Source organism: Microbulbifer sp. SH-1 (genome assembly GCF_011326135.1).
Taxonomy (GTDB): Bacteria; Pseudomonadota; Gammaproteobacteria; order Pseudomonadales; family Cellvibrionaceae; genus Microbulbifer; species Microbulbifer harenosus.
Genome location: NZ_CP046948.1, coordinates 3,220,001 through 3,681,373 on the forward strand (window position 1 = coordinate 3,220,001; position 461,373 = coordinate 3,681,373).

Annotated in this window: 386 protein-coding genes and 1 tRNA gene (2 of these 387 only partly in view); 180 read left to right on the top strand and 207 right to left on the bottom strand. The window is 59.0% G+C overall.

Going from position 1 to position 461,373, the window contains the following annotated elements:
- The 12 genes from GNX18_RS13205 to GNX18_RS13260 all read right to left on the bottom strand — a co-directional run.
- A protein-coding gene (locus tag GNX18_RS13205; protein ID WP_166218672.1) for a fumarylacetoacetate hydrolase family protein crosses the window boundary here: on the bottom strand, positions 1-334 show its beginning. It extends 674 nt beyond the left edge of the window; 334 of the gene's 1,008 nt are visible here — the first part of the coding sequence; the start codon lies at positions 332-334; the stop codon falls past the left edge of the window.
- A gap of 35 nt (positions 335-369) precedes the next feature.
- Entirely contained in the window at positions 370-918 is a 549-nt protein-coding gene (locus GNX18_RS13210) for a VOC family protein (RefSeq protein WP_166218674.1), read from the bottom strand.
- A 26-nt stretch (positions 919-944) separates the two neighbouring features.
- Positions 945-2,039 carry a 4-hydroxyphenylpyruvate dioxygenase gene (gene hppD / locus GNX18_RS13215; protein ID WP_138236580.1) on the bottom strand — a complete coding sequence of 365 codons (1,095 nt, stop codon included), beginning with the start codon at positions 2,037-2,039 and terminating at the stop codon, positions 945-947.
- A gap of 280 nt (positions 2,040-2,319) precedes the next feature.
- Positions 2,320-4,014: a flotillin family protein gene (locus GNX18_RS13220; protein ID WP_205827910.1), complete on the bottom strand. Its 1,695-nt coding sequence runs from the start codon at positions 4,012-4,014 to the stop codon at positions 2,320-2,322.
- Between the two features lie 15 nt (positions 4,015-4,029).
- Positions 4,030-4,683 carry a YqiJ family protein gene (locus GNX18_RS13225; protein ID WP_138236581.1) on the bottom strand — a complete coding sequence of 218 codons (654 nt, stop codon included), beginning with the start codon at positions 4,681-4,683 and terminating at the stop codon, positions 4,030-4,032.
- Positions 4,683-5,351: a PspA/IM30 family protein gene (locus GNX18_RS13230; RefSeq protein WP_166218676.1), complete on the bottom strand. Its 669-nt coding sequence runs from the start codon at positions 5,349-5,351 to the stop codon at positions 4,683-4,685. The genes GNX18_RS13225 and GNX18_RS13230 overlap by 1 nt, the downstream gene beginning before the upstream one ends.
- Positions 5,352-5,425: 74 nt before the next feature.
- On the bottom strand, positions 5,426-5,881 hold the full coding sequence (locus tag GNX18_RS13235) for a hypothetical protein (protein ID WP_166218678.1): 456 nt from the start codon (positions 5,879-5,881) through the stop codon (positions 5,426-5,428).
- Positions 5,882-6,143: 262 nt separating this feature from the next.
- Positions 6,144-6,881: a tyrosine-protein phosphatase gene (locus GNX18_RS13240; RefSeq protein WP_166218680.1), complete on the bottom strand. Its 738-nt coding sequence runs from the start codon at positions 6,879-6,881 to the stop codon at positions 6,144-6,146.
- A 121-nt stretch (positions 6,882-7,002) separates the two neighbouring features.
- Complete coding sequence (locus GNX18_RS13245; protein ID WP_166218682.1) at positions 7,003-9,183, bottom strand: polysaccharide biosynthesis tyrosine autokinase; 2,181 nt, start codon at positions 9,181-9,183, stop codon at positions 7,003-7,005.
- Positions 9,184-9,191: 8 nt separating this feature from the next.
- Positions 9,192-9,734: a polysaccharide biosynthesis/export family protein gene (locus tag GNX18_RS13250; RefSeq protein WP_205827912.1), complete on the bottom strand. Its 543-nt coding sequence runs from the start codon at positions 9,732-9,734 to the stop codon at positions 9,192-9,194.
- Between the two features lie 20 nt (positions 9,735-9,754).
- Entirely contained in the window at positions 9,755-10,966 is a 1,212-nt protein-coding gene (locus GNX18_RS13255; protein WP_166218684.1) for an outer membrane beta-barrel protein, read from the bottom strand.
- A gap of 54 nt (positions 10,967-11,020) precedes the next feature.
- Positions 11,021-12,433, bottom strand: a complete 1,413-nt coding sequence (locus GNX18_RS13260; RefSeq protein WP_166218686.1) for an undecaprenyl-phosphate glucose phosphotransferase — start codon at positions 12,431-12,433, stop codon at positions 11,021-11,023.
- Positions 12,434-13,002: 569 nt separating this feature from the next.
- Between GNX18_RS13260 and GNX18_RS13265 the strand changes: the two genes are divergently transcribed.
- The 4 genes from GNX18_RS13265 to GNX18_RS13280 all read left to right on the top strand — a co-directional run bounded on the left by GNX18_RS13265 (position 13,003) and on the right by GNX18_RS13280 (position 19,153).
- Positions 13,003-13,665: a hypothetical protein gene (locus GNX18_RS13265; RefSeq protein WP_166218688.1), complete on the top strand. Its 663-nt coding sequence runs from the start codon at positions 13,003-13,005 to the stop codon at positions 13,663-13,665.
- A 129-nt stretch (positions 13,666-13,794) separates the two neighbouring features.
- Complete coding sequence (locus tag GNX18_RS13270) at positions 13,795-16,491, top strand: AMP-binding protein (RefSeq protein ID WP_166218690.1); 2,697 nt, start codon at positions 13,795-13,797, stop codon at positions 16,489-16,491.
- Positions 16,492-16,544: 53 nt separating this feature from the next.
- Positions 16,545-18,182, top strand: a complete 1,638-nt coding sequence (locus tag GNX18_RS13275) for an MBOAT family protein (RefSeq protein WP_166218692.1) — start codon at positions 16,545-16,547, stop codon at positions 18,180-18,182.
- Between the two features lie 41 nt (positions 18,183-18,223).
- Positions 18,224-19,153, top strand: coding sequence for a hypothetical protein (locus GNX18_RS13280; protein WP_166218694.1), 930 nt, complete (start codon positions 18,224-18,226; stop codon positions 19,151-19,153).
- Between the two features lie 39 nt (positions 19,154-19,192).
- Here GNX18_RS13280 and GNX18_RS13285 read toward each other — a convergent pair whose 3' ends face one another.
- Positions 19,193-20,575 carry an oligosaccharide flippase family protein gene (locus tag GNX18_RS13285; protein WP_256367322.1) on the bottom strand — a complete coding sequence of 461 codons (1,383 nt, stop codon included), beginning with the start codon at positions 20,573-20,575 and terminating at the stop codon, positions 19,193-19,195.
- Entirely contained in the window at positions 20,575-21,684 is a 1,110-nt protein-coding gene (locus GNX18_RS13290; RefSeq protein WP_166218698.1) for a glycosyltransferase family 4 protein, read from the bottom strand. The genes GNX18_RS13285 and GNX18_RS13290 overlap by 1 nt, the downstream gene beginning before the upstream one ends.
- A 319-nt stretch (positions 21,685-22,003) precedes the next feature.
- Between GNX18_RS13290 and GNX18_RS13295 the strand changes: the two genes are divergently transcribed.
- Positions 22,004-23,968: a right-handed parallel beta-helix repeat-containing protein gene (locus GNX18_RS13295; RefSeq protein WP_166218700.1), complete on the top strand. Its 1,965-nt coding sequence runs from the start codon at positions 22,004-22,006 to the stop codon at positions 23,966-23,968.
- Between the two features lie 19 nt (positions 23,969-23,987).
- Here the strand turns inward: GNX18_RS13295 and GNX18_RS13300 are convergent, their stop codons facing one another.
- The 11 genes from GNX18_RS13300 to GNX18_RS13350 form a co-directional block, all read right to left on the bottom strand.
- Positions 23,988-25,853: an immunoglobulin-like domain-containing protein gene (locus tag GNX18_RS13300; RefSeq protein ID WP_166218702.1), complete on the bottom strand. Its 1,866-nt coding sequence runs from the start codon at positions 25,851-25,853 to the stop codon at positions 23,988-23,990.
- A 403-nt stretch (positions 25,854-26,256) separates the two neighbouring features.
- A complete protein-coding gene (locus GNX18_RS13305) occupies positions 26,257-27,618 on the bottom strand; it encodes a glycosyltransferase family 4 protein (protein WP_166218704.1) in 1,362 nt (453 codons plus the stop codon).
- Positions 27,603-28,916 carry a hypothetical protein gene (locus tag GNX18_RS13310; protein ID WP_166218706.1) on the bottom strand — a complete coding sequence of 438 codons (1,314 nt, stop codon included), beginning with the start codon at positions 28,914-28,916 and terminating at the stop codon, positions 27,603-27,605. Before GNX18_RS13310 ends, GNX18_RS13305 begins: the two co-directional genes overlap by 16 nt.
- 89 nt (positions 28,917-29,005) lie before the next feature.
- Positions 29,006-30,283 (bottom strand): glycosyltransferase, encoded by a 1,278-nt coding sequence (locus GNX18_RS13315; RefSeq protein WP_166218708.1) that lies wholly within the window; start codon positions 30,281-30,283, stop codon positions 29,006-29,008.
- Positions 30,277-31,341, bottom strand: a complete 1,065-nt coding sequence (locus GNX18_RS13320; RefSeq protein ID WP_166218710.1) for a glycosyltransferase family 2 protein — start codon at positions 31,339-31,341, stop codon at positions 30,277-30,279. Before GNX18_RS13320 ends, GNX18_RS13315 begins: the two co-directional genes overlap by 7 nt.
- Positions 31,338-32,108, bottom strand: a complete 771-nt coding sequence (locus tag GNX18_RS13325) for a WecB/TagA/CpsF family glycosyltransferase (RefSeq protein WP_166218712.1) — start codon at positions 32,106-32,108, stop codon at positions 31,338-31,340. The genes GNX18_RS13320 and GNX18_RS13325 overlap by 4 nt, the downstream gene beginning before the upstream one ends.
- A gap of 6 nt (positions 32,109-32,114) precedes the next feature.
- Positions 32,115-33,197 carry a glycosyltransferase family 2 protein gene (locus GNX18_RS13330; protein WP_205827915.1) on the bottom strand — a complete coding sequence of 361 codons (1,083 nt, stop codon included), beginning with the start codon at positions 33,195-33,197 and terminating at the stop codon, positions 32,115-32,117.
- A 4-nt stretch (positions 33,198-33,201) separates the two neighbouring features.
- Positions 33,202-34,110: a sulfotransferase gene (locus GNX18_RS13335; RefSeq protein WP_138236601.1), complete on the bottom strand. Its 909-nt coding sequence runs from the start codon at positions 34,108-34,110 to the stop codon at positions 33,202-33,204.
- 4 nt (positions 34,111-34,114) lie between these two features.
- Positions 34,115-35,131, bottom strand: a complete 1,017-nt coding sequence (locus GNX18_RS13340) for a glycosyltransferase family 2 protein (RefSeq protein ID WP_166218714.1) — start codon at positions 35,129-35,131, stop codon at positions 34,115-34,117.
- A 62-nt stretch (positions 35,132-35,193) separates the two neighbouring features.
- Positions 35,194-36,168: a sulfotransferase gene (locus tag GNX18_RS13345; protein WP_371808075.1), complete on the bottom strand. Its 975-nt coding sequence runs from the start codon at positions 36,166-36,168 to the stop codon at positions 35,194-35,196.
- A 752-nt stretch (positions 36,169-36,920) separates the two neighbouring features.
- Positions 36,921-37,697, bottom strand: a complete 777-nt coding sequence (locus GNX18_RS13350) for a ferredoxin--NADP reductase (protein WP_138236604.1) — start codon at positions 37,695-37,697, stop codon at positions 36,921-36,923.
- A 124-nt stretch (positions 37,698-37,821) separates the two neighbouring features.
- On the opposite strand from GNX18_RS13350, the gene GNX18_RS13355 reads away from it, so the two are divergent.
- Positions 37,822-38,703: a LysR family transcriptional regulator gene (locus GNX18_RS13355; protein WP_166218718.1), complete on the top strand. Its 882-nt coding sequence runs from the start codon at positions 37,822-37,824 to the stop codon at positions 38,701-38,703.
- Positions 38,704-38,718: 15 nt separating this feature from the next.
- On the opposite strand, the gene GNX18_RS13360 is transcribed toward GNX18_RS13355, so the two are convergent.
- Positions 38,719-40,188, bottom strand: a complete 1,470-nt coding sequence (locus tag GNX18_RS13360; protein ID WP_138236606.1) for a RimK family protein — start codon at positions 40,186-40,188, stop codon at positions 38,719-38,721.
- Positions 40,189-40,520: 332 nt separating this feature from the next.
- On the opposite strand from GNX18_RS13360, the gene GNX18_RS13365 reads away from it, so the two are divergent.
- Positions 40,521-41,297 (top strand): FadR/GntR family transcriptional regulator, encoded by a 777-nt coding sequence (locus tag GNX18_RS13365; RefSeq protein ID WP_166218720.1) that lies wholly within the window; start codon positions 40,521-40,523, stop codon positions 41,295-41,297.
- 189 nt (positions 41,298-41,486) lie between these two features.
- On the opposite strand, the gene GNX18_RS13370 is transcribed toward GNX18_RS13365, so the two are convergent.
- The gene (locus GNX18_RS13370; RefSeq protein ID WP_240914007.1) at positions 41,487-44,576 is read right to left on the bottom strand and encodes a TonB-dependent receptor; all 3,090 of its coding nucleotides are present in this window, start codon (positions 44,574-44,576) and stop codon (positions 41,487-41,489) included.
- A gap of 417 nt (positions 44,577-44,993) precedes the next feature.
- Between GNX18_RS13370 and GNX18_RS13375 the strand changes: the two genes are divergently transcribed.
- The 9 genes from GNX18_RS13375 to GNX18_RS13415 all read left to right on the top strand — a co-directional run bounded on the left by GNX18_RS13375 (position 44,994) and on the right by GNX18_RS13415 (position 59,733).
- Positions 44,994-47,261, top strand: a complete 2,268-nt coding sequence (locus GNX18_RS13375) for a polysaccharide lyase 6 family protein (protein WP_166218722.1) — start codon at positions 44,994-44,996, stop codon at positions 47,259-47,261.
- Positions 47,262-47,288: 27 nt separating this feature from the next.
- On the top strand, positions 47,289-49,532 hold the full coding sequence (locus GNX18_RS13380) for a heparinase II/III family protein (protein WP_166218724.1): 2,244 nt from the start codon (positions 47,289-47,291) through the stop codon (positions 49,530-49,532).
- Positions 49,533-49,535: 3 nt separating this feature from the next.
- Positions 49,536-49,892, top strand: coding sequence for a cupin domain-containing protein (locus GNX18_RS13385; protein WP_240914008.1), 357 nt, complete (start codon positions 49,536-49,538; stop codon positions 49,890-49,892).
- Between the two features lie 14 nt (positions 49,893-49,906).
- The gene (locus GNX18_RS13390; RefSeq protein ID WP_166218726.1) at positions 49,907-51,205 is read left to right on the top strand and encodes an MFS transporter; all 1,299 of its coding nucleotides are present in this window, start codon (positions 49,907-49,909) and stop codon (positions 51,203-51,205) included.
- Positions 51,206-51,265: 60 nt separating this feature from the next.
- Entirely contained in the window at positions 51,266-52,015 is a 750-nt protein-coding gene (locus GNX18_RS13395) for an SDR family NAD(P)-dependent oxidoreductase (protein ID WP_166218728.1), read from the top strand.
- Positions 52,016-52,104: 89 nt separating this feature from the next.
- Entirely contained in the window at positions 52,105-53,061 is a 957-nt protein-coding gene (locus GNX18_RS13400; protein ID WP_166218730.1) for a sugar kinase, read from the top strand.
- 412 nt (positions 53,062-53,473) lie between these two features.
- Positions 53,474-56,365 carry a TonB-dependent receptor gene (locus GNX18_RS13405; RefSeq protein WP_166218732.1) on the top strand — a complete coding sequence of 964 codons (2,892 nt, stop codon included), beginning with the start codon at positions 53,474-53,476 and terminating at the stop codon, positions 56,363-56,365.
- Positions 56,366-56,603: 238 nt separating this feature from the next.
- Positions 56,604-58,442 (top strand): polysaccharide lyase family 7 protein, encoded by a 1,839-nt coding sequence (locus GNX18_RS13410; RefSeq protein WP_240914009.1) that lies wholly within the window; start codon positions 56,604-56,606, stop codon positions 58,440-58,442.
- Positions 58,443-58,614: 172 nt separating this feature from the next.
- A complete protein-coding gene (locus tag GNX18_RS13415) occupies positions 58,615-59,733 on the top strand; it encodes a GNAT family N-acetyltransferase/peptidase C39 family protein (protein WP_166218734.1) in 1,119 nt (372 codons plus the stop codon).
- A gap of 61 nt (positions 59,734-59,794) precedes the next feature.
- Here GNX18_RS13415 and GNX18_RS13420 read toward each other — a convergent pair whose 3' ends face one another.
- From GNX18_RS13420 to GNX18_RS13455, 8 genes are all read right to left on the bottom strand, one after another.
- Positions 59,795-61,495, bottom strand: coding sequence for a M28 family metallopeptidase (locus GNX18_RS13420; protein WP_240914010.1), 1,701 nt, complete (start codon positions 61,493-61,495; stop codon positions 59,795-59,797).
- Between the two features lie 117 nt (positions 61,496-61,612).
- Positions 61,613-62,359, bottom strand: a complete 747-nt coding sequence (locus GNX18_RS13425) for a hypothetical protein (protein ID WP_166218736.1) — start codon at positions 62,357-62,359, stop codon at positions 61,613-61,615.
- 72 nt (positions 62,360-62,431) lie between these two features.
- The gene (locus GNX18_RS13430) at positions 62,432-62,842 is read right to left on the bottom strand and encodes an ACT domain-containing protein (RefSeq protein WP_138236647.1); all 411 of its coding nucleotides are present in this window, start codon (positions 62,840-62,842) and stop codon (positions 62,432-62,434) included.
- A gap of 24 nt (positions 62,843-62,866) precedes the next feature.
- Positions 62,867-63,742: a hypothetical protein gene (locus GNX18_RS13435; RefSeq protein WP_166218738.1), complete on the bottom strand. Its 876-nt coding sequence runs from the start codon at positions 63,740-63,742 to the stop codon at positions 62,867-62,869.
- 160 nt (positions 63,743-63,902) lie between these two features.
- Positions 63,903-64,451 carry a hypothetical protein gene (locus GNX18_RS13440; protein WP_166218740.1) on the bottom strand — a complete coding sequence of 183 codons (549 nt, stop codon included), beginning with the start codon at positions 64,449-64,451 and terminating at the stop codon, positions 63,903-63,905.
- A 127-nt stretch (positions 64,452-64,578) separates the two neighbouring features.
- Positions 64,579-65,826, bottom strand: coding sequence for a hypothetical protein (locus GNX18_RS13445; RefSeq protein ID WP_166218742.1), 1,248 nt, complete (start codon positions 65,824-65,826; stop codon positions 64,579-64,581).
- A 97-nt stretch (positions 65,827-65,923) separates the two neighbouring features.
- The gene (locus GNX18_RS13450) at positions 65,924-66,601 is read right to left on the bottom strand and encodes a thiol:disulfide interchange protein DsbA/DsbL (protein ID WP_166218744.1); all 678 of its coding nucleotides are present in this window, start codon (positions 66,599-66,601) and stop codon (positions 65,924-65,926) included.
- A 213-nt stretch (positions 66,602-66,814) separates the two neighbouring features.
- Positions 66,815-67,465 (bottom strand): cytochrome c, encoded by a 651-nt coding sequence (locus GNX18_RS13455; protein WP_138236652.1) that lies wholly within the window; start codon positions 67,463-67,465, stop codon positions 66,815-66,817.
- A gap of 136 nt (positions 67,466-67,601) precedes the next feature.
- Here GNX18_RS13455 and yihA point away from each other — a divergent pair, with 136 nt between their 5' ends.
- A complete protein-coding gene (yihA, locus tag GNX18_RS13460; protein ID WP_138236653.1) occupies positions 67,602-68,285 on the top strand; it encodes a ribosome biogenesis GTP-binding protein YihA/YsxC in 684 nt (227 codons plus the stop codon).
- 33 nt (positions 68,286-68,318) lie between these two features.
- Here yihA and GNX18_RS13465 read toward each other — a convergent pair whose 3' ends face one another.
- From GNX18_RS13465 to polA, 3 genes are all read right to left on the bottom strand, one after another.
- Positions 68,319-68,498: a hypothetical protein gene (locus tag GNX18_RS13465; RefSeq protein WP_166218746.1), complete on the bottom strand. Its 180-nt coding sequence runs from the start codon at positions 68,496-68,498 to the stop codon at positions 68,319-68,321.
- A gap of 16 nt (positions 68,499-68,514) precedes the next feature.
- Positions 68,515-68,994: a hypothetical protein gene (locus GNX18_RS13470; protein ID WP_138236655.1), complete on the bottom strand. Its 480-nt coding sequence runs from the start codon at positions 68,992-68,994 to the stop codon at positions 68,515-68,517.
- A gap of 849 nt (positions 68,995-69,843) precedes the next feature.
- On the bottom strand, positions 69,844-72,588 hold the full coding sequence (gene polA, locus GNX18_RS13475; RefSeq protein ID WP_166218748.1) for a DNA polymerase I: 2,745 nt from the start codon (positions 72,586-72,588) through the stop codon (positions 69,844-69,846).
- Positions 72,589-72,801: 213 nt separating this feature from the next.
- On the opposite strand from polA, the gene GNX18_RS13480 reads away from it, so the two are divergent.
- Entirely contained in the window at positions 72,802-73,227 is a 426-nt protein-coding gene (locus tag GNX18_RS13480) for a hypothetical protein (RefSeq protein ID WP_166218750.1), read from the top strand.
- Positions 73,228-73,257: 30 nt separating this feature from the next.
- On the opposite strand, the gene GNX18_RS13485 is transcribed toward GNX18_RS13480, so the two are convergent.
- Positions 73,258-74,202, bottom strand: a complete 945-nt coding sequence (locus GNX18_RS13485; RefSeq protein WP_240914011.1) for a metal ABC transporter substrate-binding protein — start codon at positions 74,200-74,202, stop codon at positions 73,258-73,260.
- Between the two features lie 134 nt (positions 74,203-74,336).
- Between GNX18_RS13485 and znuC the strand changes: the two genes are divergently transcribed.
- Together znuC and GNX18_RS13495 are read left to right on the top strand one after the other, a co-directional pair.
- On the top strand, positions 74,337-75,128 hold the full coding sequence (gene znuC / locus GNX18_RS13490) for a zinc ABC transporter ATP-binding protein ZnuC (RefSeq protein WP_166220636.1): 792 nt from the start codon (positions 74,337-74,339) through the stop codon (positions 75,126-75,128).
- Positions 75,125-75,934 (top strand): iron chelate uptake ABC transporter family permease subunit, encoded by an 810-nt coding sequence (locus GNX18_RS13495; protein WP_166218754.1) that lies wholly within the window; start codon positions 75,125-75,127, stop codon positions 75,932-75,934. Before znuC ends, GNX18_RS13495 begins: the two co-directional genes overlap by 4 nt.
- 21 nt (positions 75,935-75,955) lie before the next feature.
- On the opposite strand, the gene GNX18_RS13500 is transcribed toward GNX18_RS13495, so the two are convergent.
- From GNX18_RS13500 to GNX18_RS13525, 6 genes are all read right to left on the bottom strand, one after another.
- On the bottom strand, positions 75,956-76,747 hold the full coding sequence (locus GNX18_RS13500) for a CPBP family intramembrane glutamic endopeptidase (protein WP_166218756.1): 792 nt from the start codon (positions 76,745-76,747) through the stop codon (positions 75,956-75,958).
- A gap of 125 nt (positions 76,748-76,872) precedes the next feature.
- Positions 76,873-77,541 carry an SCO family protein gene (locus tag GNX18_RS13505; protein WP_166218758.1) on the bottom strand — a complete coding sequence of 223 codons (669 nt, stop codon included), beginning with the start codon at positions 77,539-77,541 and terminating at the stop codon, positions 76,873-76,875.
- A gap of 2 nt (positions 77,542-77,543) precedes the next feature.
- Positions 77,544-78,452: a heme o synthase gene (cyoE, locus tag GNX18_RS13510; RefSeq protein ID WP_138236663.1), complete on the bottom strand. Its 909-nt coding sequence runs from the start codon at positions 78,450-78,452 to the stop codon at positions 77,544-77,546.
- Between the two features lie 59 nt (positions 78,453-78,511).
- Positions 78,512-79,564, bottom strand: coding sequence for a heme A synthase (locus GNX18_RS13515; protein WP_166218760.1), 1,053 nt, complete (start codon positions 79,562-79,564; stop codon positions 78,512-78,514).
- Between the two features lie 53 nt (positions 79,565-79,617).
- Positions 79,618-80,271, bottom strand: coding sequence for a hypothetical protein (locus GNX18_RS13520; protein ID WP_166218762.1), 654 nt, complete (start codon positions 80,269-80,271; stop codon positions 79,618-79,620).
- 103 nt (positions 80,272-80,374) lie between these two features.
- Positions 80,375-81,211 (bottom strand): SURF1 family protein, encoded by an 837-nt coding sequence (locus GNX18_RS13525; RefSeq protein ID WP_166218764.1) that lies wholly within the window; start codon positions 81,209-81,211, stop codon positions 80,375-80,377.
- Between the two features lie 33 nt (positions 81,212-81,244).
- On the opposite strand from GNX18_RS13525, the gene GNX18_RS13530 reads away from it, so the two are divergent.
- Complete coding sequence (locus GNX18_RS13530; protein ID WP_166218766.1) at positions 81,245-81,469, top strand: DUF2909 domain-containing protein; 225 nt, start codon at positions 81,245-81,247, stop codon at positions 81,467-81,469.
- Between the two features lie 105 nt (positions 81,470-81,574).
- Here the strand turns inward: GNX18_RS13530 and GNX18_RS13535 are convergent, their stop codons facing one another.
- Genes GNX18_RS13535 through coxB form a run of 4 tightly spaced genes read right to left on the bottom strand, consistent with a single transcriptional unit; the run spans position 81,575 to position 85,843 of the window.
- Positions 81,575-82,465 (bottom strand): cytochrome c oxidase subunit 3, encoded by an 891-nt coding sequence (locus GNX18_RS13535; RefSeq protein WP_166218768.1) that lies wholly within the window; start codon positions 82,463-82,465, stop codon positions 81,575-81,577.
- Between the two features lie 54 nt (positions 82,466-82,519).
- Entirely contained in the window at positions 82,520-83,089 is a 570-nt protein-coding gene (locus GNX18_RS13540; protein ID WP_138236668.1) for a cytochrome c oxidase assembly protein, read from the bottom strand.
- Between the two features lie 18 nt (positions 83,090-83,107).
- Positions 83,108-84,658 (bottom strand): cytochrome c oxidase subunit I, encoded by a 1,551-nt coding sequence (ctaD, locus tag GNX18_RS13545; RefSeq protein WP_138236669.1) that lies wholly within the window; start codon positions 84,656-84,658, stop codon positions 83,108-83,110.
- Between the two features lie 24 nt (positions 84,659-84,682).
- Positions 84,683-85,843: a cytochrome c oxidase subunit II gene (coxB, locus tag GNX18_RS13550; protein WP_138236670.1), complete on the bottom strand. Its 1,161-nt coding sequence runs from the start codon at positions 85,841-85,843 to the stop codon at positions 84,683-84,685.
- Between the two features lie 414 nt (positions 85,844-86,257).
- Between coxB and GNX18_RS13555 the strand changes: the two genes are divergently transcribed.
- A complete protein-coding gene (locus GNX18_RS13555; protein WP_240914012.1) occupies positions 86,258-87,628 on the top strand; it encodes an MATE family efflux transporter in 1,371 nt (456 codons plus the stop codon).
- A 147-nt stretch (positions 87,629-87,775) separates the two neighbouring features.
- The gene (locus GNX18_RS13560; RefSeq protein WP_138236671.1) at positions 87,776-88,435 is read left to right on the top strand and encodes a hypothetical protein; all 660 of its coding nucleotides are present in this window, start codon (positions 87,776-87,778) and stop codon (positions 88,433-88,435) included.
- 52 nt (positions 88,436-88,487) lie between these two features.
- Here the strand turns inward: GNX18_RS13560 and GNX18_RS13565 are convergent, their stop codons facing one another.
- From GNX18_RS13565 to GNX18_RS13575, 3 genes are read right to left on the bottom strand one after another with little or no spacing between them, the layout of a single operon-like run.
- Complete coding sequence (locus GNX18_RS13565) at positions 88,488-89,294, bottom strand: hypothetical protein (RefSeq protein ID WP_166218770.1); 807 nt, start codon at positions 89,292-89,294, stop codon at positions 88,488-88,490.
- A gap of 19 nt (positions 89,295-89,313) precedes the next feature.
- Positions 89,314-89,583: a YheV family putative zinc ribbon protein gene (locus GNX18_RS13570; protein ID WP_138236673.1), complete on the bottom strand. Its 270-nt coding sequence runs from the start codon at positions 89,581-89,583 to the stop codon at positions 89,314-89,316.
- Positions 89,584-89,623: 40 nt separating this feature from the next.
- Positions 89,624-91,672, bottom strand: a complete 2,049-nt coding sequence (locus GNX18_RS13575; RefSeq protein WP_166218772.1) for a M3 family metallopeptidase — start codon at positions 91,670-91,672, stop codon at positions 89,624-89,626.
- Positions 91,673-91,774: 102 nt separating this feature from the next.
- Between GNX18_RS13575 and GNX18_RS13580 the strand changes: the two genes are divergently transcribed.
- The gene (locus GNX18_RS13580; protein WP_205827919.1) at positions 91,775-92,323 is read left to right on the top strand and encodes a gamma carbonic anhydrase family protein; all 549 of its coding nucleotides are present in this window, start codon (positions 91,775-91,777) and stop codon (positions 92,321-92,323) included.
- Between the two features lie 63 nt (positions 92,324-92,386).
- On the opposite strand, the gene GNX18_RS13585 is transcribed toward GNX18_RS13580, so the two are convergent.
- Together GNX18_RS13585 and GNX18_RS13590 are read right to left on the bottom strand one after the other, a co-directional pair.
- A complete protein-coding gene (locus GNX18_RS13585; RefSeq protein ID WP_166218774.1) occupies positions 92,387-92,797 on the bottom strand; it encodes a hypothetical protein in 411 nt (136 codons plus the stop codon).
- On the bottom strand, positions 92,755-93,420 hold the full coding sequence (locus GNX18_RS13590) for an energy transducer TonB (protein ID WP_166218776.1): 666 nt from the start codon (positions 93,418-93,420) through the stop codon (positions 92,755-92,757). Before GNX18_RS13590 ends, GNX18_RS13585 begins: the two co-directional genes overlap by 43 nt.
- A gap of 311 nt (positions 93,421-93,731) precedes the next feature.
- Here GNX18_RS13590 and GNX18_RS13595 point away from each other — a divergent pair, with 311 nt between their 5' ends.
- Together GNX18_RS13595 and GNX18_RS13600 are read left to right on the top strand one after the other, a co-directional pair.
- Positions 93,732-94,979 carry a Zn-dependent hydrolase gene (locus GNX18_RS13595; protein ID WP_166218778.1) on the top strand — a complete coding sequence of 416 codons (1,248 nt, stop codon included), beginning with the start codon at positions 93,732-93,734 and terminating at the stop codon, positions 94,977-94,979.
- A gap of 214 nt (positions 94,980-95,193) precedes the next feature.
- Positions 95,194-96,126, top strand: coding sequence for a dimethylarginine dimethylaminohydrolase family protein (locus tag GNX18_RS13600; protein WP_166218780.1), 933 nt, complete (start codon positions 95,194-95,196; stop codon positions 96,124-96,126).
- Positions 96,127-96,138: 12 nt separating this feature from the next.
- Here GNX18_RS13600 and GNX18_RS13605 read toward each other — a convergent pair whose 3' ends face one another.
- The 14 genes from GNX18_RS13605 to GNX18_RS13670 form a co-directional block, all read right to left on the bottom strand.
- The gene (locus tag GNX18_RS13605; RefSeq protein ID WP_138236678.1) at positions 96,139-96,657 is read right to left on the bottom strand and encodes a hypothetical protein; all 519 of its coding nucleotides are present in this window, start codon (positions 96,655-96,657) and stop codon (positions 96,139-96,141) included.
- Between the two features lie 30 nt (positions 96,658-96,687).
- Positions 96,688-97,182, bottom strand: a complete 495-nt coding sequence (locus GNX18_RS13610) for a DUF2938 domain-containing protein (protein WP_138236679.1) — start codon at positions 97,180-97,182, stop codon at positions 96,688-96,690.
- A 112-nt stretch (positions 97,183-97,294) separates the two neighbouring features.
- Positions 97,295-98,206, bottom strand: coding sequence for a LysR family transcriptional regulator (locus tag GNX18_RS13615; protein ID WP_166218782.1), 912 nt, complete (start codon positions 98,204-98,206; stop codon positions 97,295-97,297).
- A gap of 23 nt (positions 98,207-98,229) precedes the next feature.
- Positions 98,230-98,631: a hypothetical protein gene (locus tag GNX18_RS13620; protein WP_138236681.1), complete on the bottom strand. Its 402-nt coding sequence runs from the start codon at positions 98,629-98,631 to the stop codon at positions 98,230-98,232.
- Positions 98,632-98,657: 26 nt separating this feature from the next.
- Positions 98,658-99,773 (bottom strand): 5-(carboxyamino)imidazole ribonucleotide synthase, encoded by a 1,116-nt coding sequence (locus GNX18_RS13625; RefSeq protein ID WP_138236682.1) that lies wholly within the window; start codon positions 99,771-99,773, stop codon positions 98,658-98,660.
- 52 nt (positions 99,774-99,825) lie between these two features.
- On the bottom strand, positions 99,826-100,317 hold the full coding sequence (gene purE / locus GNX18_RS13630; protein ID WP_138236683.1) for a 5-(carboxyamino)imidazole ribonucleotide mutase: 492 nt from the start codon (positions 100,315-100,317) through the stop codon (positions 99,826-99,828).
- Positions 100,318-100,354: 37 nt separating this feature from the next.
- The gene (locus GNX18_RS13635; protein WP_166218784.1) at positions 100,355-100,612 is read right to left on the bottom strand and encodes a hypothetical protein; all 258 of its coding nucleotides are present in this window, start codon (positions 100,610-100,612) and stop codon (positions 100,355-100,357) included.
- A 66-nt stretch (positions 100,613-100,678) separates the two neighbouring features.
- Complete coding sequence (gene aroE / locus GNX18_RS13640) at positions 100,679-101,518, bottom strand: shikimate dehydrogenase (protein ID WP_166218786.1); 840 nt, start codon at positions 101,516-101,518, stop codon at positions 100,679-100,681.
- Positions 101,519-101,547: 29 nt separating this feature from the next.
- Entirely contained in the window at positions 101,548-101,979 is a 432-nt protein-coding gene (locus tag GNX18_RS13645) for a hypothetical protein (protein ID WP_166218788.1), read from the bottom strand.
- Positions 101,980-102,168: 189 nt separating this feature from the next.
- Positions 102,169-103,074, bottom strand: a complete 906-nt coding sequence (hemF, locus tag GNX18_RS13650; protein WP_138236687.1) for an oxygen-dependent coproporphyrinogen oxidase — start codon at positions 103,072-103,074, stop codon at positions 102,169-102,171.
- Positions 103,075-103,142: 68 nt separating this feature from the next.
- Positions 103,143-103,730, bottom strand: a complete 588-nt coding sequence (locus tag GNX18_RS13655) for an L-threonylcarbamoyladenylate synthase (RefSeq protein WP_371808076.1) — start codon at positions 103,728-103,730, stop codon at positions 103,143-103,145.
- Between the two features lie 171 nt (positions 103,731-103,901).
- Positions 103,902-105,044 carry a sorbosone dehydrogenase family protein gene (locus tag GNX18_RS13660; RefSeq protein ID WP_166218790.1) on the bottom strand — a complete coding sequence of 381 codons (1,143 nt, stop codon included), beginning with the start codon at positions 105,042-105,044 and terminating at the stop codon, positions 103,902-103,904.
- A gap of 85 nt (positions 105,045-105,129) precedes the next feature.
- Positions 105,130-106,275, bottom strand: a complete 1,146-nt coding sequence (dprA, locus tag GNX18_RS13665) for a DNA-processing protein DprA (RefSeq protein ID WP_138236689.1) — start codon at positions 106,273-106,275, stop codon at positions 105,130-105,132.
- Between the two features lie 158 nt (positions 106,276-106,433).
- A complete protein-coding gene (locus GNX18_RS13670; protein ID WP_166218792.1) occupies positions 106,434-107,501 on the bottom strand; it encodes a LysM peptidoglycan-binding domain-containing protein in 1,068 nt (355 codons plus the stop codon).
- Between the two features lie 280 nt (positions 107,502-107,781).
- Between GNX18_RS13670 and def the strand changes: the two genes are divergently transcribed.
- The 5 genes from def to GNX18_RS13695 all read left to right on the top strand — a co-directional run bounded on the left by def (position 107,782) and on the right by GNX18_RS13695 (position 113,891).
- A complete protein-coding gene (gene def, locus GNX18_RS13675; protein ID WP_138236691.1) occupies positions 107,782-108,288 on the top strand; it encodes a peptide deformylase in 507 nt (168 codons plus the stop codon).
- A gap of 192 nt (positions 108,289-108,480) precedes the next feature.
- On the top strand, positions 108,481-109,449 hold the full coding sequence (gene fmt / locus GNX18_RS13680) for a methionyl-tRNA formyltransferase (protein ID WP_166218794.1): 969 nt from the start codon (positions 108,481-108,483) through the stop codon (positions 109,447-109,449).
- Positions 109,442-110,770, top strand: coding sequence for a 16S rRNA (cytosine(967)-C(5))-methyltransferase RsmB (rsmB, locus tag GNX18_RS13685; RefSeq protein ID WP_166218796.1), 1,329 nt, complete (start codon positions 109,442-109,444; stop codon positions 110,768-110,770). The genes fmt and rsmB overlap by 8 nt, the downstream gene beginning before the upstream one ends.
- A 224-nt stretch (positions 110,771-110,994) precedes the next feature.
- Positions 110,995-112,380, top strand: coding sequence for a Trk system potassium transporter TrkA (gene trkA, locus GNX18_RS13690; protein ID WP_138236694.1), 1,386 nt, complete (start codon positions 110,995-110,997; stop codon positions 112,378-112,380).
- Positions 112,381-112,439: 59 nt separating this feature from the next.
- Entirely contained in the window at positions 112,440-113,891 is a 1,452-nt protein-coding gene (locus tag GNX18_RS13695) for a TrkH family potassium uptake protein (RefSeq protein ID WP_166218797.1), read from the top strand.
- Positions 113,892-113,944: 53 nt separating this feature from the next.
- Here the strand turns inward: GNX18_RS13695 and GNX18_RS13700 are convergent, their stop codons facing one another.
- Positions 113,945-114,580: a CDP-alcohol phosphatidyltransferase family protein gene (locus GNX18_RS13700; protein ID WP_166218799.1), complete on the bottom strand. Its 636-nt coding sequence runs from the start codon at positions 114,578-114,580 to the stop codon at positions 113,945-113,947.
- Between the two features lie 534 nt (positions 114,581-115,114).
- Here GNX18_RS13700 and GNX18_RS13705 point away from each other — a divergent pair.
- The 5 genes from GNX18_RS13705 (at position 115,115) to GNX18_RS13725 (ending at position 122,314) form a co-directional block, all read left to right on the top strand.
- Positions 115,115-117,751 (top strand): PKD domain-containing protein, encoded by a 2,637-nt coding sequence (locus GNX18_RS13705; RefSeq protein WP_166218801.1) that lies wholly within the window; start codon positions 115,115-115,117, stop codon positions 117,749-117,751.
- A gap of 425 nt (positions 117,752-118,176) precedes the next feature.
- On the top strand, positions 118,177-119,211 hold the full coding sequence (locus GNX18_RS13710; protein ID WP_138236698.1) for an efflux RND transporter periplasmic adaptor subunit: 1,035 nt from the start codon (positions 118,177-118,179) through the stop codon (positions 119,209-119,211).
- Positions 119,212-119,269: 58 nt separating this feature from the next.
- The gene (locus tag GNX18_RS13715) at positions 119,270-119,965 is read left to right on the top strand and encodes an ABC transporter ATP-binding protein (RefSeq protein ID WP_138236699.1); all 696 of its coding nucleotides are present in this window, start codon (positions 119,270-119,272) and stop codon (positions 119,963-119,965) included.
- Entirely contained in the window at positions 119,962-121,119 is a 1,158-nt protein-coding gene (locus GNX18_RS13720; protein ID WP_138236700.1) for an ABC transporter permease, read from the top strand. The genes GNX18_RS13715 and GNX18_RS13720 overlap by 4 nt, the downstream gene beginning before the upstream one ends.
- A 4-nt stretch (positions 121,120-121,123) precedes the next feature.
- Positions 121,124-122,314: an ABC transporter permease gene (locus tag GNX18_RS13725; RefSeq protein WP_166218803.1), complete on the top strand. Its 1,191-nt coding sequence runs from the start codon at positions 121,124-121,126 to the stop codon at positions 122,312-122,314.
- 160 nt (positions 122,315-122,474) lie between these two features.
- On the opposite strand, the gene GNX18_RS13730 is transcribed toward GNX18_RS13725, so the two are convergent.
- The 6 genes from GNX18_RS13730 to GNX18_RS13755 form a co-directional block, all read right to left on the bottom strand.
- Complete coding sequence (locus GNX18_RS13730) at positions 122,475-122,837, bottom strand: hypothetical protein (protein WP_166218805.1); 363 nt, start codon at positions 122,835-122,837, stop codon at positions 122,475-122,477.
- A 7-nt stretch (positions 122,838-122,844) separates the two neighbouring features.
- A complete protein-coding gene (locus GNX18_RS13735) occupies positions 122,845-123,192 on the bottom strand; it encodes a hypothetical protein (RefSeq protein WP_205827921.1) in 348 nt (115 codons plus the stop codon).
- Positions 123,193-123,570: 378 nt separating this feature from the next.
- The gene (locus GNX18_RS13740) at positions 123,571-129,717 is read right to left on the bottom strand and encodes an RHS repeat-associated core domain-containing protein (RefSeq protein ID WP_166218809.1); all 6,147 of its coding nucleotides are present in this window, start codon (positions 129,715-129,717) and stop codon (positions 123,571-123,573) included.
- 803 nt (positions 129,718-130,520) lie between these two features.
- On the bottom strand, positions 130,521-131,912 hold the full coding sequence (locus GNX18_RS13745; protein WP_166218811.1) for an MATE family efflux transporter: 1,392 nt from the start codon (positions 131,910-131,912) through the stop codon (positions 130,521-130,523).
- Complete coding sequence (locus tag GNX18_RS13750; protein WP_166218813.1) at positions 131,905-132,474, bottom strand: DUF2239 family protein; 570 nt, start codon at positions 132,472-132,474, stop codon at positions 131,905-131,907. The genes GNX18_RS13745 and GNX18_RS13750 overlap by 8 nt, the downstream gene beginning before the upstream one ends.
- A gap of 267 nt (positions 132,475-132,741) precedes the next feature.
- Positions 132,742-133,635: a lysophospholipid acyltransferase family protein gene (locus GNX18_RS13755; RefSeq protein WP_166218815.1), complete on the bottom strand. Its 894-nt coding sequence runs from the start codon at positions 133,633-133,635 to the stop codon at positions 132,742-132,744.
- A 154-nt stretch (positions 133,636-133,789) separates the two neighbouring features.
- On the opposite strand from GNX18_RS13755, the gene glyQ reads away from it, so the two are divergent.
- From glyQ to GNX18_RS13775, 4 genes are all read left to right on the top strand, one after another.
- Positions 133,790-134,782: a glycine--tRNA ligase subunit alpha gene (glyQ, locus tag GNX18_RS13760; protein WP_166218817.1), complete on the top strand. Its 993-nt coding sequence runs from the start codon at positions 133,790-133,792 to the stop codon at positions 134,780-134,782.
- The gene (gene glyS / locus GNX18_RS13765; RefSeq protein WP_166218819.1) at positions 134,782-136,863 is read left to right on the top strand and encodes a glycine--tRNA ligase subunit beta; all 2,082 of its coding nucleotides are present in this window, start codon (positions 134,782-134,784) and stop codon (positions 136,861-136,863) included. The genes glyQ and glyS overlap by 1 nt, the downstream gene beginning before the upstream one ends.
- An 85-nt stretch (positions 136,864-136,948) precedes the next feature.
- Positions 136,949-137,527, top strand: a complete 579-nt coding sequence (gene gmhB, locus GNX18_RS13770; RefSeq protein ID WP_240914013.1) for a D-glycero-beta-D-manno-heptose 1,7-bisphosphate 7-phosphatase — start codon at positions 136,949-136,951, stop codon at positions 137,525-137,527.
- A gap of 485 nt (positions 137,528-138,012) precedes the next feature.
- Positions 138,013-141,027, top strand: coding sequence for a S8 family serine peptidase (locus GNX18_RS13775; protein WP_166218823.1), 3,015 nt, complete (start codon positions 138,013-138,015; stop codon positions 141,025-141,027).
- An 87-nt stretch (positions 141,028-141,114) separates the two neighbouring features.
- Here GNX18_RS13775 and rimO read toward each other — a convergent pair whose 3' ends face one another.
- Positions 141,115-142,485 carry a 30S ribosomal protein S12 methylthiotransferase RimO gene (gene rimO, locus GNX18_RS13780; protein WP_138236711.1) on the bottom strand — a complete coding sequence of 457 codons (1,371 nt, stop codon included), beginning with the start codon at positions 142,483-142,485 and terminating at the stop codon, positions 141,115-141,117.
- A gap of 185 nt (positions 142,486-142,670) precedes the next feature.
- On the opposite strand from rimO, the gene GNX18_RS13785 reads away from it, so the two are divergent.
- Entirely contained in the window at positions 142,671-143,894 is a 1,224-nt protein-coding gene (locus tag GNX18_RS13785; protein ID WP_166218825.1) for a class I SAM-dependent rRNA methyltransferase, read from the top strand.
- Positions 143,895-143,906: 12 nt separating this feature from the next.
- Here GNX18_RS13785 and GNX18_RS13790 read toward each other — a convergent pair whose 3' ends face one another.
- Positions 143,907-144,338 carry a DUF1330 domain-containing protein gene (locus GNX18_RS13790; protein ID WP_205827923.1) on the bottom strand — a complete coding sequence of 144 codons (432 nt, stop codon included), beginning with the start codon at positions 144,336-144,338 and terminating at the stop codon, positions 143,907-143,909.
- 231 nt (positions 144,339-144,569) lie between these two features.
- Between GNX18_RS13790 and GNX18_RS13795 the strand changes: the two genes are divergently transcribed.
- Positions 144,570-145,046 (top strand): GNAT family N-acetyltransferase, encoded by a 477-nt coding sequence (locus GNX18_RS13795; RefSeq protein WP_166218827.1) that lies wholly within the window; start codon positions 144,570-144,572, stop codon positions 145,044-145,046.
- A gap of 116 nt (positions 145,047-145,162) precedes the next feature.
- Here GNX18_RS13795 and gyrB read toward each other — a convergent pair whose 3' ends face one another.
- The 4 genes from gyrB to dnaA form a co-directional block, all read right to left on the bottom strand.
- The gene (gyrB, locus tag GNX18_RS13800) at positions 145,163-147,583 is read right to left on the bottom strand and encodes a DNA topoisomerase (ATP-hydrolyzing) subunit B (protein WP_166218829.1); all 2,421 of its coding nucleotides are present in this window, start codon (positions 147,581-147,583) and stop codon (positions 145,163-145,165) included.
- Between the two features lie 134 nt (positions 147,584-147,717).
- Entirely contained in the window at positions 147,718-148,824 is a 1,107-nt protein-coding gene (gene recF, locus GNX18_RS13805; protein WP_240914014.1) for a DNA replication/repair protein RecF, read from the bottom strand.
- Between the two features lie 137 nt (positions 148,825-148,961).
- On the bottom strand, positions 148,962-150,071 hold the full coding sequence (gene dnaN, locus GNX18_RS13810) for a DNA polymerase III subunit beta (protein WP_138236715.1): 1,110 nt from the start codon (positions 150,069-150,071) through the stop codon (positions 148,962-148,964).
- A 44-nt stretch (positions 150,072-150,115) separates the two neighbouring features.
- Positions 150,116-151,807 (bottom strand): chromosomal replication initiator protein DnaA, encoded by a 1,692-nt coding sequence (gene dnaA / locus GNX18_RS13815; RefSeq protein WP_166218831.1) that lies wholly within the window; start codon positions 151,805-151,807, stop codon positions 150,116-150,118.
- Positions 151,808-152,498: 691 nt separating this feature from the next.
- On the opposite strand from dnaA, the gene rpmH reads away from it, so the two are divergent.
- From rpmH to mnmE, 5 genes are all read left to right on the top strand, one after another.
- Entirely contained in the window at positions 152,499-152,633 is a 135-nt protein-coding gene (rpmH, locus tag GNX18_RS13820) for a 50S ribosomal protein L34 (protein WP_105102590.1), read from the top strand.
- 45 nt (positions 152,634-152,678) lie between these two features.
- Complete coding sequence (rnpA, locus tag GNX18_RS13825; protein ID WP_138236717.1) at positions 152,679-153,185, top strand: ribonuclease P protein component; 507 nt, start codon at positions 152,679-152,681, stop codon at positions 153,183-153,185.
- Positions 153,182-153,448 (top strand): membrane protein insertion efficiency factor YidD, encoded by a 267-nt coding sequence (gene yidD / locus GNX18_RS13830; protein WP_138236718.1) that lies wholly within the window; start codon positions 153,182-153,184, stop codon positions 153,446-153,448. Before rnpA ends, yidD begins: the two co-directional genes overlap by 4 nt.
- Positions 153,449-153,455: 7 nt before the next feature.
- Complete coding sequence (gene yidC / locus GNX18_RS13835; RefSeq protein ID WP_138236719.1) at positions 153,456-155,108, top strand: membrane protein insertase YidC; 1,653 nt, start codon at positions 153,456-153,458, stop codon at positions 155,106-155,108.
- 221 nt (positions 155,109-155,329) lie between these two features.
- A complete protein-coding gene (mnmE, locus tag GNX18_RS13840; RefSeq protein ID WP_166218833.1) occupies positions 155,330-156,703 on the top strand; it encodes a tRNA uridine-5-carboxymethylaminomethyl(34) synthesis GTPase MnmE in 1,374 nt (457 codons plus the stop codon).
- A gap of 29 nt (positions 156,704-156,732) precedes the next feature.
- On the opposite strand, the gene GNX18_RS13845 is transcribed toward mnmE, so the two are convergent.
- Complete coding sequence (locus tag GNX18_RS13845; protein WP_166218835.1) at positions 156,733-157,908, bottom strand: MFS transporter; 1,176 nt, start codon at positions 157,906-157,908, stop codon at positions 156,733-156,735.
- 836 nt (positions 157,909-158,744) lie between these two features.
- Here GNX18_RS13845 and mnmG point away from each other — a divergent pair.
- The 15 genes from mnmG (at position 158,745) to GNX18_RS13920 (ending at position 173,870) form a co-directional block, all read left to right on the top strand.
- On the top strand, positions 158,745-160,634 hold the full coding sequence (gene mnmG, locus GNX18_RS13850; RefSeq protein WP_166218837.1) for a tRNA uridine-5-carboxymethylaminomethyl(34) synthesis enzyme MnmG: 1,890 nt from the start codon (positions 158,745-158,747) through the stop codon (positions 160,632-160,634).
- Positions 160,635-160,832: 198 nt separating this feature from the next.
- Complete coding sequence (gene rsmG, locus GNX18_RS13855; RefSeq protein ID WP_166218839.1) at positions 160,833-161,477, top strand: 16S rRNA (guanine(527)-N(7))-methyltransferase RsmG; 645 nt, start codon at positions 160,833-160,835, stop codon at positions 161,475-161,477.
- A 193-nt stretch (positions 161,478-161,670) separates the two neighbouring features.
- Positions 161,671-162,501 (top strand): ParA family protein, encoded by an 831-nt coding sequence (locus GNX18_RS13860; RefSeq protein ID WP_138236724.1) that lies wholly within the window; start codon positions 161,671-161,673, stop codon positions 162,499-162,501.
- 18 nt (positions 162,502-162,519) lie between these two features.
- A complete protein-coding gene (locus GNX18_RS13865) occupies positions 162,520-163,428 on the top strand; it encodes a ParB/RepB/Spo0J family partition protein (RefSeq protein WP_138236725.1) in 909 nt (302 codons plus the stop codon).
- Positions 163,429-163,719: 291 nt separating this feature from the next.
- Positions 163,720-164,130 (top strand): ATP synthase subunit I, encoded by a 411-nt coding sequence (locus GNX18_RS13870; protein WP_166218841.1) that lies wholly within the window; start codon positions 163,720-163,722, stop codon positions 164,128-164,130.
- A 120-nt stretch (positions 164,131-164,250) separates the two neighbouring features.
- The gene (gene atpB / locus GNX18_RS13875) at positions 164,251-165,174 is read left to right on the top strand and encodes a F0F1 ATP synthase subunit A (protein ID WP_166218843.1); all 924 of its coding nucleotides are present in this window, start codon (positions 164,251-164,253) and stop codon (positions 165,172-165,174) included.
- Positions 165,175-165,274: 100 nt separating this feature from the next.
- Positions 165,275-165,523 carry a F0F1 ATP synthase subunit C gene (gene atpE / locus GNX18_RS13880; RefSeq protein ID WP_010131056.1) on the top strand — a complete coding sequence of 83 codons (249 nt, stop codon included), beginning with the start codon at positions 165,275-165,277 and terminating at the stop codon, positions 165,521-165,523.
- Between the two features lie 54 nt (positions 165,524-165,577).
- The gene (locus tag GNX18_RS13885; RefSeq protein WP_138236728.1) at positions 165,578-166,048 is read left to right on the top strand and encodes a F0F1 ATP synthase subunit B; all 471 of its coding nucleotides are present in this window, start codon (positions 165,578-165,580) and stop codon (positions 166,046-166,048) included.
- Positions 166,049-166,059: 11 nt separating this feature from the next.
- Positions 166,060-166,593 (top strand): F0F1 ATP synthase subunit delta, encoded by a 534-nt coding sequence (locus GNX18_RS13890; protein ID WP_138236729.1) that lies wholly within the window; start codon positions 166,060-166,062, stop codon positions 166,591-166,593.
- A 48-nt stretch (positions 166,594-166,641) separates the two neighbouring features.
- A complete protein-coding gene (gene atpA / locus GNX18_RS13895; protein ID WP_138236730.1) occupies positions 166,642-168,186 on the top strand; it encodes a F0F1 ATP synthase subunit alpha in 1,545 nt (514 codons plus the stop codon).
- Between the two features lie 86 nt (positions 168,187-168,272).
- Entirely contained in the window at positions 168,273-169,130 is an 858-nt protein-coding gene (gene atpG, locus GNX18_RS13900) for a F0F1 ATP synthase subunit gamma (protein ID WP_138236731.1), read from the top strand.
- A gap of 38 nt (positions 169,131-169,168) precedes the next feature.
- Positions 169,169-170,566 carry a F0F1 ATP synthase subunit beta gene (atpD, locus tag GNX18_RS13905; protein WP_138236732.1) on the top strand — a complete coding sequence of 466 codons (1,398 nt, stop codon included), beginning with the start codon at positions 169,169-169,171 and terminating at the stop codon, positions 170,564-170,566.
- 210 nt (positions 170,567-170,776) lie between these two features.
- A complete protein-coding gene (locus tag GNX18_RS13910) occupies positions 170,777-171,196 on the top strand; it encodes a F0F1 ATP synthase subunit epsilon (protein ID WP_138236733.1) in 420 nt (139 codons plus the stop codon).
- Between the two features lie 131 nt (positions 171,197-171,327).
- The gene (locus GNX18_RS13915) at positions 171,328-172,386 is read left to right on the top strand and encodes a patatin-like phospholipase family protein (protein ID WP_205827934.1); all 1,059 of its coding nucleotides are present in this window, start codon (positions 171,328-171,330) and stop codon (positions 172,384-172,386) included.
- Complete coding sequence (locus tag GNX18_RS13920; RefSeq protein ID WP_166218845.1) at positions 172,383-173,870, top strand: lipopolysaccharide assembly protein LapB; 1,488 nt, start codon at positions 172,383-172,385, stop codon at positions 173,868-173,870. The genes GNX18_RS13915 and GNX18_RS13920 overlap by 4 nt, the downstream gene beginning before the upstream one ends.
- Positions 173,871-174,093: 223 nt before the next feature.
- On the opposite strand, the gene GNX18_RS13925 is transcribed toward GNX18_RS13920, so the two are convergent.
- Both GNX18_RS13925 and GNX18_RS13930 read right to left on the bottom strand, forming a co-directional pair.
- Complete coding sequence (locus GNX18_RS13925; protein ID WP_166218847.1) at positions 174,094-177,423, bottom strand: amidohydrolase family protein; 3,330 nt, start codon at positions 177,421-177,423, stop codon at positions 174,094-174,096.
- 276 nt (positions 177,424-177,699) lie between these two features.
- Positions 177,700-178,593, bottom strand: coding sequence for a cation diffusion facilitator family transporter (locus tag GNX18_RS13930; RefSeq protein WP_166218849.1), 894 nt, complete (start codon positions 178,591-178,593; stop codon positions 177,700-177,702).
- 148 nt (positions 178,594-178,741) lie between these two features.
- Here GNX18_RS13930 and glmU point away from each other — a divergent pair, with 148 nt between their 5' ends.
- From glmU to GNX18_RS13970, 8 genes are all read left to right on the top strand, one after another.
- Entirely contained in the window at positions 178,742-180,118 is a 1,377-nt protein-coding gene (glmU, locus tag GNX18_RS13935) for a bifunctional UDP-N-acetylglucosamine diphosphorylase/glucosamine-1-phosphate N-acetyltransferase GlmU (RefSeq protein WP_166218851.1), read from the top strand.
- A 420-nt stretch (positions 180,119-180,538) separates the two neighbouring features.
- Entirely contained in the window at positions 180,539-181,648 is a 1,110-nt protein-coding gene (gene pdhA, locus GNX18_RS13940; RefSeq protein ID WP_166218853.1) for a pyruvate dehydrogenase (acetyl-transferring) E1 component subunit alpha, read from the top strand.
- Positions 181,649-182,656 (top strand): alpha-ketoacid dehydrogenase subunit beta, encoded by a 1,008-nt coding sequence (locus GNX18_RS13945; protein WP_166218854.1) that lies wholly within the window; start codon positions 181,649-181,651, stop codon positions 182,654-182,656. It abuts the gene before it with no gap.
- Positions 182,653-183,828 carry a dihydrolipoamide acetyltransferase family protein gene (locus GNX18_RS13950; protein ID WP_166218855.1) on the top strand — a complete coding sequence of 392 codons (1,176 nt, stop codon included), beginning with the start codon at positions 182,653-182,655 and terminating at the stop codon, positions 183,826-183,828. The genes GNX18_RS13945 and GNX18_RS13950 overlap by 4 nt, the downstream gene beginning before the upstream one ends.
- Positions 183,829-184,006: 178 nt before the next feature.
- Positions 184,007-184,768 carry a DeoR/GlpR family DNA-binding transcription regulator gene (locus GNX18_RS13955; RefSeq protein WP_138236754.1) on the top strand — a complete coding sequence of 254 codons (762 nt, stop codon included), beginning with the start codon at positions 184,007-184,009 and terminating at the stop codon, positions 184,766-184,768.
- 218 nt (positions 184,769-184,986) lie between these two features.
- Entirely contained in the window at positions 184,987-186,816 is a 1,830-nt protein-coding gene (gene glmS / locus GNX18_RS13960) for a glutamine--fructose-6-phosphate transaminase (isomerizing) (protein WP_166218856.1), read from the top strand.
- Positions 186,817-187,342: 526 nt separating this feature from the next.
- The gene (locus GNX18_RS13965; RefSeq protein ID WP_166218857.1) at positions 187,343-194,575 is read left to right on the top strand and encodes an autotransporter subunit C; all 7,233 of its coding nucleotides are present in this window, start codon (positions 187,343-187,345) and stop codon (positions 194,573-194,575) included.
- A 91-nt stretch (positions 194,576-194,666) separates the two neighbouring features.
- Positions 194,667-195,248: an isochorismatase family protein gene (locus GNX18_RS13970; protein WP_166218858.1), complete on the top strand. Its 582-nt coding sequence runs from the start codon at positions 194,667-194,669 to the stop codon at positions 195,246-195,248.
- Between the two features lie 39 nt (positions 195,249-195,287).
- Here GNX18_RS13970 and GNX18_RS13975 read toward each other — a convergent pair whose 3' ends face one another.
- The 3 genes from GNX18_RS13975 to GNX18_RS13985 are packed head-to-tail and all read right to left on the bottom strand — an operon-like array spanning position 195,288 to position 197,558.
- Positions 195,288-196,937, bottom strand: a complete 1,650-nt coding sequence (locus GNX18_RS13975; RefSeq protein ID WP_166218859.1) for a PepSY domain-containing protein — start codon at positions 196,935-196,937, stop codon at positions 195,288-195,290.
- Positions 196,938-196,976: 39 nt separating this feature from the next.
- Positions 196,977-197,231: a hypothetical protein gene (locus tag GNX18_RS13980; RefSeq protein ID WP_166218860.1), complete on the bottom strand. Its 255-nt coding sequence runs from the start codon at positions 197,229-197,231 to the stop codon at positions 196,977-196,979.
- Positions 197,232-197,558, bottom strand: coding sequence for a hypothetical protein (locus tag GNX18_RS13985; RefSeq protein WP_138234138.1), 327 nt, complete (start codon positions 197,556-197,558; stop codon positions 197,232-197,234).
- A 227-nt stretch (positions 197,559-197,785) separates the two neighbouring features.
- Between GNX18_RS13985 and GNX18_RS13990 the strand changes: the two genes are divergently transcribed.
- From GNX18_RS13990 to GNX18_RS14050, 13 genes are all read left to right on the top strand, one after another.
- On the top strand, positions 197,786-200,122 hold the full coding sequence (locus GNX18_RS13990; protein ID WP_166218861.1) for a TonB-dependent receptor: 2,337 nt from the start codon (positions 197,786-197,788) through the stop codon (positions 200,120-200,122).
- Positions 200,123-200,238: 116 nt separating this feature from the next.
- On the top strand, positions 200,239-200,778 hold the full coding sequence (locus GNX18_RS13995; RefSeq protein ID WP_166218862.1) for a lipocalin family protein: 540 nt from the start codon (positions 200,239-200,241) through the stop codon (positions 200,776-200,778).
- Between the two features lie 233 nt (positions 200,779-201,011).
- Positions 201,012-202,442, top strand: a complete 1,431-nt coding sequence (locus GNX18_RS14000) for a cytochrome ubiquinol oxidase subunit I (protein WP_166218863.1) — start codon at positions 201,012-201,014, stop codon at positions 202,440-202,442.
- Positions 202,429-203,433, top strand: coding sequence for a cytochrome d ubiquinol oxidase subunit II (cydB, locus tag GNX18_RS14005; protein WP_138234142.1), 1,005 nt, complete (start codon positions 202,429-202,431; stop codon positions 203,431-203,433). Before GNX18_RS14000 ends, cydB begins: the two co-directional genes overlap by 14 nt.
- A complete protein-coding gene (locus GNX18_RS19785; RefSeq protein ID WP_166218864.1) occupies positions 203,433-203,552 on the top strand; it encodes a DUF2474 family protein in 120 nt (39 codons plus the stop codon). Before cydB ends, GNX18_RS19785 begins: the two co-directional genes overlap by 1 nt.
- A gap of 35 nt (positions 203,553-203,587) precedes the next feature.
- Positions 203,588-204,037, top strand: coding sequence for a sugar dehydrogenase complex small subunit (locus GNX18_RS14015; RefSeq protein ID WP_166218865.1), 450 nt, complete (start codon positions 203,588-203,590; stop codon positions 204,035-204,037).
- Positions 204,038-204,039: 2 nt separating this feature from the next.
- Entirely contained in the window at positions 204,040-205,647 is a 1,608-nt protein-coding gene (locus GNX18_RS14020) for a GMC family oxidoreductase (RefSeq protein ID WP_166218866.1), read from the top strand.
- 2 nt (positions 205,648-205,649) lie between these two features.
- Entirely contained in the window at positions 205,650-206,972 is a 1,323-nt protein-coding gene (locus tag GNX18_RS14025; protein ID WP_240914015.1) for a cytochrome c, read from the top strand.
- A 188-nt stretch (positions 206,973-207,160) separates the two neighbouring features.
- Positions 207,161-207,649 (top strand): DUF6795 domain-containing protein, encoded by a 489-nt coding sequence (locus tag GNX18_RS14030; protein ID WP_166218867.1) that lies wholly within the window; start codon positions 207,161-207,163, stop codon positions 207,647-207,649.
- 63 nt (positions 207,650-207,712) lie between these two features.
- Positions 207,713-208,186 (top strand): DUF6795 domain-containing protein, encoded by a 474-nt coding sequence (locus GNX18_RS14035; protein ID WP_166218868.1) that lies wholly within the window; start codon positions 207,713-207,715, stop codon positions 208,184-208,186.
- Positions 208,187-208,208: 22 nt separating this feature from the next.
- Positions 208,209-209,375, top strand: a complete 1,167-nt coding sequence (locus tag GNX18_RS14040) for a lipase family protein (RefSeq protein ID WP_166218869.1) — start codon at positions 208,209-208,211, stop codon at positions 209,373-209,375.
- 438 nt (positions 209,376-209,813) lie between these two features.
- Positions 209,814-212,063 (top strand): TonB-dependent receptor, encoded by a 2,250-nt coding sequence (locus tag GNX18_RS14045; protein WP_166218870.1) that lies wholly within the window; start codon positions 209,814-209,816, stop codon positions 212,061-212,063.
- Between the two features lie 129 nt (positions 212,064-212,192).
- The gene (locus GNX18_RS14050; RefSeq protein WP_166218871.1) at positions 212,193-213,773 is read left to right on the top strand and encodes a sulfotransferase; all 1,581 of its coding nucleotides are present in this window, start codon (positions 212,193-212,195) and stop codon (positions 213,771-213,773) included.
- An 18-nt stretch (positions 213,774-213,791) separates the two neighbouring features.
- On the opposite strand, the gene GNX18_RS14055 is transcribed toward GNX18_RS14050, so the two are convergent.
- The 3 genes from GNX18_RS14055 to GNX18_RS14065 all read right to left on the bottom strand — a co-directional run bounded on the left by GNX18_RS14055 (position 213,792) and on the right by GNX18_RS14065 (position 218,163).
- Positions 213,792-215,705 (bottom strand): monovalent cation:proton antiporter-2 (CPA2) family protein, encoded by a 1,914-nt coding sequence (locus GNX18_RS14055; protein WP_166218872.1) that lies wholly within the window; start codon positions 215,703-215,705, stop codon positions 213,792-213,794.
- A 36-nt stretch (positions 215,706-215,741) separates the two neighbouring features.
- The gene (locus GNX18_RS14060; RefSeq protein WP_138234151.1) at positions 215,742-217,037 is read right to left on the bottom strand and encodes a sodium:proton antiporter; all 1,296 of its coding nucleotides are present in this window, start codon (positions 217,035-217,037) and stop codon (positions 215,742-215,744) included.
- A 220-nt stretch (positions 217,038-217,257) separates the two neighbouring features.
- Complete coding sequence (locus GNX18_RS14065) at positions 217,258-218,163, bottom strand: pirin family protein (protein ID WP_138234152.1); 906 nt, start codon at positions 218,161-218,163, stop codon at positions 217,258-217,260.
- A 140-nt stretch (positions 218,164-218,303) separates the two neighbouring features.
- Between GNX18_RS14065 and GNX18_RS14070 the strand changes: the two genes are divergently transcribed.
- The 5 genes from GNX18_RS14070 to gstA all read left to right on the top strand — a co-directional run bounded on the left by GNX18_RS14070 (position 218,304) and on the right by gstA (position 222,491).
- A complete protein-coding gene (locus GNX18_RS14070; RefSeq protein WP_138234153.1) occupies positions 218,304-219,191 on the top strand; it encodes a LysR family transcriptional regulator in 888 nt (295 codons plus the stop codon).
- Positions 219,192-219,268: 77 nt separating this feature from the next.
- On the top strand, positions 219,269-220,348 hold the full coding sequence (locus tag GNX18_RS14075; protein ID WP_166218873.1) for a Gfo/Idh/MocA family protein: 1,080 nt from the start codon (positions 219,269-219,271) through the stop codon (positions 220,346-220,348).
- 116 nt (positions 220,349-220,464) lie between these two features.
- Entirely contained in the window at positions 220,465-220,875 is a 411-nt protein-coding gene (locus GNX18_RS14080) for a DoxX family protein (protein ID WP_305792223.1), read from the top strand.
- Positions 220,876-220,887: 12 nt separating this feature from the next.
- Positions 220,888-221,859 (top strand): glutathione S-transferase family protein, encoded by a 972-nt coding sequence (locus GNX18_RS14085; protein WP_138234156.1) that lies wholly within the window; start codon positions 220,888-220,890, stop codon positions 221,857-221,859.
- Positions 221,860-221,891: 32 nt separating this feature from the next.
- Positions 221,892-222,491, top strand: a complete 600-nt coding sequence (gene gstA / locus GNX18_RS14090) for a glutathione transferase GstA (protein ID WP_138234157.1) — start codon at positions 221,892-221,894, stop codon at positions 222,489-222,491.
- A gap of 58 nt (positions 222,492-222,549) precedes the next feature.
- Here the strand turns inward: gstA and GNX18_RS14095 are convergent, their stop codons facing one another.
- The 3 genes from GNX18_RS14095 to hexR all read right to left on the bottom strand — a co-directional run bounded on the left by GNX18_RS14095 (position 222,550) and on the right by hexR (position 226,612).
- The gene (locus tag GNX18_RS14095; RefSeq protein ID WP_166218874.1) at positions 222,550-223,794 is read right to left on the bottom strand and encodes a multidrug effflux MFS transporter; all 1,245 of its coding nucleotides are present in this window, start codon (positions 223,792-223,794) and stop codon (positions 222,550-222,552) included.
- Between the two features lie 154 nt (positions 223,795-223,948).
- Positions 223,949-225,745, bottom strand: coding sequence for a DUF4153 domain-containing protein (locus GNX18_RS14100; protein ID WP_166218875.1), 1,797 nt, complete (start codon positions 225,743-225,745; stop codon positions 223,949-223,951).
- 12 nt (positions 225,746-225,757) lie between these two features.
- On the bottom strand, positions 225,758-226,612 hold the full coding sequence (hexR, locus tag GNX18_RS14105; protein WP_138234160.1) for a transcriptional regulator HexR: 855 nt from the start codon (positions 226,610-226,612) through the stop codon (positions 225,758-225,760).
- A 234-nt stretch (positions 226,613-226,846) separates the two neighbouring features.
- Here hexR and uvrD point away from each other — a divergent pair, with 234 nt between their 5' ends.
- The 4 genes from uvrD to GNX18_RS14125 all read left to right on the top strand — a co-directional run bounded on the left by uvrD (position 226,847) and on the right by GNX18_RS14125 (position 232,074).
- Entirely contained in the window at positions 226,847-229,093 is a 2,247-nt protein-coding gene (gene uvrD / locus GNX18_RS14110) for a DNA helicase II (protein WP_166218876.1), read from the top strand.
- Between the two features lie 101 nt (positions 229,094-229,194).
- Positions 229,195-230,322, top strand: a complete 1,128-nt coding sequence (locus tag GNX18_RS14115) for a TRAP transporter substrate-binding protein (protein WP_166218877.1) — start codon at positions 229,195-229,197, stop codon at positions 230,320-230,322.
- A gap of 420 nt (positions 230,323-230,742) precedes the next feature.
- Entirely contained in the window at positions 230,743-231,597 is an 855-nt protein-coding gene (locus GNX18_RS14120) for a PA4780 family RIO1-like protein kinase (RefSeq protein WP_166218878.1), read from the top strand.
- Positions 231,598-231,726: 129 nt separating this feature from the next.
- Positions 231,727-232,074, top strand: a complete 348-nt coding sequence (locus GNX18_RS14125) for a PBPRA1643 family SWIM/SEC-C metal-binding motif protein (protein WP_166218879.1) — start codon at positions 231,727-231,729, stop codon at positions 232,072-232,074.
- 100 nt (positions 232,075-232,174) lie between these two features.
- On the opposite strand, the gene groL is transcribed toward GNX18_RS14125, so the two are convergent.
- Positions 232,175-233,803: a chaperonin GroEL gene (groL, locus tag GNX18_RS14130; protein WP_166218880.1), complete on the bottom strand. Its 1,629-nt coding sequence runs from the start codon at positions 233,801-233,803 to the stop codon at positions 232,175-232,177.
- Positions 233,800-234,126 carry a co-chaperone GroES gene (gene groES, locus GNX18_RS14135; protein WP_166218881.1) on the bottom strand — a complete coding sequence of 109 codons (327 nt, stop codon included), beginning with the start codon at positions 234,124-234,126 and terminating at the stop codon, positions 233,800-233,802. The genes groL and groES overlap by 4 nt, the downstream gene beginning before the upstream one ends.
- A gap of 222 nt (positions 234,127-234,348) precedes the next feature.
- On the opposite strand from groES, the gene GNX18_RS14140 reads away from it, so the two are divergent.
- Both GNX18_RS14140 and GNX18_RS14145 read left to right on the top strand, forming a co-directional pair.
- Entirely contained in the window at positions 234,349-234,945 is a 597-nt protein-coding gene (locus GNX18_RS14140; protein WP_166218882.1) for a hypothetical protein, read from the top strand.
- 56 nt (positions 234,946-235,001) lie between these two features.
- A complete protein-coding gene (locus GNX18_RS14145; protein ID WP_166218883.1) occupies positions 235,002-235,538 on the top strand; it encodes a demethoxyubiquinone hydroxylase family protein in 537 nt (178 codons plus the stop codon).
- 68 nt (positions 235,539-235,606) lie between these two features.
- Here GNX18_RS14145 and GNX18_RS14150 read toward each other — a convergent pair whose 3' ends face one another.
- The 3 genes from GNX18_RS14150 to GNX18_RS14160 form a co-directional block, all read right to left on the bottom strand.
- Positions 235,607-235,996, bottom strand: coding sequence for an acyl-CoA thioesterase (locus tag GNX18_RS14150; RefSeq protein ID WP_166218885.1), 390 nt, complete (start codon positions 235,994-235,996; stop codon positions 235,607-235,609).
- A gap of 190 nt (positions 235,997-236,186) precedes the next feature.
- Positions 236,187-237,548: a TRAP transporter large permease subunit gene (locus GNX18_RS14155; protein ID WP_166218887.1), complete on the bottom strand. Its 1,362-nt coding sequence runs from the start codon at positions 237,546-237,548 to the stop codon at positions 236,187-236,189.
- Positions 237,545-238,171: a TRAP transporter small permease subunit gene (locus GNX18_RS14160; protein ID WP_166218889.1), complete on the bottom strand. Its 627-nt coding sequence runs from the start codon at positions 238,169-238,171 to the stop codon at positions 237,545-237,547. The genes GNX18_RS14155 and GNX18_RS14160 overlap by 4 nt, the downstream gene beginning before the upstream one ends.
- A gap of 236 nt (positions 238,172-238,407) precedes the next feature.
- Between GNX18_RS14160 and GNX18_RS14165 the strand changes: the two genes are divergently transcribed.
- The 7 genes from GNX18_RS14165 to GNX18_RS14195 all read left to right on the top strand — a co-directional run bounded on the left by GNX18_RS14165 (position 238,408) and on the right by GNX18_RS14195 (position 245,997).
- The gene (locus tag GNX18_RS14165; protein ID WP_205827936.1) at positions 238,408-239,475 is read left to right on the top strand and encodes a PstS family phosphate ABC transporter substrate-binding protein; all 1,068 of its coding nucleotides are present in this window, start codon (positions 238,408-238,410) and stop codon (positions 239,473-239,475) included.
- 133 nt (positions 239,476-239,608) lie between these two features.
- The gene (gene pstC, locus GNX18_RS14170; RefSeq protein ID WP_138234178.1) at positions 239,609-240,988 is read left to right on the top strand and encodes a phosphate ABC transporter permease subunit PstC; all 1,380 of its coding nucleotides are present in this window, start codon (positions 239,609-239,611) and stop codon (positions 240,986-240,988) included.
- Position 240,989: 1 nt separating this feature from the next.
- The gene (gene pstA, locus GNX18_RS14175; protein ID WP_371808108.1) at positions 240,990-242,282 is read left to right on the top strand and encodes a phosphate ABC transporter permease PstA; all 1,293 of its coding nucleotides are present in this window, start codon (positions 240,990-240,992) and stop codon (positions 242,280-242,282) included.
- A gap of 168 nt (positions 242,283-242,450) precedes the next feature.
- A complete protein-coding gene (pstB, locus tag GNX18_RS14180) occupies positions 242,451-243,191 on the top strand; it encodes a phosphate ABC transporter ATP-binding protein PstB (protein ID WP_240914381.1) in 741 nt (246 codons plus the stop codon).
- A gap of 24 nt (positions 243,192-243,215) precedes the next feature.
- Positions 243,216-243,911, top strand: a complete 696-nt coding sequence (gene phoU, locus GNX18_RS14185; RefSeq protein WP_138234181.1) for a phosphate signaling complex protein PhoU — start codon at positions 243,216-243,218, stop codon at positions 243,909-243,911.
- Between the two features lie 426 nt (positions 243,912-244,337).
- Complete coding sequence (locus GNX18_RS14190; protein ID WP_138234182.1) at positions 244,338-245,138, top strand: putative porin; 801 nt, start codon at positions 244,338-244,340, stop codon at positions 245,136-245,138.
- A 190-nt stretch (positions 245,139-245,328) separates the two neighbouring features.
- Positions 245,329-245,997, top strand: a complete 669-nt coding sequence (locus tag GNX18_RS14195) for an outer membrane beta-barrel protein (RefSeq protein ID WP_166218891.1) — start codon at positions 245,329-245,331, stop codon at positions 245,995-245,997.
- 81 nt (positions 245,998-246,078) lie between these two features.
- Here the strand turns inward: GNX18_RS14195 and GNX18_RS14200 are convergent, their stop codons facing one another.
- Complete coding sequence (locus GNX18_RS14200; protein ID WP_166218893.1) at positions 246,079-247,371, bottom strand: M48 family metalloprotease; 1,293 nt, start codon at positions 247,369-247,371, stop codon at positions 246,079-246,081.
- A gap of 92 nt (positions 247,372-247,463) precedes the next feature.
- On the opposite strand from GNX18_RS14200, the gene GNX18_RS14205 reads away from it, so the two are divergent.
- From GNX18_RS14205 to traF, 5 genes are all read left to right on the top strand, one after another.
- Complete coding sequence (locus GNX18_RS14205; RefSeq protein WP_166218895.1) at positions 247,464-247,955, top strand: DUF4265 domain-containing protein; 492 nt, start codon at positions 247,464-247,466, stop codon at positions 247,953-247,955.
- A 71-nt stretch (positions 247,956-248,026) separates the two neighbouring features.
- A complete protein-coding gene (gene yaaA / locus GNX18_RS14210) occupies positions 248,027-248,806 on the top strand; it encodes a peroxide stress protein YaaA (protein WP_166218897.1) in 780 nt (259 codons plus the stop codon).
- A gap of 2 nt (positions 248,807-248,808) precedes the next feature.
- Positions 248,809-249,411: a DUF938 domain-containing protein gene (locus tag GNX18_RS14215; protein WP_138234187.1), complete on the top strand. Its 603-nt coding sequence runs from the start codon at positions 248,809-248,811 to the stop codon at positions 249,409-249,411.
- Positions 249,412-249,521: 110 nt separating this feature from the next.
- Positions 249,522-249,881: a hypothetical protein gene (locus tag GNX18_RS14220; protein ID WP_138234188.1), complete on the top strand. Its 360-nt coding sequence runs from the start codon at positions 249,522-249,524 to the stop codon at positions 249,879-249,881.
- 270 nt (positions 249,882-250,151) lie between these two features.
- Positions 250,152-251,312, top strand: coding sequence for a conjugal transfer protein TraF (gene traF, locus GNX18_RS14225; RefSeq protein WP_166218899.1), 1,161 nt, complete (start codon positions 250,152-250,154; stop codon positions 251,310-251,312).
- A 68-nt stretch (positions 251,313-251,380) separates the two neighbouring features.
- Here traF and phoR read toward each other — a convergent pair whose 3' ends face one another.
- The 4 genes from phoR to GNX18_RS14245 all read right to left on the bottom strand — a co-directional run bounded on the left by phoR (position 251,381) and on the right by GNX18_RS14245 (position 255,278).
- A complete protein-coding gene (gene phoR, locus GNX18_RS14230) occupies positions 251,381-252,694 on the bottom strand; it encodes a phosphate regulon sensor histidine kinase PhoR (protein WP_166218901.1) in 1,314 nt (437 codons plus the stop codon).
- Between the two features lie 262 nt (positions 252,695-252,956).
- Complete coding sequence (gene phoB, locus GNX18_RS14235) at positions 252,957-253,661, bottom strand: phosphate regulon transcriptional regulator PhoB (RefSeq protein WP_138234191.1); 705 nt, start codon at positions 253,659-253,661, stop codon at positions 252,957-252,959.
- 131 nt (positions 253,662-253,792) lie between these two features.
- Positions 253,793-254,680 (bottom strand): 4-hydroxybenzoate octaprenyltransferase, encoded by an 888-nt coding sequence (gene ubiA / locus GNX18_RS14240; protein ID WP_166218903.1) that lies wholly within the window; start codon positions 254,678-254,680, stop codon positions 253,793-253,795.
- Between the two features lie 25 nt (positions 254,681-254,705).
- Positions 254,706-255,278 carry a chorismate lyase gene (locus tag GNX18_RS14245; RefSeq protein WP_138234193.1) on the bottom strand — a complete coding sequence of 191 codons (573 nt, stop codon included), beginning with the start codon at positions 255,276-255,278 and terminating at the stop codon, positions 254,706-254,708.
- 221 nt (positions 255,279-255,499) lie between these two features.
- On the opposite strand from GNX18_RS14245, the gene GNX18_RS14250 reads away from it, so the two are divergent.
- Positions 255,500-256,816, top strand: a complete 1,317-nt coding sequence (locus GNX18_RS14250; protein WP_138234194.1) for a dicarboxylate/amino acid:cation symporter — start codon at positions 255,500-255,502, stop codon at positions 256,814-256,816.
- 80 nt (positions 256,817-256,896) lie between these two features.
- Here the strand turns inward: GNX18_RS14250 and GNX18_RS14255 are convergent, their stop codons facing one another.
- From GNX18_RS14255 to GNX18_RS14270, 4 genes are all read right to left on the bottom strand, one after another.
- A complete protein-coding gene (locus GNX18_RS14255) occupies positions 256,897-257,577 on the bottom strand; it encodes a hypothetical protein (protein ID WP_166218905.1) in 681 nt (226 codons plus the stop codon).
- 267 nt (positions 257,578-257,844) lie between these two features.
- Positions 257,845-258,546 (bottom strand): hypothetical protein, encoded by a 702-nt coding sequence (locus tag GNX18_RS14260; RefSeq protein ID WP_166218907.1) that lies wholly within the window; start codon positions 258,544-258,546, stop codon positions 257,845-257,847.
- Positions 258,547-258,797: 251 nt separating this feature from the next.
- Complete coding sequence (gene recG / locus GNX18_RS14265; protein WP_166218909.1) at positions 258,798-260,936, bottom strand: ATP-dependent DNA helicase RecG; 2,139 nt, start codon at positions 260,934-260,936, stop codon at positions 258,798-258,800.
- On the bottom strand, positions 260,933-261,856 hold the full coding sequence (locus GNX18_RS14270; protein ID WP_166218911.1) for a hydrogen peroxide-inducible genes activator: 924 nt from the start codon (positions 261,854-261,856) through the stop codon (positions 260,933-260,935). Before GNX18_RS14270 ends, recG begins: the two co-directional genes overlap by 4 nt.
- A gap of 233 nt (positions 261,857-262,089) precedes the next feature.
- Here GNX18_RS14270 and GNX18_RS14275 point away from each other — a divergent pair, with 233 nt between their 5' ends.
- The gene (locus GNX18_RS14275; protein WP_138234199.1) at positions 262,090-262,347 is read left to right on the top strand and encodes a GlsB/YeaQ/YmgE family stress response membrane protein; all 258 of its coding nucleotides are present in this window, start codon (positions 262,090-262,092) and stop codon (positions 262,345-262,347) included.
- 219 nt (positions 262,348-262,566) lie between these two features.
- The gene (locus GNX18_RS14280; RefSeq protein WP_166218913.1) at positions 262,567-263,445 is read left to right on the top strand and encodes an NAD-dependent epimerase/dehydratase family protein; all 879 of its coding nucleotides are present in this window, start codon (positions 262,567-262,569) and stop codon (positions 263,443-263,445) included.
- Positions 263,446-263,521: 76 nt separating this feature from the next.
- Here GNX18_RS14280 and GNX18_RS14285 read toward each other — a convergent pair whose 3' ends face one another.
- The 5 genes from GNX18_RS14285 to GNX18_RS14305 form a co-directional block, all read right to left on the bottom strand.
- Entirely contained in the window at positions 263,522-263,905 is a 384-nt protein-coding gene (locus GNX18_RS14285; protein WP_105102516.1) for a RidA family protein, read from the bottom strand.
- 510 nt (positions 263,906-264,415) lie between these two features.
- Positions 264,416-266,533 carry a bifunctional GTP diphosphokinase/guanosine-3',5'-bis pyrophosphate 3'-pyrophosphohydrolase gene (gene spoT, locus GNX18_RS14290; RefSeq protein ID WP_166218915.1) on the bottom strand — a complete coding sequence of 706 codons (2,118 nt, stop codon included), beginning with the start codon at positions 266,531-266,533 and terminating at the stop codon, positions 264,416-264,418.
- Between the two features lie 58 nt (positions 266,534-266,591).
- Positions 266,592-266,855, bottom strand: coding sequence for a DNA-directed RNA polymerase subunit omega (rpoZ, locus tag GNX18_RS14295; RefSeq protein WP_138234202.1), 264 nt, complete (start codon positions 266,853-266,855; stop codon positions 266,592-266,594).
- A 307-nt stretch (positions 266,856-267,162) separates the two neighbouring features.
- Positions 267,163-267,783, bottom strand: a complete 621-nt coding sequence (gene gmk, locus GNX18_RS14300) for a guanylate kinase (protein WP_166218917.1) — start codon at positions 267,781-267,783, stop codon at positions 267,163-267,165.
- A 215-nt stretch (positions 267,784-267,998) separates the two neighbouring features.
- On the bottom strand, positions 267,999-269,255 hold the full coding sequence (locus GNX18_RS14305; protein ID WP_166218919.1) for a sterol desaturase family protein: 1,257 nt from the start codon (positions 269,253-269,255) through the stop codon (positions 267,999-268,001).
- A gap of 155 nt (positions 269,256-269,410) precedes the next feature.
- Here GNX18_RS14305 and GNX18_RS14310 point away from each other — a divergent pair, with 155 nt between their 5' ends.
- Positions 269,411-270,418 carry an NAD(P)-dependent alcohol dehydrogenase gene (locus tag GNX18_RS14310; protein WP_166218922.1) on the top strand — a complete coding sequence of 336 codons (1,008 nt, stop codon included), beginning with the start codon at positions 269,411-269,413 and terminating at the stop codon, positions 270,416-270,418.
- Positions 270,419-270,495: 77 nt separating this feature from the next.
- Here the strand turns inward: GNX18_RS14310 and GNX18_RS14315 are convergent, their stop codons facing one another.
- The 4 genes from GNX18_RS14315 to GNX18_RS14330 form a co-directional block, all read right to left on the bottom strand.
- Positions 270,496-272,577 (bottom strand): S8 family peptidase, encoded by a 2,082-nt coding sequence (locus GNX18_RS14315; protein WP_166218924.1) that lies wholly within the window; start codon positions 272,575-272,577, stop codon positions 270,496-270,498.
- A 379-nt stretch (positions 272,578-272,956) separates the two neighbouring features.
- Positions 272,957-273,226 carry a hypothetical protein gene (locus GNX18_RS14320; protein WP_166218926.1) on the bottom strand — a complete coding sequence of 90 codons (270 nt, stop codon included), beginning with the start codon at positions 273,224-273,226 and terminating at the stop codon, positions 272,957-272,959.
- Positions 273,227-273,372: 146 nt separating this feature from the next.
- Positions 273,373-274,596, bottom strand: coding sequence for a glycosyltransferase (locus GNX18_RS14325; protein WP_166218928.1), 1,224 nt, complete (start codon positions 274,594-274,596; stop codon positions 273,373-273,375).
- A 19-nt stretch (positions 274,597-274,615) separates the two neighbouring features.
- Complete coding sequence (locus tag GNX18_RS14330; protein WP_138234210.1) at positions 274,616-275,485, bottom strand: YicC/YloC family endoribonuclease; 870 nt, start codon at positions 275,483-275,485, stop codon at positions 274,616-274,618.
- 209 nt (positions 275,486-275,694) lie between these two features.
- Between GNX18_RS14330 and rph the strand changes: the two genes are divergently transcribed.
- Together rph and GNX18_RS14340 are read left to right on the top strand one after the other, a co-directional pair.
- Positions 275,695-276,414 carry a ribonuclease PH gene (gene rph, locus GNX18_RS14335; protein ID WP_166218930.1) on the top strand — a complete coding sequence of 240 codons (720 nt, stop codon included), beginning with the start codon at positions 275,695-275,697 and terminating at the stop codon, positions 276,412-276,414.
- A gap of 123 nt (positions 276,415-276,537) precedes the next feature.
- Positions 276,538-278,238, top strand: a complete 1,701-nt coding sequence (locus GNX18_RS14340) for a hypothetical protein (RefSeq protein ID WP_205827938.1) — start codon at positions 276,538-276,540, stop codon at positions 278,236-278,238.
- A 70-nt stretch (positions 278,239-278,308) separates the two neighbouring features.
- On the opposite strand, the gene GNX18_RS14345 is transcribed toward GNX18_RS14340, so the two are convergent.
- Positions 278,309-279,076 (bottom strand): exodeoxyribonuclease III, encoded by a 768-nt coding sequence (locus GNX18_RS14345; RefSeq protein ID WP_138234212.1) that lies wholly within the window; start codon positions 279,074-279,076, stop codon positions 278,309-278,311.
- Between the two features lie 122 nt (positions 279,077-279,198).
- Here GNX18_RS14345 and pyrE point away from each other — a divergent pair, with 122 nt between their 5' ends.
- Together pyrE and GNX18_RS14355 are read left to right on the top strand one after the other, a co-directional pair.
- Positions 279,199-279,855 carry an orotate phosphoribosyltransferase gene (gene pyrE, locus GNX18_RS14350; protein ID WP_166218932.1) on the top strand — a complete coding sequence of 219 codons (657 nt, stop codon included), beginning with the start codon at positions 279,199-279,201 and terminating at the stop codon, positions 279,853-279,855.
- A 91-nt stretch (positions 279,856-279,946) separates the two neighbouring features.
- Positions 279,947-280,543, top strand: coding sequence for a hypothetical protein (locus GNX18_RS14355; RefSeq protein ID WP_166218934.1), 597 nt, complete (start codon positions 279,947-279,949; stop codon positions 280,541-280,543).
- A 48-nt stretch (positions 280,544-280,591) separates the two neighbouring features.
- Here the strand turns inward: GNX18_RS14355 and slmA are convergent, their stop codons facing one another.
- The 4 genes from slmA to coaBC form a co-directional block, all read right to left on the bottom strand.
- Positions 280,592-281,203 (bottom strand): nucleoid occlusion factor SlmA, encoded by a 612-nt coding sequence (gene slmA, locus GNX18_RS14360; protein WP_138234215.1) that lies wholly within the window; start codon positions 281,201-281,203, stop codon positions 280,592-280,594.
- A gap of 214 nt (positions 281,204-281,417) precedes the next feature.
- Positions 281,418-282,332 carry an acetylglutamate kinase gene (gene argB / locus GNX18_RS14365; RefSeq protein ID WP_138234216.1) on the bottom strand — a complete coding sequence of 305 codons (915 nt, stop codon included), beginning with the start codon at positions 282,330-282,332 and terminating at the stop codon, positions 281,418-281,420.
- Between the two features lie 51 nt (positions 282,333-282,383).
- On the bottom strand, positions 282,384-284,747 hold the full coding sequence (locus GNX18_RS14370) for a phosphomannomutase/phosphoglucomutase (protein WP_240914016.1): 2,364 nt from the start codon (positions 284,745-284,747) through the stop codon (positions 282,384-282,386).
- A gap of 112 nt (positions 284,748-284,859) precedes the next feature.
- Positions 284,860-286,074 (bottom strand): bifunctional phosphopantothenoylcysteine decarboxylase/phosphopantothenate--cysteine ligase CoaBC, encoded by a 1,215-nt coding sequence (gene coaBC / locus GNX18_RS14375; protein WP_166218936.1) that lies wholly within the window; start codon positions 286,072-286,074, stop codon positions 284,860-284,862.
- A 127-nt stretch (positions 286,075-286,201) separates the two neighbouring features.
- On the opposite strand from coaBC, the gene radC reads away from it, so the two are divergent.
- The 4 genes from radC to mutM all read left to right on the top strand — a co-directional run bounded on the left by radC (position 286,202) and on the right by mutM (position 288,601).
- Positions 286,202-286,876: a DNA repair protein RadC gene (gene radC / locus GNX18_RS14380; protein WP_166218938.1), complete on the top strand. Its 675-nt coding sequence runs from the start codon at positions 286,202-286,204 to the stop codon at positions 286,874-286,876.
- A 253-nt stretch (positions 286,877-287,129) separates the two neighbouring features.
- The gene (gene rpmB, locus GNX18_RS14385; protein WP_105102497.1) at positions 287,130-287,366 is read left to right on the top strand and encodes a 50S ribosomal protein L28; all 237 of its coding nucleotides are present in this window, start codon (positions 287,130-287,132) and stop codon (positions 287,364-287,366) included.
- A 33-nt stretch (positions 287,367-287,399) separates the two neighbouring features.
- Complete coding sequence (gene rpmG / locus GNX18_RS14390) at positions 287,400-287,555, top strand: 50S ribosomal protein L33 (RefSeq protein WP_105102496.1); 156 nt, start codon at positions 287,400-287,402, stop codon at positions 287,553-287,555.
- Positions 287,556-287,785: 230 nt separating this feature from the next.
- Complete coding sequence (gene mutM / locus GNX18_RS14395; protein ID WP_166218940.1) at positions 287,786-288,601, top strand: bifunctional DNA-formamidopyrimidine glycosylase/DNA-(apurinic or apyrimidinic site) lyase; 816 nt, start codon at positions 287,786-287,788, stop codon at positions 288,599-288,601.
- On the opposite strand, the gene ggt is transcribed toward mutM, so the two are convergent.
- The 3 genes from ggt to rsmD form a co-directional block, all read right to left on the bottom strand.
- Positions 288,602-290,338, bottom strand: a complete 1,737-nt coding sequence (ggt, locus tag GNX18_RS14400; protein ID WP_240914017.1) for a gamma-glutamyltransferase — start codon at positions 290,336-290,338, stop codon at positions 288,602-288,604. It lies immediately after the preceding gene.
- Positions 290,339-290,426: 88 nt separating this feature from the next.
- Positions 290,427-290,915: a pantetheine-phosphate adenylyltransferase gene (gene coaD, locus GNX18_RS14405; protein ID WP_138234220.1), complete on the bottom strand. Its 489-nt coding sequence runs from the start codon at positions 290,913-290,915 to the stop codon at positions 290,427-290,429.
- 86 nt (positions 290,916-291,001) lie between these two features.
- A complete protein-coding gene (gene rsmD, locus GNX18_RS14410) occupies positions 291,002-291,592 on the bottom strand; it encodes a 16S rRNA (guanine(966)-N(2))-methyltransferase RsmD (RefSeq protein WP_166218942.1) in 591 nt (196 codons plus the stop codon).
- A gap of 146 nt (positions 291,593-291,738) precedes the next feature.
- Here rsmD and ftsY point away from each other — a divergent pair, with 146 nt between their 5' ends.
- From ftsY to trmB, 6 genes are all read left to right on the top strand, one after another.
- Entirely contained in the window at positions 291,739-292,989 is a 1,251-nt protein-coding gene (ftsY, locus tag GNX18_RS14415) for a signal recognition particle-docking protein FtsY (protein ID WP_166218944.1), read from the top strand.
- Between the two features lie 225 nt (positions 292,990-293,214).
- Positions 293,215-293,898: a cell division ATP-binding protein FtsE gene (ftsE, locus tag GNX18_RS14420; protein ID WP_138234223.1), complete on the top strand. Its 684-nt coding sequence runs from the start codon at positions 293,215-293,217 to the stop codon at positions 293,896-293,898.
- Entirely contained in the window at positions 293,882-294,892 is a 1,011-nt protein-coding gene (gene ftsX, locus GNX18_RS14425; RefSeq protein WP_240914018.1) for a permease-like cell division protein FtsX, read from the top strand. Before ftsE ends, ftsX begins: the two co-directional genes overlap by 17 nt.
- Before the next feature lie 666 nt (positions 294,893-295,558).
- Positions 295,559-296,413: an RNA polymerase sigma factor RpoH gene (gene rpoH / locus GNX18_RS14430; protein ID WP_138234224.1), complete on the top strand. Its 855-nt coding sequence runs from the start codon at positions 295,559-295,561 to the stop codon at positions 296,411-296,413.
- A gap of 298 nt (positions 296,414-296,711) precedes the next feature.
- On the top strand, positions 296,712-297,089 hold the full coding sequence (locus GNX18_RS14435) for a DUF423 domain-containing protein (protein WP_138234225.1): 378 nt from the start codon (positions 296,712-296,714) through the stop codon (positions 297,087-297,089).
- A gap of 220 nt (positions 297,090-297,309) precedes the next feature.
- Positions 297,310-298,047, top strand: coding sequence for a tRNA (guanosine(46)-N7)-methyltransferase TrmB (trmB, locus tag GNX18_RS14440; protein WP_166218946.1), 738 nt, complete (start codon positions 297,310-297,312; stop codon positions 298,045-298,047).
- Positions 298,048-298,097: 50 nt separating this feature from the next.
- On the opposite strand, the gene GNX18_RS14445 is transcribed toward trmB, so the two are convergent.
- A complete protein-coding gene (locus tag GNX18_RS14445; RefSeq protein WP_205827940.1) occupies positions 298,098-299,522 on the bottom strand; it encodes a DUF1254 domain-containing protein in 1,425 nt (474 codons plus the stop codon).
- Positions 299,523-299,735: 213 nt separating this feature from the next.
- Here GNX18_RS14445 and GNX18_RS14450 point away from each other — a divergent pair, with 213 nt between their 5' ends.
- Positions 299,736-300,563 (top strand): outer membrane beta-barrel protein, encoded by an 828-nt coding sequence (locus GNX18_RS14450; protein WP_166218948.1) that lies wholly within the window; start codon positions 299,736-299,738, stop codon positions 300,561-300,563.
- Positions 300,564-300,615: 52 nt separating this feature from the next.
- Here GNX18_RS14450 and GNX18_RS14455 read toward each other — a convergent pair whose 3' ends face one another.
- A complete protein-coding gene (locus GNX18_RS14455) occupies positions 300,616-302,526 on the bottom strand; it encodes an ATP-binding cassette domain-containing protein (protein WP_166218950.1) in 1,911 nt (636 codons plus the stop codon).
- A 67-nt stretch (positions 302,527-302,593) separates the two neighbouring features.
- On the opposite strand from GNX18_RS14455, the gene GNX18_RS14460 reads away from it, so the two are divergent.
- Positions 302,594-303,160, top strand: a complete 567-nt coding sequence (locus tag GNX18_RS14460) for a TIGR02444 family protein (RefSeq protein ID WP_240914019.1) — start codon at positions 302,594-302,596, stop codon at positions 303,158-303,160.
- Positions 303,161-303,179: 19 nt separating this feature from the next.
- On the opposite strand, the gene GNX18_RS14465 is transcribed toward GNX18_RS14460, so the two are convergent.
- Complete coding sequence (locus GNX18_RS14465) at positions 303,180-304,166, bottom strand: histidine kinase (RefSeq protein ID WP_166218952.1); 987 nt, start codon at positions 304,164-304,166, stop codon at positions 303,180-303,182.
- A gap of 467 nt (positions 304,167-304,633) precedes the next feature.
- On the opposite strand from GNX18_RS14465, the gene GNX18_RS14470 reads away from it, so the two are divergent.
- Complete coding sequence (locus GNX18_RS14470) at positions 304,634-305,434, top strand: FKBP-type peptidyl-prolyl cis-trans isomerase (RefSeq protein ID WP_138234230.1); 801 nt, start codon at positions 304,634-304,636, stop codon at positions 305,432-305,434.
- A 77-nt stretch (positions 305,435-305,511) separates the two neighbouring features.
- Here the strand turns inward: GNX18_RS14470 and rsd are convergent, their stop codons facing one another.
- The 10 genes from rsd to rpmE all read right to left on the bottom strand — a co-directional run bounded on the left by rsd (position 305,512) and on the right by rpmE (position 313,586).
- Entirely contained in the window at positions 305,512-305,979 is a 468-nt protein-coding gene (gene rsd / locus GNX18_RS14475; RefSeq protein WP_138234231.1) for a sigma D regulator, read from the bottom strand.
- A 114-nt stretch (positions 305,980-306,093) separates the two neighbouring features.
- Positions 306,094-306,846: an LrgB family protein gene (locus tag GNX18_RS14480; RefSeq protein WP_240914020.1), complete on the bottom strand. Its 753-nt coding sequence runs from the start codon at positions 306,844-306,846 to the stop codon at positions 306,094-306,096.
- Positions 306,839-307,237, bottom strand: a complete 399-nt coding sequence (locus GNX18_RS14485; protein WP_166218956.1) for a CidA/LrgA family protein — start codon at positions 307,235-307,237, stop codon at positions 306,839-306,841. The genes GNX18_RS14480 and GNX18_RS14485 overlap by 8 nt, the downstream gene beginning before the upstream one ends.
- A gap of 6 nt (positions 307,238-307,243) precedes the next feature.
- Complete coding sequence (locus GNX18_RS14490) at positions 307,244-307,735, bottom strand: disulfide bond formation protein B (protein ID WP_138234234.1); 492 nt, start codon at positions 307,733-307,735, stop codon at positions 307,244-307,246.
- Between the two features lie 5 nt (positions 307,736-307,740).
- On the bottom strand, positions 307,741-308,349 hold the full coding sequence (locus tag GNX18_RS14495; RefSeq protein WP_166218958.1) for an ACP phosphodiesterase: 609 nt from the start codon (positions 308,347-308,349) through the stop codon (positions 307,741-307,743).
- Positions 308,350-308,505: 156 nt separating this feature from the next.
- A complete protein-coding gene (gene gshA, locus GNX18_RS14500; protein ID WP_138234236.1) occupies positions 308,506-310,095 on the bottom strand; it encodes a glutamate--cysteine ligase in 1,590 nt (529 codons plus the stop codon).
- Positions 310,096-310,222: 127 nt separating this feature from the next.
- Positions 310,223-310,696 carry a hypothetical protein gene (locus GNX18_RS14505; RefSeq protein ID WP_166218960.1) on the bottom strand — a complete coding sequence of 158 codons (474 nt, stop codon included), beginning with the start codon at positions 310,694-310,696 and terminating at the stop codon, positions 310,223-310,225.
- 393 nt (positions 310,697-311,089) lie between these two features.
- A complete protein-coding gene (locus GNX18_RS14510; RefSeq protein ID WP_138234238.1) occupies positions 311,090-312,343 on the bottom strand; it encodes a malic enzyme-like NAD(P)-binding protein in 1,254 nt (417 codons plus the stop codon).
- A 176-nt stretch (positions 312,344-312,519) separates the two neighbouring features.
- Positions 312,520-313,350, bottom strand: a complete 831-nt coding sequence (locus tag GNX18_RS14515) for a thermonuclease family protein (protein WP_166218962.1) — start codon at positions 313,348-313,350, stop codon at positions 312,520-312,522.
- Positions 313,351-313,373: 23 nt separating this feature from the next.
- Positions 313,374-313,586, bottom strand: coding sequence for a 50S ribosomal protein L31 (rpmE, locus tag GNX18_RS14520; RefSeq protein ID WP_105102475.1), 213 nt, complete (start codon positions 313,584-313,586; stop codon positions 313,374-313,376).
- Between the two features lie 246 nt (positions 313,587-313,832).
- Between rpmE and GNX18_RS14525 the strand changes: the two genes are divergently transcribed.
- Positions 313,833-316,037, top strand: a complete 2,205-nt coding sequence (locus GNX18_RS14525) for a primosomal protein N' (protein ID WP_166218964.1) — start codon at positions 313,833-313,835, stop codon at positions 316,035-316,037.
- 79 nt (positions 316,038-316,116) lie between these two features.
- Positions 316,117-316,683 (top strand): SPOR domain-containing protein, encoded by a 567-nt coding sequence (locus GNX18_RS14530; RefSeq protein ID WP_138234241.1) that lies wholly within the window; start codon positions 316,117-316,119, stop codon positions 316,681-316,683.
- 10 nt (positions 316,684-316,693) lie between these two features.
- Here the strand turns inward: GNX18_RS14530 and GNX18_RS14535 are convergent, their stop codons facing one another.
- Entirely contained in the window at positions 316,694-316,927 is a 234-nt protein-coding gene (locus tag GNX18_RS14535) for a DUF2798 domain-containing protein (RefSeq protein ID WP_205827942.1), read from the bottom strand.
- A gap of 117 nt (positions 316,928-317,044) precedes the next feature.
- Between GNX18_RS14535 and hslV the strand changes: the two genes are divergently transcribed.
- From hslV to GNX18_RS14565, 6 genes are all read left to right on the top strand, one after another.
- Positions 317,045-317,584 carry an ATP-dependent protease subunit HslV gene (gene hslV, locus GNX18_RS14540; protein ID WP_138234242.1) on the top strand — a complete coding sequence of 180 codons (540 nt, stop codon included), beginning with the start codon at positions 317,045-317,047 and terminating at the stop codon, positions 317,582-317,584.
- Between the two features lie 261 nt (positions 317,585-317,845).
- Positions 317,846-319,159, top strand: a complete 1,314-nt coding sequence (gene hslU, locus GNX18_RS14545; RefSeq protein WP_138234243.1) for an ATP-dependent protease ATPase subunit HslU — start codon at positions 317,846-317,848, stop codon at positions 319,157-319,159.
- A 107-nt stretch (positions 319,160-319,266) separates the two neighbouring features.
- Complete coding sequence (locus tag GNX18_RS14550) at positions 319,267-319,644, top strand: gamma-butyrobetaine hydroxylase-like domain-containing protein (protein ID WP_166218966.1); 378 nt, start codon at positions 319,267-319,269, stop codon at positions 319,642-319,644.
- Positions 319,645-319,800: 156 nt separating this feature from the next.
- Complete coding sequence (locus GNX18_RS14555) at positions 319,801-321,648, top strand: PhoX family phosphatase (protein ID WP_166218968.1); 1,848 nt, start codon at positions 319,801-319,803, stop codon at positions 321,646-321,648.
- Positions 321,649-321,758: 110 nt separating this feature from the next.
- On the top strand, positions 321,759-323,414 hold the full coding sequence (locus GNX18_RS14560) for a hypothetical protein (RefSeq protein ID WP_166218970.1): 1,656 nt from the start codon (positions 321,759-321,761) through the stop codon (positions 323,412-323,414).
- Positions 323,415-323,628: 214 nt separating this feature from the next.
- Complete coding sequence (locus GNX18_RS14565; RefSeq protein ID WP_166218972.1) at positions 323,629-325,173, top strand: alkaline phosphatase; 1,545 nt, start codon at positions 323,629-323,631, stop codon at positions 325,171-325,173.
- An 8-nt stretch (positions 325,174-325,181) separates the two neighbouring features.
- Here the strand turns inward: GNX18_RS14565 and GNX18_RS14570 are convergent, their stop codons facing one another.
- A complete protein-coding gene (locus tag GNX18_RS14570) occupies positions 325,182-326,045 on the bottom strand; it encodes a CHAD domain-containing protein (protein WP_166218974.1) in 864 nt (287 codons plus the stop codon).
- A 116-nt stretch (positions 326,046-326,161) separates the two neighbouring features.
- On the opposite strand from GNX18_RS14570, the gene ubiE reads away from it, so the two are divergent.
- From ubiE to tatC, 8 genes are all read left to right on the top strand, one after another.
- On the top strand, positions 326,162-326,911 hold the full coding sequence (gene ubiE, locus GNX18_RS14575; protein WP_166218976.1) for a bifunctional demethylmenaquinone methyltransferase/2-methoxy-6-polyprenyl-1,4-benzoquinol methylase UbiE: 750 nt from the start codon (positions 326,162-326,164) through the stop codon (positions 326,909-326,911).
- 184 nt (positions 326,912-327,095) lie between these two features.
- Positions 327,096-327,737: an SCP2 domain-containing protein gene (locus GNX18_RS14580; protein ID WP_166218978.1), complete on the top strand. Its 642-nt coding sequence runs from the start codon at positions 327,096-327,098 to the stop codon at positions 327,735-327,737.
- A 4-nt stretch (positions 327,738-327,741) separates the two neighbouring features.
- The gene (gene ubiB / locus GNX18_RS14585; RefSeq protein ID WP_166218980.1) at positions 327,742-329,379 is read left to right on the top strand and encodes a ubiquinone biosynthesis regulatory protein kinase UbiB; all 1,638 of its coding nucleotides are present in this window, start codon (positions 327,742-327,744) and stop codon (positions 329,377-329,379) included.
- A 248-nt stretch (positions 329,380-329,627) separates the two neighbouring features.
- Positions 329,628-330,047, top strand: a complete 420-nt coding sequence (gene hisI / locus GNX18_RS14590; RefSeq protein ID WP_138234254.1) for a phosphoribosyl-AMP cyclohydrolase — start codon at positions 329,628-329,630, stop codon at positions 330,045-330,047.
- Positions 330,044-330,391 carry a phosphoribosyl-ATP diphosphatase gene (locus tag GNX18_RS14595; RefSeq protein WP_138234255.1) on the top strand — a complete coding sequence of 116 codons (348 nt, stop codon included), beginning with the start codon at positions 330,044-330,046 and terminating at the stop codon, positions 330,389-330,391. The genes hisI and GNX18_RS14595 overlap by 4 nt, the downstream gene beginning before the upstream one ends.
- 74 nt (positions 330,392-330,465) lie before the next feature.
- Complete coding sequence (tatA, locus tag GNX18_RS14600; RefSeq protein WP_138234256.1) at positions 330,466-330,714, top strand: twin-arginine translocase TatA/TatE family subunit; 249 nt, start codon at positions 330,466-330,468, stop codon at positions 330,712-330,714.
- A gap of 27 nt (positions 330,715-330,741) precedes the next feature.
- A complete protein-coding gene (gene tatB, locus GNX18_RS14605; RefSeq protein ID WP_166218982.1) occupies positions 330,742-331,404 on the top strand; it encodes a Sec-independent protein translocase protein TatB in 663 nt (220 codons plus the stop codon).
- 45 nt (positions 331,405-331,449) lie between these two features.
- Complete coding sequence (gene tatC / locus GNX18_RS14610; RefSeq protein ID WP_138234258.1) at positions 331,450-332,193, top strand: twin-arginine translocase subunit TatC; 744 nt, start codon at positions 331,450-331,452, stop codon at positions 332,191-332,193.
- 106 nt (positions 332,194-332,299) lie between these two features.
- Here the strand turns inward: tatC and GNX18_RS14615 are convergent, their stop codons facing one another.
- Entirely contained in the window at positions 332,300-332,533 is a 234-nt protein-coding gene (locus GNX18_RS14615) for a hypothetical protein (protein ID WP_166218984.1), read from the bottom strand.
- Positions 332,534-332,663: 130 nt separating this feature from the next.
- Here GNX18_RS14615 and GNX18_RS14620 point away from each other — a divergent pair, with 130 nt between their 5' ends.
- Positions 332,664-333,725, top strand: coding sequence for an aminopeptidase (locus GNX18_RS14620; RefSeq protein ID WP_240914021.1), 1,062 nt, complete (start codon positions 332,664-332,666; stop codon positions 333,723-333,725).
- Here GNX18_RS14620 and dtd read toward each other — a convergent pair.
- Positions 333,656-334,102: a D-aminoacyl-tRNA deacylase gene (gene dtd / locus GNX18_RS14625; RefSeq protein ID WP_138234261.1), complete on the bottom strand. Its 447-nt coding sequence runs from the start codon at positions 334,100-334,102 to the stop codon at positions 333,656-333,658. The genes GNX18_RS14620 and dtd overlap by 70 nt on opposite strands.
- Before the next feature lie 108 nt (positions 334,103-334,210).
- Here dtd and GNX18_RS14630 point away from each other — a divergent pair, with 108 nt between their 5' ends.
- The 3 genes from GNX18_RS14630 to GNX18_RS14640 all read left to right on the top strand — a co-directional run bounded on the left by GNX18_RS14630 (position 334,211) and on the right by GNX18_RS14640 (position 339,528).
- Positions 334,211-336,340, top strand: a complete 2,130-nt coding sequence (locus tag GNX18_RS14630) for a prolyl oligopeptidase family protein (protein WP_166218988.1) — start codon at positions 334,211-334,213, stop codon at positions 336,338-336,340.
- Positions 336,341-336,703: 363 nt separating this feature from the next.
- Positions 336,704-337,561 (top strand): mechanosensitive ion channel family protein, encoded by an 858-nt coding sequence (locus GNX18_RS14635; protein WP_138234263.1) that lies wholly within the window; start codon positions 336,704-336,706, stop codon positions 337,559-337,561.
- A gap of 71 nt (positions 337,562-337,632) precedes the next feature.
- Positions 337,633-339,528, top strand: a complete 1,896-nt coding sequence (locus tag GNX18_RS14640) for a DUF885 family protein (RefSeq protein ID WP_166218990.1) — start codon at positions 337,633-337,635, stop codon at positions 339,526-339,528.
- Positions 339,529-339,612: 84 nt separating this feature from the next.
- On the opposite strand, the gene GNX18_RS14645 is transcribed toward GNX18_RS14640, so the two are convergent.
- Positions 339,613-341,292, bottom strand: coding sequence for an NAD-dependent malic enzyme (locus GNX18_RS14645; RefSeq protein ID WP_166218992.1), 1,680 nt, complete (start codon positions 341,290-341,292; stop codon positions 339,613-339,615).
- 237 nt (positions 341,293-341,529) lie between these two features.
- Between GNX18_RS14645 and GNX18_RS14650 the strand changes: the two genes are divergently transcribed.
- Complete coding sequence (locus tag GNX18_RS14650; RefSeq protein ID WP_166218994.1) at positions 341,530-341,919, top strand: thioesterase family protein; 390 nt, start codon at positions 341,530-341,532, stop codon at positions 341,917-341,919.
- A gap of 14 nt (positions 341,920-341,933) precedes the next feature.
- Here the strand turns inward: GNX18_RS14650 and GNX18_RS14655 are convergent, their stop codons facing one another.
- A complete protein-coding gene (locus GNX18_RS14655) occupies positions 341,934-343,052 on the bottom strand; it encodes a diguanylate cyclase (protein ID WP_138234266.1) in 1,119 nt (372 codons plus the stop codon).
- 97 nt (positions 343,053-343,149) lie between these two features.
- Here GNX18_RS14655 and GNX18_RS14660 point away from each other — a divergent pair, with 97 nt between their 5' ends.
- Together GNX18_RS14660 and GNX18_RS14665 are read left to right on the top strand one after the other, a co-directional pair.
- The gene (locus tag GNX18_RS14660; protein WP_240914022.1) at positions 343,150-343,722 is read left to right on the top strand and encodes a macro domain-containing protein; all 573 of its coding nucleotides are present in this window, start codon (positions 343,150-343,152) and stop codon (positions 343,720-343,722) included.
- Positions 343,719-344,474, top strand: coding sequence for a VIT1/CCC1 transporter family protein (locus GNX18_RS14665; RefSeq protein WP_240914023.1), 756 nt, complete (start codon positions 343,719-343,721; stop codon positions 344,472-344,474). The genes GNX18_RS14660 and GNX18_RS14665 overlap by 4 nt, the downstream gene beginning before the upstream one ends.
- A 26-nt stretch (positions 344,475-344,500) precedes the next feature.
- On the opposite strand, the gene GNX18_RS14670 is transcribed toward GNX18_RS14665, so the two are convergent.
- From GNX18_RS14670 to GNX18_RS14680, 3 genes are all read right to left on the bottom strand, one after another.
- Positions 344,501-345,091 (bottom strand): hypothetical protein, encoded by a 591-nt coding sequence (locus tag GNX18_RS14670; protein ID WP_166218996.1) that lies wholly within the window; start codon positions 345,089-345,091, stop codon positions 344,501-344,503.
- A gap of 64 nt (positions 345,092-345,155) precedes the next feature.
- Positions 345,156-345,935, bottom strand: a complete 780-nt coding sequence (locus tag GNX18_RS14675) for a hypothetical protein (protein WP_166218998.1) — start codon at positions 345,933-345,935, stop codon at positions 345,156-345,158.
- On the bottom strand, positions 345,935-346,453 hold the full coding sequence (locus tag GNX18_RS14680; protein WP_240914024.1) for an RNA polymerase sigma factor: 519 nt from the start codon (positions 346,451-346,453) through the stop codon (positions 345,935-345,937). Before GNX18_RS14680 ends, GNX18_RS14675 begins: the two co-directional genes overlap by 1 nt.
- A 145-nt stretch (positions 346,454-346,598) precedes the next feature.
- Between GNX18_RS14680 and GNX18_RS14685 the strand changes: the two genes are divergently transcribed.
- Positions 346,599-347,978 (top strand): S8 family serine peptidase, encoded by a 1,380-nt coding sequence (locus GNX18_RS14685; protein ID WP_166219000.1) that lies wholly within the window; start codon positions 346,599-346,601, stop codon positions 347,976-347,978.
- A 14-nt stretch (positions 347,979-347,992) separates the two neighbouring features.
- Here the strand turns inward: GNX18_RS14685 and GNX18_RS14690 are convergent, their stop codons facing one another.
- The 3 genes from GNX18_RS14690 to GNX18_RS14700 form a co-directional block, all read right to left on the bottom strand.
- On the bottom strand, positions 347,993-348,997 hold the full coding sequence (locus GNX18_RS14690; protein ID WP_166219002.1) for a hypothetical protein: 1,005 nt from the start codon (positions 348,995-348,997) through the stop codon (positions 347,993-347,995).
- Between the two features lie 128 nt (positions 348,998-349,125).
- Positions 349,126-349,722, bottom strand: coding sequence for a hypothetical protein (locus GNX18_RS19700; protein WP_240914025.1), 597 nt, complete (start codon positions 349,720-349,722; stop codon positions 349,126-349,128).
- 342 nt (positions 349,723-350,064) lie between these two features.
- On the bottom strand, positions 350,065-350,406 hold the full coding sequence (locus GNX18_RS14700; RefSeq protein WP_138234267.1) for a zinc ribbon domain-containing protein YjdM: 342 nt from the start codon (positions 350,404-350,406) through the stop codon (positions 350,065-350,067).
- Positions 350,407-350,509: 103 nt separating this feature from the next.
- Between GNX18_RS14700 and GNX18_RS14705 the strand changes: the two genes are divergently transcribed.
- Complete coding sequence (locus GNX18_RS14705; protein ID WP_166219004.1) at positions 350,510-352,156, top strand: SulP family inorganic anion transporter; 1,647 nt, start codon at positions 350,510-350,512, stop codon at positions 352,154-352,156.
- Between the two features lie 62 nt (positions 352,157-352,218).
- Here the strand turns inward: GNX18_RS14705 and GNX18_RS14710 are convergent, their stop codons facing one another.
- From GNX18_RS14710 to thiI, 5 genes are all read right to left on the bottom strand, one after another.
- Entirely contained in the window at positions 352,219-352,410 is a 192-nt protein-coding gene (locus GNX18_RS14710) for a ribbon-helix-helix protein, CopG family (protein WP_166219006.1), read from the bottom strand.
- A gap of 141 nt (positions 352,411-352,551) precedes the next feature.
- Positions 352,552-354,360, bottom strand: coding sequence for a translational GTPase TypA (gene typA / locus GNX18_RS14715; protein WP_138234270.1), 1,809 nt, complete (start codon positions 354,358-354,360; stop codon positions 352,552-352,554).
- A gap of 176 nt (positions 354,361-354,536) precedes the next feature.
- The gene (locus GNX18_RS14720) at positions 354,537-355,778 is read right to left on the bottom strand and encodes a TIGR03862 family flavoprotein (protein WP_166219008.1); all 1,242 of its coding nucleotides are present in this window, start codon (positions 355,776-355,778) and stop codon (positions 354,537-354,539) included.
- Between the two features lie 116 nt (positions 355,779-355,894).
- Positions 355,895-356,266 (bottom strand): GreA/GreB family elongation factor, encoded by a 372-nt coding sequence (locus GNX18_RS14725; RefSeq protein ID WP_138234272.1) that lies wholly within the window; start codon positions 356,264-356,266, stop codon positions 355,895-355,897.
- 273 nt (positions 356,267-356,539) lie between these two features.
- Positions 356,540-358,012 (bottom strand): tRNA uracil 4-sulfurtransferase ThiI, encoded by a 1,473-nt coding sequence (gene thiI, locus GNX18_RS14730; RefSeq protein ID WP_166219010.1) that lies wholly within the window; start codon positions 358,010-358,012, stop codon positions 356,540-356,542.
- A 376-nt stretch (positions 358,013-358,388) separates the two neighbouring features.
- Between thiI and glnA the strand changes: the two genes are divergently transcribed.
- From glnA to GNX18_RS14760, 6 genes are all read left to right on the top strand, one after another.
- Positions 358,389-359,792, top strand: a complete 1,404-nt coding sequence (gene glnA, locus GNX18_RS14735) for a glutamate--ammonia ligase (protein WP_138234274.1) — start codon at positions 358,389-358,391, stop codon at positions 359,790-359,792.
- Positions 359,793-359,949: 157 nt separating this feature from the next.
- Complete coding sequence (locus GNX18_RS14740) at positions 359,950-360,630, top strand: DUF4124 domain-containing protein (protein WP_240914026.1); 681 nt, start codon at positions 359,950-359,952, stop codon at positions 360,628-360,630.
- 323 nt (positions 360,631-360,953) lie between these two features.
- A complete protein-coding gene (glnL, locus tag GNX18_RS14745; RefSeq protein ID WP_138234275.1) occupies positions 360,954-362,027 on the top strand; it encodes a nitrogen regulation protein NR(II) in 1,074 nt (357 codons plus the stop codon).
- Positions 362,028-362,083: 56 nt separating this feature from the next.
- Entirely contained in the window at positions 362,084-363,502 is a 1,419-nt protein-coding gene (gene ntrC / locus GNX18_RS14750) for a nitrogen regulation protein NR(I) (RefSeq protein ID WP_138234276.1), read from the top strand.
- Positions 363,503-363,771: 269 nt separating this feature from the next.
- Entirely contained in the window at positions 363,772-365,556 is a 1,785-nt protein-coding gene (locus GNX18_RS14755; protein WP_166219012.1) for an NPCBM/NEW2 domain-containing protein, read from the top strand.
- A gap of 199 nt (positions 365,557-365,755) precedes the next feature.
- Positions 365,756-367,036: a cellulase family glycosylhydrolase gene (locus GNX18_RS14760; protein WP_166219014.1), complete on the top strand. Its 1,281-nt coding sequence runs from the start codon at positions 365,756-365,758 to the stop codon at positions 367,034-367,036.
- A 93-nt stretch (positions 367,037-367,129) separates the two neighbouring features.
- Here GNX18_RS14760 and GNX18_RS14765 read toward each other — a convergent pair whose 3' ends face one another.
- The 10 genes from GNX18_RS14765 to GNX18_RS14810 form a co-directional block, all read right to left on the bottom strand.
- Positions 367,130-368,254: an AI-2E family transporter gene (locus GNX18_RS14765; RefSeq protein WP_138234279.1), complete on the bottom strand. Its 1,125-nt coding sequence runs from the start codon at positions 368,252-368,254 to the stop codon at positions 367,130-367,132.
- Between the two features lie 99 nt (positions 368,255-368,353).
- Positions 368,354-369,091: a D-Ala-D-Ala carboxypeptidase family metallohydrolase gene (locus tag GNX18_RS14770; protein ID WP_166219016.1), complete on the bottom strand. Its 738-nt coding sequence runs from the start codon at positions 369,089-369,091 to the stop codon at positions 368,354-368,356.
- Positions 369,092-369,115: 24 nt separating this feature from the next.
- Complete coding sequence (locus tag GNX18_RS14775; RefSeq protein ID WP_138234281.1) at positions 369,116-369,796, bottom strand: D-Ala-D-Ala carboxypeptidase family metallohydrolase; 681 nt, start codon at positions 369,794-369,796, stop codon at positions 369,116-369,118.
- A 144-nt stretch (positions 369,797-369,940) separates the two neighbouring features.
- Positions 369,941-371,488: a phosphoenolpyruvate carboxykinase gene (locus GNX18_RS14780; protein WP_166219018.1), complete on the bottom strand. Its 1,548-nt coding sequence runs from the start codon at positions 371,486-371,488 to the stop codon at positions 369,941-369,943.
- 576 nt (positions 371,489-372,064) lie between these two features.
- The gene (gene hslO, locus GNX18_RS14785; RefSeq protein WP_138234283.1) at positions 372,065-372,943 is read right to left on the bottom strand and encodes an Hsp33 family molecular chaperone HslO; all 879 of its coding nucleotides are present in this window, start codon (positions 372,941-372,943) and stop codon (positions 372,065-372,067) included.
- Positions 372,944-373,102: 159 nt separating this feature from the next.
- Positions 373,103-373,537, bottom strand: coding sequence for a DUF4124 domain-containing protein (locus GNX18_RS14790; protein WP_166219020.1), 435 nt, complete (start codon positions 373,535-373,537; stop codon positions 373,103-373,105).
- A 24-nt stretch (positions 373,538-373,561) separates the two neighbouring features.
- On the bottom strand, positions 373,562-375,082 hold the full coding sequence (locus tag GNX18_RS14795; protein WP_166219022.1) for a serine protease: 1,521 nt from the start codon (positions 375,080-375,082) through the stop codon (positions 373,562-373,564).
- Between the two features lie 251 nt (positions 375,083-375,333).
- Positions 375,334-375,714, bottom strand: coding sequence for an RNA-binding S4 domain-containing protein (locus GNX18_RS14800; RefSeq protein WP_166220672.1), 381 nt, complete (start codon positions 375,712-375,714; stop codon positions 375,334-375,336).
- A gap of 216 nt (positions 375,715-375,930) precedes the next feature.
- Positions 375,931-376,587 (bottom strand): GMP/IMP nucleotidase, encoded by a 657-nt coding sequence (gene yrfG / locus GNX18_RS14805; RefSeq protein WP_138234287.1) that lies wholly within the window; start codon positions 376,585-376,587, stop codon positions 375,931-375,933.
- Positions 376,588-376,670: 83 nt separating this feature from the next.
- On the bottom strand, positions 376,671-377,369 hold the full coding sequence (locus tag GNX18_RS14810) for a lysoplasmalogenase (RefSeq protein ID WP_240914027.1): 699 nt from the start codon (positions 377,367-377,369) through the stop codon (positions 376,671-376,673).
- A gap of 146 nt (positions 377,370-377,515) precedes the next feature.
- Between GNX18_RS14810 and cysK the strand changes: the two genes are divergently transcribed.
- From cysK to GNX18_RS14835, 5 genes are all read left to right on the top strand, one after another.
- A complete protein-coding gene (gene cysK / locus GNX18_RS14815) occupies positions 377,516-378,433 on the top strand; it encodes a cysteine synthase A (RefSeq protein WP_138234288.1) in 918 nt (305 codons plus the stop codon).
- Positions 378,434-378,531: 98 nt separating this feature from the next.
- Positions 378,532-379,368 carry a 3'(2'),5'-bisphosphate nucleotidase CysQ gene (gene cysQ / locus GNX18_RS14820; protein ID WP_166219024.1) on the top strand — a complete coding sequence of 279 codons (837 nt, stop codon included), beginning with the start codon at positions 378,532-378,534 and terminating at the stop codon, positions 379,366-379,368.
- Positions 379,369-379,476: 108 nt separating this feature from the next.
- Positions 379,477-379,689: a hypothetical protein gene (locus tag GNX18_RS14825; RefSeq protein WP_166219026.1), complete on the top strand. Its 213-nt coding sequence runs from the start codon at positions 379,477-379,479 to the stop codon at positions 379,687-379,689.
- Between the two features lie 130 nt (positions 379,690-379,819).
- Positions 379,820-380,095: a type II toxin-antitoxin system HicB family antitoxin gene (locus GNX18_RS14830; RefSeq protein WP_138234291.1), complete on the top strand. Its 276-nt coding sequence runs from the start codon at positions 379,820-379,822 to the stop codon at positions 380,093-380,095.
- A gap of 70 nt (positions 380,096-380,165) precedes the next feature.
- Positions 380,166-380,756: an outer membrane beta-barrel protein gene (locus GNX18_RS14835; RefSeq protein WP_166219028.1), complete on the top strand. Its 591-nt coding sequence runs from the start codon at positions 380,166-380,168 to the stop codon at positions 380,754-380,756.
- Between the two features lie 154 nt (positions 380,757-380,910).
- On the opposite strand, the gene GNX18_RS14840 is transcribed toward GNX18_RS14835, so the two are convergent.
- The 7 genes from GNX18_RS14840 to GNX18_RS14870 form a co-directional block, all read right to left on the bottom strand.
- Complete coding sequence (locus GNX18_RS14840; RefSeq protein ID WP_166219030.1) at positions 380,911-382,239, bottom strand: DUF58 domain-containing protein; 1,329 nt, start codon at positions 382,237-382,239, stop codon at positions 380,911-380,913.
- Positions 382,236-383,261 carry a MoxR family ATPase gene (locus GNX18_RS14845; protein WP_166219032.1) on the bottom strand — a complete coding sequence of 342 codons (1,026 nt, stop codon included), beginning with the start codon at positions 383,259-383,261 and terminating at the stop codon, positions 382,236-382,238. The genes GNX18_RS14840 and GNX18_RS14845 overlap by 4 nt, the downstream gene beginning before the upstream one ends.
- A complete protein-coding gene (locus tag GNX18_RS14850; RefSeq protein ID WP_166219034.1) occupies positions 383,258-384,589 on the bottom strand; it encodes a DUF4350 domain-containing protein in 1,332 nt (443 codons plus the stop codon). Before GNX18_RS14850 ends, GNX18_RS14845 begins: the two co-directional genes overlap by 4 nt.
- The gene (locus tag GNX18_RS14855) at positions 384,586-386,184 is read right to left on the bottom strand and encodes a DUF4129 domain-containing protein (protein WP_166219036.1); all 1,599 of its coding nucleotides are present in this window, start codon (positions 386,182-386,184) and stop codon (positions 384,586-384,588) included. Before GNX18_RS14855 ends, GNX18_RS14850 begins: the two co-directional genes overlap by 4 nt.
- Positions 386,181-387,191, bottom strand: a complete 1,011-nt coding sequence (locus tag GNX18_RS14860) for a stage II sporulation protein M (RefSeq protein ID WP_166219038.1) — start codon at positions 387,189-387,191, stop codon at positions 386,181-386,183. The genes GNX18_RS14855 and GNX18_RS14860 overlap by 4 nt, the downstream gene beginning before the upstream one ends.
- On the bottom strand, positions 387,188-387,961 hold the full coding sequence (locus GNX18_RS14865) for an RDD family protein (protein WP_166219040.1): 774 nt from the start codon (positions 387,959-387,961) through the stop codon (positions 387,188-387,190). The genes GNX18_RS14860 and GNX18_RS14865 overlap by 4 nt, the downstream gene beginning before the upstream one ends.
- A 79-nt stretch (positions 387,962-388,040) precedes the next feature.
- Positions 388,041-388,790, bottom strand: a complete 750-nt coding sequence (locus GNX18_RS14870; RefSeq protein ID WP_166219042.1) for a hypothetical protein — start codon at positions 388,788-388,790, stop codon at positions 388,041-388,043.
- A gap of 219 nt (positions 388,791-389,009) precedes the next feature.
- Here GNX18_RS14870 and GNX18_RS14875 point away from each other — a divergent pair, with 219 nt between their 5' ends.
- Both GNX18_RS14875 and GNX18_RS14880 read left to right on the top strand, forming a co-directional pair.
- Complete coding sequence (locus tag GNX18_RS14875) at positions 389,010-389,612, top strand: DUF2939 domain-containing protein (RefSeq protein WP_166219044.1); 603 nt, start codon at positions 389,010-389,012, stop codon at positions 389,610-389,612.
- Positions 389,613-389,632: 20 nt separating this feature from the next.
- Positions 389,633-390,004, top strand: a complete 372-nt coding sequence (locus GNX18_RS14880) for a DUF2237 family protein (RefSeq protein ID WP_371808109.1) — start codon at positions 389,633-389,635, stop codon at positions 390,002-390,004.
- Between the two features lie 321 nt (positions 390,005-390,325).
- Here GNX18_RS14880 and GNX18_RS14885 read toward each other — a convergent pair whose 3' ends face one another.
- The 20 genes from GNX18_RS14885 to GNX18_RS14980 all read right to left on the bottom strand — a co-directional run bounded on the left by GNX18_RS14885 (position 390,326) and on the right by GNX18_RS14980 (position 416,955).
- Complete coding sequence (locus GNX18_RS14885; RefSeq protein ID WP_166219046.1) at positions 390,326-391,120, bottom strand: LuxR C-terminal-related transcriptional regulator; 795 nt, start codon at positions 391,118-391,120, stop codon at positions 390,326-390,328.
- Between the two features lie 118 nt (positions 391,121-391,238).
- Positions 391,239-392,036: a LuxR C-terminal-related transcriptional regulator gene (locus GNX18_RS14890; RefSeq protein ID WP_166219048.1), complete on the bottom strand. Its 798-nt coding sequence runs from the start codon at positions 392,034-392,036 to the stop codon at positions 391,239-391,241.
- A 516-nt stretch (positions 392,037-392,552) separates the two neighbouring features.
- A complete protein-coding gene (locus GNX18_RS14895; RefSeq protein ID WP_166219050.1) occupies positions 392,553-392,939 on the bottom strand; it encodes a hypothetical protein in 387 nt (128 codons plus the stop codon).
- A 10-nt stretch (positions 392,940-392,949) separates the two neighbouring features.
- The gene (locus GNX18_RS19705) at positions 392,950-397,293 is read right to left on the bottom strand and encodes an RHS repeat domain-containing protein (RefSeq protein ID WP_166219052.1); all 4,344 of its coding nucleotides are present in this window, start codon (positions 397,291-397,293) and stop codon (positions 392,950-392,952) included.
- Positions 397,294-397,376: 83 nt separating this feature from the next.
- Positions 397,377-398,813, bottom strand: a complete 1,437-nt coding sequence (locus GNX18_RS14905; RefSeq protein ID WP_166219054.1) for an RHS repeat domain-containing protein — start codon at positions 398,811-398,813, stop codon at positions 397,377-397,379.
- A gap of 596 nt (positions 398,814-399,409) precedes the next feature.
- On the bottom strand, positions 399,410-399,994 hold the full coding sequence (locus GNX18_RS14910; RefSeq protein ID WP_166219056.1) for a hypothetical protein: 585 nt from the start codon (positions 399,992-399,994) through the stop codon (positions 399,410-399,412).
- 181 nt (positions 399,995-400,175) lie between these two features.
- Positions 400,176-400,544: a hypothetical protein gene (locus tag GNX18_RS14915; RefSeq protein WP_138234305.1), complete on the bottom strand. Its 369-nt coding sequence runs from the start codon at positions 400,542-400,544 to the stop codon at positions 400,176-400,178.
- 135 nt (positions 400,545-400,679) lie between these two features.
- Positions 400,680-401,684: an AgmX/PglI C-terminal domain-containing protein gene (locus GNX18_RS14920; RefSeq protein WP_166219058.1), complete on the bottom strand. Its 1,005-nt coding sequence runs from the start codon at positions 401,682-401,684 to the stop codon at positions 400,680-400,682.
- A gap of 14 nt (positions 401,685-401,698) precedes the next feature.
- Positions 401,699-402,220, bottom strand: coding sequence for a biopolymer transporter ExbD (locus GNX18_RS14925; protein WP_166219060.1), 522 nt, complete (start codon positions 402,218-402,220; stop codon positions 401,699-401,701).
- On the bottom strand, positions 402,217-402,774 hold the full coding sequence (locus GNX18_RS14930; RefSeq protein ID WP_166219062.1) for a biopolymer transporter ExbD: 558 nt from the start codon (positions 402,772-402,774) through the stop codon (positions 402,217-402,219). The genes GNX18_RS14925 and GNX18_RS14930 overlap by 4 nt, the downstream gene beginning before the upstream one ends.
- Before the next feature lie 32 nt (positions 402,775-402,806).
- Entirely contained in the window at positions 402,807-403,487 is a 681-nt protein-coding gene (locus tag GNX18_RS14935; RefSeq protein WP_166219064.1) for a MotA/TolQ/ExbB proton channel family protein, read from the bottom strand.
- A gap of 406 nt (positions 403,488-403,893) precedes the next feature.
- Positions 403,894-404,172: a hypothetical protein gene (locus GNX18_RS14940; protein WP_166219066.1), complete on the bottom strand. Its 279-nt coding sequence runs from the start codon at positions 404,170-404,172 to the stop codon at positions 403,894-403,896.
- A 3-nt stretch (positions 404,173-404,175) separates the two neighbouring features.
- Positions 404,176-404,826, bottom strand: a complete 651-nt coding sequence (locus tag GNX18_RS14945; RefSeq protein ID WP_166219068.1) for a tetratricopeptide repeat protein — start codon at positions 404,824-404,826, stop codon at positions 404,176-404,178.
- A 1-nt stretch (position 404,827) separates the two neighbouring features.
- Positions 404,828-407,716: a tetratricopeptide repeat protein gene (locus GNX18_RS14950; RefSeq protein ID WP_240914029.1), complete on the bottom strand. Its 2,889-nt coding sequence runs from the start codon at positions 407,714-407,716 to the stop codon at positions 404,828-404,830.
- Complete coding sequence (locus tag GNX18_RS14955; RefSeq protein ID WP_166219070.1) at positions 407,713-409,752, bottom strand: hypothetical protein; 2,040 nt, start codon at positions 409,750-409,752, stop codon at positions 407,713-407,715. Before GNX18_RS14955 ends, GNX18_RS14950 begins: the two co-directional genes overlap by 4 nt.
- Positions 409,753-409,765: 13 nt before the next feature.
- Positions 409,766-410,296, bottom strand: coding sequence for an AraC family transcriptional regulator (locus GNX18_RS14960; protein ID WP_166219072.1), 531 nt, complete (start codon positions 410,294-410,296; stop codon positions 409,766-409,768).
- Between the two features lie 80 nt (positions 410,297-410,376).
- Complete coding sequence (locus tag GNX18_RS14965) at positions 410,377-411,393, bottom strand: FAD:protein FMN transferase (RefSeq protein WP_166219074.1); 1,017 nt, start codon at positions 411,391-411,393, stop codon at positions 410,377-410,379.
- 9 nt (positions 411,394-411,402) lie between these two features.
- Positions 411,403-412,974, bottom strand: a complete 1,572-nt coding sequence (locus tag GNX18_RS14970; RefSeq protein WP_166219076.1) for a general secretion pathway protein GspF — start codon at positions 412,972-412,974, stop codon at positions 411,403-411,405.
- Positions 412,975-413,195: 221 nt separating this feature from the next.
- Positions 413,196-415,730: a LamG domain-containing protein gene (locus GNX18_RS14975; protein ID WP_166219078.1), complete on the bottom strand. Its 2,535-nt coding sequence runs from the start codon at positions 415,728-415,730 to the stop codon at positions 413,196-413,198.
- A 4-nt stretch (positions 415,731-415,734) separates the two neighbouring features.
- Complete coding sequence (locus GNX18_RS14980) at positions 415,735-416,955, bottom strand: DUF1585 domain-containing protein (RefSeq protein WP_138234318.1); 1,221 nt, start codon at positions 416,953-416,955, stop codon at positions 415,735-415,737.
- Between the two features lie 283 nt (positions 416,956-417,238).
- On the opposite strand from GNX18_RS14980, the gene GNX18_RS14985 reads away from it, so the two are divergent.
- The 10 genes from GNX18_RS14985 (at position 417,239) to GNX18_RS15030 (ending at position 429,177) form a co-directional block, all read left to right on the top strand.
- Entirely contained in the window at positions 417,239-419,974 is a 2,736-nt protein-coding gene (locus GNX18_RS14985; RefSeq protein WP_240914030.1) for a hypothetical protein, read from the top strand.
- A 3-nt stretch (positions 419,975-419,977) separates the two neighbouring features.
- Positions 419,978-420,814, top strand: a complete 837-nt coding sequence (locus GNX18_RS14990) for an SH3 domain-containing protein (protein ID WP_166219080.1) — start codon at positions 419,978-419,980, stop codon at positions 420,812-420,814.
- Positions 420,784-421,440 carry an outer membrane beta-barrel domain-containing protein gene (locus GNX18_RS14995; RefSeq protein ID WP_166219082.1) on the top strand — a complete coding sequence of 219 codons (657 nt, stop codon included), beginning with the start codon at positions 420,784-420,786 and terminating at the stop codon, positions 421,438-421,440. The genes GNX18_RS14990 and GNX18_RS14995 overlap by 31 nt, the downstream gene beginning before the upstream one ends.
- 35 nt (positions 421,441-421,475) lie before the next feature.
- A complete protein-coding gene (locus GNX18_RS15000; RefSeq protein ID WP_138234321.1) occupies positions 421,476-421,961 on the top strand; it encodes a TlpA disulfide reductase family protein in 486 nt (161 codons plus the stop codon).
- A gap of 3 nt (positions 421,962-421,964) precedes the next feature.
- Entirely contained in the window at positions 421,965-422,195 is a 231-nt protein-coding gene (locus tag GNX18_RS15005) for a DUF4266 domain-containing protein (RefSeq protein WP_138234322.1), read from the top strand.
- 154 nt (positions 422,196-422,349) lie between these two features.
- Positions 422,350-423,459 (top strand): DUF3570 domain-containing protein, encoded by a 1,110-nt coding sequence (locus GNX18_RS15010; RefSeq protein ID WP_371808110.1) that lies wholly within the window; start codon positions 422,350-422,352, stop codon positions 423,457-423,459.
- A 148-nt stretch (positions 423,460-423,607) separates the two neighbouring features.
- On the top strand, positions 423,608-424,447 hold the full coding sequence (locus tag GNX18_RS15015; protein ID WP_166219084.1) for a 23S rRNA (adenine(2030)-N(6))-methyltransferase RlmJ: 840 nt from the start codon (positions 423,608-423,610) through the stop codon (positions 424,445-424,447).
- A 182-nt stretch (positions 424,448-424,629) separates the two neighbouring features.
- Positions 424,630-427,428, top strand: a complete 2,799-nt coding sequence (locus tag GNX18_RS15020) for a TonB-dependent receptor (protein WP_166219086.1) — start codon at positions 424,630-424,632, stop codon at positions 427,426-427,428.
- A gap of 160 nt (positions 427,429-427,588) precedes the next feature.
- Positions 427,589-428,137: an RNA polymerase sigma factor gene (locus GNX18_RS15025; protein WP_138234326.1), complete on the top strand. Its 549-nt coding sequence runs from the start codon at positions 427,589-427,591 to the stop codon at positions 428,135-428,137.
- On the top strand, positions 428,137-429,177 hold the full coding sequence (locus GNX18_RS15030) for a FecR family protein (RefSeq protein WP_166219088.1): 1,041 nt from the start codon (positions 428,137-428,139) through the stop codon (positions 429,175-429,177). The genes GNX18_RS15025 and GNX18_RS15030 overlap by 1 nt, the downstream gene beginning before the upstream one ends.
- 45 nt (positions 429,178-429,222) lie before the next feature.
- On the opposite strand, the gene GNX18_RS15035 is transcribed toward GNX18_RS15030, so the two are convergent.
- The 13 genes from GNX18_RS15035 to mutY all read right to left on the bottom strand — a co-directional run bounded on the left by GNX18_RS15035 (position 429,223) and on the right by mutY (position 445,172).
- Positions 429,223-429,846, bottom strand: a complete 624-nt coding sequence (locus tag GNX18_RS15035) for a LysE family translocator (protein WP_166219090.1) — start codon at positions 429,844-429,846, stop codon at positions 429,223-429,225.
- Positions 429,846-430,448: a DUF924 family protein gene (locus GNX18_RS15040; RefSeq protein WP_166219092.1), complete on the bottom strand. Its 603-nt coding sequence runs from the start codon at positions 430,446-430,448 to the stop codon at positions 429,846-429,848. Before GNX18_RS15040 ends, GNX18_RS15035 begins: the two co-directional genes overlap by 1 nt.
- A gap of 142 nt (positions 430,449-430,590) precedes the next feature.
- Positions 430,591-431,355 carry a M48 family metallopeptidase gene (locus tag GNX18_RS15045; protein ID WP_166219094.1) on the bottom strand — a complete coding sequence of 255 codons (765 nt, stop codon included), beginning with the start codon at positions 431,353-431,355 and terminating at the stop codon, positions 430,591-430,593.
- A 5-nt stretch (positions 431,356-431,360) separates the two neighbouring features.
- Positions 431,361-434,669 carry a type I restriction endonuclease subunit R gene (locus GNX18_RS15050; RefSeq protein ID WP_166219096.1) on the bottom strand — a complete coding sequence of 1,103 codons (3,309 nt, stop codon included), beginning with the start codon at positions 434,667-434,669 and terminating at the stop codon, positions 431,361-431,363.
- Positions 434,670-434,712: 43 nt separating this feature from the next.
- A complete protein-coding gene (locus GNX18_RS15055) occupies positions 434,713-436,035 on the bottom strand; it encodes an McrC family protein (protein ID WP_166219098.1) in 1,323 nt (440 codons plus the stop codon).
- A complete protein-coding gene (locus GNX18_RS15060) occupies positions 436,032-438,701 on the bottom strand; it encodes an AAA family ATPase (protein WP_205827950.1) in 2,670 nt (889 codons plus the stop codon). Before GNX18_RS15060 ends, GNX18_RS15055 begins: the two co-directional genes overlap by 4 nt.
- Positions 438,701-439,951 (bottom strand): restriction endonuclease subunit S, encoded by a 1,251-nt coding sequence (locus GNX18_RS15065; RefSeq protein WP_166219100.1) that lies wholly within the window; start codon positions 439,949-439,951, stop codon positions 438,701-438,703. The genes GNX18_RS15060 and GNX18_RS15065 overlap by 1 nt, the downstream gene beginning before the upstream one ends.
- Positions 439,941-441,470 (bottom strand): type I restriction-modification system subunit M, encoded by a 1,530-nt coding sequence (locus GNX18_RS15070; protein WP_166219102.1) that lies wholly within the window; start codon positions 441,468-441,470, stop codon positions 439,941-439,943. The genes GNX18_RS15065 and GNX18_RS15070 overlap by 11 nt, the downstream gene beginning before the upstream one ends.
- The gene (dinD, locus tag GNX18_RS15075; RefSeq protein ID WP_166219104.1) at positions 441,470-442,315 is read right to left on the bottom strand and encodes a DNA damage-inducible protein D; all 846 of its coding nucleotides are present in this window, start codon (positions 442,313-442,315) and stop codon (positions 441,470-441,472) included. Before dinD ends, GNX18_RS15070 begins: the two co-directional genes overlap by 1 nt.
- Complete coding sequence (locus GNX18_RS15080; RefSeq protein ID WP_166219106.1) at positions 442,315-442,905, bottom strand: restriction endonuclease subunit S; 591 nt, start codon at positions 442,903-442,905, stop codon at positions 442,315-442,317. Before GNX18_RS15080 ends, dinD begins: the two co-directional genes overlap by 1 nt.
- A 506-nt stretch (positions 442,906-443,411) precedes the next feature.
- Positions 443,412-443,487 (bottom strand) — tRNA-Phe (locus GNX18_RS15085).
- A gap of 110 nt (positions 443,488-443,597) precedes the next feature.
- Positions 443,598-443,879, bottom strand: a complete 282-nt coding sequence (locus GNX18_RS15090) for an oxidative damage protection protein (RefSeq protein ID WP_166219108.1) — start codon at positions 443,877-443,879, stop codon at positions 443,598-443,600.
- Between the two features lie 168 nt (positions 443,880-444,047).
- A complete protein-coding gene (mutY, locus tag GNX18_RS15095) occupies positions 444,048-445,172 on the bottom strand; it encodes an A/G-specific adenine glycosylase (protein WP_166219110.1) in 1,125 nt (374 codons plus the stop codon).
- Between the two features lie 393 nt (positions 445,173-445,565).
- Here mutY and GNX18_RS15100 point away from each other — a divergent pair, with 393 nt between their 5' ends.
- From GNX18_RS15100 to GNX18_RS15120, 5 genes are all read left to right on the top strand, one after another.
- Positions 445,566-448,799, top strand: coding sequence for a TonB-dependent receptor (locus tag GNX18_RS15100; protein ID WP_166219112.1), 3,234 nt, complete (start codon positions 445,566-445,568; stop codon positions 448,797-448,799).
- A gap of 90 nt (positions 448,800-448,889) precedes the next feature.
- The gene (locus GNX18_RS15105; RefSeq protein ID WP_166219114.1) at positions 448,890-453,260 is read left to right on the top strand and encodes a hypothetical protein; all 4,371 of its coding nucleotides are present in this window, start codon (positions 448,890-448,892) and stop codon (positions 453,258-453,260) included.
- A 393-nt stretch (positions 453,261-453,653) separates the two neighbouring features.
- A complete protein-coding gene (locus GNX18_RS15110; RefSeq protein WP_166219116.1) occupies positions 453,654-454,922 on the top strand; it encodes a hypothetical protein in 1,269 nt (422 codons plus the stop codon).
- Between the two features lie 138 nt (positions 454,923-455,060).
- The gene (locus GNX18_RS15115; RefSeq protein ID WP_166219118.1) at positions 455,061-455,624 is read left to right on the top strand and encodes a hypothetical protein; all 564 of its coding nucleotides are present in this window, start codon (positions 455,061-455,063) and stop codon (positions 455,622-455,624) included.
- Between the two features lie 287 nt (positions 455,625-455,911).
- On the top strand, positions 455,912-458,731 hold the full coding sequence (locus tag GNX18_RS15120) for a TonB-dependent receptor domain-containing protein (protein WP_166219120.1): 2,820 nt from the start codon (positions 455,912-455,914) through the stop codon (positions 458,729-458,731).
- Between the two features lie 85 nt (positions 458,732-458,816).
- Here the strand turns inward: GNX18_RS15120 and GNX18_RS15125 are convergent, their stop codons facing one another.
- From GNX18_RS15125 to GNX18_RS15135, 3 genes are all read right to left on the bottom strand, one after another.
- Positions 458,817-459,839, bottom strand: a complete 1,023-nt coding sequence (locus GNX18_RS15125; protein ID WP_166219122.1) for a FecR family protein — start codon at positions 459,837-459,839, stop codon at positions 458,817-458,819.
- 33 nt (positions 459,840-459,872) lie between these two features.
- Positions 459,873-460,424, bottom strand: a complete 552-nt coding sequence (locus tag GNX18_RS15130; protein ID WP_166219124.1) for an RNA polymerase sigma factor — start codon at positions 460,422-460,424, stop codon at positions 459,873-459,875.
- Positions 460,425-460,934: 510 nt separating this feature from the next.
- A protein-coding gene (locus GNX18_RS15135) for an AsmA family protein (RefSeq protein WP_166219127.1) crosses the window boundary here: on the bottom strand, positions 460,935-461,373 show its final stretch. Its footprint extends 1,706 nt past the window's final position; 439 of the gene's 2,145 nt are visible here — the last part of the coding sequence; its start codon lies beyond the right edge, outside the window — the gene reads right to left on this strand; it ends in the stop codon at positions 460,935-460,937.

Below are 461,373 nucleotides of genomic sequence, written 5' to 3' on the forward strand. Positions count from 1 at the left end.
ACATCAGTGGATCTGTCCAGAAGCTCTCCGGCATTTCCGCACCGCGAGCCTTGCGCACCAGTTCCACGTGATTGACATAGGCGGAACCATCCGCCCAGTGATAGGCCCTCGGCAGCGGCGAGTGGCACAGCGCCTGGTCGAAGGCTTCTCCCTCTATCTCGCCGCGATTCAGCCTCTGCTGCAGGCTTTCCAGCTTTGGGGCGAACTCCGCCCAGTTGTCCAGGGCGGATTGCAATGTGGCCGCGATCTCGCCGGCTTCCGCCATGCGGGTCAGGTCGTCACTGACGACGACGAGCTTGCCATCGCGTCCGTGTTTAAGGCTGGCTAACTTCACTGTGCCTTCCTCTTTGTTTCGATTAAGGAACTAAATCAAGGATCTAGGGGTTTGAATTCTGTGTCGCCGTGCATCCACGCCGCATGACGCGGTGCTTTTTTGGTGCGCGACCACTCTTCCAGCATGTCTTGCGCCACCCGCTTCAGCTCCTTGTGCATACCGGGCTTGGCAGTATTGGCGGCGAGCTCGATACGGTGGCCGTTGGGGTCGAAGAAGTAGATGGATTTAAAGATCGTGTGATCGGTGGGGCCGAGCACATCGACACCGGCCTCCTCAAGCTTCTGCTTCATCGCCAGCAACTCGTCCATGCTCTCCACTTCCAGCGCGATGTGCTGCACCCACTTCGGGGTGTTCTCATCGCGGCCCATGTCCGGGGAGTTGGGCAGCTCGAAAAACGCCAGCACATTGCCCTGGCCCGCATCGAGAAATACGTGCATGTAGGGATCCGGGGCCCCGGTGGAGGGCACCCTGTCTTCAGCGATGGCCAGCTGGAACTCCATGCCTAGAAGATCGCGGTAGAACTTCACCGTCTCTTTGGCATCGCGGCAGCGGTAAGCCACGTGGTGAATACGTTTGATTGCCATAGATGGCCTCCCGATACGCGGCCGTCTCAGGCCGCGTCTTCTTTGCCTTTGCCGCCGATCACACCGCGCTGCAGCTGGTCGCGCTCAATGGATTCGAACAGCGCCTTGAAGTTGCCCTCGCCAAAGCCCTCGTCCTCCTTGCGCTGAATGAACTCAAAGAACACCGGACCCAGCATGTTGGCGGAGAATATCTGCAGCAGCAGACGGGGCTGGCCGCCCTCGGTGGTACCGTCGAGGAGGATACCGCGTGCTTTCAGTTCCGCCGTGGGCTCACCATGGCCCGGCAGACGCTCTTCCAGCATTTCGTAGTAGGTCTCGGGGGGCGGAGTCATGAATTGCATGCCCTGGGCTTTCAGGCGATCCCAGCAGGCCACCAGGTCGTCGCAGGCGAAAGCGATGTGCTGGATGCCCTCGCCGTTGTACTTCATCAGAAATTCTTCAATCTGGCCGCCGCCACCGGCCGCCTCTTCGTTCAGCGGGATGCGGATCTTGCCGTCCGGCGCGGTCATGGCCTTGGACAGCAGCCCGGTGTATTCGCCTTTGATATCGAAATAGCGGATCTCGCGGAAATTGAACAGATCTTCGTAATACTTGGCCCAGTAGTCCATACGGCCGCGATAGACGTTGTGAGTCAGGTGATCCAGGGTGTGGAAACCGCAGCCCTCGGGGTGACGGTCGACACCTTCCAGCCAGTGGAAGTCGATGTCATAGATACTCTCGCCTTCTTTATAGCGATCGATCAGATACAGAGTGGCACCGCCAATACCCTTGATGGCCGGCAGCCGCAGCTCCATCGGACCCGTTGCCACATTTACCGGCTGCGCCCCCTTCTTGAGTGCTTCGTTATACGCGAAGGTGGCGTCCTTCACCCGGAACGCCAGGCCACAAGCGGATGGACCGTGCTCGCGGGCGTAGTAGTCCGCGTGACTCCCCGGTTCATAGTTGGTGATGAAATTGATATCGCCCTGGCGCCACAATTCCACGTCTTTGGTGCGGTGGCGGGCCACTTTGGTGAAGCCCATGGCCGCGAATACGCTTTCCAGGATGCCCTTCTCCGGCGCGGTGAATTCGACAAATTCAAAGCCGTCCAGGCCCATTGGGTTTTCGAACAAATCGGCCATGTGATCCTCCTTATGCGAGATCTTATATAGGACCTGAGGCGCCGCTTGTGGCAGCGAAGGTCGCTTTGGTTTCAGGTGCAACGAATTTAGTTACGCATGTAACCAATGTCAAGGACTGCGCCGCGAGGCTAACTAGTAATAGGACAGGCAAAGGGCAGTGAAGAGGAAATTGGTGACCGAATCGGAGATTGCGGTACCAATCTTACGGGCGGGATTGATCGCTTAACCCCGGGCCGACTGAGCGGCCCGGGCATGTCAGAAAAGATCCGCGTAACGAGAATCAGATCTGGGGTTCGGTCATTTTGCTGAAATCGCCCACACCGGCCTCCTTCAACAGTGAATCCACCAGTGGCGCCATGGCACGGTGCTTGAGAGCGCTGCCGACCAGTGCTTCGGGCAGGCTCTGCCCTTTGGATTCGCCATCGCTGTCGAGGATACCGCGGCTGGCGCGGCCATCGATTCCATTCAGCCCCTCCACAGATATGATCTTCATGCCGTCGATCTTCTCCATTGGGCGCACGCTTTCGCGAATGATGTTCGGCAGTGCATCGTGCAGGCTGAGGATACGCTTGAGCGCGATTTGCGCTTCGCTAAGGCTGTTCATGGCCTCGTTCATCAGGCGTTGACCCTCTGCATCCACAGCGTACTTCTCGCGATCCGCCTCAACCTTGATACGCACGGCTTCCGCCTCAGCCGCTGCCTGCAGTCGCAGCGCCTCGGCCTTGTCTTCAGCGGCCGCCTTTTCCGCTTCCGCGGCCACCTTGATGGCGGTGGCCTGACGCTCGGCTTCTTTCTGCGCCTCGATGATCTCAATGCGCTTATCGCGCTCGGCTACCTCAACATCCTTGGCGGTGCGCACCTGCTCTTCCGCTTTAACGGCTTCAGCGCGAGCGACGTTGGCCTGCTGGTCGGCCAGTGACTGCTCCTTGGATTTTTCCGCAACCGCAATGGCGCGCTCTTGTTCGGCAATTTCAAGGGATTTCTGCTTGGAAATGCGCTGCTCTTCGAGAATGCGCTCGCGCTCAATTTCCTGCTCCTGCAAGCGCTTTTCCTTTTCGATTTCCAACAGACGAGTGGCCTGCTCCGCGGCGATGCGGGACTGATCCACTTCACGCTGCGCCTCGATCTCTGCCTGACGCGCGGCCTTTTCCTGAGCCGCCAGCTCTTTTGCCATATCGGCTTTCTGGGCCGCTTCGCGGTTTTCTATTTCGCGCTGCTGCTCCAGGTGGGCGTAGCGCTTCTCTTTTTCGATCTCCAGACGCTGGCGCTCGGCTTCCAGGTTCTTGGTCTCGATCTGCACTCGTGTTTCCTGCTCGACGTCGTTCACTTCCTTGCGGCGCGCCTCAATGGAGCGCGTCATGCTAGCGAGACCTTCCGCATCGAACACGTTGTCCTGATTGAAAAACTCCTTGCTGGTCTGATCGAGGCCGGTCAGCGACACAGACTCCAGCTCAAGGCCGTTCTTCAACAGATCTTCAGACACCACCTGCTGGACTTTCTGTACAAACTGGCTGCGCTGCTCATGCAGTTCTGCCATCTGCATTTCCGCTGCCACGGAGCGCAAGGCGTCGACAAACTTGCCCTCGATCATATCTTTCAGCGCTTCCGGGTCCAGGGTGCGAATACCCAGGGTCTGCGCGGCATTGGCGATAGCATCGATGTCCGGCTTCACCCGCAGGTAAAATTCCGCAAGCACGTCCACGCGCATACGGTCCTTGGTGATCAACGCATGCTGCTCCTTGCGCGAAACCGCAAGACGCAAGGTATTCATGTTGACCGCGATGATTTCGTGCAGCACCGGAAGCACCAGTGCACCGCCATTCATGATGACCTTCTGTCCACCCATACCGGTGCGCACAAAAGAACGCTCCTTGGAGGCGCGGGTATACAGGCGCGCGAAGATAGTGCCGATAACGATCAGGCCGATAAGCACCGCCCCCGCCATGATCGCAATACTGGAAAGATTCTGAATCACGTAACTTTCTCCAATTTAGTTGTTTTGCGTCAGGTGCTGGCTGGCTGGGCGGATCACCCGGAAACGGGCTCCGCAATCTTCCACCAGCAACACCTTTTCTCCCTGTGAAAAGGTTTCCCCATCATCCGGCTCCACCATTACATAGTGGGTAGTGCCAAATTCGTCGCTGAAGCGCGCTTCCGCCGGTGAGCCGGGCGCGGCCTCGCCGATGGTGATGACCGCCACACGCCCAACAAAGGATTTTCGCCCTACGGCTTCGGTCTCATCGCCCACCGCAAAGCGGCGCAGCAGATTGCCAACAAAACGCACCTGTGGCAGCGCAAGCATGAATACCGGTACTGCGAGCAGCCAGCCGGGCAACAACAGACCGAACAGTGAATCTACAATCATCTGGATCAACAGGCCGGTCACACCGAAGCCCACCAGAAACGCCACCAACAGAATCAACGCCGGTACTTCACCGAAGCGCAACCAGCCGAGTAGCTTGGTGAGCACGCCCCCCGCCTCGGTATCCGGTGTGTCCAGATCTACATCGGGCAAGAGATTGTCGAGCATGTCGGAAATACCGGCACCGATCAGCGTCATCACGCCTTCCAGTACGGCAATCATCAACATCAACACCAGGGCGCCGGTGAACAGCTGATTGCCATCTTGCAGAAAGAACGCCATCAGACCTCCGCCTGGGTTTTAATTTTCGCCAGACGCTCTTTGATACGATTGCTGCGCGAAAGCTCTTCCAGCTCCGCCAGCTTGCTGGTATCGGCGCTCGACTCGGAGGTGGGCACGCCGGCATTTTCCAAAATACGGTTGAACGCACCAGAGGCCTGCTCCACCTTGTTGGCGGTGGTGCGGCTGCTGCCTGTTTGTTCCGCAGTGGTGCCGTTGCTCACGTGCTCGCTGGCCTTGATGAAATCGCGTAGCTGCTCGCGCATCTCGCGCTTTTTGCCCTGCAGCGCACTGATATAGGAACTCAGCTCGGAAATTTCCCGATCACTTTCCGCGATGGCTTTTTCCAGTACCGGAATCTGCGCTTCGATATCCATTTGCTTGGCAATCGCGGCCTCCGCCAGGTCGTCGCGGCCCTGCTGCACCGCCACCTCAATCTGCTCACTGAGCGTTGCATGGCGCGCATTTTCATCGTTCAGCGCCTTGCTGCTCAGATATTTGGCCGCTTCCGCTTTGCCGAGCTGATCGCGCACTTCGGCGATTGCATCGTCGATTTCACGGATCGCCTGCTCCATTACCAGTTGCGGCGTAGCGTTTTCCACTGAGTCCACCAGGGCATTGGCAGAAGCAGAAATGATACGGGAAATGCGTTTTATCAGTCCTTCTTTCATGTTGTTCCTTCCTCGTGTTTGTTGTCAGTCAATCGTTGTATGCAAATATTTTCACACCGGAGCTTTCCGCAGTGTCAGCGCTTGAGTAAATCCGTCAGGCGCTGGCGAATGATGGCCGCCGCCTGCCTATCGATAAGTCGCGGCTCATCCTGCAGCGCCACCAGCAGTATTTTTTCCATGAACGCATCGACTATCGGCAGCGCCTTATGCTCGAGCGCAGGGGCGATCTGCTCCTCGCCAGTACATACCTGGATTGCGGCGGCGCCCTCGGTCACGAGTTCCAGCAGCGCCTCAACCAGCAGGCTGCGCCGGTTTTCGTCAGCGTATCTGGCTTTTACCGGGAGCATGGTTTCGCCGGCGGCAAGGTAGGCGCGGACAAAACTCTCCACACCCACAGACTCCCGCGCCATGGCGATAAGCTCGCGCACCTTTTCGCTCTGGGTTATAGCGCCATTGCGGTCGATGGACATGAGGTAGGTGTAATCGTCCGCGGAAAGGCGCGCCGATATGGATTGTGTCTTGTTAAGCATGGCAATCCCTGACTTGCGATGTATACAAAAGTACACACGATTCCGGGATGCCGTCAATTACACGCGCTTACATCGCAGCAACTTACAGCAAAACCATGAAAGAAAGTCACGAAGGAATGTTGCGGCGAAGCCTTGTCCGCACAAGTGGCAATGAGTACCTGGTAGCCGTTGCCGCCAGCCAGGCTCGGCCTATCCCAGCTGGTATGCTGACACTGGCCTAGTGGTATGAGAGCTGCACGTTAAGAAAACGGATTCGCCAGAACTATCGCTTGGCAAACAAGCGGTCGCCGACAATTTTTACCGGGTTGTCTTGAACCAGAGCCCACGCCCGCGTTTCTCCAATGATCTGCTCTGCCGCATGCCGCCCCTCTGCCAGATTTGGTGGGCGCCGATAGAGGTGGTGCGTGTCGGTGGCAAGTACCGTTGCCAGCCCCTTCTTCAGTAATTTCTCCGCACAGAGGCGCGAGGGCTCGCCAAATTGTCCGACCAGCGCACCGGCGGTCAATTGAAACAGACAGCCCGCTCTGACCAAGGGCTCGATTTGATCGAGATCGCGCAGAACATCCTTGTTGCGTTCGGGATGCGCGATCATCGGGCGAATGTTCCGCTGGGCGAGCCACTCAACCAATTGGGTCACGCCAGCAGGGATATGGCTGTGTGGCATCTCCAGCAGTACAAGCAGATCCCCCTCCCAGTGCCCCAACGCGGGAAGCTGTTGCTTGGAGGCCATATACAAGAGTTCGTCAGAGATCCGCACCTCTGCAGCGAGGGCCAGCTGAACGCCGAGTTCCTCCTCGGCCGCCAGACAAGAAAGGAAGTCCCGGAAAGCCAGCTCGAGCGAATGGGAAGTGTTCAAGTAGCGCCCGGGATGGATATGTGGCGTAACCACAATATGGGTAATACCATTTGCCGCCGAAGCCCGGATAAGTTCCAGGCTCTGGGCAAATGACCTGGGGCCGTCGTCGATTCCAGGGAGGATATGGCTATGCAGGTCGATCATGAATACTGTATGTCCGTAAAGCCGCAGGTATCGGTATCAACTGCAAGGGCGCATAACGCGGGCGAGCGGGTCAATCACCCCCCACCGGAATGCGAAATAATCGCGACTAAAACATTCGCCACTAAGAGTACTCGGGATAGTATCCATAATACTGATCGGAATAGGCGCTCTTGCGATCCATGGTCACACTGTTGAGAATGACTCCTTCCGGCTTGACACCAAGACTGAGTAGACGGGAAATGGCTGCTCGAATGATACCCATGCGGGTGTCTTCGGCCCGCACTACATAGAGCAGCGAACAGACATACCTGGAAATTACCAGCACATCGCTTACCGCCTGGACAGGCGGTGTATCAATAAGGATGCGGTCATACTTGGTCCGCAACTCTTTCAGCACACTCTGGAATTGTACCGATCCCAGCAGTCGCTGTGGGTCTTCCGGACGGATGCCCGCGGGGATGATGTCAATGCCGCTTTTCTTGTCCCTGACAATACACTCGTCGATAGAGAAACGCCCCGAGAGCAGATCAGCGAGGCCCGGTCTGCTTGGTGCCACTTCGAAGCGACGGCCAATGGAGGGCCGTCGCATGTCTGCGTCAATTAACAGCACCCTTTCCAGCTGGCCCAACGAGAATGCCAAGTTGATGGCAACCGTTGTTTTCCCCTCGGATGGAGCGGAAGAAGTAATACAGATAACTTCGGCTTTGTTCTCAACACGGGAAAGAACCACGCCGGTCCGAAGTGAGCGAATTGCCTCTGCAAATTGACCGTGTCCAGCGTCAAAGTAGCTGTACAAAGGCAGCGCGTCATGCTCGGCTATCGCAACTTTGGGAACCATCCCCATCAAGGGGAAACCCAGCTTTCTGTTTACGTCCTGCGGATCGCGTATTCCACTCTTCAGCAGATCCAGTAAAACGACGATGGCGACACCCAAGCCCGCGCTGGCAACAAAGGCGAACAATATCAGCAAGCGCTTTTTAGACGCCATTGCGCGGCGCGGTACAATTGCGGGGTCAGCCAGACGCGCCGCTGCTGTTTCGTAGCCGGATACCTCCCTTGTTTCCTTGAAGCGTGTCAGGAAGGTATTGTAAAGCTGAGTATTGACATCCACTTCCCGCTTCAGCTCATCGTAGCGAATTTCCTTTTGCGCGACAGTTTGCAGATCCGCTTTAGCATGGGAGAGCTCCTCCTCAAGCGACTGGACTTTTCCTTTAACCTGGAAATAGTCGACCTCGATACTCGCGACAAGCTTCCTTATTTCACTGCGCAATTGCGCACGCGCATTGTCAAGCTCGTCCTGCGCTGCCTGCATGACAGGATGTTTTGGTCCGTAGCGCCGCGCCAATTCCGTGACCCCAAGCAATGCATTGGTTTCCGCCTGACGCGCCGCCTGGACCAGAGGATTATTGAGAACTTCAGGTTGATTCAGCAAAGCCTCCTCGGGGAGATTTTTTTGCCGCACCTGACTGTACAGTAACTGGACATCTTTCAGTTCCCGCTTCGCCTCAAGCAACTGATCCATCGTTTCATTCAGTTCCTGCGATGCCAGCCCGCGAACGCCCTGAAGATCGACAAGATCCTCCTGTTGCTGGAATTGATTCAGCGCCTGCTCGGACGCTTCCAGCTTACCGCGTAAACCTTCAAGCCTCTCACTCAGCCAACTGGTTGCCTTTTCCGTGACATCGGCGCGGACCCTCTGCTGTTCCGCGATATACGCGTTTACAACCGCATTCGGTATTGCGGCCGCCAGTTTTGGGGAGTAGCTTTCGTAGGAGAGCTTAATCAGCTGGGTATTTCTAACCGGTGTAACCACAATACCTTTGGAGATACTGTTGACGATGAATTCCCGCTTCTGCCGCGACTGAGTTGCAGGATCGACGATTGGCCGTTCGGCCTCCATCCCAATCAGCGCCCTGAGCCTTCCGACGAGAGTGGGCTTCACTGGCTGATTAAACTCATCATGATCTTCAAGGTTCAGAGAGTCCACTACACGTTCTGCAATACCCCGCGATCGCAACATTTCCACCTGAGTCATTAGAAACTCTCTACGTTGCGCGCCAACGTCATACACGTCGCGGATGGAAATGAGATTGGCCTCACTGCCTCCAATTAATAATGTAGCTGTTGCTTGATACCTGTCGCGGATGTTCTGGACAGCAAAATAGGCCGCGGCCGTCAACACTAGCGCAAAAGCTATGATGTACCATTTTTTTTCATAGACAGCGAAAAACAGGGCAATAAAATCTATATTCCCCAATGGAGAGGGGGCCGCCTCGTCAGCGTTGATTACATTTTTCTCCATACTTGTATTCAGAAAAACCCCTGCTCAATAGTTATCACATCGCCAGGTTGCAGTTTTGTAGACAAACTGACGCGCATTTTCTTGCCTTCCGGCATTCCCTCCCGGGTAAGATATATCCGGCTTTCGGAACCACGCTCGGTAAGCCCCTGAGCCAATGCGGCAGCCTTACCCACGGTGAGGCCGGGCTGGTAGCTGTATCCTCCCGGAACCTGAACCTCACCATAAATAAATACCGGACGATACTGCGTGATCGTCACCGTGATACTTGGATTAACCAGGTAGTCCCCTTCGAGACCTTTGAATATCTTTGCTTCAAGCTCTGTCGGCGTAAGGCCGGCCACTTCGACCTCACCCAAAAATGGATAGTTGATACTTCCAGATTCACCGAGTATAGCGTCGACGCTCAGGTCGCTTTCTCCGTATACACGGATCGAAATCCGGTCTCCCGCATTCATACGATATTCCGCCGTATCCGCAGTAAGCTCTCCAGCCACCGAAAAAGACCACGCTGTAACAACCAGGTAAAAGAGAATTCGTCTCATGCTGTGCATATTGCTATATCCATTGCGCTCTACAGCGGTGCTTCCACACCCAACATATACCGACTGTTCTCAATACCACTCGCCGTAGTGGAAATCTGGTTTTCCAGCCTCGAGAATCCCATATAAAGCCTCAGCCAGTCTGCCGGTTGGTAGCGAATCATGAGGTTCGATCGCAACACGTTGCTGGTACTGGCTTCCCCCACAAATTCTCCCACCGTGCGACTATAAGAAAGTGTGCTGTCAAGAGTTCCGGTCCACTGGTGCGACCAGGAAAACACACTGCTCTCGACATCCACAAAGTCCGCAGTACCCGGTGACTCCTGCACCGTTCTGCCGGTGGTAATTGAAAGCGTGCTGTATGTTTTTGGGCTCCAAGACGCTGATACATCCCAGCGAGGGCCAGCGAAGTCTTGCCGCTCATTAAGCGTGAAGTCCTTATTCAGGCGCCCCGCCCTTAGCCCCAGCCTGGTTTTCGCCAGTCTGTACTCCGCAGTACCCAGTACAAGAATCTCTCGGCTGTCGCGATCCGGAACCACACCGAGATCAACATAATCGAACTCAGTATTCGCCAATTGAACTCCCAGCATTACTCGGTTACTGGGCGAATAATTCATGTCGATCGAAGAACGTGCCGTTGCAAAATCCCGCGCGGGATCCTCAAATGCGTTCTTTTGCTTAGCATGGCGAATAACTCCCTGTGCACTGCTACCCTGGCGTCCCAGTACGAAGGTAACATCTGCGCTTGGCCGTCGCGTTCTCTGTCCTTCTATCAAGATAGGATCCAGACCACCATCCGGATTCCCGCTAATTGTTTGCGCTAAATCCGTATAGTTGACCGACGTCTGCACTTCGAGAAAATTCGCCGCACGCCACCGCCAGTCGAAATTTCCTACATAATCATTAAAACTCTGTCGACTGCTGTTGCGATAGTGGCTATTGGCCAAGGAGAAACTTCCGGAAAAGCTGGTCGCCGTGCCCTCTCTTGAGATGTCCAGCGCAGGCATCGTCCTTGTGACCCAGTCGTCCTGCTCGTTTTCTGCCGCCAGGAAGACGTTGTCATCGTATTGAACCTCTACGGTAGCCGTACTGTCTAGTTCGATGTTTGCTGGCAACGCTATCGTAACGGCAAATCCTGACTGGCTCGCCGCCATCAAGGTCCACAGAAGTATGATGCGAGGTCTGCTCCTCCGGCGACAGCGTATAAAAGCAAATGCAAGTGTGTCGACTTGTACAAGCTTCATTTCATTGTCCTGTTGTATTTTGAGTGCTGCTATCGTGATGTCATTAAACAACCTTTAATACGCATTTTTATGGTAGAAACCACGGTAAACAGTCAAAAATACTATGCGCAGATCAAGCAATATCGACCATCGGCGAATGTACTCGAGATCGTACTCGACACGCCGGCTCATTTTGTCCAGGGTATCTGTCTCTCCACGAAAACCTTTGATCTGTGCGAGCCCCGTAATTCCCGGCTTCACTTTATGGCGAAGCATGTAGCCATTAACCAGACTCCGGTACTCCTCATTGTGCGCGACCGCATGTGGTCTGGGACCAACAATTGACATGGTACCCTGTAGAACGTTGAAGAATTGCGGAAGCTCATCCAGAGACGTGCGTCGTAGTATTCTTCCAACAGCAGTAATTCGTTGATCACCAATCTTCGCCTGTTGTACTTCGTCGCCGTCATCCATTACCGTCATGCTGCGGAACTTCCAGACATATATTGTTCTGCCATCGAGACCATAGCGCCGCTGCTTGAAGATGATTGGTCCCGGAGATGAAAGCTTTACGGCTACCGCCACAAACAACATAAGCGGTGAAATGACAGTGAGAATTATTGATGCGAGGACCAGATCCTCTAGTCGCTTAAGCCAACCATCAAAACCCTGTATTGGCGTATCAAATACACTGAGCAGGCTGCTGCTTCCAACCTGATGCCAGCGCGCATGCAGCATTTTGGCCACAAAAAAGTTCGGCAGAATGTGGACGGTCGCAGTAGTGTCAGAAAATTTATCCAGTGTTTCACTGATGAGATCCTCTGCCCGCATCGGTAATGCAATAAATACGACATCAAGACCTCCGGCGCGCCCCTTGGCAACCGCTTCATCCACCGTGCCGAGAATGGGAAACCGGGTGCAATTACGCTCTCTTGCGCTGCGATCCTGGAACTCTGGAACGTCGTAAAAACCGACTACGTGTATGCCCAACTGTGGATTCGTCATCAAGTCATCCGCCAGCTTATAGCCGGCATCGGTACAGCCAATAATGACAGCGCTACGGGTATTGCGTCCGCGCAAGCGTATCGAAAACAGAACCTGACGCAGACAGAATCGCCAGAAAGCCAGGCCAAATAATGTAGATACAAGCCATGCAATTACTGCGGGTCGCTTGTAATCGGCGGAAAACGTATTGAATGAAAAGGCGAGAAGAATCAGAAAAATGCACACAGCTACCCAGGCAACTGTGACGGTACCCAGGATTCGAACATACGTCTCACCCCGCCACGATCTGTATAGCTCTACCGATTCCGCTATAAATGCAAAGCTGACGGACGCAAGCAGACCTGCTATCAGCCAGTCTTTACCCGGTGGGACCTCAAAAAATGTGAGACACGCGTAAAGAATACCCTGGATAAGCAGGACATCGAACAAGCGATAAAGCGCGGTAATACGACTCTGACGATTGCGGACCCATCCCTGTTCCACAAGAACCCCCTGATTTTACGAGGCATCGGCCCCAAACTATTCCATGTACTCATCAAGGTCGGCAAAAACACCGACGTCACTGCTGGGGAGCAGTGGTTCCTACCTTTATTGTGTTATACCCCTTTAACCATCTCCCGTAGATGTCAATGCATATACTGGGCCGAATTTCGTTTCTAGAAAGAGGTAATTTTTATTGGCGCCGTGGCCATTCGGTAGCGCACTCCAGTGCCCGGCGATTATCCGCTCAAACTGTGACACAACTCAACTAAATTTGACGCACTTATCTGCTCAAGCGCGCCAGGCATCCGTTTTGGCATGATATTCATCAACGCCATTACACAGCCATTACAGATGAATCGTGCGCCTTCTCTTTTTCTATTTCCCTTTTTTGGGGCAGCGGACCGTGCCAAGTGCACAATTTTGACAAAACCAAGATGCTACCTAAGAATTTTGGGCGCTAGCTCACGGTAATTTTCGGTTGACTTTATTTTTGGCGCTGCCATATTAGACGGCGTTCATTTCCGTTTTATTTTCGGCAAGGACGTGCTTATTCTTATGGGGGACAAGGAATGTCTAAAGTCAGCAGAGTTGATCACATTGCCTACGCGGTAGAAAAGGGAATGATCGAAAAGTGGGCCTGGTACCACATCGAAGTTGAGGGCGGAAAACTTACCAAGCGCGTCGATGACGTGCGACCAGATGATCCAGATAGCAGTATGAAACTCTGGTGCATCGACTTCGCCTCTTTTGGTGTGGTTCTGGTTGAAGGAATTGATCGCAATAAAAAAAGTCAGGTGACAGCCTTTGCCGACTGTCACGGCGACCATAGCGTACAGCACATCGCTTTCGATACCGAAGACCTTGAGCAGTTTGTTTCTCACGCAATTTCCAAGGGCGTAAACCTCCGCGGCCAACAGCTTGTAAGCAATGACGGCTTTGGAGAACTTAAACAACTCTTTGGAAAAGGTTACGCCAAGCAAAACGCTGCAGAAATGTCGTTTCCGGAATACGTGGAGCGCCCCAAACAGGGCGCCAGCATGAGCACCAGCGTGCCGCCAAACACGGGCAGGAACTTCTACCAGCGCATCGAACACGCGCGCAATACCGGCGATACATCCACCCTTATAGATTTTTCCCTGATGCCATCTGACTGGACACCGGAAAGCAAGCCGGTTGCAGCACCTGGCAATGTATCGCAAGCCTGCGCTCGCGAAGAATTGGCACCGGCTTGATACTTGGTCTCGGCTGTAAACGCCAGTAAAGCCAACCTCCGAACGGTTTCCTATGAAGACCCTCTGACATCCTTCTGACACGAGGAGACCTTCGGTTAACCCCTTCTGTTAAGCGAATATCCGCCACCTATGGACGATATCATTGTGGGTAGTACGCCGATCACTAGCGTGCAGGGTAAAAGTAGTGACGCAGCTATTTTGCCTTCGGATCAGTCCGCCCTCGCGGATGGCGATATTCCCGTAGTCCGGCGGATAGAACGTAACGCGGCGCGCGCGCCCGATAAAACCGCGCTTATTTATGATGACCAGAATATTACTTACGCCACTCTCGTTTTATCCGCAAGGCAGGCTGCAGCGGGGCTTCTCAGGCTCGGGGTAACAGCGGGATCTCGGGTGGCCGTATTGATGCACCCCAGCCCGGAACTGGTCAGCTGTCTGCTTGGCATTCATATGCTTGGTGCCACCTATGTACCGATCGATCCCGGCTTTCCCAAAGGGCGGATCGACCTGATTCTTAAGGATGTGGAGCCTTCCGGGATTATTTGTTCGGATCATGTGTTTACAGAATTTTCATGTGAGATCGACGGAGAACTCGTAGAACGTCTCTACAGTTACTCTGCGGTACAAACCGACGGTATCCCACATGAAGAGCATTTTTGCCCCCATCCAGTCAAGCTTGACGACGAGTCGCACATATTTTTTACCTCAGGCACTACCGGGCGTCCCAAGGGTGCCATCTCTTCCCAACGCAACCTGGCACACGGGATGTCGTCTTCCGTTCGCTGCTTCGAACTGAGCGATGATCTTGGAATTCTGTCGGTCGCGGGTGCTTCGTTCAGTATTAGCACCTTTGAGCTATTGGCCCTACTCACCTGTGGCGGCTACACGCTGATCGCGCAACGCGCCGATATCCTGGACCCGGAAAAGCTGTTCGCTGCCGCCCGAAAGGTATCGGTCTGGCATTTTGTCCCTTCTCTTTTGGCGAGGCTGATTGACTATATAGAGGAAGTACCCGAGCGAATCGCCGTGCTTACGTCACTAAAACGCATACTCACCGGCGGTGACAACGTGCCACTGGACCTCCTTTGTCGGGTGCGCAGGCTGCTTCCCGCGGTACAGCTTTATGTGAACTACGGCGCAAGTGAAACCAATTGCATGGTGACCTATTGGCCCGTACGGGATGCCGTACCGTCAAAAACAAGAATTGGTGTAGCTCAACACAACGTCCAATTGATAGTTCTTAACAAGCAGAGGAGCCCGGTTATTCCCGGCGAAGTGGGTGAACTGTTTGTAGCAGGCCCGGGGGTAGTTTCTGGCTATATGCACCGCAATGATTTAAATGAAGAAAAATTTTTCTGGCACCACGGCAAGCGCTTTTTCGCTACTGGCGATATGGTGCGCATAGATGAGAACGGACTGTACGAAATTATTGGCAGAGAGGACTTTCAGATCCAATTGAATGGCAACCGGATCGAGTTACTGGAAGTCGAAAGTACGATTAAACGGATTGGTAACATCAAAGACTGTGTTGTAACCGCCAGATATGCGAGCGCTGACTCGAATACACTTACACTGATCGCTTATCTGGTCGCCACAAATAAATCATTGCCACCGGTCGAACACATAAAAACCTGTCTACGTAAACACCTACCAGAATACATGATTCCATCGCTTTATCTGGAACTTAATGCCGTGCCGACAAATCACAATGGCAAAGTCGACAGAGCAAATCTTCCTGAGCCAGGCACTTGTAAGGTTCTCGAATCGTCAGCTAGCGAACCACTGATTGGCGAGCTTGAAAAACATCTGGCAAGTATTTGGCGAGATCTCCTACCGGTACAATATATCCATGCAAACAGCGATTTCTTCGAACTCGGCGGCGACTCCATAGCGGCCGTTCGAGCAATGGCACGGATATCCACTGAACTCAATTGCAATGTCTCGATGGCAGATATCATCTCGAACAGAACGGTGCGACAAATTGCCAATACAATAACGAGTCGATCGGTGAGTCAACGCGCGAATGGTGATGCAGACCCCGGATATCTGATGCTAAAGCCCGGCCGTAGGGATCTCTCCCCGCTTTTACTAATTAATGGTGTGGTGGAGTACATGGCGTTAGCCAAAGCGCTTCGTACCCAGAGAGCTATTTACGCTGTATACCTGCCGGAGGAGGTAGACCTCATCGTTAATGGTGAAAAATCTGCAGCTGCCACAAGCACCAGTTCCATCGCGGGAATTACACAGCTCTACCTATCGGTAATCTGCAAGCTACAACCCGAAGGGCCGTACTTCCTTGCCGGGAAGTCCTATGGCGGAATAATCGCTATTGAAGTCGGACGATCGCTAAAGGCGATGGGGCACAAAATTGAGTTTACGGGGCTTCTAGACACAGTTATTCCCGAAGTCTTCACCACGCATAGGAAATTATCTTTTCGTATTTCTGAACACTTAAAGAGAGCCATTAACGAGGGGCCAGGCTATCTCCTTGATCGTTTCAGGGAGCGTTATGGAATTATCAAACTGTCGACGCAGACTACAGAAGACGAACGATCCCAAAATGCGGTTTCGGACAATATCCGTACCCGCCACCAGGTTCGAAAGAACGCAATTTTTACAACCCGGCTATCAAAGATCAGCGGCGCTATCACGCTGATTAAAGCCCGGGACAGGAAATATCTATACGGGGAACGCCCATCGAAAGACCTGGGATGGAACAAGTACTGTGACGACCTGACTATCTATGAAGTACCTGGAGATCACCACTCAATGTTGCAGGCGACGCATGTCGGTGCAGTGGCCAAACACCTGGAAGCGCATATCTGATGCGCCTCCCAAAACACAATGACAAATTTACAAGAATACGGCGTTGAACAAGCGTGCTATTTAATTCCCTACCTTTTATCTTTGTTTTTCTACCCGCGGTAGTTTTCGGGTTTTATCTTTTACGCCGTTTTCACCTGTTTCGCTCTTCCCTCACATGGCTCGCACTCGCCTCCTTATTATTCTACGCTTGGTGGGCACCTCAGTATCTTGGTCTATTGTTAGGATCTATATCGGTAAACTTTCTCATTGGGAAACGTGTAGCGTTATCTTTTCACAAAAAGGTTTGGCTTGTTTCAGGCGTCATCGGAAATCTATCGGCCATTGCCGTATACAAATACCTAGGTTTTTTTGCCACCACCGTATCCCAGCTTACAAATACGGAAATTTCAGTACCTGATTTGATACTGCCTTTAGCCATTTCTTTTTTTACCTTTCAGCAGATTGCTTACCTGGTAGACACCTATCGCAGTGGTCGGCCAGAATATGAATTCGGTCGATACCTTTTGTTCGTATCGTTCTTCCCACAACTTATCGCCGGACCGATCGTTCAACACAAAGAGGTTGCAGGTCAGCTTTCTCGGCTCGCCATCCGCTCAATACGTGTTGAACAGATAAACTTTGGTGTATGTTTATTCGTTATCGGACTCGCCAAAAAAGTAATTCTTGCGGATCAACTCGCCCCCTATGCGACCCCCGTATTCAACGCCGCAGACGATGGTACATCACCAACCTTCCTCGAAGCCTGGGGCGGTCTACTGGCCTACTCATTCCAATTGTATTTTGACTTCAGTGGCTATGCGGATATGGCCGTAGGGCTCGCAAAGATGTTCGGCGTTGAGCTTCCGCGGAACTTCAATTCACCCTATAAATCAACCAACATTATCGAATTTTGGCGACGCTGGCATATCACGCTATCAAATTTCTTGCGGAATTACCTTTATATACCACTTGGGGGAAGCCGAGAAGGCTCCCGTTCATTTAATCTTTTGACAACTATGCTGCTCGGCGGATTGTGGCATGGTGCGGGCTGGAACTTCATTATCTGGGGCGGCCTACACGGAGTGTATCTTGTCGCAAATCATCAATGGCGATATCTACACGCAAAAGTAATCGCGACTTTTCCGTCCAATTATGTGAACGTTTCCGGCTCCAACGCCTCGATACAAAACAATACCGCTTGTCTGGACGACGCAGAAAATATTATCAGTCAGGGCTCATCGCCCAAACGCCGTCTGCTCAAGGCTATTTCAGGTGTCACAGGTGTAATATTTACCTTTCTATTGGTATCTCTGGCTTGGATATTCTTCCGTGCAGAGTCTCTAAACGGCGCCGTCGCTATGCTCCGCGGCGTCTTTGGACTTCATGGTCTGGCATTACCCAGCGAGATATACAACATAGCGCCGCAGTTATTCTCAACGTTTTCTGTTGTCGTACCAGACTCCAACCTCGGCTCTTTCCCTCATATAAAAGGCTTCGTCGTTATTCTTGTCGCCGCCGTTCTGGCATTCCTCGCACCAAATTCAACGGAAATTTCACACTGGTTAATGACAAGACCTGACCGTACAGTGAACTCTCGAAGGCGCTTATTCTTGACCACCTCATGCATGACTCTTCTGGGGATCGTTTTCTCAATATGTCTTAAAATTCTGGTGCTCGCTCCTGATAGCGAGTTTCTCTATTTTAACTTCTGAACTCTATGCGACACGCTATTGCATTCATATCTGGCGCTTTTGTGGGTATTGCTCTGCTGGTATTTCTGGTAATCATGCAGATGGGCACACCGACCTCCAGCTCAAAGTGGGCTTACGACCTATATTCAGTAAAAGAACGACATGCCAGCCAGGAAAATAGGCATAAGTTATTAATTGTGGCGGGCTCGAACAGTTTGTTTGGCATTAACTCTTCGTTGCTGGAAAGCAGGTTGCGGATCCCCACCACTAACCTTGGCGTTCATGCTGGCTTGGGATTGAAGTATATACTCGAGCGAAGCAAGCGATCGCTAGGTAGAGGCGACATTGTCTACCTGCCACTGGAGCTTGATTTGTATCAGCAGGAAGATACGCCGTCTGCGCAATTAATGGATTTCGTGTTAGCAAGAGATCCACAGTACCTTCATACCTTGCCCATACAGCAACAAATTTTGGGCTTTGCCAACGTGTCAATAGCAAGGATCATTGAAGGATTGCGCGGAGGGAGTGACCGATATTTGGGGAATTCTTCAACGGTTTATAATGTTCACAACGTAGATTCTTCGGGAGACCAAACAAACAACACGCTGGAAAAATCGAGAGATTACTCAAGCCGCCTGGAGCGGCTGACACCAAAAGATATTGGTAATGCCGAAATATCCAACTACTCCAAAAATCTTATACGCGACTACGTTCACTGGGCCAGAAAAAGTGGTGTCTGTGTAATTGGCGGGCCACCGAGCCTGATGAAATTTGAAGAGTATGAGTCCGAGAGGTTTCTGGAGTTCTTGGGAAAGACCGTGAATTTATTCTCCGACCTGGGCGTTCATTACGTAGGAAGGCCGGCGGATTACCTTTTCCCCAGGGAACTCTTCTTCGACACGGAGTATCACTTAAATACGAAAGGTGCAATGATTCGCACGCAACTTATCATCGACGACCTCGGTACGGGTCTTTCGGCGCATTGCGGATAATTGGTTCACTCGCATATTTCTCTCAACCAATTATTTCTCTCAACCAGTAAAGTACTGTACCCCCCAGTTGAACAAATATCCGGCAGCCGCACCCGGCAGTATAAATGCGGTATAACCAATTTCCCGGGAAACCCGCATTAAACCCGCCCTGTACTTGAGGTAGAGTAAGAGTGGTACCGTCAAAATCGGGTATATTCCGAGAAAAGCCACGGCGCCAAAAAAACCATACTCATGCAGCGCGAGCGGTAATCCCAGAGTGAAGAGTACGGCGCGCCACAGCGCGATCGGCATCATTTTCCTCGGCTTACCTTGGGACTGATAGTAGAGCCCCAATCCGCGATACCTGTCACCCAACATCCCTACAGACAGAAATACCAGAAACATACCTGCCTCACTGTATCTCTCGTCATACAGTGTCCAGATAATTTGCTCGCCGGCTACTGCAAGAAATCCGCACAAGCCACAGATCAGGAAATCGAGAGGCAACCGGAAGCGGTAATAAACCGCAACATGATCATGCCCCTCCTGCAGCGCACGACTCAACGCTGGGTACATAACTTTCTGGAGAATATTGTTTGTCGTGTCTCTTACCGAAGCCACCACAAATATCGCAATGGAGTAAATACCCATTTCGCGCGCGGTTATGTCGAACCCCAGAATGATTCTGTCACCGTTAAGAACCCAGTAAGTTAAAAGAGAGCTCGCAAAGATCCATTTTCCGAAGTGAAAAATCTCCCCTGCATATCGCCTGTCCCATTGAAACCGGTTGGTTTCACCCGGCAACCACAAAAACTCGACACCGATTTTTACTATGCTCGCGGTCACTGTGCCGGCAACTAGAGCCCAGACGTCCGGGGAGTAACTGGCCCAGACAATCATTGTCATAAACGCGCAGATTTGGGCCATCAGCTCGATTTTGGTGAGCCGTCCCATATGCAGTTTTCTGTTTGCAACCGCAGATTTTGTTGAGCGAAATCCGCTAATGATGAGACTGCTTGCCAGTATGCACAACACGATCGGCAAATCAGGGTGAGAGTACACACTTGAAGCAGGTAGGCCCGGTCCGATCAACCACAGAGCCAACGCAAATCCGCATACTATGGCCGCTAGACACGCGCCGCGTGCGATCTGTAACACCCAAGCGGTATTCAGAAAGCGCTTCTGGTCACCTTCCCTGCTTTGAATGATGCTCTTCTGGATCCCCATATCCGTAAGCATCTGTACACCCGCGATCACTACGTTAGCCAGCGCCATGATTCCAAACATCTCGGGAGCCAGCATCCTTGTCATTACGAGATTGCTGAGCAACCTAAGCATTTGCCCCGTTGCGTAACCGCAAAATACCCAAAAGGATGCCGTGCGAAGTCTACGCCCGCTGAACGCGTTTTGCGGTAATTGGCTAACCTGCGTTGCTGAGCTCATCAAACGGCATCCTTACAAAGGGGCATCTCCGCGGCAGTCAGACACGCCAACACCTTCTCAAAGGCGTTTGCGGAATTGCTCCAACTACTGTTTGCCACCGCATCAATCGCCGCTTTCGACATTGTCGCCCACGCCGTCGACTCCAGGCGAAGAATACTTTCGATACTGTTAGCCTGGCCATCAACGTCATCTATTTCATTGATATAGCCATTTACTCCATTGCGAATGTATTCCGGCGCGCACCCGGCATCCGTTGCGACTACTGGGCATCCGCACGCGAGCGCTTCCAGTATTGGTAGACCAAACCCTTCACTGCGGCTGCTAAAAACATAGGCGCGAGAGCTAGCATAAATTTGCCTGAGTTTCGTCCTCGATGGTGCCAGCACAAACTCAACGCCTTCGGGCAAGGTGCGGCCATCACGTAATGGCTCAGCACCAAACATGATCATATGTGCCTGAGGAATCCGCTCGCGAACACGAGAGAATGCAGACAGAGTAATGTCGACGCCTTTAAACCTGGTTTCCGAGTACATACTGCATACCGTGAATGCAGCAGCGGTTGTATCTTCTTCTCTGAAAAAGAGCGTGTGATCAACCGCGTTGGGTACCAGGTGAGTTCTGTGGTCATCATATTGTTCCGCCATTACCTTTGACAGCCACTCGGCAATGACTATTTTGGGGTACGGAGTCTTATACGTGCGCTCCACACGTTCCCGTGGCTGCTCGTCATGCACTTCATGGTGCTGGACAAAATAACACTTCTTCCCTTTTTCTTCGGGGAATCCGGCAATCCACTCCACCGTTTTCCACCATGTCGCTACCAGAACGTCAGCCCGGGGATAAAAAGACGGAGAAGACATTTTAGCCGGAGGGAGCTGTATGATGTTGACACCCGCGAGATTCGAGAAGTGTGAATGGGCCAGATGATCTCTCGGAAAGATATCGCCTTTCATAAGGCGTTTCAGTGTAGCGGCCATCCCACCATTCTTGTGCGAAGGACACACAATGGTAACTTCATGGCCATTGTTGGCGAGCGCTTGCGCATAAATTGCGACGACCCGGCAGCCCCCACAGAGAGAAGGGACGGGAAAAGCGAAAGTGACTTTCATCCGTGATTTCACCTCGAAATTAGGTGAGGATTTTATCGCCGTTTACCCTTCATTGTAAATCACCGAAGAATTCGTTTCTCGCACGATTTTTTTGCCGAATATGCTACAAGGATTGCGGTTTAATACGTTTATCGCTTCAACGGCTTGGTTTACTATCACCTTCAATGACCAAATCAATCGGCAAATTACCTGATTTGCCTGGGATCATTTTCAAGCATTGTTCCAATGCCCAGTCACTGCTGCAATTTACAAATTGAATATGGACGTTTTTTTGCATTCACGGCGATGTGCCGGACATGACTCATATGGATCTATCATAATGAAGTATCTACTCGCTATTGGCGTTATTGGTGCACTTTTGACGGGCTGCGGCAGTGGTGGCAGTACGAGCGAAACCGCCATGCCCCAAAACCGGGAGCCGGTAGCTAACGCCGGCGGTAATCAGGTTACCGAATCCGGGCAGTCAGTGCCCCTAAGTGGTGCATCCAGCCACGACCCAGACGGCGATTCTTTGACGTATACATGGAATATCGTGTCGTCACCGAGTGGCTCAAACCCAGTTATCTCCCCCGCTTCCGCTGTTTCCACTGACTTCTCCGCCGATGTAGCCGGCAGTTACGACATACAGCTCTCGGTAAGCGATGGCGTTTTGTCCGACACGGATTCCGTAACAGTGACGGTAATCGACCGGCAGAGCGCGTCGCTCATTGCGGAAGCGGGCGGCAGTTATTCAGCCCCGGAGGGTCTAGATATTCAGCTTGACGGCAGTGGCAGTGCGGATCCCGGTCGCGGCGCCTTGACTTATAGCTGGGAAATCAAATCCGGGCCAGCAAACTCAGTCGCGTCCCTGGCCAAAGCCAGTAGCGCGACACCAGTACTCCGCGCGACTTCTATCGGCAGTTACGAGATTGAACTGAAGGTTACATCTGAAAGCGGCAACACCGCTACCGATACGGCCAATGTGCTTGTGTATGATTATTTTCCACTTATGCACAAGGTCGAACATTACACACAAATTTTGCCTGCCGACGATACACGTATCGTCTACGTCAGCAGCAGCGAAGGCGATGATGCTAACAACGGATTCTCGTCAAAAACTCCTGTAAAAACTATCGGCCAGGGTATTTCGCTTCTGAGAGATGGCTTTCCAGATTGGCTTGCGCTTAAATCCGGTGATTCCTGGGAAACCGGCGTCGGTGCCTGGGCCAAATCCGGTCGCAGCCAGTCCGAGCCAATGGTCATCACCAGTTATGGCGCCGGAGCAGCAAGGCCTCTACTCCGAACGCATGACGAATCCGCTTTCCGCTTTCAAGGTGGAGGCGGGAGTCCGGAGTATGTGAATTATCTAGTTATTCACGGGCTGCACTTTTACGCAGCGTCGCGCGATCCGAACTCATCGGAATTCACGGGTGCATCTGCCGACCGCGCGATTGTGTGGTTAAGAGGCACCAATGGCCTTTTAATCGAAGACAATTTGATTCAATTCTATAAAGAAGGAATCACTCTTCAGGAGAGCGACGGATTCGACATCAGAAATGTGCTTATCAAGAACAATGTCATTGTGGATTCTTACCATACAATAGATGCACATTCACAAGGGATCTTCCTAAAACAGACCGATCACGTTCGCATAGAACGCAATGTGTTTGATCATGTTGGATGGAATAACGACGTACCTGGCGCAGAGCCGACGAAGTTCAATCACAGTATTTATGTGCAATTCGACAATCGCGATATATCCATCGTCGATAATATTATCACTCGCAGCTCAAGCAACGGCGTTCAGCTTCGCCCCGGCGGCTTGTTGGAAGGCAATGTTCTTGTACACAATCCGATCAGCCTGATGCTCTCCGGAGATAATTCTCAGGGAGATCCAGGCATTATTAAAAATAACGTCGTTTTGCATGGAAACGATATTACTGAACTCGACCCCAGAGGTTGGGGGATTGATATAACTCCAGAGATTGTCTCCGCCGAAGTTACCGGAAATATCGTTGCACATGAGGCTTCAACTTCCAACAACCCCATGGCAATCAGCGAGAACAGTTTATCCGCTCAATCCGGAAATGTAGTTTTCGAATGGGGCGAGCAATCCCAGATAGAAGCCCGCTTCTCTAATCCTTCCGTAACGATTCTCGACTTCGACAAGCATGTGGGGGGCGATGGTACGCTGGTCTCCTTTATTAGCAATATCCGATCTCACTCTCTGCGTAAACCGAACCCCAAGTACAACGTAGAAAACATCAGGAGCTATTTCCAAGAGGCGTTTTCCGTTCAGAACTAGCTCCTTCGGTTTTCAACAGCTAAGGACTTTCTTCACTAAATCCATCTTTGAAGAACTTTCTTAACTTTTCAACGGAGTAATCCGGGTTCCAGTTTAATCTAGATTGGGCCCGGATGGTTTTCACGAATGAATCGAATGTTCCCTCCCCGCCTACCAGTAGATCGTACTCCTCGATTGATCGTTCAGGATCGAAATAATTCCCGGGATCTTCCGTTCCTGACTCCCATTTGTACGTAACATTACTGATATAACTCGCATTTACGGATTCGCGAATCCCAAACCTGTTGTTTGCTTCACTCATGACGTGAGCCACGATGTTGCCTTCTACAGTCGCATCACTCTGCGTACTGAAATCTATTCCCCAGCCCCGCAGCTCTGTCGGCGAAATATCATTTCCATTCAAGACAACGTTATTGAGAATATGACCACCGATTCCCTCCGAACCGGATAATCCCAGCAGTATTGAAATTGGGTTCCTTATCAGGAAGTTTCCCTCTATCAGCCCGCCCGGACGCAGTTGCATCCCATGACTAGAGCTTCGGGAAATGATGTTATTTTTTATCGTCACATCCTGATTGTTGTTCTGTATATAAATCGAATGGTTAAATTTTGTTGCTTCACCGCCGGGATATGAATCGTGCCAGCCATTATGGTCAAATATATTTTCCTCAATAAGAACGCCTTCGGTTCTCGCGATGTAAATACCCTGTGCATGGGCACTTGCGGCAAACGAATCAACGATAATATTTCTGCGTATGGTCACTCCGCTAATATTCAGATTGTCGAGGTCATCGATCTGAATGCCCTCTTTGTAGTACCCGATGTAATTATCTTCAATCAATAGTGAGGTTACACCGCGATACCAGTTGATCCCGCGGTTTAATGTGACCTCGCTAAAGGTTTCGGAGTTTGGGTCCCGGGTTTCGGCGTAAAAATGGAGCCCACTGATAACCAGATTGTCCACAACCTCCGGCGAGCTGCCGCCACCAGATACGCGTAACCCGTCTTCGGACCCGGTCATTAGCAGTGGTCGTATCGAACCACTACCATATGCCGTTACTACCATTGGCTCACCAGAGGATCGTCCGCTTTTGCCCCACTTCCCCAAGCCTTCCTGCCATTGGTCTCCTATTTTCAGCAACAGCCAATCTGGGTTCCCGTTGCGCAGCAGGCTCTTTCCCCTTGTTATAGATTTCACCGGTGTATCCGGTGTAAGGCCATCATTCGTATCATCACCGGAACTACTGCTGACATAGACCAGCCGCGAATCCGGTAAAGGCGTAACCGTTGTGAACCCCGGCTTGTCTACAGTAATTGGAATATGCGCATACGGCGACGGCTTTGCAATCACCGTTACGGATCTGGTGATCGAGGCATCGGCACCCGCAGAATCGACCACGCTATAAGTCAGGGTATAGGAGCCCACAATCGCCGTGTTAACTTCACCTGCTACCTGCACAGTGGCAGTAAGGTCTCCGTCCTCTTCATCGCTTGCTGTTGCCCCCGGATCCGAAAAGGCCGCATCCTGCTCTATTTCCATTGAGTCCTCACCATTCAACTGGATGGTAGGCGCATTATTCTCTGCAACAATTACCTGACGAACCGCAGTATCCGATGCACCCGCGCTATCGGTGACGCTGTACTGAACTTCGTAGTTGCCAGCGGTGGAAGTGGGGATCGGCAGGCCGGCAACCTCGATCTTATCGGTGAGATCACCATCTTCTCTATCACGCGCCGTCGCTCCGGCGTCACTGTAAGATGAGCCATGTTGAATCTGAACACTGCCTTCTCCCAACAACTCGATGACAGGGGCTCTGTTTCTTCCCGGACCGGATGGATCCCAGCCACCACAGGCTGTACATATGAACACGATCAACGCGTACATTGCGTACCTAACCATTCGCTACCTCGTCATTCGCTGTGGATAAAATGCAAAAAAAGTATGGTTTACGCCTTTTGCTTTTCCACGCGCTGACGAGATTAATCGATTAACAATCAGGAATTCGTTAAATCATCCCATATATAGTCACAGAAAAAATCTTTTTGTAGGAAGAAACTACCAAGAAAAATAAGGTTCAAATACCACGAACGGGAAATCTTGCCTACGACTCCTCGCCACTAAATTCAACCTCATCAGCGGCTAATAGATTATTGCAACCAGATATTAATATCTCGACGTTTGGTTGCGATTACGTGCAGTGGTTGCCGGCCAGAAAAACGATGAAACAACCTGCGCCGTAGCCTCAAATAAAACAGTAAATTTCCAGCCCATGCCTAGATACAAGCATTCAATATGTCGACTGGGGCGCCAGCTTTCCCGTCCCACCGCAGGTGACTAGTGCGCGGTCATATACCTCCTCTAGTTCACGACTTTTGCGATCCCAGGAAAATAATTCACTCCTGACTCTAGCGCACCGCGCCAGGTCGCCTAACTGCGCCCGATCGTTCGCTAGTCTCCGAATATGTTGACGCAGCTTTTCGATTACATAGGTTCTTCCAAGCGGGGAGATTTTCACGCCGGAGTCTTCTGTTACATACTCACCTATGCCTCCATTATCAACAACGATGCATGGAAGCCCTGACGCCATAGCTTCCATAACTACCGCCCCACCAAATTCGCGCACCGAAGGAAAGCAGAATAGATCGGAGGCCGCATATTCGTGACGCACCTCGGAGTGCGCGATCCAACCACGGAATTCCACCGTGTCCGACAAGTCAGAATTTTCTACATAGGCTTCAAGACCGGCTTTCTGTGATCCATCACCAACGACTGCCAACTTTATTTTCTGGCGCTCGGATACTGTCAGGCCCGCAATCGCCTCAATTAACATGTCACAACCCTTGTAGGGTTCGAGACGACCTAGAAACAGAAGACGTAGCTTATCGCTGTCTCGTTCTTGTCGTTCAGTATTCTGATAGAAGTAACCTGGTACGCCATTCTCATACATAATTTGCATGCGATCCGCTGACCCAGTGAAAGTGCTCTTGAGCCAAGTGTCCGTGTACGTTGAGCCACTTAGGATAATGTCAGCCTGTAAGTAGGTATAGCGATAACCCGGAATCATCCAGTATCCCAAGCGCCGCAACCAATTGAGGTAGCTGAATTCCTTGTGGCCAATACGTTTGAAAGCTTCAGGGAAAGGAACTCCACCATTTACAGGCCCAAGAATAAATGGCGTCCTGTGCTCCCCATTCCTGCAGAAGCGGAGAATACGGTAGGGGTAACGGGGCATAATTGGTGTTAGCGCATGCACCAGGTCGTAGTCACCACGCTTTACCGATGAAGAAAATGTTTTACTAACAAAGCGGTCGAAGAAAAAGTAGATAGGAAACTGCAGTAAGTGTCTGATTGGCCAGACAGTCTGACCTCGGAATGTTGACAGACGACGAATGATTCGGTAATAGACATTTTCCAGCCAAGTCTGTTCATAGTAGGTAACGTTGCTCGCCACACCGAAGCGACTCAGGGCGGACCTGTTTCTACAGTGCGTTACTAGATGTACATTGGCAAACTGTGCAATTGACTTGAAGAAGTTGTAGCCGACAAGAGGTACGGAACTCAGCTCCGGGTTGCAACTTTCTATAACCAACAGTACTTTGTATTTTTTGTTCGACTTTTGGGGCATAGCGCCATTCATTTCTCTATCCATCCGTATTCGCGTGATACCTGCTCACCAGAAATGTGGGAAATACTCTGATGCTGGCGATGTTTCTTGGCATGTGAACCTCCCTTCGAAAAGGCGGCTTCTCGTTTAGACGCAAACAGGCCGGTTGCCGCACCATATAGAAAAAATACCCAGCTATGCTGCGATGCGTTGGGAATCTGGTCGATCATCAGCATGGCGATTAGCACACAGAATGCCGCGGACACCTGTTTTTCCAGTGGGCTCCTACTGCGTGCGCCTTCCTTCTTTCCATTCATTACTGCGAGCATGGGCAAACCAAAGTATACGAGATAACCAAGCAGGCCGAATTGCGTAAATATGATGATCCAATAGCCATCGGTTACGGCGCCGTCTATGCGATTTCTGTCCCAGCCTCCCCACCCAAACAGTAATTTCTCTTTGCCATGCGCGAGCATGATCTCTTCGTGGTTGAAACGGAATTCAAGCGAAGCCGCTCTATCGGAGCCGAATGTTTCAGCGAGGTCCAACAGCGACTCGCGCGGGATATAGTCGAATATAGCAAGGACGGGATAGAGGAATACGGTACATGCAAGGATAAATGCAATTAACATGGACAGGCGAGACGGGAAAAAGACAAGAAGAGTTAGCCCCAGAAAGCCGAGCAGCCAAGCGCCAACAGATTTGCATACAAGCAATAAGAAAAAGCCGTAGAAAAGGTAAATGACGTTAGGAATGAATAGTATTTTTTGCCTGATCTTAAACAGCGCGGTTATCGCTATCAGTACCGCGACGGTGAAATTTGCAACAATAAGTCCATGCCCCATAAATACCACCGGACGGTATCCGCCAAATCGGATCTGCTGATCGAACGCATGCGGAAAAAATCCGTAAATCCAGGTATGTAACTGTGGACTCAACAGCACTTCGATCAGCATCAATGGTGAATAGATCAGTCCGGCAATGGCTAGTAGACGCAGAATTTTTACGCCATCATTGAAGTCCTTGACCAACAACGCCGCCAGCACAAAGGGCACCAATGTGAAAACAAACTGGAGTGTCATCGAAAGCGTGTCTTTTGGCGAAAGTGCTTGTTTGACTTGAACTCCGGTGAATACTGGATCAAGGTTTGTCAGCACCGTAAAGGTTGGGACCATTAATCCAAGAAGAACCACTACCTTAGCGGCGCGCGCCCCTGAGAGGAGACGGAACCGTATCCGCCTTACTGCCAGGCAGCCAATCAGAGTGCAATAGGCGGCGATGTTTTCCTTTTCAATATTCGGAATTAAAGGCAGGACGAATTCGACTTTTTGCGGCAGAAACATATATGCCCCAAAAATGGTCCAGAAGGTAGCCGTCAACGCACTGCAGCGCCAGTATAGGATTAGCGAGACGAAAGGCCAGCATAGAAGCGCTAGCAGGGCAAGGATGTTTGGCATTCCCGCTCAGCTTTGTCTGCACAGATATAGTGGAAAAGCAACTTTGCGTTATGCGCGAGGTTGAATTCCGTCTTGACCAGATTGATCGCACGCCAGATCTTGCTGGCTTTCTCCTCTTCCGATTCAGACAACGCGGTAAGGAGCGCATTGGCAAGCTCTTCCGGATCAGGGGATGCGATATATCCCGTCTCATTGCGGCGCACCAGCTCCGGGATTCCCGACACCCTCGTTGCCACTACCGGGACGCCGCGCATCATTGCCTCCATCAGTACGACCGGTATCCCGTCCATATCGCCATTTGAATCCATTTTCCCGGGAAAGACGAAGTAGTCGATATGTTCGAACCAGGTCGACACCTGATGGTGTGGTAGAGCACCGCCGAATGTCACATGCTTTTCAAGCCGCAGGGTTTTCACCTGCTCGCGAAGTGTCGGCTCCAATGGTCCTTCACCCATGATCTGCAAATGAACATGCGCGCCGCTGTCTAGCAGCAGGCGTATGGCACTGACAAGAAGGTCGACTCCCTTTTTCTCTACTAGTCGCCCGAGGAAACCGATGGTGGCTACTTCCTGTTTTTTTGCGACAGGAGTACGCGGAGCGAATTTTTCGATATCTACCCCGCACCTGACAAGTTTTAACTTGTCGGCGACGATACCCGCATCCGTCAGGTATTTGATGTTGAAATCCGAGATTGTCGCAACAAATTTCGCGCGAGCCCCCTTCTCTCTCAACAGGTAGCCGCGTTCAAATATATCGTTGGCGTGCGCCGTAAAGCTGAAAGGAGTGCCGGATTGCAACGCAGCGTACATACCAACATCAGTGGCGATATGGGAGAAATGACAGTGAAGATGCCTGACGTTTTCCTTGAGTAACCGGTGGGCTAGAACACCGGCAACAAAAAAGCGGTACATCAAACCCGCCGCAATCCGTGGCTTGCTCAGGCATTTAATCGCATCGCCGTTACACCGGATGAACGCACCAATGTATTTCCGGGGAGATTGCCAAAAGACATTTACGTTTGCCTTGAACAAGCTCGACGGCGACTGTGCATAGAGATATTCACAACACTGTGCTAATTCGCTAAGCCGTGTATCGCCTACCATCGCCTTTACTGTATGTAGAGAATAAGGTCGTACCGATACACCGAAGTTTTCGATCTCAATGATTTCGTTGTAGACAAAGGTGCTGGACGCTCCCGGGATCTCCGGAGCCAGGTAGGCAATGGGCCGTTTGTCCTGCTCGCCATTTAGCATCCTTTCACCTCCTCAGACCCAGGCTGCGCCCCCTGGGTGTGTCCGGTGCCGGGTTCGCCTGCCGGACTTATACGAGCGCGCAACAGGGCTCTGCCACCTGAGAGATTCTCAGGATTCCATCGGGTGTTATTTTTTCGCTCAATAAATGCCGTGGCCCGCGACTTTCCAACAAAAAGGGAGCGCCACTGAAACTGGCGGATTTCCGCCACAAGTTCCGGGTCTTGGAGGATGGCATCGCACCGCAACCGCGCTCGTATATAGCCATAGAACATGGCTGCGCCACCGATCAGAAACGGATATTCAATAGCCCGGTACATACAGGTAGCCAGCATATACACCCAGCCCGTGCCCATAAAATGCTGCCCAAAGCCGTGCCTTGACCGGCCCCTCAGCACGCCGTGCTGGCTGGATCCCATTACCCGCAGGTGCGTAAAGTTGAGATCGGGTTCATCCCAACTCCGTGCATACCAGCCCAGCTGCCGACATTTATGGCAGTCGATTGCATCCCACATGACCTCGCGAACAAATCCGCCAATCTGTTCGAAACAGGAGATACGGTAGAACTTGGTCATCCCTGCCGACATTTCGTCTCCGCGCCTTTCACTGACCAGCCGCCCGTCCCTCTCGTTGTATGGCTTGCCGCTGCAGGTACCCAATCTGGGATCAGCTTCCATCCTTTCCATCAGCGTCTCGAAGTAGCGCTCCGGCAGTTCCAGGTCTAGATCGAGTTTGCAGACATATGCATAATCGTTCAGATTAAGTGTTTTCAGCCCAGCGTAGAATGCATCGACCACACCCGGGCCCACACTGCGAAATCCGCGATTTTCTCGAGTGAGAATTTTTATAAAAGAATATTTTTCCGAGTATTTTTTCAGAATCTCGAGTGACTTATCCGTCGATCCGTCGTCAACAATAAGCCATAATTTCGGGGTTACGGATTGTCTGGCGATACTGTCCAGAGTCCGCTCCATATACTCGGCCTCATCTCGACAGGGCGATACAACAACATAATCTCTATTGTGCGCAGATATTTTCTCTCGGTTGGATTCCCTGTTCATAATGTGGTGCCCTGTAAATTTCTCGCCAGGTGGCGGTTGATGGCTGGCAGGGAAAGGGCGTTTTTCAGATAGCGTATCGTCAACCTGGACGGATTTTGGCTCATCCGATATAACCACTCCAGACGCAGCTGTCGCATCCAGTTCGGTGCACGTTTTTCCGCTCCGGCGAGAAACAGGATCGAAGCGCCGATGCACAAAGTGACCCCTCGGTATTCATCTGTGTTCTGCAGCAGATTCGCGAGTATTTCTTGTTGCGGGGAGCCAACTGCCAGAAACACATAATCCGGATCCGCTTCGGCAATATGCGCCACAATGGCGTCGACCTCACCAGGTTTCCGTATGAAACCCATTGTTGGATTGTGATGCGTAATATTGATACGCGGATACCGGTTTTTTATTCGCATGAGAATTTCATCGCTTCCACCCAGGATATACACGCTGTCTTTTTCGTTTAGTTCGTCGTTAAACAACCTCGCCGTCAGATCGCTGCCGGTAACCACTTCGGGAATCCGGTTGCCGTGCAGTTTCAGCATAAACTCCAGGATTCGGCTGTCGCATAACGACAAGCTCGCGTTTACGTAGACCCTTTGCAGACTGCCGCTGCGCCTGCTCCCAGCCAAGCGCGCAAGATGATCGATGTTCGGGGTAACCACATACCCTTTACATTTTTTCTGTCGCATCGCCACGATCTGAGATAGAGCTCGGTCCATGTCTATCATGTCAATCCGGCAAAGCCCGATGTTCAGTGATGAAAAGTTGCTAGTCATGACGGTCTACTTGTATTCGATAATGGCGGTGCGTCTACCCGAAAGTCGCGAAGCAGCGTACCGAAGGACACCCAAGAATTGCGGAAATTTTGCCAGCGGGATAAGTATGCTGTAGACGAAGGATCTTCGAAGTGAATATCTCAACTTAATACGTTTCAAAAAAATTCGCAGTACTATCGCGGGGTATGCCGCCAGCAAGAGCAGAGAAGCAAGCGGTGAGAGTACACTAAAGATAAGTGCCAACAGTGGTATTACACATGCCCACAGGCAGATACTTGCAACCTCTCTCACACAGTAGGGATTTTTTTTTGTCGCGTGCATGGCGCATCGTTCGGCGTAGGCAAACCCGGCGCGAATGTTGCGCAGGTAGAACTGACGGAAGCTTGTCATGGCCGCATCATGAGATGTCATCTCATCAGCGATTCGCCATATTTTCCAGTTTTCTTTGCGCAGCCTGAAGCACATCTCCGGTTCCTCACCGGCAATCATGTTCGGATTGAAGGCGTTGACCGATTCAAGCGCAGTTCGCCTGGCGAGAAAATCACCGCCACAGGCTTTTGCTTCTCCAACCGGCGTATCCCACTCCATATCGCAGAGCGCGTTGTAGATCGATTTCTGTGGATAGACCTCCCTGCGCCTACCACAAACGATCGCAACTTCGGGATTTACGGATAAAAACGCGGAAGATTTCGAAAGCCAACCCGGCTGCATTAAGCAATCGCCATCGACAAACTGCACCCATTCGACATGCGGGAATTTCTGGACGAGATGTTTCAATCCAGTGTTCCGCGCCCGTGCTGCGGTGAACGCAACGGCATCGTCCAGCGCTATGACTTCGCAACCCGCCGATCTTACGAATTCCACACTGCCGTCTGTCGAACCGGAATCCACATAGACAATAGGATGCGCGGCGATACCGTCATCTCGCGCAGGCGAAGAGTCAGCGCCAGTACTTCTTCGCAGTGCCCATGATTGCTCCAGGATAGAACTGATACAGCGACGCAGACGCTCCCCCTCATTTCTGCCGATGACGACAAAACCAATCGCTGGGATTTTACTCAGCGCAGTTTGCGTGTCGTTGATACTCATAGGTTCATGCCACTTTTTCACGCTGCGGTTGTGGGTTCCAATCCGGGGTCCGGCTCAGAACCTGTTCCGTGTAACGGTCGGTGCTTAGCTCCATGCCCAGCAGATCACCGAGCTTTGCGAGCTCAGTATCAAACACTGTTTTTAGCTTCTTCTTGTTGGCTTCATTGAGTTGCGGGCGGTCTCGCATGCGCAGGCGTGATTTCACCGCCTCCCGCACCTGGGCTGGAACCAATGCTCTGCGCAATGCTGTAAGCAATGGATTCTTGATCAGGAAACGACTAAATGCAGTGCTGCGCAATCGCTCAGATGAAACGTTGGTTTGTGACAGTGCTTCATGCCAGCACACTTTTCCGGTATATCCGATAAAGTTCGCTACCCGAGTCAACTCCGCTTGCGGATATGCTCTGATCCGCTCAAAAAAAACCGGAAGAATGTTCTCCGCACCAAAGTGCAGAAGATACGGTGTCAGCTGCTGGTGGTAACAACTGTATGAAATCAGCTCCGGGTGTCGCTCGATGGCTTCATTTAGGTCAACGCGAATATTGTTGCAACTCCACTCATGGATGTACTGCGATACCAGGCGGTCGACAGGATGCCGCATAACGTAAATGAGCTTTGCATTGGGCAATGCACCAGACAAGCGCTTCAGGGTGTCTGGATAGGTGGGTAGCTTTGTATAGTGCGTGCTCGCCTCACCAATAATGTCACCTTCTTTCGCCGCTTCGAATAGCTTCCGGTAGTAATCTAAGCCGCGTTTGTACTGTCTGTCGTCACTAAAAAAGTTTGGCTCTTTCAGGTCTGGCATGAATATGCCATCCAACAAACGCAGCTGTTCGTAAAGTGTCGTTGTGGCAGATTTCATTGCACCAATAATGACAAAATGTGGCATTTTGGCGGATGTATGAGTGAACATGCTGTTACGTGACCTGGCGGTTGTTCTTGAAAACTGGAAGCGGATGTTGCCGCTGTGATGTAAAGAAGCCCCGCCAAAGATCGGCCCACTCGCAGGGAATCGACGGACCTACCGTAGACCTGGCCACTCGCTTGCACAACCTCAACAGCCGCCCTGTATACCAGGCGATGTTTGCCCAAAAAAGTTTGCGTCTTCCGCCCAGCAGGGTGAAATAGCGGGAGCGCGACTGATAAAAATAGGCGGGGATGCGCTGTTGGTTGCTGTCGTTCCTTTTGACGCTTGACGTTCCTCCACGCAAATGGACCACGCGCGCATCAAGCTCCTGCTTAATGGCGTAACCGGCGCTCTTTATACGCAGGCAGTACTCAATATCTTCGAAGTACATGAAGAAGCCCTCGTCCATATCGCCCACCTGTGCGATGACATCCGCGCGCAGCAGAACACAGGCAAAACTGATCCAATCAATTTCCTGTTCGGGTTCATCGAGTTCGATCGCGGTGTTTTTTGCGCGGAAGATTCTGGTTATGAGATCCAGCTGTGCGCCGCGAATCAGCTCACTGGTTACCCCCCTGCGGCGAAAGCGACTGACCTGTGGGCGCCCATCAAGATATTCCAGACGCGGGCCAAGTGCACCGAGCCTGCAATCCCCTTCCATTCGCTTGACCAGCGTTGTGATTGCACCGGGCCGCACTATTGTGTCGCTGTTGAGTAACAGGTAGTAACAGGCAGCTACCTCCGCAATGCCGAGGTTATTACCTGCGGAAAACCCGCCATTTCGAGGCGATTCCACCAACGTGATTCGAGTTTGTGTGAATGGATTCTGCGCGGATAGCCAACCGGCAATCTGCGCAACGGAGTCATCGTTTGACTTGTTGTCGACAATAACCACCCGTGCCTCGCCACACGCTGCATTCATCGTGTGCAGCTCGGGCAACAGACTTTCCAGGCAGTCTATGAGCATCTGTGGAGTCTTGTAATTGACAATTACAATACTGAGCTTGACGGTTTTTTCGCTATCCATGCTGATTCTCAGCCCGGGCAATCAATTGCGTTCAGGCGGCAAACGGGGTTCGACAGAAGGATTTACTTGAGATATTGAATGTCTATGGCGTTGGTTTTTTCACGCGCGCGGTCCTGCCATCCTTGTATTCGCAACTTGCGTGCCAGAATGTACTGGGCCCAGAGTCCAAAACCCCATTTTTTGATCTGATATCTGGCTTTGTAAACGCGATTCTGGACAAAAATGTGGATACGCTCGCTGGTACTGAGCGAAGAATGCGCTGGTTTGTGGCGAACATAGCCCGCCGCCTCAATCTGCCCGCCCAGGCGCAACTCAACCCAGCGGATATCCCGCTCAGACATTTTTCCCTGCCACTGATTAGCGTACTTTGCGGAAGGGCAGCTATAGCTTGTGTGACCCTCAATCTCCAGCATTTTTGGATCGAAGTTAATTTCCAGGAAGTCGCAAATCCGACTCAGCGTTGCTTCCGGATTGCTCACAAGGTCCTCATAGCGAACCTCCAGGCGCTGGCTTCCGGGCACCTGAGCGTTGAGGGCGGCGCGGTGCCGCTCAACCTTTTGCCAAAAGTAGGCACCTTCATAGGTGTTTCCCGCCCAGCCCATTCCGATACAAGATTTTGCGACATCGCGCGGGTCGCGCATTAGGTTGATGTAGCGCGCTTTCGGCCATATTTTTGGCAGAAGATCAATACGCGAGTGAACGGAGGCACCGATCAGTCTGCGGGGCTTGCGCTGATGAAGCTGTCGCAGAAAATCCCGAACGAGCGCCGGGTAGTCCAGGCTCTGGTCGATCTCCAGATCCAGCGCCCGGGTTTGTCTGTCGCTGTTAACAAAGTGCCAATAGCTCGGCATCGTTGGCCATTGGTCACCGTGTGCCTGAGACACGGCACCTTCAAACTCACCAAACACATTGGTATCCGGGTGTTGATCCATCAGCAAGCGCAATAGCGTAGAGCCGGAGCGGAGGGGACCCACAATAAACACCGGGCGTTCAAGCGCCTCCTGATGCGGTAGAAAATTCTCGTGAGTCATATCCATGTACTCTGTACGTCACAAAATTTTAGGGACCGGAGATCAGCGCCCGCACTGCTTTTGCAAGCGGCGCGGTGAATGCCCGTTAATACGGCATATTTGGGGCGCACAGGCCTCGCCCCGGAACCGGCTAATTCCGGGATGCTGAGGATGGGACGACCGGGGTCGACGCAGGCATCAGCAAAGGCGACTGAGACAACAGTCAGGCGGGATTGGAAAGGGGAATGGGGGCGAATGTTGCCGGCAGGCTATCGATCAATAGCCTTTCTGACCAGTCCCTGATCAACTGCATGCAATCCTTGCACAAGCTGTTGTGTTCGGTCCGACTCGGAGTTCGACACCAAGCACCCTTAATAACAAGCACTGTTATAAACAGGTAAATAAAACAGCGCAACGAACGACCTGCGACAATAACGGGGCAGGTCGAGACATTCGTCACACTTTATCAGGGAATCGTGACAATTCAAAAGCTTTACGTCAGTTTTTGCGACCTACCAAAGAGTCGGCCCCGATTGAACTGACAACGCGATCAGCCCGACGGTGCTATGCGGGGGTGTGGTGCTGGCGCGCACAAAAAAACCACCCGCTGGGTGGTCATTAAACAGAGTTTGCCCTTTCACCGGCCGGCGCCCGCATTGTGCGGGCAAGTGGCAGGGCACCGGGGTCGACACTTGGAAATACAGAATTCCGTTTCTGTCCTTGCGCAATCCTTCACGCGATTACCTCAAAGTACCGACGCCGCTGCCCTGCCCTGCCGCTTACTTCTCGACGAAAGCGCGCTCGATAACGTACTCGTGGGGAACGCCTGCACGGGTCTCTCTGAAGCCCCATTCATCGAGGATACGGGTAAGATCCTTCAGCATGGACGGTGATCCGCACAGCATGAAACGGTCTTCTTCGAGGTTTGGTTTCGGCAGATTCAGGTCACTGAAAATCTTGCCGGAGAGCATCAGGTCGGTGAGGCGGCCGTTGTTGCGGTAGGCCTCGCGGGTAACAGTGGGGTAATACAACAGCCCCTGCTGTACCATTTCGCCGAAGAATTCGTGTTCCGGCAGTTCTTTCTCGATGTAATCCTGGTACGCCAGCTCGGATTTATAGCGCACGCCGTGGGTCAGGATCACCTGGTCAAAGCGCTCGTACACGCTCGGGTCGCGGATGATGCTCATGAACGGCGCAAGTCCGGTGCCGGTAGACAGCAGCCACAGGCGCTTGCCCGGCAACAGGTGATCCGCCACCAGGGTGCCGGTCGGCTTGCGACCGACGAAGATTTCGTCACCCGGTTTGATCTTCTGCAGCTGGGATGTCAGCGGGCCGTCCGGCACCTTGATGCTGAAAAACTCCAGCTCGTCCTCGTAGTTGGCACTGGCAATGGAGTAAGCGCGCAGCAGGGGGCGGCCGTTCGGCTGTTCCAGGCCGATCATGGTGAAGTGGCCGTTTTCGAAGCGAAACGCCGGATCGCGGCTGGTCTTGAAGCTGAAAAGGGTGTCGTTCCAGTGATGGACTTCGAGCACCGTCTCCTTATTCAAATTTGACATAACTATAGAACCACTTATTCCTGACCTTTTTGCTGGGTGAATTCTAGCGCTGGTATATCTATAGGCAAAATGGGATATTTCGATATTCCTTATCTATTAGTTTGATGAAGGGTCGACCCTCCCTATGCGTTATTCCCTGCGCCAGTTGGAAGTCTTTCTCGCCTGCGCCCATCACCAGAATGTGAGCCGCGCCGCCGAGAGCCTGAACATGTCCCAGTCCGCCGCATCGACCGCATTGAAGGAGTTCGAGCAGCAGTTCGACCTGCGTCTGTTCGAGCGGACCGGAAAACGCCTGCGCCTAAACGAGCTGGGGCGCCAGCTGTGGCCGCGGGCAGAGGAACTGCTGGAACGGGCGCGGGAACTGGAAGACACGCTGCTGGCCCACGGTGACCTCGGGCGCCTGAAAATCGGCGCAACGCTCACCATCGGCAACTATCTGGCGGCAGGGATCATGGCCCGCTATATGGAGATACAGCCAGGAGCACGGGTGGAATTGGAAGTGGCCAACACCTCGGCGGTGGCACAGCGGGTACTCAGTTTCGAGCTGGATCTTGGACTGGTAGAAGGTGAACTCAATCATCCCGACCTGGAGATGATCCCCTGGCGGAATGACGAACTGGTGGTGTTCTGTGCACCGGAGCACCCGCTGGCGAGCCGCCCACGGCTTGACGACGAGGACCTGAAAACGGCGACCTGGATTCTGCGGGAAACCGGCTCCGGCACCCGCCAGACCTTCGAGCGCGCCATGGCCGGATTATTGCCGGAACTGAACATCCGTCTTGAGCTGCAACACACAGAGGCAATCAAACGCGCGGTGGAAGCCGGCCTCGGCATCAGCTGCCTGTCGCGGGTTTCCCTCACCGATGCGTTCAAGCGAGGCGCACTAGTTGAGCTCCCCGTACCGCATAGGGACTTTCGCCGCGAATTTTACTTCGCCCTGCATCGGCAAAAGTACCGCAGCGCTGGTATCGAGCGCTGGCTGGAGCTCTGCCGACAGATTGCGTGAGCGGGTATTGGGTCTTTATTCATTCTGCTGTCCAGCCCGCCTGGCCTCCAAACGGCGGATGAACTCTTGGAGAATCAGGCGGTACAGTTCCTTGCCCAGATACTTGTCTTCCACACTGCTGTCGATAGACGGGTTGTCGTTCACCTCGATCACATAGCCCTTACCGGCGGACTCCTTTACATCGACCCCGTAAAGACCGCGGCCGATCGGCTTAGTGGCCTTGATGGCGGCCTGCAGCACCGCTTTTGGCACCTCGAAGGTGGGCAATGTGTCGAACCCACCGCTGACGCTCTTCTTGTTGGTGTGGCTGTAGATCTGCCAGTGGTTCTTGACCATGTAGTAGCGGCACGCGTACAGCGGTTTGTTGTCGAGCACACCGATGCGCCAATCGAATTCCGTGTACAGGAACTCCTGCGCCAGCAGCAGGCTCGACTCGGCAAACAGCTCATCCAGCTTACCGAGCTCGGCCTCCGTGTTCACTTTCACCATGCCCTTGGAGAAGGCGCCATCGGGGATTTTCACCACCATCGGCAGGCCCAATTCTGCCGCCGCCTGACGGATTCCCTCCTCGTCACCACGGCGCAGGATACGAGTGCGCGGCGCCGGGACCTTGTTGTTTTCGAACAGGTCAGCGAGGTAGATCTTGTTGGTACAGCGCATGATGCTGGTCGGATCGTCCAATACCACCAGGCCTTCTGCTTCCGCCTTTTTGGCAAAGCGATAGGTGTGGTGGTCGATGGCGGTAGTCTCACGAATAAACAGTGCGTCGAATTCCGACAGACGCATGTAGTCTCCGGGTCCGATCAACTCTACCGACAACCCCAGTTCGCGCCCGGCACTGACGAATTTTTTGATCGCCGGGCCGTCGGAAGGCGGTAATTTTTCCTCCGGATTCACCAGGATCGCCAGATCGTAACGGCTGTTGGCCGGCTTGCGGTGCTGGCGCCAGACCTTGTTGCTGAAGTTGTCCAGCGCCTCGGCAAACTCGGTTTCTTCCGACTCGCTCAGTTCCTTGTGGGAACACACTTTCAGCTCGACGATCTCCCACTGGGGATCAGCGCGCAGATGGATCTCCAGGACCGGGCAGGCAAAGCGGTCGAACAGCACCCGCGCCAGCGGTTGCAGGGACGGCTCGCTGCAGCGGCCAAAGTAAGACTTCACCACCCACTCAGCACCCGAGGCTGGCGGCTTCAACTTTGCCAGCGAGGGCATTGCCTGCGCCAACTGCAGTTTGTACAACTGCGGCAATGCCAAATCATTGAGGGTGCGCACACTCGGCAGCACATTGTGGCTGCGCGCCTCCGCCAGAAGCGAACAATAGTAGCCCTCGCTGCGGTAGTCGTAGCTGCCACAAAGGTTGATCACGCGCACCCGCTGCTGGCGCGCGGGCAGCGCAAGGTAATCCGCAAAAGTAATAACCCGCTCACTGGGGTAATAGGGAGCCCAGTCTTCGGGCTTGTCGATCACAATGAGGACCTGGGACATGAATAGGGAGAATGCCTCGGTATAGGGAATACACGCTGGTGCGGTGGGAGTGACAAGGGCCGAGTTTGCCCGTCTGACCTGCGAAAGATAGAAGAAATTCTTGCCCCTGCCTAATACTATTTACACCTCGCGTCTGTGCCTCTGGAGTTCCCTGACAGCAGCCGCCACAGCCCGCTGAACAGCGCCTACCGTCACCCAGACCAAACATGCAAAGCAACCTGTCACCATCAGCCATCATACCAGTGGAGATTGCCTGTAAGACCAATTGTGGTAGTATCCCGGTGTTGTGAATAGCAAGCTGTAGCCTGGAGTTACACTAAAGAACGCCATATATGAAGACTGCATTTTTGAGTAATAGCCGCCGTATTTATCAGCAGGTAGTGGAAAAGATGCTAGTGCTGCTGGACAGTGGAGAATATCCGCCGGGTGTACGGCTGCCCTCTGAGCGCGAATTGTCGGAAATGTTCGACGTCAGCCGCCCCAGTATCCGCGAGGCCATTATTGCGCTGGAGGTCATGGGACGCGTTTCCGTTCGTACCGGCTCCGGTGTGTATGTTATTGAACCCGTCAACACATTCACCGACACCAAGGAATTCAGCCCGTTCGAACTGACTGAGGCCCGTGTGTTAGTCGAGGGCGAGGCGGCAGCACTGGCGGCGACCATGATTACCGATGACCAGCTCGAAGAGCTGCGCAATGCCTACCGGGACATGGTGCGGGAGAATGAAGAGGGCAATCTCACCTCCGAGCGCGCCGACCGCAAGTTCCACGAGGTGATTTCTCGGGCAACCAACAACCGGGTCCTGATGAGTACGATTGCGAAATTATGGGATATCCAGGGGCAGTCGCCGGATATTCAGTACGTGCATAAGTCTGTATGTAAAAAGGACGGGCAGAAACGCCTCGCCGAGCACAAGGCCATCTTGCAAGCGCTGGAAGAGCGCGACGCAGGCGCCGCGCGCCGCGCCATGCGCCTGCATTTCAGTCGCTCTCTGAACGCACTGCATGACGCATCGGAGGCTAAGGCGGTTGAGGTGGTACGTCGGGAAATTTCCGAGCGTCGCAAGCGGTTCTCCATCGACCGGCTCGGCGAAAGTGCCGGGATTTAATTCCGGGCCTACCAGCCTCTCTAAAGGTCATCCCGCGGAGTGTATCCGCGGGATGACCTTTTTATTTACCGCAAGCTACCGGAAATAGTCGAGCACAAAAAAGCCCGCACTAGGCGGGCAAATTGATTCCGGCGGGTGGTTCCGCCGGGATGGAGAAGAGACATCCAATCTGACAAACTTGCGAAGTTCTCAGAACTTCGCTTTTAGGCCCAGGAATACGCGCGGACCGTAACTGTTTACTTCACCCAGGTTGTCGGTGGTGAAGAAATACTGTTCCTTCGGCGCATCAAACAGGTTGATAGCTTCCAGGCTGACCTGCACATTGTCGGTGAGCCGGTAAGACGCTTTCGCTTCCCACACACCGACATCGCCGACATAACGCAGACGGGTACCATTGCTGGTGTAAGGCTGGAAGTACTCGCTGCGGTACTTGTAGATCAGGCTCGTATCGAAATCGCCGATCTGGTAGTAAAGCTGTCCGGAGAACACGTGCTCGGAGAAGCCCGGCAGGTTCGCTGGCGCTATGATACCGATGTTCTGGGAAACCACATTGCCGCTCTCATCCAGCACTACGGAATCACCATACTGGCTGTCTTCAAATTCGAAGTCAGAGTCAGCGAAGTTGTAGCTCGCCTTCACACCCAGGCCACTCAGGTAACCCGGCAGGTAAGAGAAACGGTGGGTACCGGTGAACTCGATACCGTTCATGGTGCTGGTATCTTCGTTGGTGCGGACAATGTCAAAGTCTGCATTCAACTGCTGACCGTCAACCATAAAGCTTTCGGTAATACGCGTGGTCTCGAAGCCACCTTGGAAGTTCTTGTGGTAGATGCCGAACGCCAGCATGGTGTCATCGTTCGGATACCATTCGATGGCAGCATCGAAGTTCCAGGACATCAGCGGCTGCATATCCGGGTTGCCATCGCCATCCACACCACTCAGGAGTTCGTTGATGGTAGTCACCTCTTCAGAGGTGTTGGTATTGAACGTACGCTTGTAACCCAGGTCACTTGGGTCCGGACGCGACATACCGCGGTACACCGCGCCACGCAGCATCAGGTCTTCGCGCAGATCGGCAATCACGTTCAGGCTCGGCAACACTTCGATGTAGTCGCCGCCAGCGGTTACTCGCTCAAGATCAGCATCGGAAATCGGGCTCATTGACAGCACGCCGCTGTCGCTTTCAAGGATTTCGTATGGGGTGCGATAGCCCACAGACTCGACTTCGGTCTGCACTACACGCACGCCAACGTTGCCGCGCAGCGGAGTGCCTTTCAGTGCACTCTCGAAATCCGCCATGACGTAGGCAGCGGTAGTGGTCTCGGTCACATCAGTAACGTCGGCCGTACCGTTCATCAGCTCCGGGTAAGCGAAACCTTCACCTACATACGCCAGTATCATGTCGGAAACACACTGGGTATCAAAAGTCGCCCAGCTGTTGGTGCCGCCGGTCACGTTGCCATCGCCGTCAACATTCGTGATCAGGTTTCCGTCACTCACGCTGTTCAGGAAATTGTCTTCCTGGAAAGCGACAGCACAAGTCTCATTGATCTCCTTGATCGCCGCTGCACCAGCTGCAGAACCGCGGGAGATACTGTATTCATCGCGCGCACTGCCCAGATCCAGGTATTCCAGTTCGGCAAAGCGCAGACCGCCGCTGACCCCAGTGATAAAGCTGCCTTCAACACGAAGGTCAAAATCGGTGCGGAAGGATTCGGTGGTGTTGACACGATCTACATCGTTGTCGATACGAATCCGGTAGGCATCGGAGAACAGCGAGTGATCGTTGACATCGAAATCGGCAATTTCATACTGAAGAATACCGGACGTCTTGTCCCAGGAGACCATCGGGCGATAGTTCCCGGGAGTTTCTTCGCCGTAAATGTCAAATTTGTCGGACTGGGTACGGATGCCGACCTGAAGCTCTTCACGGGTAGTCTCAGAGAAAGCGTAGTCCGCAGAAACGGTCAGCCTGTCGCTAACGTCGTAGGAGACGTTCAGACCGTAACCCAGGTAATCCTCGGTGCGGGAGAAGAGTTCGCTGTTGGACTCGATGGCAGTTTCGCCAGCCCACTTCATTACCGTACCGGTATCAGTCACCACCAGAGATTCTGCGGTAACGCCCGGGGTAACCCGCTTCATGTTGGCGAAGTTCAGAATCTGACGTTCTTCCGCCTGCACGCGCTCGGATTGCTGCAGATCGAAATTGATATCGGTCTTGTCGTTGGGCTGGAACTGCAGCGCCACAAACACCGCATCGCGCTTGTCGGAGGTGTCGTTCTGCTTGTAACCATTGGAGCTGCCGACAAACGCGTAAGGGCTTCCATGACTGACCGCCTTTCCGGTCTCAGGATCTACGCTGGTGTTGTAGCCCTGGTCAGATTTCGCACCGGTACCAGTCTGATCCTCACAATCTCCGGCAGAACGATAGAACCCCTCATTGGTCACATTCGGATCGTTCAGACACGCGTAAAGCGAGGGCGGCGTGCTGCTCGGGCTGGAGGAATTCATCTCCGCTTCGGGCTGGGAGATATCACTCCGCTCATAACCCAGAGACACACCGAAGGCCATGCCATTGTCGAACTCGAACTGGTCGACATAGCTGGCGGTGCCGCGGAAACCGATATCGCCGGCCATAGGATCGTCGAGGTTTGCCTGGTCCGGGTTGACATTCGCCTTGGCATCAAACTGGATGCGCTGTTTCCCGTATTCCAGAGGCTTCAGGGTTTCCAGGGCGATCAGACCCGCCACACCGCCTTCGATCAGGCTTGCATCCTGGGTTTTGTAGATCGCAATTTTGTTCATCAGTTCGGAAGGGAACTGGGAGAAGTTCACCGAGCGGTCACCGCTGCCATTGGTGGCGACACGGCCATTAAACGTGGTCGCGCTCAGGTACGGGCCCATACCGCGGATGGAAACTTCGGTGGCACCACCATTTTCGCGGTGGGAGGAAGCACCAGTCACGTTCTCCAGCGCTTCACCGATGGACAGCGCAGGCAGGTCACCGATTTCGTTGGCAGACATACCGTCAACGATGGTGGTGGAATTGCGCTTGATATCAATGGTGGTCTGGATGGTCGCGCGGGTGCCGGTGACAACCACTTCTTCCAGAGCCTGGTCACTGCCTGCTACTTCCTGCGCCTGTGCCACACCCATATATGAGGCAGCGGCAACAGCACTCACCAGCAGTGATTTTTTGAAACTGTTTTCGGCAAAGCGCGCTTTGCCTTTTCTCTCGATCGCCATTACATCATTTGCGTCGTTATTATTATTACGCATTGTTACCCCCGGGGAAGTCTGCGCTTGTGGATATTAACAAAGTACGCCTGTATGGCGCCTTTTTTCTCATCAGCATCGCGGTTTTTTTATCCAGCCTGTAGACCAGACTCGAGGCTTTGCCACGACTGTCCGCTCACTGGTGAGATCAAAGTCTCACCATACCACCACACCGTCAACCAATTTTCAAAAAAAAAGCCGCTATTGGTCTGACCCCTGACCAAAAGAACTGCAAACGAACCAAAACCGCGCATTTTTCCGTATGGATTTATGCTTTCGCCCTAACTGGTCGCCCAGATTGGTTGACAGATACTTTTTACCAATTTAGTCTGGCCGCATAACAGCTCCGGCCAGAACGCTCAAAAATGATTCAAGAGTGGCGCCGGCAGTGATAACACTGAGGACATTGCCCGGGTGATCATGAGAACTTCACGAATCCAACAGCTACTGGCCGCCGCCCTGCTCACCTGTGGACAGGCATCCATTTTCTGCGTGCAGGCAACTGCCGAGGAATATCTGGTCAACAACCAGCAGGAGTACGCCAAGTCCGTCAAAAAGTTGAAAGCCGGTGACACCCTGGTACTAGCCAATGGGGTATGGAAGGATTTTGAGGTTCTGTTTCAAGGGAAGGGTGAGAAAGGGAATCCCATCTCGTTGACCGCGGAGGACAAAGGTAAAGTGATCCTCTCCGGCCAATCCAATCTGCGACTTGCCGGTGAATATCTGGAAGTTTCCGGACTTGTTTTCAAAGACGGATTTTCTCCCAGCGGTGAAGTCGTCTCCTTTCGCCGCAATAAAGAGCACCTGGCCAACCACTCCCGCGTGACCGAAGTCGTGATTGAAGATTTCAGCAAGCCGGAACGCACCGAATCCGATTACTGGGTTGCCATTTACGGCAAAAACAACCGCTTCGACCACAACCACCTTGCCGGTAAACGCAACGTGGGTGTGACTCTGGCCGTTCGCCTCGACAGTGAAGCGAGCCAGGAGAATCACCACCGCATCGACCACAACTACTTTGGCCCGCGCCCGATTCTCGGTTCCAACGGTGGTGAGACCCTGCGTATCGGTACCAGCCACTACTCGTTGACCGACTCCTTCACCGTGATCGAAAACAATTTCTTCGACCGCTGCGACGGAGAGGTGGAAATCATTTCCGTCAAATCCGGAAAGAACACCATTCGCAACAACACCTTCTTCGAGTCCCGCGGAACCCTCACGCTCCGCCACGGCAACGGCAACCTTATCGAAGGCAACGTGTTCCTGGGTAACGGCGTGGATCACACCGGTGGGATCCGGGTGATCAATCGCGACCAGACGGTGCGCAACAACTATCTCGAGAGTCTCACAGGCTATCGGTTCGGGAGTGGGTTCACCGTGATGAACGGTGTTCCCGACTCTCCCATCAATCGCTACCACCAGGTGGTCAATGCCCGGGTGGAAGGCAATAGCTTTATCAATGTCGACCACATTCACCTGGCCGCGGGCAGCGATGCGGAGCGAAGCGCGGTACCACAGGATTCGGAATTTTCCGGCAACCTGTTTTACGCCGAAAGCGGGAAGTCGCCCTTCTCCATTTTCGACGATATTTCCGGAATTACTTTCCGCAATAACGCATCCAACGGATTCGGTGATGCCAAAATTGCAGCCGGCATTGATAAACAAGTGAGCCGGTTACAGCGCGCCGCCAACGGACTTCTGTATCCGGTCGATGCTTCCGCACAGGAAGCGGGTGTTTCCCGCAACCTTGCGGTCACCACCAGGGAAATGACGGGTGCATCCTGGTACCCGAAGTCCGAACCTGTCACACCATTCAACAGCGGAAAGACCATTGCCGTACGCCCCGGTGAAGATGCCATTTTCAATGCCCTGCAAAAGGCCGGGGATGGGGACGTTCTGCTGCTGGAAAATGGCAGCTACAACGCACGCAAACGGCTGCAGATTGAGAAGACGGTTACCATCAAGGCCAAAAAAGCCGGCAAAGTGACACTGATGTCCGAGCGACCGGTCATGTTCGAAATTGCCGACGGCGGCAGCCTTTCTCTCGATGGACTGGTCATTTCCGGAGCGAACAGCCCGGATGCAGCCGGCAATACCCTGGTGCGCACCCTGCCCTGGGGCATGCTGCAGAACTATCGCTTCAGCCTGAAAAATTCCAGAGTGGAAAATCTGGATATCAACCACTCCTATCACCTGTTTGATTCCGGCAGTCGCGCATTCGCCGATCAGATCACGATTGTCGATAACATATTCGAGAACATCACTGGCGACCTGCTCAAGCTGGACAAAGAGCGCGACGACCTCGGCATCTACAACGCCGAGTATGTCGATATCACCGGCAATACATTCCGCAATGTCCAGGGGGCACTGGCGAATGTGTATCGCGGCGGTACCGACGAAAGTACGTTCGGCCCACACGTCAACTTCAGCAACAATAACGTCGAAAAATCCGGTCTCGGCAAGCGCAACAAGGCGCAGGCGCTGATCAGACTGCACGGTGTGCAGGTCGCTGACATCAACCACAACACCATTGCCGATAGTGCCGGTGTGGTGATTGAGCACACCGTTGGTGAACCTGTTACCCGGATTGCCAACAACCAGTTCAACAAGACCCCGGGGCCGGCAATCGAGGAGCTGGTGGCCGAGGGTGAGCACACGGCTGTTCTGGCCAATAACCAAGTGCGCTGAAACGCGGCTGTACGGATCCAGTAATAAATGATTGTTCAACGCACCATAAAAAAATCCCGCTCGCTGCGTTCCGCTATTGCTGCGACCATTAAAATATCTGCTCTGGGTGTGGCACTGCTTCCATTAGCAACCTTTGCCGCGGTGCATCCGAACCTGGTGATCAACGCAAGTGATGTTGACGCCATGCAGGGCGCAGTACAGACACCCGGCCGCTTCCGCGATGCGTTCCTCAGTACCCGGAAGTCTGTAGACCTGGCGCTGCAGGCTCCTGTCGCGGTGCCCGTGCCCGCGGACGCCGGCGGCGGCTATACCCACGAGCAGCACAAAAATAATTACCAGCTGATGTACAACGCCGGCGTGTTGTACCAGATCACCGGCGACGCCCAATACGCAAAGCGCGTGCGCGATACGCTGCTTGCGTACGCAGAGCTCTACCCCACCCTGCCGCTGCACCCGAAGCGTCGTCCTGGGGCCGATAATCCGGGCAAGCTGTTCTGGCAGAGCCTGAACGAAGCGGTGTGGCTGGTGTACACCATCCAGGCCTATGACCTGGTGCGCGAAGCGCTTACGGAATCAGAAGCGGAAAAAATCGAGCAGGGTGTGCTGCGCCCTGTTGCGCGTTTTCTTTCTGTCGAATCGCCGGAAACCTTCAACAAGGTACACAATCACGGCACCTGGCTAACCGCTGGTGTCGGTATGACCGGTTATGTTCTGGATGAGCAGGAGCTGGTGGAACAGTCACTACTGGATCTGGAAAAGTCCGGTAAGGGCGGTTTCCTGCAACAGTTGAACACGCTGTTTTCACCAGATGGCTATTACAACGAAGGCCCCTATTACCAGCGCTATGCGCTGATGCCGTTCGTAACCTTTGCCAAAGCTATCGACAACAACGAACCCGAGCGCGATATTTTCGGCTACCGCGACGGCGCGCTCATGAAGGCCATCGATACCACCATCCAGCTCAGTTATAACGGGCTGTTTTTTCCCATCAATGACGCCATTAAAAGCAAGGGTATCGACACCGCCGAGCTGGTTCAGGGCGTTGCGATTGCCTACGGGAAGTCGGCCAATCCGCAACTGCTGGATATCGCGCAGAAGCAACAGCAGATCGTACTGACCGGCGACGGTCTGAAAGTGGCGCAGGACCTGGACGCGGGCAAGGCGCAGGCGTATCCGTTCATTTCCGCCGCCTTCCGCGACGGCAAGGACGGCGATGAAGGTGCACTGGTAGTGATGCGCGGGAACAGTGGCAGCGAGCAGGCACTTCTGTTCAAACCCGCAGCCCAGGGTATGGGTCACGGGCATTTCGACAAGCTTACCTGGCAGTTTTACGACCACGGTTCCGAAATCGTGACTGACTATGGGGCGGCCCGTTTTCTCAATGTCGAAGCCAAAAACGGCGGCCGTTATCTGCCGGAAAACGAAACCTATGCGAAGCAGACGATCGCGCACAACACGGTGGTGGTGGACGAACGATCCCACTTCGATGGCGACCTGAAGGTCGGTAACAATAACCATCCCGAGTTGCGGTTCTTCCACGCAGATGACCGTGTGAAAATCAGCTCGGCGAGTATCGAATCCGCCTACCCGGAGGTCGTGCTGACCCGCACCATGGCACTGGTGAATGACGCCGAGACCGGTTCGACCTTTGCCATCGACCTGTTTGATGTGCAGGCGAAAAAGAATCATCAACTGGATCTGCCGCTGCATTACAACGGACAGCTCGTGGATACCAGCTTCACACTGCGCGGATTCACTGACCGTATTTCAGCGCTCGGAAAGCAGAACGGCTATCAGCATCTGTGGCTGAAAGCCCGCGGCAAGCCGGAAAATGGTCTTGCGCAGGTTACCTGGCTCAACGACAACGGCCGTTTTTACACCCACTCCACCATTGCGGATGGCAAAACAGAACTGCTGTTCACCGAACTCGGCGCCAATGATCCCGAGTTCAACCTGCGTTCGGAAAAAGCCTTTATCGCCCGACGTGAAGACACTCGCGCGCATACCTTTGTCAGTGTTCTCGAGCCGCACGGCGAGTACAACCCATCCAAAGAATTCACGCTCGAGGCCGAGAGCAAGGTGCGCGGGCTTACACACCAGCGCATCGATAGCCTGGATTTGGTGGTGATAGCGTTGAAAAACGGCGATGAATTATTGCTCGCCATCAATACCGATGTATCGGCAACGGCAGATTCGGGCAAACCGTTTACATTTCGCGGCAACCCCTACCAGCTCACCGGCCGCGCCGAACTTTTAACAATCAGAGATTAAGTCATGGCGGAGGTAACTATGCCCGCGACGGACGCATTTGTTCTGTCAGAGGAAGTGGAAGTGGAGGATCTTGGTGGCGGCATCAAACGGCAGATCCTCGGCTACGACGAAAACCTGATGGTAGTCAGGGTCTGGTTTGAGGAAGGCAGTATCGGTTACGTGCACAAACACCCGCACACCCAGGTAAGTTACGTGGAAAGCGGTGAATTTGAGGTGCAGGTAGACGGCAACAAAAAAATTCTCACCGCGGGCGACAGCTTTTACATAGCCCCCCATCTGGAGCACGGGGCCGTGTGCAAAAAGGCCGGCGTGCTGATCGACACATTCAGTCCCTACCGGGAAGATTTCGTTAACCTCTGAGCAGGATAATAATAATGAAGAATTTACGCTGGACGATAGTGACACTGGTGGCCATCGCCACCATCATCAACTATATCGACCGTACCGCATTGTCGGTCATGTGGCCGGGTATAGCCGACGACCTCGGCATGAACAGCCACGACTACGCCAATATCATGAGTGTATTTCTGATTGCCTACGCGGTCGGTCAGGCAGTATTCGGCCGGGTGTTTGACGCGGTCGGCACACGCATCGGCTTTATGCTGTCGATTGTTGTATGGTCCATTTCCATTGCTCTGCACGCACTGGCAACTTCCGTTACCAGTTTCAGTATTTTCCGCACCTTGTTGGGCTTCGGTGAAGCAGGCAACTGGCCCGGTGCCACCAAGGCCAATGCCGAGTGGTTCCCGGCAAAAGAGCGCGCGCTGGCTCAGGGTATTTTCGGTGCAGGTGCCTCCGCCGGCAGTATTATTGCTCCGCCGCTCGTAGCCTTCCTGTACGCCTTCCTCGGCTGGCAAGCGACCTTCGTTGTAGTGGCACTGCTCGGCTTTGTCTGGCTGGTGCCGTGGCTGATCATTTACAAAAGCGGCCCGGATTCGCACCCGTGGATTACCCAGGAAGAGCGCGAGCTGATTCTGTCCGGGCAGATTTCCAAGAACAGTGATACTGAAGACGAGTACGTTCCAAGTCTCCCGGAACTGCTGTCGCATCGCCAGAGCTGGAGTGTGATTCTTGCGCGCTTTTTTATCGAGCCGATCTGGTGGCTGTTCGTGGCCTGGCTGCCGCTGTACCTGAACGACAAGTTCGGATTCGATGTGAAGGCCATCGGCGCGTCCGCGTGGATCCCGTACTGCGGTGCGGCGGCCGGAGCGCTGTTTGGCGGCTGGCTTTCCGGCAGGCTGATGAGCTCTGGCTGGAGTGTGAATAAATCGCGCAAGTTTGTGGTATTGCTCGGCGGCGTATGTATGTTGCCGGCTCTGCTCGCGACCACGGTGGCATCCACGCCCGCGGCGGCGCTGGCACTGATCACCGTGATCCTGTTCGGATTCCAGGCGGCGATCAACAATATCCAGACACTGCCCAGCGATTATTTCTCGGGCAAGAGTGTTGCCAGTCTTGCCGGCATCAGCGGTGCTGTCGGGGTCATCAGTGTGATTACCGCCATTCAGATGGTTCCGATCATTACCAATGACGGCACCTATTATCCACCTTTCTTCATTCTCGGTGCCTCGCTGGTTCCGCTGATGTTGATCTCTGTCCTGTTTGTCGGGGGGCGTATCACACCGGTGCGCAGCAAGCAGGAAAAAAAGCAAATCGCTGAAACCGCGAGTTGAATCTCCGTTATCCGGTCATCCTTTAAAAAACGAATTTTTGAATTACAAGCAGGAGTCACTATGAAACTCAATAACAAAGTAGCCATCGTCAGTGGTGGGGCGCGCGATATTGGCAAGGCCGTATCGCTGAAACTGGCGGCACAGGGTGCCAAAGTGGTCATCAATTACTTCAGCAATGTGCAGACTGCGGAAGAAACCCTGAACGAGATTCAGCAGGCTGGCGGTGAAGCCATCATCGTGCAGGGTGATATGACCAGGCAGGAAGATGTGGCGCGCGTTGTGGCCGCTTCCCAGGAAGCGTTCGGCTCCAAGATCGACATCCTGGTGAACGTTGCCGGTGGCCTGGTAGAGCGCAAGACGCTCGCGGAAATGGATGAAGACTTCTTCAACAAAGTCATCGCCCTGAACCTGAACAGCACCTTCCTGCTGACCAAGGCCGTAGTTCCGCACATGGATGGTGGTGCCATTGTGAACCTCGCTTCCCAGGCCGGTCGCGATGGCGGCGGTGCCGGTGCGTCGGCGTACGCCACTTCCAAAGGTGCGGTAATGACCTTTACCCGCGCTATGGCCAAAGAGCTGGGCCCGCAGAATATCCGCGTGAACTCCCTGTGCCCGGGCATGATCAGTACTACCTTCCACGACGTGTTCACCAAAGACGCGGTGCGTACCAACGTCGCCAATGCAACCCCGCTGCGCCGCGAAGGCAAGGCCTGTGAAGTGGCCGATGCCGTGGCTTACCTGGCCTCCGATGAAGCCTCCTTCATCACCGGTGCCAATATCGACATCAACGGTGGCCTGTTCTTCTCCTGATGTCGGCGATTGCAGGGGCTTGCCGTCGCGGCAGCCCTGCAAAAGATTTTCAAGGCAACGAGTGTACTGAGGTATAGAGGCGTCCGATGATGCAAAAGCGCATAGCGGTAATTGGCGAGTGCATGCTCGAAATGAATCTGGGCAGCGACTGCCGCAGTCCCGACAGCGAGGCGCGGCTCGCCGCTGCGCTGTCTTTCGGCGGCGACTCCCTGAATACGGCGCTGTACATGTCGCGGCTCGGTACCGCAGTGGACTATGTGACGGCATTGGGTGACGACCATCTCAGTGACTGGATGATCCGGCAGTGGCAGGCGGAAGGGATCGGTTGCGATCTGGTAAAGCGGGAGGCCGGTGGCACGCCCGGACTTTACCTGATCGAAACCGATGCGACCGGCGAGCGCACCTTCCACTACTGGCGAGATCGTTCACCGGCCCGCCGCCTGCTGGATAATCCGGCGGCGGCACGGCAACTGTTCGACCAGCTGCGAAGTTTTTCCGCGATATATCTCTCGGGAATTTCTCTCGCCATTCTGTCGCCTTACGGGCGCGAATGCCTGTTCGATTTTCTCGCGGTGTTTCGCCTCGCGGGCGGCAAGGTAATCTTCGACGGGAATTATCGACCGCGCCTGTGGGGCAGCGAGACGCTGACGCGCAAGGCCTACGAACAGATCTATCGGCTGACCGATATTGCGCTGCCCACCATGGAAGATGAGGCCGCGCTGTTCGGCGACGCAAGCACGGAAAGCATCATCAACCGTCTGCACGGTTTGGGTGTGGCGGAAGTCATTCTCAAGATGGGTGCGGACGGCTGCATCATCGCGCACCAAAATTGCGAACCGCTGCTGGTGCCAGCGGAGAAGGTCACACCACTGGATACCACAGCCGCGGGGGACTCCTTTAACGCCGGCTACCTCGCACGCAGGCTCGCGGGAGAGGATGTGGAAGTGGCGGCAAAAAGCGGCCATAGATTGGCGGCAACCGTAATCCAGCATCGCGGCGCCGTCATTCCTGTGTCCGCCATGCCGCGCACTGACCAGGCCGCCTGAGCGAACTCCTGTTTCCACTGGCTACCGCCCAGGTAGCCAGTGCATTTTCACCACCCCGGCGAAAGCTGGCGGTGGCATCACCTGTTCATCATCCTCCGTTTTTCCGCTTCACACGCACAAGTGGTTAACCAGTTCTGCGAATAGCCATCGCCGACAGATTTACCTTCTCTTTCCGATAATGCGGAAAAACACTGAAATCACCGGGTTTATTTTATTTTTACATGGATATTTGCGCCAGCCGCAAAAAATTTATTTCCTTAACAAATCAATAACTTAACCAAAAATAACGCCAGCCATCTTACCAATTGGTAATACCTATAATATTGACAGGTTTTCCCGGATTGGTTTAACTCCAGCGACTGAACTTCATAAAAACATAAATCAGTTCTGTTAATGAGAGGAAACCTGTTCGATGAAAAACTATAAAAACTTTACTAGGCAAAACGTGATGAGAGACCTCGGCCTGCTGATGCTGTCCGCATCCACCATGGCCTTTGCTTCCAGCGCCATGTCTCAGGACTCCGCGGTGATGGAAGAGGTTGTTACCACAGGTATCCGTCACAGTATGGAAGCCGCCGCCGACGCCAAGCGTGATGACTCCCGCGTGGTGGATGCTGTCGTCGCCGAAGATATCGGCAAGCTCCCCGACAACAACATCGCCGAAGCCCTGCAGCGCGTTACCGGCGTTTCCATCAATCGCGATTTCGGTGTGGGTTCTGAAGTATCTATCCGCGGTTTGAAACAAAACCGCGTGGAAGTGAACGGTCGCTCGCTACTCGGTGACAGCCGCAGTGGGATCGATTTCCAGGACTTCCCCGCAGACTTCCTGTCCAAAGTGGAAGTGGTCAAATCCCCCACACCGGAAATGATTGAGGGCGCCCTCGGCGGTACCATCAGCCTGGTAACCGCACGCCCCCTCGACCTTGCCGAGCCGCGCGCTTCGATTTCCGCGCAGGGCGAGTATGCGGACAAGGCAGATCACTGGGCACCGATCATCAGCTCCTCTTTTGGCGACAGTTGGGATCTGGGCGACGCCGGTACCTTTGGCGCCATGGCATCCCTGTCTTATCAGGATCGCACCCTGCGCCGCGACGAGTCACTCGTCCAACTGATGGTTGGCCCGGTGGATTTCAATAATGATGGTGTCATCGATGCAGCGGACGCTGCCAAGAACACACCTTCCGGCAATTACATTTACGCCCGCGAACATACCTACAATCCGCGTACGGAAGACCGCGAGCGCACCGCGTTCAACCTTTCCTTCCAGTGGGCGCCGGCTTCCGAAAAGGGTCAGTTCTACCTGGACCTGACTGCCACCGAGCGCAGTGGCAGTCAGGAAACCTTTTCGCTGCTGCACGTGGGTGGCACTCCTGTCGCAACGCCTGGTGTGACCCACGAAGGTCCCAATGGTGAACTGCAGAATTTCACCTACGAGGCCGTGCAACCTCTGCTGACTGCAGGCTCCAGCTTCCGCAACAACGAAACCTACAGCCACGCCTTCGGCGGCGAGTGGGAATTCACCGACAAGCTGAAAGTATCCGGCGAGTTTGCCACTGCAGAGTCCGACAGCTACACGCCCTTCTCCGAGTTCCGCTTCCGCGGTACCGATCGCGCGAAAGAAGGTGACGGTCACACCGCCGAGAACCAGTGGTACGTTCCGGTAACCTTCGTGAACAACAGCAACGGTGCGCCGATTGTCGATTTCGCGGACGACTATGTGTTTGCCGACCAGCAGAACCAGGCGTTCCGCCGTTACGACGATACCCGCACCTACGTTGCCAACCAGGAAGACGCTCTGCGTTTCGACCTGGAGTACGCCCAGCCCTTCGGCCTCGAGTGGGTGTCCGCCCTGAAGACCGGTGTGCGCGTCACCAGCCGCGACTATGAGCGGGAACAATATCTGTTCCGTATCGACAACATTTTCAAAAGCCTGACAGACAGCGACGGCAATCCGGACATCATCTGGATGGAAGATATTGCCGCGCAATTCCCGAACGCGATTACCGAGTACGATTTCACCGGCGATGCGTTCGAGCACACCGGCCGCGCCGGTGCCTATGACCTGGCGAAGCTCGCCTCTTTCGATACCCGACTTCTGCAAGACCAGCAAGCCACCTTCGATATCGTTCAGGCGCTGCTGGCCGGTACCAATATGCAGATCGACGGAACCCTCGCTGACAACCTCGCCTTCAACGAAGCCGGTTATTCCGCCATTCAGGAAGACACGTCCGCAATGTATCTGCAGGCCAATCTGGACTTCGGCGATGTGCGCGCGGTCGTCGGCGGCCGCTACGTGTCCACCGACATTGACGCGACAGCCTACCAGAGTGTGGATGGCGTGTATGAGAAGGTCAGCGACGGCGCCAGCTATAACGACTTCCTGCCGAGCCTGAACGTCACCTGGGATATCACCGAAGATACCCTGATGCGTTTTGCCGCCGCCAAAGTCATGCGCCGTGCCGACTTTGAACAGTTGAGCCCAGCCTATGCGTTCCGCGATGCCTACATCGCGGCCAGCCGCGGCAACCCGGAGCTGGAACCCTACCGCGCAACCCAGTACGACATCGCCGCCGAGCACTACTGGAGCAGCAATATGGTGTCCGCCACCCTGTTCTACAAAGACGTAGCTTCTTTCCTGACGCGCAGCTACCAGTGTGAAAACCTGCCGGAGATTGTCGTCCCACTGACCAACAAATCCGACTACGAAAAAATCTGCCGCTGGCAGGCGGACGGCATCCAGTTTGCCAATGCGAATACCCCGGTTTCCGAAATGGGTATTCTGGTTGACCAGGTTGCCAACGGTGAAGACGGCAAGGTGCAGGGTATCGAGTTGGGTTATCAGCAGGCCTTCGACTTCCTACCGGGCCGCTGGTCTGGCCTGGGTATCAGCGCCAACTACACCTATGCCGACAGTTCTACGCCGGACGGTGTGCCGATGGAAGACATTTCCAAGAACACCTTCAACACCCAGCTGTACTACGAGTACGAAGGTCTCGCGATTCGTCTGGCCTACACCTTTCGTGATCGCTTCCTGGATGCCGAGGAAACCAAGCGCGTGCTGCCTCTGGGCGAGCTGGCATTGGGCGCTGGCTCCGACGATCCGACCCTGGGAAATGACTACCGCGAAGATCTCGCGCAACTGGACCTCTCGGCCAGTTATGACATTACCGATGACATCACTGTTATCGCCAACGTCACCAACTTGACTGGAGAACCCACCATCAATACCGGCACCAATGGCTCAGTCTTCCAGGTTATGGAAAACGACCGCCGCTTTGTGCTCGGGATTCGCGCCAACTTCTAAGGTTTGGGGCCACCGCGGAATTTCCCTTTTCGCGGTGGTCAGTTCCCAGATCACACCCCGATCCCCAGAACTCACAGGGTAATAAGCGGCAAGTCCGCATTTTCTCAAGACCGTTTTGCAGTATGGATCCAGCACGCCCTCTTGGTTGGTGGGCGTCAACGATCCAATAATTGTCTGCGGTACGCAGTTTGTGCCACGGAAAACTTCAACCACTGACAACATCAATAATGAGGCTTCCATGAAAGTTTCAAAACCAATAATGGCGATGAAAAACAGCTGTGCGGCTCTTCTGTCCGCGTTTGCACTCAGTGCGTCAGCATCCATTGAAAATCCCGGTTTCGAAAGCGACTGGGAAAACTGGAGCGATACCGATCCCTCGGCGATATCCGGCGTTGCCTATGCCGGCAGTAAGTCCGCCAAGCTCTCCGGCAACGGTGCAAAAATGGAACAGCTGGTAACTGTGTCCAGCAATACCAACTACCGGCTCAGCGCCTATGTGGACGGTGCGGGCACCCTGGGTGCCGTTGTGAATGGCAGTACACACCAGGCGAACACCAACAGCGGTGCATGGAAAAAGCTGGAAGTCGAATTTAATTCCGGCAGCGCTCAATCGGTAACGGTGTTTGGCGCCTACAACGGTGCCGAAGGACGCTTCGACAGCTTCGCGCTGGAAAATCTTGGCAGTGGTTCCTCCTCCGGTGGCTCGTCCAGCAGCAGTTCCTCCAGTGGCGGCGGTGCCTGCACCGGCAACAGCGATCTTTCTATTGCCTCTGCCGGCGATGACGGCAGCAACGATGGGCACGGTCCCGGCAATGCCATCGACGGCAGCCTGGCGGATGAGTCCCGTTGGTCTTCCTCTGGCGTGAAGTGGCTTACGCTTGATCTCGGCGCCGTCCGTACGGTGAAAGGTGTGGATATCGCGTGGTACAAGGGCGACCAGCGCAGCAGCTTTTTCAGCATCGAGACATCCACCAATGGCAGCAGCTGGACCAGCGTACTCTCTAACGGCGAGTCCAGTGGCAACAGCGCCGATTTCGAAAGCTACGATGTGACGGATTCCAGCGCGCGCTATGTGCGCATTACCGGCAGCGGCAACAATGCCAACGCCTGGAACAGTATTCTCGAAGTGGATGTGATCGGATGCGGCGATTCCGGTTCTGGCTCCAGCTCCGGCGGCAGCTCCAGCTCGAGCTCAAGCAGCAGCTCCGGTGGTTCCAGTTCTGGTGGTACCTTGGACCCCTCCCTGCCACCTTCCAGCAATTTTGACCTCGGCGATTGGTACGTCAGCGTGCCAACTGACAGCAATGGTGATGGCAAGGCCGACTCCATTTATGAAAGCGAGTTGAACAGTGGCTACCAGAACAGCAGTTATTTCTATACCGGGTCCGACGGCGGCATGGTATTCCGCTGCCCCATCAACGGATACAAAACCTCGACCAACACCTCTTATACACGTACGGAATTGCGCGAAATGTTACGCCGTGGCGATACCAGTATCAGTACCCAGGGCGTGAATAAAAATAACTGGGTCTTTGGCAGCGCGCCTTCCTCCGCACGCACGGCCGCCGGCGGTGTCGATGGTGTATTGCGCGCAACACTTGCAGTGAACCATGTCACCACCACCGGCGACAGCAGCCAGGTGGGACGCGTGATCGTCGGCCAGATTCACGCCAACAACGACGAGCCCCTGCGGCTCTACTATCGCAAGCTGCCGGGCAACAGCAAAGGTTCGATCTACATTGCGCACGAACCCAAGAGTGGCAGCGATACCTGGTACGACATGATCGGCAGCCGTTCCAGCAGTGCCGCCAATCCGTCCGACGGAATCGCCCTGAATGAAACATTCAGTTACGAGATCAAGGTGGTAGGCAACACCCTGACCGTCACCATTTCACGGCAGGGCAAGGCGGACGTTACCCAGGTGGTCAACATGAGCGGCAGCGGCTACGACACCAGTGACCAGTATCACTACTTCAAGGCCGGCGTGTACAACCAGAACAACACCGGCACGGGCAGCGACTATGTGCAGGCCACCTTCTACGCACTGGAGAACTCCCACACCGGCTATGCCGACTGATCCAGCCTGACCGGCGAGCTGCCCCAGCAGGCCGCCAAGTAAAGACCCGGTGGAGCTTCCTCGCTCCAGCGGGTCTTTTTTATCCGCAGCTATTGCCGCACTTCTTCGCTGGCGCTTTAATCACATGCATCTGTACACCATTTCCGGCTTTTTTCGCCGGACCGACCTTTTGATGAATTCACAGTCTCCCCCCAATTACACCATCCGCCCCGCCGTTGCCGACGACCTGGATCAGCTGTGCGTGCTGGAAGAATCCAGCTTCCGTGGCGACCGCCTCAGCCGGCGCAGCTTCCGCCACTGGATCAAAACCGACAACCGCGTGTTTCTTGTGGCCGAGCAGGATGACACGCTGCTGGGCTACGTACTGGTGCTGCTGCGTCGCGGCACCCGCCTCGCCCGCCTCTACTCTCTCGCTGTCGGCCCCGCCGGGCGCGGCAAGGGCATCGGCAAAGCATTGCTCACCGCCGCCGAAGACGCCAGCAGCCGCAGCGGGCGCCTCTACATGCGTTTGGAGGTGGCCGAGCACAACAGCGCCGCCATTGCGCTGTACCAGCAACTGGGCTACCGCACTTTCGGCAGCTACGCGAATTACTATGAGGATTCCGGCAACGCCCTGCGCATGCAGAAACGCATCCGCTACCGTCCGGAAAACCTGCACACTGCAGAAGTACCCTGGTACGGCCAGCGCACCGAATTCACCTGCGGCCCCGCCGCCGCGATGATGGCCATGGCCGGGCTCGATCCGAGTTACACCCCCAACGCCAGCGATGAACTGGCGCTGTGGCGCGAGGCCACCACCATCTTCATGACTTCGGGACACGGCGGCTGCCACCCCATTGGCCTGGCGCTGGCGCTGCAGAAGCGTGGCTTCAATTGCGAGGTCTACCTGAACCAGAGCGGTACCCTGTTTATCGACAGCGTGCGAAATGCGAAGAAGAAGCGGGTGATGGAGCAGGTGGATACGGACTTCCGACAAGAAGCGGCAGAACACGGTTTGCGTATCGTGGAACAGGATTTCACCCAGGGACAGTGCCAGCACTGGTTGGAGCAAGGTGCACTGGTATTGCTGTTGATCAGCACCTATCGGTTGGATGGGAAAAAAGTACCGCACTGGGTAACGCTGACGGGCATGGATTCGGAGTGTTTCTACGTACACGACCCGGATGTGGATGATGAAGACAATCCGCTTGACAGTCAGTATCTGCCGATTGCGCGCGAGGAAATTTCGCAGATGTCGAGTTTCGGAAAGGAAAAGTTGCGCACTGCCGTAGTGCTAAAAAAGAAACGCTGACGAAGTAAAAGAATCAAGTGCTTTGCCGCCCCAGCAGGGCAGACAAAGCACTTTTCAAAAATCACTGGGCAGAATACAGATCTCCAAAGAAATCCCCGGCATTCCAGCTCGGCTTTTTCTCGGAGTTAGCCACTTCCCGCGCAATCGCGAAATTCACATCCGCAAACTGCTTGGCTGCCACATAGCTGATCTGCTCATCCGCCTCATCACTGGGGCGGTGGTAGCGGGATTTGAGGAATTCAACCTGTGCTTCGGTGCCGTTGATCTTCGGATCAACCGCTTCGCGGCCGGTGATCAGGTAAATGGACGGCACGCCCTGGCGCACGAAGCTGTAGTGGTCACTGCGCACGAAAATTACCTGCTCCGGCATCGGGTCCGGGCTCAGCTTGAGACCGGTTTTCTGCGCGGCGTGGGCCGCGGTCTCGCCGAGGCTCGAGTGCTCCGCGCCGAACGCGATCACATCCTGGAACGGGTAGAGCAGCATCGGCATATCCAGGTTGATATTCGCCACCATTGATTTGCCTGCGACCGGCGGATGCTGGGCGAAATAATCGGAACCGAGCAGTCCCTCCTCTTCCGCCGTCACCGCGACAAACAGTATGGAGCGGCGCGGCGCCCTACCGGATTCAGTGAACAGGCGCGCTACTTCCAGCATCACCGCGATACCGGCGGCATTGTCCTGGGCGCCATTATTCACTTTGTCATGGCCACTTTCTTCGCCGTGCGCTGCGGCGCTCGCGCCGATATGGTCGAGGTGCGCGGAGAACACCACGTATTCGTCTTTCAGTTTCGGATCGCTGCCCGGTAGCAGGCCGACCACGTTGGGGCTCAGGATTTTCTTGTGGCTCGACTGGCTGGCGAGGCTCGCGCGGGCGGGCAGTGCGAAACCCTTGGGGGTCTCGCCTTTTTCCAACTCGGCAAAAATCGCATCGAGATCCTTGGGCGCGCCGGCGAAGAGTTTCTTCGCCGCGGGCATATCCAGCACCGCACCGGGATGCATACCGGCGACCGCGTTGCCCGGTACGCCGTCGGCGCGCAGCCAGTCAAAACCCGGTTCCGCCAGGTGTTCGGCGGAGCGCGCGAACGGGCGGCGGGCTTCCCGCGCCGGAGTGTTGAGGGTGACGTAGCCCACCGCGCCATGGGCAGCCGCGGTTTCGCGCTTGGTGCGCCCGGAGGCGTAGTGGGCACCCACTTCGTTCGGCAGCTGCGGCGGGCGCCCATCCAGGATAACCGCGATTTTGCCCTTGAGGTCGAGGCCGGCGTAGTCGTCGAGACCGAACTCCGGCGCCTCGATGCCGTAGCCCACGAACACCAGCTCACCGCTGACGGCGGTCTGCTCGGCGGTGGTGGGCGGCCCGGCGATAAAGTCCTCACCCAGTTTCAGGCGGACGTCCCCGTCGCGACCGTGCAACACCAGGCTTGCGCGCTCTCCGGCCCAGCTCGCCTCGCGAAACGGCACCGGCTGGAAATAGTCGTCGCCGGTGATGGACTGAAGACCGAGGGTCTTGAAGCGCGCGGCCACATAGTCCGCGGCCTGCTGGTAACCGGCGCTGCCTGTCTGGCGGCCGGCGAGGGCGTCGGCGGACAGGAACTCCACGTCCTGTTTCATCCGCGCGCTGTCGGCGCCGGACTGGGATGGCATGGAAGGTTGTGATGCAGTCTGGGATTGGGGCTGCAGCGACTGGGGCTGAAGGTCGCCGTTGCACGCGGCAAGCAGCGCACTGGCGATCACCAGGCCGCTGGCGAGAGCGGATATTTTCATGCTGGACTCTGAATGGATTGCGTTCGCTTGGCTATTCGTAGGAGGGTTGGTGGCGCAGCTTAACACGCGAGCCGCTTTCGCGGCGGCGGCTCACGCTCAGAGGAGGAGGCGGTGCGATCAGTGCCGCAGCGCAAGAGTTGCAAAACTGCTGACGATCGCGCGCTCGGCCAGTTCGTGGGCGCGGTCGGCACAGAAGTCACCGTGGGCACCCAGCAGATGGTAGAAAGGCAGGCTCAACAACCGCCGGAAATCCGCGGCAAGCCAGCTCCGGCTGTTCTCGTATTGCGGGGTGGCGCGGCGACACCAGGCCGGCGCCACCAGCATCCCCTGATGGACGCCACTGAGGCGCAGCGCCCACCTGCCCGCCCAGTTGCAGCCGATCCAGCCGGCCCAGTATTGCAGCGCATCGCAGGTGAGCAGCAGACCGCCGGCCTGGGGGATAAGCAGCGCCGCCTCGGGTACTTGGCTGTTGCTGAATTCGAACACGCGTCCGCCGTGGATAGGGCTGGGACCACCGTCACTGAGCAGCTGGTCCGCCGGCGGCAGCGGGTAGTGGTCGGAGAGCGCCTGGCGCCAGAAGAATGCGTTGAAACGGTCGCGGTAGTAGAGATCGTCACAGCCGTGGTAGTAGCCAAGGCGGACCACTTGACGCACCCGCCCCAGATCGCGCAGGCGCTCTTCTGTGGTGGGACAGAGGCGCACCGGATTTACCAGCAATAGATCATCACCGCTGCGCACTATGCCCATGTTGCGATTGACCACCACGCCGGGGGCGATACGCGCGCTGCCCCTTACCACAAAGAAATCCGGCAACAACTGTCGAATGCGGCCGTGGGGCAGTGGTGCAGGATAGGCAATATGCATGGTCGGCGGGGGAGCTCCTTCGCGGCACTCCCTGCCGTCACAGTGTCGGTCTAGATGCGGTTTTACGTGCGTTCAGCTGTACTGCAGGCGGTTGCTGATGCCGTGCAGTATCTGCATGGCCTGGGCGGTGTCGCGCTCGCTGACCAGGATGTGCTCGTGGTAGCGGGCGGAGACCACGTTGGCGTGAATACCGGCATCCGCCAACTCTCGCACCATGATGGCGGTGAGTCCGGGGACCTGCAGGCAGGAGGAAAAGTGCAGGGTGATCTGGCGGAATTCCCCTACCCTGGCCAGGTTTTCGCGCTCGGCGACCTCCCGCGGCAGCAGCGCACACAGCCCCTCGCGCTCGCGAAAAATGCACAGACACTCGCCGAGCAGCTGCTGCAACTGCTCCTCACTCAGCTCGCACATCACCAGCGGCTCCCGGTTGAGAATCGGGCTCAGGCGTTGCAATAGCTGCTCGATCTTTACCTGTGCGTTCATGGGCGTCTCCGGATTGATCTGGAATCAGTTGGGCTGGCGTTTTCGGGGTCTGCTGCCGGGCTTGGCGGCGCGGTCTTTCACCCGGGCTTTGGCGCTCTGCTTGCGCTGTTGCCGCGGCGCGTCGGGCTTATTCGCAGGGGTGTTCTGGGCCGGGCCGAACTCTTCGCCATCAAATTCGGGTTCACCTTCCACGGGCGTGGTGTCCACCAGCTCCTGCTCGCGCGCCGCCTCCATGTCCCAGCGATCCAGCGCCAGATCGATATCCTTCTCGATATCCATGCGCGGGAATACCGGGCAGGGCGCATCTTTCTCCGGGTTGTGCCAGCCGGACAACGGCGCCACAAACACCACCAGGGACTTATGCAGGTAGTTGGTGCCAATGCTGGCTTCGGTCCAGGTGGTCTGCCAGGCGTACTTGCCCTTTACCGCGTAATCACTTTCGTAGGATTTCAGGGTGAGGAAATAGGGATAAACCTTGCCGCCTCGGCACACGATGCGGCGCTCGGTCTTGATGTTGGCCATCTGGGTGAAAGGATCGAAATACCAGCGGATGTCATAGCCGTAGGCAAACTCCATATTGCCGCCCTGCTCGGAAAAGGCGTAGGAGCGGCCGCTGCCATCCTTGTTCAGGCTCCACACGTGCTGGGCTTCACCGTCGCGGGAAATCAGCCAGTTGCCCACCCACTGATCGGCTTGCAGACGGGATTTTGCCTGCCAGCCGCGGTACTCAGCTTCGGCGTCGCCCTCTGTTCCGGTTTCCTGCGGTTCTTCTTCCGGCGTGGCGGCACCTTCCTGCGCATCGGTGGCACGTGCGCTGCTCTGGGGCGCCGCACCGGCACTCAGGGCAAGGGCGGTGAATACCGCCAGCAACAGTGTGGGAATAAAGCGTTGCTGTTTCACAGCCGGTCTCCGCTTGCGCTTTATTCATCCCTGAAACTGGTTTCGTCGATCGGGTCCGGCCCGCAGTTCCGCACCGCCGGAGGGTCTTACCTGACCGCACTGACGGTGGAAACTTCGCTGCGCCGCCACGTTTTGCCGTGGTCTGCGTGTCCGGCAACCCTTATTGGTTGCCCGCGGATGCGGTCTGCTGGGTATCCCTGCCGTCGGCCCGGTACAGATTGGGGCATTCGGCACCGTGGTTGGGGGTTTCCCAATTGGGTAGACGGCGCTGGAAGGCGAGAATGCCGCCGTTGTGCTGGCGCCAGTGACGACCGTCAATCACGTTGAAGTCTAGGGTGACAGGACTCCAACCGGTAAATTGCGCGTACACCATGCCGCTGTTGCAGTGCAGGGTGCCACCGGTGCGGATGCGCACCGTGTCGCCATCCATACGCCAGGAGATCGCGAAACCGTGGGTGAGCTGGCCATCGGCGCGAAAGCCGTGGGCAAATCCGGTGCCGTCCGCCTTGAGCTGCCACACCAGCTGTTCATCACCCTGCCCGACTACGAGCCAGTTGCCTGCCCACTGTCGGGCGGCAGCCTGATTTGCGGTCTGCTCCTGGGCGGAGGCGATGGCGGGAAGCAGGAAGAACACTGCGAGTACAATGATGTAGGCCTGCAGCAGCGAAAGGAGAACAGGACGGAAGGACAACTGACGCAACAACTTCATGCGGCACTCTTCTCTGTTGGGTTCTACGACTGGCGGTTATTTGCACAACCTAATTAAAAGCCTAGACGTAAATCTCAACTGTGGCAGCGGAAGCGACAAAAATCTTTGTTTCCGCGCCAGACACACACTAGGAGTGCCGAGAGCGCAGTCGGTACCACAGCAGCACACCCAATCCGAGCGCGGCGATAAACAGCAATGCCCCCCAACCATAAATCCCGGAGCCAGTGCTTGGCTGCAACTTCTCGCGGGCGCGCACCACGTTGCTCTGCAGGCGCTGAAATTTTTCGATAACTTCGTTGGTGGGCGCCTGGTCGAGGATGGCGCCGCGCAGTTCCTGCCACTGCTGGTCCAATTGCGCGGTGAGCGCGGCGTTGCGTTCCGCCAACTGCGGGCGGGATTCCAGGTAGCCCTCGCGCAAACCGAGCATCAACTGGTGGTAGGCGCTAGCGATATCGCCAGCGCGGTATGCCGCCTGCGCCAGGTACAGAAGACCAGCGGCACGCGCCAGCGGATGTTGTAGATGGCGGGTTTCCGCAGGGTGGGCCCGCCACCACATGAGGGCGTTGCGGGCCTCTTCCGGCAACTCTGCCGGGCGCAGTACCGCCATGCCGGGAAGGCCCACAAGCGCGGGATATTTTTCTGCCAGCTGCGGTGCCGGCGCGATATCGGGAGCGGCAAAGCCCGCAACCAGAACCGCAAGGGCCCAGCGCTGGCGGCTGCTGAGGTCGCCGTCCAGGTCAGCATCATGGGCGTCGTTGCGGGTGGGTTCGAGTACGTTGTAGAAGTCGTAGAGGCTCAAATTGGCCATGCGCACCGGGTCGTCGAGGCGCCGCTCCGGTTGCGCAGCGTCGCCGCGCACGCCGTGGCACCGGCTGCAGCGGTCCCGATACAGCGCCTGAGCTTCGTCACCGGAAGGCAGGGACTCCGCTGGCGAGCGCGGCAACTGGTAGAGCGCGGCGAGGCGATCGGCAGCGGCATTCGCGCGCCGGCGCACCAGATCGGGAGCGGCGCGGTCGGCGATCAGCCGGGCAAGCTCTTTGAGGCTGTCCTCCAGCTGGGCGCGGCCCGGTTTGTCTGGCAGCTGCTGCAGCAGCGCAGTGGCGACATCGACGTTGTTCTGCTGCTGGCGGTACAGCTTGTGGTCGCGGATAACGCCGTCAGCCACTGCTTCGGCATAGTCGACGGCGACGAACGACAATAGGCTCAGCGCTTTTGCGGCGATGTCCTGTTCACTTTTCCTGTCGGGGAGCTGTTGCTGGGCCCAAGCGGGGTCGATCCAGATCCACAGGGACAGCAGCAGTGCGATGTAATGAAACGGGCGGTATCGGGTCATGCGAACGGCGCGGAACCAGAGCTGGCGGAATTTTTTCGGCACCCCGCTTTAGCGTAGCAGCGGCGGCGCCAGGCCGGGGGGACGAGGCGCGCAGATACAAAAAACCCCGCGCGCGGCGGGGTTTCGGCGGTAGCGGCGATCAGCCCTTTTCGGCGCGCTCTTTCTCGACCAGGAAGTCGACCACGTCCAGCATGATCTGCTGGCCGTCGGATTTGCCCTTATAGCCTGGCAGTGAGGTGCTTACACGGTATTTACCCGCCACGACCATCTCCGGGGTACCGGAGAGTTTGTAAGCGCGCTGCTTGGCCTGGCCCTGTTTGATCTTGCTGTTGATGGCGAAGGAGTCCATCAGTTTCACCGCTTTGGCGCCGTCAGCGCCATTCTTGTCGAACAGCTCGGCGATGGCGGCATCGTCCGCCTTCCACTCGCGACCGTCGCGGGTGGCAAACATTTTGCGCTGCTGGGCAATGGCGCTGAAGATTGGGTCGTGCATTTTGTCCAGCACACCCATGGCCTCGGCCACATAGAACAGACGCGCGTGAATTTCCATCACCGGTTGCCAGATAGCGGGGATCTTAACCAGCGCCACGTCGGCGGGCATGTCTTTCTTCCACTGTTGCAGCGGTGCCTCGAAGTGGTAACAGTGGCCGCAGCCGTACCAGAAGAGTTCGGTTACCTCGACCTTGCTTTTGTCGTCCTGGGCGACGGCCTGGGGCAGCACTTCGTAGTACTCGCCGGCGTTGAACTTCCCCGGGGTTTCCTGGGCGCAGGCCGCGAGGCTCAGCAGCATGGTAAATAGGGCGACAACGGCTCTCATAAGTACTCACTCCAAACGTTTATTCTGTTTACCGCCGGCATTGTCCGCCTGGGTAGCTGACGCCAGCCTGAATATAGACCGTGGGAATTATTGAAGTTCCACGCGGGCGGCGCAACCCGGCTTCCGAAAACCGCGTCCCAAAACCCGGAAACCATACGCTAAAAACGACAAGGCCGGTCAGTGACCGGCCTCTTTATCCTGCTCTGTTACCGATTACTCGGTCAAACCGGCCACATAATTGGCGACCGCCTTGATCTCGGCATCGGACAACTGCTTGGCCACACTGCGCATGACGCGGGTATCACCGTCGTTGGCGCGGGTGCCCTCGCGGAAAGCCCGCAGCTGTTTTTCCACATACTCGGCATACTGACCGGACAGACGCGGATAGCCCGCCGGGGCATTTCCCTGACCGGTGGGAGAGTGGCAGCCCATGCATGCGGGGACATTGGTGGTTGAGTTGCCAGCGCGGAACACTTTGCGACCCAGCGCCAGACCATCGACGTTGTCACCGCTGTTCAGCATCACGGAGAACGCTTCGGAGCCGGACAGCTGCATGTTCTGGGCGTTGAAGTACGCCGCCACGTCGGCCATGTCCTGATCGCTCAGGTTGTCCAGCATGCCGGTCATCTCCGGCACTTTGCGCGTGCCATCCTTGATGTCGTGCATCTGCTTGAGCAGGTACTTCTCACCGAGACCGGCGATTTTCGGAAAGGTCGGCGCCGGGCTGTTGCCATCCGCACCGTGGCAGGCCGCGCAAACGGCCGCCTTGGCCTGGCCCGCACTGGCGTCACCGGCGGCGTGGCCCAACTGGGCAAACGCCACCATCCCCAAAGCCAGAGCGGCCTTCTTTATAATGCTGTTCATACGTCGTCCTGTTGCGCGCTGAGGTTCTGCATCCGATCTTCGTTGCTGGCAGCAACCATACGCCCGGCAGCCATCAGCGACGATAAAACCGCGGCATTATATACTTGCGCGCCATCTGAGTGTACCGGGAAGACTCATGTCTGAATCCAATCCAGAACAAATCAATTTTCGCCGCGCGCAATTCCTTACCAGCGCGCCCACCCTCGCCGAATGCCCGGAGGATTCCGGTGCCGAAGTGGCATTTGCCGGGCGCTCCAACGCCGGCAAGTCCAGCGCCATCAACGCGCTTACCAACAACGGCAAGCTGGCGCGCACCTCCAAGACTCCGGGGCGCACCCAACTGATCAATTTTTTCTCACTGACTGAACATCAGCGCCTGGTCGACCTTCCCGGCTATGGCTACGCCAAGGTAACCCGCTCGATGAAGGACGAGTGGCAGCGCCACCTGGCTTTTTACCTGGAACAGCGCCGCTGCCTGAAGGGGCTGGTGCTGCTGATGGATATCCGCCAGCCGCTGAAGGAGTTTGACCTGCATATGCTGACCTGGGCGGTCAGCTCCGGCCTGCCGGCGCATATCCTGTTGACCAAAGCCGACAAGCTGAAGAACGGCCCCGCCAACAACGCGCGTTTTGCGGTGGAAAAGGAGCTGAAGGCGCTCAACCTGTTTACCAATGTGACGGTGCAGACCTTCTCGGCCACCAAACGCCAGGGGCTGGAAAAGCTCGAACAGCGCCTGAACCAGTGGCTGGCGCTGCCTGCGGGAGAGCCACAGGAGATAGATGAGGAAGACGCCGGCAGCGAGGACGGCAACTCGGATTAAACGTGTGTACGGCAGGCAGTGGCGCAGGTGGGCTCAGGGATTGCTGCCAAACGCCTCTTCTTTAAGGCTGTCCAGTAGAATCCTGCGCAACACCCTTCGGGCCGCGGGGTTTAACCCCCGCAGCTGTTCCGCGGTGAGATGGCGGCCGGCAATCAACGACGCCAGCGCCTGCTGGCTGATCTGAATCTTGAGGTAATTGTCGCGCGCGGACATGGGGCTCCCCCCTCTTTCAGTGCAACCTTGTTGCCGCACTGCCCACAGCGGCCTGGACCCCGCCGGCCCGCGCATCGCGAACGCGCCCGCGCCAGGGCTCGGGAATGCTCGCCTCGGCAGTGTACAGCGTGCGAATACAGTCCGCCGTCAGCTGGTAGCGGGCGCGGTCCGCCAACTCCCGCGCCAGGCGGGAACTGGAGGTGACCAGTACATAATTGGCGTGCCCGCTGTCACCGCGCTGGCGGTAGGCGTCGATCAACAGGCGTGCGCTGTCGGTAAAGCGCATCGCGGCCACAGAATATCCCGGTGCGCGCGCACCGAGCAGGAAGTCTGCCAACTCAAACGCACACCCCAGAAACGGCACCGCCTCGGCGAACTGCCCCTCCTCGCACAGCAGGCTGCCCCGCTCCAGCCAGTCCAGCCACGCCTGCTCCGCGCGGCGCGCATCACTCATCAACCACTGGCGGTGGTTGGCACACAGATATCTCAGGTTCACGGCAACTCCTCGTTCCGGGCTACAGAAAGTCTACTTGAAACAATGCTAATGCGAAGCATTATCATTTTCAATTGTTAAATCAGGGCTCTGCTCAGCACAGGAGGCTTGCTCCGCCAGAATTCTACTAGACTGTAATTAAGTACCCGATTTCCCGGTGCAAACCGGAATGAAGAAGTGACCTTGTCGGAAAGACAGGCAAAAAAAAGCCGGCAGATTGCAGCTGCCGGCCAGGGGTCAGTGCCCTTGGGGACGGGCACTTGGGGAATGCGCCCAGGGGGACGGGCGCATCCTTGGGTTCTCACCCAAATTCCACTGCATCCGATGCATTTCCTTCAATACAAAGACTAAGCTCGGCGGCGAAGGTTCCCCACTTTTTTCGCCACTGTCGGATGCTGAAACTGTATCCCACATTTCTCCCAGCCGGGGGCATATTATTTCTGTTCTGAGACTTTATTCCCCCGCAGGTGATCAAAACCCGCGCCTGTAGGTAATGTTCAGGCACACGCGCCATCAGTCGCTCAAAATTCAGGCAAAAAAAAGCCCCGATGGGGGTAGTCTCGGGGCGAGGGGCTTCTGACTAAGCTTTGGGGATGATGTTGCAATCCAACGATCTGCTTCTTAGAGAGCCCCGTTTTCGGGTAGTTCCGCCGTTTCTGAAAAAAATCGAAAAAATATTTAGTGGCGCGTTGAAACGGGACGCTGTGGCGGCGCCGCTACCGGGTACTGCCTTGTGAGACACGCCGTGACCCCATCCCTGGGGGCTCTTATAAAACATCCCTGTTTTAGAAGGTCTCACAAGGCAGTACCCGGCATCGGCACCTTCGCATCCAAGTTCCGGGACTCTTACATTTAGTGCGCCTCATCCCAGTTCGCCCCCTCTCCCAGATCCGCAATCAGCGGCACATCCAGTTTCGCCGCCCCCTGCATCAATTCCGGAAGCCGCTTCACCACCCGCTCGCGCTCGTCCGCCGGCACTTCCAGTACCAGCTCATCGTGCACCTGCATGATCAGGCGGGTCTTGAGTTTTTCCTCGCGCAACCAACCGTCCACCGCGATCATCGCGCGCTTGATGATGTCCGCCGCGGTGCCCTGCATCGGTGCGTTGATCGCGGTGCGCTCGGCGGCCTGGCGCTGCATGGCGTTGCGCGAGTTGATCTCCGGCAGGTACAGACGGCGGCCGAACAGGGTTTCCACATAGCCCTTGTCCGCCGCCTGCTTGCGGGTATTTTCCATATACGCGAGGACCCCGGGATAGCGCGCGAAATAGCGGTCGATATAGGTCTGTGCATCTGCGCGCGGAATATCCAGCTGCTTGGCGAGACCGAAGGCGCTCATGCCGTAAATCAGGCCGAAGTTGATTGCCTTGGCGCGGCGGCGCTGTTCGTCGCTGACTTCCTGCGCCGGCACCTCGAATACCTCCGCAGCGGTCGCGCGGTGGATATCGGCCCCCTCGGCGAAGGCTTCCAGCAGACCTTTGTCGCCAGACAGATGCGCCATGATGCGCAGTTCAATCTGTGAATAGTCGGCGGCCACAATCACGCTGCCGCCGTTGATGCGCGGATCGGCCACAAACGCCTGGCGGATACGGCGGCCCTCCTCGGTGCGGATCGGAATGTTCTGCAGGTTAGGATCCGAAGACGACAGGCGCCCGGTAGCGGCCACCGCCTGGTGGTAAGACGTGTGCACACGGCCGGTGGCCGGGTCGATCATCAGCGGCAGCTTGTCGGTATAGGTATTTTTCAGCTTGGCCATGCCGCGGTACTGCATGATCAGTGCCGGCAGCCGGTGGGACAGCGCCAGTTCCTGCAGCACCGGCTCCGCGGTAGACGGCGCCCCCTTGGGAGTTTTCTTGATCACCGGGATCTGCAGTTTCTCAAACAGAATGGTACCGAGCTGTTTGGTGGAACCGAGATTAAATTCTTCCCCCGCTTCCTCAAATGCCTTTTGCTCCAGCTCGCGCATTTTCTGTTCCAACTCGCCGGACTGCTTTTTCAGCATCGCCGCATCGATATAGGCCCCGTTGCGCTCGATGCGGGTAAGTATTGGCACCAGTGGCATTTCAATCTCGTCGAGCACTTTTACCAGGCTAGGCTCTTTTTCGAGACGACTGCTCAGCTCGCGATGCAGGCGCAGGGTGATATCCGCATCCTCCGCCGCGTAGGGACCGGCCTTGTCCAGTTCGATCTGGTTGAAGGTGAGCTGCTTGGCGCCCTTGCCGGCGATGTCCTCGAACTTGATCGTGGTTTCACCGAGATACATCTGCGCCAGGCTGTCCATATCGTGGCGACCGGCAGTGCTGTTCAGCACGTATGACTCAAGCATGGTATCGCGCGCGATGCCGCGCAGTTCGATACCGTAGTTGGCCAGGATATGGCTGTCGTACTTGAGGTTCTGGCCGACTTTCCGGTACTTCTCGCTCTCGAGAATGGGCTTGAGCTTGTTGAGCGCGCTGTCCAAGTCCACCTGCGCGGGCGCACCCATATAGTCGTGGGCGAGTGGCAGATAGGCGGCCTCTCCGGCTTCCACCGCAAAGCTCACCCCCACCAGTTTCGCCTGCATGTAGTTGAGGCTGGTGGTTTCGGTGTCGAAGGCAAACACCTCAGCGCTCTTCAGTCTTTCCAGCCAGTTATCCAGTTCTTTTTCATCGGTGATGACGCTGTAGTTGCGCTCGACCGCCAGCGCTTCCACCGCCGACTCAGCATCCCCGCCGCCGCCGAGCTCATCCACCCAGCTGCGGAACTCCAGTTCGGTGAACAGCTCGCGCAATCGTTCGCTGTCCGGCTCGCCATTGGCCAGCGCATCGGGCCTGTGCTCCATCGCCACGTCGGTCTTGATGGTGGCAAGTACGTAGGACATGTCTGCGGCGTCCTTGTGTTCGGCCATTTTTTTGCCGAGGGTTTTGGCGCCGCGCACGTTGATCGAAGCAATGGCATCCAGATTTGCGTAGATGTCTTTCAGGCTTCCGAGATTCTGCAGCAGCGCCAGCGCGGTTTTCTCACCAACGCCGGGTACACCGGGGATGTTGTCCACCTTGTCGCCCATCAACGCGAGAAAGTCGATGATCAGCTCCGGCCCCACACCGAACTTTTCTTTTACTCCATCGACGTCCAGCACCGTGTTGGACATGGTGTTCACCAGGGTGACGCCGGGGCGCACCAGCTGCGCCATGTCCTTGTCGCCGGTGGAGATGATGACATCCATGCCCAGCTCGGCGCCCTGCAGTGCCAGGGTACCGATCACGTCGTCCGCTTCCACACCGTCGATCACCAGGCGCGGCAGGCCCATGGCATCGATGATGTCGTGGATCGGCTGGATCTGCGCGCGCAGGTCGTCCGGCATTGGCGGGCGGTGCGACTTGTAGTGCTCAAACAGCTCGTCGCGAAAGGTCTTGCCCTTGGCATCGAACACCACCACCACCGGGCTATCGGGATGCTCTTTCAGGTGCTTGCGCAACATGGAGATCACCCCGCGCACGGCACCGGTGGGCTGGCCCTTGCTGGTAGCCAGTGGCGGCAGGGCGTGGAAGGCGCGGTAAAGGTAGGAGGAGCCGTCGACCAGGATCAGGGGTGCTGCGGCGTTTTTGTCATTGCTCATAGAAAATCGGGGAATTCGGTTGCAGGTAAATGGCAGGGCGACAGGATAACCGCGTTCGCCGGATTTCGCTGCGCTCGCGCCCATTCTTTTCCATCACGCTCCTTCAGCCGCTTTCTTTCCGCCGCCTGCATCGCGCCAGTCATCGCAGTGTCACCACCACCCGCACGGGGGCTTCTAGGCTTGTATCAGGGAAGACGCACAGAGGTAATCACCATGAAACCCCGCCTTTATTCCGCGGTGTTGCTGGCTGCGGTTCTGGCCGGTGGCGCACAGGCTGCGGATCACGCCATGGAGCATGTGGAGGTCATTGGCTACCCTGCGCCGAAGATGGCGGAGCAGGTCGCCGAAGGCAAAATCGACGCCGCGCAGTTAGCGAAACAACAGCGCCAGGAACTCTTACAACATCTGCAAAAGTCCCTGCGCAAGCAACTGGCAGCGGTGCGTCGCGAGGATGCCATCGCGGGTGAGGAAACCGCCGCTCGGGAATCGCCGCACCCGCAGCAGGGGCAACTGGTGCCGGCGGGCGCGGAAAGTGTGCCGGTCAAACTTGAGCAGCCGCCAAAGCTGGAACAAAAAGCCGGGGAACGTCAGCCGGCGCAGGAAGCCGAGGGCGTCGATGCACAGCAGGAGCCGTCCTGATTCGTTGGAGTCGACCAGGCGCCGACGCGCTCACCGGCTGCGGTCGGGCACACGGCTGAGGCACAGACGCGCATCCGCCAGCAGTTGCTCCATGAGCTGGCGATAGTCCGCATCGGCGGGCAGCAGTGCGCCCAGCGGATCGAGGGCCTGATAGCCGAGCTTGAGATGCACAGCGGTCTGGCGGTCGCGGTCATTGGCCGGGACCTCGCCGAACAGGCAGCCGCGCACGAAACCGCTCTGTGTGGTCTCCGAGCGGCTTTCGGCCGGCACTGCCGCTTGTTTCTCGAGCATGCTGCGGGCGCCGTGCTGGTGGCTGGCGGAGCTACCCAGGCTTTCCACTTTTACTCCGGCCGCGCCGAAGAAATGCCCGTAGGCTTTATGGGTAGAAACAATGGGCACATCGCGGTAGCCCCAGAGCGCACGGTCCTGCACTTTCTGCAGGTTGGCCATGGCGCGGGAGAAGTCCCGCGCGCGCGCGCGGTAGGCATCTGCCTGTGCGGGATTCAGTTCGCCCAGGCGCGTGGCGATATGCGCGGCCATCACCGCCGCGTTGCGCGGGCGCAGCCACAGGTGGGGGTCGTCCTCCTCCGCACCATCAAATTCATAGCCTCCGGCTTCCAGCAGGCCGAGCTGGCGATCCGCCGGCAGCAGCGACATCTGCCGCGCCAGCACCGATTCCATCGCCGGTCCCATCCAGATCACCAGCTGGGCCTTTTCCATCGCCATGCGGTCGGTGACCGTGGGGGCATAGTGGTGGGGATCGCTGCCCTGTATAAGCTGACGAACAGGAACCTCCTGGCCGGCAATTTCCCGGGTGATCATCGCCAGCGGGCCGACACTTGCCACAATCTCCGCGCCGGGTGCGGGCCGATCGGGCTGCGGTTTTCCGCACGCCAGCAGCAGCACACCCAGCGCGGGGACAAGCAAACGGATAACGGCGGTTTTCAGCGATGCCCGCTGAGACAGAAACTTCAACATGACTACCTGGTTCGACACCGGGTGCGAGTCCCGGGTTGGCGAAAAATAGTGCGATATAATCACACCCGGCTTACACTCGCCAGCCGAATTCACCCATCCCGGTTAGCTAAACACCCGATCTGGAGTCTCCCCTGAGCGCACCCGCACCGCTTATCCGCGCCCACAATCTCGGCCTGGAAATCGCCGGGCGGCAACTGCTGCGGAATATTTCCCTGGAGCTGCACCCGTCAGAGATTGTCACCGTCATCGGCCCCAACGGCGCCGGCAAAACCACTCTGTTGCGCCTGCTGCTGGGGCTGACAAAACCGACTTCCGGCCGAGTGGAGCGCCGTCCCGGCCTGCGTCTGGGTTATATGCCACAGCGCCTGCAGATCGACGCCACCATGCCAATGACCGTGGGACGCTTCCTGCAACTGGGAATTGATGGAGTGAATATCGCCGATGCCCTCGCCCGCGTCGGTGCGCCACAGCTGGCAGATGCGCGGCTGGCGGATCTCTCCGGGGGTGAAATGCAACGTGTGCTGCTGGCCCGGGCAGCTGCGCGCAAACCGCAACTGATGGTACTGGATGAACCCACCCAGGGGGTGGATGTGGGCGGCCAGAGCGAGGTTTACCAGTTGATCGCGCAGTTGCGCGACGAACTGCACTGCGGCGTACTGCTGGTTTCCCACGACCTGCACCTGGTGATGGCCGCCACCGACCGCGTGTTGTGCGTCAACCAGCATATCTGCTGCCACGGCCACCCGGAGCAGGTGAGCAGGGACCCGGTGTACCTGGAGATGTTCGGCGACAAGCTCGCGCTCTACACCCACCAGCACAATCACCAGCACGGCCTCGGTGGCGAGGTGGTGGACGACAGCGCCTGCAATCACGCCCACGGGCACAACCATACCCAAAACAAACCGGACCAGGACGCACCGTGAACGAATTTTCCCAGCTGCTGCACAGCCAGTTTCTGTGGTTCGCCCTCGCCGCCGGACTACTGGTCGCCGTGGTCAGCGGCCCGCTCGGCTGCTTTGCGGTGTGGCGCCGCATGGCTTATTTCGGCGACACCCTCGCCCACTCCGCCCTGCTCGGCGTAACCCTCGGTTTTGTACTGCATATCCAGTCCACCCTCGCGGTGGGCGCCAGCAGCTGCCTGCTGGCGCTGTTGCTGGTGTACTTCCACCGCCACCAGAATCTGTCGATAGATACGCTGCTGGGGATCCTCTCCCACTCCATGCTGGCACTGGGGATCGTCACCGTGAGCCTGCTGGATATCAATGTGGACCTGCTGTCGCTGCTGCTCGGCGATCTGCTTGCGGTCTCCGGCCGCGACCTGATCCTGATGGCCGCCGCCGCGGTGATCATCGCCCTGCTATTGTGGCGGCTGTGGCCGAAGCTGCTGGCATTCACCCTGCACGAGGAGCTGGCTGCGGTGGAAGGCGTAAACATTGAAAGAGTGCGCCTGGCGCTGATGTTGATGCTGGCGCTGCTGATCGCCATCGCCATGAAAGTGGTAGGTGTACTGCTGATCACCGCCCTGCTGATCATTCCCGCGGCTACCGCGCGGCGGATCTCCTCGACCCCGGAGCAAATGGCCGGTTTCGCTTCAGTGATCGGTTGTGTATCCGTGCTACTCGGCCTCGCTGCCTCGGTAATCTGGGACAGCCCCGCGGGGCCGTCTATTGTACTGGCAGCGGGAATTCTGTTTTTACTGGGGCAGTTTTGTCGTCGCGAGGCGGTGTGATTAAAACCCGTATCCCGGCATTCAGCCGGGATATCTCAGCAGCGTCATATGCAGCAGGTTCACACCCCAGTGGGTGAGCACACAGGCCCAGAAGCTCCCGCGCAACTGCCATACCAGCGCGTAACCAAGCCCCGCGACGCCAACCAGCGCCAGCAAAGTGGGCGATGCGGCCCAACCTGTGTGCAGGCCAGTGAAAATGGCGGCGATGATACATGTGCCCACCCATTTCCATTTCTTCAGCCAGGTATTCAGGCCGCGCTGGAACACCCAGCGGAAGAATCCCTCCTCGGCAATACACACGACCAGCAGATTAATCAGCGCGGCGATGGCGATAGTGGCATTCAGCTTGGGGGCAACGCCGATCAGGAATGCGCCGGCCACAATCGGGACCGCGATTACCGCGAACATCAGCGGCAGGTCGGCGCGCCGCAATGGTTGTGGCCGCATCAGCATGAACACAACGATAGTCAGGGCAATGGCCGCCTTGGCCGGGCGGAAGCTCGCGTAAATCAGATTGCCTTCGGCGTCGCTGTATGGCGCAAGCACCGCAATGTGTTCATTACCCGGAATGACGCCGCTGTTGACCACCAGCATCAGAAGTCCGGAGATTAAAAAGCTCGCGGCCTTTTTCCAGCCTGCGGTGTTTTCGATCGCCACCAGCCCAAGCCAGATAGCCGGCGCAAATACGCCGATCCAGCCAAAGGGAATAGCGAGCAGGCAGAGAAAGGCAGCGGGCAGCCAGAGGCTTTTGTTGTCGAAGGGTTCCGCAGTGCGAATTACTGGCGCGCCCTGCTGGACATTGAGTGAAAACATAGAAAATCCATTTTCAATTTTCAAGAAAGGGACATTTGGCGCCATCATAGCGGCTGTCGCCTGCAAATTCAGGACACGATGTCCGTCGTGAGACCTGCTTCGAAAAAAACACCCTGAATCTGTTGTCAGCCGTTAAAGGTTGTGCGCATGGAGCGGTACGTCAGTTTCATTTTTGCAGGATCGAGCGGCGCCTTGAAAAAAGCGTGGTAGTGACCGCGGGGATTGATCAGTACCACCTGGGAGCCATGGTCGACGGTGTAATTGCCGTCTTCCAGAGGCACTTTGTTGAATGGCACATTCAGCTGGTTGGCAAAACGTTTGAGATTGAGAAACTCCCCGGTGACACCGGCAAACTCCGGATTGAAGTAGCGCACGTAGTCGTGCAGCTGCTGCGGCCGGTCCCGCTGCGGATCGACGGACACCAGCAGAATATCCGTATCTTTGCGCGTGTCTTCGTCCAGCGTCAGGTAAAAGCTGTTCAGAGTCGAAAGGGTGGCCGGGCACACATCCGGGCAGTGGGTAAAGCCGAAAAACACCAGGGTCCAGCGGCCCGCCAGCTGTTTGGTCGTAAATTGCTCGCCGGTGTCCGCAAGCAGCTCGAATTCATCCAGAATGCGCGGGCGCTCCAGCTTGATGGCGCCGTTGGCCCGCAGCTCTGCGTCCGTGATCACCCGCGGCTGCCCCATTTTGTGCAGAAAGCCCGCGAGTACCGCAAAAATAAACAGCGTGATGGCCACGACCGTCATGAGAATGCCGCGCTTTTGCTCGGGCGTGTGCTGAACCTGACTGCTCATGTTTATACCCCGCTGGTCGGCAGCGCCACCAGGTAGTGATCCAGCAGCATAATGCAGAAAAGCGCCATCAGGTAAATGATGGAGTACTTGAACGTTTCCATGCCCGCCTTGGGATTTTTATCCCGCAACATTTCCACCGCCCAGTAGAGGAAGCCGATACCGAGCACCACCGCACCCAGCAGATAGATCCAGCCGAGCATAGCGGTGGCAAATGGCAACAGGCTCACGGCAAACAGGATGATGGTGTACAGCAGGATATGAATCTTGGTGTAGTGCACGCCGTGGGTGATCGGCAGCATCGGGATTTCCGCCTTGGCGTAATCATCGCGGCGGTGTACGGCCAGCGCCCAGAAATGCGGCGGTGTCCACGCAAAAATGATCAGCGCAAGCAGCAGACCATGGCCGTGCACGTCGCCGGTCACTGCGACCCAGCCGAGCAGCGGCGGCGCCGCGCCGGCGAGTCCGCCGATGACAATATTCTGCGGCGTCGCGCGCTTCAGAAACATGGTGTAGACCACGGCGTAGCCCAACAGGGAGAACAGCGTGAGCCAGGCGGTGAGCGGATTGACGAAGGCAATGAGAATCCCCATGCCGATACAACCGAGCACCAGCGCAAACAACAGCGCCTTGTGCGGCTCGACCCGGCCGCGGGCGACCGGACGATTGGTAGTGCGCGCCATTTTTATATCCACATGGCGATCGACCAGATGATTGACCGCGGCGGCGGAGCCGGCGCACAACGCAATGCCGAGATTACCCAGCAGTAGAATATCCAGCGGCACCATACCCGGCACCGCCAACAGCATGCCAATCACCGAGGTGAGGATCATCAGCATCACCACCCGCGGCTTGGTGAGCTCGTAGTAGTCGCGCCAGCCGGCGCGATGAACACTTACTGCCTGGATACTCATGCTTACCACCTCGTTGTGATTATTATTTTTGCCAAATTCCATTTGGCGATATGTTTTAGCTACGCGTAATTTCTTATCGACGGCTGCACCGTATTGATCCGGTAACAAAATGTCAGCAAGCTCAATAGCAGCAGCGCCGCGCCTGCGTTGTGCGCCACCGCGATTGGCAGTGGCAGCGACATCACCACATTCGCAATTCCCAGGGCCACTTGCAACCCGAGAACCGCAACCAGTCCCAGCGCCCAGCGCGGCGAACCCGCCTGCCACGCGCGCAGCGCCACCAGACACACCAAAAGACTGACAATAATGGCGCCAATACGGTGGGTCAGGTGGATAGCCGTGCGCGCTTCGCCCTCCAGCGCACCACCCAGGTAGTTCGGACCGATCTGCTGCGCAATGTTAAAGCCCTGACTGAAGTCGGCAGCCGGCCACCACTGGTTGTGACAAGTGGGGAAATCCGGGCAGGCAAGAGCCGCGTAATTGGAACTGGTCCATCCCCCGAGGGCGATCTGCAAACCCACTGCAATAACCGCCGCCACCGCCAGCGGGCGAAGGTTCTGCAGCGCGGTGAATTCATGCGGTGGTATCTGGCGTTTCCGGTAGCGCAGCCTTTCTGCCAGCATCCACAGCACCGCCAGTGTGGCCATGCCACCCAGAAGATGGGCGGTAACCACTTGCGGCCACAATTTGAGAGTGACGGTCCACATGCCGAATGCCGCCTGCAGCACAATCAGCCCCAGCAGTATGTGACTCTGAACAAACCCGCGGTGGCCGCGGCGGCGCCAGAACATGTAGGTGAGGCCGGCCACCAACAGCAGCAACATGCCCGCGAAATATCGGTGTACCATTTCCGGCCAGGTTTTGTCGGTCTCTACCGGAGCGTGGGGAAAAGCCTGATTGGCCGCGTCAATTTCGTGGCCCTCGGTGGGCCACAGCAAATGGCCGTAACATCCGGGCCAGTCCGGGCACCCAAGGCCGGCGTGGGAGAGACGAGTGAAAGCGCCCAGAACCACAACCACCAGCGCGAGCCCGGTGCCAATCAGCGCGAGGCGGAAGCGCCAGTCTTTCTTGTAATTTTTTCGAAGTTCGGTGACATCGGATTCGACATCCATTGCGCTCTCTCCTGGCTTTTCTTCGCCGCTGTGCCGCGGTTTCTTTCCCGACGCTATTTTTCGTAGGAGTACTTCAGCAGTCGTTTAACATCTTTCAGCAGCTGGTTGCCGGTGTGATGATTGTCATAAACCATCATGGCAAAGCCGTTCTGGTCCACCAGCAGCACGCTGGGACGCTTCAGCCGCGGGTGATCACTGTCGGCGAGCCAGCGCTCCAATTGCTGTCGGTCGGCGGTGGCGAAACGCAGACGCGGGTGTTGGTTTTTCAGTTCAGCCTGGTGCAACTCGCTGAGTGGTTCCTCGGTGACCAGCATACGCTCGACCCGGTGGGCCTTATCGCCAAGGCGGATATGCACCTGGCGGGTGGTGTAGAGCAGCTTTTCGCACTCGTCCGCACAGTGCTCTGACCCGAGAATCAGATAGCGCCACTTCGGGTCTTCGCTTGCCAGAGCAATCTGCTCACCATCGGCGGACGAAAGTTCAACTTCCGCAACATTCTTTGCGGGTACCAGCAGCTCGCCCTGATTGACGGTGGCCGTCGGCATGCCAATGCCGGTGTAAAACACGATATACGCGGCCAGCATGGGTAAGGCTACGGCGCTGAACACCGCGGTGCCCGCCCAGCGCCCGAGCCCTCTCTGGCCCTGCGGGCTGCCTGCGGCCTGCACACCAGCCGGCGCTGTTTGCGAGTGAATATTGTCTGTCACTACGTCTACCTCGCTGTAGCGCCGCTGCCCTCAAATTGCCTTCCGTAGCAGTAGGCCTGCCGAGCAAGGTCCAAATGCGGCGCTCGTTATTGTTATGGATTGATTATGTCTGTTTCGCCGTCTTTTTAAACCACTTTTGTCGCACTATCAGCCTGACATTGGTCGCGGTCAGCAACCAAAGCACGACCAGTGCCGAAGCCATGGAAAACCACTGTAGCGCGTAACCATGGTGTTTCTGTGGCTTGACGTTGACCAGTTGCCAGTCGGTAACGAACGCGGTATCCGAGTCTGCACTGAGCCGGATATGCCAGGAGCTGCGGGTGAGATTCAACCTATCGGCCAGCGCCGCATCCAATTGCTGGATTCGGCCGTGCGGTTCAATGGAACTATTCCCGCCCTCTGTCTGGGTGGTTTGCGGAACGGGATACAGGAATCCGGTAATGACCTTGGCAGCGAGTGGATAGGCAACATCAGGTAGCTGTCCGCGGTCTGTACCCGCGGCAAGCCAGCCGCGGTTGATCAGCCAGCGGGTTCTACCACTGCCGCTGTTGGTTTCGAACACCTGTAGAATTTCATAACCGGTACGCCCGTTGCGGGTGCGGTTGTCGAGGTAGAAATATTCGTCGGTATAAAAGCCGAGCAGACGCACAGGGGTATAGGTTTGTGCTTGGCGCAGCTCGGATATTCTTGCCGGCTGTGCGCTGAGGCGAGCGTCTATGTCGCGAAGTATCTGCTGCTTTTCCTGCGCGCGCTGCAGTTGCCAGTTACCGAGGCCGAGCAACAATGGAAAAAAACACAGGCACAGGATACTGAGTGGCCAACTGCGGATAAATGCTACACTGGCTGCTCGCGATGGTTGTCCAATGTCAGCGGAGTGACCTGCTGTTCCGCTCGATAACGCTTTGCCGCGCAATGCCTGCGGCGTTCTGGAAGCTGTCATGCCAATAAGTACTTCAATAAATGGCGTTTGATTATGTGGCTAAAAGCAATAATTGTTTTGTTGTTTGTCGCCGTGCTGGCCAGCCTGACCAGCGCTCTGGTATTTCTACTGCGCGATATGGGCGCGCCCGAATCAAAGCGCACACTTTACGCGCTGGGTATTCGCATCACGCTCGCGGCACTGTTGCTGCTCGCCATCTGGTATGGATTTTATAGCGGCATTCTTTCCAATACTGCGCCCTGGGCCAAAAAATACTAATTAGTCACTGTTTCTGTGACGGTGATATACCTGGCGGAGATTGCGAAATCTCCCCCAGGTGACTTACCTTCGCCCCAATTTTCTGGCCTCGCTTCTCTGGTCGACTTACGCACCCAATACATAAACAAAGATAAACAGTCCCACCCACACCACATCCACAAAGTGCCAGTACCAACTGGCCGCCTCAAAGCCAAAGTGATCGTTCGGCTTGAAGTGGTGAGCGATTACTGAGCGCAGCAACATAATCAGCAACATGATGGTACCAAGGGTGACATGGGCGCCATGGAAGCCGGTGAGCATGAAGAAGGTGGTGCCGTAGATACCGGACTCCAGCGTCAGCCCGAGGTGCTGATAGGCTTCAAGATATTCTTCGACCTGGAAGAACAGGAAGGCGGCGCCGAGGACCACGGTAATGCCAAGCCAAATATTGAATGCCTGGCGTTTGTTCTTTTTCAGAAATACATGCGCCACATGCACGGTGACACTCGAAGCCAGCAGCAGAAAGGTGTTGAGCAGCGGAAGGTGCCAGGGATCGATAATGCCTTTGGGGCCGACCACCTTGGCGGCATCACCGCTCACCGCCTGATCGGGGGTTACCATCAGCGGCCAGGTGTTCTGGAAGCCCTCCCACAGCATATTGGAGGAACCGCGGTCCCCTTCGCCACCGAGCCACGGCAGAGTAAAGGTGCGGATGTAGTACAGGGCTCCGAAGAAGGCTGCGAAGAACATGACTTCGGAGAAAATGAACCAACCCATGCCCCACACATAAGAGCGTTTCAGCTGGTCGCTGTTCAGCCCCTGCATGTTTTCGCGGATAACGGCGGCGAACCAAAACCACAATACCGTGGCCAGGGCGAGAGCGCCGGCGAAGAATATGTACGAGCTGCCGCCGTTGACCCAGTTGGCGGCGCCGAATGCGGTTAGAAACATGCCTATGGTGGCAAAAATAGGCAGCCGGGACTGCTCGGGAACGTAGTAGCTGCTTTCGGTGGCCATAGTTATCTATCCCTCTCGCTTGGTGCCTGTCTTACATTGGGCTCAAATCTGGGCTCAAATTGGGGAGGCATCCGCTTTCTTGTTTTGTGTCTGTTGCGCTATCCGGTCCGTGACATCAAACAGCGTGTAGGAGAGCGTTATGGTATTCACGCCGGGCGGCAGGTCCGGGTCGACGATGAAACGCAGACCCAGCTCGGCGGTCTCGCCGGCGGCGAGTGTTTGCTGATTGAAGCAGAAACACTCGGTCTTGTGGAAATAGCTGGCGGCCTTGAAAGGCACGAGGCTCGGAATTGCCTGGCCGACCATATCGCGATCGGTGGGATTGCGCGCGTGAAAGACGGTATCCACTGCCTCGCCGGGATGCACCTTCAACTCCACTACCCCGGGTTTGAATTCCCAGGGCATGTTTTCGTTATTGCTGGCAACAAATTGCACCTTCACCGTTCGCTGTGTATCTACCGCAGCGGGTACCGCTTCGTAGCGCCCGCCGGTTTTGCCGTTGAGCCCGGTGATTTCACAAAAGGCGTCGTACAATGGCGGCATCACGAAGAGTGCAAAGCCGAGCATGCCGACCGCGAGGGTCAGCAGCTTGGCGGTGGTTCTGGTATTTGCACTCATTGCCATGGTCGGTACTTCAAAAAATCAGCGCACAACCGGCGGGGTGCTGAAGGTGTGGTAAGGCGCCGGCGAGGGCACAGTCCACTCCAGTCCCTGCGGGTTTTCCCAGACTTCATCGGTAGCCTTTTTGCCACCGCGCACGGTGCGGATCACATTAAACAGGAACACGATCTGCGCCGCGCCGAACAGGAAGGCGCCCACGCTGGCAATCTGGTTGAAGTCGGCAAATTGCAGCGCGTAGTCGGGAATCCGCCGCGGCATACCCGCGAGACCAACAAAGTGCATCGGGAAAAAGGTGACGTTCAGGCCGATAAACGCGAGCCAGAAATGCACCTTGCCCATCGCCTCGTTGTACATGTTGCCGGTCCACTTCGGCAGCCAGTAATACACACCGGCGGTGATGGAGAAGATCGCACCCGGCACCAGCACATAGTGGAAGTGCGCCACCACAAAGTAGGTGTCGTGATACTGGAAGTCGGCCGGGGCAATCGCCAGCATCAGACCGGAGAAGCCACCCAGGGTAAACAGGATCACGAAGGCGATGGAGAACAACATCGGCGTCTCGAAGGTCATCGACCCCCGGAACATGGTGGTCACCCAGTTGAACACCTTCACCCCGGTGGGCACCGCGATCAGCATGGTGGCGTACATGAAGAACAGTTCGCCGGCGATGGGCATACCCACAGTGAACATGTGGTGCGCCCACACAATGAAACTCAGGAACGCAATGGACGCGGTGGCGTACACCATGGAGCTGTAACCGAACAGCGGCTTGCGCGCGAAAGTGGGAATGATCGCCGACACAATACCGAAGGCCGGCAGGATCATGATGTACACCTCGGGGTGGCCGAAGAACCAGAATACGTGCTGGAAGAGTACCGGGTCGCCACCGCCGGCGGCACTGAAGAAGCTGGTGCCGAAATGAATATCCATCAGCATCATGGTCACCACGCCCGCGAGCACCGGCATCACCGCGATCAGCAGATAGGCGGTAATCAACCAGGTCCACACGAACAGCGGCATCTTCATCAGGGTCATGCCCGGCGCGCGCATATTGAGGATGGTGGCGACGATGTTGATCGCACCCATGATCGAAGACGCACCCATGATGTGGATGGAGAAAATGAAGAAGGTCACACTCGGCGGCGCGTACTCGGTGGACAGCGGAGCGTAGAAAGTCCAGCCGAAGTTCGGAGCACCGCCCTCCATAAACAGGGTGGATGCCAGCATCGCGAACGCGAACGGCAGAATCCAGAAACTCCAGTTGTTCATACGCGGCAGCGCCATATCCGGAGCACCGATCATCATCGGCACCATCCAGTTGGCGAGGCCGACGAATGCCGGCATCACCGCACCGAACACCATGATCAGGCCGTGCATGGTGGTCATCTGGTTAAAGAATTCCGGCTGCACGATCTGCAGGCCGGGTTGGAAAAGTTCGGCGCGAATTACCAGCGCCATACATCCGCCGAGCAGGAACATCGCGAAACTGAACCACAGGTACATCGAGCCGATGTCTTTGTGGTTGGTGGTGTAGAGCCAGCGGGTAAAACCGGGTTTGGGACCGTGTGCCATAACTAAACTCCTTTCGGCTCCTGCTTACTTATTCTTGAAATTGAGAATGTCGATGGGCTGCACGGTGTCGCCCATGTTGTTGCCGAAGGCATTGCGCTGGTAGGTGATGACCGCAGCGAGGTCCACTTCATTCAGCTGGGCGCCGAAGGCCTGCATCGCCGGATTCTTCGGCGAACCGTTCACCACCATGCTCATGTGACCTTCCATGCCGCCGGTGGCGACCTTGGAACCGGCAATGGCCGGGAAGGTACCGGGCACGCCCTGACCATTGGGCTGGTGGCAGGCGGCGCAGGTGCTGGCATAGACTTTTTTGCCGCGCTCATAGAGCTCGTCGAAGGTGAAAGTCTTGTTGGTCAATTCCTTAATCAGCGCGGCCTGTTCTGCGCGGTCATTCAACCAGGAGTGATATTCGTCTTCCGGTACCGCCTTGACCACGATGGGCATGAAACCGTGGTCCTTGCCACACAGTTCCGCACACTGGCCGCGGTAAATTCCGGGCTCGTCGATACGGGTCCACGACTCATTCACAAAACCCGGGATCGCATCTTTCTTCACCGCCAGGTCCGGTACCCACCACGCGTGGATCACGTCGTTGGCGGTAATCAGAAAGCGGATTTTTTTATTCACCGGTACCACCAGCGGCTCGTCCACTTCCAGCAGGTAGTGATCGCCTTTAGGTTGCTGGTTGCTGATCTGGGAATGCGGGGTGGAGAGATTGGAGAAGAAGGAAACATCGGAACCCAGGTAGTCGTATTTCCACTTCCACTGGTAGCCGGTGATCATGATGTCGAGATCGGCTTCCTTGGTGTCGTAGATGTCGTACAGGGTTTTGGTGGCGGGAATCGCCATGCCGATAAGAATCAGCGTGGGCACGATGGTCCAGGCCAGTTCCACCAGCGTACTCTCGTGAAATTGCGCCGCCTGGTACCCCCTGCTCTTGCGGTGGCGCCACATGCTGTAGAACATCACCCCGAACACCACTATGCCAATCGCCACGCAGATCCAGAAAATCAGCATGTGCAGATCGTAAGTGGTACGGGAAACCTCGGTTACCCCCTGGGTCATATTGACCCCCCAGCGCGCTACGCCCTCTTCCGCTTTTTGCGCCGTTTCCTGGGCAAATGCGGTAGAAGCGAAGGCCGAGACAGTCGGGAAGGCGAACAGCCGTTTGAAGCCCATCAACATCGCCTGCAGATCTCCATGTTTGTTATTCTCGCGAGCCGCGGTCCTGCGGTCACATCGCTGCTTGTCACACGGCCAATGACGCGTGTAGGGTCGCGGCGCTGCAACCAACAAGATAGCAAAACCCTGTGACAGCGGTTGGCTGCTGGGAGAACTGGAGTCTGCCCCGATAGGGATATCGGGAAAAATCCACACATGAAAATGTGGACATGCTGTAGTAAACCAAGACTACATACACTGTTCGCACAACCCGGGGAGGCCGCAGCTGCGCGATACTGCCGTCAGTGCAACTTGTTATTTTTACTTCAGATGTCGTCGCCCGGAAGGTACAACCAACAACCTGTGTCTTTTTGTCGCATCTAGCACTGACCAAAAGAAACACATCACCAGAAGAAAGTCAATTCACCGCCACGCTGTATGAAGAAATTATCGGTGCGGTTGCGCCCGGGCTCGAGAGGACTCTCGCGCCGCAGCACCACCCCCTACCTGAGGGTCTGGTATCTCGCCTGGCCCATGATTCTGAGCAACATTACCGTGCCACTGCTCGGTGCTGTAGATACTGCAGTGCTCGGACATCTGCCCAGCCCGGAATATCTTTCCGGCGTCGCCATTGGCGCGAGCGTAATCTCCATGCTGCTGTGGGCCTTCGGTTTCCTGCGCATGGGCACCACCGGTCTGGTGGCGCGTGCGAACGACGGCGGCGCGCGCTGGCTGCTGCGCTCACTGTGTCTCGCGGGCGCCTTGGGTGCGCTGTTGCTGCTACTGGCATCACCGCTGCTAGCGGCGATCACCCAGTGGATGAATGCCAGCGCCGACGCCGCGCCCCACGCCCGCGCCTACCTGCAAATCCGATTGCTGAGTGCGCCGTTGGCGCTGGCGAATTTCGCGCTGCTCGGATTTTTTATCGGCCGCCAGGACAGCCGCGCACCGCTCGTCATTCTGGTCGCTGCCAATCTGCTGAATATTCTGTTGGACTTGCTACTGATCCTCGGGCTCAACATGGGCGCGCGCGGCGCCGCCTGGGCCTCGGTGAGCGCCGACCTGTGCGGTTTTGCGCTGGCATGGTGGCTGCTCGGCAGGCGCCACGGCGAAGCCCTGAGCGAAATGGCCGGCATGTTGCGGGAAGCGGATTTCTGGCCCTGGCGCGCCATCTCTCCCTGGCAGGAACTGCTGCGGATCAACAGCGATCTGTTCATCCGCACCTGTCTGTTGCTGTTCACTCTGACATTTTTCACCGCTCAGGGCGCCGCTCTGGGCGACACCGTGCTCGCGGCCAATGCCATCCTGCTGCAGCTACTGATGATGACATCCTATGCGCTGGACGGTTTTGCCCACGCCACCGAATCTCTGGTGGGACGCGCGGTCGGCCGCGGTTCCGCTACACAGTTCCGCCGCACCACGGCAGCCGCAGGTGTCTGGGCACTGGGCACGGCGCTGCTGATCAGCGCGTTACTGGTGGTGGGAGGGGAGTGGATTCTGCCGCTGTTTACGGATATTTCCGCGGTGTTGCGCACGGCAGAGGCGTTTTACCCCTGGCTCTGTGCCCTGCCGCTGGTGGCGGTATGGAGCTACCAGCTCGACGGGGTTTTCATCGGCGCCGGCAAGAGCCGACAGATGCGCAACACGATGTTTATCGCCACCGTGATGGTTTTTTTGCCCTGCTGGTGGTTTACCCGCCATTATGACAATGTTGGCGTCTGGTTCAGCCTGTTTTTGTGGTTTGTCGCACGATCCACCGGATTGATGGTCTATTTTTATATCTACACTAAAAACAAATCATGGCTGTAATTGGAGCTACGGTACCGATTCCTCTTCCATCGTTAAGCCGTCTTGTCCGCCCTATTGGACACAGCCCGATCCGGGCATTGCGGGGGTCCAGCAGGTACTGATCGACAAAGAAACGGGGAGGCGGTTTCGCCGTTTTCGTTTTGATGTATGTCTGACCATTACCACTTGATCCAGCAGTGCATCGACCGCGCGGTTGCCGCGGAACAGGCCAGGGGCCGATTCCGGCGCTCCCTGCACGACACCCTGCCCAACCTGCACCGTAGCATTCAGTTGCCACAGCGCGATGCGCCACTGCACCTCACCTGTTTTGTGATCCGCTACATCCAGGTCATTCCCGGCTGGCTACAGCGTCTGGATCAGTTGTGTCAGGCCGGCGGCCTCGATTTTTATCCGGTGCGCGAACTCATTCTGCACAGTTTCAGTGAAATCCCCGAGCGCCAACCCTATGAGCATGGGCTCGGTTCCATTCTCGACGAGGCTTATCTCGCCCACCGCACCATGGAAGAAATCAATGACGTGCTGCAGCCCTTGTGCGGTACTCCGCTGCTGCCGATGGACCCGCTGGTGGCCAATCTGGTTGTGCGCGAGTTGTTGGGGGAAGCGCTGGCCTGCCAACTGGACGACCTGGCATGCGTGCTGCTGCAGCGCTTTGAGCCGACTGCACTTGATCCCGCGCGGCTCGTTTCGATGATCCTTTACAAGCAGCGCTACGACGATGCCCCGGGAGAGTGGCCGGATTTCGCCAACCATATGCAGATTGAACTGAGCACGCCATCCCTGGCACAGCAGTTTGATCTTTCGCACTAACAGTACTTCCAAGCCGAATCATTTACCGTTTCGGCAAACCACTAGCATCTTCTCAATGCTGGACGATAAGACGCCAATTGCTGAAAAAATCCACCTCACCCTGTAACAGCGCACGGTTGAGATCATCCGCCTGGCGGTGGAGGTTTTTATTGTAGAAAAACAGACTGCCACCGCGCAGGGTAAAGCCCTTCGGGTTATCGGTCAGCAGTTGGTAGAACGATTCCTGCCGTTCCAGATACTGCAATACCCGCTGCTTGCTGAATTGTCCCTTGCGGTACTTGTCAAAAATGGCCTTCTGCAGCTGCTGATCCGTCAGCGCACGCGCCTCCGGTGATATCCGGTTGGTATCCAGCAGCCTTTTCACATCCGCCCGCAGATCATCCAGATAGCGGTCGGCGGCTTCCGCTGCGATTCTGGTGCGGTAAATCGCCTTTATCCGCCGCTCCTGAAACTGTTCGCTCTTCGCCGTATCCAGACGCCAGATATCCTTCTTTGCCATTTCTGTGAGCGGGCGAAAAATGGTCCGGTGCTGACGGTTGGAATTGACCGTAAGGCGGTCGCACACATCCAATGCGCCTTGCCAGTCTGCGAATGGCTTTTGTACGCCAACCGTATCTGGCAGTGCGGCTACCCGCTGTTTCAGGCGCTCCTCCTCTTCATTCAACTGTCCGGGATTGCTCTGCCAGTCGTTTGCCTGCAGGGAAAACAGTGAAAGCAACCCCTGATTGACGCAGCGGGTAATCAGGTAGGCGGTTTGCGCCTGCTGTTGTTCGCGCAACTTGCGGTATTGTTCCAGACCATACAATCCGGCTATTACAACAACGATCGCCAGTGCGATCAGCGGGTAAAGTTTTTTCAAGGGTATCGATTTCTGTGGATTACTTTTTATTATCCGTCTTGCCAGACGGCAGCAGTATTTTTACCGCGGTTTCTTCCACTTCCCTGTCGGCAGTCTGGTTGACGCGAGTATCCAGCTCCCGCGCCGAAGCCTGCAATCGGATCTCATCCTTGAAACCACAGGCCACGCATTCGCGATAATTTTTATCGCCCAGTTTGTAATTGACGATTCTGTCCATGGCACTGCAGCGGGGACACACCGCACCGGCAATAAAGCGACGCTTTACCGGCTTTTCAAATTCTTCGCTCAAGGTCTACCTCTTTTACAGCCTGACTGGCTGAATACCCGACTTATTCAATACCGGAGTGACGCAGCAGCGCATCTATTTTAGGAGCTCGGCCGCGAAATTCTGCGAACAGGTCCTGCGCGTCGCGACTACCGCCCTGCTCCAGCACGGTGGAGAGAAATCTCCGGCCGGTGTCCGCGTCGAAGATGCCGTTTTCCTCAAACAGGGAAAACGCATCCGCACTCAACACCTCCGCCCATTTGTAGCTGTAGTAACCCGCTGCGTAACCGCCGGCAAAAATATGGCTGAAACTGTGCTGGAAGCGGTTGTCCGGCGATACCGGCACCACCGACACCCGGGTGCGCACATCGTTGATCAGCCGCTGGATTTCCTCAGTATTTGCCCCCTCCGGACGCGAGTGCAGCAGGAAATCGAACAGTGCAAATTCCAACTGGCGGACGGTAAACATCGCCGACTGGAAATTCTTGGCCGCGAGCATTTTATCCAACATGACCTGGGGCAATGGCTCGCCAGTCTGATAGTGCCCGGAAATCATCGCCAGGGCCTGCGGTTCCCAGCACCAGTTTTCCAGGAACTGGCTGGGCAGTTCCACCGCATCCCAGGCCACCCCGTTAATGCCGGACACCGCCGCTACATCCACCTGGGTGAGCATATGGTGCAGGCCGTGGCCAAACTCGTGGAACAGGGTGGTGACCTCGTAGTGGGTCAGCAGCGCCGGTGCGTCTTTGGAAGGAGAAGAAAAATTGCACACGAGATAGGCCACCGGCAGCTGCAGGCCGGCGATGGCCTGGCGGCGCACGCGCGCGTCGTCCATCCAGGCACCACCGCGTTTTTTCTCACGGGCGTAGGGATCGAGATAGAAGCCGGCGATGGGTTCACCGCCGCGCTTCAGCCAGTAGAAATGCACATCCGGGTGGTAGCTGGCCACCGTGTCATCCCGCTCGGCGACCACGCCGAATAGCCTTTCCGCCACCGCAAACATTCCTGCGAGTACCCTCGGGTAGGGGAAATACGGGCGCAGGTCCTCCTGACTCACGGCGTAGCGGGCCTGTTTGAGTTTTTCCGCAGCCCAGGCGATATCCCAGGGCTGCAGCTTGTCGAGACCGAGTTCCGCGGTGGCGAAGGCCTGCAGCTCGGCAAATTCCCGCACCGCCGCGGGCCTGGCGCGCTTGGCCAGATCCCACAGGAACTTCTCCACCTCCTCCGGTGATTCCGCCATCTTGCTCGCCAGCGAGCGCTCGGCGTAGTTCTTCATACCCAGCAGGTGCGCCTGCTCCGCGCGCAGGGCGAGGATTTCCGCCATCACATTGGCGTTATCGAATTCACCGGCGTTGGGGCCCACATCGGAAGCGCGGGTGATGTAGGCGTAATGAACCTTCTGGCGCAGCGCGCGATTTTCCGCGTGGGTCATCACCGCCAGGAAACAGGGGCCGTCGAGGGTCAACAGCCAACCCTGTTTGCCCTTCGCTTCCGCCAGTGCCGCAGCCGCGGCCAGTGCAGAATCCGGAATCCCCGCCAGTTCGTTTGCGTCGGTGATATTCAGGGTCCAGGCGTTGGTGGCGTCCAGCACATTGTTCGCGAACCGGCTCTTCAGCTCCGCCAGGCGCTTGCTGATAGTGGCATAGCGCGTGCGCTTCTCGCCCTCCAGGCTCACGCCACCCAGATGCATATCCCGCAGGCCGTGGCGCACCGCCTGCTGGCGGGCCTGAGGCCAGGACGCGAAATCCGGCGACTTCGCCAGCGCGCGATACACCGCGTACAGCTCGGCGTTCTGCCCGAGTTCGGTCCAGTACTCGGTCACCTTCGCCAGACAGGCCTCGTAGGGCGCGCGCCAGTCACCGCTCAGCACGCTGTTCAGGTGCGAAACCGGTGAGAACGCTTTGCTCAGCTGGTCCTGAGCCTCCTCCAGCGGGGCCAGGGTTTCCTCCCATACAGGGTGTTCTCCGGCCTTTTCCAGGCTGGATTGCAGCTGTTCGCGGCATTTCCCGATCAACGCGCTAATGGCCGGCTCCGCGTGCTCCGGCTTTACGGTATCGAACGGCGGCAGTACCGGAGCGGCGAGCAGCGGGTTGGACGACGGCGTGTCAGACATGGGCATTCCTTGACGGTGGGCGAGCTTCGCCCGGGCGAGGCTCGTGGAGAAGGGTTAACATATGTTCCGTATTTTAGTGGATTGCCCAAGTGGAGGTCAGCCTTGTCCAAGCCCGATTCCCAAACATTGCGTCAACACCGGGGCCACAGCCCGAAACCCGGCGAGCGGGTGTATATCGACCCCCAGAGCTGTGTGATCGGCGACGTGGAACTCGGTGACGACTCTTCCGTGTGGCCGATGGCGGTAATCCGCGGCGACATGCACCGGGTGCGCATCGGCGCCCGCACCAGCGTGCAGGACGGCGCAGTGCTGCACATTACCCACGCCAGCGATTTCAACGAAGGCGGCTGGCCGCTCACCATCGGTGACGATGTCACCATCGGACACAAGGCCTGCCTGCACGGCTGCACCGTGGGCAGCCGGGTGCTGATCGGCATCGGCACGATTGTACTGGACGGCGCGGTTATCGAAGACGAAGTCGTGCTCGCCGCCGGCGCGCTGGTACCGCCGGGCAAGCGGCTGGAAAGTGGTTATCTGTATGTTGGCTCGCCGGCAAAACAAGCGCGGCCACTGTCGGAAAAGGAGAAAAAATTCTTCACCTACACCGCCGGCAACTACGTAAAACTCAAGGATGAATATCTCGCAGGCTGACGCAAAGGCCGCCGGCGCACAGCAAATGTTGCCATGTACGCCGGCCCCGGTTGCACATCGCGGTTATTGCGCCGATGCCTGCAGTGGCGTCGGCTCCAGTTCAATATCGTAGTAGTAGGGTCCAACCCATTTTTCCTTGCGCTTGTAGGCCTCCATCCGATGGTGCACATCGCGCAGGTCCCACTCCAGCCGGTCGGCAATCTTCACGGCCTTCTTCTGCAGCCGCTGTGCGCGCGGAAAATCGCCCCGCGCGGCAGCCACAGCCGCTTCGGTCTCCAGGATGCGGACCTTGTCGAAATAATTCACAGGCTCCGCCGCCACCAGCTTTTCCGCGTGCGACAACTCTTCCTGCGTAATCTGGCCCGGGCCGGATACCAGCTCCCATGCCAACAGCAGGCCCGAGAAATAGTGGCCATTGGCCGCAGCGTTTTTTAGCCAGCGGATGGCGTGGGCGCGGCGCTCTTCCTCAGGCATTGCCCCAGGACTGCTGGCCAGATACTGCTGTGCTTCGGGCAGGCCTGCGAAAATTCCTCCCCGGAGGTTTGCACTACCCCCACATCCCGCACGTGGCCACCGGGCATCACCGAATACTCCACCACCACGCGGCCAAATTCCCCTGCGCGCAACGCTCTCCACGGGTATACCGGTTGCTTCTTCGACACCGGTGTGCGGTCCACGTCGCACTCATCGTCTGAAAGCAGTACCGGCGCTAACTCCCTGCTCAGTACTTCTGTGCTATAGCTGTCCAGCAGCGCATCCAGACGCGCCTTGGCCGCCTGCTGCTGCGCCACACTGAGGCCTGAGAAGACTTTCTCAGCAGTGAGCAACATGTTTTCCGTGTCAGACTCGGACCCCGCCAACTGCATCCACGCCCAGGCCTCTACAGGGTCGCGCTCAACATACTCGCCCCGGTAGTACATGACTCCGATATTGAATGCCGAACCGTAGTCGCCGATCGCGGCCAGTGCGTCGAAGCTGCGGTAGGCTTCGGTAAAGTTTCCCGCAGTGTAGGCCTCCATGGCCTTGTCGAAATTTGCCTGTGCCGGCAGCGCAGCACCGGCGAGAATCAACATCATCCCGAGAAAAGTCCTTTTCACCGCAATCTCCTGTGTTTTTGTGTTCTTTGTTGCTACTTGGCGCGGAAGAATAACATTCAGGTGCGCAATTTTTCACCCGGGCCCGAGTCGCAACAGGTGATACGCGGGTATTTCGCTAGCGAAAAACACAGCAGTTACTGCACTTAGCCCTTCGACATTCCGCAGTTTCATCGCGGGCGGCCACCGAGTTCAACAATCATCAGTTCGCTGCCGCGGCAGAATGGCAACAGCCATTTGTACTAAACCTGATGTACCGGACCTTGGATACACACAACGGCTCCTCTAAAAATCTACTGCTTTTGGACGACTCGATGACCGACTTCAGCCAACTGCGCATTGACGGCCAGCGCCTGTGGGATTCTTTGATGGAAATGGCGCAAATCGGCGCCACCGAAAAGGGCGGCTGCAACCGCCAGGCGCTTACCGACCTGGATAAACAGGGCCGCGACCTCTTCGTGCACTGGTGCAAAGACGCCGGTTGCGATGTCACGATTGATAAAATGGGCAACATCTTCGCCCGCCGCCAAGGCAATAACCCCCACCTGCCGCCAGTGCTCACCGGCTCGCACCTCGACACCCAGCCCACCGGCGGACGCTTCGACGGCGTCTACGGCGTACTCGCCGGCCTCGAAGTCGTGCGCACCCTGAACGACGCGGGCATCGAAACCGAAGCCCCGCTGGAAGTCGCGGTGTGGACCAACGAAGAAGGTGCGCGCTTTTCCCCCGCCATGATCGGTTCCGGCGTGTGGAGTGGAAACTTCGACCTCGACTACGCCTACGCGCGCGCCGACAAGGAAGGCAAAACCTTCGGCAAAGAACTCGCGCGGATCGGCTACAAAGGAAAAGCGCCCGCGCAAGCGCGCCCCCTCAGCGCCGCCTTCGAAGTCCACATCGAACAGGGCCCGATCCTCGAAGCAGAACAGAAGCAGATTGGCGTGCTCACCGGCGTTCAGGGCATGCACTGGTACGACCTCACCCTCATCGGCCAACCCTGCCACGCCGGCCCCAGCCCCATGGAAGGCCGCCGCGACCCCTTCATGGGCCTGCACCGCATCCTCGACGCCCTCTACAAACTCGCCGCCGAACACGCCCCCTGGGCCCGCGCCACCTTCGGCGACATCCGCGTCGAACCCGGCAGCCGCAACACCGTCCCGGAAAAACTGGTCCTCGCCGTCGACCTGCGCCACCCGGACCAGAACATCCTCAACACCATGGACCAGCGCTTCCGCGAAATCGCCGCCCGCATCGCCGACGAAACCGGCCTCGAACACCAGATCCGCGACGAATGGCGCTCACCCGCGGTGAAATTTGACGAAAAGTGCGTGGAAGCCGTGCGCTCCGCTGTCGCCGAGCTCGGCTACAGTAACAAGGAAATGGTCTCCGGCGCCGGCCACGACTCCGTGTACATCTCCCGCGTCGCGCCCACCAGCATGATCTTCGTGCCCTGTGAAAAAGGCCTGAGCCACAACGAAGCGGAATATGCGGAGCCGGAAGATCTGGAAGCGGGTGCGAATGTACTGCTGCACGCCATGCTGAAAATGGCAAACAGCGCCGTTTAGATTTTTCTCTTACAGAGTAAAGAAATTCAACGCGAAGCTCCTGCTGCCGGGGGCCATTCGCGAGACCTTCTAAAACAGGGATGTTTTAGAAGAGCCCCCAGGGATGGGTTGAGGGGGGGCGCCTAGCCCGTGTCTCGCGAATGGCCACCAGCAGCAAGAGCGCCACAGAGCCAAAACAGCGCTCCTAAAAACCACAGAACTCGCGAGAACCACAATGACCGAATTTACTTACAAACACCGCAACGACAATGGCGATACCGCCCCCCTCGCCCGCTGGGGTATCGACTCCGAGTACGGCGTACTCACCGACCTGCTCGTCGGCCCCATCGACCACTACACCTGGCAAATGGGCAACGCCGCCTCCCGCCGCTCCGTGCGCCTCGGCCGCGAATTCAATGCCGATGTCGCCAAACGCCAGCACCAGGAAATGCTCGACGCCTACAAACACGCCGGCGTCACCACCCACCTGCTGCCCGCCGACGAAAACCTCCCCTACCAACTCTACGCCCGCGACAGCAGCGTCATGACCCCCTGGGGCCCCATCGTCACCCAGATGTACTCCCCCTGGCGCCGTGGCGAATGGGTCGACGTGGTCAAGACCTACCAAGAACTCGACATCCCGATTTACGACATCATCACCGCCGGCAGTTTAGAGGGCGGCGACTTCATGGTGCTCGAGCCCGGCGTCATCCTGTGCGGCCACTCCGGCGAGCGCACCTCACCGCAGGGTTTCAAGCAGATGAAAAGCTGGATCGAAAAAGAAGGCTGGGAAGTAAAAGGCTACGAGTTCGACCCCTACTTCCTGCATCTGGACGTGCTCGTCGCCGCACTCGCCGACAAATTAGTAGCCGTGTGTGTGGACGCGGTGGAGCCGGAACTGGTGCAGTGGTTCAAATCCCGCAACTTCGAGATTATCGACATCTCCTACCCGCAAGTAATGGAACTGGGCGTCAACGTCGTCGCGCTCGGCAGTGATCGCGTAATGCTGCCATCGGACAACACCGAACTGAAAGAGAAATGCCGCGCGCGCGGTCTCACCGTCATCGACCCGGATATTTCCATGATCACCGCCGGCGGTGGCGGCGTGCACTGCATGTGCCAACCGCTCGCGCGCGCTTCCGTAAGGCCCGCAGTTTCCCCGGGTTAATTGAGCCCGCGATTACGCAGCGTACTCAATTTCCACCAGACTGCAGCGCTGGGCAATGCCCAGCGCCCGCTTGATGGTCGGGTAAACCGCCGCCGTCGCCACGCAGATTCCCAGCTCAATACGCTGAGCCTTGTCCAGTTGCTGGTCGATCCGCGCATCCAGTTGCGGGTCAATGGCGCGGTAGCTGGCGACAGCACTGGCGAAGTCATAGACGTCCTTGAGACTTTCCGGGAGGCGGCTGCCGCCCTCGATGCATGCCTTTACCAGATTTTTATCCAGCCCCGCCTCCAGCGCCATGCGCACGGTCAGTTGCAGGCACTCGCCGCAGTCCGCTATCTGCATCGACGCCAGCCGGCTCACCCAGTAAATATCCAGCGGCAGCTGGTCGCGGTATAGGGACAGCGGTTGAAATCCCTGGAACGCCTCGTAACCCTTGGGCGCAAGCTGCAGGAAATCCTGCAGATACCCCACATCGTAGCGGTAATATTCACCAAACTCTGCCAGTTGTTGTTGTGCGGTTTTGTCATCCACAATTCACCTCCGGGTTTCATCAACGAATAACTATTGGAAAAAATTCGCCAGCACCGCGCTGCACCAAAGTCCCACGCCAAATGCACCGTGAGTCAGCACACTCAGGAGTCGCGCGCGCATCGGCCGGGGTGTGCGAGCGGCAGCGATACCGGCACCCAGTGCCGGCTGCATCACAAAAAATGGCAGCAGCACGGTAGCCAGACCGAAGGCGAGCGCTTCAGAAAGCCGCGGTGCCGCCACCCAGTCGTTGCCATAAATACCCAGCATTGCGGCGGCCAAAGCGATACCTGTCAGGTAGTGGGCGCTCCAGCCCAGCGCCGTTTCTGCCCTGACGGGCTGTGCCTTGCCGATATTGTCGTGGGTGAATGCGCGTGGCATATGCCCGATCCAGCGCCCCACCAAACGCCAATCCAGCGGAGCTATACCCGTGACCAGGCGCACGAACTGCCCCCAGATGTCGCAGACAAGCGTCGCCCCAATACCCAGCACCAGGCTGTTGCCTATCCATTGCCAAAATTCGCTCACGAAAATACCTCTCCGCCACTTTTGATCATGCGCGAAGTTTCTACTGGAATATCCTTCAGTAAAAGTTGGTATCTATCGGAAATTCAGATAGGAAAAACGATCAGGGAGAGATCTACTGGGGAGGGCTGTAGTAGTTGCCGTAGAGACGATGCGCTTCCCGCGCAAACCAGCGTGCGGCAACGCCCTGTGCTGTGCGGTTGGACCACAGCAGGTCTACACCGAGGCTCCAAGCCGAAAGTGCACTGGTGAGTTTCAACTCCACCAACCGACCACTTTTCAAGTAGGGGCGCGCCAGCTCGAAGGGCGCGTTTACCCAACCCACCCCCTTGGCGGCCAGTTCCAGCCCCTGCAAAAGGGAATCGGTGAACCAGCATTGGGCGGCGACCTGGGTATACGGGGGATCGAGGGCGGATTCGCTGGCACTGCTGGCAATCAGAATCTGCCGGTAATTTGCCGCCTCGGCGAGGCTGGCCAGCGGCATTTGCGCGAGAGGGTGGTCCGGCGCAGCGAGGGTAAGGATCTGTTGCTGGCCGAGATTATTGGAGTCCACCTCGGCCGGATAACCACCCCGTGCGGTAACGAAAGCGAAATCGGCCTCACCTCGGCTGATCCGGTCGATGGCCCACTCCCCGTCGACACTACTGGCGTGGATCAGGGTGTTCGGAAACTGTTCGGCAAATGCCGCGAGCATGTCGTTCAGCCGGTCCGGCATGACCTGCTCTTCGAACAAAATCCTGAGTTGCGACTCTTCGCCGCCCTGATAGGAGTCCGCAGCCTGCTGCAGGCGACGCAATTGACCAATCGAAAGGCGGGCCATCGGCAGCAAAGCGAGGGCTACATCGGTGGGTCTGGGGAATTTGCCGCTGCGGTCGAACAGCGCGAGACCGAGATCGAGCTCCAGGTTTTGTATCTGGGCACTCACCGCGGACTGGGCGCGACCGGTTTGGCGGGCAACTGCGGAAAAGGAGCCGAGCTCGCACGCGCTGACGAACAGCTGCAGTTGATCGAGACTGAGATTGCGCACAGCCCTCGCCCGCTCTGTGAGGTTTATTTGCCCTGGGCTCGCAACAGCCCGGACCCGGCAATACCGCCGGCCGCACAGGCGAGGATAATCACCAGCGGTGTCAGCGTCCCCAGGGCCAGCGCGCCGATGCCGAAGCCGCGCATGGGCAGCAACAGCAGCAACAGAATACCGGCGGGAATCAGTGACAGCAGAAAACCACGGGCCACCCAGCTCTTGCGCCACGGCAGCAGGAAAATCAGGCCGCACACACCGCCCCACACCACGCGCTGGTAGATATAGGCATTGGAGAGATGCGGGGCGATATCCACCGACAGCGCGCGGGTAATCCCGTAGTGCCCCAGCGCCCACAGGCCCAGCGCATAGGCGAGGCCGGCAAAACAGCCCGCGGCAAAACACACCGACAGGTTTTTCAGGAATTCTCGCACTTATTATCTCCTGTTATTTTGCCCGATCAGGCGGGTCTTTTCGTCGGACCGTACAACTCTTCCAGCATGCTGTCGATGCGCGCGGCGAGTGCTTCCTGGGTGTCGTCCAGCAGGATCACGTGGCCCATCTTGCGCCCGGGGCGCAGTTCCTTACCGTAGGACCACACACCTTCGTTCGGCAGTGCGGGGGTTTTGTCGACGCCGAGCATGTTGATCATCACCGCCACGCGCTCGCAGTGGGTTTCGCCGAGCGGCATGCCGAGGATCGCGCGCACATGGTTGGCGAACTGGCTGGTATCGGCACCGGCCAGGGTCCAGTGACCGCTGTTGTGCACCCGCGGCGCCAGCTCGTTGATCAGCAGGCCGTCGTCGGTAACAAAGCACTCCATGGCGAGCACACCCACATAGTCCCAGGCGTTCATCAGAGTGGCCAGGTAAGTCTCGGCGGTGTGCTGCAGCGCCTCGCTCACGTGGGGCGCCGGTGCGGTGGAGACCAGCAGGGTGCCCTGGTAGTGGTCGTTTTCCGCCAGCGGGTAGGTGATCACGGCACCGTCGGCGGTGCGCGCACCGATCAGGGAAACTTCGCGGGAGAAGTGAATGCCCTGCTCCACCACGTATTCCGATTCGGGTACATCGTTGGCGATGGCCGCGAGATCCTCGTCGCTGTTCACCCGCCACTGGTTCTTGCCGTCGTAGCCGTGTTCACAGCTTTTGATGAACGAGGGGTAGCCGAGCTGTTTTACCGCCGCGCAGATCTCCGCGTAATTGCTGGCCGGCAGGAACGGTGCCACCGGCAGGCCGGCGGCAGTGATGGCGGTTTTCTCGCGCAGGCGGTGCTGGGTTTTTTCAAACGCGTCCGGGCGCGGGTAGACCGGGCAGAATTTTTCCAGCGCGCGCAGCAGCTCCACGGATACGCCCTCGCGCTCGGCGGTAATCACCTCTGGCTCGCCCATGGCGCGGTACAGGGCCTCGATATCCGCACCGCTGGAGGCGTCGACGATCGTGCCGAGCCCCTCCACGCAGGTGGTGTTCTCACCGCCCTCGGCGAGGAAACTGAATTCAATGCCCAGCGGGCGCGCTTCCTGGGCCATCATCTGCGCCAGCTGGCCGCAGCCGACAATGCCTACTCGTCTCTCGGTCATTTCCGGTATACCTCTGAATTCGTACGTCTTCTCTGCTCCGTTCTCGCCAGTCTTATTCGACTTCGAACGGTACGCCGGCGCTCTGGCTCTCGCGCCACTGAATCAGACGCTGCTGCAGCTCCGGGTCCGACAGGGACAGCATCTGCGCCGCCATCAGGCCCGCGTTGTAGGCACCGGAGGCGCCCACCGCCTGAGTGGCCACGGCCACGCCCTTGGGCATCTGTACAATAGACAGCAGGCTGTCCATGCCGGTCATGAACTTGCTCTCCACCGGCACGCCGATCACCGGCAGCGGGGTCATGGCGGCAATCATGCCCGGCAGGTGCGCGGAACCGCCGGCGCCGGCAATGATCACTTTGGTGCCGCGCTCGTGGGCGGTGGTGGCGAACTCCACCATGCGCTGGGGCGTGCGGTGGGCGGAAACCACCGCCGTGGCAAAGGGGACTCCCAGTTCGGTGAGGGGCTTGGTCGCCATTTGCATGGTCGGCCAGTCAGATTGGGACCCCATCACGATGGTGACTGTTTCGAAGGGAATCTGTTTCACGTGCGCTTAACTCCAGAGGTTCACGAGCGCCGGGGCGTTATTCGCCACCGATACCAGGGATGGGCAGGGAGGAAACGGGTCTCACCACAAGGGCGTGCCCGACCCGGCCCAAATTAAGGGGCGAGAGGATACCAAAAAACAGCCAGAAAGCACGCTGCACCGCGCCTTCATCCGGCCTTATTACGCCCTGCTCACGGCAATTTGCCGACGTTTCTGAAAAATCCCGCAGAAAAATGACCGGCGCCGATAAAATCGTGCGGCCCGCAGCGGAAAGATAGTGTGGCGAGACGGTCACGACACCTGTCTGTGACCGTTCAGTAATGAAAACCGTCCCGGGAAAATGGTGGGATAGCGCGAAGGTTTATTTCGCGGTCGCGGCCAGTTTCTTGCGCAGTTCACCGCGCAGCATTTCCAGCACCGGCTCAACCTGCGGGCGCACCCCGCGCCACAGGTAAAACGCCTCCGCCGCCTGCCCCACCAGCATGCCCAGGCCATCGGCGGTCTGCGCGCCGAGATCGGCCGCCCAGCGCATGAACGGTGTCGGCTCCGCGCCGTACACCATGTCGTAGGCACAGCAGCCCTGCCCTACCACCACCTCGGCAATCTGCGGCCGCTCCCCGGAGAGCCCCGCGGCACTGGCATTGATGATCAGGTCAAACCCCGCGGGAATATCCTCGAGCCCGCTCGCCGTCAGGCTGCCGTGCGCGGAGAAATCGTCCGCCAGCTGCTCGGCCTTGGCCGCCGTGCGGTTTGCGATATGCAGCAGCGCCGGCTGTTCCTTCAGCAGCGGCAACAGCGTGCCGCGGGTCGCACCGCCGGCTCCCAGCACCAGCAGCTTCTTGCCCTTTATGCTCCAGCCCAGGTGATTGCGGATATCCGACACCAGCCCCGGGCCGTCGGTATTGTCCCCGAGCAGCCTGCCATCGCCCTGCAATGCCAGCGTATTCACCGCCCCCGCCGTGCGCGCGCGTTCGCTCAGGGTGTCGGCATACTCAAATGCATCCAGCTTGAACGGCGCCGTGATATTCAGCCCCTTCGCCCCCGCCGCAAAGAACGCATCCACCACGTCTTTGAAGCCGTCCACCTCCGCGAACAGCTTGCCGTATTCGAGTTGCTGACCTGTCTGCTGCGCAAACGCGGTGTGAATCACCGGCGACAGAGACTGTTTGATGGGGTTGCCGATGACGGCGTATCGATCCATGACCATTAAACCTGATTCAATAATTATGTTTACAGCTGACGGAGCGCATTCTTCAGCTGCAGTGTTTCATTGACACCGATCAGCCCGTCGATTTTCAGCTTGCCGGCGACTTCACACACCATGTAGCGGGTAATTGCGCTGTAAATCTGCTTCGGCTTTTCGCCACTGGTATCCAGCAACACCCAGTTGAGGGTTGCAAGACTGGTGTTTTCATTCAGCTCGATCACATCGGTTACCGCACCGACGATCTGGCTCACGCCGAGTTTTTGATACAGCCGCAGCAGCTTTTTCACACGGCCGACAAAATACTCGCGGCTCAGTTGAGACTTTTTGCCATCGGAAAAATAGTAATGAATGGGGAAACGATAGAAGTCCGCGATTTTCTCCGCATCGCGCGCTTCGAACAGGCGGCGGTATTCCAGGAACAGTTTATTGATGTCTTCCAGACGAGCCTTGTGCATGGCGATTCCCTATTAGAAAAATACCACTGAAATAATCGAGAAGGTGTCGATGCCGGGATTCCCTTTGCGAGACCTTCTAAAACAGGGGTGTTTTAGAAGAGTCCCCAGGGATGGGTTGAGGGGGCGCCTAGCCCGTGTCTCGCAAAGGGAAGCCCGGTAGCGGCACCGCCACCAGCGCTATTCAAAATCTCAGACCCAATCCCGGTGCGGCAGGAAATCTGTATATAGCTTTGCTTCAGCAGATCCGGGCTCCGGATGCCAGTCGTATCGCCAGCGCACCTCCGGCGGCAGCGACATCAGAATGGATTCCGTGCGCCCACCGCTCTGCAACCCAAACAGCGTGCCGCGGTCAAACACCAGGTTGAATTCCACATAACGTCCGCGGCGGTACAGCTGGAAATCTCGCTCGCGCTCACCGTATTCAATATCCTTGCGTCGGTTCAAAATTGGCAGATAGGCCTCCAGATAACTGTCGCCCACCGCCCGCATCAGGCCAAACGCATGGTCGAAACCACCCTCGTGGAAATCGTCGAAAAACAGCCCGCCCACACCGCGCGCCTCGCTGCGGTGTTTCAGATAAAAATACTCATCGCACCAGGTTTTAAAGCGCGGATAAACCTCTGCACCGAACGGCGCACAGGCATTCTTCGCCGTCTGGTGCCAGTGCACCACGTCTTCCTCGAAACCGTAGTAGGGCGTCAGATCGTAGCCACCGCCGAACCACCACACCGGCTCCGCCCCTTCCTTTTGTGCGACGAAGAGACGCACATTCGCGTGACTGGTCGGCGCATAGGGATTGCGCGGGTGGATCACCAGGCTCACCCCCATCGCCTCGAACGAGCGGCCGGCAAGCTCCGGGCGCGCCGCCGTCGCCGACGGCGGCAGTTTGTCGCCATATACGTGGGAAAAATTCACCCCACCTTTTTCGATCACATCACCGTTTTCAAGCACCCGCGTGCGACCACCGCCGCCGCCCTCGCGCTCCCAGGTGTCTTCAAAAAATTCGCTGCCGTCCACATCCACCAACGCCGCACAAATGCGATCCTGCAGGTTCAGCAGATAGTCTTTGACGGCCTGGATATTCACTGTTGTCATGGATTTATGCACGCAGCTAGATGTGAATGGCAGTGAGGGGTTAGGTCACCAGGTGGACGGGGCGGGCCTCAACCGGCGCGCACAATCCGCCCGCTGGAGGCGTCGCGGATCTCGCTGGGCGCAGAGCGGCCACCGGTATTTCCGCCGCCGACAAAATCCAGCTCGTCGCCGAAATAACGCAACACCTGATATTTGTACCTGGCCGACTGGCAGCCGGTTGGATTGGCAGAGGTAGATACGATAGGCCCACCGAAGGCGCGCGAAAGTGCCGCAGTGAAGCCGTGGTTGGTGTGGCGCAGGGCAACACTGTGATGCACACCGCTGACCCAGGCCGGCACCTGGTCAAAATGGGGCACCAGCCAGGTAACCGGGCCCGGCCAGGTGGCGTCGATGCGCGCGCGCTGGTCACCGGAAAGGTTGTGCAACAGGCCCGAAAAATGATTCACGTCGCCGGACACCAGAATCAAGCCCTTTTCCAGCGGGCGATTCTTGAGCCGCAGCAGTCGGGCAACCGCATCGGGATTGTGGGGATCACAGGCGAGCCCCCACACGGACTCGGTTGGGTGTGCGATCACGCCACCCGCTAACAGGGCGCGCACCGCATTGGCCATGGTAAGGCCGGCGCAGTGAAGGATTGAGGGGCTGATTTCTGACAAGGGTCGGGACTCTTTCAGGTCTTGTGATGCGGCGGTTGGCCGGCACCGCGGCTCTCAGGAAGCGCCGCAATTTATCGGATAGTACCAGCCTAGACAAGGCTGGCGCCCCCCGGGCCCCTTTTTGCGGCGCAACCACCGGAGCGGACGGAGGGGCCCTGCGTGAGGCGCCAATTACCCCTCGTAAGTTACCCGGTATATGGCACCGGCGTAGTCGTCGGACACCAGCAGCGCGCCATCCGGCATCACCAGCACATCCACCGGGCGCCCCCAGACTTCTTCACCCTGCAGCCAGCCGTCGATAAACGGCTTGTAGCCGGTGGCCCGGCCATGCTCGTCCAGGGTCACCTGCGTCACCCGGTAGCCAATCTTCTGACTGCGGTTCCAGGAACCGTGTTCGGCGATGAAGACCTGGTTTTTATACGCCTCCGGGAACTGGCCGCCGGTGTAGAACTTCACGCCCAGCGGCGCCACATGCGGGCCCAGCTTCTGTACCGGCGGCACGTAGTTGCTGCAGCTTTTCCCGTTGCCGAATTCGGGGTCGAGGATGTCGCCGCCGTGACAGTAGGGATAACCGAAATGCTTGCCCGCCACCGGCGCGGTGTTCAGTTCACAGGGCGGAATATCGTCGCCGAGCATGTCGCGGCCATTGTCGGTGAACCACAGGTGTTTGGTAACCGGGTGCCAGGTGAAGCCGACGGTGTTGCGCACGCCTTCGGCCCAGGTTTCGGTGGCGGTCACCTTATCGCCGTCGATTTTCAGGCGCTGGATGTTGGCGTAATCCTTCTCGTCGCAGATATTGCACGGCGCGCCGATGGGCACGTAGAGCCAACCGTCGGGACCGAAGGCGATGTACTTCCAGCCGTGGTGTTTGTCCGGGAACTGGCTGGTGATGGTGACCGGCGCCGGCGGGTTGTCGAGGCGGGACTCGATATCATCGAAGCGCAGGATGCTGGTGACGGCGCTGACATACAGGTCGCCGTCTTTGAAAGCGACGCCGGTGGGGCGGGTCAGTCCCTCGGCGATGACCTTCACCTCGTCCGCCCGCTGATCACCGTTCTTGTCGACAACCGCGTACACCTTGCCCTCGCCCATAGAGCCCACGAACAGGGTACCCTTGTCGCCGCGCACCATGTGGCGGGCGTTGGGGATGTCTTTGGCGTAGACCTCGATCTTGAAGCCTTGCGGCAGGTTCAGTTTGTCGAGGTAAATATCGCCTTTTTTGGCGCTCGCACTGGCGGCAAAGGTGAACGCCAGCGCGCCGGTGATGACGGCGGCGTGGCGCCGGAGTGAATTGAGGTATTTGAACGGCCACATGGATGGACACTCCCTGAAAATGACAGATGTGACCCTAGCGGCTTTTCACCCATCCGGCCAGCGCCCTCAGCCTGGAAAAGCGCATTCAGCCTGGCAGCGCGCGCACGCCACTGCCGGTGAGCTGGTAACCGCCGGGCAGCGATTCCACCAGACCTTCCAGCTCCAGGTGCAGCAGGCTCGCCATCAGCTCGCCGGTCTCACATCCGGTATCCCGCGCCAGCTGCTCGATGCTGCGCGGATCGCCGCCGAGGGCGCTCACGATCCGGCGCTGTTCGGCGGTGAGCTGGGAAACTTCTGACCTGTCGTCATCGAACAGTCCCGGTTGGCTCGCCATGCCGGACAACAAGCCGCCCAGCTGCTCGGCGATGTCGCGGCTGGTTTCCACCAGGTGCGCACCGTGCTTGATCATGTGGTGACAGCCCCGCGCCATCGGGTTGTGAATCGACCCCGGAATGGCAAATACCTCTCGGTTCTGCTCCAGCGCCAGGCGCGCGGTGATCAGCGAACCGGAGCGCACCGCGGCTTCCACCAGCAGAGTGCCCAGGCTCAGCCCGGAGATGACGCGGTTGCGCCGGGGGAAGTTGCCCGCCTCCGGCGCGCTGCCGAGCGGCATTTCGCTGACGATGGCACCGTCAGCAGCGAGAATCTGCTCGGCCAGTACCGCGTTGCGCACCGGATAGATGCGGTCGACGCCAGTACCCAGCACCGCGATGGTCTTGCCGCCGCCCTTCAGCGCGCCGCTGTGGGCCGCCGCGTCCACGCCCAGCGCGAGTCCAGAGGTGATCGCGAATCCGGAGGCGGCGAGGTCGGCAGAAAGGTCCCGCGCATTGTCGAGCCCGGCGCGGCTGGCGCGGCGCGCGCCAACCACCGCCACTTGCGGCAGCGACAGGGTGTGCGGATTGCCGCGCACATACAGTACCGGCGGCGGGCGGTGGATTTCTTTCAGCAGCGCCGGGTAGATGTCATCGTCGCGATGCAACAGGTAAACGCACAGCTCGGCGCAGCGCGCGCGCTCGGCCAGCGCCCATTGCCCCAGCTCGCTCTCGGGCCCGCGGCGCTGGAATTCCGCCAGCTGCGCATGGGCGCGCTCCGGCAGTTTGCGATTCAGGTTTTGCGGGGGTTGCTGCAAGACGGCGGCGGCGGAGCCGAAGCGCTCTACCAGTTGCCAGTAGAGACCTGGGCCTATGCCCTCGAGCCTTAAAAGGGAGAGTGTAGCGGTCAACGCATCCATGCGCGGGTACCTCCAAAAATTGTCTTTTTGCACGAGCGCGGCGTCGGCTCCGTGCTCAAATCCTCACGTACTACGTGTACGCTCCGGTTTTGCGCGCGGTGCCTCCTTGCTCTCGCACAAAAATCCAAATTTTTTGAGGCACCCTTCTTCTTTGTCGCTTACGGATTACGGACTAAATCCATTACGGCCAGCGGCTTGTCGGCTTCGAGCACCAGGCCGAGGCTCATTTTCTCAAAGCTGCGGAATACCATGAGCACGCCGGCGCGCTCGTCCGGCAGCTTCACATTCTGGCGGGCAATCTGGTCGCGCACGGTGGCGCCGCGCTTGTAAATGGCAAGGACATGGCCGGGCTCGATACCTTCGCGCAGGCCGCGGTTGATGGCGACCACGTCGTATTTGGCCACCTGGGTCACGCCCTCTTCGACGCCGAGGATTACGCCGTCTACCGGTACTTCGGGGGCGGCGGGCTGGAACAGAGCGTCAATGGCGCGCTCTTCTGTCGGCAGCAGGCGGTCCTGCAGACGGATGTCGCGACTGGTGCGGGTGACGTCCAGGGTGGCAACCGCGAATTCGGTGTTGGCGTTGTCCGCATCCAGCTGGCGCAGGTCTACGGAACCCACATCCAGTGCCTGCTGGCCCAGCTCCTCGCCAGTGTAGGGGTCGGCGTACACCGGGCCGGGGCGGTAGATGCCGTAGGACGGCAGCGGTTCGCGGAAATCGCCGCGCGCGTAGATTTTCTCGCCGGCGCCCATCAGGATGCGCTGATCCTGGCCGGAGATTACGTAGGGCACCCCTCTGAAAGCGCCCGGGCCGACTATGCGGGTGCGGGACAGGAAGGCATTGATGGCATCCAGCGGGATGGCGGGGATGGCGGAGTCGATGGGCTCGCGACGCACGGCCGGGCCGAGGCGGTTGTTGCTGGCCGGGCTAAGCTTGTAGGCGGTGGGGCCGCGCTCGAGTTCAAGGCGCGGCTGGCCGTTCACATAGACGAGATTGAGGCGGTCACCGGGATAGATCAGGTGCGGGTTTTCAACCTGGGGGTTTACCTGCCAGATTTCCGGCCAGTACCAGGGCTGGGAGAGGAAGCGCCCGGAGATATCCCAGAGGGTGTCGCCCTTCTGCACCACGTAGGTGTCCGGGTGGTCAGGCTTCAGGCGTACATCTTGCGCCTGCAGGCCGAAGGTCACCAACAGAGTGGCGGCGGCGGCCAGAATTATTTTTTTCATGGAAGCATTCCTATGCTTTTTTGTCGCTAACGCTGTCGGCCTAATGGTTTGCTGCGGGGCTATATCGCTATCGCTGGGAGTTTATATCGCTATAATCTCTCAGTGCTGGACCGGTAGCGGCGGATGCCGCCCGCAAAAGGGGATATACGATGCCCGCTGGCTTTGTGGCCAGAATGCGGCAGAGGCCCTTTTATCAGCAAAATAGTTCAGCAAATTTCAAGCGCGATCATTATGTTATCAGCGCAAGTTCCACTAAGACTAGAAGTTTGTCACAGGTGTTATGGCCAAACTGGAAATCCTCGAATTCCCCGATCCCCGTCTGCGCAAGGTGGCCGAATCCGTCGCCGAGGTGACAGATGCGCACCGTGCGCTGATTGAGGATATGTTCGAAACGATGTATGAAGCGCCCGGAATTGGGCTGGCGGCGACGCAGGTCAATGTGCATGAGCGCATTGTGGTGATCGATGTGTCGGAAGATAAGAGCGAGCCGCTGGTGCTGATCAATCCGGAGATTGAGGTGTTGGATCCGGAGATCCACAAGTACGATGAGGGTTGCCTGTCGGTACCAGGTTTCTACGAGACGGTGCAGCGCCCGCGCAAGATCCGCCTGAAGGCGCTGGATCGCAATGGCGAGGCCTATGCGCTGGAGGCCGAGGGGCTGCTGGCGGTATGCATCCAGCACGAGATCGACCATCTCGACGGCAAGCTGTTTGTGGATTACATCTCGCCGCTCAAGCGCAACCGTATCCGTTCCAAGCTCGAAAAGGCCCACCGGCAAGGGGCCTAGTTTTAAGCTGGTCCGGTGGCGTCGGTGTGCCGGGTGTGGGTTTTCAGGACCACTGTGAACCCATCCCTGGGCGCTTCGGCGCAAACATCCTGTTTGCGACGATCCTGAAAACCCACACCCGGCACACCGACTTCACATCGTATTTATGGGCTTCGTAGTCGAGCCCAACCCTTCTTATCTGAAAGATTTTTCATGAGCCTGAATATCATCTTTGCCGGCACGCCTGACTTCGCCGCCGTACATCTGCAAACCCTGCTCGACAGCGAGCACAATGTGATCGCCGTTTACAGCCAGCCGGATCGCCCCGCTGGGCGTGGCAAGAAGCTGTTGGCGAGTCCGGTGAAACAGCTGGCACTGGCGCACAACATTCCGGTGTACCAGCCACTGTCCCTGCGCAATGAAAAGGCGCAACAGGAGCTGGCAGCGCTGAATGCGGATGTGATGGTGGTGGTGGCCTATGGGCTGATCCTGCCACAGGCGGTGCTGGATACGCCGCGGCTCGGCTGTGTGAATGTGCACGCGTCGCTGCTGCCGCGCTGGCGCGGGGCGGCGCCGATTCAGCGGGCGGTGGAGGCCGGGGACGCGGAGAGCGGCGTGGCGATCATGCAGATGGAGGCGGGGCTGGATACTGGGCCGGTGCTGGTGGAGGTGCGGACGCCGATCGCGGCAAACGAGACCGGCGGCAGTCTGCACGACAAGCTGGCGGGTCTCGGTGGGCCGGCGCTGTTGGCCGCACTTCATCAGTTGGAATCCGGCACGGCGCAACCGCAGGTGCAGGACGACGCGCTCGCCAATTACGCGGGCAAGATTTCCAAGGAAGAAGCGCGCATTGACTGGGCGCGCCCGGCCGCGGAGCTCGCGCGCCTGATCCGCGCGTTCAATCCGTTCCCGGTGTGCTGGACCGAGTTTGCCGACAGTAAGGGCAACGTCGAGCGCCTGCGTATTTACAGTGCCCGGCTGGAACAGGGCTGCCACAACGATGTGCCGGGCACGATTCTGTCGGCGGACGACGAGGGCATTCTGGTGGCCTGTGGGCGCGAGGCGTTGCGCCTGACTCAACTACAATTGCCGGGCAAGAAGGCGCTGCCGGTGGCGGAAATATTGAAGGGCTACCGCGACCTGTTCGCAAAGGGCATCAGACTGGGTACCGGCCATGAATGACCCAAGGGCGCTGGCGGCGCGTGTGATCAGTCGCCTGTACCAGGACCGCGGCTCGCTGCAGCGATTGCTGCCGTGGGCGGAAAAGCAGGTGGACGACGAGCAGGCCAATGGAAAGAACCGTTCGCTGCTGCGGGAACTCTGTTACGGCACCGCGCGCTTCGCCCCGCGCCTGGAGCTGCTACTGGCCAAGCTGCTGCGCAAGCCGGTAAAAGATGAAGAGCTGGAAGCGCTGATGTTGGTCGGGCTGTACCAGCTGGAATACACCCGCATCCCCGACCACGCCGCCATCAGCGCCACCGTTGAAGCGGCGCGCGCACTCAAACTCGGCCACGCCAGCGGCGTGGTCAACGGTGTGCTGCGCAATGCCCTGCGGGATAAGGAAGCGCTCACCCGCAAACTCTCGGGCAACCCCCAGTTCAGCTCCGCGCACCCGGAGTGGCTGCAACAGGCCATCAAGAAAGCCTGGGGAACGGAAGCGAGAACCATCTTCACCGCCAACAACAGCAACCCGCCCATGACCCTGCGGGTGAACCTGTCGAAAACGTCGCGCGATGACTACCTCAAACAGCTCATCGACGCCGGTATTCCCGCCCAACCCTGCGAAGTTTCCGCCGCCGGCCTGGTACTGGAAAACCCCGTCGCCGTCACCCGCCTGCCCGGCTTTGACGACGGCCTCGTCAGCGTCCAGGACCAGTCCGCCCAGCTTGCCGCCGAATTACTCGACCCGCAGCCCGGCGAACGAATCCTCGACGCCTGCGCCGCCCCCGGCGGCAAAACCTGCCACCTGCTGGAGCGGCAACCCGACCTCGACCTCAGCGCCCTCGACGTCGAAGAAGAGCGCCTCGACCGCGTCATCGAAAACCTCGAGCGCCTGGGCATGAGTGCCCAACTCATCTGCGCCGACGCCGCCGAGCCCCAACACTGGTGGGACGGCGAACCCTACGACCGCATCCTGCTCGACGCCCCCTGCTCCGCCACCGGCGTCATCCGCCGCAACCCGGACATCAAACTCCTGCGCCGCCCCGACGACATCCCCGAACTGGCCGAACTCCAGGGCCGCATCCTGCATGCCATGTGGCCCCTGCTCAAACCGGGCGGCACCCTGCTCTACGCCACCTGTTCCATACTCCCCGAGGAAAACAGCGCACAGGTGGCGCGCTTCATTGCGGAGACACCGGATGCGAGGGACAATACGCCGCAATTGCTGAACGACCAGCCCTGGGGGCTGCCGCAGGAAGCGGGTATACAATTGCTGCCCGGCATACATGCGGGCGACGGCTTCTATTATGCGAAGCTGGAAAAAGCCACCGCAAACAGTTGATTGCCCGGCTGCCGACCAGCATTGCTTACGAAGTACAAAAGTAAGAGTTGAAGTCGGGGCGCCGGGTGGGGGTTTTCAGGAGCGTCGCAAACAGGAAGTTTGCGCCGCAGCGCCCAGGGATGGGTTCACAGCGGTCCTGAAAACCCCCACCCGGTGTCCCGACGCCACCGCGCCAGCTTAAAAGGACCACATAGGTTCAGAGCGCAAAGGCCAAAACACCAATTATGAAAATCATCATTCTCGGCGCCGGCCAGGTCGGCGGATCACTGGCGGAAAGCCTGGCTTCCGAACGCAACGACATTGTTCTGGTAGACAGCGACGAGAAAACCCTGCGCGAGCTGCGCGACAAGCTCGACATCGGCGTCGTCCACGGCCACGCCTCGCACCCAGACATATTGCAGGAAGCCGGCATCGAAGACGCCGACATACTCGTCGCCGTCACCAACAACGACGAAACCAACATGGCCGCCTGCCAGATCGCCCATACCCTGTTTCGCGTCACCACCAAAATCGCCCGCGTGCGCGCCGCCGCCTACCTGCAATACCCGGAACTCTTCAACACCGACGCCATCCCCATCGACGTCCTCATCAGCCCCGAACAGATCGTCTCCGAATACATCTCCCGGCTGATCGAACACCCAGGCGCCCTGCAGGTCCTCGACTTCGCCGACGGCCGCGTCCAGCTCGTCGCCGTGCGCGCCGTCCAGGGTGGCCCGCTCGTCGGCCAACAACTGCGCTACCTGCGGGAGCACATGCCCAAGGTCGACACCCGCGTCGCCGCCATTTACCGCCGCAACAGCCCCATCATCCCCCAGGGCTCCACCGTCATCGAAGCCGGTGACGAAGTGTTCTTCATCGCCGCGCGCCAGAACATCCGCGCCGTCATGAGCGAACTGCGGCGGCTCGAACACGGCTACAAACGCATCACCATCGCCGGCGGCGGCAACATCGGCCTGCGCCTCGCACACAAACTCGAAAACCGCTACTCGGTAAAGGTCATCGAACAGGACCACGACCGCTGCCTGTTCCTATCGGAAGCCCTGAGCAACACCATCGTGCTGCACGGCAGCGCCTCCGACCAGGACCTGCTGCTGGAAGAAAACATCGAAGACACCGACGTATTCCTCGCCCTCACCAACGACGACGAAGCCAACATCATGTCCTCGCTGCTTGCCAAACGCCTTGGCACCCGCAAGGTGATGGCGCTGATCAACAACCGCGCCTACGTAGACCTGGTGCAGGGTGGCGAGATCGACATCGCCATCTCGCCGCAGCAGAACACCATCGGCAGCCTGCTCACCCATGTGCGCCGCGGAGACATGGTCAATGTCCACTCCCTGCGCCGCGGCGCCGCCGAAGCCATCGAAGTCATCGCCCACGGCGACAGTCGCACCTCCAAAGTCGTGGGCCGCAAAATCGAAGATATCGACTTGCCGGAAGGCGCCAGTATCGGCGCCATAGTGCGCGAGCGAGACGGCGAGAGTCAGGTTCTGATCGCCCACGACAGTCTCGTCGTCGAAACCGACGATCACGTGATCGTATTTCTTGTCGACCGCCGCCACACCCGCCATGTGGAACAGTTGTTCCAGGTTGGCTTCGGCTTTTTCTGACGGTGGTAAGAGTGATGAACAACAATTTGACCGGGAACTGCCCGGCGGTGAACGGTTAAATGCGCCTGGCAGTCATAGCGCGGGTCTTCGGTATTCTGCTGACGGTATTCAGCCTGACACTGCTGCCGCCCATCGGCGTGTCCCTTTGGTACGACGACGGCACCCACACCGCCTTCAGTATCGCCTTCGGTATCACCCTGCTCACCGGTCTGTTCATGTGGCTGCCGGTGCACGACCTGAAGCAGGATCTGCGCACCCGCGACGGCTTCGTGGTGACCTCTTTGTTCTGGCTGATCCTCGGCTGCTTCGGCGCCCTGCCCCTGATCATCAGCCCACAGCCGGACCTGAGTATTGTGGATTCCATTTTCGAATCCATCTCCGGCCTTACCACCACCGGCGCCACCACCATTGTCGGTCTCGATACCCTGCCACCAGCCATTCTGTATTACCGGCAGCAGCTGCAGTGGTTCGGCGGCATCGGGGTCATCGTCATTGCGCTGGCAATTCTGCCAATGCTCGGCATCGGTGGTATGCAGCTGTACAAGGCGGAAATTCCCGGACCGGTGAAAGACACCAAACTGACGCCGCGCATCGCGGAAACGGCGCGCGCTCTGTTCGTAATTTATATTGCCCTCACGGTACTGTGCGCCATCGGTTACTGGTGGGCAGGCATGAGCGTGTTCGATGCCATTGGCCACTCGTTTTCCACCGTCGCCAACGGCGGCTTCTCCACCCACGATGCCAGTATGGGCTTCTACGCTCACAATCACGCGATCATGACCATCGCCATCATTTTCATGCTCACCGCCGCGATCAACTTCGGCCTGCACTTTTACGCTTTCAGCAACCGCACCGTTAAACACTACTGGAAAGACTCCGAGTTCCGCTTTTACATTCTGGTGACACTCGCTGCCTGCGCCATCATTGTCGGCTATCTGTATGTATCCGGTACCTTTGACATGCGCGGCAGTTTTCTGCACGGGATTTTTCAGGTGGTTTCCATCGGCACCACCGCCGGTTTCGGCTCCGAGAGCTTCGCCACCTGGCCGGCATTCCTGCCGTATGTACTGTTGATGCTGGGTATCATGGGTGCCTGCGCCGCCTCCACCTCCGGTGGTATCAAGGCGGTGCGCGTAATGCTGATCGTGAAGTCTGGTCTGCGTGAACTCAATCGCCTGGTGCACCCCAACGCGGTGGTGCCAATCAAGGTCAATCGGAAGATCGTGCCGCCGCGCGTTACCGACGCCGTTTGGGGATTTTTTGCGGTTTACATCCTGTCGTTTTTTATTCTCACCATTGTCGTCATGGCGACCGGGGAGAATTTTGTCACCTCCTTTTCTACCGTCGCCTCCTGCCTCAGCAACATCGGCCCGGCACTGGGCGATGCGGCGGCGCATTATGGTGAGGTGAACGAGGTCGCGAAGATTTTTCTGATTCTGGCGATGCTCGCCGGGCGACTGGAAATTTTCACACTGCTGGTATTGCTGACACCCGCGTTCTGGCGCAACTGACTCGTCGCTTGTTTTACACGGGCATGTATCTATCCGACCATGCCCGAGCCGCGCTACTCGAACGTATCGTGACGACCGCGAATGATCTGCCAGTAGCGCGGTATAAATTTGAGCATTATCCAGATTTCCAGCAGACAACCGATCAAGGTCAGCGCATCCATGGTGTGCTCAAAGGTGTTCTCCGCGCCGGAGCTTTCATCGAACAGCTCAATCGCCAGCAGATCCGCAAATCCCATCCCCAGCACGGCAAACACAACCACCGCGGCCAGCCGCGAGATCCAGTCCGGCACCACTCGAAAAGGTATTTTCAGCCACAGTATGAACACCGGCAGCGCACTCAGCTGTATGGTGTAACGCACCACGACCAGAACGGTGTATGCGGTACCAATGGCGTCGAAATACCACAACAGGGGAATCAGGCACAGCACAAATACCCGGTCTGCGATGGGGTCCAGCAGGGAACCGAAATGGCTCTGCCAGCCAAAACGCCTGGCCAGGTAGCCGTCGAGCAGGTCGGTCAGCGCGCCCGCTGCGAAGACCAGTAGCGCCAACATATGCTCGTGGATCAGCGACAACCAGACAATGACGGGAATCAGAGCAATTCTTGTCGCCGACAGCAGATTGGGCAAGTGGCGCCAACGGGAACTGGTCATGTCTTCCGTCGCTGCGCGGTTTCGTTTATGGATCATTGTGGTGGTGCGCTGGGAAATTCCGGCTTCAAACTAGAAAAATAGAATCCAGTACAAACATAGCCCATTGGCACCAATAGTCCGCGGGCCCATGATTTACCGGCCACGGTCTTATTTTGCGGAATGCGGTTGTCATTCGCGACAATCGCCCCATTTCATCTCCGCCCCGCCCCCGCTCTCCGCTCTGCTCCCGCACTAAGACTACGGATACAGACCACGGTAACCTCCCGCCCAATAGGCACCGGACAGTGCCGATACTGTGCCGCCGCTTGCCAATCCCAGGTTCTGGCTTCACTTACCCCCCCGATGAGGAGGAGGCGTCCCATCAATAAGATCTCCAAAATCGCGGATTGCTAGCAGGCCAGATTCTGATAGCAGGCTTTAATGGCCACACCATCCGCATCCAAAATGGAGTTTATTTCGATGCAACTTCCCGAAAAAAAATCGACCACCCCTGCCCCTATGTGTTCCGGAGCATATTTACGGCTGCCAACTATTAATTTATCGCGTCAAGTGCGCTGAGGAGTAACCAAAATGAAAAGTTGGTTTTATATACTCGCTACCGGTCTACTCCTTTCCATCTGCGTTTCGGCCCAAGCCAAACCAGAAGAGAATCCACATATTAAGCGGCAAAAAGCCCTTAACACGGCAACCTTGCAGAAAATGCGCAGGTTGAACGCTCCAGATCAAAGAAAAACGGCTTCCCCTGCTCCGGAGCGCATTGCATTAACCTTGTTTGACGGAACCAGTATTGTTCTGCTTGAAGAGCGTTTGGAAAAACGCGGCACCAACGACTTTTCCTGGTTCGGCCGCGTTGAAGGCGAACCCGGAAGCCTTGCTATTCTTGTGGTTAAATACGGTAACGTCACCGGTCAAATCGAATTCGGTGGCAAGCAGTATGAGATCCACCCTGCCGGCGGTAGTACGCACAGCCTCGCCGAAATAGACCGATCGGCCCTGCCTCCGCTTGAGGACGACGTACTGGGTTTTGATCCATCGCGGGGCGCCGACCCTGGCGACACCTTCGTAAACAATGATGCCGAGCCCTCTCTTCTGGCGGATGCGATCTATGATGGCCACGCTGAAGTGATCGATGTACTGGTTGTTTACTCACTGGAGGCAGCGCAAAACTATTCTGATATCCAATCTCGTATTCAGTTGGCTATTGATTACACTAACAACGCTTATGCCAACTCTCAGATTCCACACCGCCTAAACCTGATAGGGGCCGAAGGCTTGCAAAGCAACGAATCGGGAGGCACATCGGAGCTATTCCACTATGGAAACCTCTTCGATGGGCGCCTGGATGAATTGCATCAATTGCGGAATAACTACGGTGCCGATGTCGTGAGCCTGTGGGTCAACCATATAAATAACTGGTGCGGTATGGCCGCCGCCATTGGCTCCACCAATATCTCCGCCATTCACATGATGCGCGTGCACTGTGGCGGTGCGACCTTCGCCCATGAACTGGGCCACAATCAGGGCGCCCGGCACAATATGGAACAGGATTCGACTATTTACCCCTTCCGTTACGGGCACGGGAGCGGCAGCCCCACAAGCCAATGGCGGACGATCATGTCCTACAGTAACGCCTGCGATGCCCCCTGCTCCCGGATTCCCTACTTCTCGAGCCCCCTGCTGACTTATGCGGGCGAGCCACTGGGAGACACCGAGTATCGTGACAATGCACGCGTGATTACTGAAACCGCTTCCGAAATAGCCCAGTTCGGCGCGCAGTTATCCCCCTTGGGTGCCGAAAATGTGGCGGTGCAAGATCTGGAAAAAGGCTTGAACATCCAGATGGAAGAGATATTCCCGGGTGTCTGGCAAGGTGAAACTTTATTCAAATCCTGGGAGTTCTATCATCTGGAAATGTTGATTGATGGAGAACTTCACGGCCCCCGAAACCCAGTGTTGTCGATAGGGACAACCTTTAATGGCGCAATGGCAGCGGGCAGTGCGAACACGGTATTAATCAGGTCATACTCAGACCAGGCCGCCGTAGTCTTGTACGATGAACGATATAAATACCTGTCTGTCAGGCTAGCCGGCTCCGATCCCAGTATGTACTTTCGCGGGACGCCCAATAATTTTGATACCAGTATTCCCATGATCCCCCTCGGCAATCACCACTGGGTGGCGACGGTAAACTTTACCGGCGAGGCTGATCAGCGCTTCAAATTCGATGTTTTCGGCGATTGGAGTCAAAACTATGGCTTGGATACCGCCAACAATCTCATTGCCCTGGCCGGCGAGGACATCTATGTCAGCGTAAGTGGCGAGTATCGCGTGTACCTGGACCGGGGGAATATGACCTACTGGCTGGCACCGGGGGTCTCTCATGGCAATCAGCCACCTGTTGCTATTGCCGGCGAGAACATGACCGTTGCAGTGGGCGAGACAGTTCATCTCGACGGTAGTGCTTCCTACGATTCCGATGGCGAGATAGTGCAGTACACCTGGGAAGAACTGGGAGTTAACAGCGCCACGGCCGTCGCCAGCTTTGAGCAGGCAGGCACCTATACACTCACGTTAACGGTGACCGACGATCAGGGTGCCAGCAGCAGCGACACACTGGAAGTAACAGTGACTGACAATGGTGGCTGGAAGCGCACGGTGATATTCATCTACGGCGAGGCCCAGGCTGGACAGGACATGTTTATCCGCGGCGGTATTGATCACCAGTATGCCGCCGATGTGTTGGGACGCAACTGTACGGACACCAATTACGCATGTGCGATCCCCATTACACATCGCAACCTTCTAAACGACACCACGGCCCCGTGGAAGGCAAACGATAGCCATCTCGACTGGTACGGCCTGGAGGCCGGACAGAGCGGTGGCGAAGGCAGCCCGCTTGACTGGACCACCAGCCAATGGAACAGCAGTTGGGGCCCTTTGCGCCGCGTGGATGTGGACGGCTATGGCGAGACACCCTTGAACCAGTGGGGCGACCACTACTGGATGCTGGACGTGGATATGGACTGCTCCGCCACGGCCGGTGGCTGGTTCGAATTCAAATCCTATTTAAACAACGGTACCGGCTGGGAAAGTGATGTAACCCAACCCGGAGCGCCCTGGGTTTCAGGTAACCACTTTGCCGAATGCGGAAAACTCAATGTGTTTCGACGCAATGAAAGCGCACCCGTATTGATCGGTGACTTGTAAAGAAAACAGCCATGAGCGGGCAATATTGCGGGATGGGTGACCCGGTGCGTTCACAACATCCCGCTGGCTAGCGCCGCCCGAATAGAAGCTTGAGGGGGCAAACCCAACCGCTCCCTCCGGTGTTTTCCGAGTGGTCGGCGCATTGGTAGACCTCGGCCTGCCAATGCGCCGCATCGAGCACCAATCTGTGGAACCCAATCAAGATGGTCAATGGGGTCGAGGTCATTGATCCGAACCCAATACGAACACAGCCCATCGGCACCAACAATTTGCAGGCCCATGATTTACCGGCCACTGTCTTATTTTCCGAATGCGGTTGTCATTCGCGACAATCGTTCCTTGTGCGACTGCCCGCCAATAGTCAGCGCCGGGGATTTCTGCCAAAGTAACCCGTTCATGGAAGTAACAATAAGAAAACGGGCAAGATGGCAAAAACTACCAGTGAGCTGCTGGACCAGCTGAAAATCGATCGCGACGCACCCGCAGAACACAGCGGAGTAAAACCGCGCACCGCACTTGCGATTGGCGTTGGATTTGCCTTGACGGGACTGCTGGCGGGACTGCTATTCGCCGGCGACGGCGCCACTGGCACCCAGACCGTCACCCCGCCGGCAGAGCCATCCTCTGCCGCGTCGCCCGCCAGACTCGATCTGCCACCTCCGGCAGACAGTGCATCCCCCGAGGCTATCCTGAATGCCTCCGGCTATATCACCGCACGGCGTATGGCCACGGTGTCCGCGGAAGTCATGGGCCTGATCACCAGTGTTGAGGTTGAAGAGGGTATGCGCGTGGAACAGGGCCAGGTTCTCGCCACCCTGGACGCGGCGGTGGCCGCGGTGAATCGCGACTTTGCCCGCGCTCAGGTCAAAGTGCTGGAGGCGCGCGCTGCCGGTATCGAAGCCAATCTCGCAGAGGGCCGACGCCAACTGGTGCGCTACGCCGGGTTGATTGACCGCAACTATTCCAGCCATGCCGAGCTGTCGCAGGCGGAGGCCAATGTGGCGAGCCTGCAGGCCAGTCTGGTGAGCGCACAGGCAGATATCGAGGTAGCCCAGCTGGAAGTCCGCCGGCAGCAGGAGCGCCTGAACGACCACACCATCCGTGCACCATTTGCCGGTGTCGTCACCCAGAAGAATGCGCAGCCCGGTGAAATTGTCGCCCCCAGTTCCGCCGGTGGCGGTCACACCCGCACCGGCATCTGCACCATCGTGGATATGGAATCGCTGGAAATCGAAGTGGACGTTAACGAGGCATTTATTGGCCGCGTGGAAGCCGGCCAAAAGGTGCGCGCAAATCTCGACGCCTATCCGGACTGGGATATACCCGCCACAGTGATCGCGATCATTCCCACCGCCGATCGCGCCAAGGCCACGGTACAGGTGCGTATCGGTATCGACAGTAAGGATTCGAGAATTCTGCCGGATATGGGTGTGAAAGTAGCCTTTCTCCGCAACGAATAGTGGTTGTCAACCACCACGCCGCAAACAAATAAACAGAAAATTGATCGAGGGTTTGAAGATGTCACAGGAAGCGCTGTTTGAACTCAAGCAGGTGGAAAAGAGTTTCGTCAAAGGCAAGGAAACGATATCCATCTTCAACGATCTCAACATGACGATCGACCGCGGTGATTTTCTTGCCATCATGGGTCCCTCCGGCTCCGGCAAGACCACTCTGCTAAATATGCTCGGTGGCGTCGACCAACCCAGTGGTGGTGAAATCTGGTTCGACGGTGCGCGCATGGACAATCTGAGTGAAAGCAAGCTCACCCAGTGGCGCGCCCACAACATCGGTTTTATTTTCCAGTTCTACAACCTCATGCCGATGCTGAATGCAGCACGCAATGTCGAACTGCCGCTGCTGCTTACCAGACTCTCGCGCTCCCAGCGCAAACGCAGTGTAGAAGCGGCACTGGCACTGGTGGGTCTCTCCGACCGCGCAAAACACATGACCAGTGAAATGTCTGGTGGCCAGCAGCAGCGTGTCGCCATTGCGCGCGCCATCGTTTCCGATCCGAAACTGATCCTGTGTGACGAGCCCACCGGTGACCTCGACCGCACTACCGCCGATGAAATTCTTGAAATGCTGCAACTGCTCAACCGCGACCACGGAAAGACCATCGTCATGGTCACCCACGACCCGGCGGCCGCCTCCTATGCCAGACAGACCGTGCACCTCGACAAAGGAAAATTCGTGCACAAGGAAGTGCTGGCATGAACGATCTCTACCTCATCTACAAAAACATGACACGCAAACCTCTGCGACTGTTTTTGACCTGCTTCGCAATCTTTATCGCGTTTCTGATTTTCAGTGCGGTGACAACACTGAAAAGCGCACTGGATTCCGGTGTGGACCTCGCCGCAGACGATCGCCTGGTGGTGGTGAATAGCATCAATTTTACCCAGCCGCTTCCCATCGCCTATTACCAAAAAGTTGCTGCGATTGAAGGCGTAAAGGAAGTCACCCACCTGAACTGGTTCGGCGGTTTTTATCAGGACGCAAAAAACCAGATCATTACCATGGCGGTGGAACCGGAATCCTATCTACGGGTATATAACGAAGTGGTGGTTATCCCGGAGCAAAAATCCGCCTGGCTGCAGACGCGCCAGGGTATTTTGATCGGGAGAAAGCTGGCGGAAACCCAGGGCTGGAAGATCGGCGACAAGATTCCGCTGTCTTCGAATATTTTTTCCCACAAGGACGGCGGCCACAGCTGGGAATTTGTGGTCAGCGGCATTTTTGACGGTGTCGACGAGAATTACGATACCCGCTACGCCGTATTCCACTACAAGTATTTTATGGAAACCCAGACCTTCGGCGGCGACTGGATCGGCTGGATGACACTGGTGACCCAGGACCCATCCATCAACCAGCAGGTCGCGGACGTCATCGACGCCACCTTTGCCAATTCCCAGGCAGAAACCGACACCAGTACGGAAAAAGCCTTCAACAAAGCGTTTATCGAACAGATCGGCAACATCGGCCTGATTATTTTCGGTGTTGTGTTCATGGCGTTTTTCACCATTCTTATCGTGGTCGGCAATACCATGGCACTGGCGGTGCGTGAGCGCACCGGTGAAATCGCGGTGCTGAAGACCCTAGGTTTTTCGGCACCGCGGGTATTCGGTATGGTGTTGGTGGAATCGCTGCTGGTGGCGCTGATCGGCGGGTTTCTCGGCCTCGCCATGGGTTGGCTGATCATCGAGGGTGCCAAGTCATCCATGGCGCAGTTCCTGCCGAATCTCGCCATGGGTGGTGACATCGTTGCCCAGGCGGTGCTGTATATGATCCTGCTGGGACTGGTGACCGGGCTTGTGCCCGCCTACAACGCCCTGCGTCTTAACATCATCACCGCCTTTAATCGGAGCTGACACAATGACCTCACTTTTTGCCCAGATTGGCACCGTGGCGATGATGAATATCCGCAGCCTGCCGCGACGCCTGTGGATGTCGCTGGCGATGGTGCTCGCCTCCGCCGTGGTAGTGGCTATCCTGCTGGCATTTCTTGCCATGGCCAAAGGGTTTGAATCCACCATGAACAGTGCCGGCTCCGATCGCGTCGCGGTAATGATGCGCGAGGGATCCGCAGCGGAAATCAACAGCGTGATCACCCGCGAACAGGTCAACCTGATTGAGGAGTCTCCCGGTATTGCACGCGATACAGAGGGCGCACCGCTGGTATCGCCGGAACTCTATGTAATCGTCGACGGCCTGAAAAAATCCTCGGCCACCAAAGCGAATATCCCGCTGCGCGGTATTAACACTACGGGCATGGCAATGCGCGGCAACATGCAACTGGTAGAGGGACGCTTGTTCACTGCCGGTACCAACGAACTGATCGTGGGCACCGGCGTGTTGCGCGAGTTCGATGGCTTCGCCCTCGGTGAGGAAGTGCGCTTCGGCAAGAATGTGTGGACCGTTGTGGGGGTATTTACCACAGGCGGTAATGTGTTCGAGAGCGAGCTGTGGGCGGACGTTAAGGTGATCCAGAGTCACTACGACCGCGGCAGCAGCTACCAGACCATTCGAGCACAGTTGGAGACACCGGGAGACATCAGTGGCCTGGAAAAAACCATCGAGCTAGAGCCGCGCCTCAATCTGGAGGTACAAACCGAAAGCGCCTACTTCGCCGCCCAGGGAAAACAGCTGGAATACATGGCCATTTTCGGCCGCGTGATCAGCGCCATTATGGCCCTCGGCGCGCTCGCCGGCGCACTCAACACCATGTATACCTCGGTGGCCGATCGCGCCAAGGAGATCGCCACCCTGCGCACCCTCGGCTTCAGCAACCTGTCCGCGTTCTGCGGCACCATGATCGAAGCCCTGGTACTCTCCGCCGCCGGAGGCCTGCTCGGCTCCGCCGCCGCCTTCCTGTTCTTCGACGGACTGAGCGCCTCAACCCTCGGCGGCAGCTTTACCCAGGTGGTATTCAGTTTTGAGATGTCCCCAGGCCTGTTCGCCCAGGGCACGCAACTGGCACTGCTGATCGGCTTCACCAGCGGTTTCTTCCCCGCCTGGCGCGCCGCGCGGCTGCCGGTAATTGTGGCGTTTCGCGCGGCGACCTGATCGGCAACTACCTCATCTTTTACATATGTAAACTTGGTGTTCAGAATTCTGTGTCATCTCTTTTCGGTCACTGGTAAAGAAATGACACAGAACTATGAACACCCTCGCACTAACTCGGGAGAACGTATCACGAAGGAAACTCCCCTCTTGTGCAAGAGGCTCATTTAGATAAAACTCTTGCCTCTGCAATTCCAAATTGTTCTATTTTTCTCAGATATGCGTCTTTGGAAAGCCCTTCAACAAGTAACCCATCTGAAATATTTAATATAAAGTATCCGTACTTTTCAGAACTACCGACGTTAGTATCAGGCTTCGTGGGCTTTTCTCGGTAGCCGACTGTATAAATCCCGAACATTTTATATTTAGAAACATTTGACCCAACGATCATTCGATCATTTTTCACGATGTAGTGGTTGTTTTTATTTGTAGCTACAAAAAAGTACCCATTACCAAGGCTTTCGTCATAGTCACTCGTACAACTAACACAAAAAAACAAATGCAAAATCAATATGAAGCGCTTCATAGAAAACCTACATACTATCATCGTAGTAGTAATTTATGGGATAGGGTGTACCACCTCGAACTTCTATATTCTTAATATCAAGCGGCTCCCTAAAATAATCACTGTAATGAAAACGCATATCGCAGGAGCCTCCTGAGCATATCGCATCCATATTTAACCAACCGCTTCCCAGGCTAAACAAAGGGTTAGCCATGTTATTGTTACCAACATCGTGGAGGAAAAACGTATCCTGAAATAGAACCGTATCGTTCTCCGATGTTCTCAGTTTCAACTTCAAGAACAACTTCAAGCCTGCCTCTGCTTTCTTAACTTGTGGCGTATTCTTAAAATCTTCACCTAAACCGACATCCCCCAAGTTCACTCCTTGGCCACCACCAGTGAAGTAGTGTTTAACGAAATCGCTTGTGCCCCACTTCTCTTGTGCATGAGAGTATTATCGACATCGTAATTGCAGTTGGCCGCTGCCAAGTACAGCAATCTTGAAGGAACACAACTCGGGATGTTTCCCCGTGATTAGCTCATGTCTTTGTCTTATTGACTGGAGGAGAGTCAGAAAACCATCTGAATGGCACCATCTGACTATAAAGTCTGGACTCGAAGCAAGCGGCATGGCAATAAAATGATTGCGTATCCTCTCGGGATTCTTCATCAGCCCCTTCAGATCGCATATCAATTATCAAAGGATCTACCGCTGTCCTGACGATTTGGTCACCACAAAAACAACATGTCAGCTTCATGGGAAGTTCTTCCATCCATATCTCTCTGCCATCCTCACTACGCTTTTCGCACTCCAGTTCCCAGACGTAATAAGGCCATTTTCTCCGTAGACAGCGAAATGATATCTACCACTTTCTAATGCTCGGTAATAAACACTCGCGCCATCTGCTTGCACTGTCGAAGCACCAAGGATTCGGGTTTTAAAGAGTTCCCATCTGGTAAGCGATCCAGCACGAGTCGCATTTGCTCCAACTCTCGCTGCACCGTGGGCGGTCGCCCTAACACCAAGCGCTTCTACTACTACGGGCGCAAACGCAGGCGCCAGAGATACTCCAACAAGCAGCGCATCAGAGCTATTCAGTTCACTATCATAATGCCAGCTATCAAATCCCGTGATATCCCCTCCGACGACAGTCCTCTCTTGTGCACTCACCTCCACACACTCAATTTCATCACAACTGGGCTCTTGCGCCTTGTTCTTCGCCTTCTTCTTACCTGAGCCCCCACCTGTTCCCACTCCTGGATTATGGTCGGGCACGTAGTCAGGCAATGGGTCGTAAACCGGCAATGAGCTGTAATCCGGAACTGGGGTGTAGTCAGGAGCCGGGCTTTCAACAGAAACCGAGCTGTCGTCGGACGCCCCCCAACAAACGTAAACGAATTCTCCTGGTTCATTCGATTCGCGCAGCCCACCTACACGCTCTAGGCTCTCCTCAAGCCCCTCTTGGCTACATGACTTATAGCCAGTTGGGTCCACCAAACTCAGTGGATTATTGAACACATAGCTATACCGATTCCAACTCTGACTGTAAGTGGGCGCCTGAACAATTGGATCCGGACTCAGGAACCTACCCAGTGTCGGATCATAGATTCGGCCATTCATATGAATCAGGCCGGTCCTGTCCAAATGCTCGTGGCCAGTGAAGCCCCGTCTTGTGGTGAAGCCCTGAGCTATAAGTAGATCCTGGAGTTCCTGTTCGCTGATTTCGCCCTGCCAGTCCGCGCTCCTCCTGGCCCCGAAGGGTTCGAAGGCGGTGTCCAGGATGACCAGGCCGCTTTCGTCGGTAATCTTTTCGACAGATCCCAGGTGATCCCGGTGCAGGTATTCCATGAACTCTTCCCGTCCACCGCCGGCGGGATAAGCGACGATATGGACCACGTTGGCGTCGAGCCGGGTTTTATCGATGCGCCGATAGTCCGGGTCGTTGGCGGGCAGCTGCTCCTCGAAGTCGCCGAGAACAAAGGCCCGCTCGGTGCGCAGTCGCTTCGCAGTGACGTCCCACCAACTGGTTTCGCGGTAGAAGCGCTCCCCGTTGGGACCGTATTGGAACCTGTCCCGGGCGGTGGGCGTGGTCGTTGTTTTGCTGTTGCCGAGGACGATCTCTGTGGGTAGCTGCCGGGCGTTCCATGTGATCCACTTGTCGTCGCCGCTGGCGGAATCGTATTTTGTGATGGCGCCGTTGAGGTCGTAGTGTAGCGTGTGGATTACGCCATCGATGGTAACGTTGCTGACAGCATTGGGACCGGCATTCTGGGTCTGCCCGTACTGGTAACCGGTAACTTGGGTGTCGCCCGGATGGCTGCTGGTCTTGCTGGTGATATTGCCCAGTTTGCTATAGCGGGTACTCAGGGTTCTGGTGGCGCCACCGGCGGTAACGGTGGTGTCGAGCAGACGGTTAAGGCCATCGTAGGTAAAGCCCTCCTCCTTATCGATTACGCCCACAGACGTGCGTGTCAGCCGGCTCTCCAGAGCGCCGTTGCTTCGCCATTCGTACTCGTTATTCTGGATGCTGCCCCCGCCGGTGTTGATAGTGGACAAGCGGCCAGTTACCGGATCGTAGCTGCGGGTGGTTACCAGGCCGTTGCCGTAAACTTCCTGCTCCACCTGGCCGCGGGCATTGAGCTGGTTGAAGGTTTTGATGGGGTTATCGTTCTGGTCGCGGATTTCATGCAGGTAGCCGCGACTGTCGGTGCCGTAGTCGTAGGTTACGGCGGCACCGTTGGGGTAGGAGATCGTTTGCAGACGCCCATCGCCCGCACCGTAGTAGCTGTAACCGTGCTGGTATGTACGGCTGAGCCCGCCGGCTTTGAGCGAGGTATTCACAGTTTCCAGCTGGGCCTTGGCGTTGTAGGTGTAGCTTTCGGAGAAAATTGGGACCCCGCCCTGGCTGTAGCTGCGACTGCCGAGTGCACCCACGCCGTTGGCTGGGTCATAGGTCCATTCGGCGATACCATCCGCGTCCGTTTGGGTGAGGAGGCGGCCTAGCAGGTCGTAGCTGTATTCAATCTTCTGGTCTTTGTTGTCGGTCTGATTATCCAATTGGCCCAGTGCGTTGTATGCGCTCTTGACTATACCCAGATTGGGGTCGGTCATCTGGGTGCGGTAGCCGGCGAGGTCGTACTTGAAGCTGGAAACGAAGTCACCGCTATCACCATTCACGGTCACGGTATCCAGTAAGCCGCTGCCATAGTAGGTGTAGCTGGTGGTGACTTGGTCAGTGCTTCCTGCCGCGTCGATGGTTTTATCCAGATCGCCTGTAACCAAATAGTAACGTTCTTTGACCTGGGTTTCCGCGAGGTTGCCGTCCGCGTCCAGCACCTGCTCTTCCACACGGACTTTGACACGGCCGCCTTCCACTGAGTAGCTGGTGGTTACCCGGGCGTCGTCCGGCTTTTTCAGCTTGCGCACCCGGCCGCGGTTGTCGAACTCTTCGACTGCGGTGAACGGCGGCATGCTCTCAGTTGAGAGATAGGGTTCGGTATGGTAGTCGAGGCGGCCCTGCGTATTGTAAGCGAAGTCCCGCCGGGAGGTACTGCCATCAAAGCCCTCAGTTTCCTCCCGCAGCAGGCGGCCTAGAGTGTCGTAATAGCGAGTAACCCCAGGCGTGATTGAGGAGTTGGTGGTGAGCTTGTAACGCGGATTGACCCCGTTCACAGCTTCGCAAGCACTACATGCTTCATAGGTACTGGTAAATTCCACGGAGTCCGGATTGTTGCGCACCTCCTCGCGACCGAAAGGGTCGTAGGTAATACCAGTAGTGCGGAAATTAGCGTCGGTGATCTGATCCACCCTGCCAAATCTCTCGTCGTAACCTACGGTAACTTGTTGCTCCAACGGGTTTTCAATAAGTGTCGGGTAGCGGTTGTCGAGAAATTCAAGCACCTGTGTAGTACGGGTTTCAACGTCGGCACCACTGACTACCTCGGTTTTAAGGTTGCCACTGCCGTCATAGGTGTAGTCAACCTTGAGTGCGTACTGGGTATCCCCGGGATACTGCTCGATGCTGCCGGGCCTGTTGGTGCCAGGCCAAGGCACGGCAATCACGCTTTTCTCCAGATCCAGTTCCCCGTCAATATCTCCGCGGTACTGGCGTACAGTTTCAAGTTCGGTGAAGCCGATCAGCCAAGAGCTAGTACGGTTCAAGAAATCCGTGATGGTCTGACTCGTGCGTTGCACGTCCGCACTATTGATCTGTGCTGTTTTGACCTCGCCCCAGAAGGTGGGATCACTATCATCCACCACGGCGGATGTGACAATGCGCTTGGTGGTAGTACGGCGCTTGACCAGCGCACCCAGTCCGGTATCCGGGGTTTCCGTTTCCAACGTGGTCGTACGCTCTTGGTAGCCCAACAATTGCCCACCTTCCAACTGTGCCTCCAGGAACTGGCTGACGTAGGGCGTTTGCAGGATGTTGCCGCCAGCAGCTAGTTCGACGGAATCGTAGTGGAAACGCTGGCTGGTGAGCAGCTCTCCGGAAGCGCAGTCGCCATGACACTGCAGCAAGCGGGCGGTGGCACCAAAGTGCGGGAAGTCCTGGCGGAACTGTCGATAGGTGATGATGCCGCTCTCCAGGTCATGGATCTTCTGCGCGTGAAATCCGAGGAATCCCCAGTTTCTGCTGCTCATCAGACCCGTGCCCTGATAGCGGTACTCAGTTTCATGGGTACCGTTGGTAAGGCCGTTAGAGCGAATAACCTTGCTCACTACCAGGCGGTAGATGCCCCTTTCTGGCTGTTCAATATCGGGGTAGCTGGGTGACAGAGAATAGGCGTCAGGCACAGAAATGCCACTCTCTGAACCGAAGGGGCTGTTGACGATAAAGCCCTCGGTCTCGCCTACGGACAGTCCCCGATAAAGGAATTCCGTAGTCGCACCGAGACTGTCGGTAAGGATTTCGACGCCAGTCGGGAAATCCATGTTGTATTCGAACTTGCCCGGCTCGTGCTCCTTCCATTTGAACTTGAGTGGTTCCAGGCACTGATCCACTGCGCCGCTTTCGGTGAGGCCGCACAATTGTACTTCCTTGAGGCGGCGGTAATTTTCTATCTGGCCCTCATCCTCAGAAATCAGGCGGTACTCGCGTAAGCTTCCCTCATTGATTTTTACCAGAATACGGTAGAGCAGCACCAGCTGCCCCTGGTCGATGGTCTCGGAAAGCTGCTGCGGCGGAATGTCGGTGCGCAGGCCGTATTCGAACTGGATGCGCGCATCGCCGTCATTGCCATAGACAATCTCCAGCGGATAATTGATGCCCTCGGCCAGGTCGCGGTGGTAGTGATACTCCATGGCATTACCGAAGGCGTCAGTGACCTTACTGATACTCCAGGCGAAATAAGGTGACTTCCCTACCCTGAGGCGGCTCTCAGGAGTACCCCCGAACTCCAGATTTCGACCATCCGCGGTCTTTACCTGGAACCAGGGCTTACCCTCAGTGGTCTCCTTGAGTTCGATTAACCGGGCGCTGTCGCGCCAGGTGCGGTACATAGCGCCCTTCTGCCAGTGCGTTCCATTCACTAGTACCAGTGGTTCGCCGTTCAGGCAGAGGGAATCGTTGGTATCAAGGGTGATATGAGTCGCGCTGAGATCCTGACCAGTAATACAGCGCCGGATTTCAGAAAATCCGCCAAGGCGCCACCCGTAACCAAGAATGTCCTCGGGCAACTGCTCCCTGTTCCGCTCGTGATAGCGTAAACCCGAGTAGTTCAAGGAAATATTTGGCGCTAGGCCGTTAACCCCGGGGGCGGCCGTCACGGGGATACGGATTACCGCATCGCCGGTGGCAGTGACATCGGTACTGTAGGGCATACTGCCTGGCACAGTGGTGGAAATGGTTTCCAACACATCGACGATGCCCTCCGGATTATGGATCTTGACCCAGTCCGCAGTCTTCAGCCAGGCGGAGCATTTCCCCACTTCATTACATGCAGCCACTCGGTACTGGTACTGATCGTTGAGTTCCACCTGGGCGCTATAGCTGCCGCTTTCTGGGCCCTCCTCATCCGGGGTTATGTCACCCCAACCATCAACGCCACAATTATCCTTACCTGCCAAGCACCATTGCTGCAGTATGTAGTCCTTCACCGGCCAGGAACCTTCCGGCTGCTTCCAGCTCATGGCTACCTGGCCGTAATTGCGATCCAACGGCTCGATATCCCATTGCGGTGTCAGTGGCACCGGAATGGGAATATCTACAGGCACAGATACCGTTTGCGCGCCGCTCCAGTCCGGGCAACCTGCAGGAATGGGGCCGTTGCATGCGCGAACCCGGAACAGGTAGGTACCCTTGCTTCCCTCGGACAGGTCGATCGGCTTTGAGGTACTGCTGAGACTGCTGGAGCCGCAGGTATCGAAGCCGTAGTCGGTATCATCTGGTTCCTTACACTGGAGCTGGTAGACAATATCTTCGTAGTCCCCACTACCAGTGTAAGAAGCCTCATCCCACTTCATGTAGAAGGTGCTACTGGGAGCAGCCACGGTGGAGTGAAGACCGGTTACCGGTTCTGGTTTATTGCGTACAGTAATTGCGCTTGAGTATTTCCAATCACTCACGTTGGAGTAACTGCCCACATTGACGTAGGTACGGATCCTGTGCTGGTAATCACCATCCGGCAATGTACTTTGTTCGTGGAGTTGCTGCGCCCAAATATACTCATTGCCCGTGCGGGAAGGACTGCTCGGGTACCAGCCGCTCCAGCTACCACCCTCTGCGCGAAATTGCTGCTGGATTTGGTAGCCATCCCTTTTGGGCGAGCTACCGGCAACCCCCCAGCTTACTTTGAACGCACCGGAAGTGTCGACGGTGCCGCTTTCTACATTGGATAGGGATACGGCACCGGGGGAGGAGGGCTTTAGGGTAACGGCGACACTTTTTATCGCTGACACTTCTTCTGTTACATGCGGCTCGCCGTATTGAGGTGGCTGCGGATAGTCAAAGTCAATAACATAGGCTTTATACTGATAATTCGCCGTTTCTCTATTTACCGTTAAAAAATAGTAGCTTTGTCTTAGATCAACATTGGGTAACGTTTTCCAATTACCGCCATCTTTTTTCTCTTGAATGGCGTATTTACAATAATCACTAGCATAATAATTGCATGATCGCGTGGTTGTTACTTTAATCGTAAAACTTCCATCGACACTCTGAGCACCATCACTTATAGATAAGGTCACCGCAGCAGATGTCGGATCGGCTATGCCGAAATACATGCACAGCAATAAGCCCGCTTGTCCCCAAAATTTTGCCCCGACTCCAAAAAAACGCATGGAAAACTCCCTTTCTCCACTCTCGAGTGACGTCATTTATTTCAAAAGCAACACAGGCCGCTGCCACTCGGTCCCGCGTCCCCACAGACACAATTACGGGTGCGGCTTATGCCAGTCTTAACGCTCCGCGCCGGCACTCTCCACAACGGAGAAATGCATCGCCTTGTATCTAAATTGCAAAGGAAAGTTATCAGCGCTAATCCACCATGTAAACGTTTTCATTATTACACGCCATTACATATCGAGATCGTTTTATAGGTGAGTCAAGAAATCAGGTTGAAATTGAATTGTTTTGGCGGGTTTTGGAACGGAAAGCTCGAGTGACCGGAGAAGAGGATGACCTCGCCACCGGAGAGGCCTGGCTCCTGGTCCGACAGCACGCCGACGGCGCCAGAAGCGCATACTTCGCCGCCCAGGGCGTGCTACACCGTATCTGCGGCGGTATAAAACAGACCCAGGCGATACTGGTGCCGCTGTGCGCGGTGAAACAATACCCCCAGCGTGAGCAACAGGGCCAGCCCCTCCGCGACCGGACCGGCAAGCCAGATTCCGGTTTCACCAAACTTCATAGGCAGCAGAAATACCAGCGGCAGTGCAAACAGGTAGGTTTTTGACAGGCTCAAAAAACTGGCGCGTGCGGCATCACCAATACTTTGGAAAAACATATTGATCATCATTAACGGCCCCAGCAAGAAAAGTGCGAGCGTGGAAATAGGCAGAATGCGGGCAACTTCTTTGGCGATACCTACATCGTCAACAAACCAATATCCAAAGCGGTCTTTTATCAGCCATATCAAGGCTTCGATCAGCAGGCAGTAAATCAGGGCGGATAGAATCGCAATTTTTATCCCGCTGTTGGTGCGCTGGAATTTTTTCGCACCAATGTTGTTTCCGGTGATGCTTTGAAATGCCATGCTTAGACCCAGGAGTGGCAAAAATACAAAGGTCATCAGGCGGGTAATAATTCCGTAGGCACCCACCGTGGTTGCGTAGTCTCCATGATTCCAGATTTGCAGGTTGTACAGTATTGCCGCTGACGACAGCGCCAACCCAACGTATGTCAGGCTCGACGGCGCGCCAAGTGCGAGAAATTCCTTCCAGCGGCTTCGCGCAAGTGAAAACTGCACTACCTGAATATTCACAGGACTTTTTTTCTTTCGGCGAAAATTGAATACCACCAGCAAAGACAGCAACTGAGCCACTACCGTACCGTAGGCGGAACCCGCCACACCCATATTTAGTTGCGCAATAAATATGTAATTGAGTACGCCGTTGAACAGCACGGAAGCCAGCGATATCAGCGCCATAAAACCGACCTGTCCCTCACAACGCAGTGAGTCGCCGTTGATGTTAAGGATGAACATCAGCGGCGAGCACAAAACAAGTATTGAAATATACGTGTAACTCATGTGCGCCAATTTAGCCGAACCACCGTTTGCCAGTAGTGCCGCCTGTTTCCCGAACATCAGAAATAGTGCGATAAGTATCAGACACACCAATAGCGACAAACTAATGGCTTGCGCAAATGCTTCCCTCGCTGCCGGCTTATCGCCGGCACCCAGTATGCGCGCCATAACACTCGCGAAGCCATTTGAAACCAGAGTAGATAAAGCGACGACCAACATCACTGCGGGGAACATTGAAGTTACCGCCGTCAGCGCGTCGGCACCGACAAAAATTCCCAGAAAGTAGGCATCCACCAGATTGAAGGATCCGTTCACCAGCATTATCAAAATGATGGGCGCCGCAGTTTTTGCAAAAACCGAGCCGAGGGATCCGCTTAAGAATTTGTTGTCTTCTCTGCGTTCAGTCATCGTTTTTTTCCCGGTGCAGCGCGCCGATGGCGTCAAATTTCTCCACCAGTAGCTGTTGGATATCCTCGGGCCAGGTGCCAATTGCAGACTCAAAACCTCGCTTGCTATTGCGATACAGCGCGCGCGCCGCCTCTTCAAATCCGGGCTCGTCAGCGAGCACCGACATCAAACCGTACAGTTGATTCTGCTGCATACTGATGCGCTCTTCGGTGGAGGCACTTTTCATTGCGCTATCCACCAGCCGCCGCAATGTCACCGAGGCACCGCCGCGCTGGGTTGCCAGCCAGTCCCAGTGCCGGGGCAGCAGAGTCACCTCTCTAGGGATAACCCCAAGCTTCGGGCGACCGCGCTTGTTAGAGCCCGGCGCTCCTGCACCGGGCAAATTGTCGATGACGCTTTGTGCATCGCCGTGCCAGTCGAGATCGACGCGTTTGCAGGTCTCCAGTTCAAACACCACTGGCTCGATATCGCCGCCGATGGCTTTGGTCTGGCGCACGATGGTCTCCAGGTCCCCTCTCGCAATCAGCGCCTTGTCGTGTATCGCGACATACTCCCCTGCCATGATTTCTCTCTCCGAATCCGCTATGTGAATTGATTATTACCCGGATATTAATAATGGTCAATTTACCCGGGTAAAATAATTGCTCATCGCCTGTACACAGGCAGGATTCAAGAGACGCGCTTTGCCACCAAATAGGAAAAATTCGGGAAGATACCCGCCACGGCGACTGCACGGGGCCTCGCGCAACGAGGCTCCGTTATGAGGGAGGGGCTAGGGAGGAGTTAAAAAGAAGGAAGAAGAAGGATATGCAGAAAAATGCCGCTCGAATCAGCGGCGCTGTTTCTGGTAAATGCCGCTTTTGCCTTCCGGCACCCGCCGGAAGCGCTTGTACTCCCACTGGTACTGTTCCGGCGCCTCGGCGATACAAGACTCGACACCCCGATTGAGCGCCGCCAGCGACACCTTCACTTCCTCACTGAAGATCGCCTGCTCCGCCGGCAGCAACACCAGTTCAAATCCGTCTGCGAGCCGCTTGGCAAAGCCAAACACCACCTTGCAGCCGGTGCGCTGGATCAGGTTGTAGGCCAGAGTCATGGTAAGGGTCGGGTGGCCGAAGAAAGGGGCGAAGTCGCCGCCGGAGAGTTCCGGCTCCTGGTCGGGCAAGACGCCGACGATGCCGCCGTCCTTCAGTGCCTTTAATAGCGCGCGCACGCCGCGCACATTGGTGGGCACCAGATGGGCGCCGGTTTTCTCGCGCCCCTCGCGAATCAGGGGGTCCAGCGCGGCGATTTTCGGCGGCGCGTACAGGCTAGTGGTGGGGCCGACCGTGGCCAGAAACTGGCCGAAGATTTCCCAGTTGCCGATATGCGGCGCCAGCACCAGTACCCCGCGGCCCTCGCGCACGCCGCTGGTCAGAAGCTGTTGGTTGCGCACCCGTACGATCACATCTTCCGCCCGGCTCCAGGGCTGGCGCCACAGGCTGGCGACCTCAAAGCCGGTGATGGCGGTGTTGATCACGCTGTCGCGGGCGAGCTTTTCCCGTTCAGCGGCGGGCATCTCCGGGAAACAGCGCTGCAGGTTGATACGGCTGATGCGCAGGTTGTCGCCGCGGCTCCACACCGCCACGCGGCCCACGGCGCTGCCGAGGCGGCGCGACCAGCGCAGGGGCAGCCGGCCCACCATTTTCAATGCGCCCGCCGCCAGTTGCCCTTTGATATCCAAAATCGGTACTTCCTTCTCGAATCCATCGCCGCTGCGACTTTTCAGTATGGTTCGCTCCCGTTGAGCTTTTGTCGCGCCCGCTGTTTAGTGCGCAACCCGCTACCGCTATAATTGCGCCCCTTGTCTTTTCACCCAGCTGAAACCGGAGAGTGTGGTGTCCGAGCAACAAACCAGCGGATCTAGCCCCGCGCAGGATCTGAGCACCTTTCAGGGACTGATTTTTACCCTGCAGGAATACTGGGCGCGCCAGGGGTGCGTCATTCTACAGCCTCTGGATATGGAAGTGGGCGCCGGCACCTTTCACCCCGCCACCTTCCTGCGCGCCATCGGCCCGGAAACCTGGAACGCCGCCTATGTGCAGCCCTGCCGCCGCCCCACGGACGGCCGCTACGGTGAGAACCCCAACCGCCTGCAGCATTACTACCAGTACCAGGTGGTGATGAAGCCGTCGCCGGCGAACATCCAGGATCTGTACCTGGACAGCCTGCGCGCGCTGGGCATCGACCCGGCGGTGCACGATATCCGCTTCGTGGAAGACAACTGGGAATCCCCGACCCTGGGCGCCTGGGGCCTCGGCTGGGAGGTGTGGCTGAACGGCATGGAAGTGACCCAGTTCACCTACTTCCAACAGGTGGGCGGCCTCGAGTGCTATCCGGTCACCGGCGAGATCACCTACGGTATCGAACGCATCGCCATGTACCTTCAGGGTGTGGAGTCTATCTACGACCTGGTGTGGACACGCAACGCCGATGGCACCCCGGTTACCTATGGCGATGTGTTCCATCAGAACGAAGTGGAGATGTCCCACTACAACTTCGAGCACGCGGACGTGGAGTTCCTGTTCCACACCTTCGATCACTGCGAGCGCGAGAGCCAGCGCCTGATCGAACTGGGCCTGCCACTGCCGGCCTACGAGCAAGTGATGAAGGCCTCCCACGCGTTCAACCTGCTGGACGCACGCCACGCGATTTCCGTCACCGAGCGCCAGCGCTTTATCCTGCGCGTGCGCACCCTGGCACGAGCAGTAGCCCAGGCCTATTTCGACGCGCGCCACGCCCTCGGCTTCCCGCTGGCCACCGAACAGGCCCGCAACGACGTATTGGCCCACCTACATGAAAAGCAGGAAGCGCAGAAGGAGAAGAAGTAATGGCTCAGGATTTTCTGGTTGAGCTGGGCACCGAAGAGCTGCCCCCGAAAGCGCTATCGACCTTGATGCAGGCATTTGCCGACGGCATTGAGCAGAGCCTGAAAGACGCCGAGCTTGCGTACGGCGAAATCAAAGCCTTCGCCAGCCCGCGCCGCCTCGCCGTCGCCGTGAGCGATCTGGCCGAGCAGCAACAGGACAAGCAGATCGAAAAACACGGCCCCGCAGTAGCCGCCGCGTTCGACAAGGACGGCAAGCCGTCCAAGGCCGCCGAGGGTTTTGCCCGCGGCAACGGCGTGACCGTGGACCAGCTCGCACGCGTGCAGACCGACAAGGGTGAACGCCTGGCATTTATCAGCGAGCAGAAAGGCGAGAGCACTGAAAAACTGCTCGGCGATATCGTCAGCAAAGCCCTGGCACAACTGCCTATTCCCAAGCGCATGCGCTGGGGCGCGCGCAAGGAAGAATTCGTGCGTCCGGTGCACTGGTTGCTGATGCTGTTCGGCAACAAAGTGGTAGACGCGGAAGTACTCGGTCTCAAGGCCGGCAATACCACTCGCGGCCACCGCTTCCACTACAATCGCGAACTCACCGTGGCCTCCGCCAGCGACTATGTACAGCAGCTGCGCGAGCCGGGTTTCGTGGTGGCAGATTTTGCCGAGCGCCGCGAGATTATCCGCGAGCAGGTGCAGGCGGAAGCCAATAATGTGAACGGCGAAGCAGTGATCGACGACGCACTGCTGGACGAGGTGACCGCGCTCGTGGAGTGGCCGGTTGCGCTGACCGGGCGCTTCGAAAAACGCTTCCTCGAGGTACCGGCGGAAGCGCTGATCTCGTCGATGAAAGAGCACCAGAAATATTTCCACGTGGTGGACGAAGACGGCCAGCTGATGCCGTTTTTCGTGACGGTCGCCAACATCGAGAGCACCGATGCCAAGCAGGTACTTGAGGGCAACGAGCGCGTGATCCGCCCGCGCCTGTCTGATGCGGCGTTCTTTTTCGAGACCGACAAGAAAACCAGCCTGGAAGCGCGCCGGGAAAAACTCAAGTCCATCGTGTTCCAGCAGAAACTCGGTACCGTCTTCGACAAAACCGAGCGCCTGGCAAAACTCGCCGCGGCCATCGCGGAAAAAATCGGTGGCGACTCCGCACTGGCGCAGCGCGCCGCACAGCTGTGCAAATCCGATCTCGTCACCGAGATGGTGTTCGAGTTTGCCGACATGCAGGGTATCGCCGGTTACTACTACGCGGAAAACGATGGCGAGCCGCTGGACGTGGCCAAAGCCATGTACGAGCAGTACATGCCGAAATTCGCCGGTGACGAGCTGCCGCAAACCGGGACCGGCACCATCGTCGCCCTCGCCGACCGCATCGACACGCTGGTAGGCATATTCGGCATTGGCCAGCCGCCGAGCGGCTCGCGCGATCCGTTCGCGCTGCGCCGCGCAAGCCTCGGTGTGTTGCGTTTATTGGTCGAGAAAAATATCGATCTGGACCTGCGCGAACTGCTCACGCTGGCCCGCGACGGCTACCCGCGCACCGCGCTTGCCGAGCACGACAATGTGGTTGAGCAAACCCTGGCGTACATGCTTGAACGCTTCCGCGCGCGCTATGAAGACGCCGGTATCAAGGCGGAAGTGTTCCTCGCGGTTTCCGCGCGCAAACTGTCCCGCCCGCTGGATATCGACAATCGTGTAAAAGCGGTGCACAGCTTCAGCCAGCTGCCGGAAGCGGAAGCCCTGGCCGCCGCCAACAAACGCGTATCGAACATTCTCACGAAACTGGAAGGCCCCGCGCCGACACAGGTAGAGCAGGCGCTGCTGCAGGAGGACGCGGAGAAGGCGCTGTACCTCGCGCTGAAAGACGCGCAGGATGCGGTCGCCCCACTCTACGCCGAAGCGCGTTTCGAGGAGGGTCTCGCCGGCCTCTCCGGCCTGCGCGAAACCGTGGACAACTTCTTCGACGGCGTGATGGTGATGGCCGACGACGAACAGTTGCGCAACAACCGCCTGGCCCTGCTGGCACAATTGCGCGGGCTGTTTCTGGAAGTGGCGGACATCTCTCAGCTGGCACCCGCCAAGTAAATCGTTACGCACTTTGTAGGAGCCTGCCTGCAGGCGAACCGGTCCGCACTCCGGAACTGTTCGCCTGCAGGCAGGCTCCTACAGAGTGGTTTCTTTCAACTACAGCATTAACTCCATGGCCATCATCATTCTCGACCGCGACGGTGTGATCAATCAGCATTCGGACAGCCATGTCCGCAGTGCCGACGAGTGGCTGCCCATCGCCGGCAGTATCGAAGCCATGGCGCAACTCAGCCAGGCGGGCCACCAGTTGGTCATCGCTACCAACCAGAGCGGCCTCGCGCTCGGCCATTTCGACCTCGACGACCTGGAAGCCATGCACGCAAAAATGCGCGCACTGGTGGAAGATGCCGGCGGCGAGATCGCCGCGATTTTTTACTGCCCCCACAGCGACGAAGACCACTGCCGCTGCCGCAAACCCAACACCGGTCTGCTCGATGCGATCGAGGCGGAATTCGATACCAGCCTGCACGACTGCTATTTTGTCGGCGATCGCCTGGCCGATCTGCGATGCGCCGTGGCGAAGGGCTGCAAACCGGTGCTGGTAAAAACCGGCTGCGGCGATAGAACCCTGATGTCGCTGATTCAAAGTCCCGATCCCGCCCTGATTGGCACCACAGTCTTCGAAAGCCTCGCGCAGTTTGCCGAGTTCGCGCTGCGCTGACCGTGTAACCGCGGCCGAGGTTTTTTCTTGTTTCCGTTCCCGCCTTCCACTCCCAGAAGATAATTTTCACGACGTAATGACAAAGTGAATTGCGACAGTTTTGTGAAGCACTTTCACTTTTTTCACCTTTAAAACCCTTATTGCGCCACCCTATTGCCGCCCGCTATTGGTTTCCGTAGAAACCGATGAGAGGGATGCTACGCCGCGCGAATTCCACGGAACGGAAAATAACAAGTCGCGCGGTGCACCGGATCAGAGGTTGATGGAACGACCAGAATGACGGGATGTATTACCGGAGGTGTCGGGCGAAGCCGCAGTATGGGAAAGACGCAGACACTCTCAGGCACCACCACCGCTCCGTTTATTCGGCGCGCCAGCGCCACAGTTCCATCGGAGATCTTTTCCGTTATCCATCGGAACGGCCTGTACCCAGCCGCCAAAAGCGGTATGGCTGCAGGTTTTTTTATTTTTACGGGGCATATTCAATGAAATTGTTTTCCGCACCGAAATTGTTCGGGGGGCTACTCGCCGGCCTGTTGTTATCCACAACCAGTGTCGCCGATGAGCGCACCGATCTGCCGGCACCGGCAGAGGGCAAACGCAAAACCTACGTTGTTCAACTCGCCGACAAGCCGCTGATCGCCTACGAGGGCGGCATTGCCGGGCTGGCAGCCACCAAACCGCAGATGTCCACGGCCGGCAAGTCGCGCCGGCTGGATTTCAACGACAACAATATCCGCAACTACGCCGCACACCTGGCGAAGCAACGCAGCGAGGCGCTGCAGGCGATTCCCGGTGCACGCAAGGTACACGAATACCAAGTCGCATTTAACGGCTTCGCCGCGCAGATGACCGCCAAACAGGCGCAGGCGCTGCGCAACCGCAAGGACGTGCTGGGCGTATGGGAGGACCGGCTGCTGAAGCCGCAAACCAATTCCACCTATCGCTATCTCGGTCTCGATCACCTCCCCGGACCCTGGTTGCTCGGTGCCACCGGCGAGGATGTCGTGATTGGCGTGATCGATTCCGGTATCCACCCTGAGCACCCCAGCCTCGAGGACACCCGCACGCCGAAGCGCGGCCACCTGGGCCGGCCGATTCTGTACGGACCCGCACCGGAACACTTCACCGGAAGCGGCTGTGAATTTGGCAACAGCGCATTCAATCCCGCGGATATGCCGTTTGACTGCAACAACAAGCTCTTGAAGGCGCAGGCGTTTTCCGCCGGCTTCCTCGCCGCCAACGAACTGGCGGACTACGAGTTTCTGTCGGCGCGGGATGCCGACGGCCACGGCACCCACACCGCCACCACCGCGGCGGGCAACTTCGGTGTGGAAGGCGTTATGAATGGCGAGGCCACCGGCACCCTCAGCGGTGTCGCGCCGCGCGCGCGGGTGGCGGTATACAAGGTCTGCTGGGATGCACCCAACCCTGACGACAGCGGCTGTTTCTCGTCCGACTCCATGGCGGCCATCGACCAGGCCGTGGCCGACGGTGTGGATGTAATCAACTTCTCCGTGGGCGGCGCCAGCACCCAGTTCAACGGTCCGGATGATATCGCCTTCCTGTTTGCCGCCGACGCCGGTGTGTTTGTTGCTGTGTCCGCGGGCAACTCCGGCCCCGGTAACGGCACCATCGGCACGCCGTCGGGTGTGCCCTGGGTCACTTCCGTGGGCGCGGCGGAAGACAACGAGAGTTTCGGCACCGGCTTGGAAGTGAGCGCGCCGTCGGATCTCGCCGGAATCTTCGAGGGCCTGCAGGGTTCCGGTCCGGTGCAACTGGCGGATACCGGCGCCATCTCCGCCGACATCGTCAACGCGGAGCCACTGGACGCCTGTTCCCCGCTGACCAATGCCGACGCGCTTAACGGCAAGATTGCGCTGGTGGTGCGCGGGGTCTGCGCCTTCTCGATCAAGTACAACGAAGCCGCGGCCGCCGGTGCGCGCGCCATTGTGGTGTTCAATGACGGCACCGCGCCGGATCGCGTCGATCCCATCACCATGTCGGCGCCGGATACCACCATCCCCGGGGTAATGATCCGCCACCCGGACGGGTTGGCGCTGGCAAACGCGAGCGGTACCGCCGGTACGCTGAGCCCGGAAATCCAGGTGTCGCGCGATAACCGCATCGCCGGTTTCTCTTCCCGCGGCGCCAACGGCGGCGCACCAGACATCATCAAGCCGGATATCGCCGCCCCCGGTGTGGGCATTGTCGCGGGCATCTCTCCGGTGTTGTCCGGTGGTGAGATTTACGGCGCGCTGAGTGGTACGTCCATGGCCAGCCCGCACATCGCCGGCGTATTCGCCCTGTTGAAGCAGGCGCACCCGGAGTGGACACCGGCGATGGCGCGCTCCGCGCTGATGACCTCGGCGCGCCAGAACCTGAAAAAGTCCTTTGGCGATGAGGCCGCCGACCCGTTCGACATTGGCGCCGGTATGGTACAGCCCGCCAACGCCTTCTTCCCGGGACTGGTGTACGACGCCGGGCTGCTGGATTACTTTGCCTTCCTGTGCGGCGCGGAGAACCAGCCGCAGCTGATGGACCCGGCAGACTGTACTTACCTCGAGGAAAATGGCTTCTCCACCGATTCCTCCGACCTCAACCTGCCCTCCATCGGTATCGCCGAACTCGTGGGCAGCCAGACCGTCACCCGCCGGGTCACCAGTGTGGCCAAGGGTACTCAGTGGTACTGGGCGGAAGTCGATGCACCCCCGGGTGTGCGCGTGGAGGTTTCTCCGCGGCTTCTGCGCTTGAAGGAGGGGGAAGCGGCGAGTTTTGACGTGACGTTTACCGCCACGGCCAATGCGGCGCTCGGTGAATGGGCTTTCGGTTCCATCAGCTGGTCCCAGGGTCTGCGCCATGTGCGCAGCCCGATCGCGGTGCGCCCGGTACCCATTTCCGCACCCGCTGCTGTGGCTGGCAACGGCACGGACGGCAGTCTGCAGATCCCGCTGGTGTTCGGTTATGAGGGTGCCTACGCTGCAAGTATCCTCGGTCTCGCGCAAGGAACACCCTTCCCGAGCACAGTGGAAGATGGCCTCGACGACCTGATATTTGTGGAAATCCCCGAGGGCACAAGTTTCAGCCGTTTTGCTCTGTTTGACGCGGATACTGGTGCCGGGGACGGTTCCGACGATCTCGACCTTCAAGTGCTCGGGCCGGAGGCTGCGGGCTGGCCACTGGTGGGTAGTAGTGGCACACCCACCTCCGCGGAAAAGGTCGATCTGCACAACCCAGCAGCTGGACTGTATGCAGTGTTCGTGGTCGATTACGCCAGTGCGCCCGGTCCAACGCCGTTCACACTGTTTAACTTCAGCCTGGCGGACGATGCGGGTAATACCCTGCTGGAGGGTCCGGCTAGCGTAGATGTCGGTTACGCCGGCAATCTGAACCTGGAATGGCAAGGTCTCAGCAGCGGATCCCGCGCGCTGGGTATTGTCACCCATACCGATGGGGACACGGTCCTCGCCACCACCGAGGTAATGATCGACACCCAGTAAGCGAGCACTCGCTCACAAATAAGCCCGGGAGCCGCAAGGTTCCCGGGCTTTTTGTTTTTCAGCAGAAGTTAACGGTGGTAACGGGGCTTACAGCAGTTCCGCCCACAGATCGTACTCGTCCGCGTGGGTCACTTCCGCCCACACCTTGTCACCCGGGGCGAGGTTGGTTTCGCCATTCAGGTACACCATGCCGTCGATCTCCGGGGCGTCGGCCCAGGAGCGGCCGATAGCCCCCTCCTCGTCCACTTCATCGATCAACACCTCGATCTTGCGGCCGATTTTCTGCTGCAGGCGCGCGGCACTGATCTGCTGCTGGTGCGCCATAAAACGCTCCCAGCGCTCCTGCTTCACGTCTTCCGGTACGGCGCCTTCCAGTTCGTTGGCCGGCGCACCGTCCACGGCGGAGTATTTGAAGCAGCCGACGCGGTCTAACTGGGCCTCGGAGAGCCAGTCCAGCAGGTACTGGAAATCCTCTTCGGTCTCACCGGGGAAGCCGACAATAAAGGTGGAGCGGATGGTGAGCTCCGGGCAGATCTCGCGCCACTTTTTGATGCGCGCCAGGGTCTTGTCCTCAAATGCGGGGCGCTTCATCGCCTTCAGCACTTTAGGGCTGGCGTGCTGGAACGGGATGTCCAGGTACGGCAGCAGTTTGCCCTCCGCCATCAGCGGGATCACGTCATCCACATTGGGATACGGGTACACATAGTGCAGGCGCACCCACACGCCCATGGACGACAGCGCCTCGCACAGCTCCAGCATACGGGTCTTCACCGGGCGGCCATCCCAGAAATCCAGCTTGTATTTCAGGTCCACGCCGTAGGCACTGGTGTCCTGGGAGATCACCAGCAGTTCCTGCACACCGGCGTTGACCAGTCTCTCCGCCTCGCCCAGTACCTCGCCCACCGGGCGGCTCACCAGCTTGCCGCGCATGCTGGGGATGATGCAGAAGGAGCAGGAGTGATTGCAGCCCTCGGAAATTTTCAGGTACGCGTAGTGACGCGGGGTCAGCTTGATACCCTGCGGCGGTACCAGGTCGACGAACGGGTCGTGGTCGGCCTTGGGCGGAACCACTTCGTGCACCGCGTTGACCACCTGCTCGTACTGCTGCGGACCGGTGACCGACAACACACTCGGGTGCGCCTGGCGGATGGTATCTTCTTCCACGCCCATGCAGCCGGTAACGATCACCTTGCCGTTTTCGTGCAGGGCCTCGCCGATGGCGTCGAGAGATTCCTGCTTTGCGCTGTCGATAAAACCGCAGGTGTTCACCACCACCACGTCGGCATCTTCGTAGGAAGGAACGACTTCGTAGCCCTCCATGCGCAGCTGGGTGAGGATGCGCTCGGAGTCAACGGTCGCCTTGGGGCAACCGAGGGAGACAAATCCCACCTTGCCCGAACCGGATTTGCCCGGTTCCACCACGGTCGCACCAGTCACTGAATTGTCTGCACTGCTCATGAGTGTCCTCTGCCGGCGCCCGCGGGCGGCCGTCACCATTGATTAAAAAGCGGGCAATTCTAACGGGCCGCGGTCGCCTTGCATAGCGCGATGCTATGGTTACCGTCGCCTGTGTTATGACTCGGGCAGCATACACCCGGCCTTCGCGCAATTGGTGCTTGTGTTCCCCCGGCCGGATAACAACAATGGCGCCCCGCCTCAATCACCGGAGCCCTGCCGTGCAACAACTGATACTCAATCCCCGCGCCGAACGCCGTCTCAAGATGGGCCACCTGTGGATCTACAGCAACGAGGTGGACACCAAGCGCAGCCCGTTGAAGGGGCTGGAGCCCGGCGAGCAGTGTGAAATTCTCGACAGCAACGGCAAGAGTCTGGGATATGCGCTGGTTAACCCCAACCAGCTGATCTGCGGCCGCCTGGTGTCGCGCAGGGACCCGTTCAACAGCAAACAGTTGCAGCGCCGTCTGGAAAGCGCGCTGGCGCTGCGCGAACGCTACTTCCCCCATCCCAGCTACCGCATGGTGTACGGCGATTCCGACGGTCTGCCCGGCCTTGTAGTGGACCGTTTTGGCGACTACCTAGTCGTGCAGGTCAGCAGCTGGGGGATGGAAAAGCTGCTCGGCGACATCGTCGACGCACTGGTCTCCCTGGTGAAACCCAAGGGCATCCTGCTGCGCAACGACCACCAGGGCCGCAAGGTAGAAGAGCTGCCGGAAGTGTGCGAGGTGGCCCACGGCGAAGTGCCGCAACTGGTGCCCTTTGAGGAGAACGGCGTCGCGCTGCTGGCGCCGGTGTACCAGGGCCAGAAAACCGGCTGGTTCTACGACCACCGCGACAACCGCGCGCGCCTGAACCAATGGGTAAAGGGACTGAATGTGCTCGACCTCTTCTCCTACGCCGGCGGCTGGGGTGTGCAAGCGCTCGCTCACGGCGCAGCGCAAGTAACCTGTGTGGACGCTTCCGGCCAGGCACTGGACTGGTGCGAGGAGAATGCGGCCCTGAACAACCGCAGGGACGATCTGGTCACCATACAGGGCAAGGCCATCGACGCGATGAAACAGCTGATCAACGAGGGCCAACGCTTTGACGCCATCGTGCTCGACCCACCCGCGTTCATCAAGCGTCGCAAAGACCAGAAGTCCGGCGAGGCCGCCTACCGGCACATCAATGAGCTGGCGCTGCGCCTGCTGGAAAAGAACGGACTGCTGGTGAGCGCTTCCTGTTCCATGCACCTGGAGTCCGACACGCTGCTGGAGATTCTGCGCGGCGCCGGCCGGCATCTCGACAAAAATATCAGCATCATCGGCAGCGGCGGCCAGGGCGCCGACCACCCGGTGCACCCGGCGATCCCGGAAACCCGCTATCTCAAGGCGCACTTTGTGCACCTCGCGGCGGGCAGTAATTACTGATTTGGGGCCCTGTTACTTCAGCGCTCGCGGATTCATCGGCAGCAGACGGGAATCCGCGAGCGCAGCGGTTCGGTGTCCCAACACCGCCTGGTATTCGCCATCCTCAATAAAGGCGAGAAACGCCTCCCGCGAGGGGTACCGCACCAACGTCGCCAGATCCCACTGCTCCTGTTCCGGGCCGATCAGGAATGCACCTCCCTCTCCCAGAAACACCACCTCACCACCACGGCGGGCCACGATTGCTCCGGTGCGCGCCATGTACTTTCGGTAGGCGGCCTGGCCGCTGATAGGCTCCCCCGGGGCTAATGACGGCGTATGTGCATAATCGGCATGAGCGCGGAATCTCAGCAGGTTCAGCATCACTACCTCACCGCGGGCCGGACTGGCGCGCAGCGCCTCCATGACTCCGGTGTTCGGATGTAGGCAAGCCTGTGTGTTTCTCACGGGTTGTACCGCTTGGTGATTGCCGGTCATCAACTCTGCTCCTATTGCGTTGCTGTTATTCCTGCTAATTGAGGCCTTGGATAGTCACATGGGTTGCGCCATCCTCGCCATAACCTCCGATTTCGTGCCGGATAGCGAAGTCTGCGGGTGAGTGCCGTTTGGGAGCCACTGGCCGGCAAACTAGGATTCGGTATCCGCAAATAATTCGAAGTATCTGCTTTCGGAGTACTTATGCTGAGACCGCTACAGGAATCCGATGTCGAACGCCTTTCGCAGCTTTGGCTGCATCTGGCCTGCTGCGCGCACCCCAGTCTGCCCATCAGCTTTTGGTCCGCACCGGCACGTCAGTTGCGGCGGCGATTGGCGGCGCAGTGTCGTCACCGGTTGCTGCACGGTGACCCCTCAGACATCAGCCACTGGGTCTATGCCCGCACGGGGAAGGATTTGGCCGACGGCCTGGTTACAATCACCGATAACATGCTGGTCGAGACCATATTCGTGTCTCCGACCAAGCAGCGGCACGGTGTTGGCAGCGAGCTGATGGCCCAGGCCAAGTTTGGGCGGCCGCAGCTGGAGGCGAAGGTACTGGAGGAAAATCTGCGCGGTCGCTATTTCCTGCAGCAGCATGGCTTCGTGGAAACGGCGCGGCATTTCAATCAAAGTGCCAATCAGGATGAGATCTGGATGAGCTGCCGGGTCGCAGCCTGACGCCTGGGCGGCGGTTGCCTCCGGAATTGTCCGCCCCGCGGGTATTCGACCGCCACAAAAAAGCCCGCGCGGCCTTACGGCCCAGCGGGCTTTTCTGCACGGGGAAGTTCGCGGTTTTACACGTCGAGGTTTTCCACCGCCAGCGCGTTGCTCTCGATGAATTCCCGGCGCGGCTCCACCTGGTCGCCCATCAGGGTGGTGAAGATCTGGTCGGCGGCAATGGCGTCTTCCACCGTCACCTGTAGCATGCGACGGGTTTCCGGGTTCATGGTGGTTTCCCACAGTTGCTCCGGATTCATCTCGCCCAGCCCTTTGTAGCGCTGGATACTGTAACCGCGACGGCTCTCATTCATCAGCCATGTCAGGGCATCCGGGAAACTGGTTACCGGCTGCTGCTTGTCGCCGCGCTGGATATAAGCCCCCTCTTCCAACAGCCCCTGGAGCTTCTCGCCCAGCTGGCAGATGGCGCGGTATTCCGCAGAATCAAAGAAATCGTGACTGACGGTGTAGCGACTGCTGACGCCGTGGGCAACCACATCCACCGTAGGCAGGTAGAGATTGCGCTCGCTGTCCTGCAACACCGATACCTGGTGGCGGCGGCCACCGCCCTCGCCCTGCTGCTCCAGAAGCTCCTGCAGCTGTACTGTCCACTGCTCAATGGCTTCGCGGGATTGCAGTGCATCCGCCTTGAGACTCGGCAGGTACACCATGCTCTTCAGTACTTCCTGCGGATACAGGCGCGACAGGCGCTCGATGGTAGCCATTACCGCGCGGTATTCCTTCACCAGAGACTCCAGTGCGGTGCCGGAAAGACCAGGCGCCTCTGGATTGACGAACAGGGTAGCGCTTTCCAGCGCGGCGTTGGTGAGGAACTGGGTCAGCGCCGCCTCGTCTTTCAGGTATTGTTCCTGCTTGCCTTTGCCGATCTTGTACAGCGGTGGCTGGGCGATGTAGATGTGCCCGCGCTCGATCAGTTCCGGCATTTGGCGGAAGAAGAAGGTAAGCAGCAGGGTGCGGATATGCGCACCGTCCACGTCGGCGTCGGTCATGATGATGATGGAGTGGTAGCGCAGCTTGTCCGGGTTGAACTCGCTCTTGCCGATGCCACAGCCGAGTGCGGTGATCAGCGTGCCTACCTCTGCACTGGACAGCATCTTGTCGAAACGCGCCTTTTCCACGTTCAGGATCTTGCCCTTCAGTGGCAGGATTGCCTGGGTGCGGCGGTCGCGCCCCTGTTTGGCGGAGCCGCCGGCGGAGTCACCCTCCACCAGATATAGTTCAGACAGCGCCGGATCCTTCTGCTGACAGTCCGCCAGCTTGCCGGGCAGGCCGGCGATATCCAGTGCGCCCTTGCGGCGGGTCATTTCGCGCGCCTTGCGCGCCGCTTCGCGCGCCCGCGCTGCGTCGATCATTTTGCCCACTACTGCCTTGGCGTCCTGCGGGTTCTCCAGCAGGTAATCGCTGAACGACTGCCCCATCTCCTGTTCCACCGCCGGTTTCACCTCGGAGGAGACCAGCTTGTCCTTGGTCTGGGAGGAGAATTTCGGGTCCGGTACCTTCACGGAGATGATTGCGGTAAGCCCCTCGCGCGCGTCGTCACCGGTGGTGGCCACTTTGTCTTTTTTGCCCACCCCTTCCTTCTCGATATAGGTATTGAGACCGCGGGTGAGCGCCGCGCGGAAGCCCGCGAGATGGGTGCCACCATCGCGCTGGGGAATATTGTTGGTATAGCAGTAGATGTTCTCCTGAAAGGAGTCGTTCCACTGCAGCGCCACCTCTACTGCGATGCCATCTTCGCGTTGGTTCTGGAAGTGCAGCACCTTGTTGATCGGCGTCTTGTTCTGATTCAGGAACTCGACGAAGGCGCGCAGGCCACCCTCGTACTCGTAGACCTCTTCTTTGCCGCTGCGCTCATCCTTCAGCACGATGCGCACACCGGAGTTAAGGAACGAGAGCTCCCGCAGGCGTTTGGCCAGTTGCTCGAAGTGAAACTCGATGTTACTGAAGGTGGCCGGAGACGGTTTGAAGTGCACGGTGGTGCCGGTGCCCTCGGTGTCCCCGATCACTTTCAGGGGTTCATCCGGCACGCCGTGGCGGTAGATTTGCTCGTGGATTTTGCCACCGCGGCGGATGGTCAACTTCAGTTCCTCGGACAGCGCGTTCACCACGGACACGCCCACACCGTGCAGACCGCCGGATACCTTGTAGGTGTTGTCATCGAACTTACCGCCGGCGTGAAGCACGGTCATGATCACCTCGGCCGCGGAGATGCCCTCCTCCGCGTGAATTTCCGTGGGAATGCCGCGGCCGTTATCGGACACGCTCACAGACTCGTCGGGGTGAATAATCACGCGAATTTCGTCGCAGTGACCGGCCAGCGCCTCGTCAATCGAGTTGTCGACGACTTCGAAAACCATGTGGTGAAGGCCGGTGCCGTCGTCGGTATCGCCGATATACATTCCCGGGCGCTTGCGCACCGCATCCAGGCCTTTGAGTACCTTGATGCTACTGGAATCGTAGTTATTCTCTTGCGACATTCTGTTGCTCCATTAACGCCGGCACACTGGCCTGGCCTATCATTTTCAAACGTTTGTCCATGTATTCATCCGCCCTGCACATGCCCGGGTCGGTCGTCTTCGGTACCCAGTTTCCCGACCAAAGAAATATGTCATCAATCCGCACCCAGCGCAGCTGCAGTCACCCGGCCATGTTCCACGTGGAACATTCTCGGTTCACACCAGGGTGGAGGTAGAGACTGCCATGGGCGTGCGGTCACGCTCCCTTCAATTCCGGTAACCAGGACCTGGCTGGCGCAGTCGCCTACCCAGCGTGCGAACAGCCGTTGGTTGTCCTCATCCAGCTCCGACGGCAGATCATCCACCAGAAATACCGGCTTCTCGCGCGCAGACACCGTCGCCGCCATCGCGGTTCTCAGTGCGCAAACCGCCATTTTTTGTTGCCCGCGTGACAACACCGCGTGCGCAGGCTGGCCGTGGAGAGTGAAACGGAGGTCCGCCCGATGCGGCCCAACCCGAGTGAAACCCTGCCCCAGATCCCCTTCCAGCGACTCCACCAAAGACTCCCGCAGGCTGGTGCCCTTCTTCCATCCACTGCGATAGTGAAGCTCCAGTGGGGCAAACACGTCTTGTGGGAGATCTCGCAAGCGCTCGTGAAAAAGTACGCGCAACTGAGTAAACACACTGCGTCTGAGTGTATCCACAACCTCACCACTACGAACCAGTTGTTGATCCCAGGGTGCGAGTAAATTTGCGTCGATTTTACCACGTCGGAGCAGTGCATTGCGCTGCTTCAGCGCCGATTGATACACCTTCCAGTGGTTAGCAAAAGAATGTTCCACGTGGAACACTGTCCAATCCAGCAACTGCCGGCGAACACCGGGACCACCATCCAGCGCAGAGAAACTTTCGCTATTGATCACCTGCAGAGGCAGGCACGCCGCCAGCTGCGAGCTGCTCTCAGCGGGTGCCTGATTGATGCGGATGCGCCCCTGTCCATCGCGCCGCTTCTCGACACCCAGCGACACTCCATTGGCCAGACGACCGAATACCGCCAGGGACTCTTGCTCGTAGCGGATGACCGACTGACTTTGGCGGGAGCGAAAGGAGCGGCCGCTGGCAAGCATGTGCACCGCCTCCAACAGGGAGGTTTTCCCACTGCCGTTGCCACCGCAGAACAGGTTTACCGCCGGTGCCAACGGCAGATCCGCGGAAGCAATATTCCGGAAATTGCTCAATACCAGGCGGTTCAGGTTCGACACGGAAAACCTCCACCACCAGAAAACACCCCACAGCCGATACGAAAAAACCGCCAGCTCTGTGAACTGGCGGTTTCGCGGAAGTGGGCGAATGTACGGGGGTCCATCAATTCACTGTACCCGTCATAACGATCCGGAAATCAGAGACGCATGGGCATGATCACATACAGGGAATCGCCCTCTTCCGGCTGCTGCAACAGCGCGCTGCTGTTGGCGTCGCCGAGACCGATACGGATCTGCTCACTGTGGATCGCACCAGTCACATCCAGCAAATAACCCACATTAAAACCAATCTCCAGCGGGCTGCCGTGGTAGTCCACCATCAGCTGCTCCTCCGCCTCCTCCTGCTCGGGGTTGTTCGCCACAATCTGCAGCAGCCCGTCGGACAACTGCAGACGCACGCCGCGGTACTTTTCGTTGGAAAGAATTGCCGCGCGCTGGAACGCCTGGCGCAGCGCCATGCGGTCAGCAAATACCTCGTTGCCGGTACTGCGCGGCAGCACCCGCTCATAATCCGGGAACTTGCCGTCCACCAGCTTGGAAGTAAAGGTAAAGGGCCCACTGTGTACGCGGATATGATTGTTGCCGAGCACCACCTCAGCGCTGGCATCGGTATCTTCCAGCAGACGTGCCAGCTCCAGGACGCCCTTGCGCGGCACGATAGCCTGAATCGGTGCCTCCACATTCAGGCCCGGGGCATCGCGGTCGCAAAGTGCCAAGCGGTGGCCGTCGGTGGCCACTGCGCGCAGCTGCTGCGGACGGCACTCCAGCAACAGGCCGTTCAGGTAGTAGCGCACGTCCTGCTGGGCCATGGCGAAGCTGGTGGCCTCGATCAGGCGGCGGATTTCGCGCTGGGAGATGCTGAAGCGGCTCTGCGCGGAGGTCTCGTCCTGATTGGGGAAATCGCTCGCCGGCAGCGTGGACAGCTGGAAGCGGCTGCGGCCACTGCGCAGCACCAGGCGCTCGCCGTCGCGCTCGAACTTCAGTTCGGCGCCGTCCGGCAGGGAGCGACAGATATCCAACAGCTTGCGCGCGGGTACCGTGACTTCGCCTTCCATTTCTGCCGGCTCGTCCAGCGGCAACCGGCCAACGATCTCGACTTCCAGATCGGTACCGGTGAGCGACAGTTCCTGGCCCTGCAGCTGCAGCAGCACATTGGCCAGCACCGGCAGGGTCTGGCGCTTCTCTACTACACCGGCCACCAGCTGCAGCGGTTTCAACAGGGCATCACGGCTTACACTGAATTTCATATTTATTGCCTTGATCTCAATTTCGTTGTTCTGGTTTTCCCAAATCAGGTGGTCAGGGACCGGGTCAACAGGCGCACATCTTCGCGGATATCGCCGTCCGACTCCTGCAATTCGCGGATCTTCCTGCAGGCATGCAGCACTGTGGTGTGGTCGCGCCCGCCAAAGGCATCACCGATTTCCGGCAGGCTGTGGTTGGTCAGCTCTTTGGCCAGTGCCATCGCAACCTGGCGCGGGCGCGCCACGGAGCGGCTGCGGCGCTTGGAGAGCAGGTCCGCCACTTTGATCTTGTAATACTCCGCCACCACCCGCTGGATATTGTCGATGCTCACCAGGCGGTCCTGCAGTGCCAGCAGATCCTTCAACGCTTCGCGCACCAGAATATCGTCGATGGCGCGACCGGTGAACTGGGCGTTGGCAATTACCCGGCGCAGCGCGCCTTCGAGTTCGCGCACATTGGAGCGGATGCGCTGGGCAATAAAGAACGCGGAATCGTGGGGCAGATCCACCCCAACCTGCTCCGCCTTCTTCATCAGAATCGCCACTCGGGTCTCCAGTTCCGGCGGCTCTACGGCCACCGTGAGCCCCCAGCCAAAGCGCGACTTGAGGCGCTCCTCTAGTCCGTCAATTTCCTTGGGATAGCGGTCGCAGGTAAGGATGATCTGTTGCCCCCCCTCCAACAGCGCGTTGAAGGTATGGAAAAACTCCTCCTGGGAGCGCTCCTTGCCGGCAAAGAACTGGATGTCGTCAATCAGCAGCGCGTCCACCGAGCGATAATAGCGCTTGAAGTCGCTGATGGCGTTCAGCTGCAGCGCCTTCACCATATCCGCCACAAAGCGCTCGGAGTGCAGATACACCACCTTGGCGTTGGGATTGCGATCCACCAGGGCGTTGCCCACGGCGTGCATCAAGTGCGTCTTGCCGAGCCCCACGCCGCCATAGATAAACAGTGGATTGTAAGCGCCACCGGGGTTATCGGCGATCTGCTGGGCCGCCGCCAGACCAAGCTGGTTGGATTTACCCTCCACGAACGAGGCGAAGGTAAATCCGCGATTGAGCGAGCTGCCATGCTTAATGGCGCCTTCAACTTCCACCTTGCGCTGTCCACCCGCTGCGGGCGGCGCCGGAGCCACGGGTTCACCACCCCCGTGAAGATCCGCCGGCAGCCTCTCCGCCGCGGTCAATGCTTCAACCCCCGCCTCTTCGGCGGCAAAACTATTGTGTGCCTCCGCCGGCATACGCGCGCCCCGTCGTGGGGACATTGAAGACGGCGCAGAATCCATCCTGGAGCCGTGAAAATGACCCGAGGAGAAACCTCTGCCACCGTCGCGTTCCCGATAGCCGCCGGGCTCCACACCACCACCAAAGGCGGGCACGGCGCTCTCCCCATTGACCGACGCAGCAGCCGCATAGCCGCCGCGGGAGGAGGTATAAGCCGGTTGTGCAGGTACAGTCTCGGACGCGGCAAAACTGCGCCGGAAACGCGAGGTACGACGATCCAACGACACCACTTCTACCTGAAGAGCACGGCCGGAATACTGCTGCGCCAGTTCGCGGATGCGGTCGAGAAACTTGTCACTCACCCAGTTGAGGATAAAACGGTTGGGCGCCACCAGGCGCAGCTCCCCCTCGGAACTGTCGTCGCTGACGCGCAGTGGCCGAATCCAGGTACTGAACTGCTGCGACGGCAGTTCATCCTGCAAACAAGCAGCGCACTGCCTCCAAACGGAATCAGACAAGAAACCCCCCAAAATATGGATCGAGATGCGACTGCGCCCGAAATAACCTGCAGCCTGAAACCAGGCTTGCCCTCGGGGAACCCACCTGCGGCCGCAGAACCAGCCCACGAAAGCCGGCGGGCAACACCTCAAAAGAAGGGCGACAGTATATCGGTTGCCCCCCGGGTTATCCACAAATAATCCGAAAAACCCACGGCAACAGAGTGGAGAAAGCCCAGCAATATCAATAGCTTGAACACAAATTGAACGATAAGACAACACATACCGAAAAATTTATCCACAGGTGATTGTGAATATCTTGGGGTCAAGCGGTGCACTCTCCAGAATACCCGAAGCAATACAATGGCTTGCGCAACAGAGCGCTGCATTCGCAACAGATCCGCGCAATTACCGCAACCATATATAAGGAAGGACGCGCCCCGATGTGTCTATTCCCGACACGTGTGTGCATGCGCGGATTTTCCCCAATGGAATACATCCTGTGCATTGCTTTGGCTGGCTTCTTTCTATACAATCCGCCGCCTTCGCAGCGCATAGCCCGCTTCGAAGTTGGCCCCGGGAAATGTCGAGCAATTCCCTAAGCCACGCCGCGACGAGGGGCTATAGCAGCCGCACAGAAACAGCCGTAAGCGGCCCAGATTTTAAAACCTCCAGGACCAGACTCCCGGACATAACTCCAGGTAGTAACAACATGAAACGTACATTTCAGCCCAGCAATCTGAAGCGCAAACGCACTCACGGTTTCCGTGCCCGTATGGCCACCAAGAATGGTCGCAAGGTACTGGCCCGTCGCCGCGCCAAAGGCCGCAAGGTTCTGTGCGCCTGAGTTTGCCGCTTCGCGAGCAACCTTACAGATCGCATCTGAATCATCATGCAGTGCCCACGCAGCGACTTCGCGTTTGCCAAGCCGCTGCGGCTGCTCAATGCGGCGCAGTATCGCGCCGTTTTTGATTCCGCACCTGTCCGTGCGGCGCAACCCCAGTTCCTGATCCTCGCCCGTCCCAACGATCTCGGCCACCCGCGGCTGGGTCTCGTCATTGCCAAAAAACACGTCCGCAACGCCACCGACCGCAATCGCATCAAGCGCATAGCCCGCGAGACTTTTCGCCTGCAGCAGCACCAGCTGTTTCCCCTGGATGCGGTGGTACTGGCGCGCGCCGGTGCCGGCGAGCTGGACAAGGACGCCCTGGCAAAGATCTTCAACAAACTGTGGCGCAAGCTGGATCAGCGCGCGCGCAATCCGCAGCCGGACCAGGGCACTCAAGCGCGGCCATCTCGCGCACCGCGCGGCAAGGGGCGCAAGCGCCCGGCGAAACAGGATGCCGGCACTCCAGCCCCGGCGCAGAAGCCCGTCCCGGATTCGGGGAGCAGCTCGTGACCTGGCTGGCAATCCGCCTGATCCATCTCTATCGGCTCGTCGCCAGTCCATGGGTCGGCAACCAGTGCCGTTTCTACCCCACCTGCTCGCACTATGCGGAAAAGGCATTTGAAACCCACGGATTCGGCAAAGGGGGTTATTTAACCCTGCGCCGCCTTATAAAATGCCACCCCTGGCATCCCGGCGGCCTGGATCACGTCCCTCCGGCGGCACCACCCTCAGAAACTTCGGCGGTACAACAAACACCGTCGCAACAAGGCTAACGAAATAATGGATTGGCAACGCTATACTCTGGTCGGCGGCATCGCCGCAGTCCTCCTGGCACTCGTTTACCAGTGGAACGCTTTCAAAGAGCAGCACACCCCTGCTCTCGATCAGAAAACGGTGGTGCACCACCAGGCCGGAGACGCCGCCCCGCTGCCGGGCCAACCAGCCGGTGACAGCGGTGAGCTGCCGGAGGAAGGCGCAGTCCCGGAAGTGGGCGCCAGCGCACAGCCGAAGCTGATTACCGTCAACACAGATACCCTGAGCCTGCTGATTGACCCCAACGGGGGCGATATCGTCAAGGTTGCTCTGCGCAAGTACTACGAGAAAATCAACACACCGGACCGTCCGCTGATCCTGTTGAACCAGACCCGCAGCCACACGTACATTTCCAAAAGCGGCCTGGTAGGCGGCCAGGGCAACTGCTCTGCGGGTCGCCCGCTGTTTGAAAGCGACGCTAATGAGTACGCTCTGCAGGAAGGTAAAGACACCCTGACCGTGGATCTGAAGCAAACCCAGGGCGGTATCGGCTTTACCAAGCGCTTTACCTTCACCCGCGGAAACTACCTGATCAACGTGTCCTACCTGGTGGACAACGGCCGCAACAAGCCGCTACTGGCCGGTATCTGTGGCGAAATCATCCGCGACAGCCTGGAACCACCGGTGGATGTGGGTATCGGTGTATCCCCCTTCCTGGGCGCGGCGCTGCACACCAGCGAAGAAAATTATTTCAAACAGGACTTTGAAGACATCGCCAAGAATCCCACCACTGAAAGCATTCAGGGCGGCTGGGTAGCCATGGTGCAGCACTACTTCCTGAGTGCCTGGATTCCGAATCAGGAAGAGCGCAACACCTTCAACCTTCGCCCCATCGGCAACGGCCTTTACAGCTTGGGGTTCACCAGCCCGCAGCTGCGTATTGAGCCCGGCCAGCAAGGGGCGATTGAAGCCTCATTCTATGTGGGGCCGAAAGATGTGTTTACCCTGGAGAAAATCTCCCCCTACCTGGATCTGACGGTGGACTATGGCTGGCTGTGGTGGCTGGCGAAACCGATGTTCCGGGTGCTGAACTGGATCCACGAACACATTGTGGAGAACTGGGGCTGGTCTATCATCCTGCTCACGGTGTTCATTAAGGCGCTGCTGTTCCCGCTGTCTGCGGCTGGCCTGCGCTCTATGGCGCGTATGCGCAAGTTCGCGCCGCAAATGAAGAAGCTGCAGGAGCAGTACAAGGACAACCGCCAGAAGCTGGCGGAAGAGACCATGAAGCTGTACCGCCGGGAGAAGATCAATCCGGTCGGTGGCTGTCTGCCCATCCTGCTGCAGATGCCGGTGTTTATCGGCCTGTACTGGATGCTGATGGAAACGGTTGAGCTGCGCCACGCACCCTGGATTCTGTGGATCCACGACCTGTCGGTGAAGGACCCCTACTTTATCCTGCCGGTGGTTATGGGGGCGACCATGTGGTTGATGCAGAAACTGAGCCCGCAACCCACCGATCCGACCCAGGCGCGAATCATGCAGCTGATGCCGGTGATGATGACGTTCTTCTTCCTGTGGTTCCCGGCCGGCCTGGTGCTGTACTGGATTGCGAACAACCTGATCTCGATCGCCCAGACCTGGTTTATCAACCGGCAGGTTGAGGCGGCGGGCAAGTAAGGGGGGTTGAACCCGGTGCCGGGCGGCAAAGAACCGGGTGCACGGTTTTGAAACCGCTGTGAATACATCCGTGTACGCTGCGTCGCAAACATTCCTGTTTGCGACGCTTTCAAAACCGTGCACCCGCCACTTCGCCTTCGCATCAACCTTTAGAACTTCGCATCATTCAGGGCCGCACATCGCGGCCCTTCGTCCATCTGACAATTGGATAAACTCAGAACATGTCCCAGCAAAGTCTCAACAAAGACACCATTGCCGCCGTCGCCACCCCACCCGGCCGCGGAGGGATTGGCGTGATTCGGCTATCCGGTCCGAGGGCGCGGGAAATCGGTGAGCGGCTGGCCGGCAAGACGTTCAAACCGCGCTTTGCCCACTACTGCGATTTCACTCACGACGAGCAGTTGCTGGATCAGGGGTTGGCGCTGTTTTTTCCCGGTCCGAACTCGTTTACCGGCGAAGACGTGGTAGAGCTGCAGGGGCACGGTGGTCCGGTAATTCTGGATACCCTGCTGTCGGCGCTGCTGAAAATGGGGGCACGCCAGGCGCGACCGGGGGAGTTTTCCGAGCGGGCTTTTCTCAACGACAAGCTGGATCTGGCGCAGGCGGAAGCCATCGCGGACCTGATCGACGCCGGGAGCGCTCAGGCGGCGCAGAATGCGCTGCGCTCGCTGCAAGGGGTTTTCTCCCAAAAAATCGAAGATTTAGCCGAAAAACTAACGCATTTGCGTATCTATGTCGAAGCGTCGATTGATTTTCCGGAAGAAGAAATCGACTTTCTTGCCGATGGCCGGGTTGCCGCAGATATCGAGGCGCTGCTGGCACAACTGGACGCGGTTGAGGCGCAGGCGCGCCAGGGAACCATCATGCGCGAGGGGATGCAGGTGGCAATTGCCGGCAAGCCGAACGCGGGCAAGTCCAGCCTGCTGAATGCGCTGGCCGGCAAGGACACCGCGATCGTCACCGACATCGCCGGCACCACTCGCGATGTACTGCGGGAGCACATCCATATTGACGGTATGCCGTTGCACATTGCCGACACCGCGGGTCTGCGCGAATCGCCGGATCAGGTAGAGCAGATCGGCATGCAGCGCGCCTGGGAGGAAATCCGCAGAGCAGATCGGGTGCTGCTGGTGGTGGATGCGGCAGAACTGCACAGCCTGGACCCGGACGCCGCCTGGCCGGAGTTCACCCGCCAGCTGCCGGACCCGGAAAAGCTCACCCTGGTGGCCAACAAGATCGACCTCACCGAATACACGCCGGGGCTGCAGGCGCACAGTGACGGGGTGCCCGTGGTGGCCATCAGCGCCAAGACGTCCGCGGGTATCGAGGCATTGCAGCAGCACCTGAAGCAATGCATGGGGTATCGCGCCGGTAATGAAGGGACGTTCAGCGCGCGCCGCCGCCATCTGGACGCTCTGGCGCGCGCGCGCGCTTTCATCGTGCAGGGGGAAGCACAGCTGCGCGCGAGTGGTGCCGGCGAACTGCTGGCCGAAGACCTGCGACAGGCCCAGCAGGCGCTGGGGGAAATCACCGGGGCTATGACCGCGGATGAGCTGTTGGGCAAAATCTTTGGCAGCTTTTGCATCGGTAAGTAATTCCAGCGAAAACGCGCGGCCGCACGGCACTACGCCGCGATTTTTCGATCCCGCGCGGACATGGCGCCGAAGATCGCCATCAGCAGGGTAACTCCCACCCCCGCCAACAGTGGCAGATCCCAACCCTCCCCCCACTCGTGCAGGCTCCCCCACAACGCGGGTCCACACGCCGCGAGCAGGTAGCCGAGAAACTGCGCCATGCCGGAAAGCGCCGCCGCCTGCACCGGGCTGTGGGTTCGAAATGCCATGAACATGATTGCCAGCAGAAAGCAGCCGGTGGAGCCGAAGCCAAACAGTGCAACCCACGCCACCGCCCATGCCGGAAACAAGATCAACCCCAGCAGCGACGCCCCCATGAACAGCGCCATGACCACCGCCACCGGCTTCTGATTGCGAACGCGCGCCATCAGCGGTCCCAAAAACAACCCGGGCAACGCCGAGGCCAATTGCATCTCGCCGTGCAGGGTGCCGGCCACCGCCGCAGAAAATCCCGCATCGCCGAGAATTTCCGGCAGCCAGCTCGCCATGGAATAGAACATCAATGAGTTGAAACCGAGGTACAGGGTGATCTGCCACGCCAGTGGTGAACACCACAGGCGTCCGCCGCTGCGCTCCGCGGGTCCGCTGGCGGTGGCGGATGGCGCGCGCAATCTCCAAATGGCAAGCGCACACAGCGGAAACAGTACTACGGCTGCGAGCCCGACCTGCCAGCCGAACTGGAGCGACAGCGGCACCACGGATACCGACACCAACGCCCCCACCACGCTCATCGCAATGCCGCTGAGGCTGGTCGCAGGCGCCACACGCGCCGGAAAATCCGCTTTGATCAGGCTGGGCAGAAGCACATTGCCAACCGCGATGCCGATACCGATCACCCCGGTTCCCAAAAACAACAAGGAAATACTGCCCGCGGAGCGCAGCAGAATACCGCAGGCAATCACCAGCAGAGCAACGGAAATGACGCTGTTGAGGCCCCAGCGGCGCGCCAGTTTTGCGGCAAACAGAGATCCCAGGCTGAACATCAGCAGCGGCAGTGTGACCAACAGCCCGGCGGTAGACGATCTCAGCCCCAGATCCGACTGCAGCATCCCCAGCACCGGTCCCACACCGGTTACCGGTGCCCTAAGGCACCCCGCCATTAGAAACAGAGCGGTAAACAGAACCCAGCTTCTGGTTTGCGGCACACCGCCATTGACTGTCGACATCGCTTGTCCCCGGCAGATCGCTGAGACGGACTGTGGCACCACGCCAGCTCCGACACAAACAAAAGAAAGGCAATAAAGTCACAAAATGCCATTGGGCGCGCATTCTACCCGCTGCGCCGGCAAACTCTAACCACCCAGAAAGTAGCCCTTGCCGCCCGGCGAACAGGTCAGGTACCGCACAGCTCCAGATAAACGGCCACAGGACTCCCCCATCAAGCACACAAGAGTTGCGCACATTCACGCACAGGGTTATCCACATCTCAGGTTGGCTAACATCACTCCCACAGCAAATTACCCCAGCAATTCACAGAATCATGCACAGGGAGATCTGGAATCGTGGGCAAAACGATGGCCTGTGGACCAATGACGGGAAAACTGGCGGGTAAACTGCAGGAGAAAAAGGGGATAACTCTGGCTGCGGCGACAGGGGGCGAAAGTTATCCCGTCCGTCCACAGCGCCCTACCGCACTTGCCCCTGTGTAAAAGCAGGGGTTCAGGCCCTGCTTATCATCGACGCAAGTGATTGAAAAATATAATTTTTTTATACTTATACCGAAAAAGCCTGCCTCTAATAACAACATCAAATACAAAACATACATATACATAGGTATGTATAAGTTAATTCATTAGTAAGAGAAGAAAGACGAAAAGCGAAATTTTGCGGTGCCGCTTTTTTGCACAGCACAAGGTGCCTATAATGTGCGCCCGGATTTTCAAGTGACTGGGTATCCCGAGGACTAGCGTTTGATGCTGGCCACTCCGTCACACGGCAACCGATTACCTTGTACCAGGTGAACCACTCTGGTCTCACAGCGGAATTTTTCAGAGCGTAGCGTATGGAATACCCCACACAATATGACGTGATCGTGATTGGCGGCGGGCACGCCGGCACCGAGGCGTGTCTGGCGGCGGCGCGCATGGGGAGCCGTACCCTGCTGTTGACCCACAACATCGAGACGCTCGGGCAGATGTCGTGCAATCCGGCCATTGGCGGTATTGGCAAGAGTCACCTGGTGAAGGAAGTGGATGCCCTCGGCGGCGCCATGGCCACGGCCACCGATCTCGGCGGTATCCAGTTCCGGGTGCTGAATGCCCGCAAAGGCCCCGCGGTGCGCGCCACCCGCGCCCAGGCCGACCGCGCCCTGTACAAGGCGGCGATCCGCAACATTCTCGAGAACCAGCCCAACCTGGATATCTTCCAGCAGGCCGCGGACGACCTGATTGTCGAAAATGACCGCGTATCCGGTGTGGTGACCAACGCCGGCATTCGCTTCCGCGGCAAGACCGTGGTGATCACCGCGGGCACCTTTCTCGGCGGCCGCATTCATATCGGCCTGGAAAACCACTCCGGCGGTCGCGCTGGCGATCCCCCTTCCGTTGCCCTCGCCCAGCGCCTGCGCGCGCTGCCCTTCCGCGTGGAGCGCCTGAAGACCGGTACCCCGCCGCGCATCGACGCGCGCTCGGTGGACTTCTCCGGCCTCGAGGAGCAGTGGGGCGACGAGCCGATTCCGGTGATGTCTTACCTTGGCAGCCGCGCCCAGCACCCGCGTCAAGTGTGTTGCTGGATCACCCACACCAACGAATCCACCCACGACATCATTCGCGGCGGCCTCGACCGCTCACCGATGTACTCCGGGGTGATCGAGGGCATCGGTCCGCGCTACTGCCCGTCCATCGAGGACAAGGTGCACCGCTTCGCGGACAAGAACAGCCATCAGATCTTTATCGAGCCAGAAGGGCTCAGCACCCACGAGCTCTACCCCAACGGCATCTCCACCAGCCTGCCGTTCGACGTGCAGATGAATCTGGTGCGCTCCATCAAGGGGTTCGAAAACGCCCATATCACCCGTCCGGGCTACGCCATCGAGTACGATTTCTTCGACCCGAGGGATCTGCTGCCGTCCCTGGAAACCAAATTCATTGCCGGGCTGTTTTTCGCCGGCCAGATCAACGGCACCACCGGTTACGAGGAGGCCGCGGCCCAGGGGTTGCTGGCGGGTGCCAACGCCGCGCTCAAGGCGCAGGACAAAGACGCCTGGTCGCCCCGCCGCGACGAGGCCTACCTGGGCGTGCTGGTGGATGACCTGATCACCAGTGGCACCAAGGAGCCCTACCGCATGTTTACCAGCCGCGCGGAATACCGCCTGCTGCTGCGGGAAGACAATGCGGACCTGCGCCTGACTGAAAAGGGCCGCGAGCTGGGCCTGGTGGACGACGTGCGCTGGGCGGCTTTCAGCGAGAAGCGCGAGTCCATTGAGCGCGAAACCCAGCGGTTGAAAGACACCTGGGTGCAGCCCGGCACCGATGCCGCCAAGATCGTGGAGCAGAAATTGCCGCAGGCGCTGGCGCGCGAGTACAGCCTGATGGACCTGTTGAAACGCCCAGAGCTGGAATACCAGGATGTGGCGAACCTCAAGGGCGAACCCGTCAGCGACGAACAGGTTGCCGAGCAGGTGGAAATTTCCGCCAAATACGCCGGTTACATCGACCGTCAGCGCGACGAAATCGAACGCCTGCAGGCCTACGAAGACACTCCCCTGCCGGTCGATTTCGACTACGCAGCGGTTTCCGGGCTCTCCAACGAGGTGATCCAGAAACTGTCCGACGCGCGCCCGGATACCCTGGCCCGCGCCGGCCGCGTACCAGGGGTGACCCCCGCGGCGGTATCTCTGTTGCTGATTCAGCTGAAAAAGCGCGGATTGCTGACTCGCAAGAAGGCAGTCTGAGCCAGCGGCAGACCACTGAAATTTGAACTGAAGGCTCAGATGCCGGTAATGGTTTCCGAGACCTTCCGCGAGAGGGACCTCGCGGAAGAGCCCCCATGGATGGGTTCACGGCGTGTCTCGGAAACCATTACCGGCAGCTGGGCCGCCACAGAAGCAACTACGAAGCCGGACCACCGGGCTTGGGAAACACAAAACCCAATGGAACATTTCCGCCCCCGCCTGAACCAAGCCGCCGAACAGCTAGGCCTGAATCTGACGAAGGAACAGCAGGACAGACTGCTGGACTACCTGGACCTGTTCGCGCGCTGGAATGCCGCCTACAACCTCTCGGCCGTGCGCGACCCGGCGGAGATGCTGGAGCGCCACATCATCGACAGCCTGAGTGTGGTGAACCTCTGCGGCACCAGCGCCGACGACCAGTCCCCGCTGATCGACGTCGGTTCCGGTGGGGGTCTGCCGGGTATTCCGCTGGCCATCGTGCACCCGCTGCGACCGATCAGCCTGCTGGACAGCAACGGCAAAAAATCCCGCTTCCAGTTCCAGGTGGCCAGCCAGCTGAAGCTCGCCAACGTCAATGTCGTCAACCAGCGTGTCGAGGACTACCGGCCCGAACAGCGCTATGCCGGTGTCGTCTCCCGCGCCTTTGCCTCTCTGCAGGACATGATTGCTGGAAGTGAGCATTTACTTGCTCCCGGTGGCAGGTTCTATGCGATGAAAGGCAAGATCCCGGAAGATGAGTTGAGTGCATTGCCAAAAGAGATTAAGGTCGACCAACTGCACACCCTGCATGTGCCGGGCTGCGTTGCAGAGCGCCACCTGATCGTCCTCTGCCGCGCGGAGTGAGCCGGCCGACACCGGCGGGAATTCCCGGAATGCACCGCCGGGCGCCATCGAAACAGAATGTGAATTCAATACCAGCGCAACGGCGGATATTCGCCAGTGCGCTTAGCTGCCGCGTCTTCCGGTGCCCCCGGCCTAGCGGCGAGCCCGGACGGGCAGAGAACACTGCGCCGGCGGGAATAACAGGACCTGAACCTTGAGCAAGATTTTTGCGGTAGCGAACCAGAAAGGCGGTGTTGGCAAAACCACCACCTGCGTCAACCTCTCGGCCTCCCTTGTCGCCAACAAGCGGCGGGTGCTGCTGATCGACCTCGATCCCCAGGGCAACGCCACCATGGGCAGCGGTGTCGACAAGAGCGACCTGCAGCTCTCCAGTTACGATGTGCTCGCCAGCCTGCTGCCGCCGCGCAAGGCCATAGTCCCCACGGCCAGCGGCTACGACCTGATGCCGGCGAACATCGACCTGACTGCCGCCGAGGTGGAACTGTTGGAAATGGACGGTCGCGAGTCCCGTCTGCGCCAGGCACTGGCAGAGATCAGCGACGACTACGACTACATCATCATCGACTGCCCGCCGTCCCTGAACATGCTCACGGTCAATGCCCTGTGCGCCGCCGGCGGTGTGCTGATCCCGATGCAGTGCGAGTACTACGCGCTGGAGGGCCTTTCGGCGCTGATCGACACCATTACCCAGATCCAGCGCGCCGCCAATCCCGACCTCAAGATCGAGGGTATCCTGCGCACCATGTACGACCCGCGCAACAGCCTCACCGGCGATGTGTCGGATCAGCTGAACGAATACTTCGGCGACCGCCTCTACCGCACCTGCATTCCCCGCAACGTGCGCCTGGCGGAGGCCCCGAGCTTTGGCAAGCCGGCGCTGGACTACGACCGCAGCTCCAAGGGCGCTATCGCCTACCTCGCCCTGGCCGGCGAGATCACCCGCCGCGAAAGTGCGGCCAAGCAAAACCATCACAGCCACGACAATCACAACAGTGGCCCCCGCCCGGTAGCGGAAGCGGTTTAAGACTGAGGTAAGAGACTTATGGCCGCTAAACGCAAAGGCCTCGGGAAAGGACTTTCCCACCTGATCAGCAACAACGTCAGCGAGGCCATTGCCGTCGCCACCGGCGAGCGCCAGGGCGATATCGTCGCGCGCGTGGACGGGGAGCTGAAAGAACTGCCGATTGAATTCCTGCAGCGCGGCCGCTACCAGCCGCGCCGCGACTTCCCGCAGGAATCCCTGCAGGAGCTGGCGGATTCGATCCGCGCCCAGGGCATCATGCAGCCGATCGTGGTACGCCCGATCGGTGAACACAAATACGAGATCATCGCCGGCGAGCGTCGCTGGCGCGCCGCGCAATTGGCGGAGCTGGACAAGGTCCCGGCGCTGATCCGCGATGTCTCCGACGAAGCCGCCATTGCCATGGCGCTGATCGAGAACATCCAGCGCGAAGACCTGAACCCGGTTGAAGAGGCCGTAGCGCTCAAACGGTTGCAGGACGAGTTCGAGCTCACCCAACAGCAGGTGGCGGAAGCGGTCGGCAAGTCCCGCACGGCGGTCACTAACCTTATGCGCCTGCTCACACTCACCGACGAAGTGCGGACCTTCCTCGAGCGCGGCGATATCGAGACCGGCCACGCCAAGGCCCTGTTGGGGCTGGCCGGCGATGAGCAGCGCGAGGCGGCGCGCACGGTGGTCGATCGCGGCCTGACCGTGCGCCAGACCGAAGCCCTGGTGCGTCATTTCCAGGAAAACGCTGGCAAGCCGAAAGCGAAAAAACCGGAAATCGATCCGAACATCCGCCGTCTCACGGAGCGACTTGCTGAGAAAATCGGGGTTCCGGTTTCCATCGACCACGGTGAAAAAGGGGCGGGGAAACTGGTGTTGAAGTACACCAGCCTCGACGAGCTGGACGGAATCCTCGCTCACCTCGGCTACAGCGAAGACTGAGTCGGACCGCTGGCAAGCGCTACGGCTGCAATGGTTTAGCAATAAACCTGTCGCTTGCCAGCAATGTCTTGCACCAAATTGAGGCGCCACTACGGCGCCTCAATTGTTATCGCTAGCAGAAAATCATCTTTGTAAGTATGTGCTCACTATCGCGATTTTCTGCAGTAAAAGACCGCGAACGCCACACCATCTGACGGGATTTGCCAGTTGAATCGGCGGCCCCGTTCCGACATAATTCGCACGCCCAAAATTTGGGCGGAGAACAAGATCCGGCCGGCCCAGAACCCGCCTATGCGTAATCCCCCGGTAGTCAAGATTTCGCTGATCCAGCTGTCTGTAGTATTGCTGGTTGCGCTCGCGCTCGAACTGACTCTGAGGCGAGTGGTCGCCCTCTCCGCTCTGCTCGGCGGCCTGCTTTGCGTGCTGCCGAACCTGTATTTTGGCCTGCGCGCATTCGAACTGCTGGGAAAAGGAAGTGATCTGCTGAGAGGTCGCCGCCAGCTGCGAGGGGCGCGCGCAAGCCAGCGCGCGGTAGCCAGCTTCTACCGCGCCGAAACCGGCAAGTTTGTGCTGACCCTGACGGGATTTGCGGCGGTGTTCGCCACCGTCAAACCGCTGAACCCCGCGGTGTTGTTTGTCAGCTACGGCTTGTGTGTGATTTTGCAATGGATTCTCGTGGCCCGGCTGCATGCAGCGAAGTAGCAGCAGGCCCAGGAACCCCGATAAAGAGTGACTGCGTCGAGATAAGGGCAAGTGTATTGATTGCCAGCGCAGGCAGGGATTCCCGAAAAAGTTTTTTATCTTAGAACGTGTTGAGGAACTATGGCTGCCGAACAAACCGCGACGGGTTATATCCAGCACCACCTGCAAAATCTTGCGTACGGTAAACTTCCCGCGGGCTACACCCGTACCGACGGGACCGTACTGACCGAATCCACCTGGACCATCGCCCACAGCAGCCAGGAAGCTGCGGATATGGGCTTCTGGGCGGTGCACCTGGATACCCTCGGGTGGTCCATTGCGCTCGGTCTCCTGTTTTGTTTCCTGTTTGCCCGCGCGGCCAAGAAAGCCACGGTCGGCGTGCCTTCTGGCTTCCAGAGCTTCGTTGAGCTGGTAACAGAGTTCATCGATAAGCTGGTGCGTGAAACCTTCCCCCACACCAACCGTATGGTCGCCCCGATGGCGCTGACCATTTTCGTGTGGGTATTCCTGATGAACCTGATGGACCTGATTCCGGTGGACTGGTTGCCGATGGCCGCGGCGAAGATGGCCGGTAACGATCACTTCTTCTTCAAGGTGGTACCCACCACCGACCTCAACGCCACCCTGGGGATGGCATTGGCGGTATTTGCCCTGATGATCTTTTTCAGCATCAAAGAAAAGGGAATTATTGGGTTTGTGAAAGAACTGACCCTGCACCCCTTCCACTCCGGCAAATGGTATGTGGATATTTTCCTGATCCCGTTCAACTTCCTGCTGGAAGCGGTATCCCTGATTGCCAAGCCGGTTTCCCTCGGTCTGCGTCTGTTCGGCAACCTCTACGCCGGTGAAATGATCTTTATCCTGATCGCCATTGTGTTTGGCGTAGGCGCTCTGGGCTTTATCGGTGCCGCACTGCTGCAGATGGGCTGGGCCATTTTCCACATCCTGGTGATCACCCTGCAGGCGTTTGTGTTCATGGTGCTGACCACTGTGTACATGGCCATGGCACATAACCGGGAAGAGGAGCACGAGCACGACCAGTAAGGTTGTGCCCGGCCCGTGGGGCAAAACGATTTCGTTGGTACTTTAACTTTTTCATTCACTTTCAACTTCAACAACTCTCAACTTACTTTTGGAGAAAACAATGGAAGCATTAGGTCTGGTATACGTAGCTGCTGCACTGCTGATCGGTCTGGGCGCACTGGGTACTGCTATCGGTTTCGGCACCCTGGGTGGCAAACTGCTGGAAGGTTCTGCACGTCAGCCGGAACAGGCCCCCGCTCTGCAGGGCAAAATGTTCCTGATGGCCGGTCTGCTCGACGCCGTTCCGATGATCGGTGTTGGTATCGCCATGTACCTGATTTTCGCGGTAGCTCCTGGTCTGGCTGGTTAATTCCCCGTTCCAATTGCCCTTTAACCCTTTTTTGAAAGAGCAAGAGGTGTCGGTGTGAATATCAACCTGACTCTGATCGGCCAGTCGATCACCTTTCTCGCCTTTGTGTGGTTCTGCTGGAAATTTGTCTGGCCGGCCCTGATAGGTGTTATGCAGGAGCGTGAGCAGAAAATTGCCACCGGCCTGCAGGAAGCCGAGCGTGCGGGTAAAGACCTGGAACTGGCCCAACGCAAAGCCGCCGAGCAACTGAAAGAAGCCAAAGCCCAGGCTGCCGAGATCCTGGATGGTGCCAACAAGCGCGCCAACCAGATCGTTGAGGAAGCCAAACAGGCTGCGCGCGCTGAGGGCGATCGCCTGAAAGCCGCTGCACAGGCTGAGATCGAACAGGAAGTCAACCGCGCGAAAGAACAGCTTCGCTCCCGTGTTGCCGCCCTGTCTGTTGCCGGTGCCGAGAAAATCCTTTCGGTCAACATCGATGCCAAAGTGCACGATGACATGATTGAGAAACTGGCAGCCGAGCTGTAAGCGAGGAACCCATGGCGGAACTCAGCACCCTGGCCCGGCCCTACGCGAAAGCGGCGTTTGTCCATGCGCAACAAGCCTCCGACCTGTCCGGTTGGAGCGCTGCGCTGGCAACCGCGGCCGCGGTCAGCCAGAACGAAAAGATCGGCGAACTGCTGGATGATCCCCAGCTGACCAGTGACGCGCGCGCGGAAAAATTCCTGGCGGTATGCGGCGACTTCAATGCGTCGCAGCAGAATTTCATCAAGCTGCTGGCGGAAAACCACCGCATGGCGCTGCTGCCGGAAATTTCCAACCTGTTCGAAGCCCTGAAAGCAGATGCGGAGTCCACTCTCGAAGTGGAAGTACTCTCCGCCCGCGCCCTCAGTGAAGAGCAGGCCCAGCGCCTCACCCAAGCTCTCAGCAAGAAGTTTTCCCGCGAGGTGCACCTGCACAGCGCGGTGGATGAAAACCTGCTGGGCGGCGCGATCATTCGCGCTGGCGACACGGTGATCGACGGTACCGTGCGCGGCCGACTGGCCAAACTCGCCGAGGCGATGAACTCCTAAATTACCTTCCCGGCAGGCGGCGCCCGCCGGGGATTCGAGGAACAGAGCATGCAGCAACTGAATCCCTCCGAGATCAGTGAAATCATCAAGAGCCGCATCGACAATCTCGATGTGAGCACCGAAGCCCAGAACGAGGGCACTATCGTTTCCGTATCCGACGGTATCATCCGCATCCACGGCCTGGCCGACGTGATGTACGGTGAGATGATCGAATTCGAGGGCGGCGTCACCGGTATGGCGCTGAACCTGGAGCGCGATTCCGTTGGTGCTGTTGTACTGGGTGACTACAAGTCCCTGGTGGAAGGCCAGAAGTGCCGTTGCACCGGCCGCATCCTGGAAGCGCCGGTCGGTCCGGAACTGCTGGGCCGCGTGGTGGACGCGCTGGGCAACCCGATCGACGGCAAAGGTCCGCTGAACAACAAGCTGACCGACGCGGTTGAGAAAGTGGCTCCCGGCGTAATCGCCCGTCAGTCCGTTGATCAGCCGGTGCAGACCGGTCTGAAAGCGATCGACACCATGATCCCGATTGGTCGCGGCCAGCGCGAGCTGATCATCGGCGACCGTCAGATCGGTAAGACCGCGGTTGCGATCGATGCGATCATCAACCAGAAAGGCACTGGCATTAAGTGTATCTACGTTGCCGTAGGCCAGAAGCAGTCTTCTATCGCCAACGTTGTACGCAAGCTGGAAGAGCACGGCGCTATGGACCACACCATTGTGGTTGCGGCCGGTGCTGCTGACCCGGCGGCGATGCAGTTCCTGGCGCCCTACGTCGGCTGCACCATGGGCGAGTACTTCCGCGACCGCGGTGAAGATGCCCTGATCATTTACGATGACCTGACCAAGCAGGCCTGGGCCTACCGTCAGATCTCCCTGCTGCTGAAGCGTCCTCCGGGCCGTGAAGCTTACCCCGGTGACGTTTTCTACTTGCACTCCCGTCTGCTGGAGCGCGCTGCGCGCGTTAACGCCGACTACGTAGAGAAGTTCACCAACGGCGAAGTGAAAGGCAAAACCGGCTCCCTGACCGCGCTGCCGATCATCGAAACCCAGGCGGGTGACGTTTCCGCATTCGTTCCGACCAACGTAATTTCCATTACCGACGGTCAGATCTTCCTGGAAACCGACCTGTTCAACGCCGGTGTCCGCCCCGCCATCAACCCGGGTATCTCCGTATCCCGCGTAGGTGGTGCCGCGCAGACCAAGATCATCAAGAAACTGTCCGGTGGTATCCGTACCGCTCTGGCCCAGTACCGCGAGCTCGCGGCCTTCTCCCAGTTCGCATCCGACCTGGACGAGGCCACCAAAGCCCAGTTGGACCACGGCCAGCGCGTAACCGAGCTGATGAAGCAGAAGCAGTACTCTCCGCTGTCCATCGGCGAGATGGCGGTTTCCGTTTACGCTGCCGACAAAGGTTTCCTGAAGAACGTGGAAGTCAACAAGGTACTGGACTTCGAATCCGCCCTGCACGCTTACATGAACAGCGAGCACGCAGAGCTGATGGCGCAAGTGAACAGCACCGGTAACTACAACGACGAAATCGACAGCGCCTTCAAGGCCGCGATCGAGAAGTTCGTCGCTACCGGTAGCTGGTAAATACCGCACGTAGGAGCCTGCCTGCAGGCGAACATTCGCGAGCAGGCTCGCTCCTACAGGAAACTTCCGGCAAAAGGTAACTGACTATGGCAGGCGGAAAAGAAGTACGCACAAAAATTGCCAGCATCAAGAGCACGCAGAAGATCACCTCGGCCATGGAAATGGTTGCGGCGAGCAAGATGCGCAAGGCTCAGGATCGCATGGCACTGGGGCGCCCTTACGCAAGCCGCATCCGCGCGGTGCTTGGCCATGTGGCCAATGCCTCGGCGGAATACCAGCATGTCTACCTGCAGGAGCGTGAAGTCAAGCGCGTGGGTTACATCCTGGTCTCCACCGACCGCGGTCTGTGTGGCGGCCTGAACATCAACGTGTTCAAGGCGGCCATCCGCGATATGCAGTCCTGGAGCAAACAGGGCGTCGGCGTAGACATCTGCGCGATCGGCAACAAGGCGGTCAGCTTTTTCAAAAACATCGGTGGCAACGTCGTCGCCGCCTTGCGGGATGTGGGCGATGCCCCAGAAGAAGCGCAGCTGCGCGGTCCCATCAAGGTGATGATCGACCGTCTCGCCGCCGGTGAAATCGACCGTCTCTATCTGGTGTCCAACGAATTCGTGAACACCATGACCCAGAAGCCGCAAATCCGACAACTGCTGCCGCTGCAGAAGGAAGAAGACGAGCAGCAACACCAGTGGGATTACCTGTACGAACCCGAAGCGGTCGAGCTGCTCGATGGCCTTCTGGTGAGCTACATCCGTTCCCAGGTGTACCAGGCGGTAGTAGAGAACAAGGCGTGTGAACAGGCTGCACGCATGATTGCGATGAAGAGCGCCACCGACAATGCCGGTGAGCTGATCGACGCACTGCAGCTGGTTTACAACAAGGCCCGCCAGGCAGCGATTACCCAGGAGCTGTCTGAAATTGTTGGCGGCGCCGCGGCGGTCTGAGGCGGCCGAGTAAAGATTTGAAATTTGAGGATCGGGAAATGAGTAACGGGCAAATTGTGCAAGTTATCGGCGCGGTCATCGACGTGGAATTCCCGCGTAATGCCGTACCGAACGTATACGATGCACTCGTGTGTGAGGAAAAGAACCTCACCATGGAAGTGCAGCAACAGCTGGGCGATGGCGTGGTTCGCGCGATTGCCATGGGTTCTTCCGAAGGTGTGCGCCGCGGTCTCGCGGTAACCAACACCGGCGCTCCGGTTTCCGTACCGGTGGGCACAGAGACCCTGGGTCGTATCATGGACGTACTGGGCAACCCCATCGACGAGTGTGGCCCCATCGGTGAAAAAGAGCGCGCCTCCATTCACCGCGCTGCGCCAACCTATGAAGATCAGGCAAGCTCCACCGAGCTGCTGGAGACCGGCATCAAGGTAATCGACCTGGTATGTCCGTTCGCCAAGGGCGGTAAAGTGGGCCTGTTCGGTGGTGCCGGTGTAGGTAAAACCGTAAACATGATGGAGCTCATCAACAACATCGCCACCGAGCACAGCGGTCTGTCCGTGTTCGCGGGTGTGGGTGAGCGTACCCGTGAAGGTAACGACTTTTACCACGAGATGCAGGAAGCCGGCGTTGTAAACGTCGAAGAGTTCTCCAAGTCCAAGGTAGCGATGGTCTACGGCCAGATGAACGAGCCGCCCGGCAACCGTCTGCGCGTGGCCCTGACCGGTCTGACCATGGCGGAAAAATTCCGTGATGAAGGCCGTGACGTACTGCTGTTCGTCGACAACATCTACCGTTACACCCTGGCCGGTACCGAAGTATCCGCACTGCTCGGCCGTATGCCGTCTGCGGTAGGTTACCAGCCGACCCTGGCGGAAGAGATGGGCGTTCTGCAGGAGCGTATTACCTCCACCAAGACCGGCTCCATCACCTCCATCCAGGCGGTATACGTACCGGCGGATGACTTGACCGACCCGTCCCCCGCGACCACCTTCGCGCACCTGGACTCCACCGTAGTACTGAGCCGCGACATCGCCGCCAAGGGTATCTACCCGGCTGTTGACCCGCTCGACTCCACCTCCCGCCAGCTGGATCCGCTGGTGATCGGTCAGGAGCACTACGAGACCGCCCGCGGCGTACAGTCTGTTCTGCAGCGCTACAAAGAGCTGAAGGACATCATCGCGATTCTGGGTATGGACGAACTGTCTGAGGAAGACAAGCAGATCGTAGCGCGCGCGCGTAAGATCGAGCGTTTCCTGTCCCAGCCGTTCCACGTAGCCGAAGTATTTACCGGCGCACCGGGCAAATACGTGTCCCTGAAAGAAACCATCCGCGGTTTCCAGGGCATCCTGAATGGCGACTACGACCACATGCCGGAACAGGCCTTCTACATGGTCGGCACCATCGACGAAGCCGTCGAGAAAGCCAACAAGAAGTAAGGCCGAGTGGGTGTGAGTCTCTTTTTATAGAGGCTCCCAATGGTACTACTGAAAATCGTAGCGAGCGGCTGACTGGTGGTGGCCGCCGGAGCGCAGGCAGCGGAGTGTATATGAATACATGAGCTGTCGAGCACCGCCGGACGCCGCCAGGCAGCCGCGTAGTAGATTTGCGGTGGTACCATCACAAACAGCTGAATGTGAGGTAGCCTTATGGCTATGACTGTACATTGCGACATTGTTAGCGCAGAGGAATCCCTCTTCTCCGGACTGGTGAAGATGGTGGTTGTGAGCGGCGTAGAGGGTGAGATAGGTATTACCTATGGCCACGCTCCCCTGCTTACTGCCCTCAAGCCGGGCCCGGTCCGCATCATCAAAGATGGCGGCGAGGAAGAGGTTTACTTCCTGAGCGGTGGTTATGTCGAAATCCAGCCGAACGTGGTGACTGTTCTCGCCGATACCGCCGAGCGCGAAATCGACGAGGAAGCGGCACGCAAGGCGCGCGAAGAGGCGGAACACGCCCTGCGCAGCGCCCCGGCGGACATCGACTATGCCCGCGTTTCCGCGCAACTGGCCGAAGCCGAAGCGCGCCTGCGCACCATGCAGGCAATCCGCAAGGCCGCCGGCAAGTAAGTTCCTACTCTCCCGTAGGAGCCTGCTTGCAGGCGAACCAAAAAAAAGCAGCTTCGGCTGCTTTTTTTGTGCTCGAAATTCAACTTTTTTCTACCCGCGCCATCATACTTTCGTCAACCGCAGCGAATACGATGAAGACTATGAAAAAGGTGACAAACCACAATGGCGAGCCCCGTATAGGGCTGGCCCTCGGCAGTGGCGCCGCCAAGGGCTTCGCGCATATCGGCGTGTTGAAAGAGCTGGAAGAAATGGGTATCCGCCCCCAGGTCATCGCCGGCACCTCCATGGGCGCGTTTGTGGGCGCCGCCTATTCCGGCGGCTGTCTGGAAAAGCTGGAAGACTGGGTGCGCATGCTGGACAACTGGCGGGTGTTTTCCCTACTGGATATCAACTGGACCCTGAGTGGCGGCGTTATCGGCGGCATCAAACCCTTTCGCGCATTTTTCGAGGGCTTCGACTACGAGAATATCGAAGACCTCCCGCTACCTTTCACCGCCGTCGCCACCGACCTCCATAGTGGCCAGGAAATCTGGCTGCAGGAGGGCAACCTGCAGGACGCCGTGAGCGCCTCCTGCTCGATTCCCGGCCTGCTCTCGCCAAAGTCGCTTGACGGACGCTGGCTGGTGGACGGCGCGGTGGTGAATCCGGTGCCGGTGGACGTGTGCCGCGCCATGGGCGCCACGGTGGTGATCGCAGTGGATGTCACCGAAGACGGTCGCCCGCTGATGGAGCGCGAGCACGGCGAGGTAAAACGTGTCGTCAGCCGGCGTTCATCCGCTGCGCAACAGGCCGAACTGGCCCGGGAAAGCGAAGACATTGCCGAAGTGGAGCGCGACACCGTATCCGACGAGTCGGCGAAACAGGATGTGGAAGAGAAACCCCTCGCTATTTCCAGCTTCTCGCGGCTGGTGGAGCAAGGCAAGGAGCAGCTGAACCAGATCCGCCACCGGCGCGACCAAAAAATCCCTCCGCCGGGCATGTTCGACACCATGCGCAAGGCAATGGAAGTGCTGGAGCGCCGCCACAAGCGCACACGTATGATGGGATCACCGCCGGATGTGCTGATCATGCCGAAAGTGGGCGCTATCAGCGGTACCGAGTATGCCCGCGCCTCGGAAGCGATTGAGGCCGGTCAGGTGGAAACCCGGCGGCTGCGCACCTGGATTGAAGATATGGTGGCGAAAGCGTGAAACCGACAGGCGCTCTGGTACTGCTGCTGTGCGGCCTACTCACCGGCATCATCTCTCCTGGTGTGCGAGCGGCGGAGTGGTACGAATACCAGTCGGAAAATTTCACCGTTTACTCCGACGTACCCGAGCGCCGGGTCAATACCCTGATGCGGGACCTCGAACGCTTCCGCCGCGCCGCGCTTTACTTTACCGGCCAGGAGGAAATCCCGGAAAACAACAACCTGCGGGTATTCCACTTCCGCGATTCCGATGAATTCGAGCAGTTTACCGGCGACCGAAAAATCGCCGGCCTCTACCGCGAAACCTGGGAGGGACCGATCATTTTCTCCCGAGACGGCGATCACGGTATTTCCGGCTCCGGGCTGATTTTTCACGAATACGTGCATCACTTGATGCGCGAGCGCAGCGGCATGACCTACCCGCGCTGGTATTCCGAGGGATTCGCGGAACTGCTGGCGAGCGCGGAATTGCGCAATAAAGAAGTCGTGATAGGCGGCCTGCCGGAGTGGCGTCTCAGTGCCTGGGCCGACGACGACCCGCTCACCATCGAGCAGCTGCTGGCACCACCGCCGCTCGCCGCACAGAACGGCAAAGACAACAGCCGCTACTGGAACAACTACTGGAACAACTACTACGCCAGCGCCTGGCTTCTCACCCACTATTTACAGCTCGGCCACAACGCCGGCCACCCGGATTACCGCGCCGCCACTGCAGCGTATCTGCAGGCAGTTGCCGCCGGTGACAATTCATTTGAAATTTTCGCGGAACACTTCGGCAAATCTGTTGAGGAAATCCAGCGGGAAATGCTCGCCTACATGCGCGACGACATTCAGCGCCACAAGCTGGATATTCCCGCTTACCAGTACTCTATTCCCCGCCGCGCCCTCACGGAAAACGAACGCCTGTATCTACTGGCAGACGAGGCTGTGGATTTCGACAAACCGAAACTTGCCATCAACTATTTGAAGCGGAGTGAACAGCAGGGTCTCGGCTGGCAGGAAAATCTCACCGCCATGGCGACGATCGAAGCCCGCGACAAAAACTACAAGCCCGGCGAAAAAGTGCTGAAAGAAATCGGCGAGCACGGCCAGGTCAGCCACCTCACCGCCGCCAACCTCGCCCAGTACTACCTGCTGCGCCTGCAGGCACTTTCGCTCACCCGCGAGTGGAACGAGGAGTATTACGAGCAGGCGATAAAGTACGGAAAAATCGCCGTGCAGATGGGCCCGGATTACCTACCCGGCTACCGCACCCTGTGGACCGCCTATCAACTGAAAGGAAAAAGCGAAGAGGCACTGCAGATCATGCAGGCAGCCTATCAGCAGGAACCCAATCACCTGAACCTGAATGCCGCCATTGGCTTTTATCTGGCGCATTTGGGCAAGCACGCGCTGGCGCGCGAATATCTCGAGCGAGTGGTGGCCTGGAGTCATTCCGATCAGCTGCGCTCCAGTGCGCAGGCGTTGTTGGACAGAAACCAATAGCTGTAGCGGGCACCTCTGACAAGCGTCATTCCCGCGACTCGCTAGAGCAGCGAAGCTCACGCGGGAATCCAGAAACTCCGCGGAGCTGGACCCCCGCGTGAGCTTCGCTGCTCTAGCGAGTCGCGGGGGTGACGAGGAAAACACTTCTTAGGTTCCACAGATGCAAAAAACGCGGCGATGCTTTTTGAGCACCGCTGCGCTTTGCTCCAACTAATCGTAAAAATCAGTGCACCCAGTGGTGACGCTCCTGCTTTTCCTGGATCGCTTCCGCGGTCGGCGTCGGCATGGCGCTTACCGGCAAACGCTCGTGGAAGAATGCCAGCCGTTCATCGCCATCCACCTCGTTCATCGTCGCCGCGTCGAACACCTTGCCGTTGATCACGGTGTACTTGATGTTCTCCGACAGGCGCAGGTTCTCCAGCGGATTGCCGTCCACCACAATAATGTCTGCCAGTTTGCCCGCTTCCAGGCTGCCCAGGTCCTTGTCCATCCCCAGGTAGCGCGCACCATCGATGGTGCCGGCGCGGAACGCCTCCCACGGAGTAAAACCGCCCTGCTCCATCATCCACAGCTCCCAGTGCGCACCGAGCCCCTCGCGCTGGCCGTGAGCACCGATATGTACAGTGACGCCCTTGTCGCGCAGCTGCTTGGCGTGTTGCGCCACATTGAAATGGTTGTAGTGGTGGTCCGGCGCGCGCTCGCGCCGGATGGAGCGCGGGTTGACGATAAAGTCCGGGGTGAAGCGGGTCAGACGCTCGTTCTTCCACACCTCGGTGTGGTCGTACCAGTAGTACTCGCCGGTGAGGCCGCCGTAGGCCACCACAAACGTCGGGGTGTAACCCACCTGAGTCTGGCTCCACAGCTGCTCCACGTCCGAATAGACATTGGCGATTGGCAGAGAGTGCTCCACGCCGGTGTGACCATCCACAATCATGTTCATGTTGTGCTGGTACTTACCGCCGCCCTCCGGTACCACCATCAAGCCGAGCTTGCGGCCCGCCTCCAGCACCTGCTGGCGCTGCTCCCTTCTCGGCTGGTTGTAGCTCTTCACCGAGATAGCGCCCATTTCCTTCAGTCGGCTCACATGGAACTCGGCATCTTCCAGGCTGTTGATCTTGGCCTTGTAGCCGGGACCCTTGGCGCCGTAAAGGATGGTGCCGGTGGAGAAGATACGCGGGCCGTTGATGATGCCGGCCTTCTGCAGTTCCGCCGCGGAGAAAATCTCACTGCTGTCGTTGGAGGGGTCGTGAATGGTGGTCACACCGAACGCCAGGCTGGAATACAGGTTCCAGTTCTGCTGTGGAATGATCTCCTCGCGGCCCTGGGCGCCGTGGGCGTGGGCATCGATCAGGCCCGGCAGCACGGTCTTGCCGGTGACGTCGATACGCTGGGTTCCCACCGGTATTTCCACCTCGCTGGCGGCGCCCACGGCGACGATGCGGTTGCCGCGGAACAGCACCACACCGTTCTCGATGACTTCTTGCGCCTTCTCGGCGTCGCGCATGGTCACCAGGGTGCCGCCGGTCAGCGCCACCAGTTTGTCGCTGTTGGCGAAAGACTGTTTGAAGCTGAGGTCGATACCCTCGCTCACCGGCTCCGGCAGCTGCTCCGGTGCACCGGCGACGAAGTCGAACGCGTCTTTCAACTGGCGCTGGTACAGCTTGGGTCCGTGGGCCCAGCCCAGGGTCTGGCTGTCGGCGGACCAGTGCAGGTTCTCGCCGGCGCGTGCGGACACCTGGGTGACCTTCACTGCGGTGGCGTTGGGGCCGATGGATTCGGATTTGCCGGTATGCATGAACGGCGCCGCATAGGCCTTGAAGTCCTGGGTGAACGCCACCCAGCGGCCGTCCGGAGACAGGCGGAAGGAAGTGATCTCGGCGCCATGCAAGTGCTCGCGCTCGTCCTTGCCGTTGGCGTCCACGCTCTTGAACACGCGCTTGCCGCCATCGCCGTAGACGTACTCGGAGAAATAGATGCGCTTGCCGTCGGCACCGAAGTGCGGCTCGTAGCCGGACTTGGCGATGCGGCGCTGCCAGTCCCCACCGGCATCGGCCAGGTAGATACCGGGCTCGAGGGAATACTCCGGGGAGAGCAGGTAGCCGCCGGTAAAGCGGCGGAAGGTGACCTGTTCGCCGTCGGGAGAAAAACTCGGCTCCACATACAGGCCGGGCTCACCGGTGACGGTATTGCCGCGGCCGTTGCGCGCGGAGACCACGCGCACCTGGCCGAGCTTTTCGTCGTCCCAGGTTACATAGGTGATCTGTTTGCCGTCGCGGGACCAGCTGGGGTAGAACTCGAAATGTTCATCCTGGTTGGTCAATCGGCGACGTTCGCCGCTTTTAATATCCTGAACGTAGATCTTGCCCAGGGCCTGGAAGGCGACCTGCTTGCCGTCCGGCGAGGTCTGCGCCCAGCGGATCATCTTCACGTCGAACTGTTCCGGCGCCACGTCCACCGGGAAACGCACCGCGTCGGCCACTTTCTTCTCGGTCTTGATGTGCGCGACGATCTCACGCGCGCCGGTTTCCAGGCTGCTGCCGTCGGCGGCGATGCGCTGGAATTTACCTTTGGACCACACAATCAGCGACTTGCCGTCCGGCATCCAGTCGTACTGCACATAGTTGCCGTGGGAGCCGAACGTCTCCTGCAAATCCCGCTCGAGGCCTGTGTAGATCGGAGTCTCGAGGCCGGTGGAGAGGTCTTTCACAAACAGCGAGGTCTGGAAATCCTGCCGGCGCACAAACGCGAGCTTCTTGCCGTCCGGAGACGGAACCGGCGCAATCGAGCCGCCGGGACCGGAGACAAAGGTCTCCTCCTTGCCGTCCTGCAGATCGTAGCGATTGATGGCGAACAGCTGTTGTGTGGAGTTCTTGTTGTATTCCCATACCGTGCCCGGTGTGGTGTCGATGGTGTAGTAGATGTAGCGACCGTCCGGCGAGAACACCGCGTCGGAGATGTTCTTTTGCGCACTCTCGCCGCCCAGACGCGCCTTGATCTGGCGTCCCTCGCCACCACCGTGGTGGTACATCCAGATCTCACCGGCCGGGATACTGCGGCCGGACATAAAGCCCTTGCGCGCCACCAGATACTGGCCATCCGGGGACCAGTTGGGCCCGTGCACCAGATTTTCCCTTTCGGTGGTCAGCTGGCGCAGGTTGCCGCCGTCGCGGTCCATCACCCAGATATTGTCCGCGCCGTCGCGGTCGCTCACGAACACGATGGACTTGCCGTCGGGGCTGAAGCGCGGCTGGGTGTTCCAGGCGAGCTCACTGGTGATGGCTTTGGCCTCGCCGCCGGCGACCGGCATCTCGTAGATATCACCGAGCATGTCGAACACGATGCTTTTGCCATCCGGGCTGATGTCCAGGTTGCTCCAGGTGGTCTCGCGGGTGTCCAGGGGAATGGATTTGAACTCGTACGGCGGTTTGTTCACATCCCACTTGTCCGCTTCCTTCTTCGTTTCCTCGGCCACGGCGGCCAGCGGCAGGGTCAGGGCGAAGCCAGCGCTGCCGATCAGGCGCGCCAGTGCTCGGGCTTTGAATGTTTTGATCATGAATGGCTCTCGGGTGCGTGGGGTATGTGATGCCCATGGCGGCACTTTTGGCGCCGCTCTCGTTATACCTGTGGTTGTGTCTGTGGTTATGTCAGGGGGCTCACCGTGTGAACCTGGGTTCAAATTACGGGAATGCGGGGAAAAGGCAATGGATCTGCGCCGAACAGCATAATCTTCGGGGTGGCTAATGATGGCCGGATAATGCTCTGTCGGCGACCGGCGGTGCGGTTGGGTACACAGCGGGTGGGGTCTGCGGCTTTCCGTCAATTCCGGGGTTCAGCCGATGTAGGAGGCATCGGTGGTAAACACCACATCGAACTCCTGTTCCGCAACAAACTTCGCCATGCGCTCCGTGAGCAGCTCGCGCCATTCGTCCACCTGCACAATGCTCGCGTTGTGGTGCGCTTCATCCAGCAGAATACGCGCATGCAGGTACACGGAGCGGCCGGTTTTGCCGATACTGAGCGACCAGTTTTCACCGGGAATATCCACCATGGCATCGCGGAAGGCGCGGCGGATGTCGCGCTGGATATCGATGGGCGGCGCGGCCAGCAGCACCTCCATCAGGTTGCGGTACAGGATTCTCACCGGCACCGGCAGCATGACCGCCACCATGGCGATGACCATCCACGAGTCCACGAACGGCAGCCACCCGCCCAGCGCGTCGCCAAACAGCCACACCAGGGTGAAGGCCACCAGCACTACCCCGCTGAGCACGCCGTCCATCATCCACGCAAACGCGTCCACCTCGATCAGGCTGGAGCCGGTGCGTTTGGCAATGCGTCGCAGCACTAGATAAACCACCAGGCAGCCGGTACTGGCGATGGACGCGTAAATCACCGCCCTGCCGGCATCCAGCGTGCGGCCGCCCTGATACAGCGCGGCCACAGCGGAAGACAGCGCCATCAACATGACACCGAGGATCACCATGCTCTGCAGGACATTGAACGCCGGTTCGAAACTGGCGTAGCCGAACGGGAAATGGCGATCGGCATCGCGGCGGATGATCCTCGACACCACCAGCATCATTACCGACATGACGAAACTTACGAGGGAGAATACTCCGTCGAGGAAAATGGCCTCGGAACCCGTCAAGTGGGCAAACGCGAACCCCAGCACCGCCATGCTCAGGCAGCCCAGGATCGACAGCAACAGCCCCCGTGCTTCCATGCTCAGAACCCCGCAACCCGCTGGAAAATAATCAACAAAGACTCCGGAATTTTAGCGGCAATTTTCCCGCTGATCGCGGCGGTAACTTGTGGAGCCATGCGTTAGTCGCGACAATTGCGGCGATTTTTATGAACTGAACGGATTTACCATGACCATCGACGTTGTCATCCTCGCCGCCGGCAAAGGCACCCGCATGCGCTCCGACCTGCCCAAAGTGCTGCATCCCATCGGCGGGGTGCCGATGCTGGGGCGGGTGATCGGGGCGGCCAAGGCGCTGAGTGAAGGGGTGCTGGGGGATGTCGAGATTACCGTGGTTATCGGCCACGGCGCCGAGCTGGTGCGCGAGCGCTTTGCCGACAGCGGGGTGAAATTCGTGGAGCAGACCGAGCAGCTGGGTACCGGCCATGCGGTTGCCCAGGCAATTCCCAATTTCCGTGCGGGCGCGACCGTGCTGGTGCTCTACGGCGACGTGCCGCTGGTGAAAACCGAGACCCTGCAAACCCTGCTAGAGGCGTCCAGTTCCGGCCCCGCGCTGCTGTCAGTGGTGATGGATGATCCCAGCGGCTACGGCCGCATCGTGCGCGATGCGGCCGGCCAGGTGCAGGCCATTGTCGAGCAGAAAGATGCCGACGCCGAGACCTTGAATATCAATGAAATCAACACGGGCATCCTCGCCGCCCCCGGCGATCTGCTGGCGCAGTGGCTGCCGGAACTCTCCAATAACAACGCCCAGGGTGAGTACTACCTCACCGACGTGATCGCGCGCTCTGTGTGCGAGAAGGTCGCGGTTACCGGCGTGATCGCCGACGATCCCTTTGAAGTGGCCGGCGTCAACAGCCGCGCGCAGCAGGCGGAACTGGAGCGCGCCCTGCAGCGGGACCACGCCAATGCGCTGATGGCGGCTGGTGTGACCCTGTTGGATCCGGCGCGCATCGACCTGCGTGGCACCCTGAATTGCGGCGCCGATGTCACCATCGACATTAACTGCATCTTCGAGGGCGATGTCGCTCTCGGCGATGGCGTCAGCATCGGCCCCAACTGCCTGCTGAAAAACTGCAGGCTTGCGGCTGGCACGGTGGTGGAAGCTAATTCCATCATTGAAGACGCCAGTGTCGGCGAAGCCTGCACCATTGGCCCCTTCGCCCGCCTGCGCCCGGGTACGGAGCTGGCCAATGGGGCGAAAGTGGGCAACTTTGTCGAAACCAAGAAGGCCAAGATTGGCCGCGGCAGTAAGGTGAATCACCTTTCTTATATCGGCGATGCGGAGGTGGGTGAAGACGTCAATATCGGCGCTGGCACCATCACCTGCAACTACGACGGTGTGAACAAATCCAAGACGGTCATTGGCGACCGCGCCTTTATCGGTTCCAACTCGGCACTGGTGGCGCCGGTGGAAATTGGCGCCGGTGCGACGGTGGGCGCGGGTTCCACTATTACCCGCGAAGTGAGTACCGACGAACTGGCTGTGGCGCGTGGTAAGCAGCGCAATATCAGCGGTTGGCAGCGGCCCACTAAGAAATCCTGACCCACAGCGGTGGGCTCTCTGTAGTCCCTGTGGTGGCGGCAAATCACCGGGTATTTGTTTTCGAAACCGCTGTGAATACATCCCTGTACGCGGCGTCGGCGACGTCCCTGTCGCCGACGCTTTCGAAAACAAATACCCGGCACTTTGCCTTCAGCCCACCTTCTTTGCTTCGTAAGCCGCGTTCGATCGAAGTGCTGCACGTGACGTGAAGGTGGAGCGCTGGGACCGGGTTTTCAGGATCGTCGCAAACAGGATGTTTGCGCCGAAGCGCCCAGGGATGGGTTGAAGGGGGGCGCCTAGCTCGGTCCTGAAAACCCGGTCCCAGTGATCCTCCGCCACCCTACTTGAAAAAATCCCACCCGAAACAAGCCGCACTACACAACTACACTTGAAAGCATCGGAATCCAAGGAACCCAGCCGATGCACAAGCCACGCCTGCAACTCCAGGCCTCGTTCGATATCGCCTGGTTGCAGTACCTGGACAAGCAGGGCCGCGCCACCCAGCCACTGCCGGAATTCGCCAGCCCTGACTGGCTCGCGCACTGCTTCCGCCAGATGCAACTGGCACGGCTGGTGGATGATCGCGCGGTAAAACTGCAGCGCACCGGCCGCCTCGGCACCTATCCCTCCAGCCTTGGCCAGGAAGCTATCGGCGTCGCCGTCGGCAACGCGCTGATGAAAGAAGACGTCTACTGCCCCTACTACCGCGAGACTGGCGCCTTTCTCGAGCGCGGCGTGCTGATCGAGGAAATCCTCGCCAACTGGGGCGGTGACGAGCGCGGGCAGAACTTCCAGCACGCGCCGCACGACCTGCCCATCTGCATCCCCATCGCCACCCAGGCACTGCACGCCGCCGGTGTCGCCTTCGCACTCCAATACCGCCACCGACAGCAAGGTACGCCGCTGCAGGTAGCGGTGACCAGTTCCGGCGAAGGGGCGACGTCGAAGGGGGATTTCTACGAGGCCATGAACCTCGCCGGGGTGTGGAAGTTGCCGGTGGTGTTTGTGGTGAACAACAACCAATGGGCGATTTCCGTGCCGCGGACGGCGCAGACGGCCACCCAGACCATCGCTCAGAAGGCCATCGCCGCTGGCATTCCCGCGCTGCAGGTGGATGGCAACGATGTGGTGGCGGTGGCCTGGGCGGTGCGCGATGCCATGGCCCGCGCCAGAAACGGCGAGGGTCCGGCGTTGATTGAGGCTATTTCCTACCGCCTCTGCGACCACACCACCGCCGATGACGCGAGCCGCTATCGCAGTGAAGAGGAGCTGAAACAGGCCCGTCAGTGGGAGCCGATTCGCCGGCTCGATGCCTACCTGCGCAGTGAGGGCCTGTGGAGCGATGCCAAGCAGCAGGATCTCGACCGGGAGCTGGCACAGGTCATGGAGGCGGCGCTCGACAACTGGGAATCCCGCCCACCGGAACCGGCCACCGCCATCTTCGATCATCTCCACGCGCACCTGCCGGAGGGGCTCTACGAGCAGTACGACCAGCTGCGCGATGAACAAACAGCGGGAGTGCGAGGTTAGATGGTGGAGGAAAATAACGCCATTACGCTGGTGGAAGCGGTCAATCAGGCGCTGGCCTATGCACTGGCGAACGACCCACAGGTGGTGCTGTTCGGCCAGGATATCGGCGCGAACGGTGGCGTATTCCGGGCAACCGATGGTCTGCAGCAGCGCTTCGGACCGGAGCGGGTATTGGACACGCCGCTGGCGGAGAACATGATTGCGGGTATCGCCGTGGGCATGGCAAGCCAGGGGCTCCGTCCAATCGCGGAATTTCAGTTTATGGGATTCATCTACCCGGCGCTCGATCACATCCTCAGCCACGCCGCGCGCATGCGCAATCGCACCCGCGGGCGCCTCAGCTGCCCTATTGTCTACCGCGCGCCCTACGGCAGCGGCATCCACGCCCCGGAACACCACAGCGAGAGCACCGAGGCGATTTTTGCGCATGTTCCCGGGCTGCGGGTGGTGGTGCCCTCCTCACCGGCGCGCGCCTACGGCCTGCTGCTGGCGGCCATTCGCGACCCGGACCCAGTGCTGTTTCTGGAGCCAAAGCGGATCTACCGCGCCGCCAAACAGCCGGTACCGGATGACGGCGAGGCACTGCCGCTGGATCGCGCCTTCGTGCTGCGCGAGGGCCGCGACCTGACCTTGATCGCCTGGGGCGCCAGCGTGAAGGAAACCCTCGCCGCCGCCGAACAGTTATCCACAGAGGGCATCGAGGCGGAAGTCATCGACCCCGCCACCCTCAAGCCACTGGATATCCACAGCATCATCGACTCGCTGGAGAAAACCCACCGCTGCGTGGTAGTGCACGAGGCCGCGCGCTTCGGCGGTCTCGGCGCCGAGATTGCGGCGCAGATTCAGGAGTACGCCTTCGATCTGCTGGAGGCGCCGGTGCAGCGGGTCACCGGTTACGACACCGTCATGCCCTACTACCAGCTGGAGAATGTGTATCTTCCCAGCGTCGAGCGGATACTCGCCGGGGCGCGCGTGGCGCTTGGTTATTCACGGGAGGGGCGGCGGTGAAAATCTTCAAACTGCCGGACCTCGGCGAGGGCCTACCGGACGCCACCGTGCGCGAGTGGCTGGTGCGCGAGGGCGACAGCGTCGCCGCCGACCAGGCATTGGTCACCGTGGAGACCGCCAAGGCGCTGGTGGAAGTGCCCTCCCCCTATTCAGGCACTGTGGAAAAGCTGTATGTCGCCGAGGGCGAAACCCTGCAGACCGGCCAACCGCTGGTGGGCTTTACGGAACCCGCAAGCGAACAAGCATCGGAAAAAACACGGGAAAAAACACCGGGAAAATCGAAGGGATCCGGCGAGGATTCAGGGACTGTTGTCGGAAAAATCGAATCCGGTAGCGTTGCGCTGGCGCGGGAACAGCGCCCGATGTCTAGCCGCTCCCGCAACGCCACCCCCGCCGTGCGCGCGCTGGCGCGGCAGCTGGGCGTGGACCTCAGCAGGTTGCACCCGGCCGGTTCCCGCTTCAGCGAAGCAGAAGTGCGCGCCGCCGCCGGCGGCCACCCCCCACCTGCAAGGGAAGCAGCGCCGGCGGCAAGCGCAGAATTTTCACCGGTTCCCGCTGCCAGCAGCGAGCCCGCCCGCCGCGCCATGGCGCTGGCCATGGGTCGCAGCCGCGATCTCGTGTGCCCGATGACCCTGTGCGACGAGGTAGATATTTCCGACTGGCCCAAGGGCACCAGCACCACTCTGCGCCTGCTGCGCGCCATCGCCCACGCCGCCGCCAGCGAGCCGAACCTGAACGCCCACTTCGACAACGACACCCTGGCGCCGCAGACCCCGGTCAATATCGGCCTCGCCGTGGACGCCCCCCGAGGACTGTTTGTACCGGTACTGAAAGACATCGCTGGCCACAGCGACGGCGAACTGCTCGACACCATCGCCCGCTTCAAACAGCAGGCCGACGAGGGCGGCATCCCCCAGAGCGACCTGCAGGGCGCCACTATCCACCTGTCCAACTTCGGCAGCATTATTGGCCGCTTCGCCACCCCCGTGGTGTTGCCGCCACTGGTATGCATCGTCGGCGCCGGCCGCAGCCACAAAGCAGTGTTACCCCACAAGGGCAAGGCCCGCGTGCGCAAGCTGCTGCCACTGTCCCTCACCGCCGACCACCGCGCCGTCACCGGCGGCGAACTGGCCCGGTTCCTCAAGGCGCTGAAAGAGCACCTCGAGTCCTGATGCACCGCTTCCCGTAGGAGCCTGCCTTGCAGGCGAATCCACAAGCAGCCCTGCGCGCGGTTTGTTCGCCTGCAAGCAGGCTCCTACAGGTTCTCACATTACCCTGTATGGAAATTCGGGGTGTGAACATAAGTTTCGGTTTGCTATGCTTTTCTTACGAATCGAAAGATGGCCAGACATGTCCAAACGCAACACCCAACAGCGCCGCCACCAGATACTCAGTCAGATCAACACGGCCGGCGAAGCCAGCGTCGAAGAACTGGCGCGCCAGTTCGAAACCTCGGAAGTTACGATCCGAAAGGACCTGGCAGCCATGGAAGACAGCGGCCTGCTGCTGCGCCGCCACGGCGGCGCCATCCCCCTGCCGCGGGAACTGGTTGCCGAAGACCCGCTGTCCCAGACCAAACGCGCCATCGGCCGCGCCGCCGCCGAACTCATCCGCGACCACAACCGCATCGTCATCGACTACGGCCGCACCACCACCGGCCTCATCCCCGAGCTCGACAAAAAGCGCGGCCTCGTCGTCATGACCAACTCCCTGCACGTCGCCAACCAGCTGCGGGAACTGGAAAACGAACCCACCCTGCTCATGACCGGCGGCACCTGGGACCCCCACTTCGAAGCCTTCCAGGGCCAGGTCGCCGAACAGGTCCTGCGCGGCTACGACTTCGACCAGGCCTTCATCGGCGCCGACGGCATCGACCTCGAGCGCGGCACCTGCACGTTCAACGAACAGATCGGCCTCTCCCGGGTCATGGCCGACGTCGCGCGCGAAGTCATCGTCATGGCCGAGTCCAGCAAGGTGGGTCGCCGCATTCCCAACCTGGAACTGAGCTGGGACATGTTCGGCACCCTGGTGACCGACAGCGGAATTGAAGACAAGGTCTGCGCCCAACTGGAGCGCAGAGGACTGCGTGTGATTTGCGCAGAAGTTAGCTGAACAACGAAAGCAAGAGCGTGATCAGCACGCTGAACTATGACGAGAAGGTGACGATACCGGGTAAGCCTTTGCGAGACCTTCTAAAACAGGGATGTTTTAGAAGAGCCCCCAGGGATGGGTTGAGGGGGGACGCCTAGTCCGTGTCTCGCAAAGCCTTACCCGGTAGCGCCAACGCCACTGAAGCAGTTCAGTGCAAAAGAACTATTGAGGTTAGCAATATGTGTGGAATCGTAGGCGCCCTCGCCCAACGCAACGTAACCGGAATCCTGCTGGAAGGCCTGCGCCGACTGGAATACCGCGGCTATGACTCCGCGGGGGTGTGCCTCGTCAACGGCGACGGCAAACTGCAACTGCGCAAAACCCAGGGCAAAGTCGCCGACCTGGAAAGCGCCCTCGACGACAACCCCACCGCCGGCCAGCTCGGCATCGCCCACACCCGCTGGGCCACCCACGGCATACCGTCCGACAAAAACTCCCACCCGCACGCCTCCGGCAACTTCGCCCTCGTGCACAACGGCATCATCGAAAACTACCAGGCACTGCGCGACCAGCTCATCGCCAAAGGCTACGAATTCCAGTCCGAAACCGACACCGAAGTCGTCGTGCACCTGATCCACGACCTCGCCAAAAACAACCGCGACCTGCTGCAGGCCGTCTCCGCCGCCACCCAACAACTACACGGCGCCTACGCCCTCGGCGTCGTCTGTGCCAGCGACCCCGAGCGCCTCGTATGCGCGCGCCTCGGCAGCCCGCTCGTTATCGGCGTCGGCATCGAAGAAAACTTCATCGCCTCCGACCCCATGGCCCTGCAGCAGGTCACCGACCGCTTCATCTTCCTGGAAGAAGGCGACATCGCCCAAGTCACCCGCGACAGCATCGCCGTGTGGGACAAAACCGGCGAAGAAGTCAGCCGCCCGGTCAACAAGCTCCAGGGCGGCCACGACGCCACCGACAAAGGCCGCTACCGCCACTATATGCAGAAGGAAATCTTCGAGCAGCCGAAAGTGGTGGAAGCCACCATGGCCGGCCGCATCGGCGAACACTCCGTGCTTTCTCAGGCACTCGGCACTGCCGCCAACGACATCCTGCCGCAGGTAAAACAGGTACAAATCGTCGCCTGCGGCACCAGCTATCACGCCGGCCTGGTGGCACGCTACTGGATCGAAGACTGGGCCGGTGTGCCCTGCTCCGTCGAAGTCGCCAGCGAAATCCGCTACCGCAAAACCGCCGTGCGCCCGGGAACCCTGTTCGTCACCATCTCCCAGTCCGGTGAAACCGCCGACACCCTCGCAGCCCTGCGCCAGGCCAAGGAGCTCGGCTACCTCGCCTCCATGACCATCTGCAACGTGCCCAACAGCTCACTGGTGCGCGAGTCCGAACTGCACCTGATGACCGAAGCCGGCCCGGAAATCGGTGTCGCCTCCACCAAAGCTTTCACCACCCAGCTCGTCGCCCTGCAGATATTCTGCATCGCGCTGGCGAAAGCCAACGGCATGCGCAGCGAACGCGAAGCGGAACTGGTAAGCGCCCTGCACCAGCTGCCAAAACTGATGGAGAAATTCACCGGCCTAGACGCGCTGGTGCAGGCCACCAGTGAAGCCTTCGCGGAAAAAAATCACGCGCTCTTTTTAGGTCGCGGTGTGGAATACCCGATCGCGCTGGAAGGCGCACTGAAGCTGAAGGAAATTTCCTACATCCACGCCGAGGCCTACCCGGCTGGCGAACTGAAACACGGCCCGCTGGCGCTGGTGGATGCGGATATGCCGGTGATCGTCGTTGCGCCGAACGACGAACTGCTGGAAAAACTGAAATCCAACCTGCAGGAAGTGCGCGCTCGCGGCGGCGAACTGTTTGTGTTTGCCAGCCCGCAAGCAGGATTCAAAAGTGAGTCGGGGGTGACCGTGGTGGAAGTGCCGGATGCACCGGAGAGCCTGCAGCCGATTCTGTATACCGTGCCCTTGCAGTTACTGAGTTATCACGTGGCGCTGTTGAAAGGTACCGATGTGGATCAGCCACGCAATCTGGCCAAATCGGTGACGGTTGAATAAATACGATCATCACATTTATATAAAATTGGGCCGCAATTGCGGCCCAATTTTTATGTTGAATTCAATTCGGAATCGTTGCTGGCAATCGAATATTCATCCGGTAGCTGATTACCTGTCCGTACCCATTTAAAGCAGTTTTACCAATCCCGGAAATAAAATCTTTATTGGTACTGATGTTCTGCTCGACATGAGTTTCCAGCGGAAAAGATATCGGTGATCTCAACATTAGAAGCTTGAAATTCTCAGACAATCACGCCTTAAAACATTCAATAAAAACAGTACGTTAGTTCCAAATGTGTGTAATTCTCTGTAATTTGTTTGGTGAAAGGTAGAGTAAAAATCAGATGAAAGAAAAACACGCCAATAAATTTCTATAAATGCTGTTTTTATAGACATGCAACTTATTTCATGGCGGATAAATCTGTTAAGGTCGCCGCCTGCTTTTTTCGTTACCAGAAATTAGGTGGCGATTAAAAAACAATTTCCCCGGGCTGGAAGCCAGATTGTCCCGCACATGGAGAGTGCTATGCCGCGCGCTTTTTTCTTATTTCTCGCTTTATTTTTAACGAGCTCATCTTCCTGGGCGGCCGACGGCCGCGCGGATTACGACCTTGATGACAACGGCCTGATCGAGATAGACGACTGGGCCGATTTGAATGAGATCCGCAATAATCTGGATGGCTCCACCCTCTATGGCAGCAGCGCTGGCTGTCCGGTTGACGGTTGCATCGGCTTTGAACTGACTACCGATTTGGACTTCGATACCAACGGCGATGGCCTTCTCGACAGTAACGACACTTACTGGAACGGGGGCGAGGGCTGGCAGCCGCTTGGCAGTGATTACTACAACTCATTCACCGGCGCATTTCACGGCAACGGCCATGTCATCCGCAACCTGATGATCGCGCGCCCCGACGGCAGGTATCAGGGCCTGTTCGGCTATCTCAACAATGCCACTGTCGGAGATCTGGGCCTGAGCGGGCCGCTGATGTCCATCGAGGGCAGGTGGGCCGTGGGTGGGCTTGCAGGTCAAGCGGGCGACAGCCAGATCACCGCCACCTTTGTCAGCGGTTCGGTTGTGGGTACCGATAATATTGGTGGTCTGGTCGGTATTGCCTCGGGGGGCATCACCGCCAGCTATGTCACAGGGGTCGTGCGTGGGAAGGCGTATGTCGGTGGTTTGGTGGGGCGGGGCAGTGATCTGGTAACCGCCAGCCTGTCCACTGCTTATGTGTCCGCTCGCGGAACTGCCGGCGGGCTGATTGGTATTTTTGGTTCCGCCAGCGCTAGCTACTGGGCAGTAGATGCCTCGGGTCAGACCACCAGTTATGGCGGTACGGGCGTCAAAGGTGTCACCCTGGCCGAACTGCAGTGCCCCACTGGCGCCGATGACACCACCTGCGTGACTGGCAGCACCCTGTATGCCGATTGGTCGAGCCACACCGATGCCGAGGGCAACGCCTACTGGGATTTCGGCAGCAATACCGAACTGCCGGGCCTGCGCCTGCGGGGCACCGTCTACCGCGATGGCGACGGCGATGGCGCTCCGGACGCGGACGATGATTTCCCCACGCAGTTTGCCGCCCGTAGCGACAGTGACGGCGACGGCGCCATAGACCGCTGGGCGCTCGGCTGTGATGCCGACTGTCGCGCCGCCAGCGGCCTGGTACTGGATCAGTTCCCCGAAAACGCCGCCGCCACGGTAGATACGGATCTGGACGGCTTACCCGACCAGTGGAACACCGGCTGCGACAGCGCCTGCCAGTCCGCCTCCGGCCTGACCCTCGACGAGATGCCGGGCGACAGCGATAACGATGGCATTGCCAACCACGAGGATAACGACGATAACAACGACGGCCTTGCCGACGCGGACGCCGACTCCGATGGCCTTATAGAGATTGCCACCCTGGCGGAGCTGGATGCCGTGCGCCACAGCCTCGCCGGGGTGGGGAAGCGCCTGAGTGCTGGCGGCGCGCTGAATACCTCGGGCTGCCCGCATGTTGTGGTCGGTGGTGTGTTGCAGACGAATTGTCAGGGTTATGAACTCACCACGGATCTGGACTTCGACACCAATGGTGACGGCGCTCTTGACAGCAATGACGCCTACTGGAACGGGGGCGAGGGCTGGCAGCCACTTGGCAGCATTTCTGATGCGTTCACTGGCGTATTTCACGGCAACGGTCATGTCATTCGCAATCTAATGATCGCGCGTCCGGAGGACTACTATCAGGGCCTGTTCGGCTATCTCAACAATGCCAGCGTCCGGGAGCTGGGTCTGAGTGGGCCGCTGATGGCGATCGAAGGCGACAGTTATGTGAGCGGGCTGGCAGGTCGTGCAAACAACAGCCAGATCACTGCCACCTTTGTCAGCGGTGTGGTTGCCGGCAGCGGTAACCGTATCGGCGGTATTGTCGGTGACGCCAGCGCAACCACTATCACCGCCAGCTATGTCACCGGTACTGTGCGTGGGGGCGAGTATGTCGGTGGCCTACTGGGGTGGGGCTACAGCGACACGTTGGTTACCGCCAGTCTGTCCACTGCTTATGTGTCCGCTCGCGGAACTGTCGGTGGGTTGATTGGTATTCTCACGTCGGGCTCCGCCAGTGCCAGCTACTGGGCGACCGATGCCTCCGGTCAAACCACCAGTTATGGCGGTACGGGCGTCAAAGGTGTCACCCTGGCCGAACTGCAGTGCCCCACTGGCGCCGATGACACCACCTGCGTGACTGGCAGCACCCTGTATGCCGATTGGTCCGGCCATACCGATGATGAAGGTAACGCCTACTGGGATTTCGGCAGCAATACCGAACTGCCGGGCCTGCGCCTGCGGGGCACCGTCTACCGCGATGGCGACGGCGATGGCGCTCCGGACGCGGACGATGATTTCCCCACGCAGTTTGCCGCCCGTAGCGACAGTGACGGCGACGGCGCCATAGACCGCTGGGCGCTCGGCTGTGATGCCGACTGTCGCGCCGCCAGCGGCCTGGTACTGGATCAGTTCCCCGAAAACGCCGCCGCCACGGTGGATACGGATCTGGACGGCTTACCCGACCAGTGGAACGCCGGCTGCGACAGCGCCTGCCAGTCCGCCTCCGGCCTGACCCTCGACGAGATGCCGGGCGACAGCGATAACGATGGCATTGGCAACCACGACGACGACGACGACAACAATGACGGCATTACCGACGCGGACGCCGATTCCGATGGCCTCATCGACATTGCTACCCTGGCGGAACTGGATGCCGTGCGCCACAGCCTCGCCGGTTGGGGCCGGCGCCTGAGCGCTGACGGCGCGCTGGATACTTCGGGCTGCCCGCATGTTCTGGTCAGCGGTGTGTTGCAGGCGCGCTGCCGCGGTTACGAACTCGCCGCGGATCTGGACTTCGACACCAACGGCGACGGCGTCCTCGACAGCAACGACACCTACTGGAACGGGGGCGAGGGTTGGCAGCCGCTTGGCAGCGTTTCTTCCGATGAGTTCACCGGCGTATTTCATGGCAACGGTCATGTCATCCGCAACCTGATGATTGCGCGCCCTGGCAACAGCGCTCAGGGCCTGTTCGGCTATCTCTACAATGCCAGCGTCCGCGAGCTGGGCCTGAGCGGGCCGCTGATGGCGATCGAAGGCGACAGTTTTGTGGGGGGGCTGGCAGGTGCTGCACAAAACAGCCAGATCACAGCCACCTTTGTCAGCGGTGTGGTTGCCGGCAATGGTAACCGAGTCGGCGGTATTCTCGGTGACGCCAGCGCAACCCCCATCACCGCCAGCTATGTCACCGGTGCCGTGCGTGGGGACGAGCATGTCGGTGGTTTGGTGGGGTGGGGTGGTGGCCTGGTAACCGCCAGCCTGTCCAGCGCCCATGTGTCGGGGCGCGCCTATGTCGGCGGACTGATTGGTACTGTGGGTACCGCCAGCGCCAGCTACTGGGCCACCGATATCTCGGGTCAGACCACCAGCGCTGGAGGTACGGGCGCCAAGGGTGCTAACGTGGCCGATCTGCAGTGTCCCACCGGCGCCGATGACATCACCTGCATGACGGGCAGCACCCTGTATGCCGGTTGGTCCAGCCATACCGATGCCGAAGGTAATGGCTACTGGGATTTTGGCAGCAATACCGAACTGCCGGGCCTGCGCCTACAGGGCACTGTGTACCGCGATGGCGACGGCGACGGCGCTGAAAACTCAGATGACGCCTTCCCGGCAAACTTCGCCGCCTCGGTTGATGCCGATAGCGATGGTCTGCCGGACGCCTGGCTCGCGAGCTGCGACAGCGCCTGCCGTTCCGCCTCTGGCCTGACTCTGGACACATCCCTGAACGATACCGACAACGATAGCGTGGTGAACGATGAAGACGCTTTTGTTGACAACGCCGCCGCTGCGGTCGATGCCGATAGCGATGGTCTGCCGGACGCGTGGCTCGAAGCTTGCGACAGCACCTGCCAATCCACCTCCGGCCTGACACTGGATGCATCCCTGAACGATACCGACAACGACGGTGTGGTGAACGATGAAGACGCCTTTGTTGACAACGGCGCCGCTTCCGTCGATACCGACGGTGATGGTTTGCCTGACGCTTGGCTTGAGTCTTGCGACAGTGTCTGTCAAAGCGCTTCGGGCCTCGCGCTGGACGACGACAACGACAATGACGGCGTAGCCAACGAACAGGATGCCTTCCCGGTCAATGCGGCCGCCGCGGTCGATACCGACAGCGACGGCCTGCCGGATGCCTGGCTCGCCAGCTGCGACAGCGCTTGTCAGTCCGCCTCTGACCTGACTTTGGACGATGACAACGACGATGACGGCGTAGCCAACGAGCAGGATGCCTTCCCGGTCAGTGCGGCCGCCGCGGTCGATGCCGACAACGACGGCCTGCCGGATGCGTGGCTCGAAGCTTGCGACAGCGCCTGCCAGTCCACCTCCGGCCTGACTCTGGACGCATCCCTGAACGACACCGACAACGACGGTGTGGTGAACGATGAAGACGCTTTTGTTAACAACCGCGCCGCATCTGTGGATACCGACGGTGATGGTTTGCCAGACGCTTGGCTTGCGTCTTGTGACAGTGTCTGTCAAAGCGCTTCGGGCCTCACGCTGGACGACGACAATGACAATGACGGCGTAGCCAACGAGCAGGATGCCTTCCCGGTCAGTGCGGCCGCTGCGGTCGATGCCGACAACGACGGTCTGCCGGATGCGTGGCTCGAGGCTTGCGACAGCACCTGCCAATCCACCTCCGGCCTGACACTGGATGCATCCCTGAACGATACCGACAACGACGGCGTGGTGAACGATGAAGACGCCTTTGTTAACAACAGCGCCGCTTCCGTCGATACCGACGGTGATGGTTTGCCTGACGCTTGGCTTGAGTCTTGCGACAGTGTCTGTCAAAGCGCTTCGGGCCTCGCGCTGGACGACGACAACGACAATGACGGCGTAGCCAACGAACAGGATGCCTTCCCGGTCAATGCGGCCGCCGCGGTCGATACCGACAGCGACGGCCTGCCGGATGCCTGGCTCGCCAGCTGCGACAGCGCTTGTCAGTCCGCCTCTGACCTGACTTTGGACGATGACAACGACGATGACGGCGTAGCCAACGAGCAGGATGCCTTCCCGGTCAGTGCGGCCGCCGCGGTCGATGCCGACAACGACGGCCTGCCGGATGCGTGGCTCGAAGCTTGCGACAGCGCCTGCCAGTCCACCTCCGGCCTGACTCTGGACGCATCCCTGAACGACACCGACAACGACGGTGTGGTGAACGATGAAGACGCTTTTGTTAACAACCGCGCCGCATCTGTGGATACCGACGGTGATGGTTTGCCAGACGCTTGGCTTGCGTCTTGTGACAGTGTCTGTCAAAGCGCTTCGGGCCTCACGCTGGACGACGACAATGACAATGACGGCGTAGCCAACGAGCAGGATGCCTTCCCGGTCAGTGCGGCCGCTGCGGTCGATGCCGACAACGACGGTCTGCCGGATGCGTGGCTCGAGGCTTGCGACAGCACCTGCCAATCCACCTCCGGCCTGACACTGGATGCATCCCTGAACGATACCGACAACGACGGCGTGGTGAACGATGAAGACGCCTTTGTTAACAACAGCGCCGCTTCCGTCGATACCGATGGCGACGGCCAGCCAGATTCCTGGCTCGACAACTGCGACAGTGCCTGTCAAACCGCCTCTGGCCTCACACTGGACGACGACAACGACAATGACGGCGTAGCCAACGAACAGGATGCCTTCCCGGTCAATGCGGCCGCCGCGGTCGATACCGACAACGACGGCCTGCCGGATGCGTGGCTCGAAGCTTGCGACAGCACCTGCCAGTCCGCCTCCGGCCTGACTCTGGACGCATCGCTGAACGACACCGACAACGATGGCGTGGTGAACGATGAAGACGCTTTTGTTAACAACGCCGCCGCCTCGGTTGATGCCGACAACGATGGCCTGCCGGATGCCTGGCTCGCCAGCTGCGACAGCGCCTGCCAGTCCACCTCCGGCCTGACTCTGGACGCATCGCTGAACGACACCGACAACGACGGTGTAGTGAATGACGCAGACCCCTACCCGAATGATTCGGAGCGCTGGGTCGATGTCGATGCACCGGAAATGCAGCAGGTGCCGGAAGCCATCAGCGTGGCCGCCACTGGCGAAACCACTCTGGTCATCCTGAACGTGATGCAGGCTCAGGCGTACGACAACTTCGACAACGAGCTGGAATACCAAGTGGAGCTCGACGGCAAGGTGTTGGCGCGCAACGCCGAGCAGCAGGTATCGCTGCCCAGCGGCAATCTGGCGCTGCAATGGGTTGCCGTAGACGACGAGGGTAATCGGTCAGAGCCCATGGCACAGACCGTGAAGATTTACCCGATGGTGCGCTTCAGCCTGTCCGAATCCATCACCGGTGAGCAGAACCTGGCCCTGGTGGCGATAAGCCTGTCGGGCCCCTCCCCGGAGTATCCGGTCGCGGTACTGGTAAATTGGCTGGAGTCTGACAGTGATGTCACCGCGGCGGACCTGGTGACCGAGGGGGATGAAGGTGTAGATCTCGCCAATCTGGGCGTGATCATTGAGTCTGCCGAGTCGCTGGCGAACGCAGCGCTGCAGATTCCCGTCGCCGGAGACGACCTTGTCGAGCCGGATGAGCGTTTTACGCTTGAGTTGGCATCGGCCTGGGCCGGCAGTGATGAACCTTTTGAGATGCCGATCGACAGCGAGCACCAGCAACACCGCATGACGTTCACCGACAGCAATATCGCACCAACGGCGAGCATCAGTGCCACGCAAAACGGTGAGTCGGGAACCGTGTTTACCACCGATGCCGGTGAAGTGACGCTGGCGGCCGAGGTGACCGACGTTAACGGCGGCGACAGCCACAGTTACCAGTGGTATACCGATGAGTTGCCAGTGACGCCGGGCGATCAGGCATCCTTCACGTTTGATCCGCAAGCCATGTCTCCGGGTAGCTACCGCGTCAGTATCGTGGTGACGGACGATGGCAACCCGATGCTGTCCTCCGATGAAGTCATCTTCGAATTCACCCTGGAGGCTCCGGATTTCCCGGATGAAGACGACGGGGATTCCGGTGATGGGGATTCCGGTGACGAGGATTCCGGTGGTGGGGATGACTCCAGTGGTGGTGAAAACCCGGTGAGCCCGGGGGGTGGCAGCTCCGGCGGCTCCAGCGGTGGCAGTGTCGGCCTCTGGCTACTTTGCCTGCTGGCACTCGGCGCTATTTGGCGCAGGAGAATCGCGGGTTAAGAGCAATTCCTTTTGATGATCAAAACCGGTGGTAACCCCGCCGGTTTTATCGGACTCTATCCAGTTCAAGTTCGCAGAGTGGAATTGGACAATGGATTTTTTGGACTCTACAAGAATTTCGGTGTTCCAGAGCGAAAACCCCGCGCTGATCGTCATTGATGTGCAACAGGCCATCGATCATTTCGACAATGAATATCGCAATAATCCCGATGCAAAAAAGGCGATAGCTTTGCTGCTGGAATATTGGCGAAAGACTGGATTGCCCATCGCGCATGTGCGCCACGCATCAAAATTTCCCGATTCCCCCTATCATCCGGAATCTCCGCACTTCAAATTCAAATCTGAAACCATGCCCGCGGATTCGGAAGAGGTATTCGCCAAATCAGAAAACTGCGCGTTCATTGATACCGACCTGGAGCAGTGGCTGGTGTCACAGCGGGTTACCGAACTGGTGATCTGTGGTGTGCTGGTCAACCACTCGGTGGATGCCACGGTACGCGTGGCGGCGGGCAAGGGGTTTCGTGTATTGCTGCCCCGGGAAGCCACCGCGGCATTTCCACTGCGTCGGCTCGATGGTAAAGAAGCGTCTGCAGAGGATGTTTACTGGATTTTTCTGAGCAATCTCGCCGGTGAATATGCAGAGGTTGTCAGCGTATCCGACTTCTGTGGTTGATACGAAGAGAAAGACCTTTACCACCGGGAATCGATCCCGTCAGGCAATTTTTACAGTTAACAAAGGGCGCCATTTTGTGACGCCCCTTTTGTGTTGTTTTGGCGGGTTTAGCTGTTCGCCAGCGAAAACTCCGCGCCTTCTGCATCCGCTACAAGGCCCTGCGGTTTTCCCCAGAAGTTTTGCTATCCACACACAGGCGGCCGCTCCCACCAGCAATCCGGTCTGTACACCGATCACCTGATGCACGCCGTCTTCCCACAACTCGCCCATACGCGCACCGAACAGAACCCAGTCCGCGATCACGGTAGTGGCGAACAGCGCGGCGGTCGCCCACAGGGTAATGCGCAGGAACTGACGCTTGTCGGAAACACCGAAGGCGCCTGCGGTGGTGGCTGCCAGCAAGGCGGCAAAAATATAGGCGAGCCAGTCGCCGCGGGCGGCGAGCGCCAGCGGCATCACGCGCTCGGCCAGGAAACCGCCGGCGGTGGCGAGTACCACACCGGCGCAACCGCCGAGGGTGAGGCTGGCGACGAAGCCAATGGCTCTCGGGCTGACGTTTCTTTGCAGTGCGCGCTTGTCCAGCCACATCAGGTTACCCACTACAATCATGCCGGCTACGGCGAGGCCGAGGAGCAGGTACAGGATGCGCAGATCGACGCCGGCGAAGCTGCCAAAGTGCAGGCTTGCCATGGCATTGAGACCGGTGCGCACCGCGTTGCGATGCTCCGCGTCTGCCTGGCCCACAAGGCTGCCATCGCGCACCTGATAGAAGTGTTCCACCGTCTGTGCAAAGCGCGAGTCGTCCACGGCATAGGTTTGCATCACTGCATTCTCATCGCCGTAATTGTAGAAGCGCAGCATCGCGATGGGTGCGCCGGTCTGCTGTTCGACACTGCGCGCGTAGTCAAATGCGGGCTGCATATCCAGCGGTTTGCCGCTGGGTTTTTCGGTGACGATGGTGTAACCGGCATCTTTCAGCATGGCGTTCTGGTCGCCCTGATACAGGAACAGCGCAAAAGCGATCTGGAATACGATGGAGATATTGAAGATGACACCGGTGAGTGCGTACATCAACCCGAACGGCAGGCTCATTACGCCCACCACGTTGTGCATGTCGAGTAACTTGTTGCGCCTGCTTTGGTTGCGGTAGAGGAAAAAGTTACCGATCAGTTTGCGGGCGTGGATATAGATACCGGTAAAAATCAGCACCAGAAATATCAGCGTGACCACTCCCACCAGATAGATGCCGCCCGGCAGGCGCAGGTCGTAGTGCAGGTGCAGCAGGAAGTCCGCGAGATAGAAGTCGTCGAGTTCGGCAAGGGTTTCGCCGGTTTTCGGGTGTACCAACAGCTTCGCCACCTGCTCCGGCCCCTCGTAACCTTCCTCGGTTTTCAGGTCGATGTAAATCTGGTGGTAGGGATGGTGATCGTCGGCGAGCAGCACCGTGAGGTGCTCTTGGTTGTTGAGCTGGTGCTCCCGGAGCTTCCGCGCGACGATTTGTTCCACCGGCAGGTCCGGCGCTTCGCGGTCGATGGCAAAGTGCGGGGCCTGCGCCCAGGCCTGCAGCTCATGGTGAAACAGTACGATGGAGCCGGCCCAGAAGACGATAAACAGGGCCACGGAAATGATCACGCCCAGCCAGCTGTGGGCATCGATCAGGTTCTTGATACCGGCGTTCTTGTCACTCATTGGTTTGCAAATCCCGTATTTATTATCGCCACCGGCACATCAGTGTCCGGCGAACAGAACCACTGCATTCAGCGCCACCGATACCGCCAGCAGGCCCGCGCAGTGGAGGCTGGCGCGCTTGATCGAACTGGCGCGATAGCAGTAGGTCATTACCGCTGCCCAGAGCAGGAACGCCAGCAGCAGCCCGCTGAGCAGGCGGGTGTCGATGGCCAGGGGCAGCAGCTTCAGATTGAGTACCAGGCTGGTGGACACCAGCAGTCCGAGGAAGAACCCCGCAATGGATTTGGGCCACATTTATCCGGTCACCATGATCAGGGAGGAGAGAACCAGGCCCACAGAGCCCACCAGTACCGGCCGCCCGGCCAGATGTGAAGACGCCAGCACCAGGCCGATCCACGCGAACATCACCAGTGAGAGCACCACCAGCACCGCGGAGACTGCCGGGTACACATTGGCCAGCAACACACAGGCCAACAGCTGGAGGCCGGCAAACAGACCCCAGGCGGATTTGCGTTCCAGATGCCCGCGCAACAGGCGCTGACGCGGAGAGGCCAGATAAGCCAGCAGGCACCCGGTGAATGCCAGTGCCCCCGCACACAGTTTTATCAGCTGTATTTCCATAATCTACTGACTGTTATTAATTTTGATAATGGTTCTCATTAAATTTCGCGAATGATACCATTGTGCCGGTTTCGTCCCAACAATCCGGCAGAAAAACTTCGAACATCCGGAAATGGCCAGACCGCGGGCACTCAAATGCTCGCAGCGACCTGGACCGTCGACTCATTAAAACGAACGCCGTGTTGTTACTTCTCTCTGGTTATCTGACATAAAAAATGGAGCAATCTATGTCTGCCATTCAGTTCCGGCGGCGCCCACTCTCTCGCGCCATCGCCCTGGGGTTATCGTCTGGTCTCGCCTTTTCCGTATCCGCCCTCGCTCAGCAGACGGACGATGAAAAAAACACCGGTCTTGAGCAGGTAATGGTTGTTGGCCAGAAAACCGAGCGCTCACTGCAGGACACCGTCACCAGTGTGAAGGTGGTGACCGAGCGGGATATCCAGGAGCAGAACATCAATGGTTTCTACGATGTAATGGAGCGTACTCCCAACGTCACCGGCAACCCGGGCGTGGGCTTTACCATTCGCGGTATCGACGCGTTTAACGTGTCTGGCGGCGGCAACAGCTTTCTCACCAGCGTTTACTCGGACGGCGCCGTGCTGCCCTACCGCGCGATACAGGAAGGTGCCTTCTCCACATGGGATGTACAGCAGGTAGAAGTGCTGCGCGGCCCGCAATCCACCCTGCAGGGGCGCAATGCACTGGCCGGTGCGATCGTGATGAACACCGTCGACCCAGGCTATGACTGGACCTTTAAGGGGCGCCTCGGCGCGGGCGAAGAAGGCCGCGAAGAAAAAGCGGTGGCCTTCGGTGGCGCGCTCATCGAAGATCAACTGGCCATCCGTATTGCCGCCGAGGACCGCGACTTCGACGGCTACATCCCCAACGTCACCCGCGGTGAAAACAGCAACTTTGAGCAGGATCAGACCCTGCGCATGAAGTTGCTTTACGAGCCCAAGGCCCTGCCCGACTTCCGCGCGCTGCTGACGCTGACCAACAGCGAAACCGACATCGGGGTAAAGTGGATCGATCCCGTGGAAAACCCGTTCGAAAACCAGCGGACCACGTTCAATGATCCCACTCATGAGTTTTCCGAAACCGACATGGCCATCCTGAAGCTCAGTTACAAGCTGAACGACAGCTGGGATCTCACCTCCACCACCGCCTACAGCGACGTTACCTACGGCTATGAGTGGGACGGCGACGCCAGCGCCACGCCCGGCCAGACCCAGGAAGACGAGCGCATCGACCAGACGCTGAGCCAGGAATTTTTGCTCAACTTTGCCTACGAGCGGGTGACAGGCGTACTTGGCGCATATTATTCCGACCTGGACGTAGAGGACGCCTACAGCGGACTGCGCAGCCTCAGCATGGCCGAGCTGGGCGTGCCGCAACTGCTGATGGCACCGCCGGAACTCGGAGGACTCGGCCTGTCTCCGGCGCTGGCCCAGGCGGTGCTCGGCCTCTATGCGGACTTTGACCCGGCCGCGCTGAACACCATCGGCTACAGTACCCAGGCGGTTGAATCCCGGGCGCTGTTTGCGGATGCGACCTTCTCCGTCAGCGACCGCCTGGACCTGTTCGCAGGCTTGCGCTATGACCGCGAGACCCAGGCCAATGCCGCCGACAACCAGTTTGTTATCGCCAACGCCGATCAGTTGCCGGACCCGGCCAATCCCTCGTTCGACCCGATGACGGCCGCACTGGTGGCCGGCCTCAACGCACAGATGTTGGCCATGGCGGACGCCGCCAGCGGCACCGAGCCGCAAAAGGAAGACGACTTCAGCGCGGTACTGCCAAAAGCCGGCGCCACCTGGCACTGGAGCGAGGACATGTCCACCAGCTTCACCGCGCAGAAGGGCTACCGCTCCGGTGGTGTGGCCAGCAATATAGGCCGCGCCACCACCTATTCCTACGATCCCGAGTACACCTGGAACTACGAACTGGCATTCCGCTCCCTATGGCTCGACGGCCGCCTGTCCGCCAACGCCAACCTTTTCTATGTCGACTGGAAAGATCAGCAGATCACCGTGCAGCTGTCGGAAAACACCTACGACACCGAAACCCGCAATGTGGGCCGTTCCGTGGTTCGCGGTGCCGAACTCGAACTGGCCTACCAGATCAACGCCAGCTGGAGCGGTTATACGGGCATCGGCTATTCCGATACCGAGTTCAAGGAGTTTCCCATTAACGACCAGGAGTTGGATCTCTCCGGCCGCGCCTTCGCTGGCGCCCCGGGCGAAACCGCCAATCTGGGTGTAACCTACCGCGGCGAGCAGGGTTTCATCTTCAACGCCAACGCCAACTACCGGGGCGATGCATTGGCCGTGGTAAACCCCCACGCCAACGGCCTGAATGAGAGCGATCCACGCTTTGATCCAAAAAGCGATGCCCGCTGGCTGGTCAACCTGCGCACCGGCTACGAGTGGGACAATCTCGGCGCCTATCTCACCGTCTCCAATCTGTTGGATGAGGAATACATCGTGCAACCGGACGACGGCGGCTACTCCACCACGCTCGGCGCGCCGCGACTGGCGACCCTGAGACTGGAGGCGCGCTTCTAAATCCATGGCGGAAAAACAAAGCCCGGGGGAGAAATCCCGCCGGGCTTTTTTGTATTCACCTAATCTGTTGTTTGAAGTGTGGCGTAACAAAGGATTTGGGGGATTTGGGGATTGTTATGAGAAATTTTGCCGCCGGCCTGGTCGTGCTGCTGAGCACTCTGGTTGCAGGCTGTACCGGCGTCCCGGAGGGCGTGGAACCCGTAGACGATTTCACCCTGGATCGCTATCTCGGCCGCTGGTATGAGATTGCGCGCCTGGACCACTCGTTCGAGCGCGGGCTCAGCCGGGTAACCGCGGAGTACAGCCTGCGGGACGACGGCGGGGTGAAGGTGGTGAACCGGGGTTTTGATGCGGAGCACGCGCGCTGGAAAGAATCGGTCGGTAAGGCCTTTTTTGTCGGCGAGCCGAATGTCGGTCACCTAAAGGTATCCTTCTTTGGCCCCTTCTACGGCTCCTACGTCATTTTTGAACTGGATGACGACTATCGCCACGCGATGATCTCCGGACCGGACAGGTCCTACCTGTGGTTGTTGTCGCGTACGCCGACGGTGGATGACCCGGTAAAAAAACGCTTTATCCAGCGCGCAGGCGAACTCGGATTTGACACCGGTGCCCTGATATTTGTGGACCAGTCGCCGCTGTCCACCACTGACTGAAATCTGCGCGGTGGACGCAAGTATTTCAAACTATCCATCGCTGTTTTCCGCACATAGGGAAAAACCGGTTGTGGAAAAAGGTTGACCGTTAGATGCAGCGTCAAAACGCTGGTCCACCCCAACTTTTTTTGCCCCGACTTTTTTGTTTGCCGGACAAACCGCTCGACAGGCTCTTTGTGGCGACTACTGTTTACTAGGACAAACGAAAAGCCAGCCGTTGAGGTAAGGAAACCTTGTTAGAGCAATTAGACGCCGTGTTTTTGGCGCGGGTGCAGTTTGCATTCACCGTGTCGTTCCATTTTATATTTCCCGCCTTTTCCATCGGGCTTGCGAGCTATCTGATGGTGCTAGAGGGACTTTGGTTAAAAACCGGTCGTGGCGTTTACGCGAACCTTTACCGCTACTGGATGAAGATCTTTGCGGTCGGGTTCGGCATGGGGGTGGTGTCCGGGGTGGTATTGTCGTATCAGTTTGGTACCAACTGGTCGGTCTTTTCCACCAAGGCGGGGGCGATTGTCGGGCCATTAATGGGTTACGAGGTGATCACTGCGTTTTTTCTCGAGGCGGGTTTCCTCGGTGTCATGTTGTTCGGCATCAGCAAAGTGGGCAAGCGGTTGCACTTTTTTGCCACCTGCATGGTGGCGTTGGGCACCTTTATTTCTGCCTTCTGGATACTATCCGTCAATTCGTGGATGCAGACTCCGGCGGGGTTTGAAATCAATGAGCAGGGTCAGTTTGTTGTCGGCGGCTCCTGGTGGGATGTCATCTTCAACCCCAGTTTTCCCTACCGCCTGGTGCACACGGTCATCGCCGCCTACCTCACCACCGCGTTTGCCGTTGGAGGCGTCGGCGCCTGGCATCTGTTGAAAGACCGCAACAACCCCGGTGCGCGAAAAATGTTTTCCATGGCGATGTGGATGGCGGTGGTGGTGACACCGATCCAGATCGTCGCCGGCGATCTGCACGGATTGAATACCCTTGAACACCAGCCGGTAAAGGTACTGGCGATGGAGGGGGATTTTGATCCCAGCCCCGACGGTGCGCCGTTGATCCTGTTTGGACTGCCAGACCAAGAGACCGCTCAGGTCCACTACAAGGTGGCCATCCCCAAACTGGGGTCTCTGGTGCTGAAACACGATCCGAACGCGCCGCTGCCGGGCCTCACGGACTATCCGCGGGAGGACTGGCCGCCGGTGGCGGTGGTGTTCTGGTCGTTCCGTGTCATGGTGGCAATCGGCTTGGCGATGCTGGCACTGGGGCTGTGGAGCCTGATCGCGCGGCGGCGTAAACGGCTGTTCGAATCCCGGGCACTGCACCGCACAGCGGTGTTGATGGGGCCGGCGGGATTTGTCGCGGTGATTGCGGGTTGGATCACCACCGAGGTGGGGCGTCAGCCATTCACTGTGTACGGTTTGCTGAGAACTGCGGAATCGGCGTCACCGCTGGATGCACCTGCAGTGGCCACATCGTTGATCGCGTTCATTCTGGTCTACTCTGCAGTGTTTGGCGCGGGTATTTATTACCTGCTGCGCCTGATGGGCCAGCCACCCCATCGCGGCGAAACGGAGCCGTCCCACGTGCCGGTACGCGCGGCCGGCATCACACCGGCGGCGAGTATGGAGGCCGCCTGGGCCAAAGGGGGAGCTGCCGATGGGAAGCATTGATTTAGCGTTGGTCTGGGCGGCCATCATTTGCTTTGCGGTGTTTGCCTATGTGGTGCTGGACGGTTTTGATCTCGGCGTCGGTATTCTGTTTCCATACCTGAGCAAGGGCGAAGAGCGAGACCAGGCGATCAATTCCGTCGCCCCCGTGTGGGACGGCAACGAGACCTGGCTGGTGATGGGTGGTGGTGGACTGCTGGCCGTGTTCCCGCTGGCCTATGCGATCATCCTGCCGGCAACCTACCCGCTGATGATTGCGATGCTGCTGGGGTTGGTATTCCGCGGCGCCGCGTTCGAATTTCGCTGGCGCGACCCCGCTCACCAACCGCTGTGGGACATTACGATTACGGTGGGTTCGCTGGTGGCCGCCATCGCACAGGGGATGACAATCGGCGCGATACTGCAGGGGATCGATGTAGAGAACAATGCCTACGCCGGGGGATGGATCGACTGGTTGAGCCCCTTCAGTTGCCTCACCGGAATTGGTGTGGCGGTCGGCTATGCTCTGTTGGGAGCCACCTGGTTGATCATAAAAACGCAGGGCAGTTGCCAGGCGCACGCCCGCCGACTGGCATTCCGGCTCGGCATCGCCACCGTCGTCGTGTTGGCGGCGGTGAGTGCGGCGACGCCATTCCTGAGCTATGACTACTGGACGCGCTGGTTCACCATGCCGCAGGTATTGCTTACGGCGCAGGTACCGCTTCTTGTTGCAATTTGCACCGGCATTTTTTTCTGGAGCCTGAGAAAAGGTCGGGAAGTGCTGCCATTTTTGATGGCGCTGGCGATGTTTTTCCTCGGTTTTGTGGGGCTCTGCATCAGTATATTTCCGTACATGGTGCCGCGGTCGATCACGCTCTGGGAAGCCGCAGCACCGCACAACAGTCAGCTGTTTTTGCTCGTCGGCGCACTGTTTATTATTCCGCTGATTCTCGGTTATACCGCCTGGGCGTACTGGGTGTTTCGCGGCAAGGTGGGCACCGAGGGGTATCACTGATGCGGGCTGATAGCAGCATATGGAAGCGCCTCGGCTGGATGGCGTTGATCTGGATGATGAGCGTTGCAACGCTTGGTCTGCTTTCACTTCTATTGAGGTGGTGGCTGGCGGGAGGTTGAGAGAATTGCATTGCTGTCTTGGCCGGCGCCGTTTTGTGCGCAATCAAATTCTGCTCGGTGGTGGATTGGCGATGCTGCCCACCGCACTGTTGCAGGCAAAACCGCCTGAACTGCAGGACGCCGCAAGCCGGCTCAGCAAGTTTTACACCGTCTCTCAAGCCCTCTTGAGGCCGCTGCCGGTCAACACGCGCTTGGATCACCGTGTGGCGGCGCGACTGCTGGCCGCACTGAACAGCGAGTATCCGAGTTTTCCACAACAGCTGGACCTGCTGCCGGATGACCCCGGCGCGGACGACCGCTACTCACCGGTGGCGCAGCTGATTGTCGCCGCCTGGTTTCTCGGCACCGTGGATAAAACCCTGGTGACGTTTGAACGCGCGCTGATGTACCGGCTCACCGCTGACATCTTTCCCGTACCCTCCTACTGCACGGGTAAACCCGGCGGTTGGGCGAGCGCGCCGGTTGCGTATTCCGGAGGGGTTTAGATTTGGCGGGCAGGGAAGCGGAGTATGTGGTGATCGGCTCCGGCGTTGCCGGGGCGCTGGTGGCCAATGAGCTGGCGAGGGCGGGCAAGTCCGTACTGATCGTGGAGGCCGGCCCGCGGGTGCCGCGCTGGCAGACGGTGGAGCGTTTCCGCAACCAGGTAGACAAGACCGACTTTATGGCGGCCTACCGCTCCGCGCCCTGGGCGCCGCACCCGGAGTACGGCGAGTTCGCCAACGATTACCTGATATCCAAGGGCAGCCATCCATTTAACTCCCAATACATTCGCGCTGTCGGTGGAACCACCTGGCACTGGGCCGCCTCCTGCTGGCGCTTCCTGCCCAGTGATTTCAAGCTGAAAACCCTCTATGGCGTGGGGCGCGACTGGCCCATCGAATACAGCGATCTGGAACCCTGGTATCTGCGTGCGGAACAGGAGTTGGGCGTATGGGGCCCACAGGATGAGGATCTGGGCTCACCCCGTAGCGGGCCCTATCCCATGGAGCCCCTGCCCCTCTCCTACAACGAGGCGCGCGTGAAGCTGCGCATGAACGAGCACAACCCGGCGTGGCGGGTGGTGACCGAGCCTGTGGCGCGCAACAGCCGGCTCTACGACGGCCGCCCCACCTGCTGCGGCAACAACAACTGCATGCCCATCTGTCCCATCGGTGCCATGTACAACGGCATAGTGCATGTGGAAAAGGCCGAGGCGAATGGTGCCGAGCTGATTCACAGCGCGGTGGTGAACCGTCTGGTGAGCGAGGGTGATCGGATCGTCGCCGCCGAGTACAAGGATCCGGCGGGAGATAATCACCGGGTGTCCGGCAAAAACTTCATCCTCGCCGCGAACGGCATCGAAACCCCGAAACTGATGCTGATGTCCTTTGGCCGCCACAATCCCACCGGGGTCGGCAACAGTTCGGATATGGTGGGCCGCAACCTGATGGATCACCCCGGCACCGGTGTGCGCTTCTACGCCGACGAGCGCCTGTGGCCGGGGCGCGGTCCGCAGGAGATGACCTCGGTTACCGGCTTCCGCGATGGAGCCTTTCGCGCGCAGTACGCGGGCAAGAAACTGCATCTGTCGAATATCTCCGCGGTGGAAAAAGCGGCGCGCGCCGTGCTTGGGCAGCGCCAACCCATCGACATTCCCGAGCTCACCGCGCGCATCCGCGATCGTGCCGCGCGCTATGTGGAGTTCAACAGCTTCCACGAGATTCTGCCGCGCCCGGAGAACCGCATCCGCCCGAGCACATCGGAAACCGATGCCAGCGGTATTCCGCGGCCGGAGATCACCTACAGCATCGACAACTACGTTGTGCAAAGTGCGGCCCACACCCGCGCCACCTATGCGGAGATTGCCAAACTGATGGGCGGCAGCGAGGTGATTTTTACCGACAGCTTCGCCCCCAACAACCACATCACCGGCACCACCATTATGGGCGCGAGCGCGGCGGACTCGGTGGTGGACAAAGACTGCCGCACCTTCGATCACCCCAACCTGTTTATTGCCGGCAGTTCGGTAATGCCCACCGTGGGCACCGTCAATGTCACCCTCACCATCGCCGCCCTTGCCCTGCGCCTGGCGGACTGCCTGCTCGGGGAGGGGTAAGGGTGAAATTCGCGATGGCCTGTATCAGCGCGGTTGTACTTTCCGGTTTGCTGGCAGTGGATCGGGTGACGGCCCAGGAGGCCTGGGAAGGGGCCGCGGAAGAGGTAAACCGGGAGCTGGACCAGCCGGCGCTGATTGAAAAAGGCCGCTACCTCGCCATCGCCGGCGATTGCCAGGCCTGCCACACACGCGCAGGAGGGGCCCCTTTTGCCGGCGGCAGACCGATGAAAATCCCATTGCTTGGCACCTTGTACAGCAGCAATATCACGCCGGACATCCAACAGGGTATCGGTGGCTGGAGCCTGGAGGATTTTGACGACGCGCTGCGTCGCGGCATCGGCCGCGATGGCCGCAATCTCTACCCTGCCATGCCCTACGACTCCTATTCCAGAATCAGCGACGATGACATCAAGGCACTTTACGCCTATTTCATGTTCGGGCTGGAGCCAGTGCACGACACTCCACCCGCCAACAAGATCCGCCGTGCACTCAGCGCGCGTTGGCCACTGGCAATCTGGAATTTCCTGTTCGCACCGGGTGAGCCATTCACACCCGACCCGCAGCGAAGTGCCGAGTGGAACCGCGGCGCGTATCTGGTGCAGAGCCTCGCGCATTGCGGCGAGTGCCACACGCCACGCGGAATCGCCTTTCAGACAAAAGCGCACAATGAAACCGACAAAGGCTTCCTCGCGGGCGGCCCGATACTGGACGGCTGGCAGGCCTACAACATCACTCCGCACCCGATCAGTGGCATCGGCCAGTGGAGCTCGGAGCAACTCACCCGGTACCTGAAAACCGGGCACGTAAACCGCCTTGCCCAGGCCGGCGGTCCCATGGCGGAAGCGATCGAAAACAGCTTTGCGAAAATGACCGACGGCGACATCGCCGCCATCGTCACCTACCTGCGCAGCATCCCCCCGATCGACAGCGGGGAGAAATATCCGCGCCAGAGCCTGGGCTCTCCCGCCACCCAGGTGATTATCAAACGCGGTAATATCCTCGCCATGGACCGCAGCCCCAACAGTCGCTCCGACGGCGCGCGCCTGTACCTCGGCCTCTGTGCCAGTTGTCACGGTGTGGACGGTACCGGCAGCCGGGACGGCTATTACCCCTCACTGGTTTACAACTCGACCGTTGGCGCCAAGAGCGATCACAACCTGCGCCAGGCAATTCTGCACGGAATAAGCCGCACCGTAGGCGGCGAAGAAATAATGATGCCGGGCTTTGCCAGCGAGCTGGATGAAGGGCAAAGGAATCGGCTGCTGGAATACCTGCGCCGCCAGTTCGCCACCCCATCCAAAGGCGACGCCGCCGCACAGAATTGACCGGTTAGACCGGCATTCATTCGCAGATACGAAAATAAACAGCGAAATTCGACTCTGGCACAATTTCTACAGCCCGCGGAATTACTTGTAAGTGATACTCTCGTACCAACAACCGCATAAATTAGCGGTTTTTAACCCCGTACAAGTCCGCTAAAGTTTCGCTATTGCTTATTCCATGGAGCGGAAACTTGCAGGAATTTGGACTACCAATCTGGGCAATCATTCTTATCGCCATTGCCTTACTCATGCTGCTTACCGATATCGGCAAGGCTTATACCTTTTCCGAAATGCGCTTGGAAATTACCTACCAGGGAAAGCCCGCGGCGGGCGCCATTGTTAAAAGACGAATCAAATGGCAAAGGGAAAGACTGGATGAATTTTTTACAGACAGTAATGGGGTGGTAGTCCTACCACAGGTTCGGGAGCGTTCTATTACGCAGTTTTTTCCATCACAGTTTATAAGTTCACAACTGATTAGCGTAAATTTTCGAAATCAGAATTTTGAGGTTTGGTCATACGTAAAAATCCAGCCGGATAAAAATTCCGAAATGGGAGGATATCCGTTAAATTTAGAGTGTGAGCTCACACGCGAATCAAAGCTAGATGAAGAGTTTGATACTTTGATGATCACGAACTGCAAAAAAATACCATCGCATGATTTTAGTAATATAGATTAATAAAATTTTTGCTTTTTGATAATTGGAGAAGGTCTTATTGGTGATTCTTCGAGTGGAGTTTTGATGAAATTTTTAAACTATATAAAGTATGTGATTTTTGTTTTTGTTTTTGTATTCTCTACAGGTACATTTTGTATGTCGATCTTTGATGCAGGCAAAGCGTGTACATTTTCGCGCATGGAGTTGGAGATAACTCATGAAGGTAAGCCGGTAAAAAACGCATTAGTTAAGCGAACGGTTTCTTGGAAGAAAGATAAAGTTGACGAATTCAGGACGGATGAATTTGGAAGAGTGGTGTTACCAGAAGTTTTAGAGAGATCCGTCACTCAACTACTTCCTCTGGAGTTTGTTGTGGCCCAGGGTGTTAATGTCTATTACGAAGATAAAGAATATGAAATTTGGATAAATAGCAAGAGAAGGCCTGAACGTAATTCGGAGTTGGGTGGAAAAGAGCTGAGTTTAAAGTGCGAACTTACAAATGAAGCAAAAGTTTATAGAGAATTTAGAACTTTGCTAATGACCAGTTGTATTTGGTGAAATTTTAAAAGGAAATAAAAGTATGGAAGCTTTGGAACCACTATTCGCCGCTCAGCTTGCTGCCGACATTTATGATATTGAACACCCAATACCGAGAAAAGCGTTCTATAACATCTATAAAAACAAATTTGAATTAGGTGAAGATTCGAGTTTAGCTGAAATAGGAATTCGAGGAAAAACCGGTGGTATTTTCTTGAAGTTGGCACACATGATGGCACTGGCCGCCGAAGGGAAATCCGGCACTGCTTACCAAAATCAGGCAATTGTTGCAATCAAGGGGACTGCAGGCCTGATGGATGGATTGACCGATCTGAACGCTGGACTGAAAAATTCGAAAACAGGGGGCATGGTGCATCAGGGGTTTTTGGATGTATTCAACTCCTACGTTGATTGCTTGCCAAAATTTTCGGCACATATTCATACCATACACTGCGTTGGGCACAGTCTGGGTGGAGCTTTGGCGACATTGACGGCTGACTGGCTGAAATCCAATACGGGCAGGCAAGTAATGCTGTATACCTTTGGTTCACCTCGTGTGGGATTGGAATATTACGCGGGTAAAACTGAGAGGCGTTTAGGTTCCAAGAATATTTACCGGGTATACCACCAGACAGATCCGGTACCAATGGTTCCGACTTGGCCCTTTTTCCATGTTCCCGATGGAGGAGAAGGCGATTTTCTGCTGCCTTCCGGGCTGCACCTGAAGCCGTGGGAATTCCACAGCATGGATCGATATCTGATTTCAGCGGGCAGTGATGAAAGGTCTCCAGTTGACTGGCCAGTACTCAAATCCCGACGCCCCCAGGACTTCCTTGACTCCAGCATCGAAGCCTGGCTGAAGGCCGAGGGTGTGATTTCCTTCTCATTGAATACCGCGCGACTGCTGAGTGCCGCGATCCTGTGGGTTGTGAAAAAGCTGGTCAATCTCACCGGTATTGCGGTGGTGATGGCCGGCAGTACCACCTTCACCCTGTTGGACCGTCTCGCCATGTTGATGAATAAAGGCCTGCAACTCGCCGAGGATATTTCCATCTGGGTGCTCAGGCTGATCCGGCGTATGGCGCAGATGCTGGGCATCGCGTTGCGCGAGGGGGCGGAAATGACCCTGCATTTCATCCGCCAGGTATTTATCCAGGCTCATCACGCTGTGTCAGAACTGGTACGCCAGGCCGGGCGCACCCTGCACTGAAATGTCCGCGGATCTATCAGGCCGGCATCGTCGTCAATGCCGGCCTGATAGATTGGACAAGCAGCCTGTCAGCAAGCTGACATTCCGCAACTTGCTGACAAAAACTTTACCAAAATATCCCGCCGCTACTTTTTACCTTGTGTTGCCACGGTCTATTCGGTAGAACCGGAACATAAATCCGAGAACAATGGTTTTATGTTGCATACCAAAAGCGCAGCCGGCGATCCGCTGTGCAAGCGCTCCTGCGATTTCCACCTCAGTGAGTGGTTCGATAATTAGTTGACCGCTGCCAGATCTGGTAGCGGGCAGCGCATTCCTGCCTGAATTTTTCTCCAGAATCCTCTCCCGGCACCGCGACTGGTTGCGCGCCCGTGCGCCGTTGCTTTGCCGTGGCGAAATCACAGACCTACAAAAACAACGACACCCGAGGGTAAAGAGATGAAGCCATCTAACAAGCAACTGCTCGCACTGGCCATAGCCCTGGTCAACGGCGCACCGGCCGCGGTGCTGGCCCAGAGCCAACCGGAAAAAGACGCAATGATCGAAGAGGTGGTGGTGACCGCCAGCCGCCGCGCCGAAAGTATCCAGGAAATTCCCTACAACATCACCGCGATTACCGGTGAATCCCTGAAAAATGCCGGGGTGGATGACCTGACCAAGATGTCGCAGTTTATTCCCGGCATGCAGATGATCGACGCCGGCGCCCGCAGTACCGGTCTTGTGACCTTGCGCGGTATGAACGTGGGCGGTCTGCAGGCGTCGGAAAACCAGGGCGGCAAGGACATCATTTCCCGCTACGTCAACGACACCCCGCTGCTGATCGATTTTAAGCTGGTGGATGTCGAGCGCGTGGAAGTACTGCGCGGGCCCCAGGGTACTCTGTACGGCCGCGGCGCCATGGGCGGCACCCTGCGCTATATCCTTAACAAGCCCAGTACCGAAGCCACCGAGGGCTCCGTCAGCACTGAGCTGTACCAGAACAGCGAGAGCGAGGGCCTCTCCAGCGAGGTGAGCGGTGTGCTGAACCTGCCGTTTTCCGACACTCTGGCGCTGCGCGTATCCGGCACCCGTGTGGACGACGCCGGCTTTGTCGACTACGAAAATGTGCTGGTGGAGCCGGGTGTGTCCAACGATACCCGCTACGTCAAAGATGTGAACAGCGAGGAAACCACCGCGATCCGCACCGCCCTGCGCTGGGAACCGAGCGACGAGTTCTTCGCCCAGGCAACCTACTACCTGCAGGACCAGAAGGCCGGTGGCCGCCAGGCGGTCAACCCGGAGTACACCGGTGGCGATTTCACTTCGGCGCTGTTGTATGTGGAACCGCGGGATAACAAGGACGACCTGTTCAATATCGAATTCGGCTGGAACAGCGACCTGATCGAAATCTTCTCCACCACCTCCCGGGCCAGCTACGAGGGGTACGGTCGCCGCGATCAAAGCGATTTCCTGGCGATCCTCTACCCGCACTACACCGACTTCCCGCAGTACTCCACCTACGCCGTGGACGACAACCAGACCGACTCCCTGGTGCACGAAACCCGCTTCCTGTCCACCGACGGCAACTCCCCGGAGTGGCTCGACTGGATTGCCGGTTTCTATTACGAGGAGACCAACACCCTGCTGGATGCGCGCGAATACATCCCGGGCTGGGACGCCTATTACGACTACGACAACGGCCTGGCGGAAGCGGGCTCCACAGATCTGGAATACTGGCACTACAGTGACGACGACTTCGAAGAGCGCGCGGTATTCGGTGAGGCCACCTTCCATGCCTCCGACGCGCTGCAGCTGACTTTTGGGGCGCGCTATTTCCAGCAGGAAGAGAGTGTTGCCTACGACTGCTACGTGTACCCCATGTATACCGGCCCCGAGCGCGATTGTCGGGAAGGCAGCGGTGACATCGACGACACCGTATTCAAACTCAACGGCAGCTACAACTTCTCCGACGATGTGATGCTGTACGCAACGGTGGCAGAAGGCTTCCGCCGCGGCGGCCTGAATTTCGGTCCCAATCTGCTGGAAAGCGAAAGAACTTATGCATCCGACAAGGCCGTGAACTACGAGCTGGGTTGGCACACCACGTTGGCGGATGGGCGCGCGATCTTCAACGGCGCCCTCTTCCGGGTTGACTGGAAAGACCTGCAGGTGGGCACCAAATCCGAAGTCGCCGGCATCAACATCACCGGCAATGGCAGCCAGGGTGTGATCGATGGCATCGAGCTGTCCACTCAGTTCTCCGCCACCGACAGGCTGAGCCTGAACGGCTGGGTGACCTACTACGACCACCGCCTCGACGGCGACGCCCCGGGGATCGACGGCTTCGACGGCGATGCCTTCCCCGGCGTACCCAACCTCCAGGCCAACCTCGGTTTTGACTACTTCATTCCGGTATCCCAGGGGGAGCTGACTCTGCGCGGCAACGCCTACTACAAGGATGAGATCCAGACCCTGCTGAACAGCGTCGGCGACAATTACGACAACGAAACCCTGGATGCCTACACTGTGGCCAACCTGTCCCTGGATTACCGTGTGGAACAGTGGCGCGCATCGCTGTTCGCGGACAATGTCACCAACGAGTACTACTTCAATGGCGGTCGCAGTGAGAAGAAATACGGCGAGCGCGGACAGTTCTACTACGTGGGCCAGCCGCGCACACTCGGGGTGAACCTCTCTTACGAATTCTGATCGCCAGTCTCACAGGGCTATCATTTGGCGGGGCTTGCCCCGCCCTTTTTTTCTCTGGACCGGCCGCCGTATGCCAGCTACAAACATCGTTGAACCCATTTTTCTATCTGACTAGGCAACTGGCCCGATATGTCCGATTCCCCTCTCCAGCAGCAACTCAATCTGGCGCGCCAGGCCGCCGCCCGCCGCGACTGGCGCGAGGCGAGCAGGCTGTGTATCGACGTGCTGCGCCAGGACGCCAGGCAGGCAGACGCCCACCTGATACTCGGTTGCGCCGCCGGCGATGCCGGCGCCGCCTCGACCGCCCTGCGCGCCTTGCGCACGGCGCTGACGCTCGCCCCCGAGCGCGGCGATATCCGCTTGCAACTGGCCCGCTGCCTGGTACAGAGCGGCGAGCATATGGCCGGCGAGTGTGAAGCGGACACCTGTGCCAGCCTGATCGGCGAGGACGCGAGCCAGCTCGATCTGCTCGCCACCATTTACAGTCACCTGGGCAAGCAGGAGAAAGCCGCACCTTATGCGGAGCGCGCCGTCGCGATCGCCCCGGAAAATGCAACGCTGCTATCGAACGCCGCCGCTATCCTGGTCTTTCTCGGCCGCACCGGTGAGGCAGAAGCGTATCTGCGACGCGCCCTGCAGCTGGCACCGCGGCATTTCCGCAGCCACTGGCAGCTCGCCCAGCTGCGCCGGGCGGAGGACGAATTGCACTACCGGAGCATGCTGGTGCTGAGTGCGCACTATGCGGAAAACGGCAATGCGCAGGCCTATCTGCACTACGCCATGGGTAAGGTGTCGGAAGATTTGGCATTGTGGCAGCAGGCGTGGCGCCACTATGCGCGCGGCGCGGAATATCGGCGCCGGGACATCCGTTACCGCAGCGAGGAGGAACAACGCCTGTTCGCCGCACTTCGCCAGGGGTTCACTGAGGAGTGGTTTTGCCGCGGCGCAGAAACGCCATCTACCGGCGAGGCGCCTATCTTCATCGTGAGCCTGCCTCGCGCCGGCAGCACTCTGGTGGAGCGCATTGTCGGCAGCCACTCTCAGGTGCAATCCCTCGGTGAGCTGCCGCATTGGCCGCTGGTGGTAAAAAAACAGACCGCTGTGAGTGGCCCGCCCCTGCACAGTGCGGAAATTGCCGCTGCGGCGTCGACGATTGATCCGGTGGCCGCCGCCCGCGATTACTGCGCGGCCATCCGCCATCGGCGGGACCAGCGTCCCTTCTTCACCGACAAGCTGCCCGGTAATTTTCTCTATTTGCCGCTGCTGGCACGCGCGTTTCCAGGGGCGCGGTTTGTGCATGTTGCCCGCCACCCGATGGATGCCGGTTTTGCCATATACAAGCAATTGTTCGCCGATGCCTATCCCTGGTCCTACGATCTGGAAGAGCTGGGCCAGTACTACGTGCAGTACCACGAGCTGATGCAGCAATGGGCGCGGTTACTGCAACAGCGCATGGTGACGGTAAATTACGACGCGCTGGTGGCCGCACCAGAGACGGAGACCCGCGCGCTACTGCACGGGCTCGGGTTGCCCTTTGAAGACGCCTGCCTGCAACCCCACAAGACACCCAACCCCGCCGCCACCGCCAGTGCCGTCCAGGTACGCGAGCCCGTTCACCGCCGCTCGAGCGGGCGCTGGCAGCATTTTGCCGCGCAGCTGCAGCCCTATCGGGACGTGCTGGAAAACGCGGGTGTACTGCCGCTTCGCTGAGGCGATCCGCGCAACCGGTCAAAGCCCCGGCCGGATAACCGGTGCCCCATCTTTTTGCTTCTTGCTGCCTTTGCTCTGCCCCAGTTTGTCGGCGTTTGCGCGCTTGTTGTCCCAGTGGTGGTCCAGGTGCAGATCCGGGTCGCGGCGGTCTTCGCGCAGGGCCTGCAGCAGCTGCTCGCGGTAGATTTTGGTCTGGGCGATGTGCTGGGATTCGTCGCGCCAGTAGGGGAACAGGGATTCCAGCATGCGCTGATCATGCTGTTTGAATTTGCGCGCGGCGCGCTGAGCGCGGTGTTTGGACCAGCCCATTACCTGCAGCGCACCGGCGCCAATATCGAGCGCGCTGTCGACGGTTTCCCGGTAGATGTACTGCACGCCCGCCTCCATCAGCGCGTACTGGTGCATGCGGTTGCGCGCGCGCGCCAGAATCGTCAGGTGCGGGAAATGCTTCTGAATACGGCTGACGATCTCTAGTGAAGCGACCTGGTCGCTCAGCGTAAGGATGGCGATTTTGGCATTGTCGGCGCCGGCAGCGTGCAGCAAATCGCCGCGGGAGGCGTCGCCGTAGTAAGCCTTGATACCGTAGCGGCGCACCAGTTCCAACTGTTCGGCGTTGTGTTCGAGCAGGGTGGTGTCGAAACCGCAGGCGTTCAGCAGGCGCCCGGAAATCTGGCCATAGCGGCCGTAGCCGATAATGATCACCGGCGAGCCGTCGTCCTGGGGGTTGCTGTCGGGAACATCCGGGGTGCGCGGGCCGGTGAAAAAGCGTGGCTGGATCAACTGTTCATAAGCCAACAGCAACAGCGGTGTAAACGCCATGGACAGGGCGACGAGCGCGATCAACAGGCTGCTCACATCGCTCGGCAGAACCTGGTTCTGACTGGCGAACGCCAGCAGCACAAAACCGAATTCCCCGGCCTGCGCCAGCGATACCGCAAACAGCCAGTCCTCCCCCCGCGCCATGCCGCGCACCCGCGCCAGCGCAAACAGCACCGCAAACTTCACCAGCACCAGCATCACCAGCAGCCCGAGCAGCAGCAGTGGTTTCTGCATCACCAGCGCGAGATCGAGGTTGGCGCCGACGGCGAGGAAGAACAGCCCCAGCAGCAGGCCCTTGAACGGCTCGATGTCCGCTTCCAGTTCGTGGCGGAATTCGCTGTCCGCCAGCACCACACCGGCAATAAAGGTGCCGAGGGCCGGTGACAGGTTGAGCCAGGTCATGACCGCAGCGGCTCCCAATACGATCAGCAGCGAGCAGGCGGTAAAGAGTTCGCGGGTGCGCGCGCCCACCACCAGCCGCAGCAGCGGCGTGAGCAGGTAGCGCCCCGCCAGCACCAGCGCGGCAATGGCACCGAGTACTGCCAGCGCATAGGCCCAACCCTGCAGGTGATCGGGGTCGGTGGCCACTTCCACCGTTGCCAGCAGTGGCAGCAGCGCAAGGATGGGGATGACGGCGATGTCCTGGAACAGCAGCACACTGAATGCATTGCGCCCGCCCTCGGTTTTGAGCAGGTTTTTCTCCGACAGGGACTGCAGCACGATAGCTGTGGATGACAGCGCGAGAATCAGACCAACGGCGGTGGCGGTGCGCCAGTTGAGCCCGAACAGTGTCACGGCAATGCCGCACACCACGGCGGCGGTGGCCAGCACCTGGGCGCCCCCCGTGCCGAAGATCGCACCGCGCAGCGACCACAATTTGCGCGGCTGCAGCTCGAGGCCGATCAGAAACAGCATCAGCGCCACGCCGAATTCGGCGAAGTGCAGTTCGTCGCTGGTGTCGCCCACCAGCCCGATAACGTGCGGGCCGATCAGTACGCCCGCCACCAGATAGCCAAGCACCGAGCCGAAGCCGAGACGCTTGGCCAGCGGTACGGAAACGACAGCGGCGGTAAGGAAGATGACGGCTTGGAGCAGGAAATTGTCGTGCGGCATGAACGTTCTTTGGTGTTATGGGTTGTGGTGGCCGCGTCAGTCTGCCGGGGTGGCGGGATCGCCCTCCGGGAACACCGCTTCGCGGCTGCGCTGAATCAGTGGTGCGATGGTCGAACCCTGCACCACGATGGAAAAGAGTACCACGCCATAGGTCATCACCACCCACAGGTGGCGCAGATTGTGGTCACCGGCGATCACGAAGCCGGAAGGAATCGACATTGCCAACGCCAGCGACAGGCCACCGCGCAGGCCTCCCCAGATCAGAATGCGCTCGGTATACGGGTGGTATTTGCGCCGGCGTTTGAGCAACAGGAAGGGTGTACCCACTGCCAGGATGCGCCCCAGCAGCACAATTACAATGGCGGCGACAATCAAGACATAGTCGATGGGCTGGAAGTTGATGGTGATCAGGAACAGGCCCACCAGCAGGAACAGGATGCCGTTCAGAAACTCCTCGGTGATGGCCCAGAAGTTGTCCAGCTCATGCTGGCTCACCCGTGAGAAGCCGCGTTCGCGGGTGAAGTTGCCGATGATGATACCGGCTACCACCATGGCCAAGGCACCGGACACGCCGAGAATATTGGCGGTGGCGAAACCCGCAGTGGGAATCACCAGCGTCAGCAGCAGTTCCAGGCTGTGTTCGTTGGTGGAACAGATCAGCCAGTGGAACAGACCGCCGAGAGCGAGCCCGAGGGCGATCCCGCCGAGCGCCTCCACGATGAACAGATGGCTGATGGCCGGCAGCGTGGGTTCGGTGCCCTGGAATGCGAGGGCATAAATCACCGCAAACACCACGATACCGAAGCCATCATTGAACAGCGACTCCCCTTCCACCTGGATGGAGATCTGTTCCGGCGCTTTCAGGTTTTTGATGATCGCCAGCACGGCGATGGGGTCAGTGGGGGAGATCAGCGCGCCGAACAACAGGCAGTACACCAGTGCCACCGGCATGCCGATAAAGCCGAAGAAAAAGTACAACATGTAGCCCACCGCGAAGGTGGAAATCAGGGTACCGAAAATCGCCAGCAGGGTGATTTCCACTTTCTGGTTGCGCAGCATCAGCAGATCGATGTGCAGACTGCCGGCAAACAATAGGAACCCGAGCATCCCCTTCAGCAGCAGGTCTTCCAGATTCATCAGCGGCAGCAGCTGGTCGGCCCAGTCGCGAAGTTCGACGATCTCCAGCTTGCCGAGACCGATGACAATCAGCGACAGCGCCAGGGAACCGGCAGTGATGGCAATGGTAGCCTGGGCGCGCAGTACGTACTGATTGAGGAAACCGAGGAAAACGGAGACAGCGGCGAGAAAACAGAAGGTGTAATAAACGTCCATGTGGGCGCGGGGGCTCCGGTGCGTGGGGGTTACCTCTAACTGTAGGAGCCTGCTTGCAGGGCCCGCGAGAGTGTTTAGCGAGCACTGCTCGCTGCTCTCCCGTGCGACCGGCCATGGATGGCCGGGCCGGACACTGTTCCACGGATGGCTGCTTGCGAAACAAGAGTGATTCGTGAGCAACAAGCTCCTACAAACTAAAGCGCGGACTACTTGGCCTGACTCAATCCGTCAGCGTGCCGTTATTGTAGTCGCGCACCGCCTGTTCGATTTCCTCGCGGGTATTCATCACGAAGGGACCGTAGTGCACTACCGGCTCGCCGAGCGGACTGCCGCGCAGTATCAGCATTCCGGTGCCCACATCTGGTGCATCGTCAGGCGCACGCAATTGTAATGATTCGCCGTCGCCAAACAACACCAGATTGCCCCGGTTTACCACACCGTGCCCGGTGTCGAGCGCACCGCTGTAGACATACGTCATGACCGTATGCCCAGCCGGCAGCGGCAGGTTGACCTCGGCACCCGCGGCCAGACGCAGATCTGCCACCGACGCTTGCGCCGCCGCCTCCAGCAGCGGCGCATCTTCGGATTTGCCGTTCACCTGCCATTGGCCGGCGATCAGGCGGATCTTAGAGCCGCGCCCGTCCAGCATAATTTCGCGCATCTGCTCCGGCTGAATATCCCGCCAGACGGGTTTGCTCATCTTGTCCTTCGCCGCCATGTTGATCCACAGCTGGAAGCCGTGCATGCCGGTGCTGCCACCATCTTTGGGCTGATGTGGCATCTCCGAGTGGATGATGCCGCGCCCTGCGCGCATCCACTGCGCGCCGCCCTGTTTGATGGCGCCGCGATTGCCCAAGTGGTCCTGGTGCTCAAACTCGCCGCTCAACATATAGGTGAGCGTCTCGATGCCGCGGTGCGGGTGCGGCGGAAAGCCGGCGATATAGTCGTCGGGATTCTCCGAGCGAATCTCGTCGACCATCAGGAAAGGGCTCAGGTCCTTCAGCTGAAAGCCTGCCACCCGGTGGATTTTCACCCCGGCGCCGTCGGCGGACGGGTGGCCTGCCACTACCCGCACTGCGGGGCGTACGCCGGTACTGCCTGCACTGTTCTGTGTGAAATTAGACATGGTTCTGTTCCTCCATTTCCGGCAGTATAGGCCGATAAAATCGCCAGAAAATGGCAAAAAATCGCAGCTAACATTCGAGCTGCTCGATACATCAGAATCCACGACTTTTTTACAAATCGAATCTGGACGAAGGACAGTCTATGGCCAAAGTTACGCTGGAACAGTGGCGCATGTTTCAGGCTGTGGTGGAGTACGGGGGCTTTTCCCAGGCCGCGGATGCGGTGCACAAGAGCCAGTCCTCCATCAATCACGCGGTGCACAAGCTGCAGGAGAGCCTCGGCGTCAATCTGCTGGAAGTGCGCGGGCGCAAGGCGGAGCTCACCGACGCCGGACGCGTACTGCTGAACCGCGCCGGCGGCCTGCTGGACGAGGCCGAGGCGCTGGAAGCCGTTGCCCTGAGCCTCGCCGCCGGCACGGAGGCGCAGCTGCGTCTGGCGGTGGATGTGCTGTTTGATTACGAGGCGCTGTTCAATGCGGTTGAACGTTTCGCCGCTGAATTCCCGCACACCCGCCTGGAGATCCGCGAGACGGTGCTGTCTGGCGGCGAGGAGCTTCTGCTGCAGCAGGAAGTGGATTTCATTCTGTCGGCGCGGGTGCCCCAGGGCTTTGTGGGCGAGCCGGTCTCAAGAGTGAAATTCGTGCCTGTCGCCCATCCGGACCATCCGCTGCACCACCTGGGCCGCGCGGTGAATCGCGAGGACCTGAAGGCTGCCCGGCAGATCGTGATGCGGGACTCCGCCCTGAAAAACCGCCAGGACGCCGGCTGGCTGGGCTCGGACCAACGCATCACCGTGAGCAATGTGCACACCTCCATTGAGCTGATCGAGCGCGGCCTGGGCTTCGCCTGGCTGCCGCAGACGCGCATCCGGGATTCTCTGTCGGCCGACCGCCTGTTGCCGCTGCGCACCGAGGAGCCGTGGGAGCGGGACGTCACCGTATATCTCGTCTATGCGGACAAAGACCGCGCCGGCCCCGCCGCCTGCCTGCTGCTGCAGGCGCTGCGGGAGGGGCTGCCGCCGTTTGAGTGACGCAATGCGTCGGACAGCGTGAGCGCGGGAACTGATCGGCATCAACAACAGCGGCATCAACCAAACCGGGAGGTCCAATGACCGTAAACAAACAGCAATCCACCGGCGGGCCGATCCGCTGGGGCATCATCGGCTGCGGCGATGTTACCGAAGTGAAGAGCGGGCCGGCGTTCAACCGGGTGCCCGGTTCCAGCCTGCTTGCGGTGATGCGACGGGACCCGGACAAGCTCGCGGATTACGCCCGCCGTCACGGTGTGCCGAAAACCTACGCCTCTGCCGAACAGTTGATACAAGCCCCCGAGATCGACGCGGTCTATATCGCCACACCACCGGGCAGTCACAGGGAATATGCGCTGCAGGTCGCCCGCGCCAACAAGCACTGCTGCATCGAAAAACCCATGGCGCTCAACCACCGCGAGTGCGAGGACATTCTGGCCGCCTTCGACGCGAGTGCCGGCGAGTTGTTTGTCGCCTACTACCGCCGCTCGCTGCCGCGCTTCCTGAAAATAAAGCAGTGGTTGGAGGCGGGCCGGATCGGTTCCGTGCGGCATGTCAGCTGGCGCTTCACCCGCCCGCCGTCGCCCCGCGATCTGTCGGCGGAATACGACTGGCACACTGACCCTGCGGTGTCCGGTGGTGGCCATTTCATCGACCTCGCCTGCCACGGGCTGGATTTGTTCATTTATCTGCTGGGCGATATCACCAGTGCCCAGGGTGTGGCCGCCAACCAGCAGGGGCTATATCCGGCCGAGGATGCGGTGGCGGCCTGTTGGATGTTCGAAAGCGGGACGACCGGTTCCGGTTTCTGGAACTTCGGCGCCAGTGCCCGCAGCGACGAGGCCATCATCGACGGCAGTACCGGCAGTATCCGGTTCTCGATTTTTGGCGACAGTCCCTTTGTACTCGAGACCGCCGCGGGTACCGAAGTATCGACCATCGAGCACCCGGAAAACATCCAGTACTTCCATATCGAAAACATGATCCGGCACCTGAATGGTGAGCTGGAACACCCGTCACCAGGACGGCAAGCTCACAAGGCGACATGGGTAATGGATCGGATACTGCGCGGATACCAGGCGGAGCGTCGCGATAACGAGGCGCGTCCGCAGCAGGCGGAAATGCGCACCGAAACAAGCACTGGGCAGAGCGCGCGATAAACTCGCCCCTTCCCGCGAAAATATGCGGTTTTGTTTGCGAAAAGCCGAACTACACTGAACAGCGTTGTCACTTCATACGCATTCCAGAGCGGAAGCGAACAAGAGAGGGTTCAGCAATGAACAACGACGGTGTTATGTGCGACTTGGGCAAGCTGCTGGCGCGGATTCTCATGTCGGTAATGTTTATCGTCTCCGGCTACGGCAAGATTGGCGCCTACGCCGGCACCCAGGAATACATGGCGTCCGCCGGTCTGCCCGGATTTCTGCTGCCCCTGGTGATCCTGCTGGAGCTCGGCGGCGGCCTCGCGATCCTGTTCGGCTTCTGCACCCGTTGGCTGGCGCTCGCGTTCGCCGCCTTCTGTCTGCTGAGCGCCTGGCTGTTCCACAATGTCCCCGGTGATCAGATGCAGCAGATCATGTTCATGAAAAATCTCACCATCGCCGGTGGCTTTCTGGCGCTCGTTTGCGCCGGCGCCGGCAAATTCAGTATCGACCACGCCATGGCAAGGAAGAAACACCGACATTGACGGGGGCTCGCCATGGGATTGTTGATCAAGGGCCAATGGCAGGATCGCTGGTACGACACCGACAAAAGTGGCGGTGAATTCGAGCGCGAGGGGGCCCAGCTGCGCAACTGGATCACCGCCGACGGCGCCGCCGGCCCCAGTGGCGAGGGCGGCTTCCCCGCGGAGAAGGGCCGCTACCACCTGTTTGTCTCCCTCGCCTGCCCCTGGGCGCAGCGCACGCTGATCTTCCGCAAGCTGAAGAAACTCGAAGACGTTATCGGGGTGTCGGTCGTAAGCCCTTACATGCTGGAACACGGCTGGACCTTCAACAAAGATGAGGGCAGCAGCGGCGATGACCTCTACGGCAGCGAATTCCTGCACCAGATCTATACCCGTCACCGCGCGGACTACAGTGGCCGCGTCACCGTGCCGGTGCTGTGGGATCGGGAGCGCGAGTGCATCGTCAATAACGAGTCCGCGGAGATCATCCGCATGTTCAACTCGGCGTTCGACGACCTCACCGGCGACGGGCAGGATTTTTATCCACAGGAACTGCGCGGTGATATCGACGCCACCAACGAGCTGGTGTACCAGAACGTCAACAACGGCGTGTACCGCGCCGGCTTCGCCACCAGCAGAGAAGCCTACGAGGCCGCCTACCACCGCCTGTTCGAGACGCTGGAAAAGCTTGAGCAGAGACTGGGCAACAACCGCTATCTCACCGGCGCGCGCATCACCGAGGCGGACTGGCGGCTGTTTACGACACTGATTCGGTTCGACGCCGTCTACCACGGTCACTTCAAGTGCAACAAGCAGCGGCTGGCGGACTATCCCAACCTGTGGGGCTATGTGCGCGAGCTGTATCAGTGGCCGGGGGTGGCCGAGACCGTGGACTTCCACCATATCAAGACTCACTACTACGCCAGCCACAAGCACATCAATCCCACCGGCATAGTGCCGCTGGGCCCGGAACTGGATTACGCCGCCCCCCACGGTCGCGGTTGACCCCTGTTCCAACGCAATAACCAGGAGCAACCATGAAGCTGTTCTATTCCCCCGGTGCCTGTTCGCTGTCTCCGCACATTGTCGCCTGCGAGGCGGGTATCGACCTGGAACTGTGTCAGGTCAATCTGAAGACGAAAGCGACCGACAGCGGTGGTGACTACACCGAGATCAACCCAAAGGGCTATGTACCCGCGCTGCAACTGGAAGGCGGTGAATTGCTCACCGAGGGCCCGGCGATTGTGCAGTTCCTGGCGGAGCAGAAACCGGATAAAAAACTGGCGCCGGAGTACGGCTCACTGGACCATTACCGGGTGCTGGAGTGGTTGAATTACCTCTCCACCGAGGTGCACAAGTCCTTTGTGCCACTGTTCTGGAACGGCGACGATGGGGAAAAGGAGTTCGCCAGGAAACAGGTAAGCAAACGCCTGCAGTTTGTGGAGGAGCATCTGGCCGGCGACTACCTGCTGGGGGACGATTTCTGTATCGCCGACGCCTACCTGTTCACCCTGTACAGCTGGTGCGACAAGGTGGGAGTGGATACCGGCGGCTGGCCGAAGCTCAAGGCCTTCGCCGAGCGCATGGCGGCGCGCCCGGCGGTAAAAAAGGCGCTGCAGGAAGAGGGGCTGATCTGAATTTTCCTCTCCCGGCCACTTAATTTTTACGACGAAGCTGCGAGCGCCCGGCTTGCGCTCAGTGTCTGCCTTCGATCTCAATTGGCAGCCGCGCTCTGGCGACAAACACAGCCATAGCGAGCGCGGCGCCCGCGCAGCACAACATCCCGGCCGCAATAGGCACCAGCGTACCGGTGTGGATTCCGTTCACCAGACCGCCGAGTAGCCCCCCGGAAATAAACAGGGACGCGCCGTAGAGCGCATTGGCGGTACCGCTGATCTTGGGGAAAAATTCCAGATAACAGGCCGCGGAGTTGGGGGCAATGATGCCGATGCTGCCCATCGCCATCACCAACGGCATCATCCACGCCAGTAAAGTCTGGTTCTCGCCGAAGTAGAGGGTACTCACCAGCAGCAGCGCGCACGCGAGGGTCAGCATCGTCATCCCCGCCAGCAGGATCTGGCGCGGTTCGAACACCTTCAGCAGGCGGATATTCAGCTGCATCATCACCGCCAATCCCAGCACGCAGCTGCCGAACATCAACGGGAAATTCGCCGAGGAAACGCCAAAGCGCTCCATAAACACGAAAGGCGCGGTGGTGATGTAAATGAACATACAGCCGCTCACCAGCGCCTGCCCGAACAGGAAGCCCAGTGCCCGCGGACTGCGGAATATCTGCCCGTAATTGCGAAACAGCGTGGTGCGGGACTCGCGCTGGCGGCGCGCGCGGCGGAACTTCGACACCGTCTCCGGCAGTATGCCCCGCACCAGCACCATCATCAGCACACCGTATACCAGCAGGAAGATAAAGATGGCGTGCCAGTCGCCGAAACTGAGCAGCGTAGCGCCGATTACCGGCGCCACCATCGGCGCGATCAGCATCATGGTGGCGATCATCGACATGATGCGCGCTGCGTCGCGGCCATGATAGAGGTCGCGCACGATGGCACCGCAGATCACCGTGGCAAAACCGCCCCCCACCGCCTGACAGAACCGCAGCGCCACCAGCAGTTCCGCGTTATTGGTGAACAGGATCAGCGCGGTGCTGGCGATAAAGATAGCGAGACCAATGGTGCCGATCAGGATGCGGCCGAGGCGGTCCGACAGTGGTCCGCCGAAGATCTGCCCTACCGCAAAGCCGAGCAGGTAACTCGATACCGAGTGTTGCACCACAGCGACTTCGACCCCGAGGGTCCGTGCCATGGCGGGAATGGCCGGCAGATAGGTGTCGATGGCAAAGGGAGTCAGCGCAACCAGTGCGGCGAGACACGGAGCGAGCCAGCGCGGCGGCTGGCCATTGGCGTCGAGAAAATTCGGGGGCATGGTGAATCAGTGACAACTCGGGTACATCTGCGGGTGAACGCACCGGCACTCAGAAAAGCGTAGTCACCGGGGCGCGAGAACTCGTTGGCGTCGGCATCTTAGCCGCCGGGGTTGGTAGATTCCATGACAATCCGGTGGCAATTGTGGTCGCGTATCAATTTTGCGTGGGATCGAACAACAGTTCGTCGCCCAGGTACAGGGTCTGCCAGCGGGACGGGCGCAGGTTGAACGTATCCTGTTTCAGCCGCTGCTGCAGTTCCTCAAAGGTTTCGTTGGTTTTGCGATTATTGCGAGCGATGGTGGCCCAGCCTTCAAGCCCGGAGGAATAGGCGGTAATGGTCAGCCAGTGGTGGTCGCCCTGGCCGCGCTCGCTGTGGCGAAACAACAGGTACTCCGGGTTTCCATCACCGTCCAGGTCCCGCACCAGCCAGAGGCAGGAGCGCCGTTCTTCATTGCAGGAGCGCGCTTCGAGATCGAGCTCGGCACTGTCTGGCGGTGGCGGCGCGCCTTCGGGCAGTACAGCGACCTCACGCAGTTTCTGTTCTCTGGCCTGCGCTTGTAGCGGGTTTTCGCGCAGCTTCCAGATGCCGTCGGTTTCTCCCTTCAACTCCTGGAGATAGGCCGTAAGCGCGTGGTTCTGCTGGACCTGGGGCAGCTTCTCCAGCGTCTGCAATGCCTCCCACCCCGGGCGCCCCAATTCCCGCCGCAGGAAAAAGAAATCGAAATCCGCCAGTTCCGTGCGCCCGTCCTGCAAGCGCGCCAGCTGGCTGTCGGCACTGATGCGCCAGAAATTCACCAGCGGCGCCTGCGTGACGAGGCACACCGCCAGCACCCACAGCGCCAGCCCGGTATTGATCCGCCGCAGCCACTCCGACCAGCGCTCGCCGCGGCGCAGGATCGACAGGCTGTAGCTCAGTGCCAGCAGCGCCAGCGTCAGTGCCACCACGAACCCCCACAGCCGCTCCGGCGTCCAGCCGTACTGGGCTATCCGCAACCACAGGCCGTAGAGTGCGAAGGCCGTGTAAAACGGCGCAACCACCAAAGCCAGCAGCAGCACCCGGTTGATCCAGCGCGGATAGCGCGCAAACGGGAAGTCGTCCTGGATCACGCCGTTGGTGAAAAACAGCAGCAGCGCCACCAGCCACAGCAACAGCGCGCTGCCGCGCCCGGTATCCCAGATGGGTTGCAGGCCGGTAAACGGCAGGGTGGCGAGGAACACGATGGTGAGTACCGCCAGTAGCGGCAGCAGCGCCACCAGCATGGTGCGCAACAGGCGCTTCAGGGTTAGCACAAAGCTCTGCTGCGAGCGGAACAGGATGGCGCCGCTGCCGGCCACCAGCCAGGTCACCGGGTAGAAAAACCAGTCCTCCTCGAACAGCTCGTGGAAAAACGCAACCCCCACCAGTTTGAACAGCGCCTGCCACAGAAACAGGATCAGCCAGAAAATCCCGGTAAACACCAGTGTCAGGCCCGCGGTGAGGGCGTTGTCCCAGGAGTAGTGAAACAGCGCGGAGTACTCCGGCTTTCGCAGCCGTGCCATCCCGGTGGCGCAGGCGCGCAGCAGAAAGGCGACGATAAAGGTGGCGATGGCGATCGTCGGCACGAACTCGTGGGGATCGCCACAGTACACTTGGTCTGCGGGGGTGCATTGGTAGCCGCGGTAAGCGGCGAGTGTCGCCAGCAGCACGGCGTAGCCGGTCACCAGCCACCAGTAACCCCGCGCGAGGCGAGGGGCGACGGTGACGATCACCAGCGGCGGAATGGCGATGACGAGGGTGTAGCTGAGGTACTGCCACACCGGTGACCAAGCGTCGACGGCGGTGAAGAATTTGAGGGCGTAGAGCGCGAGGCCCTGGATCAGGGCCGCGGCGAGAATCAGGTGCTTTTCAGGGGCGCCGAGACTGTCCGCATCAGAGAAGTTTGTCGTCTGTTCGCCGCTGCTTCCCTGCATATGACACCCTGATCAGTGCTTTTCTTCGCGAAGGTTGTACAGCCCCTTCTTCAGCTTCAACAGGTGCTCCTGCAGCTGCGGGCCTTTGCGCTGGGCAACGCCGATGGCGAGTACGTCGATCACCACCAGGTGGGCAATACGGGACGACAGCGGCGTGTACAGCTCGATGTCCTCTTCCACGTCCACTTCCAGGGGGATACTGGACTTGCGCGTGACCGGCGAGCCGCTGGGACCGAGGCCGATCACCGTGGCGCCCTGGGCCTTGGCCATTTCCATGGAGCGCAGCAGCGAGGAGGTGCGCCCGCTTTGCGAGATGGCGACAACCACATCGCCCGGCTCCATGCTCATGGCGGACATACTCTGCATATGGTGGTCGGAGTGGGCGGCAGCGGCGAGCTGCAGGCGGAAGAACTTGTGCTGGGCATCGGCGGCCACGGCACCGGAGGCGCCAAAACCGAAGAACTCCACCCGCTTGGCGGCGGCGATGGCGGTCACCGCGGCTTCCAGCGCGCGCGCGTCGATCTTGTCGCGCACGTTCAGCAGGGTATCGACGGTGGAGTCGAACACCTTGCGCTTGTACTCGGCGATGGTGTCGGTTTCGGTCACCGCAATCTGGCCGAAACTGGGGCTGGAGGCCAGCTGCTGGGCCAGGTTGAGCTTGAATTCCTGGAACCCGGAACAGCCCACGGCGCGGCAGAAACGCACCACCGTCGGTTCGCTCACCTGGGCCTCGGTGGCCAGGTCGACGATGCGCATATGGATGATTTCGCCGGGGTTGGCGAGGATATACTCCGCGACCTTGCGCTCAGATTTGCGCATGGAACTCAGCTGTTCGCTGATTTTTTGCGTGACTTCCGCTGGCTTCACGACAACACCTTCTCTGGTTCAGGTTGTGCAGTTTAGCGGCATGGCGGAGTGCTGGCGAGCGTTGGCAGCGCTTTGCGTGGCGGTCGATGCACCCCTGTAGGAGCCTGCCTGCAGGCGAACATTCGCGGAGTCCATGGCGGTTCGCCTGCAGGCAGGCTCCTACAAGCAATCGCAGATTGTTTAAAACCTGTTTATATACCCAGTTCTCCCCCGACCCCTGATACAATCGCGCCCATGGACGTATCTGAACTCTTAGACCCTCTAAACGACGCCCAGCGCGAGGCCGTAGCCGCGCCGCCGGGCAACCAACTGGTTCTCGCCGGTGCCGGCTCGGGCAAGACCCGCGTGCTGGTGCACCGTATCGCCTGGCTGATGATGGTCGAGGGCGCATCGCCCTACTCCATCATGGCGGTGACCTTCACCAACAAGGCCGCGCGCGAGATGCGCGGGCGCATCGAGGAGCTGCTGGGGGTGAATACCTTCGGTATGTGGGTGGGTACCTTCCACGGCCTCGCCCACCGCCTGCTGCGCGCCCACTGGCAAGAGGCCAGGCTGCCGCAGAACTTCCAGATTCTCGACAGCGACGACCAGCTGCGCCTGATCAAGCGGGTGCAAAACGAGCTGGGGCTGGATGAGAAGAAGTGGTCGCCGCGGGAAACCCAGTGGTGGATCGGCGCGCAGAAAGACGAAGGCCTGCGCCCCCAGTACATCCAGCAGAGCGGCGATCCCTGGCTCGCCACTATGGTGCGCATCTACGCCGCCTACGAGGAGGCCTGCCAGCGCGCCGGTCTCGTCGACTTCGGCGAGCTGCTGCTACGCGCCCACGAGCTGCTGTTGAACAACGACGGCATCCTCGCCCACTACCGCCGCCGCTTCCCGTATATCCTCGTCGACGAGTTCCAGGATACCAACACCATCCAATACGCCTGGCTGCGCCTGCTGGCCGGGGACGAGTGCGCCATCACCGCGGTCGGCGACGACGACCAGTCCATCTACGGTTGGCGCGGAGCGAAGATCGAGAACATCCAGCACTTCGAGGTGGACCGCAAGGATGTGCAGACGGTGCGCCTGGAGCAAAACTACCGCTCCACCAGCACCATCCTCAACGCCGCCAACGCGGTTATCGCCCACAATCACGGCCGCCTCGGCAAAGAGCTGTGGACCGAGGGTGAGAAAGGCGAGCCCATTGCGCTCTACTCCGCCTACAACGAGCAGGACGAAGCGCGCTTTATTGTCGAGCGCATCCGCGACTGGGTGCGCGACGGCAACCGCCGCGACAGCGTCGCCATCCTGTACCGCTCCAACGCGCAGTCGCGGGTGCTGGAAGAGGCCTTGCTGCGCGAACACGTGCCCTACCGCATCTACGGCGGCCAGCGTTTCTACGAGCGCCTCGAGATCAAGAACGCGCTCGCCTACATGCGCCTGATCACCAACCGCCACGACGACACCTCGTTCGAACGCGTGGTGAACACGCCCACCCGCGGCATCGGCGCGCGCACCGTGGATATGGTGCGGGAATTCGCGCGCGAACACGGCAGCTCCATGTGGGCGGCGGCGGAGAAAATGCTGCAGCAGAAAGTGCTGACGGCCCGCGCCGGCAGCGCACTGGCGAGCTTCCTCAGCCTGATCGACGCGCTGGACGAAGAGAGCACCGACAAGACCCTCGACCATATCGCCGAACTCGCCATCGAGCAGACCGGGCTGGTGGATTTCCACAGCAAGGAAAAAGGCGAGAAGGGCCAGACCCGGGTGGAGAACCTGCAGGAACTGGTGAGCGCCTGTCGCAGCTTCGACGGTGTGCCCCAGGCCACCGATGCCGACGGCGAAGTGGTGGAAGAAGAGGACGTTCCGCTGCTGAACCAGTTCCTCGACAGTGCCGCACTGGATGCCGGCGAGGGCCAGGCGGACGAGTTCGAAGATGCGGTGCAGCTGATGACCCTGCACTCGGCCAAGGGACTGGAATTCCCGCTGGTATTTATGGCCGGCGTGGAGGAAAACCTGTTCCCGCACAAGATGTCCGCACAGGAACCGGGGCGCATGGAAGAGGAGCGCCGCCTGTGTTACGTCGGCATCACCCGCGCCATGCGGAAGCTCTACATTACCTACGCCGAGAGCCGCCGGTTATTTGGCAGCGAGACCTACAACAAACCGTCGCGGTTTGTGAATGAAATTCCAGTGGAATATATCCACGAGGTGCGTCTCAAAACCGAGATTTCCAAACCGCTGTTTCAACCCAACTCTTTTGGAAAGGATTGGGGTAAGTTTTCTGGCGGAGTAAATCCCTACTCCGACGCCGCGCCGGACTTCGACGACGACCTGCCGCCGCTGGCATTGGGCGGCCGCGTGGACCACGCCAAGTTCGGCGAGGGCACCGTGGTGCAGTTCGAAGGCAGCGGCCCGCGCGCGCGGGTGCAGGTCAACTTCGACGATGCCGGAGCCAAATGGCTGGTAGTATCCATGGCCAAACTGCAACCTCTCTGATTCACTATCGAGCTCTGCAAAATACACGGAATGTAGGAGCCTGCCTGCAGGCGAACCGCCCCGGCCCCGGGGCGGAAAAAATAAAAACGAACAGAAAGCGCATGAAAAAAATAAACTGGTACCCCCCCGTCATCCTCGGCCTGCTCGCCCTGCTGGTACTCACCTTCGGTGCGCTGGTGGTTTCCCGCTCAACGCAAGAGCAGAAAATCACAACGTTAGAGAACACTGGCCAGCAGACCTTCGAGTGGAAACTCGTAACTACATGGCCGAAAAATTTCCCCGGCCTCGGCAGCGCCCCCGAACGCTTCGCGAAAAAAGTCGAAGAGATGTCCAACGGCCGCCTGAAGATCAAGGTCTACGGTGCCGGCGAACTGGTTCCGGCCATGGGCGTCTTCGGCGCGGTCTCCGATGGCGCCGCCCAGGTGGGCCACGGCGCCGCCTACTACTGGAAAGGTAAGCTCCCCGCCGCGCAGTTTTTTACCGCGGTGCCGTTTGGGTTGAACGCCCAGGAAATGAATGGCTGGCTGCACTACGGCGGCGGCCTGAAATTGTGGGAAGAGCTCTATGCGCCGTTCAACCTGATCCCCATGGCCGGCGGCTCCACCGGTGTGCAGATGGCGGGTTGGTTCAATCGCGAGATCAATTCCGTCGCCGATCTTCAGGGGCTCAAGATGCGTATTCCCGGCCTGGGCGGTGACGTGCTGAACCGCGCCGGCGGTACCGCGGTCACCATTCCCGGCGGTGAGCTGTACACGGCGCTGCAGACCGGCGTGATCGATGCCACCGAATGGGTCGGCCCCTACAACGACCTCGCCTTCGGTTTCCACCAGATTGCCAAATACTATTACTACCCAGGCTGGCACGAACCCGGCTCGATTCTCGAAATCATCATCAACAAAACCGCCTTCGAAAAACTGCCTAAGGATCTGCAGGCCATCGTCCGTACTGCCGCCCGCGACGCCAACCAGGACATGCTCGACGAGTACACCGCGCGCAACAATCGCGCGCTGAAAGAGCTGGTGGAGCAGCACGGGGTGGAGCTGCGCAAACTGCCGGACGACGTCATCGCCCACCTGAAAACCATCAACGACCAGATCATGCAGGAAACCGCGGCCAGAGATCCGCACTTCAATCGCGTGTACAAGGCGTTTAAAGAATTTGAAAGCCAGGTAATTCCCTATCACCGGATCAGTGAAGAAGCCTATTATCAGACCCGCGCCATCCAGTAGGCGGTTGCCGTAAGCCAATCGCAATAGGGCCGACTATGTCGTAATACTGTTCACTTAAGCAGCTCGGTGGCGGTGCCGCTGCCGGGTGCGCTCTTGTGAGACACGCCGTAGACCCATCCATGGGGGCTCTTCTGCGAGGTCCCTCTCGCAGAAGGTCTCACAAGAGCGCACCCGGCATCGCCACCTTCGCCTGGCATTTTGCTAAGTGAACAGCATTACGACTATGCCGGCCCTTTTTAATATCGCGCAAACGTGGCAACGAACCGGGAAAATAATCCGGCGAAAGCGCCCAAGTGGGAATGTCCGGCCAATGGTGGCCGACCGGTCGCCATCCTGACCGCGGAATGTCGCGGATACTGCTTATTTAATCGACGATTTTGGTGTCATAATGCCGCCCTTCCCAGTAACCAGTGGACGCCTGTGAAACCTCCGAAACGCCTACAACCCCTCGTCGATGACGGCTTGATCGATGAAGTGATCAGCCGCCTGATGAGCGGCAAAGAAGCCGACATATTCATTGTCCGTTGTGGTGACCATATTCGCTGCGCCAAGGTCTATAAAGACGCGGTCAAACGCAGCTTTAAAAAGGCCGCCCAATACCAGGAGGGCAGGAAGGTGCGCAGCGGCCGCGAGGCGAGGGCTCTGCAAAAGCGCTCCAGCTACGGCCGCAAACAGCAGGAAGAAATCTGGCAGAACGCGGAAATCGACGCCCTGTCCCGTCTGAGCCGGGCCGGCGTGCGGGTACCGGAAACCTATGGTTGTGTCGATGGCGTGTTGCTCATGGAGCTGGTCACCGACGACACCGGCGACGTGGCGCCGCGACTCGGCGAAGTACTTATGTCGGAGGAACAGGCACTCGAAGATCACGCGCTCATGATGCACTACATCAAGCTCATGCTGTGCGCGGGCATCGTGCACGGCGACCTGTCGGAGTTCAATGTGCTGGTGGATGATTACGGCCCGGTGATCATCGATTTGCCCCAGGCCGTCAACGCCGCCGCCAACAATAGCGCGCGGGAAATGTTTGTCCGCGACGTCAACAATATGCGCCGCTATTACGGGGAATTTGCCCCCGAGCTGCTGCACACACGCTACGCCGAGGAAATGTGGGCACTTTACGCGGAAGGTAACCTGACGCCAGACACGCCTCTTAGTGGGGCGTTTACAGACGACGGCGACAGCGCGGATGTTGATGGCGTGCTGGAAGAAATCAAAGCTGTGATGCGTGAAGAGCAGGAGCGGCAACAGCGTATCCGCGAAGCGGAATACGAATAGCAACTGCCATCTCTGGCCACATGAGCCCACTGTGGCTGAAATAATTTTCTGTGGGCATTAGCCCGAAAGCTTCTGATCGCGACCATATATTTCTGGTCGCGGATTCTTTATCGCCATCTGGATCAATACATGTCGAACCGCAAATTCTTTTACAAGGGCCGCCAGGACCCGCGGGAAAACCACGTCAAATTCGGCTACGAAACTCGGGGCTCGCACAAATCCGGCAGCAGGAAATATCCCCTGTTGCTGGTGGTGACGAGCGAAGAGCGCAAGCGCGAAGTGGAAGCACTGGTTGCGCAGGCTGAGCTTTATGCCGAGATCACCGTGGACAGCAGCGAGGGCGCGGTGGAGTCCATTGCAGAACTGACCGCGATTCTCAATAAAAAGGGAACGGTCAAGCTCGACAAGGTTCCCGAGCGCAATGAGCCGTGCAGTTGCGGCAGTGGCAAAAAATATAAAAAGTGTTGTGGACAATAAATTTCCCCGTGTAAGTACTCCGGGGAACCATTCCGTCCAAAAATAAAAAAGGGCCGACAATGTCGGCCCTTTTTTGTAGTGCATACAGCGGAATCTAAACTCAGTAATCGTAGGCGTCCGCCGCCGGCTCAGATTTTTTCTCAACCGGGGCCTCCGCCACCATTACTTCGGTGGTCAGCATCAGTCCGGCGATGGAGCCGGCGTTCTGCAGTGCGGAACGGGTCACCTTGGCCGGGTCGATAATGCCGAACTCCAGCATGTCGCCGTAGGCGCCGGTCTGGGCGTTGTAGCCGTAATTTGCGCTGTCATTTGAACGCACGTTGTTCAGCACCACGCTGCCGTCAACGCCGGCGTTGGCAACGATCTGGCGGAAGGGTTCTTCCATCGCGCGCAGCGCGATATTGATACCCACCTGCTGATCGTCGTTGGCGCCCTTCAATCCGCTGCTGCGCAGGCTGTCGGCAACCCGCACCAGGGTCAGGCCGCCGCCGGCGACGATGCCCTCTTCCACGGCCGCACGGGTCGCATGGAAGGCGTCGTCCACCAGATCCTTCTTCTCCTTCATTTCCACTTCGGTAGCGGCGCCCACCTTGATCACCGCAACACCGCCAGCCAGCTTGGCCACGCGCTCCTGCAGCTTTTCCTTGTCGTAGTCGGAGGTGGAGGCCTCGATTTCCGCGCGGATCTGTTTCACGCGTGCGTCGATATCCCCCTTGTTGCCGGCGCCGTCGACGATGGTGGTGTTGTCTTTGCCGATCACCACGCGCTTGGCACTGCCCAGCTGTTCCAGGGTGACTTGTTCCAGGGTTAGGCCCACTTCCTCGGAGATCAGGGTACCGCCGGTGAGGATGGCGACATCCTGCAACATGGCCTTGCGGCGGTCGCCGAAGCCCGGGGCCTTCACCGCGGCGACTTTGAGGATGCCGCGCAGGTTGTTCACCACCAGAGTGGCCAGTGCCTCGCCTTCGATATCCTCGGCAATCAACAGCAGCGGACGGCTGGCTTTGGCTACGGACTCCAGTACCGGCAGCAGGTCGCGGATGTTGCTGATCTTCTTGTCGAACAGCAGGATGAACGGGTTGTCCAGTTCCGCCTGCATTTTTTCCTGGTTGTTGACGAAGTACGGCGACAGGTAACCGCGATCGAACTGCATGCCCTCGACCACATCCAGCTCGTTGTTGAGGGACTTGCCCTCTTCCACGGTGATCACGCCGTCGCGGCCGACTTTCTCCATCGCCTCGGCGATGATCTGGCCGATGTCTTCATTCCAGTTGGCGGACACGGTGCCTACCTGGCCGATGGCCTTGGTGTCTTCGCAGGGCTTGGCGAGTTTGGCCAGCTCCTCTACCGCGGCCTTCACCGCGGTGTCGATACCGCGCTTCAGGTCCATCGGGTTCATGCCCGCAGCAATGGCCTTGTGACCTTCGCGCACCAGCGCCTGCGCCAGTACGGTGGCGGTGGTGGTGCCGTCGCCGGCCACGTCGGCGGTTTTGGACGCGACTTCTTTCACCATCTGCGCGCCCATGTTCTGGAATTTGTCCTTGAGCTCGATTTCCTTGGCCACGGACACGCCGTCTTTGGTGATGCGCGGTGCACCGAAGCTCTTGCTCAGCACCACATTGCGGCCTTTCGGGCCGAGGGTGGCTTTCACCGCATCGGCGAGGATGTTCACGCCGGCCAGCATGCGCTCGCGGGCGTCGTCGGAAAACTTGACGGTTTTGGCACTCATGTGGCTTTCTCCTTATCTTGTTTCTGTTCTTCCACATCTTCGAGCACGGCGAAAATGTCGGATTCCTTGACGATGAGATAGGTCTCACCGTCGTGTTTGATTTCGGTGCCGGCGTACTGGCCGAACAGTACCCGGTCTCCCACCTTGACCGCCAGCGGGCGCAGCTCGCCGTTTGCCAGTTGCGCGCCGTTACCGACGGCGATCACTTTTCCCTGGGTGGGTTTTTCTGCGGCCTTGTCCGGAATAACAATGCCACCACTGGTGGTGGTTTCCGCCGCAAGACGTTTAACAACCACCCGGTCGTAGAGCGGTTTGATACTCATCGGATGTCCTCCCAATAAGCACTAGGAATATCAATGGTTAAAGGTTGGGATTCCAGGGGTAGCCCCCTGACAAGCCCGAAAATGTGTGCGGCCAGACAGATTTCAAGGGGACAAAAACCGGAATTCTTATAAAAATTTTTTATAAAAATTCATGCCCAAAAAATAGAACTGCGATAACGGCGGATTTATAGTTTTAGAGACAGACGGTTTAAGGAGGAGCTGATGCCATCCGTATCGCAAACCACCTTTGAACACACCCTCGCGGACTTTTTCCGCGTGCGCCTGCAGGACGAGGCCGCGAGCCTTGAGCCCCGGCCCCAGGAAGACACCCTCTGGTATATCGGCAACCTGCTGGCGCGCTTCGGCGACAGCGGCCAGGTGTTCAGTTACGACCGCGGCGAGCTGGACATTCGCCCGCTCGCACTACTGTATCGCGACGCGCTGGAGGTCGACAGCCACCACCACCGCTGCCTGCTGCTGCGCCAGCTCGGCGACCTCGCCCTCTTCTTAGGTGCCCTCTTTCCGGAAAACTACACCCGCCGCGGCATCGGCCGCGACTACTTCATCGGCATGGGCGGCGGCGCCTACGACTACCTCGGCGAGAATGCGCGTCACAATCGCTCGGTATTCAGCGAACTGTCGCGACGCTTCGGCCGCCTGCTGGAACTGGTGGCGCTGGTGTGTGGCAGAGGTCAGGTACTGGATGCCGGGGATATCCTGCAGTTATATCAGCGCTGGCGGGAGAGCGGCGACCCGCAACTGGCGGCGAAGCTGCGGGGGCTGGGTGTGGTAGTGCCCGACAGCGACGAGCTGCATTAACAACAGCATAAGCTATCTTCTGGTGGTGAGGGGGAAGACAAGAGGACGTCTAGACCGTGGAAACAACCGCCGAAATTGCTGCGATACGCGAGGTTGAGCGTATTCTCAGAGTCGACCATGCCGGTGAATATGGCGCTATTCATATTTACCGCGCGCAGCGATTTTTTGCGCGCCGTTGGTACCCGGATGTCGTTGCGGAATTTGACGAAATGCTGGCGCATGAGCGCGAACATTTCCGCCGCTTTGATGAAATCCTCAAGCGCCGCTCTATTCGTCACTGCTACGCACTCAAACTGTGGGCGCTCGGCGGCCTGCTTCTGGGGAGCTTTACAGCCCTACTGGGGCGCAATGCGATTTGGGTGTGTACCTACTCCATCGAATCGACCGTATTGCACCATCTGGAGTGGCAATTGGCCTTTCTGGACCGACACGACCGCGAAGTGTTTGATGCCGTCCAGAGTATTCGGGCGGATGAAGAGGAGCATCGGGACAAGGGGCTTCAATACGGCGCCGGCCCGAATTCGCATCGGTGCATTTTCTGGGTGGTGCGCAGGGCCACGGAGCTCGCCATCTGGCTGTCCACCAAGCTTTGACTGCTGTTAGAGGCACAGCAAAACGGGGCCATCGGGCCCCGCTTTAGTATTCACAGCCTATCCATCATTTACGGCAGCGGCCGCGTGCGCCCGCGATCATCGATGGCGACGTAGACAAACTCGCCTTCGGTCACTTTCACCTGCTCGCCGGTGTCTACCCGGGTCAGCCAGACTTCCACCATGGTCTTGATGGAGGAGCGCCCGACTTCGATGGTTTCGGCGTAGCAGCTGACGGTGGAGCCCACCGGTACCGGGCGCAGGAACACCATGCTGCCGACGGCGACGGTGGTGACGCGGCCGCGGGCGATACTCTGGGCGAGGATGGCCCCTCCCAGGTCCATCTGCGACATCAGCCAGCCGGCGAAAACATCACCCTGGGGGTTGGTGTCGCGGGGCATGGACTGGGTCTGCAGGGTCAGGGTACCGCTGGGTTGCGGTTCTTCATCAATGGCGGACATCGCGAGTGCTCACAATTTTTAGATTTATTGACCCGACGGATACTGGGGCGCGCTTCTTCTGTGGTGGCCTGCCGTCAAGGTGGCGCATTCTAGCACAATGTGGGTACAAAATAGCCAGGCCTGTGCATGTAAATTCTTGCCCGGATTCAGCATTTTCTACTGACTCTCTCACTTACTGCACCTGACTGGCTCAAGAGGCCAGATAGCCCGGCAGCCAGGTGGCGAGTGGTGGCCACAGTGCCAGCAGGCAGAGCACCAGCAGCTGGATGGCGATAAACGGCACCACCCCGCGGTAGATGGCGCTGGTGGCGACTTCCGTCGGTGCCACGCCGCGCAAATAGAACAGCGCAAAGCCGAATGGCGGCGTCAGGAATGACGTTTGCAGGTTCAGTGCAATCATCACGCCAAGCCACACCGGGTCGAGCCCCATGGCCAGCAGCACCGGGCCGACGATAGGCACCACTACGAAGGTGATCTCGATAAAGTCGAGGATGAAACCCAGCAGGAAGATTACCAGCATCACCAGCAGGGTGGCGCCGATGACACCGCCGGGCAGGCTTTCGAAGAAGTGAGTGACGACTTCCTCGCCGCCAAAGCCGCGGAACACCAGGGAAAACAACGAGGCGCCTATGAGTATCGCGAATACCATGGCGGTGACCTGCAGGGTGCTTTGCCCCACTTCCCCGGCGCGCGCCCAGTTCAGCGCGCCGCGGCTCCAGGCGAGTACACCCGCGCCCAGCGCACCGACGGCGGCGGCCTCCGTGGGCGTGGCGGCGCCGGTGATGATGGAGCCGAGTACCAGCAGCATCAATGCGATGGGCGGGAACAGGCTTTTCAGGGTTTCCGCCAGGTCCACCTGTTCATGCTGACCCTGCGCTGTGGCCGGTTCGCGCCGGGCGATGAACAGCAGGTAGAGGATGTAGGCGGCCACCAGCAGCAGGCCGGGAATGATCGCCCCAACGAACAGATCGCCCACACTCACCGGTTTTGGGTTGAATATCCCCTGGGACAACTGCGCCTGCTGGTAGGCGTTAGACAGGGTATCGCCGAGCAAAACCAGGGCGATGGACGGTGGGATGATCTGGCCGAGGGTGCCGGTGGCACAGATGGTGCCAGTGGCGAGCTTCGGCGAGTAACCGCGGTTCAGCATGGTGGGCAGGGACATCAGGCCCATGGTCACCACCGTGGCGCCGACAATACCGGTGCTGGCCGCGAGCAGCGTGCCCACCACCACCACCGACACCGCCATGCCGGCGGGGATGCCGGAAAACACCCGCGCCAGATTGACCAGCAGTTCCTCGGCGATGCGCGCCCGCTCCAGCATTACGCCCATCAGCACGAACAGCGGCACCGCCATCAGGGTGCCGTTCTGCATGATGCCGTAGAGGCGGTCGGGGAAGGCGCGCAGCAGTTCCGCGTCGAACACCCCGGCGACAATGCCGAGGCCCGCGGTCAGCAGTGCGGTGCCGCCCAGGGTAAACGCCACCGGGTAGCCCAGCATCAGCGCGCCACACACCACGATGAACATCAGCAATGGAATCAGTTCCATCATGCGCCAGCCTCCCCGGCAGCTTCCCGCATCGTTCCAGCGGCTTCCCGCACCAGAGCGCGGGGTTGTTCCTTCACCTGAGTCGGCGCGACCGCGGCGTGCTGGCGCGCGGCCTCGGCTTCCACCTGCATCAGGGTATTGAGGGCGCGGGCGAACTGGCTAAGGCCCTGCAGCGCCAGGGCGGCGGCGGCCAGCGGAATCAGGCTTTTCAGCAGGTACACGCCGCCGAGGCCGTCGGCACTGTTGCTGGTTTCGTGCACCGCCCAGCTGTTGGCGGCAAAATACCAGCCGCCCACGGCAATAAATGCGCACAGCGGCAACAGGAAGATCAGGCAGCCCACCGCGTCTACCCAGGCTTTGCCGCGGGCCGACAGCGTGCGATAGATGACATCCACCCGCACGTGGGCACCGGCCTGCAGCGCATAGGCCAGGCCGAGCATGAAGGCGGCGCCGTGCAGATACGTGACGGCGTCCTGCAGGGCGAGCGAGCCGCCGTCAAACCCGTAGCGCAGCGCCACCACCAGGCTCTGGATCAGAACCATGGCCAGGGTCAGCCAGCCCAGCAGGCGGCCGCAGCCGCCGGCAAAGCGATCGAGGCCATTGGCGGCGCGCAACAGAAACGTCATGGGAAGTCTCTCAAATCATCTTTATTGTTCTGTTATCCAGGGGGGAGAGCGTAACCGCTGGTCAGGAATCGCGCCAGCACCGGGGGTGGACCACAGGGTTGGATGGGGTCGGTTGCAGAGGTGTGGGACTGTAATCTGTTTGTAACGTTTCATTCATAGAATCGTCACCAGCCCGACATAACATGCGCCGCGTATAGAGATTTTGGCCAATTTGGCGACCACTTCTGGAGAAAGCAATGAACAACCGTTCTGCGAGCAAAAAAGTTCTGGCCTCGGCCCTGGCGGCCCTGTCCATCGCGGCATCCAACGCCGCCCTGGCGGCGCGTGACCACATCAGCATTGTCGGCTCGTCCACCGTCTACCCGTTTACCACCGTGGTGGCCGAGCGCTTCAGCCGCGCTACCCAGTTCAAGACCCCGGTGGTGGAATCCACGGGCACCGGCGGCGGCATGAAGCTGTTCTGCCAGGGCGTGGGCGAGAATACTGCCGACATCACCGGTGCCTCTCGTCGCATCAAGCAGTCCGAGCTGGAAATGTGTAACGGCAACGGCGTGGACGTGGTGGAAGTACAGATCGGTTACGACGGCATCGTGCTGGCCAACGCCAAAAGCGACCAGCGCTTTGAGCTGTCCCGCAAGGATATCTTCCTGGCGCTGGCCAAAGACGTGCCCAACCCGGACGGTTCCGAGACCCTGGTGGCCAACCCCTACAAAACCTGGAAAGACGTGAACCCGGCACTGCCCGCACACAAAATCGAAGTGCTTGGCCCGCCCCCCACTTCCGGTACCCGCGACGCCTTCGCCGAGCTGGCGATGGAAGGTGGCTGCCAGCAGTTCCCCTGGGTCGCCGCCAAGGAGAAATCCGACAAGAACGCCTACAAGGCAATCTGCCACAACATCCGTGAAGACGGCGCCTATGTGGAAGCCGGCGAGAACGACAACCTGATCGTGAACAAGCTGGCGGCCAATCCGAATGCCCTGGGCATCTTCGGTTTCAGCTTCCTCGACCAGAACGCGGACAAGGTACAGGGCTCGCTGATCGAAGGCCGGGAACCGACCTTCGACTCCATCGCCGACCAGAGCTATCCGGTTTCCCGCCCGCTGTTCATCTACGTGAAAAAAGCCCACGTGGACGTGGTGCCCGGCATCACGCAGTTCTTGGCAGAATTCACCAACGAGCGCGCCTGGGGTGAAGACGGATATCTGGCGGACAAGGGTATGATCCCGCTGCACGACAGCAAGCGCCAGCAGGTGGCCACCGATGTGCGCAAGCTGAACGCCCTGACCAACCTCGCCGTCAAATAATCTGGCAGCAACGAGGTAGATGGAATTGCCGGCCAGGCTCCCGTTTCTGCAAACAGGGAGTCTGGCCGTTTCCATATAAATTGCCGACACAAGACCGGATAATGGCCGGCAAAACCGACAACCGAGCGATTCGATGCAGACTCCCACTCTCTTCGCCCTGCTGTTGCTGCTGATTCTGGTGGCCTATGGCACCGGCTTCAGCCGCGCCATCGGCGCCGCCCGCAGTCGCGGCGGTATTCGCAGCCTGGCCTCCCTGCCCAGTTATTACGGCGTGCACACCGCGCTCTGGTGCGGGCTGCCGGCGCTGGTCATCCTTGGCGTGTGGCTGGCGTTCGACGATGCCATCATCCGCGCGCTGGTGCTGGGCGGTGTCGCTGACCGGCCCGAGACCCTGTCCGGGCAGAACCTGCTGTACGCGCAGATCCAGAACCTCGCCGCCGGCAGTCTCGTGGGCGAGTCCACGCCGCAACTCGCCGCCGCCGCCGCGCACCTGAACAGCCTGCGCCAGAGCGGTCAGTGGCTGCAGACCGCGCTGATTCTGATTCTGGCCGTCGGCCTTGGTGCCTACGCGCTGATGCGGGTGACCCCGGAATTGCGCGCGCGGGAAAAGGTGGAAAAGGTACTGCGGGTCATCCTGTTGATGTGCGCCTGTGCCGCTATCTTTACCACCGTCGGCATCCTGATGTCGGTGCTGTTTGAATCCCTGCGCTTTTTCCAGGCGGTGCCAGTGACCGAATTCCTGTTCGGCCTGCACTGGAGCCCGCAGATGGCGATGCGCGCCGACCAGGTGGGTTCCAGCGGTGCCTTCGGCGCGGTGCCGCTGTTTACCGGTACGCTAATGGTGTCCGCCATCGCCATGTTTGTGGCGGTGCCGGTGGGCCTGATGTCGGCGATCTACCTCGCCGAGTACGCCAGCAACCGCGTGCGCGCCTTTGCCAAACCGCTGATCGAGATCCTCGCCGGTGTGCCCACGGTGGTGTACGGCTTTTTCGCCGCGCTGACTGTGGCGCCGTTTATTCGCGACCTCGCCCAGTCCGTCGGGCTCGAGGCGTCGAGCGAGAGTGCGCTGGCCGCCGGCCTGGTGATGGGGGTGATGATCATCCCGTTCATCTCCTCCCTCTCCGATGACGTGATCAACGCGGTGCCCCAGTCCCTGCGCGACGGCGCCCTCGGCCTCGGCTCCACCAAATCCGAAACCGTGCGCAAGGTGGTGATTCCGGCGGCCCTGCCCGGCATTGTCGGCGGCGTGTTGCTGGCGGTATCCCGCGCGATCGGCGAGACCATGATCGTGGTGATGGCCGCGGGCCTCGCCGCCAATCTCACCGCCAATCCGCTGGAATCCGTTACCACCGTCACCGTGCAGATCGTGACCCTGCTGGTGGGCGACCAGGAATTTGACAGCCCGAAAACCCTCGCGGCATTTGCGCTCGGTCTGATGCTGTTTATCAGCACGCTGATTCTGAACTTTATTGCCCTGCACGTCGTGAAAAAATACCGGGAACAGTATGACTGATCTGACCCAAACCAACCTGACACAGAAACAGGTGCGCGAGCGCATCGCTGCAAGGCTTGCCAGTCGCCATCGCAAGGAAAAAATATTCCGCGGTTTCGGTATCGCGAGTATTGCCTTTGGTGTGCTGGCAGTGCTGGTGCTGTTTACCGACATCATCAGCAAGGGCAGCAGCGCTTTCGTACAGTCGCAGATCCAGCTGCAGGTGAATTACGATCCGGCGGAGCTGGGCATCGACAAGGTGGACCAGGAGAGTCTCGCCTGGGCGAATTTCGACGGTGTGATCCGCAATGCCCTGCGCGAGCGCTTTCCCGATGTGACCGGGCGATCCGAAAAACGCGAGCTGTATTCGCTGGTTTCCAGCGGTGCCGGCTTCGACCTGCGCGAGCGCCTGCAGAACAACCCGGAACTGCTGGGGCAGAGCGAAACCGTATGGGTCAACGCGGACGACGATGTCGACACCTACGTGAAGAGCCTGTCGAAGAGCAAGGACGGCTTCCTCGGTCGCACCTCCGAACAGAAGGCGGTGTGGATCAACGCGCTGCGCGATTCCGGTGAACTGAAAAAGCGCTTCAACAAAACCTTTTTCACCAACGGCGATTCCCGCGAGCCGGAGCAGGCGGGTATCCGCGCGGCCCTGGTGGGCTCGCTGTTTACCCTGCTGGTGACCCTGGTGCTGTCCTTCCCCATCGGTGTGGCGGCGGCGATCTATCTCGAGGAGTTTGCCCCGAAAAACCGCTGGACCGACCTGATCGAGGTGAACATCAACAACCTCGCCGCGGTACCGTCCATCGTGTTCGGTCTGTTGGGTCTCGCCATCTTCATCAACTTCTTCGAACTGCCGCGCTCGGCGCCGCTGGTGGGCGGCCTGGTGCTGACGCTGATGACGCTGCCCACCATCATCATTTCCAGCCGCGCATCGCTCAAATCGGTGCCCCCGTCGATCCGCGAGGCGGCCATGGGTATGGGCGCCTCGCGCATGCAGGTGGTATTGCACCACGTACTGCCGCTGGCGATGCCCGGCATGCTGACCGGCGCCATCATCGGTATGGCGCAGGCGCTGGGTGAAACCGCGCCGCTGCTGATGATCGGTATGGTGGCGTTTATTGTCGATGTGCCCCACGGCATAACCGACCCGTCCACGGTTTTGCCGGTGCAGATTTTCCTGTGGGCCGACAGCCCGGAGCGCGCATTTGTGGAGCGCACCTCCGCCGCCATCATGGTGTTGCTGGCGGTGCTGATCACCATGAACACCTGCGCAGTGTGGCTGCGCAAGAAACTTGAGCGCCGCTGGTGAAGCGAAAGCGCGTAAGATAGCGAGCGAGAACAAGCCATGAGTACCATGACCCTGAATGCGGGCCCGGCAGCAGCCGTGGGCGACTCAACCGCGGAGCAGAATTTAGTGAACACCAAAGCGGACATCAAAACCGTCGGCAGCCCCTTCTGTGACGACGCCAAGCTGCGTATGCGCAACGTCAATGTGTTTTACGGCGAGACCCAGGCGATTCACGATGTGAGCCTGGATATCGGTCGCAACCAGGTGGTGGCGATGATCGGCCCGTCCGGCTGTGGCAAATCCACCTTTCTGCGCTGCCTGAACCGCATGAACGACACCATTGAGGGCTGTCGTGTGGAGGGCGAGCTGAGCCTCGACGGCGACCCCATTTACGGCGCGAAGGTGGACGTGGTACCGCTGCGCGCGCGCGTCGGCATGGTGTTCCAGAAGCCGAACCCCTTTCCCAAGTCCATTTACGACAATGTCGCCTACGGTCCTAAGATCCACGGCATCGCCAGCCGCCGCGCGGAACTGGATGAAATCGTCGAGAACAGCCTGCGCCGCGCGGGTCTGTGGAACGAGGTGAAAGACCGCCTGGACAAACCCGGCACCGGCCTCTCCGGCGGTCAGCAGCAGCGCCTGTGTATCGCCCGCGCGATTGCGGTGAGCCCGGAAGTGATTCTGATGGACGAGCCCTGCTCCGCACTCGACCCGATCGCCACCGCGCGTATCGAGGAGCTGATTGACGAGCTGCGCGAGAACTACACCATCGCCATCGTCACCCACTCCATGCAGCAGGCCGCACGGGTAAGTCAGCGCACTGCCTACTTCCACCTCGGCAAGCTGGTGGAAGTGAACGATACCGAGACCGTGTTCACCAATCCCGAGCACGAACTCACCGAAGCCTACATCACCGGCCGTTTCGGCTAAGGTTGGGGGGAGCCCACAGAGAATATGGACATGCATTTCGATCAACACATCTCCCGCCAGTTCAACGAGGATCTCGAGAGCCTCAAGACGGAAATGCTGGAAATGGGTGGCCTTGTCGCCCGCCAGGTGGCGGACGCGGTAGATGCTCTCGCCAACGCCGACAGCGAGCTGGCGGAAAAGGTGCTGCAGGTGGAAGAGGAAATCGACCGCTGCGAAATGGAGCTGGACGAGCACGCCACCCTGATCATCGCCAAACGCCAGCCGGCGGCGTCCGACCTGCGCATGGTGATGTCGGTGATCCGCATCGCCCGCGACCTGGAGCGCATGGGCGATGAAGCCAGCAAGATCGCGAAAATGGCCATTGCGCTCACCGACGAGGGCACCGCGCCGCGCGGCTACACCGAGATCCGTCACATCGCCAACGCCGTGCGCAAGATGATGAACGACGCCCTCGACGCCTACACCCGCTTCGATGTGGAGTCCGCGCTGAAGACGCTGGCGGAAGACGAGCAGGTGGACATGGATTACCGCAGCGCGATCCGCGAGCTGGTCACCTATATGATGGAGGACCCGCGCAGTATTTCGCGGGTGATGAACGTGTTGTGGACCCTGCGCTCACTGGAGCGAATCGGTGATCACGCCAAGAATATTTGTGAGCAGGTGGTGTATCTGGTAAAGGGCGCGGATATCCGCCACGGCAACAAGAAAAATCTGCGCTGAGAGTGCGTTGAACCGGGCATCGGCTTTTCCGCTTTCCGGATCGAGAAATCGGAATCTGCACAATCGCATCGGAAATAATTTTACAAAAGGCCGCTACTGCGGCCTTTTGTATTCGTAACAATCCTAATCGAGAATTGCCTACCCCCGTTTTTCCGGAATTGGTATAACCAAAACCCCTTCAGCGTATTCAGCATCGGTTCAGATGCCACCTCGCAAAATGCGCGGGCTTCTGTAATTTCGCTTGTAGCCAGATTACGGGATACACGTGACAGTTGAGACGTTAGTCACATTTAACGTTTATCGTTGCGCTGAGTTTTTCCTTTGCTTAGAATCCGCGCCGCATTTGCCCGGAAGGGCAAACAGCGGGTACGGGTACGAAAGTACTGATTCAAACGTACAGATGTAATTTAAACAGGGAACACTTCCATGAAGTTCAAGTTTGCAGCACTTCCTCTCATGCTGGTTTCTGCCATTGCTTCCGCAGAACAGTACAACTCCTTCACCGACGCTGATTACACGTCAGCAGATTACGGCAATTTCGATGTCGATACCCTGCGCGTTCAGTCGCAGTACTACTTCGGTGCCCTGAATACCCTGGGTCCGCGCAAAGAATTCAACTACATTCTGCCGGTGAGCAACATCTACGGTGGTTTCAGCTACATCGATGCAGAAGGCAATGACACCGACACACTGAACATTGGTGGCGAATACTATACCGGTCAGTGGAAACTGTTTGGTGAGCTTGAGGACAATGATTTCTCCACCAACTACAGCGCCGGTGTGGGCTTCCTGTTCACTCCGAATTTCCTCGCGGAAGTAGAAGCGGTGAAACCGGAAGATGAAGACACCGTCCTGTTCGCCCGCGCCAAATACAACCACCAGCTGAGCGGCACCGACTACATTGGTTTTACCGCCGAAGTGGATGATGAGTTCGATTACCGCAGTGTGTCTTCCAAGTACTTCACCGCTCTGTCCGGCGGTCAGTACCTGACTGCAGGTGTTACCCTGACAGACAATGCGGGTGAAGACCTGTTCTGGGGTGGTGAAGTAGAGTTCTACTTCAACGAAAACACCTCCATCGGTGGTGGCTACGCAGAAAACGACTCCTATTTCGTGGATGCTACCCACTTCTTCAACCGCAATGTTGCGGCTAAGGTGGGCTACGCCTCCAACCGCGATTTTGACGAGTTGGATATTTTCAGCATCGGTGTAACCGTTCAGCTGTAATTTTCCCTAAAACCTTCGGTGCTGGCTGCTATTGGCTATCGCCGAAGGTTGTCGCTTTGACATTCGTTTCCTCCCACCTCTCAAACCCTTCCTGTAATAGCGTGTAATTTCGCAACTATTGTGCGCTGCGACACACTTGCATAGAATCCCGCCGCCTTATCCAACAACGAAACAATCAAAGGGGATTTGAATGAAAGGCTTGGGTCTGGGAACACTATTTGCGTTATCCATCTTCGCGGCCAGTAATAGTGCAGCGCAGGAGAACACCTGGTATTTGAAGTTTGGTGTTGCATCAACAGATCCAGATGCTGGTGAAGTAGAAGAGCTTCTCGAAGACGAATTCGGAACCACCAAAAAATTTGATAATGCCACCGGGTTTAATTTCACCTTGGGGTATCAACTGACGCCGTTTATCGCCGTAGAAGGCAGCTATCTTGATTGGGGTGATTCCAAGCTGCGAGATAGCGGTTCCTACGGGGATTTGTATTATGACGGCATTGAAGTGCAGCTGTCTGGTACAACAACGCTTTCCGGATCAACGAAATCGCTAGGCGCTGTGCTGTCTACCGATGTCAATCGCCCGTTTTCTTTCGGCGTGAAAGGTGGTATCCACTTTTGGGAAAATGAAGCGCGAATCCAGTTGGACGAAACCTTCAGGTTCTATGATTCCTACGGCAATATATTGGCAGAGGAATTCTCGGCAGACGAGTCCGCGAGTGTTGACGGCGACGATGGTTACTACGGAATCATTGGTACCTATCGGACAGCTGGCTGGATGCTCAGTCTGGACCACACCATTTACAAATCCGAGGATGTCGATCCCAGCACTACTACCCTGTCACTTGGCATCCAGTTCTGATTTGCCGTTCGTTACCCGCTTATATTCCGTAGCGGGCTTAGCAAAAACGCCACCGTTCTGGTGGCGTTTTTTGTTTCCGCTTTAGCCGTTACTACCCAGCGCCTGCACCCGCGCCTGTGCCTTGGTGCCGATATCACCGCTGTCCTGGGCGGCAATCTGGTACTGGCTCAGGGCGCTCTTGGTATTGCCCTGTTGCTCGTACACCTGCCCCAGGTAATAGTGTGCGTGCGGTGTGGCGAGATACTGGGTTGAGCGCTGCAGGTCGCGTTCCGCAGCCGTGTAGTTTTTCAGCTGTGCGTTCAGCATGCCGCGCATCAGCCAGTTGGAAAACAGCGTCGGATTTTTCTGTACGGCGGTTTCGTAGGAGGCAAGCGCGTCCTGATATTGTTTTTTCTGCGCCAGCAGATCCCCTTCCAGCGCATAGAAAGACGCTTCTTTCGGCTGCAGTTTCTGCGCCTGGCGGGTAAGAGTCAGTGCGCGGTCGTACTCCTTTTTCTGAACCGCGGCCACGGCGTCGTCGTAGTGCTTGTACGCAGCCGCGTCTTTTTTGAGTTGTGCTATGGCCTTCTGGTATTGGCTGCGGTTAGTGGTGCCGGTCGCCAGTTTCTTGGCGTGCTCGACATTGGCATTTACCCGCGACTGCGACGGTGGGTGGCTTGCGAACAATGCATCCAGGCCGCCGGACTGACTGCCCTTGGACAGCTCGACGAACTTCTGCTGCAGGCGCACCGCGCCCTGCGGATCGTAGCCGGCGGCGGCCATGTACTTCATGCCGTAACGGTCTGACTCCAGCTCGTTGTCGCGTCCATACTTGGCGATATAGGCGGAACCGCCGAACTGGCTGCCGAGCGAAACCAGATCGCCGTAACCGGTGTTCTGGGTAGTAGCGCCGAGGATGGCAATGCCAGCGCCGAGAATCTGCTGCTGCGACATGGCGGCGGCGGAGTGACGCGCGGCGGCGTGCACGATTTCGTGGCCGAGCACCGCGGCGAGTTCCGCCTCATCCTCCAGCAGCACCAGCAGACCGCGGTTTACCGCGATCTTGCCGCCCGGCAGCGCCCAGGCGTTTGGCACGGAGTTGTTCAGTACTACGAATTCGTAGGGTAGCTGCGGCTGGTCGGAGACCTTGGCCAGCTTGTGGCCTACGCTGCTGACATAGGACTGCAGCGCCGGGTCGACCAGGTATTCACCGCCCTGGGTCTGCTGGGCCTTGGGGTACTGTTCAACCCCCAGCGCCACCTCCTGGCTCTGGGACATCAGCGACAGTTCCTTCTTGCCAGTCACCGGGTTGACCGCGCAGCCAACGATTCCGGCAGTTACGGAGGCCGCGACAGCGGTGGCCAGCAGCCGTTTTGCGATTGAGCGACGAATCATGGATCACTCCCTGTATAATGCTCGGTCTTTTGATATGGCCCTGCGGGCCGGGTTCAAGGTTGAATATTGTACACAGTCCGGGGAGCGAGGTTATGTCGAGCGCACTGCAGATTATCGAATTATTTGCTGGTACCAATCCCGATGGCGAGCCGGTAGTGGAGCGGCTGCAGGTGCGGGTCAACGACGACGACAGCGTGCAGCTGGTGCGTTCCCCCGCATTCATCAAGGGCATCGCCAGCGGCGACACCATCAAGATCAACCGCCAGGACCCGGAAAAACCGGGATTCGACCTGGTAAAACGCTCCGGCAACCTGGCGATACGGGTCTTCTGCCGCGACGACAGCGCCAAGCTCTCGGATCAGTTGAGCCCGCAGATCGAAAAGCTCGGCGGCGAGCTGGATCTTGAGAGCCCGCGCCTGCTGGTGTTCAGCATTCACGTGAGCTGCGGTTTCGAGGAAATCGAGAAAATCCTCAACAGCGTGTGCGACGGCGCCAACAGTGTCTGGTATTACGGCAATGTCTATGATCCGGTGGATGGGCAGACGCCGCTCAATTGGTGGCAGGACATCCTAAAACCGGAATAAAACCGACCCATACCAAAATCGTCATCCTGGCCTGCGCCGGGATGACGAAGTCCACAAGTAGTTGAACCGCTATGCTGATCGTCATCTCCCCCGCAAAAACCCTGGATTACGAGAGTGAGATTCCCGTACTGGACACCACCCAGCCGGATTTCCTCAAGGACTCCGCCCTGCTGATCAAAGAACTCAAGTCTCTGAGTCCGCAGGACATCTCCGCGCTGATGAAAATCTCCGACAAGCTGGGGCTGCTCAACTACGACCGCTTCCACAGCTGGAAGCGCCCGTTCACCGATGCCAATGCGCGCCCGGCACTGCTGGCGTTCAAAGGCGATGTGTACACCGGGCTCGGAGCCGAGACCATGAACAAGCGCGATTTCGACTTTGCGCAGAAACACCTGCGTATGCTCTCCGGCCTCTACGGCCTGCTGCGCCCACTGGACCTGATGCAGCCCTATCGCCTGGAGATGGGCACAAAGTTCGCGAACAGCCGCGGCAAAAACCTGTACGAATTCTGGGATGACAAGATCACTGCCGCACTCAACGAACAGCTCAAGGCGCTGAAGAGCCGTGAGCTGGTGAATCTCGCGTCCACGGAATACTTCAAATCCATACAGCCGAAAAACCTGCAGGCAGACATCGTCACCCCGCATTTCAGGGATTGGAAAAACGGGCAATACAAGATGATCAGCTTCTTTGCCAAGAAAGCCCGCGGCATGATGAGCCGCTGGGCCATCGACAACCGGGTAAAGAAAGCCGAGCAACTCAAAGACTTCGACGTTGCCGGCTACTATTTCAGTGCGGAGCACTCCAAAGGTAACGACTGGGTGTTCCTGCGCGACGAGCAGCCAGTGTGACAATGACGGACAAGCAACTGCCAGATGCGCCCTCCACCGGGCGCAACCGCGAGCCGATCTTCGAACAGTTGCAGCGCCTGCTAAAGCGCAGCCGCCGGGTGCTGGAAATTGGCAGCGGCACCGGTCAGCATGCGGTGTACTTTGCCCCGCGACTGCCGCACCTGGTATGGCAAACCTCGGAGCGCGCGCAGAACCTGCACGAGGTGCAGGCGTGGCTCGCCAATAGCCCCGCAGACAACTTGCCGCCGCCGCTGCCGCTGGATGTCACTGGTGAATGGCCGGAGCTGCGTGTGGATGCGGTATTCACCGCGAATACCCTGCACATCATGCCGGCCAGTGCGGTGGAGACCTTCTTCGCGCGTCTGCCGCAGGTTCTGCAGCCCGGCGGCCAGCTGGTCGTCTACGGCCCGGTGAAAATCGCCGGAGAATATATCGGCCCTGGCAACGCCGGCTTCGATGAACAGTTGCAAGAGCAGGACCCGCTGCGGGGGATTCGCGATCTCGAGTGGCTGGACCGGCTCGCTGAAGCACAGGGGCTCAGCAGAACCGAAAACAATTTCCTGCCCGCCAACAACCAGCTGCTGGTGTGGCGGTTGATCAGATAACGCGCTTTGTAGGAGCCTGCTTGCAGGCGAACATTTCCGGGCTCCGGACTATTCGCCTGCAAGCAGGCTCCTACAGGCAGAGTCATCGACAAGTACAAGGACCCTTTACTATGCCCCCATGGTTTGAAACCACCCTCGCCATCTTCGCCGGCATTGCCGCAGTATTCTTCTTTGCCAAATACCGCGAGACCGCCGCGGCCCTGCACGAATCCGAGCGCATGAAGCACAAACTGTCCAAAGACCTGGACCGCTACCGCGATGTACCGCAACTGCGCGCCCTGCGCGACAGCCTCACCGGCGGGCGCAGCCTGCCAGTGGATGACGAGGGGCGCGAGCATCTGCTGATCCGCGACAGTGAGCGCAAGCTGGTACACATAGCTCTTACAAAGTCCGCCACCCGGCTTTCGGCAGACGGTACCGCGCACTATCGCATCGACGGCGAAGAGCGGAGTTTGCAGGAGCTGGATTAATCCAGCGCTCCTTCCCACGGCTTCCCCCACTATCGAACTCGTCTGCTTCCCGCCGGGTGCGAGCCCACGCCCGGCGCCCCATACCCTCCGGTCTCTCCGGACTCAAAATGAATAAAGTTCTCAGTCTCGATGAGAGGTTTGTCACAAAATAACCCGGAAGAGCTATTGTCGCGCCAAGTGGTTAGGGCTATTTTGGCGCCGCCAATAATTCTGACTAATGGCGTGTACAAAAATTATTCTGACTGATACGAACAAAGGATCTGGTTGTTTATGTGGGCCAAGAACCAAATTGCCGGCATTGTTGCGGCAGGGGCTATTCTGGGGGCGGCACCGGTAGCCGCAGAAGTATTTTCCGGTCGCGGTAGCGCCATGGCCGGCGCCGGCGTCGCCGGTGGCGATTACACCTACAGTGCGCTGATCAACCCGGCGACCCTGACCAATTTCAAAGAAAACGACGATTTCGCGCTCAATATAGATGTGGGGGCAATTGCCAACGACGAGAATGAATTCTTCGACACCAGCGAGGATCTGAGCGACTTTCTCGACGACATTGACGGTTTGACCGCCACCCAGGACGATGCGAATTACATTCTCGCGCAACTGGAAATACTGGATCAGGGGCGGCTGACGGTGGATGCCGGTGCCCAGCTGACCATTGCCGTTCCCAACAGCCTGGCATCCGGCCTGCTGTTTGTTCGCCAGTCCGTCTTCGTGGCGACGGAGATCCGGCTGGCGGATTCTGACGTGGAGCTGCTGGAAGACTTCGGTGAGCAGATTTTCGACGAAAGTGACCTGCAAACCGCAGCCGGCGCGTTTGGTTATTCCCTGCAGGAAATCGGCTTTGCCGCCGCCCGCCAATTCACTTTCGGGGGTTACCAGGTTTCTCTCGGCGCAACGCCGAAATACCAGCGGGTTGAAACCATCGAGTACCTCGAAACGATCGCGGACTTTGACAGCGACGACTTCGACGCCGATGACTACATGCTGGAGCACAGCAATTTCAATATCGACTTCGGCGCGACCATCAACTGGGGTGAATTGCAGGGCGGTGTATCCCTGCGCAATGCCATTGCCCAGGACTACGACACCATACAGGGTGGGGTAAAAATCCAGCTGGAACCGCAACTGACCGCGGGCCTTGGTTATACCGGTGAAGTATTTACCCTGTTGGCGGATCTGGACCTGAATTCCATCGAGGCGTTCGAAGGTGCCGGTGAAGTACAGATCGCGCGTCTGGGTATGGAGGCGGACCTGTTTGATTGGGCCCAGCTGCGGATTGGGTACCGCCACGACCTGAAAGACACTTACGATGGCGCGCTGACAGCGGGTATCGGCTTCTCGCCGTTTGACGTGGTGCAGTTCCACCTGTCCGCGATCAAATCCTCCGACGACACCTACGGCGCAGCTCTGCAGTTTGGTCTGGATCTGTAAGATTTGTCGGTAGCCTGCGCAAGGGGCCTGCGGGCCCCTTTTGCATTTCCGGCACTCAGGTCAGACACTCAGGCCGAGCTGGCCAGGGTCAGTTTGTGCGTTGGGAAATTGAGCGTGAAGGTACTGCCGCGGCCAGGCACACTGCTGACCGTGAGGTTGGCACCGTGGCGCAGCAGCACATGTTTGACGATGGCGAGGCCGAGACCGGTGCCGCCACTCTCCCGGGAGCGGCCCGCATCCACTCGGTAGAAACGCTCGGTGAGACGGGGGATATGCACCGGATCTATACCGATACCACAGTCCTTCACGGAAAAATGCCCGCCCGCCGCATCCAAGCGCCAGCGCAGTTCAATCGGCCCGCCGTCAGGGCTGTACTTCACCGCGTTGAAGGCGAGGTTTGCAAACGCACTGTGCAGCTCGCCAGCGGTGCCGGTAATAGTGCAGTCCTCGGTACACTCCACGGTGATCTCGTGGCGCCCGCCACTCAGTGAGCGCGCCTCACCGGCCACCTGCTCCATCAACTGCCGGACCGACACCCTGTCGCGGCCAGTGTCGCGCTCCGACGTTTCCAGCCGCGCCAGCAATAGCAGATCGTTCACCAGCCCGGTCATCCGCACCGTCTGCTCGCTCATCTGCGTCAGCGGCCGCTCCCAGTTGCGCGGCGCCTGACCGCTCATCTGCAGCGTCTCCAGATAACCCGCAATCACCGTCAGCGGCGTGCGCAACTCATGAGACACATTCGCCACAAAATCCCGCCGCATCTGCTCGAGGTTGTGCAGTCGCGTCACATCCCGCACGATCACCAACGCCTCATCCTGACCGAAGCGCGTCACCTCCATGGTCAGAATACGCGAATCGTCCCCCGGCGCCGGAAGCGTAATCGGCTCCAGCGACGCGCGACCGCGCCCGAACATACGGTTGTGCATATGCTCCACAAACCGCGGATCGCGAACGAAGTTGACCAGCGGCTGCCCCGCATCATCCGCCTGCAGGCGCAACATCTGCCCCGCCGCCGGATTCCACCACGCCAGATTGCCCTCATCCTCCAGTGCCACAATCCCCTCGCGCAGCGCACTGGTACTGTCCTGCACCCGGCGCAGCATGGAATGGAGCTTCTGCTTTTCCTTGCGGTGGCGGCGTTGCAGTCGATAGAAATCGTCGGAAATATCCCCCCATACTCCGAAGCTCGTCGGCGCGGGACCGCGGCGACCGTTGCTCAGCCAGCGGTCGAACTGGTTCTGCTGCCACAGCAGCCAGCCGAGATACACGGCGAGGCCGGCGCACAGCGCCAGCCACCAGTTGTCGGTCGAAAAACCGAGAATGGTGGTGCCGAGGGCGATGACGATAAAGCGCGAGAACTCGCCAATACTGCGATCGAGCATGATGGTTGGGCCATCTTGTTTTGGGGTGCACTGATTATTCTCAGTGGACCTGCGGACTTTATACGAAGGAAATGCCCGAACCGAAGTGCGGGTTTTCAAGTGAAGGGCGAGTGCCGGGCTTGGGTTTTTGAAAGCGTCGGCAACAGGGATGTTGCCGACGCAGCGTACAGGGACGTATTCACAGCGGTTTCAAAAACCCAAGCCCGGTGCTCGACCGCCACCGGACTCTCTACGGAGTCCACAAAAAACGTGCGGAGTAGGATTACACCCTTTCCACAGTCTGTACAGAAAAGCGGTAGCCGGTACCGCGTACGGTCTGGATATAGCGCTCGTGACCGTCGATGGTCAGTGCCTTGCGCAGGCGACGGATATGCACGTCCACCGTGCGCTCCTCCACATACACATTGCCGCCCCACACATGGTCCAGCAACTGCGTACGGGTATAGGCCCGCTCCTGGTGCGAAAGGAAAAACGTCAGCAAACGGAACTCCGTCGGCCCCATCTCCACCGGCTGGCCATTGATCGTCACCCGGTGGCTGATCGGATCCAGCACCAGCCCCCCCGCCGTCAGCGGTTCCTCCGGCGTCGTCGGCCCCGCGCGACGCAGAACCGCCTTCAGACGGGCTACCAGCTCGCGCGGAGAAAACGGCTTAGTAATGTAATCGTCGGCGCCGGTTTCCAGCCCCTTGATCTTGTGATCTTCCTCGCCCTTCGCCGTCAGCATGATGATCGGCAGCGAAGACGTCAGCTCGTCGCGCTTCAGGCGGCGGGCCAGCTCAACCCCGGAAACATCCGGCAGCATCCAGTCCAGCAGCACCAGATCCGGCTTCTCGTCGATCACCAGTGCGTGCGCCGCCTGCGCATTCTCCGCCTCAAGGCAGCGGTAATCCGCCATCTCCAGCGCAATTCGCAGCATATCCCGGACCGGGGCTTCGTCGTCGACTATGAGGATCGTCTTGCTGTGCATCTGCCTGCCATACCCTAGCTGGTGAATTTGTCACTTAACTGACTTTTCTTAGAGTGGCCATTTAACGTCACTTTAATGACAAATATATGACAGCTGTGCGGCGATCACGACCTCGCCGCCAAAAGGTAGGTTCAGTTGGCTAGAAAATGGAAAAAAATACCTGCAAAAATCGCCGCGCCAGCCCAATTACTGTTGAGAAACGCCTGAAAGCAGAGTTCCCGTTGCCGATTCCGCACCAGCCACTGCTGATAGATGAACAGCCCGGTCGCCGCGGCCACGCCGCAGTAAAACAGAGCACCCAGCGCCTCCCGGCTGCCCAGCATCAGCAGCGCCAAAACGACCATCGCCTGCAAACTGCCGGTCATCACCCGGTCCATATCGCCAAACAGGATGGCGGTGGACTTGACCCCGATCCGCAAGTCGTCGTCCCGGTCCACCATCGCGTAAAAGGTGTCGTAGGCCACGGTCCACAGCAGATTCGCGGTGAAAATCAGCCAGGCCACCGCCGGCACTTCTCCCTGCACCGCCGCGAACGCCATGGGAATACCCATGCTGAAGGCGGCGCCCAGCACCACCTGTGGCAGGTGGGTATAGCGCTTGGCAAAGGGGTAGCAAAAGGCCAGCGCCAGTGCCGGCAGCGACAACAGTACAGTGAGCCGGTTGGTCGTCAGCACCAGTAGGAAGGCCGCCAGCATCAGGCCCGCGAACAGCAGCAGAGCGCCCTTCGGCGTGGCCGCACCGGTGGCCAGGGGGCGCTGGTTGGTGCGCTTCACGTGGCCATCGATGTTGCGGTCGGCGAAGTCGTTGACGGCACAGCCGGCGGCGCGAGTGAGGACCACACCGAGGGTGAACACCGCAAACAGATGCAGACCCGGCCAGCCCTCAGCGGCAATCCACAGGGCCCACCAGGTGGGCCAGAGCAGCAGCAGCGAGCCGATGGGGCGGTCGAGGCGCGCCAGCTGCCAGTAGGGAAGCAGTTGCGGCCAGCGCTGTTGTATCTGTTGGCTGATCACTTGCATAGGTGTCTCCCGGAACGCGTAGCCCTCAGGCGGAGGGTGGACTGTGGGGATTGAAACTGCTGAGGAAGGTTTCCGCAACCAACAGGGGCTTGTCGCCGAGCCAGAAGGTGGAGCGGCGGCCCCAGGCGCGGGTGGCCATGTCGGCGAACTGTTCGAGCTGGCATTGGGGATTGCGCGCAAGCTGATTGAGGACGATGGGGCCGCGCCGCATATCGGATCGGCTGAACAGGAGTTCCCCCAGGGGGCGGTTGTCGAGACTGCGCAGGTGGCGGTGTTTGCCGGCCAGGGAGCGCTCAGGCAGGATACTGCGGGCGTAGACCCAGGGTTGGCCGCGACCGCAGAGCAAAACTTCGCGCACGAGGGCGAGGGATTTGTCGCGCAGGCCGAGGGCGCGACGCTCTTCGAGGCGCGGTTGCTGCCAGCCCTGGTTGAGTATCTGAACGTGAAACTCGCCGCTGCTGTGGTGTTTGAGAGCGGCGGTGAGGGAGCCGGGGTGCAGCAGCCAGGGCAGCAGTGGCTCCGGTGGCGTTGATCCGTGGAGGGTGTCCAGCGGGTGGGGGTGCCAGTCGCCGACGGGTTCAAAAGGGGAGTGGTACAACGCTGACTCCGCGCGGGTTCAAATGACCGCATTGTACCTGAGCAAGCCATTCGGGGAACGCGCTTTGCCCCTCGTGCTTGCTGCCGATATAGTGGCGCAATCTATAACTAGAGGCCTGAACTAAGTTCGGTGGCGGCGCCTTCGCCCGGAAATTCTTGGTTCTTGCCATCCGCATATAATTTTTTGCCGCACTCGTGGTGAAAACATAAACAGGACGGACCATGGGGCTCACCAAACAAATCGTACTGGCCATGATCGCGGGCATCGCGGTCGGCCTGCTGTTCAATTTTCTCAATGTCAGCCAGATCCTTGGCGGAGGCGTAACCGGGTTTATCAATAACTACCTGACCAATGGCCTGTTCGATGTTGTCGGGCGGATCTTTATCGCGTCCCTTCAGCTGATGGTTGTGCCGCTGGTACTGGTTTCCCTGATCTGCGGAGCCTGTGCGCTGTCGGACGGCAGCCGGGTTGGGGTGCTGGCGGGCAAGACGCTGCTGCTGTACCTGATGACCACGGCACTGGCGATTTCGCTGGCACTGGTGCTGGCGTTGGTGTTCCAACCGGGTGCGGGTATGGAAGGAATGGCCGGTGATGCGGTGTTTGATCCCAAGCCGGCACCGCCGCTGTCGGAAATGCTGGTGAACATCTTCCCCACCAACCCGGTGGAAGCGATGGCCAAAGGCAACATGCTGCAGATCATTGTATTTGCTCTGCTGATGGGTTTTGCAATTTCCCGCAGCGGCAAGCCGGGGCAGCGCATTGCGGGCTTCTTTAATGATCTCAACGAAGTGATCATGCGCATGGTTTCGGTGCTGATGGTGTTTGCACCCTATGGGGTATTCGCGCTGTTGGCGAACAAGATTGCGCAACTGGGGCTGGATGCGATCCTGCAGTTGCTGAAGTACTTCCTTGTGGTGCTCGGCACGCTGCTGCTGCATGCCTTCGGGGTCTACTCGCTGCTGCTTAAGCTGCTGTCCGGCCTGAACCCGGTGAAGCTGATAAAGAAGATGCGCCCGGCGATGGTGTTTGCCTTCAGTACCGCCTCTTCCGCGGCCACGATACCAGTCACATTGCAGACGGTGGAGAAGCGCCTGGGCGTGGATAACAAGGTGGCCTCTTTCACCATCCCGCTGGGTGCGACCATCAACATGGACGGCACCGCGATCATGCAGGGGGTGGCGACGGTATTCATTTCCCAGCTTTACGGGATCGAGATCGGCCTGATGGGCTACCTGACCGTGATCCTGACGGCGACGCTGGCTTCTGTCGGCACCGCCGGCGTGCCTGGTGTCGGCTTGATCATGCTGGCGATGGTGCTGCAGCAGGTGGGCTTGCCGCTGGAGGGGATCGCCATTGTGATGGGTGTGGATCGCCTGCTGGATATGGTGCGAACGGCGGTGAATATCACCGGGGACGCGGTGGTGAGTACGATTGTGGCCAAAAGCGAAGGCGCGCTCAATCTCCAGACCTTCAACGATGACAACTACAACAGCGTGGCAGATGGCAACGAACGGAGTGCGAGCAGCGCCACCTCCTGACACTGCAGAAAATCACACACAACAGGGCTGCGTTTGCAGCCCCTGTTGTTTGTGCGCCTTACGTCTCCAGCGGGAAGCCGCTACAGCGCGGCCAGCTCCCGCAGCCGGTCCGCCTCGAGGTTTTCCTCCATGGACTCCACCAGCTGTTCCACCAGCTCGCTGAGCGCTTTCTTGATCGCCTCTTCGGTGTTGTCGTCACCGGTGCGGCCGTCGTGGTAGACGCGGGCCAGGTATTTTTCGCTGATCCTGAGTTCGTCGATATTGATCCTCTGCTCGCGCAGCGCGGTACCGCTGCGATTGCTGAGGACGTAACGGAACTCGCCGTTCAGGGTGACGTTGCCCTGCTCCAGGTCATAATCGGCCTTGGGCTTGATGCCGGCCAAGTGCTTGATGACCTTGAGGTTGAGGTTGTTTTGCAGGGTTAGAGCGCCGTCTGCCTGTACCAGCGGTACTTTCTCATCGTCCAGATACTCGTGCAGCTCCGTTGCCAGCTCGCTGTGCAGATGCTGGGTGTAGGTGCGTATCGCCTGCTGTTTCAGATCCGAAAGTGCGCCGCCGTTGCCGGCCTGGGCCAGCATAAGCTCCAGATTGCCAGCGGAAACGGGCATGGGCACATCAATCTCGATTTGTGTGGCGGCGACCACAAGACTGGGGGTGACATCATCGCCGCCCCAGAAGCCGCCCTGGGCATGGCTCTGGGCAGTAAATCCAATGCTCAGCAGGCCGGCGAGCGCCAGCTTGCGCAAGGTGGGGGTTCTCATTCATCGCTCCCTGTTTTCTTTTTTATGCCGGGATGTCTGGTAAAGCTCTGGCGAATCAATTCGCTCTGTAATTACTGTATAACAAGTGACAGGCTGCCAGTTATTGGGACAGAGAGCAAAATTTTTCCGTGACCTATGCGTCAGTAGTCGTTCGTTTTGTGCGCGGGATCTCGGCGGGAATTTGCAAGTTCGGCTACAGCCCTTGGGGATAGCTGGCGGCTGCGTGATCGGTGGGAGGCGCGCCCCAGGGCGCGCGGCGGGAGTGGGTCAGCCGCCGGCGATATTCCGCAGGCTGTCTGCTTCCAGGTCGTCCTCGATGCGGTCGAGTATCCGCGCCACCAGGTTGTCGGTCAGCTTTTCCAGTTCTGCTGGCGTACTGTCTTCGGCGGCCTGGCCGTTGCTGTAGGTCTTGATCTGGTAGCTGGCCTTGATACGCAGGTCGGCGATATCCAGGCGCCGCTCTTTCAGCACCTCGCCGCCCGGCTTCTGCAGGCGGAAGTGGAAATCGCCACTGGCGCTCAGATTGCCCTTCTCCAGCTCATAGTCGTCACCGCTTTTGAGTCCGCTCAACTGCTTGACGATGGAAATGTCGATGAAGTTGTGCAGGGTCAGCGAATGGTCGCTGGCAGCGAGCTCCACCTGTTCCTCCGCAAAAAAATGCCGCAGCGCGTGTTCGAGCTTGCTGCGCAATTGTTCGCTGAAGGCGCGGGTGGCTGCGTCCCGCGCGGCTGCCAGACCCTCGCCGGAGGCGGCCTGGGCGAGCAGCGCCTGCATGTCGTTTCCTTGCAGCGGCGTGGGGATTTCCGCGGCCACTTGGGTGCGCGCCAGGGTGATCTGGGGGAGTGGCGGTTCATCGCTGCTGCCAAACAGGCCGAGGGCCAGAGAGGGTGCGGAGGGCAGCGTCAACATGGCACAGACGACAAGGCGGCTGCCGGCGGACACAAGATTGTGCCTGAATGAGCGGTTCAAGTGAGTCTTCCTGTGGTTCTCGCGAGGTTACGCCATGTCGGCGCCGAGGGTTGTTGTACGTGCGTGAGCAACTCTCCAGCGGAGGCTGCCACTGCCACGGTGCGAGTGCAAAAATATTGGTGACTGTTCTTGACCAGTTGGTCTCTGCAAGGGGTGGCGGCTTCGAAAAAGGCGCAGCGCTTCACAAAGCCGGGAAAAGCTGGAGGGAAACTGTATAGCTAAGGACCGTGTAGCGTTGCGCACTGCCCCCATCAGGCCTCCGCGAAGCGCGGCTTGTTGTGCAGCCAGCGTCGCACCAGTGCCGCGCGTGCCCTGTGGTCCAGGCGGGGGTCGGCGGCGATTTTCTGCACCAGTGGCAACAGGTGCGCATCCCGCTGCAAGTCCGCGATGCGGTGCTGGATCTCGCCGGTCTGGCGGGTGCCGAGGATTTCGCCGGGGCCGCGCAGGCGCAGATCTTCCTCGGCGATGGCGAAACCGTCGGCGTGGCTGCGCAGGGCCTGCAGGCGCGCGCGGCCGTTGGCAGACAGCGGCGTGGTGTACATCAGCACACAGTGACTGGCGATGCTGCCCCTGCCGACGCGCCCTCTCAGCTGATGCAGCTGTGCGAGACCCAGGCGTTCAGGGTTCTCGATGATCATCAGGCTGGCATTGGGCACATCCACGCCCACCTCGATCACGGTAGTTGCGACCAATAAATCCACGTCGCCGGCCTTGAAGGCCTTCATTACCAGCTCCTTGGCCTCGGGCTTCATGCGCCCGTGCACCAGGGCCACGCGCACGCCGTCGAGGGTATCCGCCAGCTCCTCGGCGGTGGATTCGGCGGCCTGCGCCTGCAGCGTTTCCGACTCTTCAATCAGGGTGCACACCCAGTAGGCCTGGCGACCCTCGCGCACCGCGTTCTGTACCCGCTCCATCACCTCGTAACGGCGCTCGCTGGAGATGGCCACGGTGTTGATCGGCTGGCGGCCGGGGGGCAGTTCATCGATCACCGAACAGTCCAGATCCGCGAATGCCGACATCGCCAGGGTGCGTGGAATCGGGGTGGCGGTCATGATCAGCTGGTGCGGTTGGGTGCGGGCCGCGCCCTCGACGGAGTCATTTTCCGCGCCGGCGGCACCCTTTTCCCGCAGCTGCAGCCGTTGGCGCACGCCAAAGCGGTGTTGTTCGTCGATGATCACCAGCGCCAGGCGGTGGAACTCCACGCCATCCTGAAACAGTGCGTGAGTGCCTACCACCAACTGTGCGTCGCCGGTGGCGATGGCCGCCAGCTGCGCGCGACGCTCCGATACTTTCATACTGCCGGTGAGCCAGGCCACGGTGATGCCCAGGGGTTCCAGCCAGCCGCAGAAGTTGATCCGGTGCTGCTCGGCGAGAATCTCCGTGGGCGCCATCACCGCGCATTGATAGCCGGCGCCGATGGCCTGCAGAGCGGCGCGCGCGGCCACCAGGGTTTTGCCGGAACCCACGTCGCCCTGCAGCAGGCGCATCATTGGCACCGAGCGCGCGAGATCGTCGGCAATCTCTTTTCCCACGCGCTTCTGGGCATTGGTGGGCGCAAACGGCAGGCGCGCGAGAAAATCCCGCTCCAGCGCCGCATTGGGGGGGAGTGCGGGTGCGGAGACCCTGGAGGCGCTGCGGCGCAGTTCCAGCAGGCTCAGGTGGTGCGCCAGCAATTCTTCCAGCGCCAGCCGTTGCTGTGAAGGATGCTGGCCTTCCGCCATTTGCGGCAGGTCCGCGTCTGCCGGCGGCTGGTGCAGATACATCAGCGCGCCTGCCAGTGGAATCTGCAGGGAGCGCGGCAGCAGTTCCGCCGGCAGCAGTTCGGTGACATTGTTGCCGGCGAGCCAGTCGAGCCCCTGCCCGATCAGCGCGCGCAGCCGCCCCTGCCCGAGGCCCTCGGTCAGCGGGTATACGGGCGTGAGGGTGTCGGCAGTGGGGGAAATTTCCTCGCCGAGAATCTCGGTTTCCGGGTGATAAAGTTCGATACCCGCACTGCCGCGACGGGCTTCGCCGTAGCAGCGTATGCGGGTGCCGGGGGCCAGGCGGTTTTTCTGCGCGGCGGTGAAATGGAAAAAGCGCAGCGTGACACTGCCGCTGCTGTCCTGCAGGCGCACCGCCAGGCTGCGGCGACGGCCGAGCACCACGTCCGCGGCGCGCACTTCACCCTCAATGACCGCATCCATGCCCGGGCGCAGGCCCGCCAGCGGGACTACGCGGGTGCGATCCTGGTAGCGGGCCGGCAGGTGGAACAGCAGGTCCTGCAGTGAGCTGATATGCAGTTTGGCGAGGGTCTCCGCGAGCTTGGCGCCGACGCCTTTGAGGGCGGTAACGGGGATTTCCGCCAGCGGTTTCTGGCCCTGATGTTGGCTTTGGTCTTGTCTCTGGCTCACGGACTCTTGAGCTGGCACTGGTTGATGGCGTCGCGCAGCATGTCGATGGCGCGGTGTCGCGGGAAACTCGCCCGCCAGGCCAGGGCCACGGTGCGCCGAGGCGCCGGTGCCACAAATGGGCGGGTTACCAGCACACCGGTGGCGTACTGGGAGGCCGCCGCCGCCGAAAGTGGCAGCACGGTAATGCCCAGGCGGGAGGCCACCATATGGCGCAGGGTTTCCAGTGAGCTGCCGTCGGCCGCGGTGCGGATATGACCACTGGCGGCCTCTCTTTCAATCGACTGCTGCAGCTGCGGGCAGGCCTCCAGCACCTGGTCGCGGAAGCAGTGGCCTTCCCCCAGCAGCAGGACATTGTCTTCGCACAGCTGCTCCGGGCTCAGCGCTTCGAATTTGGCGAGCGGGTGATCCGAGGGCATCAGCACCACGAAGGGTTCATCGTACAGTGGCTGGGTGACCACGTCCGGTTCGGTAAACGGTAGCGCAATGATTACCGCGTCCAACTCGCCTTTGCGCAGGCGCGCCCGCAAAGTGGAGGTGTAGCCCTCCTCTACATACAGCGGCATCTGTGGTGCCAGATGTTGCAGCTGTGGAATGAAATGCGGGAATAAGTAGGGGCCGATGGTAAAGATGGCCCCGACCGACAGCGGGCTGCTCAGTTGGTCCTTGCCGGCGCTGGCGATGTCCTTGATGGCCGCCGACTGTTCCAGTACCAGCTGTGCCTGGGCGACGATACGCTCGCCCAATGGGGTGGCTTGCACCCGGGTCTTGGAGCGCTCGAACAGCGCGACCCCCAGCTCTTTCTCCAGCTTTTTGACGGCGATGGAAAGTGTAGGTTGGCTCACAAAACAGCGCTCGGCGGCGCGGCCGAAATGCTGCTCCTGAGCGAGGGTAACGATGTAGCGCAACTCGTTTAATGTCATGGCAAACGCAATCAAGGAAAACTTGGCGATAGAGTTTATTCATAAACGCCCCCAGGCGGCCAGCAAAACTGCCACCCGGATGTGTAAATGTCTCAAACCAGAAAAAAATGCTATTAATCAGCTTTATAGTTAGTAATTTTTGCTATTAACTTTCGCTCTTCGCAGTGGTGTGGCGCTTTATTTGCTATACGTTAAAGGGCAAGTGTTCAATACACACAAAGCGGAGAATCGCTATGGGAATTTTGTCTTGGATAATTCTCGGCCTGATCGCGGGTGCGCTGGCCAAGTGGATCATGCCGGGTCCGGACCCGGGCGGCTGGATTGTCACGATCATCATCGGCATTGTCGGTGCGATCATCGGCGGTTGGCTCGGCTCGCTGGTTGGTATCGGCGGACCTGTCACCGGCTTTGCGCTTGGCGATATCATCACTGCAGTGATCGGTGCCGTCATCCTGCTGTTTATCTACAGGATGGTGAAGTCGCGCAGCTGACTGCGGAATCGGAATACCGAGTGCAGAGGCCCACAGCGCGCTGTGGGCCTCGTTCACAGATTGCGATGAGCAAACAGGTTATAAATGGGTTTGCTGACTGAGTATTCGCAATAATTCACAAATTGTTCTCACATTCAACTTAGAAGAGGGTGCCGGAGCGATTGCGGCACCGGACATATTGGGGCCGACGTTCGGACCTGGGGGTTTATTCAAGCGGTTATGGCAAAGGAAAAAGTCTGGATCTTCGGCTGCGGCGATCTGGGGACTCGTCTGGCATTGAAGCTGGATCGCAAGGCGTACGACGTATTTGGCGTGCGACGCAATCCGCTGCAGGCGCTGGCACGCAAGCGCCGGGCAGACGTCGTCAACTGGCGCCGCGGCGACGCTACCCGGGCGGAAGATATACACAGGCATCTCGATGGGGGTGCGGATGTGGTCATCGCAACCTTTACCCCCGGCGCCAGCACGCCGCAGGCATATCAACGCGCCTATGTGGAAACCGCCAGCGCCATGCGCCAGGCCCTTGCGGATATGCAAAAGCCACCGCGTCTGCTGCTGTGGATTTCCTCGTCCCGTGTTTACGGCCAGAGCGGCGATCAGTGGCTGGACGAGCGCTCACAACCGCTGCCCAGCAGTTACCAGGGCGAAGCATTGCTGGCGGCGGAAAAGATCATTCAACAGAGTGTGGTGGAAACCTGTGTCGTGCGTTTCGCCGGCATATACGGCCCCGGCCGCGATCGCCTGCTTTCGCAAGTGCGCGCCGGCCGCTGCGCACCGCCCTCGCCACCGCAATACAGCAACCGGATTCATGTGGATGATGCGGTGGGTTTTCTGGCCCATCTGATCGAGAATCAGAAACGCGGCCGCGCCATTGAAAAACTGTATATCGGTGCCGACTGCACGCCGGTGCCCATGTACGAACTCCAGAGCTGGCTGGCCAAATCCATGGGATATACCAGCGCACATCTGCGCGAAGAAGTGCCCACCAGCGAACGCCGCTCGAAGAAGCTGAGCAACAAGCGCATGCTGGAAAGTGGCTATGAAATGCTGTATCCCGATTATCGCGCGGGCTATAGCACCCTGCTGGAAAACGACTGACAGGCTTCCGCGGAAGCCATCTCCCCCGAAATCCACGCCGCGCGCCGCTTGTTCAAAGCGGCGCGCGGCATCCCGCTCAGATCACCATCACCGCTTCGGCTTCAAACTGCGCACCGCGCGGCAGCTGGCTCACGCCTACCGCAGCGCGCGCCGGGAAGGGCTTGGTGAACAGCTCGTCCATCACTTCATTGACGGTAGCGAAGTTGCTTAGGTCGGTGAGGTACAGGTTCAGTTTGACGATGTGGTCCAGCGAGCCGTTGGCCGCTTCGCATACCGCCCGCAGGTTCTTGAACACCTGCAGGGCCTGTTCGCGGAAGTCCTCGGAGACGAGCTCCATGGTTTCCGGCACCAGTGGAATCTGGCCGGACAAGTAGATGGTGTTGTCGACTTTCACGGCTTGCGAGTAGCTGCCGATGGCGGCCGGTGCCTTATCGGTCTTTATCACGGCGCGATTGGGCATGGGGTTACTTCTCCGGGCCCTGCGGGGCCTGCTTGCTGAAAAAGAAAGCGGGAGAATATAGCGCGGTTTAAGCCGATTGGGGAGAAATGTGAGGCAGTCGGAAACGATATGCGAACCCATCCACAATCCAGAAAAAATTGTGCAAATCCCTTCCGAATTTAACAAAACCTCCGCAACCACCATCCGCCAGCAACCACAATTCAGAAGCCACAAATGAGGCCCGTCACCGGTGCCCACCCGACAAACGATTGCCGACAGGTTGTTTGGCGGGTGGGCACCGGTGGCGGGCCGGACTATTCGGGCTCTCGTGCTACTGCGAAGCTCAGGTGAGCTCCGTTGCAGGTTTTGTGGCGGCACGGCTACCGGAGACCATCCGCGAGACACGCCGTAGACCCATCCCTGGGGGCTCTTCTAAAACATCCATGTTTTAGAAGGTCTCACGGATGGTCTCCGGTAGCCGTGCCTGCGCATCGACGTTTCGTGTACTTAAATTGGGGTAGGAGAAGGTGATTACGGACGGGCGATCTTGAGAACCGCGGGCAGGTTGCGCAGGCGTTTCATCACCCGCGCCAGGTGCACCCGGTTGGTGACCTCCAGAGTGAGCGAGATCACGCTGTGCTGAGCATCTTTCTCGTCCACATGGATCTGTTCGATGCTGGCGCCCTCCTCCGTGATGCGCGTCGCCAGGCGCGCGATGATGCCGCGCTCGGATTCGACTTCCACCCGCACATCGCCGAGGAAATCCCCCTTCACATCCGGCGACCAGTTCACCGCCATGATGTTTTCCGGGTGCTCGCGCAACTCCGCCGCATTGCGGCAGGTATCGCGGTGCACCACCACACCCTTGCCGGAACTGATATGGCCCATGATGGTATCGCCTGGAATCGGCCGGCAGCAGCGGGCGAAACTGATCATCATGCCCTCCTGGGCGTCGATGGTCAGCGGCGACGAGATATGGCTGGCTTCGGTTTCCGTGGTGCCCGGCGGTACCAGTAGCTTGGCGGCGGAGAAGGCGGCGCGGTTGCCGAGGCCGATTTCTTCCAGCAGGTTGTCAAAGCTCTCGCAGCGCGCCTCTTTTACCCCGCGCTGGATCTGCTCTTCCGTAAGATCGGTGATTTTGAAGTGGAACTTCACCAGCGCCTTTTCCAGCAACCGCCGTCCCAGCGCGATGGAGTCGTGGTGGCGCTGGTGTTTGAGGAAATGACGGATGGCGCTGCGCGCCTTGGCGGTGACCACAAAGTTGAGCCAGTTGGGGTTTGGCTGCACATTCTTGCTGGTGAGAATTTCCACCTTTTGGCCGCTCTCCAGCGGCTGTGATAGCGGCGCCAGGCGCTGGTTGATGCGCACCGCGACACAGGAGTTGCCGATATCGGTGTGCACCGAGTAGGCAAAGTCCACCGCGGTGGCGCCGGCGGGCAGGTCGATGATTTTGCCTTTGGGCGTGAATACATAGACCTCGTCCGGGAAGAGGTCGATCTTCACGTTTTCGATAAACTCCAGCGAGTCGCCGGCGCGCTGCTGCATCTCCAGCAGGCCCTGTACCCAGCGGCGCGCGCGCACCTGGCTGGTGCCGCCGGTGTTCAACACCTCATCCCCGGAGGACTTGTACAGCCAGTGGGCGGCGATGCCGCTGTTGGCCATCTCGTCCATTTCCTTGGTGCGGATCTGCACCTCGATCGGCACCCCGTGCATGCCCAACAACACCGTGTGCAAGGACTGATAACCATTGGATTTGGGGATGGCGATATAGTCCTTGAACTCGCTGATCACCGGCTTGTACAAGTTGTGGATAACGCCGAAGGTGCGGTAACAGGTATCCACGCTGTCGACGATGATGCGGAAGGCGTAGACGTCCATGATTTCCTTGAACGACTTCTTCTTCGAGCGCATCTTTTGATAAATGCTGAACAGGTGCTTCTCGCGCCCGATTACCAGCGCATCGATCTTTTCCCGCTCCAGGCGCAGCTCGATGGCGTTCTGGATCTTTTCCAGCAGTTCCTTGCGGTTGCCGCGTGCGGCCACCAGCGCGGCGCGCAGGCGGCTGGCGCGCAGCGGGTAGATGGCGAAAAAGGCGCGGTCCTCGAACTCGATGCGCACATCGTTCATACCCAGGCGATTGGCGATGGGCGCGTAGATTTCCAGGGTTTCGCGGGCGATGCGCGCGCGCTTTTCCGGTTTCAGCGAGCCGAGGGTGCGCATGTTGTGCAAACGGTCGGCGAGCTTGACCAGAATTACGCGGATATCCCGCGCCATGGCCAGCGCCATTTTCTGGAAGTTCTCCGCCTGTTTTTCCGCCGGGCTGTCGGTTTCGAACTGGGTGAGCTTGGAGACCCCGTCCACCAGGTCCGCCACCTCGTCGCCGAACTGTTCCGCCAGTGCCGCCTTGGGGATGCCGGTGTCTTCGATCACGTCGTGCAGCATGGCCGCGGCCAGACTCTGGGCGTCCATGTGCATGCCCGCCAGGATGGTGGCGACGGCGAGGGGATGGGTAATGTAGGGTTCACCAGAGCGCCGCGTCTGGCCGTCGTGGGCCTGTTCCGCATAGAAGTACGCGCGGCGGACGAACTGGATCTGATCGGGCGGAAGATAGGACGAGAGGCGATGGGCCAGACTGTCGATAGTATGCAAAGCCGCGCTCGCCTCTTAGATTTCCTGCAAATCCTGCATCAATACGTCGGTAACCGGATTACAGGTCCTGCTCGGACAGGAATACAGGTGCCGGCGCGGCTCGGCGGACTGGCTCTTCTTCCGGCTCGTCGAGGATGCTGGCGTCCACGAAGCCCTCTTCGATTTCGCGCAGGGCGATCACGGTGGGCTTGTCGTTTTCTTCCGGTACAAACGGGTCGCGGCCGCCGGTGGCGATCTGGCGGGCGCGCTTGCTGCCGACAATCACCAGTTCAAAGCGGTTGTCTACGTGGTCGAGGCAATCTTCAACGGTAATACGTGCCATAAATCTTCTGTTCCAGTGTGGGTACGCCCGGGTGGGCGAGAAAGAGCGAATTCTGTCGTCCGCCGGGTTTAGACCCGGATGGATTGGGGGTAGCTATTCTACCGGACCGCGCGGTGTACGCAAATCGAACAGTGCACGGATCAAGATGCGAAGGTGGCGATGCCGGGTATAGGTTTGTGAGACCTTCCGCGAGAGGGACCTCGCGGAAGAGCCCCCATGGATGGGTTGAGGGGGGGCGCCTAGCCCGTGTCTCACAAACCTATACCCGGTAGCGCCGCCGCCACGGAATACGTTTAGAACGGGTGGCTTACTGCGTCCGCAACAGCGACTGCAGCAACGCACTGTGCCGCTCCTGCTGCCGCACCAGCCGCTGGCGCTCGGCCACCATGATGGCGCGTAGCTCGCTGAGGGCGGTGGTGAAGTCGTCGTTGATGACCAGGTAATCGGTCTCCACATAGTGGGACATTTCGTTGATCGCCTGCGCCATGCGCTTGTTGATCACCGCCTGATCGTCCTGGCCGCGACCGGTCAGGCGCTCCAGCAACGCCTGTTGCGACGGCGGCAGGATGAAAATGCCCACGGTTTCCGGCATCAGCCGGCGCACCTGCGCCGCGCCCTGCCAGTCGATTTCCAGGATCACATCGCGACCGCTGGCCAGGGTTTCATCCACCCACGCTTTGGATGTGCCGTAGAAATTCTCGAACACCTGGGCGTGTTCCAGAAACGCACTTTCACCGAGCATGTGCACGAACTCGTCGCGACTCACGAAATGATAGTTGATGCCGTCGATCTCACCCGGGCGCATGGGCCGGGTGGTGTGGGACACGGATACGGTGACCTGGGTGTCGGCCTCGATCAGCGCTTTCACGAGGCTGGTTTTACCGGCGCCGGAGGGCGCAGAGACCGTATAAAGAGTACCTGTGGACACGGCGAACCTTGCTGCAGTGGTGGTGAGTGGAAACAGATTGGCGGGGAGTATAACGGATGCGAGACAGGCAGTCCCCCGACCGGTGCTGGGGGCAAAAGTGTTGGGCTTTTTCGGCCACCTGTTCCGGGGAGACAGGTGGCTGAAGCCGGCCGGGAGTGCCTGCGGAAACTCAACCCGGACTCAGCAAAAGTGCGGGCTACAGCGGATTCCTAACGTTAATGACTAACGGGGGTGACTGTATCGCCTTTGCCATTAAAAACCAACCACCACCAGAGCGCGGCGCTGGCCACACAATAGCCGGCAACCGCGGCCCAGGTCGCCTGGGGCAACAGCGGCAGCGCGGCCAGCAGCGCGCCCAGCCGGCCCGGTTCCCACAGGCGGGTGCGCACTTCGCCATCCAAAATGCGTCCGTTCACCACCAGCCCTGCTACCAGCATCAGCACCAGCAGCGCGGTGGTGGCGTAGTCCAGGGTTTTGCCGTACTGCAGCAGCGCGAGCGTGGCGATGGAATAAACCAGGTGCTGCGCCAGCGCATACCAGCGCAGGCCGCGGGCAACCTTGGGGTCGTAGCGCTGGAAATTAGCCAGATCGCAACTGGGCACCGGCATCGCCGCCTCTGCATCCGCGGGGCGGTAACCGGTGGCGCGGAACCACAGGGTGAGTTTCTCCTTCCAGCTCTTGGTGTACACCGCGTCCAGCCACATGCGCTTGAAGTGCTGCAGGTTGGCGGCGAGCGGATCAAAGCTGTTCAGCGGTTTGCGCACGCCATAGATGCAGGGTTCCTCGTCCAGCTCCTCCTGGTATGTGCCGAACAGGCGATCCCAAATAATCAGCACGCCGCCGTAATTGCGGTCCACATACACCTTATTCTGGGCGTGGTGCACCCGGTGGTTGGAGGGGGTGACGAGGATCCATTCCATCCAGCGCATCCCTCTTTTAAAAGCGGGAATCTTCTGGGTGTGCACCCAGAACTGGTAGATCAGGTCGATGGCGCCGGCGGTGACCAGCAGCTCCCACGGCAGGCCGATCAACAGCAGCGGCAGGTAGAAGATCCAGCCCAGCGGCACCAGGTCGCTGGACTGGCGCAGCGCGGTGGTGAGGTTGTAGTCCTCACTCTGGTGGTGCACCAGATGCTCCGCCCAGAAGATATTGATTTCGTGACTGACGCGGTGCTTCCAGTAGTAACAAAAGTCGTACGCGATCACGGCCAGCAGCAGGTGCCAGGGGTTGTCGAGGGACCAGCTGATACCGAGCTGCCGGTAGACGGGTTCCAGCCATTGGTACAGGGGAATGTAGAGCAGCACCAGGATGCCCACCCGCACCAGACCGAGGATGCGGCTGAGTATGCCGGCGCCGAGACTGCCGATGGCGTCATTCAGCCGGTACAGGCCCCAGCCGCGCCAGCGGTCCAGTGCCAGTTCAATCAGTACGGCGAGCAGGAAAAATGGAATGGCGGCGGTAACGAGTCCCACGGACACCTCGGAAATTGTCTATATCGTTATCGTTGTTTTGACCTCGCGGGTAATGTTGCCACAGGCCGCGACGTGAACAATGTCCAGCGGAGACCGGATTCCGAAATCCGTACGCTATTGTCACCTATTCACCGCCAACACAAATGGGAGTCACCATGATCAACGCCTACGCCGCCGACAGCGCCGGTGCCGAGCTCAAGCCCTTCAGCTATGACCCTGGCAGCCTTCCCCCCGGCCAGGTGGAAATCGCGGTGGAGTACTGCGGCCTCTGCCACAGTGATGTGAGCGTGGTGAATGACGAATGGGGCATGACCGCCTTCCCCGTTGTGCCCGGGCACGAGGTGGTGGGCCGTATCGCGGCACTGGGCGACGGTGTAAGCCACCTGAAGAAAGACCAGCGTGTCGGGCTCGGCTGGCACGCGGGATTCTGCGGCCACTGTGGCGAGTGCGACACCGGCAATCAAAATCTCTGCTCTCAGGCTCAGCCCACCATCATCGGCCACCACGGCGGCTTTGCTGACAGGGTGCGCGCCAGTGCCAGCAGTGTGGTGCCGATCCCCGACGGGCTCGACCCGAAAGTGGTCGGCCCGCTCTTCTGCGCGGGCATCACCGTGTACAACCCGTTGGTGCAGTTCGACATCAAGCCCAACAGCCGCGCCGGCGTCATTGGCATTGGCGGCCTCGGCCATCTCGCCCTGCAGTTCCTGAATGCCTGGGGCTGTGAAGTGACGGCGTTTACCTCCAGTGACAGCAAACGCGAAGAGGCGCTGTCACTGGGGGCGCATCACACGCTGGACAGTCGCGATCCCAAAGCGCTGAAGGCTGCCGCCGGCAGTTTTGACCTGATTATCTCCACCGTAAACGTGAAGCTGGACTGGAACACTTACCTCGCCACGCTGAGGCCCCGCGGTCGCCTGCACTTTGTCGGTGCCACCACCGCGCCGCTGGATCTCAATGTGTTCAATCTGCTGATGACCCAACGCCAGGTCTCGGGCTCACCCGTGGGCAGCCCCGCCACCATAGCGGATATGCTCGAATTTGCCGCCCGCCACGGGATCGCGCCAAAAGTGGAGCACTTTCCCATGAGTGCGGTAAACGAAGCGTTCGAGCGGCTGGAGAGCGGCAAAGCGCGCTATCGCATCGTTCTGGAAGCGGGAAAGTAAGCAGTAAAAAGGCCGGCGGATGCCGGCCAGAAAAGGAAGAGGTGAATCAGTTTGGAATCGAGCGGATCGGTTCGCGATCAGGGCGCGGCTTCCGCCTGCAGTGTGACGCCTGAATAGGCGCTGTAACCGCGGATACTGATATACCAGGTGCCGGCCTGTGGATTGCTGAAACTGCAGCTCTCGTTATTGCCGTTGCGGTAGGGGCGGCAGTTGTAGCTGCTGGTGGTGGGTTGTGCGCCGTACCGTACGTACAGGTCGCCGTCGCCACTGCCGCCGCTCATCAGTACTTCCAGCGCCGCCATGCCGCTGTTCACATCCAGAGTGAAGTGCTGCCAGGACCCCGAAGCGCCCGAGAGGTTGCTTTCGGTCCAGCCGGTGGCGCCACCGCCACTGCCGCCCTCGTCAAAGCTGCCCGTAAGGCTGACGCCGGAGAAGCTGCTGTAGGCCTGCAGCATCACGTGGTAAGTCCCCGCCTGCACATTGCTGATATTGCAGGTTTCGTTGTTGCCATTCAGATAGGGGCGGCAATCGTAACTGCCGGTGGTGGGCTGGCTGGCATAGCGCACATACAGGTCCGCATCGCCGCTGCCACCGGAGATAGAGAAGCTGAGGTTGCTGGCGCCGGCCGGCACTTCAAGCGTGAAGTACAGGGCCTGTCCACTGCTGGCGGAAAGGCCGGTCACCGCGACGCCGTTGGTAAGTTCGCCGTCGCCGGGTTCCGGATCACTGCCGCCGCCACCGTTGGCTGCCGCGACCGCTGCGGAGGCATCCACGATACCGGAGCCGCACTGGTTGCAGGTGCCGGGAAAGCTGCGCGCGGTGTTCTTCAGGATGGACTCCACGTCGCTCGGTGTGATGCCGCTATCCACTGCATACAGCAGTGCGGCGGCACCGGCCACATGCGGCGCGGCCATACTGGTGCCCTGGTAGAAGGCATAGCTGTCGCTACCTGGGCCCTGGCTGCCACTGTTGAGGGTGGACAGTACGCCGTTGGAGCTTACTGAGGTTTCACCGCCCGGTGCCGCCACATCCACCACGCTGCCGTAGTTGGAGTAATAGGCGCGGCTGCCGGCGCGGTTGGTGGACGCCACGGAAATGACACCGGAACAGCTGGCGGGACTGTAGTTGGCGGCATTGGCGTTGGAGTTGCCCGCGGCTACTACCACGGTGGTACCTAGACTGCGAGCAGTATTGATGGCGTTTTGGGTGGTGGTGTCACAGCTGCCGCTGCCGCCGAGGCTCAGGTTAAGAACCTGCGCGGGATTCTGGTTGGCCGGCACACCGCTGACGCTACCGCCAGCGCCCCAGATTATGCCGTCGGCAATATCCGAAGTGTAACCGCCGCAGCGGCCCAGCACCCGAATAGGCACAATCTTGGATTTATACGCCACACCCGCCACACCGGTGCCGTTGTTGGTCACAGCGGCAATGGTGCCGGCCACGTGGGTGCCGTGCCAACTGCTGTTGCGCGCGGGTTGCCCGGCGCCACAAGCACCGGCGGGAGACCAGTCGCCAGGATCACTGGCATCGGAGTCGCGACCGTTTCCATCCTGGGCTACCGTGGTATCGGAGATCATGTCGTAACCCGGCAGTATATTGGCGTTCAGGTCCGCGTGCGGGCGGTAACCGGTGTCGATTACTCCCACTACCACGCCTTCTCCCTGAGTCACATCCCAGGCGCTCGGCAGGTTCAGGCCGCCGGTGGCTTCAAAGTAATGCCACTGCTGGTTGTAGTTGGTGTCGTTGGGGACAGCCATGGGTTGCATCAAACGGTCGGGTTCGGCGTATTCCACCTGCGGGTCCTGCTGCAGGCGCGCGATAATGGCATCGAGTTCCGCTTTACTGGTGCGCTGCTCCAGCTTCATCAACTGTGCCCCGGTGGCGAGACGGCGCATATGTGTGACGCGGTGCCCTGCGGTTTGCGCAATACGGTCCATTGCGGTCTGCGACATGGACATCGCATTGGCACCCGCCATGGTGCTCTTGTATTTCACGATGATGCGGTCTGTCACCACTTCGTCCGGCGCCACCGCCATAGCGGACAGCTCCGGTTCCACCGCCTGCGCAGTGAAACTCATACCGAAAGTGGCACTGAACAACAGTGTTGCTGCGCCGAGTACGGCGCCGGGTTGCTGTTTCAATAATGCTGAAAATTTCATTGTTGCGAATTTCTCCATAATTATTTTTATCGACGGAGCTGGGTAGAGCCGTCGTCAACCACACTGCGGAACTCCTGGGCAGTAGGCCCCGAATGCCAAGTACAATTTTGTTGTATCAACGTTTCGAGGTAATGGTTTAACGAGGAAGATGGTTGCGCCCGCAATTGAAAATTGGGACAACTCTTTGGAATTTGCGCCAAAATCAGGATTTACTTGGTACGCGCGTTTTAGGTGGGTTTGGGTCTGTGACGGAAGTCTCCGCGGGTGGCGCACAAAAAGTTTTCATCTGGCTGAGATAAAGCGGAGTAAAAACAGGAAAGCCGCACGGGCGTGGTGGGCGCAAGGATGACCTGTGCAAGATAGCAGCGGGTTGTTGAATTTATTGCTTCACTTGCTGTGTCAGAAGTTTTTGCACCACGTGGATGTGTATAGGTACCAGGCCCGCCCGCAAGCCGAAGGGCTTGAATACTTTATTGATAACCGTATTCGCGGGGCTGCTCTTGTCCCGCTCCATCCACCGAAGGGCGTAGTCGAGGTTGTAGCCCAGGGTTGTGGGACTGGCGGCACCCCGCTCCGGCTGGGACAGAGTCAGTTCGGCGGCGTCCTGCCACTGGCCGTCCACGAGTATTTGCACCGTCAGTGATTTCATAAACGCATTTTGAGCAAAAATTCACTCAAAAATAGCACCAAGCTTAGATTTTGGGAGTTTTTTTGCACATAAAACCGCTAACCCTAAAAAAATGAGCAAAATATTGCTCATTAGGTCGTGGTGATGGCGCGAGTGTTAACGCCGATTTATGTGCCGGCAGCCTTGTTTTTGGCTTCGATCCAGCGGCTCATGAATTCCTCGGCACGATGCTCGGTGCGCCTCAGGATGCGCCCCCAAATATTGCGCTTGCGATGCTCCTGCAGGTTCGCGGTGATATTTTCCAGTCGCTCGATAAATGCCGCCGCATGCTGCGTGTAGCAAAAGTTGTCGGCAAGTGCGCGGCAGCCGGCATCGCGCACCCTGAGCCATGCGGTTTTGTCCTGATAGAGGCGCGCCGTGGTTTGCGCAAACTGATCCGCATCGTCACTGAGCGGGTATCCCCAATCGCCCTCACCGGCCATGGATTCGGCGCCTACAGGTGTGGTAACCGTAGGTGTGCCGGAGAGCCAGCCGTCCAGAATTTTGCCTTTCTGCCCGGCGCCGAAGCGCAGTGGCGCCAGGTTCAGTCGGTAGCGCGCAAGCGTGGTCAGGGCGTCGTCGGCGCGCCCGTAAATGCGCAAGCCTGTCTTGGGATTGGTGAGTCGATGCATCGCGTGATCCGAGTAGGCGCCGTATACGTGGCACTCCACACCGGGCAGCAGTGGGTGCAGTCGCGGCCAGATGGCCTCGGCAAACCAATTGGTGGCATCGCGGTTGGGGGCGTGTTTGAACCCACCGATCATCACCAAGTGGCGGCGCGCGTCAAAGCCCGGCAATGAATTCATATCGGGCAGTTCCCGCACCAGGAAGGGCAGGTAGTACAGCTGCCAGTCCGGCAGGGCGAAGTGCTGTTTCAGCAGCTCCACCTCGACTTGCGAAATCATTACCGCGAGATCGCAGCGCGCCATGGCCGCCACTTCGCGCTCGGCGATGGGGTGAAACAGGTCCAGTGGTTGCCCGCTTTTCAGTGCCTGGTGGCGCGCCTCGCGCAGGCTGTGGAAATCGCTGGTGTCGAGCAGGGTGACCGCATGCGGGCACTGCGCGTGTACCCGCCAGCCAAACTGTTCCTCCATGACAAAGCGATCGTAAATCACCAGTGCGGGATCCAGTGCGCGCACCCAGGCATCAAAACGGTCGTCGTTGACCGCGATCTGATGCTCGCCGTAACCTGTGCTGGCCTGAAATGGTGTGGGCTGTGCGGGGCTGGCGATTTCAATCCGGTAGCCCGCCTCCGCCAGTAGATCGAGAATATCCAGCGTGCGCCGGCCGGCGGCGGTAGACGCTGGCTCGGGCCACTGCTTGGCGAGCAGCAGTGCGGTTTTGCCCGGCATGCCGGAAGACACCTGAAAACTATTCGATATTCTGCACCTGCTCCCGCATCTGCTCGATCAGCACTTTCAGCTCCACCGCGGCCTGGGTGGTATCGGTCACCACCGCTTTTGACGACAACGTATTCGCCTCGCGATTGAACTCCTGCATCAGGAAATCCAGACGCCGGCCGATGGGACCACCGTTTTTAAGCACCCGGCGGGTCTCGGTGATGTGGGCGTCCAGGCGGTCGAGTTCTTCGTCGACGTCGGCCTTCTGTGCCAGCAGGGCGATCTCCTGCTCAATGCGGTCCTTGTCGATTTCCTCCAGCAGCTCCTGCAGGCGGGTTTTCAACTTCTCGCGCTGGTTCTGCAGTATCTGCGGCAGCAGCGCGCGCACCTTTGCGACCTGTTCGCCGATGCCCTTGATGCGCGCTTCGATAAAGCCAGCCAGTTCCGCCCCCTCGCGCTCGCGGTTGTCCACCACCTGCGTCAGCGCCTGTTGGAAGCCGTCGAGGATGGCGCGGGCCTGTTCGGCGGTGTCGGTTTCCGGCTCGGCGATGACACCCGGCCACTTGAGTACTTCCAGCGGATTGAGTGGCTGGCTTTCCGGGGTCACCTGCATTGCGGCCCTGACCAGTTCCTCGACCAGCGCCTGATTGATCTGCAGGCCGGTTACTTCACCGCTGTTGGCCTTGAGGTTCAGGGTCATTTCTACTTTGCCGCGGTTCAGGTTCTTGCGCAGCAGCTCGCGCAGTTTGGGCTCCAGTGCGCGGGCGGCTTCCGGCAGGCGGAAGTGGGGCTCCAGGTAGCGATGGTTGACGGAGCGCATTTCCCACACGGCGGTGCCGGTGGAGTAGTTCACTTCCGCGCGCCCGAAGGCGGTCATGCTGCGCACTTTGTCGTTGGCCATAATGCCGTGCTCCAGAAAAGCTTTGCAGGCACCTCTGAAAATCTACTGCGGATGTGCCTGGCGGCGCCCGCTCGCAGCGGTTTTTTAAAGGTGCCCTGGAATCGGGGTGGAAAAAAGAGCGGCAAAGCATAGCACAGGGTGATAGCCGGATTTGATGGCTATAATGGCCGGCCTTGAAGGATCTTATTTGATAGAACATGAGGTGTTATATGCAGCGACCGAGCGGCCGCAAACCAGAGCAACTGCGCGATGTGCGCATCACCCGCCACTACACCCGTCACGCGGAGGGGTCGGTGCTGGTGGAGTTCGGCGATACCAAGGTGCTCTGCAACGCGTCGGTTGAGGCGGAAGTCCCGCGGTTTTTGCGCGGTAAGGGCAGTGGCTGGATTACCGCGGAGTACGGCATGCTGCCCCGCTCTACCGGCTCCCGGATGGGGCGCGAGGCGGCGCGCGGTAAGCAGGGCGGGCGCACGGTGGAGATCCAGCGTCTTATCGGCCGCTCCCTGCGCGCAGCGGTGGATTTGAAGCTGTTGGGCGAACACCAGATCACTCTCGACTGCGATGTGATCCAGGCAGACGGTGGCACCCGCACTGCATCCATCACCGGCGCCTGTGTGGCGCTGGTGGATGCCATTCGCTATATGCAGCGGGAGAAAATGATTGCCACCGATCCGCTGAGAAATATGGTGGCGGCGATTTCCGTGGGCATCTACGGCGGTGTACCGGTGCTGGATCTGGATTACCCGGAAGATTCAAACGCCGACACCGATATGAATCTGGTGATGGCGGAAGACGGCGGCATGATTGAGGTGCAGGGCACCGCGGAGGGCGCGCCGTTCTCCGAGCAGCAGTTTGCCGAAATGCTGGCGCTGGGCAAGGCGGGCATCCGCGAGCTGATCGAGATCCAGAAAAAGGCGCTGGCAGAGTAGTCAGGCCGTCACTCCAAAAACAGGCGGACTTTGCCACTTCAAGTGGCGGGCCGCCGCCCGTTTTGTCATAGGCTGTTCTCCAGGTTCGCTCCCGGAACCTCAACCAAAATAGCGAGAGAGCCGATGAAAAGAATGTACCTTGCTGCGGTGTTTGCCGCGTTGGTGACCGGTGCGCTGCCCATCGCTGCGCAGGAAACCCGCGAGGAGCCGAGCGCCCATCACAAGCACTACCACGAGCCGGACGGCGGCGATCAACCCTCGCCCACAGGTAGTCTCGCCCCCCGCCTGCAGAATCTCGGCAAACACACCTTCCCGGTGAGCTGCGCCTCTGAGAAGGGGCAGCAGTACATCAATCAGGGCGTGAACCTCGCCTACGGTTTCAACCACGCGGAAGCCGGCCGTTCGTTCCGCGAAGCGGCGCGATTGGACCCGGATTGCGCCATGGCCTATTGGGGGCAGGCGCTGGTGCTCGGGCCAAACATCAACGCGCCGATGGATCCGGAGGCAGAGCCGCAGGCGCGCGAGCTGGTACGCAAGGCGCAGGCCCTGGCGAGCAGTGCCAGTGCACGGGAGCGCGCGCTGATCGAGGCGCTGAGTAAACGCTATACCGGTGACCCGGCGGAGCGCAAAAAGGCGGATGTGGCCTATGCCGCGGCCATGGCCCAGGTGGCGCAGAAGTATCCCGACGATCTGGATATCGCCACCCTGTACGCGGAGTCGATGATGGACCTGCGGCCGTGGAATTACTGGATGCGGGACGGCACACCCTATGCGGGCACCGAAGAAATCGTCGCGCTGCTGGAAAAGGTGATGGCGCAGAACGCCGAACACCCGGGTGCCCTGCACCTGTATATCCACCTGATCGAACCCACCGACACACCGGAGCGCGCGGAAAAAGCCGCGGATACCCTGCGCGGCCTGATGCCTGGCGCCGGCCACATCGTGCATATGCCGGCACATATCTACCAGCGTGTCGGCCGCTACGCGGATTCCGCGAGTGCCAATGAGCGCGCCATTGCCGCGGATGAGGATTACATAAGCCAGTGCCGCGCCCAGGGCCTGTACCCCATGGCCTACTACCCGCACAACCTCCACTTCCTGTGGTTCGCCACCACCGCCCAGGGGCGCAGTGCCGCGGCCATAGACGCCGCAGAAAAGACCGCGGCGCAGGTCAGTGATGAATCCCTCGCGCAGATGCCGATGCTGGCGGGCTTCCGCGTAATTCCCTACTGGTCGCTGGCGCGGTTCGGCAAATGGGATCAGGTGCTGGCGCTGCCGAAGCCGGCACAGGACCCGTTCCTCACCGGTGCCTGGCACTATGTGCGCGGTCTCGCCTTCATCGGCAAGGGGCAGCTGGACCGTGCGGAAGCGGAACTGAAGCAGGTGCAGACCATTGCCGCCAGACCATCGCTGGACTACGCGATGTTCTCGCCCAACAGCGCCAAGCAGATTCTGGCCATCGCACCGGAAGTACTGGCGGGGGAGCTGGCGGCGGCGAGAAAGGATTACGCCACCGCGATAGGTCATCTTGAGCGTGCGGTGCGCCTTGAAGAGGGGCTTGTGTATACCGAGCCGAACGAGTGGCACTATCCGCCGCGGCTTGCACTGGGGGCCATTTTGCTGGCCGCGGGGCGCCCGGCGGAGGCGGAAACGGTGTACTGGCAGAACCTGTCGCGGTATCCGGATAACGGTTGGGGCCTGTTCGGGCTTGCCCAGGCGCTGCGCGCCCAGGAAAAAACGGAGGAGGCGGCATTGATTGAGGGCCGCTTCCAGCGCGCGTGGCGCGACGCTGATATCAAGCTTGCGGCTTCCCGTATCCAGTAAATAAAAACGGGCGCATCGAGTTCTCGATGCGCCCGTTTTAGTGCCCTATTCAGCCCGGCTCAGGCGACCATCAGACTTCCAGATCGTAATCCATGATCACCGGCAGGTGGCTGGAGAACGCCACATTCTTGTTAATGGCGCCGTACTCGATCTTGTTTTTCAGCGTCTGGGAGACGATCTGCATGTCGGTGCGCCAGCCATCGCCCTCGCCCACCTTGCCGCTCGGCCACCAGGTAAACTCATCGGGGTCTTTCACGATGCGGCGGAAGGCGTCCACGTAGCCGATTTCGTTGAACAGCTGGTCGAGCCAGCGCTGCTCGTGGCGCATGAAGCCGGGGGTATCCTGGTGGTCCTGCCAGTTCTCCACATCGGCGCGGCGGTGCGCCATGCCCCAGTTGCCGCAGAAGATGAAGTCGCGGCGTTTGCGGCTGATCTTGGCCAGGTGTGCCTGCATATCGTCGAAAAACTGCACTTTCACTTCCAGCGAGGCCTCATCAGTCGCCACCGGAGCCAGCAGTGAGCCGACGCTAAGGCGCTCGAAATCCGCCTGTAGGTAACGGCCGTACATGTCGACGCCATTGGCAAAACCCATGCCGTAGATCAGTGCCTTGGGCTGGGCGCGCGTATAGATGGCGACGCCATTCTCGTGGGGAGTGCCGGAATCGAAGAAATAGCTGTAGTAACCGTCCGGATGGAAGATGGGATGATCCAGCTCCGGTTCCAGTGAGCGCAGATCCTGCAGACAGATGATGTCCGCGTCCTGATCTGCCAGCCAGTCGTAGAGCCCGCGCTGTGCCGCCTGGTGCACTCCATCTACGGACAAACTCACTATTCGCATTATTAGCCCCTTACCAGCGGACTGTGTAAAATTGCAGTCGTTATTCGTCTGAACATTCTATGATCGTCGCCCCCATTTTGCGGGGGTTATCCTTCACCTTAGCCAATAGTTATCAAATTGCCATGCAGCAGTACCAGCGCGACTTTATTGAACTGGCCCTGGAGCACGATGTGCTCTGTTTCGGAGATTTTACGCTGAAATCCGGGCGCCAGAGTCCCTACTTCTTCAACGCCGGCCGTTTCCACAGCGGCGCAGCGCTCGCCGCACTGGGCAATGCCTACGCGGAGGCGATTATTGCCTCAGGTGTGGAGTTTGATGTCATTTTCGGGCCGGCCTACAAGGGCATCCCGCTGGGTGCGGTGACCGCGGTGGCACTGGCGCAGAAAGGCGTAGACAAACCCTTCTGTTACAACCGAAAAGAGGCCAAGGACCACGGCGAGGGCGGAACCTTAGTGGGTGCGCCGCTTAAAGGCAAGGTTTTGATCATTGACGACGTGATTACTGCCGGTACCGCGGTGCGCGAAGTGATGCAGATCATCCACTCCCAGGGAGCCGAGCCCGCCGGGGTGGTGATTGGCCTGAACCGTCAGGAGAAGGCCGGGGAGGATTCCGAGCTGTCGGCGATACAGCAAGTAGAAAGGGAATACTGCATTCCTGTGATCGGCATTGTGGAACTGGACGATATTATTTCCTATCTTAAGTCGCAGGCTGCCAGCGATGAGCTGTTGCAGCGGATCATCGACTATCGGCAGCGCTATGGCGTAAGTTCTGAGGGCTGAACTTCAGAGCTCGTCATAGGAATGAGGCGCGTGAAACGGCTTCTGCTGACCCCAAAATAATTGGCGCGCATATATTAATGACGAGGCAGGCGTGAAAACCGCATTTGCGCTGGCAATGGCCGGCGTCCTTCTGACACTGGATGCCGGTGCTTCCACTCAGGGGTGGGATGGCAGGAAGCTGTACCGCTACACCAACGAACACGGCGTACAGGTGCTGGATGATCAGGTACCTCCCCGTTACGTGGCCGGTGGTTATGAGATTTTGACCTCAACCGGGCGGGTGCTGGAGGTGGTGGCGCCAGAGCTTACCGGCGAGCAACTGGCGGAAAAGGAGCGCCGCGAGGCGCGGGAGGCGGCGGACCTGCAACTGCTCAAGCGCTACAACAGCGTTGCCGACATAGAGTCCGCGCGCAAGCGCAAGCTCGCCATCGTGCAGCAGGACGTGGCGATCCTGCGTTCCAACATTGCCACCCTGAACCGCCAGATCGAACACGAAGAGTCCACTGCCGCGCGCACCCAGCGCAATGGCGGTGCCGTATCACCGGAACTGCTGGAGCGGATCGCGAATCTGCGCAAGGAAGTCGAAGTGGTCAGCGAGCGTCTCTCTCTGCGGGAAAAAGAAGCCCAGGCGATCAACAGCGAGTTTGACCTTGCCGCCAGTCGTTATCAGGAAATAGCCGGCAAATAATTGGTTTGCCGGCAGCAGTGCCGCCACCGCAGCCTAAACAGAACTGACTTAACCCTGCGCAGCCAGCGCACTCTCCCTGAAGAATCCAGCAACCAGTACCGGCCACTGCTCTGCCCAGAATTCCGTCGGGCGGCGTTTGAAGCCGCTGCGCACATACTGGACGATGCGGCCCTCGGCGCTTGCCAGCAACAGGTTGGCGGCGGCGGTCAGCGGGATGGCGGGGCGCAGTTGCTCGCGCAGCTCCGCTTCACGCAGGATCTGCTTCAGCTGGGTTTCCAGGCGGTCGAACAGTTGCAGAATGCGGCTGTGCAGGCGCTCTGTCTCGCCGGTCAGGGCGTCGCCGGTGAGCAGGCGGGTGATACCGGGGTTGCGTTCGCAGAAGGCCAGCACCAGGTGCAGGATTTTCTGGCAGCGGGCGAGCGCGGTGGGCTCGTCCTGCATGATGATCTTGATGCGGCTGAAGATGGTCTCTTCGATAAATTCGATCAGCCCCTCAAACATCTTGGATTTGCTGGGGAAGTGGCGGTAGAGCGCCGCTTCGGAGAATCCCACTTCCTTGGCGAGTGCCGCCGTGGTGATACGGGCGCCGGGACTGGCCTCCAGCATATGGGCCAGGGCCTGCAGTATCTGCTGGCGCCGATTGATTTTTTCGCTGCTCATTAACTGCCTTTACCCGGAATATTCAGCCGGGAACTGATTTTGTTGTTGTGCCGGATTTGTTCTCATTGGGCGGCTCAGCAGCGATTCCGGGATGGGGAGCGTCAGAAACCCGCTGGAATTTGCCGAAAGCCTGTTAACCGGCGCCAGAATCCTAACGATTCGGCGCCACGGCATCAATTGTTAGTGACCGTTAACAACTGGAATGTGACCAGATTCACGTCTCTTCTTGAGGTTTGTTGTTGGTGATCAGGGTGCCGACGCCGCTGTCGGTGAAGATTTCCAGCAGTACCGCATGGGGCACGCGGCCGTCGATGATATGGGCGGAGGTCACACCGCCCTTCACCGCATCCAGGGCACAGGCGATCTTTGGCAGCATGCCGCCGTAGATGGTGCCGTCGGCGATCAGACCGTCCACCTCCAGGGTGGACAGGCCGGTGAGCACCTTGCCGTCCTTGTTTTGCAGCCCTGCCACGTTGGTGAGCAGCATGAGCTTCTCCGCCCTCAGGTACTCGGCGATCTTACCCGCCACCAGGTCGGCATTGATGTTGTAGGACTCGCCCTGTTTACCCACGCCGATGGGGGCAATCACCGGGATGAAGTCGCTGTTGATCAGCATCTCGATCACGTCGGTGTTGACGCTCTCCACTTCGCCCACGTGGCCGATATCAATGATTTCGGAGGCGTGCAGACCGGCGGTTTCCTCCTGGCGGCGCAGCTTTCTGGCGCGGATCAGCAGGCCGTCCTTACCGGTTACACCCACCGCGCGGCCGCCGTTTTTATTGATCAGGTTGACGATCTGCTTGTTCACGGTTCCGCCGAGCACCATTTCCACCACGTCCATGGTCTGGCTGTCGGTGACGCGCATGCCGTCCACAAAGCGGGATTCGATGCTGAGCTTGTTCAGCAGGTCGCCGATCTGCGGGCCGCCGCCGTGCACCACCACCGGGTTCATACCCACCAGCTTCATCAGGATCACGTCGCGCGCGAAACTGTTTTGCAACTCCTCGTCCACCATGGCGTTGCCGCCGAACTTGACCACCACGGTCTTGCCGATAAAGCGCTGGATATAGGGCAGCGCCTCGTTGAGCACCTGCGCGACGCGCAGGGCGGATTTCTGATCCAGAGACATAGCGTTTTCCTTACTGCATGAGCGAGACGACCGGCCCGGCAATACCTCAGGTCAGACCTGAGGCAGCGCCAGGGCGGGATCGAGTTTGTGGAGCTGTGCGGCCACCAGCGCGCGGATGCGCGCGAGAGCGGCCTCGTTGTCGGCTTCAAAGCGCAGGGTCAGCGCGGCACTGGTGTTGGACGCGCGCACCAGGCCCCAGCCATCGGCGAATTCTATGCGCAGACCGTCGATGGTGTTGAGGTCTGCATGCTCAAATTTAGCCTCTTTGCGCAGGCGGTCGATGAGTGCGAATTTAGCATTTTCCGGCACCGGCAGCAGGATTTCCGGGGTGTTCACCATGTGTGGCAGGGAGTCGAGCAGTTCGTCCAGGCTCTGCTCGCGCAGCGCCATGATTTCCAGGATACGCGCGGCGGCGTAGATACCGTCGTCGAAACCGTACCACCGATCCTTGATAAAAATATGCCCGGAGAGTTCGCCGCCGAGCGCGGCGCCGGTTTCCAGCATCTTGGTTTTCATCGGCGAGTGGCCGGTTTTCCACATGATGGGGCGGCCGCCGTACTGAGTGACCAGATTGGCCAGTGCGCGGGTGCTCTTCACGTCAAACACGATATCCGAGCCCGGATTGCGCGCGAGAATATCCCGCGCCAGCAGCATGACAAGCTGGTCCGCCCACACGATGCGGCCGCTGCCGGTAATGAGGGTGACGCGGTCGCCGTCGCCGTCGAGGGCAATCCCCAGATCGGCACCTTCCGCCTTCACCTTCTGGATCAGGTCCTGCAGGTTTTCCGGGCGCGATGGGTCCGGCGCGTGGTTGGGGAAGTTGCCGTCTATTTCGCAGTAGAGGGTTTCCACCTGACAACCCAGTTGCTCAAACAGCTCCGGCGCCAGTTCCGAGGTGGCGCCGTTGCCGGCGTCGATGACGATGCGCGGCTGCCCCGCCAGCGCGACGTCGTTGAATATCTCGTCGATATACAGGCCGCTCACATCCTGGAAGTTGTGGCTGCCCTGGCCGCTGGCAAACTGGATGGTCTGCATCATGGCGCGCAGTTTCTGCAGTTTTTCCTCCGCTAGCGGGCGGCCCTTCATCACAATCTTGAAGCCGTTGTACTCCGCCGGGTTGTGACTCGCGGTGACCATCACGCCGCTGTTCGCGTTCTTGCTGCGGGCGCAGGCGAAATACAGCAGTGGCGACGGCACCAGGCCGAGATCCACGGTGTCGCAACCGCTTTCCAGAATCCCCTCAATCAGGCAGTCGCGCAACAGCTCGCTGCTGTTGCGGCCGTCGCGCCCCACCAGCAATACGTCCTGCCCGGACTGTTTGGCGATACTGCCCAGCGCGCGGCCCAGCTGGTAGGCAAATGGCTCGTTAATCTCCTCGCCGGCGACGCCGCGGATATCGTAGGCGCGGAACACGTGGGCGGGGATTTCGGTACTCGGGGTGCGCATCAAATCGCCGCGATCCGGCTCCTCTGCCTGTGGCGCCGCTGGCGCCGGTGCGGTGGCCACCGCGGTGCTGACGGTTTCCGACGCGGCAGGGGTTTTTTGCAGGTCTTCCTTGCGCAGCCCCGCTTTCGTCGGAGCGCGGCTGCCGCGGGCGGCTTTCTCCCAGGGCGCCGCGCCGCCGTCGGCGGGCATCAGTTTCCACAATCCGAACAGGCTGCCCAGCAGACCAAGCAGCGCGATGCCGTACACCAGACCGGCGGGAATGCTGTGGTTGGCGGCGAACGCCGACGACGGCGTAAAGACGATTTTGAGATAGGTGCCGGGCACTGCGGCGCTGGCGGCAGCACTCTGCACTTCCGATCCCTCGGCTGGAGAGTTCCACAGCGACCGCGCCGGACCGTCGGGGAACTGCTGATTGATCTGGATGGCACCGGCACTCAGGTCCAACTGGCGGAGCGCGCGCTCGAACACGTCGAATGGCTGGCTCACCAGCAGTGCGCCATCGGCCTCGGCGCGAGCGCTGTAGAGCTGCCACTGGTTCCGGTCGTCGCGCAGGAACTCCGGCTTTGGATTGCCCTCTTCGCGGCTGCGCTTCAGCAGATCCACCAGGGCAAAGTTGAGCGGCGGCTGGCCCGCGCCCACATGCAACTGCTCCGGGGTAAAGAACTGCAGTGATGCCTGGCTGGGCTCGCCGGCCGTAGAGCGAATGCTGGATTTCCGCAGCGGCTTCAGCCCGCGCAACTGCTGTAAGCGCTGGGCGAAAAACTGCTGCAGTTGCAGCGCGTGGTTATCGGCCACCTGTTGCGCGGCCCGCTGCACACTGTCGGTATTGCGCCCTTCGATTACCTTGGTCATCAGCAGGTGGCTACCACCCAGCCACACTGCGGCGGCGAACAGGGCGGGTAGCGTCAGACTACTGTGCCACAGCGGTTTTCTTGCGGATTGATTGGCAGATTGATTGTTTGAAGCCACGACGGTTTTACGTCTCCCCAGCCTTTCCAGGCCAGTACCCTGACCGGTCCAGTATTTTCTGAATCTTGTGTGTTGTGGTGTTGTACAGCGTTGATTTCTTTCTTATTTATTTTTATTTCTTCGCAAAGGCCCTGTCTGCAATCAGTGTCACCAGCTGGCTGGCGAGCTCCGTCTTGAGCGCCGGCGGCAGCGGCTGGCGGCCGCTGCGGTCGATGAGGATCACCTCGTTGCGGTCGCTGTTGAATCCACCTTCCGGGTCACTCACATCGTTGGCCACGATCATGTCGAGATTCTTGCGCGCGAGTTTGCCCTCGGCGTGCTCCACGACGTTCTCCGTCTCCGCGGCGAAGCCCACCACGAACGGGCGCTTGTCGCTGCGCGCGGCGATGGTGGCGACGATATCCGGATTTTTCACCAACTGCAGCACGTCGTGGTCGTCGCCCTCGCTCTTTTTGATCTTCTGTGAAGAGACTACTTCGGGGCGGAAGTCCACCACTGCGGCGGCGGCGATAAACAGGTCGCAGTCATCCGCCGCGCGCTCGGCGGCGGCAAGCATTTCCTCGGTGCTGGTAACGTCCACGCGGTTTATCCCGGCGGGCGTGGCGAGGCGCACTGGCCCGGCAATCAGGGTGACCTCGGCGCCCGCGCGGGCGGCGGCGGCGGCGATGGCGAAACCCATCTTGCCCGAGCTGTGATTGCTGAGGTAGCGCACCGGGTCCAGGGCCTCGCGGGTGGGGCCGGCGGTGATGGCGACTTTTTTACCGGCGAGGACCTGTTCCGGGGCTAGCTGCTGGATCAGTCCGTCGACGATTGCCAGCGGCTCCAGCATACGCCCGGGGCCCACGTCACCGCAGGCCTGGCTGCCGGCATCCGGTCCCAGCAGGGTAACGCCGCGGCTTTGCAGCGTCTGCATGTTGGCCTGGGTGGCGGGATGGCGCCACATGGCCTGGTTCATGGCCGGGGCGAGCACCAGGGGCGCTTCGCTGGCGAGGCACAGGGTGCTGAGCAGGTCGTCGGCCATGCCGGCGGCGAGCTTCGCCATCACGCTGGCGCTGGCCGGAGCAATCAGGATCACATCGGCCCATTTGGCCAGTTCGATGTGCCCCATGGCGGCCTCGGCGGCCGGGTCCAGCAGGTCGGTGTGCACCGGGTTGCCGGAAAGCGCCTGAAAGGTGAGCGGGCGCACGAACTCCTGGGCTCCCGCAGTCATGACCACACGCACGGTGGCGCCGCGATCCTGGAGCCGGCGTACCAGGTCGGCGCTTTTGTAGGCGGCGATACCGCCGGTAACGCCAAGCAGTATCCGTTTATCGGCCAGAGAGGGCATATTCGGTGGTTCCGGAACTCTGAGAACGCGTAAGATTACCATCTTAGTGTCCGGGGCCATATGGTCCATTGGGTGCGCGTTCGGGCTCACATTGGAAGTGAGCAGTTACTGTTTTCAGGGAGGGACTATGGCGATTACGGATTGGCCGGCGGAGGAGCGTCCGCGGGAGAAGTTGCTGGCGCGAGGCGCGGAGGCGCTGTCGGATGCGGAGCTACTGGCCATTTTCCTGCGCACGGGGTTGCCGGGGGTGTCGGCGGTGGATCTGGCGCGGCAGCTGTTGTCGGATTTCGGTGGGCTTAGACCTCTGTTGGAAGCGGATCGCAAGGCGTTCTGTGCCGGCAAGGGTCTTGGGGATGCGAAGTTTGTGCAGTTGCAGGCGGTGCTGGAGATGGGGCGCCGCCATCTGGCGGAGAGTCTGAAGCGCTCGGATGCGCTGACGAGTCCGCAGGCGGTGCGTGACTATTTGGCTGCGCAGCTGCGCCACCGCACCCGGGAGGTGTTCTGCTGTCTGTTTCTGGACAGCCAGCACCGGGTGATTGCCTATGAGGAGTTGTTTGAGGGTACGTTGAATGCGGCGAGCGTGTATCCCCGCGAGGTGGTGCAGGCGGCGCTGGCCAAGGGAGCTGCGGCGGTTATTCTGGCGCACAACCATCCATCCGGGGTGAGTGAGCCCAGTCAGGCGGATATTCATATTACCCAGCGGTTAAAGGATGCTTTGGCGCTGGTGGATATCCGGGTGCTGGACCATCTGATTGTCGGTGAGGGGGGAGGTTGTTCCTTTGCAGAACGAGGTCTCATTTAACCCCCGGCACTCGACCTTCGCGTCACGTCACGCGCTTCGAAGCTAGCCCGTTATTGGATCTCGGCGCCCAGTGGCCAATCAGACAGCAAAAACATTGATCAAAACTTGCCCCCCATAGGGTGTTCTGGTATAAAACGCCGCTCTTTGCGGCCGGGCCAGATTCTGTACAGATCCCGCGGTCCGCTGGATAACGAATTTAGTCCCTGCCCCGCCCTTGAGCTGAGGGCACGAGAGTTTTAAAGAGGCCAATCAGATGTCCAAGGTATGTCAGGTAACCGGTAAGCGCCCGGTAACCGGAAACAACGTTTCTCACGCCAAAAACCGCACCAAGCGTCGCTTCGTGCCGAACCTGCAGTCCCACCGTTTCTGGGTGGAAGCAGAGAAGCGCTTCGTTAAGCTGCGTGTATCCACCAAAGGCATGCGCATTATCGATAAGAAAGGTATCGATAGCGTACTGGCCGAGCTGCGCGCGCGCGGCGAAAAAGTTTAATTGCTGCTCTGACAGCAGATTGGAGATAGAACAATGCGTGACAAGATTCGTCTGAATTCCAGCGCCGGCACCGGCCACTTCTACACTACTGACAAGAACAAGCGCAACATGCCTGAGAAAATGGAGATCAAAAAATACGATCCCGTTGTTCGCAAGCACGTTGTGTACAAGGAAGGCAAAATCAAGTAATTGATTGCCTTGCTAGTTCACGAAAAAGCCCGGTTTTCCGGGCTTTTTTGTGCCTGAAAGAACCCAACCGTCGATGCGAAGGCTTCGATAGGGATGGCCCTTTGCCAGACCGTCTGCGGCCTGGATGGCCGCAGCCGAGCCCCCATGGATGGGTTTACGGCGTGTCTGGCAAAGGCCATCGCTAGCGGAGCCGCCACTGAACTACCTAGTGGCTACCCGGAACCCAAACGATGCCCGAACTGCCGGAAGTAGAAACCACCAAACGCGGCTTGGCTCCCCATCTTGAGGGCCGAAAGGTAAAGCTGTGTGAGATCCGCCAGCACAGCCTGCGCTGGCCGGTGGATGCTGACTTTGCCGAGAAGATTCAGGGTGCCCGGATTCAGCGCCTGGATCGCCGCGCCAAATACCTGCTGGTGGAAACCGACAAAGGCCTCGCCATCTGGCACCTGGGCATGTCCGGCAGCCTGCGCATCGTCGACGGTAAACTGCCCCCGCAAAAACACGACCATATCGACTGGCTCCTCGACAGCGGCCAGCGCATGCGCTTCCACGACCCGCGCCGCTTCGGCGCCCTGCTGTGGACAACAGAAAGCATCGCCGACCACGAACTGATCTCCCACCTGGGTCCCGAGCCCCTGAGTGAAGAATTCCACGGCGACTACCTGTTCATCGCCTCCCGCAACCGCAAAGCCCCGATAAAGAGCTTCATCATGGATGGCCGCATCGTCGTCGGCGTCGGTAACATCTACGCCAGTGAAGCCCTGTTTATGGCCGGTATTCGCCCGCAGACCCCCGCCGGCAAAATCTCCCGCCCGCGCTACCAGCGGCTAGTGGAAGCCATCAAAACCGTCCTCGCCGCGGCCATCGAACAGGGCGGCACCACCCTAAAAGATTTTGTTGGGGGCGACGGGAAACCGGGCTACTTTGCTCAGCAATTAAATGCCTACGGCCGCGCCGGTCTGCCCTGCCCCCGCTGCCCCGGCACCATCCGCGAACAGATCATCGGCCAGCGCAACACCTTCTTCTGCCCGCGCTGCCAGCGCTGATTAACGCCCGACTGCGCTGCCCTCGCGACGGGTGTCGGCACCGCCGTGGAGTTGATCATGCATCAGCGCGATCGCGTGAATGCCGCTGTTCAGTTCCTTGCGCACGACCTTGTGGCCCATCTCCTCCAGCTTTTTCAGTTCAGTATCGGAAAGGGCTTCGGGTTCCACTTCCACCTGGTAACCGATTGCGGTGATGTTGCCCGCGTGGATGGCTTCGGCAATGGGCATTCCTTTGACCAGGTGATACAGGATCGTGCGCGCGGTGTAGTCGATGATGCGCGAACCGCCGGGTGATCCCACGAGCAGTCGCAGGCTGCCGTCCCGGTTGAACACCATTGTGGGCGACATGGACGAGCGCGGGCGCTTGCCGGGTTCGATGCGGTTGGCCACTTTTCGTTTGTCCGCATTCGTGGGCACGAAGGAGAAATCCGTAAGCTGGTTGTTGAGCAGGAACCCCTTTACCAGCAAACGCGACCCGAAGCCGGTTTCGATACTGGTGGTCATGCTCACACCGTTGCCGTACTGGTCGACGATGGACAGGTGGCTGGTGTTTGGCAGCTCGGGGGACTGGGCGATCTGGCGCTTGCGGGCAAAGCCAGCCGGGTCGCCGGCGCTCGCCGGTTGGGCTTTCGTCGGGTCGATCAGCTTCGCGCGCGCAGCGAGATAGTCCGCGGATACTATCGCTGCCGTCGGCACTTCCACGAAATCCGGGTCGGCGGAGTAGGCATTGCGATCGGCGAAAGCGAGTTCGGAGGCTTCTACAAACAGGTGCGTGAGCTCGGCGCTGGCCACATCGGCCGTTTCCAACGGAAAATGCTGCATCATACCCAGCAGCGCGCCGACGGTGGTGCCGCCGGAAGACGGCGCCGCTGCGCCGCAGACTTCATAGACGAGGAAGTCCGCGCACACCGGCTCCCGCATCTTGGCGCGGTAGCTGGCCAAATCCTTGCGGGTCATCAGCCCGGGGTTTTGCGGGTCGCTCCGCACCGCGTCCACGATAGCTTCGGCGATTTCACCCTCATAAAACGGCTGTACACCCTTTTCCGCCAGGAGTTGCAGAGTTGCGGCGTACTCTGGGTTTTTCAGCCGGTGGCCCACCGGCAGCGGCTTGCCGTCCTTACCGAAAAAGTAGTCGCGGATCGCCGGGCGCACCGCCACCCTCGGCATCTGTTCGAGCAACTGGTGCAGGCGCGGGGATATTTCAAAACCCTGCTCGGCAAGTGCAATGGCCGGCTGGAACAGATCCTTCCACGGCAGCTTGCCATCGCGCATATGCGCGAGCGCGAGCATGCGCATCACGCCCGGCACGCCCACCGAGTAGCCGCCGATCACCGCGTCGAGAAAACCCCGCGGCTGACCGTCGCGGATAAAGTAGTTTTCATCCACCGCCATCGGCGCCGTTTCGCGACCGTCGTAGGAGAAGAGTTTTTTCTGATCGGCGCGGTAGCTCAGCATGAACGCGCCGCCGCCGATCCCGGAGGACTGAGGCTCCACCAATCCCAATACCAGCTGTGCGGCAATCGCCGCGTCCACCGCGCTGCCGCCCTTGGCTAGCATCTGCTCGGCGGCAGCGGAGGCGTGCGGGTTGGCGGTGACCGCCATATATTTGCTGGCCGTTGCGGATTTGATTTCCGTGCGCCCGGTGGCGATCTCCGGCTGCACTTCAGGCGGCGGTGACGCGTAGGCGGCGGCGGAGAATAGTAAGGCGGAGAGGGAGGAAAGCAGAATTCTGTTCACAGGGCGATCCGGTGTTGCGCTCGCGGGATCGCCCGAGTGTATCAGACCTGAATCCCGCGGGGTTCAGGTCTGATACTGGATATCGCCATCAGGGCGCCTGGCGGTTGAACTTTTCCTGCAGGGCCTTTTGCACACCGGGAGGCACAAACTTGGTGACGTCGCCGCCGAGGGAGGCGATCTCGCGCACCAGCGAAGAGGAAATGTAGGAGAGGTGTTCCGCCGGGGTCAGGAACAGACTTTCCATCTGCGGTGCCAGCTGGCGGTTCATGTTGGCGAGCTGGAATTCGTACTCGAAGTCAGACACCGCGCGCAGGCCCCGCACCACGCCGTAAGCATCCAGCTGCCGCACCAGGTCGGCGAGCAGGATGTCGAAACCGATCACCTCGATATTGTCGAGGTGCGCCAGTTCCTGCTGGGCCAGCTCCACCCGCTCCTCAAGGGTAAACAGAGGGTTCTTGCGGGTGCTGGCGGCAACGGCGACCACCACGTGATCGAACAGGCGGCAGGCCCGCTCCACCAGGTCCATGTGCCCGTTGGTGATGGGATCGAAAGTACCTGGATAAACCACTTTTTTCATAAGTCACTTCGCCTTGCCGGCCAGAGGGGACGCGCATCTTAAACAATTTAGCCGCATCCCTCAAAAAATCGCGGAACGGGCGCCGATCACGCGCGGAACAGGCGCATACAGACCTGTCCTGCGTGTTTTTCTTTCTCCAGTCGCCAGTCCGCGGGTGTGGGGATGGGGGTGCTGCGCGGGGATTCCACATAAATAAACGCGCCCGGCCGGATGCGGTCACCGGCGACCAGAGCCTGCAGGGTGTTGGCCCACAGATCGCCGGCAAACGGCGGATCGACAAAAATCACATCCCAGGCTTCCCCGGGCTGCTCCAGAAAGACCTGCGCCGGGCAATTGTGCACCCGCGCACCTTCGGCCTGTAGCAGGTCCAACTGCTGGCGCAGCATCTGCGCCGCGCCCCGGTCGAGTTCGACAAAGTCCACCGCGGCCGCGCCCCGGCTCAGAGCCTCGAGCCCCAGAGCGCCGGAACCGGCAAACAGGTCCAGGCAGCGGGCGCCGGGCAGGTGGAACTGCAGCCAGTTGAACAGTGTCTCCCGCAACCGGTCGCCGGTGGGGCGCAGTCCTTCGATCGGCGCGAACGCCACTTTGCGACCGCGCCAGCGCCCGCCGATGATGCGCAATTGCGATATGGCACCGGCAGCGGTGCGGGATTTTGTGGGCGGTGGCTTTCTGGGCATCGGGCTCGAATCTTGACTGCAGCCAAATTGGGCGGGGTATGACTGTGTGTTAAATGGTCAGCGGTGCTAAGATTACCGCCTTTCCGCGGCCGGCCGCCAGTCGGCACCCGCCAGTCACTGATTTCCTGTCAAAGAATCCACACGCGATGATTTTTGATTTCCTGCGCAAGAAGAAGCCCGAGGGCGAATCCGGCGATAACGAATCCACCCAGGTGGAAGCCAGCAACCCGCTGGTGGAAGAGCCGGCGTTCGAGATTCCGGACAACCTGAAGGCGGCGCCCGCCGAAGCGGACATGGTCGCAGAACCTGTGCCAGTGTCTGCGCCGTCGGTGGAAGAAAAGCTCTCTGCGGAAGAGGCGCCGGAAGCCGCCTTCGACCCGGCGGCGGAGTTGGCTGCAGCGCCGGCGCCCGCAGCAGCGGAAGAAGAATCCGCGCCGCCGCAGCCGGTTACCCAGGAAAAGCCGCAGAAGGAAGGCTTTTTTGCCCGCATCCGCCGCGGCCTCTCCCGTACGAGCAGCCAGTTCGCCGAGGGTATGGGCAACCTGTTCCTGGGCGCGAAGGAAATCGACGAAGACCTGATGGAGGAGCTGGAAACCCAGCTGCTGATGGCGGATGTGGGTGTGGACGCCACCACCGAGATCATCGACCGCCTCACCGAGCGCGTATCCCGCCGCGAGCTGTCCAATGGAGAAGCCCTGTACAAGGCGCTGCAAGAGGAACTGGCGAGCCTGCTGGACAAGGTCGAGGCGCCGCTCGCCATAGACATGGCCAAACAGCCGTTCGTGATTCTGGTGGTGGGCGTCAACGGCGTCGGCAAGACCACCACCATCGGCAAGCTCGCCCACCGCTACCTGAATGAGGGCAAGTCAGTGATGCTGGCCGCCGGTGACACCTTCCGCGCCGCGGCGGTAGAGCAGCTTCAGGTTTGGGGCCAGCGCCACGATGTGCCGGTGGTGGCTCAGCACACCGGCGCGGATAGCGCTTCGGTAATCTTTGATGCTATCCAGTCTGCCAAGTCCCGCGGTGTGGATGTGGTGATCGCCGACACCGCCGGCCGCCTGCACAACAAGGCGCACCTGATGGAGGAGTTGTCCAAGGTGCGCCGGGTGATGGGCAAGCTGGATGAGTCTGCGCCCCACGAGGTACTGCTGGTGCTGGATGCTGGCACCGGCCAGAACGCGATCTCCCAGGCCGAGACCTTCAAGAGTGCCACCGGTGTCACCGGTCTGGTGCTGACCAAGCTGGATGGCACCGCCAAGGGCGGTGTGATTTTCGCGCTGGCGCAGAAGCTGGGGATTCCGGTACGCTTCATCGGCGTCGGCGAGCAGTCGGAAGACCTGCAACCGTTTGTGGCGAAAGATTTTGTCGCCGCGCTGTTTAATAAAAATCAGGCTTGAACATACGCTGTGGTTCAGGGGCTTACATGAACCACTGAAATCAGATGCGAAGGCGACGATGCCGGGGATGGCCTTGTGAAACCTTCCGCGAGAGGGACCTCGCGGAAGAGCCCCCAGGGATGGGTTCACGGCGTGTTTCACAAGGCCATACCCGGTAGCGGCGCCGCCACGGTGCTCGTTCAAGACGCAAACCCACGTCGCTGCCGAAGAATAAAAAACGCGCTCATGATCCAATTCGATAACGTCAACAAACGCTACGAGTCCGGGCAGGACGCGCTGGGGCGTGTGAGCCTGGAGATCGAGCGCGCGGAGATGGTGTTCCTCACCGGCCACTCCGGTGCCGGCAAAAGTACCCTGTTGAAACTCCTCACCGCCATCGAGCGGCCTACCCGCGGCAATGTCATTGTCGGCGGGCAGAATCTCAACCGGCTGCGCAACAGCCAGATTCCCTACTACCGCCGCAACCTCGGCATCGTATTCCAGAACCACCAGTTGCTGTTCGATCGCAGCGTGTTCGACAACGTCGCCCTGCCCCTGTCGGTTTCCGGCTGCAGCAAGCGCGAGGTGGGCCGGCGGGTGCGCGCGGCGCTGGACAAGGTGGGGCTGCTGCACAAGGAAAACCAGAATCCCATCGTGCTCTCCGGCGGTGAGCAGCAGCGTGTCGGCATTGCGCGCGCGGTGGTGAACAAGCCGGCGGTACTGGTGGCGGACGAGCCCACCGGTAACCTGGACCCGAAGCTGTCGGAGGAGATCATGCGCCTGTTCCGCGACTTCAATGCGGTGGGCACCACGGTGCTGATCGCGAGCCACGACCTCGAACTGATCGCGCGCATGCGGCAGCGCGTCCTTACCCTGCAGCAGGGGCAACTGATTTACGACGGATACCCGAGCCGTGAACCAGCGTATTAACTCTCCCTTACGAGCCTCTCAGGCCCAAGCGGAGCGCCCCCGCTCCACCGGCGCGGTGACTGCGCGCACCAGCGGCGGCGACCGTCTGCGCAGCTGGCTCGGCCACCACAGAGAGATGTGGCACGAGTCCTGGGTGCGCTTTTTTGCCTCGCCCATGTCCAGCGGTATGACCGCGCTGGTGATCGCCATCGCGCTCGCCCTGCCGGCGGCGCTGCAGCTGGGGCTCACCAACTTCCAGCGCGCGGTGGCGGGCTGGGACGGGCAGCCGCAGATTTCGGTGTTCCTGTACAAGGGCGCCAAACAGGAGGCGGTTTCCGCCTGGACCGACAAACTGCGCGCGGACCCGCTGGTGGCGGAGGTGACCTACATTTCCCCGGAGCAGGCGCTGGCGGAGTTCCAGCAGGCGTCGGGTCTCGGCGATGCGCTGGTGGGGATGGACAGCAATCCGCTGCCGGCAGTGCTGCTGGTGCGCCCATCCGGCTCCGACAGCGCGGCCCTGGAGGCGCTGGCGGAGCGGTTGCGGGAGAGCGCGCTGACGGATTCGGTGGTGCTGGATATGGCCTGGGTGCAGCGGCTGGCGCAGCTGACAGAGCTTGGACGGCGCATGAGCCTGGGGTTGGCGTTCCTGCTGGCGCTGGGGGTGCTGCTGGTGGTGGTCAACAGTATCCGCCTGCACATCGAGAACCGACGCGAGGAGATTCTGGTGGTGAAGCTGGTGGGTGGCACCGATGCGTTTGTGCGCCGGCCTTTTCTGTATACCGGTCTGGTGTACGGCCTGGTGGGCGGGTTGATCGCCTGGCTGCTGGTGAGCGTCGGCGTCTGGCTGCTGGCGGGGCCGGTGAGTGGGCTGGCGGGTTCCTACGGCAGCGGCTTTGAGCTTGATGGCCCGGGAGTCACTTACCTGCTCGGGCTGGCTGGCGGTGCAGCGCTGCTGGGGCTGACCGGGGCCTGGCTGGCGGTGGCGCGGCATATTTCCGCGATCCAGCCGCGCTAAAACATCCCCGTTATCCCGGCCTTGAGCCGGGATCTAGATTCTACGGGGCTCCGAGCTTGCACTGGATACCGTACCGGATCAGGTCCGGCATGACGGCGCCGGTATGACCCAAGGGTCGGTCAAGATTCGTAAAGTCCCCTTTTCCGCGCGGAACTCCCCTTGTGGATAACCCTCTAACCCACCGAAAATCAAGGCCTGGCGCGGTTTGCCGGGCCGCCGCAAACGGGGTTCCATTTCCGTCTGTGGGTGCTAAACTGTGGCCAACTTTGCACGTCCGGTGCCGCTTTGAGGCTAAATCAGCCAAGGGCCGGGGGAGCAAGCCGCCGCAAACTACTGGTCCCGGTAAAGGGAACCTCTGACTGAGTCCGCGATGCCTCAGGCTTTCAGAGCGGTTCACAATCAAGGCGTGGCTTCGAAGAAATGTCTAGACCTTTCAAGAAGTCACAACGCTGAGTGTGAACCGCTCTGAAAGCCCCGCAGGGCGAGACCTGAAGGCCGCATCTGCTTTGTTGCAGCTCTTGTAAAGGGCTGACCATTCACTGCGAGCTGCGCCTAACAGCTGCAGCCTTCAGGTCACGCTGAGGCATTGCGGACTCAGTCAGAGGTTCCCTCGTCCGGGCAGCAAGTGCCAAGCGGGGCAACTGAGCGATACGAGGAGAATCCTGAATGGGAACCAGTCTGCAGCCGATCCATACCCTGTCGCCAGGCGGTAATCTGAACGCCTACATCCAGACAGTCAGCGGCTTTGAAGTACTGTCCGCCGAGGAAGAAAAGAAGCTCGCGGAAGATCTCTACTACAACAATGACCTGGAAGCTGCCCGCCAGCTGGTCATGTCTCACCTGCGCTTTGTGGTGCACATTGCCAAGTCCTACTCCGGTTACGGCCTGAACCAGGGCGACCTGATTCAGGAGGGCAACGTTGGCCTGATGAAGGCGGTGAAGCGTTTCAATCCCGAGAAGGGGGTTCGCCTGGTGTCCTTTGCGGTGCACTGGATCAAGGCGGAGATTCACGAGTTCATCCTGCGCAACTGGCGCATCGTCAAGATCGCGACCACCAAGGCGCAGCGCAAGCTGTTCTTCAACCTGCGCGGCCACAAGAAGTCGCTGGCGTGGCTGACGAATGAGGAAGCCAAGCGGGTGGCGGAAGAGCTGAATGTGGACGTGGCGCACGTGCACGATATGGAAGGGCGCTTGGCGGCCCACGATGCGGCGTTCGACGCCGGCGTGGACGACGATGACGATTCCGCATGGCAGGCGCCGGCCCATTACCTGGAAGACCGCCGTTACGACCCGGCGGCGATGCTGGAGCAGGACAACTGGGAAGAAACCAGTGTGAACAATCTGGCGATGGCGATGGAGCAGTTGGACGACCGCAGCCGCGATATCATCGAGGCCCGCTGGCTGACCGACAACAAAGCCACCCTGCACGAGCTGGCCGACAAATACGGCGTTTCCGCTGAGCGTATCCGCCAGCTGGAAAAGAACGCCATGAAGAAAGTCCGGGTGGCGATGGAGGCCTGATAACCCTCTTGAATTGGCCGGATTATAGAACCGCGCTTTATGCGCGGTTTTTTCTTATCTGGAGGTTTGGTGGTTTGTGGTGCGGTGCTCTGAAGCTGGCGCGTGGCGGTTCGATACCAGGTATGGGTTTTCGGAACCGCTGTGAACCCATCCCTGGGCGCTGCGGCGCAAAGTGTCCGGCCGCTTCAACGCGGCGCCTGCGGCCCTGTTTGCGACGCTTCCGAAAACCCATACCCGGCACCGCCCCTTCTCTTCCAATTTCTGTACTTCGTGAGCCATCTGAGAAAGGACATTTTTAATGGCTAAATTGTATTTACTGTTGGCTGCATTTTTTGGCGGCACGGGTGTAATCCTCGGTGCTTTCGGCGCACACGGTCTGCGCGACAAAGTCGCGGAAAATCTGCTGGAAGCCTATAAAACTGGTGTCCACTACCAGATGATCCACGCACTGGCGCTGATCGGTATTGTGCTGCTGATCAACCAGATCGGTGCAAAAACCTCCTTGATTGTCAGCGGCGCACTGTTCGCTGTCGGCATACTGTTTTTCTCGGGGAGCCTCTATGGGCTGACATTTGGTGGCCCGCGTTGGTTGGGCCCGATCACCCCACTGGGGGGCACCCTGATGATCGGCGGCTGGATTGCCCTATTTATCGCCGCACTCGGCTACACAAAGTAAGCGCCAATAAGCAACGAAGTAAAAAAAACCAAATTGAAGGCCAAGTGCCGGGGATGGGTTTTCGGAAGCGTCGCAAACAGGATGTTTGCGCCGCAGCGCCCAGGGATGGGTTCACAGCGGTTCCGAAAACCCATACCCGGTGCTTGGCCGCCCCAGCACCAGCTACGAAGCACCCAACCCAATGAACAGTGCTCCGAAGCAACGAGGTAACCACACAGCGATGCAAGAAGAACCCATCAACGAACAAACGGGCGAGGAAGAAGACTTCCCTTACCGCACCGAATTCAAAAAGAAATCCATCCGCAGCTACGTGATCCGCGCCGGCCGCATGACCGAAGGCCAACGTCGCGCGTTCGACAACTACTGGGGCAGCTATGGACTGTCGCTGTTCAACGGCAGCATCGACCCCAAAGAAGTGTTCGGACGCGAAGCGCCGGTGGTGCTGGAGATCGGTTTCGGCATGGGCGACTCCCTGCTGGAAATGGCGACCGCCGAACAGGACAAAGACTTTATCGGCATCGAAGTGCACCCGCCGGGCGTCGGCCGCCTGATCAACAATGCTGGCAAAGAAGAACTAAAAAACCTGCGCGTGTACATGGCCGACGCCGTTGACGTACTGAACGACTGCATCAGTGACGGCAGCCTCGACCGCTTCCAGCTGTACTTCCCCGATCCCTGGCACAAGAAAAAGCACCAGAAGCGCCGCATCGTGCAGCCCGAGTTTGTGAAACTCCTGTGCAACAAACTGAAGCCCGGCGGCCTTATGCACATGGCCACCGACTGGGAAAATTACGCGGAACAGATGCTCGAAGTGCTCGATGCGGAAAGCATGTTGGAAAACACCGCGGGCAAAGGTAATTATGCGCCCCGCCCCGAATTTCGCCCCCAAACCAAATTCGAACGCCGCGGCGAGCGCCTCGGTCACGGAGTATGGGACCTGTTGTACCGCCGGCGCTAAATCAAAAAACTCCCGTCAGCTTGGCTGGCGGGAGTTTGCCGCACTTGTGGCTACGGCACTTTTACCACCGGAGGCGGGCTCCAGGAACCGTCCAGAATGGATGGAGATTTTTCACTCGGCCAATAAAGGCGCAGCATCAGGTTGAATTTCCCCGCAGGTGCCGGAAGCCAGTTGGCCGTTTTATCGCCACCTGGGTCGTCCGCCTGAATGTAGAGCGTCACCGAGCCATCAGGATTGGTTTTAAGGGAATTGCGCTGGCTGAGTGTGTATCGATTCAGAGGGTTTTCGACAAAGAAAAACTTGTCGTTGTACATGGTCAGCGACCAGAACCCGTTGACCGGAGGTAACTTGCCTTTGGGAAAGGTAAGGGTGTAGCGATTTTTTCCGTCCAGTGGTTGGCCGGATGCGTCGACATCCAGCGTCGGATACACCGCGTCTTGCGGGCGGTTGGCGCCGAGCCCGATGGCGGTAATAAATGCTCGCTGTAGATAATCTGTCCCGTAGACGCCGGTATCGGTGGTAAACAACCAGCCATTGATGTGTTTGCCGGATACTTTTGAGTGCGCCATGATTTTCTCAAAGGATATTTCCGGAACATCGCGGATCGCATCCTGTACCGCTTTGCTCAGCCTGGAAAACTCGAAAGGTTTTCCCGGTTCAATTCCGAGGCGCGCAAATTTTTTCAGTGCCGGGGCATCCGCCGCTGTCGGAGGATTGTCCTTCATCAGCCGTGCCAGCAGTTTGAAATAAGCCTCTGTCGTCAAGCTGTTTACCTGATCGCGCACCGGCGTTTTCATATCCACTGAAGGATCGACTTTGCCCGCGGGAGGCGTGTAATTTTTTCCATATGCGCTCAGCGGTATTGCGGAAATTTCATTCTGTAGTTTGTGGACCTCCGCGTAGTCCTTTTGGGTGCCGCTGGAATAAATACGGCCGAGCACCCACACCATCGATGTGGGGGATTTGTACTCTTTGACGCCCGCCGGTAGCTGTCCCTCCCATTCGGGCCCGGTGATGGCATATTGTTGGGCGCCTGTGCCGGTGGTGCGCTTGCCGGGCACCTGGAAGACGGTGGTCCAGCCGTCCAGCATCGGGAATAAGTAGTATCGGTCGTGCATGTCGGGCAGGGAGACGATCCAGGGCTCCTTGCCCACATCCAGCCAGGCAACGGTATACAGCGTGTCCGCATTGGGTGCAGTGACATCGTGAAACGCCGCAGTCGGGTACTCCCGCAAGCGTGCAAACTGGCCCACGGGAGCGTGGGCCCCAGAGGGCTTGGCGACATTCGTCGTCACCCGCCGTGTCATCTCCATGGTGACCAATGGATATCCGTAGATGTAGGCATCGATGGCAATGGCTTTGGCTTCTTCCGGGGTGAGACTGTGTTCCGTTTGCGATTGCACAAGCGGTGCAAGACCTATGGCGCATAGAGCGGTAGAAAGCATGGCAGTTCGCCAGTGACGTAGAGTGTTCACACGTACCTCGCGGGGTGTTTAGGACTTACCGGAAACGATGTCCCTGCCAGCCCAGGAAACATCTTCTTGGAAAAAGCATAGTCGCCAAATACCACCTGTCGCGCGAAATCACTCGCCTCATTTGGATGACAATCCTGGAAATAAGACAACCTCTGCTATCTTCATTGTTCAGGGATAGAGCCGGGAAACAGGAAAGGGAAGCCTGGAACCACAATGTATAAAAATGACCGTAATCGTAATACAGCTGCCACATATGCGGCGCTGACCGCGGCCTTGCTGGTTGGTGGTGCCCAGGTGGCCACCGCGGATCAGGAGGGCACACTCACCCTGTACCTCAATGGCGGCCAGTACTGGTTCGATGAAGACCGCCTCTCGGGGACGCCCTATATCGGCTACGAGCTGGAAGACAGCGCCGGCGGCGGTTTCGGTTTCGGCTATAACGTCACTGATCGCTGGGCCGTGGAAGGGGTTTACGACTATTTCAGCGTCAATGTGGAAGACACTCGCGAAGATGTAAGTGTACAGAACTACCACCTCGACCTGATGTACCAGTTCGCCGGACAATTCTGCGGCAACTACGACTGGCAACCCTATGTGGTGGTAGGTGCCGGTGAAATCAGGATCAATGAAGATTCCTTCGGCTATCCGGACAACTGGCACGCCCGCCAGACCATGGTCAACTTTGGCGCCGGCATCAAATACCGCCTCGGCCCACGCTGGCAGCTGCGCGGCGACGCGCGTGGATTTCAGGGGGTTGAAGAGGGCGGCCTGGATGGCTTCGTGAGCCTCGCCATCGGCTACCAGTGGACAGATGAAGTGACACCGAGGGATTGGGACGGCGATGGTGTCTACAGCAACATCGACCAGTGTCCGCAAACTCCTGTCGGCATCGACGTGGACGCCCGCGGCTGCCCCCTCGACAGCGACGGCGACGGTGTCCCGGACTATATGGATCAGTGCCCGGCGACCCCCATGGGGATGGCGGTGAATGAAGACGGCTGCCCGCGCGAGCCCTACACCCCCGGGGACTTCTCCAAGTAAACTTGTGTCGGGCGGCATTGCCGCCCTTCACAGTGGTTTGCGGTAGCTTGGGTTACGCGTCCCGCGCCGCCTCCAGCTGCTCAGAAATTTCCAGCCACTCCATTTCCAGCGCTTCCAGCGTCTCCCGCGCCTGCCCCTGGGCCTGGGTCAGGCGCGTGATTTCGTCTTGCTGACCGCCGCTGTAGAGGTTCTCATCGGCAAGTTTCCGCTCGATGTCCTGGACCTCTTTTTCCGCCTTTGCCATTTTCTGTTCAATGGTCTTTATCTTGTTGGTGAGCGGTTTCAGCTGTTCCCGCAGTGCGGCGGCAGCGCGGCGCTGGGCCTTTTTGTCTTCCGCGGGTTTGTTGTCCATTGCGCTTTGGATCTCGGTGCCCTGGCGTTTTTCCTCGCGCTTAAAACTGAGCAGCCACTGCTTGTAATCGTCGAGGTCGCCGTCGTAGGGCTCGGCGCGGCCCTCCGCCACCAGAATGAATTCGTCGGTGGTGTTGGCCAGCAGATGGCGATCGTGGGAGACCAGCAGCATGGCGCCGGGGAATTCCGCCAGCGCCATGGTCAGCGCGTGGCGCATCTCAAGGTCCAAATGGTTGGTGGGTTCGTCCAACAGCAGCAGGTTGGGTTTCTGCCACGCCAGCAGCGCCAGTGCCACCCGCGCCTTTTCTCCACCGGAGAAGCCGCCCACCGGCTCGAACACGCGGTCGCCGATAAAACCGTAGCCACCGAGGAAATCCCGCAGCTGCTGCTCGCTGGCATCCGGTGAAAGCCGCTGTACGTGCAGCAGCGGCGAGGCTTTGGCATCCAGCGCCTCCAATTGGTGCTGGGCGAAATAGCCGATCTTCAGGTGCTCGCCGCACTGGCGCTCACCGCCGAGCAGCGGCAACTCGCCGGCGATGGTTTTGATCAGCGACGATTTACCGGCGCCATTTGGCCCCAGCAGCCCGATACGGCGGCCGGGCTGAATGCCCAGCTCCACCCGCGGCAAAATGGTTTTGCCGGGGTAGCCGATCGCCGCTTCGCGCAGATCCACCAGCGGGTTGGACACCTTGTCCGAACACGGCAGGCGGAAACGGAATGGCGAGTCCACGTGGGCCGGGGCGATTTCCGCCATGCGGTCCAACGCCTTCAGGCGGCTCTGGGCCTGCTTAGCTTTGGACGCCTTGGCGCGGAAGCGCCGCACGAAGTCTTCCATGTGCGCGCGTTCGGCCTGTTGCTTCTCGTACTGTACCTGCTGCTGCGCGAGGCGCTCGGCGCGGGTGCGTTCAAACGCGGTGTAGTTGCCGCTGTAGAGCACCAACGACTGCTGTTCGAAACTGACGATGCCGTCCACCACCGCGTCGAGAAAATCGCGGTCGTGGGAAATGATCAACAGAGTGCCAGGGAAGCGTTGCAGCCACTGCTCCAGCCACAGGGTTGCGTCCAGATCCAGGTGGTTGGTGGGTTCGTCCAGCAACAGCAGGTCCGCGGGGCACATGAGTGCGCGCGCCAGGTTCAGGCGGATGCGCCAGCCACCGGAAAAGCTTTTTACCGGGCGCTGCTGGTCCGCGTGGGAAAAACCGAGGCCGTCCAGCAGTTGCGCGGCGCGCGCCGGGCCAGAATAGCCATCGATGGCCGCCATGCGCTCGTGCAGCTCGCCGATCAGCCGGCCATCGCTGCCGTCGGCTTCCGCCGCTTCAAGCGCCTGTTGCAGTTGGCGCAGGCGGTGGTCGCCGTCGAGGGCGTAGTCCAGGGCGCTGCGCTCACTGGCGGAGACTTCCTGAGCCATGTGCGCCACTTCCCAGCCGGAGGGCACCTCTACCGAGCCGGCGTCACTCTCCTGCTGCTTGAGCAGCATTTTGAACAGGGTGGACTTGCCGCAGCCGTTGGCGCCGATGACGCCGACCTTGTGGCCGGGGAAAATGCGGCAGCTGGCATCGCGCAGCAGGTCGCGTCCGCCTACCTGCAGCGATACGCCTTGCAGATTGATCAATGGAAACCTCTTTGAATTCGTCGGATTTTGACTAGGCTATCCGAAAACAAAACGCCGGAATTCTATCGTGACAGAAACCGCACCTCCATCTCCGCCGCTCTCCCCGCTGCAGAATCCGTTGTGGGATTTCAGCCTTGAGTTCTACCGCCAGCCGCAAGTGGCCGAATTCCTGCTGGAATGCCAGGACGTGCGCGGCGCAGACGTGTGCCTGTTGCTGTGGGCCAGTTACACCAGCGCCTGCGGGCGGCAGTTGAGCGACGAGAGCTGGCGGGTGGCGGACCGCGGTCTGGCGCCGCGCCGGCGCATGATCAACAGTGTGCGCAATCTGCGCCGCTGGCTTGCGCGGGTCAACAAAGGGGGCGGGTTGTACGAGTGGTGCAAGCGCTGTGAACTGCGCATGGAACAGCGGCAACTGGCCGCGCTGTGGAAGCTGCACCGCGAGTCCTGGCCGGAAACCCGTTCACCACTGGAGCTGGCGGGACAGCAATACGGCCTGCTGCAAAAAGATCAGGCCCGCTGGGCGGGCCTGATCGATGCTTATAGTACCGCTGCGATAAGCGGTGCCGGAGCGACTGGCGAAGCCCCCTCTGTGGATGCCATCACCGGTTCCGGCGGTGCAGCCGACAGCGGTTGAGTGGGCCTCGAGGTCAAACTCAATACTTGTGTTTGTGTTCTTCCGGCCCGTAGTGCGGATTTTCCTCGGTGGCAAACAGGCTGTTGGCCGGGGTGCTGGGCGTGATGCTCGGGGTTACCGGGTTGATCGCGATGGCACTGGATTCCGGCATCAGCGGCTTCGGATCTGAAGGCTTGCCCATAACCGGCTCGGGGGTGCTGATCGCCGGCGCTGATTCCTGAGTTTTCACCGCGGGTTTGCTGCCATTGGTTTTGGCGGGCTTGTCCGTTGCGGATTTGGCGGTTGCCTTTGGGGTGGCCGCCTTCTTCGGAGTGGCCTGTTTGGCCACGGTTTTCTTTGCGCTCGTTTTTTTCGCCGGCTTGTCTTCCGCGGTTTTCGCCGTCGACTTTACTTCCGCTGCGGGGGCTTTCTTTGCCGCGACTTTCTTGGCAGTCGCTTTCTTCGCAGCTGTCTTTTTCGCAGCGGCTTTCTTTGGCGTTGCCTCTTTTTTCGCTTTTGCCGCGCCGGCTTTCTTGGCAGTAGCGGTTTTCGTTACCGCCGCCTTCTTGGCAGAGGCTTTTTTGCCGGCCGCTTTCTTCTTGGGCTTGTTAGCGCCCATGGCTTTTTTACCCGCGGCTTCACCCGCCTTGCGAATGGTTTCGGCGGTTTTCACCGCCAGTTTGGCGGCGGACGCTGCGGCAGCGGCGTCAGATGCCAGCTTGGCTGCGTCCTTGGCGGACTTATCCAGTTTGGCGAGGTTGGCCTTGGCGGTATCGACTTTTTTCTTTGCGGAGGCCTTTGCCGCGGCGGTTTTGGCCTTGCTGGCGGCGGCGCGGGTGGCAGCCAGTTTATCCTTGGCTTTCTTCACCTGCGCTTGCGCACTGGCGGCATCCTTGGTGGCTTTTTTCAGAGCCTTCTCGGCATCGGCCGCTTCCTTGGTCCGCGCCTTGTCGAGTTGGGTGATGATCGAGGCAATCTGTTTTTCCAGATCGGCAATGGATACAGCGGCTTTGCGTTTGGCGGCCATGAGTCGAAATCCTGCGGTTGAATCGGGTTGTCGGAATCTGTTTGGTCGGAACCCTGGGCTCACTTCCGGCAGCGCAGCACCGCCTATCTTCCGGAGGAAAAAATCAGGGTTGAACGCTGATAATAGCGCTGTTATTTGGGAAGTGCATCCCTGATACCCTGCCGATTTTGCGCACTTTTTACCGACCCGCACCCTTCTGCTGCGTGTGCGCTCCGGCGTGCTTGCGCGCGGTGCAAAATAAATTACGCGGAAATGAAACATCCGGCGCGAATTGGCGTCTTACCCGGCAGTGTGCAGCCTCAACCTGCATGGGGTAGACTTGCCTGTCGCTGGCCGGACTCGACGTAACTGTGACCTGCCGCACAATGCGCACAGTGGTCTGGGTGTACAACAGCAGAGAAGGGTGGACGGATCTGTAGCCCTGCTCGATATAAAATTTGCTTCACGGAAATAAAGAGAACTTTCTCATGAATAAAACTTCTTTGGCTGCTGCGGTTGCGCTGGGTATTGCACTTGTCGGCTGTAACAAACAGGAATCCGCGAGCAGCGCGGATATCAAGCTCGAATCCCAGGAGCAGAAGGTCAGCTATATCATCGCCGAAGATATGGCCAACCGCCTGAAATCCCAGGATGTCGCGCTGGACCCGAAAATTGTCGCCATGGCGCTGGAAGATGTGGCCAGCGGCCGCGAGTCCCGCCTGAGCGAAGAAGACAAGCAGCAGGTGATCCAGGTATTCCAGGAAAACATGCAGGCCAAGCAGAAAGAGCTGATGGCTAAGCAGGAGGCTGAATTCAAGGCCGCCGCTGACAAGAACCTGGAAGACGGCAAGAAATTCCTGGAAGAAAACGCCAAGAAAGAAGGCGTAAAAACTACCGACTCCGGCCTTCAGTACAAGGTGATCACCGAGGGTAGTGGCCCGAGCCCCAGCGAAACCAGCGTGGTGGAAGTCGACTATAGAGGCACCCTGATCGACGGCACCGAGTTCGACAGCTCCCACAAAAACGGCAAACCGGTGCAGTTCCCGGTAAACGGTGTGATCAAGGGCTGGACCGAAGCGCTGCAGCTGATGAAGGAAGGCGCCAAGTGGGAACTCTACATCCCCTCTGACCTGGCCTACGGCCCGGGCGGTGCGGGCGGCCTGATTGGCCCCAACTCCACCCTGATTTTTGAAGTGGAGCTGCACAAAGCGGACGTCAGCAATGATGAAGGTGCCGCGGAGCAGAACGCGCCGGAAGAAGGCAAGGCAGACGACGGCCACAACCACTAAGGTCAGTGCCGCGAAGCGTTATGCGCAAGCAATAAAAAAGGGGCTGCGGCCCCTTTTTTATGTGCCAGAGAAATCACTCAGGCCAGTTGATTTTTGTGTGCGGTGTGCAGTGTGTCGATCATGCGATCTTCCGCCGCGAAGCGGGTTTCCAGAGCAACGCCCAGCTCTGAGAGATCCTGCGCGAGGGACCCGAGATCGTCGGTCTCCTGATACTTGTCGTTGAAGTCCACGGCCACGTCGGTGGTGGCGTCGATTTCCCGGTACAGCGCTTTCGCCTGCTGCAGGCCCTCGCTGTCGCCGAATGCCTGACCTTCCTGGATCAGCTGGTCGTACACTTCGAAGTGGCCGGCGGATACGTAGTCCACCAGCTGCTGGCACAGGGTGCGCACACCGGCTTCCGCTTCCCGGTTGCCATCGGCGATTTCCTTTTTCTCCGACAGATGGCAAAAGCTCACCAGCAGTGCCTGCCGGGAGTGTAGCCAGCGGTCAATAATCTGGCTGACACCGCCCCAGCGCTCCTGCGCGTTTTTACAGTTTTCCAACATCTCCAAGTTTCCTTTTGTGACTTCTACAACCACTTACTGGAATGTAGAAGCTTATGCCGCCGGCGGCAAGGAGAACGCGGGGAAAAACGTCACAATGAAAAAACGTCGGGTCCCTCAGCCGACAAACAGCGGTAGCAGCAGCGCGGTCAATGCTCCGCACAAGCCCATGGCCAGGGCGGAAAACGCGGCGCAGAGGGCGCTGATCTCCAGTGCGCGCACGGTGCCGATGGCGTGGGCGTTGATCCCGAGGCTCAGTCCCATCACACGTTCGTCTGCGATACCCAATAGTCGCAGCAGGCCTGGGCCAAACACCGCGCCCACAATACCGGTAAACGCCACCACGCCGGCGGCCAGGCTCTGGATGCCGTGCAGCTCCTGCGCAAGCGCCAGCGCCACTGGCGTGGTTACGGACTTGGTGGTGAGTGCAATGATGACCGTGCGACTGCCGCCGAGCAGTGCGGCAATGACCACCGCGACCAGAGGGGCTGCAATGGCGCCGACCAACAGCCCGAGCATCATGGGCCATCCTGCACGGCGCACCATCGCCAGGTTCTGCTTCAGGGGAATCGCCAGCGCGACCACTGATGGGCCCAGCAACAGGTAAAGCAGGCCGCTGCCCCGCTGGTAACCGGGAAAGTCGACATCCATCAGCCACAAGCCCGCAAACACCAGCAGGCTGCCCCCCACCACCGGGTGCAGCAGCGGAGTACCGACGCGACGGTAAAACCTGAGTCCGAGCCAGAAGGCGGCAATATTGAGCGGCAGTATTACCAGTGGGTGAGTTGCCGAAAGCGGATCGGCAAATGCGCCGGCCACCTGTTGCAGTTGCGACAGCCAGCGCGACCACGCGCCTGCGGCGTCAGTCATGCCGCCCATCTCCCGCGCCGCGCGCTGTGCGGTGCGCGATCAACCGATTCAGCAGTGCCGCGGTGAGCGCGAAGCTGACCAGGGTGCCGAGCGTCATGGCGGCAACAAGGGCGAACCAGTCACCGCCGGACAGGTCGCGCACAAAGTACACACCCACCGCGGCGGGAAGAAAAATTAACACCAGCAGGCGCAGTATCTGTTCGCTGACGGTCGCGAGCCCTGCTGGCACTCGTCCGTACAGCATTAGTGCCAGCATCAACAGGAGCATGCCGAGCACGGGGCCCGGCACCGGCAGCGATAACGCAGCACCGAGACTGCGCCCCGCCAGGTCAAAGACCAGCAGCAGCGCGGCGCCGAGCAGCCAGTGCAGAAATTTCCTGAGCCGCGCCATGGATATTCAGCGCTTGCGGAACGCCTGCCACAGGCCGAACAGGATCAGTCCGACAAACCCTACCGCCGCCCAGCCGGGGATGGAGAGGCCGAGCAGGGTCCACTTCACCTCGGCGCAGTTGCCGTCGCCGGTAAGCAGGGTCTTGAGGACTTCCGACATGGGGAACATTTCCACCATATAAGTGATGCCGGGGCCGCAGGCCGGCACCTGGTCTTCCGGCAGGCTCTGCAGCCACAGCTGGCGGCCGGAGAAGTACAGGCCGCCCAGTGCCCACAGGGAGACCAGCAAGCCGTAGATACGGCGGCCGATGACCTTGGGGTTGTGCAGGAAGGCGATCAGGGAGACCAGGCCCACACCGAGGAACATGACGCGCTGGGTGATACACAGCGGGCAGGGTTCGAGCCCCATGGCGTATTCCATATAGAACGCCGCAGCGAGTACGAAGATGACCGCGAGGAACATCAGCAGGAAGGTGGTGCGGGGGCTTGGCAGGGTCATGGCAATTATTTTCCGGGGTAATTCTGGTTCTGGTGCTGTTGCCGGAACAGCGCGGCCTGTCGCGTCAGATCCGTATACAGCGTGTGAAATTCGCGCTCCAGCAATACACGATCTGCCTGCAGCAACGGCAGCATATCTACCAAAGGCTGGGGTCGCCGCAATCTTTGGCCGACGCGCTCCAGGGTGCGCTGGATGACGCCGACGTCGCGATAGCCGGGCAGCAGTGTAAATTGCTCGGCGCGCTGAATAAATGCCCGAGCGTTCTCCGGGATCCACTGCTGGCGCTGGCGAAAGTTGGACCAGCAGGTGTCGACGAAGGTTTCCAGCGGTACCGGAGTCCATTGCTGCCAGCTGTCGGCGAGCAGGTGGTCGAACCAGATATCAAGGGCGATGCCGCCGAGGCGGCGCCACCGGGGGCCGAGGCGGGCGAGTGCGGAGAGGTAGGCGGAATGTTGGTCACTCAGCAGGTCGATGCGCCGGTGCAGGCGGATACCGTCTTCGATGGCCTGCGGGCGCTCACCTTTGAGGGGACCTTTGACGAAATCGCCGAGCAGTCCGCCCAGCTGCCAGTCCGGATCGGGGCCGGATAGAAGCAAGTGGGCGAGGTAGTTCATTGGGGGAGTACTTCGAACGGATTCTGTGGCGGCACCGCTACCGGGAGTTGGTGTGTGAGACGCGCCGTGAACCCATCCATGGGGGCTCTGCAAAAACATCCTGTTTTTGAAGGTCTCACACACCAACTCCCGGTATCGGCGCCTTCGCGTCGAGGTTCAAAGGTCTCGTTGGCAGAACACGTACTGCGCATAATAGCTGCCGAGATAATCCTCAAAGCTGCCCTTGTCGGCATCTTCTATGGCTTTCTGTTTTTCCAGTGACTCTTCGGCAAGCCGCTCGAACTTCGCCTGTTCTGCCGCGTCCAGCGGGCGCTCGAGGAAGTACTGGCGGTGCTGTTCGGCCTTGGCTTTGGCCCACTGGAAGAAGGTCTGCCCGTGCTCGTGCATTTCCGCGAGCATCTGCGCGGCGGGGGTCGGGGTAATTCCTGCGATCTTGTCGCGCTGGGCGCTGACCGCGCGCTGGTAGTCGTGGCTGGCCCAGGCCTGATCCAGCAGGTCGGCCATGGGGCTGATCTGGTCGAGAAGTTCGTCCGCCCAGTCGGTGAGTTTGCGCTCGCCGCCATTGTGGATCAGCTGCAGTTCCGGGTCGCGGCCGCGGTAAACGATGCGCGCCTGGTTTTCCTGTACCGCGCGGTAGTCGGCGCTGTCGGTCTGCGGGCTGTCGGTGAGCAGGCAGTGCAGCAGGAAGGCGTCGAGGAAGCGCATCTGCGGCGCTTCAATGCCAAGCGGCACAAAGGGATTGAGGTCGAGGCAGCGCACTTCGATGTACTCGACACCGCGGGCGTCGAGGGCAGACAACGCGGTCTCACCCATACCGGCGGGATTTTTCGGGCGGATCGCGGAGTAGAACTCGTTTTCGATCTGCAGCAGTCCGGGAGACAGCTGCTGATATTCGCCGCTGGCATCCTTCACACCCAATTCGAGATAGGGCGGATACGGTAGGCTGATGGCGGTGCACAGGGTGACGAGATAGCTCTGCAGATCGTTGTAGCAGACGATGAGGGATTTCTGCGCGTCGCTGGTGTAGCCGAGGTCGCCCATGCGCAGGGAGGTGGCCTGAGGGGCGTAGAGGCTGCGGCCGTCGCCGTCGAAGGGCTGCAGGCTGTGCTGGCGGTTCTGCACAAAAGTGCCGCACACCGCCGGCGCGGCGCCGAACAGATAGATCAGCAGCCAGTAGTGGCGGCGGAAGTTGCGGATCAGGTCGAAGTAGCGGCGGGTTTTGAAATCCTGCAACGATTCGTCACTGCCTTCTTTGTCCCGCAGCCACTGCCAGAAGTTGTCCGGCAGTGAGAAGTTGTAGTGAATCCCGGCAATAGTCTGCATGGCGCGCCCGTAGCGCAGGCCGAGACCCAGCCGGTAGATCGTCTTCATGGTGCCGCTGTGGGAGCTGCCGTAGCGGGCCACGGGAATGTCCGCGTCGCGGCCGATGCGCCCGGGCATGCTGTTCACCCACAAGCGCTCTTCGCCCATCTGGCTGTAGGTGAAGCGGTGGATCTGGTCGAGCTTCTCCAGCGCCTGCTCCGGTGTCGCCACCGGCGGGGTGATGAACTCCAGCAGCGCTTCGGCGAAATCGGTGGTGATGCAGTCGTGGGTGAGTGCGGAGCCGAGGCCCAGGGGGTGGTCGGTCTGCGCCAGCTCGCCCTCGGGGGTCACCCGCAGGCTCTCTTTTTCGATGCCGCGGCGAATGCCCTTTAGCAGGGACAGGGCTTCCGGCTGGGCCAGTTCGGCCAGGTTGAATGTGGGCACTGGGATCTCCTGTGCGCAGCCGGTCGGTTATTTCGCCGGATATGCCGCGATCGGGGGTGTCTGCTTATTCCGCCTAAGTGGGGGCACAGAGTCACAACTCAAGGGCGCGTGTTTCAAAAGAAGAGCATCAGATCTGGCTGACGACGGATTCCGGGGGCTGCTCTGGCTCGATCTCCGGTGTGTCGCCCGGGTACTGGTCCGGGTCGATCTCCGGCTGAGGGTCCGGTTCCACTTCCGGTACCGGCTGCGGGTCTACTTCCGGATTGTGCTCCGGCGGGACTTCAGTGGGGTCCGGCTGTGGCAGCTCTTCCGGATCGCCACCCTCTTCCGCTACCGGTTCCTCCTGTTCGTCCACCACATACAGCGGCTCGTCGCTCAGGGCGTCGGCGGGGATCTGGGGGTTTTTCTTGGTGTCGAGTCCGCATTCGAGCAGTTCGATGCGCAGGGTGACGTCGCGGGTATTGGCCTCGAACATCTGGTTGATGGCGACGTCCTTGTATTCGGTACGGAACAGCCGGGCGCTATCGCGGCCGTCGATCCATTCGTTGCTTTTGCTCAAAAACTGCTGGTGCTGATTGGTCAGCACGTAAACATGACTCATGCGGGGAGGGAACTCTGTTCAAACATGAGGGGGAGTTTAGCGGCGGTGGGGGTGGGGCTCAAGAATTGTGTCGGGATTGGGCGGGAAGTGAACGTTTCTGACTGTAGGAGCCTGCTTGCAGGCGAATCGTGCTCCGATGTGGCCCCGGTGGCGGTGCCGCTAGCGGGTACAGCCTTGTGAGACACGCCGTGAACCCATCCCTGGGGGCTCTTCCGCGAGGTGGCCCGGCCGCTCCAAGTATTCGCGGCGCCTTCGGCCCCTCTCGCGGACAAAGCGTAGGCTTTGGACGCCGCAGGCGCCCGAAGGGTGAGGGCCTTGGCCCGAATCAACGTCTCACAAGGCTGCACCCGCTATCGCCACCTTCGCAGCAAGCGCAGAGCTTAAACCAAAACCTTACAGCGCCTTCAGCGGGTAATGAACCGGATATGGCAGCCGCGCCGCACCACTGTCCACCGCCGCCTTCGCCACCGCCGCCGCCACTTCCGGCAGCAGGCGCGGGTCGATGGGCTTCGGCAGGATGTAATCCGGGCCAAAGCTCAGTTCCACGCCGCCGTAGCCCGCGCGCACCTCGTCCGGCACCGGCTCACGGGCCAGTCTGCGCAGCGCCTCGACGGCCGCGAGCTTCATGTCTTCATTGATGCGCGTCGCGCGCACATCCAGCGCACCGCGGAAAATGAACGGGAAGCACAACACATTGTTCACCTGGTTCGGGTAGTCCGAACGGCCGGTGGCCATGATGAGGTCATCGCGGGTGGCGTGGGCCAGCTCCGGGGAAATTTCCGGATTCGGATTCGAGCAGGCGAATACCACGGGCTTGTCCGCCATATGCGCCAGCTGCTCCGCGGTCAACAAGTCCGGGCCGGACACGCCGAGGAACACATCGGCGCCCTCGATAGCGTCGTCCAGGGTGCGCATCTCGGTATCCCGCGCCCACTCGCCCTTGTAGGCATTGATGTCTGTGCGCCCGGAGTGGATCACGCCGCGGCTGTCGAGCATGGTGATGTTGTGCTTTTTCGCCCCGGCGGCCAGCAGCAGTTTGCAGCAGGCCGTGGCGGCGGCGCCGGCGCCGAGGCACACGATGCGCACGTCGCCGATGTTTTTGCCCTGGATCTCCAGCGCATTCAGCATTCCCGCCACGGTGACAATGGCAGTGCCGTGCTGGTCGTCGTGGAACACCGGTACCGAGCAGCGCTCGATCAGTGCCTCTTCAATATGGAAACACTCCGGCGCTTTGATGTCCTCGAGATTGATGCCGCCAAAGGTATTGGCGATGGCGGCGACGGTCTCGATAAAGCGCTCGGGACTGGTGGTGTCCACCTCGATATCCACCGAGTTGATACCGGCAAAGCGCTTGAACAGCAGGGACTTGCCTTCCATCACCGGCTTGGAGGCCAGGGGGCCCAGGTTGCCGAGGCCGAGAATGGCCGTGCCGTTGGAAATGACCGCCACCAGGTTGCCCTTGCCGGTATACAGGTACGCGGCCTCCGGGTCTTTGGCGATCTCGCGCACCGGCTCGGCGACGCCGGGGCTGTACGCGAGGGACAGGTCTTCCTGGGTCTGGGCGGGGGTCGTCAACTCCACCGAGAGTTTGCCCGGTGTTGGCAGGGCGTGGTAGTCCAGCGCTGCCTGGCGCAGGGAGTAGGTCATGGGGATGTCGTCTCTTTGGTCTGGAATGCGCGACCGGCGTACTGCAGCCGGGCGCGGTTTACAGCGGATGTATTGATTTTATTGTGGGGTGGGCGGTGTGCTCGTTCCCCTATCCGAGGCGCGAAGAATAGCCGAGACGACCGGAAGTCCACAAGCTCAAAAACTGAGCTTGCCAGTCATTTCCTACTAATTTCGATAGTAAATTCGGAGTCCGATGCAACAAACCATCTTTTGTGGTTCTTGTTTTGGGATGAATATTTTGCTCCGCGGTCCACTAGCCAGCCTTTCACTTCTATTTTTCGCCCTTGCCAATTGCGCCCGCTCACGTGGCCATAATCCCGTTCGGGTTGCAGGCGCACTGCCACCGGGCCATCCAGTTCAAGCCACACAAACTGGTTTTTCTCCACCTCTTTCACGGTGCCGGTGAGCAGGACAAAACCGCCGTCGCCAGGCCGGATGTCCGCCGCTTGAAGCACCGGCCACACTCCGGGAGACCAGACGCCGCGGTGGGCATCCTGCGCCTCCTGTTCGCGACTGGAAAGGCACTCGGCCAGCGACAGATTGGGAGCAACGGCGATATGAAAGGCGAGCCCGGCGGACAGCAGTGCCGACTCCAGGCTGTCGCCGCGGTGGTTGTAGACGTGCGCCAGCACCCGGCCGTGATTGTCGCGGCGGTCGCGGTCGTACACCAGCTCCAGGTCACCGCCGGAAAGAAAGCGCTCGGTGAACTCCTTCGCCTCGCGCGCCAGCGGTTGCGCGCGCCGCCCGCCGTGAGCCAGCTCCGGGGTGTTGACGCCGATAAGGCGCACGCGGCGCCCGTCTTTCAGGCGCAGGGTGTCGCCGTCCACCACCTTCTTCAGCGCCACGATCTCGTCCGCCTCGCCCAGAACACAGTCGCTGTGGCTCTGGGCCGGGAGCAATGTCGCCAGCAGCAAAAAACAGGCATAAAAAAAGGCACTCAGGGGGGCCCTGAATGCCTTTTTGGTCACCGGGAACAAATGGATCATTCCGGTGCGCGGTGCGCCGACGCTTACTTGGAAATGCGGCTGCCGAAACGCTTCTTGAAGCGGTCCACACGGCCACCGGTGCTCGCCTGCTTCTGCTTGCCGGTGTAGAACGGGTGGCAGTTGGAGCAGACGTCGAGCTGGATGTCCTTGCCCAGGGTGGAGCCCATTTTGAACTCGTTGCCGCAGGAGCAGGTAGCCGTGATTTGAACGTAATTCGGGTGGATATCGGTCTTCATGATGGCCTCTTTTCGACACCGCCACCTGGTCATCTGCCGGGCACGGGATCGTCATTGGTGCAGGGGATGACTCCCCGGGCTGTTTAAAAAGTCGGCGCATACTACCAGATTAGCTCGCCTATTCAAGCGGAACCTGTCCTGCTCGCGTGCCACCGCGCGGATCGCGGCGCCACTGGGGTATCATGCGCGTTTTGTGAGGATACCAAGGGGGGCGCTTTGGGGTTTGTGGCGGATGAGTCAGGTTCATTGCAAGGTACAGCGGCGATCTTGCGCCTCGCGGTGCCGGTACCCCTGCGCCGCCTGTTCGACTACCTGCCACCCCAGGGACTCGGTGCCGATGACCTGCGCCCGGGGCAGCGCTATCTGGTGCCCTTCGGCAGCCGCGATCTGGTGGCGGTGCTGGTGGAGGTGGTGGCGGAGTCGCCGCTTGCCGAGCTGAAGCCCGCCGGCGAGCGCATCGACCGTCAGCCCATCTTTGATACACGCAGCCGCCAGTTTCTGCAGTGGGCGGCAGACTACTACCAGGCTCCGGTGGGCGAACTTTACGCCGCCGCCCTTCCCGTCGCGCTGCGCAAGGGCAAACCGGCGGATCACTGGGCGGAACAGTGGCTGGAGCTCACCACGGAAGGCAAGGGTCTGCCGGAGACCGCACTGGCACGGGCCAAAAAGCAGCAGGAGTTGCTACAGCTGCTGCTGAAAACCAACCGCCAGAGCCGCACGGCGTTGAACGCCCGCGGCCTCAACGCCCCGGTGTGCAAGGCGTTGATCGAGCGCAAGCTGGCGCGCTGGGTCAGCGGTCCTACCGCGCCGCCACCGCTGGAATCGGTTGAGCCGCAGCCGGTGCCGCAACTAAATGATGAGCAGCGCCAGGTGATCGACGCGGTCCCCGCCAGCGGTTTCAGCGCTTCGCTGCTGGAAGGCACCACCGGTAGCGGCAAGACCGAGGTCTACCTGCGTCTGATGGAGCGCGCGCTCAACCAGGGCAATCAGGCCCTGTTGCTGGTGCCGGAGATCGGCCTTACCCCTCAGACCCTGCGTCGCATCGCCGCGCGTTTTCCGGATTTCCGCATCGCCGCGCTGCACTCGGGCCTCGCCGACGGCGAGCGCGCCCGCGCCTGGCTGTCCGCGGCGAGCGGCGTGGCGGATATCGTCATCGGCACCCGTTCGGCGATCTTCACCCCGCTGCCGCGCCTCGGCGTGATCCTGATCGACGAGGAGCACGACGGCTCCTTCAAACAGCAGGACGGCGTGCGCTACTCCGCCCGCGATCTGTCCGTGGTACTGGCAAAAAACGCCGATGTGCCGGTGTTGCTGGGCTCGGCGACGCCATCGCTGGAGAGCCTGCACAATGCGCTCTCCGGCCGCTACCAGCACCTGCGCCTGCGCCACCGCGCGGGCAACGCGCGCCCCCCGCAGATCAGTGTGGTGCCGACCCTGCATCAACCGTTGCAGGAGGGCTTCGCCCCCCAGGTGCTGCGGCATATCGGCGACACCCTGAACCGCGGCGAACAGGCGCTGGTGTTCATCAACCGCCGCGGCTATGCCCCGGCGCTCACCTGCGACGACTGCGGTTGGCTCGCCGACTGCCCGCACTGCTCCGCCAAGCTCACCCTACACCGGCGGAGCCGCCACCTGCGCTGCCACCACTGCGACTACCGCATGCGCGAGGTGACGAGCTGCCCCCAGTGCCACAGCCGCAATCTCAACGCCCTGGGTGCGGGCACCGAGCGCAGTGAGGACTTCCTTACCCACAGCTTCCGAAATTTCCCGGTGATTCGCGTCGACCGCGACACCACCGCCACCAAGCAGGCGCTGGACAAGCTGCTGGAACCCGCGCGCAACGGCGAGCCCTGCCTGCTGTTGGGTACCCAGATGCTGGCTAAGGGCCACCACCTGCCGAAAGTCACCCTGGTGGTGATCCAGGACGCCGACGGCGGTCTGTTCAGCGCGGATTTCCGCGCCCCCGAGCGCATGGGGCAGCTGCTGGAACAGGTGGCGGGGCGCGCCGGTCGCGGCGACCTGCCGGGGCATGTGCTAGTGCAGAGCCGCTACCCCGAACACCCGCTGCTGCAACTGCTGCTGAACCGAGGCTACGGTGCCTTCGCCCGCCAGCTGATGGAGGAGCGCAAGATCGCCCAGCTGCCGCCAATGCGCGCGATGGCATTGGTGCGGGCCGAGTGCGAGGAACCGCGATGGGCGGAGGAATTTCTCGCCAATGCGCGCAATTATCTCGAAGCGCTGGCGCCGAGCTCGCCGGAGCTGCAGTACCTGGGGCCGGTACCTGCGCTGCTTGAGCGCAAGTCCGGCCGCTACCGCTTCTATATTCAGATCACCGCCGACCGGCGCGGCCTGCTGCAGCAGCTGCTCACCCGTTTCTGTCAGTGGGCGGAGGGGAATCGCAACCGGCGTCTGCGTTGGGCGGTAGACATGGATGCCCAGGAATTATCTTGAGGTCGGCGGACATGCCTGAACGCAGGGGTTACAATTCCCGGCCCGCAGAATAATCGCGAAAAAGATCGAGAGAGCATTCATGGCCCGCCGCAATACCCGCCGCCCGCAATCCTCCGGCAAACCCGCCTGGGTCTGGTTTGTGCTCGGCAACTTCGTCGGCGGCTTTGCCGTGTTCATCTTCCTGCTGAGCGATCTCAAAACCGAAAAGACCAAGGTGACCGGCACCGGCAAATCCGCGCCGCAGGCGCAGGCGCCCGCGGAGGCCAAGCCCAAGTTCGATTTCTACAAACTGCTGGAAGAGAGCGAAGTAAAGGTCGCACCGCCGAAAAACCAGCAGGTGCGCGTGCGCGAGACCGACAATGGCGCCGGCAACAAGCCAGCGGAAAAGGAAGAAGCGCAGCCGGATCTCGTGTACATCCTCCAGGCCGCCAGTTTCCGCGACAAGGAAGAAGCCGAGCGCCTGCGTGCGCAACTGATGCTCGCCAACCTCGACGTCAAAGTGGAATCCGCCACCGACAGCCGCGGCACCTGGCACCGGGTCCTTGTCGGCCCTTATACCAACCGCTCAAAAGTCGCCAAGGCCCGCAGCATCCTCGCCGAGCACCGGCTGATGCCACTGGTACTGAAGCGCCCGGCACAGGGGTGAGCGCGAAGGGCTAGTCCGTCTCCACCAACCTGCGCGTAATCCGATGCGCCACCGGCGCAATAATGGAGATCAGTGGAAACGCAATTACCCACGCCACCAGCCAAGCGTGAAACCAGCGGGTCAGGAAGCCCTCGGTAATCCCAGTGTTCATTACCGTAATCACCCCGGACATCAGTGCCGACATAAACAGCGACATGAACAACGCGAAAACCAGGGTGTAGTAACGGCGTTTCAAGCGGGCCACAGGCGAACCTCCCAGTACCTCAGAAGATGGCGGATTATAGGCGCCTCACACAAAAGTTGAAATTCGCCCCCCTCGACCACATTTAGAGCTTCTGACCCAGCAAACACAGAGGCACCAGTGGAACAGTATCGCGGCACAACCATTCTCTCCGTGCGCCGGAACGGCAAAGTCGTCATTGGCGGTGACGGCCAAGTCTCCATGGGCAACACCATCATGAAAGGCAACGCCCGCAAAGTGCGCCGCCTCTACAATGACAAAGTCATCGCCGGATTCGCCGGCGGCACCGCCGACGCCTTCACCCTGTTCGAGCGCTTCGAAGCCAAACTCCAGGCCCACAACGGCCAGCTCACCCGCGCCGCCGTCGAACTCGCCAAAGACTGGCGAACCGACCGCGCCCTGCGGAGGCTGGAAGCTCTGCTCGCCGTCGCCGACGAAACCGCCAGCCTGATCGTCACCGGCAACGGTGATGTGATCCAGCCGGAAGACGATCTGATTGCCATCGGCTCCGGCGGGCCGTTTGCGCAATCCGCCGCACGCGCGCTGCTGGACAACACTGATATGGATGCGCGCAGCATCGTCGAGCAGGGTTTGAAGATCGCCGGCGATATCTGTGTTTACACCAACCAGAATCACACGATTGAAGAATTGAATTACTGACAACTGAAATTGCTGACGAAGTAATCCGCCACGAATCGAAGGGCGGGCGCCGGGGAACAGGTTTCAGGACTGTCGCAAACAGGGACGTTTGCGACAGAGCGTACAGGGATGTATTCACCGCGGTCCTGAAACCTGTTCCCCGGTGACCGGCCGCCACCGCGCCAGCTTAGAACAAGCGGTGCCAGAAAAAATACCGAATGTTCGCCTGCAGGCAGGCTCCTACAGAGTGAGCCGTGTGGGCTTGAAAATACGAGTTTTGTTATGTCCATGACCCCCAGAGAAATCGTCCACGAACTCGACCGCCACATCGTCGGCCAGCACGACGCCAAGCGCGCCGTCGCCATCGCGCTCAGAAACCGCTGGCGCCGCATGCAGGTCAACGAAGAGCTGCGCGCGGAAATCACCCCGAAAAACATCCTCATGATCGGGCCCACCGGCGTCGGCAAAACCGAAATCGCCCGTCGCCTCGCCAAACTCGCCGGCGCACCCTTTATCAAAGTCGAAGCCACCAAATTCACCGAAGTCGGCTACGTCGGCCGCGATGTCGAATCCATCGTGCGCGACCTCGTCGAAATGGCCGTGAAACTCGAACGCGAGCGCGCCATGGAATCCGTCAAACAGCGTGCCATGGACGCCGCCGAAGAGCGCGTACTCGACGCCCTGCTGCCCCCCGCACGCAACACCGAACCCGGTGACAGAGACTCCGGCACCCGCCAGGTGTTCCGCAAAAAACTGCGCGAAGGCGAACTCAACGACAAGGAAATCGAAATCGACGTCTCCGCCGCTCCCGTCGGTGTCGAAATCATGGCGCCCCCCGGCATGGAAGAAATGACCAACCAGTTGCAGGGCATGTTCTCCAATATGTCCAAAGGCAAAACCCAGAAGCGCAAGCTCACCGTCAAAAAAGCCCTCAAACAGCTCACCGACGACGAAGCCGCGAAAATGATCAACGACGAAGAGATCAAGACCCGCGCCATCCAGTCCGCCGAGCAGAACGGCATCGTGTTTATCGACGAGATCGACAAGGTCGCCAAACGCCAGGGCAACAGCGGAGCCGACGTCTCCCGCGAAGGTGTACAGCGCGACCTGCTGCCGCTGATCGAAGGCTGCACCGTCACCACCAAATACGGCATGTTGAAGACCGACCACATCCTCTTCATCGCCTCCGGCGCCTTCCACCTGGCCAAGCCGTCCGACCTGATTCCGGAACTGCAAGGGCGCCTGCCGATTCGCGTGGAACTGAGCTCGCTCACTTCCCAGGATTTCCAGCGCATCCTCACCGAGCCGAGTGCCTCGCTCACCGAACAACAGAAAGCACTGCTGGCCACCGAGGGTGTCGACCTGAGTTTCACCGAAGACGGCATCCGCCGCATTGCGGAAGTGGCGTACGACGTGAACGAATCCACCGAAAATATCGGCGCGCGCCGCCTGCATACCGTGCTGGAGCGACTGCTGGAAGAAATTTCCTTCGCCGGCGGTGACGGCGATACCAGCGTGACCATCGATGCGGCCTATGTGGACAAGCATCTGGGTGAATTGAGTAAAGACGAAGACCTCTCACGCTTTATTCTCTGATCGCGCTTCACCCTGTAGGAGCCTGCCTTGCAGGCGAATCGTTCGAAGCTCCGGACCGTTCGCCTGCAAGGCAGGCTCCTACAAGGCCACTCACCCCGGAATTTTTCATGCAGCCGCCGAAAAAAATTCGCCTCGACCAGGCCGATAAAAAACTGATTCTTGAATATCCGGACGGAGCGTTTGTACTCCCGGCCGAATATCTCCGCGTCTATTCCCCCAGCGCCGAGGTGCGTGGACACGGTATCGGTGAAGGCACCTTGGTCAGCGGAAAAATGCATGTTGGTATCGACAGAGTTGCCGCCGCCGGCCGCTATGCGCTGCAGATTTTTTTCGACGACGGCCACGACAGCGGCATCTACACCTGGGCCTATCTGCGCGAATTGTGCGAGACACAGCCGGAAAAATGGCAGGCCTATCTCGAGCGCCTGCAGCGCGAAGGCAAGGGCCGCGACCCGGATGAAAGCCCGGTGAAATTCATCGGCTGAACGGCAAATCTCTCACCGCCGTGGATTGTGACCCGAATCCCGATTCACGAAATCTTCATCCACCCGTCACACAGGCGGGTCCACCTGTCACTTCGCTGTCACCTCCGGCCGTTTAAATCCCTGCGCAAAATAACTTTGAGCTTGGGGGCTTGAACGATGATTCCATTTAACAAAACACCGCTAGCGCTGAAGCTGGGTGTGATTCTTGCCGCGTTTGCACTGCTGCCCGCATGCAGCGACGATAACGACCGCAACGACCCACCGGTGGTCACCCCGGACCCGGGTCCCGGCGATGGCGGCGGTGAAACACCGGAGCGCACCCTGAGCTTCACCGGCGTCGCCGCACCGGCCAGCGATATGGAAAAACGCCAGATCCTGGCGTCGCCGAAAGTCGCCGTAAACGGTGAGGAATACGACATCGGCTTCCACACCCTGCTGCGCTCCGGAGACTCGGTCAACAGCACCGTGGTGTTCGGCCAGCTGGTGGATGCCGCCGGCCAGCCGCTGTACGACGAAGACGGCCTGCTCAAGATCACCGACGCCAACGAGCACACCTCTCTGCTGCCGATCGGCGACCGCCTGTTCTCCGTGTCGCAGATGGAAACCCGCCCCGGCGCCATGTTCCTGATGGAGCTGGACCAGAATCCGGAGACCGGCGAGCTCAGCACCAAAGACCTGTGGCAGGTCGACCAGTCCGGGGTGGATGGTGGCTGGGTGCACTGCGCGGCCTCTGTCACTCCGTGGAACGCGCACCTCGCGTCCGAAGAATACGAGCCGGACGCGCGCACCCTGCCCACCGGTGTCGAAGCGGCAGCCGACGGCTACTCCGCGGGCATGCTGGATTACTACGCCGACGACAGCCAGTGGAACCCCTACTTTTACGGCTGGAATATCGAGATCAATGTGAACGCGGAGGGCGACGCCGCACCCACCACGGATCTCGTCAAACACTACGCCATGGGCCGCCTCGCGTTCGAGCTGTCCTACGTGATGCCCGACAGCAAGACCGTGTATATGACCGACGACGGCACCAACGTAGGTCTGTACATGTTTATCGCGGATACCGCCGGCGATCTGAGCGCGGGCACCGTCTATGCGGCCAAGTGGAACCAGACTTCCGCGGAAGGTCTCGGCGCTGCCGACCTGGAGTGGGTATCTCTGGGCCATGCCAGCAACGATGAAATCAGCGCAGCGGTGCACGGCAGCGAAGGTGTGCCCGCGGTCACGTTCAACGATATCTTCGACGTGGATGCGGAAGGCTGTGTGGCAACCGCCACCAACGGCAACGAGGAGTGCCTGAGCCTGAAGCCGGGCATGGAGAAAATCGCCTCGCGGCTGGAAACCCGCCGCTACGCGGCGCTGATGGGCGCTACCACCGAATTCCGCAAGGAAGAGGGTGTCACCTTCGACCCGGATGGCAGCAAACTGTATGTGGCCATGAGTGAAGTGGGCAAAGGCATGACCGACGGTGCCGGCCATGTACAGATCGCCGAAGCGAATGCCTGCGGCGCCGTATACCAGCTGGACGTGGCCGCGGACAGCGATATCGGCTCAGACTATGTGGCGGGCAACATGTACGGCCTGATTGGCGGTATTCCTGCCGAATACCCGGCAGACAGCCCCTTCGCCAGCTACAGATGCGACGCGGACGCCATCGCCAACCCGGACAACGTCACCTTCATCACCGGCTACAACACGCTGATCATCGGCGAAGACACCGGCTCCGGTCACCAGAACGACGTGATCTGGTCGCTGAACCTGAATGATGTCGATGCCGCCGATTCCACCGCCGGCCTCACCCGCATCCAGACCACGCCCTACGGTTCCGAGACCACCTCGCCCTACTGGTACCCGAACATCAATGGCTTCGGCTATCTGATGAGCGTGATCCAGCACCCCTACGGTGAATCCGATGGCGACAAGCTGGCCCCGGGTTCGCTTGAACACCGCGCCTACACCGGATACGTCGGCCCCTTCCCGGCCATGGATGTGACGGCCGAGTAATCGCACACCTCCGCAAACTTTCCGCTCGTCACCCCCGCGCGGGCGGGGGTCCAGTCAACTGGATTCCCGCCTGCGCGGGAATGACGGCATGCAAACGTCGAGTGAATTCCATGCACACCATTTTTCCGGCAATCTTCGCTGCTCTGCTGGGCGGCAACGCCCTGTCCGCTGACACGGATAACCTCGGCCGCCTCTACCTGTCTAACCCCGCCGCCGTCACACCGCCCCAGTGCTACACCAAAACCGAAAACACCAGCGGGCCTGCCAGCAATCCCTGCTATGTGTGCCACACCAGCAGCCAGGCCCCGAACTTTACCAACGACCTGGATCTGCAACTGGCGTACGACTTCGCCGAACCGGCGCGGGAAAACCGCTGGCACAATCTGTTCAGGGACCGCGGTGACTATCTGGCATCCGTAAGTGACAAGACCATTCTCGACTATGTGCGCGAGGACAATTACCGGGCAGCGGACGGCCGCATTCCCCTCGCGCAGACACTTACACAAAAACTGCCGGCCCACTGGGATGGCAACCAGAACGGCACCTGGGACGGCTATATCCCGGATGTGGGTTTTAATTTCGACCGCGAGGGTTTCGACCGCAACGACGAGGGCAAATACACCGGCTGGCGCGCCCTGGCCTACACCCCGTTTCCCGGTACTTTTTTCCCCACCAATGGTTCCACCGACGATGTGATGATCCGCCTGCCCGCCATCTATCGCAACGACGAAAATGGTAATTACAGCGGTGTCGTGTATCGGGTAAATCTCGCTGTGGTCGAAGCGCTGATCAAGCGCGCGGATGTGGCCATCGAAGCGGTGGACGAGAATCTTCTCAAGGTGGACCTCGACAAGAACGGCGAGCTCGCCACGGCGACAAAAGTTGCCTACGACTGGGCACCGCTGGAGCAGCGCTTCATGTCCTACGTGGGCGCGGCTCGCCTTGCCCAGCAAAAAGGAGAGGCGCCGCTGTCCGCCGGTTCCTACCCGCTGGGCACCGAATTCCTGCACAGCGTGCGCTACCTGGATGTGGATACCAATGGCCAGGTGCATATGGCAGCGCGCATGAAAGAGCTGCGATATGCGCGCAAGGTGCGCTGGGTGAATTATTTCCAGCATCGCGAACTCGCCGCCGATGAACTCAAGGAGGCGCACGATTTTCCCGACCGCATTGAACCGGTGGTGGGGGATATCGAGCGCGGCGTCAGCAACCGCCGCGGCTGGCGCTACAGCGGTTTTATCGAGGATGCCCACGGCGATCTGCGCCCGCAGTCGTACGAGGAACTCGCCACCTGTGCCGGCTGTCACGGCGCTATCGGGGCGAATATCGACGGCGGTTTTGCCATGACCCGCAAACTGGATGCGGCCGACAGCTTCCAGCGCGGCTGGTACCACTGGTCCCAGAAACCGCTCGCCGGCATCCCGGAACCGCGGCGGCAAGACGGCCGCGGAGAGTACGCGGTGTACCTGCAGCAGGTGGGCAACGCCGACGAGTACCGCTCGAATGAGGAGGTGCGCGCGCGCTTCTTCGCTGCCGACGGCAGCCTGAAAACCGCCATGCTTGAGCGCCTGGCCGCAGACATCAATACCCTGATCATGCCCTCCCCGCGCCGCGCGCTGGATCTGAACAAGGCCTACCGCGCAATCGTCGAGGAGCAGAGTTATCGCGAAGGCCGCGACGCGGTGCTGGCTCCGCGGGAAAATCTGTTGAGAGAGGTAAGTGAGGGTCAGGAAACCGGAGTGGAACAGGTTCTCAGCTACCGCTGATATTCTTCGTTTCGCACCTTGTAGGAGCCTGCTTGCAGGGCCAACTTGAGCGTATAGCGAGCACTGCTCGCTGCTCAGGTTGGCCCTGCAAGCAGGCTCCTACAAGGCGCGCACAACGAGGAATTCAGTTATCGAAGGACTCGCCACCATTCTGTAACATGCTCCCAGTCTAATTGGCGTCTTTTCTTTCGTCTGTTTGCCCGGGGGTAATTCAATGATCCGTAAATCCATCGCCGCAGCACTCGCCTGTGCACTTTCTACAGCGACCCTTGCGACCGAAAAGCTGCCGGAAAGCCAGCGCGACAGCCATTGGTTCAATGAAGCCCAGGCCAGCTTGCAGCAGGCGGCCGAGGTGGAGATCAACAACAAACGCGGCGCGGCGAGAAACGTCATTTTGTTTGTGGGCGATGGTATGGGCATCTCCACCGTCACCGCCGCGCGTATTCTCGCGGGCCAGCAGCAGGGCCTCGACGGCGAGGAATACCAGCTGAGCTTCGAAAAAATGCCGTTCGCCGGCCTGATCAAAACCTACAACACCAACCAGCAGACCCCGGACTCCGCCGGCACCGCCACCGCGATGGTCACCGGGGTAAAAACCAAGGCGGGGTTCATCGGCGTGGGTGAAAGCGTCGCCCGCGGCGACTGCAAGGCGAGCCTCGAACACCCGCTCACCACCGCGCTGGAACTGGCGGAAACCCGTGGCAAGGGCACTGGCATTATCAGCACCGCGCGCATCACTCACGCCACACCCGCATCCACCTACGCCAAGGTACCGGAGCGCGATTGGGAATACTCCGCGCCCGCAGGCTGCCGCGATATCGCCGCGCAGCTGGTGGAAATGAACGTGGGTGACGGCATCGACGTGATCATGGGCGGCGGCCGCCGCGGCTTCCTGCCGACCAGTGTGACCGATCTGGAAGGGGCTGCCGGCAAGCGCGAAGACGGCCGCAATCTGGTGAGCGAATGGCAGAAGCGCTACGGCGAAAACGCGGTGTATATCGAAGACAAGTCCGGCTTCGACAAGCTGAACATCCAATCCACCGACAAACTGCTCGGTCTGTTCCAGCCCTCGCACATGCGCTATGAAGCCGACCGCCACAACGACAAGGCCGGTGAACCATCGCTCAGCGAGATGACCGCGAAAGGTATCGAATTGCTGAAGCGGGGCAAGGAAGGCTATTTCCTGCTGGTGGAGGGCGGCCGCATCGACCACGGCCACCATGCGGGCAATGCCTATAACGCGCTGCACGATGCGGTGGAATTCGCCAAAGCGGTGCAGGTGGCCATGGACAACACCGATGCCAAGGACACCCTGATCATCGTCACCGCCGACCACAGCCATACCTTCACCATCGCCGGCTACCCTACCCGCGGCAACCCGATTCTCGGCAAAGTGATCGGCAACGACGAGCGCGGCGAGCCCAGGAAAACCCCGGATCTCGCCAGCGACGGCAAGCCCTACACCACCGTCGGCTACGCCAACGGGCAGGGGTTTGCGGATCTGGGCAGGGAAACCGATTCCGACAACCGCCGCGATACCCACACCCATCCCGGGCGCGCCGATATCAGCGAGGTCAACACCCGGAACCCGGGATTTTTCCAGGAGGCGCTGGTGCCCACCTCGGGTGAAACCCACGGTGGTGAAGACGTGGGCATCTGGGCGCGCGGCCCGGGCTCACAGCTGCTGTCCGGCACGCACGAGCAGAACTACATCTTTCACGTGATGGCCCACGCCGGCGGTTTGCTCAAACGCAAATAACCCGTCTTTCAATCGGGCGCGGGGACCTTGCACAAGCGCTGCTGTTTCCAGCGCTTGTGCCGGAACAGCAGTTCGCACTCGCACCCGATCACTTCACGCAATTCAGCCAGCCGCTGCTGTGCGGCATCCAGCAGCGGTATCAGCTCCTCTTCTGCTTCAGCACTCAATACCTGTTTATGGCTGGCCAGGAAGGCGCACAGCAGGCGCAGGTCGCGCCAGTCGCCCAGTGCGCTCGCCAGGGTTTTCAAGCGCGCCCGGCGGCGGCCGATCTTTTTCGGCTTGAGCGGCTGCAGCAAGCGGGTGTGGTACCACTGGTCTTTTACCCGTTTGCGCAATGTGTGCATGCGCCCGTCGTCATCGTCTGGCAAGGCCTTTTCCATCGCCTTGAACGTACGCCGGTAGCTGCGCGCGTAGCCGCGCATCAGGTCCTTTCTGTCGAGACCTGTCAGATCCCAGGTGTCGACATGCTGCGCACCCTGCCGCAGTAAATCCCGCGCCTGTTGCAGCGCTTCCTGCGCACCTGAGGTGTCGATACGGGATTTGAGCAGCGCCGCGGTCGCCGGAAAGCGTTCGTCGCCCAGCTGCTTGCGCAACGCGTCGTGGAGTGAAACCGCGTCGCGACTGCCGGAAAGCAGATCGGCAATGCGGCGGTAGTGGGTGTTTTCGAAGCGGTAGAGTGATTCAGCCTCGCCGTTGGTCTTTTGCACCAGGCGCACCAGTGCGCGCATCTTTTTGCAGTGTTTGCGGATCTGGTGGGTGGCTTCGTCGGTATCCAACTGGAGGCTGGCATCCAGCGCTGCGGCGATCTGCTCTCGGGCGATGCGCTGCATTTCCACATTGGGCAAACTTTCAGGGCGAAAATGGTAGGTCACGAATGATCCCGATGGCTCTGGGGAGTATCCAGTGTAGGCTTGTGTCCTCCCGGCGAGTGCCCACGGGGCGCGCCCCATGTACAATACCGCCCTGAATTTGGCACAGCAGGCGCAAGATGACGGAACGCAAGACGACCCATTTCGGCTACCAGCAGGTGCCGGTCGAAGAGAAGGCCGGGCGGGTGGCGGATGTTTTTCACTCGGTGGCGGCCCGCTACGATGTGATGAACGATTTGATGTCCGGTGGCATCCACCGTCTGTGGAAGCGTTTTACCATCGAGTTGTCGGCGGCGCGCCCGGGGCAGACGATCCTGGATATTGCTGGGGGCACCGGGGATCTGACGGCGCGGTTTTCCCGCATTGTGGGTCCAACCGGTAAGGTGGTGCTGGCGGATATCAATGCGTCGATGCTGAAGGTGGGCCGCGATCGCCTGCTGGATCGCGGTATTGCGGGGAATGTGGAGACGGTTCAGGCGGACGCCCAGTACCTGCCGTTTCCGGACAATACGTTTGACTGCATTACTATCGCGTTTGGTTTGCGCAATGTGACGGATAAGGATTTGGCGCTGCGTTCGATGCTGCGGGTGTTGAAGCCCGGGGGTCGGTTGCTGGTGCTGGAGTTTTCCAAGCCGCAGTCGAAGCTGCTGGAGAAGGTTTACGATCAGTACTCGTTCCGCCTGCTGCCGTTTATGGGCAAACTGGTGGCGGATGATGCAGACAGCTATCGCTATCTGGCCGAGAGTATCCGTATGCATCCGGATCAGGATACGTTGAAAGGCATGATGAGCGATGCCGGGTTTGTGGACTGCGAGTTCCACAATATGACCGGCGGTATCGTTGCCTTGCACAAAGGCATCAAGCCCTAATTTCTGGGGTTAGGTTCTTGTCCTGTGGCGGCGCCGCTACCGGGGTCTGTTTGCGGGACACGCCGTGAACCCATCCATGGGGGCTCGGCTGCGGCCATCCAGGCCGCAGACGGTCCCGCAAACAGACCCCGGCATCGGCGCCTTCTCATCGGCGTTTTGAGCTTCGAGCAAAACCAATAGAAGAATGAGTGATCCCACCTTCCGCGCCGGCTTCGACGCCACCCTGGAAACCGCCATCAACACCGCCCTGCGTTACGACCCGGGCAGCCGCGCGCGCCTGAGCAAATTGGCGGGCAAGGTGCTGGGGGTGAATCTCACGGCGCCTGCCATAAATCTGTTTCTGGTGATCGACGACGAGGATGATGAAGGTGGCTATGTCGAGGTGCACAGCCGCTGGAGTGGTGAGGTGACCACGGAGCTGTCCGGCTCGGCACTGGCGTTCCTGCAATTGCTGAGAAACCGCGATGCGACGCCGGCCAGGCTGGGGGTAACGGTTCGCGGTTCCAGTGCGCTGCTGGCGGAGCTGCAATCCATCCTGCGGGATCTGGATATCGACTGGGAGGAGCCGCTGGCGAAGCTGATCGGCGATGCGCCGGCGCACCAGTTGGGCACCGGTTTTCGCCTGGCGGCGAGCTGGCTGAAAGACGCGCTGGGTTCTGCACCCAAGGCGGGCGCCGAGGCTGTGAGTGAGGAGTGGCGGATGACGCCGCCGCAGGCGCAGTTTGAGGCGTTTGCGGAGGATGTAGCCGGGTTTGCTCAGGGAGTGGACCGGTTGGAGGCGCGCATTGAGATTTTGCGCCGCCGGCTCGACGGCGAGGAGAAGTAGCAAGGTGCCGATCGCGAGAAGTCTGACCATTGCGCGGGTGTTCCTGCGCTATCGCCTTAACGAGCTGGTTCCCGCAGAGCACCAGCCGCTGTGGCTGCGGGCGCTGTGGGCGCCGGCGAAGCTGCTGCCGCAGGGCAGCAAAGTGAAGAACATGGGCCGCGGTGAGAGGCTGCGGCGGGCGCTGGAGGATCTGGGGCCGATTTATGTGAAGTTCGGCCAGTTGCTGTCCACCCGCCCGGATCTGCTGCCGGTGGATATGGTGCGGGAGCTGAATCAGCTACAGGACAATGTACCGCCGTATCCCGCGGAGCAGTGCATTGCGCGCATAGAAGCGGCGCTGGGTGCAACCGTGGATGAGCTGTTTGCCGAGTTCGAGCGCGAGCCTCTGGCGTCGGCATCTGTGGCGCAGGTGCACGCGGCGCGGCTGAAAGGTCGGAACGGTGAGCCGGGCCAGGCGGTGGTGGTTAAAGTGCTGCGCCCCGGCATCCATAAAGTGATCCAGCAGGACCTGGAGCTGCTGCACCATATCGCCCGCTGGATCGAGCGCTATCTGCCGGACGGTCGCCGTTTGCGTCCGGTGGAGGTGGTGGAGGATTACCGCCACACTATTGAGGGCGAGTTGGATCTGGTGCGCGAGGCGTCCAATGGCTCCGAGCTGAAGCGCAATTTTGCCAACTCCCCGCTGTTGTATATTCCCGAGGTGCACTGGGACTACACCCGCGAGAATGTGCTGGTGCTGGAGCGAATCCACGGTATTCCGGTGACGGATCTGGCACAGCTGCGCGCGCAGAACACCAATATGGAACTGCTGGCCGAGCGCGGCGTGGAGATCTTTTTCAAGCAGGTGTTCGAGCACAATTTCTTCCACGCGGACATGCACCCGGGAAACATCTTTGTATCCCGCGAGCACCCCGACCGCCCCCAATACATCGCCATCGACACCGCCATCGTTGGCAGCCTGACCCGCGAGGATCAGTACTATCTGGCGCGCAATTTGCTGGCCATGTTCCGGCGCGACTACCGCATGGTGGCGGAGCTGCACGTGCAGAGCGGCTGGGTGCGCCGGGACACGCCGGTAAATGCCTTCGAGGCGGCGATCCGCTCCGTGTGCGAACCCATCTTTGAGAAACCGCTGGGGGAAATTTCCTTCGCACGGGTTCTGATCAGCCTGTTCCAGACCGCCAGAAGGTTCGATATGGAGGTGCAGCCGCAGCTGGTGCTGTTGCAGAAAACCCTGTTGAATATTGAGGGATTGGGGCGCCAGCTTTATCCACAACTGGATCTGTGGAAGACTGCCCATCCATTTTTGGAACGGTGGATGCGCGAGCGTATCCACCCAAAAACCATCGTCGGCGAAATTCGACGATACGGACCAGAATGGCTGGAAAAATTCCCTCAACTGCCGCAACTTGCGTTTTCCGCCCTGGAGCAGGGGCGCGAGCTGGGCCCGCGGCTGCAGCAGTTGAGTGAACAGCTGGCGGGCAGTCGCCGGCGCGGACGCGCGCGCTACGCGCGTATGGTGGTTGGAGGCCTGTTAGCGGCGGGTGCCGCGTTGCTGGCCTCCCCCGGCCTGTTGGCGCAGGTGCCGGCGATGAGCTGGGCGCTGGGGGCGGCGGCACTGGGGCTGTTGCTGTGGCCCTGAGTTGAATATCGGGTCGCGTTACCCTGTAGGAGCCTGCTTGCAGGCGAACCAAAGCTTTATCGCAAGCAGCCGTCCATGGGGCAGAGTCCGGCCCGGCCATCCCTGGCCGGTCGCCCGTCAGAGCATTGCTCGCTGCTCTCACCCGGGCCCGGCAAGCAGGCTCTGCAGTGAAGACCAGAACCAGCAATGCTCTGGGTGCCCAACAGGCTCGTCAGCCTACAATAACGAATGCAGTAAGGACGCAAACCGTGAACGAAACCGATTTTACTGAGGCGGTCAGTTGGACCAGCGAAGGGCTGGTGCCCGCCATAGCCCAGGATGTCAAAACCGGACGGGTGTTGATGATGGCGTGGATGAACCGGGAGTCGCTGCGCCTGACGGTGGAAGAAGGGCGCGCGGTCTACTGGTCGCGCTCCCGCGGCAAGCTGTGGCGCAAGGGCGAATCTTCCGGGCATGTGCAGCAGGTGCGGGAGATCCGCCTCGATTGCGACGGCGACACCATCGTACTGCTGGTGGAACAGCTGGGGGGTATCGCTTGTCATACCGGGCGCACCAGTTGTTTTTACCAGGTGCTGGAGAACGGCCAGTGGCAGATCCGCCAGCCGGTGATCGTCGACCCGCAGACCATCTACGCACAGACAACGCAGGTAGAAAAAAAGTCGCCATGAGCAATATGCTGATACAACTGGACCGGGTGTTGCGGCTGCGCATGCAACAAGGGGATGCGGAGTCATCCTACGTGGCGAGCCTGCACCGCAAGGGGCTGAACAAGATTCTGGAAAAGGTGGGCGAGGAAGCCACCGAACTCGTGATTGCCGCAAAGGATGCCGAGGGCAAAGGCAAAGACAGCGAGCAGTACCGGGCGCTGATCGGCGAGACCGCCGACCTCTGGTTTCATTCCCTGGTGATGCTTGCGCATCTGGGCGGCGATTCCCGCGAGGTGCTCGACGAGCTGGGCCGTCGTTTTGGCCTGTCGGGGCTGGAAGAAAAAGCGTCGCGAGCGCAGGATTGAGCGGTTGAGGCGAACCCCGTCGCGAATCGAACTCGCGAACCACATTTCGAGAACAACTTTCAGGAGCATTTCACATGGGCATTAGCTGGCAACAATTACTGATCCTGCTGGTCATCGTACTGCTGATTTTTGGCACCAAGCGTCTGCGCAATCTCGGCGGCGATCTGGGCGGTGCCATCAAGGGCTTCAAGAAAGCCATGAAAGAAGACGGCAAAAAAGACGATGAGGAAGAAGATAAAGACCCGGAATTGCTGGGCAAGGACGACAGCGTGAAGTCCCAGCAGAAAACCGGCAGCGAAGAAAAGCAGTCCCAGGACAAGTAAACGTCCGCACTGAGCGAGCATGAGCGCGTGTTTGATATCGGATTTTTTGAACTGCTGCTGGTCGGCGTCGTAGGTCTTGTGGTCATAGGTCCCGAGCGTTTGCCCGACGCCGTGCGCACCACGGTGCGCTGGTGGACCCAGATCAAACAGACCCTCGGCAGTGCCCGTGAAGAGCTGGAGCGCGAGGTCGGCGCCGACGATATTCGCCGCGAGCTGCACAACGAGCGCGTACTGCGCGAGTTGCGCGAGAGCAAGGCGGAAATGGAGCGTACGTTCAAAGATGCCGAGCGCAAGTTTGCGCAGGATCTGAAAGACGTAGAGCGCCAGGCGGAAGAACTCAAGCAGGGTGTACAGCCGGTGCCCTCCTCCGAGCCGGACCCGCAGGCGGATCAGCTGCGGGTTGCGCAGGACTACCTGCCGGAGCAGGAAGCCGGTACCAAGCGCGCCGATGATTATCTGCCGGAGGACGACGAAAACGACGAGGATCTGGAAGACCCGGAATATCCCGAGCACCTGCACGATCACGGCGACCCGGAGTTCAACCCGCACCATCCCGATCACTTCAAGCATGAGGAAGGCGATGCGTGGGCAGACGTGGACAGCGTCGACCCCGGTGATTCAGCCCGCAGTGCGCCCGCTGAAACCTCGTCCAAAAACAACTCGGCACCGGCGGAAGACAAGCGCCAATGAGCAACGCTTCACAAGTGGCTATCCATTTATCTCGGGTGATCATTCATGTCTGACAGGGAACAACCGTTTATCGAGCACCTGATCGAGCTGCGGGACCGTCTGCTGAAAACCCTGCTGGTGGTGGTGGCGATTTTTGCCTGCATGGCGCCTTTCGCCAACGAGATATACGATTTCGTCGCCGATCCGCTGCAGGCGCGCCTGACGGAGGGCGCGGGCATGATCGCCACCGAGGTCACCTCGCCCTTCCTTACGCCATTTAAGACTACCTTCGTGCTGGCGTTCTTTATCGCTATTCCAGTTGTGCTTTACCAATTCTGGGCATTTATCGCCCCGGGGTTGTACAAGCACGAAAAGCGCCTGATCGCGCCGTTGCTTGTCTCCAGTATTGTGCTGTTTTATGCGGGTATGGCCTTTGCCTACTACGTGGTTTTCCCACTGATTTTTGACTTTTTTATCAGTTCCGCAGATGCGGATATCAAGGTGATGCCGGATATTCGCATGTATCTCGACCTGGCGCTGAAGCTGTTTTTTGCCTTCGGCTTCGCGTTTGAGATTCCCATCGCCACCATCGTGCTGATCTGGAGTGGCGCGGTTACCGCAGAGGGGCTGGCGAAGAAACGCCCCTATATCATCGTCGCCTGCTTCGCCATTGGTATGTTGCTGACCCCGCCGGACGTGATTTCCCAGACGTTACTGGCGGTGCCCATGTGGCTGCTGTTCGAAATCGGCGTGTTCTTCGGGCGCTGGATCAAACGCGGCCAACGGGAAGAAGAAGTGGAATCACCCTGACGGGCAGATCTGAAACTGCGCCCGGCGTGCTGCAGGAGGACACCGGGAGCCCGTCATGTTTGGCCGTGCGCCTATCAAGCGGAAGATGTACTCAGGCGGAAGATGCTCAGGCGGTGGCGACCGCGGTGCAGATCAGCAGAATTACCGCGCCGGTCAAAGTGACCAGCTCACGGTCCTGCCTCCGATGTGCCAATATGTTTACCAGTGCCAGTGGTGGCAGAAGAATGGCGACGATGCCGCTCAAGGCAGACTCGGCAAAGGACAGTCGCAGCACATAAATCCACAGTACGGCACCCAGCACCAGCGCAAATACCAGCGATACAGCGGCAACAGGTGGCATGGAAGACTCCCTGAAAAATATCCTTCTGAAGGACACCCTTAACACAAAGCTAGCTCTTTTCCCCGGGTTTGGCCGTCCCTGGCGCGCGGCTTTACTTCTGCTCTGCACATTTCTCGGTGGCTGCGAAACGGTGTACTTCTATTCCCAGGCCGCCTCCGGCCAACTGAAAATCCTCGCCGGGCGCGAGCCCATTGACCGTCTGGTGGCGGACGAGCACACCGATGCAAAACTCCGCCGCCAATTGCATTGGGTGCAGGCCATCCGCGCCTATGCGGGCGCCGAGTTGCACCTGCCGGTGGGCCGTGCCTACAGTGAATTCACCCAGCTCGAAGGCGAGTACGCACTGTGGAACCTGATTGCGGCGCCGGAGTTCTCGCTGTCGCCGAAGCGCTGGTGCTACCCCATCGCCGGCTGCGCCAGCTATCGCGGCTATTTCGACAAGGCGGATGCGGAAGTCCACGCCGGGCGCTTGCGCGCCGAGGGTTACGACGTGTATCTGGGACCAGTCCCCGCCTACAGTACGCTGGGTTGGTTTGACGACCCGGTACTGTCAAGCTTCGTGAACTGGCAGCCGGATCGTCTCGCCAGCCTGCTGTTTCACGAGCTGGCGCACCGGCGGGTATATATTTCCGGGGATACCCAGTTCAACGAGAGCTTTGCCACCGCGGTATCGCGCATTGCACTGCCGGACTGGCGTCGCCGCCAGGGGATTCCCGCACCCAAGGTGGAAAGTGTCGCCCAGGCGCAGCGCGTGAACAGCCTGATGGTGAGCGCGCGCAAACAGCTGCAGCAAATCTACGGCTCGCCGCTGAGCGATGCGGAAAAGCGTGAGAAGAAAGCGCGCACCCTGCAGCAGTTGCGCCACTGCTACCGCGAGGTGTCGAAAGGTTGGGAGCAGGACGAGCAGTTCACCAAACTGGTGGAGAAAACCAACAACGCCACCCTGGCGCTGGTGAGCGAGTACCAGTCGCAGGTGCCCGCCTTTGCCCAGCTGTACCGGGACAGCGGCAGCGATTGGGAAGCGTTTTACACCGCGGTGGAGCAGTTGGGTGCGCTGCCGAAAGATCGGCGCAAGGCGCGGCTGGACGCGCTGGGCAAACGCGCGCAAAGCGCGGGCGCCGGTCAGACCTCCAGCAAAAACGTTACCGGGCCATCGTTGCAGAGCGACACCTGCATGTCCGCCGCAAACTGACCGCCGGCAACCGGCAATTCCGCCGGCATCGCCGCACGCGCCCGCAGCAGGAAATGGTCATACAGTGCTTCCGCCTGTTGCGGGCTGGCGCCGCGGCTGAAACTCGGGCGCAGACCTTTGGCGGTATCCGCCACCAGGGTGAACTGACTGACGACCAGCAGCCCGCCGCCAGCCTGCTGCACATTCAGGTTCATCTTGCCCTGTTCATCGCTGAATATGCGGTAGTTCAGTACCTTGTGCAGCAGTTTGTCGGCACTCTCCGGGCTATCGTCCGCCTCCACACCGAGCAGTAGCAGGATGCCGTGGTCGATGGCCCCGACGGATTCACTGCCCACTTCCACTTTCGCGTGTTTTACCCGCTGAATCAGGCCTTTCATCGTAATCCTCTTCTAAACTGCTTGGCGCAACTGGCACCCCGCTGGCGAATCGCCTAGTGTACCGGTTCGGTCCCAGACCATCGACTCAGAAGATCCCGGAAGCCACCCATGAATAAATTCGGACTTGCCCTGCTCACCGCCGCTATTGCCGCCGCAGCCGCCATCGCGGTCGCCAGCGGTGGAAAATCCTCCTCCCACTATCCGCACACCAAAACAGTGGCCCAGCAGGACGATTACTTCGGCACCAAAGTCAGTGACCCCTACCGCTGGCTGGAAGATCAGGACTCCAAGGCGGTGAAGGACTGGGTAACCGCACAGAATGACTTTTCCCTGCCCGCCCTCAAGGCGCTGCCGGGCTGGCAGAAAGTTAATGACCGCCTCACCGAACTGTGGCAGTACGAGCAGTACGGCGTACCGTACAAAAAAGCCGGCCAGGTATTCTATGAATACAACGACGGCAGCTGGGACCAGAGCGTGTTCTACAGCACCAGAGACATTCACGAGGACGGCGGCGTTGTGCTGGACCCGCGCACGCTGAGCAAGGACGGCACCATCGCCGCGAAGAACTACTCCGTCAGCCCCAAAGGCCGCTACCTCGCCTACGGTACGTCCGACGGGGGCACCGACTGGACCGACTACCGGGTGCGCGACTTGAAGACCCGCCGCCTGTTGCCGGATCACCTCACCGGGATCAAGTTCAGCGGCGCCAGCTGGGCCAAGGACGAATCGGGTTTTTACTACAGCCGTTATCCGTACAACAAAGACGGCAGCGCCGACGACAGCAAGCAGGTGGCGGTGTATTTCCACAAGGTCGGCGAGCCCCAGAGTAAAGACCGGCTGGTATACGAAATCACTGACCACCCCACCCGCAATCCGGAAGCCCAGGTCAGCGACGACGGCAACTACCTGATCTTCGGCATCTTCGACGGCTACGACAGCAACGGCGTGTACTACAAAGACCTGCGCGATGAAAAAGCGCCGGTGGTGAAATTGCTGAACGACTGGGATGCGCTCTACAGCTACCTCGGCAACGATGGAAAAACGTTTTACTTTGAAACCAATGCCGGAGCCACCAACGGCAAGATCGTCGCTATCGACCTGGAAAAACCGGAAAAATCCAACTGGAAAACCCTGGTACCGGAGCAGAAGAATGCGCTGCAGAGCGCCAGCCTGATCGGCGGCCGCTTTGTACTGCACTACCTGGAAGATGCGAAATCCAAGGTGGTGGTGACCGATCTCAGCGGCAAGCAGCAGTACGAATTGAAACTGCCGGGCATGGGCACGGTGCAGGGTTTCTACGGCGAGCCGGACGACAGCGAAACCTACTACGCCTTCAGCAATTTCCTCGCGCCTCCCAGCATTTACAAGCTGGATGTGGCCAGCGGAAAAAGTGAAAAAGTAAAACAGCCGAAGTACCCGGCGGACTTTTCCGACTACGCCGTGAGCCAGCACTTCTTCACCAGCAAGGACGGCACCCGTGTACCGCTGTTCCTGGTGCACAAAAAAAGCCTGAAAAAAGACGCGAAAAATCCCACCCTGCTGTACGGCTACGGCGGCTTCAATGCCGCACAACTGCCGCAGTTCTACACCCGCTTTGCCGGCTGGCTGGATATGGGCGGCACCTTCGCCATGGTGAACCTGCGCGGCGGCAGCGAGTACGGTGGCGACTGGCACAAGGCCGGTACCAAGCTGCAGAAGCAGAATGTATTCGATGATTTTATCGGCGCGGCCCAATGGCTGATCGACGAAAAAATCACATCACCGCAGAAACTCGGCATCATGGGCCGTTCCAACGGTGGTTTGCTGGTTGGTGCTACTGAAGTGCAGCGCCCGGAACTGTTCAAGGTAGCGCTGCCTATCGTCGGCGTGCTCGACATGCTGCGCTACCACACGGCATCCGCCAACGCGCGCCAGTGGTCGAGCGATTACGGACTCTCTGAAAACAAGGACGAGTTCGCCGCGCTTTACGCGTATTCACCGGTTCACAACACCACAAAGGGCACCTGTTATCCGGCGACCCTGATTACCACAGCCGATCGCGACGATAGAGTGGTCCCGTGGCACAGCTACAAGTTTGCCGCGGCATTGCAGCGCGACCAGAGCTGCGACAATCCCGTTTATCTGGCGGTAGAAACCCGCGCAGGCCACGGCGCCGGCAAACCGGTGTGGATGCAGGTGGAGGATTTCACCAATCAGTACGCATTTCTGGCCCATGAACTCGGCCTGGAAATCCAGTAATCCACAGCCGCCGTGCTGAACGCCAGCTGGGCTATCGCAACGAGATCAGCCTGGAAGAAACACTGCGCGAGCCGCGAGGCTGACTGGTGTCCCAAGGGCCGTTATCGCTGGCGCCGGTAACGGCAGAGGGAAAATAACGCGGAGAATGGTATGAATCGCAGCAATATCATTTTTGTACTGGTCATGACCCTGCTGGTACTGCAGTTGATCCAGCACTATTTCTTTTCCGGCGGCGGACACTAATCGCCAAACCCCGGTAGGAATACGCGATAACCCTGTGATCTGAGCCTAGTCGGCGTCCGGTCGATTGCCGTATCCTTGTGCCAGTTTTTACCAGTAATTGCAGACAGGGGAGAATTATCCGTGGATGGACTTAAAGCGCAGTTGGAAGAGCTCTGGCCTCTGGTGATGGGGGTCGGTCTCAATGTGCTGTGGGCGCTGCTGGCACTGCTGGTGACCTGGATCGCGGCAAAGATTGTGGCCCGCGGCGTCAACCGCCTGAGTGAGCGCGGCATCGACGAAACCCTGATCCCGGTGCTGGAAACCCTCGCGGTATGGGGCACCTATGTGGTGGGTGGTCTGGTGGTGCTGGACATCTTCGGGGCCAACACCACTTCGCTGGTGGCCCTGCTGGGTGCCGCCGGCCTCGCGGTCGGTCTCGCCCTCAAGGATACCCTCGCCTGTATCGCCGCGGGTTTTGTACTGCTGGGCCTGCGGCCCTTCCGCGTGGGTGAGACCATCCAGTTCGGCAGCATTATCGGCACCGTGCGCAAGATCGGCCTGTTTACCACCGAGTTGGATACCCCGGATGGCCTGCGTATTTCCGCCCCCAACGACAAGGTGTGGGGCGAGACCCTGACCAACTTTACCCGCAACTCAAGCCGCCGCATCGAGATCATCGCCAGCATTGCCTACGGTGACGATATCGAGACCGGTATGAACGTGTTGCGCACACTGGTGGCTAATGACTCGCGTATCCTCGCCGACCCCGAGCCCACCTACGCGGTGCGCGCACTGGCCGACAGCTCGGTGAATCTGCACCTGCGCGCCTGGGCCAAGACTGACGAATACTGGGACGTATACTGGGACTTGATGAAAAAGCTCAAGCCCGCACTGGAAGCGGAAGGTCTTACCATTCCCTTCCCCCAGCGCGAACTGCATATCGTAGACACCGCGCAGAAAAAACTGGTGAAGGATGCCCAGGGCGAAGTGAGCGGTTGATCCCGCGAGCAGACACACAGAATATCCATAAGATTTTCCTGATTTCATTCCTGAACAGAGAGGCAGAAAGTATGCGCAAGGCGCTCCTGAGTCTGGTGATTGCATCCGTTGTGGCGGGTTGTCAGCAGGCGGAAGAACCCAAAAAAGAAGCCCAGCTGGAATCCGGCGCGGTAACCGCGGAACAGCAGGCCACCGATGCGGCGCCGGCTGCGCAGAGCGAACAGGACGCGGAGACCAAACGTCTTGGCGAATGGTTCGATGCGAAATACGAGGAGGAGCTGCAATTCAGCCCGATTCAGCTCAGCTACCTGGGGCGCAAAGAGCAGTACGACAAGATCGACGACATGAGCAAAGCCGCCGACGAGCGCGAGCTAGCATGGAAAAAAGCTACTGTCGAGGAAATGAAGCAGAAGTTCGACTACAACAAGCTCACGGATGCCGGCAAGGAGTCCTACGATCTGTGGATCTACCAGTACGAACAGGATGCTGCCGACAAGCCCTACTGGGACCACAGCTATTTCGCCAGTGAACTGGGCGGCCCCGAAGCCCAGTTCCCCACCTTCCTGATCAACCAGCACAAGGTGGATACCGAGCAGGATATGCGCGATTACATCGCCCGTATCGGCGGTATCAGCACCGCCCTCGGCCAGCTGCTGGAGCGTGCGCAGGGTTCGGCCAAAAAGGGCATTCGTCCGCCCCGTTTCGCCTACGACACCGCGATTGAGCGCGCGCAGAAGGTCACCACCGGCCAGCCGTTTGGCGAGGGTGACGATGCGCCGCTGATGGCGGATGCAAAGAAAAAAATTGCGGCTCTGAAGGACGCGGGCAAGATCGACGACGCCACCGCCAAGGATCTGCAGGCGCAGGTGGAAAAAGCCCTGATCGGTGAGCTCAAGCCGTCCTACGACGCGTATATTGCCTGGTTGCAGGAAGATCGCACCAATGCGGACGAAGCACCAAAAGGCGTTTCCAACCTGCCGGATGGCGATGCGTTCTACAGCAACCGTCTGTCCAACTACACCAACCTGCCGCTGACCGCCGAACAGGTACACCAGATCGGCCTCGACGAAGTGGCGCGTATCCGCAAGGAGATGGAAGCCATCAAGGACAAGGTAGGCTTCGACGGCAGTCTCACGGAGTTCTTCGCCTTCATCCGCACCGATGACCAGTTCTACTACCCCAACACCGATGAGGGCCGGGAAAAGTATCTGGAAGAAACCCGTGGCTACCTCGCCGATGTAAAGAGCAAACTGCCGGAGTATTTTGGCCTGCTGCCGAAAGCGGACCTCGTGGTAAAACGCGTGGAGGCCTTCCGCGAAGTGCCCGGTGGCGCCCAGCACTATGTGCCCGGCACTCCCGACGGCAAGCGTCCGGGTACCTACTATGTGCACATGTCCGACATGAGCGCGCTGTCCACCACCGATATGGAAACCGTGACCTATCACGAAGGCAATCCCGGTCACCATATGCAGATCTCCATCGCCCAGGAGCTCGAAGGTATTCCGCAATTCCGCACCCAGGCGCACTTTACTCCGTACGTAGAGGGCTGGGCGCTGTATTCCGAGAAGCTGTCCAAGGAAATGGGTCAGTTCAAGGACCCCTACCGCGACTTCGGCCGCCTGACCGCGGAAATGTGGCGCGCCATCCGCCTGGTGGTGGATACCGGCATGCACGCCAAGGGCTGGACCCAGGAGCAGGCGGTGGAGTACTTCCTGGAAAATTCCGCCATTCCCGAGGGCGCCGTGCGTTCCGAGGTGCGCCGCTACCTGACCGTGCCCGGCCAGGCTACCGCGTACAAGATTGGTATGTTGAAAATCGAGGAGCTGCGCGGCAAGGCGGAAGAGCAACTGGGTGACCAGTTCGACATCCGCGCTTTCCACGACACGGTACTCGGCGGCGGCGCACTGCCATTGCCGCTGTTGGAGAAGCGTGTAAACAATTGGATTGCCAGCGTAAAACAGTCCTGATCTCAGGCGTTGCACCAATAAAAAAGCGGGCTCAGTGCAGCCCGCTTTTTTTGTGCCTGCTCCGTTTCGAAATAGGAACGCGGATCAGAACGCGCGGCGACGGTAGCGGCGATAATCCGGATACCAGAAATTCTTCTCGATATTTTTTTCCAGTTTCTCTTCGGTGATACCCGGCGCCACGCCATCGGTCTGGGCCTGTTTGCCCACCGCCATGGCGATGGCCTTGCCCACTTCGCGAATCTGCGACAGCGGCGGCAGCAGCGCGCCGCTGCCCTCTTTTACCACCGGTGCGTTTTCCGCCAGTGCGTTGGATGCCGCCATCAGCATGTTTTCCGTTACCCGGTTGGCGCCGGCAGCGATGACGCCAAGACCGATACCGGGGAAAATGTACACGTTATTGCACTGCGCAATCGCGTACTTTTCACCGTCGAGTTCCACCGGATTGAACGGACTGCCGGTTGCCACCATGGCTTCGCCCCTGGTCCACTCCAGCACTTCGTGTGGCATGGCCTCGGCGCGGGAGGTGGGGTTGGACAGCGGCATCACCAGTGGGCGCTTGCAACCCTTGTGCAGGGCTTCGATGACCGGCTGGGTGAACAGGCCGCCCTGGCCGGACACACCGATGAGGATAGAGGGCTTCACCTGTTCGATCAGCGCCTGCAGGTTCCATTCGGGTGCCTGTGGATATTTCTCCGGACTCTGCGCCAGTTTTTGCTGGAAATCGTGCAGGCCCTTCATGTTGTCCATCACCAGGCCGTAGCGGTCGAACATGAAAATGCGCTCGCGTGCCTTTTCTTCCGACAGGCCGTCATTGACCATCGCTGCCACAACCTGCTCGGCGATGCCGCAGCCAGCGGAACCGGCACCGACGACCAGTACCCTCTGCTTCGACAGTTTTTCATCCTTGGCCTTGCAGGCGGCAAGCATAGTGCCGAGAGCCACCGCAGCGGTGCCCTGAATGTCGTCGTTGAAGCAGCACACCTTGTCGCGGTAGCGATTCAGCAATGGCATGGCGTTGGTCTGAGCGAAGTCCTCGAACTGGATCAGTACCTTGGGCCAGCGGCGCTTCACCGCGGCAATGAACTCCTCTAGGAATTCGTCGTACTCCTCCTGGGAAATGCGCTCGTTGCGCCAGCCCATGTACATGGGATCGTTCAGCAGGGTGCGGTTATTGGTGCCGACATCCAGCATCACCGGCAGCGTATAAGCGGGGCTGATGCCGCCGCACGCGGTGTACAGAGACAGTTTGCCGATGGGGATACCCATACCACCGATACCCTGATCGCCGAGGCCGAGGATGCGCTCGCCGTCGGTGACCACGATTACCTTCACATTTTCCTTGGTGGCGCTGCGCAGAATGTCGTCCATATGTTTGCGGTCCGGGTAGGACACAAACAGGCCGCGGTGGTTGCGGTAGATATTGGAAAATTCTTCACAAGCCGCACCCACGGTCGGGGTGTAGATGATCGGCAGCATCTCTTCGATGTGCTGCTCGATCAGGCGAAAGAACAGGGTCTCGTTGTCGTCCTGTATCGCGCGCAGGTAGATATGGCGCTCCAGGTCCGTGCGGCACTGCTCGTACTGGTGATAGGCGCGGCGCACCTGCTCATTGATGTTCTCCACATTGTTCGGCAACAGGCCGATCAGGTTGAACTCAATGCGCTCCTGCAGGGTGAATGCGCTGCCCTTGTTGAGCAGGGGGATTTCCAACAGGGAGGGGCCGGCGTGAGGGATATAGAGGGGGCGTTTATCTTTCTGACTCATAAAACTATTTCAGTCGGTAAATTACCGCGCGTTGGGTGCGGGCGCTAAAAAAATCAGCGTAGCGGATTTGGCCGCAGATTTTACGCGCACTTGACCAGATATGCCGCAGCAGATTGCAAATGCAAACATTTGTCCGGGCTTTCCGCCATTTATGGCAGATGATCACTGGATGATGGCGCCGCCGGCTGATTAAATCTGCGCTTGCGTTTTCAACGAGAGCCAGTGAGAAAAAGACCGATGTTCACTTACCAGGTAGAACCCCGTTTCAGCGAAACCGACGCCCTCGGGCACATCAACAACACTGTGCTGCCGGTGTGGTTCGAACAGGGCCGCATGCCGATTTTCCAGCTGTTCAATCCGGACTTGTCGCTGGTCAAGTGGAACCTGATCCTGAAAAAAATGGAGGTGGATTTTGTCGCCCAGATCTACCTGTTCGCACCGGTGGAAGTGAGAACCAGCCTGAGTGCGGTGGGCAACACCTCGATGACCATCCATCAGGAAGTGTGGCAGAAGGGCCAACTAGTGGCTCAGGGGGACTGCGTGATGGTGCACTTCGATTACGACAAGCAGAGTAAGGCGCCGATCCCCGATGCGGTGCGGGAAAAACTACTGCGGCACCTCGCCTGATCCAGAAGTCGGGGTCAGACGCTGACCACCTGATTGCGGCCGGCACTCTTGGCGCGGTACATGCGTGAGTCCGCTTCCGCCAGCAACTGGTTCTGGCCGTCGGTTCCGGCGTTGCCCTCAGCCACGCCGAAGCTGATGGAGATCTTTACGTCCTCCGCATAGGTCTCGCTCAGCGCTTCCACCTTTTGGCGCAACTTCTCCGCCAGGATACCGCCGCCATCCACGTCGGTATTCGGCAGGAGGATCAGGAATTCCTCCCCGCCCCAGCGCGCCACCACATCGTCCGCGCGGGTGCTTTCGCGCAAGGTCTGCGCCACATCCCGCAGTACGCGGTCGCCGAAGCTGTGGCCAAAGGTATCGTTGATGGCCTTGAAACTGTCCAGATCGCCGATCAACACCGTGTAGCGCCCCGCCAGTTCGCGGTTGCGCCGCTCCAGTTCATTGATAGCGCGGTAGGCTTCACGCCGGTTGGCGAGGCCGGTGAGCGCGTCGGTGCAGGCGTGGTTCTCCAGCTCCGCGGTGAGCTTATGCAGCATCTGCTGGGTTTGGTGGCGGCTGCTGTCGAGGATCGCGGTGAGCGCGGTCAGCGCGCCGAAAATGGCAATAAAGCGCACGCGGTGGCCGGTGTCGTACTGGGCCAGCAGGCCGGGAAAATCCGGGTAGAACAGGATCAGCGCGGTGGCACCGCCGACAATGCCAAGCGTCACCGTGCCCCACTTGTAGCCATAGAGGTTGATGAACCCGGGCACCAGCATCACCGCCCACATCAATCCGGTGTTGTTCACGCCGCCAGACAGCAGCAGGTAAAAATAGAGCACCAGCAGCAGCGCGCCCACCAGCACCGGTGTCTTGCGGCTGGGGCCGGCGATATTGACGCCGATGTAGGCTCCCAGAATCACCGCGGTCACCGCCGACAGGGTGCCGGCGAGAAACAGGTCCGCGGCCATCAGCGCGATCACACCCATGGCACCGGTAATGGCGAGGGCAAAAATCAACATATAGCCGGAGGCCTGAATGCGGCGGCGCAGGTCCAGGCCCAAAACCTGGGCGATAGGATCCTGGGCGATAGCGTCGAAATCCGGGTGGTCTGAGTTGACGCCGGCGCGCGGATTGAGCGGTGCAGAAGTTTCCATCTTTCCTGGTCTTGTTCGAATTGTCATCGCGGCCTGTTCCATAGGCCGTCATACCCCGGGCTCGCAGACAGACACCCGCGGCCAACGGGCTATAGTAATGGCGAACAGTACTGGCGCGGAGACCGGCATGGGACAGCTGCAACTGATTTGTGACGAAATTCTCATTATTGGGGCCGACGCCCTTGTATGTCCTGCACATAAACACCTGATTCGCGGTCGCGGTCTTTCTGCGCAGATCTATGACCGCGCCGGCGAGACTCTGGTGAGTGAGTGCTCGCAGCTACCGGAGTGTGCGGTGGGCGAGGCCCGTATCACCAGTGCCCCCAATCTTCCGGTGCAATATCTGCTCCACACCGTCACCCCGCAGTGGAGCAGCGGCGATCAGTGGGGCGCGCGTGGGCTGGAGCAATTGCGTCAGTGCTATGAGAGTGTGCTGGAGCTTGCGCGTCAGCGCGGCTTGAAGCGACTGCTGTTTCCGGCACTCGGTGCCGGCACCAACCGCTTTCCCCACGAGTTGGCGGCACACCAGGGGCTTGAAGCTTTGCACCGCGCGCGCAACGATTTTTCCCTGATAACCGTCTGCCTGCACAGCAAGGCGGCACTGGCGGACTGGCATCGGGTAAACACGCGCTTCTACGGCAGATCAACGTCCGCTGAACACGGGTCGTGAAACCGTCGCGGCGCCGGCAACTGCAGCGGGAACACCGGCCGGAAAATATTGCCCGCCGCCTGCGACAGCCGCGGCGTCCGGAGCGGATGTCCGATCTGGTGCTGGGTGCCATCGACGGCTGCATCACCACGTTTGCGATTGTCTCCGGGGCCTTCGGCGCGGGATTTCCTCCTCTAGTGGTGCTGGTGATGGGGGTGGCCAACCTGCTGGCAGACGGTGTCAGTATGGCGGTGAGCAACTACGAGGCGGTCAGTGCCCAGCGACGTTTTGCCGAGCACGCGCGCCGCACCGAAGAGCAGCATATCCGTGTGGTGCCCGAGGGAGAGCGCGAAGAAATCCGGCAAATTTTTGCCAACAAGGGGTTCAGTGGTGAGAACCTGGAGCACATTGTCGATACAGTGACTGCAGACCGGACGCTGTGGATAGATACCATGCTGAGCGAGGAATACGGGCTCAGCCTTGTCGACCCCAACCCACTGGCCTCAGCCTGGTGGACTTTCGTGGCCTTTGTTGTGGTGGGGCTGATTCCTCTACTGCCGTTTTTATATGCTGGGGATAACTTTGCGCAGAAATTTACCATCAGCACGGCGCTTGCCGGACTGGTGTTTTTTTCCATCGGCCTGCTGAAGGGGTGGGTGTTTCAAACTTCCCTGGTGCGCGCGGGGTTCGGCACATTTCTGCTGGGAAGTGGCGCGGCGGGCATTGCTTTTGCCGTTGGAACTATTCTCCAGCAGGCATTCGGGGTCGCGTAGCAATCCGCCGCAGGAAACCTGAACAATCAATTCCCATTCAGATTGTTGCGAACCTCCAGCGCATCGTAGCTTTCAATGCTTTCCTGGCTGTCTGTCCCCGCCGGACGTACACCGCGGCCCATGCGAATTTCGAGGCTGGTTTCGGTACTGACGCGCTTGTTTTGGGCATGACTACCGGTGTGCAGGCTGGCGGAATAGCTTGTGGGCGCCGGGCGGGTGCTGGTGGTGCAGGTCAGCAATCCGCAGTCGCGGGTGGTGACGTAATCCGGGCCGCTGCGGTAGCTGGTACTGGCACCGAATCCGCTCTCCGGCATTCCGTGATCCACTTGGGTGTCCTGGCGTATTACGACAAACCAGTCGAAATCCTCAAGCAGAGTGAGCTCGGCGGCGCGCAGCAGAGCGTAATCTTCCGCCTCGCCACGATTGTTGCCACGGGATTTGTAGCTGACCCGGTAGCGGTCTTCGGCGATCTTGCTCTCCCGGTAGCCATAGCCCGCCCCCTTGGCAGCCCTGTAGCCAGGTGAGTGGGTGGATGAAGACGTGCATCCCGTGCTCAGAATCAGGGCCATCACGGTGGCAAAAATAGCGCTGGCTGATTTGATATTGAAGATTTTCATGGCTGGTCTTCCCTGTTGCTGTGGAAACTGATGTGAAGTCAACGTCGCAGCATGCGCGCGTCACTTACCGGGTTGACGGCCCCACTGTGGATTTATTCCAACCTTTTCCAATTAATTTTTGCTCCTGATCTGGCGCGAGGGTTTCCGCGGCCATGGCGTCCAGTGCACTGTCCAGTAGCGACCCCCCGGTAGCGGTCTGATAGCTGCCCGGCGCCTGCACTACCTCCAGCTGTATCGAGGCGGCCAGCTGCCACAGGCCACCGTCACTGCGACAGGCGATGTTCTCCGAGCCCCGGGTACCATCGCGCAGTTGGAACTGGCGGCAGTAATCTCCCTGCTGATTGCGGAAGGTCAGGCGGGGGGTAATGGTGCGGCCGTCCGCCAGTTCTTGACTGACGCCGCTGGGGGCCCGCTCTAGGCTGGCGGCTACGGTTTGCCACTGATCACCGCCGGCATTGGGCTGCGGCAGCAGCCAGCCGGCGCCGAGGCCGATAGCCAGTGCCACCGCCGCGGCCATGCCCGTGTGGCGCTGCAGCTGCTGCTGGGTCTTTTGCTGGGCGCGCCGCCACAGGGGGAAAGCGACAATCTCGGCGCTTGCCGGTTGCTTCTGTGTCAGCAGATCGGTTACTGCGCCGGGCATTGGGCGCTGATCGATGGAGGAGTAGGTTTCATTCACGGCCTGATCCACTGCCGCCAGTTGCGCCAGTCGATCAGCGAGGGATTCGTCCACTGTCAGCTGTGCGCGGATCTGATCCATTTGTGCCTCCGGCAGCTCTCTGTCCAGAAAGGCGCTCAGTTGTTCGTCAGTGATTGAGGAGCGATTGGCTGGGTTGTGTTGGCTCATCAGGTGGTCCTCGTTGCGGGCGCATTCAGTGTCTCGCACAGGGCGGCGCGGGCGCGCGCCAGCCGGCTCATCACGGTGCCTATGGGTATTTCCAAGGTGGCGGCCACATCTTTGTAGGACAGGCCCTGTAGCGCCACCAATGACAGAATCGAGCGCTGCTCGTCCGGCAGCCGGTTCATGGCGCGGTTTACCCGCTCCAGTTCCATTTCACCGGTTACCGCCCGCTCGCCATCCACCACCTGGCCCTCCGCGAGCTCCGGTTGCTCTGCCGCTTCCATACGGACCTTGCGCGCACGGTACTCGTCGATCCATAGGTTGCGGCACACCCGAAACGCCCATTTGGCCAGCTCCACATCTGCCGGCATCTGGCGACTCAGGATACGCTCCACGGTGTTTTGCAGCAGATCGTCCGCATCTGCCATGGACCCGGTGAGGGAAAACGCAAAGCGCCGGATCGACGGTAGCAGTGACGTCAGCTCGTCTCGCATGGTCATGTTCTCGTTCGACTTCTTGTTCAACTTGCCTGGTTAACGGCCTGGCCCCCGATTTATTCCAAGTTTCTGCGAATTTTTTCTCTGTGCGGGAATTTTACCGGTACTGAGCCGTGTTACCTGGACGCGCCGCGCATTTTCTTCTGCCGCGGGCTAATGCGAGAATATCCCCATGAAAAGACCCCGCAAAAACTCACGGTGCATCGGCACTGCTACCCTCGGACTGCTGCTCGCCCTGCCGCTTGCGGCAATGGCCCAAGTGGTCAGCCTTGATCCGGTGGTGGACTCTGTCGGTCAGATCACCCGAGAGAGCGAGCGGGTCGCCCGCGAGATGGAGCGCCGCGCCGCGCGTGCCGCACGGGAAGCCCAGAGCCGCGCCAAACAACAGACGCAGCAGCTCACTGCTGCGGTAGAACAGGTCGCCAGTACCGGCCTGCAACGGATACCGGTGCTCAACAGCACCGGTGCCGTGGCCCTGGTGGAAGTAGAAGTTGAGCCTGGCCTGTGGGCAGTGGAGCGCCAGTGGCTGGCCATGCTGGACGCCGGCGAGCTCTCCCAGGTACGGACATTGGAGCAAACGCTGGATATCGAAATCCTCGAGCAGACGGATTTCGCCGAGCTGGGGTTGAGCCTACTGCGCTTTCGCGTGCCGGAGACCGTGGACTCACGGGCAGCGCTGTCCAGGTACCTGCCGGCATCGCTGGTGGAGCGCCTGGATCGCAACCATATTTTCCGGCCGCAGGCGAGCGACGAAAGTGCCGGTGGTGGTGAAATGCCTGCGCCGGCCTCCGCGATCTGCGAGGCATCCTTTGCCATCGGCATGGTGGATACAGCGATACAACTGGATCACCCGGCGTTTCGGGACCGCCGCATCGAACAGAAGTCTTTTCTTGACCCCGAATTACCATCACCGGATGCCCATGGCACCGCAGTGGCAGGGGTGCTGATTGGCGCATTGCCGACGCGTACCTCCCGTTTGCCCCACGCCACCCTGTACAACGCCTCGGTGTTCTACCCGCGGGATCAATTCGCCCAGGGCGCGACCATGATGCAGCTGGTGGCCGCGTTGGACTGGTTGCTGGCAAAAGACGTGTCGGTGATCAATATGAGTCTGAGTGGCCCCCACAACCGCGTGCTGCAGGCGGCGCTGATTCAGGTGATGGATAAAGGAAAAGTTGTGGTTGCCGCCGCCGGCAATGGCGGCCCTGCCGCGCCGCCGCTGTACCCCGCGGCCTACCCGGGCGTGATTTCCGCCACCGCGGTGGACGACCGCAAAAATATTTACCGCTGGGCCAATCGCGGCGACTACTTGGATTTTGCCGCACACGGCGTGCGGGTGATGACCGCGCGCAGCGGTGGGGGCTTTGGCCGCGAAAGCGGTACTTCCATTGCCGCGCCTGTGGTTTCGGCGTTTGCCGCCTGTGAGCGGGCGGCCCATCCGGGTGCGGTGATATTGGAAAAGCTGGCCGCAAGGGCCAGCGATCTGGGGGAACCGGGCCGCGACCCGGTGTTTGGCTTCGGCTTGCTCGGGGACTTCTCCGCGGTGCCTTAAAGGCTGGTGTTCAACTAGAAACTGGCACTCAACATCAGCGAGGCCAGCGTCTCTTCGTAATCCGCCCCGGCCACTGGCGAGCTGTGATTACCGCGACTCACCTTGCCGGTCAGAGACAGCGACGGTGTCATCGCCAGTTCCCAGCTGGCCTCCAGGGTGCGGCGAAAATCCCGGCGCTTGTCTGACGGTGCTGGTGGCAGTGCATCGTCCTGGCCCGGCAGTAAGGACGTATCCAGAGGCGTATCCACGGCGGAAAATTCCGATGCATAGTTGCGCCGGTCAAATCGCCACCCCAGTTGCAGGGTGTTATCGAAGTCCACCAGGGTGAACTTGTGCGACAGGCGCGCGCGCAGGCTGCGACCGCGATAGTCCAGGCTGTCGGAAACAGCATCCTCGTTTTCCCAGCTGGCACCGAGGGAGATAAAACTGCGCGCGCCGGCGAAAAAGACAAACATATCACTGTCGACCACATCCGCCAGTGCATCCCGCAGCGGGTTGCCGGAAAAGTCCTTATCCCGCTGGCCGAAAGCGCCGCGCAGATACACCCGCTCGCCGATCAGTCTGCCCGCATATACGCTACCCAGAGTCAGCGTCAGTAACGGCGAGTCGTCCAGGGTGGCATTCGCCCGGTATAGGCTGGCACCCAGAGTGAGCGCACTGAAATCGTAACTGGCATCCAGCGACCAGGTGCCGGTGCGCTGATCGAAGTCTGCAAACGTTTGGTAGTTTTTCCACTGGTGGCGGTATCCGGCCTTGATGGTAAGCGCCTCGTTGAGGTCCACCTTTCCCCGCGCATCGGCGTGTAACAGAAATGCACTGTCTCCGCTGTCCTGTGTACGGTCCAGTTCCTGAATGGACAGATTGCTGTCGTGCTCCATTCCCGCACCGGCCTCGAAGGAAAAATCGGTTTTGGTTTCCGCTGTGGCGAACCCGCAAAAAATTCCGCAGCAGAGGGTTAAGGCGCTGCGGTATATACGTGACTGATTGATGCTGTGGTTATTCATGGTATCGGTTTTCATGGTTTGGCTTCCGTGTAATTTATTACTGCTGCCCGTGCGAAGGTGCCGGGTCAAGCGCGCACCCGGCACCGGTGTTGAATGGATGTTGAATGGGTTTTGAATGGGTTTTGAAAGGGAACTCCGGCCGCTTACAGGCCGCCCAGCAGGGAGGTATCCAGTGTCTGTTCCACGCTGGCTTGCACTGATTCCTGCACTGCTGCGGCAACTTCGCCCCCCACCGCTGCAGCCACCTGCCCGGCAATCTCTGCATCCAGTGCACCTTGTGCAGTGGCGGCAACGGTGGAGGAGAGGCTTGAGGAGACTGCTGCGGATAGTGTTTCATCCACGCTGCCCTTTACCGCGCCGGCATTTGCCACAACCGCGGTGGCTGCCAGTCCACTGGCGAGCGCCTCGGAGGAAGTAGCGCTAACAGTACCCATCGCACTGGCCGCCGTATTCAGAGAGACATTGGCATTCTGCTCGGCACTGTGCTCGGCGGTGTGTTCAGTGCGCTGCCCGGTGTTGGCGACCGCCTGTCCTGTGCCGCTGTTGTGAACCCCGGTTTCGAAACCGGTATTGGCGCTGGCCGACACCTGAACACTGGCGTGCTCCGACACACCGCTGTTGCTGTGCATTTCCGCTGGCGCTGATTCCTGCCCGTGGGCACTGGCCACCAGTAACAGGCTGGCCGCGGAAATCAGCTGGCTTTTCAAAAAGGAGCGGGAAAAGGAAGTGAAAGTTGGCATTTTGTTGTCCTCATGTTTTACGGTGCAATCAGTTGACTTGCACAGGGACAACGGGTGGGAAACGGGTTTATTCCCGAAACTTAAAAGTATTCAGTAAAAACTACCCGGGAGAGCCGGAGGCGGACTTTTATTTGTAGGGCGTGCTGCTGTGGAGCTGGATATTCCCGGATTCACAACAGCGCGGACCCGGGCACACCGACCATGAGAGAACCCTTTCTCAAGGACGGTGCGTTGAAGCAATTCGCACATCGGTGCAAAGGTGGCGTTACCCCCAGTCGCTGATCCGTGGATAACCCATAGCCGACAGGCCTGCAGGATCGGTTCGATTCAGCATTCGTGGTATCAGGCTTTTTTAACAAATTCGGACTTGAGCATCATGTCGCCGGCGCCGTCGACTTTGCAGTCAATATTGTGGTCGCCATCCACCAGCCTCTTGATGGTCGCTTTGGTACCAATTTTAAGCACCATTGACGACCCTTTGACCTTCAGGTCTTTGATCAGGGTGACCTTGTCGCCATCCACCAGCTGGGTGCCATTCGCGTCCTTGACCAGCAGCGCGTCTTCATCGACGACCTCGGCCGACGGGTTCCATTCATGGGCACACTCGGGGCAGATCAGCATGTCCTGATCCTGATACACATAGGCGGACTGGCATTTTGGACAGGCGGGCAAGGTGGAGCTCATAGAAACCTCTTGATCGGAAATTGGAAGTGGCTTAGCTTCTTTTTCGGACATTATAACAACATTGTAATGCGGTTATAACATAAAGCTCGGGAAACGATGACCCATGATTGCGCTGAGAGAAGCTTACAACGCAGGTTTGCTGGGCAGGCAGCACTGGTTGAACAACCTTGTGGCGGGGTTGGTTGTCGGCATCGTCGCGCTGCCACTGGCGATGGCATTTGCCATAGCCTCCGGCGCCAAGCCGGAACAGGGAATTTATACCGCGATCATTGCCGGCTTTATCGTATCGGTGTTTGGCGGCAGCAAGGTGCAGATCGCAGGCCCCACCGGCGCCTTTATCGTGGTTCTCTCCGGTATTACTGCGCAGTACGGCATAGTAGGGCTGCAAATCGCGACGTTTATGGCCGGCCTGATTTTGCTCGCTTTGGGCCTGACGAAAATGGGGGGAATCATCAAATTCATCCCTGCCCCGGTCATCGTCGGGTTTACCGCCGGGATTGGTGTCATTATCTGGGTGGGGCAGTGGCGCGATTTTTTTGGCTTGCCGGAGGCGGGCGGCGAGTATTTCCATGAAAAACTCCTGCACTTGATTTACGCGCTGCCACAGTTTCACCTCCCCACCACACTGCTTGCGTTTGCATCCTTGGGGCTGGTGATTTTTACCCCCCGTATTCCCCGGATGAAACGCGTTCCCGGCCCGCTTGTGGCACTGGTGTTTGCCACTGTCGCACAAAGTGTTTTTCACTTTGACGGCGTCAGGACAATCGGCAGCGCCTTCGGTGGAATTCCCCAGGGTTTGCCAATGTTGCATTTCCCTGTGCCGGAGTGGTCGCAGATCATCGAACTGATCGGCCCCGCCTTCACCATAGCCATGCTGGGGGCGATTGAATCGCTGCTCTCCGCCGTGGTCGCAGACGGCATGGCCGGAACCCACCACGATTCCAATCAGGAGCTTGTGGGCCAGGGTATTGCGAATCTGTTTACACCGCTATTTGGCGGGTTCGCGGCCACCGGCGCAATTGCCAGAACCGCAACCAACATCCGCAACGGCGGCAACAGTCCAATTGCAGGGATCGTCCACTCGATCACATTGGTGGTTATTCTGGTGGCACTGGCGCGCCTGGCGGAAAACATACCGCTCGCCGCATTGGCTGCGATCCTGTTTGTCGTCGCCTGGAATATGAGCGAGGCCAGGCACTTTGTAAAAATGGTCGCGCGTGCACCGAGAGCGGATGTGGCCATTTTGCTCATCACCTTTGCGTTAACCGTTTTTGCGGACCTTGTAATCGCGGTCAACATTGGCGTCATTCTGGCCACATTCCACTTCCTCAGAAGAATGGCGGCGAGTGTTGAAGTTTCACAGGCCACATCGGGGGAGATCAACCGCGAACTCTCCCGCGTGGGGGAAAAGAATATCCCGGATTCGACCCTGGTTTTCACCGTCGAAGGTCCATTCTTTTTTGGCGCGGTGGAGAATTTTGAAAGAGCCCTCGCCAATACGCATACCGATCCCGAATTTCTGATTATCCGTTTGAAGTGGGTGCCATTTATCGATGTAACGGGTCTGCAAACACTTGAAGAAGTCATCCAGGCATTACACAAGCGCGAAGTCACCGTGCTTTTGTCGGGAGCGAACAGCCGTGTCGATGGCAAACTCAGAAAGGCCGGTATTGTCGCGTTAATCGGGGAGGAGCACTATTTCCCGACATTTGATCAGAGCGTCAGGTACATCGCGGAGCTGGGCGGGTAGAGTACGCTGGAGGTGGCAAAAGCCGAGCAGCCCTCGCAATGAGATAACCCACCTGCGAAATTTCAGCGGTCAGGATGTTTCCGGTCCTGAATTTCCTGATTCATAAAATCGACATCGTGCTGTTCGAGATATTTCCGGATCAGTTGCCGGACGACCTGCGATGGCGTCAGGTCTTGCGATGCACAGAGCTGCTCAAAGGCTTTCTTTTTCCTTGGGTCAAGTAATACGGTAAAGCGCGCCGTTTTGGTTTCCATTGCACAATCCTGTATGTTCGATAGCGAACATTGTAATCCGATTATAATGCTGTGTGTAAGCCAAGGGGCTAGCCGGTTCTGACAGTACCATCCAAACAAAAAAACGGGCCCGTTGGGCCCGTTTTTTTGTTTCAGAAGAAATTACTTCTTCGCGCGCTTGCGCATGTTTTCCTGCAGGATTTTCTTGCGCAGGCGGATGTGATTCGGGGTCACTTCCACCAGTTCGTCGTCCTCGATGAACTCCAGCGCCTGCTCCAGGGTGTGGCGGATCGGCGGGGTCAGAGTCAGAGCCTCGTCGGTGCCGGCGGCGCGGATGTTGGTCAGCTGCTTGGCCTTGGTGGGGTTTACCACCAGGTCGTTGCCGCGGGAGTGGATGCCGACGATCTGGCCTTCGTAGATTTCCTCACCGTGGCCCAGGAACAGGCGGCCGCGGTCCTGCAGTGCGAACAGGCCGTAGGCCAGGGTCTTGCCCTTCACCATGGACACCAGCACGCCGTTGATGCGCTTGCCCACTTCGCCGGCTTTGACCGGGCCGTAGTGGTCGAAGATGCTGGTCATGATGCCGGAGCCGCTGGTCAGGGTCAGGAACTGGTTGCGGAAACCGATCAGGCCGCGGGACGGCACGATGAAGGTCAGGCGCACGCGGCCCTTGCCGTCCGGCTCCATGTTGGTCAGGTCCGCCTTGCGCAGGCCCAGTTCTTCCATGATGGAACCCTGGTGCTGCTCTTCCACGTCGATCACGACCTGCTCGTAGGGCTCCTGAATTTCGCCGTCGACGATTTTCTGTACCACTTCCGGGCGGGACACACCCAGCTCGAAGCCTTCGCGGCGCATGTTCTCGATCAGTACCGACAGGTGCAGTTCACCGCGGCCGGAGACCTTGAACTTGTCCGGGGTGTCGCCCTGCTCCACGCGCAGCGCCACGTTGTGGATCAGCTCCTGCTCCAGGCGCTCCTTGATGTTGCGGCTGGTCACGTACTTGCCGTCCTGGCCCGCGAACGGGGAGTCGTTGACCTGGAAGGTCATGCTCACGGTGGGCTCGTCCACGGTCAGCGCCGGCAGCGCTTCCGGGGCATCCGGGTGGCACAGGGTGTCGGAAATGTTCAGCTCGCCCACACCGGTGATACACACGATGTCGCCGGCGCTGGCCTGTTCCACTTCCACGCGCTCGAGACCCAGGTAACCCATTACCTGCAGCACCTTGGCTTTGCGGGATTTGCCCTCGCGATCCAGGATCACCACCTGCTGGTTCGGCTTCAGGGTGCCGCGCTTGATGCGGCCGACACCGATCACGCCCACGTAGCTGTTGTAGTCCAGCGCAGAGATTTGCATCTGGAAGGGACCGTTCAGGTCCACCTGCGGCGGCTTGACCTTGTCGACAATCAGCTGGAACAGCGGGGTCATGTCTTCCGCCATGTCGGTCTCGTCCATACCGGCAATGCCGTTCAGGGCGGAGGCGTAGATCACCGGGAAGTCGAGCTGTTCATCGGTGGCGCCGAGGCTGTCGAACAGGTCGAACACCTGGTCCATCACCCAGTCCGGGCGCGCGCCCGGGCGGTCGATCTTGTTGATCACAACGATCGGGTTCAGGCCCTGCTCGAACGCCTTCTGGGTCACGAAGCGGGTCTGTGGCATGGGGCCGTCCACCGCGTCCACCAGCAGCAGTACCGAGTCCACCATGGACAGTACGCGCTCTACCTCACCGCCGAAGTCGGCGTGTCCGGGGGTGTCGACGATGTTGATGCGGTAGTCGTTCCAGCGGATGGCAGTGTTCTTGGCGAGGATGGTAATACCGCGCTCTTTTTCCTGGTCGTTGGAGTCCATCACGCGCTCGGAGTCGGCGCTGCGGCGGTCCAGGGTGCCGGACTGGGACAGCAGCTTGTCCACCAGGGTGGTCTTGCCGTGGTCAACGTGGGCGATGATCGCGATATTGCGAAGATTGTCTATCACTGGGGAGTTCTCGAAGGTGGTCGGATGCCGTGCGCGGCAGGCAATCTGGGCGCGGGCGGATGAAATTGGGGGCGCATTATAGGGGGGATATGTGTCAATTGGCAGTGCTTGCTGGATAAAAATTAGCCGGAACCGGCGCTGACTACCTCTATTCCACTAAGCGGCGGATACGCGGCCTATCCGCGCCGCGCCAGCCAGGCAAGCGCACCGCGGCCGGCGGCGCGGCCGCTGGCGAAACAGGCGGTGAGCAGGTAGCCGCCGGTGGGAGCCTCCCAGTCGAGCATCTCGCCGGCGCAGAAGACCCCGGGTAGGGCCTTTAGCATCAGGCCGCCGTCCAGCGCCTCGAAGGGCACGCCGCCGGCGCTGCTGATGGCCTCCTCGATGGGGCGCGCGCGTACCAGTTCGATGGGCAGGGCCTTGATCCAGGGGGCGAGGCGGGCGGGATCCGCAAATGCGTCGCGCGGTGCGAGTTCGTGCAGCAGCGCCGCCTTGACACCGCTGAGTCCGGCCTGGCGGTGCAGGTGTTTGGCGAGAGACTGCTTGCCGCGGGGCCTGGCGAGCGCCGCGGCCAGTTTGTCTGCGGAAATCTGCGGCAGCAGGTCGAGCAGTACCCGGACGGACCCGCGCGCCTCGATCTGCCGGCGGATGGCGGCGGACAGGGCGTACACCAGGCTGCCCTCGACACCGCAGTCGGTGAGCACAAACTCACCGGTGCGCGGCGCTTCGTCATCGACGCGGAGTGCCACGTTCTTCAGCGGGGCGCCGGCGAATTTTGCCTGCAAATGTTCGCTCCACGCCGCCACTTCGAAGCCGCAGTTGCTCGGCTTGAGGGGCGAGAGGTCCACACCGCGGGCTTGCAGCAGTGAGGTCCAGCGGCCGTCCGAGCCCAGTCGCGGCCAGCTGCCGCCGCCGAGGGCCAAAAGCACCGCGTCAGCCTCGATGCGCTTTTCACCGTCCACCGTCTCCACACGCAGTGCGCCGCCGTCGCTCCAGCCCAGCCAGCGGTGACGGGTGTGGATGGTCACCCCCTGTGTGCGCAGGCGCTTCAACCAGGCGCGCAGCAGCGGCGCGGCCTTCATATCGGTAGGAAAGACCCGCCCCGAGGTGCCGACGAAGGTGCTGATGCCGAGACCGTGAATCCAGTCGCGCAGGGCGTCCGCGTCGAAGTCTTCAAGCAGGTGCACCATTTCGGTGCATCGCTCGCGGTAGCGCGACAGGAATGCTGCCTTGGGCTCTGAGTGGGTGATGTTCATGCCGCCCACCCCCGCCAGCAGGAACTTGCGCCCCACCGACGGCATGGCGTCGTACAGGTCGACATCTACCTTTGCCGCGGCCAGCACTTCTGCGGCCATCAGCCCGGCGGGACCACCGCCGATGATGGCGACGCGGGGGGCGGTGGGTTTGGCTGAATCGGTCATGGCTTTTGGGGTGGTCCCGGTGAAAACGGTGCATTCTAGCCGAGACGGACCGCTGCGGCCTCACCAGGGAGTACAGGTCGCTGCCGGTCCGACCCAGAGGTTCGCTGACCGCTGGTTCACTCCACGGCGTTCAATCGTAGACGCAGGGACTTGCCGGCCACCGGCCACTCGATGCTGTCGCCGGCTTTCAGGCCGAGCAGGGCTGCGCCCGCCGGGGTGAGCAGGGAGACGCAGTGGTCTCCGGTCTTGTTCGCCGGCAGCACCAGCTTGAGGTGGTACACCTTGCCGGACGCCTCGTTGGTAAAGCGCGCGTTGCTGTTGAGCCGCACCACGTCGCCGGGCATGTCCTTTTCCTCGCGGATCTCGGCGCGGTCCAGTTCATCGTACAGGCCTTCGACCACTTCGTTGTGCGCGGGGATACTGTCCAGCAGGTTGTAGATTTGTTCGCGATCCTCGCGGGACACGATGATTGGGGGCAGCGAAGTCATAACTTCTCCAATGCAAAGCAGGTGAATTCGGGATTGAGAGGGGCGCGGGGAACCGGGGCGCCGGATTTCCCGCGCGCTGTCGGAAACCCGGCCTAGGACTGTAAGGCAGCAGCCAGCGCACGCCCGGAGAAGGGCGCGCGTGCGGTATGTTGCGGGGCCGAAGTGGCCGGAGAGTGATGGCTGATCATGGGGCAACCATAGCACTTCTGCGCCGGTTTGCTATATCCGCGAACCGGCGGCCTGGGGGAGGTGGTAAACAGGGTGTCGGCAGAATTACCTGGGTTCATGTTCCCGCAGTGGACGAAATACTCCCACGTTGCGGTAGCCCTCGTCCAACAGGTGCGAGGCATGCAGCTTGCTCATGACGCCGCGGGCGCAGTACAGCAGGTACTGCTTGTCTTTATCTAGGGATTTGAAAGCGGTGCTGAGGCGATAAAAAGGAATCGTTTCCACCGTGGCGTTGTCGAGCTCCAGCGGATTCACTTCCTCCTCGGTGGGGTGGCGGATGTCGATGACGACGGCGTCGCCCGGCTCGGCGAACTCCTCCACGGCCGGGGCATCCTCGCCCAGGTCTTCCATTACCTCGTCGATGTTCTGCATCACCCGGTTGCCGATGGCGCGGTCGAGGATGGTGAAGTCGAAGCGGGTTTCCTCGTGCTCGACTTTCTCCAGTTTTGCGCGGGTGGTGGGTTTCACCGAGATCACACCGCAGTATTCGGGCATATTCGCGGCGAATTCCTCGGTGCCGATTTCGCGCGCGGTGCGAATGATGTCGGTCTTGTCGGAGGCAATCAGCGGGCGCAGCACCAGGGTATCGGTGACGCGGTCGATCACCGAGAGGTTCTTCAGGGTCTGGCTGGACACCTGGGCGATGGCTTCGCCGGTGACCAGCGCATCCACGTCCAGTTCCTTCGCGATCACCGTGCCCGCGCGCAACATCATGCGCTTCAGGATCACGCCCATGTGTGAGTCGTCGACGCGCTCGAGGATTTCCGCCACCACTTCATCGAATGGCACGGTGATGAACTTCACCCGGTGTGACGCGCCGTAGCGTTCCCACAGATAGAACGCCACTTCTTTCACGCCAAGCTCGTGCTGGCGCCCGCCCAGGTTGAAAAACAGGAAGTGAGTGCGGATGCCGCGCTTGATGGTGAGATAGCTGGCGACGGTGGAGTCGAAGCCGCCGGACACCAGCGAGATGACTGGGTCCTGGGTGCCCAGCGGAAAGCCGCCGAGGCCCTGGTGCAGTTGCTCGATAACGTTCAGTTTGTCGTGGCGGACTTCCAGTTTGACGGTGATGTCGGGGTTCTTCAGTTTCACCCCGGCGGCTTGGGTATTAGTGTTGAGGCCGCCGCCCACATACTGCTCCACGTCGAGGGACTGGAAGTCGTGTTTGCCGGTGCGCTTCACGCGCACGCAGAAGGTCTTACCGGCGAGCTTGTCGCCCCACACCGACAGGGTCTTGTGGTAAATGTCGTCCATGTCGCCCAGCGGGAACTGCTGCACCCGCGCGAAGTTGGCAATGCCGGGCGTGTGCGCCAGTACCTCTTCAATGCGGTCGCCGAGATGGGATACGGCATCCGGCGCGATGACATCGATTTTTTCCCAGTCCTTGCGCACCTGGATGCGGTCGTCGAGCCCGCGCATCAGCTTGCGCAGGTTGTCGGCGAGCTGGCGCGACATGCGCTTGCGCACCGGATTGCTTTTGATGGTGATCTCAGGGAAAAACTTGACGACGAAGTGCATAGGGGATGTGCCGGAACCGCAATTGACAGAAATAGGGGGCCGGGAGCGCGTTCGCCGCTTCCCGGGAAAGGTGGCGAATTATAAACTCGCTACCGGGAATTTGCTTGCAGCACCATTATGGTGCCTTGCGTGACTTCTTGGCCCCAAAATGGTGCATTCCGGGGTTTGAAAGCACCAATTTTGGGACTACCTTGGGGTTGTTCTGGGCATTGCCCGGCCGATTTGGTCCCGAACAGGGCCGCTGCCGCCGTATTCCGCGCGCCAGTCGCCGCCTACAGTCAGTTTGCCCCAATTTGGCACACTCCTTGCTTTTACTGTTGCCACAAGATACAGCGAATTGGCGCGACACATAACTTATCATTCTTGGAGGACTGCAATGTCAAAGACGCTCGGACTGATCAAAGAGAGCGAAGCCAGATGGGTAGACCTGCGCTTCACCGATACCAAGGGTAAAGAACAGCACGTTTCTATTCCTTCTAAGGAAGTAAACAGTGAATTCTTTGAAGTCGGCAAGATGTTCGATGGTTCCTCCATCGCCGGCTGGAAGGGTATCAACGAATCCGACATGGTACTGATGCCGGTCGACGATACCTCTTTCCTCGACCCCTTCACCGACGAGCCGACCGTTATCATCCGCTGTAACATCGTCGATCCGATCACCGGTCAGGGCTACGAGCGCGACCCGCGTTCCATCGCCATGCGCGCCGAGGAATACCTGAAGTCCACCGGTCTGGGCGACAAGGTACTGATGGGCCCGGAGCCCGAGTTCTTCGTATTCGACGACATTACCTGGGGTGCCGAAATGGGTGGCGCCTTCTACAAGATCAACTCCCAGGAAGCGGCCTGGTCCTCTGGTGCCAGCTTCGCTGAAGGCAACATGGGCCACCGTCCGGGCGTGAAAGGCGGCTACTTCCCGGTTCCGCCCGTCGACTCCCTGCACGACATCCGCGCTGCCATGTGCGCCGCGATGGAGCAGATGGGTCTGGAAATCGAAGTGCACCACCACGAAGTGGGCACCGCTGGCCAGTGTGAAATCGGCGTTGGCGCCAACACCCTGACCAAAAAGGCTGACGAAGTTCAGATCCTGAAGTACGCCGTGCACAACGTGGCGCACGCCTACGGCAAAACCGCCACCTTCATGCCCAAGCCGCTGGTAGGTGACAACGGTTCCGGTATGCACGTACACCATTCTTTCAGCAAGGACGGTGTTAACCAGTTCGCCGGTGACGCCTACGCAGGTCTGTCTGAAACTGCCCTGTTCTACATCGGCGGTATCATCAAGCACGCGCGCGCCCTGAACGCTATCTGTAACCCGTCCACTAACTCCTACAAGCGTCTGGTGCCGGGCTTCGAGGCGCCGGTAATCCTGGCTTACTCCGCGCGCAACCGCTCCGCATCCATCCGCATTCCATTCGTGGCGAGTCCGAAAGGCAAGCGCGTCGAGACCCGCTTCCCGGACCCGACCGCCAACCCCTACTTGTGTTTCGCGGCATTGCTGATGGCGGGCCTCGATGGCGTGAAGAACAAGATTCACCCCGGCGACCCGGCGGACAAGGATCTGTACGATCTGGAGCCGGAAGAACTGGCCGAGTACCCGACCGTTGCTTCCAGCCTGGAGCAGGCTCTGGACGCACTGGATCAGGACCGCGCCTTCCTGACCGAAGGTGGTGTATTCACCGACGACGCCATCGACGCCTTCATCGCCCTGAAGCGCGAAGAAGTGCAGCGTGTGAACATGACCACTCACCCGGTTGAGTTCGATATGTACTACTCCTGCTAATTTGGCAGGTATCGTCGGCGCATCGCACTCGGTTCGGTTCAGATGAGAGCGGTGCAAAGATGACGGGAAAGCCCACACTTCGGTGTGGGCTTTTTTTTTGTGTGACAGATGGCTAGCCTTAACAACAAGATTGAGAATGCAACAGGCGGGAATGCCCATGACAACAAGGATTGCACTGTTGGTGATGCTACTGGCAGCGCCGGCACTGGCGCTTCAGGATTCGGGTGCAGCGGCGGAGGCCCAGAGTGAGAATTCCTCTGGCGGCACCAGTGTCTACAGGATCGTCGGCCCCGACGGGCGCGTCACCTTCAGCGATACCGCACCCGCGGGCTCGAAGGCGGAAAAGATCGCGATTGGTCCCACCAATGTGCAACCCACCCCTTTGCCGCTGCGCAAGCTGTCGCCACGGGACCGCGACGCACGGGAAGAGCGGGCGGCGCGCAGTGACGACCAGCGCCCGGTGAATTTTGCCATTGTCAGCCCGGCAAACGATGCCACCATCCCCCCGGGCCAGCGCTTTATCGTGCTGCAGGTAGCGCTGGACCCGGTGCCCCGGGACGGCTACGCCTTCTACGCGGTGATCGATGGCCAGCGCTGGTCCGGCACCTCCTCGGGAACCAGCCTGGATATCTCCGCGTTGGAGCGCGGCACCCACACCATCCAGGCGGTGCTGTTGGATGCGGGTGGTCAACCGCTGGCGCAGTCTCAGGTAATCCAGGTGCATGTGAAGCGTCCCGGTGGTCAGGTGCCGGACTTCCCCGCCGAGCAGGCGCCGCAGATGCCGAAGGCGCCGCAGGTCCCCGGTATCGCCAGCCCGCCGAAGCCCCAGCCGCGCTGAAGCGGCGCCCGCGGGCACTCTCTCCGGTGCCCGCGACCATCTCTCTTCCATCCCCTACCCCATTTTTGCTCCTTCACCCCCTGTCGCCGATGCTGTCCCTCTGTTCTCCGGCCGATTTTGTGCGGCGAGACTGGCTATTTTTTGCTCTACGCACAATAATGGTGCACGTCCTGGCGGCATCTTTTTCCGGTGCCCCCGAACGTTTCCCGTGAATCCGGTTTTTGCGCCATTTTGGTTTGCTTTTTGCACTGCCAATAGGCGAGCCGAAAACGTGAACCAAATCGGTTCTCTCAACCTCGGAATTCTCAACCTCGGAAGACTGAATGCTCAACGACCGCCAGTTACGCCTGCTGCTGGACAATCTCACGTCGGCGGTTTTGGTGCTCGATGAAAACCTGTCGCTCTGCTACCTCAATTCGGCGGCAGAAGACCTGGTAGCGGCGTCCAGTGCCCGCGCCATTGGCCTGCCGCTGGAGGAAGTGGTGCGGGAATCCCGCTCCGCGGAACAGTCGCTGCGCTCGGCGCTCGCCACCGGTGAGAAGTACACCGTGCGCCGCGCCCTGTGGTTTCTGCACAACCTGGAAGAGTGCACCGTGGACTACTCGGTGACACCGCTTACCGACCTCGGCCTGTTGCTATTGGAAGTGCAGTCCATGGACCGCCTGTTGCGCATCGCGCGCGAGGATGCACTGCTCTCCGCCCAGGAGACCACCCGCAATCTGGTTCGCGGCATGGCGCACGAAGTGAAGAACCCGCTCGGCGGCATTCGCGGAGCGGCACAGTTGCTGCAAAGGGAGCTTAAAGATCTCGACGACGACGGCCTCGGTGAGTACACCCAGATCATCATTGAAGAGGCAGATCGCCTGCGCAATCTGGTGGACCGCATGCTCGGGCCGCGCAAACCGGTGAAACTGCAATCGGTGAACGTGCATTCCATCACCGAGCGGGTGGCGCAGCTGATCGAGGCGGAATGCGACGGTGCGCTGGAAATTAAACGGGATTACGACCCGTCGATTCCGGACATTCCCGCCGACAGCGAACAGTTGATCCAGGCGGTACTCAACATCGCGCGCAACGCCATGCAGGCGATTGCGGAGAATATAGGGCTGGCGGACGGCAACCTCACCATCCGCACCCGGGTGCAGCGGCAGTTCACCATTGGCCGCCGCCACTGTGCGCTGGTGTGCCGCATCGACATCGTCGACAACGGCCCGGGGATTCCGGAAGACATCCGCGAACGCATTTTTTACCCGATGATTTCCGGGCGCGCTGAGGGCTCGGGGCTGGGGCTGTCCATTTCCCAGCACATCATCAATCAGCACCGGGGGCTCATCAAATGCGAAAGCCAGCCGGGGCTGACCGAATTCCAGATTTATTTGCCGCTGGTAAGCGACTAGCGATCGGCGGCAATGCGAGTAGCAGAATTATTAGAAAGTAATCACAGAGCCGGGAAATTACTATGAACAATCGCGTATGGATCATTGATGACGACCGCTCCATCCGCTGGGTGCTGGAGCGCGCTTTGTCTCGTGCCGGGATCGACACCACCTGTTACGAAAACGGCGATCGCGCGCTGGACGACTTCTACAGCGAAACCCCCGACGTGGTGATCAGCGATATCCGCATGCCCGGGTCCGACGGCTTCAAATTGTTGCAGCGCTTCCAGGCGGAGCGCCCGTCGCTGCCGATCATCATCATGACCGCCCACTCGGATCTCGACAGTGCGGTGGCGGCCTACCAGGGCGGCGCCTTCGAATATCTGCCGAAACCGTTCGACGTTGACGAAGCGGTGGCGGTAACGCGCCGCGCCCTGGCCCACGCCAACGAGCAGAAGCCGGAAGAGCCCGTAGTCATTGAAAACGGTACTGGCAATAAGGAAATCATCGGCGAGGCGCCGGCGATGCAGGAGGTGTTCCGCGCGATCGGCCGCCTGTCGCACTCCAATATCACGGTGCTGATCAACGGCGAATCCGGCACCGGTAAGGAGCTGGTGGCGGCGGCGCTGCACAACCACAGTCCGCGCAAGAGCCAGCCATTTATTGCTTTGAACATGGCGGCGATTCCCCGCGACTTGATGGAATCCGAGCTGTTCGGCCACGAAAAGGGCGCCTTCACCGGCGCCAGCGCCCAGCGCGCCGGCCGCTTCGAGCAGGCCAATGGCGGCACCCTGTTTCTGGATGAGATCGGGGACATGCCCGCGGAGACTCAAACCCGTCTGCTCCGGGTACTGGCAGACGGGGAGTTTTACCGGGTGGGCGGCCACACCCCGGTAAAAGTGGATGTAAGGATCATCGCCGCGACCCACCAGCATCTCGAACGCCTTGTCGAACAGCACAAATTCCGCGAAGACCTGTTCCACCGCCTCAACGTCATCCGCATTCACATCCCGCGTCTTGCCGATCGCCGCGAAGACATTCCCCGCCTGGTGCGCCACTTCTTCAACATTGCCGCCAAAGACCTCGGGGTAGAACCGAAAATCCTGCTCAAGGAAACCGAGGAGTACCTCGCCAGTCTCGACTGGCCCGGCAACGTACGCCAGTTGGAAAATACCTGCCGCTGGATCACCGTGATGGCCTCCGGCCGCGAGGTGCATGTCGATGACCTGCCGCCGGAATTACACCAGCAGAGCGCCAGCAGCGAAGTGCCTCAGGACTGGCAGAAAGCTCTGCGCCTGTGGGCGGATCAGGCGCTCGCCACCGGCCAGCGGGAAATCCTCGGCCAGGCGGTGCCCGCGTTCGAGCGCGCTCTGATTGAAATCGCCCTCAAACACACCGCCGGCCGCAAACGCGATGCCGCGGAATTGCTCGGTTGGGGACGCAACACCCTCACCCGCAAACTCAAGGAGCTGGGGATGAGCGGCGGGGACGATTGAGCGCAAACCGCGCTCTCTTTCCCCGCGGCTGAAAATGCCCTTCCTGCGCCCGGTCCTCTGCCGGGCGCATCCCCTGGCCTCCAGCTCTGAGCTACGATCCAGCCATATTTGTGACACGCATCCCAGATTTCGCTCATTGGCGCCACTTGCCGCATCTTGCGGACGACTACCGGGACTAGGTGGTCGTTCTATTGCTGCAGGTTGCTGTTTTTGCGTATGCACGCAGAGATCAGCGGACAGAAATTTCCCGGATTGCGAAAAGAAAAACCATGCTCAAGGACCTCCCCCCGGCCCAGCGGAATTGGGCCATGCCACTGTGTACCCTGTTCTTTTTCTGTGCCCTGTTCTGGAACGGCCACGGCGGCGACCTGGGTTACTGGAGCGACTGGATGGCGGCGCTGTCGCAGGGTTACGGGCATATCCAGGCGAACTACCCGCCGATGCTGCTGCACTGGTTCTGGCTGTTGGCTCAGCTGTTTGACGCGCTGAATTTGGAATACCCACCGGCGTCGCCGATGCAGCTCAAATTTTTTGTGCTGCTGCCGGTGCTCGCCACCCAGTTGTGGCTGTGCCAGCAGGTGGAGCGGCTGCTTGTGGAGCGCGGTATCGAGCCGCTGCGCAGCCCGGTTTTCTGGAGTGTGGTGGCGAGTCCGGCACTGCTACTGGACGGCCCTGTGTGGGGGCAGGTGGATCTGCTGCCATTCCTACCCATGTGGATATCTCTGGTGTGCGCTTTTCGCGCGCGCTTCTTTGCCGCCGGCGCCGCGTTTGCGCTGGCGCTGGTGTGGAAGTTCCAGGCCATTGTAATACTGCCGGTACTGGCGGGCCTGTTCATGCACCGCTGGCGCCTCCGCACCTGGCACTACGCACCGCGGGCGCTGGCAGGATTTCTGCTGGTGGGGTTTGTGGCCTTTCTGCCGTTTATTTGGGTGGGGCGCTTTCAGGAAATGTTTCACGCGGCTTATCTCGGCAACGCAGACATTTTTCCCTTTTCTACCATGAACGCCGCAAATCTCTGGTTCCTGCTCGCCGGCAATAACACCGACATGCACTTACCTCTGATCCCGGGTGTCGGCTGGGCGACGCCCCAAAAGCTGGGACTCGGCTTGTTCCTGCTGGTGTCGGTGCTGTGCATGGCGCGGGCCTGGGTGGGCTGCCGCCGGTTTGGCGAGGTGGTGGGTCTGAGTATGGTGATGCTGCTGGGATTCTTCGCGCTTGCGCCTTCCATGCATGAGCGCTACCTGTTCCTGATGGTGCCGTTTGCCGCGCTGGGATGCGCGCGCGGCTACTTTCACGGGGTGTGGCTGCACCTGGCGAATCTGGTGGTGGCACTCAATATCGTGCTGGTGCTTCCGCTTGCCGGGCACGCGGTGTGGCAGCAGCTATCCTGGCTGGTTCTCGGGGTGGGACTTGCGGCATTGATGGTCTTTGTACTTCCCGCTGCGCGGATTGCGGCTCTGCTGCGTCCGCGCGCAGGCACCCGATATTTCACCTCTGTGTTGTGCCGGTTGCACGGCGGAGCTGTAGCGGCACTGATGGTGTTCACCTTTGCCGGTGTGGAGCTGTACCAGTTACACCGCCTCAACCACGCCGATTGGGACGAGCGCGGGCGTCTGTATCTCAGCGATTACCGTGAGCTCTCTGTTGAACAGCAGTGGGGGCGTCTGAGCCGCGACCGCGCAGTAAGCGACGAACCGTTGGATATCCATGGTCATCGCTTTGACAAGGGGCTGGGCGTACACGCCTACTCGCAGGTGGTATTCCGTATACCGGAGGGCGCGCGCTATTTTCACAGTTTTTACGGACTCAACCGTTCCGGCGAGCGCGGGCGCGTACGCTTCAGGATCCTGCTGGACGGGCGCCCGGTGTGGCAAAGCGGGATTGTGGGCTGGCAGGCGCCGGGTGAAGTGGTTCTGCCAGTGGACAATGCACAGACCCTGAGTCTCCAGGTGCACGGGGTGGGAGACATCAGCTCGGATCACGCCAACTGGGCAGAGGCGGGGTTCTGGCAGAGCGTTCCGGAGCGCGGTGCTCTGACGATGGCGCGCCGCTGAGGCGCGTTTCGCATCAGAATAAGCCAGGTTGGCACTGCATTCATTTTGTAACCGGTTACACCGTGTGGCACTATCCCTCCCGCCCTATCCGGGTAAATAAACCAATAAAAATGTAACCGGTTTCATCCCCCTATAGTGCAGTACCCAACATAGTGGTGGTTGCCTGCTGTACGGTTCTCAAATGGAGTGGAGCACTCAAATGTTGAAGCGATGCAAGTTAATCCAGTTTCTGCTTTCCCTACTGTTGACCTCAACCGCGCTGAATGCGTTCGCCGGTTTCCAGGTATCCGGCCGCGCCCTGCTGGATGGGAACGGAAATGTGTTTGTGATGCGTGGAATCAATCACGCCTATACCTGGTACACCGGTCAGAACGGCGCATTTGCCGATATCGCCGCCGCAGGAGCGAACACCGTACGTGTGGTGTTGAGCAATGGCACACAGTGGACGAGAAACAACGGTGATGAAGTGCAAAATATCATCGAACTATGCAAGGCCAATAAATTGATCTGTGTGCTGGAAGTGCACGACTCAACCGGTTATCCGGAACAGGGGTCCGCGACACATATCTCCAACGCCACCAACTACTGGCTTTCGTCCGACATACTGCCGGTGATCCAGGGGCAAGAGGACTTCGTTATCATCAATATTGCCAACGAACCCTTCGGCAATTCTGTGGCGGAAAGTACCTACGTCAATGACACGAAGGGAGCGATACAGGCACTTCGCAACGGCGGGATCACTCACACCATTATGGTGGACGCCGGCAACTGGGGGCAGGACTGGCAGTTTTTTATGCGCAATAACGCACCAGACATTTTTTCCAGTGATCCCGCGCGCAATGTGATTTTTGATGTGCATATGTACGAAGTCTTCAGCGATGCCTCGAAGGTAAGCAGCTACATGCAGGCATTTGCCAACCACAATCTGCCCCTGGTGGTGGGCGAGTTTGGTGCGACACACGGAGGCGGGAATGTCGATGAGGACTCCATCTTTTCCTATGCACAACAACTCGGCTTCGGGTATCTGGGGTGGTCCTGGTCGGGAAATGGCAGCTGTTGTACCGATCTCGATATCGCGCTGAATTTTGATCCGGACAATTTGAGTGCGTGGGGCAGCCGCCTGATCAACGGCAGCAATGGTATTCGCGAGACATCCCAGCTCGCTTCCGTATATACGGGCAGTGGCAGCTCTAGTGGCGGTTCAAGCTCGTCCGGGTCATCCAGCTCTGGCGGTGGCAGCAGCGAAAGCTGTCTCTGGAGCGACGGCAGTGTGTGGCCGATGTGTCAGACCGACACCGGGGGCTGGGGTTGGGAGAACAATGCGAGTTGTGTTTCCGCCAGTATTTGCCCGGGTGAAGACGCGGCACAAACCTGCACCTGGAGCGATGGCAGCGTGTGGCCGATGTGTGAGAGTGACAATGGCGGCTGGGGTTGGGAGAACAGCCAGAGCTGTGTGTCTGCGAGTATCTGTCCGCATTAGAGTGATAGCTGCGGTTTGACATTCAGGCTCCGGCACCGAAAAGGTGACCGGGGCCTGTTGCCTATGTAAAGCAGCGGCGAAATAGGTGCGGGCTTACAGCGCACTGTCCGCGGAAGAGTCGCGCTTGTCCAGCTCGTCCAGCGGCGATTCGTCCCGCGGCGGCAGCAGTGGTTCATCGCGGCGGATGAACTCGCGCATGAAAATTTCCCAGAACGCCATGAACAGTGCAGCCAGCAGCGGGCCTATGGCGAAACCGCTGATGCCGAACATGATGAGCCCGCCGACGGTGGAAAACAGCACGATGTAATCCGGCAGCTTGGTGTCGCGGCCTACCAGGATCGGGCGCAGGATATTGTCCACCAGGCTGATGACGAGCACCCCATAGATCATCAGCGTCGTGGCTTTGACCGCTTCACCGGTGGAGTACAGATAGAGTGCGGCGGGAAACCAGATGATGGCCGCGCCCACTGCCGGCAGCAATGACAGCACCGTCATCACCACGCCCCACAGCAGCGGTGCCGGCAGATCCAGCACCCAGAAAATCAGCCCGCCCAGGGTGCCCTGCGTCACGGCCACCACCAGATTGCCCTTGATGGTGGCGCGGGTGACCTCGGCGAATTTGGCCAGCAGCAGTTTTTCCCGCTCGTCGCCCAGTGGCAGTGCGCGGATTAGCAGTGCCACCAGCGAGTTTCCGTCGCGGATCAGGAAAAAGGTCAGGTACATCATCAGCCCGAGGCTGACAAAAAAGTTGAGGGTATTCTGGCCCAGCGCCAGGGCGTTTTTCGCAATCAGGCTGCCCGCGGTCATCAGCCCGCCCAGCAGGCGTTGCTTCAGCCCCTCGAAATCCATACCAAAGCGCTCAAGTGCGGCGTTGATGCCCGGGAAAGCGGCGCGCACCTGCTCTACCTTGGCACCGAGATTGATCTCGCCGGATTGCACCTTCTGGTACAGGCTCGCCACTTCACTGATAAACGAGCTCGCCACCAGCAGTACCGGAATCACCACGGCGATAAAGCACAGCAGCAGGGTCACCAGTGCGGTGAGATTTGGCCATGCGGGAAAGCGCTTGAGCAGGTAGCGATACAGCGGATGGAAGATCAGTGCGACCGCACAGGCCCAGAAAATGGCGGTAAAAAACGGCTTCAGCAGCAGGACAAAGGCAACCGTCACCAGCAGCAGAGTGAAAATGAATGAGCGTCTTTCCAGTTTTTCCTGCACTGCCTGCCCCCGAGGAATCTTGTTGTTTGTGTGTACTTCCTGGCGCGACGCGGGTGGCGCCGGGCGATGTGGGGCTAATGTAACCAGATAGTGGGGTGCTTACCAGCGCCGGAAACCACAGGTATCTATATGAAAGCGAATACCGCTATAGATACCGAGGCCGATGTTCCATTTGCGCCCGTGGCGCTGGTGGATCTTGCGCAACTTCGGCAGCAGTTCTGAGCGGGTGTAATCGGCCTCCGGAATCATGTCCAAACCGCAGAAATGCAGGTGCTTGCTCGACCGCGCGCCGCCCGCTTTGGCATTGTACTTGGGCGTGCGCCAGCCGGAGAGTACCACCACAGGGCCAATTTCGGGGATCACAAAATTTTTAATCACCCGCAGGGTATCCACCATGGTTTTCCAGTCGCGCTCCGGTGGGATTGCGAAGGGGGGTTCGCCGATTTCCTGCCAGTCGCTACCCTGGCGCAGCAGTTCAAACGGCGGCACCACATCCCCGACACCTTTGGTGTCGAGAAAAAATTTCAGCTTTTCAAATTTCTGCCGGTTGTTGCCCTCATCGAGAAATTTTTCAAACGACCCGACGGAAGCTGCGGAATAGCCTTTGATTTTGAAAACCAGAGGCGCGTCTGGTGCGATGGGTATCCGCTCGGGTTTGGGAACGGGGATATATTCCACCGGACGCACCGCGCGCTCCGCCAGTTCGCGCACTTTTTCCACCGTCAGTACCACGAGTACCAGGGTGCACAGGAGCACCAGTGCAGTGATCCATATCACCCGCCGGCGCTCGATGTGGATGTCGATAAACTCGTGATCCGGACTTTCTTTGATATCCATGCTGGCAACTACCGGGCTACTCGATTACCAGCGGCGAAAGCCGCAGGTGTCCACGTGAAAGCGCACGCCGCTGTAGATGCCGAGCCCCATCTGACTGTCGGGGCCGAGGCGCGCGTGCAGGTTGCGCAGTTCCTCGATCAGTTCACTGCGGCCGATATTGGAGCGGGGTACCAGATCGACACCGCAGAAGGTTCTGTGCTTGCTTTTGTGGGAGCCGCCCGCTTTGCGATTGTAGCTGTCGGTACGAAAGGCCGAGACGATATCCACGGGGCCGATGGCGGGCACCACTTCGTCGCGGAGCAGCCTCAGGGTGGCGACTATATTCGGCCAGTAGTCCCGCGGCGGGATGGCAAAGGGGGGCTCGTCAATGTCCAGCCAGTCGGATCCCTGGCGCAGCAAGCTTTCCGGTTCAATGGCATCCGCCACCCCGGCTTCTTGCAGGAAGCGCGCAAACTGGTCGAACTTGCGTCGGTTCGCACCAGTGCGCAGGAACGCGTTGAAGCTCGCGGGTGTCGCGACGCGGTAGCCCTTGAGATCCATATAGGGCTTCTCCCGCGCCTCGAACAGCAGGTAGACCCAAAGCCCGAGCAGCAGCAGTAACAGCAGTGCGGCCACGCCCACCACCACCCACCAGTTGGTCTGTTGACTGGGTGAGAGATGATCGTAGCGACGCCTGAATCTGGAGAGTGGATTGCCCGACGGCATGCCCGCTGCCTGTTTGCCCCTGTGGTTTGATCGGAAAGCCGTGACGGAACACTGGCTCTCCAAAAACTATAGCTTTCCGGCGCGGAAACTGTCGGACACAAAAAAGGCGGTCAGAGACCGCCTTTATGCTGGATCAGCGCACCATCACCCTTTGGGGCCGGCTGCTCTGATTTCGTCGTTGACTGCGAACTTGCCGATGTTGTCGGCAAACAGTGCGGCGAGTTTTTTCGCCGCCGCGTCGTAGGTTGCAGGATCGGCCCAGGCGTTGCGCGGATTCAGGTAGGACTTGTCCACGCCCGGTACTTCCAGCGGGATTTCCAGGTTCATGATGTCCAGGTGCTCGGTACCGACATTGTCGAGTGCACCGTTCTGGATCGCCGCTACCACCGCGCGGGTGACCGGAATCGGGAAGCGTTTGCCCTTGTCGCCGGAGCCGCCGGTCCAGCCGGTGTTCACCAGGTAGACTCTGGACCCGAAGCCCTCGATACGCTTCATCAGCAGGTCCGCGTATTCGCGCGGCGCGCGCGGCATGAAGGGAGCGCCGAAACAGGTGGAGAAGGTGGGATTGATGCCCGCTTCCGCACCCAGTTCGGTGGAGCCCACACGGGCGGTGTAACCGGACAGGAAGTGATAAGCGGCCGCTTCCTTGGACAGGATGGCTACCGGTGGCAGTACGCCGGTCACGTCGCAGGTGAGGAAGATCACGTTCTTCGGTTCGCCGGCGCGGTTCTCAAGTTGACGCATTTCCACGTGCTCCAGCGGGTAGGAGCAGCGGCCGTTCTCGGTCAGGCTGGTGTCGTCGTAGTCCGGCACGCCGGTGTCGTCGGTCACCACGTTCTCGACAATGGCGCCGAAGCGGATGGCATCCCAGATCACCGGTTCATTCTTCTGGCTCAGGTTGATGGTTTTGGCGTAGCAGCCGCCTTCCATATTGAATACGCCGCCCTTGGCCCAGCCGTGCTCGTCGTCGCCGATCAGGTAGCGTTCCGGGTCCGCGGACAGGGTGGTCTTGCCGGTGCCGGAGAGGCCGAAGAACAGGCACACGTCGCCGTCCTTGCCCACATTGGCCGCGCAGTGCATCGGCATCACGTCTTTTTCCGGCAGCAGGAAGTTCTGCACGGAGAACATGGCCTTTTTCATTTCGCCGGCGTAGCGCATACCCGCCAGCAGCACCTTGCGGCTGGCAAAGTTGATGATCACGCAGCCCTCGGAGTTGGTGCCGTCGCGGGACGGGTCGCACTCGAAGTTGGCCGCGTGCAGGATACGCCACTCTTCCTTGCCCTTGGGATTGTACTTTTCGGCGCGGATAAACATGTTGCGGCCGAACAGGTTGTGCCACGCGGTCTGGGTGGTCACCTTCACGGGAATATAGTGGTCCTCGTCCTGACCCACGTGCAGCTGCTGTACGAAGCTGTCGTGGCTGGCAACGTAGTCCTCGACACGGCTCCAGAGGGCGTCGAACTTGTCCGCCGGGAAGGGGCGGTTCACGCTTCCCCACTCAATGCTGTCGGCGGTGGACGGCTCCTCCACCACAAAACGGTCCGCCGGCGAGCGACCGGTGCGCGCACCGGTAACGGCTAACAGAGCACCGGTGTGCGTAAGGTGGCCTTCGCCACGCTGCAGTGCCTGCTCCACCAGTTGCGCGGCGGAAAGGTTGGAAAATACCTGCACCGTATCGACTTGCTGTGCCATTCGCTTATTACCCATGAAAGTTGTATCACTGAAATAAATAGTAGGGGGTGCCGCCAGATACCGCGACAAGCTTCCGCGCGCCGCATCTGCGGCCAGGCCTCGCGAGCGGGCGCATTATGGCAAACTTCAATTTCTGATCACAGAAAAACAGAATAAATTTTGATCAAAGACAGCGTTGTCAGGAAAATTTTTAGCGAAATTTCATCGAAATTTATGATGTAGTTTTTTTACTTCATAAATATTGGGAATATTGGTGGTTCTGTAGTTTCAACTACAGCGCGAGGAAGGCCAGCGGGAGGGTGGCCGCCGGAGCGGGATCGCATTGGCGGCAGATACAAAAAAGCGCGCCAATGGCGTAATGCGGTTCACTTAGCAAAATATCGGGCGAAGGTGGCGATGCCGGGTGCGCTCTTGTGAGACCTTCTGCGAGAGGGACCTCGCAGAAGAGCCCCCATGGATGGGTCTACGGCGTGTCTCGCAAGAGCGCACCCGGTAGCGGCACCGCCACAGAGCTGCTTAAGTGAGCACCATTACGCCAATGGCGCGCCTTCTGACTGCAGGGGTTGTGTTCGGGGTTCAATGCAGGGTGTGTGGTGGAGCGTTGAACAGTGCTTCTATCTTCTCGCGATCGAAACGATAGGTGCGGTTGCAGAACTGGCAGTCCGCGGTGATCTCCCCGCCCTGCTCCTCCAGCAGGGTGTACACATTCTCCGGCCCCATGGCGATCAGCGCGCGCGCGCTGCGCTCGGGAGAACAGCTGCACTTGAAGCGGATATTGGCGGTACCGAGGCTCGCGGGTTCCAGTTCGTGGAACAACCGCACCAGCAACTGATCGTGCGGCAGGTTGTGCAGCTCCTCTGCGGTGACAGTGGCTGCGAGGTGCACCCCAGTCTCCCAGGCATCCGCGTTCTCCGCTTCGCTGGCCGCATTATTGCCCGGCAGCACCTGCAGCATGACGCCGCCCACCGTATCCGCACTCGACTCGATCCAGAAGCGGGTCTGCAGTTGTTCGGACTGGGTGAAATAATCCTCCAGGCACTCCGCCAGGGTATCTTTTTCCAGCGGCACAATGCCCTGATAGCGCTCGCCCTCCTGCGGGTCCACGGTAATCACAAGCGCGCCGCGATTGCCCACTAGCTCGCGCAGGGTTGCACCTTCTGGTATTTCCGCACCTTCCGCTACCCGCGCCAGACCGCGCACATCACTGTGGTGTGTGCACTCCGCCACCAGCAGGGGCACGTCGCCTTCGCCGCGGGCCTGCAGCATCAAAATGCCTTCGAACTTGAGTGTGGTGGAAAGCAGGCAGGCGGCGGCGAGAAACTCGCCCAGCAGGCGCTGCACCGGCGCAGGCAGCTGGTTGTGCTCAAGCACTTCGCGGTAGGCTTTGGTTAGTGTGACCAATTGGCCGCGAATATCGTGCCTGGAGAAAATGAAGCGTTCCAACTGGTCCGACATGACTGAGTGCCTCACGAAAATCTGGGGGTGGCGATTCTAGCAGCCTGCCGGAACCAGGTCTGCTCTGCCGCGGAAACGTCCAGCCGCCCGCCGGGGCCTGCCGCGCGCGAAAACGACGGTCTTCTATGATAGCGACGATTGCAGTGGCGGGTTGACCGCTCAGCCGCAATAGCGGCGGATCTCGGCTTCCAGCTTCTGGGCCTCCTGCTGCCGCTGGCGTTCGCTGATGGTGGACTCCTGGCCGTTTTCGTCGACGAAATACACCCGCCCCTGAAGTATCTGCAGTTGCCGGCGCGCGCGCTGGCAGGCGATCTGCTGCTGTTGCAGGCTGCGCGACTGTTGCGACTCCTTGCGCGCGGCGTACTCGCGCTCAATCTCCCGGGAGCGCGAAGTGTCTGGAAAATCCTGGCGTCGGGTAGGCTCGGCGCCGTTCACCGGTTTTAATTTTCCGTCCAGCGGCTCCGCCTTCGCTGCCGCCGGCGGTCGGTCGCCAAAGTGGACCTTGCCGTCCGCATCCACCCAGCGATAGAGCTGCTGTGCGTCGGCGTGGATGGTCAGCACACTACAGGCGATCAACAGCAGTGCTCGTATCATTTCCCCTCCCTGGATAATGTCTGCTTACTGAACCTGGCCGAGCGCTTCTGCGGTCTCGCGTTCGGCGAGGGTTCCAAACAGCCCTTGCGAGTGGCGCTCGGGAATCTGGTAAGTCTGCAGGATCAGCGGCTGCTGCTCGCGCGACGCCGCGGTGTCCAGCACCATGCGATAGCCGGAGCTGTCTCTCAGTTCCACAAACTCTCCTTCGCTGGATTCCATCAACTGCGCGAACTGCAGGAAATCGCGGATCTGCTCGCCGTTGACGCTCTCAATGATCCAGTTTTTCCAGTCGTGGTAACCCAGGTTCACCGGCGCCGGCAGCACCTTCAGGGCCACCACCAGTTCCTGTTGCTCCGGGTTCGACCACTGGTTGCGGGCGTAGAGGTACTCAATCGGCGCCTTGGAGTGCCAGTTGTTGCCCCAGCGTTTGATCAGGTTCATGTTCAGCGGCACAAACACCACGCCGCCGTAGATGTAATAGCGCGGACGCTGGTCGAACTTCTCCCCCTGCACCAGCGAGCGCGAGGGCGGGGTGGCGGCGAGGGTGATTTTCGCGTTGTGAATCTTGCCGTCGCGGGAAAAGCGCACCGGCAACTCGTCACCCACGTGGTGGTGATCCACGGCGTAGTGGTAGTTGGTGCGCTGATTTTCGCGCCACTCTATGGTGCGGTCGGCGGCGATGTCGAAGCCATCCACCTGCAGTAGTACGTCTCCCGCCTTGAGTACCTGTGCCGCCGGCGCATCCTCAAACACCCGCACCACCAGCGCGCCCTCCTGATCTTCCGCCAGGCCCGCGGCAGCCTTCATCGAGGGGCTTTCAAGGCTCTGGGTCACAGCGCCTAGCTCGGGGAAACCCTGGTGCACGCCGTCTTCGGCATCTTCCAGCACATGTTCGACCACGCTAGGTGGCACGAAATAGCCGAGATTCTCGGCGCCGTTGCTGTTGTTGGTCTGCATCGCAACACCGACGATCTTGCCGTTGGAGATCACCGGACCGCCGCTGTTGCCGGGGTTGATGGCGGCGTCGATCTGGCCGGCCATAAGGTAGCTTTCAGCGTGGGCGTAGTACTGGTGCTCGACCCGCGAGAGTACGCCGCGGGTGATGGACAGGGACTTGCCGCCGATGGGATAGCCGTAAACGGTGACCTCTTCCTGCAGTTCGGGCAGTGTGCCGAAGGCGAGTGGGCGGGTGTCGTCGAAGAAGGTTTCGTCGTCGACGCTGAGCAGGGCGAGGTCGGCGTCGTGGGAGACGAATTTGACCCGCGCGCGGAATTTCTGCGCGTCGCCGTGACGCTGCACCTGGATGAAGCTGCCGTCGGCGATGACGTGGGCGTTGGTGAGGATCTGTTTGCCTTTGATGACGGCGCCGGAGCCTGACAGTTGCTGGGCGTTGAGCAGGGCCCAGGGGTTGAAGTAGTCGGGGGCGGCGGCGGTGGTGTAGATCTTGATGATCGAGCGCTTGAGCTGCTCGTGCTCGCGACTGTCGGCGTGGGCGAGCTGGGTGAAACAGAGTATCAGCAGGCAGAACTTCAGCAGGTGTTTCATTGCGGCTTCTTGCTTATTCGTTAGGTTTCGGGAGTTTAGCACTTCGGTTCGGAGTCTCGTGGTTTGGTGCTCTGTTTGAGGTGCTGTGGCGGTCGGGTGCTGGGTGGAGCTTTTCAGGACCGGGCTAGGCGCCCCCCTTCAACCCATCCCTGGGCGCTGCGGCGCAAACATCCTGTTTGCGACGCTCCTGAAAAGCTCCACCCAGCACCCGGCCTTCAATTCTGAGTTTTATGCTTCGTAAGCGCTGACAGCTAATTCTGTGATTCGCGGATAAATCTGTGGATTTGCCTGCGCTGTTTTTTGTTGGGACGTTCACTCTGGATTGTTGCGTTGTTTGTCTTGCGTTCGGCTGCAAACTGTTCGCGCTTCGAAATACTTTCTTCCGTCTCCCGATACAGCGTTTGAGCAACGTCGGCACCGCGGCGCTGATCAGAAAGCGCAATGACCTCCACAACTTTCTCATCCCAACCCTGGCGAATGGTGAGAGTAATTCCCAGCGAAATTTCCTTGCTGGCTTTAATGCGCTGGCCATCCGCGTGAATTTTCCCGCCCTCAATCGCCTGCTTGGCGAGACTGCGAGTCTTGAAAAATCGCGCGGCCCAGAGCCACTTATCAATACGAACTTTATCCATCAACTAAATTTCAAAAAATAAAAATAGCTACGAATTTACAAAAACTACGAAGCCTGAATCGTTATGCGAAGGTCGGGTGCCGGGCAAGGGTTTTCAGGAGCGTCGCAAACAGGATGTTTGCGCCGCAGCGCCCAGGGATGGGTTCACAGCGGTCCTGAAAACCCTTGCCCGGTGCCCGGCCGCTACTGCAGGTACGACCGGAGCTCCAAAAAAACCTCAGAGAACCCCCAAAATCTCATCGAAGTCGTGAATCGCGGGGAATTCAGAAATCTCTCGAGCTGGGTGCTTGCTATCCGGCTGGCGGATACACAGCAGATGCGCAATCCCGTAATCCCGCGCCGCACCGAGCACATGCAGGTTGTCATCCACAAACAGTGTGCGCTCCGGATCGAACGGCTGGCGTTCCTGCAGGGAGTGCCAGAACAGTACACTTTCCTTCGCATGGCCCAGGTCATGGGAAGAAATAATCTCATCCAGCCACTGATCGATCCCGGTCACCTCAAGCTTGTGCGACAGCCCATCCGGGTGCGCATTGGTCACCAGCAGCGCGCGCTTGTTCATCTGCCGCAGGCTGCGCAGGAAATTGTCCGTGTGCGGGCGCAGTGCGATGCGGTCCTCAATTTCCCGGTACATCGCCGCAATATCCATCTTCAGCGCATCGGACCAGTAGCGCAGACAGTACCAATCCAGAGTACCGCGCAACGCATCGGTCATGCGGATCACCAGCTCTCGCGCCTCCGGCACTGAAATATCGTTCGCCTCCGCATAGCGCAGCGGCAGATGCTCCATCCAGAAATGATTGTCGTAGTGCAGATCCAGCAGCGTGCCGTCCATATCCAACAGCACCGTATCGATCCGGCTCCAATCCAGCATGACTACCTCGTCAAATAGCCCATGGGCCCGGGCTGTACAAAAAAACGTCGTTCATTATCCACCAAGCCCGCGACGTCGACAAATCAGGCCCGCCGCGCCGTCAAATCCGCGCGGATCAGCCCCACTACCAGCAGCGCCTGTGCAACGTAATAGGTCAGCATGATCCAGGTGCCCGCCAGCGGCACCGGGTTCACGAAACGGTTGATGGCGATCAGCGCATCGGAGGCCATAAACGTCAGCGCGCCGGCAAACAGCAGGGACGAGCCGCTGCGATGGGCGGCGGCACTTAGGGTCATCGCGCTAATCGCAAGTATGTACAGCCCCACCGGCAGCGCCAGCGCGCCCGCAGCGGGCAACACCTGGCGGCCCAGCAGCACAACCGCCACCAGCACCGCGAAAGCGCGCCCCGCCAGGCACAAGCTCAACGTGCCATTGCGGGCAAAGGTCACGGTATAGGTCAGTTGCGCCAATAGGAAAGCGCCGAGCCCGAAGATGAAATGGTTGGCGAAGGGAATGGCCAGCAGCACATCGCCGATAGCAGAGAAACCGAGTGCCAGCAGGGCCAGGGTGCGGGTGGTGCCAACCAGTCTTTGCGCCGCAAGCCAGAACAGGACGCCGATGGGCACGATCTTGAGCGCCGCCATCCACAGCGCCTCGGTGCCGGTGGCGTCCAGCAGCGTATACAGCGCCGCCGCCAGCAGGAACAGCAGGCTGGCCCCGACTGGAAGTGCGGATGGCGAGGTTCCACCGTGTTGGTCTGAGGTCATCGCTGCGTCGTTCATGACATCTCCTGATTTTTATCTTTCTGCCGGTTTTTATCTTTGTCGCGGGGGAGTATTCTTGCGCGAGTATTCGCGAAAGCGGGCGGCGGAGCAAATGGGCCGCAACCCGCTGTCTCCATTTTTATCGTCTTTTCAGGGAGCGACAGATGAAAGCCCGCAATATCCTCGAAACCATCGGCAACACCCCGCATGTGCGCATTAACCGTCTGTTCCGCGACGATATCGAAGTGTGGATGAAGGTGGAGCGTTTTAATCCCGGCAGCAGCATCAAAGATCGCATCGCGCTCGGTATGATCGAGGATGCGGAAAAATCCGATGCACTGAAACCCGGCGGTGTGATCGTGGAGCCCACATCCGGCAATACCGGTATCGGCCTCGCCATGGTGGCGGCGGTCAAGGGCTACAAACTGATCCTGACCATGCCGGAGTCCATGTCGGTGGAGCGACGCAAACTGATGAAGGCAATGGGAGCGGAGTTGGTGCTCACTCCCAAGGAAAATGGCATGCCCGGTGCCATCGCCAAGGCGGAGGAGATACTGTCGCAGAACGCCAACAGCTGGATGCCGCAGCAGTTCAACAATCCGGCCAATGTGACCGCGCACCGCAACACCACCGCAAAAGAGATTTTGGCGGATTTCCCCGAGGGGCTGGATTACCTGATTACCGGTGTCGGCACCGGCGGGCATATCACCGGCTGTGGCGAGGTGCTGAAAGAGGCGATGAAGGGCCTCAAGGTGTTCGCGGTGGAGCCGGAGAAATCCCAGGTAATCGCGGGTAAAGAGAAAGGTATGCACCGGCTGCAGGGCATCGGTGCCGGGTTTGTGCCGGAGGTTCTGAACAAGGGTATTCTCGACGGCACGATAGCGGTGTCGGAAGAGGAGAGCTTCGAGATGGCGCGCCAGTGCGCGCTGCAAGAGGGCATTTTTGTGGGCATCTCGTCCGGGGCCTCTCTAGCCGCACTCAAGCAGAAGGAGCAGGAGCTCGCGCCGGGCAGCCGGGTGCTGGTGTTCAGCTACGATACCGGCGAGCGCTATCTGTCCATCGAAGATCTCTTTTCCGCCTGAACTCCCGGCCTCCCAAAGCTGCAGCGGGATGCCCCATCCGCCGCGCTCTGCGTATAATCCCCCGTTTTGTCGTCAAAGAAAGTCAAAGCGGGGGAATCATGGAAAATGTAATTAGCAGGGAACTGCTGGATCGGGTCATCGCCATTTCGGTACAAGCCGGAGAGGCGATTCTCGAGGTGTACAACGCCAGCGGCGAGCTGGAGGTGGACACCAAGTCTGACGATTCCCCAGTTACCGCCGCGGATCTCGCAGCGCACAGAATCCTGCTGCCCGCGCTGGAGCAGCTGATCGAAGGCGTGCCGGTGCTGTCCGAAGAGGGCAAACTGCCCCCGTTTGAGGTGCGCAGCCAGTGGAACCGCTACTGGATTATCGACCCGCTGGATGGCACCAAGGAGTTCATCCGCCGCAACGGCGAGTTCACGGTGAATGTGGCGCTGATCGAGAACGGCGAGCCGGTGCTGGGGGTGGTGCATGTACCGGTACTCGATATCACATACGCCGGCGCCAGGTCCCTCGGCGCGATCAAGCGGGATGCCGGTGGTGAAAGGACCATCGGAGTGCGCGCGATGCAGCCGCGTCTCGACAGCAGCCAGCCAATCGAGGTGGTGGCGAGCCGCAGTCACGGCGCCGGTGCGGTGGACGAACTGCTCGCGCGCATTGAGGGCAGCCTCGGTGAGACCGGGCTCAAAAACATGGGTAGCTCACTGAAGCTGTGTCTGGTGGCGGAAGGCGCCGCGGATCTCTACCCGCGCCTGGCGCTCACCTGCGAGTGGGACACGGCGGCGGCGCAGGCGGTGGTGGAAGCGGCCGGCGGCATCGTGGTGGACGAGCAGTTTGCGCTGCTGCGCTACAACCAGAAGGACGCGCTGCTGAACCCCTTCTTCTATGTGATCGGCGATCCGTCCTACGACTGGAAGTCCCTGCTGCTCGGTTAAATGCGCCCGGCTGAAGGGGAAAGACTGGTCTAGTCTTACTGGTGTATCCGGCTGCTGCGCGATATGTCGCGATGGCCGGATAACCGGGATCTGACCGGGAGGTGCCCCTTGCCCAGCAGTCATAACATTTCCAGACACATCAATATCAGCGAGGCGGAGATCCGCGCATTGCGCTTGCGCCTGCAGACTGAGATCACCTGGCTGTCACGACAGGTGGAGGATCTGCAGGGCGCGGATGATGCTCCCGACCTGTCGCTGGTCCAGACCTACCGGGAAATGATCTTTTCCCGTCGCGCCCTGCTCGGGCGCATTCCCCGCTAAATTTCTCCCGCCTGTCGGCAACCGGCGCCGGCGTCGTATAAATAGTTTTTCCGCGGAGAAATTTGCTCAGGTTTCGACAATTGGGTCTACGCTTGGTGGGATATAAATTTAACGTAAACGAGTAAGTCCCATGCGCTACCCGGTCGTGGTACACAACATCGAATTTGCCGGTTACGGTGCCATCGCACCGGATCTTCCCCACTGCCACTGCCACGGAGATACCCTCGAAGGCGCACTGCAGAAAATGGCGGAAACCATTGCCCAGCGTCTGGACGATCTGCAGGCGGCGGGTGATCCACCCCCGGTCCCCGGCGAGCTCGACAAGTTGCGCAAAAACCCTGCGTTTGTGGGCGGTGTGTGGGCGATTATCGACATCGAGCGCAACGAATTACGACCGAACTCCTGAACGACGGAGCGACAAAACCAACAAGACGTATTTGAAAAATTTTCAAATGTTTTATCCAAGGACGGTGACAATGAAAGGTCTGGTATTCCTTCTGGCCCTGTTTACTTCCAGTGCCGCATTGGCCCAGTGGAACAATCCATTCGACGGCTACTGCAATGGCGAATATCGTGTAATCGGCACCCTCGGACTCGGCGTCGGTGAACTGCAGATCAATGATGATCGGGACTTCGCCGGCTACGCCAGTATCGGTGTCACACCGACCGTCGGCGTGTGGCAGGTGGAGCTGCGCTACACCGGCTTTGACGATGGCCGGGTAAATGTGGACCAGTGGGGAATCGGGGCCAAGGTCGACTTCACCCTGACCTGCGATGTGCAGTGCTTCTACTGGATGGTGGGGTGGAACTACGGTGAGTTCGATGTGGACACCATCGAAAAGCACGGTGTCCTGTATGAAGTGAACGACGACAGCAGTGACAACTACTGGAATGCCGGCGTCGGTTACCGCTACAACTGGACGCGCGACTTCGATACTTCCATCGAGTACAACTACAACAATGTGCGCAACCGGGTCCGTTATTTCGATGTCGACGAGAATTTCCAGCGCCGCTTCGACCTCGGCCACCTGCGCACGCTGACAATCAATTTTGCGTACCGGTTCTAATCAGAAAAGGGCCGGCTGATTCGAGCCGGCCTCTACTTAAGTCTCCCTCAAAAGCAGTAAACCGCCTTCATCCACAGGGACCGCCCCGGTTATCCAGCGGTTGCTGACCTGGATTCACGTCAGCGGGGCCTGTGCTGGCGGATGGGGCTCGGGTTTAGAGTTTACCGCTGCGTTTCAGCTGCCAGTAGGCTTCCACCAGGGACATATGCATTTCCGACGGCAGGGCATCCGCGAGGATGGTTTTGCGCGCGCGCAGCTGCTGGAGCAGGCGGCCGCGGCGGCGCACAAAATCCCGGCCCGCGCCGTTCAGCAGTGCACTGTCAAAATCCACTACCGGCTTTTCCAGCAGTTCGTCCAGCGCGCGCTCGCGCAGGCACGCCACCATGACCAGGTGGTGGCGGGAGAGCTGCGCCACTGCGGCGGTGAGGTCTTCGCTGTCCTCGTCGCGCACATTGGTGAGCAGAATCACCAGCGCGCGCCGCTGCTGGCGTGCCAGCAGCTGTTCCGCGGCGGCGGTGTAATCACTGTGTGCGGTGCCCGAGTGCAGATCGTAGACGTGGTTCAACAGCAGGTTGATTGCGCCCTCGCCCTTTACCGGTGGCAGTCGGCCCTGATTGCCGGCAAAGCACTGCAGCCCCACCGCGTCGCCCTGGCGAATGGCCACATAAGCAGACAGCAGCAGGGCGTTGAGGGCGTGATCAAAATGGCTCAGATCGCCGTCGCGGGCGCGCATGCGGCGGCCGCAGTCCAGCAGGAAGATGATTTCCTGGTCGCGCTCGTCCTGGTACTCGCGGCTGATCAGTTTCTGCATGCGCGCGCTGGCCCGCCAGTCCACCTGGCGCTGGCTGTCGCCGCGGCGGTATTCCCGCAGCTGGCGGAAGTCCAGGCCTTCGCCCCGCCGCTGCTGCTGGTGTACGCCGAGAAAACGCAGGGTCTGTTCGGTAGAGAGCGCCTGCAGCGAGGAGATGCCGAGAAAATTCGGGTACACCTTCACCTGTTGCGGCTCCCCTGCCAGTACCTTGCACTGCCACAGTTGCCACGGGGAGTGCACCAGCAGCTCCAGCCGGCCGAAGGCGGCGAGTCCGCGGCGCACCGGCATCGCGGTGTAGTGGGCGACGATCTCCTGCTGCGGTTGCAGCTGAATGGCGAGCGGCAGGTTGCGGGCGCGCAGCTCTTCCGGTAGCTGGTCGGTAACCAGCAGATTGAGCGGACGGGTACCAGTGTTGATCAGGTTCAGGTCGATTCGCTGCTCTACCCCGAGCGCCAGATTGCCCGGCAGGTGCCGCCGGCCGTCGAGGCCGCGGCAGTGGCGGCCGGTGGCGAAATCCAACAGGCTTGCCAGCGTCAGCGCGCCGAATCCCAGCCACCAGGTGTTGGCCAGCAGCGCCGCCGCCTGCGGCCACCAGATGCGCGCGGCGCTTACCGCGAGCGCGCTGGCGCAGGCAATCAACAGCAGGCGAATCAGCAACGGAGAGGGCTTCACAGCCGCGGTGCCTCCACGGATGCGATGATTTGTGCCAGCACCGAGTCGGCGGTCTCGCCGTCGATCTCCATATCCGGCGATACCGCCACCCGGTGGCGCATGACGGGTATGGCCATGCTCTTGATGTCGTCTGGCAGTACGAAATCGCGCCCCTCCATCAGAGCGTTGGCGCGGGCGGCCTGGATCAGACCGATACTGGCGCGGGGGCCGGCGGCGCGGCGCAACTGGGAGGATTCGCGGGTGGCGCGCACCAGGCGCACGGCGTAACTGAGCACCTGCTGGTCCACTTGTACCTGCGGCACTAGTGCCTGCAGTTGCTGCAGCTCGCCGGCATTGAAGACCGCCTGGACGCCATCGCGCAGGGCGCGCTCGATGTGGCCACCGCTGGCGGCGGCCGCCAGCTGTTCCTCGGCCTGCTGGCTGGGAAAGTCGATCAAAACCTTGAGCAGGAAGCGGTCAAGCTCAGCTTCCGGCAGCGGGTAGGTGCCCTCCTGCTCCACCGGGTTCTGGGTGGCGAGCACCATGAATGGCAGCGGAGTGGCATGGGTTTCGCCGTCGATGGTGACCTGCTGCTCCTGCATCACCTCCAGCAGCGCCGCCTGGGTTTTCGCGGGCGCGCGGTTGATCTCGTCCGCCAGCAGCAGGTTGGTGAATACCGGGCCGCGGCGCACCTCGAAGCGGCTCTCCGCCATGTGATAGATGGCGTGACCGGTCACATCCGCGGGCATCAGGTCGGGAGTGAACTGGATGCGGCGGAAGTCGCCGCCAAAGCCCCTGGCGAGGCTGCGCACCAGCAGTGTCTTGCCGAGCCCGGGCACGCCTTCCAGCAGAACGTGTCCGCCCGCGAGCAGCGCGATCAGTACCTGGTCCACCACCGCGGGCTGGCCGATGACCACCTGGTTGATGCGGCGGCGGAGTTGCTCCACCCGCTCGCTGGCCTGCCGCCAGTGTCCGTCGGTGTCGCTTCTGGTGTCGGGTTCGGAGTGCAGTTGTGGAGCCAGGTCCGGGGTGGATTCGCTCATAGGGCGGCCTCAATGATCTGAATGCTGCGCAGTCGCGCGGTAAAGTCGTCTTCATTGCGGGGCGCTTCCCCCCACAGGGTGTGAAAAATATCGCTGGCGCTCAGCCCGGTTAGCGCTGCCACCGTCTCGCTGAGTTGCCGGCACTGTTCCGCAGTCAGTGCGTTCTGGCGCTGGCCGCAGAGCTTGTGCAACAGCGGCGCGCGCGCCTGTTCATACAGATTCTCGCCGCGACTGTGGCGCCAGTAGAAGTGTCCGCAGGCGCGGATGTGTTCAAGCAGCGAGCGGCGGGCGCTTGCGGGGGGCGCAATCAACGGACCGAAACGGCGGCTGCGATTGGCGATCCACGCGGCAATGGTGAGCAGTGCAGCAACGAAGAACTCCAGCGCGTAGCGCTTGATCAGGTTGCCGAGGGTGTCAAACCTGGGCTGGGTGACCATCACCAGACTGCGCTCGCCCACAAGGTGCGCGAGAAAGTAGGCGTGATCGAATTCGCCGATGCGATGGTTGTGCCACAGCTCGCCGTCGGTCATCAGTGTGAGACGGCCGCGGCCATACTCGTAGAACACCAGCGGTGCCTGCGTGGAAATACGTTGGAACGGCACCCAGTGCAACGGACTTCCGTTTACGTCCGTATCCGCACCCTGATCCATCATCTCGTGGGTGAATACCTTGTGCGGGTTGAAGTAAAGCGCGTAGCTGGCGCCGCTGTCGCTGGTGAGGTTGATCAGGCGGTCGGGGTCGACGTCCGGGTCGCGCGCGGGCGCGTCACCGGCGTCCGCCGCGTCTTTTTGAACGTCTTCGCTTCCGGCTTCCGGTTCCGCCAGCTTGCGGTTGTGTTCGCGCATCAGCTCGCTGATGGTTTTGTCCTGCAATTTGCTGGCGTCCTCGCCGAACATCTCCCGCACCTGCTGATTGAAATACAGGTCCAGGTCGCCGGTGGCGACTTCGAGGCCGAGCATTTCCAGCAGCAGATCCTGCTCGTGCTCGCCGCCGCTACTGTGGGCCACCACAATGGCCTGGCCGCCGCGCTCGATCCAGTCCATAAGCTCCCACAGCCGGTCGCTGTTGTAGATCTGGCTGGAGCTGGCAAGAAACAGCGCGTCGCTCTCATCCAGAGCCGATACGACGGCGATGTTATCGGCGCGGCGGTGGGGTATGTCGATGCGTTCGAGGAACTGCTCTGCGGCCAGAAACGGATTGCGCCGCGCCTCGGCACCATAGCCGAGATCCACTTCTTCACTGAAGCGTTCGAAAAAAAACAGAAACAGGGCGCCGGCGGCAACAACCAGCAGCAGTGTCGTGGCGATGGCGATACGGCTCAGTTTCACCGGGCGGTCTCCTCAGTGCGGAATACCTGCTGCCACTGTGCGCACAGCGCTTCCAGCTGGGCGTTCGCCGGCGCCTTGTGGGCGTAGGCGAGGCGCTGCCAGGTAGCTGTGAGCAGGCCGAAAAACTGCACCAGTGCGGGGTGCAGGCGCGGGTCCTGTTGCGCTTCGTCGCGCACCAGGTGCGCGCACTCCGCTTCGGTGTGGTGATCCTGGAACGGACAGTCGTAGCGGGAAATGAGATCCGACAGGCTGGCGCGGTACAGAAGTCCCAGCGCCTCGCGCTCGGCGCCGGCCCGCCACAGACGCAGCACTTCTGCGGTAATGTCGTCCGGCAGGCTTTCCCGTCGCAGGTCGAGGCCGAACAGGGTTTCGGGGCGCCGGGTCTCCGCTGCTTTTCTGCGCGGGCGCTGGCCGAGTAAAGCGCGCAATTGCTCGCGGTAATTCCACAACAGCCAGGCGCAGATACCGGCCGCGAGAATCCACAGCATCAACTCGATAATCCCGGCAATCAACGGCCAGAACACACCGTCACTGGAATTGTTTTCCCGCTCTTCTTCATCGTCGCCGAGGCTCTCAAGCCACTCGATAAAGGCGATAAACCAATCGGGAAAGCGGTACTTGCGGGCATCGAATTCCCGCATCCGCCAGCCAGTTTTTGTTTCCCGCAAATGGAAGTCGTCACCCGCCAGGGTGTCGTCAATCAACTGCTGGGCTTCGCCGGGATTGACCCTGTCTGCAAGCGCCGGTTGTGGCAGCGACAGCAGTGTGCACATACCGATGGCGGCTGCGCACAGCAGCGCGCTGGTGGACGTGCTGCGTGCCGTGACGGGGCGGGTGTTGGTGGCCGCTTTCCGGCCGGATGTCAGGCGCGCGCGCAGTTTGCGAAAGTGAATTTCGAGATCCCAGGCTTCCAGATCAATACGGCGGCCAATGTAAAGCATGAACCCGGCACACACATAAAACGGCGCGACCATTGCCATCACCAGCAGCGACATGCCATTAGCGAGCCACTGCATCAGGTTTTCGTTGTTGATGAGCATCGGCCACCAGTCGATATCCAGTTGCTCCGGCAGCATCAGCAACACCAGTGCCGCAACACCTATACCGAAGATCATTTCCACATGCGCGCCGACGATATGCAGCCAGCTGGCGGTGCCTGCGGTCTTGCGATGCAGGAGGGTAAGACGCGCATGGCGCACCCGGCCGGTGGCTTGTTCCAGCACCGTTACCGGCAGATCGAATGCGCGCGTAAACGAGAGACGGCGCCAGCTGAGCCAGGCGAACCAGTCGCGTCCATTGGCGCGACGAAACTGCGACAAGGCTTCGCGCATATGGATCTGTTCGCCAAATAACTGCCGGCTTACCACCAGCAGCGGCAGGCGCTCGAATAGCGGTTTCAGCCACCAGATACAGAAAATCGCCAGATTGGGACTGTGCGGAAACAGCAGCGCCATCAACGCGAACAGCGGTGCCGCCGGGATCAGCCACAGCAGCGTCATCTGCAGCCAATGCCGCCGCGCGAGCACTATGCCCAGGTCCACGGATTGCCAGTTGGAGCGCAGCCGCGCGCGCACTTGCAGACGGTCGAGATTCATCGCCCGCCCTCCAACGCCGCTGGGGCATCCCGGCGCCCGGCGAAGCAGCAGTAAGCGATCACCAGCAACCAGAAACATCCGCCCACCGCGAGTTTTACCGCGATGCTCACTTCGGTGCTGGACGACCAGAAAGCCTCCAGAAATGCGGCGATAACCAGCATCAGGAAGGTGCCGTACATGATTTTCATGGCGTCGTGCCCGGCTTCGCGCAGGGCGTGGCGGCGGCTCAGATTACCGGGACTCACCAGTGCGTGGCCCAGGCGGAGCCCCGCCGCGCCGGCGAATACGATAGCGGTCAACTCGAAGGCGCCGTGGCCGATGACAAAGGGATAGAAGGTGCTGACAAATCCGACGCGGGTGATATGCCCGAAAATCGCGCCGAGAAACACACCGTTGAACAGCAGGAAAAAAATCGAGCCGAGTCCGAAAAGAATGCCAGAGGCGAACATCTGGAAGGCGATACCGATATTGTTCTTGATGTAAAAGCCAAACATCATCAGATCGGAATCGGAGCCGCGCTCGCGGCCCAGCACGCGGTTGCCCGGGTCGTACATGGACTCAATCTGCACCACCTGCTCTGGCGACATCACCGCGTAAATCAGCGCATCGTTCCAGTAGCTGCCGAGCCCCATCACCAGCGCAGGCGCGAGAAAAAGTGCGCAGGCGAGCCACACAAACCGCGACTGCGCGCGCAGCGCGCGGGGAAAGCCCGCAAACAGATAGTCCAGCCAGCGGTTTCTGGAGACCGACTTCTGTTGGTAGATGCGCTGGTGACAGGCCATTACCAGCAGGTTGAGACGCGTCACCAGGCTGCCCGTGTACTGGCGCTCCTTGGCGACGGCGAGATGCTGGCACAGGCAGCGATAGGCTGCGGGTATATCGTCGAAAACCGGCGCCCCTTCGGGAGCGTCCGCCTTCCGTGCCACGCTCTTCTGGTAACCGGCGAGCCAGTTATCCAGCTGTTGCCACAGCGGTTCGTGGCGCTGCTCAAATTCCCGCTGCTTCATGGCGTGTCCGCCTGGTGTTTGCCGTCCCGCGCGCCGAGCAGCCAGTGGCCAATGGCGAACAGCTGACGCAGGCCGGGTTCACCGCTTTTGCCGGTGACCGGTTGTATAAGATCGGCCAGCTCCTGCTGGCGAGCCTGGCTCAACACGCCGCTGCGTTCGGTGAGGCTGACGATTGCCTGCTGGTCGGCAAGGCTGAGCCCGCGCGGCGGCGGTGCGGGCGCGACATTGGGCAGGGCCGTCGCATGCACCCCCTGTTCGCGATAGATAACAATAGTGCCCGCGGCGTAGTCGCCGAGGCGCTGGAAACAGCCACTCAGGGTCATACTGAGCATGCCGGCACAGTAGCCGAATGGCAGAAAATCGGCGAAGCGCAGCAGATTGCGCATGATCGAGGCGCCCCAACCCACCGGGGTCAGGTTGTCATTGACCACCGCGAGGCCAAACGCGCGTTTGCCCGGGGTCTGTCCGCCGCGGAAAATTTCAAACACAACCGGGTAGAACCACTCCAGCAGAAAGGATGCGAGCAGCCAGACGCCGACGCCGGTTTTGCCGGCAAACGTCAGCGCGATTCCCAGTGCGATCAGGATCAGGGTGCGGTAAAACAGGTCCACCGAGTAGGCCAGGATACGCGGCACCGGCCCGGCAACATGTGCCGTCAGGTCGATCCCTTCGGGGGTTTCGATTTCGTAGAGGGTGTCCAGGCCGGTGTCGTCGGCGACGTCCGCAGAGTGGCCCGGAGAGGATGCTGAAGGAGCGGAGAAGTTCTGCATTGGAAGCTGCTACAACGGAAACGAGGGCAAATACCGGCGAAGGGGCCCCGCACTCGGGGCCTCTCCGCCGTCGCGGAAATCAGATTTCCGGATTGGCCTCATGGCCGCCAAACATATTGCGATAGAGGATGCCGTAGGCAATGCTCAGGGTCGGAATGGCCCAGATCAGGCCGATAATCAGCGCCAGGAAGCCAGCGAAATACAGCAGCATCAGCACGATCATAAAACCGAAGACCCCGAACCAATGCTTGGTAACGGCCTTGCGCGAGAGTTCCAGCGCCTGCCAGGGACCGAGGTTTTTGTCCACGATCAGCGGCAGGACCATGACATAACCGATCGCCAGGTAGATCCCGGGAATGACCAGCAGGAGAAAGCCCAGAGCCATCAGGATGTACATCAGTACCATGGCCACCGCCAAGGGCAGGATTTTGTCAAAGTGCGCAAACACCTCGGTGCCGGATACCTGCTCGTCGCGGGCGATCTTTACACCGATCATCATCATGCCTGCACCCAGCGGTGCACTGACGGCGACAATAATGATATTGGAAAGGATCGCGCCGAGGCCCGCGTTGGCCTCCGGGTCGGTAAAGGATTGGCCGGTGATGAGCGTGGCCACCACGGAAATGCCGATATAGGCCACTAAATACAGCAATACACCCAGCCACACTGTGCCTTTGTTGCCTTTGGTTTTGGCCCAGGCCTCACTCAGGGTATCGCCGATGGCAACCTGATAGTCCCCCGCCAAGGCTTTGGGGATGGAGCCCATACCCGCATTGCCACTGTCGTCGCCCGCCAGCTCAGCCTGGGGTGCGTTGTAGATATCACTCATGGTCGAAATTCCTTGATCGAACTTTCTTGTCTTTATTGTGCCGGCAGTACTCCGCCAACCGGTTTTCCGCAGGGGGCCGGTTCCGGCAACAGGGCCTGCAACCATATCACAGCTCTTATGCGCTTTGGCGTGGTATTCCTGCTGATGTAAGCGTCTGTAATCCACCTCCCGCCGAGGGTACTATTGGCACCATTACGCGAGCGACGCAGGGGATGAGCAATGGGCAGATGGGGGGTGCGCGCCGGACTGGTCGTTGTGCTGCTGGGACTGGTGTATGCGGCACTGCCGTGGTACTCCGCCCACAAACTAGTGGAGGCGGCACAGCACCGGGACCTTGCGACCATGGAACGCTATGTGGATTTTCCACAACTGCGGCGCAATATCCGCAATCGCCTGTTGGAGGATGTGCGGACCGCTATGGAGCGCGATCTGTCGCCGGAACTGGGAGGTTTCTTTTCCGCCGGTGCGGAGCTGTTACTCGGTCCCCTGGTCGACAGCCTGATCAGCCCGCGGGGCATTTCCGAACTGATCCAGGGTCAGAAAGACTGGAAAGAGTTCGAGCGTGAACTCGAGGCTGTATTCGGCGGCGCCCGTCCGCCTGCCGCCTCTCCCGCCCCGCAACCGGAAGAGCAGGCGCAGGAAGAAGAGCACCGGCACCACTGGCAGTTGCGGCAGTGGCGTTTCCGCGGCCTGAACCGGGTGGAGGTGATCTGTAGTAATCGCGAAGACAATTCCGAGGTAAAACTGTTCATGCAGCGCAGCGGCTTGCGCTGGCGGCTGGTGGACATGCGACTGATAAACGACGAATCGAAGGGGGCGTGAACGTGGCAATCACACTGGAAATGCACGAGTCGAAAAATGTGTTCGGCGACTCACTGATTCCCTGCAGCAGCGATCCACTGACGGGTTTTTTCCGCGACAGCTGCTGCAATACCAGCGATCAGGATTTCGGCTCCCACACCGTGTGTGTGGAAGTGACCGAGAACTTTCTGAAGTTTTCCCGCGAGCGCGGCAACGATCTCAGCGCGCCGGTAGAGGAGTTTGGCTTTCCCGGACTGAATCCCGGCGACCGCTGGTGTTTATGTGCGGCGCGCTGGCTGGAAGCGCAGAAGGCGGACATGGCGCCCCGGGTGTATCTGCAACGCACCCATCTGCGCGCGCTGGAAATTGTTCCTCTGGAGCTGCTGCGCCGGTATGCGGCGGATCTGAATTGAACGTCGGCTAAACCGGTTGATGAAAACGCTCTGCGGCAGACCATCCTGGCCTGCCCAGAGCCAGCCTTGCGGCTGCAACCAACTCACAGGATGAGAATTTGTTGGTGAGCGCGGTATCCATTCCCACCGGGGCCCCTGAACGCAGGGGCCGGCGTGCTCAGGAGTCAGCTTGCGCTTAATGCGTATTGCCGGCAATAGCCCCTTGGAGTCAAATCCCATCCATGGGCGCAACAATTTGCGACCGTACTGGCGTTCGGATTCAGGAAAACTACCGCGAAACTAATGCATGACCAACGCTTGCACAGCATTGCATACGACCCGCTAGACCAGACCTTCCGCCAGCACTTTCGATACCAGTTGCCCGGTGGTTTTGCAGTCGGCCTTTTTGAGAATATTTTTCCGGTGATTTTTTACCGTGTGTTGTGAAATTCCAAGAATCTCCGCAATTTCCACACTGGTTTTTCCCTCCGCCAGCATCCGCACTATCTGTATTTCCCGTCCGCTGAACGGGGACGGCGCGCCGACCACCTGGTTGTTTTCATCGAACACGTCGATATTGAGAAAACTCTCGCCACCGAACAGATGCAGTAGTGACAACTTGTAGTTGTTGCGGCTGGTGATATGGGAAATATCCGTGTGGATGCTCAGCACCTTGGCGACCCGGTTGGCTTCATCCGTAGCCAGGACCAGAGCCTGGTGATTGAACATGCGATAACTGCCATCGCGGGTGCGCAGGCGTCCACAGTAGGAAATCTTGTAATTCCGGACCTGCTTCCTGCCAATCTGGTTGTTCAGTATCCTGAGCGCGGTTTCTTCGGCGCGCGCGGCAAAGGGCAGGTCTTCCGGGTGACCCCGCTCAATAATGGATTGAATGGTGGTGGCAGTTGGGTCGAGCCCGAGAATCCGTTCCACGGAATTACTGACCAGCATCGGCTTCCGGATATTGAGAAAGTCCAGCACATAGTAGTAGGCGGCACCGGTACTGAAGGTGTTAGCAATAAACTCATCGATTTCCTTGTGCGGCAGAGAAATGTCCTGCCGTGCAAAAAAATCCGGCACGTTGCGCCAGGCGCGATGAATCAGGTTTTTTTCCGGTTGCAGATCTTCAGGTTCCATCGAGATGGTCCTTGTAATTATGTGGTGTCCCCTGTTTGCTCGGCTATTTCACCCCGCGCCGGTGAAACTGACGGCAACAGCAGCAGACTTCTATAACAGAATACGGCGTTTGCAGGGATCAGATAAGCCCCTCGACAATACAGCTGCCAAACAGCTGACCCATGTTCTGACACCCGGCCTTTTTCAGAATGCGCTTGCGGTGGTTCTTGATGGTAAATTCTGAAAGCGCCAGCTCGCGGGCTATCTCCGGACTGGTAAAACCGCGTGAGATCAGACGAATAACAGAAATTTCCCGCTGGCTGAACACCGGCTGGCTTGGCTGCAGGGTATCGGGCTCGCCATCCACTTCTATATTGAGGTACGAGGGTTCACCGTTCATGCCGATCATGGAGAGGCGGTAATTGTTTTCCGCACACAGGTGGGAAATGTCCGTGTGTACATTCAGAGATTTGCCAATCCTGCCTTCATCATCCGTGGTCAGAACAATGGACTGATGATTGAACAGGCGATAGCTGCCATCGCGCACCCTGAAGCGGAAGCAGTAGGAAAACTTGTAGTCGGTTATCTTTTCCAGGGCGATCTGTTCCCGCACCAGGCGCAATGCCGTGGCCTCAGCGCTGGCCACAAACGCCATGTCGTCGGGATGGATCTGTTCGAGAATGTCCTGAAAGGTGAGGCGATTGAGGCGGAGGTCGTGGTGTTGCTCGAGCTGCGGGCTGACATACAGAAAGCTCAGATCGAACAGATCAAACACATAGTGATAACAGGGCCCATTGCTGAAGATGCACCCCATGAGTTCGTCAATCCGGAATCCGGAAAGCGCTGTCCTGTTCCGTGCCAGCATTTCATGGCGGCTTTCCCACACGCCCGTGAGCAGCTCGGTTCTGGGCTTGCCGGTTTGCGTCTCGTCGGCCACAGGTACTGTCCAGGATAATTGTTGTTATTGCATCGGCAGTCGGGCCCGTCTTTGGGGATGCGGCCCCTGAGTCATCGGGTTATTGCGACACACGTCACATTTGTGAGGCTTTTGTACCAGAAGCGTCTGTGACAATGCAATTACCCCCCGTGTTATTTGCGTACTTCGCGCGACTTTCAGGTGACCGCAATGACGGTCGGGCAGTAAAGGCAGAAAAGTTCGGTGGTGCCGGGAGGTGAGCGCAGCCCGAACCCATGGAGTTGGATCTGGCCGCGATGACTGTTCAATTGGCCCGGGGGGCCGAGCTTGAAGACCGGGATGCTGGGGTCAACTACCCGGAAAAATACTTCAATCTATATTGCTAAAGGGCTGACACAGAAGTTTGAATACCCTCTTCCATTGCGGGCGATGCCACCGATCTACTTTCCAAATTGGTCGGGAAAATACTTCAGCCTACCTTGCTATATGCTAGGCACAGAGTTCTGAACAACCTCAGATCGATAAGTTAGACATGCGTCAAGTTCTATCGGTAAATATTTGATCAAAGCTAATCTCAAAGCTAATTGTTTTAACAAAATTGTTATTACTTAAAGCCTTCTGGTAGTCATCTGGTTTTAAAGCTCCTTTCGAAAAAGCAGTAAAAAATTCTTCGATCTCAGATCTAGGAAGATCATAACAATCAAGTCTTATAACAATATTCTTGCCTTTTGACTCGGGGAACTTTTTAGCTAACTTACCATCGATCACGGCATCAATAGTATCGTATAAGCGATCTTGCAGGCCGTACAAAAAATCTTCAAGAGAACCTTGGATTGGCCCTTCTTCAACAAGAACCATCAACCATTCGCCGTCAGATTTTCCTCTTGCAATAAAATCAACCACCACATCTTGAGGTTTGCTCATTTAAACTCTCCTAACAGGGCCTATCAACCCTGCAACCATTCATTCTGATTGGTTCCCCCGGAGTGAAACCGGCGTTCTCAGCATTCCGACCGACAGGTGTAACATCATCACCTGCTTCAATATCATTCTTAAGCTTTTGTTGGCCAGAAGACAGCTTTGCATCCCCTGTTTTAGTTTCAACCACCTCTTTGTCCTTAGTTACAAAGTCCGCTCTTGTACGAGTACCATCTTTAGTTTTAAAAGTGACTTGTTCCCCAGCAATTTTATCGCCAAGTCTCGCGCGCGTCATTGCCTCTCCTTGCTTACCTCTCCGTTTATTTTCTCGGAGTCTCTTCTGCTTTCCGTCAATATCGCTTTTAGCACGATCTAATCTTTTCTGATAAATTTCTTCTTGATACTCAGAACCTGTTGCCCATAAAACAAGCTCCGCCAAAGCAGTACCCGCATCACCTCTCCGCTTCGACTCACCAGTAGGATCCGAAAAGTTCAGTGGATCATTTCCCACATATGCATAAAGATTCATCTGATCTTCGTAGCCGATAGGATCAGTCTGCAAGAACCGTCCCAACTTCGATGAGTACATTCGCGCCTTATAATGCCAAAGCTCAAGGTCCTCTATCCAGATCTGACCGGTGTAACCAAACCGGAAAGAGTGTTCTGATACTGGCTTGCCCCAAGTATCATAGCGAAGCAGCTGCTGCAGATTGGTACCCTCAGATACTAGGACAATACTGCCTTGATGGTTAGCGCGCAAATGACGTAGGTTGCCCGTCGATACCGCGTTTCCCTGAAACCAGGCGACAGGATCATCTTGGGAAATACCGTGAACGTAACGCTGCTTTGCCGTGGTGCTAATTCCATCAAACTCCGCAATCAGTTCGTCACCGTCGTATAGAAAGTGCGTAGTCCCTGTAGCAGCGCCACTTACCTTGTAAAGCCGCCCTAACGGGTCATACCATAGTTCTGCCTTCAGGCTGCCGTCACTGGCGGTCGCCTTGACTAGGCGGTTTTCCTGATCGTAGGTATATATGCTATCCCCATCAGAGGTCAAACTGCCGTTGTCATCGTAACCATAGATCTGACCCGAAACCGATGTGTATTGGTTCAGACCGTTAACGTCATAGCTTTCACTCTTCATCAAGGAAGCGGGAGCGTACTGAATGTTTGAAGTGTCAACACTCAATACCTGTGAGGCCGGGTTGTACTGGAAAGTGAATATGTTATCGAAAATGCCTTTGTTGAGATCATGACTCAGGCTCTTTAAACGTCCAACTCCATCGAAATCAAAATCAGTATTGACTCCGCCATTTAACTGGGAAAGCGCGCCGTACTGATCGTAGTCGTAATCGGCCAACGTGCCGGTACTGGAGTGACGGATGCGATCCAACCGGTTGAGTTTGTCGTAATCGTAGTAGAAGCGCTGGCCATCCGGATGTGTCACATAATCCCGCATGCCATTCAATTTATAGTGATGAGTAATTTTTCGACTAACACCTTCCAGGTTAATTGTCGAGGTCTCCAGATTTCCAAAAATGTCATAAGTCTGAGTTACCCCCTGTCCTGACGGTGAGTCGAAGCGGCTATGCAACGATAGACCTCTATTGTCATAGCCGTAGTAGACATCACGGGTATGTGCAGAAGACAAGCCGCTACGAGAAGGTACTTTTTTCCATTTCGCCCGGTCCAGATTGTCATACTCATAGGTTAGAACGGTACCGTCCCGCTTACGGTACAAAGTGCGGTTGTCATTGAGGTCGTAATCGTACTTCTCATAGTCGGTTACGGAGTGAGTTGCACTCCCTTGTATTTTTGAGGGAAAGTACCAATGAGTCTGGCGATCATAAGCGTCATACGCCAGATGCGCTTTGTTCCTATTTGCATCGAAAATATCGGTTTTTTTGCCATTGTCGCTGTATTGATACTCAGCATACACTTGCTGCAAAGGTGTACCGTAGGCTTTATATATTTTCTTTAATTGGCCTGCAGCGTCATATACGTTTTTAGTGATCCGATCATATCCATACTCTCCGACACTCCCCAGCTGGCATGCATCGGCGGGTAGAGAAGAAAAATTCATTCTCACCGCAGTGCAGATCAGTCGGTTCCAAGCATCATAGGAATACTGCGTAATCGAAACGATCTCAGAGCTGGGTTGCTTATCTGAAACAACGGTTTCTATCGCTTTACGCCCCAGGTCGTCATAGTCGATTTCTGTATAGCTAGTCACAGACATCTCGGTGAGTGCACTCTTGGTAGTGCCTGTGGTCACACCAGTTTCAATTAATCTTGGCTGGCTTGCATTGTTGTACGCCGTGCGCTTTGCGATACGGGGTTGGGGGCCCGTGGCATCCGGATCCTCACTGATTTCACCAATTTTGCGGCCAATCGCATCATAAAAATAGTGCGTTACTCGCCCAAGAGGGTCGGTCGCAGTCTCCATATGCCCTGCGTCGTCATATGTGAAAGACTCTGTAGCAGAAACACTGTCGTCACCGGACTTAGTGGTTATATTTTCCGGTAAAAAGGTGTGACCCCAATAAGCAGTGCTAATGACTTGCTCCTTTTCGTTCCCCGCGCAAGTATTCCCTTCCACACACGTGGTGACCTCATTCCTCCGCCAAATAATGCCATCTCCGGTGTCCACCGATTCATAGAAATAACTGGTTACAGGTCGAACTCCGTTCGGCTGAGCTGGCTTTGTAACGGTTTCTACGCCGCCGTGGACAGGATAGTATGTGTAATCTGTCTTGTTGCCCTTGGCGTCTTTCACCCACTTTGGCTTATTACACGTTTTGGGATTTGAACAGTCCGACGGGTATTCGGCCTCGAAAATCACTCGATCTAATAAGCCCTGACCGGGCTTGGCAATCTGGGTGATTTTCGTAAGATTTCCTCTGCCATCATAAGCATAGGCGTAACCATTGGATTCTGGTAGGTAAGCGGAATCCAGCAAATTATCCAAGTAGTTGTAACTGGTTAGACGCTCCAGCTCATCCTTGTATGAATTGATCTGAGTTTCAATATGTCCCATTGGACACTCAAACACATAACCGTAATCGTAGCCATCATGAATCCAGCTGAATTTTACTTTGCGCCTCGCCCCATATGGGTCGGTAATTGTTTTTTCATTTTCTTTATTGTCATACTGCCAAACATAGGGGGGGCGGGTAATTTTTTTAACAGGGACAGAGGTTGCTATTAATCCCGCCGATTCAGAAAATATCCACTTTTGCGCATCATCCATATGATACTCAATGTAAGTGTTTACGCCATTCGGTAATTTTACATGCGTTGGTAAAGTAACTGTGTTATCTATATTCAAAGTTGGAATTACTGTTCCGCCATAGCCAACAGCATAAGTATCTAGGTTACACCGATTGACACTGCCTCCTTTGAAGTTGACTTCATAGGTGCGGCCGATATCATCCTTGTGAACTACAGATGTAGTTCTTGGTGTAGTTGAAATGTTTTTGTTACGGACGGTGTTCAAGGAGTTTATCTTCGTCGTACCACGGTAAATTTCAACTTTGGTTGTAGAAACCCCTATCTTGTTTCCAAGGTTTCTGATGTTTTGTAGCCAGTTCATTCCAGGTCTTGAGTAATTTTGGTAGCTCGCTGGCGCTGAGTTTTTGAAGGCTAAGCTGTAACCAAGATTACTCTTGATTGTATCTACACTAAACGTTGCTCCTCCGATCGTTTCAACAGTGCTGAATGGTTCGTAAGTTAGCTTTTCACCGTTTGCGTATAAAATTTCTCGTACATATGAAAACCCTTGATACTCCGCCGCATTGCAACCGACAGCATCACCTCCTGTGACAGCGCAATCCGGCAAAGAATTCTTAAATATTGGATAGAATGAATATTTAGTTCCGGATTTGTCTGTAAACGCATAGTCAGTTTCGTTGATACGAGTTAATTGTACCCCCTCTTTGCGTACATCTTGGGTGCACTCGCCATAGTTTATACAGGTAAATAGTTTGTCCTTGCCTCCAACGTGAACCCTAATATGTCTTTCATTACTGGAAGAAGAATCTGGAATGTATGTTTTGTCATCAAGATAGACGTTAAGAGAAAACGTATCCTTACGACCGTTAAAAGACATGTTGAAAGAATTTAGGTTTCCAGCGGCAGGAACAGAAAAAATCAATGGAGAGGCAGTCAAGAAAACGCCACTCGTTGCATCCACTCCGTTAAAATCGGGGTTTGGATTTAAAATAGGAAGGTCCTTGTAGTCGTACTCCTGAGCAATGGTGTTGGTGCTCGCACCAATTACAAAACTCAGAGCAAAGAAGATTAAGGTTCCGGGTAGACTTATATTTAATTTATGTGTTTTTGCTGGTTTCGCCAAAATCATTATTAGTTCCAACTTCCTATCAGAAAACGTTTTCGCATTTCGTGTCTGATCCATGCGGTATCTACACTGCGCTCGTTAAATACTTAATTGCTGACTGTTACGGTCTTTCGATTGCCTGCGTCATCGTATTCGTAATCGATTTGCTTATGATCAGTGTTTGTAACAGCTTCCAGTCTTCCTAGTGCGTCATACCGATATTTAACAAAACCATTTTGGTTTTCAACTTTCAAATTGAAACTTTTGCTCACACTCGCGACGCCGTCGCTTACTGAGACTGTGATGGTGGAGTTCCCAATCTCATCCCGCGTCGGTGTTATCGCGATGCGCTTGCCGGATGAATTATTGGTCATTGCAATTGCGCCATTTGGAATAAGCGCTGTGTTACTTGAACTGGCCGTGACTTGGAGACTGGCAGGTTCGGTCTCCTCATCCGCGATAGATACATTGAATGCTGTGGTTGTATTGACTAATACGGTTTTATTGCCAATGGCACCTATTACAGGTGCATCATTTATCGGATTAACAGTCAACCAAAAGACATCGCTGGCAGTTCTGTTTCCGTCACTGACGGTAACAGTAACTTCAGTGCTTCCATGCGCATTCTTACTTGGTTTTATAGTAACCGTCCGGCTGGAGCCGGAGCCGCCAAAGGTAATTCCACCCGAGGGGACCACTGATGTATTACTGGAGCTGCCACTGAGAATAAGGGACCCGACGGAGGTATCTATATCGGAAACACCAAATGAGACCGATTTCGTTCCATCCTCGTTCATTGTTTGATTCGAGATGTTAGATAGTGCAGGGGGATCATTCACAGCATTTACAGTTAGCCGGAAAGTTTCAGATGAAATATTTTTTCCATCGGACACTTTAATGGTGACTATTCCGCTTCCACTTTTATTTGCCGCGGGACGCACTGTGACAGTCCGGCTTCCACCAGTCCCGCTAAAGGTTATATTGCTCAGAGGAAGTAAAGATGTATTGCTCGATGCTTTGGAAAGTACGAGTTGCGAAAGCGGTGTTTCCCTGTCGGACACGCTAAAAGACACTGCTTTGCTAATGTCCTCGTTCGTGGTTTGATCGGAAATACTGCTAATGGTTGGGCGTTGATCCGTCAGGGTCACGCTTATGGAACTGGACTTCTCTATGTATCCGTATCGACCGGTGCTGGGGTCATACGCGAAATCAACCCAATGTATGGTGATGACATTGGTTCCGGTTAATATTTGAGCGGTAATAGAATAAGGGGTCTGTGCACCCTGATGAGTCATAACCGTTGTCGAAGATAACGTGGCCCCATTTGTGGTAAATGAACATACATGGGTAATGGAGAAACAACTTCCCGATAACGTCACTTGACCTGTGACGCCACAGCTACCCCCATTGCATCCCCAGCTTGATGACACCGAACCTGCGCTGATACTCGCTGCACTAGCAATGGCTGGTAAAAGAAGCAAAGCAATAAAAAACGCCTTGGTTACATGTATCAAACCTGTAACCTTTTCCTCTGTTAGGTCCATAACTTCCCTGATTCGCTATTTTTATGTGGTATTGTATTATGATTTCTGTTTTTTATTTGTCAAATAGAATCGCGCCACAACAAGTGAGAAATAGTTCGCTTGCAAGAGCGTCGATACAGTGCCTTGTATAATTAGGTGCTTCAGCACCGTATGATTTCCATGGAGATTATTGGTTGGATACTCCTGCGCGCAATTTTGGAAGTAAATTCCTCAATTTATTTATGGCACTATTCCGAGTTTCGTAAACTAGTTTTTTCTGTAAGCGTTTGAAGGGAATAAGTTCATCGTCGCAGGAAGCCCCGACATGCATGGCCTCACTGTTGATATTATGGAATCAGCGGTGGAATATAAGTGGGAGTTTATCTGCGACTGATATGGAAGCTTTCTACAATCGCCAACGTCGCTACTCGCGGCTTGGTAATCTGGTCCCGGCGGAACTCGCAAAAAATATTGGGAAATAGTCGGAGTTGCTTAAATCGGGGCTGTCCGATATCGCCAGGGCATCCCAAAGTTTTTCAGGAAAATCACTGGCTAGAAGAATTTTTCGCCATCTAGGCAATTGAGGTTTTCATTACCGTGGATTGTCAACACGCATACTAATGATCGGTCGTTGCGCCCCCGCTTATATCTGCGAGATCTGGGTGGAAGATGACGCCGGTTAATCCTGCTCTCTCCACCGCCAGCCTCAGTTCATCGGTGCAGAAAACATCGTAGTAAGCACTAATAGTTGATCGGAAAATCATCGTGCCTACGGGCAGCTTATTTTCGATGAAGCCAATACTTTGGGCTTCATCGAATTCATTAAGTACTGTTAAGCGGTCGTCCCGCGCTCCGAAATTCTCGGCAATTGTGAGGGGATTGAACAGATAGCCCGATCCGCCGGCGTAAGTTACTGGTAAGAACTCCCCATCCTGGCGAAGTTCGTCACCAAGCGCTTGGAATGCTTTGACACTGAAGAACATCCGGCCGTCATAAACTGACAAGTCAGGAATCTCTTCGTAGATAGTCTCTTCTTCGGGTCCGAAGTCTAAACGTAGAGGCTCTTTCCAAACTTCTGAATACTTTACGGGCGAACGCTTGATATGAATCGGGTAGGCCCTTCCCAGTTTCTCCAGCACTTCAAGGTGAGGAATGTCAAAAATAAGATAGCGGTCATCTCGGACTATTCTGTGAATTGTCATTGAGCGCGTTATGCCTTTTGCATTATGTAAGATGGCAGGGTACCGGATTGCAAGCGGTGTTCGACAAACCTGAGGGTTTCAACTAGCTTTTGATCCGTGTCGATGGTGTCGAGATTGATTAATCTTTTGAACCACGAATAGTATTGTCTTCGGTGTATCTGGCTGTGTGGTACGGCTTTCCTTAACCAATCGGGCATAAATGACAGTGCTTTCGTGTTCTTGGGCAGCCAGCATCCATTAATTGAGTCATCAATCTTGCGGCATCTCTGTGTGCCCCAGATATGATTGCATGAGCGTCACACAACTCGTGCGGTCGCGGATCTCCATCTACTGTCATGTGCTTTCCGAGACGCAGGGAAACGTGCTTTTCTTCGAGCAACTCCCTGTCTGACATGTTTATTCCTTCAGCCCTGTAAATATCGAGTATGCTCTCTACCTGGGCAACGGTGCCCACTCGATTGAGATCTGCTTCTGTAGGGTTTTCGATGGATGCGAAATTATCAATAGCTCTATCAACTCGATGCATTTCATGAAACTTCTGTTTCGGCATAGCAATATCCTTTTGCTTCTGATGATAGAAGTCTGCAACGTTAACTGTTCCGCCAGAGGCCAACAATAAAGCCCCGGCAAAATGGCGCCGTCATCAAACTATGCTCTTTTCATTTCTCGGGAGCACTGCCGCCACTCAGGACGGCAGGAAGTCGATGGAGTAGTTGAGCGTGGATTTTTCCACACTGGCGGCACCGAAATTGATCAGGCCGATACGCGCCAGCAGTTTGCGCTCCAGATCCGCATCGCCGAGCTCGCTGCTAACCAGGGTCACCGAGGAGACGGTGCCGTTGGCCTCGATCACGAGCTTGACCGTTACCTTGCCGGCCAGCGTTGGGTCCTGGCGCAGGGCGCGGTTGTAGATGGCGAAGATGGCACCTTTGTTGGCTTCCATGACCTGACGGATGGATTCCTCGCCGCGGGTGCCGCGCTCGCGGCGCGCCTCCTTGGCACTGGACTTGGCCGCCGCCGTGGCCTCCGCCACTTCCACCTGGGTCGTCTCGCGCCCAGACAGCGCGGAACCGCCGGTGTTGCGGCTCAGCTGTCCGGTGTTGATGCCACCGCTGGACGCCTTGGATTTGTCGGAAATCAGCGAGCGGTCGATCTTCTGCGCGTTGGCAGCGCCACTGGCAAGACTGTTGGCATTGGCCACCTGGGATACGTCGAGGCTGTCGCGCATATCCATCAGGTCGTCCTGCAGCTGCATCAGGCCGCTATTGGCCGCCTTTTCCCGCGCCTTGGTCACCTCTTCTACCGTCGCTTTTTCCGTGAGCGGCTTGGGCTTGACGGTCTTCACCGGCTCCGGTTTCGGCTTTTCGACGGGCTTTGGCTTTTCCTGTTTGACCTCTTTGGGCTTGGGCTTTTTTTCTACGGGTTTAGGCTTCGGCTTTTCGACCGGTTTCGGCAGTTCCTTTTTTTCAAGAATCACCCGCGCGAGTTGCGGCGGCAGCTGTTCTTTCTGCTCGCGTGTCAGCTCCGGAGCCGGAATAAACGTGAACAGCGCGCCCACAATCACAAAGGCGACCATGCCCGCCTTGAGGAATTTTACAAAACGCTGGTCCTCTTCTTCGGTGGAAGACCAGGGCAGCAGTGCGTTGTAGTAGTGCCAGGGCATCAGCGCCGGGGCAGTCGTCGTCGACATAGCTGAACTCCCCCTTATTGACCGGCGGCCGGTGCGGCCGGATCCTGCGGTGCGGTCTGCGTGACCGCGAGATCGATATCCCGGTAGTCCGCTGCCGCGCAGGTGTTCATGATCTGCTTCAGCAGTGCATAGGGCACTTCCTCGTCACCGAGGATAGTGATCGGGCGGCCCACCGCCTGCTTGTCTTCCGGCAGTGGCTCCGCGCGGCTGGCGAGATAGGTGAGCTCGTCGAGCAGTGGTTTGATCTGCTCGTCCGCCGTGGAAATATCCGCAATCTTCGCCACCACGCGGTTGCCCACCAGCAACTGATCGCCATTGACCCGCACTATGGTGGTGGTCTCCGGCTTTTGTGTAGAGGTGGAGTCCGGAAGTTTGATGGTCTTGTCCGCCTGCAATACTTCCACATCGGAAGAATTCACCAGCAGGAAGAACACCAGAATGGTGAAAATATCCATCAGCGAGACCAGGTTCAGTTTGGTCTCCTTATGCCGGCGCTGCTTGCGCCCTTTCAGCTTGCCGCCGATCGTCGCTTTCATAGTCCGTTGCCTGCCAGCTGCTGTTCGCTTTCTTGTTGGGCCTGCGCCTGCCCTTCTTCAGGGGGGGCATCGCCGAGGGAAATCTGCGGAAACAGTTCCGCATCCACCACCGATGCCGCCACCACCGCGCGGAACGAGCGCGCGGTGTCCATGGCGCTTACCAACGTGCGGTAGGGTGTACCGGGCTCGGAGAGGATCACCAGGTCTTTCTTGTCGATGTCTTTCTCGCGCAGGCTGCGCTTCACTTCCTGCAATACATCGGACACCAGCTTGAAATCCGGCGCGCCGTCCCGGTTGGAAATACGCTTCACGCGAATTCCCGCCGGATAGTTGATGTCGATGTAATGGGCGCGCAGCACCAATTCCAGTTGCTGATTTTCTTTCTGATCCTGTGTCGTGCTCGGGTCGCTGAGACCGGGCAGATTCAGGTTCAGTACGGAGATATGGGAAAACACCATATTCAGCAGCAATACGGGGACCAGAACGGTCATCAGGCTCATGAACGAGGTGATGTCCAGCTCCGGATCGGTTTCCAGCCTGCGTCGGATAGCCATGGCAATCTCTTTTTATCTGATATAAGTGGAACTCAGGCAGTAGTGGCCTGGCGCGCCGCAGCCGCTTGTTCTGCTTTCTGACCGCGGGTCAGGGTAATCAGATTGAGGAATTTCACCCCGGCCATTTCCAGGCTGTCGATGATTTCGTTGGTTTTGTTCTGCAGCATGGAGTAAGCCAGCAGCAGCGGGATGGCCGCGATCAGACCGAAGGCGGTGGTGTTCATCGCCACGGAAATGCTGGAGGACAGCATGGAGGCTTTTTCGGACGGTTCTGCGTTGGCTACCGCAGTAAACGCGGCGATCAGGCCGATGATGGTACCGAGCAGGCCGAGCAGGGTGGAAATGTTGGCGAGGGTGGCCAGGTAGTTGGTGCGTTTTTCCAGGCGCGGCACGGCTTCGAGGATGCTTTCTTCGATGGCCATTGCGATGTTTTCATCTTTGCGTGCGTGCTGGGCAGTTGCAATGCCGGCGGCGACGAGCTGGCCCATGGGGGCCTTTTCATTCTGCGCGAATTTGAGTGCGGCGGCGAAGTTGCGCTGCTGCATCATCGGCAGTATCTGGCCGTAGGCGCGGCGGTTGGCCATTTTGGCGCGGGACAGGAACACCCAGCGCTCGACGACGAGCGCCAGTCCGATCACCAGTACCAGCGCGATGGGGTACATGAATGCGCCGCCGTTCTGGAAGAAGCGCAGCAGTGTGTTGAAAAACTCCATGGTCAAATCTCCGGGACGTAAAGATTTTTAGTGTGTAAAAGTAATTAACTTTGAAGTGAAGGTGATGACGCCGGGTATTGGTTCGCAAGACCTTCCGCGAGAGGGACCTCGCGGAAGAGCCCCCAGGGATGGGTTTACGGCGTGTCTTGCGAACCAATACCCGGTGGCAGCACCGCCACCAGATTTTCTTACAGGGCATTCTTGGTTGATTCTGGGAAGGAACCGACTTAGCAGGTCCTGTGGCGGCCAAGCACCGGGGATGAGTTTTTGAAACCGCTGTGAATACATCCCTGTACGCTGCGTCGCAAACGTCCCTGTTTGCGACGCTTTCAAAAACTCATCCCCGGCACTTGGCCTTCAACTTGTATTTTTGTACTTCGTTAGCCTTGGGTTAATTGGCTTTTTTTCAGTTGTTGTTCTCGCTTTCCTGCACCAACTTGATCTCCCGCTTCAGTTCTGAATATTCCTGATGCTGGAAACTGTGGTCGATGGCGGTGTGGATGGTGCTCTCGATTTTTTCCAGGCTCGCAGCCTGCTTCCAGGGAATGATGTACAACACCTTGGGTTGCTCCTGGCTGCCCACAATCGTGGATTCCAGCGAGATCACCTCGCCCTCTTCCTGCGCGGTCGCAGCAAAAGACAGCGCGAACAATAACAGAGTAATTAGCGGAGACAGTTTCAGCATGAATTACATTCTCCGTTCCAGATCCACAATCCAGCCCGCCAGCACCCGGTCTTCCGCCTCTTCAAGTGCCTTCGCCTCGCGGTAGTGATGCAAAGCCTGTTCCGGTTTGTGCAGATACAGGTCGTACAGGATACCCAGGTTGCGGTGGCCCATGGCGAAATCCGGCCACTGTGCCAACGCACTTTCATAAGCCACACGGGCATCTTCGAACCGGCCCTGATCGCGCAGCAAAACACCGAGTGCATTCCACGCAAACACATTCTTTGCATTGGCCTCCACCGCACGGCGCAGGCTCGCTTCGGCCTGCTCGGGCTGTGCCAGCTTCAGCTGGACCTTGGACAGGTTCAGCCAGGCACCGGAAAGGTTCGGCCACTGCGCCACCACCTGCTGCAACTCGGTTTCCGCCGCCTGAAATTGCTGTTGATCGAAGAATTCGCGCGCGCGCGACATGGCCTGCTGCGCGCCGGTCGGCACGCTGGCGTGCTCCGCGAAATAAGGATTCGGTGTCGCCACACGCTTACCGTTCTCATCCAGCACCGGTTCGGCGGTATCCGCGATATCCGGTTGCGATGGATTGCTGCCACAGGCCGCCAGCAATGTGGCGAGGCTGGCGATGGCGGCGAGGCGGAAGTAGCTTTTCAGGAAAGGTTTCATATCAGTACGCCTCCTCACTCCACGCCAGGGTCGACTCCGGTTTGCGGTAGCGCGCTGGCAGCAGGTTTTCCAGGGAGGAGAAACTGTTCTTCACCCATTGGTCGTACACGCCGTCTGCCGTGCGCTGAATATTCGCCTCGTGCAGCTCGATGGCTTTTTCCTCGAACGGGAAAGCCTGTTCCTCCAGCAGGATCTCATACTGTTCCAGTTCCAGCGGACTCAGGCCGTTGGGGCGCTGGGAATCCATCAGGTCGCGGCTAAGCTGCCGGTAGACTTCGGCGAGGCGGAAGTTGGCGGCGGTGGTAAATTCGGCGATGCCGAAATCCAGCACTTTTTTGTAATCCGCCACCGTGGTTTCCATCGCCTGTTTCTTGTTTTTCAGACTCTGCTTCAGCGGCAGGGTGAGAGACAAACGCTCGAAGCGCGCGTAACTCTGTTCTGCCAGCTCACTCTGCGCGAAGGCGGCGAGATAGCGGCCGCGGGGTTCGGACACGCGGTTGCCGGACAGGCTCTTCAGCCAAAGATTGCGCTCACTATGATTGCCGGCTTTGGCGTACAGGGAAACCAGCTGGTACTGGGCTTCCAGGTTCTGCAGCGCCGGTTCGCGCCACTGACGCGTGTACTGGCGGTAGGCGTCGATGGCTTTGGTGTTGTTGCCGGCCTGCTCGAACTGTTCCGCCGCCAGGTACAGTGAAGTGCGGCGCACCTCGGCACTGGGATCGCTGTTGGCCAGCGTCATCAGTTCGTCGGCGGCGGCTTCCGGCATGTCCATGCCCTGGTAGATTGCCACCGCCTTGGCGGCGAGCGACGGGGTCAGCTTGTGATTCGGGTAATGCTGGCGGAAGTCCGTCAGCTCGGCTTGCGCCGCCGGCCAGCGCTGCAGGCGCACCAGCTGGGTGATGGCGTCGTACTGGGCAGTGGCGGCGATGGTGGAGCGACCACTCTGGCGCACCCGCAACAACAGCGCGATGGCCTGCTCCGTGGGCGCAATGAATTCCATGCTGTCACTGGTGAGATGTACCTGACTCAGGATCAGCTCCGCCTGCTTGTAGATGGACGACTGCAGGCGGTCGCGGGTATTAACGTATTCCGGGTCTGTAGACGCCATGCCGGAGAGCAGCTGGGTATAGGCGTTTTCCGCCGCGGCGAAATCGTCGATTTCAAAATAACTGTGGCCGAGCAGCATGAGGATACTGCGGCGCTGGGCGGCGTCCGGTGGCGGCTGCCAGGCCGCGGCCTTTTCCGCGGCGGCAATAGTTTCCTGGTGGCGGTACTGCTCGAACAGGTTGTGCGCGGCGTCAAGTTGCACCGCCAGTGCGCGTTGGTCCTGCGGCCAGGTATCGGCGAAGCGCAGGCTGGTCTCGATCTTGCGATCGAGCCACAGGCTGGCCTGCTCCGGATTTTTCTGCCGCTTGTGCACCTGCCCTGCGGTCAGGATGGCGGCGTAGCCGGCTTCGCTGGCCTGTGGCGGCGCACTGCCGGTTTCCTCGGCAAACTCCCAGGCCACCCGCCGATAGGCGTTGAATGCCAGCGCATACTGGCCGGCCTCGCTCAGGCTCTCCGCCATCAGGAAGGTGAGCTCCGGGGCTTTTCCGTCTGTCGGGAAGGTCTCGATAAATTCGCCGTAGAGGCTGGCTGCGGCCAGGAACGCCTCGCGGGATTCGCGCTGGGCTTTTTCAGCAACGCGCAAATTATTACGAGCGACATGGGCCTCTTTGGCCAACGCCTGGGCGCGGGCGTGGTCGAAGCGCGCCAGCTCTTCCAGCCACGGCTTCAGGTGCGCCGTCAGTTCGCCGCGCTGTTGGTCGTCGGCGGCTTGCCAGTACTGGCTGCGGATGCCGTAGCGGACAATGAAGTCGCGCTTGGCCGGGACCACTTCGCTGGGGAAGTTGCCCTGCTGCAGAATTTCCACCGCGCGCACATGCATATTTGGCGCTTCAGCGCTTTGCGGATAGCGCTCCACATAGGTGAGGAAGGTCTGCGCACCGTCTCGGTAGCGCTCGCTCTCTGCGTACCAGTCGCCAAGGCCGCGGTAGAGCAGATGTTGATAGCTGCGCGGGCCGGTCTCGGGGCTGAAGGATTCGATCGCCCCGGCGCCGCCCAGGTAATTGAACCCGAGTGCCAGCACCCGCAAGGTGTCGTCGGCCAGCCGCCGTTCGCCCTGCTGCAGTTCTTCCAGTGAGCGTTTCTGCACCTGGCCTTCGGCCAGCAGGTCGTCCATCAGGACCAGGAAGGTTTCGCCGGCGTCCTGATAGCGCGCATCCTTGAACTGGCTCCAGCCGAGCATGTAGCGGGCATTGCGCGCGAACGGTGTGTCGCCCTGCGCCAGCACCGCGGCGAAATCGCGTTCCGCCGCGCGGTACTGTTTGCGGCCGAAGGCGGCCTCGCCGCGGCGAAACAGCGCCTCGGCGATAAACGGCGAGTCCGGCGCGGTTTCGACAATGGTCTCCAGTGCCTGCAGCGAGCCGCCGGTGTTGCCATCCAGCGCGCGCGCGCGGGCCAGGCGGTAGGCGAGATAATCGTCGTCGGCGGAGGTCTGCAGCAGTTCTTCGTAGTGGCGCACCGCATTGTTGTAGGCCACTGCCATCGCCGGGTTGTCCGCCTGCTGTTGTTCGAGCCGCTCCATTTCCAGATCCGCAAGGCGCAGCTGGATCTGGCGGCGGGTGCGCGGATCGCGGTTGGCCGCCAACGCTTTCTCGTAGCTGTCGATCAGTGCGGGCAGTGCCACCTTCGGCATCGGTACCGCCGGTTCCGGCGGCAATTCGCTGACAGGCAGCTGCGCGAGTGTGGTGCCGGGATCGAACTGACTGGCGCAGCCACTGAGGCTGGCCGCCGTGCACACGGCCAGGGCGAGCTGCGTTACGCGGTGACGATGAGTAACAGCTTTCACGATTGCACCTCGGTCATGACGTCGTCGTCGCGGTTTTCGGGTGCGGGGGCGCTGTCTATCTCGGCTTCGCGAATGTTGTCGGCTGCGGGCGGTGCAAATTTGCCCTGCATGTTGGCGTCCTGGATACGTGCAATGGCGAGACGGGTATGCGCCATGTACTGCTCGACGCGCGCTTTTGCGTCGCTCAGTGCGCGCTGCATGTCCTGGCGGATCTGGGCCTCGATGACACCGCTGGCGCGGTCGATGGCGGTGCGCTGTTCTGCCAGTCGCAGTGCGGCATCGTCCACGCTGCCTGCGAGCAGATTGAGCTGCGGTGCCTCGGCGGTGATGCGCGCTACCTTGCGCTGGCGCCGCGCCGCGTCGGTGAGTTGCTGCTCCAGTTCAGCGATGACTTTGCGCTGCTGCCACAGATTGTCGTGATACTGCTCGGACGCCTGCCACTGCAGAATCCCGCGGGCTCGGGCCAGCGTCTGTTGCTGGTAGCGACCGGATTTGCCGGCGCTGCTCAGGTGCGCGTGGCGGGCCTCGGCTTCCCGCAACATCTGTAGGTATTCGGCCGCTTCTCCGCCGCTGGCGGCGAGCATGGCGAGCCCGTCCTGCTCGGCTTCGATGCGCGCGAGTGAATTCCGCAGTGTTGCGAGTTCCTGTTCCGCAATCTGCACCTGCTGATCGTACTGGGCGCTGTCGTGTTGGCGCAGGATCGCCGTGCGGCGCTGCTCGCGCTCGTCGATCAGGGTGTGAAATTCCGGCAGCCGCTGCTGCCACTTTTCCATAACCCGCTTCAGGTGGCGCAGGTCGCGCAGCTCCGACAGCTGCAGCTGCAGGCGGTCGCTCTGCATCATCTGCAACAGGTAGTGCTGGTTTGCGCGGATCAGCGCCGGGGTGGCGGCGTCTTCGAGCCAGCCGTAGCGGCGCAGGTTGATATCCGATTCGCTGTCGAGCTCGGCAAACTGCAGCTCGGCGGCGGCGCCGTGCAGCTTGCCGAGATCCTCCAGTGCCTGCTGGTACTTCTGCTCGGCGTCGCGGTAGGCCTGCAGCGCCAGTATCGGGCGCTGCAGCATTTCGTAACTGTACGGCAGCGCCAGCATGGCCTCCTGCACCTGCGGAGACAGCGGGTTGTCGCGGAACAGATAGGCTAGGGCGTCCACCGCTTTTTGGTAGTCGCCGCCGTTGACCGACGCCCAGCCGAGGCCGAGCAGTGCGTCTGCGGACCAGGGCGTATCCAGGCGCACCACGCTGAACTCCAGTGCCGCCTGTGGGAAATTGCCGTCTACGGCTAAGGCAAAACCGGCACCGATGCGTGCCTTGTCACGCAGGATGCGCAGTTCCTCTTCCGTCTCGGGAGAGACGGTGGGTGCTTTCAGGGCGTCTTCCACCAGCTCGGCCGCGCGGCGGTATTCCGCGGCGGCGGCGGGCAGCTGCTGTTGTCTCGCCAGGAATGCCGCCAGATTGGTGTGTCCGAGCACCCGTTCCGCCAGCGGCAGCTCCGCCATCTGCAGCAGCTGCTGTGCCTGTTGCAGGTCGCCGCTGCGAATCGCCAGATTGAGCGTCAGCGTGGTCTGGTGCATGGCACCGGACTTTTCCAGCTGCAGGGCGGCGGTGTCCCAGTTCTGGTGGCGGTAATTGAGTTCCGCGAGCTTCAGCCAGGCGATTTCCCGGTAACGGGTGAGACGTGTCTGGTTATCTTCGCCCGCGGCCTTCTGCAGCTGTTTCTCGAACAGCGCCGCGGCCTGCTGCTCGAGGCCAAAGGCAAGGCTGATACCGCCGCGGATCAGATCGGCGTTGTCCGCGTGATGTTGGATGCCGCCGCGCAGGTCGGACACCATCAGGGTACTCAGCGCGTCAAAACTGTTGCCCTGGAAGTAGTGGTACAGCGCCTCACCGTAGCGCATGTCCTGCGCCTGCTGGAACTTTTGCGCGGGCGCGTCGCTGTCCTTGTCGGCGTATGCAGGGGCGGTCGCGAGCAGCGCGGCAGCGATGGCCAGTGTCAATGGCGACCGCTGCAGGGATTTTTTGAGGACGGCTGGGAACGGCATGGCGGCGTCCGGCTCAGGGCGCCGGCCATTCGATCACTTCGAACTCCGGCTGCTGCTTGCCGCCGGAATCGGAAATGCGCAGCTCAACAACCGCCGGCTCATCGGTTTTTTTCAGTTCGATGGTGGCGGCGCGCTTGAACTCGCGCTGCTCCGGGCCGAAGCCGGTAAAGAATGCGGTAATCGTGTGATCACCGGATTTCAGGTTGCCTTTGAACAGCGGTTGGATACCGCCGCGGATCAGGGCCTGTTTCTGGTGGTCGGTGTAGAGATGGGTTTCCACCAGCTTGTTGTCGATATGCAGCTTGACCGAGTCCAGATCGAAGAAATGACCCACGTCCATGGAAACGTAGACGGCCACTTGGCTCTGTGCGGGGAATAGCAGGTCTTCTTCCAGTACCAGCAGATCCCGGTTCAGCTTCAGCACTTCCTGCTTCAGGTTTTCCAGATCGTCGGCGGCAAAGTCGCCGTCCTGGGCAATAGCACCTGCGGAACAGGTGAGAACCAGAGAGGCCAGAAAAGTACTGATACGGCGCGGGCAAAGCATGTTGAAGCCTGAATATCCATTTTCGTTATGTCCCGGGATTATCGCAGGGACCCACATATTCGATGTGACCTGGTTGGCAATTACTGCTGCAGGCCGCTACTGAAAAACATCCGGTGATCGGCGTCGATGACAATCGCCTCAAACCCGTCCAGCTGCTCAATCAGCGCCAGACCCTTGTGCTTGCCAAGCACGAACACACTGGTGGAAAGCGGATCTGTATCAAAGCCCCGGGGGCCGAGGATACTCACGCTGATCAGCTTGTCCTGATCGGCGCCCTGCTTTCCATCCTCGTCGCCGGCGTCGGTATCGGTCGGCAGGCCGGTGGCGGGATTGAAAATATGGTGCACGCGGTGATCGTCGCTGTCGATGAAAAACCGCTCGTAGTCACCGGAGGTGGAGATGGCGGTATTCTCCAGCGGGATCACCGCGGCATTTTTGCTCTTGTCGCGCGGGTGGCGGATGCCGATCAGCCAGGGTTTGCCGTGTTTATCGCCGAGAAGGCGTGCGTCGCCGCCGGCACTGACACTGGCATTGTGCACCCCGAAACTTTGCAGAATAGCGACGGCGCGGTCTACGGAATAACCCTTGGCGATGCCGCCCAGGTCTATCTTGGTGCGCGGATTTTTGAATGCCAGGCGGTGTTTGTGCTTATCCAGCGCGATGTGCCGGTAATTTACCGCGGGCAGCAGGTCTGCGGTGGTTTGCGTATCGGCTTTCTGACCCTTGCGGAAATCGTACAGGCTGCCGACGGTGGCGAAGGTAATATCAAAAGCGCCGCCGGTGCTGTCGCTGTAGTGCAGTGATTTGTCGATGATTTCCGCCAGTTCCGGGGAGACAGTCACCTTGCCCTTGCCCGCCTCGCGATTGACCCGGGAGAGCTCACTGTTTTCCTTGTACGGCGACAGTGTCGCGTCGATGCGGCGGAACTCGTCCATCACCGCGCGGTTGATTTCCCCCGCCTTGCTGTCGTCATCCAACCAGAACTGCAGGTGAATCTCGGTGCCCATGATTGCCTGTTGGTCGTAGTGCCAGTCGGCGTGACTGGAACCGGTGGCGAACAGCGCAGCGAGAAACAATAGCGGACGGATCGGGTACATCGCGGTTCTTTATCTGATCGGTGCAAAGGCGGTCAGGCTGTCTATCAGGCTCGCGTTGCCGAGGCCGTGATTGGGGAACAGGCTGGCAAAGCTGCCCTGCTCGCCGTGCAGCGCCATGTAATTCAGTACCACCGTCTGCACCAGCTGGTTGACGTTGTTGGCCGCCGGGCTGCCGGCGGTTTCCACATCGCCGGACGCGCGCATGTAACCGAGCTGCTGGTGGCGCGCCTGTTCGTCGGCGGTGCCGCCGAGCAATGTTGGGCGACCGGCGGGATTGTAAACCAGGAAATAGGAAGCTGCGGTCTGCTGGTTGTCCCCGGTCCACACGCCTTTGCCGCGCCCTTCCACGGAGTCGTCCACCATGCCGTTGCTGAACACCGAACCGTCGCTGAACACGTAGATCATCACTGGCTGGCCGACACGCGCCGCGTATTCCAGGCAGGCGCCGATACAGCGGCCCGCGCGCAGATCGCGCATCTCGCCGGTGGCGCGGTCTCCGGTGTGGTAGTCGTAGCCACCCATGGTAATGGTGCCGGCGCCGGCGTAGCCGTTGATCACGAGCTTCATGGTGGAGGCGGTTTTCTGGAATTCGCGATCGCCGAAAAATTCATCGGAAGAAAAAATACCGGCGGGGCCGACGATGTCCGGGTCCAGCGCCGGGTCCAGCGCGCTCGGGTTGCCGAAGCGGTCGGCGAGATCGGCGCTCTTCATGTAGCCGCACTTCACCAGGTCTTTGATCATCGCGTCGTTGCTGACGCGGGTGTCTACCTTGCCGAGCTTGGCGTTGGAGATGCGGTACATGGATTCCATCACCGCGACGGTGTCTTCCTGGCTCAGCAGGCCCACCAGGTCGCCCACGTCCACAAGTCCGGTTACGTCCGACGGGCGGTCGATCTTGGTCGGGCGCACTTCCGGGTTGATCAGGTCCATGGGCGCCATGGAGTTGCCGCCGGATTCGCTGGTCTGGGAGCCGATCAGCGCAAGCAGCGAGCCGTTGGCACCGGCGCGGTTGATGCCGTACATGGGGTTGTGCGGGTTGTTGCCGGTGTCGTTCTCGGAGCGCGCCGGGATCACTGCGCCGTTGGTCGCGCCGGCGGTGCCGGGGGCGATTTTTTCGAGGATGCCGCGCAGCATTTGGCTGTCGCTGTGGAAGGCGAGGCCGAGGTCGGTGTTGATGAAGGAGTTGCCGGCGGCGTCGGTGACGGAGGGCGCCATGTCGCCGGGCAGGCCCTGTTTGCTGTAACCGGCGGTGCTGAGAAAGTCGAGCTGGCCGCCCTGCTTGCCGACCAATACGTTGGAGCCGGCTATGTTGGCGCCGCCGGCGAGATCAAAACAGATAAACGGTATTTTGCCGGCGCCCTGGGCGCTCACACCGCAAAGCCCACGGATCGCTTCAAGATCGGACGACAATTCGGCGTGGGCCATGCGCGGGTTGGCGAACAGGCTGAAGATGGAGCCGCCCAGTACCGTGGCCATGCCCGCGCGGAAACCCTGCCCGAGAAAATCCCGCCGGCTCACCGGACGGTGGTGATCCGGATGACGCAGAGGCTGGTCCAGTTCGAAATGTTTTTTCTTGCTCATGGTTTTTCCGGGCGCCCGGGGGGTGCTCTGTTCTCGATTTGTGGCGGCCCTGCTGGCGGGGACTGTTACTTCGTTAGAAGTATTTATTTCACCGACTTCGCACCAGGGGCCAGCGGGAAGATTCCGGCAAACGATTGCCGACAGGTTGTTTGCCGGGGTCTTACCGCTGGCCCCGTCCCGCTTACGAAGCACCCAAGCTACGAAGCACAAAACCTCAAAACTCAGTGAATCAAAATCATCGCACTGCCCATAGCTGCGGCGCAGGTGGCTTTTACCGTAGTGGCTGTGCGATCCGCGCTGCAGCTGCCGCCGCATGCAGTCATCTTGTCGATCAATTCATTCAGCTCAGTGCGCACCGCACCTTCATCCGGCGCCGTGGCGAGTTGTGCCGTGTGCCCACCCATCGACGCAGGCCAGGTGATCGGCCGGCCGAGGAGGTTTTCCAGCAGCGGGTCGATGATTTGTGCGCGCTTCGCACTGGTATCGAATGCCGAGGCGGCGCTGGCGGAGAAATTGAAGCCGGGGAAGTAGGCTGCGCGCTTGCTGGTGTCGTCCACCAGCGTGCTGCAGTATTTCACCGCGAGCTGGGTGATACCCATCTGCTGTGCGGCGAGGAAGCCGCGCACGTCCGCTTCCACCGGCAGCTGCTGTTTCACTTTTTCCCAGGTATCCACCACCGCCGGGTGCGCGCTGGAAACTCCGGTAGCGGCGGAGAGCGCCGCGTGGATCTGTTCGAAGCGGCGGATGCCGATGCGCGGTTGCGGGGTGAGGTCCGCAGGCGCGGCGGGGAGTGCCGGGGTGGCTTCCACGCGCACGAATTCTTCACTGCCGAGGCGCTCGAAGGTCAGGAAAAATTCGTCCGAGATCGGGCCTTTTTCCAGAGTGATGATGGTGCCGAGTGGCGACAGTTTCTGCCCGCTCGCGGGGTCGTACTGGTCGGCAGTGACGGTGGTGTCGAGGTTGGCCCAGGCCTGGCCGACGACCGCTTCGCGGCCGTTGATGCCGATGCGCATGCCTTTTATCACCACGCCGTCCGGGATCACCCCGTCTTCCAGGGTGATGAATTTCGGTGCGCTGAACAGATAGCCGTGGTTGTCGTACTGCTGCACTTCGAACATCACATAACCCTGCGGCACGTCGGTCTGTTCTTCCACCTTGAACAGCAGCAGGTATTTCTCACCCACGCCGGCTTCGTAGTTGGTGAGAATGTCGTCCTGATCCAGCGCGCGCGAGTGGATCGCGAGCAGGCGGATGGAGCCGGCCCAGGGGAATTCATTCGAGGCTTCACTGCCGAGCACCAGGGCAAAGGTGTCGTCCCAGGTGGACAGCAGCCCCGGTGCCGCCGGGTCCGCGTCGCCGGTAAACTCACCGTTTACATACAGGCGGCGGCCGTTGAGCGGGTCGAAGGTGGCCACCACATGCTGCAGGGTCGCCTGTGCGCGCTCGGCCATATCGTCGGTGATCAGCGCGGGCATGCCGTCGGCGTTGGTGCTGGCGTCGTTGCGGTTCTGGAAGGTGTAGTTGTACATCGCCTGGCCGAGGGTGAAGTTGCGGATGTTGTTGCCACCGGAGTAGCTGACGATCCGCGCCGGGCCTTCCTGTACCACGTTGGCCGGCGCCACCCAGGCCTCGATGGTGTATTCACCGGTGCCGCTCAATGTGTCGAACAGGCGCTTGCTGGTGGCGGTGGCCGCCTGGGCCTTGCCGCCGTTCAACTGGATGCCCCAGGAGCCCAGCCACTCGAAATCGCCGGAGAGATTGAGGTCGATGGCCGGGTTGATACCGGAGGTGTCGTAGGCGGTGGTGCCGCTGCCGGTCTTGAATTCGTACAGCGCGATGGCGTTGTTCTCGATGCGCCCGCCGCCGCTGGCGACCACACCGTCGGTGAGGAACAGCGCTTTACTGGTCACCCACTCCGGGTCCACTTCGGTCACCGGGATAGCACCCACAAAACTGCGGATGGCCGCCGCCATGGTGTCGGCGTTTTCGGCGCAGTCGCCCCAGCAGTTGTGGAAGTCGCTGCCTAGTCGCACCACAAAGCGGGAGTTGTCCGGGTTGTCCAGATCCATGCGCGCTTTGGAGGCCTCGTAGGCCTGGTCCACGTCGCTGCTGGCGAAATAGGGCTGCTGCGCGGTGGGCGCGTCTTCGCTGTGGCAGCTTGAGCAGTACTGCTCGAGCAGCGGATAGACGGTGGTGGCGAAGTTGCCGCTGCTGGCGGGGAAGCTTTTGCTCGCGCCCACGTCGCGCTCAGGCGGCGGGGTCAGGGTGATGGTGCTGACTACCGAGCCCGCAGCTGCGGCCCACTCCTCAATGTAGTTGGTGATGATCTCGGCACAGGCATCGGGGCTGGCGAGCCAGCAGTTGTGGCCGCTGGCCACCTTGGTGACGAGACGGGAATCCGCCGGGCTGCCGAGGTTGACCAGTTCGCGACCCTCGCCGTGGGCGAGGTTGATGTCGTCGCCGCGCACGAAGCGCGGGCTCTGGTTGCTTTCAATATGGCAGCTGCCGCAGCGGTTCTCCGCCGCCAGGTTGTCCCAGATATAGCGCTTGTAATTCTGTACGTCTTCGTTGGCCGGCGCCGGTCCGGAATAGCTGGTATCACCGGTATCCGGATTTGTGTTGGGCAGATCCTCGGTGGGCTGACCGCTGCCGCCGGAGCAGGCAGTAATAAACAGTGCGGATGCGAATACACCCGACAGCAGAGTTGCGCGTGCGAACAGTGCGCTCAGTGGTCGTTGTGCGGTTTTGGTTTTCATCTGCTTACTCTCCCGCACAGTAAACCGCGGTATCCGCATACACCTGCTTCAGCCTGTAGCCATTGCCGGTAAAACTCGCGGTGATGCTGTCGATCTGGTCGCGGTCCTGTTGGTCTTCCGGTGCGCGCAGGCACACCTGTTCGAAGACCTTGGTGACCTGGCACTGGGCAAACGCCTCGCTGTTGGCCAGTTCGCGGCCCATGGATTTAGCCCCGTTGCCGGAGCCGGGCAGTTCGCTGCTCCAGCCCAGGTACATGTTCGGGCCTTCGCGCCAGTAGTTGTCCCACTTGTCATCGGGGATTACGAAGCCGTAGGGGAAGGTTGCGCTGTTGAAATGGTTTTTGGCTTTGACCCGGGTGCCGGTGGCGGGGTCGGTTTCACCGGCGCTGTTGTAGTCGAGCTGGCCGTTTTCACCGGTGGGGTCGTTGTCCACTTCGTAAACGTAGTCGTAGTAGGCGAACGCCTGTGCCATCGGGTCCATGCCGCTGTGGCAGCCGATGCAGTTGTTCTGGAACACGCGGCTGTCGCCGCCGGGGCTGCGGCTCACGTCCTGGCGGATGCGGTCCGGTGGCCTCGAGGTGTCGTGCACCTGCTCCAGGTCGCGGCACAGGTGGTTCAGCAGGGTAAAGCGGAACATGGCGCGGTTGGTGCCAGCGTAGAAAAACGCCTTGGCGCCGCCGCGGGTGGTGATCACGCCGGCAGTGGCGTCGCTGGGCAGGCCGGTGACGGCGGATTGGGTTTTGCGCTCGAGCGCTGTCTGCAGCGGATAGCCGCTGTTTTCCAGTTCGATGTAGTGATTGTTGTTGCTGTTGCTGTAGGCAGGCAGTCCCAGGCCGGAAGCGCCGGTATACAGAATGTCGCCGGAGAGAATCTCGCGGAAGTCGACATCGTCGCGCACCATGCCGATCACGGTTGCGGTGTAGTCGTTCAGCGGTGCGAAATTGTCGGCGTCGCGGCTGGTCCACGGCGTGACCAGGTTTTTCAGGGTGACGTTATAGAATGCGTCGTTCTGCATCGCCAGGCGGGCGGCGTCCCCGGCCTGGCCTCCGGCGATCAGCTCGGCCATCTCTGTCAGCGTGGCAACGTCGGGCTTTACCCCGGTGATGCGGCTGTGTATCTGCGCGGCCTGTTCTTCCGGTCCCGCCAGGGCAGACAGGGAAAGTAGGGCACTGGCACAGGCGGTCGCCGCGAGTAGCAGGCGCGCGGCGGGCGATGTTATTTTCATGTGGCTTGTTCGCGTAGGGTTCTCGCCGCGGGTTTTGTGTGCGCGGATTTTGTGTCGTGTGACCGGCCACCGATAGTAAAGAATGCGGAATGATTCGCCAGCGGCAAAAATTTAAACCGTGTCGTGGTTGGCAAAATCCGTGTGCGCGACTTGAGGCAACAGCCGTCAATCGCGAGAATTCAGCCCAATAACACTGGTGAAGATCACCAGACTAAGGTCCAGTTATCCCGCAGCGGCCACGGTAAGTGAGCACTGAGAAACCGGCGGGAAAGGGGAAATTCCTTTGAGCAGATTTTGTACGCCCGGCGCACCGGCCGGGCGCTTTTCAGTGCGCTCGCTTCTCGCTTTATTCGCTCCGCGCGCGCCGTTCGCCATGGTGGCAATAGTACTGCTCAGCGGCTGTTCCGGTGGCAGTGCCGGACCCGGTGGCGATCAGGCAGAAGATCCGGTGGTAGTGGATTACCCCGTGGTTTATGTACGCCGCATGCTCAATCGCGATGATGAAGGTGAGTTGATGGGCAGCGATATTTACGCGCCCTCCACCTTCAATCCCGGTGCGGAACTGGTGCTGCGCGACCGCGCCACCGCCAGCGCACCGGAGCGGGTGCTGACTGCCGATCTGTTCATCAGCGATGAAGATGCAGGCCTGGTGTTCGAGGGCGGCTACGATGTGAAGGACCTGACCGTCTCCCACGATGGCAAAACCCTCGCCTTCGCCATGCGCGCACCGGATATCGAGGGCCTGGATGACGACGAGCAGCCGAGCTGGAATATCTGGCTGTACGACTTTGAATCCGCAGAGCTGAAGCGCGCAATCCAGTCCGACCTGATCGCGGAAGAGGGCGACGATATTGCTCCGGCATTCCTGCCCGATGGTCGCATCGTGTTTACCTCCACCCGCCAGCGCCGCTCGCGCGCATTGCTGCTCGACGACAACAAACCGCAGTTTTCCGCCCTCGCCGAAGACCTGGATGAGCCCGCGTTCGTGCTGCATGTGATGGAGCAGGACGGCAGCAACATCCGGCAGATTTCCTACAACCAGAGCCACGACCTCTCGCCCACCGTGCTCGCCAATGGCCGCGTGCTGTTCAGCCGCTGGGACAATATGGGCGGCGCAAACCGGCTCAGCCTGTACACAGTGAAGCCGGACGGCACCGACCTGCAGTTCCACTACGGTTATCACAGCCAGGCGACGGGAACGAGCGCGAATCCGGACAGCGACCCGGTGCCGGCGGCCTTCAGCAAACCGCAGCAGATGCCGGACGGGCGCATCCTCGTCACCCTGCGCGCCCCCGAGGGCATTACCTACGGCGGCGACATGGTAGTGATCGACGCGGAGAATTTCACCGAGGCCTACAGTGAGCCGGAACAGCAGGGCCTGCTGCAGGGGCAGGAATCTCTCTCGGTCAAACAGGTGATAACCGACGGTGGTCTCTCCCCTCACGGCCTGTTCGCCAATGCCTGGGCGTTTCACGACGGCACCAGCCGTCTGCTAGTGAGCTGGAGCGAGTGCCGGGTGATCGATCCGGAAACAGAGCTGCCGCAACCCTGCACCGATGAGTGGCTGGCAACCGAGGGCATCGTGCCCGCCGACCCGCTTTACGGCCTGTGGATTTACGATTACGTCGAGGGTACCCAGCGCCCGATCATCCAACCCGCCGAGGGGCAGATGATTTCCGAAGCGGTCACCGCCGATACGCGCCCGACACCGGCATTCATTCCCGAGTCTATCCCCGGTATCGACATCGACCGCGATCTGTACGACGCCGGTCTTGCGATTCTCGATATCCGCAGCGTGTACGACTTTGACGGCACCGCCGCGCTGGATATCGCCGCGCTGGCGGATCCGTTGCAGACACCGGCCGCCGAGCGCCCCGCGCGCTTCCTGCGGGTGGTCAAGGCCGTGGGCATTCCCGATGACGACACGCTCGATTTCGACCGCGCCGCCTTCGGCCGCAGCCGCGCGCAACTGATGCGCGAGATCATCGGCTACACCCCAATCCAGCCGGACGGTTCGGTGCGGGTAAAGGTGCCGGCGGATATGCCGCTTGCCATTTCCGTGGTGGATGCCCACGGCCGCCGTATTGTCGGCCGTCACAATAACTGGCTGCAGTTCCGCGCCGGTGAGATCCGCACATGTCAGGGCTGCCACAGCCGCAACAGCGAAGTGCCTCACGGCCGCACGGACAAAGAGCCCGCATCCGCCTGGGCCGGCGCCCCCACCAGCGGGGCGCCGTTTGCCAATACCGAGCCTGCGCTGACTGCGAATATGGGTGAGACCATGGCACAACTGCTGGCGCGTATCGCCGGCAACCCCTCCCTGGATGGGGATCTGAAATTTACCGATCAGTGGACCGACCCGGCTGCGCGGACCAAAGACCCGAGCAGCGAGCTGCTGATGAGCGAACTGCAGACGCCACCCCCCACCACCGCCGCCTGCCAGAGTGCCTGGAGCAGCGAGTGCCGCAGCGTTATCCACTACCCCACGCACATCCAGCCCATCTGGGATCTGCCGCGACTAATCACCGACGATATGGACAATGTGCTGGAAGATCGCACCTGCAGCGGATGCCACAGCAACCGCGATGCCGCCGGCATGGCCCAGGTGCCGCCGGGACAGCTGGATCTGCGCGCGGACCAGTCCGGGGTCAACACCAATTTCAGCACCTCCTACGTCGAGCTGTTGTTCGACAACCCCACCGAGGAGCTGCGCGATGGCGCCGTGCAGAATGTGTTGGTGCAGGACACGGACGACAACGGCACCCCGCTGTTCGAGGTGGACGAGAACGGAGAACTCGTTCTGGATGCCGCGGGCAACCCGATTCCTGTTATGGTGACCGTCGATATCGAGCGGCTCATGGACACCGGCGGCGCGAACGCCAGCCGGTTTTTCCGGGTATTCGAAGCGGGCGGCGTGCACGATGGTGCGCTGTCCCCGGCGGAATTGCGTTTGATTTCAGAGTGGCTGGATATCGGAGCGCAGTATTACAACAACCCCTTTGATGCACCGGTCAACTGAAGCATGACAAGGCTGTCGAAAACCATAGCGCCCGGACTGGCCGTATTAATCGCCGGCCTCGTTTTGTCGGCGTATACGCGCGCGGCGGAACAGGAAGAAGAACCGCCCGTTACCGAGAGTTTCACCGCGGCCCAGTTCGGTGAGCGCACGCCCGGCGGGCTTCCCGACGATGTCGAACAAGTCGTGGTTGGCTCGGAATTTCTCAACCTCTACACCGGACCCGGACGCGGTTACGTTATCGACCATGTGGTGGAATACGGCGAGCCTCTGTGGCTGCTGAAGCGCCGCACCGACTGGGTCAAGGTGATGACCCGCAGCGGGAAAACCGGCTGGGCAAAGATTGCCGAGCTGGACCAGATCGTGGCCCCCGACGGTGAGCCGCTCGCGGTGTCCACGCCCGGTATCGACGACTATCGCGAGCAGGGGCTGCGCTTCGGCTTCACCTATGGCGATTTCGAAGGAGCCAATTCTCTGGGGGTGTCGCTCGGATACCGTTTTACCGGCAATATTTCCGCGGAGCTGCGCGCGGCGCAGACCATCGGTGCCTATTCCAATAGCCAGACCTACCAGGTGGCACTGCTGCACCAGCCGTTTCCCCAGTGGCGGATCTCGCCGTATTTTCTGCTCGGCAGCGGGATCAATATCACCTCCCCCAATGCCACCATCGTCGCCACCGAAGACCGCCAGGACACCGCCATGCTTACCGGCATCGGCGTGACCACCTATTTATCCCGCCGCTTCGCCCTGCGCGCGGAAGTTGCCAATCACTACCTGCTTACCTCGCGGGAAAATAATCAGGAGATAGTCGAATGGAAGCTCGGATTCGACGTGTTTATGTAAAGCTCGCCTGTGCGCTGTCCTTCGCCGTTTTATCGACAGCGGCTCTTGCCCAGGGCGATGCGGTGATCGATGAGATCATCTCTCCGGATCTGGAGCGACGCGAGATCCGCGAGGCGGCCATCGACAGTGAGGACTTCGAGTTCACCGTCTATGCCGGCGGCGTGCTGAGCATGGAAGACTTCGGCACCAACCGCATGATCGGCGGCAGTCTGGCCTATCACATCAACGAAGATTTTTTCATGGAGGCCGCCTACGCGGAGTCCGAACTCGGGTTGTCCAGCTACGAAAAACTCAGTGGCAGCGCGCCGCTGCTCACCGATGAAGAGCGCGATCTTTCCATGTACAACCTGTCGCTCGCCTGGAATTTCCTGCCTGGGGAAATTTTTATCCTGGATCGCTGGGCGCTCAACAGCAACCTGTACCTGATCGGCGGTATCGGCAACACCAGTTTCGCCGACGAGGAGTATTTCACCTACAACGTGGGTGCCGGCATTCGCGTGCTGGCGAAAGACTGGTTGGCCCTGCGTTTCGATGTGCGGGATCACATTCTCGAACACGAGATCTTCGGCGAGCCGCAGAACACCAATAATATTTCCGCCCAATTGGGTTTATCGATTTATTTCTGATTCGATTTTTACAATAAAACAACCGGAGAAACTCGATGCGTAATTTCATCGCCGCACTCTGCGCCAGCGCCGCACTGCTTGCGGGCGCGCCCGTATCCGCCAGCGCGCCTGCCGCCGACTTTACCCTTGCGTCCCTGAAAGACGGCAACCTGAAACTCAGCGAGCAGCGTGGCGACGTAATCATGCTCAACTTCTGGGCCTCCTGGTGCGGTCCCTGTCGCGAGGAAATGCCGCTGCTGAATGACCTGCACGCGCGCTACGAATCCGTGGGTTTCAAGGTCTGGGGTGTCAATGTGGACGCCAACCGCGAGGACGCGCAGGCGATGCTGAATAAAATTCCGGTGGAATTTCCGGTGCTGTTCGACGCCGAGAGCAGCGTGAGCCGGCTGTTCGGTGTGGAAGCCATGCCGAGCTCGGTATTTATCGACCGCGACGGCAAAGTGCGCTACGTGCACAAGGGCTACCGCAGTGGCGACGAAGCCGAGTACAAAAAGATCATCAAGGAACTGATCCGGGAATAAGCCATGACCAAGCGCGCGCTTCTCCTTCTGCCATCGTTCCTGCTGCTCGGCGGTTGTGAAACCCTGATGCCGGAGCCCTGGGTAAAACCCTACGAGCGGCACTATCTCGCCGACCCGATCATGAGCTTCGAGCGCGATCCGGTAGCGGCGGGATACATGAACCATGTGTACGAAGCGCGCGAGGCGGCCAGGGGCGCTGAGGGTGGGTCAGGAGGCGGCTGTGGTTGTAACTAAAAAATCACATGAGAGCTACTGCGCTCCGCGCTTTGGCGGTCGGCGGTGCTCGCTGTCCTCACGCACTATAAGTGCGCTGCGGGAGCTGCGCTCCGGCGCTCACCAAACCGCGTTCGCTCGCTACGCTCTCAAGCGATTTTTACTCTGTTCGAGCCTGTTGATATTTGGCCCAATTCAAGTAAATGCAGCAGTTCTGCCGGAAGAGCGCGCGGACACCATGTACCACTCCTACAGCGGCGGCGGTGTCACCATCGACGGGCCGTCTGTGCTGGTGCGCAAGAATGTGGGCAACAAGGTTTCCCTGTCAGCCAACTATTACGTGGACATGATTTCCGGGGCGTCCATCGACGTACAGGCCACGGCGAGCCCCTATTCCGAGCAGCGCGATGAGTTTTCGCTCGGCGCGGACTATCTGGTGGAAAAAACCACCATGAGTCTCAACTACACCAATTCCAGCGAGGATGATTACAAGGCGGAAACCGTAGGCTTCGGCATTAAACAGGATTTCTTCGGCGACCTCAGCACCCTGTCCATGCGCGTGAGTTTCGGCAGTGACGACGTGATGCGCAACGGCGATGAGGATTTTCTCGAGCAGGCGGAGCACCGCCGCTACGCCCTGAACTGGAGCCAGATCCTCACCACCAAGCTGATCGCCGAGCTGAGTGTGGAAACCGTGGCGGACGAAGGTTTTCTCAACAATCCCTACCGCAGTGTGCGCTACCTGGATCCGGGCTCCGGCACCGGCTTTAGCTACCAGGCCGAACTCTATCCCACCACCCGCAACAGCGACGCCGTGGCACTGCGCGCAAAATACCGCCTGCCCTACCGCGCCGCGGTCAAAAGTGAATACCGCAAGTACGTCGACAGCTGGGGCATTGACGCCGAAAATCTGGAATTCCGCTACACCCATCCGCTGGAGTCGGAAAACCTGATCCTTGAGGGCAAGCTGCGCTTCTACCAGCAGACCGGGGCAGACTTTTACAGCGACCTGTTCCCCTATGTGAATGCGACGAGCTTCCGCGCCCGCGACAAGGAGCTGAGCGATTTCAGTAATACCTCCATCGGTATCGGCGCCTCTTATCAGTTGCCGGAGCGCTGGTCCCTGTTTGACCGCCGCAGCAGCGTGAATCTCTACTGGGATTACATCATGTTCGACTACGACAACTTCCGCGACGCGCGGGTGGTCGAAGCGCTGCCCGGGGAAGAACCCGCCTACAGTTTCAACGCCCACGTGATCCGGCTGTTCTGGTCCATGTGGTTCTGAGCCCGGCGGGTGTCGCTCAGAAAAGGATTGTCAGGGGCCGCCAGGGCCCCTAAAGTCGCCGGCCCTAGAATTTGATCTAAGCTCGTCTCACCCGTGCTGCCGATGTTCACCACCGCAGTGTGGTTTCCCTGTTTTCCCGGATGGCCCCATGCTCAGTTACCGCCACGGTTTCCACGCCGGCAACTTCGCCGATGTACTCAAACATTGCGTACAGATGGAAATTATTTCCTACCTGCAGAAGAAAGACACTCCATTCGACTATATCGACACCCACGCGGGTGCCGGCCTCTACAGCCTCGGTTCGGAGATGGCGCGCAAGAACAGCGAGTACATGACCGGCATCGGTCGTCTGTTCAATCACAGCGATTTGCCGGGCCTAAAAAGTTATCTGCAGCTCATCGCCGAGCTGAATCCGGAAAAGGGTCTGAAGTTTTACCCGGGTTCACCACTGATCGCCGCCGAAATGCTGCGGCCCCAGGACAAGGCCTGGCTGTTCGAACTGCACCCGGCCGATGCGGAGCATCTGCGCAAAAACCTCGCCCGCAGGCGCCAGTGCCAGGTGCGCGAGGAAGACGGCTTCAAGGGATTGTCAGCGCTGTTGCCGACCCGCTCGCGCCGCGCACTGGTACTGATCGACCCCCCCTATGAGCAGAAGGAGGATTACCAGCGGGTGGTGGGCGCCATTCAGCTGATTCACCGCAAGATGCCCAATGCCGTTACCGCCCTGTGGTACCCGGTCGTGGACCGCCGCCGTATCGACGCCCTGGAAAAGCAGCTGAGCAGTTCCGGCATCCGCAATATCCAGTTGTTCGAGCTGGGCGTGCGCGCCGACGCAGCCGGTCACGGCATGACATCGGCGGGCATGATGGTGGTCAATCCGCCCTGGACCCTGCGCGGCCAGATGGAAGCGCTACTGCCACCGCTGGCCGCGGAGTTGAGCGCCGACGGCGGCAATCACTTCCGCTGCGAGACGCTGGTGGCTGAATAGGGGGTTGGTTTCTGCTCCGCCATGCGTCCTAACTTGTCACACCGTTGATTGTTGTTGTATGTTTTCCGGCCAGAACAATAATCAACCGGACGCGTGACGAGAGTGGCAGCCAGTACGCAAGGGCCGCCATCGCGTAGCCGGAAACCCGCCAAACCGCGGGATACAGCGATGACGACACGCCTATGCCCAAGACCTGCTTCGGGTCACTCCGCGCCCTAGTGTTGACGGCACACTGCTGTGCCTCGGCGACCGCTTTTGCCACGGAAGCGGCACCGGATGTGGCAGTGGAGGATTTGCCGGCAAGTACCCGCACCGGAGTCGAAGCGCATTCTTCTTCTGCAATCACCTATTTCTTCGAAATACCCACGCAACCGCTGGATCAGGCACTGCTGGCGTTCTCCCGCCAGACCGGTCTCGCCGTGATGGTGGCCACTTCCGGTCAACAGTCCTCCCCCATTCCGGATACCCAGGCACCGCCGGTGAAAGGCGAGTATTCCGCCGAGGCCGCAATGGGGCTGCTGCTGGCGCACACCGAGTTTCGCTACCGGCGGGTCGACGGCCAGGGCATGGTGATCCTGCCGCCGCGGCAAGAGCGAATCGCAGATGAACCGCAGGAGGAGGTGCCCGCCCCTGCCCTGCTGGAGGAAGTGGAGGTCGTGGCGAGCAAGCGTCGCACCAACCTGCAGCGCACGCCTCTCACGGTAACCGCCATTAGCGGTGGCACGCTCGAAGAGCGCCGCATCGACAGCCTGGAGCAACTGGCGGCGGAGGTCCCTAGCCTTCAGGTGGCCAGAAATGGGGACCACACCGCTTCCATGCTGTATATGCGCGGGGTGGGTTCCGACAATCATACCGAGGCCGGCGACTCCGGTGTCGCCACGCATGTGGACGGCATTTTCAGCAGCCGGGTGCAGGGTTCGGCCGTCATGCTCTACGACCTCGACCGGGTGGAAGTGCTGCGCGGCCCGCAGGGCACACTGTTCGGGCGCAACTCCACCGGTGGAGTGATCAATTACCACACCGCGCGCCCGGAATCCGAGTGGTCATCCAGTGTCGCCGTCTCCCTTGGCAGCTACCGCCAGCGCAAGCTGAGTGCGGTGGCCAACGCGCCGCTCACCGACGACTGGTCCCTGCGCTGGGCGGCGGCGGCCGAGCGCGCCGACAGCTATATCGACTATGCCGAGGGCTCCGCCTGGGCCGCGCGCGCCCACCGCTACAACAACACCGATCTCTTCAGCCACCGCCTGAGTTCGAGCTGGCAGATCAATAGTGGTTTGAACTGGTGGCTCAGTTACGAGCGGTTCGAAGACCGCGGCGCCGGCAGCGTGCCGCTGGTGGACTACGACACCGCCGTCATGATCGATACCCCCGGGCGCACCCGCCTCGATCAGGACGCCCTGCGCAGCCGCCTGGAGCTGGAGCTGCCCGGTGGCGCATCGCTGGCGTACATCGCCGGCTACGGCTTAAACGAGCGCAGCCAGGACTGGGATGAGGACCGCAGCGGCGCGGTGGGCAGCGAAACCGACCCGGCCATCTACCATCAGAGCAACCGCACCATCTGGTCCGAATACCGCGCCCGCCAGCACGAACTGCAGCTGAAAAGCAGCGATGAACAGCGGCTGCGTTGGCTGCTGGCCTACTTCAGTTTCGCCGAGAAAAACGCCATCCGCTTTGATCTGGAACATCAGGAAGCCGATGGCAGTGGCTGGGGCGATGCCCCCGCCCACAGTTTTCAGCAGCCCAACCGCGGCACCCGTCTCGGCGCCTTCTACGGCCAAGTGGATTACGATCTGAGCCAGGCGTGGGAAATCAGTGCCGGTGCCAGAAGCGGGCGCGACCAGCGCTACGACCGCGGCGGGCGCAACATCGCCTGCCCGGACCTGATCCGCAGCGATCGCGGCGGCGAACTCGGGGAGATCGCAGTCAACCGGGAGTCCGCCGCCGACGGCCAGTGTTTTGTCGCCAACTACAACGACGTCGACCGCACCTGGGACAGTACCACCGCCATGGCGCGTCTCACCTATCGCCCAACGGATCAGGCGATGCTCTATTTGCACTACGCCGAGGGTTTCAAGCCGGGCATAGTGCAGGACGGCGCCAAACTCAGCGGGGTCTACAATGGCGCTGACGATCCGGCGTACCAGTCCGCACTGCAAGCGTTGATCGAGCGCAACAACGGCGGCGCGGCCTTCGTCGGCCCGGAGACCAGCACCAATATCGAACTGGGATTCAAGCTCGGTCTGCAGGGTGGCGCTATGACCCTGAACGGCGCGCTGTTCGACACCCGCTACCGTGACCTTCAGGTATCCGGGGTCGCCGTGGAGGAGGACGGCACCGAACTGGTTCGCAGTATTAACGCCCCCTCCGCCACCATCCGCGGACTCGAACTGGAACTCAACTGGGCCAGCAGCCCGAACGGACGCCTCACCGGTTTCCTGTCGCTGCTCGATGCCCGCTACAACCGCTTCCTCACCGTGGATAACGAGTTCCCACAGCACGGCCAGACCTGGAACCCCGGCGCTGACAATCCCGACATTCCGGACTTGGTGGATTTCAGTGGCAACCGGTTGAAGCAGGTGCCGGAGATCAGTCTCGGCCTCAATTACCGCCACGGTCTTGCTCTGGGCAGTTGGGGGCGCGCCACCGCCCGCGTTGGACTGCGCTATGCCGGCGACATGTATTTCGACGAGGCTAATCGCGGCGATCGCCGTGGCATGCTGTTGGATAATGGCAGTGGCGAATGGGTGCCGGACCCCGCCGGCCCCGCGCGCAATGTCGACCGCCAGGCGGCGTGGAGCCTGTGGAGCGCCGGTCTCAAGTTTGAGCCCGCCTCCGCCAACTGGTGGCTCGACCTCTATGGCGACAACCTCACCAATGAAGCCGTGGCCAATGACGTGCACGAGGCTGATATCCCCAGCCCCGAGTACTACTACGGCGCGCCGCGTAGCTTCGGCCTGCGTGTTGGCATGAAATTCGACTGAATGGATAAGCTCCAAACATCTTCAACGCAGGGGGGACGATTCCGCCTGCTCAGCCGTTTCATCGGCGAGAGAAAGAATCCGGTGTCCGGAAGAGGCTCCCGGCACAGATACAGAAGAGCAACGACAAAACAAAACATAAAAACGATGGTGAAGAGAATCCATGGCGACAGCATGGGCGAGCCAATTGGCGACCGATAGCGACAGGGATCTGGATCACTACTACCGCGAATATCAGCAGGAACTGTGCCGGTACGCGGTGAGTAAGTTTGGACTGTCCTACAGCGAGGCGGAAGATCTGGTGCAGGAGGCGTTCGCGCGCATGGCGCCACAGCTTCGCGTCGGCGATATCGAGCACGTCAGGGCCTTCCTCTACCGGTCGGTGCACAACGCCACCATAGATGCCCTGCGCAAAGGGCAGGTGCGCGAGAGTTATGCACAGACCGTTCAGGACGACCCCGATCGCGAGCAGGACTGCCTGAGTCCCGAACGTGTGGCCGTCAGCCGGCAGTTTCTGAGCCTGGTGAACAGTGCCCTTTGGAACATGCCCCACAAGCGCCGGCGGCTGTTATTGATGAACCGTGTCGACGGCCTCTCCTACGCGGAAATCGCGCGGCGGGAAGGGCTCTCGGCAACAGTAGTGAAAAAGCACGTGGCGAAAGCCCTGGCGGGGTGCCAGGAAGCGCTGCGTGCACACGATGGAGAAGTGTGATGACGACTGGCAACAGTCACCCGCAGACCGATATCCGGCTGGTGGAAGCCGAAGCCCGCACCTGGTTTATGCTGCGCGGCGAGCGCGACCTCAAAGCCGACGAACAGTCCGCGTACGACGCCTGGATGCAACAGGCAGTAAACCGCAAAGCCTACCAGCGCCTGCAGCTGATCGACCGCAGTCTCGCTGCACTCGCCGCTGGCAGTGAGGGAGCGCGTCTGCGCCAGCCCGGTGGTCTCGCCGGTGTGCTCGACAGACTCCACAACTACTTCGGCATCAGCCCGGTAAGTGGTTTCGCTTTCGCCTGTACTCTGATGCTGGCTGTGGGCATGGTCTATCTGGCCCCCTGGCAGGGTGAACCGGCTGCACAAGCCTACACCTCCGAACTCGCCCAGGTGCGCACCATCACGTTAGATGACGGCAGCCGCATTACCCTGGGCGGTGATACCGCCATCGAAAGCGACTTCAGCAATGAACGCCGCGGGGTCAAACTCCTGCGCGGTCAGGCCTTCTTCGACATCGCCAAGGATCCCTCGCGCCCGTTCTTCGTCAGCGCCCGCGGTGCCGAGATCCGCGTAGTCGGCACCCGTTTTGACGTCAACGCCGGCAGCAAGCTGAATCCGGAAGTGAAAGTCACCGTGGAAGAGGGCGTGGTCGATGTGGCCAGCCGCGACCGCGAATCCGCCGGTGCTGTTGAGGCTCCCAAGGTCCGCCTCACCGCCGGGCAACAGGTCCGTGTCAGCGAGCAACAACTGAGCCGCGTCAACACCGTAGACGCCACCCGGGTCGCCGGCTGGCGCCAGGGAAAATTCAGCTACCGCGACGCTCCGCTGTCGGAAATCGTCGCCGACGCGAACCGCTATCGCAAAAATCGCATCGTCATCGGCACCCGCGAACTGGAAAACCTGCGGGTGACCACCGCCTTCAACGCGGACCAGGCGGATACGCTGGTGGCCATGCTGGAGCAGTCGCTGCCGGTGCGGGTATTCAAGGAGCCGGATGGAAGGGTAGTAATCTGGCCGGGGGCGGTTGCAGACTGAGAATAGTTCGGTAATAAAAAAGCCCTGAAAATCAGGGCTTTTTTATTAGAGGCTAAATACCAGTCGTGCGGCGAGCCCCAGTAGCAATCCCCCGAATACCTGTTGAAGGCGGTGGGCGGCGCCAGCGCTGAGCCAGCCACGCCCGCTTCCCAGGGTCACCAGCAGTGCAACCAGCGCATACCAGATCGCGTCGATGCCGGCGGCCAGGCCAGCCATGCCAAGTTTGGTACTGAGCATTTGCTCGGCGGAAACGAACTGGCTGAACAGGGCGGTAAAAAAGATGGCGACCTTGGGGTTGAAGAATGCGATACCGAAACCCTGTAGCGCCGCCCGTGAGACGGAAACGGACTCTGGAGCTGGAGTGTTTACCGCAGTGCTACTTGTTGGCGCGGGAGCGCGCAGGGCCTTCCAGCCGAGATACACCAGCATGGCCGCGCCGCCCCACTGAAGGATGGCGAAGAGCATGGGGGTATGGGTGACCAGCGCCGCCAGCCCGAAGGCGGTCAGGCACGCATAGAGCGCGATGGCCCCGCCGTGGGCAATGGCGCACGCCAGCCCCTGGCGAAGACCCGCAGCCGCGCAGCGCAGCACAATCAGCAGGCTGGGGCCGGGGCTCATGGCGCCCAGAGCGCAGATTCCCGCGAGAGAAAGCCAAGACAGCATATCCATCAGAAACCGCCTCCCTGATCCAGCCATTCCCGCTCCGCGGTGGTCGATTCACGGCCGAGCGACGCATTGCGATGGGGATAGCGCCCGAATTCGTCGATGACTTTTTGGTGGGCAACAGCGAATTGATAGAAATTCTCGGCCTGGGCAGCGCCACTGGCGCCGTCGACGTAGTCCATGCGCAGGCGGTTGAAATAGTCCAAAGAGCGGCGCTGCATCTGCTCGCTTTCGGCGTGTTCCAGCGGCATACCCAGAAAAGCGCGCTGACAGAGCCCCAACTGCACGTCATCCCCCCGCTCGATCACGTCGAGGGCAACTTCCAGGGCCAGTGGGTCTCCGGCAAATGCGCGCGCGGTGCCGCGGTAAATGTTTCGCGGGAACTGGTCGCACACAAGTATCAGCGCCAGTTCACCGGCTAGGGTTTTCCGCCAGCTGTGCAGATCGCCGGCGATGGCAGATTCCACCAGGTGGCCGAATCGCTCTTCAATCTCTTGATCGAAGGCTTCATCGCGGGTAAACCATAGTTGTTGGTGCGCTTCGTTTATCGGTGCTTCTAACTGATCTGTGCCAAACCAGAACTGCAGAATTTCTGAAGAGTTAGCCATGGGGTCTCCCAATTATTTTCACTGGCGCATGCAAATGTCGGCTGTGACGAAATCACGCTCGTATTATTCGTTATCAAATACAGTCGAAGACAAACTTAACTGACCATTTGGGGAACAGTTGCCCCGTACATTCTCGCGATATTTAAGAAGAGATTATGAGGTGAGCCATCCCATCCAGTCGTTCTTTAGTCTTTTCCCACTTTGGCATGACCTGGCTCATCAACCTATAAAACCGCTCGCTGTGATTGTGCTCAGCAATGTGACAAAGCTCATGCAGAATCACATAGTCAATGCACTCGCGGGGTGCTTTTACTAAAAGAGGATTCAGTGTGATACGGCCGTTGGGTGAACAGCTGCCCCATTGAGTTTGCATGGTTAGTATGCGAAGTGGTGGCCGCTCAATTACCCATAGAGCCTGATCCAGCATGGCATCGAGTCGTTTGGCGAAGGTTTCCTTCGCGCGTGCTTTGTACCAGTCAGTCAGTAGCTCTTTAACCTTATCGGCGTTCTTGGTTCGTAGCGAAACTTCCAGCCTACCGCGAAGCAATTTAACACCTTGAACCTGATCAGGTGTTTCAATCACTTTCAGCAGGTACTGCTTACCAAGGTAATAATGGCTCTCACCGCTGATGTATTTTCGCGGTGTGGTGAACTCAAGCTGTTTGCGAAAGTCACGCAGTTGCTCGTAAATCCAGCGGCCACGCTTTTTAACAGCAGAAAGAACCGCTTCGCTGTCGGCAGCGTCGGGGGCGGATGCGATAACCCGGCAATCGGGATGAACCTTAATCAACACCTTGCCAGTGGCTTGCGCGCGCTTCACTCGCTCAAATGTGATCTGCTCGTCTCCGTAGCGGAAGCTCATTGTCTGGCCCGATTCTGTGGATTGGCGTTTAATCGGTACATTCATCAGGCTTACAGTCCACTCAAACCAACGCGGGTGATCTGCACAATCATTTCAACAATCTTCTTGGCCTGGTCCATACCGCTGCCGATGGCTTTGCATTCCTGGAACATGCGCGGTAGTAGTTTCTTGCGGATATTAGCTTCGATGTTCTGCGGGTTAATGGAGTTTTCTGCCACCGAGCTTGCTACCGCTTGGTCAATTTCAAACGCTACATTTACCCATTTGTTCTGGACTTGTTGATCCAGCACGGCTAGGGCTTCTGGCAATACCTTCTTGAATACACCGAAGTAGGCCTGTGCATGGCGATTACCGGCAAAGGCATCGGGGATGTCGCTTAAGCGCCTTTCTTGTACCTGCTCTTCAAACTCACGGAATAACATGTACTGTTTCAGCGGATGCTCGAACAGCTTTTCGGCTTCTTCAATGGCCTGTCTAAGTAGCTTTGAAAACGCTTCTTGAGCATAAGGGTCATCCCGCAGTTCCTGCTCAATCATACGCGTCACGCGGGTTTTGATGATGTCGGTTTCGTTGCGGGTTTTATCTTCGCTCCAGTCTTCCGGCTGTCGCTTCTGACCCATTTTGCCGACTTCATAAACGCCACCGGGTTCTTCTACCTCTACGCCCACCACATGCTTATCCAGCAGCTTTTTCACCTGATCGGCGTATTCGTCGTAGTCGATCTTCTCGCCAGCATCTTGCTGCACCAGCTGGCGCAGGCTGGAGAACTGCTTGAGGGTCTCCTTATAGTGACGGCGATCCTGGTCGCTAAAGCTCTTATCTTCAAAGAAGGTGGCCGATTGCAGCGCTACCTTCAAACAACTGGCAAAGGCTGTGAGGGCTTCGTAGAAGTCTTCTCGCACCTTCAGGTGCACATCAACCAGCTCTCCAGAAATACCAGCTGCTGGCTCTCCGCCTCGTTCTTCAATTTTTGGCACGAGAACCTGGCGCAACTGCTCGATGTCGTTTTTGTTCTTTACGCCGTCGAATATGGCCCACAGCTGTTTATAGAGCTGTGGCAGGCGCTTGTATTCGGTGCTCATCTGGTTGTAGAGACCGGCAATATCATTGATGTCGTAACCGCCCTGGGTTCGGGAAGCTAGATCCTGATATTTTTGAATCGTGGTATCTAACTCAGACAGAATGCCGCGATAGTCGATGAGTAAGCCAAACTTCTTCTTCGGGTGCAGTCGATTTACCCGCGCAATAGCCTGGATCAGGTTGTGCTCTTTCAGTGGTTTGTCGATGTACAACACCGCGTTCTTTGGTTCATCAAAACCGGTGAGCAGCTTATCCACCACGATCAGGATCTTAAGTTCATCATCTTTGTCGAAGCGCTCGATCAAATGTTTGGTGTACGCCTGCTCGTCCTGGCTGCCAACATTGTCTTTCCACCATTGGGTGACTTCCGGTGTAGCGGCTTCATCTACGGCGGTATTGCCTTCACGGCTATCGGGTGGGCTCATCACCACGGCAGATTCAAACAAGCCCGCTTCATCCAGGTATTTTTTGTATTTGATAGCTGAGGTTTTACTGTCACAGGCCAATTGGCCCTTTAACCCCTCGTCGATGTTTTTAATAAAGTGGTTGGCAATATCCAGCGCAATCAGACGAATGCGATCATCCGCACTGTACACTTGGCCTTTTTTGGCAAACTTGCGTTTCAGGTCGGCTTTCTGCTGGTCGGAAAGGCCTTCAGTTATGCGTTCAAACCAGCTGTCGATTGCGCGTTCATTCACGTCCAGGTCGGGAATACGCTCTTCGTACAACAGCGGCGTAACCGTCTGGTCTTCCGCGGCACGTTGCATGGTGTAGGCGTGCACAATGGGGCCAAATTTATTGGTGGTTTTGTCGTCCTTTAACAGCGGCGTACCGGTAAAGGCCACAAATGCCGCGTTGGGCAGCGCCTGCTTCATGCGAATATGGTTTTCACCACCCTGGCTGCGGTGGCCTTCGTCAATCAGCACAATGATGTCAGCGCTGTTGTTCACGCACTCCGGCATTTTGGTGGCGGTATTAAACTTCTGGATCAGCGAGAAAACAATTCGCTCAGAGCCTTTGCCAATCTGTTCCGCCAGGCGCTTACCGGAAGTGGCCATGGCCGCTTCTTTGTCTTTTTTACCGGCCAGCTCGCCGCCAGAGGCGAAGGTTTTACTGAGCTGGGTTTCCAGGTCTACCCGGTCGGTAACCACCACAATGCGGCATTGTTTCAGGCTTTCGTGAAGGATCAGCGCCTTACTTAAAAACACCATAGTGAATGACTTACCCGACCCCGTGGTATGCCAGATCACGCCGCCTTCACGGCCGCCGGTGCTGCTGCGGGTATTGATGCGTTCAATCAGCCGCTTAATGCCGAATACCTGCTGATAACGGGCGATGATCTTTCCTGCCTTCTTATCGAACAAGGTAAAGTACCGGGTCATCTCCAATAGCCGAGCCGGGCTTAACAGGCTGATCAGTAGTTGATCCTGGCCGGTAACCGCCAGCTCGCCCGCAGCGGTCAGGCTTTGATACCAGTCCATGTCTTTTGCCGGCCGGTGGCTAAACAAGCCAGTCAGTTGTTCGTCTTTCAGCGTCTTGTTCTTGATGGCGTACATCTCGGCATCAGAAATATCTTCTTCACACCAGGCTGCCCAAAATTTAGCGGGAGTACCGCAAGTACCATAACGGCCTTCATTGCCGTTGATGGAAAGCAGCAATTGGTTATAAGCGAACAACAGTGGGATTTCATCGTGGCGCTGGTTGCGCAGGCTTTGCGAAATACCCTCATCTATGGTCGGGCCTTTTTTTGCATTGCCATCCGGGCGCTTCGCCTCAATCACTACGAGTGGTATTCCATTTACAAAGCACACAATATCGGGGCGTCGGCACTCGATACCGCCCGAGCGGGTAACAGTAAACTCTTCGGTAAACACAAAGCTGTTATTCGTCGGGTTCTGCCAATCAATCAGGACGATTGTCGGGCTGGCCTTTTTGCCATCCACAAACTCGGTGACGGAGATCCCATACAGCAGGTGGTTGTACAGGCGCTCATTAGCGGTCAACAGACCTTCGTTTAACGCAGGGCTACACACCTCGGTAATCAGGTTGTCGATGGCCTTTTCAGACAGTGGATAGCTCTTGCCGGCAAAGGTAAAGGTGCGCTTCTGGAGTTCGCTACGCAGAACCTGGCGTAAAACCACTTCGTCCGCTTTGCCACCACGGGCTGCTAACGCGAGTTCAGGAGAGACAAACGACCACCCGAGGTTGGTTAACAACGTCAGGGCCGGTAACTTGGCACTGTATTCTTCCTGAAATTTAGGGCTTGCGGTGTAATCCATTAGTCTGGAGGTCTCCGATAAACGATAAAATACACAACGGTCGTTAAACCGCCTGCTGCAGAGTGCCTTTTAACTCAGGGAAATAATTCTGCCACTCGCCGCTCACCAGCTGTCGCCGTTTCAGGTCAAATGGCAGCGCCCAGAGATGCAGCTGTTCAGAAAAGCTGAAGCGCGGAAGGGGCTCCTGAAAGTCGGAGTGAGCCGGAAAAATCAGGGCCATGTGACCATAGCCACCCATATACCGCTGGCCATAGGCATATAGCTGGTACATATCGGACTGGCTCAAGTTGTACTTGGCGTCGCCGCTTGCTCTCTGGCTATCGACAAGCTTCCACTTGGTGTCCATTACTGTAACCGAGGGGTTTGAGAAGCGTGTTTCGAGCAGCAGGTCCGGCTTCAACTGAAACCAGCTGTGTTCGCTGGTGGTACTAGCAGGAGTGTGTTTAACCAGGTACTTATCGCAGACCTGGGTGCGTAGTCGTGTATGGGGCGCCAGCTGCCGTCCGAGACAGTGGGCAACATAGTTCTCAAACAGACGCTCCATCGGAAATAGCAACGCGATACCGCGATGACTCCCCTGCTGGAAGCTCGGATTTAACTTTTCCAGAATCAGTTGACACCATGGCTTTACCTCATCGTAATACTGCATCAGTTTGCCCGATTGCCATTTGGGCAGCTCGGCCAGCGGATTGCGGATGGGGGTTAACTCGATCAGCTGGTGCGCCAGCTCATTGGCCAGTCGCCAATTATCCGGATCTCGGGTCAGATTAAGGGTGTAGTCCAACGCAGTTTTCAGCAGCCGGTTTTCGATACGTTGAGGGCTATAGACATCATGCTGGATATGAAACTTGGTGGCCTTGTCTGGTGTCTGCCGACTCTGCCGTGTCTGGTCAAGGCGACCGCGAATAAAACGGCTCTCTTCTTCCACTCGCTGATAGTCGAACCGCAACCCCCGGCACACCAACTGACTCAAGTGATCGAGATACTGGGTGAAAATCCATTCATGCAGCGGTGTGTGCAACCTCTGCAGACTGGCTACGCCGGCTTCGAGCGGCTTTAGTTGTAGACTGACCGCGAGCATATCTCGCAATAGTTGCTGGTTCTCACTTACTTCAAGTTGCGATGGCATATGCCGCTGTGTTTTTGGCAGTACTTCAATGCTCTCGCCACTCGGACTCTGGAGGTAGCCAACGTAGCTGCCAAGCTGCACACTATGCCGGCCTATCTCCCGCAGGAGCTTGCCCTTCTGACTCTGTTGTAGCTCCCACAGCCAACTCAGGGTCGCTTCCGACACGAAGCCCAAATCAAGGTTGGGTGTTCCTTCACGCTTACTGGTCAGTTTGGCGTATTCACGTACCTGGATCATGCTTCCACAGCTTCATATTCTGCCGATGCAGGAGCCGGTATCGTCGCGGCACGACTGGGCATAATGCCGCTATACGCCGCTGCCTGGGTGAATGCCTTTGTGTTTACGTAGAAACGGCGATCGCTAATCTGTTCAACCACGTCCGCCGAAAACAAAACACTCAAGTTCTGTTCGCCGCCAGAACAGATGAAGCGGTCTTCCTTCGCTTTTTCCTGATCGTTCAGCACCCAGCTAATCCGCTGCCAATCGTCGAAGAAATACTCTTGCAATAGCGGAATAATGCCGTTTTCAAAGATGCAGGCCAGTTCCATCTCGCGCGCTTCAGCCCCACTCGCATTCAGAAGTGGCATAAAGTAGCTGTGGCCAATCAAGTGATCACGATCCAGCAACACCTCAATACGTTGGTTGATTACCGCAAGCATTTCACCGATATCAATCCCGTAGGCCGTTACCCCGGCTAAGAGCTTCGGCTCCGGAGCAACTTCGGCGAAGCTGAAGCGGCGTCGCAGTGCCAAGTCCAACTGCGCCAGCGACTTATCGGCAGTGTTCATGGTGCCGATGACATACACATTAGATGGCACCGAAAACGGCTCTTTAGAATAAGGCAGGACCACTTCCCGTGCATCGTCAGCGCCCTTGCGTTTGGCGGGTTCCAGCAGAGTAATCAGCTCGCCGAAAATACGCGAGATATTGCCGCGATTTATTTCGTCGATAATCAGTACGTAGGGTCGCTGTTCCTGCTCGTGTACATCCCTGGGTGCGAGCAACTGCGCAAGCTTGTCCATATCGATGGTGGATGGCCGCAGCTCGTACAACGTCATCTGCGAGAGCGATTTCTTAAACAGCTGTTCTCGCGGCAGGCTGGGTTCATATTGGCGATGCCATTTGACTTGTCGTACCTGACGGTAGAAAGGTCGCTCTTCACTGCCGAGGAATTGATAGTCGCCAGTAATCTCGCCGATAGCGCGAAACTTGTGGTTCCCATCAGAGACGACGACAATATCCCCGTTGCTGATTTGATTCTTGAACATGTGAACAGACGTAATCGGGTAGTCCGACTGTGCTGTCTCCCGGCTGTTCGATGCATCAAACTGCGCGCGCACAGAATCTCGGTTATTGCAATGTGAAAAATCAATGGCCTCGCCGTAACCGAGAAGCACATAGCTATTTTCCAGGCATTCCTGATAGATATCTTCTTCGCCAGCAAGAGTGTTGCCCAGCGACATCTTCCACACTTTACGCCCTTTAAGGTCAATAACTTCGCTGCTTTGGCGGGTAATCTTGGCATCCGCAGCTTCGCATAATTGCTTGAAAACACCTTCCTGAATGGAGTATTGGAGTGCCCCTTGATCGTCAGTCTCGGCACGTATGCCTTCGATGAAGTCTTCGTAAGCAAAGCTCTGGTGGAAGGTGGTGAACACGATGCGCCTCTCCGCAACCAACTCGTCGTAGCGCTGCTTGAGCGCGGCTCGTGCTGTTGCACCGCTTTCAGCGCTGGCGTACGCGGAGAACCATTTCGGGTCGGCAATCTCTACAGCGAGACTAGTAGTTCTATAGGTTTTGCCAGTTCCCGGCGGCCCGTACAGGATCTGATTAAGAGTCTGGCTCGCCATGGTTACCCCGTTTTTTAGTGTTGAATTTGTGACGTTTGGTTCGCTGACAAACGACTCACCGGTAAACCAGTCGCAAAACTGTGTCAGCAGGTCCAGTGAATTAATCGTAATCGAATACGCTTGCTGGCCAGTAGCGAGGGATTTTGCATGCTGTTTTAAATGGCCATTACGCGGTCTTTCCGCTGGATACTCAGTTATTCGACCGTAATCATCCGGGTTGTCGGGCAAGCTGTCTGTGAATAATTGGATTTTCTTCTTACTGGCCGGATCTTGGCTAGGGTCGAAGGCCAATTCGCGGCCGGAGCCGCAGCGATAGGCGGCAATATGGCTAGTGCCAGAGTAAGTGCCGGGAAAGCGCTGGTTAAGATACTCCATTGCAACGGTCGCACTGAAGCCGGCCTGTTGGTTTTCCAGCCAAGCAGTATAGGAGAGCTTGGCAAAAGGCTCATTGAACTGATGCTTAATGGTCGTAAGACATTCGCAATACGCATCCCAGTTGGCAGTTGGTAGCATAACATTTTGCTGCTCAAGCCAAGGTCGGGTCTGTAGATCGATTGGTAGGTAGGAATCTGGAAAAGCGTAAAACAGGCATTGTGTCAGCTTGGCAAATCCGGTGTTTGGGATTCGTAGCGCTTGCTGAAAAAGGGCATCATCGAGGGTCCCGTCCTTTGCCGCAAGGAAGGTTTTCCACAGGGTCGACACCATTTCCGGGGTGCGTTTGCTCGTAAAGGGGAATAGCCAAACCTTCTGAGCCTGAGCGCTGGGCACGCCATCGAAATCAGTGAGTTTGGGTGCATCTATGCTGGCTTTGTCGATCAATTTCGATATCAGCTCCCCACGCTTGTCCAGCCCGTACTTCATAAATAGAGCGAAGAATGTGAATGGATCTATCTCTGCCAGCGGAACTTCGTTGTTGTTCGCATCTTTATCGGTCAGGCCATTATCGATCCCGATTTCCTGTAAAATGGCTACTAATTCTGATTGACGATGCTCGTACTGGACTAACCAGCTCGCAATTGCCTTAAACACCGGAATCCAAGTGAATTGACTCATTATTTTTCCTCGACTACTACCCGTCGCTTTCCGGTCAGCAGTTGCTGCATCAATGCCTTCTTTTCCCGCCTGAGGTAATCTAATTTTTGTTGAAAGCTTTTTGTTGTTTCTGTAGATGCCTGAAGTATATCGGCAATTTTCTCTTGTTCTTCAAGGCTTGGCACTGGAACCCTGGTTCCCATAAATTCAGAAGGTTTAATATTTAGAAGTCCGTTATTTCTGACCCCAGTATTTACCAAAGCGCCAAGTTGAGGTTTGAGATAGTCTGCCTCAAAAAGATACTTGAAGTACCTGTGGCTAAGATCTTGATTAAGCCTAAAGCATACATATACGTGGGGCACTAAGCCTGAATCATAACTATCAAGGTCAAATATACAGCCAAACTCGTAGGTCTTTGAATTCCCTTTGTTGTAGGCAAACTCTCCACTTTTCAGAAGGATATAGTTCTTGACACTCTCACCGGCCATATATCTGCTGTAGCGTTCGTCTTGCCTAACAAATCCTGATAATGAAGATATTGTGAGAATCGGATGTTCGCCCCCATCAGATTTACGTTTGATCCTTTTGGAAATCTGGTTGATGCTTTGGAATTTCCACTCTCCACTAAACCTAACCCCATTTTTATCCAGTAGGCGCTTCTTGCCGGTGAGCAGTTGTTGCATCAGAGCTTTTTTCTGCTGCTGGCTATTGGCGAGCAGTTGTTCGGTGGTGTTGATGACTTTATCCCAGGTGGAGAGGATTTGGGCGATTTTCTTTTGTTCAGAGTATGGTGGTACGGCGATTTTTAACTTTTTGAAATACGGTAAACCAATGGTTTTAATGGTTGAACCAACGGCTTGACGTTCGAATTCTGCCTTATTTAACTGAAGCCAGTTATACAAAAACCAACTGTTTAGCCTTTCCGTGTTGTCGCACTTCCATGCAATAAAGTGTTGGCTTACTGCCATAGGAGTAGCCATGACGCCACTTTTGCCTATGCCAGCGTCGCGAGATAAAACAACTGTTTCTGCTGGATGCAATTCTGCTGAGCTGTTAGCTATTCCTGCTTCAGATATTTCATTATCGGTTTCGTAAACATAGCCTTGGTCTAAGCGGTAGCTATCTGCAAGAGATATCCATTTAATACCTCCATTCCAGTATTCTGGAAAAGATTTACTAGGCGTGTGACCGCTACAGCGATTCGCAAATTTGTCTAGTAGGTCGTATTTCCATCCAGTAGGGATGTTGTCCTTAGCTAAACTACGCGCCATATCCCAACTCCACCAGATACTTGGCCATCTCGGTTTCCAGCTCGGTCAATTGGGATTTGAGCTGTTCACGCTCAGCACGCACTGCAATGAGATCAATCTCTTCTTCTTCTTCAAAGGTATCAACATAACGCGGAATATTCAGGTTGTAGTCGTTCTCTTTGACTTCATCGAGGCTGGCAACGTAGGCATACTTATCCACGTCATTGCCCGAGCGATAAGTCTCAACAATTTTTGCAATATTTTCTTCGGTTAGTAAATTCTGATTTTTCCCTGCTTTGAATTCACGAGAAGCATCGATAAACATGACAGAGTCATCTGACTTATCCTTATTGAAAATCAGAATCGCCGCCGGAATGCCCGTGCCGTAAAAGAGTTTTTCCGGCAGGCCAATCACGGCATCCAGCAGGTTTTCGTCGATCAGCTGCTTACGAATTTTTCCTTCACTGGAGCCTCGGAACAGCACGCCGTGCGGTACCACCACACCCATGCGGCCTGTTTTTGGCTTCAGGGTTTCAATCATGTGCAGGATAAAGGCGTAGTCCCCCTTGGTTTTCGGCGGTACACCGCGGCGGAAGCGGCTGAATTTGTCGTGTTCGGCTTCGTCGTGGCCCCATTTATCCAGGGAGAATGGCGGGTTGGCGGTCACGATATCAAACAGCATTAAGTCGCCATTCTTATCCAGCAACTTCGGGTTACGGATGGTGTCGCCCCACTCAATTTTGTGATTGTCTTCGCCGTGCAGAAACATGTTCATTTTTGCCAGCGACCAGGTAGAGCCAATCGCTTCCTGACCGTATAGGGCGTACTGCTTGCTGCCGTGGTTGGCCACCACCTTTCGGCCACACTTCATTAACAGTGAGCCAGAACCACAGGCCGGGTCGCAAATGCTGTCACCCTGTTGTGGGTCCAACAGCTCGGCGATCAGGTCGCTCACTTCGGGCGGGGTATAAAATTCACCGGCTTTCTGGCCACCGCTGGCCGCGAAGTTTTTGATCAGGTATTCGTAGGCATTGCCAATCACATCCAGTGTGCCCACACGGCTGGGCTTGAGGTTCAGCTCGGGTTTGGCAAAGTCTTCCAACAGGTGACGCAGGATGGTGTTCTTCTGCTTTTCCTCACCCAGTTTGTCGGTATTGAAGGAAATGTCCTGGAACACACTCTTTCCGGCGTCTTTCAGTTTGGTGCCGTTGGCTTCTTCAATGGCGTGCAGCGCCTGATCGATGCGTTCGCCGTTACCGGGTTCGTGGCGGCGTGCGTACAGGGCATAGAAGCTTGCTTCTTTCGGCAGAACAAAACGCTCGTTCTTCATCATCTCTGCGATGAGTTCCGGCTCGTCGCCGTACTCGGCTTTGTAGCCGTCGTAGTGATCCTGCCATACGTCTGAGATGTATTTGAGGAACAGCGTGGTGAGGATGAAGTCTTTGTAGGTGTCCGCGCTGATGGTGCCACGGAAGGTATCGCAGGCGTTCCATAGCGCTTTGTTGATGCTGTCTTGGTTGATTTTTTCGGTGGTGCTCATTACTTCTTCGATTCCTGGTTGTTCTTATCGCCCAATTTTTTTGCGGCTGACTCTAGTTGTTTGATGCTTTTCTCGGGTGCCGGCAGGTCTTCCGGCATGGTGCCGCCCAGTTCGGTAATGGTTTGACGAACCTTCTGGCCTACTTCGTAGTGGGTTTGGTTTGCCTGCTGTTTGCTCTGGACGTTATCGCGGCGGAGTTTTTCTTCTGCCTGGGTGGCACGGAATAGATTCGCGGCCAGCTCGGTCGACCCCATATGGTCGAGAATCTTCTGGCTTTTCTTCAGTCCTTTTCGCGCATGAATGGCTTTTTGGTCTAATCCACCATATAAGCCCTGGTAGCCGTGATTTTGGAAGATGGCGAAATCGAGATTGGTTTCAACGCCAGCCTGTTGGGCCGCTTCGACGAGTTGCTTGTTGTGTTCTTTAAGCTCATTGCGCAGAAAAAGCCGTTTCTGGTCTTCCTTAAGTTGCTGGAATGCCTGGTCATCGGCTAGCTCTTGTCGCCGGGTCTGCACGGCAAAGTAGGTTTGACCCGCCGCAATCACCGGTTTGGTTGGGTCACCATTTTGGACAACCAGGTAGCAGGCATAGCGGGACAATTGAAAGTCGTCGAGTTCACGCTGGGAGCCTGAACCTAAGGTGACCATTTTGGTGGCTTCAACGAAATGGTTATGGATAGATTGACCGCTGCCCTCGCAGGATTGTTTCGCTTTATTTATAACCTTTTGGAAGTTTCTCCAATCGCGATACTCCAAAATAAGCGCTAGATCACGTGCTGACCAGAATTCATTCCCTTCTTCTGTTTGCTGTTTAAGTGATTCAAATGATTGATGTTGTTGGCTCATCACAATACCTCCTTGTTATCGAATAGGTCTCCGGCAATAGCGCTCATCATTCGCTCACCGTTGTAGATTAATTTTTGTACTAACCTTTGTTCTTCGCGCAGGGTGTTAGCCACAGCAATAATTGCGCGCTGCTTCGCCAGGGGCGGGATAACCACGGGGGTGTCTTCTAATACACTGCGACGAATGCTCTTTGTCATTGTGCCTTCCGCATTCTGTTCAAAATAACGCTGAGCCGGTGCCTGGTTCAGTAACCACACCATGAATTCCGGCAGAATGTCTTTTTGTTTCAGGCTGATCACAAAAAAGTGCGGTGCGGCGACCGCTTGCTTGCCGGCCGAGGCTAATGCCTGGTCTACCTGTACGGCGTAGTTATGGCTTCCTCGGGCGGCCACCAAAATATCACCGACGGTGAGAAAGCCGGGTTCACGTTTCCCGGTTAGCTCTGTTTCGAGGCAGTCTGACCACTGAATCCCTTCGGTTAGCGAAATATCTTTCATCTGAACCGCGACCACGGCAGCGCCCGCGACTTCGGGAATCTTGCCCCGAAACGGATAGCCTGCATTGATGGTTGCGATTTGTTTGAGCTTCACGCTTTTTCCTGTTCATGGTCGATGATGCAGAAATAATCTTCCGATCCCGGTTGGGTGTCAAGTTGAAAAGATGTTTCATCGACTTTGATGCAAAGAAAGTGGAGGGGTGCTTTTGCTGAGGATACGGATTGCGTCAAAGGTGGTGATGCTGTAACTCGCGTTGAGGCTCGCCGCATAAGGGTTGGGGGAGGATTGTTTGGGTGTGAAATTCCGGGAGGTTGGCGTGGGAATGTAGGGAGCTGGCGTGAGGTTTGTTTGAGCACAGGAAAGGCCGGTAAATCTTGCGGTTACTGGCTTTTGAGCGAGTCGGAGAAAATCCGGTAAGCGGCGTGGTGCCCAGAGGCGGAAGAATCAGAGCAGCCTAAGGGCTGTTCTGCCCCTGCGGGCTTCGCGCTGGCGCGCTCGTTGCAAATCGCTGGCGCGATTAGTCGAACCACATCGGTGGTTCTTAACCACCGCTGGGCACCATAAAAAAAGCCGCACCCTTTCGGGAGCGGCTTTTTGTATGGTGCCCAGAGGCGGAATCGAACCACCGACACGGGGATTTTCAATCCCCTGCTCTACCGACTGAGCTATCTGGGCTTCGCTTTTATCGGGGTGTCCCCGGCAGCGAGGCGCGTATTAAACCTGCTCTCTTTTGAGGAGTCAACCCCTTGATTGATAAATAGTTTTTGGGGTTTGTGAGCGGTCGCTTACTTGTCGCCGTCTTGCTCCGGTACGAAGCCGTCTGCGGCGTCGTAGTCTTCGCCGCTGAAGAATTTGGTCATCTGATCGGCGAGGTAGGCGCGGGATGAGGGTTCCATCATGTTCAGGCGCTTTTCGTTGATCAGCATGGTCTGGTGGGCCATCCACTCCCGCCAGGCTTTGGCGGAGACGTTCTCGAAAATGTCCTGACCTTTGGGGCCGGGGAAGGGCGGGTTGGGGAGGCCTTCCAGTTCCTGTTGGTATTTGCGGCAGAAGACGGTGCGGGACATGGATTCTCCTAGTGTTTGTTCGAAGTGCGACACCCAGAATCGAAGGCAAGGTGCAGGGGGCGGCTTTTCGGAACTGTCGGCAACAGGGATGTTGCCGACAGAGCGTACAGGGATGTATTCACAGCGGTTCCGAAAAGCCGCCCCCTGTGCGTTGCCGCCACAAAACTATCAACAGGACGCCAACAAAGGCTCCCGAAGCGCGACAAGCTGTTTGACGAGCCTGGCTATGGGCGCCGGCAGTCCGAGATCCTGCCCGGATCTGGGCCGGTCGAGCTGGCGCAGTTTATACCAGCCGCTGGCTCCTTCTGCCACCCGCGCGGGCTTCTGCGGCAGAGTTATCCACACGGGGTGTATGTCCAGGTGGAAGTGGCTGAAGGTGTGGCGCAACAGCGGCAGCGCCTGGATTTCGCTGGCGTCCAGGTCCTGTGCCGCCAGCCATTCCTGGGCGCTGGCCTCACCGCCGTCGTCCCCGTCCAGCTGTGGCGGTATCCACAGCCCGCCCCACAGCCCTGTCGCCGGGCGCTGCTCCAGATACAGCTCGCCGTCGTGCTCGATCAGCAGCAGGGTAGTCTGGCGCTCCGGTTTTTCCTTTTTTGGCTTCTTTCCCGGGTAATCGGTGGGGTTGCCCTGGGCGCGGGCGAGGCAGTGATTCTCGAACGGGCAGCGCTCACAGGCCGGGCGGGAGCGGGTGCAGAGGGTCGCGCCCAGATCCATCATCGCCTGGGTGTAATCCCCGGTGCGTTCGGCGGGCGTGTAGCGCTCGGCGATCTCCCACATCCGGTTCGCCACTGCGGTCTGCCCCGGCCAGCCTTCTACGGCGTGAATACGCGCCAGCACCCGCTTTACATTGCCATCCAGAATCGCCGCTTTCAGGCCCATGCTGATACTGGCAATGGCGCCCGCGGTGGAACGGCCGATGCCGGGTAATTCAGCCAGCGCCTCCACATCCCGCGGAAACTCGCCGCCGTGTTCGTTCACCACAACTTGTGCGCACTTGTGCAGATTGCGCGCGCGGGCGTAGTAGCCGAGGCCGCTCCAGTGTGCCAGCACCCGGTCCTGGCTGGCGGCGGCAAGTGCCTCTACGGTGGGAAAAGATTCCATAAAACGCAGGTAATACGGAATAACCGCCGTCACCTGGGTCTGCTGCAGCATGATTTCCGACACCCACACCCGGTAGGGGTTGATGCTTTGTTGCCACGGCAGGTCGTGGCGGCCGTGCTGGTCGAACCATTTGAGCAGGGCCTGCTGGAAGCGGGCTGGGGTCTTGGGTTTGATCGGGGAATTTATAGGCATGGGTAAAAGCGAAAATCGGCACCGCAAAGGATGCCCATGCTACTGCGTTATGCAATCTCGTCATACCGGCGAATGCCGGTATCCAGTGGTGGTAGCTGGCGACGTGGTGTTGGATCCCGGCATTCGCCGGGATGACGAGGAGATACGTTTATTTCCGTAGCTCGTTCCGCACCTCGCCGCCAAATATGACAACCCCGCCAAAAAACCTTCACCAAATCTTCACCTAATCCCTGTCGCCTGCGCCGTTTTTTTCCGTCGTTGTATAGATCGGACTTGGAAAAAACCGGGGATCTCTGTGGCTGTGTGAATCCGCAACCGAGGCCGATGTTCGCGGGGGGAGTTCCGCCGCACATTTTTATTTTCTTATTTCTTAGCTTTAGAGCGGGGGACAACATGGGATTGAGTGCTTCAAGGCGGCTGCTGTGCAGCGCTATTGGCATGATCGTGGCCAGCCAGGGGCAGGCGGCGGCCATCAAACTGGATGCGTTTGTCGACGGCAAACCGGCGGCGGTGACGGAAGTGCTACTGGACGGCAAGGCCATCGGCAGCAGCGCGGCCGGGGAAAGCTTCTGGTATGACGACCTGCCCGGCGGCGGCCATCAGTTGCAACTGCGCATCGGCGAGCGCGTGATCCCCTACGAATTCACCATCGGTGCCGAGGAAGCCGCGGTGATTATCGTCAACAGCGAATCCGCCAGCGGCCGCGCCATCAAATCGCTGCAGCGTCTTGAACTGTCCGCGTTTGATTCTGCCGGCGCGGAGGGAGAGGGAATTGCCAGCAGCGGCGAGGAAAGCCTGCTGCCGGGCCTGATCCAGGGCAAGGTGGTGAGCGCCGGTGGGAACACACCCCTGCGCAACGTTACCGTCAAGGTCGCGGGCAGCGATCAAAGCACCGTCACCGACCGCTTCGGCGCCTTCGAGCTGGAGCTGCCCCAGGGCGTTTATCAGCTGGAACTACAGCATCCGGAATTCCAGACCAGCCGTCTACGCAACCAGCGCGTGCTGTCGAAAATGAACCTCGCGGTAGACGTGCAGCTCTCGCCGAAGGATGCATTTGCCGGTGGCGACGCACCGGTGGTGGAAGAGGTGCAGGTGCTCGGCCGCTACCTGCCCGGCAACCCGATCGAGATCGAGCGCATCTCTTCCTCCGTGGTAGACAGTATCGACTTCACCCAGATTTCCCGCTTCGACGACTCCATGGTAAGCAGCGCGCTCAAGCGCGTGGTGGGTGTGTCGATGGAAGACGACCGTTACGCGGTAGTCCGCGGCATGAAGAGCCGCTACCAGTCCACTGAATTCAACGGCGCCACGCTGCCGAGCACGGATCCGGCGCGCCGTGACCTACCGCTGGATATCTTCCCCGCCGGCATCATGCAGGGCCTCAGCCTGCAGAAGAGTGCCACTGCCGATGTACCCAGCACGGCCACCGCCGGCCATATCAGTATGCGCACCAGGGATATTCCCGAGGCGGGCTTTTTCAAGATCTCCTCTTCCATCACCCACGGCGACAACCACGGCGATGATATGGTGATTTCCGACACCGAAGGTGACAGGGACTGGCTGGGCATGGACGATGGCAGCCGCGAATTGCCCAACGAATTGACGCCGTCCTTGCAACAATGGGTAAACCTCGACAATGGTGCCCCAGGCTATGGCGGATTCAATGAGGAAGAAGTCATTCGCATGGGCCAGAGCCTTAGGCACAACGCCATCTACAAGGGTGAGGCCCTAGGCGATTCCTCCATGGACTTCAGTGGTGGCAACAGCTGGGATATCGGTGAGCAGAGCCTGGGTGTTATCGGCGCGCTGCGCTACTCCAACAAATGGAGCAACAGCACCAAAAAAAATTCCCGATTTGCTAAATACAACGAGCGAATCGCCCTCATAGAATTCGCGGAAACTGAAGATACCAACAATATTATCGACCTCAGTGCCATGCTCAATCTGCAGTGGAATATCAACGATCGCCACCAGCTGGGACTGAACAATATCGCTTTGCGCCACACCACCAATTCAGCGGAGCTGGAGCACTTCGAGGATGTATCTACAGGTCATGAATTCAAGTTCCAGCGCACCGACTGGATCGAGGAGGAGCTGCTGAGTCACCAGGTATGGGGGTCGCACAGTTTCGATATTTCCGCTGGCGGCTGGAGCGCATACCTGGGTGACCTGTCCGTCGACTGGCAGTTGATGAACGCCGGGACCGAGTACGACCGCCCCAATGCAACTCAATACACTTATCAAAAAGGTGTTACCGGAACAGATAGCTATGGGCTAGTCGTAAAAAATTTTGGGGATCATTACAACCTGTGGGAAACCATGGAGGAAGCCAACAGTGGTTACAGGCTTGATGTCGCATTGCCGATAGAGGACATTTTCGGTGTGTCGCTGTTACTCAAGGTCGGCGCAAATGACCTGCAGCGCGAGCGCGATGGGTATCACTACCGCTATTCGCTAAGCGGTCGTTTCTCATCCGCAGGTATCGCACTGGCCGAAAACGCGGATCCATCCCAGGCGATCATCCCTGAGGTAATTGTGGGCAGACCTGGCCTCGGTGACGGCCCGTCGGGGCTGGGCAGTATGTATATCTATGTTGGCGGCCTGGACCCAGCAATGGATACGGGCTTGGAAGGCGACAGCTATATAGTCGAGCAAAACTCTGACGCCACCTATGGCCTGGTTGAGGCGAATATCCTCGAACAGGTCAAAGTCAATCTCGGAGTGCGCAGAGAAAATTTCTATATGGCCGGCGAGCAGTATATGTACACGGTCGAGCCCATGACCGAACTGCTGGATGAAGAACGCACATCCCCGTCTCTCAGCGTGACTTATCTGTTTAGCGATGCCTGGCAGTTGCGTGCTGCCTATTCCGAGACTGTGAGCTGGCCCGAAATTTTCGAGGTGTTGCCAAGAAAATTTAACGACATAGAAACTCTGGAGCAATACGAAGGTAATCCGGATCTGAAACCGGCGGATATCGAAAACCTCGACCTGCGCCTGGAATGGTACCCATCGGATACCGAATCGGTCACCTTGGCGCTTTTCTCCAAGGATATTACCAATGCGATCGAAAACCGCTTTGACGGTCTTGGTGATGTTTTCGACTACTACACCTTTACCAATGCGGAAAGCGCCGAAGTCTACGGAGCGGAACTGGACTTGCGCCGCGAGTTCGTGCTGGGCCGGGAACAGGGGCACGAATTTTTCGTGCAGTTCAACTACACCGACATCATGTCATCTGTTGACGTAACTGAGGGCAGTGGAATTTTCGAGTACGACACCGAGCGTCCATTGCAGGGCCAGCCGGACTATATCGTCAACCTGCAGCTGGGTTACGACCATGTGGACAGCGGGCAGGAAGTCACTCTGGTGTTCAACCGTAAGGGCGAGGAGCTGGCTATCGTAAATCCAGGTATCAGTGCTGCGGTTTCCAACGTATATGAAATGCCGTTCGACGACCTCAAGCTGATCTACATGAAAGGTTTCGACAATGGTCTCTCCCTGTCAGCCTCGGTGGAGAACCTGCTGGATGCTGAACGTAACCTGGAATATGAAACCCAAGAATTGCCTTACCTGCAATATTCGTCAGGGCGCAAGTTCAAGTTCAAGGCTAGCTACAGCTTTTGATAGGAATTGTTAGGCATTTTTCGTGGAAGTCACATGGCTGGCTTTCACTACAGATTTGAAATTTATTCAAGACCATTTTTAGGTGAGACCATGACTACCAAAAAAATATACCGGGTTCCGGCACGGGATGCCGGCGTCCTGTCTGGCCTGAAACGCAGGCTTAATCACTCCATGCTGCTGGTAACAAGCGCGTTACTGCTGAGCGCCTGCACAGGTGAAACTTCCGATGAGCTCGCCCAGGAGCCCCCCTTTGACCTGAGCCTCGCGCAATGTGAGGTCGCGGAAGGCGGCGTCGTCGGCACACCCACCGATCCGGTGATAGTGGACGGCGTGGAAACCCTGGCCTGCCTGCTAAATGCCGATGCGGGCCAGGTCGGCGCAGTCAATTTGAAAAGCAGCCACAACTATGAAAATCTGGTATGGGTGCTGGACGGCACCTACGAAATCGGCGAGAGCAAGAGCTACGCAACCCTGGCGGAACTGCAGGCAGATACGCGCCACGGTGTTGGTGGCTACGCGTCAAAAGTTTATGCAAAGCCCGGCACCGTGGTGGTGGTGCACCGCAACGGCAGTTTCGCACCGAATATTGTATCCATTGACGACGACAATATCGGCGGCGGCGAATGGGGCGGTGTGGTGGTAAACGGCATGGGCTACCACCCGGACTGCGGCACTACCGGCGGTGCGGACAATTTCTGCAATGTGCAGGGTGAGTGGGGTTACTACGGCGGCCTGTCGCAGCAGGAAACCCGTGAAGGCACTAGATTGCTCGGAACTCGTAATGGCTTTACCGGTTACGCCGCAGAAGCCGGCGGTGAGTTGAGTGGTGGTGAACGGCTCTCCGCGGCCATCACCGTCAATGCGCCGCATTTGGGCCAGAGTTATGCTCCCCAAGGCGTTTTTTACAGCGCGACCAATGGCCTGGAGCTGAATGGCGGCGCGCTGAGCATTGGCAGTTTCAGAGCCCTGGGCAACCAGGGCCACGCGCTTTACTGGCACAGCGGTTTTGGCGGTGAAATGTGGAGCAGCATCATCCACCACCAGTCCGATCTCGCCGCCATCAAAGGCGGGAACAGTGGCAGCGGCGACAGCGGTGTATCCATCAACGGCCTGACGCTGGTGGATCAATCCCTCAACGCCGGCTCCGCACTGGCGCTCGCCGGCGGCGGCAATATCGGCATTGACAATATGGTGGTGCAGGGCTTTGCTACCTGCCTGAATATTGGCGATGGCAATACCAGCGTGGCAGTTGCCAACAGTGCCTTCTATTGCGGAGAAACCACCGCCGCGGCGGAAGACGGCAGCGACTACGCCGCCCAGGCCCTGGCCCAGGCGGAAAACTTCTACACTCTCAACCCGGATCTCAGTGCCACCCTCGCGCTGGATAACGTCAACATCGAGGGGGTGGCGGCAGCTTCACTGAGCGGCAGCACCCTTGTCTACGGTTATGAGCTCGGTCTTTATTACGAGCCCTGTTACGGCGCCGGCGCTCTGCTGGAAGAAACAGTAGCCATCGGCCAGAGCACCTACCAGATCTGTGAACTCAAGGGACAGGTGAGCGGCAATCTTTACTTCGACGATGACATCAATGACGTAAAAGTGGCCTGGCGCATCAATGGCGCCGTCACCCTGGGCAGCGATTTCACAGCACTGGATGCGGCGCAGCAACAAGCGGCGCTGGCGGCGCCGGGCCAGATCGTTATCGACGGGGGCTCCAAAATTTTGCTGAGTACCGGCTCGACGCTTGCGCTGAATCCGAATGCGGCCCTGCGGGTACTGGGCACTGCGCAGAATCCCGTTGAACTGGCACCCCAGGGGCTCAATGAACACTGGGGCGGTATCACCATCAACGGCTTGGTGGACAACTGCGCCAGTAGTGAAATCTGCGCACTGGCACAGCAGCGGTATGTGGATATCAACTACCTGCGCCTGCTGAACGCCGGCAGTGGCCAGCCGGCACTGACCCTGAACGAAGTCAGCGCTGCGGGGCAGATCAACCACCTGGATATTGCCGACTCCGCCAGCGCCGGCCTGTCATTAAATGGCGGTGCGGTAAATATCGACAACCTGCTGGTCTCCGATGTGGTAGGCAACCAGGTACAGTGGGCCAGCGGCTACCGCGGCACCCTGCAATACGCCATCCTGCAGGCCGGTGACAACAGCCTCGGCCACGCCCTGCACGGCAGCAACGATGCCGCCAATCACGATGCCGCGCCGCGCTCGCGCCCGGTGATGGCGAATATCACCGTAAAAGGTACTGACAGTGCAGACACCGCCATCCTGCTGGAGCAGGGTTCCGGACTGCTGCTGTACAACTCGGTGGTAGCGGACTTCAACACCTGCCTGGATATCGACGACCCGGCCACGGCCAACCTGCAGACCAGCAACCCGGCGCAGATCTTTTTCGACAATGTGGTGCTGGACTGCGGCGCCACCATTGCCGAAGAAGACGAAGAGGCGGGAATGGACTACGCCGCCAGCACCCAGGGCCTGAGCGGTGTGTATCAGGTGCCCGCGGTGCTGGATACCAACTTTGTCGCCAGCGGCAGTGAGATTCCCGGCATCGAATCCAGTATCGACTTTGCTCTCGCCGGAGGCGCAGCCATGTTCCTGAACGCCGGTGTCGGCTATATGGGTTCGGTGCGCGACTCGGTGGACGACTGGTATCTGGGCTGGAGCGATTCCGTGGGCGTGGTGCTTGCGGCGGAGTGCGATTTTATGGGCGTGTTGGAGGATGACTTTGTTTTTGAATCGGATGACTACTATCCAGTTTACTTACCCGATGGTGGGCCGCAAATTTCGTCAGCAAAGGCTAACCGCCCGGTCTGCGGACTGCGCGGCACCATTACTGAGGATCTGGTACTGAGCACCTATACCGGCAGCGAGCGATTGGCGGCAGAAGCGGGGGAGCAAATTAGCGAAGACTATTTATGGGGTGGTTCTTTTCCAACAATTATGGTGCGCGACCCCGTGCCGACCGTATGGCTGCTAAACGGGCTGGTGCGCGTCGGAGAGGGCCACCTGGAAATTACCGATCTGGCGCAGCTGCAGGATATGAAGGAAAACCCGGTCACCCTGGAAATTGGACCCAGCGCCGATGTAGTGGCTACGGCCGGCGGTGCCCTACATGTTACCCGCGGTGGCGCGCTGCTGGCCCTGGGTGAAGTGGCGCTGGAAGACGACGCCGATACCGACGGCCTGGGTCCGGTGGGTCTGAGCGGAACGGGCCCGTGGCGCGGCCTGATCGTCGACGGTTTCGGCCGCAACAACCAGTGCCCCGATGCCATGGCCGAGCCCGGCACCAACATCTGCAATATCCAGGGCGAGTTCGGTTACTACGGCGGTTACGACAACAGCCACGGCAATCTGTGGATCGAGAATCTGGAACTGATCGGCGGCCGCCTGCAGCTAAATAGTGTCGGCGGCGGTAGCGAGATTCACAATTTCCTGTTTTCCGGTGCCCTGACTGACAAACTTGAGGAAAGTTTCGGCAAGCCGGTGATTGACATCGACGGTGGTGCGGTCAATTTCCGCAACGTGAATATCGGCTCCAATAGCGCGCGCGCTGTGCTGGGTGGCAGCGTTATTAAATGGAACCACGGCTATCAGGGCACGCTACAGTCCGTGTGGCTTATGATGCAGCTGACCATGGCGCAGGCGGGTACGGATGCCGATGGTAACTACCGGACAATTTACCAGGAAACCGACGGTGACGTCACTTCGTCGCATTACTACCCGGTAATTCACGGAATCAACGGCGCTGTCGGCCATGAAAACGATTTGCCCCGTTCCGCACCTACCATTGCCAATCTGTCGTTGCGATATACAGAAGCGCAGCCAGAACGTTACTCCGATGCGCTGAGTTCCATGATCGAACTGTCAGGCGGTTCCGGTCTATACCTGCACAATAGTGTGCTCGGTACGAACAAAACGGGTTACGATCGCGGATTCAGCACCAGTCACCCCTATCCAATCGGGTTCGGCTGGGCGCCGGACTGGTGTATCAAGACCGACGGCAGCGTAGACGCACTGGTAGGTGAGGAAGTAATCTTCGATCAGGTGGCACTTGGTTGTACCCAGTTCTCCAACAATGCCGGATTGGAACAGGCATTCGATACCCGCTTTACCAGTAAAACCGTCACCAATGTTGCCGGCACCGCCAGTGATCTCACCACCGTGAAAAACCCCAGCGAAGCCAACGCGGATATCTACCGTTTCGGCTGGACGGTTGGCACCCGGGCTGCAGAAGCGAATTTCCAGGATGTAGAGGGCGTTGTCCGGCTTTCCGGTTGGGAAAATCGCAAGTACGCGACACCCGATGTGATCAACCTGGGTGAGGCCGCCTCGGACTATTCGGCATCGAAGACGGTCAATAAAGACTTCATTCTGGATACCAATTATTTGGGTACGCTGGATTATTTTATTCCGATCAATGCCGGTTATCAGATATCTGCTGATTGATCGTATAACGTCGAATTTTCAGAAAGTTTGTCGAGTATAAATAAATGGCCGGAAGTGATTCCGGTCATTTTTTGTTTTCGCGTTTGCGCGTTTGCGCCGGTTTTCTGTAAAGAATTTGCATTGAATAATTCATTGAAATAAATGTCGCCTGCGTTTGAAAAATCCGTCTATACAGTCTGGTTATAATTGATTCGCTTGTAGTTTTGTTTTCTAAGTTCAAATGATTTCTGATATTAAACAAATAATTAATTGACGGTCTGTAGTCTTTGTTTGCCGGACAGATCCGGTCTTATTCACTTGGAGTATGTTTGGTTGGAATGCTGTGGCGTTTCTGTTTTTCCAGACTGACAGTTTTTCGGAATCATGAATCACAACACTTGGAAGGAATTTCTTATGAAAAAGACATTATTGTCTCTGAGCCTGCTGGCAGTGACTTCTGTATCCAATGCCGCTGTTGTAAACCTTGGTCTTGTTGATAGCAGCTGTAATTTCAACGGTACAGATAAGGGGCTGGTATCGTTCAACGGTGGTACCTATCTCAACTGTGAACTCCCGACTTCCATCATCGAAGGCAACAACACTGTTATTTTGGCAAAAGAAAGTGCTGATACCCTTGATCCAATTGTGTGGACCCTGCCGGGTATTGTGGTAGTCGGTAACGGTAACACCCAGAATGCTGATCCGAGCACTGTCGACAAGACTGTGCTGCAGATCGAAGCGGGTGCCCAGATTGCCGGTGCCGTCGATAGCGCGTCCGCACTGATCATTTCCCGCGGTGCGCAGATCAATGCACAGGGTACCGCCAACGATCCGGTTGTGTTCTCCTCCCTGGACAACAACATGACCGGTTCCGGTGAGTGGGGCGGCCTGATTCTGGCCGGCTTCGGTGAGAGCAATGCCTGCCCGAGCGGCGCCATCGCCGGTGGCCAGATGGGTGATACCTGCACCATGGAAGGCGTTGCCAGCGCGGCTTACTTCGGCGCCGGCCACCTGTCTGCGCCGAATGCCATGAGCAGCGGCACGCTGAACTATGTGGTTGTCGCCGAAGGCGGTCACGTGATTAGCGACGGCAACGAGATCAACGGTCTGACTCTGTACGCGGTCAGCAGTTCCACCACCATCAACAACATCCATGTGCAGGGCAACGCGGACGACGGCGTTGAGTTCTTCGGCGGCAATGTTGGCATCAGCAATATGTGGATGGCCTGCAACGAAGACGACAGCGTGGATTGGGATCTTGGCTTCCAAGGCTTCCTGTCCAATGTGAACATCAAGCAGAACGACGGTGCCGGTTACGGTCTTGAACTCGCCAGCAACCCTGACAATGCCAACGCCCTTCCGCGCTCCAAGGGAACCGTGGCCAATATGAGCATCGACTTTGTCGGCAGCACAGCGCCTGCTGCTTCCGGTATTCCTTTCGATCTCAAGCAGGGTACCGATGGTGTGTTCAGCAACGTGGTGATCGGCGCTGGTTACAACAGCCCGGTGAAGTGCATGCGCACTGATTCCGCAGTTACCGGTGGTTCGCACTGGAGTGTGATTGAGTACGGCTGTGATGCTACTCATTCAGGTCCTACTGCCTGGAACCTGCCGGCTTCCAACAGCAGCGCAACCGGTTTTACCGCCAGCACCTTCTGGGCGGCGGCTCCGTCTTGCCAGTAATCCGAATTTCATTGAACAAGAATCTGTAGTTTGTTGAGCGCAGGCGTTGCCTGCGCTTTTTCAGATTGCCTTGTGAATGGATGGATACGTTCAGAATTTAATAATCAATAAACGATTTGATTCCATTTGGAGTTCGTTATGAAAAAGGTAATTGCCAATTTGGCCTTGTCCAAATTGCTGGGCGTTGTTGGGGTGGTATTGGGGGTTTCCCTGTTTTCCGCTGGGTCGGTACAGGCGCAGGAAGTCAGTGGCCGTATGTGTGCCATTTCCGGCTTTCTGTCTTTCCAGGCGCCGCTGGAAAAAGAAGATGCGTGGCACGAGGTTTACGGTGAGGCCGCCATCTCTGCCTGTGTGGACGAGAATGGCCCGGTGGAAGGCGCGGAAGCAGTAGTAACCATGTCCGGCAGTGGCATTGCGAATTGCGCCCTGCAGAGCTTCTCCCTGCTTCAGTCGGTGACCTGGAACTACGGTGGGTTCGACTTGGTTACCCTGCAGCCTGCGGTGGGCGACCGCGCACCACTGGGCGCTTACAAGGGCGATGTGCTGATAGGCGAATTCATCAACCATCAGGTTATCACCACCCTGTTCAACAAAGAGCCGGTATCCACCCTGAGCTGCCTGCTGGGTATTGAGCCCCTGGGCACTTTCTCGTTCAGCGGTGTGCAGATTTTTGTCGATAAGGCATCAGACCAGGACATCTGATGGCCACAGGCTAGTGCGAATTAAATAATGGCATCCGGAGCGGCGTAGCGCCTTTTGAATTGTCATTTTTTCGCAATAGCCGTTTGCGACTATCCGGGAACCGATGCGGTAACGTCCCCCTAAATATTGCGGTTCCCGGAGTTTTTCTGGCTATTCCCTGTGCACTGCGTCCGCTGGCTCTGTGCTGTGTGCTGTTAGGGCCATTCTCTACCTTGCCGGTGGCGGGGCAATCCTGCGATACGGGCGGTTCTTTATCTGCTGGGCCGGCTGGCTCCGAGCAGAGCCTGTTGTCGGCGCTGTATGCACTGGCGAAGGCATCCGGCTACCACCTGGTAACCATTCCGGATCTCGTAAAGGGTGAGCGGGTGGTGTGGCAGCCGGATTGCTCGCCGCAGGAACTCTCTTCGGAATTCTCTTCAGAACTCTTTTGGCAACAACAGGCGCACCGGTTGCTGGAACCGCGAGGCCTGGCCTACCGGGTCATTGACGATACGCTGGTGATCTTCCGCGCGGAACCCGTCAAAGAAAAAGTGGCGTCGGCGCCGGTGCCGGCACCTGCGATGGCCGAAGTGGTGGTGGAGGCCAGCCCTTTACCGGCGCAATCATCCACCGGCAGCGGCAACCAGTACGGCAATTATCTGGGCAGTGCGGATGCGGTGCTGGAGTTTGAGCGCATCGAATCCCTCGGTATTACCGATCTCGCCTCGGCGCTGGAACTGATCTCCGGGGTAAAGCTGGAGCAGGAGCGCTACGCGGTGATCCGCGGTATGAAGGGGCGCTACCAGTCGGTGCGGTTGAACGGTGCCACCATTCCGAGCCTTGAACCCTCCGGCCAGCGGGTGCCGCTGGATGTGTTCCCGGTGAATATTTTGAACCAGGTGGATCTGCGCAAATCGGTATTTGCGGATGCGCCGGGCAACGCCAGCGCGGGCGTGGTGAATATTGAAACCCGGCGTATTCCAGAAACCCCCTACCTCACACTGGTTTCCGGCGGCGGCTACCGCAGTGGCACCACCGGCGCGCCGGTGATCCGCGGTTACACCGGTGGCCGCGACTGGCTGGGGTACGACGACGGCGGCCGCGCGCTGCCACCGGTGCTGGCGGAAAATGCGCGTCTCGGCAGCCCGGACAACTGGAGCCCGGCGCAGCGGGAGGCGGCCGGTGAGGCAATCCTGGAAAACGCACACGGCGCACGCAAACTCGGCGTTTACCACGGCAATGCCGGAGTGGATGGGTTGCTGAATCTTAGCGGCGGCCGCGCCTGGCAACACGGGCACCACAGCTGGGGCGCGGCGGCCTCCCTCGGCTACCAGAACGAGTGGCAGCAGCGGGAACTGTTCTCGCAAGTGCTGAACCGTTTTTCGGTACCGGAGAATGCGGATGGCAATACCGCGGGCAGCCTGTACGCCACGGAAGACGGCCACCACCGGCGCCTGGAAAATGTGATCAATCTGAACGGGCTGCTGGCGCTGGGTTACGGGCTGGATGAGCGGCATTTTCTCGGCAGCAATTTCCTGCTGCTGCGCCAGAGCGTAAACCGCACCGAGCAGATCGAAACCCGCGAGCGCGACGGTTTCGGCGAGTACGACGGCAGCGCCAGCCTGCGCAGTCTGTCCAACTGGACGGAAACCCGGATGGGGCTTGGGCAGTTTTACGGGCGCCATTTTGTCGGCCCGGAAGAGCGTATCGCGCTGAACTGGCACCTCACCTCCGCGCGCTCCCGCTATACCCGCCCGTTTGATGTGCGCTACCTCTACCGGCGCAACAGCGCTTCCGATTCCTACCGTTTTGAACCGGGCTACAACCATTTTGAGGTGTCCTGGGAGGATATGCGCGAAGAAACCCTGAGCGCGGGTGTGAATGCGGCCTGGGTGTGGGAGCTGGAGGATTGGAGCGGAGAGTTGAAGTCGGGCCTGGAGCTGCTGGATGCGCGCCAGGACGGCTATCTGCTGGAATACACGTTTATTGCCAAGGGCGATATCGAAAAGAACGAGCCGCTGATCCAGAGTGCGAATCCTGCGGATATTCTGACCCCGGAAACCATTAACGGCGCCCCCGGTACCGACGGCTTTCTGCTGGATGACGACGTAAAACTGTTTGTGAGCCCGCCCGAGCTGGACGGCAGTTTTTACGCGGCGGAGCACCGCAACCGCGCGGCGTATCTACTGGCGGATATCCGCCTCGGCGAGCGCTGGCAGTTTGTGCTGGGCGCGCGGCGCGAGCGCGACGGGGTAAAGGCGGATTTCTGGGATGCGCAGCCGCAGGATTGGGTGCCGTTGCTGGACGGTGCGCGCACGCTCTACTCTGCCGCGCTGGCATTTGATCCTGCGCCACAGCAGGCGTTGCGCCTGGGCTACAGCGAAACCGCAGTGTGGCCCGGCGTCAACGAACTGATGCCGCGGCGCTACGAAGACACCGACCTGCGCATCGAGATTACCGGCAATCCCAACCTCAAAGCGGCCGCGGCGCAGAACTGGGACTTGCACTGGCAGTGGCGCGATGAGGGGCTGGGGCTCGATGTGAAACTGCTCGGTTTTTACAAGACCATCCGCAATGCCATCGAGGGCGTGTTCTTCGATCCGGTGATGGCCAACAATCAGGCCTTCAATATCTACAGCTACACCAATACCGGTTCCGCCCGTTTGTATGGTTACGAGCTGGAGCTGGATTACCAGCGGGTGTTTGCCGATGCGCACAAGCTCGCGCTGCAGTCCAGTTACGCGGGCATGGTTTCGCAGGTGGCGATACCGCCGGACCGCTGGCGCGCGGGCAAAACCCGGCCGTTGCAGGGGCAGCCCGCATACCTCGGCGGTCTGCAGTTGCAGTATCAGCATCTCGACAGCGGCCGCAGTGCATCGCTGCTGTACAAGCGCGCGGGGCGGGAGCTGGATATCGTGAGCAACAATCTCCATGTGCCGGATGTATACCGCGATCCGTACGACAGCCTGGCGCTGGTGTTCAATACACCGGTGTTTGACGGGATTCACGCAACCTTTTCGGTGGAGAACCTGCTGGACGACGCGCGGCATTTTGCGCAGGGTGAGGAGACGTTTATGGAATATCGGCAGGGGCGGCGGTATCAGTTGCGGGTGGCGGTGGAGTTTTAGCGTTTGATACCGCTACACGCCCTGTAGGAGCCTGCCTGCAGGCGAACAGTCCGGAGCCCGGTTCTATTCGCCTGCAGGCAGGCTCCTACAGGGAGCTGTGGGTGGAATTACCATTCGACCGCAAAACGATTTCTTCACCGGACTCGGAAATGGCCAGGCCGTGCAGGGTCGCGAGAATCTGCAGGTTGGTGTGTATGTCCTTGAGGTCAAACGTCCCACCCACGCGCAGGTTCCGTGTGTGTCGATCTCCGGCGATCAGCGGCGTGTCGGAATAGCGGTTGAATTCCACCAGTAGTTCTTCCAGCCGTATGTTCTCCACCTGCACCAGCCCCTGCAGCCAGTCACTGTAATTGTGCAGATCGAATTTTTGCACAGGCCCGATGGCGTTGCCGGAAATGCGCACACGCTCGCCGGCGGCGACGTGCTGTGTTTTGTCCGGCCGGTTCAGCGGGTGCGCGGATACCAGGCCTTCCAGCACCGTGAGCTCGGTGATGTCACCGCGCTGGTCCACATTGAATACGGTGCCCAGCGCCTTTACCGACGCCTGGCGGGATTCCACGACGAACGGGCGTTGCCGGTCTTTGGCGACGGTGAACCGGGCCTCGCCATCGTAGAGGCGGATGCGGCGCTCGCGCTCGCTAAAGTCCACGGCAACGCGGGACTGGGCGCTCATATCCAGCGTTGATCCGTCGGCCAGTGCGTTGCGGCTGGTCTGCTGGCGCTCGGTGGCATAGAGGCGATTGCCGGCATCTATCGACGGGTTTGATGGCTGCAGCAGCGATACCGTAATCGCTACCAGAAAACCTGCGGCTGCTGCCGCCAGGTACCAGGGATTGCGATAGCGCCGGGGCGTGGGCGCGGTCGTGTCCAGCGGGAGTGTGCTGCCTATGAGACGCGCGGCCTTTTCGAACTCGGGGTGATTCCAGACGCCGTCCACCTGGCTGGCCTTGTGTGCTCTGGCCGGGCTTTCCTGCAGCCAGTTCTGGTATTGCCGCCACGCCTCGGCATCGGCCTTCTCTGCCTCGCCGTGGACGATCCAGCGGTAGATTCGTTCTTCTTCCTTTTCGCTGAGCGGGTGTTGTTCGCCGAGCGGACATTGTTTCTTCATGGGCGTCATTGATGAATAGTAAGACCTTGTCCGTCAGCCTTCTGATTCCAGCTGCTGGGCCATTCTGGCTTCGATATTTCGGATGGCCCGGTTGATTTGCTTTTCCACCGCTTTCGCGCTGAGGCCGAATTGCAGGGCGATCTGTTTATTGCTGACGCCGTGCACCCTGCTCAACACGATGATGCTTCTGAGGGTCACTGGCAGGTCGTTCAGTTGTTTCACAAACAGCGCCAGGTGCTGCTGGTCGTTTAACTGCTGGTCGGGCTGAGGGCGCTGGCAGCGCAGGCTCTCCGCGACATCGTCCAGCGCTTCCAGCGGCTGCTCGTTGTGGCGCTGGCTGTCGTTGATGAGATTGGTGGTAATTCGGTACATGTAGCCAAGGGGATTGTCTGGCACGGTGCCGGTACGCAGTTTTCGCGTCAGGCGCTCCATCGCCTCCTGGTAAATATCCTCGGCTTCGGCACCGTTGCGTGTGCGTCTGCGGATAAACGAGAGCAGGCTGGCTTTTTCCGCAACGAGATCGCGGAACGTCCGCTCCCGCAGGGTGGAAAACGTCGACAGAATTTTGGCCGGTCCACTCTCCATGCGTACTGTTGTCCCCGGGTGTTGTGATCAGTGCTCTTTGGCTACCGATATTTATGCGGGACAGGATAGCGGGGGAAAGTTACAGGTTTGTGGATGGGGAATAGAAAGGGGCGAGAAAATCAGGGCTACGTTGTAGGAGCCTGCCTGCAGGCGAACAGGGTAGAGCTCGAACCATTCGCCGGCAGGCCGGCTCCTACAGCAAGAGGGAGTCGGAACTCTGTAGCGCATTTTCGTAGGAGCCTGCCTGCAGGCGAACAGGGCAGAGCTTTGAGCCATTCGCCGGCAGGCCGGCTCCTACAGCAAGAGGGAGTCGGAACTCTGTAGCGCATTTTCGTAGGAGCCTGCCTGCAGGCGAACAGGGCAGAGCTTTGAGCCATTCGCCGGCAGGCCGGCTCCTACAGCAAGAGGGAGTCGGAACTCTGTAGCGCATTTTTGTAGGAGCCTGCCTGCAGGCGAACAGAACAGAGCTCGAACTATTCGCCTGCAAGCAGGCTCCTACGGCGCTGGAGGTTACGGTGTTGGCTCGGGCGCGGGTTCTTCTTTGTCTCCGCGGTTGAACAGGCCCTTGAAGCGGTCTTTCAGCTTGTCCTTCAGCTCTTCGGTTTTCTTCTCCACCTTTTCGCCGTATTTCTTCTCCGCCTTGTACTTCAGCTCGTCGCGGATCAGGTCGTCGAGACGGCGGCTGTCGGGTTTGCAGGTGGTGGCGCCAACTTCGTTGAAGCTGGCGTTACAGCGCAGCGGCAGTGGACGGTTGCGCCAGCGATCGTTCTGCACCGAGCAGCCGTTGCCGGAGGTCTTTTCCCCCACCAGCGCGAGACCGAGCGCGAAGTCGAAGTTCTGCTGCTCCAGATCGACGGTGCCGTCGCCGGTGAGCGCAATGTTCTCAATACCGGCGTTGATGCCCTCAACCTTGGCGACATCGCCATTCAGGTTCACGCTGGCGCGCAGG

What these genes read in the sequence shown, in the direction of transcription:
- GNX18_RS13210 (WP_166218674.1), bottom strand. Translation starts at nt 918, where the DNA reads ATGGCAATCAAACGTATTCACCACGTGGCTTACCGCTGCCGCGATGCC.
- hppD (WP_138236580.1), bottom strand. Translation starts at nt 2,039, where the DNA reads ATGGCCGATTTGTTCGAAAACCCAATGGGCCTGGACGGCTTTGAATTT.
- GNX18_RS13225 (WP_138236581.1), bottom strand. Translation starts at nt 4,683, where the DNA reads ATGGCGTTCTTTCTGCAAGATGGCAATCAGCTGTTCACCGGCGCCCTG.
- GNX18_RS13230 (WP_166218676.1), bottom strand. Translation starts at nt 5,351, where the DNA reads ATGAAAGAAGGACTGATAAAACGCATTTCCCGTATCATTTCTGCTTCT.
- GNX18_RS13235 (WP_166218678.1), bottom strand. Translation starts at nt 5,881, where the DNA reads ATGCTTAACAAGACACAATCCATATCGGCGCGCCTTTCCGCGGACGAT.
- GNX18_RS13240 (WP_166218680.1), bottom strand. Translation starts at nt 6,881, where the DNA reads ATGATCGACCTGCATAGCCATATCCTCCCTGGAATCGACGACGGCCCC.
- GNX18_RS13245 (WP_166218682.1), bottom strand. Translation starts at nt 9,183, where the DNA reads ATGGAGAAAAATGTAATCAACGCTGACGAGGCGGCCCCCTCTCCATTG.
- GNX18_RS13250 (WP_205827912.1), bottom strand. Translation starts at nt 9,734, where the DNA reads ATGCACAGCATGAGACGAATTCTCTTTTACCTGGTTGTTACAGCGTGG.
- GNX18_RS13255 (WP_166218684.1), bottom strand. Translation starts at nt 10,966, where the DNA reads ATGAAGCTTGTACAAGTCGACACACTTGCATTTGCTTTTATACGCTGT.
- GNX18_RS13265 (WP_166218688.1), top strand. Translation starts at nt 13,003, where the DNA reads ATGTCTAAAGTCAGCAGAGTTGATCACATTGCCTACGCGGTAGAAAAG.
- GNX18_RS13270 (WP_166218690.1), top strand. Translation starts at nt 13,795, where the DNA reads ATGGACGATATCATTGTGGGTAGTACGCCGATCACTAGCGTGCAGGGT.
- GNX18_RS13285 (WP_256367322.1), bottom strand. Translation starts at nt 20,575, where the DNA reads ATGAGCTCAGCAACGCAGGTTAGCCAATTACCGCAAAACGCGTTCAGC.
- GNX18_RS13290 (WP_166218698.1), bottom strand. Translation starts at nt 21,684, where the DNA reads ATGAAAGTCACTTTCGCTTTTCCCGTCCCTTCTCTCTGTGGGGGCTGC.
- GNX18_RS13295 (WP_166218700.1), top strand. Translation starts at nt 22,004, where the DNA reads ATGAAGTATCTACTCGCTATTGGCGTTATTGGTGCACTTTTGACGGGC.
- GNX18_RS13300 (WP_166218702.1), bottom strand. Translation starts at nt 25,853, where the DNA reads ATGTACGCGTTGATCGTGTTCATATGTACAGCCTGTGGTGGCTGGGAT.
- GNX18_RS13305 (WP_166218704.1), bottom strand. Translation starts at nt 27,618, where the DNA reads ATGGATAGAGAAATGAATGGCGCTATGCCCCAAAAGTCGAACAAAAAA.
- GNX18_RS13310 (WP_166218706.1), bottom strand. Translation starts at nt 28,916, where the DNA reads ATGTTTCTGCCGCAAAAAGTCGAATTCGTCCTGCCTTTAATTCCGAAT.
- GNX18_RS13315 (WP_166218708.1), bottom strand. Translation starts at nt 30,283, where the DNA reads ATGCTAAATGGCGAGCAGGACAAACGGCCCATTGCCTACCTGGCTCCG.
- GNX18_RS13320 (WP_166218710.1), bottom strand. Translation starts at nt 31,341, where the DNA reads ATGAACAGGGAATCCAACCGAGAGAAAATATCTGCGCACAATAGAGAT.
- GNX18_RS13325 (WP_166218712.1), bottom strand. Translation starts at nt 32,108, where the DNA reads ATGACTAGCAACTTTTCATCACTGAACATCGGGCTTTGCCGGATTGAC.
- GNX18_RS13330 (WP_205827915.1), bottom strand. Translation starts at nt 33,197, where the DNA reads ATGAGTATCAACGACACGCAAACTGCGCTGAGTAAAATCCCAGCGATT.
- GNX18_RS13335 (WP_138236601.1), bottom strand. Translation starts at nt 34,110, where the DNA reads ATGTTCACTCATACATCCGCCAAAATGCCACATTTTGTCATTATTGGT.
- GNX18_RS13340 (WP_166218714.1), bottom strand. Translation starts at nt 35,131, where the DNA reads ATGGATAGCGAAAAAACCGTCAAGCTCAGTATTGTAATTGTCAATTAC.
- GNX18_RS13345 (WP_371808075.1), bottom strand. Translation starts at nt 36,168, where the DNA reads ATGGATATGACTCACGAGAATTTTCTACCGCATCAGGAGGCGCTTGAA.
- GNX18_RS13350 (WP_138236604.1), bottom strand. Translation starts at nt 37,697, where the DNA reads ATGTCAAATTTGAATAAGGAGACGGTGCTCGAAGTCCATCACTGGAAC.
- GNX18_RS13355 (WP_166218718.1), top strand. Translation starts at nt 37,822, where the DNA reads ATGCGTTATTCCCTGCGCCAGTTGGAAGTCTTTCTCGCCTGCGCCCAT.
- GNX18_RS13360 (WP_138236606.1), bottom strand. Translation starts at nt 40,188, where the DNA reads ATGTCCCAGGTCCTCATTGTGATCGACAAGCCCGAAGACTGGGCTCCC.
- GNX18_RS13365 (WP_166218720.1), top strand. Translation starts at nt 40,521, where the DNA reads ATGAAGACTGCATTTTTGAGTAATAGCCGCCGTATTTATCAGCAGGTA.
- GNX18_RS13370 (WP_240914007.1), bottom strand. Translation starts at nt 44,576, where the DNA reads ATGCGTAATAATAATAACGACGCAAATGATGTAATGGCGATCGAGAGA.
- GNX18_RS13375 (WP_166218722.1), top strand. Translation starts at nt 44,994, where the DNA reads ATGAGAACTTCACGAATCCAACAGCTACTGGCCGCCGCCCTGCTCACC.
- GNX18_RS13380 (WP_166218724.1), top strand. Translation starts at nt 47,289, where the DNA reads ATGATTGTTCAACGCACCATAAAAAAATCCCGCTCGCTGCGTTCCGCT.
- GNX18_RS13385 (WP_240914008.1), top strand. Translation starts at nt 49,536, where the DNA reads ATGGCGGAGGTAACTATGCCCGCGACGGACGCATTTGTTCTGTCAGAG.
- GNX18_RS13390 (WP_166218726.1), top strand. Translation starts at nt 49,907, where the DNA reads ATGAAGAATTTACGCTGGACGATAGTGACACTGGTGGCCATCGCCACC.
- GNX18_RS13395 (WP_166218728.1), top strand. Translation starts at nt 51,266, where the DNA reads ATGAAACTCAATAACAAAGTAGCCATCGTCAGTGGTGGGGCGCGCGAT.
- GNX18_RS13400 (WP_166218730.1), top strand. Translation starts at nt 52,105, where the DNA reads ATGCAAAAGCGCATAGCGGTAATTGGCGAGTGCATGCTCGAAATGAAT.
- GNX18_RS13405 (WP_166218732.1), top strand. Translation starts at nt 53,474, where the DNA reads ATGAAAAACTATAAAAACTTTACTAGGCAAAACGTGATGAGAGACCTC.
- GNX18_RS13410 (WP_240914009.1), top strand. Translation starts at nt 56,604, where the DNA reads ATGAAAGTTTCAAAACCAATAATGGCGATGAAAAACAGCTGTGCGGCT.
- GNX18_RS13415 (WP_166218734.1), top strand. Translation starts at nt 58,615, where the DNA reads ATGAATTCACAGTCTCCCCCCAATTACACCATCCGCCCCGCCGTTGCC.
- GNX18_RS13420 (WP_240914010.1), bottom strand. Translation starts at nt 61,495, where the DNA reads ATGAAAATATCCGCTCTCGCCAGCGGCCTGGTGATCGCCAGTGCGCTG.
- GNX18_RS13425 (WP_166218736.1), bottom strand. Translation starts at nt 62,359, where the DNA reads ATGCATATTGCCTATCCTGCACCACTGCCCCACGGCCGCATTCGACAG.
- GNX18_RS13430 (WP_138236647.1), bottom strand. Translation starts at nt 62,842, where the DNA reads ATGAACGCACAGGTAAAGATCGAGCAGCTATTGCAACGCCTGAGCCCG.
- GNX18_RS13440 (WP_166218740.1), bottom strand. Translation starts at nt 64,451, where the DNA reads ATGAAGTTGTTGCGTCAGTTGTCCTTCCGTCCTGTTCTCCTTTCGCTG.
- GNX18_RS13450 (WP_166218744.1), bottom strand. Translation starts at nt 66,601, where the DNA reads ATGAGAGCCGTTGTCGCCCTATTTACCATGCTGCTGAGCCTCGCGGCC.
- GNX18_RS13455 (WP_138236652.1), bottom strand. Translation starts at nt 67,465, where the DNA reads ATGAACAGCATTATAAAGAAGGCCGCTCTGGCTTTGGGGATGGTGGCG.
- yihA (WP_138236653.1), top strand. Translation starts at nt 67,602, where the DNA reads ATGTCTGAATCCAATCCAGAACAAATCAATTTTCGCCGCGCGCAATTC.
- GNX18_RS13465 (WP_166218746.1), bottom strand. Translation starts at nt 68,498, where the DNA reads ATGTCCGCGCGCGACAATTACCTCAAGATTCAGATCAGCCAGCAGGCG.
- polA (WP_166218748.1), bottom strand. Translation starts at nt 72,588, where the DNA reads ATGAGCAATGACAAAAACGCCGCAGCACCCCTGATCCTGGTCGACGGC.
- GNX18_RS13480 (WP_166218750.1), top strand. Translation starts at nt 72,802, where the DNA reads ATGAAACCCCGCCTTTATTCCGCGGTGTTGCTGGCTGCGGTTCTGGCC.
- GNX18_RS13500 (WP_166218756.1), bottom strand. Translation starts at nt 76,747, where the DNA reads ATGTTTTCACTCAATGTCCAGCAGGGCGCGCCAGTAATTCGCACTGCG.
- GNX18_RS13505 (WP_166218758.1), bottom strand. Translation starts at nt 77,541, where the DNA reads ATGAGCAGTCAGGTTCAGCACACGCCCGAGCAAAAGCGCGGCATTCTC.
- cyoE (WP_138236663.1), bottom strand. Translation starts at nt 78,452, where the DNA reads ATGAGTATCCAGGCAGTAAGTGTTCATCGCGCCGGCTGGCGCGACTAC.
- GNX18_RS13515 (WP_166218760.1), bottom strand. Translation starts at nt 79,564, where the DNA reads ATGGATGTCGAATCCGATGTCACCGAACTTCGAAAAAATTACAAGAAA.
- GNX18_RS13525 (WP_166218764.1), bottom strand. Translation starts at nt 81,211, where the DNA reads ATGACAGCTTCCAGAACGCCGCAGGCATTGCGCGGCAAAGCGTTATCG.
- GNX18_RS13530 (WP_166218766.1), top strand. Translation starts at nt 81,245, where the DNA reads ATGTGGCTAAAAGCAATAATTGTTTTGTTGTTTGTCGCCGTGCTGGCC.
- GNX18_RS13535 (WP_166218768.1), bottom strand. Translation starts at nt 82,465, where the DNA reads ATGGCCACCGAAAGCAGCTACTACGTTCCCGAGCAGTCCCGGCTGCCT.
- GNX18_RS13540 (WP_138236668.1), bottom strand. Translation starts at nt 83,089, where the DNA reads ATGGCAATGAGTGCAAATACCAGAACCACCGCCAAGCTGCTGACCCTC.
- ctaD (WP_138236669.1), bottom strand. Translation starts at nt 84,658, where the DNA reads ATGGCACACGGTCCCAAACCCGGTTTTACCCGCTGGCTCTACACCACC.
- coxB (WP_138236670.1), bottom strand. Translation starts at nt 85,843, where the DNA reads ATGTTGATGGGCTTCAAACGGCTGTTCGCCTTCCCGACTGTCTCGGCC.
- GNX18_RS13555 (WP_240914012.1), top strand. Translation starts at nt 86,258, where the DNA reads ATGAAGAAATTATCGGTGCGGTTGCGCCCGGGCTCGAGAGGACTCTCG.
- GNX18_RS13560 (WP_138236671.1), top strand. Translation starts at nt 87,776, where the DNA reads ATGTCTGACCATTACCACTTGATCCAGCAGTGCATCGACCGCGCGGTT.
- GNX18_RS13575 (WP_166218772.1), bottom strand. Translation starts at nt 91,672, where the DNA reads ATGTCTGACACGCCGTCGTCCAACCCGCTGCTCGCCGCTCCGGTACTG.
- GNX18_RS13585 (WP_166218774.1), bottom strand. Translation starts at nt 92,797, where the DNA reads ATGCCTGAGGAAGAGCGCCGCGCCCACGCCATCCGCTGGCTAAAAAAC.
- GNX18_RS13595 (WP_166218778.1), top strand. Translation starts at nt 93,732, where the DNA reads ATGACCGACTTCAGCCAACTGCGCATTGACGGCCAGCGCCTGTGGGAT.
- GNX18_RS13600 (WP_166218780.1), top strand. Translation starts at nt 95,194, where the DNA reads ATGACCGAATTTACTTACAAACACCGCAACGACAATGGCGATACCGCC.
- GNX18_RS13625 (WP_138236682.1), bottom strand. Translation starts at nt 99,773, where the DNA reads ATGACCGAGAGACGAGTAGGCATTGTCGGCTGCGGCCAGCTGGCGCAG.
- aroE (WP_166218786.1), bottom strand. Translation starts at nt 101,518, where the DNA reads ATGGATCGATACGCCGTCATCGGCAACCCCATCAAACAGTCTCTGTCG.
- GNX18_RS13645 (WP_166218788.1), bottom strand. Translation starts at nt 101,979, where the DNA reads ATGCACAAGGCTCGTCTGGAAGACATCAATAAACTGTTCCTGGAATAC.
- hemF (WP_138236687.1), bottom strand. Translation starts at nt 103,074, where the DNA reads ATGACAACAGTGAATATCCAGGCCGTCAAAGACTATCTGCTGAACCTG.
- GNX18_RS13660 (WP_166218790.1), bottom strand. Translation starts at nt 105,044, where the DNA reads ATGTGGCCGTTCAAATACCTCAATTCACTCCGGCGCCACGCCGCCGTC.
- dprA (WP_138236689.1), bottom strand. Translation starts at nt 106,275, where the DNA reads ATGGATGCGTTGACCGCTACACTCTCCCTTTTAAGGCTCGAGGGCATA.
- GNX18_RS13670 (WP_166218792.1), bottom strand. Translation starts at nt 107,501, where the DNA reads ATGAAAAAAATAATTCTGGCCGCCGCCGCCACTCTGTTGGTGACCTTC.
- def (WP_138236691.1), top strand. Translation starts at nt 107,782, where the DNA reads ATGGCCAAACTGGAAATCCTCGAATTCCCCGATCCCCGTCTGCGCAAG.
- fmt (WP_166218794.1), top strand. Translation starts at nt 108,481, where the DNA reads ATGAGCCTGAATATCATCTTTGCCGGCACGCCTGACTTCGCCGCCGTA.
- rsmB (WP_166218796.1), top strand. Translation starts at nt 109,442, where the DNA reads ATGAATGACCCAAGGGCGCTGGCGGCGCGTGTGATCAGTCGCCTGTAC.
- trkA (WP_138236694.1), top strand. Translation starts at nt 110,995, where the DNA reads ATGAAAATCATCATTCTCGGCGCCGGCCAGGTCGGCGGATCACTGGCG.
- GNX18_RS13695 (WP_166218797.1), top strand. Translation starts at nt 112,440, where the DNA reads ATGCGCCTGGCAGTCATAGCGCGGGTCTTCGGTATTCTGCTGACGGTA.
- GNX18_RS13700 (WP_166218799.1), bottom strand. Translation starts at nt 114,580, where the DNA reads ATGATCCATAAACGAAACCGCGCAGCGACGGAAGACATGACCAGTTCC.
- GNX18_RS13705 (WP_166218801.1), top strand. Translation starts at nt 115,115, where the DNA reads ATGAAAAGTTGGTTTTATATACTCGCTACCGGTCTACTCCTTTCCATC.
- GNX18_RS13710 (WP_138236698.1), top strand. Translation starts at nt 118,177, where the DNA reads ATGGCAAAAACTACCAGTGAGCTGCTGGACCAGCTGAAAATCGATCGC.
- GNX18_RS13715 (WP_138236699.1), top strand. Translation starts at nt 119,270, where the DNA reads ATGTCACAGGAAGCGCTGTTTGAACTCAAGCAGGTGGAAAAGAGTTTC.
- GNX18_RS13720 (WP_138236700.1), top strand. Translation starts at nt 119,962, where the DNA reads ATGAACGATCTCTACCTCATCTACAAAAACATGACACGCAAACCTCTG.
- GNX18_RS13725 (WP_166218803.1), top strand. Translation starts at nt 121,124, where the DNA reads ATGACCTCACTTTTTGCCCAGATTGGCACCGTGGCGATGATGAATATC.
- GNX18_RS13730 (WP_166218805.1), bottom strand. Translation starts at nt 122,837, where the DNA reads ATGAAGCGCTTCATATTGATTTTGCATTTGTTTTTTTGTGTTAGTTGT.
- GNX18_RS13745 (WP_166218811.1), bottom strand. Translation starts at nt 131,912, where the DNA reads ATGACTGAACGCAGAGAAGACAACAAATTCTTAAGCGGATCCCTCGGC.
- GNX18_RS13750 (WP_166218813.1), bottom strand. Translation starts at nt 132,474, where the DNA reads ATGGCAGGGGAGTATGTCGCGATACACGACAAGGCGCTGATTGCGAGA.
- glyS (WP_166218819.1), top strand. Translation starts at nt 134,782, where the DNA reads ATGGCTCAGGATTTTCTGGTTGAGCTGGGCACCGAAGAGCTGCCCCCG.
- GNX18_RS13775 (WP_166218823.1), top strand. Translation starts at nt 138,013, where the DNA reads ATGAAATTGTTTTCCGCACCGAAATTGTTCGGGGGGCTACTCGCCGGC.
- rimO (WP_138236711.1), bottom strand. Translation starts at nt 142,485, where the DNA reads ATGAGCAGTGCAGACAATTCAGTGACTGGTGCGACCGTGGTGGAACCG.
- GNX18_RS13785 (WP_166218825.1), top strand. Translation starts at nt 142,671, where the DNA reads ATGGCGCCCCGCCTCAATCACCGGAGCCCTGCCGTGCAACAACTGATA.
- GNX18_RS13795 (WP_166218827.1), top strand. Translation starts at nt 144,570, where the DNA reads ATGCTGAGACCGCTACAGGAATCCGATGTCGAACGCCTTTCGCAGCTT.
- gyrB (WP_166218829.1), bottom strand. Translation starts at nt 147,583, where the DNA reads ATGTCGCAAGAGAATAACTACGATTCCAGTAGCATCAAGGTACTCAAA.
- dnaN (WP_138236715.1), bottom strand. Translation starts at nt 150,071, where the DNA reads ATGAAATTCAGTGTAAGCCGTGATGCCCTGTTGAAACCGCTGCAGCTG.
- rpmH (WP_105102590.1), top strand. Translation starts at nt 152,499, where the DNA reads ATGAAACGTACATTTCAGCCCAGCAATCTGAAGCGCAAACGCACTCAC.
- rnpA (WP_138236717.1), top strand. Translation starts at nt 152,679, where the DNA reads ATGCAGTGCCCACGCAGCGACTTCGCGTTTGCCAAGCCGCTGCGGCTG.
- yidC (WP_138236719.1), top strand. Translation starts at nt 153,456, where the DNA reads ATGGATTGGCAACGCTATACTCTGGTCGGCGGCATCGCCGCAGTCCTC.
- mnmE (WP_166218833.1), top strand. Translation starts at nt 155,330, where the DNA reads ATGTCCCAGCAAAGTCTCAACAAAGACACCATTGCCGCCGTCGCCACC.
- GNX18_RS13845 (WP_166218835.1), bottom strand. Translation starts at nt 157,908, where the DNA reads ATGTCGACAGTCAATGGCGGTGTGCCGCAAACCAGAAGCTGGGTTCTG.
- mnmG (WP_166218837.1), top strand. Translation starts at nt 158,745, where the DNA reads ATGGAATACCCCACACAATATGACGTGATCGTGATTGGCGGCGGGCAC.
- rsmG (WP_166218839.1), top strand. Translation starts at nt 160,833, where the DNA reads ATGGAACATTTCCGCCCCCGCCTGAACCAAGCCGCCGAACAGCTAGGC.
- GNX18_RS13865 (WP_138236725.1), top strand. Translation starts at nt 162,520, where the DNA reads ATGGCCGCTAAACGCAAAGGCCTCGGGAAAGGACTTTCCCACCTGATC.
- GNX18_RS13870 (WP_166218841.1), top strand. Translation starts at nt 163,720, where the DNA reads ATGCGTAATCCCCCGGTAGTCAAGATTTCGCTGATCCAGCTGTCTGTA.
- atpB (WP_166218843.1), top strand. Translation starts at nt 164,251, where the DNA reads ATGGCTGCCGAACAAACCGCGACGGGTTATATCCAGCACCACCTGCAA.
- atpE (WP_010131056.1), top strand. Translation starts at nt 165,275, where the DNA reads ATGGAAGCATTAGGTCTGGTATACGTAGCTGCTGCACTGCTGATCGGT.
- GNX18_RS13890 (WP_138236729.1), top strand. Translation starts at nt 166,060, where the DNA reads ATGGCGGAACTCAGCACCCTGGCCCGGCCCTACGCGAAAGCGGCGTTT.
- atpA (WP_138236730.1), top strand. Translation starts at nt 166,642, where the DNA reads ATGCAGCAACTGAATCCCTCCGAGATCAGTGAAATCATCAAGAGCCGC.
- atpG (WP_138236731.1), top strand. Translation starts at nt 168,273, where the DNA reads ATGGCAGGCGGAAAAGAAGTACGCACAAAAATTGCCAGCATCAAGAGC.
- atpD (WP_138236732.1), top strand. Translation starts at nt 169,169, where the DNA reads ATGAGTAACGGGCAAATTGTGCAAGTTATCGGCGCGGTCATCGACGTG.
- GNX18_RS13910 (WP_138236733.1), top strand. Translation starts at nt 170,777, where the DNA reads ATGGCTATGACTGTACATTGCGACATTGTTAGCGCAGAGGAATCCCTC.
- GNX18_RS13915 (WP_205827934.1), top strand. Translation starts at nt 171,328, where the DNA reads ATGAAGACTATGAAAAAGGTGACAAACCACAATGGCGAGCCCCGTATA.
- GNX18_RS13925 (WP_166218847.1), bottom strand. Translation starts at nt 177,423, where the DNA reads ATGATCAAAACATTCAAAGCCCGAGCACTGGCGCGCCTGATCGGCAGC.
- GNX18_RS13930 (WP_166218849.1), bottom strand. Translation starts at nt 178,593, where the DNA reads ATGGAAGCACGGGGGCTGTTGCTGTCGATCCTGGGCTGCCTGAGCATG.
- glmU (WP_166218851.1), top strand. Translation starts at nt 178,742, where the DNA reads ATGACCATCGACGTTGTCATCCTCGCCGCCGGCAAAGGCACCCGCATG.
- pdhA (WP_166218853.1), top strand. Translation starts at nt 180,539, where the DNA reads ATGCACAAGCCACGCCTGCAACTCCAGGCCTCGTTCGATATCGCCTGG.
- GNX18_RS13945 (WP_166218854.1), top strand. Translation starts at nt 181,649, where the DNA reads ATGGTGGAGGAAAATAACGCCATTACGCTGGTGGAAGCGGTCAATCAG.
- GNX18_RS13955 (WP_138236754.1), top strand. Translation starts at nt 184,007, where the DNA reads ATGTCCAAACGCAACACCCAACAGCGCCGCCACCAGATACTCAGTCAG.
- glmS (WP_166218856.1), top strand. Translation starts at nt 184,987, where the DNA reads ATGTGTGGAATCGTAGGCGCCCTCGCCCAACGCAACGTAACCGGAATC.
- GNX18_RS13965 (WP_166218857.1), top strand. Translation starts at nt 187,343, where the DNA reads ATGCCGCGCGCTTTTTTCTTATTTCTCGCTTTATTTTTAACGAGCTCA.
- GNX18_RS13970 (WP_166218858.1), top strand. Translation starts at nt 194,667, where the DNA reads ATGGATTTTTTGGACTCTACAAGAATTTCGGTGTTCCAGAGCGAAAAC.
- GNX18_RS13975 (WP_166218859.1), bottom strand. Translation starts at nt 196,937, where the DNA reads ATGAGTGACAAGAACGCCGGTATCAAGAACCTGATCGATGCCCACAGC.
- GNX18_RS13980 (WP_166218860.1), bottom strand. Translation starts at nt 197,231, where the DNA reads ATGTGGCCCAAATCCATTGCGGGGTTCTTCCTCGGACTGCTGGTGTCC.
- GNX18_RS13985 (WP_138234138.1), bottom strand. Translation starts at nt 197,558, where the DNA reads ATGGAAATACAGCTGATAAAACTGTGTGCGGGGGCACTGGCATTCACC.
- GNX18_RS13990 (WP_166218861.1), top strand. Translation starts at nt 197,786, where the DNA reads ATGTCTGCCATTCAGTTCCGGCGGCGCCCACTCTCTCGCGCCATCGCC.
- GNX18_RS13995 (WP_166218862.1), top strand. Translation starts at nt 200,239, where the DNA reads ATGAGAAATTTTGCCGCCGGCCTGGTCGTGCTGCTGAGCACTCTGGTT.
- cydB (WP_138234142.1), top strand. Translation starts at nt 202,429, where the DNA reads ATGGGAAGCATTGATTTAGCGTTGGTCTGGGCGGCCATCATTTGCTTT.
- GNX18_RS19785 (WP_166218864.1), top strand. Translation starts at nt 203,433, where the DNA reads ATGCGGGCTGATAGCAGCATATGGAAGCGCCTCGGCTGGATGGCGTTG.
- GNX18_RS14035 (WP_166218868.1), top strand. Translation starts at nt 207,713, where the DNA reads ATGAAATTTTTAAACTATATAAAGTATGTGATTTTTGTTTTTGTTTTT.
- GNX18_RS14040 (WP_166218869.1), top strand. Translation starts at nt 208,209, where the DNA reads ATGGAAGCTTTGGAACCACTATTCGCCGCTCAGCTTGCTGCCGACATT.
- GNX18_RS14045 (WP_166218870.1), top strand. Translation starts at nt 209,814, where the DNA reads ATGAAGCCATCTAACAAGCAACTGCTCGCACTGGCCATAGCCCTGGTC.
- GNX18_RS14050 (WP_166218871.1), top strand. Translation starts at nt 212,193, where the DNA reads ATGTCCGATTCCCCTCTCCAGCAGCAACTCAATCTGGCGCGCCAGGCC.
- GNX18_RS14055 (WP_166218872.1), bottom strand. Translation starts at nt 215,705, where the DNA reads ATGCCGCACGACAATTTCCTGCTCCAAGCCGTCATCTTCCTTACCGCC.
- GNX18_RS14060 (WP_138234151.1), bottom strand. Translation starts at nt 217,037, where the DNA reads ATGGACGTTTATTACACCTTCTGTTTTCTCGCCGCTGTCTCCGTTTTC.
- GNX18_RS14065 (WP_138234152.1), bottom strand. Translation starts at nt 218,163, where the DNA reads ATGTCTAATTTCACACAGAACAGTGCAGGCAGTACCGGCGTACGCCCC.
- GNX18_RS14070 (WP_138234153.1), top strand. Translation starts at nt 218,304, where the DNA reads ATGGCCAAAGTTACGCTGGAACAGTGGCGCATGTTTCAGGCTGTGGTG.
- GNX18_RS14075 (WP_166218873.1), top strand. Translation starts at nt 219,269, where the DNA reads ATGACCGTAAACAAACAGCAATCCACCGGCGGGCCGATCCGCTGGGGC.
- GNX18_RS14080 (WP_305792223.1), top strand. Translation starts at nt 220,465, where the DNA reads ATGAACAACGACGGTGTTATGTGCGACTTGGGCAAGCTGCTGGCGCGG.
- GNX18_RS14085 (WP_138234156.1), top strand. Translation starts at nt 220,888, where the DNA reads ATGGGATTGTTGATCAAGGGCCAATGGCAGGATCGCTGGTACGACACC.
- gstA (WP_138234157.1), top strand. Translation starts at nt 221,892, where the DNA reads ATGAAGCTGTTCTATTCCCCCGGTGCCTGTTCGCTGTCTCCGCACATT.
- GNX18_RS14095 (WP_166218874.1), bottom strand. Translation starts at nt 223,794, where the DNA reads ATGCCCCCGAATTTTCTCGACGCCAATGGCCAGCCGCCGCGCTGGCTC.
- GNX18_RS14100 (WP_166218875.1), bottom strand. Translation starts at nt 225,745, where the DNA reads ATGCAGGGAAGCAGCGGCGAACAGACGACAAACTTCTCTGATGCGGAC.
- uvrD (WP_166218876.1), top strand. Translation starts at nt 226,847, where the DNA reads ATGGACGTATCTGAACTCTTAGACCCTCTAAACGACGCCCAGCGCGAG.
- GNX18_RS14115 (WP_166218877.1), top strand. Translation starts at nt 229,195, where the DNA reads ATGAAAAAAATAAACTGGTACCCCCCCGTCATCCTCGGCCTGCTCGCC.
- GNX18_RS14125 (WP_166218879.1), top strand. Translation starts at nt 231,727, where the DNA reads ATGTCGAACCGCAAATTCTTTTACAAGGGCCGCCAGGACCCGCGGGAA.
- groL (WP_166218880.1), bottom strand. Translation starts at nt 233,803, where the DNA reads ATGAGTGCCAAAACCGTCAAGTTTTCCGACGACGCCCGCGAGCGCATG.
- groES (WP_166218881.1), bottom strand. Translation starts at nt 234,126, where the DNA reads ATGAGTATCAAACCGCTCTACGACCGGGTGGTTGTTAAACGTCTTGCG.
- GNX18_RS14140 (WP_166218882.1), top strand. Translation starts at nt 234,349, where the DNA reads ATGCCATCCGTATCGCAAACCACCTTTGAACACACCCTCGCGGACTTT.
- GNX18_RS14150 (WP_166218885.1), bottom strand. Translation starts at nt 235,996, where the DNA reads ATGTCCGCCATTGATGAAGAACCGCAACCCAGCGGTACCCTGACCCTG.
- GNX18_RS14155 (WP_166218887.1), bottom strand. Translation starts at nt 237,548, where the DNA reads ATGATGGAACTGATTCCATTGCTGATGTTCATCGTGGTGTGTGGCGCG.
- GNX18_RS14160 (WP_166218889.1), bottom strand. Translation starts at nt 238,171, where the DNA reads ATGACGTTTCTGTTGCGCGCCGCCAATGGCCTCGATCGCTTTGCCGGC.
- GNX18_RS14165 (WP_205827936.1), top strand. Translation starts at nt 238,408, where the DNA reads ATGAACAACCGTTCTGCGAGCAAAAAAGTTCTGGCCTCGGCCCTGGCG.
- pstC (WP_138234178.1), top strand. Translation starts at nt 239,609, where the DNA reads ATGCAGACTCCCACTCTCTTCGCCCTGCTGTTGCTGCTGATTCTGGTG.
- pstB (WP_240914381.1), top strand. Translation starts at nt 242,451, where the DNA reads ATGCGCAACGTCAATGTGTTTTACGGCGAGACCCAGGCGATTCACGAT.
- phoU (WP_138234181.1), top strand. Translation starts at nt 243,216, where the DNA reads ATGGACATGCATTTCGATCAACACATCTCCCGCCAGTTCAACGAGGAT.
- GNX18_RS14190 (WP_138234182.1), top strand. Translation starts at nt 244,338, where the DNA reads ATGAAGTTCAAGTTTGCAGCACTTCCTCTCATGCTGGTTTCTGCCATT.
- GNX18_RS14195 (WP_166218891.1), top strand. Translation starts at nt 245,329, where the DNA reads ATGAAAGGCTTGGGTCTGGGAACACTATTTGCGTTATCCATCTTCGCG.
- GNX18_RS14200 (WP_166218893.1), bottom strand. Translation starts at nt 247,371, where the DNA reads ATGATTCGTCGCTCAATCGCAAAACGGCTGCTGGCCACCGCTGTCGCG.
- GNX18_RS14205 (WP_166218895.1), top strand. Translation starts at nt 247,464, where the DNA reads ATGTCGAGCGCACTGCAGATTATCGAATTATTTGCTGGTACCAATCCC.
- yaaA (WP_166218897.1), top strand. Translation starts at nt 248,027, where the DNA reads ATGCTGATCGTCATCTCCCCCGCAAAAACCCTGGATTACGAGAGTGAG.
- GNX18_RS14215 (WP_138234187.1), top strand. Translation starts at nt 248,809, where the DNA reads ATGACGGACAAGCAACTGCCAGATGCGCCCTCCACCGGGCGCAACCGC.
- GNX18_RS14220 (WP_138234188.1), top strand. Translation starts at nt 249,522, where the DNA reads ATGCCCCCATGGTTTGAAACCACCCTCGCCATCTTCGCCGGCATTGCC.
- traF (WP_166218899.1), top strand. Translation starts at nt 250,152, where the DNA reads ATGTGGGCCAAGAACCAAATTGCCGGCATTGTTGCGGCAGGGGCTATT.
- phoR (WP_166218901.1), bottom strand. Translation starts at nt 252,694, where the DNA reads ATGCTCGATCGCAGTATTGGCGAGTTCTCGCGCTTTATCGTCATCGCC.
- phoB (WP_138234191.1), bottom strand. Translation starts at nt 253,661, where the DNA reads ATGCACAGCAAGACGATCCTCATAGTCGACGACGAAGCCCCGGTCCGG.
- ubiA (WP_166218903.1), bottom strand. Translation starts at nt 254,680, where the DNA reads ATGCAAGTGATCAGCCAACAGATACAACAGCGCTGGCCGCAACTGCTT.
- GNX18_RS14250 (WP_138234194.1), top strand. Translation starts at nt 255,500, where the DNA reads ATGGGGCTCACCAAACAAATCGTACTGGCCATGATCGCGGGCATCGCG.
- GNX18_RS14255 (WP_166218905.1), bottom strand. Translation starts at nt 257,577, where the DNA reads ATGAGAACCCCCACCTTGCGCAAGCTGGCGCTCGCCGGCCTGCTGAGC.
- GNX18_RS14270 (WP_166218911.1), bottom strand. Translation starts at nt 261,856, where the DNA reads ATGACATTAAACGAGTTGCGCTACATCGTTACCCTCGCTCAGGAGCAG.
- GNX18_RS14275 (WP_138234199.1), top strand. Translation starts at nt 262,090, where the DNA reads ATGGGAATTTTGTCTTGGATAATTCTCGGCCTGATCGCGGGTGCGCTG.
- GNX18_RS14280 (WP_166218913.1), top strand. Translation starts at nt 262,567, where the DNA reads ATGGCAAAGGAAAAAGTCTGGATCTTCGGCTGCGGCGATCTGGGGACT.
- GNX18_RS14285 (WP_105102516.1), bottom strand. Translation starts at nt 263,905, where the DNA reads ATGCCCAATCGCGCCGTGATAAAGACCGATAAGGCACCGGCCGCCATC.
- rpoZ (WP_138234202.1), bottom strand. Translation starts at nt 266,855, where the DNA reads ATGGCACGTATTACCGTTGAAGATTGCCTCGACCACGTAGACAACCGC.
- GNX18_RS14310 (WP_166218922.1), top strand. Translation starts at nt 269,411, where the DNA reads ATGATCAACGCCTACGCCGCCGACAGCGCCGGTGCCGAGCTCAAGCCC.
- GNX18_RS14315 (WP_166218924.1), bottom strand. Translation starts at nt 272,577, where the DNA reads ATGAAATTTTCAGCATTATTGAAACAGCAACCCGGCGCCGTACTCGGC.
- GNX18_RS14320 (WP_166218926.1), bottom strand. Translation starts at nt 273,226, where the DNA reads ATGAAATCACTGACGGTGCAAATACTCGTGGACGGCCAGTGGCAGGAC.
- GNX18_RS14325 (WP_166218928.1), bottom strand. Translation starts at nt 274,596, where the DNA reads ATGCCGGGCAAAACCGCACTGCTGCTCGCCAAGCAGTGGCCCGAGCCA.
- GNX18_RS14330 (WP_138234210.1), bottom strand. Translation starts at nt 275,485, where the DNA reads ATGGCCAACGACAAAGTGCGCAGCATGACCGCCTTCGGGCGCGCGGAA.
- rph (WP_166218930.1), top strand. Translation starts at nt 275,695, where the DNA reads ATGCAGCGACCGAGCGGCCGCAAACCAGAGCAACTGCGCGATGTGCGC.
- GNX18_RS14340 (WP_205827938.1), top strand. Translation starts at nt 276,538, where the DNA reads ATGAAAAGAATGTACCTTGCTGCGGTGTTTGCCGCGTTGGTGACCGGT.
- GNX18_RS14345 (WP_138234212.1), bottom strand. Translation starts at nt 279,076, where the DNA reads ATGCGAATAGTGAGTTTGTCCGTAGATGGAGTGCACCAGGCGGCACAG.
- pyrE (WP_166218932.1), top strand. Translation starts at nt 279,199, where the DNA reads ATGCAGCAGTACCAGCGCGACTTTATTGAACTGGCCCTGGAGCACGAT.
- slmA (WP_138234215.1), bottom strand. Translation starts at nt 281,203, where the DNA reads ATGAGCAGCGAAAAAATCAATCGGCGCCAGCAGATACTGCAGGCCCTG.
- argB (WP_138234216.1), bottom strand. Translation starts at nt 282,332, where the DNA reads ATGTCTCTGGATCAGAAATCCGCCCTGCGCGTCGCGCAGGTGCTCAAC.
- coaBC (WP_166218936.1), bottom strand. Translation starts at nt 286,074, where the DNA reads ATGCCCTCTCTGGCCGATAAACGGATACTGCTTGGCGTTACCGGCGGT.
- radC (WP_166218938.1), top strand. Translation starts at nt 286,202, where the DNA reads ATGGCGATTACGGATTGGCCGGCGGAGGAGCGTCCGCGGGAGAAGTTG.
- rpmB (WP_105102497.1), top strand. Translation starts at nt 287,130, where the DNA reads ATGTCCAAGGTATGTCAGGTAACCGGTAAGCGCCCGGTAACCGGAAAC.
- rpmG (WP_105102496.1), top strand. Translation starts at nt 287,400, where the DNA reads ATGCGTGACAAGATTCGTCTGAATTCCAGCGCCGGCACCGGCCACTTC.
- mutM (WP_166218940.1), top strand. Translation starts at nt 287,786, where the DNA reads ATGCCCGAACTGCCGGAAGTAGAAACCACCAAACGCGGCTTGGCTCCC.
- coaD (WP_138234220.1), bottom strand. Translation starts at nt 290,915, where the DNA reads ATGAAAAAAGTGGTTTATCCAGGTACTTTCGATCCCATCACCAACGGG.
- rsmD (WP_166218942.1), bottom strand. Translation starts at nt 291,592, where the DNA reads ATGCCCAGAAAGCCACCGCCCACAAAATCCCGCACCGCTGCCGGTGCC.
- ftsY (WP_166218944.1), top strand. Translation starts at nt 291,739, where the DNA reads ATGATTTTTGATTTCCTGCGCAAGAAGAAGCCCGAGGGCGAATCCGGC.
- ftsE (WP_138234223.1), top strand. Translation starts at nt 293,215, where the DNA reads ATGATCCAATTCGATAACGTCAACAAACGCTACGAGTCCGGGCAGGAC.
- rpoH (WP_138234224.1), top strand. Translation starts at nt 295,559, where the DNA reads ATGGGAACCAGTCTGCAGCCGATCCATACCCTGTCGCCAGGCGGTAAT.
- GNX18_RS14435 (WP_138234225.1), top strand. Translation starts at nt 296,712, where the DNA reads ATGGCTAAATTGTATTTACTGTTGGCTGCATTTTTTGGCGGCACGGGT.
- trmB (WP_166218946.1), top strand. Translation starts at nt 297,310, where the DNA reads ATGCAAGAAGAACCCATCAACGAACAAACGGGCGAGGAAGAAGACTTC.
- GNX18_RS14450 (WP_166218948.1), top strand. Translation starts at nt 299,736, where the DNA reads ATGTATAAAAATGACCGTAATCGTAATACAGCTGCCACATATGCGGCG.
- GNX18_RS14465 (WP_166218952.1), bottom strand. Translation starts at nt 304,166, where the DNA reads ATGGCCGCCAAACGCAAAGCCGCTGTATCCATTGCCGATCTGGAAAAA.
- GNX18_RS14470 (WP_138234230.1), top strand. Translation starts at nt 304,634, where the DNA reads ATGAATAAAACTTCTTTGGCTGCTGCGGTTGCGCTGGGTATTGCACTT.
- rsd (WP_138234231.1), bottom strand. Translation starts at nt 305,979, where the DNA reads ATGTTGGAAAACTGTAAAAACGCGCAGGAGCGCTGGGGCGGTGTCAGC.
- GNX18_RS14480 (WP_240914020.1), bottom strand. Translation starts at nt 306,846, where the DNA reads ATGACTGACGCCGCAGGCGCGTGGTCGCGCTGGCTGTCGCAACTGCAA.
- GNX18_RS14485 (WP_166218956.1), bottom strand. Translation starts at nt 307,237, where the DNA reads ATGGCGCGGCTCAGGAAATTTCTGCACTGGCTGCTCGGCGCCGCGCTG.
- GNX18_RS14490 (WP_138234234.1), bottom strand. Translation starts at nt 307,735, where the DNA reads ATGACCCTGCCAAGCCCCCGCACCACCTTCCTGCTGATGTTCCTCGCG.
- GNX18_RS14495 (WP_166218958.1), bottom strand. Translation starts at nt 308,349, where the DNA reads ATGAACTACCTCGCCCACTTGCTTCTATCCGGCCCCGATCCGGACTGG.
- GNX18_RS14505 (WP_166218960.1), bottom strand. Translation starts at nt 310,696, where the DNA reads ATGAGTCATGTTTACGTGCTGACCAATCAGCACCAGCAGTTTTTGAGC.
- GNX18_RS14510 (WP_138234238.1), bottom strand. Translation starts at nt 312,343, where the DNA reads ATGACCTACTCCCTGCGCCAGGCAGCGCTGGACTACCACGCCCTGCCA.
- GNX18_RS14515 (WP_166218962.1), bottom strand. Translation starts at nt 313,350, where the DNA reads ATGATCCATTTGTTCCCGGTGACCAAAAAGGCATTCAGGGCCCCCCTG.
- rpmE (WP_105102475.1), bottom strand. Translation starts at nt 313,586, where the DNA reads ATGAAGACCGATATCCACCCGAATTACGTTCAAATCACGGCTACCTGC.
- GNX18_RS14530 (WP_138234241.1), top strand. Translation starts at nt 316,117, where the DNA reads ATGGCCCGCCGCAATACCCGCCGCCCGCAATCCTCCGGCAAACCCGCC.
- hslU (WP_138234243.1), top strand. Translation starts at nt 317,846, where the DNA reads ATGTCCATGACCCCCAGAGAAATCGTCCACGAACTCGACCGCCACATC.
- GNX18_RS14550 (WP_166218966.1), top strand. Translation starts at nt 319,267, where the DNA reads ATGCAGCCGCCGAAAAAAATTCGCCTCGACCAGGCCGATAAAAAACTG.
- GNX18_RS14555 (WP_166218968.1), top strand. Translation starts at nt 319,801, where the DNA reads ATGATTCCATTTAACAAAACACCGCTAGCGCTGAAGCTGGGTGTGATT.
- GNX18_RS14560 (WP_166218970.1), top strand. Translation starts at nt 321,759, where the DNA reads ATGCACACCATTTTTCCGGCAATCTTCGCTGCTCTGCTGGGCGGCAAC.
- GNX18_RS14565 (WP_166218972.1), top strand. Translation starts at nt 323,629, where the DNA reads ATGATCCGTAAATCCATCGCCGCAGCACTCGCCTGTGCACTTTCTACA.
- ubiE (WP_166218976.1), top strand. Translation starts at nt 326,162, where the DNA reads ATGACGGAACGCAAGACGACCCATTTCGGCTACCAGCAGGTGCCGGTC.
- GNX18_RS14580 (WP_166218978.1), top strand. Translation starts at nt 327,096, where the DNA reads ATGAGTGATCCCACCTTCCGCGCCGGCTTCGACGCCACCCTGGAAACC.
- GNX18_RS14595 (WP_138234255.1), top strand. Translation starts at nt 330,044, where the DNA reads ATGAGCAATATGCTGATACAACTGGACCGGGTGTTGCGGCTGCGCATG.
- tatA (WP_138234256.1), top strand. Translation starts at nt 330,466, where the DNA reads ATGGGCATTAGCTGGCAACAATTACTGATCCTGCTGGTCATCGTACTG.
- tatC (WP_138234258.1), top strand. Translation starts at nt 331,450, where the DNA reads ATGTCTGACAGGGAACAACCGTTTATCGAGCACCTGATCGAGCTGCGG.
- GNX18_RS14615 (WP_166218984.1), bottom strand. Translation starts at nt 332,533, where the DNA reads ATGCCACCTGTTGCCGCTGTATCGCTGGTATTTGCGCTGGTGCTGGGT.
- dtd (WP_138234261.1), bottom strand. Translation starts at nt 334,102, where the DNA reads ATGAAAGGCCTGATTCAGCGGGTAAAACACGCGAAAGTGGAAGTGGGC.
- GNX18_RS14630 (WP_166218988.1), top strand. Translation starts at nt 334,211, where the DNA reads ATGAATAAATTCGGACTTGCCCTGCTCACCGCCGCTATTGCCGCCGCA.
- GNX18_RS14640 (WP_166218990.1), top strand. Translation starts at nt 337,633, where the DNA reads ATGCGCAAGGCGCTCCTGAGTCTGGTGATTGCATCCGTTGTGGCGGGT.
- GNX18_RS14645 (WP_166218992.1), bottom strand. Translation starts at nt 341,292, where the DNA reads ATGAGTCAGAAAGATAAACGCCCCCTCTATATCCCTCACGCCGGCCCC.
- GNX18_RS14650 (WP_166218994.1), top strand. Translation starts at nt 341,530, where the DNA reads ATGTTCACTTACCAGGTAGAACCCCGTTTCAGCGAAACCGACGCCCTC.
- GNX18_RS14655 (WP_138234266.1), bottom strand. Translation starts at nt 343,052, where the DNA reads ATGGAAACTTCTGCACCGCTCAATCCGCGCGCCGGCGTCAACTCAGAC.
- GNX18_RS14660 (WP_240914022.1), top strand. Translation starts at nt 343,150, where the DNA reads ATGGCGAACAGTACTGGCGCGGAGACCGGCATGGGACAGCTGCAACTG.
- GNX18_RS14670 (WP_166218996.1), bottom strand. Translation starts at nt 345,091, where the DNA reads ATGAAAATCTTCAATATCAAATCAGCCAGCGCTATTTTTGCCACCGTG.
- GNX18_RS14675 (WP_166218998.1), bottom strand. Translation starts at nt 345,935, where the DNA reads ATGAGCCAACACAACCCAGCCAATCGCTCCTCAATCACTGACGAACAA.
- GNX18_RS14685 (WP_166219000.1), top strand. Translation starts at nt 346,599, where the DNA reads ATGAAAAGACCCCGCAAAAACTCACGGTGCATCGGCACTGCTACCCTC.
- GNX18_RS14690 (WP_166219002.1), bottom strand. Translation starts at nt 348,997, where the DNA reads ATGAAAACCGATACCATGAATAACCACAGCATCAATCAGTCACGTATA.
- GNX18_RS19700 (WP_240914025.1), bottom strand. Translation starts at nt 349,722, where the DNA reads ATGCCAACTTTCACTTCCTTTTCCCGCTCCTTTTTGAAAAGCCAGCTG.
- GNX18_RS14700 (WP_138234267.1), bottom strand. Translation starts at nt 350,406, where the DNA reads ATGAGCTCCACCTTGCCCGCCTGTCCAAAATGCCAGTCCGCCTATGTG.
- GNX18_RS14705 (WP_166219004.1), top strand. Translation starts at nt 350,510, where the DNA reads ATGATTGCGCTGAGAGAAGCTTACAACGCAGGTTTGCTGGGCAGGCAG.
- GNX18_RS14710 (WP_166219006.1), bottom strand. Translation starts at nt 352,410, where the DNA reads ATGGAAACCAAAACGGCGCGCTTTACCGTATTACTTGACCCAAGGAAA.
- GNX18_RS14720 (WP_166219008.1), bottom strand. Translation starts at nt 355,778, where the DNA reads ATGACCGATTCAGCCAAACCCACCGCCCCCCGCGTCGCCATCATCGGC.
- GNX18_RS14725 (WP_138234272.1), bottom strand. Translation starts at nt 356,266, where the DNA reads ATGACTTCGCTGCCCCCAATCATCGTGTCCCGCGAGGATCGCGAACAA.
- thiI (WP_166219010.1), bottom strand. Translation starts at nt 358,012, where the DNA reads ATGCACTTCGTCGTCAAGTTTTTCCCTGAGATCACCATCAAAAGCAAT.
- glnA (WP_138234274.1), top strand. Translation starts at nt 358,389, where the DNA reads ATGTCAAAGACGCTCGGACTGATCAAAGAGAGCGAAGCCAGATGGGTA.
- GNX18_RS14740 (WP_240914026.1), top strand. Translation starts at nt 359,950, where the DNA reads ATGACAACAAGGATTGCACTGTTGGTGATGCTACTGGCAGCGCCGGCA.
- glnL (WP_138234275.1), top strand. Translation starts at nt 360,954, where the DNA reads ATGCTCAACGACCGCCAGTTACGCCTGCTGCTGGACAATCTCACGTCG.
- GNX18_RS14755 (WP_166219012.1), top strand. Translation starts at nt 363,772, where the DNA reads ATGCTCAAGGACCTCCCCCCGGCCCAGCGGAATTGGGCCATGCCACTG.
- GNX18_RS14760 (WP_166219014.1), top strand. Translation starts at nt 365,756, where the DNA reads ATGTTGAAGCGATGCAAGTTAATCCAGTTTCTGCTTTCCCTACTGTTG.
- GNX18_RS14770 (WP_166219016.1), bottom strand. Translation starts at nt 369,091, where the DNA reads ATGGATATCAAAGAAAGTCCGGATCACGAGTTTATCGACATCCACATC.
- GNX18_RS14775 (WP_138234281.1), bottom strand. Translation starts at nt 369,796, where the DNA reads ATGCCGTCGGGCAATCCACTCTCCAGATTCAGGCGTCGCTACGATCAT.
- GNX18_RS14780 (WP_166219018.1), bottom strand. Translation starts at nt 371,488, where the DNA reads ATGGCACAGCAAGTCGATACGGTGCAGGTATTTTCCAACCTTTCCGCC.
- hslO (WP_138234283.1), bottom strand. Translation starts at nt 372,943, where the DNA reads ATGTCGGACCAGTTGGAACGCTTCATTTTCTCCAGGCACGATATTCGC.
- GNX18_RS14790 (WP_166219020.1), bottom strand. Translation starts at nt 373,537, where the DNA reads ATGATACGAGCACTGCTGTTGATCGCCTGTAGTGTGCTGACCATCCAC.
- GNX18_RS14795 (WP_166219022.1), bottom strand. Translation starts at nt 375,082, where the DNA reads ATGAAACACCTGCTGAAGTTCTGCCTGCTGATACTCTGTTTCACCCAG.
- GNX18_RS14800 (WP_166220672.1), bottom strand. Translation starts at nt 375,714, where the DNA reads ATGGATAAAGTTCGTATTGATAAGTGGCTCTGGGCCGCGCGATTTTTC.
- yrfG (WP_138234287.1), bottom strand. Translation starts at nt 376,587, where the DNA reads ATGCTGGATTGGAGCCGGATCGATACGGTGCTGTTGGATATGGACGGC.
- GNX18_RS14810 (WP_240914027.1), bottom strand. Translation starts at nt 377,369, where the DNA reads ATGAACGACGCAGCGATGACCTCAGACCAACACGGTGGAACCTCGCCA.
- cysK (WP_138234288.1), top strand. Translation starts at nt 377,516, where the DNA reads ATGAAAGCCCGCAATATCCTCGAAACCATCGGCAACACCCCGCATGTG.
- cysQ (WP_166219024.1), top strand. Translation starts at nt 378,532, where the DNA reads ATGGAAAATGTAATTAGCAGGGAACTGCTGGATCGGGTCATCGCCATT.
- GNX18_RS14830 (WP_138234291.1), top strand. Translation starts at nt 379,820, where the DNA reads ATGCGCTACCCGGTCGTGGTACACAACATCGAATTTGCCGGTTACGGT.
- GNX18_RS14835 (WP_166219028.1), top strand. Translation starts at nt 380,166, where the DNA reads ATGAAAGGTCTGGTATTCCTTCTGGCCCTGTTTACTTCCAGTGCCGCA.
- GNX18_RS14845 (WP_166219032.1), bottom strand. Translation starts at nt 383,261, where the DNA reads ATGAGCGAATCCACCCCGGACCTGGCTCCACAACTGCACTCCGAACCC.
- GNX18_RS14855 (WP_166219036.1), bottom strand. Translation starts at nt 386,184, where the DNA reads ATGAATCTCGACCGTCTGCAAGTGCGCGCGCGGCTGCGCTCCAACTGG.
- GNX18_RS14860 (WP_166219038.1), bottom strand. Translation starts at nt 387,191, where the DNA reads ATGAAGCAGCGGGAATTTGAGCAGCGCCACGAACCGCTGTGGCAACAG.
- GNX18_RS14865 (WP_166219040.1), bottom strand. Translation starts at nt 387,961, where the DNA reads ATGCAGAACTTCTCCGCTCCTTCAGCATCCTCTCCGGGCCACTCTGCG.
- GNX18_RS14870 (WP_166219042.1), bottom strand. Translation starts at nt 388,790, where the DNA reads ATGAGTGATATCTACAACGCACCCCAGGCTGAGCTGGCGGGCGACGAC.
- GNX18_RS14875 (WP_166219044.1), top strand. Translation starts at nt 389,010, where the DNA reads ATGGGCAGATGGGGGGTGCGCGCCGGACTGGTCGTTGTGCTGCTGGGA.
- GNX18_RS14880 (WP_371808109.1), top strand. Translation starts at nt 389,633, where the DNA reads ATGCACGAGTCGAAAAATGTGTTCGGCGACTCACTGATTCCCTGCAGC.
- GNX18_RS14885 (WP_166219046.1), bottom strand. Translation starts at nt 391,120, where the DNA reads ATGGAACCTGAAGATCTGCAACCGGAAAAAAACCTGATTCATCGCGCC.
- GNX18_RS14895 (WP_166219050.1), bottom strand. Translation starts at nt 392,939, where the DNA reads ATGAGCAAACCTCAAGATGTGGTGGTTGATTTTATTGCAAGAGGAAAA.
- GNX18_RS19705 (WP_166219052.1), bottom strand. Translation starts at nt 397,293, where the DNA reads ATGATTTTGGCGAAACCAGCAAAAACACATAAATTAAATATAAGTCTA.
- GNX18_RS14905 (WP_166219054.1), bottom strand. Translation starts at nt 398,813, where the DNA reads ATGGACCTAACAGAGGAAAAGGTTACAGGTTTGATACATGTAACCAAG.
- GNX18_RS14910 (WP_166219056.1), bottom strand. Translation starts at nt 399,994, where the DNA reads ATGACAATTCACAGAATAGTCCGAGATGACCGCTATCTTATTTTTGAC.
- GNX18_RS14915 (WP_138234305.1), bottom strand. Translation starts at nt 400,544, where the DNA reads ATGCCGAAACAGAAGTTTCATGAAATGCATCGAGTTGATAGAGCTATT.
- GNX18_RS14920 (WP_166219058.1), bottom strand. Translation starts at nt 401,684, where the DNA reads ATGTCGACGACGACTGCCCCGGCGCTGATGCCCTGGCACTACTACAAC.
- GNX18_RS14925 (WP_166219060.1), bottom strand. Translation starts at nt 402,220, where the DNA reads ATGAAAGCGACGATCGGCGGCAAGCTGAAAGGGCGCAAGCAGCGCCGG.
- GNX18_RS14930 (WP_166219062.1), bottom strand. Translation starts at nt 402,774, where the DNA reads ATGGCTATCCGACGCAGGCTGGAAACCGATCCGGAGCTGGACATCACC.
- GNX18_RS14935 (WP_166219064.1), bottom strand. Translation starts at nt 403,487, where the DNA reads ATGGAGTTTTTCAACACACTGCTGCGCTTCTTCCAGAACGGCGGCGCA.
- GNX18_RS14940 (WP_166219066.1), bottom strand. Translation starts at nt 404,172, where the DNA reads ATGCTGAAACTGTCTCCGCTAATTACTCTGTTATTGTTCGCGCTGTCT.
- GNX18_RS14945 (WP_166219068.1), bottom strand. Translation starts at nt 404,826, where the DNA reads ATGAAACCTTTCCTGAAAAGCTACTTCCGCCTCGCCGCCATCGCCAGC.
- GNX18_RS14955 (WP_166219070.1), bottom strand. Translation starts at nt 409,752, where the DNA reads ATGCCGTTCCCAGCCGTCCTCAAAAAATCCCTGCAGCGGTCGCCATTG.
- GNX18_RS14960 (WP_166219072.1), bottom strand. Translation starts at nt 410,296, where the DNA reads ATGCTTTGCCCGCGCCGTATCAGTACTTTTCTGGCCTCTCTGGTTCTC.
- GNX18_RS14965 (WP_166219074.1), bottom strand. Translation starts at nt 411,393, where the DNA reads ATGTACCCGATCCGTCCGCTATTGTTTCTCGCTGCGCTGTTCGCCACC.
- GNX18_RS14970 (WP_166219076.1), bottom strand. Translation starts at nt 412,974, where the DNA reads ATGAGCAAGAAAAAACATTTCGAACTGGACCAGCCTCTGCGTCATCCG.
- GNX18_RS14975 (WP_166219078.1), bottom strand. Translation starts at nt 415,730, where the DNA reads ATGAAAACCAAAACCGCACAACGACCACTGAGCGCACTGTTCGCACGC.
- GNX18_RS14980 (WP_138234318.1), bottom strand. Translation starts at nt 416,955, where the DNA reads ATGAAAATAACATCGCCCGCCGCGCGCCTGCTACTCGCGGCGACCGCC.
- GNX18_RS14990 (WP_166219080.1), top strand. Translation starts at nt 419,978, where the DNA reads ATGACAAGGCTGTCGAAAACCATAGCGCCCGGACTGGCCGTATTAATC.
- GNX18_RS14995 (WP_166219082.1), top strand. Translation starts at nt 420,784, where the DNA reads ATGGAAGCTCGGATTCGACGTGTTTATGTAAAGCTCGCCTGTGCGCTG.
- GNX18_RS15000 (WP_138234321.1), top strand. Translation starts at nt 421,476, where the DNA reads ATGCGTAATTTCATCGCCGCACTCTGCGCCAGCGCCGCACTGCTTGCG.
- GNX18_RS15005 (WP_138234322.1), top strand. Translation starts at nt 421,965, where the DNA reads ATGACCAAGCGCGCGCTTCTCCTTCTGCCATCGTTCCTGCTGCTCGGC.
- GNX18_RS15015 (WP_166219084.1), top strand. Translation starts at nt 423,608, where the DNA reads ATGCTCAGTTACCGCCACGGTTTCCACGCCGGCAACTTCGCCGATGTA.
- GNX18_RS15020 (WP_166219086.1), top strand. Translation starts at nt 424,630, where the DNA reads ATGCCCAAGACCTGCTTCGGGTCACTCCGCGCCCTAGTGTTGACGGCA.
- GNX18_RS15025 (WP_138234326.1), top strand. Translation starts at nt 427,589, where the DNA reads ATGGCGACAGCATGGGCGAGCCAATTGGCGACCGATAGCGACAGGGAT.
- GNX18_RS15030 (WP_166219088.1), top strand. Translation starts at nt 428,137, where the DNA reads ATGACGACTGGCAACAGTCACCCGCAGACCGATATCCGGCTGGTGGAA.
- GNX18_RS15035 (WP_166219090.1), bottom strand. Translation starts at nt 429,846, where the DNA reads ATGGATATGCTGTCTTGGCTTTCTCTCGCGGGAATCTGCGCTCTGGGC.
- GNX18_RS15040 (WP_166219092.1), bottom strand. Translation starts at nt 430,448, where the DNA reads ATGGCTAACTCTTCAGAAATTCTGCAGTTCTGGTTTGGCACAGATCAG.
- GNX18_RS15045 (WP_166219094.1), bottom strand. Translation starts at nt 431,355, where the DNA reads ATGAATGTACCGATTAAACGCCAATCCACAGAATCGGGCCAGACAATG.
- GNX18_RS15050 (WP_166219096.1), bottom strand. Translation starts at nt 434,669, where the DNA reads ATGGATTACACCGCAAGCCCTAAATTTCAGGAAGAATACAGTGCCAAG.
- GNX18_RS15055 (WP_166219098.1), bottom strand. Translation starts at nt 436,035, where the DNA reads ATGATCCAGGTACGTGAATACGCCAAACTGACCAGTAAGCGTGAAGGA.
- GNX18_RS15060 (WP_205827950.1), bottom strand. Translation starts at nt 438,701, where the DNA reads ATGAGTCAATTCACTTGGATTCCGGTGTTTAAGGCAATTGCGAGCTGG.
- GNX18_RS15065 (WP_166219100.1), bottom strand. Translation starts at nt 439,951, where the DNA reads ATGGCGCGTAGTTTAGCTAAGGACAACATCCCTACTGGATGGAAATAC.
- GNX18_RS15070 (WP_166219102.1), bottom strand. Translation starts at nt 441,470, where the DNA reads ATGAGCACCACCGAAAAAATCAACCAAGACAGCATCAACAAAGCGCTA.
- dinD (WP_166219104.1), bottom strand. Translation starts at nt 442,315, where the DNA reads ATGAGCCAACAACATCAATCATTTGAATCACTTAAACAGCAAACAGAA.
- GNX18_RS15090 (WP_166219108.1), bottom strand. Translation starts at nt 443,879, where the DNA reads ATGTCCCGCACCGTCTTCTGCCGCAAATACCAACAGGAACTGGAAGGC.
- mutY (WP_166219110.1), bottom strand. Translation starts at nt 445,172, where the DNA reads ATGCCTATAAATTCCCCGATCAAACCCAAGACCCCAGCCCGCTTCCAG.
- GNX18_RS15100 (WP_166219112.1), top strand. Translation starts at nt 445,566, where the DNA reads ATGGGATTGAGTGCTTCAAGGCGGCTGCTGTGCAGCGCTATTGGCATG.
- GNX18_RS15105 (WP_166219114.1), top strand. Translation starts at nt 448,890, where the DNA reads ATGACTACCAAAAAAATATACCGGGTTCCGGCACGGGATGCCGGCGTC.
- GNX18_RS15110 (WP_166219116.1), top strand. Translation starts at nt 453,654, where the DNA reads ATGAAAAAGACATTATTGTCTCTGAGCCTGCTGGCAGTGACTTCTGTA.
- GNX18_RS15115 (WP_166219118.1), top strand. Translation starts at nt 455,061, where the DNA reads ATGAAAAAGGTAATTGCCAATTTGGCCTTGTCCAAATTGCTGGGCGTT.
- GNX18_RS15125 (WP_166219122.1), bottom strand. Translation starts at nt 459,839, where the DNA reads ATGAAGAAACAATGTCCGCTCGGCGAACAACACCCGCTCAGCGAAAAG.
- GNX18_RS15130 (WP_166219124.1), bottom strand. Translation starts at nt 460,424, where the DNA reads ATGGAGAGTGGACCGGCCAAAATTCTGTCGACGTTTTCCACCCTGCGG.